Consider the following 443,868-nt stretch of genomic DNA (forward strand, 5'->3'; position numbering starts at 1 on the left):
GGCTGGTAAGCTTTCCCGCTTGACCTTTCGCCCCTTGGCCCTTAACCGCCAGAGGCAAAAGGAAAGGGTGGCGCATGAAGGTTCTGTTGATCGGATCGGGCGGACGCGAGCATGCGCTCGCCTGGAAGCTGGCGCAATCGCCGTTGCTGAGCGAATTCTATGCCGCGCCCGGCAATCCCGGCATTGGCGAACACGCCGTGCTCGCGCCCGTCAACATCGAGGATCATGAAGCGGTCGCCGCCTTCTGTAAGGACAAGGCGATCGATTTCGTCGTCGTTGGCCCCGAGGCGCCGCTCGTTGCCGGCCTTGCCGACCGGCTGCGCGCCGATGGCCTGACCGTCTTCGGACCCTCGGCAGCCGCCGCCCAGCTCGAGGGCTCCAAGGGCTTCACCAAGGATATCTGCGCCCGCTACGGCATTCCGACAGGCGCCTATCAGCGCTTCAACAATGCGCCGAAGGCCAAGGCCTATATTCGCGATCAGGGCGCGCCGATCGTCGTCAAGGCCGATGGCCTTGCCGCCGGCAAGGGCGTGACGGTGGCGATGACGCTGGATGAAGCCTTGGCTGCCGTCGACGACTGTTTCGAGGGCGCCTTTGGCGCTGCCGGCGCCGAAGTCGTCGTCGAAGCCTATCTCGACGGCGAGGAGGCGAGCTTCTTCTGCCTCTGCGACGGCAAACATGCGCTAGCGCTTGCCACCGCCCAGGATCACAAGCGGGTGGGCGAGGGCGATACCGGCGTCAATACCGGCGGCATGGGCGCCTATTCGCCGGCGCCGGTCATGACCGCCGACATGGTCGAGCGCACCATGAAGGAAATCATCGAGCCGACGATGCGCGGCATGGCCGAGAGCGGCCATCCCTTCTCTGGCGTGTTTTTCGCCGGGCTGATGATCACCAGCAAGGGGCCGGAGCTTATCGAATACAATGTCCGCTTCGGCGATCCCGAATGCCAAGTGATGATGATGCGGCTGAAGAGCGATCTGCTGCCGCTGCTGCTCGCCACCGCCAACGGCACGCTCGATCAGGTGAGTGCCGAATGGAGCGACGATCCGGCCCTGACGGTGGTCATGGCCTCGAAGGGTTATCCCGGCGCGTACGCGAAAAACACGCCGATCCTCTCCCTGCCCGAGGCAGGCGAGGGCGAGAAGGTGTTTCATGCCGGCACGGGCCTGAAGGACGGCGCGCTGGTTGCGACCGGCGGGCGCGTGCTGAACGTCACCGCGTCAGGCGGCACGGTCGCCGAGGCCAGGGATCGCGCTTACGCGCTGCTCGACAGGGTCAAGTGGGAAAACGGCTTCTCCAGGCGCGACATCGGCTGGCGGGCGATCGAGCGCGAAACAGGTGCGGACACAGTATAAACCGCCGCGTTCTTTAAATTTTTACCCTTTCCCCTGACGGGATGGAAACAAAGCTGCGCTATACCGCTCTCATAGTGAGACGGAGTTGCGTTGATGCGTCAGATTTTCCTCGGTGCGGCAATCCTGCTGATGGCAGGTTCGGCGATGGCTTCCTCGATCGAGGTGATCGGCAAGACCGCGGCGCCGGCTGAAGGCAGCATCATCACCGAAAGCTGTGCCGCTTGCCCGCCGCTCCAGGCCGAACTCGTCAAGAAGGACTATACGGTGCCGGAGCTGAAGCCCGGTGTCCTCCAGGCGAGTGAAGTCCGCGATGTCGGCGGCGAAAAGAAAATCTATCGCACCGAAGGCTGGATGGGCGGCTCGCCCGTCGTCTTCGTCAGCAAGGCGACACCGGAAGCGATGATCGCTGCCGCGCCTTCAGCCCCATCCGCGGATGGCATCGATATGAGCGCGACGACCGCGGCCGTCATCGGCGGCGATGCCAAGCCTGTTGTGGCCGGCATGGCGGAACAACCGGCAGCCCTGAACGTTTCGGAATTCAAGCTGCGTTTCTAAAGTTCCCTGCCCCTGCCCGATCAAGGTTTCGATCGTTTGGGGTTCCACCTCAGGTGGACCGAATGCACCCTCGAAGATAAGCGGGGGTGCATTCTCTTTTGTGCGTGATGGCGAAAACCTAGGCGGTTTGCGTCCGGCTCGCAGACAACAACTTATTCAAGAACTTCAAGCAAATGAGATCCAATTATCGGTGAACATCGAGCGTTTTGCTTCCCAGTCGACCCCTGAAATTTTAGGGAAATTCCCGTCACTTATAATAAAATTAAACATTTCTTATGGGGTGAGCCTCAATGGTTATTTACCCGGTCGCAGCATGTTGTTTGAGCAGCGGTAGATGCGTCGCCGTTTTGGCGCGCTCGCACAGGCGGTAGGAAACCGCACCGGACTGCACTCACCGTTCCCGTTGCGAGGCGTCATGAAAAATCTGAAAATATCGAAGCAGCTCATACTGCTGGTCGTCGGCCTGATGATCGCCTTTGCAGTTGCCACGTCCCTGCAAATCCGTTCCTCGGTCGATGCGATCTACAAGGAGCGTTATGACATGCTCCGCGCCGAGGTTCAGTCGGCGGTCTCCGTTCTCAAGCTTTACCAGGCTAAGGTCACCGCGGGCGAAATGACGCTCGAAGATGCCCAGAAGCAGGCCTACGCCACCGTCAACGGCATGAAATACGATCCGGACGGCTATTTCTTCGGTTATAGCTATGACGTCCAGATGCTGTTCCACTACGACGCCGCGAAAGTCGGGCAGAACCTCAAGGGCCAGCCGGACAGCAAGGGCAAGCTCTACCGCGAGGAACTGGTCAAGCTCGGCCAGCGGGGCGGCGGTCTCGTCGAATTTTATTCCACCAGCAAGCCGGGCGAGCCGGCCGGCGATTATCGCAAGACGGCCTATGGACAGGCCTTCGAGCCATGGAAAGTCGTCGTCGTCACCGGGGTTTATATGGACGATCTCGATGCGCAGATCCACAGCACGATCCTGACCGCGCTCTCCGGCAGCATCGTTCTGTTCTTCCTTGCCATGGCGGCCGCCTACGTCGTAATCCGTGGCATTTCCGGCCCTCTCAACAGCGTCCACGCAGCGCTGAAGGCTGTCGCCGAAGAGGATGTTTCCATCGCCATCCCGCATACGGCCATGAACAACGAGGTCGGCTTGATGGCGAAAGCCACGCAGTCGCTGCAGGAAAAGATCCGCGAACGCCATGCGATGTCGGATCGCGAGGCGGCCCAGCAGCTGGCGCTGGAAAACGAGCGCGAAAACAATCAGCGCCAGCAACAGGACGAGACGGCACTCCAGGTCCGCGTGATGGCGACGATCGGCCAGGCGTTGGAGATGATTGCCCGTGGCGATCTCACCGTCCGCTGCGCCGATCTCGGCCAGAAATATGCCGCCCTTCGCGACAACTTCAACGATGCGCTGTCGCATCTCGAAGCCGCCATGGCCAAGGTCAGCGCCAAGGGCGCCGATATCGGCACCAGCAAGGAAGAAATCCGCCGCGCTTCCAACGAGCTGTCGCAGCGCACCGAGCGCCAGGCGGCGAGCCTCGAGGAAACCTCGGCGGCCCTCGACGAACTCACCGTCGCCGTCCGCCAGACGGCCGATGGGGCCCATGAGGCGAGCAAGCGCGTCCACTCGGTCAGCAACGAGGCCACCCACAGCGATGCGATCGTCGGCCAGGCGATCGAGGCGATGAGCGGCATCGAGAAATCGTCGTCGGAGATCACCAAGATTATCGGCGTCATCGACGAAATCGCCTTCCAGACCAACCTCCTGGCGCTGAATGCCGGCGTCGAGGCGGCCCGCGCCGGTGAATCCGGCAAGGGCTTTGCGGTCGTCGCCCAGGAAGTGCGCGAACTCGCCCAGCGCTCCGCCGCCGCGGCCAAGGAGATCAAGGACCAGATCGCCCGCTCCTCCAGCCAGGTCGAGCACGGCGTCCGCCTGGTCGGCGAGGCAGGCGAGGCGCTGAAGCGCATCTCCGACCAGATCAAGGCCGCCAACGAGATCGTCGCCAAGATCGCCCACAGCGCCTCCGAGCAGGACACGACGCTGCGCTCGATCTCATCGTCGATGAACCAACTCGACGCCGCTACCCAGCAGAACGCCGCCATGGCCGAGGAAACCACGGCATCGGCCGAAACGCTGGCCAGCGACACCGACGAGCTGCTTGATCTGATCCGCGGCTTCCGCGTCGGCAGGTCCGGCGCGGCTCCGGCCATGCATCAGGGTCGTCGCGCCGCTTAAACGGCCCCGCGAGTTCCATCACCAGAGCCTGTGCGGCCGCCGGTTTCCGGCGGCCGTACTGTTTTGGAAACATTCAGCAACGCGTTTGATCTCGTGATCTGATAAAATGCCGGCGCCGGCGTCGTCATGGATGAAATCGCCCGGCGGGAGCAGCCCCTCATCCGCCTGCCGGCACCTTCTCCCCGTAAACGGGGCGAAGGGGATATGCCGCGACCTCTCCGTTCCCCACAAGCTCTTGCAGGGCACCTCGACTCTCCTCGTCAGAACGGGGAGAGGGTTAGGGTGAGGGTGAGGGGCAAATTCCGGTGCTAACCCGGCAGCCGTAGGCCCAACTTGAGAGGTAGAAAGATTACCGACCCAACCCGCTCTCACCCCGAGATCTTCGAGAAGTCCGCCACCGTCCCCGTCGCTTCGCGGATCAGCCGCAGCAGAGCCAGGCGGTTGGCGCGGATGGCCGCGTCCTCGTCGTTGACGAGCACGTCTTCGAAGAAGCGGTCGACCGGGCCGCGCAGCTGGGAAAGCCCTGCCATCGCCGAGCGGAAATCTTCTCCGGCGACGGCATTGGCCGCTTCCGTCGACGCACTGGAGATTGCCGCGAACAGCTCCTTCTCGGCATCGAGCTTCAGCAGCGCCGGCGAAACGGCATCGGCGATCACAGTGCCCTTCTTCTCCTCGGCGGCGAGCAGCTGTGTGGCGCGCTTGGTGCCGGCAAGCAAGTTTTTGCCGTCCTCCGAGGTGATGAAGGCCGTCAGCGCTTCGACGCGGCGGGCCACCATCAACAGATCGTCGGCATCGGCCGTCAGCACGGCGTCGATCAGATCGTGGCGGGCACCCTGGTCGCGCAGATAGACCTTCAGGCGATCGTGGAAGAAGGAGAGGAGGTCGAAGCAAGTCTCGGCCGGATCGCCTGCGAATGAAAACACGGACTCGCCGCCTGTCTTGGCGAGCAGCGACGTCCGGCTCATGATCTTCAGCAGCGGCAGCCTGACATTGCGCTCCAGCAGGATCCTGACGACGCCGAGGGCGGCACGCCGCAGCGCGAAGGGATCCTTCGAACCTGTCGGCTTTTCGCCGATCGCCCAGAAGCCGATCAGCGTGTCCAGCTTATCGGCGAGCGCGACGGTGATCGCGACCTTGTCGGCGGGAACGCGGTCCGACGGGCCTTGCGGCTTGTAGTGGTCTTCGATTGCTGCGGCAACCGAGCCATTCTCACCCTGCAGCGCCGCATATTTGCGGCCCATCAGGCCCTGCAGTTCGGGGAATTCGCCGACCGCTTCGGTGCGCAGATCGGCCTTGGCGAGCACGGCGGCGCGATCGGTGAGAGCCGCATCCGCGCCGGTGATCTTTGCCAATTCCTCCGCCAGCGCGCGGAGGCGGGCGACACGTGCGCCCTGCGTGCCGAGCTTGGCATGGAAGGTCACGTCGAGCGCATCGAGCTTGGCCATGCGCTGGTCGAGCGGCTTCCTCAGGTCGAGGTCGAATTTTGCTGCCGACGCCTTCAAAGTCTCCAGATCCGGCAGGCCGCCCTGGTCGCGCTTCCAGAAATGCAGCGCATCCGAAAGCCGGGCCCGCACCACCTTGCCGTTGCCGTGGACGATTTCCTTGCCGCCGTCATGTGCCTGGATATTGGAAACCAGGATGAATTTGTTCGACAGCGTTTCCTCACCCTGCTTGCGGGTGACGAAGCACTTCTGATTGGTCTTGATGGTCAGCCGGATGATCTCGGAGGGGATGGAGAGATAATCTTCCTCGAAACTGCCCATCAGCACCTGCGGCCATTCCACGAGGCCGGAGACTTCCTCCAGCAGGCCCTCGTCTTCGACAAGCTCCAGCCCGTTGGCAAAAGCGGTGTCGCGGGCGTCGTGCAGGATGATATCCTTGCGCCGCTCGGCGTCGAGGATGACCTTTGCCTTTTCCAGGCTTGCCGCATAATCGTCGAAGCGCCGGACGGTGATCGCCTGGGGCGCGTGGAAACGATGGCCGTAGGTGATGTTGGAGGCGATGATGCCGTCGATCTCGAAGGGGATGACGGTGGTTTCCTCATGCTCGGGGCCGAAGGTGCAGACGATCGATTGCAGCGGCCGCACCCAGCGCAGAGCACCGGCCTTGGAGGACGCCTTGCCCCAGCGCATCGACTTCGGCCAGGGGAAATCGCGGATGATGCCGGGCATCACCTCGGCGACGATCTCTTCCGCCGCGCGGCCGGGCTTGGAAATGACCGCGACGTAGAAATCGCCCTTCTTCGGATCGCTGACCACCTGCGCCTCGGAGATCGACGAAAGGCCGGCGCCGCGCAGAAAGCCTTCGATCGCCTTCTCATTGGCGTCGGTGCGCGGCCCCTTGCGCTCCTCGCGCACGTCGGCCGAGCGCGCCGTCAGGCCGTGAATGTCGAGCGCCAGCCGCCGCGGCGTCCAATATTCACGGGCGCCCTCATAGGAAAGACCCGCTTCGACGAGCGCATCGGTGACGAGCTTCTTCAGATCGCCGGCAGCCTTGCGCTGCATGCGGGCCGGAATCTCTTCGGAGCGGAGTTCGAGAAGAAGGTTTGGCATATCACACTTTTCCTTGCGCCCGCGGGCAGGGCGATCCAAAACGTTGCTTCTGCTATCAAAGAATGCCGCATCTGCACAACCGCAAAAACGGAAGAGAGCAATGGGGTGAACGGTTGGTAGGCGTTGTGCCGTGTGGCCCCCTCATCCGACACTTCGGGCCGCCTTCTCCCCGCTGGGGAGAAGACAGGAGCAGGCCGCTTGCCCTCGGCTCCGCAAACAGTACCTCCAGGAGGGCGAGACGCTGCTACGATTTCGCTTCTCCCCTTGGGGGAGAAGGTGCCGGCAGGCAGATGAGGGGGCTACGCGGCGCAATGCCGATGATCCCCCAATCCAATAACTTCCGCTGTGGAAACCACAGTCGGGCATTGCCTTGCCGCTTTTCGCCGCTATGGTCCCGCAACTTTCGTCGAAATAGGAAATCCTATGGCCGCTGACCTCCGTTTTCTCGCAGCCCGCATCTCGGCCGAAATCAACGCTCGTCCGGAACAGGCCAAAGCCGCCATCGAGCTGCTCGACGAAGGCGCCACCGTGCCCTTCATCGCGCGCTACCGCAAGGAAGTGACGGGCGGGCTCGACGATACGCAGCTGCGCAATCTCGCCGAGCGGCTGGTCTATCTGCGTGAACTCGAGGCCCGGCGCGCCGCGATCGTCGAATCGATCACCGGCCAGGGCAAGATGACCGACGAGCTGATGGCGAAGGTTTCAGGCGCCGAAACCAAGGCCGAGCTCGAAGACCTCTACCTGCCCTACAAGCCGAAGCGGCGCACCCGCGCCGAAATCGCCCGCGAACGCGGCCTCGGGCCGCTTGCCGAGGCGATCCTTGCCGAGCGCGGCCGGGAACCGGCGGCGCTTGCCGAAAGCTTCGTCACGGCTGATGTGCCCGATGTGAAGATGGCGCTCGAAGGCGCGCGCGACATCATCGCCGAAGGCATTGCCGAAAATGCCGATCTGCTCGGCAGATTGCGCGCCCATATGCGCCAGGCGTCGCTGCTGAAGGCCAAGGTCGTCGACGGCAAGCAGGCGGCGGGCGAAAAATTTTCCGATTATTTCGACCATTCCGAACGCTGGGCGACCGCCCCCGGCCACCGCGCGCTCGCCATGCTGCGCGGCTGGAACGAGGAGGTGCTGACGCTGACGATCGAGGCCGACGCCGAGACCGCCTCGCCGAACAAGCCGGTCGAACGCATGATCGCTGCGGCCTATGAGATCGGCGCAAGCCGCCCCGGCGACCGCTGGCTGATAGAGGTCGCGAGCTGGACCTGGCGCGTCAAGCTTTCCATGTCGCTGTCGCTCGACCTGATGCGGGAGCTGCGCGAGAGGGCCGAAGAGGAGGCGATCCATGTCTTCGCCCGCAATCTCAAGGACCTGCTGCTCGCCGCCCCCGCCGGCTCGCGCGCCACCATGGGTCTCGATCCCGGCATCCGCACCGGCGTCAAGGTCGCCGTCGTCGACGGCACCGGCAAGGTGGTTGCGACATCGACGGTCTATCCCTTCCAGCCGCGAAACGATGTGCGCGGCGCCCAGATCGAGCTCGCATCGCTGATCCGCAAGCACAATGTCGAGCTGATTTCGATCGGCAACGGTACCGGCAGCCGCGAGACCGAAAAGCTGGTGGCCGACATGCTGGCCGAACTGCCGGCGCCGAAGCCGACCAAGGTCATCGTCTCGGAAGCCGGCGCCTCGGTCTACTCAGCCTCGGCAACCGCAGCGGCCGAGTTTCCCGATCTCGACGTGTCGCTGCGCGGCGCCGTCTCGATCGCCCGCCGTCTGCAGGATCCGCTCGCCGAACTCGTCAAGATCGAGCCGAAGTCGATCGGCGTCGGCCAGTATCAGCACGATGTCGACCAGCAGAAGCTGTCGCGTTCGCTCGATGCTGTGGTCGAAGACGCGGTGAACGCCGTCGGCGTCGATCTGAATACCGCCTCGGCGCCGCTGCTGTCCCGCGTCTCCGGCCTCGGGCCCTCGATCGCCGACGCCATCGTCCGCCACCGCGACAACGAGGGCCGCTTCGAGACGCGCCGCGATCTGTTGAAGGTTGCCCGCCTCGGCGGCCGCACCTTCGAGCAATGCGCCGGCTTCCTGCGCATCCCCAACGGCAAGGAGCCGCTCGACGCCTCCTCCGTTCACCCGGAGGCCTATGGCGTCGCCAAGAAGATCGTCGCCGCCTGCGGCCGTGACCTGCGCGCATTGATGGGCGACAGCGCCATGCTGAAATCGGTCGATCCGCGCCAGTTCATCGACGAGAAATTCGGCCTGCCGACCGTCAGGGACATCATCTCGGAACTGGAAAAGCCTGGTCGCGACCCGCGTCCGAGCTTCAAGACCGCCACCTTCGCCGAGGGCGTCAACGAAATTTCCGACCTGAAGCCCGGCATGATGCTGGAGGGCACTGTGACAAACGTCGCCGCCTTCGGCGCCTTCGTCGATATCGGCGTGCACCAGGACGGTCTGGTGCATGTGTCCCAGCTTGCCGACCGCTTCGTCAAGGATCCGCACGAGGTGGTCAAGGCGGGAGATGTCGTCAAGGTGCGGGTCGTCGAGGTCGACGCCAAGCGTAAGCGCATCGCTCTGTCGATGAAGCGCGACGACGGTTCTGCAGCGCCGCCGCCGCGTGGTGATTCTCGCGGAAACCAGGGCTCGCGGCCACAGAACGAGCGCCGGCCTGCCGCTCCCAAGCCGGAGAGCCAGGGTGCTTTTGGCGCGGCACTGGCCGAAGCGATGAAGCGAAAATAAGGGTTTAGCCTGTATTTCGGCAAAAATGCAACAGTTTGGCAACGTTCTGAACGGAGTGCTAAATCCGGCGCTTGTAAGGCGAAGGAGAGTTATTAAGTTGATGTGACCATCCTGTCACATTTGCGAGGCGTCCATGGCGTCGGCTTTCCTTTCGATCGTCCAGCAAATCATCCGCAAGGGTTCGTTGAAACTTACCCTTGCCAATGGCGACACTTATTTGATCGGCGACGGTAGCGGAGACATGGTTGCCGCCCGCCTCGCCGATCAGGAGGCCGAGGACGCCATCCGGCGCGACCCGACGATGAAGCTCGGCGAGATGTATATGCAGGGCCGGTTCATTCTCGAAGAGGGCAATATCTACGATTTCCTGTCGATGGTGAAACAGAACACCACCAACGAGATCTTCGATTTCAAGATGGCAGCACTGCTTCTGGGCCGAATTGCCTGGCAGCAGCTGAAGAGCCGCGTGCCGGTCAATCGCAACAAGCACAATGTCGCCCATCATTACGACCTGTCAGCCAAGCTCTTCGATCTCTTCCTAGATGAGGACTGGCAATATTCCTGCGCCTATTTCGAACCCCCGGGCATCGGGCTCGACGAGGCGCAGCTCGCCAAGAAACGCCATATTGCCGCCAAGCTCCTGCTCGAGCCGAACCAACGCATCTTGGAGATCGGTTCCGGCTGGGGCGGCATGGGCATGTACCTGACGGAGGCGACCGAAGGCGCCGAATTCACCGGCATTACGCTCAGCGAAGAGCAGCTCAAGGTTTCCCGTAGTCGCGCTGAAAAGCGTGGCCTTGCCGAGCGCGTGCGGTTCGAGCTGCAGGATTACCGCACCCTGACGGGCAGAAAATTCGACCGCATCGTCTCGGTCGGCATGTTCGAGCATGTCGGGATCGGCAATTACCCCAATTTCTTCCGCAAGGTGTCGGATCTGCTCGACGACAACGGCGTCATGGTGCTGCATTCGATCGGCCGCCCGAAGCCGAGTTTCGGCACCAATGCCTTCATCGAGAAGTATATTTTCCCCGGCGGTTATATCCCTTCGGTCGGCGAAGTCTTGCCGCCGCTCGAAAAGGCCGGGCTCCTGGTCAGGGATGTCGAAATCCTGCCTTTGCATTATGCCTATACGCTGCGTCACTGGCGCGAGCGCTTCGTGGCCCGCAAGGCCGAAGCGGTGGCGCTTTACGACGAGCAGTTCTTCCGCATGTGGGAATTCTACCTGGCCGGCTCGGAAATGGGTTTTCGCTGGGACGAGCTCTTCATCCTGCAGATCCAGATCGCCAAGAACCAGTTCACCGTTCCCGACAACCGCAATTACATCGCCCGCAACGAAGCCAAGCTGAAGGAATTCGAGGCGAGGCGCCCGCCGTTGGAAAAGGTGACCTTCTGAGCGGCAGCCGGACGCGATGAAAGGACATGCCGATGAGCAGTGCGTTTCCCGAGATCTACCTGGTTCGGCACGGAGAAACCGAATGGAGCCTGTCCGGGCGCCATACCGGCCGCAGCGATATCCCGCTGACGGCGAATGGTGAGGCCGCCGCCCGCAAGCTTGCCGAGCGACTCGCCGGCCACGCCTTCTCCGCCGTCTGGTCGAGCCCGTCGGCGCGTGCCCGTAAAACCTGCGCGCTCGCCGGCTTCGGATCGGGCGCGGTGATCCGCGACGATCTCGCCGAATGGGACTATGGCGCTTATGAAGGCGTCACCACGAAGGCAATCCTGGCGGAGCGCCCCGGCTGGCAGCTCTTTCGCGACGGTTGCCCGAATGGCGAAACGGCGGCCGACGCCGGCGCTCGCGCAGATAGCATCATCCACGCGCTTCGCGAGGCGGCGGACAGCATCTTGATCTTTTCCAGCTCGCATTTCCTGCGCGTGCTCGCCGCCCGCTGGCTCGGCCTGCCGCCGGAAGGCGGCGCGCATTTCGTGCTGGATACGGCCAGCATCAGCGTGCTCGGTTACGAACACGATCTGACGGAACCGGTCATTCGCCGGTGGAATCAGAGATAGGATGCCATCAGCCGTGTGGGGCCGACGACATGACTTTCATTAGCGCCCTTTGTCCCCCGTGGTTAACATTGGGGTAACGACCCCACTATAAATGTAACCGTCGCCGCTCTCCGCGGCTTTGTTTTTGCGTTTTCTGGAGTGCGGACGTGTCTCATCGATCAGTCGTATCGATCTCTTTGGCTATTGCCTTTTTATCTTTCGGTTCAGCGGCGGCGCAGGAAAGCGGCCAGCATTTCTGGTCGGGCGACTGGTATCTGAACGTCGGCGTCGCCGGCTTCTCGGCGCCAAAATTCGAGGGCTCGTCGCACAATGAATTCAAGTTCAGCCCACTGATCTCGGTCGGCCGCCAAGGCGCCGGCCCGCGTTTTTCATCGCGCAACGACAATCCCTCCTTCGCCCTGATCGACAAGGGCGCCTTCCGCGCCGGCATCGTCGGCAAGTTCGTGCCATCGCGCGACGAGGGCGACGGCCATGAGCTGAAGGGCTTGAGGAAGGTCAAATGGGGGGCTGAGGCCGGCGGTTTCCTAGAAGTCTACCCCACCGATTTCCTGCGCGCCCGCGCCGAAGTCCGCCAGGGCATCCGCTCGCATGACGGCGTTGTCGCCGATCTGGCGATCGATGCCTTCACCGATATCGCGCCCGACCTGCAGCTGTCAGGTGGCCCGCGCGCGACATTTGCGACAAGGGGCTATTACGACGCCTATTATGGCGTCAGCGCCAAGCACGCCGCCGAAAGCGGCCTTGATCCTTACAAGCCGACGGCGGGCATGCAGTCTTACGGCGCCGGCGCAGCACTGACGTGGAAGGCGACCGAAAATCTCTCGGCAAGCTCCTTCCTCGAATATAAGCGGCTGGCCGGTCCCGCCGCCGACAGCAGCCTGGTGCGCGACCGCGGCTCCAAGAACCAGGTCCTGATCGGCGTCTCGGCGACCTACAAGTTCAATTTCTCCCTGCAGTGATCCAATGCATGTCGCCCGGAAGTGTGCAGCGGTTCCGGGATAACGACATGCATTAAACATCCAATGCATGTCGCCCAGAAGTGTGCAGCGGGTCCGGGATAACGACACGCATAAGACAAGAGATCGCTTCTTGACCGGATCGCCGGCCGGTCGCTAGATGGCGGCATGCAAGATACCGGCGACTTCCACGATCGCGTTTCCGACGCACCTTCCGATAACTGGGTCTACCGGATCCTGCCGCCATGGCTCTGGCCCTATGCACAGCTGGCGCGATGGGATCGCCCGATCGGCTGGCAGCTGCTGATGTGGCCGTGCTTCTGGTCGGCAACCCTTGCCGCCAATGCGGCGATCGGCGAGGGGCTCTATTCCGGCAGCCTGCTGGTGTCCCACCTTTTGCTCTATTTCATCGGCGCCGTGGCCATGCGTGGCGCCGGCTGCACCTATAACGATCTTGTCGACCACCAGATCGACATGGAGGTGGCCCGCACGCGCTCGCGTCCGCTTCCCTCCGGCCGGGTGACGCGCGCCCACGCGAAGATCTTCATTGGCCTGCAGGCCCTCGTCGGGCTTTTCGTGCTCTTGCAGTTCAACTGGTTCACCGTCTTCCTCGGCGTGCTCTCGCTCGGCATCGTGGCGCTTTATCCCTACGCCAAACGCTTCACCGACTGGCCGCAATTCTACCTGGGGCTTGCCTTCTCCTGGGGCGCGCTGATGGGCTGGGCCGGCATTTTGGGCGGCCTCTCCTTTGCCGCTGTCCTGCTTTATGCCGCCTCGGTGGCCTGGACGATCGGTTACGACACGATTTACGCCCATCAGGACAAGGAGGACGACGAGCTGATCGGCGTCCGTTCCACCGCGCGCCTGTTCGGCGACAGGACGCGGGTATGGCTGATCGGCCTCTATGGGCTGACGCTGGTATTGATGTTTGCCGCTTTCGCGCTTGCCGGCGCCAATCTGATCGCTTTCCTGGCCCTGTTCGGGGCCGCCGGCATGTTCGCCTGGCAGATCGTCCGGCTCGATATCAATGATGCCGCCCAATGCCTGGCGCTCTTCAAGTCGAACAATCGCGTCGGCCTGATCATCTTCTTCGGCCTCTTCGTCTCGCTGCTCTTCGCCATTCCCTGAATGGGGCGATGCGTGAAAAGACAAACCCGGCGCGGGCGCCGGGTTTCAAATGCGTGCGAAACGAAGTGTCGCGAAATCGCTCAGTTGCGGGCGATGATTTCCTTGCCTTCGATCTTCATGGCGACGCCGAGCCGGCCGGTGGTGCGGCGCACGAGGAAGCGCGGGCGGCGGTTGGCGAAGTAGGAATGGCGGCGGCGCGGTTTGAGATCGCTGGTGCGCAAGCCGCCGATATGGTCTTCGAGCGGCCGGGCGACGCCGTCGGCCTCGACCATCAGCATCGGAATGCGGAATGCTTCCGACCAGCCGCGCCAGTCGGCGGCGATATCGCTGAGATCATGGGCGACGAGCAGCGGAATGCACAGTTCCGGATCGGCATGATGGAGTTCGAGGGTGACGGTAACCTCGCCGTCGCCATGGTCGATGGCGCGGGCGGCGACACCTTGGAAGACGCGCTTCGGCAGCGCAATCGAGAGCGGCAGGCCGCTGGAGGGGAGGACCTTGCGCAGGACCGCGCCGCGTTCGTCTATGGTAATATTCACGTCATCCGAACAATCATGGATGGCGTAGCTGACCTGCTGCGGAAAGCGGGACGGATCGAGGCGTAACGTCGTACCAGCCCAGGCGGGCTTCATTACGGGATTGTTCATGTCATTCTACCCTTGTCTTACCTGAGAGCCGATTTCCGGTCTTCTCCTTGGGACTTTTCGTCCTCTATGGCCGACAATAGGGGCCTGCCGTTCCGTACAGCTTAAAAATTGCGGTTAAGAAAACTTTGCGTCCTCTGATGGTTATCAAAACCGAATCCGGCAGGGTTTCCGGAAGGTGAACGCCATGCTGTGCTGAAGTGATGCATCCTGAGGTAAGGCTCAGGTAAGTTTTTCGTGGCAAAATATGCTTACCAGCAGTTCGTTCTTTTAGAGATTTTGCCGAAAAGGGCGCATTTGATGATTACGGCCTCCCTCGCTTACACGATCCTGTCGAAGGATATGACGTCGAGCCTGAACAAGGTCGCGTCGCAGGCGACGGTCAAGAAGGACGCCGAATACTACGCCGATCATATCAACAAGGTCACCTCGGTCGACGACTTCCTCGGCGATTACAAGCTCTACAGCTATGCGATGAAAGCCTATGGTCTTGAGGATATGACCTATGCCAAGGCCTTCATGAAGAAGGTGCTGGAAAGCGATCTCACCGACCCCAACAGCTACGCCAACAAGCTCTCTGATACGCGCTATCGCGAATTCGCTTCCGCCTTCAATTTTAATGCGCCCGAGAAGGACGTGCAGACGGACGCGCAGGAGGACGATCTGATCGGCCTCTACAAGCAGTCCTTCATCGATGCCGACAAGGCGACGTCCGCAGAGAGCACTTATTACGGCAATAATATCGACAGCGTGACGACCGTCGACGATCTGGTCAACAACACGAGGCTTCGCACCTACGTGCTGAAGACGTTCAACATCGATCCCACCTATGCGTCGAAGGATTTTCTGCGCCAGGTGCTGACGAGCGATCTGAGCGACCCCACGAGCGTCGTCAACACGCAGGGCGGCGACAAGTACAAGGCGCTTGCCGCCCAGTTCAGCTTCAACGCCGACGGCACGGTTACCGGCACGGCCCAGACCGCGGCGCAGAAGGCTTCGGTCATCGAAACCTACACGCTGAATTCCCAGTCGGTCATCATCGACAATTCGGTCGGTTCCGACGTCGTCTACGTCAACAAGACGGCGGCCGACTATAACCAGGCCTATTATACCGCCAAGATCGGCACGATCACCAATGTCGACGACCTGGTCGCAGACAAACGTCTGACCTCCTACATCAAGACCGCCTACAGCATGGGCGCCGATTTCACCGCGGCAGCACTGCGCACGGTCCTGACTGACCCCGGCTATGCCCAGCTGATGGGCTTTACCAATGTCTACAACGCCTTCAACTTCAAGGCTGACGGCTCCACCTCGAGCACGGCGCGCGTCCGGACGCTCGATCAGGCAAACAAGCTGTCGTCGGCGGCGTCGCAGACTGCCAACTACTACAAGGTGACCTCTCAATCGAGCGGCATCACCAATGTCGACGCCCTGCTCGCCGACGGAAACATGGCGCGCTACATCAAGGATGCCTATGGTCTCGGCACGGATTTCAGCAATGCCGATCTGAAGAACATCCTGACCGACTCCGCCTATGCCGCCGCGCAAGGCCATGCCGATCTCAACGCCGATTTCAACTTCCAGCCGGATGGCTCGATCAACGGGTCGGTGATCCAGACGGACACGCAGCGCAAGTCGACCACCGACAAATCGGCGGCGAACGCGGCCCACTTCAACGCCATGATCGACAGTGTCACCAGTGTCGACGACATCATGTCCGATCCCGTTGCGGTCAGCTATCTCAGAACCAGCATGCAGGTCGCCGACAGCGTCTCCGATGCGACGCTGAGGACCTTCCTCGTCGATCCCGCCGCTGCCAGCGCCCAGGGCTATAGCGACGTCCACGATCTCTTCAATTTCAAGACGGACGGTTCGATCGCCACCCTCTACGCCTCGCAGACGGCCGCGCAAAGTGCCAGCACCGCCAGCAAGGCCGACAATGCTGCCGTTTATTACCAGGCGACCATCGCAGGCATCGCCAATGTCGATCAGCTGCTGGCGGACCAGAAGCTGAACAATTTCGTGCGCAACGCCTTCGGCATCCCATCCACCGTTACCGACGTCGCTCTTCGCAGCATCCTGACCGATCAGAGCGGCACCGGCACCTATGCCGACGTCGCCGCCGCCTTCAATTTCAAGGCCGACGGCTCTCTCAAGGACGGACTGGCGGCGCAGACGGACACCCAGATCCGCAACACGAAATTTGCCGCCGGAGCGCGCACCGACGACTATTCCGCCCGGATGGCGACGATCGCCAATGTCGACGATCTCATCGCCGATCCCGCCATCACCAATTTCCTGAAGAGCACCTATAATCTGCCGTTGAATATCTCGGACGCCGACCTGAAGAGCTACCTGACCGATGCGACGGCTGCCTCAGCCGCCGGTTATGCCGATCTCAACGCCGATTTCAACTTCGCCGCCGATGGATCGCTGCCGGTTGTAAGCTCGGTCCAGACGGCCGATCAGGCGCAGACCACCAATGACAATTATATGGCGCGCTATGACGACGAGCGCGAAGAGGCGATCGACGAGGTTGCTTCCAACTACTCGAGCATGATGGCCGACAGTACGAGCCTGCTCGATACTGCCGAGATCAAATCCGTCAACGATTTCCTGCGCACCAATGCCACAGCCGATTTCAAGAAGAGCAACGACAATCTGCCGGATCCCTATCATGTGGCGCTGCAGGCCTTTGGCCTGACCGACCAGGACGTGCCGCGCTCGATGATGCGCAAGATCCTGACGAGCGACGCCTATGATCCGGACGGCTATATCGCCTCGCTGAAGGACGAACGCATCACCAATCTCGCCCGCGCCTTCAATTTCGGCCCGGACGGCAAGGCGGCATCACCCTTCCAGGCGCTGCCCGACGCGACCATGGCCAAATACGCCACCGACTACAAGGCGCATATGACCATGCTGCTGAAGGCCGGCCCGGTAAAGGACAAGGCATCGAAGGACGCGACTGCCGAAGTCGACTATTTCGCCAAGGGCATGGCCAAGGTGAAGTCGCTCGACGATTTCCTCGACGACAGCCGCCTGACGGATCTGGTGCTGAAGGCCAACAATCTCGACCCGAAGGATTACGACAAGGCGACGCTGAAGAAGATCTTCACCTCCGATCCCGACGACAAGAAGAGCTACCTGAACGCCAAGGCCGATGCGCGCTTCCAGGATATCGTCGCCGCCTTCAACTTCGACAAGGACGGCAATCTCACCCGCGCCAAGATGGGCACCATCCAGAACAAGGCGGCCGAGGAGCACACCCAGGAGCTCTACGTCCAGCAGACGATGGAAGCCCAGCAGGGCGAAAGCAACGATGGCGTGCGCCTGGCGCTCTATTTCAGCCGCAAGGCCCCGAGCATCACCTCGATCTATTCTATCCTCGGCGACAAGGCGCTCTATCAGGTCATCACCACAGCTTACAGCCTGCCCTCGCAGATGTCGGGCATGGATGTCACCAAACAGGCCGACCTCCTCAACCGCTTCGTCAAGCTCGAGGATCTCCAGGATCCGAAGAAGGTCGACAAGCTGCTGCGCCGCTTCACCGCCATGTACGACGTCCAGAACGCCACCCAGCAATCGCCGGCGCTGCAGATCCTGACCGGCGGCGGCACGCAGTCGTCCTAATTGCTAGTCAGTTTCAATGATTTGCCCCTCACCCTAACCCTCTCCCCGTAAAAACGGGACGAGGGGACGTGCCCCGCGCCACTTTGGTGAGGAACGGAGGGGTTGCGGCAAGTCCCCTTCGCCCCGCAAGCGGGGTCCGAAGGACGGGTCGAGACCCGTGGCTCGACCCCGGTCGGTGCCGGCAGGCGGATGAGGGGCTCTCCCCGTCCGCCACCCTCAAACCTCGAGGCTGACCACCTTTCCCGGGTTCATGATACCAGCCGGATCGAAAGCCCGCTTGATGCGGCGCATCAGTTCGATTTCGATTGCCGGGCGAATCGCCGCCAATTCGTCGCGCTTCAGCTGGCCGATGCCGTGTTCGGCCGAGATCGAGCCGCCATGCGCCAGCACCAGCCCATGCACGATGTGGTTCATTTCGCGCCAGCGGCCGATGAAGGCGGCCTTGTCGGCGCCGATCGGCTGGGAAATATTGTAATGGATATTGCCGTCGCCCATATGCCCGAAGGCGCAGATGCGGGCTCCGGGCATTGCCGCCAGGACCGCTTCCGCGGCCTCGGCCATGAAATGCGGGATCCGCGACACCGGCACGGAAACATCGTGCTTGATCGACCCGCCTTCGGGCTTCTGGGCATCCGACATGCTTTCGCGCATGTGCCAGATTGCTTGCTGCTGCGCCACCGATGAGGCGATCGCCGCATCGAGCACCAATCCGGCCGAAAAACCCTGTTCGAGCACGCCGTTCATCATCCGCTCCGCCGTCTCGGCCGAGTCAGACGTCGAAATGTCGATCAGCACATACCAGGGATAGGCCGCGTCGAGCGGATCGCGTGCGCCCTCGATATGGCGGGTGGTGATTTCGACGCCGAAACGCGGCATCAGCTCGAAACCGGTGAGCGAGGTGCCGCAGAGGCTGGAGGCTAGGTTGAAAAGCGCAAGCGCATCCTCGACCGAATTCAGGCCGGCGAATGCCACCTGATGGCCGAGCGGCTGGGGAAACAGCTTCAGCACAGCGCCGGTGATGATGCCGAGCGTGCCTTCGGCGCCGATGAAGAGGTCGCGCAGATCGTAGCCGGTATTGTCCTTCTTCAGGCGGCGTAGGCCGTCCCAGACCTCGCCGGTCGGTAGCACCACTTCGAGGCCGAGACAGAGCTGGCGCATATTGCCATAAGCCAGCACCGCCGTGCCGCCGGCATTGGTGGAAAGATTGCCGCCGATGCGGCAGGAGCCCTCGGAACCGAGCGACAGCGGAAACAGCCGCCCATGCGCTTCGGCCGCCTTCTGCACATCGGCAAGAATGGCGCCGCCGTCGGCGACCAGCACGTTCGCCACCGGATCGACGTCACGGATCCTGTTCATGCGCTCGAGCGACAGGATGATATCGGACTTGCCGGCGCGCGGCGTCTGGCCGCCGACAAGGCCGGTATTGCCGGTCTGTGGCACGATCGCCGTTCCGGTCTCCGTCGCAAGCTTCATGATAGCAGAGACGTCCTCGACCGAGCCGGGTTTCAGCAGGAGAGGGGAGGAGCCGTGATAGAGGCCGCGGTTTTCGACCAGGTGCGGCGCAAGATCGGCCTCGCCCCGAAGCGCGTATTTATCGCCGACGATGGCTGCGAAACGGTCGAGAAGTTCGGTGGAAATGCCGGTGCTGCTCATCGGGGTCGGTCTCCTCGGTCGATTTGATCGGGTCTGTCAGTCGCGTGGCGCCGCCGCCCGCTGCAGGCGGTCGTTGATCGCTTCGCCGAGCCCCTCTTCGGGAATGGCCGAGAAGGCGATGCTCGAAGCCCCGCTGGCATCGGCCCGCTTCATATAATCGAAAAGATTGGCCGCCGCCTCGGCAAGGTCGCCGCGCGGGCTGAGATCAAGCACGATCCGGGCGCCGTTTGTGCCGGAGATTGCCGCGCCGCCGAAGGCGATCAGCGCTTCGCCGGGTTCGACCCTCGTCGCATTGAGACGCACGGAGGCGCCGGGCGCATAGTGCGAGGCAAGCATACCAGGTGCTTCGATCGCCGCCGATGCCGTTTTCGCCCTGAGCAGCGGCCGGCCTGCGACACGCTCGATCTCGCGTGCTGCCAGGCCGCCGGGCCGCAGCAGCCTTACCCGGTCGCCCTCCACCTTGACGATCGTCGATTCGACGCCGACGGTGCTTGGCCCCGCATCGAGGATCAACGGGACCTTCGCTCCGAGATCGGCCTCGACATGAGCCGCACTCGTCGCGCTGATCGCGCCTGAGGTATTGGCGCTGGGGGCTGCGAGCGGCCGCCCGAAGGCGCCGATCAGGGCGCCCGCAAAACCTTTCGGCACGCGCACCCCGACGCTGTCGAGCCCGGCGGTCGCCAGCGAATGGATCGGGCTTTGCGGTTTCAGCGGCAGCACCAGCGTCAGCGGGCCGGGCCAGAAGGCTGCGGCGAGCGCCCGCGAGACAGGATCGAATTCGGCATGCTCTTCGGCCATGGCAAGATCGGCCATATGGCAGATCAGCGGGTTGAAACGCGGCCGTCCCTTGGTTTCGTAGATGCGGGTGATGGCCGCCGGATTGGTGGCGTCGGCGGCAAGGCCGTAGACGGTTTCGGTCGGAATGGCGATGGCAAAGCCGTCGGCAAGAGCGGCTGAGGCCGCTTCAAGTGCTGCCCGCCTGTCTGCCTCTATATCGATGATGCGTGCCATGTGCTGCCCGATGCTTTGGTCCCGGCAGTCATTAGGCTTTCCGCTGCCTGCGATCAATCGCGATGTTTGCCTCACCCATCGGTGGGCGTCACAGCTGGCGGATGATTTCGCGCAGCTGTTCGTTACGGGCGCCAAGCAGAAGGATGTTGCGGATTGCCGCCTGCGGATCATGGGTGCGGAACAGCAGGCCGTTGCCGCGCACCGACCGGTCGATGGTCATCTTTTCCTGGGAATTCTCGCCCGCTTTGATGGCGACGGCGAAATACATGCGGGAATAACCGACATCGATCCGTTCGAAGAAGTTGTCGTTCTCGCCGATGTCGGAATAGAAATTGGCGATGTAGAAGGCCCAGCTGACCTCTTCGTAGTGAGCGAACTTCGTTCGTGCTGCGGTGACGTGGCAATAGCCGAGATGCGGGCTGTCCTCCAGCGTCCGATGGAAGATCATTTTCGGAAACTGGATCGAGTGGTGAAAGCCGTTGATGTGCTGATGCGTCTTCTCGCCGGCCACCTGCAGCTTGCGGCCGGTTTTGGCGGCGACCTCGTCATGGGTGAAATAGCGCTTTTCCTCGGCCAGCCAGTGCCGTCGCTCGCGGGGAATGCGGCCGGTGCGCAGGAATTCGGAATGCGCGGCAACCAGCTGCGGCTCCTGCGATCTGCTTGCATCTTTCGCGTCGAAATAACGGAGTTTGGCCATGGTTCGCGTTCTTCGGTCGGTCTGAATCGACAGTAGGATAGGGCGGTATGCTTAAGGCGATGTTAAAATCACCCGGCAGCCGGCCGGCCAAAAGGCAAATGCCGACAGATGTCGCAAACGCGACGGACTTCTATCCCGGCCGGCTTACCTCTTACGCAGCGGGTCTTTACGCCATGTCGCAATTGACGATAATTGCTGCAGAGTCGGCAGATGCGATCGACCTAGACGGGCCGCTTGCATCCTGTCGTCAATTTCGAAGCCGATGTCGCATTACAACCGAGCGGCAGCCAGCCCAGATGATTAAATGGCTGCCATGAACAATTCTCCCGAAGGAGAAGGAAGCGGGCGCGCTTCCGCCGGCCTTCTGCGTAAGGGCGGCAACCGGGTGCACGAGGACATGAAGATGGATATTCGCAGCAACGTTTTGCGTCAGCTCAAGAACCGCCGGGAGGGCTTCAGCCTCGAACGGCCGTTCTATATCGACGAGGACTATTTCCAGCTCGACATGGAGATGATCTATTATCGCGACTGGCTGTTCATCGGCCATGATTGCGAACTGCCGAAGCCGGGCGCCTATTTCACCGTCCAGATCGGCACCTATCCCGTCGTCGTCGTCCGCGGCCGCGACAATGTCATCCGCGCCTTCCACAACAGCTGTCGTCATCGCGGCTCGCGCGTCTGCACCAAGGAGCACGGCTCCTCCGTGCGTCTCGTCTGCCCCTATCATCAGTGGACCTACGATCTCGAAGGCAAGCTCGCCTTCGCCCGCCACATGGGCGATGATTTCGACAAGACCGGCTTCAACCTGAAGCCCGTCCATTGCGAAGTCGTCGCAGGCTATGTCTTCATCTGCCTTGCCAACACCGCTCCGGACTTCCAGCCGGTGCGCGACAAGATCGAGCCCTATGTCGCGCCGCACCGGATCAGCGAGAGCAAGGTCGCCTTCCAGAGCACGATCATCGAGAAGGGCAACTGGAAGCTCGTCTGGGAAAACAACCGCGAGTGTTATCACTGCGCCGCCAATCATCCCGAACTCTGCCGCACCTATCCCGAAGCCCCGAGCGTCACCGGCACGGATGGCGGCGCCGACGATCCGGAGATCGCCGGCCATTGGGCGCGCTGCGAGGCCGCCGGCCTGCCGAGCAAATTCCAGATTTCGCCGGACGGCCAATTCCGCACCGCCCGCATGCCGCTGATCGAAGATGCCGAGAGCTACACCATGTCGGGCAAGCGCGCGGTCAATCGTCCGCTCGCCGACGATATCTCGATCAGCCATATCGGCACCATGCTGCTCTTCCACTATCCGACGACGTGGAACCACCTGCTTGGCGACCACGCCATCTCCTTCCGGGTACTGCCGCTCAGCGCCAACGAGACGGCGGTGACGACCAAATGGCTCGTCCACAAGGACGCCGTCGAAGGTGTGGATTACAATCTCGAGGAACTGACCCACGTCTGGACCGAGACCAACGACCAGGATCGCCGCATCGTCGAAGAGAACGCCTTCGGCATTCACTCTCCGGCCTATGAACCCGGCCCCTATTCTTCCCTGCACGAGGGCGGCGTCATGCAGTTCCTCGAATGGTATTCGAACTTCATGGTCAACCGTCTGCAGGGCGATCAGGCGAAAATCTCCGCCGTGGCCTGAACACACGTCGGACGTGAGGCATTGAAGGTGGTTCGCCCCGGTTAATGCCCGGTTCAGATCGATTTCTTTAAAAATACGAAAGCAGCCGGGCCCCGGCCGCTTTCGGAACCATTCCGGCACGAAAGCGTTGCTGAGCAGGCGGTTATCGCTGCTGAATGGGAGAGAAGAATGTTCGGTTTGAGTAACAAGATCGCGACTGCAGTTCTGGCTGCCGCCGTGGTTCTGACAGGCTTCGTGCCGTCGCAGGCAATCCAGATGCCGACCGCCCCGCAGGTGGAAAAATCCTCCACCGTCGAGAACGTTCAATACCGCCGCTACTATCGCGGCGATTATTACCGGCCAGGCTATCGCCCCGGCGCTTATTACCGCCCCGGCTATTACGGCGGATATCGCGGATATTCCTATTACCGCCCGGGCTATCGTCACTACAACGGCTATTGGTATCCGCTCGCCGCCTTCGGCGCCGGCGCGGTCATCGGCGGCGCCGTTGTCGCCCAGCCGCGCTACGTCGCCCCCGCGCCCCGCATGGGTTCAAGCCACGTCGCCTGGTGCGCCAGCCGCTACCGGTCCTATCGCGCCTACGACAATACGTTCCAGCCCTATAACGGCCCGCGCCAGCAGTGCTATTCGCCGTATTGAGGTGAGGTAGGGCAAGCGCGACGCCAGTTGCTTCGGCCGAGGAGTTGGCCGGAACATCACCCCGCCTCCCGTCATCCTCGAGTCAAGCCCGAGGATGACGGGGGATGGGGGGAAGCTCTGCGCCCAATTCCGCGAGATATCCGGGTCAGAAGCGCCCGTGGCCCGAGATGCGATGCGCAGGGACTCAGCAATCACTCATGGACCTGCGCATGCAGCGGAACGAGAGGGCGCTGGCATGAAAGCCCGTGGACCATTTCATCGTCGGCTGCGAAACTCAATGAACGGCAGTAATCACCGAAATGCCAGCTTCGTCGGCGGCACGGATGAGCGCTGCTCGCGCGTCCTGCGCTGAAATTTCCCCATGGATCGCAGCCCGGCACGCCCTGATCGCAATCAGATATTCGTCTCCATCGTCGATTGGCCAGCCAACCGTCAGCATCTCGGCAGCCTGTACGAGGCTTGCAACAAGCTTGTATTTTTCCGGCCCACTCACAACGAGCATCAGAGGGACAAACTCTTCGGATATGCACCATTCCATGACAATTGGTCTCCCCACGGTAAATGTATTAGTAACCGTGCAAGAACCGTTCCGGGCGAGGCGGCGGCATGAAACAGCTCACTCCTGAGCGTCGACCGCGGGATTGCCCACTATTGTGGAGGCTAAACATCAAGGGACGAAGCCTCAAATGAACGACCGGGTTGATGGTCGACAAAAGGGCCTTCACCCTAACCCTCTCCCCGTAAACGGGGAGAGGGGACGTGCCCTGCGAGACGTTAGCGAGGAACGGAGAGGTTGCGGCATATCCCCTTCGCCCCGTTTACGGGGAGAAAGTGCCGGCAGGCGGATGAGGGGCGGCAGCGCCCACCGCACTTCTCACATCAAAGAATATCCACCCGCCGCAGCAGCCACCAGGCAAAGGCAATCGAGGCGACGATGAGGGCGACGGCGTATTCGGTGCCGTAGTCGCCGACGGCGAAGGGCAGGTTGGCGGTGTTCATGCCGAAGAAGCCGGTCACCAGGGTCGGCGGCAGCAGGAAGGCCGTCATGATCGATAGCAGATAGAGGTGGCGGTTGGTTTCGGAGGATTGTTTCGAATCGATTTCTTCGTGCAGCAGGCGCGCCCTGTCCTGCAGCGCATAGATGTCGTGATCGACCGTTTCCAGCCGGCTCGTCAGCCGCCGCGCCACGTCGTCGAAGCCGAAGGGCATCTCGTCCTCGTCGGTTGCCGAGGCGCGCCGCATCAGCGCCAGCACCGTGCGCAGATGCCGATGCAGTCTGACCACGGTTCGCCGCACCGGCGCCAGCCGCCGGCGTTCGTCGCGCGGCGCATTGTCGTAGACGAAATCCTCGATCAGGTTCAGCTCGTCGGTGAGCTCGATGACGATCGCGATCAGCGTGCGCTGAAACTCGATCACCAGCAGTTCGAACAGATCGACCGGCCGCGAGAATTTGCCCGGATTCTTTTCGATCAGCGCCCGCGCCCGCTCGACGCTACGCAGCGGCTGCAGCCTGGTGGTGATGATGAAGCGGTCGGACATGGCGAAATGCAGCCAGCCGAGATTGTTGGTATCCTCAGCGAAATCGCGCTGGCAGTCGACGAGCGTGCCGTAGAGCATCTGCTCGTCGACGGTGATGGTCGCATGCGTGTCGCGCGTCGTCAGCGCCGATTTCGCGTCCTCCGTCAGCCCGGTGAGTGTGTCGAGCAATGCCGGCACACGCGCGTCGACAAGGTTGAGGTGCAGCCAGTAGAAACAATTGTCGGCGGTCAGATCCGCCACCGTCGCACTGTTGTTCAGCCGCACTGCGGTCTTTTCATCCGGGGAGAAGCGATAAGCCCAGACGAAACCGGGTATGTTGACGGGCAATGTATCCATTGGTCGCCGATCCTTTGCGAAGGCGATGTCGTTTTCAGAGGTTCCCCCCCTAGAGAGTCTTCATGACGGCTATTTGTGCGACGGTGCAAGAGCTCGGCGCCGTTTCAGTCGAATTATGGCATGGCAGACCGGCAAATCGAAATTGACGTTTACGTAAAAATCAATTAGCCCTTTGCCCCGGAGGGCTTTGCGCGGGATGCAGGCCGGTCCTGCGGAGGAAACAATGTACAAGGCGCCCGTCGAGGAAATCGCGTTCACGTTGAAGCATGTAGCCGGCATGGGCGAAGCGATTTCACTAGGGCTTCTCGGCGATCTCGGCGAAGATCTGGTCGATGCCGTCCTCTCCGAGGCGGGACGGTTTGCCACAGAGGAAGTGGCGCCGCTCGCCGACATCGGCGACCGCCAAGGCGCCCGTCTGGAAGGCGGCGAGGTCAGGCTACCGGATGGCTGGCGCGATCTCTACCGCAGCTGGATCGCCGGCGGCTGGAACGGTCTGACGGCGCCCGAAGCTTTCGGCGGCCAGGCCCTGCCGCATATGCTGAACGTCGCTGCGCTGGAAATGTGGAATTCCGGCTCCATGGCCTTTGCGCTCGCCCCGACGCTGACAATGGGCGCGATCGAGGCGGTCAGCACCCATGGCAGCGCCGCGCTGAAGAAAAAATATCTGGAGAAGATGGTCTCAGGCGAATGGACCGGCACCATGAACCTGACGGAGCCGCATGCCGGCTCCGATCTCGGCGTGCTCAAGGCCCGTGCAGAGCGCCGCGCCGACGGCAGCTATCGCATCTTTGGCCAGAAGATCTTCATCACGTGGGGCGAGCATGACGCGGCCGACAACATCATCCATCTTGTGCTCGCCCGCCTGCCGGATGCGCCGGCCGGCACTCGCGGCATCTCGCTCTTCCTGGTGCCGAAATTCCTGGTGAACGAGGACGGCTCGCTTGGGCCCCGGAACGATCTCTTCTGCCATTCGCTGGAGCACAAGCTCGGCATCCACGGCTCGCCGACCTGCACGATGATCTATGGCGACGGCCGGTTCGGCGACGAAAAGGGGGCCGTGGGATGGTTGATCGGCGAGGAGAACAAGGGCCTCGCCTGCATGTTCACAATGATGAACAATGCGCGCCTGGCCGTCGGCATGCAGGGCGTGGCGATCGCCGAGGCCGCCACCCAGAAGGCTGTCGCCTATGCCAAGGAACGCACCCAAGGCAGGGCGCCCGGCTGGAGCGGCGCCGGCATGAGCCCGATCGTCGAACATCCCGATGTCGCCCGCATGCTCCTCACCATGAAGGCGCTGACCCAAGGCGCGCGCGCCATTTCCTATGCCTGCGCCCACGCGATCGACATGTCCCACCGGGCCGGCGACGTCAGCCGCCACTGGCAGGAGCGCGCCGCGCTTTTGACCCCGATCGCCAAATCCTTTTCGACCGATGCCGGCGTCGACGTCGCTTCGCTTGGCATTCAGGTGCATGGCGGCATGGGCTTCATCGAGGAGACTGGTGCGGCGCGTTACCTGCGCGACGCGCGCATCGCGCCGATTTACGAGGGCACCAATGGCATCCAGGCGATCGACCTCGTCACCCGCAAGCTGCCGCTCTCCGCCGGCGAGCAGGTGAAGGGTTTCATCGCCGAGCTGAAGGAGATCGCCGATAGCGCCCGCCGCTCCAATCTCGATGGTTTCGGCGAGACATCAGTCAGGCTCGACGCAGCAATTTCAGATCTCGAAGCGGCGACTGGCTGGCTCATGAAGATGCTTGCCGACGGCAAGGCGGCCGAGGCGCTTTCGGGCGCGACGCCCTATCAGCGCCTGTTCGGCCTCGTGCTCACCGGCTGCTATCTCGCCAAGGGTGCTCTCGCCGAAAGCGGCGATGGCAGGGGCGAGGGCCGCATCGCGCTCAGCCGCTTCGCCGCCGAAAACCTGCTTGCCGAGACCGCAGCCCTTCGCGACCGCGTCGTCAATGGCGCGGCAAGCCTTGCCGCCGCCCGCATCCTGCTTGCCTGAGGACATCCAATGACCGATCACATCATCGTCGAGCAGCCTTCCGCACATCCCGGCGTCCAGATCATCCGCTTCAACCGGCCGGAGAAGAAGAACGCCATCACCCGCGCCATGTATCGTACCATGGCCGATGCCCTGAAATCGGCCGATGCCGATACGACCATCCGCGCCACCGCCTTCCTCGGCACCGAAGGCTGCTTTTCCGCCGGCAATGATCTCAACGATTTCCTTGCCGCCGCAGTCGGCGGCGGCGGCCTTGAGCAGGAGATCCTCGATTTCCTCTATGCCCTGGTGAAAGCCGAAAAACCCGTGATCTCCGGCGTCGACGGTCTGGCGATCGGCATCGGCACGACGATCCACCTCCATTGCGACCTGACGATCGCCTCGAGCCGCAGCCAGTTCCGCACTCCCTTCGTCGATCTGGCGCTGGTGCCGGAGGCGGGGTCCAGTCTCGTTGCGCCGCGCCTGATGGGCCACCAGCGCGCCTTCGCCCTGCTGGCGGCCGGTGAAGCCTTCTCGGCTGAAGAGGCCAAGGACGCCGGTCTGATCTGGAAGGTGGTCGAACCCGGCGAGGTCGATATTGTGACGCTGGCGACTGCCGCTCGGCTTGCCGCCAAACCGCCGGAAGCGATGCGCATCGCCCGCGATCTCGTCCGCGGCGACAGGGACGAGATCATCGCCCGCATCGACGAGGAGGCCCGCCACTTCTCCGCCCGTCTGAAAAGCGCCGAGGCCCGGGCCGCCTTCGAAGCCTTCATGCATCGCTAGAGCATGGGCACATCGAAGACCTCGCCGGCCCTGAGCGGCCGGAACCGGTCCGCGGCAATATTGTGCTCGCCCATTGCCTCTTGCAACGCCCTTACCGGTGCGTCGACCGCTTCATCCGTCAGTTGGAACGTCGCGAAGTGATGCCCGGCCACATAGGCCGCATTCGCCAGCTTCATCCCCATCACCGCTTCCTGCGGATTCTGGTGCTGGCCTTTCATGAACCATCGCGGCTCATAGGCACCGAAGGGTAAAATCGCCAAGCGAAAGCCGCCATGCCTCTGCTGTGCCGCCTTGTAATTGACGCCGTGATGAAAGCCCGTATCCCCGATGTGATAGATCTTTCCGGCCGGGGTCGAGAGGACGAACGCTGCCCAGAGCGCCATCCGGCGATCGGCGCCGCCGCGGGCGGACCAATGATGGGCGGGTTCGGCATCGATGCTGATTCCGGCGTGCGCGATGCGTTCGCCCCAGTCCATCGATGTCGTCTCCATATCGGGCACGGCGCGGCGGATGATCGTGTCGTTGCCGAGTGGCGTCACCACATGCGGTCGATGCTTTGCATGCAACCGCTTGAGCGTTGCGATATCGAGGTGATCATAATGATTGTGCGAGATCAGCACGAGATCGATCGGCGGCAGATCATCGAACGCAATGCCCGGCTGGACGACGCGTTTGGGTCCGGCAAAGGTGAAAGGGCTGACGCGCTCCGACCACACCGGGTCGGTGAGAATATTGAGCCCGGCGACCTGCACCAGCATGGTTGCATGGCCAACCATGGTCACCCGCAGATCCTCACCGTCGACACGTGTATCCGGCTTGGCCGCCGCGTATGGACTTGGGACCGATTTCGGCCAAGGCTGGCGGCCGCCGCCGAATTGCCACCGCAGCAAATCGCGAAAACCAAGCGGCTCGATACCGTCGGGATTGAAGAAATGCGTGCCGTCGAAATGATCGGACACCGGGCCGTTATAATAGGGATTGCGTCGTTTGGTCTTGCGCATTCGGAAGCGGTTTCCTTCGCCTGGAACAGGTTCGGATTTTAGGCCAGGTCGACCGGGATCTGAACCTGTTCCAAATTAAAGACTCACAAGGAGGCAGGAAACTCGTTGACCTTGCGCAGGAGGCTGTCGACCAGCCGCTCCGGCAGGAAGCGGCGAAGCGAGCGGACCTGGCGCGACTGCTTGCCGGCGGAATAGCGCAGCTTCGGCTTCTTGGCGGTTGCGGCTTTCACGACCATGTCGGCGACCACCTGTGGCGCGTCGCCCGTCTCCATCCACTTGCGCATCAGAGCCTCGCTCCGGGTCCGCTCCGAGTCGTAGACGGGAAGAGGTTGATCGACGCGCGTCAGGTTCTCCTCGAAGGATGTCTTGGTGATGCCGGGCTGGACGAGAACGACACGGATGCCGAAGTTGCGCACTTCATGGTCGAGGGATTCGGAATAGCCCTCGATCGCATGTTTGGTCGAGGCATAGAAGGCGTTGTACGGGGATGGGATAAGTCCGAGGATCGAGCTCATATTGATGATCCGGCCGCTCTTCTGCTTGCGCATGATGGGCAGCACGGCATTGACGACGCGGGCGACGCCGAAAAGATTGACGTCGAAAAGGCGCTGGGCCTGGTCGATCGACGATTCTTCCGCGCCGCCGAGCAGGCCGATCCCGGCATTGTTGACGACGAGGTCGATCCGGCCGGCCTGTTGCATGATCTCGGCAATCATCGCCTCCACCGAGGCCTTATCCGTCACGTCGCAGACCAGCATGGTAATCCCGGGCTTGCCGGCAACCTGTTTGCGGCTGGTCCCATAGACGCGATAACCGGCTTTCACCAGGGTTTGGGCGGTGACAAGGCCAATGCCGGAGGAAGCACCGGTGACCAGGGCGATGTTTTTGGTTCTGTCGATCATGCTGTCAGCTCTCATTTGAAGTGGATCATTGGCTGACGCTGTGTTACTATCTTTTAGATATCATGTCACTATCGAAAAGATACCTAATGAAAAATACTTCGATCCTCCAGTGCCCGGTGGCCCGCGGTCTTAAGTCTGTGGGCGATGCGTGGAGCATTCTGGTCTTGCGGGACGCCCATACCGGCCTTACCCGGTTCGACCAGTTCAGGAAGAGCCTCGGCATCGTCCCGACCATGCTCACCAAGCGCCTCAAGGCGCTGACCGACGATGGCCTGCTGGAAAAGCGCCTCTATTCCGAGCGACCGCCCCGCGAGGAGTACGTGCTGACGGAAGCAGGCCGGGATTTCCTGCCGGTGCTGATGATGATCGGGGCGTGGGCGCACCGCCACTGCGACGGCGAACTCGCCCGCTATGTCGATGTCGAAACGGGCTCGGAGATCGAGCCGATCGCCATCGATGCGGTGACGGGTGCAAAACTCGGAACCCGGGCAATGCGGCTGAGTGCTGGTCAAGAACAAGAATCCGGCGACCAATAGAGAGGGGGCGTCGCCCCTCGACATTGATACGGAGGGAGCAGCCGACGGCAGCCCCTATTTCTCCAGCGTCGCCACCACCTCGACATGCGAGGTCCAGAGGAACTGGTCGATCGGCGTCACGCCGGTGATCCGGTAGCCGCCCTCGACGAGGATCGCGAGGTCTCGCGCCAGCGTCAGCGGATTGCAGCTGACGGCGGCGATCTTCTTCACGCTCGAGCGGGCAAGCTCCTTGCACTGGAACTCGGCGCCGGCGCGTGGCGGATCGAAGACGACGGCGTCATAGGGCTTGAACTCCTGCGTCATCAACGGGCGGCGGAAGAGATCGCGCTTCTCGATGCTGACCGGTTTCAGCCCCTGCGTGTTGCGGGCGGCATGGTCGAGGGCGGCGAGCGCCTTTGCCTCGGCTTCGACAGCATGCACGCGGCCGACACGCGCCAGCCGCAGCGAAAATGTGCCGGCGCCGGCAAAAAGATCGGCGATCCTTTTGGCCTTGCCGGCATGGGCAAGCACCAGCTCGGCCATTGCCTCTTCCGCCGGCTTGGTTGCCTGGGCAAAGCCGCCCGGCGGCGGTGAAACCTGGACGCCGCCGAAATCAATCAGCGGCTTCGACGGCTCGATGAGGATTTCGCCGTTCAGAGAAACACGGGCAATGCCGCGCAGGCTGAGCACGGTTTCGACCGCCTTGCGCCGCTGCGGGTCGGAGAGCTTCTTCACCTCGTCGACCGCAATGTCGAGGCCGGACAGCGTTTCCAGCACGGAGACGCGGAAGGGTTCGGCATTGGTCGCGAGTGCTGAAGCAATCGCCCGGATCGCCGGCAGCCGGGCGACGATCCCCGCCGACGAGATCGGACATTCCTCGATCGCGACGATATGATGGCTTTCGGCCTGGTTGAAACCGATCAGCATGTCCTTCTCGGTCTTGCGCGCCGCAAACACCACGCGTCGGCGCTCGCCCGGCCGGGCCGGCACGATCTCGCCGACATCGGGCGTCAGCCCCTTCGATCTGAGTGCATCGATGACCAGCTGTCGCTTGAAGGCGCGGTAGGGGCTATCGGTCATGTGCTGCAGCGTGCAGCCGCCGCAGGTGCCGTTGACGCCATCCGGACCGAAATGCCGGCAGGGCGGCTCCTGCCGGTCGGGCGAGGGTGTCGTGATCGACATGATCGTGCCCTGGCTTTTGACGCGGGCGATCGCCACGGTTTCTCCGGGTAGCGAAAACGGCACATAGATTGGCCCGCCGGCGCTGCCGGCAATGCCGTCGCCCTGGGCGCCGAGCTTTTCGATGGTGACGGTTTCGGTGCTCACGGTTTCGATCCTGCCAGAAGATATTCCTGATTGCCGTCGCCGCCAGCAATCGGGGAGGGGATGAGGCCGAGGCTTTTCCAGCCCATATCCTCGATGAACCAGCGCTCCAGTTCCGCAGCGACGGCGGGCGCGGACGAGGGGTCCTTCAACAGTCCGCCTTTGCCGATCGCCTCGCGCCCCGCCTCGAACTGCGGCTTGACCAAGAGCACGGCGACCGCACCCGCTTCGGCGATATCGAGAGCCGGCGCCAGCGCCAGCTTCAGCGAGATGAAGGAGACGTCGGAGACGAGGAATGTGGCGGGCTTGCCGATATCCTCGGCCGTCAGGTGGCGGGCGTTGAGGCCTTCCTTGTTCGTCACCCGCGGATCGGCCGCAATGCGCGGATGCATCTGGCCATGGCCGACATCGATCGCCGTGACATGCGCGGCGCCGCGCTGCAGCAGCACCTCGGTGAAGCCGCCGGTGGAAGCGCCGATATCAAGACAGCGATGGCCGGCGGGATCGAGCCGAAAATGCTCGAGGGCGCTAGCAAGCTTCAATGCCGCGCGCGACACATAGTCCTGCGCCGGATCGTCGATCTCGATATTGGCGTCGTCGCCGATGAGCGCGCCGGCTTTCGTCACCACCTGGCCGGCGATCCGGACGGTGCCGCGTTGCACGGCGTCGCGAGCCCGCGAGCGGCTGGCGAAGAGGCCGCGGGAGACGAGAAGTTGGTCGAGGCGTTGGCTGTTTTGATCGGACATCGGCTGTGAATGACCGGCAAAGCCGCCGGTTGCAAGCATTTTGTTCCAGACAGCGTCATTGACCCTCGAAAGCTTTCGGCGATAATCCTGCCGCGGCGATTACGGGGCGGCCGCAGGCACGGGGGTGTTTTATGCTGAAGCTCTTCACTCTTCTTGTCGCGGCAGGGATCGCATCGCCGGCGCTGGCAAACGATACCATGGCCGAGGTCAAGACCGGCGGGCTGATCTTTGCCCAATCCGACGATGTCAGCATGGTGCAAGAGGATCTCTTCATTTCCGCTTCTGAGGTGCGGGTCGATTACGTGTTCGAGAACACGTCCGACAAGGATGTCGAAAGCCTGGTCGCCTTCCCGATGCCCGACATATCGGGTCAGATGGACAACAACTCCGCCATCGCAGATTATGACAGCGACAATTTCCTGCATTTCTCCACCGTGCAGGACGGCAAGCCGATCACCGCCAAGCTGCAGCAGCGTGTCGTCTCGCTCGGCATCGACGTCACCGACGAACTCGCCAAAAATAACATTCCGGTCCTGCCCTACAGCGACAAGACCCGCGACGCGCTCGCCAAACTTCCCCAGACCATCCGGAAGGATTGGATCGCCCGCGGCCTGATCTATCCGATGGCAGAGGCCGATCTGGTGCCGCTCTGGACGCTGCGCTCGACCTATTGGTGGCGCACCACTTTTCCCGCGAAGAAGAAAGTGAGCGTCGAGCACCGCTACCAGCCAGCCGTCGGCGGCACCGTCGCCATCAGCTTTCTCGAAAACGGCCAGCCGAAGGGCGAGCGCTTCGAGGAATATTCCCGCAAATACTGCCTGGACGCAGACTTCGTCCGGGTCGCGCAGCAGCGTGCCGCGGAAGCCGAGACGAATGGCGCCAACTACACCGAAAGCTGGATCTCCTATGTACTGTCGACCGGCGCCAACTGGGCGGGGCCGATCCGGCGCTTCCAGCTGACGATCGACAAGGGCAAGCCCGGCAGCCTCATCAGCTTCTGCGGCAGCAATGTCGAGAAGATCGGCCCGACGACCTTCCGGATGACAGCAGAGGATTTCGATCCCGCCAAGGACTTCGACATTCTGATCCTCAATCCGCCGGAAACGGCACAATAATCCGCAGGCTCCGCCGCTGTTGCGCCGCACAAATTTAAACATATTTAAAGCCTGCCCATATAGGTTCAGCGCGATTGCAGCGGTTCATCTGAACTGCTCGGCGCCATGAAGGCGCAAGCGTTTCCACGCCGATCATGTTTTCAGCTTCAAACATCCCGGCGGTTGCGTCTCACGCGACCTGCCTCTCGCCGCGTCGACTGTCGTCAGGAGAAATCACCGATGTCCGCCAAAAACATATCCTTGAACGGTAAGCTTGCGGCCACGTTCGCAGCCCTCATTCTCATTTTCGTCGCCATTTCCGCTTTTGTTTATTCCAAGGCGACGGCGTCTGCGGCTGCTTCTGCCGAGCAGGAGAAGTCCGAGCTGCTCGTTAACCAGATCGACGATGCGCTGCAGGCAATGCTCGAGCAGGCCGTCAATCTGCGCGGCTTCATCCTCTTCCGCAGCGACAGCACCTATGGCGATGTCTTTGCCAACCGCGAGCGCATGCTGAAGGCGATTGCCGCTGCCAAGCAGACGGCGGCCGGCGAACCGCAGCTGGTCGAGATGATCGACGGCATGCAGAAGGCAGCCGACCTCTATTTCCATGAACTGGCCGAGCCGCAGACCAAGGCGCGCAAGGAAACCGACATGCCGATCGAAGAGGTCGTCAAGATCGGCGTCAACGCCACCAAGGGCCAGCTCGACGGGTTCCGCCAGGCCTCGGCGAAGATCAAGGCCAGCGCCCGCGAAAAATCCGAAGCGCTTGCTGAAATTCGCGCCGATGCCAACAGCGATCTGAAGACGACGCTGCTGGCCGGCGGTATCGTCGCCTCGTTTGCCGCCGCCGTGCTCGCCTGGCTGATGTCGCGCACCATCGTCCACCCGATCGTCGGCATGACGAGCGCCATGGATCGCCTCGCCGGCGGTGAAAACGATATCGAGGTCCCGGCAACCGACCGCGGCGACGAAGTCGGCCGCATGGCCCAGTCTGTGCTGGTCTTCAAGCAGGCGGCGATCGAGAAGCTGCGGCTTGCCGGCGAGACCGACCGCATGCGCGGCGACGCCGAACGCCAGCGCCGGGCAAGCGACGAGCAGAAGGCCCGCGAGGAAGGCGAGATCCGCCATGCCATCGACGCGCTGGCCGGCGGCCTCGCCGAGCTTGCCAATGGCGATATGGCCGGCCGTATCCAGACGCCGTTCGCGCCGCAATATGACAGCCTGCGCAATGACTTCAACCATGCCGTTGAAAAGCTGCAGGCGGCCCTGCAATCGGTCGGCCGCAACGCCTCGGCGATCAATGCCGGCGCCGGCGAAATCCGCTCGGCCGCCGACGATCTTGCCCACCGCACCGAACAGCAGGCCGCCGCCGTCGAACAGACCGCCGCAGCCCTCGAGCAGGTGACGACGACCGTCCGCGACAGCGCCAAGCGCGCCGAGGACGCCGGCAATCTCGTCGAGCGCACCCGCCTCGGCGCCGAAAAATCCGGCGAAGTCGTCCGCAGGGCGGTCTCCGCCATGCAGCAGATCGAAAAGTCTTCGGGTGAAATCTCCAACATCATCGGCGTCATCGACGACATCGCCTTCCAGACCAACCTCTTGGCCCTGAACGCCGGCGTCGAAGCCGCCCGCGCCGGCGATGCCGGCAAGGGCTTTGCCGTCGTTGCCCAGGAAGTGCGCGAACTGGCCCAGCGCTCGGCCAAGGCGGCGAAAGAGATCAAGGCGCTGATCACCACATCGGGCGAACAGGTCGTTGCCGGCGTTTCGCTTGTCGGCGAGACCGGCAAGGCGCTGGAAGCAATCGTCGCGGAGGTGCAGGAGATCAACCACCACGTCAGCGCGATCGTCACCGCCACCCGCGAACAGTCGATCGGCCTGCAGGAGATCAACACCGCCGTCAACAACATGGACCAGGGCACCCAGCAGAACGCCGCCATGGTCGAGGAGCAGACGGCGGCAAGCCATGCGCTCGCCCAGGAGGCAAACGCGCTGGACGAATTGTTGCACCAGTTCAAGCTCGGCCAGACGAGGCCGGATGCAGCACCGCGCGCGGCCGTTGCGAACGCCCGCCCGGTCGCTTCTCCGGCCCGCGCGCTCGCCAACAAGGTCACCAAGGCCTTCGGCGGCCGGCAAGCGGCCGCTGCGGTCGCGGTTCAGGAAGACTGGACGGAGTTCTGAGAGGGCGCTTTCCTGGAAGGGAAGAATGTCAAGTGAAGACGGCGGCGCGGTAGTGCCGCCTTTTTTATGGGAATAAGCTTCTGTTAGGTCTGTCCGACCTCGCGGCCCCCTCATCCGCCCTACGGGCACCTTCTCCCCCAGGGGAGAAGAGGGAGTCGAGACATCGCCGCAAATTTCGTCCGCCCAGCGGGGGGCCGAAGGACGGGTTGAGACCAGTGGCTCAACCCCGGTCGGTGCCGGCGGGCGGATGAGGGGGCCGCACGGCACACCCTCACACTTCACCTATCCCGCAACCCCGACCGCAACCCCGCGCCCAAGCGCCCGGAACACCGTGGAAACAATCCCGGCGCGATCCAACCCGGCATGGGCGTTCATCGCTTCCGGCTTTGCCTGCTCCATCCAGATATCGGGCATGACGAGCGAGCGGATCTTCAGGCCGTTGTCGAGCAGGCCCTCGCTCGAGAGATATTGCATCACCTGGCTGCCGAAGCCGCCGACCGAGCCTTCCTCGACGGTGATGACCATCTCGTGGTGGCGGGCCAGCTGGCGGATCAGGTCGTGGTCGAGCGGCTTGGCGAAGCGTGCATCGGCAACCGTCGTCGAAAGGCCGGCGGCATCGAGGTCTTCGGCGGCAAGCAGACAGTCGGCAAGCCGGGTGCCGAAGGAAAGCAGCGCCACCTTGGTGCCTTCCTTGACGATGCGGCCCTTGCCGATCTGCAGGATTTCGCCGCGCACCGGCATGTCGACGCCGACACCTTCGCCGCGCGGATAACGGAACGAGATCGGCCCGGCATCATAGGCGACAGCGGTGCGCACCATATGCTTGAGTTCGGCCTCGTCGGCCGCCGCCATCACCACGAAGCCGGGCAGGGTGGTGAGGAAGGCGGTGTCGAAGGAGCCGGCATGCGTCGGCCCGTCGGCGCCGACGAAGCCGGCGCGGTCGATCGGAAAACGCACCGGCAGTCCCTGGATCGCCACGTCGTGCACGACCTGGTCGTAGGCGCGCTGCAGGAAGGTGGAATAGAGCGCCGCGAACGGCTTGTAGCCCTCGGCGGCAAGGCCGGCGGCGAAGGTCACGGCATGCTGTTCGGCGATGCCGACATCGAAACAGCGCGACGGAAAGGCTTCGGCGAGCTTGTCGAGGCCGGTGCCGTTTGGCATGGCGGCGGTGATGCCGACGATCTTGTCGTCGAGGGTGGCTTCCTGCACCAGCGCTTCGGCAAAGACGCTGGTATAGCTCGGCGCATTCGGCTTGACCCTGGCCTGGGCGCCGGTGATGACGTCGAACTTGTTGACGCCGTGATATTTGTCGGCGGCGGCTTCTGCCGGTGGATAACCCTTGCCCTTCTGGGTGACCACATGGATCAGCACCGGTCCGCGCGCATTGTCGCGCACATTGCGCAGCACCGGCAGCAGATGGTCGAAGGAATGCCCGTCGATCGGCCCGATATGATAGAAGCCCATCTCCTCGAACATTGTGCCGCCGGTGACGTAGCCGCGGGCATGCTCGACGGCGCGGGTGATGGCGCGATCGATGTTCTTGCCGAGATAGGCCGTCAGCTTCTTGCCGAAGTCGCGGAAGCCCATATAGGTGCGGCCCGAGGCGAGGCGGGCGAGATAGGCGCTCATCGCGCCCGTCGGCGGCGCAATCGACATGTCGTTGTCGTTGAGGATGACGATGAGCCGCGCATCGAGCGCGCCGGCATTGTTCAGCGCCTCATAGGCCATGCCGGCCGACATCGCCCCGTCGCCGATGACGGCGATGACGCGCCGGTCGTTCTTGTCGAGATCGGCGGCGATCGCCATGCCGAGGCCGGCCGAGATCGAGGTCGATGAATGCGCCGCCCCGAAGGGGTCGTATTCGCTCTCGGCCCGGCGGGTGAAGCCGGAAAGCCCGTCTTCCTGGCGCAGCGTGCGGATGCGGTCGCGCCGGCCGGTGAGGATCTTGTGCGGATAACACTGATGGCCGACATCGAAGATCAGCCGATCGTCAGGCGTGTCGAAGACGCTGTGAATGGCGATCGTCAGCTCGACGACGCCGAGACCGGCTCCGAGATGACCACCGGTGCGCGACACCGCATCGATCATTTCGTCCCGCACTTCGCGGGCAAGCTGCGGCAGGTCGCGATCCTCCAGCTTGCGCAGGTCGGCGGGGTAGGTGACCTGATCGAGCAGGGGGGTCTTCGGCAGTTGTGTCACGGGCGGGCGCTCTTTCTTACTTTTCCTTGTACCGCTTTATTCGATTAGAACGAGGCAAAACAAGTGATTTTCAGGAACCGAAGGTTTTCACCTTAGAGCATGGCGGAAAAATGTGTGAGCGGTTTCGGGAGATATCACATTCTATTTCTGCGCGTTGCATTCGCCTGATCCTGGCCGGTTCCGCCCTGTTTTTCCGAACGGTGGTCGAACGCGCGAAGGGCCGGCGAGCAGCTTGAATATGACACGGAATGGTAGCAGAGTTGCGGCGCTCACTGGGGAGACGGGCCATGGGAACGATTGTCGCAGCGCATGCCTATGTGAACAACGAGGTCGCCTATGTGGCCTGGCACATAGACGCCAAGATCGATGGATGCCTCGGGTTCGAAGTCGTTCGCGTCTATCTCGACGAACAGGGAAACGTGTCGAAAAGACCCGATGGCAGCGATGACCGAGTGACGTGCGCCGCCTGGGTCGCCTTCAAGGGACAGCGCAATCCGCATTGGTTGCCGCAGACGACATCGCTCTGGCCAGTGCAGAAGCTCTCCTGGCGCGACCTGACGCTGCGCAAGCGGCGCAATGAAATGCGGCGGCGGCCGGACGAGGTGCGGGTGCGCTACGAGATCCGTCCACTCGGCGATCTGAAGCCGGGCATGGCGGCTGCCCCCGACCCGACGCCTCAGCTTGTCGAGATCAACAAGCGCGACGCCAACGGCAGGCCGATCAAGAAGGCCGACGGCACCTTCGAGAAAATCTCCGTCAAGGCCTATGACGGTCCTCCGCGGCCGCTCGGTTATCTCGGACCGGCGGTCGCCTCCAACCCCGTCCATGTGACGCGCAAGCGCGGCCAGTTCGAGTCGACCTTCACCAATGGTATTCTCGCCGCCCAGTGGTTGCGCAACGTCCTTCTCGAAGACGGGGTGAAACAGCCGAATGAGCTGATCGACATGATTTCCAATCCGTCGAACGGCATCCGCAAATATCTTGCCGGCGATGTTATTCCGATGCTCAGGGAATTCATGAGTAGACCGGGCCGTTTCCTCGTCGCGCTTTACGAGCTGGAGGACGAGGAACTGCTGGAGCTGCTGCTTGCCAACAAGAACAGGCTGCGCATCATCCTCGCCAATACCGGAAAGGTCGGGGATGCCTGGGATGTGCGCAATGCGCCTGCGCGCAAGGCATTGATCGATGCAGGCGTCGAGATCCACCACCGGATGTTCAACAATTCGAGCCAGATCGGCCACAACAAATTTGTCGTGCACCTACCGGCGGATGACGCTCCGCGCAGCGTTTTCACCGGCAGCACCAACTGGACGGCCACCGGGCTTGCCGGCCAGTCCAACAACGCCTTGATCGTCAGGAACGATGCGGTCGCCGCGGCCTATGTCGCTTATTGGGATCGGATGCTGAAAGACAATAAGACGCTGGAAGCGCCCGTCGAATTCGATGACGGCATGCCCGACAACCAGCAGAGCAAGGAATTCCGCCGCTCCAACGAGACGCCGTCCATTATACCCACAGCCAACGGGGCTTCGCTTCAAACCTGGTTCTCGCCGAACATGCAAAGCCGCAGAAAAGGCAAGGCAATTCCGCCCGACCTTCGCGAGGTCTATCGCCTGATGCGCCGTGCCGAGCATGCGGTGCTCTTTCTTGCCTTCTATCCCGGTCAGTCGGGCCGGGATTGCATCGTCGGCGAGGCGATCGATATCGGCCTCAAGGATCAGAAGCTGATCGTCACCGGCGCCGTTTCCAGCCCGCAGGCCATGCCCAATTACGTCCCCGGCAAGGACAACGATCCCGACGATCCGGATGACGATGAAGAGGGTGTTTCGCCCCATACTTTCGACGAGGCCAATGTATCGATCGTTCGGGCGTCGCGCATCGATGACCGCCAGTTGCTGGCGGATTTCGGTGCGGAGGAACTGACGGCCAAGAAGGTGGGCGCCATCATTCACGACAAGGTGCTGGTGATCGATCCCCTGTCGGACGAATGCGTCGTCGTCCTCGGCAGCCACAATCTCGGCTTCAAGGCCTCCTATGCCAATGACGAAAACATGCTGATCGTCAAAGGCGACCGGGCGCTGGCCGAAGCCTATGCCGTCCACATCCTCGACGTCTATGACCACTATCGCTTCCGCGCCGTCGAGGCTGAATTGAAGCGCCAGGGCAAGAAGGGCTGGTCGGGCTTTCTCAACGTCGACGACAGCTGGCAGGATGGCTATATCAACCGCACGAAGGGCGCACTGACGCGGTATTTCGCGGCGGGTTGAAATTCGGGGACAGGTGACCGGCGGCGGCCGATCATTGCCGCCGTCAGCCTTCCGGCAAAGGCACGAATTCCTCTTCGTCGCCGGGAACGATATCGAAGCGGCCGCTGCGCCATTCCTCTTTGGCTTTTTCGATCCGCTCCTTCGAGGAGGAAACGAAATTCCACCAGATGTAACGTTTCGAATTCAGCGCCGCGCCGCCGAACAGCATCAGGTGGCAGCCGTCGCTGCCGGCTTCGAGCGTGATCGGATCGCCGGGCCGAAAGACCAGCAGCTGATCGGCGGCGAAGCGGTCGCCTGAGATGACGACCTCGCCGGAGAGCACGTAGACGGCGCGCTCTTCATGCGCTGCGCCGAAAGGAAATTTGGCGCCCGGCTGCAGGTCGAGATCGACATAGAGCGTGTCGGAGAAAACCCCGACAGGCGATGTCATGCCTTCGAACGAGCCGATGACCACGCGCCCGCGTACGCCTGGAGCCTCGATCAGCGGCATTTCAGACTTTTCCGTATGAGCGAAGGAAGGATCGATTTCCTCCTTGTCGTCGGGCAGCGCCAGCCAGGTCTGCAGGCCCGACATCAGCAGCGGATGGCCGCGCAGATTGTCGGGCGTGCGCTCGGAATGCACGATGCCGCGCCCTGCCGTCATCAGGTTGATATCGCCCGGACGGATGACCTTTTCGGTGCCGAGGCTGTCGCGATGGCGGATCTCGCCGTCGAAGAGATAGGTAACCGTCGACAGCCCGATATGCGGATGCGGCTTCACATCAAGCGCCTCGTTGGGCTTCAGGATCGCCGGCCCCATGCGGTCGAAGAAGATGAACGGCCCGACCAGCCGTCGCTGCCGCGTCGGCAGCGCCCGCCGCACCTGGAAGCCGCCGATATCGCTGGTGCGCGGAATGATCAGATTCTCGATCGCATCACAGGCGAAGGCATCGCCGGGCAGCGGATCTTTACCGGGAAAGAAGGACATGATGGAACTCTCCGATCTGAGGCGCCGTTGCAGCAGTTTGAATGATGCAGCTTTGCACTGCCCACAGATAGCGCTTGGAGCGCCGCGCGTCCAATCACGCGCTGAGCCGGCCCGTCTCAGATTGCCGTAAAGCCGTTGTCGACGAACAGATGGGCGCCGTTGACGAAATTCGACTCGTCGCTGGCGAGGTAAAGGGCGGCCCGCGCCACGTCTTCGGGCTCGCCGATCCGACCCTGTTGCGCGGCGATGGCGGCATCGGAGACGTCGACGCCGAGCGCCTGCAGGTCGGCCACCTCGCGCAGGCCGTGCGGCGTGCGGATGAAGCCGGGGCAGACGGCGTTGCAGCGGATGTTGCGGTCGCGGAATTCCACGGCGATGGCGCGGGCAAACATATGCACGGCGCCCTTGGTCGTGTCGTAAAGCACTTCCATCGGCGTGGCGGCGACCGCCGAGATCGACGAGGTGCAGACAATCGACCCGCCGCCCGCGGCAATCATCTTCGGCAGCACCGCCTTGGTCATCAGGAACATCGAACGCACATTGACGGCGTGCAGCCAGTCCCATTCCTGAAGCGTCGTTTCCAGGAAGGGTTTGATGACGATGGTGCCGGCATGGTTGAAAAGTACGGTGACAGCGCCGTAGTGTTCCTCGACGCCAGCGACGGCTGAATTGACCGCAGCTTCATCGGAGACGTCGGCCGTCCAGCAGTCGGCCTCGCCGCCGGCATCACGGATCTGCTTGACGGTCTCGGCCGCAGCTTCTCCATTGCGGTCGATGATCGCGACACGCGCGCCTTCCGCCGCAAACAGCTTCGAGGCGGCACCGCCCATGCCGGTCGCGCCGCCTGAGATGATGGCGACCTTGCCCTTCAATCTGTCCGTCATGTTTCCGTCCCCTCATTTATTGGAAGGGGATCATAGATCGGCCGCGAGCCGATCGCCAAGCGCCAAAAGGCAGCTTTGCTCTGACCCTCAGGCCCCGTCGAGCGGTTCGACGCCCTGCGGCTTGCCGGCGCGGTCGAGCCTGATCTTCTCGATGCGGTTTTCGGCGGCCGAAAGCAGCGTCTCGCAATGTTTCTTCAGCGCTTCGCCGCGCTCATAGATCTCGATAGATTCATCCAGCGCCACGTCGCCGCGTTCCAGCCGGGCGACGATGCTTTCGAGTTCGGCGACCGCCTTTTCGAAGGAAAGGCCGGATACCTCCGGCTTGGCGCTGTCAGTCATTCTCAACCCTTCATCATTCGCAGAATATGCATGCCCGCCGATTCGGCGAGCCCCTCGAGATCATAACCGCCTTCGAGCAGGCTGACGACCCGGTTCTTCGCGTGCCGGTCGGCCAGTTCGAGCACGCGGCCGGTTGCCCAGTCGAAATCCTCGCCCGTCAGGTTGATCTGCGCCAGAGGGTCGCGGTGATGCGCGTCGAAGCCGGCGGAGATGATGATGAGATCCGGCCTGAAATCGGCAACGGCCGGCAGCACGCGCGATTTGAACGCCTCGCGGAAATGGTCGCTGCCGACATTCGGCGAAAGCGGCGCATTGACGATGGTGTTGTGCTTGCCCTTCTCGTCCTTGGCGCCGCTGCCGGGATAAAGCGGCATCTGATGCGTCGAGCAGAACAGCACCGAGGGGTCGTCCCAGAAGATATCCTGGGTGCCGTTGCCGTGGTGCACATCCCAGTCGATGATGGCGACGCGCTCGGCGCCATGCCGCTTCTGCGCATGGCGGGCGGCAATCGCCGCATTGTTGAAGAAGCAAAAGCCCATCGCCGTCATCTTCTCGGCATGGTGGCCCGGCGGACGGGCGGCGACGAACACATTGTCGGCGGCGCCGGAAAAGACGTCGTCCACCGCCGCCATCGCACCGCCGATGCCGGTCAGCGCCGCCTGCAGGCTTTTGGGACTGGCATAGGTATCGGCTTCGAGCTGGTTGATCCGGTCCTCTTCCTCAGGAATTTCCCGCATCACGGCTTTGAGATGTTCCTCCGGATGCGCCAGCAGCACCGCATCCGCGCTCGCTTCAGGCGCCTGCCGGCGCTCCAGCCGCTCGAAATTCGGATGTTCGAGCGCGACATTGATGGCGCGGATCCTGTCCGATCGCTCCGGATGACCAGTGGGCGTCACATGTTCCAGAAAGATCGGATGCTCATAAAGACGGGTGCTCATGGAGACACTCTATCGGTCGCTTATGTCATGTTCCACAGCAGATGGGGCATCGCCCGACGATTTCAACAAGCGCGCCTGCGCCCCATCTCGTCGCCGCCGGCATTATAAATTCCTGTCATCTCAGCGGTTTACTTCGAAAAACCCCGTGCTACTGTCGTCAACGGGGAATTTTGTAGGCAGAGTTGTTGATGAGTCAGTCGAAACGCCCGGGTGTAACGGAAATACATGTGCCGTTTCGCGATGTCGATATGACCGGCCAGATGTTTCTGGCCTCCTATATTTCCTATGCCGAGTCCGTCATTGCGAGCTTCTGGTTAGCGCGGCCCGAGGTCGAGGACGAACCGGTCTATATCGCCAGCAAGATTACCTGCGTTCTCCACCGCCCGCTGCATTACGACGAGCCGGCCCTTTTTACCGCCGCCGTCGACAAGATCGGCGTGCGTTCCATCGGCTTCATCGTCTCGATCGATACGGGGGAGGAACGCGCCGCCGAGGTGGAGATCATCTGGCAGGCCCGCAGCGGCGAGGATCAGCAGCCGGTGTCTTTGCCGGAGGAGACGCGGGACTGGCTTTATGGGTTCTTGGATTAGAGGAGCCATTCGGTGACGCGACTTTCAATGCTCGCAACTGGCCTGTTGCTTGTGTCCGTCAGCGCTGCTTGGAGCGATGATGAGCCCCGTCCCTACCAAGGTCCTCTTTTCTTCAATGGCGAGGGTTACGTCAGCACGCGTTTTATTAGCGCAATCGCACCACTAGGTGACGGTTCTCCCATCTATGCAGGTGCCAAGCCGGGGGGCGGAACGGTACTCGCAGTGCTGCACTCAGAGCCAGGTCCAGGAGTTCGTGCCGTTCACGTTGTTCCGAATGAGGACATCGTGGTAGTGGTGATCGCGCCGAAGCGCACCGGTCTTATAGGATGGAAAGGCTGGATCAAATTTACGGTTGTGACCGAAGGCTTTCCTGATGGAAACGAGGTTTCCCGGACGTTTCCAGCCGCCATCCAAAAAGTCGACAGCAATTGAACCGATCCCGGAGTTGGTCCAGCGCTGATCTCTGAAGGCGACTGGGTGAGCGGAGATCCGGGCAGAGTTAAATAGGGGATCGGTAGCGGCCCTATCTTGCGTCAGGAACAGAAAACCAACGCGATCCGGCTTATGTCACGCCCTCCGGTCATCTCGCCGCCATGCTGGCGACCAGATCGCTGAACCTCTCTCCCTGAATGCCGACATGCGTGCGCAGCAGGCGGCGGGCTTCATCTCCATCGCCGGCGAAGATCGCATCGACGATGGCGCAATGTTCCGAGAAAGAGGTCGACAGGCGATTGCGCACCCGCAATTGGAGACGGCGATAGGGGCGCAGGCGCCGATGCAATTGCACGCATTGCTCCTGCAGGAAATCGCTTCGGCTTGCGGCGTAGATGGCCTTATGGAATTCCTCATTGTCGTAGTAGTAGGCATCGCTGTCGCCGGCGCCGGCGGACTGCTCGCAGCGGCCGTGGGTGGCGGTGATCGCTTCCCGGGAGGTCTTGTCCAACCGGCGTGCGGCGAGCGCTCCAGCCAAGCCCTCGAGCTCCGCCATCACCTCGAACATCTCGTAAATGCGGTGCGGCCCCGGATCGATCACGACAGCGCCCCGGCGCGGCCGGATTTCTATCAGGCCGATCGCGTCTAGCTGCATCAAGGCTTCGCGTACCGGCGTTCGCGACACGCCGAACCGATTGGCAAGCACGGTTTCATCCAGCCGTTCGCCGGGGGCGAATTCGTAGGAAAGTATTGCATTTTCAATCTCATCCCGGAGCCACCGGCCGACATTCTCGGACATTTTTCTCGCATCCTTCATACATAAATGCCATTCTTGTATACACGATTGTTGACTTCGTGTACGAAGAATGACAGTCTACATACTACAGACCAAGCCCTTCGATGGGAAGCAGGGGTCCAAGGCGCGCATAATGTGGCGGGCCTGCAGAGAGGGGAGAATGACATGCCTGAAGCTTCTTTCTTCACCGACATGCTGCAAAGCATCACCGATCACGGACGCCAGCTTCTGTTTTCCGGCTCGCGCAATACCCGGGCTGCGGCCAAAGCCGATCTGCAGACTCTCTGCGAGATGCTGTTGTCGAGCCGGGGTGAAGCATCAGGCATCGCCCTTGCGGCCGAGATACTCGATCGCTGGGGCGCGCTCGAAAGCGCGGGCGCGCAGCAATTCTTCCATATGCTTCACGAAACGTTCGGGCCCGACACGGTGAGGCTCGACCAGGCGATGGAAAATTACCGCGCTGACAAAAGCTCTGCCGCCGTCATCGCGCTCCATCAGGCCGCGGAGCCGCGGCGCCAGGAGCTCCTGCGCCGGTTGAATCATGCGCCCAACGGCACCGCCAGGCTGGTCCGTATGCGTCAGCAGCTGCTTGCTTCCAAGGACCGGTCCGAAGCCTATCACGCGCTCGATGCCGACTTCACGCATCTGTTCGGCTCCTGGTTCAATCGCGGCTTTCTGACGCTGCGGCCGATCGACTGGTCGACGCCGGCAAACATCCTCGAAAAGATCATCAAATACGAGGCCGTGCATGAGATCGCCAGCTGGGAGGAGTTGCGCCGCCGTCTGGCGCCGGCCGACCGTCGATGCTTTGCCTTTTTCCATCCCCGATTGGCCGACGAACCGCTCGTGTTCGTCGAGGTGGCGCTCACCCGATCCTTGCCGAATGCGATCGCCGATGTACTCGACGAGGGGAGGGAGCAGATCAATGCCGATGAGGCGACGACGGCTGTCTTCTATTCGATCTCCAACTGCCAGGATGGCCTGCGCGGAATCTCGTTCGGCAATTTCCTGATCAAGCAGGTCGTGGAAGACCTGCGGCGAGACCTGCCGGGCCTGAAGAATTTCGTCACGCTGTCGCCTGTCCCGGGCTTCGCCCGTTGGCTTGCCAAGGCGCGCGATCCGGCCGGCGCCCGGTCCTTGTCCAAAGCGGCCCTGGAAACGCTGAGCCTGCTGGACGACCCGAACTGGCCCGACAAGGAGAAGAGCAGCGCCGAATTGGAGCGCGTGTTGCTGCCGCTTGCGGCGCGCTACTTCCTGACCGAACGGACGCCGGAGGGCCGCCCGGTCGATCCGGTGGCCCGCTTCCATCTCGGCAACGGTGCTCGGCTTGAAAGAGTGAATTTTCTCGGCGACCGATCGCCGAAGGCAGTCCGGCAGGCGCATGGCCTGATGGTCAACTACCTCTATAAGCTCGACGACATGGTGGCCAACCACGAGGCCTTAGCGCAGCGCGGCGAAGTGATCGCCTCGCCAGCCGTCAAAAGCCTGCTCAACCAGAGCGACGAAGGCGGTCGCGGCGGCAACGGCCAGCAAGGCTCTCGAGCCTTCGCACAGATCATGAACTCAACGCTTGGAGGAGGGCGAAAGTGAGCAACCATCTTTTCGACGCCATGCGGGCCGCGGCACCCGATGACGCACCGTTCATTCGGATCGGCAGCGCTCAGACTTGGACCTATGGCAATGCCTTTGCTCTTTCCGGCCGCCTCGCCGGCGCCATGGACACGCTCGGCATTCGCCCCGGCGATCGGGTTGCGGTGCAAGTCGAGAAAAGCGCCGAGGCATTGATCCTTTACCTCGCCTGTCTTCGAAGCGGCGCGGTCTACCTGCCGCTCAATACCGCCTATACGCTGGCCGAGCTCGATTACTTCATCGGCGACGCCGAGCCGCGTCTGGTGGTCGTTGCCTCGGCTGCGCGGGAGGGCGTGGAGAAAATCGCCAAGCATTACGGCGCGATCGTCGAAACGCTCGACGCTGACGGCAGCGGCTCGTTGCTCGATCTGGCGCGTGACGAGCCGGCCGACTTTGTCGACGCTTCGCGCTCCGCCGATGATCTGGCCGCGATCCTCTACACCTCGGGAACGACGGGACGCTCCAAGGGGGCGATGCTCACGCATGGGAACCTGCTTTCGAACGCTCTGACCTTGCGCGACTATTGGCGCGTCACCCCCGATGACCGGCTGATCCACGCCTTGCCGATCTTCCACACGCACGGGCTGTTCGTTGCCACCAACGTCACGCTGCTCGCCGGCGCCTCGATGTTCCTGCTGTCGAAGTTCGACGCCGACGAGGTCGTTTCACTGATGCCGCAGGCAACCATGCTGATGGGCGTGCCTACCTTCTATGTCCGCCTCCTGCAAAGCCCGCACTTCGGTAAAGAGGCGGCAGCCAGCATCCGCCTGTTCATATCAGGCTCGGCGCCGCTGCTTGCAGAAACGCACACCCAGTTCCAGGCGCGGACCGGCCACGCGATTCTCGAGCGCTACGGCATGACGGAAACCAACATGAACACCTCCAACCCCTATGAAGAGAAGCGGATCGCCGGGACGGTCGGCTTGCCGCTGCCTGATGTGACGGTGCGCGTCACCGATCCCGCCACGGGACAAGTGCTGCCGCCTGAACAAACCGGCATGATCGAGATCAAGGGGCCGAACGTCTTCAAGGGTTATTGGCGCATGCCGGAAAAAACCGCGGCCGAATTTACCGCGGACGGCTTCTTCATCAGCGGCGACCTCGGTAAGATCGACCGGGACGGTTATGTGCACATCGTCGGCCGCGGCAAGGATCTGGTGATTTCGGGGGGATACAATATCTATCCGAAAGAGGTCGAGAGCGAGATCGACCAGATCGAGGGCGTCGTCGAGAGCGCTGTGATTGGCGTGCCGCATCCCGATTTCGGAGAGGGCGTAACGGCCGTCGTCGTATGCAGACCCGACGCCGGCCTGGATGAAAAGACCATTGTCCGCGCCCTCCAGGATCGCCTCGCGCGCTATAAGCAGCCCAAACGCATCATCTTCGCCGAGGACTTGCCGCGCAACACAATGGGCAAGGTTCAGAAGAACATCCTGCGGCAGCAATACGCCGATCTCTACACAGGGACGTAAGACGGCCGCCCTCTGGGAGGAGGGCGCGTCGGTATCCGCATCAATATTGCAAACAGCAGCGACGGCGCCGGAGGCGTCGGAGGGAGGGGAATCATGGGTATTGAAATTCTGGCCATAGGCCTGCTGGTCGCCATGTTCATCGTTGCGACGATCCAGCCGATCAACATGGGCGCGCTCGCCTTTGCCGGCGCCTTCGTGCTTGGCTCGATGACCATCGGCATGAAAACCACCGACATTTTTGCCGGCTTTCCGAGCGATCTGTTCCTGACGCTCGTCGCCGTCACCTACCTCTTCGCCATCGCGCAGATCAACGGCACCATCGATTGGCTGGTCGAATGCGCCGTCCGCCTGGTGCGTGGACACATAGGCTTGATCCCCTGGGTGATGTTCCTCGTCGCCGCCGTCATTACCGGCTTCGGCGCTCTTGGGCCTGCCGCGGTCGCGATTCTTGCGCCCGTCGCGCTGAGCTTTGCCATCCAGTACCGCATTCACCCCGTCATGATGGGCCTGATGGTGATCCACGGCGCGCAAGCGGGCGGTTTTTCGCCGATCAGCATCTATGGCGGCATCACCAACCAGATCGTCGCCAAGGCCGGCCTGCCTTTCGCGCCGACCTCCCTGTTTCTCTCCAGCTTTTTCTTCAACCTGGCGATCGCGGTGCTGGTCTTCTTCGTTTTCGGGGGCGCAAAGGTCATGCGGCAGGTACCCGCATCGTCCTTTGGCCCTTTGCCCGAACTGCATCCCGAGGGCGTGTCGGCGTCGATCAGAGGTCACGGCGGCACGCCGGCAAAACCCATCCGGGAGCATGCCTACGGTACGGCGGCCGATACCGCCGCGACGCTGCGCCTGAACAATGAGAGAATTACCACCCTGATCGGCCTGACGGCGCTCGGCATCGGCGCCCTGGTTTTCAAGTTCAATGTCGGCCTCGTCGCCATGACCGTCGCCGTCGCTCTCGCGCTGCTATCCCCGAAAACGCAGAAGGCGGCAATCGACAAGGTCAGCTGGTCGACCGTGCTGCTGATTGCCGGCATCATCACTTATGTCGGCGTCATGGAGAAGGCCGGCACGGTCGATTACGTGGCGAATGGCATATCCAGTCTCGGCATGCCGCTGCTGGTGGCGCTGCTGCTTTGCTTTACCGGCGCCATCGTCTCGGCCTTTGCATCCTCGACCGCGCTGCTCGGCGCGATCATCCCGCTTGCCGTTCCGTTCCTCATGCAGGGACATGTCAGTGCCATCGGCGTGGTCGCCGCCATCGCGATCTCGACGACGATCGTCGATACCAGCCCGTTCTCCACCAATGGCGCGCTTGTGGTCGCCAATGCCCCGGATGACAGTCGAGAGCAGGTGCTCAGGCAACTGCTGATCTACAGCGCGCTGATTGCCATCATCGGCCCGATCGTCGCTTGGCTGGTTTTCGTCGTGCCGGGGCTGGTTTGACGACGGGCAGCCGCAGCCATTGCTTGACGCCGCGGGGCATCGCCCGCGGCGTCAAAATGTCCATGCCGCGCGCGGGCATTCCCAGTTCCATGCGTTTCCCGGCTGGAAGGCGCCAGTCGCCAAATGTAACGACGGTCTAAGATGAAGCATGCTTCGGTTGTAGTATTGCGCAGCCGGCAGCTACCGGATTTGAACGCGCGAATTCCGTTGCATTTCCGAATTCAACGCTATTGATTATTCGAAGATGCTTTCATTCGCTGAAGTTGAAAATCGATCATGGTTCAATCGACTGACGTCTCATCTCATTTGACGGATTTGATTTATGGAAGTCTCTTCGGCGAGTGCAGCTGGCAGGATTTCCTCGATCGCGTTGCGCAAACGTCGCCGGGCGGCAAGGCTGCGCTGCATTACCACGATCTGACCTCGTCGGTTGCCCATGTTCCCTTCATGTCGGGCTTTTCGCAGGCCGAGGTCGACCAGTTCAGCAGCCACTTTGCCGCGGTCAATCCTTGGATCCCCAGATTGGGTCTCGTGCCCGTCGGCCAGGGCCTGTGCGGCGACGAGATCTTTCCGCGCGAAGAGCTGATAAAATCGGAATTTTACAATGACTGGCTGAAGCGGCAGGCCGGATGCGAAACCAGTGTGGGTGTTTCCATCATTCGCGAGGAAGACCGCACCTTCATCTTGTCGACCTCGACATCTTCGGCCGACCCCGATCTCAACAGGGAAGCGGCCCAACGCTACACGATCCTCGCGCCGCATCTGAAGAGGGCGTTCGATTTCATTCGCAAGCGCGATCTGTTTGCGCCGCACGAACACGTAACCCAAACCCTGTTCGACAGCATCGGGGTCGGCCTGATCTATGTTTCGGAGCAAGGGAAAGTCCGTCGCTGGAACAAGAGCGCGGAGGCCTTGATGGAAGCCGGCCTGCCGGTGCGGATCACCGCAGATGGCAAGCTCGGACTGCAGTGCCAGAAGTCGGCTGCCGTTCTTGAATTGCTGACCTCCCGAAACGGTATGCAGACCAAACCGCACACGGCAATCGTCAAGGGCAGGGACCAGGATAACTACCGCCTCACGCTCGTCCGGCTTCAGTCCGATGCGTTTACCGAGTTTCTGGAGGGGCCGACCGTGGCGCTCATTGCCGAGCCGATGCTGGCGAGCCCCCTCAGGGAGCGGCGCGATTTGCTGATGCAGCTCTACAAGCTGACCGCAACCGAAGTCCGGATCGCATCGAGCATCGCATCGGGCCATTCCGCAAGGGAAGTGGCGATCGCCGACGAGATCAGTTACGAGACCGTCAGAACTCATCTGCGGAACATCTATTCCAAGCTCGGGGTCAACTCCCAGGCCGGCCTGGTGTCGCTGCTGATGCGTTGATTGGTATCGGCTGGCTGGAACTGTTGGGCTACCGCTTATCGCGTTTCATGCTTTTGAAGCCGATGGCGCCCCAAGCTGCCATCTCGTGAGACGATAGTCGCTATCCCCGAGTTGCCATTGGTTCCGGTTAAACTGAAATCTTCGGTCGCGGCAGCGGTTCGGCGGCATGATTGCGATACCGAAACCGCTTACCTTTTGGCTGCGAATGTCACCGTTACAACATCCTTTGGTTCAGACAGGAATGTAATGCCATGGTTCTCCAGCGTTTCGCGCGCCCGCTCGACGTTTTCAGCTTTGACCGAGTGAGCATCCGCTTCCATACGTCGTATTGTGGAAAAGGAAATGCCCGATCGCTCTGCCAGTTCCTGAGCCGTCCAACCGAGCATTGCGCGCGCGGCCCTGATGTGAACTTCGCCGACCGCATTCTGCAGATTGGGTTTCGCGGGAATATCCTCAACCAACTTGGAGACGCCGTGCCATTCAACGATCTCGCCATCGTTATCGAGTAGGGGAACCGCTGTATTTTCGAAACGCTGAAAGACGCCGTCATGCCGTCGGACACGAACGGAGAGATCCAGTTTATACTTGCCCTCAATCGCTCCCTGCCAAGTCGTGCGGAAATGTTGCCGATCGTCAGGATGAACCGCTGCAAGCCTGTCGTAATCCCTGAGCTGCTCCGCCGTCTGACCGGTGAAGCGCATCCAGTTGGTATAGTCGAGCAGCTTACCCTGACTGTCGGCGCGCCAGAACTCGCCACCCACAAGCTTACGCAACGACGCATTGGCCGCGGCGGCGCGGTTGTGTGCAATTTGCGCCTTGTGATCATTGGTTACGTCCTGAACGACACCGTGGAGGATGGCCAGCCGGCCACTGCGGTCATATTGGCGGTCAAATCTGCTTTCGAGCCAAATAAGATGCCCGTCGGGCCGGATGACGCGAAAGCGGCGCGAGGACAGTTGGTTCGCATGTGCCAACTCTACAATTTCTTCGTGCGCTAGACGGTCGTCGGGATGCACAAGGGATTCATAGAGGTCGAAACTTGCCGCAACGGCCTTTGGATCGAGTCCGACGAGACGATAGAGCCCGTCCGACCACGTCAGTTCCCGCGTGATCAGATCATAGGTCCAGGTTCCCGCTCCGAGGAATACCTCAATCAGTTGCGCTCGTTTTTCAGGTGTTTTTGCATTCCGGAGTGGCATTGCCGCGCGCATCCTCTTTTGGCGAGCCCAGAGCCGTCTTTTACGGCCTTCGGAAGGCAGTGAAGACGACATATATCAATTTGAGCAGGATTTCGCCAAGTGAGCAGATATTCGCAGCTTAATGAGCATTAATTGCTCAAAGTCTCTGATGTGAGCAATTATTGTTCATTAGAAATATGTTGGCTGGCTGCCGCGTTCTTACTGACGAGTTACTCGCTAGCGCTAATCTATACTTCAAACGTGGAAGCTCAGGAATTCGGGATCGGATCGCGAATTCCAAAATATTGCCGGTGAATGATCGTGGTGGCCGTCGAAATCGCAATGCTCCTACTGCCCGCAAAATCTGCGCCGCAGGCAAATATTCGTCTCCTCCTTTCGTCGTCAAACTTGCCAACAAGTTCCTGGCGCAAAGCAACTCCAGATACTTTGCAGGTTCCACGACCAAGCTTTCCACTCCTGTGTAACTCCTCCCCAACAAAACAAAGGTCGCCGCTGTGCCAAATCTATCTGTCTCCCGCCTCATCATGCTGTTTGGAATCATCGTTACGGCAGGCTTGATCCTGGCTGTCGGTCTGCAGACTAAGGCCTTCGAGGAGTTAAGGGTCAGGGGTCCGGTCTATAACGGCCTCGTCGAGGGCAAGGATCTGGTTGCCGATATCCTGCCGCCGCCAATTTTCGTCGTCGAAGCCTATATGCTGGCGACGGAGGGTGCGGTGCATACCGAGCTGTTGCATCCCAATCTCGGCCGCATTGTCGAGCTTCACAAGGGATACCTGGATCGCAAGGCATTCTGGGCAAAGGCCGACCTTCCCGCGGAAGTCCGCGCCAGGCTGTCGGGTGTCTACAGCTCGGCGGACGTCTTCTGGGACGAGGTAGAGCGCACCTATGCCTCTGCCGTCTCCCAAGAGGACGAACACGCCGTTCACGCAGCGCTTGATCACCTGAAGGACGCGTTTCATGCGCATGAAGCGCAGGTCAATGTTCTGGCGCAGCTTAGCAATGTCTGGTTGGCAAAGTCAGAGACCGCCGCTGAGGCCGCCGGCGTTCGGGCGAGGACGCTTGCGCTGTCGGGCAGCGCGGTTTCGGTTGCACTCTTTCTGCTTGGCCTGTGGTTCGTCCGCAGTCGCGCCATCAGGCCGCTCTTCGCGATTGCCGACAACATGCAGGAGCTTGCAGGCGGCGACTACACGAAATCTGTGCCGTTCCTGTCGCGAAAGGATGAAATCGGCGTGATCGCGGGCGCCGTGGAAGTCTTCCGCCATGCCGGTATGGAGCGTCAGCGCTTGCAGCAGGAAATGGACGACAGCCGCGCCGTCGCGCAACGCGACGCAGCCGAACGCAGCCGCCTGCAGGCGCAGCAGGCAGAATTGCTGCAGCAAGTCGTTCAGACACTCGGCGCGGGCCTCGGTCGACTGGCGGACTGCAATATCCGTACCACGATCGATGAACCCTTTGCCGCCGACTTTGAACCGCTGCGGCACGACTTCAACAATTCGATTGCCACCTTCCAGGCCACGCTCGAACAGGTACTGGCCAAGACCGGACATCTCTCGGCCTCGGCGCAGGAGATGCGCGGTGCCGCAGACAATCTTGCACGTCGCACGGAACAGCAGGCCGCAGCGCTCGAGCAGACGTCCGCATCGCTCGAAGAGGTATCGTCAACGGTGCGTTCTTCGGCCGAACGCACAGCCGAAACCCGCGACCTCGTTCGCGAAGCCAAGGACTGCGCCACCGCCTCCAGCCAAGTGGTCGGCGAAGCCGTCCAGGCAATGAAACGAATCGCGGACGCCTCAGGCCAAATCAGCCAGATCATCAATGTCATCGACCAGATCGCCTTCCAGACCAATCTGTTGGCGCTTAATGCCGGCGTCGAGGCGGCGCGAGCCGGAGATGCAGGCAAGGGCTTTGCAGTCGTGGCACAGGAAGTGCGCGAGCTTGCCCAGCGCTCGGCAAGTGCAGCCAAGGAGATCACTGCGCTGATCCGCAACTCGACCGATGAGGTCGCCTCGGGCGTTCAACTCGTCGACGAAACGGGCAAGGCACTTTCAAAAATCGCTAGCTACGTCACCGAAATCGACGCCAAAGTCGATGCGATCACCACTGCCTCACGCGAACAGTCGATCGGCCTACAGGAAATCAGCGGCGCAGTGAATTCGATCGATCAGATGACGCAGCAGAATGCGGCGATGGTCGAAGAGAGTACGGCGATCGGCCACTCCCTCGCAGTAGATTCCCAAATGCTCACCGAACTGGTTGGCCGTTTTAAACTCAATCGTCGCACCCAGGTCCGCGAGCCGGACGCAGCCTGGGCACGCAGACCAGGCGAGGAGTCGGCGAGAGCCCCCAGACTGGCAGCCGTTCGCTAGTGTGTCAGACGGTTTGGAACCGACAGAACCCAACCTGCGGCGGAGCCTGCCGCCGCAGGCCTCCTGTATGAAGAACGAGATGCAATGCAGCCGCGCGCTGAGCCGGCTCGGCTTGGTGCTGCCGCTCATGCGCTGATTGCCATCAGCCGGCTGGAGCCGGTGGGCTAACCATTTTAGCATTCCGCGCTTTTGCCGCGGAGGACCGGTTCGCTGAGGATATTGATATCGACGTTTGGATAAACGTGCTCTTCCAGCAAGGTGAGGGATCCAGCTCGCATTCCCATGGGTAAACAGTCTGCGTCGAAACTTACCGCCGGCACCGGCTCTTGGGCGAAAAACCTGAACAGCGTTATATGCGCTATGCGGGGCGGGGTTGGACGCCACTGTTCGAAGCAGATGGCCTGTGAAATGGCCGAGCGAAGTCTGTGCAATTCCGCCGGCTCCTCGGCTTTTACGAAGATAGCCGCTTCCGAAGCCGCCACCTCGTGAAAATGAACGTCGAAGGGTGGGGTCTCGTCGATCAGTCTCTCGACAATCTCCGTCCATTGTTCCCCGTTCCGCTTCCAGACCTCCTCGTTCGGAATGCCGAATTGGGCTGCCGCATTAACGAGGGTGACGACCGTCATGTGCAGGCTTGTGGCCGGGACGCGTGAGAGGGACGCGGCGCTGTCTCGCTCGATGCTGTCTTGCAGGACGCAGAGCTTTGACAGCGCCTCGCGATCGGGAAGGAACTGCAGGTGAAACGCGCAGCACCGCTTGAACCACAGCGTATCAACCTTCGTGCGGATCACTGGCAGCACCCTTCCACCCAGCCGGGGCACGCCGCACCGAGAGCGTGCAATTCCGATCCTTGCTATCACATCGCCAAACTGTTCGCCAAGGACGGGCGACCCGGCCGGAGATCGGCGGATGATGAGGATCGTGAGCCGCTCAGGAAGATTGCAGCACCCCCGCCGCGTCCCTCGGCTCAGTATTCGGAACCGCTACTGTTGTTCAGATCGTGACGTTCCGTCCCTTTCAAAGGTGGATTGAAGACACTGACGAGAATGAGGTCCTTGTCCTTGCCACCCCGCAAATAGTGGCGATCATGTTTATCGAGGACGTAAATGTCGCCGACGCGGATCGGAAAGACGTTGCCGTCCATATCCTCGACCTCGCCTTCGCCCTGGATGCAATAGCAGGCCTCCAGGTGGTTGCGGTATTGCAGCAGAGCTTGCGTGTTGGCGCGAACGACCGTGTGGCAGACCGTGAACCCCATCCCGTCATCATTCGTCAGCAGGCGATGGCTCGTGCCATTGCCCCAATCGACGAAGCGCTCGGTCTGCTCCACGTCTTTCAGGCTTCTCACAAACATGTTGTTCTCCTCGAAAATGGCGGAGATAGCTCGATCTCCATGATCCATTAGGCCCTGAAATCCACGCCTGCTTCAAATGATCTAAATTGAGAAAACTGTTAGAATAATTTACATGTTTCGCCCGAATTTGATGTAGATGCCCGAATTTGATGTAGATAAAGGAGCCTATCCTGGCTCTCATGTGAGGAATTCAAACAGATGCAGCTGCCGCCGCTGAACGCATTGAGGGCCTTCGAAGCGACCGCTCGGCTCATGAGCCTCTCAAAGGCCGGAGACGAGCTGCATGTGACCCATGCCGCGATCAGCCACCAGATCAAGCATCTGGAGACGTGGCTGGGGCGCAAGCTGCTCCAAAAATCCGGACGCGGCGTGGCGCTGACGCCAGCGGGTGCCGAATATTATCTTGCCGTCTCCGGCTCATTGGCAGCCATCGCCCATGCAACCGGCAACATGCGCAGAGACCACAATATGCGTTCGATCACGGTCGGCTGCATTCCTTCGATCGCGTCGCGCTGGCTGGTTCCGGCACTGCCGTCGTTCCGGGAGAGCGATCCCGATCTCGACGTCAGGATCGTTTACGCCAGAGCCGAGGAACGCTTCGATGACGAAAGCCTGGATGTTCTCATCACCATGGGGGAAGACCTGTCGGGAGGACGGGAGAGCCGCCTGCTTTTCTCCCGCCGCAACCAGCCGGTGGCCAGCATTCATTATCTGGCCAAGCGGAATTGGACTGTCGGCAGTATTCCCTTTGCAGCGGCCGACCTGCTGCACGACGAATCCGTCGACGGCTGGAAAGAATGGTTCCGGAAGACTGAGATGAAGGCGCCCGAGCCGGTTCGCGGGCCGATATTTCAGGACTTCAACATCCTTGCCACGGCGGTAATAGCCGGGCATGGGGTGGCATTATGCCCGGTCGAAGTGTTTCGGCGAGAGATCGATCGCGGCGACCTCGTCGTGCTTTCGGACATCTCGACCGCCGAGACCCAGGGATATTACCTGATCACCAGTTCCTGGGCGAAAAAGCCGGTGCGTCGTTTTACGGAGTGGTTCACGAAGGAATGCCGATCCGCCGGCTCACCGATCGTTGAATAAGCTCCGCCAAGGCGGGCGCTCAACGGGAGGGCAAAGCGCGCCGGCCCAAACAGCGCGCTTGTTCGAAACCACGCTTGATGCTAGAAAAATGGTATGGACAACAACGTGATCAGCACTTTCGTGATGATGATGCCGCGCTCATAGCGTGGCGGGTTTCGTGCGTCCATAATGCACCAGCAACCGCCCTCGAGGCGGTTTTTTCATGGGTCGATCCGTCTCGCCGGCAATAACAGCCTTCGAAAGGAAACACCGATGAACAAGGCGGATATCTATATCACCACTTCCATCCCCTATGTGAATGCCGCGCCGCATGTGGGTTTTGCCCTGGAACTCGTCCAGGCCGATGCCTATGCCCGTCATCTCAGGCTCCTCGGCCATGACGTCAGGTTCCAGTGCGGGACCGATGACAACAGCCTGAAGAATGTCAGGGCCGCGGAAGCCGCGGGACTGCAGGTGAGGGACTTCGTCAATGCCAACGCCGACAGGTTCGAGCGCCTTGGCGGCCGGCTCGATATCTCCAACCAGGAATTCGTCTGCACCTCCCGTGATCCAAGGCATGTCGCTTGTGTCCACGCCTTATGGCGGGCCTGCGCTGACACCGGCGACCTCTATCGCAAGGCCTATGAGGGCCTCTACTGCGTCGGCTGCGAGCAATTCTACGAGCCATCGGAACTCGATGACGGGCGCTGCCCGGAACATGGGATCGCTCTTGAGATCGTCCGTGAGGAGAACTGGTTCTTCCGTCTATCCCGATATGGCGGCAAACTCCGTGAACTCGTCGAAACTGGTGAGCTTCGCATCGTTCCAGCCCATCGGCGCAACGAGGTCCTTGCCCTGCTGCGGCGTGGCCTGACCGACATCAGCGTGTCGCGCAGCGCCGAACGAGCGCGAGGCTGGGGCGTTCCGGTTCCCGATGGGGGTGGCCCCGAAGCAGGTGACGTCGTCTATGTCTGGTTCGACGCCCTGGCGAACTATCTTACAGGTCTGGGGCACGGATCCGATCAGGTGCTCCAGCAGCGCTATTGGAATCGCGGAGAAAGCATCCACGTCGTCGGCAAGGGCATCTCCAAGTTCCACGCCATCTACTGGCCGGCCATCCTGCTGTCCGCCGGCCTGCCGCCGCCGTCGTCGATCCTGGTGCACGGCTATGTCACGGTGGACGGCAGGAAGATCGGCAAGTCGGCCGGCAACGGCATTGATCCCGAAGGCATCATCGACGCCTACGGAACGCCGGACGCGCTGCGATATTACCTGCTCCGGCATATACGCTCGGGAGACGACGGCGATTTCTCGGGCGAGCGTCTCGAAGCCGCATGGGCGGGAGAGCTCGCAGGCCAGCTCGGCAATCTCGCCAACCGGGTGCTTACCCTTTTATATCAGTCGTTCGGCGGCATCGTACCGCCCGTACCGGAGAGCGAGTTCGTGCAGAAAGCTTACCGCCTTCCGGGCAAGGTGGCGGAGGCCTTCGATGCCTACGAGTTGCATGTCGGCCTCGCTGATATTTTCGAGTTTGTCGGTGAGGCGAACCGGCGATTTACAAAAGGCGCACCATGGGCTGATGCGAAAGCGCTGCTTTGCGATCCCGCTCCGGAGGATCGCAAGGTGACCGCCGAACGTCTTGGCGCTTGCCTGGCGGAGCAGGTCTGCGGCCTTGCGATCGTTGCCCGCTGCCTACTCCCGTTGCTGCCGGGCTCGGCCGCAACGCTGCACTCCAGGCTGGGAATACCGTCTCCTCGGCTCTATCGGGATCCGCTGATCGTGGCTGGGGCCAAGGCTGCCCCGCAAGCCGTGCTCTTCCCACAAAGAGCGGCAGCTTGAATCATCCCGGGGCCGGATACCCTGCGCTGCAGCGACAGCAGCGCAGGGTCGGGAGGGCGGTGACAAGAGAGGGCGTTTTGACGCGATCCGGAATGTCATAAAAGTTTCATACTAGAGCAATTGTCCGGATCGAGAAAATAATCTATTATTTTCATAGGGAAACAAGATTTCTCGATGCAAACGAAAGGATACTGATTGGACACATTTTTCTCGGATGCCATGCCCTTCGCATGCTTCATCTTGGTTTTTGCCCTGATAGTTGCGAGTGGCAAGCGCAGTTCAGCAAGCTCCGGCGATGGCGGTGGAGGCTCGTTTGATGCCTCGGACGACGGGGGCTGTGACGGCGGCGACGGAGGTGGAGGAGACTAAATCAAACTGAAATCGATAGAATGACCGACCGCCTCAAGGCGGTTTTTTGTTGCCCGGATTCCGGGTTATGCCGGTCTGACGGGCAGTGGGCGAATTGACCTGCCATACAATCAATGATTGCCACCCTGATTGCGAGTGCGTTGCCTCGATATCCAAGTCCAGGTAGTATTGGACGAGGTTCTGGGGGGATCACTATGGTAAAATCCGAAGCTGGCAGTCCGTATATTTACGGTATCGACGCATTGCGATTTGTGTGTGCGTTAATGGTAACGATGTTTCATCTTGGATTTGCTTCCTGGGCTTCGCCCTTATATCTCAGACCCTACAAAATGCCCGTGATTGAGAATATTGCCCAACCCGGCTGGGTTGGCGTCGAACTGTTCTTCGTCATCTCAGGGCTCGTCATCATCAACTCTGCCGCTTCGGCTACCGCGATGTCGTTTCTGAAGGGGCGAATTCTGCGGCTATATCCGGCGGTATGGATATGTGGGTCACTGACACTCCTCTTCATCGCAACGCAGGATGTTAACAGGCGGATTATCAAGAACTTTCTTCGGTCGATCACGCTGTACCCCGGCGGCCCATGGATAGACGGTCAATATTGGACGTTGGCCTGTGAGATCTGTTTCTACGCCCTTGTCTTCATCCTGTGTGCGGCCGGTCAAAGGGCGAGGATGCCAGCGCTGGCGCTCGGCCTGTCGTTGGCAAGCACGGGTTTCATCACTCTGTTGAACGCCTTTCCCGATTCAGAGGTGCTGGCGATATTCACCGATACTGCCTGGCGGGCCGTTCCCTTTTACTACGGCTGCCAATTCGCCATCGGCATCTACATCTACATCTGGCTTTTGTCTCAAACCCGGATGAGCAGGGTTTCGTGGGTGGGTTTCGTCTTCGCGCTGGTAGCGGGTGCCACTCAGATTTACATGGCAGCCGGCAGCACCAGCGAGCGAACGCTTGCCGCAGCTGGTCACTCCTTCTCGCCGTTTCCGGCAATCTTCCTCTGGGTGGCGGGGCTGATATTCATCGCCGCGAGCGTCGCCTATGGCCGGCAGATCAGTCGTCTGCCAAAAGCCTTCCTCCAAGCGGTCAAAACCCTCGGTTCGATGACCTATCCGCTCTACCTCCTGCATTTTGCCATCGGCATTCAGTTTCTCGATTGGCTGACCGGTTTGGGAGTGACACCGCTGCCGGCACTCGGTTTGGCCATTGCGATCGTCTGTCTGATGTCGCTCGCCGCGTGCAAATGGGGAGAGCCTCCCATCCGCAGCGTTTTGCGCACGGTTTTCGAGAGGCTTGGTCAATGGGCCCCGCGTTTTCAGGCAAAGGAGTCTCGGGTTTAGCTGCTCGAGTTCTCTCATGGCCCCGGCGTCGCTGGATCTGGCCGATGACGCAATCGATGTTCAACGCAGCCCTTAGAAAAGCGCAATGGCCGCCTTTGAGCCTGAAGGCGGCCATTGGTGCATTTGCGATAGCGTGCCTATGCTTTATGCGCGCGCCGGCAGCAGGGGATAGCCGACCATGACGGCGCGGCCGAGGAGGGCGGCGACAAAGGCCTTGATCACATCGCCGGGAACGAAAGCCATCGAGCCGACGAAGGCTTTCGGGAAGCCGAGACCGGCGACCGTCGCGAGATAGGTGATGCCGAAAGCATAGAGAACGACGATGCCGCCGACCATGGCGGTGAGGAAGAAGCTGACCGTCTGCACCAGGCCGGACTGCCGGTCGTTGATCAGCCGCTCGCTGAGGTAACCGGTGACGAAGGCGGCAAAGATCCAGCCGATGAGGAAGCCGGCCGTCGGCGAGGCGAAGATCGCAAGCCCGCCGCGGCCGCCGGAAAGCACCGGCAGGCCGATGGCGACGAGCAAGAGCACGATCAGCACGGCAATGGCGCCGCGCCGGGCGCCGAGCACGACGCCGGCCATCATGACGCCGAGCGATTGCGCGGTGATCGGCACCGGAATGAAGCCGAGCGGGATCGGCGGCAGCAGGCCGAGCGCCACGATGATTGCGGCAAAGAGGGCGGTGAGAACGAGGTCGCGGGTGCTCATCATGAATTCCGTGGTTAAAATTGATTAACTTCCATGCCGTCGAATGCCGCGCGCGTCAATCGCCGCGGCGATATTATCCGCATCCTTGAGCGTCAGGATGATCAGCGGCGCAAGCAGGCTCGCCGGCCGGACCTTCAGCCCGCGCGCCCTGTGTGCCTCGCGGATCGCCTGGTAACGGTCGACGATTTCAGGCACGAAACGCAAGACCAGGCCCAGCGCCAGCCCGATATCGTCGGCCCGCACCCGGCCCGTACGCTCCAGCGGGCGGGCAAGTGCCGTCACTTCGTCGATGAAGGCGGTGATCGACGTCGTCGCCGTCACGGCGGCGGCAAGCAGCATCAGCGCCGTCAGCCGCAGCGGCGGCACGAGCGCCTGCTGCCAGGGATTGAAGAGCAGGTTGAAGAGCGCGACGACCGCGATCGTCAGAAAGATCGGCCGCAGCCGCCTCAGCGCGGCGCCCATCGGCAGGCCGACCATGCGATAGAGGATCGCCGCCGCCAGCACGGCGAGAGACAGCAGCACGAGATTGCCGGTGATGAACAGCACGATGCTGAAGATCGCAAGCGACAGCAGTTTCACCCGCGGCGAAAGCCGATGCATTGCGCTGTTGCCTTCGACATAGAGCGACTGCATCAGAGGGCGATCTCCCTGTAGCGGGCGATCGCCTCAGTCGCCGGCGCATCCGCGGCAAGCCGCCCTTCATGAAACAGCAGCACCCGCTCGAAACCGGCGATCAGCTCCAGATCATGGGTGATGACGATGGCGCTTTCGGCAAGTCCGGCGATAATTCCTTCGACCAGCGCCCGGTTTTTGAGATCGAGCTGGTTTGTGGGTTCGTCGAGGATCAGAATACCGGGCCCCGTCGCCAGCACCGAGCAGAGGGCTGCCACCTGCAGCTCGCCGCCGGAAAGCTCGTGCGCCCGCCGCCCGGCCAGCGCCTCGGCGCCGAAGCGGGCCAGCACGCCCTCGACTTTCGCCTCGATCTCCGCCTTGGTGAAGCCGCGCCGCTTCAGCCCGAAGGCGATGTCGTCCCGGACGATCGGCATGATGATCTGGTTCTGCGGCGACTGAAAGATGAAGCCGACATCGGCTGCCGCCGTCTTCTCGTCGGCCGTGTCACGGCCGTTGACGGTGACCCGCCCGACCGTCGGCTTGGTCAGCCCGTTGATCAGCCGCGCAAACGTGGTCTTGCCCGAGCCATTGAGCCCGATGACGCCGATGCGTTTGCCGCTGATGCCGAGCGTGAGCGGCGCGAGCGCCACCCGCGTTCCGAAACTGACCCCGGCGCCTTCGAAGTGTATGTCCAAACCAGTTCCTCGCATTTTTCATCGGAGGAGATTGCCGATCCCGGCCCCTCATCCGGCTGCCGCCACCTTCTCCGCGCAGGCGGGGAGAAGGGGATATGCCGCACCATCTCCTTCTACCTCGACGCTGCGTCTGGCACGTCCCCTCTCCACGTCAAAACGGGGAGAGGTTTAGGGTGAGGGGCAGTCATTGGCGCCGACCTGACAGCAGTGCTTCTACAAAGAGCAAACCTCGCTGTCGACATCCGATAGCGATATCGGGTGGCTAGGAAGATTTTCCGCGTTATGATGTATCCATGACGAATCTGCTCTCCAATTCCGACGCCCGCCGGGTCTTCCTCGCCAAGCAGGGCCTCAGCGCCCCGCCGAACCGCGCTTTGACCAAGCAGGGGCTGCTGCAACTGATCGGCGAGCTGGGGTTCGTTCAGGTGGACAGCATCCAGACGGTCGAGCGGGCGCATCATCAGATCCTGTTCTCCCGCAACCAGACTTATCGGCGCGAGCATCTGACGGCACTGCTCGAAAAGGACGGCGCGCTGTTCGAGCACTGGACGCACGACGCCTCGATCCTGCCGAGCGCCTTCTTCGTCTATTGGAAGCACAAGTTCCGCCATCAGGAGAAGGTCATCGTCGAGCGCTGGCGCAAATGGCGCGGCGAAGGCTTCGAGGCGGCCTTCGAGGAGACCTATCAGCGCGTCGAGCGCGACGGGGCGATCCTAGCGCGCGACATCAAGGCCGACGGCCATGTTTCCGGCGGCTGGTGGAACTGGCATCCGAACAAGACGGCGCTCGAATATTTCTGGCACACCGGCAAGTTCGCCATCGCCGGCCGATCGAACTTCCAGAAGATCTACGATCTCACCGAGCGCGTCATCCCGGCCGAATTCCGTGAGCCGGAGGTGAGCCGCGAGGACTTTATCGACTGGGCCTGCCGCAGCGCGCTCACCCGCCTCGGCTTTGCCACCCATGGCGAGATATCGGCCTTCTGGAACCTCGTCTCGCCCGAGGAAGCCAAGGCCTGGGTATCAGCCCATCGCGACGAGCTCGCCGAAGTGCTGATCGAACCGGCGCTCGGAGCCAAGCCGCGCCCCTCCTGGGCCTTTGCCGATTTCCTCTCGACGCTCGACAACTACCCCGCCGCACCGCCGCGCATCCGCGTACTCAGCCCCTTCGACCCGATGATCCGCGACCGCAACCGCACCGAACGCCTGTTCGGCTTCTTCTACCGCATCGAGATTTTCGTCCCCGAGCCGAAGCGCGAATATGGCTATTACGTCTTCCCGCTGCTCGAAGGTGACAGGCTGATCGGCCGCATCGACATGAAGGCGGATCGGAAAAAGTCGACGCTCGATGTCAAGCGGCTCTGGCTGGAGCCTGGCGTGAAGCCGTCAGCCGGGCGGCTGGAGAGGCTGGAAGCCGAGCTGGAGCGGCTGGCGCGGTTTGCGGGGGTAGAGAAGGTTGTGTTGCTCGACGGCTGGAGAGGATAAAACCCCTCCCCCTTGTGGGGAGGGGGCTTTCTCCGAGCCTCAGCAAATCTCCGTCTTGCTGATCTTGATCCCGAAACCTTCCAGCCCGACATAGTGGCGCTCGCGGCTGGTGAGCAGCTTGATCGAGCTGACGCCGAGGTCCTTGAGGATCTGGGCGCCGAGGCCGATTTCCAGCCATTCGCTGTCGCGGCTCTGCGCTTCGGCATGGGCTTCGCGGCCCTGGTTGCGGGCCTTGCGGCCGTTGTCGTGGTGGCCGACGCCGACCGAGCCTTCGCGCAGGTAGACGATGACGCCGCGGCCTTCCTCGGAAATCTTCTGCATGTAGAAATCGACCGGGCTGTTCTTGCCGAAGAGATCCTCGGCGACATTTTCCGGATGCAGGCGCACCGGGATGTCGACGCCGTCGCGGATGTCGCCGAAGACGACGGCGAGATGCTGCATCGGGTCCCAGGGCAGGGAATAGGTATGAGCCTTGGCCTTGCCGAACGGTGTGTCGATGTCGAAGCTCGTGCCGTGCTCGACCAACGTTTCCTTGCGCTGGCGATAGGCAATGAGATCGGCGACGGAGACGAGCTTCAACCCGTGCTGCTCGGCGAAATCGACCACCTGCGGGCCGCGCGTGACGGTGCCGTCGTCATTGACGAGTTCCGAGATGACGCCGATCGGCGGCAGGCCGGCGAGTTTGCAGAGGTCGACGGCCGCTTCCGTATGGCCGGAGCGCATTAGCACGCCGCCTTCGCGCGAAACCAGCGGGAAGATGTGGCCGGGCCGGACGAAATCGGCGGCGCCCACATTCGGATTGGCGAGGTTGCGCACCGTCAGGGTCCGGTCGTCGGCGGAAATGCCGGTCGTCGTGCCGTGCTTGAAATCGACCGAGACGGTGAAGGCCGTCGTATGGGCCGAGTCGTTTTCCGCCACCATGGCGTTGAGGTTGAGGCGCTTGGCCTCTTCCTTCGGCATCGGCGCACAGACGATGCCGGATGTGTGGCGCACGATGAAGGCCATCTTCTCCGGCGTGGTGTGCACGGCGGCGACAATCAGGTCACCCTCGTTCTCGCGGTCATTGTCGTCCATGACGACGACGATCTCGCCGGCCTCGAAAGCCCGGATGGCGTCGACGACGCGCTTTTGATCATACGACATGGGGCGCTCCTATTTCAGGCGGCCGGTCTGGCCGCGGTCGCGAAGATAATGGTCAGCGATGGCGCAGGCGACCATCGCCTCGCCGATCGGCACGGCGCGGATGCCGACGCAGGGGTCGTGCCGGCCCTTGGTGCGGACATCGACATTCTTGCCGTCGGCATCGATCGACTGGCGCTCGGTCAGGATCGACGAAGTCGGCTTGACGGCGAAACGTGCCACGACAGGCTGTCCGGTCGAGATCCCGCCGAGAATACCGCCGGCATTGTTGGAAAGGAAGATCGGCGTGCCGTCATTGCCCATGCGCATCTCGTCGGCATTGTCTTCGCCTGAGGTTTCGGCTGCGGCAAAACCATTGCCGATCTCGACGCCCTTGACGGCGTTGATCGACATCAGCAGCGAGGCGATGTCCTGGTCGAGCTTGGCATAGATCGGCGCGCCGAGGCCGGCCGGCACGCCTTCGGCGATCACTTCGACGACGGCGCCGATTGAGGAGCCGTTCTTGCGGATGCCGTCGAGATATTCTTCCCACACAGGCACGATCGCCGCATCGGGGGAGAAGAACGGGTTCTGGCCGACCTGATCCCAATCCCAGTTGCGGCGGTCGATCTTGTGCTTGCCGATCTGCACCAGGGCGCCGCGCACCGTGACACCGGGCACGACCAGCCGGGCGATGCCGCCGGCGGCGACCCTTGCTGCGGTCTCGCGCGCCGAGGAGCGGCCGCCGCCGCGATAATCGCGAATGCCGTATTTGAGGTCATAGGTAAAATCGGCATGGCCGGGGCGGAATTGCCGGGCGATCTCGCCGTAATCCTTGGAGCGCTGGTCGGTGTTTTCGATCAGCATCGAGATCGGCGTGCCGGTTGTCGTCATCGTCTCGCCGTCGGCGTCGAGCATGACGCCGGAGAGCACCTTCACCAGGTCGTCCTCGCGCCGCTGCGTCACGAAGCGGGATTGCCCGGGCTTGCGCTTGTCGAGCCAGACCTGCAGGTCCTCGAGCTTGAAGCGCAGCCCCGGAGGGCAGCCATCGACGACGCAGCCGAGCGCCGGACCATGGCTTTCGCCCCAGGTGGTTACGCGGAAGAGGTGACCGAATGTATTGTGCGACATGTGTTCCCACGGTGGCGCGCCAAAGCCGGTTGCGCCATTGCTTGAAAAGGCGCGACACTCATAGGCCAAAAAACCGTCGAGGCAAAAGCCTTTCTTTGCGTCAAACCGGCGGTGGCGGAAATGCTGTTTCCGTCCCTGTCAAAGGAAGGCGGTCAGGATGCCAGCCGCCATCCCGTTCCGGTGGCCTCGGTGGTGAAATCGTCGAAGGAGAGCGGCCGCGAGAAGGCATAGCCCTGCAGGATGTCGCAGCCGAGATCGCGCAGCAGTTCGGCATGGGCCGCCGTCTCCACCCCTTCGGCCACCGTCTCGACGCCGAGCGAGCGGGCGATGTCGATGATCGAGCGGACCAGCGCCCGCTCCTGTGTTGCGCCGACGATCGGCTGCACCAGCTGGCGGTCGATCTTCAGGCGCTTGGGCTTCAGCTTCAACAGGCTGACGATCGAGGTATGGCCGGTGCCGAAATCGTCGATCTCGATATCGATGCCGAGCGCCTTGATGTGCTCGAGATTGTGCGAGACGACGTCCTCGCTCTCGTCGAGGAAGATCGATTCCACCAGTTCGAAGGAAAGCTCGCCGGGGCAGATATGCAGGTCGGCGAGCGATTCCAGCAGGCTGCCGTCATGCAGCCGTCGCGCCGAAACATTGACCGAGACCTTGGGCACGGCAATGCCTTGCGCCGTCCAGCGCATCTTGTCGCGCAGCGCCGTTTCCAGCACGATCCTGTCGAGCATCTGCACGACATTGATCTCGTCGGCGATGCGCAGGAACTTGTCTGGCGTCAGCCACCCCTTGGTCGGATGTTTCCAGCGCACCAGCGCCTCCACACCCGTCAGTTCCATCGTCCGGGCTGAGAATTGCGGCTGGTACCAGGCGGTGAACTCGCCATTGTCGATGCCGGCGAGGATCTCGTCGGCCGTGCGCTTGGTGTTGACGATATCGGCCTGGAGATTGTGATTGAAGAATTCGAAGCGGTTGCGGCCCGTGCTCTTGGCGCGGTAGAGCGCGATATCGGCATTGATCAGCACCTTGCGCGCATCGACGTGAATGCCGTTGGCAAGCGCCACGCCGATCGACACGCCGCAGCGGCAGGAAAAACCCTGGAAATCGATCGGCTGGCGCATCTCTTCGATGATCCGCGCCGAAAGCTGTGCCATCTCCGTGTCGCCGACATCAAGGGCGAGGATGACGAATTCGTCGCCGCCGATGCGGGCGACGATATCGCTGCCGCGGACATTCTTGGCGAGCACCTTCGAGGCGTGCACCAGCATGGCATCGCCGGCGGCATGGCCAAGCGTGTCGTTGATGTCCTTGAAGCGGTCGAGGTCGATGTGCAGGATCGAGAATTTCTGCCGCTGCCGGCGGCCGTCATTCGTCAATTCTTCGAGCGCGATATCGAGCTTGCGGCGATTGGCAAGCGCGGTCAGCGGGTCGTGCAGCGAATTGTGCTCGATCCTGTTCTTGGCAAGCTCGAGCTCGATATTCTTGGCGACCGCCTCGTCCTTGGCGGCTTTCAGCCGGATCGTCATTAGCACGTCTTCGGTGGCATCGAAGGCGATGCCCATGATCTTCATCTCGCCGGTCCCCGTCTGGTGGACCTTGCCGACGGAGCGGACATAGCGCACCGCGCCGCCATCGACGATCACCCGACAGACGAGGGTGTGGGTATCGCCATTTTTCTTGAAGTGGCGCGCGCTTTCGAGCGCCAGACCCCGATCCTCGGGGTGGATGCAGCCAAGCCAGGTCTCCTCGGTCATGAAGCCGTTGCGCGGCGCAAGCCCATAGAGCTCGTGCATGCGCTCGTTCCAGATCGAGCCGCCCCGGTCGGGCCGCGCTTCCCAGATGCCGCATTGATAGGAGTTGAGCGCCAGGTCGAGCCGGCTCGACAGCTCGGCGAGTTGTCCCTCGCGGCTGGAAAGCTCTTCAAGCGCCAGCTCCAGCTCGGCATTCTTGACCTCGCTCATGTCTTTCGCCTTGCGCAGCGTATCGGTCGTCTCCGCATCGGCGGTCACGTCCCAGACGATGCCGATCGTCCTGCTGACGCCGCCGGCATCGGTATAGAAGGCGCCGACCGAGCGCAGGTGACGGATGCCGCCATCGGCTGGCACGATACGGTACTGCGCCGTGCAGGCGGCACCGGCGATGCTGCAGCTGAAGAAATGCACTTCGGCGATCTCGCGGTCCTCGGGCAGGATCGCCGTTAGCCATTCGTCGAGCGCCCGGCTTCCTTCCTGCGCCGGCTTGCCGTGCAGGGCCGCCGCACGTGCATCCCAGAGCAGGCTGCTCGAATGATCATCCAGCTCCCAGATGCCGATATTCGAGGATTCCAACGCCAGATCGAGCCGTTGCGACAATTCCTTGAGTTTCGCTTCGCGCGTCTCGAGCTCGGTGATATTGCGATTACGCTCCCCAAGCAGGAGGGTCGCGAAGAAGATCGGGACGATGATGATGCAGCCGGCGGCAACGACGATCAGCCGCAGCTCGGTCTGGTTCTCCGGTATCGCGTGCCAGCCGCTGTTCGGAACGACGGAAAGTTCCCACTTGCCGCCGGCAAAGCCGATCTTCTGGCGCATAGGATCCTTGTCATCGATCTCGGACGACCCGAAGAACGGCGCGGTTGTCGCGGCCCTCGCCGATGAGCCGATATCCCGGAGGGCGATCGATAGATGGTTGAGATGCGGAAAACGTTCCCGGTTCTCGCGGTCGCGCGCCGGCATCAGCCCGGTCGCCTCGTAGAACATCTGCTGGTCGATGACGAGCTCGACCGCCCCCCAGAGCCGCCGTTGGCCGTTCTCCTTGACGAAAACCGGGAAGAATATGGCAAAGCCGTCCCGGCCGTCGGTGCTGACAGGGCCATAAAAGCGCGCCGACAGATCGGCGGCCGCCGGCGTCATCGCCTGGCGTGAAAACAGCGTTGCGCGCACGTCGCGGCCGATCTCCTCATTGCCGGGTAGCCGGGGATAGACGTTGTCGATGATGAAATCCGGTGCGACGGCGATGTGAATGAAGGACGGATTCTGGATCAGCAGCCAGTTGATCTGCCGCTCCATCTCCTCTCCGTTTGCCGCACTGACGGAGATCAGATTGGCAAGATCGCGGACCATGCTGAGGTCCATATTGATCTCAGCCATCACCCGGGCGCGGATGAGGTTTGCCTCGCTTTCGGTGCGGATATGAAGTTCGCGCTCATAGGATTGAGTATTGGCCCGGTCGAGGCCGAAGCCGACCATGATGACGACAAGGGCGACAAGCGATGAAACCAGAAACGAAACGCGGGTATTCTTCAACACGCGCCGTAACTGCTTGTTGTCGCTCAGCCTGAATAGCAAAATGAAACTCCCGTCTTCCGGGCGACTTTAGGGCGTGGGGGTTAATTTACGATTGCCCGCAAGCGAAGCCAAAAATCATGGGAAGGCAAAAGCAGCGGTTAACACGGCGTCTTGATTATATTTAAAATCCTATTCATCAATTAGGCGGGAAAAGCCATTCTTCCGGGCAATTTTCGCCATATTCAGGAGGCTATCTGTGGCCAGTCATGTTCTCGTGCAGCGTCTGAAAAGGATTGTCGCCATGCGTTTCGTCGTCGCCACGCTTTTGGCAACAGCAAGTTTCCTGTCGCCGATGAGCGGTTTTGCCGAGAGCGCCGATGTCGAGGCGACGATCAAGAAGGTCGATACCGCCAATCTGGTGCTGACGCTCGACGACGGCAAAACCTATCAGGCGCCTGAGGAATTCAATTTCGACGGCCTCGAAGCCGGCGTGAAGGTGATCGTCTTCTATACCGAGGTCGACGGCAAGCGCGTCATCAACGATCTGGATATCGTCAAGTAGGGCGGGTCCGCGGAGGATGGCATGAAGCATGCTTCGATCGTCGTGCGTGCTGATTGGGATGAAGAGGCTGGCGTTTGGGTCGCCAGCAGCAACGATATCGAAGGACTGGCCATTGAAGCCGGTACCCTTCGAAGCCCCCAAGCCTAAACTTATCGCTGTTGCAGCCGGCCTTCTCGAGCTGAACGGTTTTACCTCTAACCAGCCGGAAATCCCGATCCACATCATAGCCGAACAACTCGTCGGCATCCCCAATCCCACAAAGTGAGCCTATCGCGGGCTAAGATGCGGCAACGCCCTACAGCCAGACGATCGTCCGCTCAGTAGTATCGATCCTGACAATCTGGTCCTGCGGGATCCCGCCTTCGGCAGCGCTGCTCTTCGGCAGGTCGGCGATCATCTGGAACAGTGTGCGGATGACGCCGCCATGGGTGACGCAGACGGTCGGGCGGTCGACGGATTGCAGCCATGAGCCGGTGCGCCAGGAGAGGATCTCGTAGCTTTCCGCGTCGTCGCCGGGCGGGATGAAATCCCATTTCGAAGCATTGCGTTCGGCCACCCGCTCGCGCTGCGTGGCCTTCAACTCCTTGAGCGTCGAGCCCTCCCAGTCACCGAAGGAGATCTCGACCAGCCTCGGATCGGTGCGATAGGCAAACGGCGGCAGGCCCATGGCGCCGCGGACGATTTCCATGGTCGCGCGCGTGCGTTGCAGCGGGCTTGCGACGAAATCGAATTCATCGACCGTGTCGCCGAGAATTTCGCCAAGCGCCACCCCGTTCTGCCGGGCCTGTTCCAGGCCCGTGGCGTTCATCGGGATGTCCTTCTGGCCCTGCAGGCGGCGCTCGGCATTCCAGTCGGTCTGACCGTGTCTGATCACGTAGATAAGCACGGTCTCTGCTCCGGGAATGCTTCAGTCCTTGACGACCGAAATGTCAGGGGCGTCGACCGCTTTCATGCCGATGACATGATAGCCGCTGTCGGCATGGTGCACTTCGCCGGTGACGGAGCGCGAGAGATCGGACAGCAGATAGAGGCCGACATCGCCGACTTCTTCGATGGTGACGGTGCGGCGCAGCGGCGCGTTGTATTCGTTCCACTTCAGAATATAGCGGAAATCGCCGATGCCGGAGGCTGCGAGCGTCTTGATCGGGCCGGCCGAGACGGCGTTGACGCGGATGTTCTGCGGTCCGAGGTCGACGGCCAGATACTTGACGCTCGCTTCGAGCGCGGCCTTGGCGACACCCATGACGTTATAGTTCGGCATCACCTTTTCGGCGCCGTAATAGGTCAGCGTCAGCATAGCGCCGCCATCCGTCATCAGCTTCTCGGCGCGGCGTGCGACCGAGGTGAAGGAATAGACGGAGATCTGCATCGTCTTGGCGAAATTGTCGGCCGAGGTGTCGACGTAGCGGCCGGTGAGCTCGTCCTTGTCGGAGAAGCCGATCGCATGCACCAGGAAATCGATCTTGCCCCAGAGCTTTTCGACGTTTGCGAAAACCTCGTCGATGGTGGCTTCGTCGGCAACGTCACAGTGTCCGACCAGCGTTGCGCCGATTTCGGCGGCAAGCGGCTCGACGCGCTTCTTCAGCGCATCGCCCTGGTAGGTGAGCGCGACTTCTCCGCCCTGCGCATGAATGGCCTTGGCAATACCCCACGCAATCGAGCGATTGTTGGCGACACCCATGATAACGCCGCGTTTGCCTGCCATGAGGCCGGATGCTTGAGCCATATTTCGCTCCCTAGGAATTCTGATTGATCCTGCCTATGGCATAGGCCGCTAATCGGTTCAAGCTTGGCCTGGATCATCAACTGTTAGGTTTCGTAACAAAGGGTGCGAAAGTCATAAATATTTCACAGGAACAGGCCTTCGCGCATGCTCCGCATGAGATCGGTGACTTTGTCGTCGGGCTTTTCCCACAGGATAATGCGCAATTCGACGACGAGATCGCCTCTGCCGCCCTCTTCGCGAGGCAATCCCTGGCCGGGAATTCTAATCGTCTTGTCCGAGCCGGACCATGCGGGGATCGTCACGTTCAGCGGCCCGCTCGGTCCTTCGATACGCGCCTCGGTGCCGAGCACGGCATTTTCGATGCTGAGCGGCAGCACCGCATGCAGATCGAAACCGGCGACCGTGAAGCGTGGATCGGGCGCAATGCGAATGTTGATGACGGCATCGCCCCGCTGCATGCCCGGCAGCTTGAAGCCTTGTCCCTTGAGCCGCAGCTCGTGACCATCCTTGGTGCCGGCCGGCAACGCGAAACCGATCTCGCGACCCTCCGGCAGTGAGGCGGTGATCCAACCGCTTTTCAGCACGTCGTCGATCGTCACCGTCGCCGTCGCCACCTCGTCGGGGGCTTTTTCCAGGCCGGTATCCTTGGCGCCGGTGAACCGGCGCACCAGGGATGTCAGGATGCTGAGCGGCAGCGGCAGGTTGGCGCCGGCATTTGGCCCAGCCTCGCCGGCCTCCTCGTCGCCCTTGGTTTCACCCTCGGCGGCGTCGCCATCCACGCGCCTGCCGGCCTCGCCAGCCTGCTGGTATTGCGCCCGTTGCGCGCGAGCCTGCGCCTGGCCGCCGGCCGCAGCGCGGGCCTGAGCGCCGAAAATGCGATCGACCATCTCGTCGGCGGGCTCGGCCGATCCTGCCTGTTGTCTGGAGCCGTCGGCGGCGGCCTTCTGGGCGGCGCGCGCAAGCTCTTCCATCACCCGCTCGGCATTGGCCTGCGCCGCCTTGGCGCGCACTGCGGCCTCACGTGCGGCCTGGCGCTGCTGCATGATCGTCTGTTCGTTCTTCTTTGCTTCCGCCATCCGCACGGCATTGTCGAACAGGCTGCGTTTGCGCGGGTCCTTCAGCGTTTCATAGGCGCGGCCGATCTCGGCGAACCGGGCGGTTGCCGTCGGGTCACCCTGATTGTGGTCGGGATGGGCTGACTTGGCCATATTGCGCCAGGCCGCCTTGATCTCGTCCGCTGCCGCGTCGCGCTTGACGCCCAGAATTTTATAAGGATCGCGCATGTTAAACCGCCGGTGTTGCGATGCGGGAAGCCACGTCCTTGCCCGGCATCCCGAAATTCCGAAATCAAAAGCCCAATAACAATTCGCGCCATCCCGTCGCACAGGCAGGGACAACCACTCTCAACGCTGATCGTGCGTCGGAGTTGCTAATCACTTCTTATTTCTATGGAGAGATGTGGGGTGTTTTGCGCCGAATGGTTAGCTCTTTGCTAAGCATTCGGCCGAAAGGTGTCGGGCGTTAACCTGTCGGCGAGCCGGATCAGCTTTCCCGCCGGAGCAGCTTTCCCGCCGGATCAGCTTTCCGGCTGGAAGCTCAAGAGCTGCCAGTTGCCGCCGCCGACGAGGCAGGTCTTGCCGTAGAATTTGGCGATGCCGACATAGGAATGCCGCGTCGTGCGGAACTGGCGGCAAACCTGGCCCGACTCGTTATTCTCGACGATCGTATCGATGACGCCGGCGCTGCCTGTCGATGCATTCGCCCAGGGAAGCGGTTGGCCCTCGAGCCTTTGCACATCAGCCGAGGTCACGGCATTGCGCACGGTCATCTCGTCCGACAGCGTATCGGTGCTCGGCGGCGTCTGCGGCACCGTGCCGGTTGCCACCGATCGGTCGACCTTGGCTTCGCTGAGAAAATCCATACCGCCTGCTAGGCAGCCGGAAAGCGAAAGCATTGCGGCGCCGATGACGAAGAACGTGCTGCTGCGATGCCGCAGGCCCTTTGTATGGCGATATGACTTTGCTATGACTTCCACCCTGCATCCTGTCCAGTTATCAAAAGCTGGGCGAGTTTTGAATAATCCGGGGCATTTGAACCAATATGTCGGCAAACGAGTTAACAAGCGGTGACTTTACCGAAAGTGGCGAACCCTTCAAGCTCTTTGCCGAATGGCTTGGCGAAGCGGAGGCTTCCGAACCCAATGACCCGAACGCCGTGGCGCTGGCAACGGTCGATGAGGATGGTCTTCCCAATGTCCGCATGGTTCTCCTGAAGGGATTCGACGACAACGGTTTCGTCTTCTACACCAATTTCGAGAGCCAGAAAGGCCGTGAAATTCTCGGCCAGAAAAAGGCCGCCATGTGTTTCCACTGGAAAAGCCTGCGCCGCCAGGTCAGGCTGCGCGGCCCGGTCGAGATCGTCACCGACGCCGAAGCCGACGCCTATTTCAAGACGCGGGCCCGCGGGAGCCGCATCGGCGCCTGGGCTTCGAAACAATCCCGCCCGCTCGAAAGCCGATTCGCGCTTGAAAAGGCGGTGGCCGAATATACTGCCCGTTATGCCATCGGCGAAATTCCGCGCCCCGCCCACTGGTCGGGCTTCCGCATCCGGCCGACCTCGATCGAGTTCTGGAAGGACCAGAATTTCCGCCTGCATGACCGCATCGAATTTCGACGGGCCTTGGCGGAAGGCGCATGGGAGAAGGTCAGGATGTATCCGTAAGCGGCGCTATTTGCCCATCAGCTTCAGCGGAATGCCGGAGGCAAGCGCTGAGACGTAGCGTCGCTTCTGGTAGAAGCCGTTCAGCGAAATGCGGCTGAGATAGCCGGTTTTCCTCGCCTCCGGCAGGCCCGGCTGGGTGGTGACCGCAAGCTCGAAGCCGAGATTGCGGGCGATCGCCGCCTCGCGGCTGGTCGCAGCCTCCGGCGTGCCGTAGGGATAGGCGATCGTCTTGGGGCGAATGCCGCTCACCGCCTCGACGTAATCGGCCGAAACCTGCATTTCTATCCGCGCTTCGGCCTCCGGCAGGCGGGCCAGCGCCCGATGGCTGATCGTATGGGCGCCGAGTGTGGCGAGCGGATGGGCCGCGAGCCGCTGCAACTGGCGGGGCTCCATCACCAGCGCGCGGGTGAGATCGGTTGGCTCGATGCCGTTTTCCCGCGCCAGCATGTCGATCGCGGCGACGGCGCACGCCTCGTCGGACCGGTGGATAAAGGCGGCGAATCGGTCGAAGGCATCCCATTGCTGCTGCGGATCGTCGAGCGCCAGCCGTTCGCTGCCACGGCCGAAGTCGAAGCGAAGTTCGCCTGACCGGCGTAAGAGGGCGGCGAGCGTCTCCCACCAAATGCTGTGCGAGCCCTCGGCAAAACCCTTGGCAACGAACACTGTGAACGGCGCCCGATGCTGTTCGAACACCGGCAGCGCGTGCTCCAGATTGTTTGTGTAGCCGTCGTCGAGCGTGAAGGCAGCAAACGGCGTTCCGCCCTCGGGCTCGGCCAGCAGCGCCGGCACCTGATCGAGCGGCACGAAACGATAGCCCTCCCGCTTCAGCCGCCGCAGCGCCGTATCGAGAAAGCCGGGGGTGATTTCGAGATGCGCATTCGGCTCGAAAGCCTCCGGCACGTACGGGCGGACATGATGCAGCGTGAAGACGACGCCGCGTCCGCGCGCCTGGCGCATCAGCCCGGCGGCGGCAATCAGCCAGGAAAGCTCGAGCCCGACGCCGATCGCCGCGCGTTTTGCCAGTCGCCGGAATTGTCCCATCATGCGCCGTCCGTTGCTTTTTGCCGCAAACTAGCAAGCGCGACTTAAGCCTTGCTGAATCCCGATTTCGCACGGCTCCTTTCATTTCCTGTTAACCAAGGCAATGAAAAGGCTAGAAAAATGGTAGGAGTTGCCTCAAAGTCGCGCCAAACTTGCCGCTTCTGTCACGTTACGGCACAACGCCGATCCGATCGAGCGCCGACGCATCAAGGGGAACTGCATGAGAACGCTTCTGGCGGCTGTTTTGACCGTAACGCTGGCCGTTTCGGCGCCTCTTGCGGCCCTGGCCGGCAGCGCTTCACTGGTCCTCGATGCCCGCACCGGCAAGGTTCTCGCCGCCGAGAACGCCGATACGTTGAACCATCCGGCCTCGCTGACGAAGATGATGACGCTCTATCTCACCTTCGAAGCGCTGAAACGCGGCAAGATCGCCTGGGATACGCCGATCAAGATGTCGAAATACGCCGCTTCCCGGCCGCCGACCAAGCTCGGCGTCAAGGCCGGCGGCACGATCACCGTGCGCGAGGCGGTCTATGGCATGATCATCAAATCCGCCAATGATGCCGCCTCGGCCATGGGCGAGAAGCTCGGCGGCTCGGAAAGCGGTTTTGCCCGGATGATGACGGCCAAGGCCCGCCAGCTCGGCATGAGCCGCACCGTCTTCGTCAACGCCTCCGGCCTGCCGGACGGCCGCCAGGTCACCACGGCGCGTGATATGTCGACGCTCGCCATCGCGCTGATGAAGAATTATCCGAACGAATACCGGCTGTTTTCGGTGGCAAGCTTCAATTTCCGCGGCCGCACCGTGCGCGGCCACAACAATCTCATGTACCGCTACCAGGGCATGGACGGCATCAAGACCGGTTACACCAACGCCTCCGGCTTCAATCTCGTCAGCGCTGTTCGGGACGGCAACCGCCGCGTCGTCGGCGTCGTGCTCGGCGGCCGCACCGCCCGCAGCCGTGACGACAAGATGGCCGGTCTGCTCGACCGTTATCTCGGCCGTGCCTCCTCTTCCGGCGGCGCCAAGCTGGTGGCGAGCGTCGGCGCCAGGGAGCCTGTCGAAGTGGCGTCTGCCGCCGACGATTCCGATGTTCCGGTGCCGCTCAGCGCACCGCGCCCGGCCGACGATCTTGCAGCAAAGAGCCTGGCCTATGCCGATGACGCCGTCGTGCCGCTGGAGCGTCCCGTCGCAATGGACGAAATCCTGAACGCCGGCAAGGCGCCGAAAATGTCGGCAGAAAAGTCCGACGGCGACTGGCAGATCCAGATCTCGGCCGCCCCGAGCGCCGATGCTGCGCGTGCACTTCTCGCCCAGGCGAAGTCTGAAGGCGGCGCGCCGCTCAGTTCAGCCTCGCCCTATACCGAAGCAGTCGGCAAGGGCGCCAACAAGATCTACCGTGCCCGCTTCGTCGGTTTCGCCAGCAAGGATGCTGCCGTTTCCGCCTGCGATGCGCTGAAGCAGCGCTCCTACGACTGCATGCTGCTGCCTGACCACGGCTGATCGCCGCAGTCAGGCAATCGACTCTGGACAAGCATCGGGAATCAGCGTCTCCTCCATAAACAAAAGGAGAACGCCGATGTTGCGTCGTCTTGCCGATCAGTTCGAAATCTCATCCGCCTCCCATGTCGCCGCCAACGGCATCGAACGCGATGCCGACTGGTTCCTGTTGAAGCTGCAGGAGGAAATGGGCGAGCTGACGCAGGCCTGGAACCGGCTGACCGGCCGCGGCCGTGCGAAAGGCCGCTCGCCTGACGAGATGCGGCGCGATCTGGCCGACGAGACCGCCGACCTTCTCGGTCATCTGCTGCTATTTGCCCGCCGCAATGATATCGACCTTGCCGCGGCGATCGAACGCAAGTGGCTGTTTCAGCCGGCGGAGGCGCCGAAGAGCTGAAGCATGCCGGTGGCCTTCAGCCGACCTTATGCCGATAGAACTTGGTGTCCACCGCCATCAGCGGGAAGGCGCGGGGCAGGGCGCTTTTGGCGATCTCGGTAAAGCCGTTCTTTTCGTAGAAGCGATGGGCGGCGACGAATTTGTCGGTCGTGCCGAGGAAGATATCGGTCAGGCCGGCATCCCTGGCATGGGCGAACATGCGGTCGAGAAGCAGCGCCGCCACCCCATGTTCGCGGCCGCGAACCTCAGCGGCAACGAACATCTTGCGCAGGGCCGCCTGATGATTGCCGATGTCCTTCAAGCCCAGCGTGCCGACGATGGCGCCATCCTTGACGGCGACCCAGAACTCTCCCTTGCCGGACTGATAGAAATCCGGGATGACCCTCAGATCCGGCTGCGCGTCGGCGGTGATGTCGATGCCGAACTCTTCGCGCTGGATCGGCAGGATCACCGAAAGCACGGCATCGGCGTCGCCTTCCGCAAAACGCCTGATCTCGACCTCCGCCATGACAGGCTCCTTTCGCCTCAGGTCTGGGTGCCGCCGACGGTGATCTGATCCATGCGCAGATGCGGCTGGCCGACGCCGACCGGAACCCATTGGCCGCCCTTGCCGCAATTGCCGATGCCGGTATCGAGCTTCATGTCGTTGCCGATCAGCGACACCCGCTTCATCGCATCCGGGCCATTGCCGATCAGCATCGCGCCCTTGATCGGCGCGCCGACCTTGCCGTTCTCGATCAGATAGGCCTCGGTGCAGCCGAAGACGAACTTGCCTGAGGTGATATCCACCTGGCCGCCGCCGAAGGAAACGGCATAGATGCCCTTCTTCACCGAGGCGATGATTTCCTCGGGCGTCTTGTCGCCGCCGAGCATATAGGTGTTGGTCATGCGCGGCATCGGCACATGGGCATAACCCTGGCGGCGGCCGTTGCCGGTCGGCGCCATGCCCATCAGCCGGGCATTCTGCCGATCCTGCATATAGCCGACGAGCTTGCCGTTCTCGATCAGCACGTTGTAGCCGGAAGGCGTGCCCTCGTCGTCGATGGTGATCGAGCCGCGGCGGTTGTCGATCGTGCCGTCGTCGACGACGGTCACGCCGGGAGCGGCGACCATCTGGCCGAGCAAGCCGGCAAAGGCCGACGTCTTCTTGCGGTTAAAATCGCCTTCCAGCCCGTGGCCGACGGCTTCGTGCAGCATCACGCCCGGCCAGCCGGAACCGAGAACGACATCCATCGTGCCTGCCGGCGCATCGATCGCCTCGAGGTTGACGAGCGCTTGGCGCAGCGCCTCGTCGGCGCCGTATTGCCAGCTGCCCTCGGCGATGAAATCGCCGAAACCGATACGCCCGCCGCTGCCGTAGGAGCCGCTTTCCTGGCGATCGCCTTCGCCGACCATGACCGAGATGTTGATGCGGGTCATCGGCCTGATGTCGCGCACGCGATGCCCGTCGGCGCGCAGGATGTCGACCACCTGCCAGCTCGCCGCCACCGACGCCGTCACCTGCCGCACCTTGTCGTTCTTGCCCCTGAGATAGGCGTCGATATCCTGCAGAACCTTGACCTTCTCCTCGAAGCTCGGCTGGCCGATCGGGTTCTGGTCGCCGTAGAATTTCTTGTTGGTGCCTTGCGGGGCGGCCGCATAGGAGCCGGAATAGCCGCGCGTCACCGCGCCCACCGCATCCGCCGCCCGCTTCAGCGCCGCCACCGAGAGATCGCCGGCATGGGCGTAGCCCACCGCTTCGCCGGCAACGGCGCGCAGGCCGAATCCCTGCTCGGTGTTGAAGCTGCCGCCCTTCAGCCGGCCATTGTCGAAGGTCAGCGCTTCGGCCTGCGCATGCTCGATAAACAGCTCGCCGTCATCGGCGCCGGCGAGCGCCTCGGCGACCAGACCACGCATCGTGGCTTCGTCGGCATCGAATAGCGTCAGGAGATCGGTGGTCATGGTCTGGCTCCAATGGGCATGCGTTCGGGGATGCGCTTACGCATCTAGATAGGGCTCCTCATGATAAGGAGTGAAGCCCTGCGGCGGAATATTCTTTGTTGGGCAGGATATCTAGGAGAGGGGATGCTTCCAAAGAGCGGGAAGCTCGGGGAGAAGGTGCCGGCAGGCGATGAGGGGGCCACGCGGCACACCCTCTCCTAATCCCTGTCCGGCGACGCGCACGGCAAGCGACTTGAAGACAGTCAAGACCATGCCAGTGCGGCCGAAGCTGGATGGACGTTCTTCTTGTTGGACGCTCCGGCTTTGCGGCCCCCTCATCCGCCCTACGGGCACCTTCTCCCCGAGGGGAGAAGAGGGAGCCGAAAGGCCGCGGCACACATCACCTGATCTCAAGGCAGCGCGTCGAAACCCTCGGCGAAGCCCTTGAGGTCGACGGGGATGCCGATGCCTTCTTCGGGGGTCTGGAAGACGATGAAAGTTGCCTGGGCGCCGCTGCGGAAGGTCTTCAGCAGCTCGTCTTCCAGCACGACCTCGGCATAACAGCCGTCGGCGAAGCAGCGCACGAAATAGGCGCGGCCGATATCCTTGCCGTCGACATTAAGCCCGAGGCCGTTCGGCAGCAGCACGCCGAGCGGCGCCAGCACGCGGAGAATCTTCGACTTGCGGTCGGCCGTCTTCAAAACGACGACGGAAAGCCCGACCTCCGGCCGATCCTCGGCGATGACGTTCTGCATCAGCGCGCATTGTTCGGTCGCAGCCCCTGCCGGCTTGTCGCAGACGACCGACCATGCGCCGTGATTGGATTTCACCGTGCCCGGCGCCTGCGGCTGGGTCTGGCCGGGTGTCACCTGGATATTCGGATTGGACGCGCTCGGCTGCTGCGGCGTTGCAGCAGGAGCAGGGGCCGCAGCCGGCGGCTTGGCCGGCGCCGGCGTCGGTTGCTGCTGTGCGAAAACGGGCGTCGTCGCCGCGGCCGCGATGCTGGCAGTCACGAGAAGCGACTGCGCGAGGGAACGGAAACCCATGGAAACCTCTGGATATCGAATCATTGCGGCTATTGTTGAAGCTGCCCACCAAAAATGAAAAGCCCCACCCCGTGAAAACCGGGGGACTGCGGCGGAAATTGGACCTTTCGGCAAGAATGTGCGGCGCGCGGATTGGCCGGAAAGCCGATTTTTCATATGCTGATGAAAAACTTGGGATGTTTTGCCCTTCCGGCCTGCCTATGCTTTCAGCAAAAATGCCGCATAGACAATTGCTCTGGCCTGTTGCGGCAAATGCCAAACTGTGGTTTGAAGCGCTGAAGATGGCAAGGATTCTGCGTTCTATTCTGCAGGTCAAGCGCTCGAGGGAGATTATAAGGTGATGAAGAAGGCTTATGCAGCCCTGACCACGCTGGTCTGTCTGCTTTTTGCTTCCGGCACATATGCCGACCAGCCGCTGCCGTGGCAGGCAACGCTGCAGCCGGCGGCGACGCCGATCATGCGGGAAATCCATTGGTTCGAACAATATACCCTCTGGTTTATCGTTCCGATCACGCTCTTCGTGCTGGTGCTGCTCATTGTCGTCTGCGTCAAGTTCCGCGCCAGCGCCAACCCGGTTCCTTCGAAGACGAGCCACAACACGCTGATCGAGATTGCCTGGACCGTGGGGCCGGTCCTGGTGCTGCTTCTTCTCGCCATTCCCTCGTTCAACCTGCTGACGGCGCAGCTGACGCTGCCTGAAAACCCCGACGTGACGATCAAGGCGACCGCCACCCAGTGGCAGTGGAATTACGAATATGAAGGTTCGGGCGACAGCCCGCTGGCTTTCGACAGCTACCTCTTGAAGGATCAGGACCGTGCTGCCGCCGGCAAGGAAGACAAGTCGGTTTATCCGAGACTTCTGGCCGTCGACAATGAGCTGGTCCTGCCTGTCAACAAGACGGTGCGCGTTCTCGTGACCTCGGCCCCGACCGACGTCATCCACGCTTTCGCCATGCCGTCCTTCGGCGTCAAGATCGACGCCGTGCCGGGCCGCCTGAACGAGACCTGGTTCCGGGCCGAGCGCGAAGGCCTGTTCTATGGCCAGTGTTCCGAGCTCTGCGGCAAGGACCATGCGTTCATGCCGATCGCCATCCGCGTCGTCTCCGAGGACAAGTACAAGCAGTGGCTGACCACAGCCGCCAGCGACCTGCCCGGCGCCTACAAGACACTCATGGCCGCAACCGATGGTCCCGCAAAGACCCTCGACGTCGCCGAAGCACAGTAATTAAGGGGATCGGGACAATGGCTGGACCTTCCGCTCACGACGATCATTCTCATGATCACGCCCATCACGACCACGCTCATGATGACCAGGATCATCACGATCACGGGCACAAGCCGAGCTTTGCCAATCGCTGGCTGTTCTCGACCAACCACAAGGACATCGGCACGCTCTACCTGATCTTCGCGATCATCGCCGGCATCATCGGCGGCGCGCTGTCGGTGGCGATGCGCATGGAGCTGCAGGAGCCTGGTATCCAGATCTTCCACGGCCTGGCCTCGATGGTCTACGGCTATGAGGGCGATGCCGCGATCGACGGCGCCAAGCAGATGTTCAACATGTTCACCACAGCGCATGCGCTGATCATGATCTTCTTCATGGTCATGCCGGCGATGATCGGGGGGTTCGCCAACTGGATGGTGCCGATCATGATCGGCGCCCCCGACATGGCCTTCCCGCGCCTGAACAACATCTCCTTCTGGCTGATCGTTCCGGCCTTCGCGCTGCTGCTGCTGTCGATGTTCGTCGAAGGCCCGGCAGGCGCCTACGGCACGGGCGGCGGCTGGACGATGTATCCGCCGCTGGCGACCAGCGGCACGCCGGGACCGGCGGTCGATCTTGCGATCTTCGCGCTCCACATTGCCGGCGCCTCGTCGATCCTTGGTGCGATCAACTTCATCACCACGATCCTCAACATGCGCGCTCCCGGCATGACGCTGCACAAGATGCCGCTGTTTGCCTGGTCCGTGCTGATCACCGCCTTCCTGCTCTTGCTGTCGCTGCCGGTTCTGGCAGGCGGCATCACCATGCTGCTCACCGACCGCAACTTCGGCACCTCCTTCTTCTCTCCGGAAGGTGGCGGCGACCCGATCCTCTACCAGCACCTGTTCTGGTTCTTCGGTCACCCTGAGGTCTACATCCTCATCCTGCCGGGCTTCGGCATGGTCAGCCACATCATCTCGACCTTCTCGAGGAAGCCGATCTTCGGTTATCTCGGCATGGCCTACGCCATGGTCGCGATCGGCGCCGTCGGCTTCGTCGTCTGGGCCCACCACATGTACACGGTCGGCCTGTCGCTCGACGCGCAGCGCTACTTCGTCTTCGCGACGATGGTCATCGCAGTTCCGACGGGCGTGAAGATCTTCTCCTGGATCGCGACGATGTGGGGCGGCTCGATCTCGTTCCGCACGCCGATGCTCTGGGCGATCGGCTTCATCTTCCTGTTCACGGTCGGCGGCGTCACCGGCGTCCAGCTTGCCAATGCCGGTCTCGACCGCTCGCTGCATGACACCTATTACGTCGTGGCCCACTTCCACTACGTTCTGTCGCTCGGCGCCGTCTTCGCGATCTTCGCCGGCTGGTACTACTGGTTCCCGAAGATGACCGGCTACATGTACAACGAGCTGGTCGGCAAGCTGCATTTCTGGATCATGTTCATCGGCGTCAACCTGGTGTTCTTCCCGCAGCACTTCCTCGGCCTCGCCGGCATGCCGCGCCGCTACATCGATTATCCGGATGCCTTTGCCGGCTGGAACTATGTTTCCTCGATCGGCTCCTACATCTCGGCCTTCGGTGTGCTGATCTTCCTCTATGGCGTCTTCGAAGCCTTCGCCAAGAAGCGCGTCGCCGGCGACAATCCGTGGGGTGAGGGTGCAACGACGCTCGAATGGCAGCTGCCTTCGCCGCCGCCCTATCACCAGTGGGAACAGCTTCCGCGCATCAAGTAAATTGCGCGGACATCAGGACGCCGCGTTCGATACGGCGTCCTGATGGTAAGACATTCAGGACGGAATGATGACGGTTATCGACAATCACGGGGTGCTTGCAAAGGACGGCGAATTGTCGGAAGCGAGTGCGCGCGATTATTTCGAATTGCTGAAGCCGCGGGTGATGTCGCTCGTGGTCTTCACCGCCTTTGCCGGCCTGGTGCTGGCGCCGGGCCACATCCATCCCGTCCTCGGCCTGATCGCCATTCTCTGTATCGCCGTCGGCGCCGGCGCCTCCGGCGCGCTTAATATGTGGTATGACGCCGATATCGACGCCATCATGAGCCGCACCGCCAAGCGTCCGATCCCGGCCGGCCGCATCGCCCCCTCGGAGGCGCTCGCCTTCGGCCTGGTGCTTTCCGGCTTCTCGGTCGTCATCCTCGGCCTTGCCGTCAACTGGCTCTCGGCCGGCATCCTTGCCTTCACCATCTTCTTCTACGCCGTCGTCTACACCATGTGGCTGAAGCGCTCGACGCCGCAGAACATCGTCATCGGCGGTGCTGCCGGCGCCTTCCCGCCGATGATCGGCTGGGCCTGCGTCACCAACAGCGTGACGGTCGAGAGCACCGTTCTCTTCATGATCATCTTCCTGTGGACGCCGGCGCATTTCTGGGCTCTGGCTCTGTTCAAGATGCGCGATTACGAGGCCGTCGGCGTGCCGATGCTGCCGAACGTCGCCGGCGAGCGGGTGACCAAGCATCAGATCGTCGCCTATGCGGTGCTGACCGCCGTCTGTGGGGTATTGCCGTCCTTCCTCGGTTTCGCGAGCCTCGGTTATGGCCTCGTCGCCGCCGCCCTCGGCGCGATCTTCATATACTGTTCCATCGCCGTCTGGCGTATGCCCGACGGCGATCTGAAGATGATCCCGGCGAAGAAGCTCTTCGGCTTCTCGATCTTCTACCTCTTCGCCGTGTTCTCCGCCCTGATGATCGACCGGCTGGCGTCGGTACTGTTCTCGCATGCGGGAGGTTGGTTCTGATGGAAACGGTCAAGCTCACCGAAAAGCAGATGAAGTCGCGCCGCAACCGCAACATCGCCCTTGGGCTGGTGCTTGCCGGCCTCGTCGTCCTCTTCTACGCGATCACCATCGTGAAGATCGGCGGAGGAATGGCCGGATGAGCGAAAACGGTGCACCGAAGAAGCAGGGCCGCAACAACGGCGCCGTCGTCATGATGTGCCTGAGCTTCGTCTTCGGCATGGGCGCGATGAGCTACGCCGCCGTGCCGCTCTATCGCATCTTCTGCCAGGTCACCGGCTATAACGGCACGACGCAGCGCGTCGACCAGGTGTCGAGCGTCGTGCTCGACCGCACGATGCGCGTCACCTTCGACGCCAATGTCGCGCCCGGCCTGCAATGGGACTTCAAGCCGGTCGAGCGCGAGGTCAATCCGAAGATCGGCGAAACGATCCAGGTCAATTTCACCGCCGAGAATCGCTCGAACGAGACCCAGCGCGGCCAGGCGGTTTTCAACGTCACGCCGGGCGAAGCCGGCGTCTATTTCAACAAGGTGCAATGTTTCTGCTTTACGGAAACGGACCTGAAGCCGGGCGAGAAGCTCGACATGCCGGTGGTGTTCTACATCGACCCGGAAATCGTCAAGGCCGTGGAGTCCAAGGACATCCACACGGTCACGCTGTCATATACGTTCTACCCGAAAGAGGGTCCGAAGCCTGTGGCTTCGAATGAGGGTGGAGCGGTAAAAAGTGAAAAGAAACTTTGATCAAGGCTCGTTTCCGGCTATGCCGGGAGCGGAGTGAAGGAAGACATCCGGGGATAGCTACATGGCCGATGCTCATCAGAAGAATCACGACTATCACATCATCGATCCGAGCCCATGGCCGATTCTCGCCTCGCTCGGCGCCTTCATCATGGCGATCGGCGGAGTCTGCTACATGCGCTACCTGAGCGGCGGCTCTTTCAAGCTCGCCGGCGCCGAACTCGCCAACCCCTGGCTCTTCTACATCGGCTTCGCGCTGGTGCTCTACGTCATGTATGGCTGGTGGGCCGATACGGTGAAGGAAGCCCATGAGGGCGCCCACACCCGCGTCGTCTCGCTGCACCTGCGCTACGGCATGATCATGTTCATCGCTTCGGAAGTGATGTTCTTCGTCGCCTGGTTTTGGGCCTATTTCGACGCCAGCCTCTATCCGAACGAGGCAATCCAGGCCTCGCGTCTGCTCTACACTGGCGGCACCTGGCCGCCGAAGGGCATCGAGGTTCTCGATCCCTGGCACCTGCCGATCTACAACACCGTCATCTTGCTGCTGTCGGGCACGACCGTCACCTGGGCGCACCATGCGCTGCTGCACAACGACCGCAAGGGCCTGATCCAGGGCCTGACGCTGACGGTGCTGCTTGGCATTTTCTTCTCAAGCGTCCAGGCCTATGAATATGCCCACGCACCTTTCGCCTTCAAGAATTCGATCTACGGCGCGACCTTCTTCATGGCGACCGGCTTCCACGGCTTCCACGTCCTCATCGGCACCATCTTTTTGCTGGTCTGCCTGATCCGGTCGTTGCGCGGCGATTTCACCCCGAAACAGCATTTCGGCTTCGAGGCCGCCGCCTGGTACTGGCACTTCGTCGACGTCGTCTGGCTGTTCCTGTTCTTCTGCATCTACGTCTGGGGCGGCTGGGGCGCGCCCGTCGCAGCCGGCTGACGGCAGCGATTATCCAAACAAAGGGCGGGCCTCGTGTCCGCCCTTTTTTTGTGTGTTCCCCCATGATCGGTTCTCGTCAGTAGGGAACGGAGCGGTTGCCGCAAATCTCTTTTCCCCAGCGGGGAGAAGGTGCCGGCAGGCGGATGAGGGGGCTACACGGCGCCACGCCCGTAACCGCCTATCCCAGTAAGCGACACGGGCGAGACAATTCTGGCGCGGTCGAACCTCCGCAACGTTTGGAAAGACCTGTTTCTGTGGCCCCCCATCCGCCCTACGGGCACCTTCTCCCCGCTGGGTGGAAGGGGGAGTCGATAAGCCGCGGCATGCCTTTGCCCATTTGGGCCTCGCCCTTTCTCAGCGCCCGCCGGCGATCCGTTCGAACGCCGAAGGCTCGGGAATGCCGAGATCGAGGCGCTGGCGGATCGCTTCGGCGCATTCAAGTGCCGTCAGCACCGAAGTATCGACCTCCATGTCATAAATGCCCGGCCGGTGCACCTCGTCCTGCCAGCGCTGCACCGGCTCGGGGATCGGCACCTCCTCGGTGGCTCTTACATACAGTGTCTCGCGGCCTTCCTGCTTGAATTCCCGGCGCTGCATGATCGTTTCGATCGGACAGCGCACGCCGACGAACAGCACGGAAAAGCCGTCCAGGCGCCTGGCACAGTCGGCGAGAATGCCGAGCGGCTGCGAGTAGCTGTCATGATGGCCGAGATCGGCCACCACATTGAGGCCAAATCCGGCATGCATGGCGATCGATTCATAAAGAGCCGCATAGAGGAACGGCACCAGTTCTTCGAGCTCCGGCCGCTCGCCGCCCGGCCTTAAGCCGATGCCGGGCAGATAGCGCTTCGGCGTCATGGCATTGTAGCTGTCGACGCCGAGGTTGATCCACGGCCCCTCGAATTCGTCCTGGATTGCGCGCGCAATGCTGGATTTGCCGCTTCTGGGCGCACCGTTCAAGATAATGATCTGGCCGGCATGGTTGTCATTGGTCATCCGTCTTCTTCTTCTGTTTGGCGCGAATCACTGAGGCGAAAGCGCGCAGGCATTTCCATTCGGGATGCGAATACTTTATGGGAGAGTTAAGGCAGGATGGACTGCAGAGAAGGAATGGCCAGAAGGAATGACATGAGCGAAGACAGCGCCCATTATCCCCCCGTCGATCCGGTCAAGACAGGCATCAAGGGCTGCTGCCCGCGCTGTGGTCAGGGCAAGCTGTTCGACGGTCTGCTCGGGGTCAAGCCGCGCTGCGCCTCCTGCGGCCTCGATTATTCCTTCGCCGATGCCGGCGACGGGCCGGCCGTCTTCGTCATCCTCATCGTCGGCTTCATCGTCATCGGCATGGTGCTGTGGCTGCAGGCGAATTACGGGCCGCCGATCTGGGTGCATATTCTGCTCTTCGGTCCGCTGACCATTATCCTGTCGCTGCTGACCCTACGCTGGTTCAAAGGCATCCTGATCGCCATGCAATACCGCCATAATGCCCGCGAAGGACGCCTGAGTGACTGAAATAGAGCATGCCATGCCGCGCCGCCGGCTGCCCGTCATCACTGGCATCCTGGTGCTGATCGCCCTTGCCATCCTGATTTCGCTCGGCACCTGGCAGGTGGAACGTCTCCATTGGAAAGAGGGCCTGCTCGCCGATATCGCCGCGCGGCAAGTGGCCGCCCCCGTGCCGCTTGCCGATATCGAGGCGATGGCGGCAAGCGGTGGCGATATCGAATATCGCAAGGTCACCGCCACTGGCCGCTATATCAACAACAAGGAGCGCCACTTCTTCGCCACCTGGCGCGGCCAGACCGGCTTCTATGTCTATACCCCCCTGGAGCTTGCCGACGGGCGCGCGCTCCTGGTCAATCGCGGCTTCGTTCCCTATGAGAACAAGGAGCCCGAAATGCGCATGCAGGGCCAACTGACGGATCAGCAGACCGTCACCGGTCTCGCCCGCGAAAAACTTCCCGGCAAACCCTCCTGGGTGGTGCCCGACAACGATATTGCCAAGAACATCTTCTATTGGAAGGATCTCGACGTCATGGGCGAAAGCGTCGGGCTGGAGAAGGCCCGCGTCATTCCGTTTTTCGTCGATGCCGACTCAACTCCCAATCCGGCCGGCCTTCCGATCGGCGGCGTTACCCAGGTGGATCTGCCGAACGACCATCTGCAATATGCCTTCACCTGGTATGGGCTTGCCGCCGTGCTTGTTGCCGTGGTGGGGATCTCCTGGTTTCGCAAGCCGGGCAAGCAGCCGGCGCAATAGTATCGCTTCAAATTCCACCTATATTGGGCTAGAGGTCCCTAAATCTCTCAATCCGGAACAGACATGAATATTGCGGCGAAACCTCCCTTGACGATCAGGCTCTGTGGGCCGCGCGGCTTCTGCGCCGGCGTCGACCGCGCCATCCAGATCGTCGTGCTGGCGCTGAAATCCTATGGCGCGCCTGTCTATGTGCGCCACGAGATCGTCCACAATCGCTATGTCGTCGAGGGGCTGGAGGCCAAGGGCGCCGTCTTCGTCGAGGAGCTGGACGAAATCCCGGCCGAGCATCGCGCCCAGCCGGTGGTCTTCTCCGCCCATGGCGTGCCTAAATCCGTGCCGGAGGATGCGGTAAGCCGCAATCTCTTCTATCTCGACGCCACCTGCCCGCTGGTCTCCAAGGTCCACAAGCAGGCGATGCGCCACAATCGCCTCGGCCGCCATGTCGTTCTGATCGGCCATGCCGGCCACCCCGAAGTGATCGGCACGATGGGCCAGCTGCCCGAGGGTTCGGTGTCGCTGATCGAGACGATCGAGGATGCCGACGCCTATATTCCTGTCGACGCCGACAATCTCGGTTACGTCACACAGACGACGCTGTCGGTCGACGATACGGCCGGCGTCATCGCCCGCCTGCAGGAGCGTTTTCCCAATCTGACGGCGCCGGCGGCCGACTCGATCTGTTATGCGACGACCAACCGCCAGGAAGTAGTGAAGCAGGCGGCCCCCGGCTGCGATCTCTTCATCATCGTCGGCGCGCCGAATTCCTCCAATTCCAAGCGCCTCGTCGAAGTGGCGCTGAGGGCAGGGGCGAAGAAATCGATCCTGGTACAGCGCGCCGCCGAACTCGACTGGGACGAAATCGGTGCGATTTCGACGCTCGGCCTTTCCGCCGGCGCCTCCGCCCCTGAGGTCATCGTCAACGAGATCATCGAGGCCTTCCGCGCCCGCTTCGACGCCCGTGTCGAGCTGGCCGAAACGGTGCAGGAGACCGAGAATTTCCTGGTCAACCGCGAATTGCGCAGCATCGAGCTGACGGCGGCCGACATGGCCTTCGTCAACGGCTGATCCCCAGACGGAAACCCCATCGACGCCGGATGGTCGATCCGGCGGCCCAATAACCGCAATGCATGAAGGCGAGACCTCACTTGGCAGTCTATACCGATATCGCCGAAGACGATCTGAAGTGGTTCCTGACGGAGTATGACGCCGGCACGCTGCTTTCCTACAAGGGCATCGCCGAAGGCGTCGAAAACTCCAATTTCCTGCTGCATACCTCCAAGGACCCGCTGATCCTGACGCTCTATGAGAAGCGCGTCGAAAAGACCGATCTGCCCTTCTTCCTCGGGCTGATGCAGCATCTCTCGGCCCGCGGCCTTTCCTGCCCGCTGCCGCTGCCGCGCCGCGACGGCGCGCTGCTCGGCTCGCTCTCCGGCCGCCCGGCGGCGCTGATCTCCTTCCTCGAAGGCATGTGGCTGCGGAAACCGGAGGCCAAACATTGCCGCGAAGTCGGCCGGGCGCTGGCCGAAATGCATGTCGCTGGCGATGGTTTCGAATTGAAGCGCCCGAACGCGCTGTCGATCGACGGCTGGCAAACGCTCTGGGAGAAATCCGAGGCGCGCGCCGACGAGGTCGAGGCCGGCCTGCAGGACGAGATCCGCGGCGAACTCGATTTCCTCGCCGCCGCTTGGCCGAAGGGCCTGCCTGCCGGCGTCATCCATGCCGACCTCTTCCCGGACAACGTCTTCTTCCTTGGCGACGCGCTCTCCGGCCTGATCGATTTCTATTTCGCCTGCAACGACCTGCTCGCCTATGACGTCTCGATCTGCCTGAATGCCTGGTGTTTCGAAAAGGACGGCGCTTATAACATCACCAAGGGCACGGCGATGCTCGAGGGTTACCAGAGCGTGCGCCCGTTGAGCAACGAAGAGATCGCCGCTCTGCCGGTGCTGTCGCGCGGCGCGGCGCTGCGCTTCTTCCTGACACGGCTCTATGACTGGCTGACGACGCCTGAAGGCGCCATGGTCACCAAGAAGGACCCGCTCGAATATCTGCGCAAGCTGCGCTTCCACCGCCAGGTCGGCTCGGCCGCCGAATATGGATTGAGCCTATGAAACACGTCGATATCTTCACCGACGGCGCCTGCTCCGGCAATCCCGGCCCCGGCGGCTGGGGCGCGGTGCTGCGTTATGGCGATGTCGAAAAGGAGCTTTGCGGCGGCGAGGCGGATACGACCAACAATCGCATGGAGCTGCTGGCGGCGATCTCGGCGCTATCGGCCTTGAAGAGCCCTTGCGAGGTCGACCTCTATACCGACAGCGCCTACGTCAAGGACGGCATCTCCAAGTGGATTTTCGGCTGGAAGAAAAACGGCTGGAAGACCGCCGACAAGAAGCCGGTGAAGAATGCCGAGCTCTGGCAGGCGCTGGAGGCGGCCCGTGACCGCCACAAGGTGACGCTGCACTGGGTCAAGGGCCACGCCGGCCACCCGGAAAACGAACGCGCCGATGAACTGGCGCGGCGGGGCATGGAGCCATTCAAGAAGGGCAAGGCGGTTTCGTTTTAGAAAGCCGCCTAAGGGTAGGATTGCATTTCCCCTTGCTCCCTTGAGCTTCTGACAGGCGAACGACGAATGCGACGTTGCCACGAGCGGGGAGAAGATGCCGGCAGGCAGATGAGGGTGAGCGGCGAAGCCGCGAATGCGCTGCGCGTGAGCGAACAGCAATCATAAAACTGTTGCCGTGTGGCCCCCTCATCCGACCCTTCGGGCAACCTTCTCCCCGCTGGGGAGAAGAGGGCGCAAGCGCCACCCGCGGCGTGCACCCCGCAAAGTGCTCTGACCTCTCTCACCCCACCCGCTACGGCGCCGTCGCAGCCCCCTGGATCAGCCGGTGCAGATATTCGAGCTTGGCGACGACCGGCGAGGACAGCACGAAGGGGTAGGAGTCCGGCTGGCCCATGCTGCGCTGGATGGCGTTGATTGCCAGGCTGAGCGGCACCCAGGCGCTGACCAACTGCTCGGCGCTGCTTGCCCGGTAGGGGAGGAAATCCACCTCGCCGGCGATTTCCTCGTGGCCGCGCGGATCGATAGCGATGCCGAAGGCGCGGGCGGTTTCGAGCGTGTCGACGATGTGGAGGTAATGGGCGAAACATTCGGCGAAATCCTCCCATGGATGGGAGGCCGCATAGGCGCTGATGAAATTATCCTGCCATCCCAAGGGGGCGCCGCCGGCATAATGGTTCTGGAGGGCTGTCGCATAGTCCTGCCGTTCGTCGCCGAAGACGGCGCGGAAATCGGCAAGGCCGCCCCGATCGCGCACCAGCTTGTTCCAGATGAAATGGCCGGCTTCGTGGCGGAAATGGCCAAGCAACGTGCGATAGGGTTCGTTCATCGAACTGCGCGCCTGTTCGCGCGTGGCATCGTCGGCCTCGGCGGCGCGGATGGTGATCAGGCCTTCCTCATGGCCGGTCATGGCCGGCACGATATAACCGTTGCTCTCTATCGAATCCTCGAGAAAATCGAAGACCAGGCCGCCTTGCGGGTCTTGCTCCCGATCGGGATGCGGCAGCTTCCAGCGCAGCAGCGAATAAAACAGATGACGTTGCGCCTGGCTGATGCGCCGCCAGCGATCGATGCCGTCCTGGGTATCGGTGTTCGGAACCAGCCGGTTATGCCGACAGGCAACGCAGAATTCACTCTCGCCGTCACCGTCCACCACCCAGTTGCAGATATCGAGGCCGGCATTGGCGCAGAAGCGGACGTCGCGATCGGGATTGGAAACGAGCTGCCAGAGTGTCTCGTCGCGCGGCTCCAGCGCATGCATCGCCAGATCGCCGGGCAGGAAGCCGAGGCGATGGTTGCAGCGCACGCATCGCCGGTTGTCGAAGTGGACGACCTGATCGCAGTTGTCGCAGGCAAAAAGTTTCATCGTATCTATCTCTGCAGATCATGAGGGTGACGGATTAAAAATGCCTGCCGCGCGAGGGCGCAGCAGGCATGGTGACAAAGGATGAGCGTCTACTGCGCATTCCTTAAATTGGAAGCACAGCGTCCTTTGCGCGTCTTAGTGCTGTCGCTCAGAGCCGATCGACGGCGCCCTTGAGCTTGTCCTTGACCTTGCCGGTTGCGACTTGTCCCTTGCCCTTGGCCTCCTGGACGGCGCCCTTGGCTTGCATCTCGCGATCGTCCGTCGCCTTGCCGACGGCCTGCTTGGTCTTGCCGGCAATTTCGTTTGCCTTGCCGGAAATCTTGTCGCTGGTGCTACCCATAAGTGATGTCTCCTTGGTCGGCATGGGCCTTTTGTCCATGCTTGCCGAAATGAAACGTCACTCTTGGCTATTCGTTCCCGCTGCCGTCAGGCCAGCCTTTCAGGCATGGCCGGCTTCGGCCGAAAGCATCGCAGCGGTCACGCCCATGCCGGCGAGCGCCCGCTCGTATTTGTCATCGAGGCTGCGGTCGAAGATCAGTTCCTCATTGGCCGGGCAGGTGAGCCAGCCATTGTTGACGACCTCGCTTTCGAGCTGGCCGGCCGACCAGGAGGAATAGCCGAGCAGCATCGTCGCCCGCGTCGGCCCATCGCCCTTGGAGATGGCGCGGACGATATCGAGCGTCGCCGTCAGGCAGATGTCGTCGCTGACGGGGATGCTGGAGTCGCTGGAATAATCGTCCGAATGCAGCACGAAGCCGCGGCCGCTTTCCACTGGGCCGCCGGTCTGGATCGGGAAATCGCGCGCCCGCTTCGGCAGCACGATCGAATCTTCCTGCTTGATCATGTCGAGATGCAGCAGCACATCGGTGAAGGTGAGGCTCTGAGGACGGTTGATGACGAAGCCCATGGCGCCGGCATCCGAATGCGCGCAGATGTAAATCACGGTGCGCGCAAAATTGCGGTCTTCCATGCCCGGCATGGCGATGAGGAACTGGCCATCGAAGAAGCCACGTTCCCGTCTGTTCTTCAGCGTCAATAAGGACATCGTTCCTCCTGCTGCTAGACCGCACCAAGGCCTCGACAAAAGAAACATGGGCCAATGTCACACATCAATCAACTGAAAATGAAGATTTAAATCGCCGCGACTTCTGGCGGCCAAACAGCACATTCGGTAAACCTTTGTTCCATGATGATTATTTCCTCAGGCCCGCGCAGGCTTTTAATCGCGGTTGTATCGGTGGCCGCAGCCCTTGTGCCGTCTTATTCCGCCCATGCGGAAATGAGCCCCTGGGCGGACAACGAGGGCGGCCGCATGCGCCTCGTGGGGCTGGCGCCCGATGCCGCCGGCAAAATCCGCGCCGCTCTTCAGATCGAGCCGAAACCCGGTTGGATCACCTATTGGAAAGAGCCAGGCGGCAATGGCATTCCGCCCCAGATCACCATCGCGGCGGGCAGTGGCGTCACGCTCGAAACCATCGCCTATCCCGTTCCGAAGCATTTTTTCAACGGCGCGATCGAGGATATCGCCTATGACGCGCCGGTGACGCTGCCGCTGTCGCTGACGGCGGCCGGCAAAGGCCCGGTTACGATCGACGCCTCAGCCTTCATCGGCATCTGCAAGGATATCTGCATTCCCTTCCAGGCGGATTTGCAGCTGAAGCTTGGCCCCGCCATCCAGTCGCACCCGCAGGAGGAGGCGATCCTTCAGGCTGCCGATGCGAGGCTGCCGAAGCCGCCATCGCCGGATTTCGACGTGACGGCGCATGCGATGTCGCCCGATAGGAAGACGCTGTCGCTGACGCTCGCTTTGCCGGGCAGGGGGCCGGGCGAGGGCAAGGCCGCGCCCGATATCATCGTCACCGGCCCGAGCGGCTATGCCTTCACCAAGCAGATCGGCGGCAAACGCGACGGCGCCACCTTCAAGGTCGATGTATCAATCGGCAAGCTGCCAAAGGATTACGACATATCCGGCAAGCGCTGGGGCGTGCTGGTCATCGACGGCGAAAGGGCGATGGAGACCACACTTGCCTTTCAATGATGGGCTCCTATAGTCGCCTCGATCCCCTGCTGCGCCCGCCGCCAAGCAGAACCCCAAAGCCGGAAACCCCCAAGCCAGAACCAAGGAGAACACCATGACCATCGCGATCGGCGACAAGCTTCCTGCCGCCACCTTCAAGGAAAAGACGGCTGACGGCCCGGTCGAAATCACCACCGATCAGCTCTTCGCCGGCAAGCGCGTCGTGCTCTTTGCCGTGCCGGGCGCCTTCACGCCCACCTGCTCGCTGAACCACTTGCCGGGTTATCTCGAAAACCGCGACACCATCCTTGGCAAGGGCGTCGACGACATCGCCGTTGTATCAGTCAACGACTGGCACGTGATGGGCGCCTGGGCGCAATCCTCCGGCGGCATGGGCAAGATACACTTCCTCGCCGATTGGGATGCCGGCTTCACCAAGGCCGTCGGCCTCGACGCCGACCTCTCCGCCGGCGGCCTCGGCCTCCGCTCCAAGCGCTATTCGATGCTGGTGGAAGACGGCGTGGTGAAAGCCCTCAACGTCGAGGAAAGCCCCGGCCAGGCAACGGTCTCGGGTGCTGCCGCGATGCTGGAACAGCTCTGAGCTTCCGTTGCTGATGGATGAAGGGCGGCCATTCGGTCGCCCTTTTCGCTTGTGTGACCGGCTCGCTCTCGGGCGGCCAAGTTGCAGCGCGATTGTGACGCGCTTTAGTCCTTCATCGGCTCACCGAGCGTATGCATCAGCCGGTTCGCCCAGCCGAAGATGGCAGACGAGAGGACGAGATCGAGAGCCTCCAACTCGTCAAGCCCGACGTCTGCCAGCGCCTGCGCGTCGGACGCGACCGCCTTGGGCGGTGTGGTCGACAGTCGGGCTGAGAAGTCGAAGATTGCCTGGAGGTGCTCGTCGAGCGTCGCCTCGAGACCGTCGGCGAATACGGCCTCGATGACATCAGTGCGTTTTGTCAGATTGTTGAACCGGGAGGCATGGACGGCCGCGCAGTAGACGCAGCGGTTGACGACGGAGGCCGCGACCGCGCCCAGTTCGCGCTCGCTCGCCGCCAGTCCGTCCTTGCCGTACATGATCAGGTTGAACAGCGGCGAGCGGACCGCGAGCGTCTCGGGGTCGTGCGCCAGGGTCAGCACATAGGGCGAGATGCCCTTGTTCGATGGCGTCGTCTGCATCGCTGCATGCTGCTCGTCGGTAGCTGTCGCGAAATCGACCGGAACGACATAGGGCTGCCAGCGCGGCACCGTGGTGGTGAAGGTGTGGACGACCTCGCTCATCGCATCTCTCCCAGCAGCTTCAGGCCGGCGAGAACCCGCACCTGGTAATTGACGAAAGCCGCAAGCTCCGCGAGCCGGACGATGTCGGCGTCGGTGACGCCGACCTGAGCCAATGCCTCGACATGGGCACGCGTGGCATCGCGCGGCGCGAGCGTCAGCCGGTCGGCATGACGAACGATCTCCGCAGTGCGCGGGTCCGTCACATTCGTGTCGGGCTCGGCGAGCAAGGCTGTCGCCGCTTCGCCGGCGCGGGCAACGAGCGTGTCGTAGTGGCTTGCGAGCGCCGGGCTGCGGTTGTGGCGCGCCATGCGGGCGGCGAGCGCGGCCCTCAGGCCGTGGGACAGTCCGCCGGGATCGCGTGGCAGAAGCACGGCGTCGTGGGCCGCTTCACTGAGGCGCAGGATTTCCGCGCGTTTCCCCACGGCTTCCGCGAGGGCTGAACCCGGGCTCACGGAGGCAAGAGTTTCGATGAGTGTCAAAACAAGCTCCTCAAGACGTCAAAGGACATAAGCCCTAGGTAGGCCTGACGCCTCATTATGTCAAATTGGAATGATAAGCAGCAGTCGATGTGAATTTTTTATCTATTTCCCGTCGTCAAATGAGAATTGTCATGCTTTACTGACATGAAGGAGAGTGTTTGATGTCCACTATGCATTCTAACTCTTTCGATATAAGGCAACTTGAAGCCTTCGCAGCGGTGATGTCCGCCGGCAGCGTGACCGGGGCGGCAAGGCTGCTGGGACGATCGCAGCCGGCGGTCACGCGGCTGATCCAGGATCTGGAAGCCGATATCGGCTATGCGCTGCTGCATCGAAGCGGCCCGCGCATCAGCCCGACCGCGCGCGGTCTGCTCTTTCATGCCGAGGTGGAACGCCATCTTGCCAGCCTTGCCCACATCCGCGAACGGGCGAATGCCATCGGTCTCGATGAGCCGCCGTCGCTGACGATCGCGGCCACGCCTTCACTTGCGGCCGGCGTTCTGCCCCAGGCGATCGCGGCCGTCGCGCCGGACCTGATACCGCGTCATCTCCATGTGCAGGCGCTGGCGGCCGAGAACGTCGTGCAGGCCGTGCTCGCCCGCTCCGCAGACTTCGGCATATCAAGCCTGCCGCTGGAACATCCCGGTCTCGACGTGCACTGGATTGCCGAAGCGCCCTGCGTCGTTGCGCTCGCCGCGAACGACCCACTGGCCAGCAATGACGTGGTGCGTCTTTCCGATCTCGCCGAGCGCCGCATCATCACGCTCGCCAATCCCTACCGCCTGCGGCACCGCATCGACGAAGCCCTGGAACGGGCGGGCGTCGCGCCGCAACGGATGATCGACGTCAACGCTTCGCTGACGGCCCTCACCATGGTCCGGGCCGGACTGGGAGCGGCCATTGTCGAGCCGGCAACCGTCTGCGGCGTTCCGCTCGAGGGGATCGTGATGCGCGCCCTCGACCACACCATCCCCTTCCTGTTCGGCGCCATCTCGCCGGCCGCGATGCCGCTGACCCCGACGGTCGCCGCCGTCATCGATACGGCGCGCGCGGTGGCCCTGGCGATGCCCGGGTGCCGGCTGCATGACGCAGGCGGCGTCGAAGCATTGGCCGACACCGTCTACGGCGGTAGCCCGATGACCGAGGAGGTGCCGTCATGAGCGACCTCTCGACGTTTCCGAACAATCTCGAGGCTCTCGAGGCACGCCTGCGGCAGGACCTTGCCTGGCTGGAGCTGCCGGCCAAGTCCTGGGTTCCGCCCCGCCTCGTCGATGGCCAAGGGGTGGTCGACGTCGTGATCATCGGTGCTGGTATGGCCGGGCTCGTGGCCTCCGCCATGCTGAAGCGGCTCGGCGTCGCCAACCACGTCGTTCTCGACAAGGCGCCTGCCGGAAGCGAGGGGCCGTGGGTCACCTTCGCCAGGATGCGAACCCTTCGCTCTCCCAAGCAACTGACCGGGCCGGCGATGGGCCTGCCGGCGCTGACCTTCCGCGCTTATTACGAGGCGCTGCACGGCCGCGATGCCTGGGTCGCGCTCGACAGGGCGCCGCGTGAGACATGGATGGACTATCTGGTCTGGTATCGACGCGTGCTTGACCTGCCGGTGCGCAATGGGGTCGCCGTCGATGCCATTCGTCCGCGCGCCGACGGCCTGCTCGACGTCGTCTGCCGTCACGATGGCCGGACCGAAACGGCAATCGCGCGCCACGTGGTGCTGGCGACGGGCCGGGACGGCCTGGGCGGCCCCTTCGTGCCGCCGATCGCCAATGACGTCGATCGCAAGTTCTGGGCTCACACCGCCGACGAAATCGATTTCACCGCATTGCGCGGCAAGCGGGTTGGCGTCGTCGGCGCCGGCGCCTCGGCGATGGACAACGCCGCCACCGCGCTCGAGGCAGGCGCTGCCCGGCTTGACCTGTTCGTGCGCAGGACCGACCTGCCACGGATCAACAAATTCACCGGCATCGGCAGCCAGGGCGTGGTGCACGGCTTCGCCGGTCTGCCGGATGACTGGAAGTGGCGCTTTCTCGACTATGCCATGCGCTCGCAGACGCCGCCTCCGCGTCCGAGCGTCTTGCGTGTCAGCGCTTTCCCGCAGGCCCATTTCCATCTGGGAAGCCCGATCGACCGGCTGCAACAGCAAGGCGACCATATCGTCGTGACGACGCCGAACGGCAGCTATCCCGTCGATTTTCTGATCTTCGGCACCGGGTTCAAGGTCGACCTGACGAACCGGCCGGAACTTGGCCCCGTCGCATCGCATATCCGTCTGTGGCGCGACCGCTTTCCCGTGCCCGCGGATATGCGAAACGACGAGCTTGAAACCTCGCCGGACCTCGGCGACGCGTTCGAGTTCCTCGAGGTTGAGCCGGGGGCCTGCCCGGCGCTGGCCCGCATCCACTGCTTCAATTTCCCGGCCACCCTCAGCCACGGCAAGCTCACGGGCGATATTCCGGCGATCAGCGAAGGCGCCGACCGGCTCGCCCGCGGCATCGTCAGGGCGTTGTTCGTCGCCGACCGCGAGCGTCATTTCGCCGATCTCCAGGCGTTCGACACGCCCGAGCTGCTCGGAGACGAGTGGGCCAACGACGAGACCACGACGCTTTCCGATCTATCTGCCGAAAGGACACCGACCCGAAATGCTTGAGCTCAAAGATCTAAAGCTGTCCTACGGCAACACCCAGGTCCTGAACGGTGTCGATCTCTCGGTGAACCGCGGCGACGTGGTGTCGATCATCGGCCCCAGCGGCACCGGCAAGACAACATTGCTGAAGTGCATCAACTATCTGGCGAAGCCCGCCTCCGGCACGATCGCCTTCGATCAGGTCAGGATGGACTACCGGAAGCCGGACAGCACCGCGGTCCAGGCGATCCGGCTGCGGACAGCGATGGTCTTCCAGCAGTTCAACGTCTTCAAGAACATGACCGTCATTCAGAACGTGATGGATCCGCTCGTCGTCGTGCAGCGCAAGTCGAAGGAGGAGGCGCGTTCGATCGCTTTGCAGGAGCTTGAGCGGGTGGGGCTTTCGAACAAGGTCGACAGCTACCCGTCCCAGCTGTCTGGCGGCCAGCTGCAGCGAACCGGCATTGCGCGGGCGCTGGCCGTGAAGCCGGATGTCATGCTCTTCGACGAACCGACGTCGTCGCTCGACCCCGAACTCGTCGGCGAAGTTTTGAAGGTGATCAGGGACGTCACGTCGTCAGGCATCACCTCGCTCCTCGTCACCCACGAGATGCAGTTCGCCAAGAACATCTCGAACCGCATCGTCTTCATGGATCGGGGCGTTGTCGCCGCTCAAGGCAGCCCCGCCGAGATCTTCGACACGCCCACCAACCCGCGCCTTGCCCAGTTCCTGAATTCCGAACACTCCATCCAGTAAAGAAAGGATGCCTGACATGTCTTCCATCAAGTCGACTTCCCGCCGCACCTTCGGCCTCGCTGTCGCCGGTGTTGCCTTGGCCCTCGCAACAGCGGGCGTATCGCATGCCGAGGACGTGCGCACCATCAAGATCGCCACGGCTGCCGAATCCAAGCCGCTCTCGTGGGGTGCCATCGGCGTCGAGCCGCAGGGTTACGAACCCGACGTCCTGAAGGCGATTAACGCCAAGCTGCCCCAGTACAAATTCGAGATGGAGGGTGCAGCCGACATCGCTCAGGAGACCGGCCTTGCGACCGGAAAATACGACATCGCGACCGGCGGCTACTACCGGGCGCCCGCTCGTGAAAAGCAGTTCCTCATTCCCGAGAGCCCGATCGGCGCCAGCCTGATCAAGATCTACAGCCGCAAGGATAGCGGCATCAACGAGATGAAGGATCTGGTCGGCAAGAAGATCGTGCCGGTGACGGCCGGCGGCGGCATCTACAAATTCGCCACCGCCTGGCAGGAAAAGAACCCCGACTTCAAGATCGAGATCACCGCCTCCAGCGCCGGCATTCCCTATCCGGATCGCCTGAAAGAGGTCGAGAACGGCAAATACGACGCGCTGGTTCTGCCGTCGAACCTCGGCGAGCAGACGGTCATCGACCAGCAGAAGCTCAACGTCAAGGCAAGCGAGCCGGTCGCGATCAACAACACCTTCGTGCTGATCCATCGCTCCGAGGAGAACAAGGCGCTCTCTGCAGACATCGACAAGGCTCTGAAGGAGCTCAAGGCCGACGGCACGCTCGCCAAGCTCTCGCAGAAATGGTTCGGCGAGGACATCATCACCTACATGAAGTAACGCCCAAGGCAGGCCGACGATCAAGGCTGAATTTGAAACAAGGAGTGTTCCAAAGTGGACCTTTCCATCATGATCCCCGAGCTGCTCAAGGCATTGCCGCTGACGCTTGCGATCACGTTCACGGCCATGATCGCCGGCTTCCTGCTGGCGCTGATTGCGACGACGTTCCGGGTGCGCAGGATACCGGTTCTCAGCCAGCTGGCTGACCTCTACGTGTCCTATGCCCGGAGCGTCCCCGTCGTGCTGCAACTGTTCGTCGCCTTCTACGGACTGCCGCTGATCGTCGCTCTGTTCGAGGTCGAGGACTTCGTGTCCCCGAATGTCGCGGCGATCGTCGGCCTCAGCCTCTACCATGGAGGCTATCTTTCCGAGGTTCTGCGGCCAGCCTACCTCGCCGTAGAACGCGGTCAGCATGACGCCGCCGACAGTCTCGGATACACTTTCCTTCAGAAGATCCTTCGTGTCGTCGGACCCCAGGCGGTGCACATCGCCCTGCCAGGCTACGGCAATTCGATCATCTACCTCATCCACAACGTCGCACTCGTGATGTACATCGGCGCCGCGGATGTCATGGCGACCGCCCATCTCGTCATGGAGCGCGACTACAATCAGTACCAGTTCGAGACCTACCTTGTGCTGGCGGTGATCTATTCGCTGCTATGCCTCGTGGCATGGATGGTCGTGCGCTTTTTCGAAACGCGAAACGCAAAGTTTGCGCCCAATACCGCACCGGCCAAGGCCACCATGATGGCAAGCGTCTGATCGAATAGGAGGTCATCACATGTTCGATTCCGAAGTCCTTCTGCCCGATCTCTGGGACATCCTCGGCGCGGTCCCGGTGACGCTCGCCATGGCGCTTGGCATCTTCGTCTTTTCTACGATCGTCGGCAGCCTTTTTGCGATGGTGGAATACCGGCGGGTCCCGCTGCTTCGGGAACTGGTCGTCGCCTACAAGGTCGTCTTCAAGGGCGTTCCGATGGTGATTGTGATCTTCCTCGCCTATTACGGCTTGCCGCCGACGCTGCAGTTCCTGACCTCGCTCGTCGGCATCGACTATAACGGCCACTCGACGCCGAACTGGATCACGCTCATCGTCGCCCTGACCGCCTGCGTCGCAGCCTTCCAGGCGGAAGTCGTGAAGGGCGCACTGAATTCTTTCGACAACGGTCAGGCCGATGCGGCCTACTCCCTGGGCTATAAACGCAGCCAGGTGTTCCGCCGGGTGATGCTGCCGCAGGTCATCGTCGCGGCCATCCCGGATCTTGCCAACTCTATCATGGTGATCATGAAGGCACTGTCGCTGGGATTTGCAATCGAGGTCGTCGACATCTTCGCGCAGTCGCAGCTGACCGCGGCGCTGAACTTCTACTACCTCGAAGCCTTCCTGATCGCTGTGGTCATCTACATGGTGATCGCCTATCTCGTCACCTATGCCGCCGACCGGATGGAACGGGCTCTTAGGGTATGGGCATAGGGGCGGTTCGCCCTTTCTCGAGCGCGCTGCAGCGGTCAGGATTTCCACAGCCGTTTCGGCATGTAGCGGCCATCCGCGACAGCGAACTTTCGCTTCGGGCTCGATGCGCCATCCGCTGCGCCGGCGGGGAGTTTGGCAGAAACGCATCCCAAACCTCCGTCACCCCAGGCCCTGAGCCTGGGATCCATGCCCGGTGCTGATGGAGGCAAGAGTGGATCCTCGGGGTGGGGTGGCTTCTGAAGCAAGGACAGCGGAGCGCTGCAACTACGAGCATCCTGACAGATAAAGGGCGACCGTTTATCGCCCTTTTCAATTGTGTGAATAACCGCGTGCTCCTCGCCTCATTCTCGCCGCAATCGTTATAACATAACTGTAATGTTATTACATTATAGGATGCGCCATGCCCCCGAGCCCCGACCGCCCCTCCGTCAGCCTGCTGGGAAAGTCGGCTTTATCTAGGGTGACCGGCATGGCGCTGGTCATTGCCGTGCTCTGGCTGGTGATCCACTGGGCGGTTCTGTTGCCATGACGCCGCTGATCCGTCTGGAGAATTTGACCGTCGCCTATAACAGGCATCCCGCCATCCATTATGTCACCGGCGCCTTCGCCTCGGGTAGTCTGACGGCGATCGCCGGGCCGAACGGGGCGGGCAAGTCGACGCTGCTGAAGGCGATCATGGGCGAGCTTCGCCCCGCCGAAGGCAGGGTCGAGCACCGGCTGGGGCGGGCGGAATTCGGTTATCTCCCGCAGGCGGCCGAGATCGACCGCCGCTTTCCGATCTCGGTCATCGATACCGTCATGCTCGGCGCCTGGAAGAAGACGGGCGCCTTCGGCCGCATCGCGCCCGCCGAGATGAAAAGGGCAGGCGAGGCGCTCTCCGCCGTCGGCCTCGAAGGCTTCGGCCGCCGCCATGTCGGGTCGCTGTCGGCCGGCCAGTTCCAGCGCGTGCTCTTTGCCCGCCTGCTGCTGCAGGATGCCGGCACCATCCTGCTCGACGAGCCGTTTACAGCGATTGATGCCCGCACGACCAGGGACCTCATCGATATCGTCACCCGCTGGCACGGCGAGGGCCGCACGGTGATCGCCGTGCTGCACGATTTCGAGCTCGTCCGCGCCCATTTCCCGCAAACCCTGCTGCTTGCCCGCGAACTTGTCGGCTGGGGTGCGACCGCAGACGTCATGTCCTCCGTCAATCTCCTGAAGGCGCGCGCCATGGCCGAACGCTGGGACGAGGATGCGAATGCCTGCGCACCCGAAGAGGCGCCGGCGGCATGACGGCCTACGATCTCTTCCTCGCGCCCTTTGCCGATTACGGTTTCATGCGCCGCGCGCTCGTCGCCTGCCTCTGCCTCGGGCTCGGCTCCGGCCCGATCGGCGTCTTCCTGATGCTGCGGCGCATGAGCCTGATGGGCGACGCGATGAGCCATGCCGTGCTGCCGGGGGCCGCCATCGGTTACCTCGTCGCCGGCTCGCTGTCGCTGACGGCGATGGGCCTCGGCGGTCTCATCGCCGGCCTGTCGGTGGCGCTGCTTTCCGGCGCCGTCAGCCGGATGACCGTGCTGCAGGAAGATGCAAGCTTTGCCAGCTTCTATCTCGCCTCGCTGGCGCTCGGCGTGCTGATCGTCTCGCTGCGCGGCTCGAATATCGATCTCCTGCATGTGCTCTTCGGCACCATCCTGGCAATCGATGCGCCCACCCTTTATCTGATCGGCGCGATCACCTCGATGAACCTCGTCATCCTCGCCTTCATCTATCGGCCGCTGGTGACCGAATGTTTCGATCCGGGGTTCCTGCGCGCCGTCGGCGGGCGCGGGCCGGTCTATCACGTGCTCTTCCTGCTGCTCGTGGTGCTGAACCTCGTCGCCAGCTTCCAGGCGCTCGGCACGCTGATGGCGGTCGGCCTGATGATGCTGCCGGCAGCAGTCGCCCAGCTCTGGTCGCGCAGTCTGTCGGTGATGATGGCGATATCAGCCGCAAGTGCCGCCGCATCCGGCTATCTTGGCCTGATCGCCTCCTACCATCTCGAACTCGCCTCCGGCCCGACGATCATCATGACGGCGGCGATCCTCTACGGCCTTTCTATTCTTTTCGCGCCCTCCGGCCTGGCCCGGCGCTTCTTTCCCCGCCCGCATTTGAAGGGCTGATCCCAAGGAGACTTCGATGACATCGCACAGACTGCTTCTCTCCGCAGCAATCCCCGCTTTGATGGCGCTGTCGGCCATGCCCGCCTCCGCCGAAACGCTGAAGGTTGTGGCGTCCTTCACCGTGCTTGCCGATGTTGTGAAACAGGTCGGCGGCGAGCACGTCAAGGTGACGAGCCTTGTCGGGCCGAACGGCGACCCCCATGAATTCGAGCCGTCGCCGGCCGATGCGAAGAATTTGAACGCGGCGCAGGTAACCTTCGTCAGCGGCGAGGGGTTGGAAGGCTGGATGGACCGGCTGATCTCCGCCTCGGGTTACAAGGGCAAGCCGGTCACCGTTTCCGAAGGCATCAACACCCGCACCATGGAAGAGGACGGCGAAAAAATCACCGATCCGCACGTCTGGAACAGCCCCGTCAACGTCAAGATCTGGGTCGCCAATATCGAAAAGGCGCTGTCATCGGCCGATCCCACGGACGCCGCCGCCTTCAAGGCCAATGCCGAGAAGTACACAAAGACGTTGGATGAATTGAACGCCTACGCCCACGCGAAATTCGACAAGGTGGCCGACGATCGCCGTAAGGTGCTGACCAGCCATGATGCCTTCGGCTATTTCGGCCGCGAATATAATGTCAGCTTCCTGGCGCCGCTTGGTCTGTCCACCGAAAGCGAGGCCTCGGCCGCCGACGTCGCCAAGCTGATCGAGCAGATCAAGGGCGAGCATGTGAAAGCCTATTTCTTCGAGAGTTCCAACGATCCGCGGCTGGTCAAGCAGGTCGCCAAGGCAACCGGTGCCGAGCCCGGCGGCGAGCTCTATGTCGAATCCCTGTCCGACGCCAAGGGGCCGGCGCCGACCTATGAGAAAATGTTCAAATACAATGTCGACCAGCTCGCCGCCGCCATGGCGAAGTCGAGCTGAGGCATCGAGGGCTGCAGGTTTATCCTGCGGCCCTTACAAATTGAGGTCGAAGACCAGGATGCCGGCGAGGCCTCCATCCGTCGACGAGACGATGCGCTCGCCAACAGCCACATGCTCGGGATGGATGAGATAGGCGTCGCGGGCCTCGGGGCTTTCAAAGGTCACGGCAAAACCGTCGACGAAGCCGCCATGCAGGCCTTCGGGCGAAACATTCGGCCCGTACTTGATATCCACTACGCCCGGAATGACCTGTTTCAACGCGGCGATCGCTTCGAACAGCGACTGCTTGTCTTCGTTCGTCATTGCGGTCTTCAGCCGCAGGAATACGCAGTGCAGGATCATCAGTGGTCCTCCCGATTTTCTTTGGCCGATTTTCTTTGGCCCGATTTTCTTTGGCTGGAGAATAGCGGCGAAAGCCGCGAGAGCAACGAGATTTATTTTCACGCAGACGTTGCGGCGCGAGCCAGGACCCGGGCAGATTACATCTGGTCGGTCTTGACCAGAGGCCGTTTGTAGATCTTCTGCACGAGATCGCTCGCCAGCGCGCGGGCTTCGTCTTTCTCAGCCGGCGTCATCGGCCGGCAGGTGTTCCTGGTGTTGGAACTGTCGAGCACCGTCGCGGCACCCGAATTGGCGATGACGAGATGCCAGCTGCAGGAGGCGACCTTGTCGATGGCGACTGCGCCATGGCAGCCTGTGGACAGGCAGAAGGCGACGGTCACCTGGGCGCCGTGATCGCCCTTATACGCCAGATCCATGGCCGTCTTGAAATCCTTGACCCAGCGCTCGCAGTGCCGCTGTTTGTCCCCCGGCAGGCAGCTCTTGGTGACGGGAGTGAGTTCGCCGGCCTGAAGCGGCGAGACGCAAAAAACACCCAGGGAGAGGGTGAGCAGAAACTTGAGCATGGAATTTTCCTTGTGCAAGCAATGAGAGGCGCACATCGCAGGCCGCAGGTCAATGGCCATCATTGGAAGGGAAGGCCGCAGTCGCGGCGGGTCGTCAAACCGTGCTCGCGCTGGAATTGATTGGCGATCGAACCGCCCGCAACGCGTGGCTGAAACCTCACGCGCTGGAGAGGCTGGCCGTCAGTTTCTAAATTCGGGCTGCGTCCGGTCGAGCGTGCGCTTGATCGATTCGAGATGGAGGCGTGCGGACTCCGGATCGCCTTCACGCATCTGCAGATAGGCCGCCTCGGCGATCTCCGGAGCGACAGGCAGGACCTTTCGCCCGGTCGACAGGGCAAGGGTCTGAACTTCGCAGGCTCTTTCGAGATAATAGAGGTCGTCCCAGGCTTCCGCTATGCTGGGGCCGCAGACCATGACGCCATGATGCTTCATGAAGACGATGTCGGCATCGCCGATCGCCGAGGCGATGCGATCACCCTCGCGCTCGTCCAATGCGAGGCCGTTATAGTTCGAATCCACCGCGGTGCGCCCGTAGAATTTCAGGGCGGTCTGGCCGGCGAAGATGAGCGGCTCGCCCTCCGTCATCGAAAGTGCGGTGGCATAGGGCATGTGCGTATGAAAAGCAGCCTTTGCCCTGGGAATGTTCTCATGAATGCGGGCGTGAATGTAAAAGGCGGTCGCTTCCGGCTTGCCCTCTCCGGCAACGACGTGACCATGAAAATCGCAGACCAGCAGCATGGATGCGGTCAGCTCGCTGAACGCGTAGCCGTAAGGATTGACGAGGAACAGGTCGTCATAGCCCGGCACGACGGCGGAGAAGTGATTGCATATGCCTTCCTCCATTCCGTAGTGCGCCGCCATGCGAAAACAGGCGGCGAGATCGGCGCGCGCACGCCAGATTTCTTCGGTTTCCAGCTTCGGCTGATTGGGGCCGGCCGAACTTGAAACGGAGGAGGTGTTCAGTGAATGGGCCATGATGTTGCTCCCTGCTGGGGTGAAAGACGGCGGATGTCAGCTTGCGCTCAGGCGCCGGCGGACGATGCTCGTGTGGAACGTGGCGCCGTGGATCAGTCCGCCGTCGTTGAAATCGTAATTCGGATTGTGCAGCGGCGCCGAACCTTCGCCATTGCCGAGGAAGACGAAGCAGCCGGGGACATGGTCGAGAAACCGAGCGAAGTCTTCCGATCCGGTCATCGGCTCGCGCCGGACCTTGACGTTTTCGGACGGGAAGACGCTGCGGGCTGCGGCAAAGGCTTCCTCGGCCAGGGCGGCATCGTTGAGCAGGGGGACGAATTCCCGGGTATAATTCACCTCGGCCGCGACATTGTGGGCGAGCGCCGTCCCCTCGGCGATCAGGCGCATCTGCGTCTCGATCGCCGCGCTGACCTCGGGACGGAAGCTGCGGGCATCGCCCAGGATGCGCGCCAGCCCGGGCAGGGCGTTGCGGGTGCCGTCGGTCAGAAGTTCGGTCACCGAGACGACGCCGATATCGGTCGGGTCGAGCCGCCGGGAAACGATGGTCTGGAGGTTCGTCACCAATGCGCAGGCGGCGACCAGGACTTCGTTGCCGGAGTGCGGACGCGCGGCGTGTCCGCCGACGCCCTTGAGCACGATCTCGAAATTATCCTCCGCCGACATGATCGCGCCGGCGCGGGTCTGGAAAACGCCGAGCGGAAGACCCGGCATGTTGTGCAGCCCGTAGATTTCGTCGAAGGGAAAACGCGTCATCAGGCCGTCGCCGAGCATCGCCAAGGCGCCTTTGCCCCATTCCTCGGCCGGCTGAAAAATGAACCGGACGGTGCCGTCGAAATCGCCGTCCTCGGCCAGCATCCTGGCGGCGCCAAGCAGCATCGCCGTATGGCCGTCATGGCCGCAGGCATGCATCAGGCCTTCGGTCTGCGAGCGATAGGGCCGATCGCCCTGTTCGGTGATCCTCAGGGCATCCATATCGGCGCGGAGCGCGATGGAGCGGTTGCCGCCGCCGCGCCGGAGCGTTCCGACAACCCCGGTGCCGCCGACACCTTCGACGACCTCGTCGAGCCCGAACTCCCGCAGTTTCCGGGCGACGAAAGCCGCCGTCCGCTTCTCCTCGAAGCCGAATTCGGGATGGCTGTGGAGCTCGTGCCTCCAGGCGGTCATGTCCTGTTCCAGCGTCCGGCTGTCCATGGTCATTCGGGCAATTCCCCTGTTGCGAGTCCGCAAACGACGTCGAGGAGGATATTCGCTCCCGCGATGAGGTCTACGTCTGTCGTGAACTCCTTCGGATTGTGACTGATGCCGCTGCGGCTGGGAACGAAGATCATCGCGCTTGGCGCGATGCGGGCGATCATCTGGGCATCATGGCCGGCGCCCGATGTCATGCGCCCGCACGCCAGGCCGCGATCCCCGGCGGCCGCTTCGATCAGCCGAACGATCGCCGGATCGAACTTGACCGGCTCGAACCGCGCCAGCCGCTCGGCTGAAATGCCGACCTTTTCCTCGGCCGAAAGCAGCTCGAGGAAGGCAGCGAGCGCGGCTTCCTCTTCCTTCAGGCGGTCTTCGTCCGGATCACGCAGATCGACCGTGAACGTCGCGCGAGAGGGAATGACATTGATGGCGTTCGGCTCGAAAGCGATGCAGCCGACGGTCGCGACCGTCGGGGTGTTCGAGGATTTCGCCCGGTCCCGCAGAAAGGCGATGACGCGGGCCGCCGCGTATCCGGCGTCCCGGCGCATCGAGATCGGTGTCGTGCCTGCATGGTTCGCATCGCCGTCGATGGTCACCCTCTGCCAGGAAATGCCCTGCAGGTTCTCGACCGCGCCGACCGATACGCCCTCCCTTTCGAGAACGGGACCCTGCTCGATATGCAGTTCGACATAGGCGTGCGGCGTCATGAAGCCGGGCGCATGGGTGCCGGCATAGCCGATCCGCGCCAGTTCATCGCCGAGCAGAGTGCCGTCGGTGCCCAACGTCTTCAGCGCGGCGGCGACATCGAGGCCTCCGGAATAGACCAGCGAACCCATCATATCAGGCGCATAGCGCACCCCTTCCTCATTGGTGAAGGCGGCAACGACAATCGGGCGCGACGGTTCGAACCCTTCGTCTTTCAGCGTCTGGATCACCTCCAGGCCGGCCAGCACGCCATAACATCCGTCATAGATGCCGGCATTGATCACCGTGTCGATGTGAGAGCCGATCATAATCGGCTTTTCCTCCCCGCCCGCGCCATTCCAGATGCCGAAGATGTTGCCGATATGGTCGACCGCAACCTCCAGTCCGGCTTCCTCAAGCCAGGCAACAAACTGATCGCGCCCCAGCTTTTCGCTATCGGAGGCCGCCAATCGGACAAGCCGTCCCTCCGCATCGCGGCCGATCTCGCCGAGCGTGGAGATGCGCCTGAGCAGACGCGCCGGATCGATTGAACGGCGGCTCATGCTGAAGCTCCGGTCTTGAATTTCGCGGCGACCGCGGCCGGTGATCGCCCGACGATCTCTTGATATTTGCCGGGATCGGTCGCGCCTTCAGTGTTCACCAGCAATATGCGCGAATGGCCGTCGAGAGACAGGGCTTGCCTGATCGCGGGATCGCCGGCAGCGCGGATCAGCCCGGCAAGCCCGACGCCGCCGCTTTCGCCGGCGACAATCGCCGGGTCGGTTCCAGCCGGATCGGCAAGCCGTTTCATCACCGAGATCGCCTCGTCTTCGTCAACGGTCATGAACGCGTCGGCGACGCGGGAGAGGATACGCCAGGCGACGAGGGACGGTTCGTAGCATTCGAGCATCGCCATGACGGTCGGCTCGCCATGGGCAACGGTCACCGGATGTCCGGCGCGCGCCGTTTCGAACAGGCAGGCGGCGCGGGCGGGGTCGACGACTGTGAAGGTCGGGCGTTCCTCGCCGAAGGCGATGGCCATGTGGCCTGCGACGGTCGCGGCAATCCCGCCGACGCCTGCCTGGAGGAAGACATGGGTGGGCGGCCGCGGCATTGCCCTGAGCGCTTCCCTGATAAGGGCGGTGTAGCCCTGCATCACCAGCCCGGGAATGCGCTCATAGCCGGGCCATGAGGTGTCCGAGACGATGGTCCAGCCCTTTTGCTCAGCCATGCGCGCCGCCTCCCGAACGGAATCGTCATAGGTGCCGGCCACACGGATCATCTCGGCGCCGAAGCGGGCGATGGCGGCGACGCGTTCGTCGCTAACGCCGGCATGCACGAATATCGCCGCCCGGACTCCCACAAGCTGCGCGCCCTGGGCCACCGACCGGCCGTGATTGCCGTCGGTGGCGCAGGCGACGGCCATCGTCTCGGCCACCTCTCGCACATCGGAAGAATGCAATTCGGAGACATCGACGGGACGGCCGAGCCTCCTTGCTGCTTCCTCGAGGACCAGACGGATCACGGCATAGGCACCGCCAAGCGCCTTGAAACTCCCAAGGCCGAGTCGGTGGCCCTCGTCTTTCACATGGATCGAGCCGACACCGAGTTCGGCCGCCAGCGTCGGCAAGGCGACGAGCGGCGTTTCCGCATGGTTTTCCCGGAATGTCAGGTGGCGCTCGACGGCGTCTGCCGCCTCCATCCCGAGGATTTCGGCGTCCCGCGGGTCGAGGGGCTGGCGGTAGTCGGCATTGGTGTTCAGCAGAAACATGAGCGCCTCATTTCAATTGTTCGGCTAAAACATATTGCAGGCGAGGTGAAAAAGGCGCTGTATTTCGGGCTTGGTTTTGCAATTTTGTTTCGTTGGAGCCCCGTTCTGAGCCGGCCGCTAAAATCTCCCTTGGATGCTTTCGATCACAAAATCCTGGCGATCCTGCAAAGGGACAATACCACGCCGCAGCGCACGATCGGCGAAGCCGTCGGCCTGTCCGCGCCCGCCGTCCAGCGCCGGATCAAGCGTATGACGGAGGATGGGGTCATCCGGGCAAACGTCGCCGTTCTCGACCCTGCAGCGCTCGGCCAATCGATCACCATCTTCGTCGAGGTGGAGGTTATCAGCGAAACGGCAAAACAGATCGAACAGGCCAAAAGCCAGTTCGCAGCCGCGCCGGAAATCCAGCAATGCTACTACGTCACCGGCGAGGCGGATTTCATCCTGGTCATCGTCGTTCCCGCAATGGCCGATTACGAAGCGCTGACGCGGCGGCTGTTCTTCGGCAACAACAACGTCAAGCGCTTCCGGACCTTCGTCGCGATGGATCGGGTGAAGGTCGGTCTCGGCGTTCCCGTCGAGCGCTGAGACTGGCCGCTCAGGCCGCTTGGTAAGCGCAAATCATTTCAGAAATTACACTGAACGGCCGAACATTTCACAATCACCTCTTGCCATTCGTAGTACCACAACAGACCTTGCGCGATCACGGTCGAGACCGCGACAACCAATATCATTTGTTGGAGCGTGAGGGATTTCCAAAACAAAAACCGAGCTAGAAGTAGGCAGCTCGTCATTCCTGCCGGAAACATCAAAACTGGCACGAATGAACCAAATTCTGCTTCAAATCGGTTTTTCGACGAACAGCACAAGAAGTATTTGTGGTCTTCCGAAAGCCCAAGAATGACCTCGGTCACCGCTATATACCCACTCCAAACCACCGACACCGGAGCAAGAAGAAAACCCCACGACAGAGATGACGAGGAATGCCCCGAAAAAAAACAGGAACGAATTCAGGCCCATCATAAAAGCGAGTGTTTTCAGAACGAGGAAAACTGGCGATGTCAGAACACAAAGCAACGCCGCCGATGCCCAAGCCCACTTTTGTTTCTGAGTTGGAAGGTCGACTTCGGCTTGCACATTCATGCGTGGCCCCTCAAATGTGAGAAAGCAAGACGACCATGTGGTTGGTATAGTGGCCAAAGGTGACCTTTGCCGCCGAGGCCGGCAACCGCTGAAACCGGCAGGCCATCTCACGCCCGCTTGGTTAGCGGAAACCGTTCCCGCAGCAGTCGCAGCACGGATTCCGAGGCGATCGGCGGGCCGAACAGATAGCTTTGCCCGTAGTTGCAGCCCATCTTGGCGAGCTCGATCGCATCCTCGTTGGATTCGATCCCTTCGGCCACCACCTTCATTTCAAGTTCGCGCGCCATTGCGATGACCGAGCGGAGCACGGTCGCCTTCTTGTCGCTGCCGTCGCGCACCAGGGCCTTGTCGAGCTTGATCATGTCGAAGGGGAAGCGGGTCAGATAGGCGAGCGAGGAATAGCCGGTGCCGAAATCGTCGAGCGCCAGGCCTATGCCGGCTTCCTTCAGCTTCTGCAGCACGAGGCGGGCCTGTTCCGGATTTTCCATCACCATGGACTCGGTCAGTTCGAGCTTGAGGCGGGCGGGCTGGCAATGGGTCTTGGCGAGAACCGAGCGCACGTCGTCATAGAGCTCGTTGTTGAGCAGCTGCACGCTCGACAGGTTGATCGACACGAAGATCGGCAATTCGCCGGTCTGGTTCTGCCAGCTCATCAGATCGTTGGTCGCCTGCTCCAGCGCGAACATGCCGAGCGGGCCGATGAGATCGGAGGCCTCGGCGATCGGGATGAATTCGGAGGGCGGAATATTGCCGCGTTTGGGATGTTCCCAGCGCATCAGCGCTTCGAAACCGGCGACCTCGACATCTTCAAGCCGGGCGATCGGCTGGTAGACCATCGACAATTCCTTGCGCTCGATGGCGCGGCGCAGATCCGTTTCGAGCTGCAGCCGGTCGGTGCCGAAGTCGCGGAAGGCCGGCTGGAACGGCTCGACGCGGTTGCCGCCGGCCCGTTTTGCCCGGTACATGGCAAGCTCGGCATCGCTGAGCAGGCCGCTGGCGCTCTCCTGCCGGTCGACCCAGGAGGTCAGGCCGATCGACGCCGTCAGGATGATCTCGCGGTTGGCGAAGTTGATCGGCACCATGATCGCCTTGCTGATCGCATCGGCGAAATCGGCGACCTTGGCCGGATTGTGCTCGGACACCAGGATCAGGCCGAACTGGTCGCCGGCGAGCCGCGCCAGCGTGTCCTGCGGCTTCAACAGCCGGCGCAGGCGCCGGGTCAGCGCAATCAGGATATTGTCGCCGGCAGCGACGCCGAGTGCATCATTGACCAGCTTGTAGCGGTCGATGTCGATCACCATCACGGTGGGCTTGAGCGTATCGCCACCCGGCGCCAGCGCCAGCACCGCCTGCAGCCGGTCGAGGAACACCTGCCGGTTCGGCAGGCCGGTGAGATTGTCATGCAGCGCATCGTGCAGCAGCCGCTCGACGGAATTTTTCTGCTCGGTGACGTCGACGATCGTGCCGACGCAGCGGATGATTTCGCCGTTCGAGCCGAGCACCGGCCGGGCGCGGATCAGCAGCCAGTGGAAATGCCCGTCCTCGGCGCGGATGCGGAATTCGTGGTTCAGCCGGCCGCGCCGGTGTTCGAGCAGCACGTCGAGCGTGGCGCGGAAGCGGTCGCGATCGTCTGGGTGCAGCCGCGGCAGCCAGTTGCGCGCCGCCCCATGCATGGTGCCCGGGGACAGGCCGAGCTTGGTCGAAACATCGGGAATGGTGACGACGCGGTCGCGCGCCACGTCCCAATCCCACACCATGTCGCCGGACCCGGTCAGCGCCAGCGATTGCCGCTCGAGATCGGAAAACAGCCCCTGCTGGAAGGCGCCGCCTGCAAAGGCGTGCTGCATGACGGTGAAGCCGATCAGAAGCACGATGAGCACCAAGCCGCCGCCGAGGGCCGGCTGGATGATGTCGTTGTCGAGCCGTCCGGTGACCGTCAGCCATGCGCCGAACAGCCAGACGAGCGTCAGCGCCCAGGCGGGCACCAAGAGGATGGCGCGGTCGTAGCGGTTGAAGCCGAGATAGACGATCAGCAGCAGCCCGGTCGCCGCCGTCAGGGCGAAGGAAAGCCGGGCGATGCCGGCGGCAATCGACGGATCGTAGATCGCGACGCCGAAGAGCAGGGCAAGGCCGAGCACCCAGGCGAGCGTCGCGTAGCCGAGATGCGCATGCCAGCGGTTGAGGTTCAAATAGGTGAACAGGAAGATGACGAAACTGGAGGCCAGCGCCACCTCGGCGCAGGCGCGCCATATTCGCTGGTCGGCCGAGGCCACGCTGATCAGCTTGCCGAGAAAGCCGAAGTCGACGCAGATATAGCCGAGCACCGCCCAGGCAAGGGCTGCGGTCGCCGGCAGCATCGAGGTGCCCTTGACGACGAAGAGGATGGTCAGGAACACCGCCAGCAGGCCGGCAATGCCGAGCACAATGCCGCGGTAGAGCGTGAAGGCGTTGATCGTGTCCTTGTAGGCGTTCGGTTCCCAAAGGTAGATCTGCGGCAGCTCCGGCGTCGACAGTTCGGCGACGAAGGTGATGACGGCGCCGGGGTTCAGCGTGATGCGGAAGACGTCGGCCTCGTCGCTCGGCTGCCGGTCGAGCGCGAAACCTTCGCTGGGCGTAATCGCGCTGATGCGCTGCGAGCCGAGATCCGGCCAGAACAGCTTGGAATTGACCAGCCGGAAATGCGGCGCGACGATGACCCGCTCCAGCTGTTCCTCCGAGACGTTGGCGAGCGCGAACACCGCCCAGTCGCCCTGGTGATTTTCAGAGCTTGCCCTGACCTCGATGCGCCGGCGGATACCGTCGGCGCCGGCCGCCGTCGAAACCTGGAAGGCCTCGCCCTGGTTGACGTAGATTTCGGTCGTCGCGGTCAGGTCGAGCGCGGTGTCGTCACGGGAAATCTTCACCGGTTCGGCCGCCTGGGCCGCGCCCGCCGAAAGGGCGAACACCGCCAGCAAAAAGGCTGCGATCACCGCGATCAAACGTCCGGACGGTGACTTGGGCAGCATGCGGTCTCTGGTCATCGGCTGTCGGTTTTCCTGCCTTTATCCGTATCGGTGGCGAGACGTGAAAACATCACATGGTCATGCCACTGACCGTTGATCTTCAAGTATCCGCGCAGATAACCTTCCTGCTGAAACCCGGCCTTTTCAAGCAGGCGGATGCTGCGCGCGTTATCTGGAATACAGGCTGCTTCGATACGGTGCAACTCAAGCCCGGTGAAGATATAAGGAATAACCATTTGAAGGGCGGCGAACATATGCCCCTGGCCGGCATGGCGCTCGCCCATCCAGTAGCCGATCATGCAGCTTTGTGCCGCGCCCCGCCTGATATAACCGATGGTGATGCCGCCGACGAGGGCGTGGTTTTCCTTGAGGAAAATGAACAGCGGGATTGCCTGGCCCGAGGCATATTCCTGCTTGCCGCGGATGACGCGGGCGCGGTAGGCGCCTTCCGTCAGCTCGTCGCGCCGCCAGGTCGGCTCCCAGGGCTCCAGGAACTTGCGGCTTTCGGCGCGCAGCCGGTGCCATTGGTTGAAATCCTGGTAGCGCGGCAGGCGCAAGAGATATCGGTCGTTTTCCAGCTCGACCGCATCCGGCTGCCGCGACAGAAACCGAAACACCGATTTTGGCATCCATCACTCCCGGCAGGACGAACGCCGGCTCAGCGGCCGGCCTGCATCGTTTTCGGTGCCGGGACCGAAAGCGACGCGGTGATGTCTTCCATCGGCGCGAGCTGTTCCAGCGGACCGATCGCCGAAAGCGTCGGCACCGTGTCGTAGAACAGCCGGCCGGCGAGATCGGTCAGCCGCTCGATGGTGATGCCCTCGAGCCGTTCCATCATCTCCATATTGGAGATCGGCCGGCCGTAAAGCATCATCTGCCTGGCGATCTGGCCGGCGCGCGACGCCGGACTTTCCTGGCCCATCAGCAACTGGGCGCGGATCTGGGCGCGGGCGCGCTCGATTTCCTTCTGGTGGATCTGATCGGCGGATTTGTGCAGCTCGTCGATGATGACGGGCACCAGCTCCGGCAGATTTTCGCCGCCGGTCGCAGCATGAATGCCGAAGATGCCGGTGTCGGAAAAGCCCCAGTGGAAGGCATAGACCGAATAACAGAGACCGCGGAATTCGCGCACTTCCTGGAACAGCCTGGAGGACATGCCGCCGCCGAGGATATTGGCGAGAATCTGCGAACAGTAGAAATCGCGGGCATGGTAGGGCTTGCCCTCGAAGCCGAGCAGGATCTGCGCGTCCATCAGATCGCGCGGTTCGCGCACGCTGCCGCCGATATAGCGCGCCGCTTCCATGACCGGCGGCGCCGAAGGCTCGCTCGGCAGGCTGGCGAAACGATCCTCGACCATGCGCAGGAATTCGTCATGCTCGACGGCGCCGGTGGCGACGACGAACATGCGGTCGGTCGTGTAGTTGCGGCCGAGATAGCCGCGGATCTGCTGCGGCGTGAAGGAGACGACGGTCTCCGGCGTGCCGAGGATGGCTCGGCCGAGCGTCTGGTCGCGATAGGCGACCTCGGAGAACCGGTCGAACACCACGTCGTCGGGCGTGTCGTTGGCGGCGTTGATCTCCTGCAGGATCACCTGCTTCTCGCGCTCCAGCTCCTCCTCCTCGAAGGCCGATTCCGTCAGGATGTCGGCGAGGATATCGACGGCGAGCGGCACGTGGTCTTTCAGCACGCGGGCGTAGTAGGAGGTGGTCTCGGTTGAAGTGGCGGCGTTGACTTCGCCGCCGACGTCCTCGATTTCCTCGGCGATCTGGCGGGCGCTGCGGCGTCCCGTTCCCTTGAAGGCCATGTGTTCTAGCAGATGGGCGATGCCGTGCTCGTCTGCCGTCTCGTTACGCGATCCCGATTTGATCCAGACTCCGAGCGCAACGCTTTCAAGGTGCGGCATGGTTTCTGTGACTACTGTCAGCCCGGATTTCAGCCGGGTGCACTCAACTGTCATTGGCTATCTTTCTGCGCCTGCCGTCGTCTTGCCGCGGGCGTGTTTGCCGATAAAGGTCTCTACGGCTTTCAGCTCCGGTTCGATGATCTGGAAGCGCTCCTCCCTGTGCATCAGATCAGCAAGCCACGTCGGAAGCGCCGGGTCAATACCGCAGGCCGATTTTACGGCGGCCGGGAATTTCGCCGGATGCGCGGTCGAAAGCGTCACCATCGGCGTATTCGGCTTTTCCTTCTTCCTGGCGACGAAGACGCCGATCGCCGAATGCGGATCGAGCAGATAACCGGTCTCGGCATATGTCGTGCGGATCGTCTCGGCCACCTGTTTTTCGCTGGCGCGACCGGCCCGGAAGTCGCGGCGGATCGCCTTCAGCGCTTGCTCGCCGATCTCGAAGCCATTGGATTGTTTGAGGCTTTCCATGGCCGCGCGCACCTTCGAGGCGTCGCGCCCATAGGCTTCGAACAGCAGCCGTTCGAAATTCGACGAGATCTGGATGTCCATCGAAGGCGAGCTTGTCGCCTTGACCGCCTTCATGTCGTAGCGGCCGGTCTTCAGCGTCCGCTCCAGGATGTCGTTCTCATTGGTGGCGATCACCAGCCGGTCGATCGGCAGGCCCATGCGCTTGGCGCCGTAGCCGGCAAAGATATCGCCGAAATTGCCGGTCGGCACCGTGAACGAGATCTTCCGGTCCGGCCCGCCGAGCGCCACGGCGGTCGTGAAATAATAGACGATCTGGGCCATGATGCGCGCCCAGTTGATCGAGTTGACGCCGGAGAGGCCGACCTTGTCGCGGAACGCCGCGTCGTTGAACATCGCTTTGACGAGGTTCTGACAATCGTCGAAATTGCCCTCGACGGCAAGCGCATGCACATTGGCGGCCGTCGATGTCGTCATCTGCCGCTGCTGCACCGGCGAGACCTTGCCATGCGGGAAGAGAATGAAGATGTCGGTACGCTCGCGCCCCGCGAACGCGTCGATCGCCGCCCCGCCGGTATCGCCCGAAGTGGCGCCGACGATCGTCGCCCGTTTGCCGCGCTTCTCCAGCGCGTAATCCATCAGCCGGGCCAGCAGCTGCATCGCCACATCCTTGAAGGCGAGCGTCGTGCCATGGAACAGCTCCATGACAAAACTGTTCGGCCCGGTCTGCACGAGCGGCGCGATCGCCGGATGGCGGAAGGTGCCGTAGGCCTCGTCGATCATCGCTCGGAAAGTCGCCGCGGGGATCTCGCCATTGGTGAAGGGCGAAAGGATGGTGAAGGCGATTTCCTGATAGCTCTTGCCGCGCAGCGCCCGGATTTCTTTCTTCGAAAACTGCGGCCATTCCCGGGGAACATAGAGCCCGCCGTCGCGCGCCAGCCCCGTCAGCAGGGCGTCGCAAAAGCCGAGGGCAGGGGCCTCGCCGCGGGTCGAGATATAGTCCACGTTCATCATCCTTGATCTATCGCTGGAGGAAGTTCGGCCGGGCCGGGCCGTGGCTCGCGCAGCCGGAAACCGGCCAGCGCTGCGCTTGCGGCCATACCATCGCCGTTATCTTGTTGAAGTTGCCCGCATCCGGGGGCGAAAAGTGCATCAAAACGGCGCGTACCCAATCGATTTTTGTTTGCGCCGCTGATATAGACCATCGCAAACCGTCATGAAAGGCCTCGCGCAAAAGACATGGGGCCTCCAAGAAACGCTTGTGCAAAGGGTGGAACATAGTGCTCGGCAAGGTCTCGCGTCTCATCGTCTCCGCTTCCATTCTTGCCTTGCTCGCCGGCTGCGATACGCTGGGCATCGGCGGCGACAGCAAGTCGGCGGCGCCGGCGCAGTCGAACGGCACCGCCCAGATCATGCCGCTGGCGCCGGCCAATCCGACCTCGAACAATCCTTCGATCGGCACCGCAAAGACCGCGCAGGGCGCCGTCGCCCCCGTCGTCCAGGGCGCCTGCCCGCAGATCTTCATGCGCGACCAGGATGCGATCTTCCGCACCTATGCCAAGGGCAAGAAGGACGATGCGCAGCAGATCGTCTTCCAGGCGTCCTTCGGCGATTACACCCGCCAGTGCACGCTGAACGAGGCGAACCTGACGATGACCATCGTTGCCCAGTTGCGCCTCATCACCGGCCCGGCCGGCGCTCCCGGCCCGGTGACCCTGCCGATCCGCGTCACCATCCTCGACGGCGAGACCGTGCTCTATTCCGAAGTCACCAAATTCCCGACCGAGATCCCGGCGGGCGCGCCGGGCACCCAGGTGATCTTCCGCAAGGACGGCATCAAAATGCCCGTCGGCGCCGGCGCCCTGGTGCGCGTCAACATCGGCTTCGATACCCAGCCGGCAAAGACCAAGAAGAACAGCTAAAGCCGCCCGGTGAGTTCGGTCTTCCTGGTTCATCGGAAAAGCATGCGGCAGCACGTTCGGGAAGATGCGCCCCCTGCGAGGACCGAAGTCATGTTGTCCAAGGAAAAATCGCAGATCTCTCTCAGGTTGCCAACGTCGACGGTCGAAGCATTCGATCGCATCGCCCAGGTTCTCGATCGAGATCGAACCGGAGTGATGTTGAAAGCCCTCGACCACTATCTGGCGAATGAGGGCGCCGAGATGCTGCAGGATGCCCATGGCTTCGATGAACTTGACCGCGGGGAAAGCGTCGATCTCGACGACGTGCTTGAAAAGGCTCGGATGATCGTTGACGCTTCGGAAGTTCGACATCGTCGGGTTGGCTGATGCCGGCTGCCCGTCTCTCCAAAAGTGCCGAACGCTGGCTTCTGACCAGAATTGCCGAATTGGCAGAAATCAATCCTGCAGCCGCCAGAAATCTTATCGACCGTCTTGAAAGACAGAAGGCACCGTTGTCGTCCTTCCCCAAAATGACGGAAAAAGGCGGCCGGCTCCCGCTTCTGACGGAGCGCCGTTGCTTGTCTCAGATCAGAGAACGCCTTCCCAGGCCGCCAACGCGGCGACGACACCAGGCAGGTCGTTCATGCGGGAGATCGCCGTTTCGGCGCCGGCATCGGTCAGCTTGTCGGCATGGGCGGGATAGCTGTGCGAGGCGCCGGTGAAGCCGATGACGCGCATGCCGGCGGCGCGCGCCGCATGGACGCCGTGCACGGAATCCTCGACGACGACCACCTTGTCCGGCGAGACACCCATCTGACTTGCGCCGTGCAGGAAGATGTCGGGCTTCGGCTTGGCCCGGTCGGGCCCGAGATCCTTGGCGGAAAAGATATTGGGGGCAAACAGCGGCTTCAGCCCCACCTTGCCGAGCATCATGTCGAGCCGCTTCGTGCTCGAATTCGAGCAGATGCAGCGCTTCATCGAGAGCCTGGAGACGGCGAATTCGACGCCTGGAATGGCCTTGACGTCATTCGCCAGCCTGGCGTCGAGCAGTTGCTCGGACTTCTCGAGCAGCGAGGCAGAAAACGGGATGCTCGCTTCGCGCTCGATCTGCAGCAGGATATTGCGCCATGTCATGCCGGCGAAGCGTTCGCCCATTTCCTCGACGCCGATCGGATATCCGGCCTCCGTCAGAAGCGCGGATTCGACTTCCGCGGCGATGATTTCGGAATCGACGAGCACACCGTCGCAATCGAAGATAATGAGATCGAAGCCGTTCATATGTTCACGCCTTGCTGGAAATCTGGGTCTTGTCCGGGGATTCAGCGGCTTTACACGATGCCCGCCGAAAGCTCAACCTGATCTCAAGCATGGCTGCGATGCGGCAAGCGACCGGCTCCGCGGTCGCTGCCGGATCGCTTCCGTGAAGCCGTCAAGCTGCCCGTCGTGCGAATTGCGCCGGCGCCGTCGCGCGCAGCTTGAAGCGGGAAACGAGTTCGCGCAGCTTGGCGGCTTCCTCGGCCAGATGACCGGATGCGGCGGTCGATTGCTCGACCATGGCCGCATTCTGCTGGGTCACCTGATCCATCGAGTTGACGGCGGTATTGACTTCGGCAAGGCCGGTCGACTGCTCTCTTGCCGATACGGCAATGGCATCCATGTGCTGGTTGATGCGGGCGATCTGCTCGCTGATGGCGCTCAGCACCTGGCTGGTGTCGAGAACCAGCTTGACGCCGCTTTCCACTTCCACCGAGGATTTCTGGATGTGGCCCTTGATTTCCTTTGCCGCCTGCGCCGAGCGCTGGGCGAGTTCGCGGACTTCCTGGGCCACCACCGCAAAGCCCTTGCCGGCCTCTCCCGCGCGCGCCGCTTCGACGCCGGCGTTCAGTGCCAGCAGGTTGGTCTGGAAGGCGATTTCGTCGATCACGCCGATGATGCTGGAGATCTGCTGCGACGAGGCCTCGATGCGGCGCATGGCCTCTTCGGCATGCGACACGACCTCCGCCGATTTGGCGGCGTTGCGATTGGCGTCCGTCGCTTCGGTGCGCGCCTCGTCGGTGCGCTTGCTGGAGTTCGAGACATTGGCGGTGATCTGATCGAGCGCTGCGGCGGTTTGTTCGAGAGAGGCCGCCTGCTGTTCGGTGCGTTTCGACAGATCGCCGGCCCCGGATGCAATTTCCCTTGTGCCTTCGTCGATCGCGGCAATGGCCGTTGCGATGGCGCCGAGCGTCTGATCGAGCTGGCGGATCGACATGTTGAAATCATGCCGGAGGCTCTCGAAGTCGGGGGCAAAGGGCTCTTCGATCTGGAAGGCGAGATCGCCGGAGGCAAGCCGCTTCAGGCCTGCGGCAAGACCGGATGTTGCCGCCCGCAGCCGTTCGGCCGCATCCTCGTCCGCCTGCTTGCGGGCCGTGACCCGCTCGGTTTCGCCCTGCAAGCGGGCGGTTTCGGAGTCCTGCTCGAGCTGCTTGTTGGCGATCGCCGCCTGACGGAAAATTTCGACAGCCGATGCCATCGTGCCGATTTCGTCAGTGCGGCCGATCCCGGTGCAGGCAATGGTCGTGTCACCGCCGGCGAGCCTTTGCATATCGTTGGAAAGCGAAAGGATCGGCTTGGTGACGGTCTTGCGGGTCAGGAAATAGAGGCCGAAGGCGAACAGCGCGGCCGAAGCCAGAAGGGCTTTGAGGGTGATATCGACAGAGGCTTTGATGTCGGCGCTACGCTCGGAAATATCATCCGATACGGCGGTGATCTGATCGCCGGCCTGTTCCATGGCCGTTTCCAATGTCGAGAACTGCTGCATGAATTCCGGCAGCGCCTTCAACGCCGCCGCCGGATCCTTGCCCGCAAGATCGACCATCTTCGTGGCGCTTTCCACATAGACGAGCAGGGGACGTTCGATGTCGGCAAGGACCGCTTTCGTTTTTGCGTCGGAGACAAGAGCCTTGTTGGCGTCGATCATCTCGCGGAACGATGTCTCGTGCTCCGCCAGATCCGCCTTCACCGCGGCGGCGTCTATGCCGGCTGCCGGGTTGGATGCGAGCAGGGAGGCGAGCACGTCGGCGCGCAGTGCGTCATGCATCATATCGGCCTGCATGTGGTTGCGCAGAATTTGCGCCGACTGGGCGACATCGGCGCTGTTGGCCGAAAGGGTGGAGGCAGACCAGATGCCGACCCCTGTGGCGCCGCCCGCCAAGGCGAAAATCGCGATGCTTGCAATGATGATCTTATGCTGGATCGACGCCATGTCGGGTTCTCACGTTAATGTAGAACCTGAGATTATCGGAACATGCTTAATGATTTCTCAGCGAGACCTCGCGAATCCGCGTAAAAACAACAGGTTGTAGTGTTTGTCTCGTGCGATGAGCAGTTGAATGCGCTCGAAGAAGGCCGAGCCTTAAGCACCGGAGGCCATTGCGCCAAGGCCAGGGGCTCGCCCTTGTTTGTGCGAGGCGAGCCCATCTAACCTACTGTTCCGGCAGGATGATCTTCTGATTGGTGGTATTCTTGACTGGCTTCTCGCCGGGAACATGCGACATGGTGCGGGTCGTGCTTTCCAGCGAGCTGCCGTCGGTGCTGGTCTTCGTGCGGGACTTGCTGAACGTCCCCTTGTCGACGGCCTGGGCCTTGGTTTGTGCCTTGAGCTTGTCGCCATTATCGTTGACATGGGTCTTGCTTTGCGCCTTGCCATCGATGGTGGCTGCACTTCCCCCCGATCCGATCGAGGAAGTGGTGCCGGTCCGGCACGTGCCTGCGGTTCCCACAGAGCTCGCCGAGGTGCCGCCGGCCGAAGCGCTTCCGCCAGTGCCGACCGTTCCGGCCGCATTGCAATCCTCCGCAAGAACCACCGAACTCGACGCGAGAAGCGCGATCGAGGCGGCTGCGATAAGGTTGATATGTTTCATTGTCCTCTCCTATTTCGTCGGTTTCGTCATTGAGCAGGTGCCGTCGGAACGTTTGGTGATGACGGTGCCGTCGGGCCTTGTGATGCTTGCCGTGGAAAAGCTGTCGACGCTTCCGGATCCCGCCGACGAGCCGGCGGAGGCGGACGACGAAGAGGAGGAGCCGGCCGAACCGCTGCCTGTTGTGGTCGACGAAGACACGTGCCCGTTGCCGGCCGTCACGGTGGTGGACATATCTCCGGCCTGTGACTGGACGATTGTGCATGTCGTTCCGTCGTCGAGCTTGATCTCCTCCGACATCGTCTGCCCGGCGACGAAGACCAGGCAAGCGCTGAGTGCGATTGTGGAAAGCTGGGTCATTGTCTTATCTCCAAGGGTTTGGCCGACGCCGCAAAGGCGCCGGCCGATAGCGTCAGCAGCCCTTGGTGCCGGCGGCATCCTTCTTGACCTGGCCGGGCGCGCAGCCCTTCTTGCCCTTGTCGTCATGCGACGTTCCAGCCGCACTGCCGCCGGTTCCGACGGTGCTGCCCGTCTTGTCGCCGTCCGCAGACGAGGCGCCGGTTCCGACACTCGAGGCCGAGTTCGCATCGCCCGAGCCCGCGGCAGAACCGCCGGTGCCGACTGAGCTGCTCGAGGTGCCGCCGCCGGCCGATGAACCGCCTGTGCCGAGCGTCGAAGCAGAACCCGAGCCGGAGCCTGAACCCGCGGCAGAGCCGCCGGTGCCGACGGTGCTGCTCGAGGTGCCGCCACCGGCCGACGAGCCGCCGGTGCCGATCGTCGAGGACGAGCCGGAATTGCAATTGGTCGCGCCGGCAGGGCAGGTGCCCCCGGCAGAGCTGCCACCAGTACCGACGGTGCTGCTCGCAGTTCCGCCGCCAGCCGACGAACCGCCGGTGCCGACCGTGCTTGACGATTGCGCGAAGCCGGAAACGGCCGTGCCGGCCAGAAATGCCGCTGCCAAGGCGAGATGTGTTAGTTTCATCATGATGTATCCTCCGTTTGTTTGTGACTGACTGCCGCAGCGGGCAGCTGATTTCCAAACGAAGGTTCTGCCCGGCTGTTCCGGATCTAGGTATTCAGTCGGATAAGACGTCGGACTTTTGGTCGATGTCGCCGGCGTCCGCGGCAACCCCGGCCGATTTGCCGGCGATCGCCAAGACAAGGCGGCGATAATGCGCCATCTGCCCGGCTACCCAGGTCTCAACCTGAAGGAGCGTATCGTCGGGCATCAGCGCCAGTTCGCCGCCCGGAGAGATGCAATACCAGCCTTTCTCGGCCGCCTCGTCGAGGATATTGCTGATGTGCTGGCGAGAGACGTCGAAGCGCTGGGCAAGAGCCCGATAGGTCAGGCTTCCGGCGATTGCCTTGCCTTGACGCTGGCGCAGGGCTTCGGCCATGACGGCGCAAAACACAAGGTGGCCGGCGTCTCTTTCGCTGTGGCGGACGATTAGAGGAAATGGGCCGAACAGGTCATCCTTCACCGCGTAGCGCTCCGCCGAAAGCGCCAACCAATGCGCCAGCAGGGTCTCGTCCGTCGCCAGATCATCCGGCCGGATCGGCAGGAGAGGTGCGAATAATTCCGATGAGCTCAGAATGGCGAGCGGTGATTGGGCAATCTCCCGCATCAATTCCAGGCTAGGCTTCAGGACTTGTGTTCGCCGATCCGTCTCGAGCGATTTTGCCGTGACGAGACCACGGTCGCGCAGCCCGCTGATTAAAGCGGCAATCTGGCGCGGGCTGCCGGGTGCCGATCGTTGAAGAAGCGCAAGCGAAGGCGCCGGGCCACGCGACTGAAGCCACTGAACATGAAGGCAGATCAGAATGAAGGAGACGAGGTAGCGCTGCTTCTGGGCAAAGAGTTTGTTCGCCGGCAGCAGTTTTGGCACGCGCGCAGTCATCGCGTCGCAATAGGCGAGAAGCGCGCTGCCATAGGAAGGATGCCGTATCAAGCCGGCCGCTTCGACCCACAGACTGTCCGAAGCGAAATCTTTCACCCCGGGATAAAGGCGCGTTTCGCTCATGTTTTCTACCGCCGGCTCAGATGATCGATGCAAAGTTTGGACTCCCCGGAGTGCGGGCAGCATTTTATACAGCCTCCGCGATCAATTTTTTAGTAAAGCTGATTCTGATGAAAGCACAGTGCCGTTTTTCCATTCATTTCGCCGTTGCCGGTTCAGCCTTTATCACCCTTGTTCTCTCGGCCGTTACCGCTCGCGGCGACTCCTCTCTCAGTTCCTATGTCGAGATCAGCAACGGCGGCGAGTTGGGAACCGATCAGGTCGACATGTCGACGGGTGGATGGATCAGATCCGTGGGGGCCGGAACCGTCAACCTGGCCCCGGAAATGGATATTATGGACGGTGCCGTTGTGCGTTTCTCCGCCATCTCCGGCAGCGATCTGAATCTCAGACTTTATCGGGCCGGCACGGGCGCGGAACTTCATTTCGGCGGCGCCGGCGACACCGGCACAGTCACGCTTGCGGATAACTTCTTCTCGGGCGGAAGCCAGGACGTTTATGTCGATTCCGGCACGCTGCTGGTCCCGGGCGACGGTCAAGGGGCACTGCTCCGCGCCACCACAACAACCGTCGCGTCGGGTGCCACCATCGACTTCGGAGCGCACAGCGATTGGATAGCCTCCCTTGCCGGCAGCGGCACGATTCACCTCAGCGATACGGATCTCGAGATCCGAGACTTCTCCTTCGATGGAACGATCGACGGCGCAAACCGTGTGACCTTCAGTCGGAGCGGAAGCTGGCAAGGCAGGTTCGTGGGTGTCGGCGAAGTCGCACTCTCGGCCAATCGGTCCATGAGCATTCTGGATGCTGCCACCGCCGCAAATCTTTCGACGCTCGATTCGCTTCGATTGTCGTCAGGCTCGACCCTGGATCTAAGAACGTACGACGCCTCGCTCAACAACCTGTACGGCGCGGGCATGATCGGCACGACGGAAACGCTGGCAATCGGATCCGGAAATTATTCCGGCGGCATCATCGCCGCCCGCGGCTTGACGATTTCCGGGGATTTCCTGTGGTCGGGCGTCTCGCAAGGGGCCCTGTCGATCGACGTCCTGTCCGGCGCGACACTGACCGCCGATGGCGGCAAAGTCTTCGGAGGCTCGGCCGACATCAGCCTCGATGGGGCGCTAAGAATCAATGCGAGCGAAGCCGTGGACGCGTTGACGGGCAGCGGCACCATCGACGTCGCCAGCAACGCCGTTCTGTCGGTCGGGGCCGGCGACAGTTCCACCACCTTCGACGGCGAAATATCGGGCGCTGGCGGTCTGACCAAAGCCGGCACCGGCACCTTCACGCTCAGCAGCCGTCAGTCCTATACCGGTGCAACGACCATCTCGGCAGGCACATTGCAATTGATGTCGGCGAACGCGCTTTCCGCATCGTCCGGCCTTTTCATGGATAACGGCACCCAATTGGATATGGGCGGATTCAACCAGGCTATTGCGAGCCTTTCCGGCGGCGGCGAGGTTCTGATCGGCAGCGCCAGCCTTTCGATTGGCGGTTCCGATGCGAGCGGATCGTTCAGCGGCGTCATATCCGGCAGCGGGTCCGTGACAAAATCGGGCGCCGGAACTTTAGGGCTTTTTGGACCCAACAGCTTTTCCGGCGCGATGAATGTGCTGGGAGGAACCCTCTTCGTGTCCTCATCCGCATCTCTCGGCGATGGAAGCGCCACCAATACGCTGACCCTCGATGGCGCGACGCTGCAGACATTCGGCACCGTTGCGTCTCCGGCCTCCCGGGCTGTGGTCATCGGCGGCGCCGGCGGCACCGTGAATACGAGCGGCAATGCGGTAACCTTTGCCGGAAACGTATCAGGCACTGGAGGGCTGACAAAGACCGGCGCGGGCACGCTGACCCTTTCGGGCAACAATACGCGGTCGGGGGATACGGACATCGAGCAGGGGCGGCTATCCCTCCAGAACTGCAACGCGTTGGCTGACGGCGCCCGCGTGACCATTGCCGATCTCGCCGGCGCCGGGCTCGACGTCGCCACCTCCGAAACCATCGGATCGCTCGCCGGCGGCGGCTCGTCGGGAGGGGATGTCACGCTTTCCAATGCAGCGACGCTGAATGTCGGCGGCGATGACAGTTCCACCATTTTCGCCGGGTCGATTACTGGAGGCGGCAGCCTCGTCAAGACCGGCGCCGGCTTGTTTCATCTGACGGGCAATAGCAACTATAGCGGCGACACGGATGTGCTGGATGGTACGCTCTCCGTCGACGGCAGCCTGGCTGGCGCCGTCAACATTGGGTCAGGCGCAAGACTTCAGGGAACCGGCAGCGTCGGCATGACTTCGCTTGCAGCAAGCAGCATCCTTGCTCCCGGAAATTCGATCGGAACCCTGACGGTCACCGGAGATCTGAACTTCGATCCAAGCAGCGTGTTCGAAGTCGAGATCGGCAGCACCGGGCTCAGCGACAGGGTCGATGTCACCGGCACCGCCTTCCTGAACGGCGCCAAGGTTCAGACGATCCTGTGGGATCCGGCCGTCAGCTACGTCAACGGCCAGTCCTACACGATCGTCTCGGCCGGGACCGTCTCCGGCACGTTCGGCGATCTGGAGATTGATTCTGCCTTCCTGAAGTCTTTCCTCAGCTATTCCGCTACCGACGTAACCTTGACCTTGCGGACTGTGCTCAGCCCCGGCTCTCTGTTTCCGAGTGCCGCTCTTACGTATAATCAGCAACAGTCGGCTTATGGCCTCGACTTCCTCGACCAGACAAGCGGCTCCAGCAGTCTCGCGCTCTATAACGCGATCCTTTACAGCGACAGGGCAGAAGCGAGGGACGCGTTCGACCAGCTCTCCGGCGAGATCCACGCCTCGCTGCAAAATGGCCTTTTCAGCGAGGCCGATGACGTGCGCAATGTGGTTTACGACCGGCTGGACGAGGCTTTCGAGACTGGCGCCAAGGTATGGACGAGCGCCTATGGCAATATCTCCTGGCTGAAGGGTGACGGAAACGCCTCCAGCGCCAGGACTGCGCGCGGCGGCGTTCTTTACGGGGTCGACTGGCTGATCGACGATCGTGCGGCCGGCGTTTTCGCAGGCGTCGGACAATCCTCTTTCGAGATCCCCGATCTCGGCTCCACGGCCAATATCGACAGTGTGCATTTGGGCCTCTATGCCGGCCAGAGATTCGGCGGCTTGCAGGTCAAATTCGGGGCGTCGAACAGCTGGTACGACATCGAAACGCGCCGAGACATCGCCTTTGACGGTTTTTCCGACAGCCAGACGGCAAGCTATCGCGGCAGCACCGCCCAATTCTTTTCCGAGGCCTCATTCGACTTCGGCCTTTCCCGTGACCTTATTATCACCCCATTCGGCAGACTGGATTATGCAATCGCTCAGCGCGACAGCTTCCACGAAGATGGCGGCGCTTCTTCCCTTTCCGGAGAAAGCGCGCGCGAAGACCAGTTTGCAACGACGGTCGGACTGCGTGCGGAACGGCAGGCTTCGGTCGCCGGCAAGAACGTCGTAACCGGTTTCGATGTCGCCTGGAGACGGATAGCCGATCAGGACACGGCGCTCTCCGCGCTGACATTCGAAAATGGCGGGAGTTTCGTCGTGAAAGGGTTGCGCAATGCCGAAAACAGCGTCGTTGCCGGTGGATCAGTGGCATTGCAGTTGACCGCGGCCGCGGCCGCATCCGTATCGTACCGGGGAGAATTCGGCGATGGCCAGAACCGCCATAGCGCCAACGCCCGATTGGACGTCAGATTCTAACGGAAAGCTACGCCTGTGACGGAAACAGTTTCACGAACTGCCGGGAGCCTTCGAGCGAGAAGATGATCGAGCGGCTTTCGGCGGTGCGCCTCGCCCAGCCCTTGTCGAGGAAGGTTGACAGCAGCGCCTTGCCGAGGCTGCCGGCAAGATGGGCGAGCCTTTCGCTCCAGTCGAGGCAGGAACGGCAGAGCGGGCGGCGCGCCGAGCCGGAGGGCGCCGACATCGATGCCGATGAGATCGCTTCGCCCTTAACCAGTATCCCGGCTGGCGCGACACCATCCTCATTGCCGGCTCGGGGGCTGGGGCGTACAATGCAGGGCAAGAGGAGAGGGACCATGAGGCTTTCAGCCCTTGTTCGATCGGCGGCAGCCGTAGCGCTGCTTTTTGCCTTCACATCCACCGAGGTCACCGCCAAGGGCGGCAAGCACCACAAAAACTGTGCGCAGCTGCAGGCGATGATGGATAATGGGCTGACCGGCGGAAAACATGCCAGTGATGGACCCGAGAGGCGAGCCAAGGTCGAAAAGAAAATGAGGAAGAAGGGCTGCTAGCGCATGATGCCGAAAAGTGTGAGCGGTTTTTGGACGACATCATGCTCTAACTCTTTAATTTAGAACAGGATTCAGATTTTAGGCCGATCGGGCCTAAAATCATTCTGTTCGAGGCGGCAAGCCCTTGAAAGTCGGCTACGGACGCCGTCTGGCAGCCGACCGCTATGCCGAGATCGAAGACCGCTCGACCGGTACGTGCGCGTCAGGCTGTTGCCTCAAGCGAGGCGGGTGAGAAATCGATGAAATCCGCGTGATCACCGGCCCATTACAGCCCCGGGACTACCTTTGGCATTCTCATGCACTAGATGGCGCTCGGGGAAGAGGACGCCACCGCCGCCATGGGGAAGAGGAGAGGCGGCACGCCGAAGAACCGACCAAGAGGAAGCCTGCATGACGATCGAGGACATTATCGAAACCCTGGAAAAAACGGATATGCCCGACGGCCGGATCGACGCCTTCATCACCTGTGCCTTTTTGCTGAAACAGCTCCGGCCGGCCGAGCCGAACGATTTCGACGGTCCCCATGATTACATGCCGAGCAGCATCAAGTCGCAGCACGGCTTCCTGATGGCGCGGCCGTTCACCCACGACGTCAATCACGCCATCGATCTCTGCCGGGAGATCCGGCCGGATGCCGTCTGGCATCTTGCCCGCGGCCAGGCGTCTGACGATTGCCTTTACGGCGCGCAACTGCGCGAGATCGAGGAAGGCGAAAACGTGCTGGGTGAAGCCGAAAGCAATCACGCCGCACTGGCGCTCACACTCGCGGCGCTGCGTGCGCATGTGCGGCAGCAGGATGGGTGGAAGGCCGGTGGTCTATAGCCAGCACCAGCCGGAATGGCGCTGAATGGTTGTGCAGATCCGCAGCGAACCTACGCGTCGATCGGAAAGAGCTTCAGAAACTGCCGGTCTCCTTCCGGGGTGAAGAGGACCGAGCGGCTTTCGGGCGTGCGCCGCGCCCAGCCCTTGTCGAGGAAGCTTGACAGCAAGGCTTTGCCGAGGCTGCCGGCAAGATGGGCGCGCCTTTCGCTCCAGTCGAGGCAGGAGCGGCAGAGCGGGCGGCGCGACGATCGGAGGTCGCCGACATCGATGCCGATGCATTCGAGATCGTTTTCGCCCTTCTCGGTCAGCGATAGCCCGTCTCCGACCGCGTCGATCGAGCCTGAGGCGATCAGGCTGTCGAGCATGCGCACGCCGTAATCGCCGGCGAGATGATCGTAACAGATACGCGCCTTGCGCAGCGCCGGCTCTTTCGGCCCCGGCTGGTGGCGCAGATGCCCGCGTCCGGCGGCAAACCCCATCATGCTTTCGATCAGCCGGGCAACAGCCTCGTCGGCCAAGGTGAAGTAGCGGTGACGCCCCTGCTTGCGCTGGGCAAGCAGTCCGCCGGCTTCAAGCTTGGCAAGATGTGTACTCGCCGTCTGCACGGTGATGCCACCGACGCCGGCAAGCTCGGTCGCCGTCAGCGCCCGGCCGCCGGTGAGCGCCGCCAGCATGTTGGCGCGGGCGGGATCGCCGATGAGCGCACCGATTTGCGCAATGTCAGGACCTTCCTTCATACTTCGATCGTAACCGAAGCATCGCCGTCAGGCAATGTGCGAAAACGAGCAGGCACAAAGGAGAAACACCGATGATCACCTGCTTCATCCGTTATCAGATCGACCCCTTCAAGAAGGAGGCCTTCGCCGAATATGCCCGCAACTGGGGCCAGGCCATTCCGAAAAACGGCGCCGACCTGATCGGCTATTTCGGCCCGCATGAGGGCTCGTCGACAACGGCCTACGGCGTCTACAACATCGAAAGCCTCGCCGCCTACGAGGCCTATCGCGCCAGGCTGGCCGCCGACCCGCTCGGCCGCGACAATTATGAATTCGCCAGGCGCGAAGGCTTCATCCTCAAGGAGGACCGCATCTTCCTCAAAAATGTCTCCGCCCCTCACGCCAAGCTGGTGCAGCCATGATCGCCGTCATCTTCGAAGTCGTGCCCTATATGGGCGAGCGCCACAAATATCTCGACCTCGCCGGCGAATTGCGATCCGAGCTCGAAAAGATCGACGGCTTCATCTCGATCGAGCGGTTCGAGAGCCTGACGAACCGCGGCAAGCTGCTGTCGCTCTCCTTCTTCCGCGACGAGGAGGCCGTCAGACAGTGGCGCAACCTCGAAGCCCATCGGGCAGCCCAACAGGCCGGTCGCGGCGGCATCTTCGCCGATTACCGCCTGCGCATCGCCAGCGTCCTGCGCGATTACGGCATGTTCGAACGCGACGAGGCGCCGGCGGATAGCCGCAAGGTGCATGATGCGGCGTGAGGTCGAGAGCGAGCGCATCCCGCGCGGTCGCCAGGCCGGCGCTGTGAAAAATGCAACTGGCGTACCCCGTTCGAACTACAGGCGTGACAATGAATTTATTTCATTTATCAAAATGGAGAAAATGCTATCTGCAGTTTAAATATCAAGCAATGCGGAAAACCAGATCGTGTGGGCCTCAAAGATAATAAAATTTGTATGGGCAGCTATATTTTCCTTTATCTACATTGTCTTAGCGTTCTTCGTAATTTCTACGGCTCTCATGATCATCCAGAATCCTGATATCATTGGGGTGACATTCCCAGAGCGAGCAATCTCAGATGCCGCGCGCTTAACCGGCCGAAGTAAAAATGAAATCGACGGTGAATGCAGCATGAAAGGCAGCTATTTTGATAAGCAAGTTACCTGTGACATGAGGAGGGTGCAGGGTAATAAGATAACGGACACTGTGCTGTTGGAGTATAGGGTGATGTTTGACACGATCATGAGTTTTAACGACATCCGGGAAAATCTTGAATAAAGAGATGTTTGACGTGGTTGCGGCCATCTCCGCCGGCCAGCCTGGCTGTCACCCACAGCTCTCCGGTCATGCTAGTGATTGCCCCTCACCCTAACCTTCTCCCCGTTCTGATGGGGAGAAGGTGGCGGCAGCCGGATGAGGGGCGGCCCTCGCCGATCTCCTCGGCTGGGAGTATTGAGCTCCTGTTCGTGTCCCCGACCAGTGAAAAACGCCGCAACCCAAAGACAATCAATGTCTTCCGTCCGGCCCCGCATCTTTTAACTGGACAGCATTGGTTGTTGCCCGAATAAATTCCTGAAATCGGCCACCGCTTCAGGCTTTGGTAACTAAGTTGGGTAACCATAACGGAGAGTTAAGCGTCAAGCGTATGAGTGAGTATCAGAATGGCATCAGTTTTTCCGCTTGCCGACCTCAAGGCTTCCGTCAAGTCGGCTTCCCGGCCGGGGTCTTGGGTCGACACGATCATCAAGGGTGACTGCGTCAGTGCCCTTGAGGCCTTGCCCACCCACTCCGTCGATATCATCTTTGCCGATCCGCCGTATAACCTCCAGCTCGGCGGATCGCTGCACCGTCCCGACCAGTCGCTGGTCGATGCCGTCGATGACGAATGGGATCAGTTCGCTTCGTTCGAGGCCTATGACGCCTTCACCCGCGCCTGGCTTCTCGCCTGCCGCCGTGTCTTGAAGCCCACGGGCTCGATCTGGGTGATCGGCTCCTATCACAATATTTTCCGCGTCGGCGCGACGCTGCAGGATCTGAACTTCTGGATCCTCAACGACATCATCTGGCGCAAGACCAATCCGATGCCGAATTTCAAGGGCCGACGTTTCCAGAACGCCCATGAGACGATGATCTGGGCAAGCCCCAATGCCAAGGCCAAGGGGTATACTTTCAACTACGATGCGATGAAGGCCGCCAATGACGACGTGCAGATGCGCTCCGACTGGCTGTTCCCGATCTGCAACGGCAATGAGCGGCTGAAGGGCGAGGACGGCAAGAAGGTGCATCCGACGCAGAAGCCGGAAGCGCTGCTCGCCCGCGTCATCATGGCCTCGACCAAACCCGGCGATATCGTGCTCGATCCCTTCTTCGGCTCGGGAACGACGGGTGCGGTCGCCAAGCGTCTCGGCCGTCACTTTGTCGGCATCGAGCGCGAGCAGGATTATATCGATGCGGCATCCGCGCGCATCGCCGCCGTCGAGCCGCTGGGGAAGGCGGAACTGACCGTCATGACCGGCAAGAAGGCCGAGGTTCGCGTCGCCTTCAACGTGCTTGTCGAAAGCGGCCTGATCAAACCCGGCCAGGTGCTGACCGATGCCAAACGCCGTTATAGCGCCATCGTGCGCGCCGACGGCACAGTGGCTTCAGGCGGCGACGCCGGCTCCATTCATCGTCTCGGCGCCAAGGTGCAGGGTCTCGATGCTTGCAACGGATGGACCTTCTGGCATTTCGAAGACGGGCAGTCCCTGCGCCCGATCGACGATCTCAGGTCCGTCATCCGCAGTGATCTGGCAAAGGTGGAGTGAGCACCACTTTCGGCGGATCGAAATACCTTCTTCCGGTTTCCTCCAGTTGCGGAAGAAGGCCAAGGCGCCCGGGGTCTTAGCCCCGGGCGTCTTCGATTTGAGGCCTGCTTCAGAAATCCTCAGAAATCCTTGTAATCGGTGACGTCGACCCGGGTGATGCGGCCTTCATCATTGAAGGTAATCGTCTCCTCGCCTTCGCGGATCAGCACCTTGCTGGTCTTGCTGTGGGTGGCGCGAAGCGACCAGACAGCCCGGCCGGACAGCGGCGTCAGTGTCTCCACCAGCGAATTTTCCGCCGTTTGATCGGGATAGTCGTCGAAATATTTCCTGAAGGCGGCCATGATCTCGCTCCGTCCGGCAAGGCTGCCGACGCCGTTCGAGACGTAGGCGGCATCCTCGGCGAAATAGGCCTCGATCGCGGCGAAGTTGAGAGCGTTGATGGCGGCATGAAAGCGGTCGATTTCCTCTGCGGGATCGAAAGCCATGACTTCAGACCTTCAGGCCGTAAGCGGCAAGATCGCTGCGCAGCTTGTCCGCGCCCGAAAAAAGCACCGCATTCCAGCCGAACTCCTTGGCGCCTTCGACATTAACAGGCGCATCGTCGATGAAGATCGTCGCCTTGGGGTCGAGGCCGAAGCTTTTCGTGTGGGTCTCGTAGATCGCGAGATCCGGCTTGATCAGGCCGACATCGCCGGAGACGGTGACGCCGCGCGGTTTGGTGAGGAAGGGAAAGCGCGCCTGCGCCTCGCGGAAGGTGTCGGAAGCGAAATTGGTCAGCATCGTCACATCGCGCCCTTCGGCGATCAGCCCTTCCATGATTGCGACGCTGTCCTCATAGGCGTGCGGCACCATCTCGTGCCAATATTTGCGGAAGGCACGGATATGCTCTTCGCGGGCCGGGTGCTCGGCAATCAGCAGCGCTTCGGCCTCAGCCCAGGTGCGGCCGCGGTCCTGCTCGATGTTCCAGTCATGGGTGCAGATATTGGCGAAGAACCAGTTGCGCTCCGTCTCGTCGGGAATGAGGCGGGCGAAGGCAAGATGCGGATCGTAATGAATAAGGACTTTGCCGATATCGAAAACGATATGTTTTATTTCGGTGGTCATGGTCATCCCTTGGATGTTTTGAACGCGAGAGGAATAGCCGCTGCGATCGCTTTTTTCATGATGGTCGGCAGGGCCTGCGCTTCAAGATTTGTAACCGGCTCCCACCATCCGTCATTCGGGCGGTCATCCACCTTGCCGGCGATCGCCGTGCGCCAGATGGACAGCCGGAGTTCGAAATGGGTGAAGACATGGAGGACGGTGCCGCAGGCCTGCCAGGCCGCCTCGAAGGGCGCGGCCGCAGCCGAGGTCTCGCCGTCGAGCCGCGCCGTCCAGGCCGTTGTCGGCACCTCGGTCATGCCGCCGAGCAGGCCGCTTTCGGCGCGCCGCCTGAGCAGGATCTCGCCGTCGGCGGTGACTGCGACGAAGGCTGCACCCTGCCGCACCGGCTTCTCCTTCTTCGCCGCCTTTACCGGGAAGAATTCGGGATCGGAATGCTTCAGCGCCGCGCAGGCGCCGCGGAATGGACAGAGCGAACAGGCCGGCCGCTTCGGGGTGCAGATCGTCGCCCCGAGATCCATCATCGCCTGGGCGAAATCGCCAGGACGAGTCGCGGGTGTCAGCCGCGTCACCTTTTCCTTCATCAGCGGCTTTCCCACCGGAAGCGGCGTTTCGATCGCATAAAGCCTGGAGATCACCCGCTCGACATTGCCGTCCATGACGGCCGCCTGCCGGTTGAAGGCGATGGCGGCGACGGCGGCGGCCGTATAATCCCCGATGCCTGGCAGCGACTTCAGCCCTTCCTCGGTATCGGGAAAGACGCCGCCATGCTCTTTCGCCACCGCTTCGGCGCATTTCTTCAGGTTGCGGGCCCGCGCGTAATAGCCGAGCCCGGCCCAGGCCGCCATCACGGCATCGTTTTCGGCAGCGGCAAGATCGGTCACCTCGGGCCAGCGCTGCAGAAACTTGGCGAAATAGGGTTTGACCGCCTGCACCGTCGTCTGCTGCAGCATAACCTCCGAAAGCCAGACGCGATAGGGATCGGGTTTGGCGCCGCCGGCCGCCATGCCGGGCGAGATGCGCCAGGGCAGATCGCGGTGATGGCGGTCGTACCAGTCGAGCAGGGGTTTTGCGGTGGGCGTGTCGGGTGTCGTGATCGTCATGATTTGCCGGGATCGGGGGAAGTGCCTATACTTGGCGAAGCAATGCCGCGCGATCAAGCCGGTGATGCAAATTGCCTGTGCGATCGGCAGAGGTGTCCAAGGGTTTCGATGAGTTCTCCACGCAAAGGTGCAAAGCAGATTTCCGAGCTGGCGAACGGGCTAATCGATCCCGTCCTGGCGCGCCGCGCCGGCATCAACACTGCGCTGCTCGGTTCGTGGAGCGAAATCGCCGGCGAGGATTTCGCCGATTGCACCCGGCCGGAAAAGATCGCCTGGGCCCGCGGCGGCGGCGATGACGGCGGCTTCCGCCCCGGCGTGCTGACAATCGCCTGCGAAGGCGCGCGCGCGCTTTTCCTGACCCATGCCCAGGGCGAACTCATTCAGCGCATCAACAGCTTCTTCGGCTTCGCCGCCGTCCACCAGATCCGCATCGTCCAAAAGCCGGTCTCACAAGCCATCCGCCGCTCCCGCACCCCGCCGCCGCTGAAAGGCGAAGCCGCCCGCAAGCTCGAAGGCATGATGGAAGGCATCGAAAACGACAAGCTGCGCCAGGCAATCCAACGCCTGGGGACCGCGGTGATGGGCAAGCGGGGGCGGTGATCCTTTGTTTGCCGCTTGCCTATCTGTATCGTGCAACGGTGATCCCGGCGTTCAAATCAAACGAATTCCTTTTGCGAGTCCGCGTGAGGTCGTGCTACGTTCTGACTCACGATGAGCAAAAAGCCCAACTTGACCCGCAATGCCAATATCGGTCGCCTGACCCAGGCGCGAGCCGAAAAGATCAGTGCGGTCGAAGGCCTGATACTCAGCCCGCGCATGCGTAAGGTCCTCGCGGAGACTGTAGACCAGCCGACAGAAGCGCGCCGTGAAGCGATCCGCGCGCAGTTTGTCCGCAAGTCTGCCTAAACGTTGGTCTATACTGCCGGATACGACCCGCTCTGTTATCTGGGCACGCCCGTGCTCCGCAACAAACTGGACCTTACGGACCAGGCGGAGCTCGATGAGTTTGAAACAGCGATGTTCGTGCTCCGCTCGGATGAGCCTTGGCCGGAGGGCGATCTGGATGTCATCCACTATCTCGCCCTCCATCAGCACCTGTTCCAGGATGTCTACGATTGGGCCGGCGAGATTCGCACCATCCGTATCGGCAAAGGTGGCAACTGGTTCTGTTATCCTGAGTTCATCGCAAACGAGCTGAATCGGATTTTTCGGGAGCTGGCCCAGGCGAACTATTTCCGAGGACTGGCACCAGCAGATTTTGCAATTCAAGCCGCGCACCTTCTTGCCGAGATCAACGCGGTCCACCCTTTCCGTGAGGGTAACGGCCGCACCCAATTGACCTTTCTCGCTCTACTGGCCGAACGTGCTGGTCTGCCGTTCAATGCCGAAGTACTAGATCGAGACCGTGTTATCGACGCCATGATCGAGAGCTTTGCCGGCTCAGAGCAACCGCTGGCGAGGCTCATCCTCGACATCATCACCGAACCTTGACGCGCGAGCCGCCCGCTCGCAATTTTGCCTAGCGGTCCCATCACGGTCACAATTCTTTGAAGGAAGTTGGTGAACCGTGGCTTGTGAGCGGCCGTCAGCCGTTATATCGCACAGTCACGCCGTCACTCTCATACCTATGGGGAACCCATGCAGATGTCCGAAATGCAACTGACGAAACGCCGCCTCCTGGGTGGGATCGCCATCGCCGCAGCTGCCGCAGCGCTTGCCGCCTGCAACGACAGCAAGGACGCTGCCGATGCTTCGTCCTCCGGCAAGACCATGGCCGACGGCACCAATGTCGATACCATGCAGACGGCGGCGACATCGGCGACCGAAATGCCGCAATCCGACGGCGATGTCGATATGGCCGAGGTGCTGAAGCCCGGCGCGTTGCCGGAGATGGCGCTTGGTAAGGCCGATGCCCCGGTCAAGATCGTCGAATATATGTCGATGACCTGCCCGCATTGCGCCCATTTCCACAATACGACTTTCGATGCCATCAAGCAGAAATATGTCGACGCCGGCAAGGTGCAGTTCATCATCCGCGAATTCCCCTTCGATCCGCGCGCCGCCGCCGCCTTCATGCTCGCCCGCTGCAGCGCTTCCAACCCGGAGCAGTTGAGCACGCCGGAACAGTATTTCCCGATGGTCTCGATGCTGTTCAAGCAGCAGCAGGTCTGGGCCGCCGCCGATGACGGCCGCGCCGCACTGCTGCAGATGTCGAAGCTCGCCGGATTTACTGAGGATAGCTTCACGAAATGCTTGACGAACCAGAAGCTTCTGGATGAAGTGAACGCCACGCGGGAAAGAGGTTCCAAGGATTTCGGCGTCAACGCCACGCCGACGTTCCTCATCAATGGCAAGCGCTACTCTGGAGACATGCCGGTTGAAACCTTGTCGGCGCTCATCGACAGCCTCATCTGAACCGGACCGTTTCGAAACGACGGGCGACGGCGAAAGCCGTGCGCCCGTTTTTCGTATTCAGCGCAGCTTGCGGCTGAGGGGGCTTCCTGCCGTGGATGTCTACGCATGAAGTTCAACAAGCTGCGCCTGGTCGGCTTCAAATCCTTCGTCGAGCCTACGGAATTCATCATCGAGCGGGGGCTGACCGGCGTCGTCGGCCCGAACGGCTGCGGCAAGTCGAACCTCGTCGAGGCGCTGCGCTGGGTGATGGGCGAGAATTCCTACAAGAACATGCGCGCCTCGGGCATGGACGACGTGATCTTTTCGGGTTCCGGAAACCGGCCGGCCCGCAACACCGCCGAAGTGGCACTCTATCTCGACAATGCAACGCGCACCGCGCCCGCCGCTTTCAACGATGCCGACGAGATCCAGGTCACCCGCCGCATCGAGCGTGAGCAGGGCTCGCTCTATCGCATCAACGGCAAGGAAAGCCGCGCCAAGGATGTGCAGCTGCTGTTTGCCGACGCCTCCACCGGCGCCCGTTCGCCCTCGATGGTCGGGCAGGGCCGTATCGGCGAGCTGATCCAGGCCAAGCCGCAGGCCCGCCGCCAGCTGCTCGAAGAGGCGGCCGGCATTTCCGGCCTGCATTCCCGTCGCCACGAGGCCGAACTGCGGCTGCGCGCCGCCGAAGGCAATCTCGAGCGTCTCGATGACGTCACCTCGCAGCTCGAAAGCCAGATCGAGAGCCTGAAACGCCAGGCCCGCCAGGCCAACCGCTTCAAGACGCTGTCGGCCGATATCCGCGCCCGCGAGGCAATGCTTTTACATATCCGCTGGATGCAGGCCAAGGAGGCCGAGGCCGAGGCCGATAGCGCGCTGAACCAGGCGACATCGGTCGTCGCCGAAAAGGCCCAAGCCCAGATGGAGGCGGCCAAGCAGCAGGGCATTGCCAGCCTGAAGCTGCCGGAACTGCGCGACGGCGAAGCGCGTGCCGCCGCCGCGCTGCAGCGGCTTCAGATCGCCCGAAGCCAGCTGGAGGAAGATGCCGGCCGCATCCTGCGCCGACGCGATGAACTCACCCGCCGTCTCGCCCAGCTTGGCGAAGATATTCGCCGCGAGGAGCGGCTGGTGGCCGACAATGCCGTCATCCTGGCAAGGCTCGACGCCGAAGAAGCCGAGATTGCGGAAGTCTTGGCCGATTCCGGCCGTTATGCCGAGGAAACCCGCGAGGCCTTTGAGGAAGCGGCGGCAAAGCTTGCCGACAGCGAGCGTATTTTTACCGCGCTGACGGCCGAGCGCGCCGAAGCGGCTGCCGGCCGCAACCAGCTGGAACGCGCCATCCGCGATCTCGCCGATCGCCGCATGCGCCTCGAGCGCCAGATGGACGAGGCGAACCACGAACTCGCAGCCATCGGCGACAAGATCGCCGGCCTGCCAAACCCGGATGAAAAACGCGCCATCGTCGAGGCCGGTGAGATCGCCGTCGCCGACGCGGAAGCCGCCGTTCAGCTGGTCGACCAGGCGCTTGCTGTTGCCCGCCAGACCGAGGCGCTGTCGCGCGCGCCGGTCGATCAGGCCCGTTCGAGCCTGAATGCGCTGGAAACCGAGGCCCGCACCATTTCCCGCATGCTCGCCGCCGGTGCTGCCGCCGGCAAATTTCCGCCGGTTGCCGACGAACTGAAGGTCGACCGCGGCTTCGAGACGGCGCTCGGTGCCGCCCTCGGCGACGATCTGGAATCGCCGCTTGCTGCCGAGGCGCCGGCCCATTGGTCGGACAATGGTGATGGTTCCGGCGATCCTGCCCTTCCCGAAGGCGTCACGCCGCTGCTCGGCCATATCAGCGCGCCTGCCGCACTCACCCGCCGCCTGCGCCAGATCGGCCTGGTCGCCGATGGAGACGCGGAACGCCTGATGGCGGCGCTGCAGCCCGGTCAGCGGCTGGTGACGAAAGAGGGCGCCGTCTATCGCTGGGACGGTCACGTCACCGGCGCCGACGCGCCGAGTGCGGCCGCCCTTCGCCTTGCCCAGAAGAACCGCCTGGCCGAGCTCGAAGGCGAAGCAGCCCTTGCCCGCGACGTGCTCGCCGAAGCCGAGGAGCGGCAAGCGGCGGCCGCCGAAGTAATCCGGCTGGAGGAGCGCCGGCTTACTGACGCCCGCGACATGAGCCGGCTGTCGGCGCGTCATTTGGCCGAAGCCCGCGAAGCGCTGGTCGCGGCCGAGCGAGCCTCCGGCGACCTGATCCGCCGCCGTGATGTCGTCAGCGAGGCGGTCAGCCAGCTGGGCGCGCAGCTGGAGGAGATCGGCGTCCAGGAAGAGAACGCCCGCATCGAGCTGGAAGATGCGCCCGATCTGACCGCGATCGACGAGCGTCTGCGCTTCCAGCAGGCGGAGGTCGCGACCGATCGCGGCGCGCTTGCCGAAAGCCGCGCCCGCCACGAAAGCCTGGCACGAGAAAACGAGGCTCGCCAGCGCCGCATCATGGCGATCGGCCAGGAGCGCGAGACCTGGCGCCAGCGGGCGCTCAGCGGCGAGGACCAGGTCGCGACGCTGCGCGAGCGCGAGGAAGAGGCGCGCGAAGAGGCAGCCGAACTCGAAATGGCGCCGGATGAATTCGACGACAAGCGCCGGGCTCTGCTTTCCGAATTGCAGAAGGCCGAGGAGGCGCGCCGCAACGCCGGCGATCTCCTGGCGGAGGCCGAACGCATCCAGCGCGAGGCCGATCACCAGGCGGCGACGGCGCTCTCCGCGCTTGCCGAATGCCGGGAAAGGCGCGGCCGCGCCGAGGAGCGCCTGGTTTCGGCCCGCGAGAAGCGTCAGGAAAGCGAAAGCCGCATCCGCGAAGTTTTGAATGTCGCGCCGCATGAGGCGCTGCAGCTGACCGGGCGCCCGGCCATGCAGGCGCTTCCCGATCCGCGCGAGGTCGAGCGCGAGCTGGAGCGCCTGCGGATCGAGCGCGAGCGGCTCGGCGCCGTCAACCTGCGCGCCGACGAGGAACAGAAGGAGCTGAGCGAAAAGCTCGAAGCGCTGATCAGGGAGCGCGACGACGTCATCGATGCGATCCGCAAACTGCGCGGCGCCATCCAGAGCCTTAACCGCGAGGGCCGCGAACGGCTGATCGCCGCCTTCGACATCGTCAACGCCCAGTTCCAACGGCTGTTCACCCATCTCTTCGGCGGCGGCACCGCCGAGCTGCAGCTGATCGAATCCGACGATCCGCTCGAAGCCGGCCTGGAAATCCTGGCGCGGCCGCCCGGCAAGAAGCCGCAGACCATGACGCTGCTCTCCGGCGGCGAGCAGGCGCTGACGGCGATGGCGCTGATCTTCGCCGTCTTCCTAACCAATCCGGCGCCGATCTGCGTGCTCGACGAGGTCGACGCGCCACTCGACGACCACAATGTCGAGCGCTACTGCAATCTGATGGACGAAATGGCGGCCTCCACCGAAACCCGCTTCGTCATCATCACCCACAACCCGATCACCATGGCCCGCATGAACCGCCTCTTCGGCGTCACCATGGCCGAACAGGGCGTCTCCACCCTCGTCTCCGTCGACCTGCAGACCGCCGAACGCCTGCGCGAGATCGCCTGAGGGGTTGGTGGGGCCGTGGATTCCAGGCTCAAGGCCTGGAATGACGGAGGTTGAAGGGACGGGCGGGCAGGAGGCGTGAACCCGGTAAGGGAGAAGCTGGCAAGAGGCGGGACCGCATTCATATCTGGCGTCCGTGGCTGTTTTGCTGCGGCGGTCACCCCACCCTCTGTCCTCCTCGGGCTTGACCCGAGGACCCATCTTAGCGCGATCAGCAGCGCGTGGATCCGAGACTCAGAGGGCGTGGGATGACCGAGGAGAGGGGTGAAACGGGCAGGAGACGGGGCTTGGCGGGCGGCGTTTGGTCATATTGCGTAACAGCGCGCCATACGGCGTGATTTCTGAGGCATGGAAGAGTGGCCCGGGAGGGGCTGAGACACGCAGGCCGACGGCCGAAACCTGCTGAAAAGGCCCGCACTTTCGTCGGAATTTTCGTAAGCACCAAAAAAGGTCGGCTTCTTTGCGGCTCGTACCCCATTTGGGTGATGCTCTTTGCGATGACTTGCATTAGAAGTTGTTTCAACGCAACCTGATGCTTCTGCGGAAACGTGGGCGGTCATATGTGCGTATTGTCGGATTTGCAGGCGGTTTTCCGGGCAGAGGGCAAGAGCCGGAAAATCGGGGGCAGTTCCAGGAGGCGCGCAAAGCGGCTTTCGCAGGAATTGCGTGAAGACCAAGCGATAGGGCATTCCATTACTTGAGGAAAGTGCCCTGGGTTGAGGGACCCCCCGTCCGGTTTTCCTGGCCGGACGGAAACAAGGCTTTGCGGGACATGTTGCAGTCCCGCAAAGCTTTTTTTATGCCGTCTTGGTGCCGGGCGATGTTTCAATCGTTTCGATCGCTGCCCTGCCGAAGATTTATTGTGCAACGCAACATTCTGCCGCATTTGTCGATTTTCATTTCAACACCAACGGATTAAGCTAATCCCGGTTTGGTGTTGGGGGGAAGATGACCAAGTGGGTCTATACGTTCGGCGACGGGCAGGCTGAGGGCCGGGCGCGCGATCACGAGATTCTGGGCGGCAAGGGCGCCAATCTGGCGGAAATGTGCGCGCTGGGTCTGCCGGTTCCGCCGGGGCTGACGATCATCGGCGATGCCTGCAACACCTATTACAGGAATGGCCGCCATATCGAAGACGGCGTAAAGGCCGAGGTGCGCTCCGGCATTGCGGGCATCGAGGCGATCACCGGCCGTCGCTTCGGCTCCGGCAGCCAGCCGCTGCTGCTTTCGGTGCGCTCCGGCGCCCGTGTTTCCATGCCCGGCATGATGGACACGGTGCTCAATCTCGGCCTCAACGACGAGACGGTGCAGGCGCTCGGCCATGATGCCGGCGACGCGCGTTTTGCCTGGGACAGCTACCGCCGCTTCATCCAGATGTATGCCGATGTCGTCATGGGTCTCGGCAACGACGCCTTCGAGGAGATCCTCGAGGACGAGAAAGCCAAGCTCGGCCATGAAACCGATACCGAACTCAGCGCCTCGGAATGGCAGCACATCGTCTCGCTCTACAAGAAGCTGATCGAGGAGGAACTGGAGCAGGAATTCCCGCAGGATCCGGAAGTCCAGCTCTGGGGCGCGGTCGGCGCCGTCTTTTCCAGCTGGAAGAGCGCGCGCGCCGTCACCTACCGCCAGCTCCACAATATTCCCGAAGGCTGGGGCACGGCCGTCAACATCCAGGCGATGGTCTTCGGCAATCTTGGCAATGCGTCTGCGACCGGCGTCGCCTTCACCCGCAACCCCTCCACAGGCGAGAAGGCGCTCTACGGCGAATTCCTGGTCAATGCGCAAGGCGAGGATGTCGTTGCCGGCATCCGCACGCCGCAGAGCATCACCGAGGAGGGGCGGATTTCCTCCGGCTCTGAAAAACCCTCGATGGAAAAGCTGATGCCGGAGGCGTTTCGCGAGCTTTGCCGCATCTGCAGCGAGCTTGAGATCCATTACCGCGACATGCAGGATATCGAATTCACCATCGAGCGCGGCAAGCTGTGGATGCTGCAGACCCGTTCGGGCAAACGCTCGACCCGGGCGGCGATGAAGATCGCCGTCGACATGGTCGATGAGGGAGTGATCACCGAGGACCAGGCGGTGCTGCGCATCGAACCCTCCAGCCTCGACCAGCTCTTGCATCCCACAATCGATCCGCGCGTCACCCGCCAGGTGATCGGCACCGGGCTTCCGGCTTCGCCCGGCGCTGCGACCGGCGCCATCGTCTTCACGGCCGAAGAGGCCGTCGAGGCGGAATCCGAAGGCCGCAAGGTGATCCTGCTGAGGGTCGAGACCAGCCCGGAGGATATTCACGGCATGCATGCGGCCGAAGGCATCCTGACGACGCGCGGCGGCATGACCAGCCATGCGGCGGTCGTTGCCCGCGGCATGGGCATCCCCTGCGTCGTCGGCGCCGGCACCATGCGCATCGATCAGCGCAACGAGCGGCTGCTCGGCATTGGCGTCACCCTGAAGAAGGGCGACATCATCACCATCGACGGCTCAGCCGGCCAGGTGCTGAAGGGCGAGGTGCCGATGATCCAGCCGGAACTCTCGGGCGATTTCGGCCGGATCATGGGCTGGGCCGACCGCGCCAGGCGGATGACGGTACGCACCAATGCCGATACGCCGGCCGATGCGATGGCCGCCCGCTCCTTCGGCGCCGAAGGCATCGGCCTTTGCCGCACCGAGCACATGTTCTTCGAGGGCGAGCGCATCCATGTCATGCGCGAGATGATCCTGGCCGTCGATGAGAAGGGCAGGCGGCTGGCGCTCGACAAGCTGCTGCCGATGCAGCGGCTGGATTTCACCGGTCTCTTCACCGTCATGCACGGCCTGCCGGTGACGATCCGCCTGCTCGACCCGCCGCTGCACGAATTCCTGCCGAAGACCGATGACGAGGTGGCCGAAGTCGCCTTCGCCATGGGCATGGAAGCGCAGGCGCTGCGCCAGCGCGTCGATGCGCTGCACGAGTTCAACCCGATGCTTGGCCATCGCGGCTGCCGGCTGGCGATCTCCTATCCTGAGATCGTCGAGATGCAGGCCCGCGCCATCTTCGAGGCGGCGGTTGCCGCGGCGAAGGAGACCGGCGCGGCCGTCGTGCCGGAGATCATGGTGCCGCTGGTCGGCCTGCGCTCCGAGCTCGATTACGTCAAGGCCCGCATCGACGAGGTCGCCGGCGATGTGATGAGCGAGGCCGGCATGAAGATCGATTATCTCGTCGGCACGATGATCGAGCTGCCGCGGGCGGCGCTGCGCGCCCATGTGATTGCCGAAGCCGCCGAATTCTTCTCCTTCGGCACCAACGACCTGACGCAGACCACCTTCGGCATCTCGCGCGACGATGCCTCGGCCTTCATCCCCACCTACCAGCGCAAGGGCATCATCGAGCATGACCCGTTCATCTCACTCGATTTCGACGGGGTCGGCGAATTGATCAGCATCGCCGCGGAACGCGGAAGGCGCACCCGCAACGACATGAAGCTCGGCATCTGCGGCGAACATGGCGGCGACCCGGCTTCGATCCGCTTCTGCGAAACGATCGGCCTCGACTATGTCTCCTGCTCGCCGTTCCGCGTGCCGATCGCCAGGTTGGCGGCGGCGCAGGCGGTCATATCAGGCGGTCTGAAAGACCTCCGGGGGAAATAGTCAGCTCGGCCTCAATGATGATGGTGCCAGCGATCGCGGTAGATATAGGGCCCGTTCAAATCCCAGGCCATGCTCTGCATCATCTCGGCACTCTGCGCCCGCGATTCGGCCCGCCGGTCGAGATCGATGCGCTGCAGGCAGGTGGCAAAACCATCGGTGCCGCGGCGGAAGCCATAGCTTAAACACCGCTGCTCATCCGCCGCCCGCCGCTCCTCCGGCGTCATCGTCTGACAGGCGGACAGGCCGGTGATGGCGGCGAGAAGGGTGATGAGGACAGCGGTGCGCATCGGGGTATTCCTTGCTTTTCCCGGAGGAAATGCCATTCGGGTGCGGGCGTCAAGTTTCGGGCCGCGGGCGTGCCTCTGGTTTCGCTGGCGGATGGCCGACAGGGATGTCTACCTGTGAAGGGTTTCTCCTGCCCACCCCACCTTCCGCCATGCTCGGCCTTGAGCCGAGCATCCATCAGCGGCAGTGGCAGGGATCCCAGGCTCAAGGCCTGGGATGACGGAGAGTGTGGTTGGCGTTTTCGTCAAAGCCGCCAAACCAGGGAGACTCCGCACAAGCACGAGCGAGTGTGACGGTCAAGCCGCCCCGGCCGGATCGCCGATCGGCAGCAGCGCCGGATTGAGCGGCGGGTCCTGCGGGTTTTTCGTATCGCCGGGGTCCTGGGCAGGCGTCAGTGGCGGTTTTTCCTGGATGCGGTCGGGAATGCCGGGTGTTGGCGTCGGCCCGCGCGGCGTATCGGTTGTCGGTGTCGGAATCGGATCTCTGTTCGGCATGATGGCCTCCTTTTCGAGGAGGGAACGGCACGGCCGGAAGATGGTTCCACTTTCACCAGCCGGCATTCCTCTGTATGAGAAGGCCTCAAGCATGAGGACGAGCATGGCCATCCGCGATCGATTTTCGAAGAAACTGAACTGCCCGCAATGCGGCAATGAGGGCTTTGCCGAAGCCTCGGAGATCGACGATCCCAAGCGCAAGCACCCGGATTTCAAGGTCGATCAGCTGCCGCGCGGTTTTGGCGTGCAGCGGCCGTCCAACCACCAGGAAAGCTTCATGCTGAAATGCGAATGCGGCCGCAAGTTTCCCTTCCGCAGCCTGGCGGAGGCTGCGGCCGAGCGGCGCTAGAACGCAGGGTCAAACTTAAATCCGCTCCAGCAACTCGATGAAGGCATCGGCGAAGCGCACCAGATGCGCGGTCTCCTCGTTGGGCGCCTGCATGCGGATTTCGGTGCCGGCATAATCGAGCAGCGCCAGCACGACGCGCATCTGACTGCCGCCATCGGGAATGCGCAGCACGGCGATGCGCCGGCAATCCGCGACAAGGCCGCCGGCCGGCAGGTCGAACAGCAGCTCGCCGCCCGACCGCTGTGCTGCCTGGCGCACTGCCTCGCAGAAACCGGCATCGCCGCCGGCATAACCTTCGAGCGAAAGTTCGAGCTCGACGAGCTCCAACGGCAGCATCGGTTCGCTGTGGTCGATCCCGCCAAGCGCAGACGCCTGTGGCCTGGCTGCTATCTCGGGTGAAATCATCCCGTCTCTCCTTGCCTTTGAATTCGGAGATGAAACCGCGGCAGAATGACCCTTTTTAACCATATCAGCAAGGGCTCATGAAATGGCCCCGTCTTCGCCTCGCCTTTCGCCTCGGCCATCCCAGGCGGATTCCGGCTGATATTCCAAGACAACAGTTTCAATTCAGCCGAAACCTGCCCAGATCCGGATGATTTTGGGCCGGGCTGGCCAAAAATCTGAATCCGGATCCAAATCAAAGAAATAGAGCATGATGTCGTCCGAAAACCGCTTCACACTTTTCGGCATCATGCTCTAAACAGGGTTATGGCGATTTGCGTTGTTTGATGGCGCGGCGCTGACGAGCAACCGGTAAGTTTGATGGCCATCCGTTTCGACCGTCCCGTTTCAGGCGCCGCCCGCTTTTCGCGGCTGCTCGGGGCGTTTTCGCTGGTTCTGGCGCTGGCGGTGCTGATCGCTCATCGCTTCGGCGGCCTCGCCACCCCCTATCTCGTGCTGCTTCTGATCGCCGCCGCCGGCTGCGGGCTGCTGGCCGCCATGCTGGCCGCAGTCGGCCTGCGCAGCCTCTGGATGACAGGCGCCGAAGGCGGGCTCGCCGCACTCGCCGCCCTGATCTATGCCGCCTTTCCGCTCGGCATCGGCGCCTTCGCCGCCGAGCGGTACATGACGCTGCCTGATATCTACGACGTCTCCACCGACCCGGTCGCAGCCCCTGACTGGCTGTCGACCCCGAAATCCGATCAGATCTGGCTGAAGCGCAATCTCGTGACGCCGGAGGATCGCGAAAAGCAGATATCAGCCTATCCCGAGTTGACCGGCCGGCGCTATGAGGGCGCGCTCGACCGGGTGCTGGAAGCGGTGCGCAAGGTCGCCAAGCAGAGCGGCTTTACCATCGTCAGAAGCACCGGCACCAGCGAGCCGGACCGCGACCCGGAGGACGGACCGGCCAAACCCGAGCCCGGCGACGAAGCCGTTGCCGATGCGCCCGGCATCATTCCCGTGCCGACGCCGCGCCCCTATGACGACGACGTCGCCAAGCTGATCCGCGGCGCCAACGGCGTGACGCTGCAGGCGAGCAACCGCACACTGATCCTCGGCTTGCGCTTCGATATTCTTATCCGCCTGCGCGAAGAGGCCGAAACCACCTTCGTCGACATCCGCGTCGCCTCCCGCTACGGCCAACACGACCTCGGCTTCAGCGCCGAAATCGCCGGGGATTATTTGAAGGCGCTGGACGCCGAGTTGCTGGGGATTGCGGGTGGGTGAGCCGCGGTGGCGCAAAGCGCCAGCAATCGATCCAGTGAATCGATTGCAGCGGGTGAGCCGAGGTGCCGCGGAGCGGCAGCAATCGATCCAGTGAATCGATTGCAGTGGGTGAGCCGAGGTGCCGCGGAGCGGCAGCAATCGATCCAGTGAATCGATTGCAGCGGCGAACGCCCTGAGCCCAAAGCGAAGGGCCGGGAGAGGGTGCGGCAGGCTCGACATTCTTACGATGCCGCGAATTCGACGATCGGCCTCTGGAGAGACGGCGACACGCACCACGATCAGCCCTCATCCTGATGTGCCCCGCAGGGGCCTCGAAGGAAGAGGGCGGGTGGCTGGATTGCCGCGGCATCGCGAAGGTGGCCAGCCCCGTCCTTCGAGGCTTCGCCCTGCGGGCTACGCATCTCGGGATGAGGCTGGAGAGGGCTCACTCCATCACCAACCACCCCGTATATCTCACCACCAACCCCGTCAGCCGCCCGCCGATCTCGACGTGAAAATGGAACCGCCCCTCACGTTCCTCCTCGAACGTCTCCCCGCCCGGCGCCAGAAACAGCGGCAGCGGAAGCCCGCAAAAGCGCCAGCCGCGCACCGCCAGCCGCAGCCTCTCCCCCTCCGGCACCAGCGCCACCAGCACCCGGAACGGCCCGAACACCTCGGCGAGCAGATGCCGGTCGCGGCCCTTGCCCTCGAGCTGCAGGCTTTGGAAGCTCTTATCGCCGAAATGCCGCGTCCAGATCTCCTTCTCGCCATCGGCGGTAAAGCGCACCGTGACCGGCACATCCTCGCCGGCCGGGGGAAAGCCGATCAGCCGGGCGACGATCCTCGCCAGCCACCCGCTGCCGCGCTCGACCCGCGCCCGCCCGGAGGCGACACGGGCGCTGCCCGAATATCCGCCCGCATGCATGGCTGATATGGCCGGCGGCAGCCGCGCGAAGGCGCTGCCGAGGACCCTGTGGTAAAGCGGCAGGCCGGCACCCTCGCTTTCCGTCCTGATCCCTGTTGCAATCGAGAACCGCCGGAATTCCGCCTCGAAATCTTCCAGCCGCAATTCCCCCGTCGCCGGCCGCGCGCCACTCTCCGGCCGGACGCCGCGCAGCAGCCGCCGCACCAGCGCCGCCACGCCGGTGACCGGAATGAACGGCCCGTCATCCCCCTCGGCAATCAGATGCCAGCCGCAGGCAAGCGGCTTGCCGGCGGTATCGAGGCCGCTCAGGCGCACGAACATGCCGCCGCGATGCTCGCCGATCGCCAGGCCGTGGCTCGCCCGCTGCATGAGCCGCGCAAACGGCGTCAGCGACGGCAGCAGCTTCCGCCGCGTGAGACCTGCCGCAAGCCCAAGCAGCCGCTGCAGCAGCTGCGGCTCCGTGCCGACCCCGGTGAAGCTGGATTGCAGGCCGGCAAAGCGGCCCGGCAGCAGCGCCAGATCCGGCGCATCCACCAGCAGGAAATTCCGGCTCTTGAGCGGCGCCACCCCGGGCGGGGCGACCGTCACCCGCATCGCCTCGATCAGCCCGCGCGCCTGCGCCGGCCGCCCCTGGCGCAGCACCGAGACCGGCTTGCCGGCATAACTGGCGATTGCTCTCACAACATTGAGCCCGATCTTCACATGCGCCGACGGGGCAATGCCGGCGGCCACCGCATCGATCCGGGAAAACCGCGGCGCCATCACTTCGAGCGCGGCGAAGGACAGCGCCGGCAGGCTGCTGAGACCGGAGAGCGCAAAAACCCCCTTCGCTCTCGCCTCGGCATCGAGCTCGCCGATCCCAGCGACGAAGCCGGTGCTGTCGGCGAGATCGGCATAATCGATGTCGAGCCCGATGCAGGCGCGCACCACCTTATAGGGATCTTGCCCAAAACTCTGGAACGGCCCGGAGGCATCGACGACCAGATCCGGCCGCAGCCGCGTCAGCTGTTCGGTGAGATCGCCGTCACGATCGAAGGCCACCGCCTGCAGCGTTGCCCCGAGATTGCTGCTTCCCAGGCCCTCGGATCCATCTTTCGGGGATCTGAGATCGGCAACGAAATCATCGGCCTTTTCAAGCGAGCGCCCGGCGATCAACAACCTGAGCCTGGGTTGATCGCCAAGCAGCCACGCCAGCCGGCCGCCGAACGTGCCATAGCCGCCGATGATCAGCAGCGAGAGCCGCTCGCCGCTCATGCGATGAAACGGCTGCGCTGCTCCGCCGTCGGCACCATGCAGCTTTGCCGCCCGGCGATCTTCAGCCGGTTGCGGGCGATGAATTCATAGAGCGCATCGGCCACCCGCCGCGGCAGCAGCCGGAAGATCCTGACCAGCGAATAGGGAAAGCCGAGGCCGGCCACCATGCGGATCGACCCATCCGACTTGAAGAAGGCGCGGCCATGCTCGATGAGGATATTGGTTTCGTAATCGCGCTCATTCAGCCCATAATGCCGGTAGAGTGCTGCGCCGAGCGGCGTCTGGGCGGCGAGGAAGCGGTAGCGCCGCTCACTGTCGTGCTTCAGCGCGAATTTCACCCAGCCGGAGCAGAACACGCATTCGCCATCAAAGACGATCAGCGGCTGGTCATCGGCAAAATCGGGCACATCGGCATCGCTGCGATAGCTGTAAGCGGCACGCGTCATGGTAATCTCCCCATCTCCCGCTTACAACAGCCGGTAGGTGGCGGCAAGCGAAGGCGGCCCATCGGCCGCAATCTCGCCGCGCTCCATGAGATTCTCGATATGGGCGAGCACGGAAAGGGCGGCCGCCCCATGCAGCTTCGGATCGGTATCGCGATAGATCACCTTCACCATCTCGGCAATCTGAGTGTCGCCCGCCTGGACGCGCGCCAGCACCGCCTGCTCGCGCCCGAGGCGATGCGCCTTCAGTGCCTTGAGGAATCCGGCCGGCTCCGTCACCGGCCCGCCATGGCCGGGCAGCAACAGCCGGTCGTCGCGCGCAATCAGCCGCTCGAGCGAGGCCATGTAATCCGCCATCGAACCATCTGGCGGTGCGACGATCGAGGTCGACCAGGCCATGACGTGATCGCCTGTGAACAGAATGTCCTGACCCTCCAGCGCAAAGGCGGCATGATTGGCCGTGTGCCCCGGCGTCAGCACCGCAGTCAGCGCCCAGCCATCGCCCGATAGGGTCTCGCCGTCACTGAGCGTGATGTCGGGCACGAAGGATAGATCCGAGCTTTCGGCAAAGGGATTGATCTCGCCATCCCTCAGCGGCCGCGCCGGCCGATGCGGCCCCTGGCCCACCGTCACCGCACCCGTTGCCGCTTGCAGCCGGCGGGCAAGGGGAGAGTGGTCGCGATGCGTGTGGCTGACGAAGATATGCGTCACCGCGCGGCCGGCAAGCGCTGCCATCAGCGCCTGAAAATGCGCCTCGTCCTCCGGCCCGGGATCGATGACCGCGACGGAGGAGGAGCCGACGATATAGCTGTTGGTGCCGAAAAAGGTGAAAGGGCCGGGATTGTTCACTGTCACCCGCTCGACCCCTGAGGCGACCGGCACGGCTTGCCCATAGGCCGGCTCGAAAGCGAGGTCGAATGCGGGACTGTCCATGAAGGAATGATCTCGGGCCGATGACGTCGCCAATTCCTAGCACGATGGCGGCCGCTACGCAGCGCATAAATCTGCGCCGGGTTAAACTTAGTCATTGTGACAGGCGAAGAGCTTTGCTAATCAGGCGTCGATTTGAGCAAGCGGTTTCCGCTCAAGCTCTGGTGGGGCGTCGCCAAGCGGTAAGGCAACGGTTTTTGGTACCGTCATCCCTGGTTCGAATCCAGGCGCCCCAGCCAACGCAGTGTTTATTTTCAGCAATCTAGGCTAAGGAAGCGGCTTGCCAGTAATAGTTCGGTGCTCGAAACCGTCTTAAGTCCCTTGGTGAGCGGGCGACAGCTCGGCAACTCGCGTTATCGGAAGGCCGTGCAAACATGCGTCGGCCAGACCGCTGGGGGATAGGTAGAATGATCGAGTGCACCGCACTCGAAATGTGCCATATCTGTAGGGGTATCGTAGGCTCAAATCCCTCTCTGCCAGATTTCCTGTTAAGCTATTGCTATTGCCTCCTTTTTATTCGCCCTTTCAAGTTACCCCACGCTTCAACCCACATTTTAGCCTAGCTCGCTCAGAACGATGTCACAGGAATATACCAGCAAGCGACTCATCTCCTCTAAACGAGTCAGTGATTGCAATGCAGAAGGCTGAGTAAGGAGCTGTCTTTTCCCGCATTTTTCTCAGGGTGCTGATGGCTTGCCTGTATGATTGCTTGTGATCGGCATCTCCGTCTTCGAGTCGCGCAAACAATCGCTTAGCTTCTACACGCAGCTCTTCAATACTGGCTTTCACGTCCATGCGAGCTTTCACAAAATCACTGTGGTTAATGTTGTAGCACTCGATGGATAACATCGCCATGTCGTGCTTGTATTGCTCGCTAGCCGGAAATCGGGCCATAGCCTCGCCGTCTTCCTTGAAAGTGATCATCGCGACCTCATCCGGATTACACGGATCGATTAGATAGGTCTTTTCCGATTTCCAATTTGCGTCCGGGCCCATCGCCCGCGTCGCTTCTACTACAGGAAACCTATCAGCTTTTCCTCCTACGAGGTCGGTCTCGATGTCGCGCCGTAGTCTATTCGCGTAGATGCAGCTGTAGCGATAGTTATCGAGATCGTAAGCAAGCCACCAATAGCCCGGATGCTCGTCGCCCTTCGTGGATCGCTCAAAGACTCGCCTCTTGGGCCTAAAGTGGTCCACATCGGTGTCTGTGCCCCTCTGAGGGGACTCAGTGTACCAACATTTTTCGCTAAATACCTTCCGAAGCTCGAATTTGATCTCGGACCAAATTTCGTTTTTGCGGATGATCTCGCTCCGCTTTAGAGGGTCGTTCTCTTTAAGCAGTCTTTTTTTTAAAGCCTCGGCGCGTTCGGCCCAATCAGGTGGGAGAGATAGCTTTTTCGGATCGTACTCGACGGCTCTCACTGGCTAGGCCCCGAGTTTTCTTCCGTTAACATTTCTCGGATGATTTCGTCCGCAATCCGACGCCGCACTTCAGCGAGTGTGCTATCTTTAGTCGAGTTGAACAGCTCATCCGCGATTTTCTTCCGTCGTCGCAGATAGTCTTGATAATCGGTATCCCAGTGCGATGTTGAGAAACCAAGGCCCTGAAGTTCACTATTGATCGCGTTAAGCCGAATACTTTCTTCGGAGGAAAGCTCAGTTTTTTCACTCAGAGCTCTGCGTTCCCGAATTAGCTCTTCTGTCGGGAGGTCGATTGTTGTCTGTAAGCCAAACATATCGCTTGTTAGAATCCCAGCGTACCCCATGCCGCGCGGGCTCTCGATTGGAGGTTTTGCACGTACACGGTACTCACTGTCACGCGTCATAACTTGAACCTGATCTTTATCAAGCTCAGCAATAGCAAGTGGGTGATGGGTTACCATGAGCAGGTGACTCGCCTCATGATTTGGAACGAATCCGCGCAGAAATTCCAAGTATTTCACGGCCCATGCGGGGTTAAGGTGGGTGTCCGGTTCATCGAGGAGAAAAAGTGAATCACGGCCGCCGGTGAATTTTAGCAAGCCGAGAACAGTAAGCAGCTGTTGCTCACCTTCGCTAAGCTCTCTGAACGTCAAGGGCGCCTCACTAGAGCTAACTCTGACACGAACGTTCACTTCAGCAATGATTTCCGACAATAATGTGCTTTCCAGCATCTTAAAGAACACGTCAGGTGTAAGTTCAGACGAGAAAGCGCGGAGGCTTTCAACGTCAGGAAGGAAAAGATGTATGAATTCGTTTTTGATTTTGCGCCCGGTAAGCGACAAAGTTTCGTTTCGAGTGACCCTGAGTGGGGAGAGAGCGAGCGGGTAAAGGCGGTCTAGAAAATCTCGAACGACACCTCCTGCACCCCAAAATTTCTCAGTTTTTAAATGAGATTTTACCCATTCCGGTCTCCGCATAACGAAGTGGACGGCGTCAAGCCCTTCAATTCCAAGTTGATCTCTGAGAAATTTTCGCTCTTTGTCCTCTTGTGTGCTCAAGAAAAAGGCGAGAAGCACAAACTGGCTATGGTTGGGTTTGGCGTAAAATAGCGGCCGTATCTGCCCGCCTAGCTCGACCTTATTTTCCAACAGCTTTCTGTAGAACTCGGTCCTGTGACGGCGAAAGTGATCTTCGAGGCGGTCACTGGGGCCGGAGTAATAGGCGAAGAGGTAATTGGGCAGGTAGTAACTTACACCGCTGGGATTTCTCTTTGCCCGCGAAATTGGGACCTGCTTCTCCGTTGTGAGCAAGTCACCAGGAGCTCTCTCACTGCAAGTGATCTGATATTGCTTGCTTATTGACCCTCTACCCGGGTCAGCATCCACAGTGATCCATCGCTCGTCGTTGCTCTCTCCCAGCTTGTATCGGATAGCATAGGAAAAGGCCGGGCTTTCGCCGAGGTCGAGGTTGCGAAATATAACGACTAGCGCCTCTAACACGTTAGATTTGCCGGAACCGTTCCGTCCGACAACGACGGTCATTAAATCGTCTTCATCGAAGTCGATCCGTACGCCCTCCAGATTTTTGAATGATGAGCGAATATGTAAAAAGTCAATCTTCATTCAGCTTCGCCCTTCTGAGGTACGAAGACGTCGTGTCCATCCCGCTCTAATCGCAAAATGGATCCAGCTTGGAGTTGGGTTCGGAGATCGAGGAAGAATTGTTCGATAAGGTCTGTTGAAGAGTCTTCTGGGTAGCCACAAAGGTAGAAGAGTTTCTGACCGTCTATCGGCTTATCCACGCCCTTTAAAGCTTGAGAAACGGGTATCTGGCCTTTCATGAGCGATGTCCTAGGTTTCGATCTTCGCCTCGACGGCTTCGGTTGTGCTGCTAATAATGCTTCATATGCACTTAAGGATGTAAGCACATCTGTCTCACCGCTGATCTGTCTTGCTAATTTTCCGGCCAGCGCTTCTTTTCTGAGCGCTTTTTTCAATGCACCAAGTAGGCTCTCGACGCGACTGGCTTCATTGCGGATTCGCTCAATGTTATCCAAGTGCTCTCTACTGATGCGAGCAATGTCGCGCTGCTGGTCGATAGGCGGAAGGGGGAAGGGAAGCGCGGCGAAACGCGAGACCCCGAGGTGTGCTAGGTTTGTGGTGATTTTAGCAATGCTTCTGAAAACGCCGCTGTGGAGATAGTGGCGAAACACGAGGAGCGCATATTCAGGCTCAACTGCCCCAGACGCCCGAAACCGGACCAACGAATTGGTAAAAGCAACTGGGTCAAGCTCATTCCGAAACATAGCGGGTCGTCCGACAAGCTCCAAGCTTTGACCCTCATTAAGAAGTATGTCCCCATGTCGCAGCCTGTATGTTTCAAATTCCTTTTGCTCAAAGTGCATTGTCATAATGTCATCGACAGAGATTCGATCTTCGAAAACATTTGCAACCCGCAGATAAGGTTGCATATTTTCACCATAGTGATTTTTAGGAGAGCGTTGTCGACCCGCGCTAACATCGCCGGCTGCCCCTACAGTAGATTTCTTCCACTCAAGCGGCGTCTCAAGGTTGCCGGAGGAATTTCGGCCTCGTACAGTGGCGGTCGAGTTTCGCTCCACTCTGGTTCGCTGTTTGCTTTGCCAACCCTTGAAAAGTTTTCCCTGCACCCCAGCCTCTATTATTCTGAAGGGCATGCGCTGAATGACTTCCGCTAAATCACTTAGCTTCTGATTGATTGTAGAAAGCAGAGAATACCGAACTTCCAGCTCTCGTATTATTCGCTGTTGCTCATCATAAGGAGGAATATGAGTAGAATATGCGAGAACGTCCGCTACCGATATTCTTGGCAAATTAACGCCTTTTGCTTTTGAGATCGCATAATCGATAAAGCGGTCATCGCTAAGTATCTCTAGCAAATAGCTGGTATCGAGCATCGCCGTCGGACGGAATACAACTATGTCTGTGGAGCAAATACCATCGAACGGTGCTATGGCAACCTTGTTTAGATTGGGTCGGAGCCGGCCATATAGCAGATCACCCGCTCGGAAACGGTTTTTAACGCTGGATATATCTGCGCCACTACCGTGGCCGATAATACGATGCGTATGACGCTCAATATGTTCCAAGCCTAGATACACTTGGCTTGCTGCATCCTCCCAATCAAACCTATCACTGGAAATAGCTGCCACTTGGCTCAGCTTAAGTTCGGCCCATCCGGCGGGAACGCGATTCGTGCTCATTGATCGTCTTCGGTCACGTTCAACGCCACATGGAGATCCTCAACATCTTTGATAAGCGATCCCAAAGAAACCAGAACCAGCGCAGAAATCTCGTCGGGTCTCAACCCTTCATATTCATCGCTTTCCTGTTCATCAGTGAGCCAATGAATGTCGAGGTTTTCGTTAGTCGATGACAGATAGTCGAGATCGAACCGCTTAAACCTGTCATTTTCTACCCGGTCTTCGCTCACCCTTTCGAGATGGGGCCACTTGCCGAAGCTAGAAATAAAGTCTGCGAAATAGGATGAGGTTAGAGGATTCTTTTTTCCGAATTTAGGAGCGGCGGTTCGTAGGTCGTAAATCCAGACTTCCTTGGTATTTTCTTGGTTGCCATGGCCACGGGTGAAGAAGAGAACATTCGTTTTGACGCCTTGTGCGTAGAAAATTCCCGTCGGCAGACGCAAAATAGTATGAAGCGAACAAAGCTCCATAAGCTCTCGCCTAATCTGACGAGCCACTCCTTCCTCGAAAAGCACATTGTCAGGCAACACAACAGCTGCTCGTCCACCGGGCTTCAGGCTCTGATAGATATGCTGGAGGAATTCAAGCTGCTTATTAGAGGAAGAGTAGGAAAAGCTGTCTCGTGTAGCGCGTACGCTTCCCGATTTTGCGCCGAATGGTGGGTTGGCGATAATCACGTCAGCTGGTTTTAGATGCGAGCCATCTTCGGTAAGCGCATCACCGAGCGAGAGAGAAGCGTTCATACGATGCAGGAACACGTTCATCAAACATAGCCTATATGTACCCCGCTCGATCTCGACGCCCTCATACTGCGGCGGCGTGGCTTCATATTCTTCTTGCGTTTGGGTAGCTCTAACATAGGCATCTGCGCTAATTAGAAAGCCACCCGTGCCTGTCGCAGGGTCTTGAATTAGCTCTCCTACCGTCGGCTTCACGATAGAAACTATGCAGTCTACCAACGCCCTCGGGGTAAAATATTGGCCAGCCCCTGAACGAGCATCCTCTGAGTTTTTTGCTAGAAGGGCCTCATAAATTTGCCCGAGGCCATCTTCAGAAATCTGATTCCATTGGATGGCGTTGAGGCCGTTTATAACCACCCGCAGGTTTTCCGAGTGTGAAAAAACGGTTGTTGGAAAAGCGAAAATGTCTCGAACCATTTTCGTTTCCGAGCTTGTACCAAGGTGAGTCAACATCTCCTGATAATGGCCCAGCAGGTTCGCCCCGTCATATGAAACGAGGTCTTTCCAACGATAGCCCTCAGGGAGGGAACTTTCGGCGCCATTTTCTTCGGCCACCTTTAGAAAAAGTAGATAGGTGAGTTCCGCAATGTACTGATTATAGCTGATACCGTCGCCGCGAAGGACATTGCAAAGTGACCAAATGCGTGACGCGGTGGCACGAGTTGACGGCGGCAAGGTTGTCAAAGCTGTAACCTTTCGAAAATGCTCTGAGTGGGCGTTGTTCGCAATTACGACATTCTGTCAAGTGGTGATGATGGTGGCATTCCGAAGAACACGGTCGGCAACGCCCGGCACCCCGCCGGTCCTGCGCCTTCCCCGCGCTCTTCAAACAGATGGACACCCGTCAGTTCAGCAAGCTTTTCCACCAGCGCATCCTGAAACCCCGGATCGCTATTCTCCGCCGCCGCCTCCCGTTGCTGACGATGATGCCAATGCCGGCCGCTGGCCTTGGCTGTGGCGGCATCGCTCGTCGCCAGCCGATGCTCGCAAATCGGCGCTCGCCGGCAAATTATCTGGACAAGGGCGATAAAGCGAATAGAAATTTCTGTACAATCTGCGGTCACGCCTGGGGCAAATTTTGAGCGATATCAAACTCTTTAATTTCGGCGACGCGCAGGTGAGCGAGCTGCCCGGCAGCGCCATGCAGGTCGAGAAATCCCTGCAGGTTCTGTTCGAGGCCAATCTCGAGGCGTTGCTCGGCATCCGCTTCCTGGCGACCGAGCACTCGACCGGTCACGTGCACGGCGGAAGGATCGATACGCTCGGCCTGGACGAGGACAACTCGCCGGTCATCATCGAATACAAGCGGTCGGTGAACGAGAACGTTATTAACCAGGGCCTGTTCTACCTCGACTGGCTGCTTGATCACCGCAAGGAATTCCAATGGCTGGTTATGGAACGCCTCGGCCAGGACGTGGCGAATGCTGTTGACTGGTCTGCTCCGCGACTGCTCTGCATCGCCGGCGATTTCACCCGCTATGACGAGCACGCCGTTAAGCAGATCGCCAGAAACATCGAGCTTATTCGCTACCGGCGGTTCGGCGAGGATCTGCTGATGTTGGAACTGGTGCATGTGCCGAAGACCAGTAAACTCACTGGCACTAAGGTGATAACTGAGGTGAAAAGCCTGGGCTCCCTGCAGCCCGCAGCTGAGGCCGGTCAGGAAAGCGACCCCTACCTCAGTCAACGAATGAGCTACCGGCTATCGCAGTCGTCGGCAGACCTTCGAGATATTTATGACGCTGTTCACCAGTTTCTGATCGCGCTCGGGGATGATGTGCAGGTAAAGGAATTGAAGCTCTACACAGCATTTAAGCGGCTGAAGAACTTCGTCTGCATGGAGATCTATCCCCAGGCGCGGACTGTGACGCTCTTTCTAAAGCTCGATCCAACTACCGTGGCGCTTGAAAGCGGCTTTGCACGCGACGTGAGCAATGTTGGCCACTTTGGTACGGGTGATCTTCAGGTAACGCTAAAGTCGATGGCGGATTTTGAGAAAGCACAGCCATTACTGGTTCGGGCTTACGAGGGTGGGTGATCAGGGGAGCGCCACAACAATATCTGTCGTCGGTTTCGATTCAGCTTGGACCGACAATCCTAGGGCGCCGGGTGCAATCTGTGTCGTTCGACTCGATACGCAAGGTGCGCGGTTGCACGTTGCGCCGAGGTTGGCGTCATTCAGCGAAGCGGCAACGGTTATAAGGACCGAAAGATCTGAGGTCGGCAAATGTCTCGTCGCGCTCGATCAGCCAACAATCGTTCCCAACCTCAGTGGCTCGCGTCCGGTCGACAAGGTTGCAGGGGCGCTCATCTCCTGGGTAGGTGGCGGTGTTCAACCAGCCAACCGATCGAAGCTTGGCATGTTTGATGATGCCGCACCGATCTGGCGGTTCAAACAGGCAATCGGCGCCATTGAGGATCCAGAGGCCGCACGGGCCGCATCGTCAGGGCTCTTTCTAATTGAAGTATTCCCCGCTCTAGCACTGGTTGTTATGGAGAGCGCCTACTGCCAACGTTATGGGGCGCCAAAATACAACCCAGCCAACCGGAAAATGTTTAAATTAGATCACTGGCTTTCCGTGGCGGAGACGATCCGGACATTCGGATCGCTCAGGGCTTTAGAGCAGCTAGAACTCTGGTGTTCTGATGTGTCGACTAACCTGATGCCGAGGAAAGCCGATCAGGACAAGGTTGATGCGATGATCTGTGGCCTCGTTGGCTTGCATTGGCTTTTGGCACCGCGCGACCAATCTGTCATGATTGGTGATCTGGACAACGGCTACATGATCGCCCCGGCGGTAAACGGCATCCATGAGCGGTTGGTTACCGCTGCAAGGAAAAGGAATGTGCCAATTAGATAGTGCGATCCTGATATGGCGCCGTGCCATGCCTGCGGACCCCGTTCTTGCGCCTCACCGGCCATCTGCGAACAGCCGGACGCCAGTCAACTCCGCCAGCCTCTCCACCAGCGCATCCTGAAACCCAGTATCGCCAACCTCCGCCGCCGCCTCCCGCCGCTGCCGATGATACCAATACCCACCGCTGACTTTCGCAGCCTCCGCATCGCTCGCCGCAAGCCACGTCTGCGTGAGATGCCCCATCTCCAGGTCATCGGGTGCGCCGGCGCCGCCCATCTTCGTTGGCACCCAGCCGGGATCCACCGCGTTGCTCAGAACATCCGGCCAATGGCGGGCGATGGCGGTGGCGAGGGTGGCGATGTAGAGCTTGCTTTCCGAATAGGCCTGGCTGGCGTTCCACGGCCGCTTCTTCCAGTCGATATCGTCAAGGGCGCTGCTGCCGCTGCGGTGCATGCCGCTGCTGAGATAGATGAGGCGCTCGGGGCGGGTGATCCAGGCGGTGAGCAGATAGGGGGCAAGCACATTCACCGCCAGCGTCTTGGCGTGACCATCAGGCGTTTCGCCCCGGCTCCTTTCGAGGTAGATGCCGGCATTGTGGATGACGGCGTCCATGCGGCCGATGGCGTTGACCTGCTCGGCAATCGAGCGCGTTTCCGTGGTGCTGACGAGATCGCCGATGACGATGCCGAGTGCGGTGGCTGACACCTCGGATATGGCGGCGGCCCGCTTCCGGGAGCGGGCATGCAGCACGACGTCATGGCCTTCCTTCATCAGGGTGCGGGCGGCGGCAAGGCCGAGGCCATCGGTGGAACCGGTGATGAAGATGCGGCTCATTGGGTTTCCCTTCGCGGCGGCGTGGAGGGGGGCAGAGTGCTTGTGTAGGGTGGTCGGGTCAAGGTGGGATGGTGGACAAGTCCGCCAGCGAGTGGGTGCGGTTTTGCAGATTGGTTCCCACCTACTCCGTCATCCTCGGGCTTGACCCGAGGATCCATACGCAGCACTCGACGTACATGAGTTCACGCATAGGATGCCCCCTGCCGCTCCGTCTGTCGACGGCGAGCACAATGCTCGGGGCATGGATCCTCGGGTCAAGCCCGAGGATGACGGAGGAGGTGGTGGGGCTCGGCGAAAAACGGCGGCGCCGTGGATCCCGGGCTCAAGGCCGAGGATGACGGAGGGTGGGGTGGCGTCCCAACCAAATCCTACCCCGCTAAACCACTGAAATCACCCCCGCCGCCTTTCCGCCCCCGCCGCAATCGTCTGCACCAGCTCATCCACCTCCCGCGCCAGCCGCTCCAGCGGCAGGCCGACGAAGCGGCCTTCGAGGCTGATGCTCACCACCCCATGCACCGCGCCGAACAGGGTGCGGGCGCGGATGGCTCGGTCTTCGGGGGGCATGTCGGGTTGCAGTTCGGCCAGCGGTTCGGCGATCACGTCCATCAGGAAGAGGTGTTCGTTCAGATGCCATTGCGGCGTCGGGCTGGTGTCGGGGGGGAAGTGGTCGAACAGCGCCTTCCAGAGGTTCCGGTGCTCGACGGCGAAGCTTAAGTAACCCTGCGCCAGGTTGCGCAGCCGGTCGGTCGGCGGCTTGTCCTTGGTTTCGGAAAGCGTCAGCCTCGCCTCCAGCGCCTTCAGCGTGGCGGAGTTGACGTGGATGACGAGCTCGGCGAGGTCTGAAAAGACCGTGTAGAGGCCGCCGAGCGCGCAGCCGGCATCCTGGGTGATGTCGCGGGCCCTAAGATTCGTCAGCCCGTCGCGGGCGATCCGCTCGCGCGCCGCCTCGATCAGCCGGGCCTTCAGGTCTTCGCGTTTTTCTTCTCGTCTGCCGGCCATTAACCATTCCACTTCGATTTTTTGAACGTCGTTCAAAATTTATCTTGAACGACGTTCATGATTCTGGCATAACACCTCTCGTGAACAACGTTCATAAACCGGAGGCAAGAAATGTTCAAACTGATTTCTATTCTCTTGCGGGGCAGGGCGCATGATGCCGAACAGGCTTTTGCCGATCGCAACGCCGTGCCGCTGCTTGCCCAGCAGATCCGCGATGCCGCCCAATCGATCCAGTCGGCCCGCCGCAGTGTCGCCGTCGCCATCGCCCAGAACGAGCAGGAGAGGGTGCAGCACGCAGCGATCGTCGCCCGCATCGCCGATCTGGAAAACCGCGCCTCCGCCGCCTTGGCGAAGGGCAATGAGGCCCTGGCCCGCGAGGCGGCCGAGGCGATCGCCTATCTCGAAGCCGAGCGCGATGCATCCGAAAAGGCGCAAGGTCAGTTCACCAGCTCCATCGACAAGCTGAAGGCGATCGTCCGCGCGTCCGAGGCGCGGCTGCAGGAGCTGCAGCGCGGCGAGCGGCTGGCCCGCGCCACGCAGGAGGCGCAGAAGCTCGATGTCGTCGTCGCCGGTCCGGGGCTTGCGACGCTCGACGATGCTGAGGAGACGCTCGCCCGGCTTCGCCTGCGCCAGAGCCAGAATGAGCTGACGGCCGCAGCCCTGAAGGACACGGAAGGCGCCATCCGCCCGGCCGGCATCATCGAAAAGCTTGCCAATGCCGGCTGCGGGGCGCCGCTGCGCTCATCCGCCGATGATGTGCTGGCGCGGCTGAAGAGCCGCATCACGCCTGCTGCCTGAAATTGCATCCATCGAACCATTCATCCATCGAACCATAGGGACCACTGATATGAACGACAGTTTCCAGAAACATTCCTCAAGCTGGGTCAGCTTCTCCTACATCTCCTTCGGCTCGGCCGCCTTCATGCTGGCGCTTGGCCTTTACATGATGCCGCTCGATCTCTGGGGCAAAGGCTATCTCGCCATGGGCATTCTAATGCTGGTGCAGACCACGGTGAACATCACCAAGACGCTGCGCGACAATGCCGAATCCGAGAAGCTGATCCGCAAGGTCGAGGATGCCCGCACCGAGAAACTGCTGGTCAAGTTCAATCGTAACGATGAAGATTGATCTTCGTTAACCGCACTGCAGAGTTGTTATCGCACTCAACTATTGCGTAACAACTCTGTGGCCTTCTCTGCCTGCCGAAAGAGGAACGAGCCCGTGCAACACAATCTGATGACATCAAGGAAATTCGCGCCGCTGTTCTGGACCCAGTTCCTCACGGCCTTCAACGATAATTTTCTGAAGAACACCCTGGTGTTCCTCATTCTCTTCAAGATGTCGGCGAGCGAGGGGGCTGCGCTGGTGACGCTTGCCGGCGTCATCCTCATCGTCCCCTTCCTGCTGCTCTCGGCGCTCGGCGGCGAACTCGCCGACAAGCATGACAAGGCCAAGATTGCCGAGCTGCTGAAACGCTGCGAGATCGCCATTGCCGGGCTTGCCGTCGTCGGTCTGGCGTTTTCCTCGATTTTCGTGCTGATGGCGGCGCTGTTTGGGTTCGGCGTCGTCTCGGCGCTGTTCGGGCCGATCAAATACGGCATCCTGCCCGATCATCTCGAACGCCGCGACCTGCCGAAGGCCAATGCCTGGATCGAGGGCGGCACCTTCATCGCCATCCTCGCCGGCACGATCATCGCCGCCTTCGCCTTCTCCGGCGGTGACAATGTGCTGATCTTCGGCACGATGATGATGGGGCTTTCGGTGCTTTGCTGGCTGGCCAGCCGGATGATCCCGCCCACCGGCTCCAAGGCGCCGGATCTCGAAATCGACCGCAATGTCATCCGCTCCAGCTACACCTTGGTCATGGAAATCCGCGCCGATAAACGGCTGTGGCGTTCGGCGCTGATGAATTGCTGGTTCTGGCTGGTCGGCGCCTTTGTGCTGTCCATCCTGCCGACCATGGTGACCGAGCTGCTCGGCGGCTCCGAGCTCGTCGTGCCGGCCTATCTCACCGTCTTTGCCATTGCCGTTGCCGTCGGCTCGGCGATTGCCGCCTGGATGTCCTCCGGCCGCATCGTGCTGCTGCCGGCCCCTGTCGGCACGGCGCTGCTCGGCCTCTTCAGCCTCGATCTCGCCTGGAACCTCTGGGGCCTGGCGTCAGTCGGCCATGCAACGACGATCGCCACCTTCTTTGCCGGTGAAAATACCATTCGCGTCGCCATCGATCTCGCCGGCATGGCAATCTCTGGCGCCTTCATCGCCGTGCCGACCTTTGCCGCGCTGCAGACCTGGGCGCATGAAGACCGCCGCGCCCGCGTCATCGGCGCCGCCAATGTGCTCTCGGCGCTGTTCATCACTGTCGGCCTCGGCCTGGTCGCCGCCTTCCAGGCGCTCGGCGCCTCCATTCCTCAGATCCTGATCGGCCTCGGCATCATCAATTTCGCCGTCGCCTGGCTGATGCTGAAGACGCTGCCGACCAATCCCTTCCGCGATTTCATCTCGATCCTGTTCCGCGCCTTCATGCGCCTCGAGGTCGAGGGGCTGGAGAATATCAAGAAGGCCGGCCGCGCGCCGATCATCGCCCTCAACCATGTCAGCCTGCTCGATGGTGCGCTGGCGCTTGCCATCACCGAGGAAGAGCCCACCTTTGCCGTCGATTACAAGATCGCCCAGGCCTGGTGGGTGCGGCCCTTCCTGAAGATGTGCAAATTCCTGCCGCTTGACCCGACCAAGCCGATGGCGACGCGGTCGCTGATCAAGGTGGTGCAGGACGGCAACCCGATCGGCATCTTCCCCGAGGGCCGCCTGACGGTGACCGGCACGCTGATGAAGGTCTATGATGGCGCCGCCATGGTCGCCGACAAAACAGGCTCGATGGTCGTGCCGGTAAAGATCGACGGGCTGGAGAAGAGCTATCTCTCCTATCTCGATAACGGCAAGATCCGCCGCCGGCTGTTCCCCAAGGTCAAGGTCACCATTCTCGAGCCGGTGAAGCTGGAAGTGCCGCCGGAACTGAAAGGCCGCAAGCGCCGCACGGCGGCAGGCGCTGCCCTTTATCAGGTGATGTCGAACCTGCTGTTCCAGACCGCCGATACCTCGTCGACCGTGCTCGACCGCGTCATTCAGGCAGGTGGCGAATTCGGCATGGGCAAACTCGCCGTCGAAGATCCGGTCACCGGCCGGCTGACCTATGGCAAGCTCTTGACCGGGGCTGCCGTGCTCGGCGCAAAATTCCGCGCCCGCTTCCCGGAAACCAATCTCGGCGTCATGCTGCCGAATGCCAATGGCGCCGCCGCCACCCTTCTCGGCGTGATGACGGCAGGCAAGGTGCCGGCGATGCTGAACTTCACCGCGGGTGCCGCCAATATCCTCTCCGCCTGCAAGGCCGCCGAAGTAAAACATGTGCTGACCTCGCGCGCCTTCGTCACCCAGGCGAAGCTCGGGCCTGTGATCGAGGAGATGGAAAAGCAGGTGGCGATCGTCTGGCTCGATGATCTCAGGGCCGAAATCTCACTCAAGGACAAGATTTTCGGGTTTCTCAGGAAGGCGCGGCCGCTGGTCAAACGCCAGCCGGATGATCCGGCTGTCATCCTCTTCACCTCGGGTTCCGAGGGCACGCCGAAGGGCGTGGTGCTCACCCACCGCAACATCCTGTCGAACGCCGCCCAGGCGGCTGCCCGCATCGATTTCCACAGCGGCGACAAGGTGTTCAACATCCTGCCGGTGTTCCATTCCTTCGGGCTGACGGCCGGCACGGTGCTGCCGCTGATCTCGGGCGTGCCTGTTTATTTCTATCCGTCGCCGCTGCATTACCGCATCGTGCCGGAACTGATCTATGTCTCCAACGCCACGATCATCTTCGGCACCGACACCTTCCTCAATGGTTACAGCAGGACGGCGCATCCCTACGACTTCCGCTCGATCCGTTACATCTTCTCCGGCGCCGAGCCGGTGAAGGCCGCAACCCGCCAGACCTATATGGAAAAATTCGGCCTGCGCATCCTGGAAGGTTACGGCGTCACCGAGACCGCACCGGTCATTTCGATCAACACGCCGATGTACAACAAATCAGGCACGGTCGGCAAAATCCTGCCGGGCATGGAATGGAAGCTCGAACCGGTGCCCGGCATCGAGGAGGGCGGCAGGCTGCATGTGCGCGGCGCCAATGTCATGGCCGGTTATCTCCGCGCCGAAAAGCCCGGCGTGCTCGAGCCGTTGGTCGATGGCTGGCACGACACCGGCGACATCGTCACCATCGACGAGGATGGTTTCGTCAAGATCCGCGGCCGCGCCAAGCGCTTCGCCAAGATCGGCGGCGAAATGATCTCGCTCGCCGCCGTCGAGACGCTCGCCGCCGAACTCTGGCCCGGGGCGCTGTCGGTCGTCTCCTCGCTGCCCGACGCCAAGAAGGGCGAGCGCCTGGTGCTGCTGACCGACGCCCCCACCGCCACCCGCGCCGAATTCCTCGCCTTCGCCAAATCCAAGGGCGCGATGGACATGATGGTCCCGGCCGAGGTCAATATCGGCAAGGTGCCGGTACTGGGCTCCGGCAAGGTCGATTTCGTCGCGGCGCGCAAGCTGGCGGAGAGCGTGGCCGAGAAGGGGGAGGCGGCTTAGGCGGACTTAGGTTTGGGGCGTCGCGTCCTGCGGCACCCCCTCTGCCCGGCCGGACATCTCCCCCACAAGGAGGGAGATCGGCAGGAGGCCAACGCTCGGTCCCACTTTGCCGGTACGTTGATTCCAAATGGCAATTGTTTGGGGAAGCCCTAACGTCTATCCGATCTCCCCCCTTGTGGGGGAGATGTCCGGCAGGACAGAGGAGGGAGCCCCCACCACGCGCCAACAGAAGCGCACCACGACCGGCTAACTCACCGCCGCCCGCTCCGTCGTCTCCAGCCGCAACCCCAGTACCAGCGGCACGGCGAGCGCGTAGACGGCGACGACCGATAGCCAGATGGCGCCCGGCCATTCCTCTCGGAAGAGGAAATAGAGGCTGGAAAAGCCGAGCGGCGCGACGATCGAGGCGAGGCTGACGGCTGAGGCCAGCACGCCCTGGAACTGGCCCTGGCTATTTTCATCGACCTGCCGGGTCGCCAGCGACTGCAACGCCGGCACGCCGATGCCGCCAAGCGCAAAGACCGGCATGATCGCGAAGATCATCCAGCCCTGGCCGGCGAAGGCCATGACGGTGAGAGCGAGTGAGACGGCGGCAACACCCACGAGGATCGCGGCGCGTTCGCCGAGCAGCCGGACCGCCGGCCCCGGCAGCAAGGCCTGGGCAAATGTCTGGCAGATGCCGAAGGCGCCCAGCGAAAGGCCGATCGACAGCCCGTTCCAGTGAAAGGCCTCGCTGCCCCACAGCGCCCAACAGGTGCCGTAGGCCTCGCCGGTGGCGCTGAAGATGAAGAACAGGGTGACGACCGGCAGCAGGCTTTTGACCTCCAGCACCGACCGCAGCGGTTTCAGCGGATTGAGCGCCGCCAGATCGATCGTCTCGCGGCTGCCCGGCCGCGATTCCGGCAGGATGAAGAAGGCAAGCAGCAGGTTGGCGCCATTGAGCACGGCGGCTGCGATAAACGGCAGCCGCAACCAATGATCGCCGAGCACGCCGCCGAGCACCGGGCCGATGATGAAGCCGAGGCCGAACATGGCGTTGAACAGGCCGAAGCGGCGGGCGCGTTTCTCCTCCGGCGAAATGTCGGTGATATAGGCGGTGGCGACCGAGATATTGGCGCTGGTCAGCCCGGCGATCGCCCGGCCGACGAACAGCAATGCGAGATTGGGCGCAAAGGCGAGAAACAGGTAGTTGACGGCGGCGCCGGCGAGCGAAATCAGCAGCACGGGCCGTCGGCCGAGCCGATCGCTCAGCGCCCCGAGCACCGGCGCGAAGATGAACTGCATCACCGCATAGAGCGCCGTCATCGTGCCGATATACGGTGCGACGTTTTCGGCATGGGTGATATCGCGCAGCAGCGACGGCAGGATCGGGAAAATCAGCCCGATGCCGACGGCATCGAGGACAATGGCGGTAAAGATGACGATAAGGGATCTGGTCATGGGTGCGTTCCGGGTCGACGCAAGCCCGCAGGACCGTCAGCGCCTCCCTGATTTTTCCAAATCACGGAATTGCATCGGGACGCCGATGGCTCACGATAAGGCCTGATCTTTGTCAGGCGATTGGTTTCTAGGGGGTGCTGGCCGAACCATGGCTGATGCGCATGGCTGGCGTGTACTCGACCGCCTGGACGACCCATTCGTCCACCTGTTTACTCCGCCACTGAGCGGATCAAGGGAGGCAGTCGCTTTTCGCGACGGGCAAGACATACGCCGGATGGTTGAGTAGGGCAAGCCTGTTTTTGTGTGGGGGATGGTTGCCGGTGTGAGGTTTTGTGGCGCCGTCGATCAATTCTCTGCCGTGTTTCAAGTGAGACCGTCGAGGACCTCCAACAGAATGGAAGGTGAACTCAGAAAGCCTCCCGCCACGAGGCCAACGAAGCCAAGCGCCAGCGCTCCAGCAATTCCGTGGCTCTCCCAGCCGTAATGGGCCCCCAGGGCCGTTGCCGTCATGACGATCGAAACTGTCCAAACGATCTTGACCAGCGAAATCAAGCGCCGCCCAATCGTTCGTCTTTCTTCTGCCTCGGCCAAACCAACCTTCTCGAGCGCTTCCCTGCCACATTGAAGCATTGCAATTTTTAGGGGCATCATCAACGGGGCGAAGTATCGAAGGGAAGAGATGGTAAACGCGCGCCCGCACGGTTCGCGCGGCACGGCATGCCCCGGCGGCAGCGGCCCCTGGGGTCGAGATGGGTGGATGGGGGTGGGCTTCGCGGGGATATTATGAACGCCGCACCCCCAATGACGCGTTTCGTCTGTCGTTCGGCGCATATGAGGTTGTCCCGCCGGGGCAGTCGCTTCACCATGAGGCAACTTCAGCTCGGGGAACAGACAGGCAGGCCATGACCGATATCGCGCAGATGCAGGAACAGCGATTGAGCGCCCTTCGACAGACTGCGTCGGGTGCGCCGAAGCTGCCGTCCAACCCGTTCTTCGGCGTCGGGCCGATCACCGATGCGACGACCGATGAAGTGGATAGCCGCCTGCGGCGCATCGCCTTCGACGCCTGGATCGAGAAGACCTATCGCAAGTTCGACGATCGGGGCAACGATATCGGCGGCTTCACCACGGCCGAGATTTCCCGCAGCATGCATCGCGGCTATCCGGCCGACAAGATCCTGACCGACATGATGCGGGCGATCCATCGTTATTTTGGTTTCCCCAAGACCAACCGCATGGCGGTGGGGCTCGGCGGCGGCCATAGCGGGTTCACCGTCTGCATCCAGCACCTGATGAATGCCAACGACGCCGGCCAGCGCGTCTATGTCGATACGCCGCGGCCGGAGAGCGATCCGTCCAAGGCCGCCGGCTTCTTCCGCCAGTCCTGGGCAACACAGCTGATCGAGATGCAGCGCTTCGCCGAAAAGGGTTGCGAAAGCCGCATTCATTTCGCCGCCTCCGAGGGCGTGATCCCGACGGCGGCCGAACTGTCCTCCCTTGGCGTTTCGATCTTCGTCGGCGTCGGCCACGAGACGACGGGGGCGAACGCCTATACCAGCGCCGAAATCCACGAACTGTTGAACTGGCTCGACGGCGATCCGGCCAACCGCCATGCGGTGTTCGACGCTACCTCGATGCTCGGCGCCATGCCGTGGGAGCCCGAGCTGGTCAGCGCCGTCATGGCGAAGTGCTGCCTGTTCATGCCGTTCCAGAAGGCGATCGGCGGGGTATCAGGCTATTTCGTCGCCTCCTTCACGCCGCATGCGCTGGCGTTGATCGAGAAGAACCAGCAGGATCCCGCCTGGGCGATCCCGCGCCAGCTGAAGATCGCCCCGCCGATCGATCCGCGCCAGCCGTTTTCGGCCAAGCGCTCCGTCGATGCCGGGCCGTTCTTCGATCCGGCCGAAGACCGCATGCTCGGCGGCGTCATCAACACCTACAGCGCGCTCGCCTTTGCCGAGACCACTTTCGGCCTGCTGCAGTCGGAAGCCCGGGTCGGCTCCGTCGTCGAGCTCAACCGCCGCTCCGCCGGCAACCGCGCGGTGATCGACGAATGGGTCAAGTCGCATCCGCTGCTGTCGCTTGCAGTCACCGATGCCGAGCGCCGCGGCGCGGCGGTGACGCTGCTGAAGGTCGAGGACGACGGCATCACCGATGCCGGCATCCATGCCCGCATCATCGCCCGTTCCAAGCAGCTGCTCGGTTATGAGGGCATCACCCATCCGAACGGCGAATACGAGCCCGGCCTCGACGCGGCCCGTTACGTCAACGCCTTCCCCGGCACCCCCGGCGATTACCGCGCCTGGGTCGGCGGCATCCGCGAGCCCGAAGATGTCGTGGCGCTGCTGGAAAACCTGCAATATGCCTATCTCAGAGCCAAGATCGTCGTGCTCGAAGAGGAACTGGCAAAGAGCGGCGTGACCTTCGAGGCGCCCGTCAAGGCCGACGGCGCCGTGCGCAAGGACGATCCCAACCACGCCTATACGGTGCTGATCGCCGATCTCGTCGGCCTGCGCTTCGGCGCCGGTGGCGAGCCCGACCATAGCGAGGTCAAGGCCTATATCGAGGAGAAGGGCGGCAGCTTCCATCTCGGCCCGCTCAGCGACCGTTCGGCGCTCGAAAAGGGCCGCATCCACTTCTTCTATCAGCCGAACCTCAGCACCGAGGCGGAGATCCTGCCGCAGACCGACAAGGGCCAGTATGACGCGCTGATCGCGGCGGCGACCTTCATCCCGAAGGCCTCCGTCTTTTCGCTCGGCGGCGTGCGCATCGGCGCCGGCACCGGCAATATGGGCTCGGCCTCCTGGGGCGGCGGCAATGGCGAGGGCGGCAATGCGCCCCTGATGAACACGCCCGGCATCAACAGCCGAGCGACCGCCCAGATGGCTCTCAAGGCGATCCTGAAGGTCGTGCCCGACCTGCCGGTCGACCGGCTTCACCGGATGGTCGCCGGCGGCGATTTCGATACCGGCCGCCAGCTCAAGGATTTCCCGACGGCAAAGCTCGAGGGCCGCAAGCTTGCCGTTCTCGGCTACGGCAATATCGGCCGCGAAGTCGCCAAGCTCGCCAAGGCCTTCGGCATGAAGGTGGCGATCTATGCCCGCGAACATCACAAGCGCTGGATCGAGGCAGAAGGCTTCGACTATGCCGCAAGCCCTGAGGAAGCGGCAAGCGGCGCCGACGTGCTCTCCGTCCATATCGGCCTTGGCCGCCTCGATGCTTCGACCGGCACCTATTCCAATGCCGGCACCGTCGATGCCAAGGTGCTCGGCGCCATGAAGGACGGCGCGGTGCTCGTCAATTACGACCGCGGCGAAGTCGTCGATCCCTATGCGCTCGATGCGGCACTTTCTTCAGGCAAGATCGCCCATGCGGCCATCGACGCCGATCTCTTCAGGGATGCGGCGACCGGCACGCTCAGCGGCCCGATGCTGCCTTACCTGCCGCTCGAAGAGCGCCACAAGGGCAAGCTCGAACTGCTGCCGCATGCCGCCGCCGACACCGACCACCCCTCGCGGGTGACCGGCGCCAGGCAGGCTGTCGACCAGATCTTCGACGTCATCCGCTTCAAATCCGTCGTCAATCTGAAGGGCGACCTGCCTGAGGGTTACGTCTCCGGCGGCAGCCGCACACCGGCCGGCATCGGCCGGGTGACGAAGCAGGTCGTGGCCGAAGCCGGCGGCAAGGCGAAGCTGCTCGAAGAACTGCGCCAGGCTTCGGAAAAGATCGCCGCCATCACTGGCGCGCTGTCGGCCGTTTCCGATCCGGATCATCGCCAGCGGATCGTCGAGCGCTACACGAGCTTGCTGGTCGAAAATGCCGACCGGCAGCGGGCGCTGCTCGACCACCTTGGCCTGTATGGGCCGGCGGAGGGGTGAGCTGCAGCGGCGCGGTTCGGGCCAAGCCCAAGACCCCGCCCCAACCCCTCCTCACAAGGGGGAGGGGCTAACGTGCGGCACCGCTTCACGTAATCTCCATCGTACCGATCCGTGGGGCGATAACAGCCAGCAAGAACTTGTCTTCTGGCCACCGCCCAACACCACAGCTTAGTTCCTTCCCCTTGTGGGAGGGGTCTTGCGGCGGGCGCATGGAGGATCCGGAGCGGCAGCCAAAAAACAAAACAGGCGGCACATCGGCCGCCTGTTTTCGTGTCTTCGGGTTGCCCGTTACTTCTGTTCCGGAGCCAGGAACTCGGCGCAATAGGACGGACCGTTGACGCCGGGAATATCGGCGACGGTGCGGATGTCGCGGATCGTATAATCCGAACTGGTGGTAATTTCGGCCTGGCAGCGCAGATAGGCGGTGCGGGCGGACGCGATCTGCTTGCCGCGCTTGCCGTCGGCGCCTTCGGCATATTTGGCCGGAATGCGCACGGTCTTGTAGCCGCCGCGCCAGGTATAGACGGTGGTGGCGCCTTCCTCGCGGTCGCTGAGCGGCGGCCCGTAGGCGGCAAAGAAGATGCCGGCCGATTTGCCGACCCAGCGGGCCTCGATCGGATTGCCGGCGGAAGGAATGGTGGTGCATCCGGCAAGCCCAATTGCAAGCCCGGCCGCGGTGATGGTGCGGAGTTTCATCGTGTTGTCCCTGGTCTCTAGCGCAGTGGCTGCGAATCCGCTCTCTACGCGCGGTTTCGCCTGTCCCGTCGAGCCCTTTAGCGCGGAACCCGGCAAAAGAAAATTGCCCCCGGGGCACTTCCCGACGATTTGCTCCAGGTGTGTCTTTTTGCAGCAGCACCGCCCTGCCGCACCCTGTCATCAACCCGTCAAAAATTCCCTCGGATTTTTGGAATTTGGTGCTTGTGCAACCAGATAGGCTGTTCTATAGAAGCGCCGCTGGTCACGGAGTGTAGCGCAGTCTGGTAGCGCACCACGTTCGGGACGTGGGGGTCGAGTGTTCGAATCACTCCACTCCGACCAGCTAGAAACCCCGCTCCGGCGGGGTTTTTCGTTTCCGCTAAGATCTTGGCTTAGGGAAACGCGGTCGGCAGGCTGTCGTCCAGAATATAGAAGTGTTCGCCGATCTTGCTGACACTGATGAACTCGTCCGCACCGGGATAGAGAGTGACGCATTCCTTCTTTCTCTCCAGACAGAACGTCTGAAGGCGCTGTTGCCAGGCTGCGGATTGCGCGCCTTTGGGCAAGGCGATTTCATCGCTCTCATCATAGACGAGCGTCGAGTATGTCTTACGCCTGAACGTATCGTCCCATACGAATGTCCGGAAGCGCTGCTCCGCGCCCGGGAGATCGGCTCGTTTGATCTCTGCCAGATATGCCTGCTTGGTCAGTGCAAATCGAACGCTGTCGGGCGTTATGCCGGCGACGGCGAGAAGATGAAGGCAGACGAGCAGCAGCAGGGGCGTTATCAGCAGAGACAGGACACGTCGCCAGCGCCGCAGTACCAGGTTGAAGCAGAGGGAGCCTGCCATGGCGATCAGCGTTGCGAGGAAGACGAAAAGATCGACCGTCCACCAGTCCCATTGGGGAGCAAGCCAATAAAGCCAATCCTGCCCCAGAAACGGCAACAGCCAGAGAGCATATGTCCACGTAAGCTGGTCGCCACGTTTTTCTGGCTCTGGCACGTCTGGCTACCGGCAAGTTGATTCGCTCAGCGACAATAACATGTGAGATAATCGCCTCAACCGGAACGAGTCCGAACGCCGCTCGTTGAGTCGCGTGTTCTGCGTGAGGGGCTGCATCATGAGCAAGCGACGAAGCTTCAAACCGGTGAAGATCACCATCAATGGCAAGACCAGGACGGTCTATAATGTCGTTCAGGCCGGCAATACCTTGCTGAACGATTGGCCCGAGCAGACGCCGGCGGCCAAGGCTGCCGAGCTGCTTGTGCTCGATGTCTTCAACGATATCGCCGAGCCAGAGCAGGTGCGGCGGGCATTCATAACCGCAGCCAGGGCAAGCGACATCAAGTTCACTTCCTGACCGGCGGCGCTTCAAAAAGCATTCGCTTACTTCCATGACACCTGTTCCTGATTGGCGCGGTCCTGGTTCTTGAACTGTGTCTCCATCCAGGCGGCCGAAATGATCGCGGCGAGGAAGCCGAAGGTGAGGCAGGTGATGGCCTGCTTGCGCCAGGAAATGAAGGTGACCGGCGCCGGGGTGAGGGGCTTTTGCGCGCATTCACCGAGCGGGCAGGCGCAGCCGGAAAAGGCCTTGACGATGCAATCGGCAGACATCTCCGTTCCCCCTCAGGCGTAAAGCTGATCGCGATCGGTCGTGCCCATGATCTCGCGGGCATAGCGGTAATGCTCCTCGACGGAGGCGCGGGCGCCGCGCAGCCAGGAGGGGCCGCGGATTAAATGTTCGGGGCGGCGCAGGAAGGCAAAGCCGAGGGCGCCCATGCGCTGGGCCTCGATCGCCATATAGGCGCTGCAGTCTCCCATCCCCAGCGCGCCATTCCAGCGGGCGTCGCGCCTGCTTTCCACGGTCTCGATATTGCGGATGTGCTGCATCGCCCTGTCCTCTCACGCGCCTCTAATCGGCTCATGAGATTAAGGTATATATAATACCCTAAATCGTCAACCGCAGCAGGTATAAAAAATACCCTACTGATTGACGAGGTACGAATCATAGGCGTATGTCTGTCGCCAGCGATTGGGCGACCGGGTGCAACTCCCGAGCTGACGAAGCCCAGCGGCGCGGGAAGCGAAAGTCCTTAAGTGCGCTGTCAGAAAATCAGGACGAGGGCGAAGCGAATGGCCCCTCTGGCACGTGTCCCATCCCGGCTCCGGCCTTCAGGACCTGGCCAATGCTCTCCCGGCTTCATGGGCTTTGCTCATGGGGTAGGGGGAAGCTTTGGCCGGAACCCTCCCTCACCAGCCTTCAGAAGCGAAGACAGAGAGATAGAAACAAGATTCTCTTGGAGTCTGATGTTGCGAGAAAAACGGCGGGGCGCAACGAGATCGAAATCGCCGGCGAGGGTGACCGGGCCCGGGTCTTGGGGTCGCCGAATTTGGAGTCGTGGGGGAGGGCTGCCAAGGATATTCTCGCAGCCATTCGCTCCATCCCGGCGGTAACGCGGCGGTGCGTGGACGACGTCCGGAGCTTTTGCATTTTTTGATTTCGGAAGAAAGGATGCTCTCGCGATCCTGGTTGCCGGATCGGGGAAATCGAGTGGGATCCTACAGGCCGTACATTTCGCGCGTGGCGCTGAAGGCCAGGAGAAGCGCCGCTAATGTGACGATATGGAACCAGATTCTGCCGGCGCGAGAGGAAGGGAGGATCGTCTTGTTTTCCTTGATAAATATGGCTTGTTCGCAACGAGCATGGATGCCTACATCTCGATGATCGACCGGCGGACGCGGCCGACGATGGTGACGACGCCCTGGAAATCCGGCGGCGGCACGTCCTCATAAGAAGCGGGCTGAAAGGGCGGGTTGTCGTTCGGGCGATAGCGCTTGTAGGTGGCAGCCCCCGTCTCGTCGGCGACGACATAAAGCGCGTTCGGCGCCAGGCGCTTGTCGCGAAGGTTGACGAAGATGATCGAGCCCGGCGGCGAGATCTTGTTCATCGAATTGCCTTCGACCTCGAGCGCGATCCATTCGCCATCAGGCAGATCGAGGGCGGCCACCGTCGGGAATTCCGAAAAGTCGGTGATCGGCGCCTGCTCGCTCAGCTGGCCGGCGCTGACCCAGGAGATCTTCGGCACGTCGGCGACAGAGACCGGCAGCTCATCCGGATCGAGCGCATTGCCGGTGCCGAACTGCAGCCAGTTGAGATTGACCTTGAAGGCGCGGGCGTATTTCTTCGCATCGGCAATTCCGAAGCCGTTGCGGCCGGACTCATGCGCCTTGTAGACATTCGCATTCCAGCCGAACCGGTCGACGATCGCTTTCGGCCCGGCAAAGCCCGCGTTTTTCCGGGCCATGACCAGCCGCTTTGCGCGTTCTTCGCGCTCAAATTGTTCCTGATCTTTCAACATGATATAAAAAATACCCCATTCCAGGGTATATGTCATGCTTTTTTCTGCTTGACGTGCGGGGTATTAAATATACCCTATACGCATGACAAACAGCCAAAACATCAACGCCTCCATCCAGGCGACAGTCGGTCCATTCCAGCGCGAAAACGCCCGCTACACCGGCTGCCCGAACTGCGGCAAGGCGCTGTCGATCGCCGAGGTGATCGAGCACCATTGCGAAAATTGCGGCCGGCAGACCAGCCCGAAGGAGATGCGGCAGACAGCCGATCGACCCGGCGCGTCTGCGCTCACCGATCCCGACAGCCTCACGCCTCCCTGACGGCTCTCGGTGGCCGGCGTCGTCGCCCTCCCTCGGCGACGCCGGCAGCTATTTCCGGGCGGCCATCGCCGCCGATGAACTCACATGAAGCAGCTGGCAGCGCCCGCTTCGGCGGCAACGGCCCGCTGCGCCCGAAATGGACAAGAAGGATCATCCCGGCATGAACGCGCTCGAGCTCTTCCGCACCGGCAGGGACTACATCGAAATCGCAGCCATTCTCGGCATGTCGGTGCCTTCGGTGGAAAGCGAGATCCACCGGCTTCGAAGCGCCGAGAGGGGCGATACCGCCCAGCAGGATCATGCCGGCGCGGAGATCCGCCGCTTTCCGCATCGGATCAAGCCGGGCACGCCGGTGAATTTTGCCGGCGGGCAGCGGCGGCAGGTTTGAGCGGCGGGAAAAGGGAAAACGGCATGGCGAAGGACACAATGAGCAAGGACATCATGGACATCCTCAGCCCGGTGCTGGGGGAAGAGCTGGCGGCGGCCGTCATCGAGCATCGCAGGCGCACGCTGAGGAAGCCGCTGACGGCTTACGCCGCCCGCATCCAGGCCAGGGAATATCTGCTGACCGGCGATCCGGCCGGCGCTGCCGAGATGCAGATCTTCCGCGGCTGGCAGGCGATCAAATGCGACTGGTACCTCAAGGAGAAGGCGAGGGAAGCCGGGTCGATCAACAGCAGCACGAGAAGGACGACAGTCGATGCCGCAAGAGATTTCCTCTCCGGTGAGGATCATAGCGGGGATGCTTTCGGGTTTCCCGGCATCATCAGGCACTGATCCCGACATGCAGATCCGCGCCTATCTCCTCGCCATCGACGGCATCCCGCTGGAGGCCGTCTGGCAGGCGGCCAAACTGTTCATTTCAGGCAAGGTCAGGAATCATAACCGCGCCTTCGCACCGAGCTCGGCCAGTTTCGCCGAGCAATGCCGCCGGCAGCAGGCGGCGATAACGGCGCAAAGCCGCCCGCGCGTCGCGCCGGCGCCCGAGCCGCCGCAGCCGAAGGTCGCGGCCTACAAGCTGCAGCTCTTGCGCGACGCCGCGAATGGCAGCCGCAGCGCCAGGCGGGAGCTGGCGAAGATGTTTCCCGACAACCCGATCATTGCACGAGCCACACGACACGAGGAGGCATTGAGGTGAGAAGCCTGTTCTGGACGGAAGACAAGATCGTCAAGGCGCAGAAGCTCTGGCAGCAGGGGCTCTCGGCAAGAGAGATCGCCAACCTGTTCGGCTCGAAGAAGAACACCGTCATCAACATGGCGCACCGCAACCGCGACAGGTTCCCCGCAAGGCAGGTCACCCGGCCGCCGCCGCCCGAGACCCGCGAGGCGCCGGCACCGATCCGCCACCCCGACCGCGTCACGCGGGTAACCTTGTCGGGGGCTGAGGTGACAATGCCGCGCGTGCCCTGCATCGATGGGCCGGCATCATGAGCCAGCCCACCCCGCGCGAAACCGAAATCATCGGCTGGATGGCGGCCGGAAAGACCGCCGCCGAGATCGGCACCATTCTCGGCATCTCCCCCATCACCGTGAATACGCACATCGCCAACGCCAAGGCGAGACTCGGCGTCTTCAAGGATACCGCACTGGTCGCCGCCGCACTGCGCAACGGCATTATTCGATAGAAGGACAATCAACATGGGTGGCAAAGCAGCCAAGGTCAGGACACAGCGGGCAAACAAGGGCGCCGGCCGGCCGCGCAAGGCAAATGTCGAGCGTTTTCCCTGCGGCAAGATCAAGCCCTTCGAGACCGAGAAGGACAATATCAGCGTCGCCATATCAGCCCGCCGCCGCATCCACGGCTTCGGCCGGACGGTCGACGACGAGACGGTCAAGAGCCCGTTTGCCGGTTATACGCTGGGGCGCATGTTCCTCGACGGCCTGATCACCGCAGCGCAGCGCCAGGCCGGCGACGACTATGCCGAGGCGATCGCCCGCTACCACAAAACCACCGGCATCCCGGCCCCGAGCCCGCGGGCGCAATCGCTCTTTTCCGTCAAGGGCCACGAAGGCGAAGTCACCGAAAGCCTCGCCGACCGCGCCCGCAAGGCCAGCAACCGCATGATGGCGCTGCAGGGCATCCTGCTGCGCTGCCAGGACGGCCCGCAGGTGCGCAGCACCGTCTATAACGTCACGGTGATGGACTACGAACACCTGCGCCAGATGCCGCCGCAGCAATTGCTCTGGCTGCGGCGCGGGTTGATCGCGCTGCGCGGGGCGAGGGGTGGGTGATGATGACGAGGCGAGGGAAGCGAAATTCGCCGACATCCCATCCGCCGTCGCTGTCCTTGCCGCAGAGCTCACTCACCCTCCGTCGTCCTCGGGCTTGCCCGAGGATCCACGCTCGGCCTCCATTAGCAGCGGCCCGGAGACACGGGCGGGAGCGGGGCGAGGGGCATGCTGCGACATCTGTGATTACAGCCGTCTGCCTTCATAGGAAGGCTTCACGAGGCTGAGAATTTCACCATGACACCGCGCTGCCGAAAGTAGGCCTCCATCCGCTTCCTGCCAGAACGGTTATTCTGCACGAGCCTGGCCGGGTCGAATACGGCCTCTTTCAAACCCGCCCGCGTCAACGCTGCCTTTAGGGCCGCGATATGCACGTCGATGTCGGCGTTGTCCGCCTGGAGCGACTCATAAATGCGGTTTGTTGCATCTGCTACGGTCGGTTCGCTCACGATTACACTCCTGTTGTCGTCTGGCTGGCCTGACCGTATTGGGGTGAAACCCGTTTACGTCAATGGGTGACAATGGATTGGAACAATTCGTCCACTTTCGAAGACGAACCACCAGAAGCCGCCTCCCGTACGAGAGCCGACCTCATCGTTGGCGAATGGCTCAGTGTTAGATCTTCAAAAATCGATAGGCGAAGCGATCGGTCGCTCCCTTGATCGAGGGATCGAAGACCTTGATCGAGTGCGAATCGTCCTTGTTCGCGAGCACGGTGCTTTGCGCGTCCAGTACGAAGCCGGCCGCCTCCACCTCCTCGCGAACGGATGCAGGCTCAATCCGATGCAGCGACTGTGCATCGCTCGTGCCCGCCCCGACGGCGGCGGCGTGGTCGACGATGACATAGGACCCGCCGGGCTTCAGCCGCTCGTAGACGGCTCGATTGAAGGCGGCGGCCGTCGCGCCCCTGGCCTGGATCAGGGCGGTGTGGAGATCGTGGTAAAACAGATGCAGCCACAGGACATCCGCTGTTTGCGTGACCTCCGGCATCGCCACGAGGTCCGCCGAGACGGCTTCGACGTTCGCTCGGCCCGGTTCCATCGCAAGCGTTCGCATGCGGCCGACCGGATCGTTCTTGAAGTGAGCGACTTCGGCCGGTACGAAGCTGAAGACCCGTCCGTCGGGTCGCACGATGTCGGAGAAGAGGCGGGTCCAGTCACCGTCGCCCGGGTAAACGTCGATGACGGTGGAGCCCGCATCGACCCGTGCGAACCGGATCAATTCGGATAGCTTGGATTGGTCGTACATTGGAATCTCCTTTACGGTTGAGTATTAGACGAGCGCGCGGCGTGCGAGGCTCCGATCCATGGCTCATTCACCTTCGACGCCGGGCGGAGGGCCGCCGTCGGCCAGCGCTACGCCAGCCCTGACGCGTCCATCTGCGCGGCGCGCGCCAGTGCTTGCGTGTCGACGTATTCCCGGATGTTGGTCAGTCTGCCGTCCCGGACCGTGATGGCGAAGACCCAGTCGTCCTCGAACGGCTTGTTCGTGGCCTTGATCTTTCCCTTCGCGAAGCCGACGACCAGGACCCGGTCTCCTTGCGCTACGAACTCCCGGGGTTCCGTGGACGTTTCTATCGACTTGGATGCCGTCTCGAGCAAATCTGCCAGTCCCGCGTGCCCGCGGTGCGTTCCGGCCAGCGGCCAGTCCTTGCCCGGAATGATCCACTCGATGTCCTCGGCGACCAGCGCCAGCAGAGCCTCCCTGTCGCCGTGGCCGATCGCGGCGAAGAAGTCCTTCACGGTCTTGATGTTCTTCTCGATGCTCATGGCATCTTCTCCATTTTCTGCCGATCGGATCGCGCTCGATCCGATCGGGTGCATCGTGTCGCTGCTGATGGGGATGTCGTGTTCGTCAGTCGAACTTGACCAGGTCCTTGAAGATCAGCCGGCCCCAACTATTTCCGCGCGCCTGCACAAGCAGTCCGCCTTCAGAAAGCCCGCCAAGTTCGATCGGCGCGAAACCGAGATTTTTCGCCAGCGCACCAATCTCCGCTGCGGCAGCGTCATCGTCGCTCGCCAGGAACACGACTCTCCTGCCACCCTTTACGGCGGGATCCTGGTCAAGGCTGGCCGCGATCAAATGGTTGAAGCCCTTGACCAGTTTCGCACCGGAAAACGCGTGTGCGACGTACCTGGAAGACGGCTGTCCTTCGAGTTCCTCCGGGGGCACGCCGTAGGCATTGGTCACATCGACGATTGTCTTCCCCTGCCAGGTGGGAAGCGTCTTCGCGACCTCCGGGTGCGCCTCGAAACGGACAGCCAAAAAGATGATGTCCGCCTTGACGGCTTCCGCCAATCTCTTGGGAATGATCGTGGGCCCGATCGCGGCTGCGGCGGATGCGAAGCTTTCCGGGTCGCGCGTGGTTGCAACGGAAACTTCGATGCTGTTTCTGGCAAAGGCCCTAGCAATAGCCTGGCCGATATTGCCGAATCCTATAATTGAGTAGCTCATAATGCTTCTCCGATCCTGTGTTGACGCCGGGTCAGACCTGCGCCCAACCACCATCGACGGCGAGATCTATACCGGTGATGTAGGAGCTCTCATCGGAGGCGAGGAACGTGAGCGCAGCCGCGATTTCCTCTGGCTTGCCCCTGCGTCCCATTGGGATCTGTGCAGCAAACTGGGCGACCGCCTCCTCGGCTTGCTCAGCGGTCAGGCCGGTCGTTGTCGCCAAGGCGGGAGTCTCGATCGCGCCGGGGCTCATCGTGTTGACGCGGATATTGCGGTCCTTCAGCTCTTGGGTCCAAGACCGCGAGAAGCTGCGAACAGCCGCCTTGCTCGCTGCGTAAGCGCTGAACGCTGGCAGCCCCATCACATTCGAGACCGAAGAGTTCAGAATGATCGATCCGCCGTCCTTGAAGAGGGGAAGGGCCTTCTGCACCGTAAAGAACAGACCCTTCACATTCACATCGAAGGTCTGGTCAAAATGGGCCTCAGTCGCTGCCGCAAGCGGCGCGACCGTACCTGCGCCCGCGTTTGCGAAGAGAATGTCGATGTGACCATGTTTCTCCTTCACGGTGGCGTAGAGCCGGTCCAGATCTTCCAGGCGCGAGACGTCGCCCACGACTGTCGTCACGTTTTTCCCGATAAGGGCCGCAGCCTCTTGTAAGGCTTTCTCGCGTCGCCCGATAATCACGACCTGCGCACCTTCCTCCACGAAGCGCTTGGCAGTGGCCAATCCGATGCCGCTGCTTCCGCCCGTGATGACTGCTACTTTGCCTTCGAGTTTTTTCATGATGTTCTATCCTTCGTTGTGTTCCTAGGGCGCGGGATCGCGTCGGGTCAGAGTTGCGCTAGGCCGCCGTCGACGGCGACTTCGCTGGCTGTCATGAAGCTGCTGTCCGACGACGCGAGAAAGGCGGCCACCGCCCCGATCTCCGCGGGATCGGCCATACGCTGGAGTGGAGTCATCGCGCCGTAGGCCTTCTGGCCTTCCTCACCCAGCGCCTCCTTCGCGAGTTCGGTCGCCGTCGCCCCGGGTGACAGCACGTTGACCCGGATGCCGGTGCCCTTCAGGTCCTCTGCCCAGGTCCGCGCGAGATTGCGTACCGCGGCCTTGCTCGCGCTGTAGGCAGTGAATCCCGGGGCTCCCGTGGTGCCGGCGCTCGATCCCGTCAGGATGATCGAACCGCCTGAGCCCATCAGCGGCAGCGCCTTCTGGACCGTGAAGATCGTGCCCTTCACATTGGTGTCGAAGGTCTCATCAATGTGCTCGGCGGTGATTTTGCCGAGCGGAAGCGGGCTTCCCGCCCCGGCATTGGCGAAGACGATGTCGAGCGCTCCGCGCTCTGCCTTCACCGCGTCGTACAGGCGAACAAGGTCGGCCTCATCCGAGACCGAGCCCTTTACCGCCCGCGCATTGGGCCCGAGCTCCGCCACAGCGGCGTCAAGCGCCTCCTGCCGGCGGCCGAAGATGAAGACGAAGGCCCCCTCGTCGATGAAGCGCTTGGCTGCGGCGCGGCCGATGCCGGTAGCGCCGCCGGTGATCACGGCGGTCTTTCCATTCAGTCTGTTCATGTCATGCGTCCTTCGTTTCGCCGTCACATGTTTTCGGCTGTACGGGGATGTCTCCCGAGAACTCCGATATGGGTTCGTCGAAGTCGGGCGGTGAGTGCGCAATCACGCACATGGGTGGTGCAAAAACGATCCATCCAGATGATCAAGTGCCGCAACACTCGCGCACATTGCGGCTCAGTGTGCTAGAACGGGCTTCGGAAGCCGCGCCGCGCGGCGCGGGAATGCACCATGATCGACTGGGATGACATTCGCTACTTTCTTGCCGCCGCGCGCGGAGGCTCAGTGCGGGCTGCCGCCAAGCGCCTCGGGGTGAACCACGCGACGGTGCTGCGACGCATCGCCCAGCTCGAGGAACGCCTCGGGGCGCAGATGTTCGAAAAGCTGCCTTCAGGCTACCGCCTGACGGCTGCGGGCGAGGAGGTCCTCCAGCTCGCGGAGGAGATGGAAGCGTCGTCGCACCAGCTGGAGACGCGCGTCTTCGGTCGCGACCAGAGCGTGCGCGGGCTTCTGCGGGTGACGTTGGCTCCGACCCTTGCGACACACCTGCTGATGCCGGACTTCGCCGATTTTGCGCGTCTGCATCCTGATATCGAGATGGAAATCGTGTCGTCCGGCGAGCTGGCGAATCTGACCAACCGAGAGGCTGACGTCGCGATCCGCGTCGTCTACGACCGCAAAACCCTGCCGCTCAATCTTCACGGCCTGAAGGGGCCGGATATATTCGGCGGTATCTACATGTCCCGCGATCTGCTGGCAGCGTGGCGTGCGGGGGCGCCGGATCCCATCCGATGGATCGTCATAAGCATTCATGGCATCCCGGACTGGGTCCGCGACGGCGAAGTTCGCACCACGGGGGTCCCGTTCAGGACGACGGACGGCGAGGCGCAGATCGTTGCAGTACGGCAGGGGCTCGGGATCACGACACTGCCGTGCTTCGTCGGAGATGCCGATCCCCAGCTGGTGAGGGTGCCGGGCACCGACCTGCACATGTACGGAACGCTCTGGCTTCTCACGCAGGGGGAGACACGCAAGACGAAGCGCGTGCGGCTCTTCACGGAGTTCGTATCCGGCAGGCTCGCCGCCTACGCTCCGCTTCTCACGGGGCTGTCCATATCGCGCGACTGACGCCCGGCAGGTCGCCGGCGGGCATGTCGAGCCGCTTGATTGGGAGCCGATAGTCCATAGGTCCCTCCATGCCTTGATGCTGGCGACCACAAACGAGTGACGGCTGGGTCGGCGGGCTCAGCGGCGGACGCGGTAGCGGATGTGCGTGGCCTCGGTTGTATCGATCACCCGAACGATCTCCAACTCGACGCGCGATGGTAAGACTTCGAACATTCGGCGGCCACATCCGAACAAGACTGGAACCTGGTGTATTTGCAGTTCGTCGAGCACGCCAGCTTCCAGCGCCCGTTGCGCCGTATACGCGCCAAGCATCAACACGTCCCGGTCCCCGGCGGCGGCCTTCGCCTGCGCCATTGCACTCGTGATCCCGTCGCTCACGTATTTGACCAACGGATAATTCGCGACGGATGGCCCGGGCGGCCTGTGACTGGGTACGAAGATCGGGACACCGTGATTGTCACCGCCCCAGTGATCGACCTGCTCCACGGTTCGCCGACCCGCCAGAATCGCACCTGGCGCGTTCCATTCGTCCCACAATTCTCCGACCGGTCCGGTCGGTCGGGAAAAATCCCCGTACCACTCGTGCAACCGCATAAAGTCGTCGCCGCCAGGATTGCCCACTTCATCGTTGGGCCCCGCGATATACCCGTCCAGTGACATGGACATGAAGAGCACTGATGCAGACACTTTTATCTCCTTTGGTCTTTTCCAAACTGGGCGGTGGGAATTCTCTCTGCGGGTGGGCTATTGATGCAAAAGCGCGTTCAGGCAAGCCGAGCGCGCGGGCGGACAGTCTCGATGTTCCCAAGGACGCTCGAGCGACGCTGACGCCGACATCCCGAATACGATTTAGGTACCGCCCTATCTCACAGGGGACCGAACCATGCTCGAGCCGACTGGGTTGGCGCCAAGCGCGGTGAAATCAGCGCACTGCTCGTCGGAGAACTCGTAACGATCCTGGCCTGGGCGAACGATCAGGACCAGCGGCGGGAAGCCCCTGGCATATTTCCCTGGTCGTTCGGGGAAGGCGTGTCGGTGCGTGTAGGCTCAGGGCCTGGGATGACCGAGGGTGGGCGTGTGTTTTCGCTAAACTCCCCGCCGATCGAGCCGAAACCCGCCGTGGAGCAATAGTGCACTTTAGCGATGCCTCATGAACCCTTTCCGTTGCCGTTCTGTGGGAGTATTTTGATCGCACTCAACTTGGCGCTGGAGAGTGCAGTGTTTGTAGACGGCCGTCGCACGTTTCTGCTCTTTTTGGCCATCGCATTCTGTCAGATGGCGTTCGCGCCGCGATCAGGGGCGGCCGACGACACCGTGACGATCGACGGCGGAATGCTGAAGGGTGAGAGGTCGGGCACGGTCGTCAGCTTCAAGGGCATACGCTATGCGGCGCCGCCGGTTGGTGATCTGCGATGGCGCAATCCGCGGCCAGCGGAGACATGGAGCGGTATTAGGGATGCCCGCAATTTCGGTCCGTCCTGCATGCAGACCGACGACCTGCCGAAGTCAGAGGATTGTCTGACCCTCAATGTCTGGACACCCGTCAAGCGTCCCCGCACACCGCTGCCGGTGATGGTCTGGATTTACGGCGGCGCTCTTGCCCATGGAAACACCCCCCAATATCCTGGTGGCCAGCTGGCCGCCCGGAAAGTTGTGTTCGTCAGCATGAATTACCGCATGGGCCGACTGGGTTATTTTGCCCATCCGGCGCTGATGAAGGAATCCCCTGACGAGCCCGTCGGCAACTATGGTTACATGGACCAGCTTGCCGCCCTGAAATGGGTCCAGCAGAATATCGAAGCCTTCGGCGGCGATCCGAAGAAAGTGACGATCTTCGGAGAGTCGGCCGGTGGCGGCTCGGTGATGGCGCACATGATATCGCCACTGTCACGCGGGCTGTTCCGGGGCGCCATTCTACAGTCACCGGGTCTGCCGACCGCGCGTGCGCAGAGCACGCCCTTGTCACCTTTGGAAGAAGCAGAGAAAATCGCGTTGGACTATGCGGCTTCTCTGGGAATCAATGGCAGCGATGCCGAGGCTCTCGCGGCCCTTCGGGCGCTGCCTGCGCAAAAGCTGACCGAAGGTGCATCGGCACAAGAGGTGCTTGTGGGAATGTCGACAGGCAAGCCTGTCATCGGCATCTCAGGCGCGATCATTGACGGACGGTTTTTGCTCGAAACGCCGGAAGCGGCTTTTGCGGCGGGCCGTCAAGCGCCGGTTCCGGTCATCGTCGGGGCAAATGATCGAGATCTCGGCATCGGTGAGGCCGCGACGAAAGACGATCTCTTCGCGCTCTTCGGGAAGCATGCCGCCGAAGCCCGCAGACTCTACGATCCCAGCGGCCAACAGACCCTCGATGAGCTGAAGCAGCAGGTTCTGGCCGACAAGACGCTTGTCGAACCATCCCGCCACCTCGCTGACGAGATAGCCCGCACCGGCCAGCCGACATGGTGGTATCGTTTCTCCTATGTCGCCGAGGCCTTGCGCAACGATCCGATGTGGAAAGGCACTCTGCACGGCTTCGAAATTCCGTATACGCTCGCCATCCCAAACGCACTGGTGAAAGACAAGGTGACACCTGCCGACTGGGCCATGGCCACATTGGCAAGCGAATACTGGCTCGAATTTGCAAGGAGCGGTGACCCCAATGGCGGCTCACGGCCAAAATGGCCCCAGCACAACCCGGCCGTCGACAGGGTCATCGACTTCAGCAATCACGGCGCAATGGTCGGAGCCGATCCGCTGAAGCCGAGGCTCGACCTCTGGCAAAGGCATTGGGAGGAGACGAAATGACGGGGGCGGCACCTGTCGCCTGATGTGTTGCCTTACCCATTGCGGGAACTGCCGAATAACACAAGCCCGCTTTGTCATTGCAATCTTCCTGGGAAGACCGGATGTCGCGATTGACGGAAGCCCGATCTCCGCTGAATTGCGCTTGGCAGCTTTGGGGCGAAAGGCGGCAGCCGGGTCGGTCGGATTGGGCCGGAAGCAGACGTCCTATTCCCGCTGGGCTGTCTCGCATAGGCTGAGAATCTCGCCTAGTCGCTGAGCTAAAGTTGTGCGATATTCAAAGCGGGATCGAACTCTGTCTACCGCAGCTCTTTGCAAGACAATCTGCCGATGCCGGCAAACACAGCCGTCCTTGACGCTGATCCCATCTGCACTAGCAGGCATGATCGCCCCTTCGGCGCATAATACATAGCCACGAACAACTTTCAGCCTACCGCATTGCACGCACCGTAGCACCGTTCAAACCGGTGCCTTAACGGGCGCGCAAAACTCAGGAGGAGGAGTCATTATGAGCTATACAAAAAACCTCTGTTTCGGACTGCTGGCTTCGGCATTTGCTGTCACGTTAAGTGCACCGGCAATCGCTCAGAACCAAACGCCGAAACCAAACATCGTCGTCATCATGGGCGACGACGTTGGCATCTGGAATATCGGGGCCTACAATCGCGGCATGATGGCGGGCCGCACGCCAAATCTCGACAAGCTTGCGGCCGATGGCATGCTCTTCACCGACTACTACGCCGAGGCGAGTTGCACGGCAGGCCGTGCGAACTTCATCACCGGCGAGCTGCCGGTCCGCACGGGCATGACCACGGTGGGCCAGGCGGGTTCTCCGATCGGTCTGCCGGCTGCTGCCCCCACGCTCGCGACCGTGCTCAAGTCGATGGGCTACGCCACTGGGCAATTCGGCAAGAACCATCTCGGTGACCTGAACGAGTTCCTGCCGACCGTTCACGGTTTCGATGAGTTCTTCGGCTATCTCTACCACCTCGATGCGATGGAAGACCCCGCGCACCCTGGTTATCCGCAGGACCAACTGAACGTCGTCGGGCCACGCAACATGGTCCATTCCTGGGCGACAGAGGTGGATGATCCGACAGAAATGCCGCGCTGGGGCAAGGTGGGCAAACAACGGATCGAGGATGCCGGCACGCTCTATCCTGAGCGCATGAAGACAGTTGACGACGAAATCCAGTCCCTCTCTTTCAAGTTCATCGAAAAGGCCAAGGCGGACGGAAAGCCATTCTTCCTGTGGCTCAACCCGACCCGCATGCACATTGTAACGCATCTCTCGGAGAAGTATGAAAATATGCGCAACTCGGAGAATGGATGGACCATTCACGAGGCTGGCATGGCGCAACTTGATGACATCGTGGGCGCTACGATGCAAAAGCTCAAGGATATGGGCGTAGACGACAACACCATCGTCATGTTCACCACCGACAACGGAACCGAGAACTTTACCTGGCCTGATGGCGGGCAGACGCCGTTCTATGGCGGGAAGGGCACGACCTTTGAGGGCGGCTTTCGCGCACCGGCAATGATCCGCTGGCCTGGACATGTCCCGGCCGGCTCAATCGGCAACGGCTTGATTTCGGGCCTCGACTGGTTCCCGACTTTCACCGCGGCCGCAGGCAATGCCAATATTGCCGTGGAACTTAAGGCTGGAAAGGAAATGAACGGGCAGAAGTACAAAGTGTATCTCGACGGTTATGACCAAACGAGCATGATCACCGGGTCGGGTCCGTCGAACCGCCACGAAATCTGGTATTTCGCCGAAAGTGCTCTCGGCGCCGCCCGCGTCGAAGACTACAAATATACCTTCAAGGAACAGCCCGGCGGCTGGCTCGGTGACACAGTGACATTAGGTGCGCCAACCATCGTCAATCTACGTCTGGACCCGTTCGAGCGGACAGCGTTTTACAAGGGGAACACCGGCTCTCTCGAATATTTCGAATGGTATAAATTCGAGTTCTGGCGCTTCGTGCTTGTACAGCAGCGGGTAGAACAATTGGCGAAATCCGCCGTCGAATTCCCACCCATGCAGGCTGGTGCGAGCTTCGGGTTGAGTGCCGTCAAGGCGCAGATCGCCGAAGCCATGAGGAAGCAAGCGCAATAGGCAGTCCTGCATTTCGAAGGGCAGCTCGCAGGGGCTGCCCACTTTCGTGGCTAAGCCGCAAGACTGCGGTCCCGGCCGTAACAGCAAGCTCTTCTCATCCACGTGCTCATGCTTTCACAGCCGAAAAGAACAGGAACCGCGGCTTGGTCGTCAGGCTCTGATAGGCCCGCGGAAAAAGCGTGCGGGCTTCAGGATCGGGCTGGGGCTCGCTGACGATGTCGATCTGAAATCCGGCCGACTTCAGCGCCTCGAACATGGCGTGCAGCGGCCGATGCCAGAAGCGCATGGCGATATCCTTTCCGCCGCGCTGCCAGGTCTCATCGAAACTGTAGGTCTCGAAATAATTGTCGCGACCGGTCGAGGCGTGATCCATGAAGGGATGGTGGGTGGAAAGAACCAGGCGACCGCCTTCGGGCAGCAGCCGGTTGAACTCCGAAAGGGGCCCCGACCAGTCGGCAAGATAATGCATGACCAGCGAGGCAAGGATCAGATCGAAAGCTTTGTCCGTAAACGGCAATGCTTCGTTGAGATCCGCCAACAGCAGCCGCGCGCGCCCTTGCAGGCGACGTTGCGCGATCTCAAGCATGCCGGCACTGGCGTCGATCCCGGTCACGACAGCCCCGCGCTCAAGGAGCGCTGCCGCATGCGCCCCACCGCCGCATCCCGCATCGAGCACGGAGAGACCGGCGACGTCGCCAACCAGGGCAAGAATAGCCGGCCGCTCGTAATAGGCATTCCAGGCATTGGTCTCGTTATCGGCATCATAGGCCGCCGCGAAGGCATCATAGTCATTCTCGGCCAAGATTTTTCCCTTTCCGAAGACTGTTCGAAGACGCCTCTGTGTCAGAAGCTTGCTCGATCGACCTGCAAAAGGCCGAGATCGGTCACGCACGATCTCAAGGGTGACATTGCCAAGACGCGCTGCATCCGAGCGCGAGCCTCCGCCATAGATCAAGGCAAGCGCCAAAAGACGACGCGCCTGCGCCGCGTGCTTGCTCTTGCGGGCCAGACGCCGAACACCTTCCGCGTCAAAATCCGCCCGTAATGAAATCGCTGCTCCCATCGCAGACCTCTCGTTTGGCGTATTGATCCCTGTCAGCTTGCCGGATTGCGCGCGGTGACGATCCACGCCGCGCCGTTGATCATCACCGACCGCTCACCGGGGCAGCCGCGAAGGCGGCACGAACCGCAGCCGAGGCGCGGGCCCGGATATCGTCGGGTTGATCAGCGAGAGAGCGCGCCAGCGGGCCGACCTCGAGTGTCATCTTCACCGCGTCGTCGAGCGCCGCATCCCGCGTCTCCCCCTTGCCGAATGGGATAGAGGCATCGAAGGGCGCGATAGCGACATCGGTGAAGCCAGCCGCCGTTAGAATGCGCGTCACCCGCCCCTGGTCGCCAAACGAGAACGGGCCGGGCGCTTCGGGATCGGGCGGCGCCGTCGGCGGGAGGATGCCCTTCATGGCGCCTACCGGCAAGCGAACCCAATCGTTCTCGGCCATGGAGCGCCAGCAGACGAAAGCGACCCGCGCGCCCGGCTTGAGCGCACGGCGCATATGAGCGAACGCCACGGTCGGATCGTCAAAGAACATCACTCCGAAGCGCGAGAACAGGATGTCGAACGCGCCCTCGGGCAGATCGGCGCTGCTGGCGTCGGCCACCTGGAACAGGGCCGGCGTATCCTGCGGCGCGCGCACGCGCGCTCTGCCGATCAGCGGTTCGGATATGTCCACGCCTAGCACATGGCCCCCAGCGCCGACGCGGGCGGCAAGATCCAGACTGGACGCTCCCGCGCCGCAGCCGACGTCCAGCACGCGTTCGCCTGTAGCGGGCGCGGCGGCTTCGATCGCGGCCTGACCGAACACCGCCATCATGGCATCGAGCCGGACCTGGTAAGCGACCCAGCGCTCCCCGCTTTGGCCTTTCCAGTCGGCGACCTGATAAACATTTTCCTCTGTCATGCCATATCCTTGTTCTGATCTGTTCTTAATCAAGCTATCCGCCCGCGTGATTGTTGCCACCGTGCGCGGCGATGAACATGGCAACGGCCGACCGGCAATAGGTTTCGATTTCGTTATCGTCCTCTGCTCTCGCCTCATCGAAGCGTGCGATAATCAGGAGATCGGATCCTTTGATAAGCGCGGCAAACAAGCGGGCGGACTGGAGAGGATTGGGCACGTTCAAAACCGCCTTCGTGTGCAACTGACGCAGCAGGGCCTCGATTTGGGCGATGACATAGGCGGGGCCGGCTTCGTAATGGAGCTTGCTTAAAGACTTTTGATTCGTCTTGTCGGCCATGATCATGGCTTCGACACTGCGCACCTCCGGGCTCAACAGCGTGCGAAGCAGGGATGATCCCACCGCCATGAGCTGCTCTTGGGCCGAACCGTCGATGCCTTCAAAAAGGGCCTGTGGTGCAAACTGATGGCAGTGGGCCGCAATGGCCGCACTGAACAGCGCCTCCTTGTTCTCGAAGTGCCGATAGATGCTGAGCTTGGATATCTTCGCCCGTTGGGCGACCTTTTCCAATGTCGTCGCTTGAAAGCCCAATTCCACAAAGAGTTCGCACGCGGCGTCGGCTATCGTTTGGCCAAGCGCCTCATTGGCGGGCCGGCCGCGCCGGGCCTGGCTGTTTTTTTCGGTCACGACAATTACGATCCTTGACAGTATCTTAATTCCTGCATTAAGATACCACGCGGTATCGGAAATGTGCAAGCCAGAGATTGGATTTTACCCTGTCCCCCAAATCAAGTTTCCCGAGGGCGCCCGGCAATATCGAATGCGGCATCGTCCGCCCGGTCAATACAGTGATGGGCGACTGTCTCGGCAATGCCGGAGCCCTGCTCGCTGCCCGTCTCGAGCGCTTATCGCTGGCCGCTATTTCGCGCCACGCCCACCCCAACCCCCACCATCCGCAACACGGAGCCCATCACCATGGATGACGTCATCATCATCGGCGGCAGCTTTGCCGGCCTCGCCGCCGCCCTTCAGCTCGGCCGTGCTCGCCGCAAGGTCACCGTTCTCGATACCGGCCTGCCGCGCAATCGCTTCGCCGGCCACTCGCATGGCCTGCTCGGCCACGATCACAAGCCACCGCTGGACATCCTGGCCGAGGCGCGGCAGCAACTCGCGCGTTATCCCACGATCAGGCTGGTCAATGCCCGGGCCGACAGCATCTCCGGCACCATCGACGACTTCTCCGTCCTCACTGGCGATGGCGAGCGCCTTGGGGCGCGCCGCCTGATCCTGAGTTACGGCGTTGCCGACCAGATGCCCGATGTTCCGGGCTTTGCCGAAAGCTGGGGCACATCCATCGTGCCCTGCCCCTATTGCGATGGCTTTGAAGTCGCCGACCAGCATTGGGGCCTCGTCTGGTCCGGCCCGCCGTCGCACAATTATGTCAGGCTGTACCACGACTGGACCGAAACGTTGACGGTCTTCGCCGATGGTCACGACATTTCACCCGATATCCGGGCCGATCTGGCGCGCCGCAACATACCTGTCGTTGATGGCCGCATCGCCGAAATCGCCCATCACCGGGGCCATATCACCACCGTTAATCTCGAGAGCGGCCGCAATGCCGCAGTCGATATCCTGTTCGCACATCCGCGCAACAAGCCGTCCGCAAGCCTGCATGACTCACTGGGCCTCGCCACGGTCAATACGCCCTTCGGCATCGCCCTCAAGGTAGACGAGCGCCGCGAAACCAGCACGCCCGGCATCTACGCTGCCGGCGATCTTGCAAACCCAGCCATGGCCTCGGTCACCACGGCAATATCGCAGGGCGCGACGGCGGGTATCTCCGCCCAGCAGTCAATGCTGGTTTGAGAAGACACAGATGGAGTTCCAACACGTCACCTTCGACTCTGATCAATGAGGAAGCCATGGTCGCCCACGTGCTGTCGACCAGCTGGCCTGTCTGGCCAGCACACTTGCCGCTATCGTCAACGGCCACAAGCAAAGCCGGATCGATGAGTTGCGGCCTTGGAATTACGTGAGATAGAAGGCGGTTCCGCCTTAACGCAGATAAGAAGGTGGTGGCTGCCGGTTCATATCCTGTGATAGTTCACGGGGATGATCTACAAGCATCAACACCTTTGGCCCGGCGTCCCGCTCGCTCTTGGCTCGGCCGTTCTCTTCGGGGCGTCAGCGCCGCTCTCCAAGCTGCTTTTGGGGTCAATCGATCCTTGGTTGCTGGCAGGCGTTCTATATCTTGGAGCCGGGATTGGGCTCGCCGCCGTCAGTTGGGGACGTCGCCTGATCGAGCTGCCGAACGTGGAGGCTCCGCTACAAAAGGGAGATATTCCCTGGTTGGTCCTGGTCGTCTTGTTTGGTGGCTTACTCGGTCCGCTTTTGTTGATGCTGGGTCTTTCTCGGACCTCGGCATCTTCGGGCTCGCTGCTTCTCAATCTTGAAGGATTGGCGACCATGGGTATTGCATGGCTTGTATTTCGCGAGAACGTAGATCGGCGGCTATTGCTTGGCGCTATGGCTATCCTCGCTGGGGCGGCTGTGCTGTCATGGAACGGTGAGACGCTTCACCTCGATATCGGTGGTCTGCTGATTGCAACTGCGTGCCTGTCATGGGGTATCGACAACAACCTTACCCGCAAGTTGTCTTCGTCCGACCCAGTTCAAATCGCGATGATCAAGGGGCTCGTCGCCGGTACGACCAACCTTGTGTTGGCGATAATGTTTGGCGCGTCATTGCCAAATGCTACTCTCGTTTGCGCTGGTTCATTGGTCGGCTTCCTCGGCGTAGGAGTCAGCCTGGTGATGTTCATGCTCGGGCTCCGCCATCTTGGGGCAGCCAGGACAGGGGCCTACTTCTCGTTGGCTCCGTTCATTGGCGCAATTCTTGCGGTCCTCATTTTTGGCGAAGCCGTTACACTGCAGCTTGTTGCGGCGGGCATCCTGATGGGCATTGGCCTATGGTTGCATCTGGCCGAGCGTCACGACCACGAACACTTGCACGAGGCGCTGGAACACGACCACTCGCATGTCCACGACGCACATCACCAACACGTCCACGACGGGCCATTCACGGAGCCTCATTCTCACTGGCATCGACACGAGCCGTTAAGTCACAGGCACGCCCATTACCCCGACCTGCACCATCGCCATCCGCATGAGTAAGCCATCGAAACGGTAGGGCACGCGATGCGGTCGGACAGACCCTCCGGTTAAATAGCGCGACCCCGATAGAAATCACCTTGTAACGGCCACTTCAGGCGCAATACGGACAGCCGCGGTCTTGCCCGAAGATCGAGCCATCGGCCGCAACCATGGATCGGCGCCTACCATCGACAAGCGCGCCTCAGGGAGGAATGGCTGGACATCGGCCTAGTTCTGCGGTGTCGGTCTCGCTGGCGCGAGCTGTTCGTCGCAGCGTAGGCAACAAGGCCCAGCCAAGGTTCTGCAAAAGGCAAGCCCTTCGCACGCCCTACGGCGTAACCGTCAGCCTGGCTTGCATCCCGGCTTCGTAGTGGCCCTTCATGTTGCAGAAGAGCAGATAGGTGCCCGGCGTCAGCTTGGCGTTCAGCTTGCCGCTGGCGCCTGGTTTCAAATCGGAAACCTCGCCCAGGCTTTTCAGCTTCGATTCATCGATGCGATTCTTGGTGGCGTTGACCGGGATGGGCAGGTCCGGAGATTTCAGGCGAACGACGACCATTTCATGCTGCTCGGTCATCGCATCGTTGTGGACTGCGAAGGTCGCGGGGCCGGCTTTCACCGTCGGCGGGTCGAGCTTCAGCGACATCGCACCGCCGCCTTCTCCATCTTCCGTAACATTGATCACGGTGGCGGCCGCAAAGCTTGCTCCGGCCGAGCAGGCGAGAATGGCAGCTCCGGCGAAAAGGGACAGCAGTCTGGCACGTGGCTTCATCGTTGGTCTCCGTCGGGGTTTAAGAGTGGTGGGCGCTGAGCCGGTTGCTCAGCCAAGGATCATCCGGGGCGGCATGCAGTGGGTCGCTGTCGTCATCGAAGGCTCGCTGGTTGTCGTTTCGATCGCGGGAAGGGAGGCGTCCACTGCATGCCGCACGACGCTGGTAGCGCGGCATTCTTACGCGCACTTTGCCGGGATCATACCAATCCGTAAGAATGCAGCCCCGGCCGTTCGACCCTCGCACTTTACGAAAATGTATAGTCCGGGCGAGGTTCCCGTGAGGTTTGGAGCGCAGCTTGGCGCCATCATTGCCAAGTCGAGGTCAGCTCTCTCATGTACATGCGCACCGCACCTGCCGCCCCTTCATCCGATCAGCCTGCGGATGAATACCTACCTGATCAATCTCGAGCGCCATTGCGCCGGTTTCGAATGGAGCGCCTGCTGGCAGGTTTCGGCCTTGCCTTCGAGCGCGTGGCGGCGGTCGATGGGGCAGGGCTGAGCCTGCCGCATCCAAGCGGAGGCTCAAATGTCGCCTCTGCCGGTGTGCCGTGGTAGCCCCCTCTGCCCTGCCGGGCATCATCTCCCCCACAGGTGGGGAGAACACAAGTGGCTAAACCTTCGCATCCAGCTACCGTTTCGTCGGGCTGCGACGCCAATTGTTTGGGGAAGCCAGCGCTCCCAGCCAATCTCCCCACCTGTGGGGGAGATGCCCGGCAGGGCAGAGGGGGGCGGCCGGGACACGACCCTCTCAGCGGCGGGCATGGATCCCAGGCTTGAGTCCTGGAATGACTGAGGTTGGAGGCGTGGTTTCGCCAAACTTCCGGCTGAGGTTAAGCCTTGCCCAGGTGCTTCGGCCAGAATTGCTGATGCACTTCGGCGGCTTCGTCTTCGAGGTTCGTCGGGCCAACCACAGTGACGGTGCGAGCGCCGGTTTGCAGCACCGCACGGCTCGGCACGTTCAACCCGATGCCGGCGATCTCGCCAAGCCGGGCTTCGGAGCAGGCAAACACCATGCGTCCGATGCCCGACCAGTAGATCGCCCCGGAGCACATCGCGCACGGCTCCGTGCTGGTGTAGAGAGTGCAGTCGGCGAGAAAGCCGGTGTCGTAGTGCTTCGCCGCAGATTTAATCAGGTTCATCTCGGCGTGATTGGTCATGTCGTGGCCGGTGAGGACGCTGTTTTCGGCGCGCAGGATGACCTCGCCGTCCTTCACCAGCACCGAGCCGAATGGTTCGTCGCCTCGGTCCATCGCGGATTTCGAGAGCGCAATCGCCTCGCGCAAAAACCGCTCATGGTTTTCCATCAGAGTCTCCCCCATAGCTAGAGAAGAGCGATTTTGTCTTGAATCGGAGGGATTTCCAAGGGCTGCAAATCCGATTCAGGATCGGCGATCGAATCGCGGCAACCAACCGTGTTCTGGCCGCCGAGCAAGTCTGCCGGCTGGGGACCGCCGGATGCGGAAGAGCCGTTCCTCGCCAAAACAAAGCCTGTGCAAGTCTTTCAATTGCCGTTTGACGCTGCTTCAATGCAACCGTCTAACTATGAGCGCGAGAGTGTTTTTCTCGATCAGTTGCAAGGGGGTACTGTGCTCAAAACATTCTCGTTACGGGGTAGGCTTGGTCGTCTTCGCTATTTCCTGTTTACCCTCGCAGTCATCATTATCGCCGCGGCCGCGGTATTCGTACTCACGCGCCTACTGACGCTGGCCGGCACTCGAGAAGCGTTTTCAATTGTTCAGGGCTTAATCGCTCTAACCTATGTGCTGGCTATCATCGCCAGCTTTTGCCTGATGGCGAGGCGACTGCATGACTTCGATCAGAGCGGCTGGTGGACCCTTTCAGTCCTTGTGCTTCACTTGGTCTACAGCCATTACGAGGCAGCCGGCTCCCTGACCGCGACAATTCTCATGGGTATCGTTCTGCTGGCCGTCCATCTTGCAATCATCCTCACTCCTGGCTCGAAAAATCCCAACAGGTTCGGCGAACTGCCCGGCTCCGTCGCAGCGCCCGTTTAGTTTGCTCGGCGGATAATAGCCGCCGCGAGCAAGGTCTGCCGGCTGGGGACCGCCGCCGGATGTCTCGTCCGGGGTGCAGACCCGCACCTTACGAAAATGTATAACCCCGGCGAAGTGCCCGTGAGTTTTCCGGCGCAGGCTTGGCGCAGTCGTTGCCAAGTCGAAGGCCAATTTCATGAATATGCGCGCCACACCTGCCGCCCTGATGCCGGCGATCCATCCGGTCAGCCTGCGGGTCGACACCTATCTGATCAATCTCGACCGGGCGCCGTTGCGGCGATTTCGGATGGAGCGCCTGCTGGTGGGCATCGGCCTGGCCTTCGAGCGGGTGGCGGCAATCGATGGCGCAACGCTCAGCCTGCCGCATCCGGATTTTGACGAAGCCGCCTATCTGAGCCGGCATGGCCGTCGGCCGAACCCTTTCGAGATCGGCTGTTTTCTAAGCCATGTCGAATGCGCCAAGCGCTTCCTCGGAAGCCATGCCGAGTTCGCGCTCATTCTGGAAGACGATCTCGATTTCGATGACGATCTGGCCGAACTGCTCGAGGCCGCGCTTGAGCATCAGGCGCGCTGGGACATCCTGCGCCTGTCGACCGTCAATTCCGGGAAAAAGCACAAGGTGGAGCCGCTGACCGCGTCACGCTCGCTCGCCATCGCGCTCACCCGCGAGAAGGGGTCCGGCGCCTATCTGATCAACCGCAAGGCGGCGGGCTGGATTGCCGATGTGCTTGTCCCCATGCGCCTGCCCTATGATCTCGCCTTCGATCTGGAGTTCGATGATGGGCTGAGCGCCTGCTTCGTCGATCCGCTGCCGGTCAGCCAAAGGGCCGATCCCTGCTCCCAGATCCAGGCAGGGCTTTCGGCATACCGGCTGGGCCGCCGCCGGCCGTGGAGCGTGCTGCCGTATCGCGCGGCGGCTGAGGTGCGCCGGTTCGTTCGCCGCTTCCGCCGTCTCGCGGCTTGGAGGGTGAGCGGCTAGGGCCGCTCCCCCGGGGTGAGCGGCTAGGGCTTCTCGGCCGAGATCAGCGGGAAACCGACCGAAACGATGAGGCCGGGATGATTGTCCGCCATGGTGATGTCAGCCGAATGCAGGTCGGCGATTGCCTTGACGAGACTGAGCCCGAGGCCGCTTCCCGGCGTCGTGCGGCTCTTGTCGAGCCGGTAGAGACGCCGGAAGACCTTGTCCCTTTCGTCGGCGGGAATGCCGGGGCCGCTATCGCCGACCGAGACAATGGCGCGGCCGCCCTGGCAGCGGAGCGAGACCGTGATGCCGGTTCCATCAGGGCAGTGGTTGATCGCGTTCTCCACCAGGTTGGCGATCATCTGCGTCAGGAGATCGCGGTCGCCCCAGACGAGCGCGGGACAGCGCTCCGCGATCGTCAACGCCATCAGCGCGTCTTCGGCGACATCGGCATAGACCTCGGAAATGACGGCAAGCACGGTGTCGATATCGGTCGCCTGGAAACGCTCCTTGCGGGCGCCGGCCTCGATCTGGGAAATGCGCAGCAGCGCCTCGAAGGTGGCGTTGATCCGGTCGCTCTCGTGTCTCGCTTCGTCAAGCAGAGCCGAAACGTCCGCCTGCTGGTCGTTTCCAGCCACCGCCGCATCCAGCGTCAGGCGCAGCCTGTTGAGCGGCGTCTTCAGATCGTGGGCGATATCGGCGCTCACCTGCCGCATGCTCTCGACCAGTCTTTGCAGCCGCTCCAGCGCCGCGTTGATCTGGATCGCCACCGTATCGAGGTCGTCGCCGTTGCCGGTGATCGGAATGCGGGCGTCGAGTGCGCCGTGGGAGACATCGTTCATGGTATGGGCGACCCCGTCCAGCCGCGCCTGGGCCCGGAAGGCGAGAAAGACGCCGCCGCCGATCGCTGTCGCCACGACGATCGCAGCGGCCCATTCGAAGCTGACCAGCACGATCCGCAGCATCTCGTCGACATCGTTGAAGTTTTCCGCCACCACCAGGCTGTAGGGACCGATGGTCGAGACCTGCATCCGGTAGCGCTCATGCCCCTTCAACCCGACATCCCTAGAGGTGACGGTGTAGACGCCGTTGGGGATGCGGGGTGCTGCAAAATTGCCGGCGAGTTTCTTGCCGGCATGGTCGGTCAGCGAGTAGAGCCCGTCGGAGGTCGACTGGAAGCTCGCATAATTGTTCAGCGTATTGATCAGATCCTCGGTATCGTTGGGCTCGTAGGTCGAGACAACCAGCGAATTCATTTCGCCCAGCGACTGTTCGAGATCACGCGCAAGGCCCAGGCGCAGCATGTGATAGATGATCGCGCCGCTCAGGATGAAGGCGACGACGAAGAGCACGCCGAAGGTGACGGCAAGCCGGAACGGCGTGCTCCTGCGTAGGCTAGCGAGGCGCATGCAGGCTGTATCCGGTGTTGCGGACCGTATGCAGGAGCTGGACCTGGAATGGCTTGTCGACCTTCGCTCTCAGTCGGCTGATATGGGTCTCGACGACGCTGGTCTTCGGATCGAAGTGGAAGTCCCAGACCCGCTCCAACAGCATCGTCTTGGTGATGACCCGGCCTTCGCCGCGCATCAGCACTTCGAGCAGGGTGAATTCGCGCGGCTGCAATTCGATCGCCTGACCGGCGCGGCGGGCTTCGCGGCGGATCAGGTCGAGCTCGAGATCGGCAACCTTCAGCACCGTCTTCTGCTCCTGCACCGGCGGCCGGCGGCCGAGCGCGTTGACCCGGGCCAGAAGCTCGGAGAAGGCAAAAGGCTTGGTGAGATAATCGTCGCCGCCCGCCTCCAACCCCTCGACCCGGTCATCGACGCCGCCGATCGAGGTCAGGAACAGCGCCGATGTGCCGACCTTGGCGGCCCGCAGCGAGCGGATAATCGCCAGCCCATCCAGCCCCGGCAGCATGCGATCGACGACAATGACGTCATAGGCTTCGCGCTGCGCCTGAAACAGCCCATCGCGGCCGTCACCGAAGACGTCGCAGACATGGCCTGCCTCGGAAAGGCCCTTGGCGATATAATCGGACGTCTTCCGATCGTCCTCGATAAGCAGGATCCGCATCAGCCCGATCATTCCCACAGGTGTGGAGGCAATCTAGCGGAGCCTACGGCTGAGCGACAACTTACGGATTTGTAAGGTGGGCAGGGCTTGAGCAGCCGAACCCCTCTGCATTTGCAGCGCTCTCAGCCTCGCGGGCGTGGTTTCGCCTCATATGTCGTCCGAACGATCGAAGTGGGGTCAAGGCCGCGTGCGACCGGCGTCCAGCCGGCGGGCTGGCTCCGTCTGACGAGGCCGACATCGTCCAGATGCTCATCATCCAGCCGATCGAGATCCGGCATCGCATCATGGCGGGATGCCCTGTTTTCACGCCAGTTGGAAAGGCTGTGAAGCGCAAGCGCAAGCGGATGCGCGATCGCGGCGAAGATGGCGGACTGGGTGTTCGATCTGGCGAAGCTGGTCATTTGCATGTTCCCCTCGGTTGACGGTGCATGCTGGCATCACGGGCTGGACATGTACCGACGGGCGGCTGACGAAGAGCTGAATTTTCGCTGAAAACAACGTTTGCCAGTGCGACGGCGTGGGGCCGCGCCAAAGTATGTCGCGCAAAAAGTGTGCAGCGCTTTTCCCAGGCAAAGCGCGAAGCGCTTTTGCCGCGCTTTAAGCCTCTCCGGGAAGGACCGGGAACCGGGCCGACTTCAGCAGATCGAGTATGTGGGCGCGCTGCTCCGGCCGCTTCACCCCGGCATGATCGAGATATTGGCTGGCGGACTTGTAGCCGATCAGCATCGCCTGGTCGCGCCAGCCCGCGGCTTCTTCCGGCCGGCCGACGGCAACGGCGCAGCAGGCAGCCGTCACCAGGTCGTCCATCGAGCGGGTGTTCGGTTGCCGGCGCAGAACGAAGGACAAAGCTTCCTCATATCGGCCGGCATGGAAGGAGGCGCGGCGGAATGAACTGTCGTACCAGATCGGCCAGCTCGGATTGAGCCGCCGGGCCTTTTCAGCCGCAGCGATACCCTCCTCGATGCGCCCGAAGACCGGCGCCCAGCCGGAGAACATCGCCAGCACGTCGGCGTTCGAAGGACCGAGACCGAGCGCCCGATCCAACGCCGCCTCCGCCGCTTCCATCTGTCCCATGTTGCCGAGCATCTCGCCGAGCGCCACCAGCGCTTCCGCGTCGAACGGATCGAGTTCAACGGCGCGCCTGGCGGAATTGAGCGCCGCAGCGTCGTTCTCGGTCATGTCGACGCCGAAGGAGGCGAGTTCATCGTGCGACCAGGCAAGACCGAGCCAGGCGCGGGAAAACAAGGGGTCTATCTCGGTTGCCCGCTGGAAACAGTGCAGCGCCTTTTCGGCATCTTCCCGGTTGAAGCGATTGGTGTGATATCGCCCGCGCAGATAGAGTTCGAAGGCATCGCGATCGGCCGCCGCCCGTCGATGCAGGTGCTCGGCGGCGACGTTCAGCAGCACGCCGTGGCCGGCAAGCGCGTTGACGATGCCCTCGGCGATTTCCGACTGGATTTCGAGCGCATTGGCGATCGCCCCGTCCCAGCTGGCTGACCAGACGATCCGGCCGCTCGACATTTCGGTCAACACGGCGGTGACCTTCATCATGCCGTCGACCGACTGCACCATGCCGTTGAGGTCAAATCCGAGTGTTGCGCGCAGAGGCGAGGGGACTGCCTTCTCCGGCAACCAGGTGACCTCCAGGTCGTGGTAGCGGGCCAGCCTGGAGGCGACCTCGGTGGAGAAGGCCTCGGCAAACCAGGCCGCATCGCTGCCGGGGCCGATCAGACGGAACGGGGCCACCGCCAGGGGAAGCGTCCGCACGAAGGCCTTCTCCGGCATGGCGTTGGCGGCCGATTGCTTGTTCTCGAACAGATAGCCGCGCCGGAACAGCGTGCGGATCAATCCGTCGGCGCCGATCGCCTTGCGGATCTGGCTGATCGCCTGGGTCAGCGAATCCTCGGTAACGATGACACCTGGCCAGACCGCTTGCATAAGCTCGTCCTTGGAGACCACGCGGCCCTCGTTCTGGACGAGATAGGTGAGCATGGCCAGCGGCTTGGCGCCGATGTCGACATCCATGCCGCGCCGCATGAGCCGCCCCCTTTCGGGGTCAAGCGTGACGTCAGCGAAGGTGAACAAATCCGTCATGTCAGAGACCGCTTTAACCGTAGGAATTATACCAAGGCGAGCGCGAACCGAAGCCCCGCGCGACGGTGCAGATGAGGAGGCGCTAAAGCGCCTCACGGCAATTCTGGCGGTCGCCGGCCTCGGGCATGTCATGGTAGCCAGGCCGGCAAAACCTCGATTGCCGGTAAAGTTACTACCGTTGTCGAGCGTTTCAAATCACCCAGGGGGAGTATGACGGATTGCTGGGCGTTGTGGGGACACATGCCCGATACGCTCGGCGGCGGCCACGTGCTGCTCGCCGATCGCGCCTACGACAGTGATGCCTTGCGCCTCGAATAGCCCCCCTCGAATGCTCGCAGAGGCGTTCGGGCAGGAGCCCGACCATGATCAAGATGAGCGTCTACTATCCGGCCGCCGGCGGCTCGAAGTTCGATCACGACTACTATCGTACCAGCCACATGCCACTGATCCAGGAACGGCTCGGCGATGCCTGCCTGCGCTACGAGATCGAAAAGGGCCTTGCGGGTCCCGAACCTGGAAGCGCGCCGGCGGCGATCCGACACTTGCCGCGGGCCTGATTTCGCCTGAAGTCTGACCGACCTTGGCCGTGTCGACGCAGGTTATTCGGCGCGTTTGTTAAATCCCCGAGCCGTCGAGCTGCTCGGCGTCGTCGCCTTCCCAAGGTGAGGGCATCGAGAGGCGGGCGAGATTGGCCGAGGGCATCGGCATCCAGCACTTCAATTCCGGCTCGGCATATTCGATGATCTGCCCGGGCGAGGAATCCGAGGCGCGCCAGCCTTCTGCGCCAAACTGATCGCCATGCGACCAATAGGCGAGGTCTACTTCCGCTGGCCCCTGTTCGGACGGGCGGATGGTGACCAGGATCCGACTGCCGTCTTTCGGTGCGCTGGCCATGCTGCGCCAGCGGTCTGCCTCGTCCATCGTTTTGCCTCCTGCCTTGCTGCTTGTGCAACTGTCGCCTCGCCAACGAAAGCGGTCAACTCAAACTTTGAGGGGACCCTTCGCTATCGATGGCGGTTAAGCTATCCTGACGTCCCGGATGGAGGAACAGCGCATGGCGAAGCTCGTCTTCGGAATGAACGTCTCCCTGGATGGCTATGTCGATCACCAGAAATTTGCGCCCGACCCCATCCTCTTTCGCCACTGGATCGAGCAGGCGCGCGGCCAGACGGGGAGCCTCTATGGCCGCCGCCTGTACGATGTGATGCGCTATTGGGACGAAGACAATGCCGAGTGGACCCCGGAGCTGCACGATTTCGCGCTTGCCTGGCGGCGCCAGCCGAAATGGGTCGTGTCGCGCTCGCTGACCTCGGTCGGCCCCAATGCCACGCTTGTCACCGACGACATCGAGACGGTGATCCGCGGCCTGAAGGCCGAGCTTGCCGGGGAGATTCAAGTCGGTGGGCCGGAGCTTGCGGGAAGTCTGGCCGACCTTGGCCTGATCGACGAGTATCGACTCTACTTCCACCCCGTCGTGCTCGGCCACGGCAAACCGTTCTTCACCGGCCCGAGGCCTCCGCTCCGCCTTGTCGCCAGCGATTTGATCGGCGGGGATGCGGTGCGATTGACCTATGTTCCTGGTTGATTGGGTCGGTGCCCTTACTGAAATCCCTCGAATGGGTCTGGTCACCGCTGATGAAGAGCATCGGGCGAGGAGAGCCCATCTCGATATCGTTGGGATAGAAGACGTCAGAACGCGCCCTGCGGCGACGGAACGCCGACGCGAATGGCCTGCGAAAAATTCGGCGAAAGACCGTCCTCGTGCGCTCTTGCAGCGATGTGTGCGGCCGACCGCAGTTGCGACAAGGGAACCGAGATGTCCAGCGCGCGCCGGTCATAGGCGTATTCCGGCAGGTATCCGTTGACGATGAGACGCCAGTCCATCGGCACGGCGTCGCCTGCCACGCGCATCATCTTGACGATGGTCGTCGTGCAGTTGGTCGTCAGCGAATTGTAAAAGGCGGGCCGCGCTGCAAGCGCGTTTGCATCGGAGACGTACTCGCGCAGAAGAAGCCTCGCAGCCGCCGGCGTCGCCCTCAGGCGGTAGATCTGGACGTCCTCACCGCGAAAATTGGAGCGGAGGCCGATCACATCTCTTTCGTCTGCCGCGATGATGACCAGAGGACTGCTTTTGAAGAGGTCCGCCAGCGGTGAGAACGAACCGCCGGAAAGGCGGCGCACTTCGATAGACCACGCCAGATAACGGCCGTCGTCGAAGCCGAAGCTCATTATGACATGCGCGATGGTCGGACCTGACCAGTACGACATGAACATGTCGACGTTCTTCAGCTTGTTCAGGTCGTAACTGCGAGTCGTCCATTGTTCCGTGAAATCGGTGGCACTGCGCCACTGGAACTCGCGGACATTCGTCAGCGTCAACAGATCACCGTCGAATTCGCCGGTGACCTGACGAGCAACGTCCGGAGCCCACGCGCCATTTGCCTGCGGCTCGATCGTGCTCCACCAGAAGAGGACTATGACGAACGCGGCCACAAACGCGAGGACCGCACGAATGCGTCTCCTGCCAAAGAGCGCCACGATGACGGAGGCGCCAAAAAGCCCGAACAAGATGGCACTGGCTTGCCTGCCGAGTTCGGGCAACGGCAAGCGGTACCAAAGCGCGAGCGACGACCAGGCAGCGGCGGCGGCGACGACAAACAGGAGCACTGCAATGACGATCGCGCGGACCGGTCGAACCATTTTGATTTTCCAAACGGGTTTGAAACGTTCGTCCTGATCGTCGACCCTAGCGGTTTCCGAGCGTGAAGCCCAGAACCTATCCGAAGCGACGGGCTCCGGATTTTCTATTTTGGCAAGGCTCGATTGCGCCGGCAACGGCCCTCGCTTTTTCCGGCGCTGAACGATATGGACGATCTTGCCTGATCCAACATGAAGAGCATCCGATGATCCACGAATTGCGCATCTATACATGTCTGCCGGGGAGATTGCCGGCACTGCAGCAGCGTTTCGAGACCGCGACGCTGGCGATTTGGGAACGGCTCGGCATCCGCTCACTCGGCTTCTGGACGACGATGATCGGTCCTTCCAGCAACGATCTGACCTACTTGCTCGAATGGCGGTCGCTTTCGGAGCGCGAGCAGAAATGGGCCGAGTTCATCGCCGATCGCGAGTGGCAGGAAGCGAGGGCGAAGAGCGAGGCGGATGGGCCGATCGTCGCCAACATCGCCAGTTCGCTGCTGCAGCCGACACGCTTCTACCGCAGCTTCTCCAAACCGTCGGAATAACGGCTAAAGCGCGTCGTGCCAAATTTGATTCATGCGACGTGCTTTAGCTCTTTGTTTTTACGCATGTCGTTGCCGCAAAACCGCGGCACACTTTTGCGCGACATGCCCTAGAAACTCCGAACGCAGTTCATTGAGAAGTGGTTCGGATGTGTTTCTGCATGAGTGCGGGCCGTCGTGCGCAAATGGCGCAATCTGCACGAAGCGGGCTCCCGCCGGGACCACCGCCATCTGCCGAACAGCGCAGCCATTGTGCGTTGAGCCGCAAAAAGGAAACGCCAGAGCATAGCCCTGGCGTTTCGGTTCAGGCCACCAGGCCCTTGGTCAGCTCCAGCGCCTGCCGCTCGAACAGCCGGCGGTAGATGCCGTCGGGGCGGCGGATCAGCGCCTGGTGGTCGCCTTCTTCGACGATTTCGCCCTTGTCGAAGACCAGCAGCCGGTCGAGCGCCCTCACCGTTGACAGGCGGTGGGCGACGACCAGTGTGGTGCGGCCGTCCATCAGGCGTTCCATCGCCTGCTGGATCTGCACTTCGCTCTCGCTGTCGAGGCTGGAGGTCGCCTCGTCGAGGATCAGGATCGGTGCATCGGCCAAGAAGGCGCGGGCGATGGCGACGCGCTGCCGCTCGCCGCCCGAGAGTTTGACGCCGCGTTCTCCCACCATCGTCTCATAGCCCTTGGGAAGGCTCAGGATGAAGTCGTGGGCGCTCGCCTGCTTCGCCGCCTGCTCGATTTCGCGCCGCGAGGCATTCGGCCTGGCATAGGCGATGTTCTCGGCCAGCGTGCGGTGAAACAGGATCGGCTCCTGCTGCACGATGGCGATCTGGCTGCGCAGGCTGGATTGCCTCACCTCGGCGATATTCTGTCCGTCGATGCGGATCGAGCCCGAATTCACGTCGTAGAGACGCTGGATGAGCTTGACGAAGGTCGTCTTGCCCGAACCCGAATGGCCCACAAGGCCCACACGCTCGCCCGGTTTGATGGTGACCGAAAAGTCCTCATAAAGCGGGCTGGGATGCGCGCCATACTGGAAGGTGATGCGATCGAAGACGATCTCGCCCTGGTCGATCGCGATGGGCGTCGCGCCCGGCCTGTCCTCGATGCCGAGCGGCATCTTGTCGAGCAGCACCAGCTCTTCCATGTCGTTGACGGCACGCTGCAGGTTGCGGATGTCCTGGCCGACATTGCGCAGATAGCCCTGCAGGACGAAGAACATCGCGAGCACGAAGGTGACGTCTCCAGGCGTCGCCAGCCCCTGCTGCCACATGATGAGGCCCGTGCCCAGAATGCCGGCCTGCATGGAGACCATCATGAAGCCCTGGATCGTGCCGCTCAATGTGCCGCGCTTCCATGTCCGCCGCGTGCGGCTGTCCCACGTGCCGAGCACACGGCCGAGCCGGGTCTCCTCGCGGTTTTCGGCACCGAATGCCTTGACCACCGAGTTGCAGCTGATTGCATCGGCGAGCGCCCCGCCGAGCTTGGTGTCCCAGGCATTGGCAAGCCTTGCCGCCGGCGACACGAAGCCCATGGAAAGCGCCACGGTGACGCCGATATAGATCAGCGATCCGAGGCTGACGATCAGGCCCATGACCGGCCAATAGCTGCCGAGCACGATGCTGGCGCCGACCAGCATGACGATCGACGGCAGGAGGGCGACCAGCAGCAGGTCGTTCAGCGAATCCAGCGCCCACATGCCGCGGGTAATCTTGCGTACGGTCGAGCCGGCAAAGCTGTTGGCGTGCCAGTCGGTGGAGAAGCGCTGCACCTTGTGGAAGCCGCCATTGGTCACATCCGCCATGGTGCGCAGCGTCAGCCGGATGATGCCGTTGAAGATGAAATAGCGCAGCGCCACGCTGGTGAAGCCCAAGGCGACGACGATGACGAAGGCGCTGAGGGCGCTGTCGGCCGGATTGCCGCCGGCGATGGCATCGACGATCTGGCCTGAAAAGACCGGCACCATGACTTCGGCGAGCGTGCTTGAGATCACGAGCACGATGATGAGACCCACCAATCCAGGCCGGTGGCTCCAATGATGAAAGATAAAGCCGAGCACGTTGCGATAGGCATCGGCGCGGAAATCGAGCTTCTTGCGAGTCATTTGAACCAACCCGGCCGCATATCGGCAACCGGTCCTCAAAATCGAGAGTTAAATGGCACAGCCCAAGCGGGAGACAAAATGATCCCGTCAGATCATCGGGCTATGAAGAGAGAGAAAACCGCATGTCGGGCGCGCTGGAGGCGGGCCGCGAATGGAAATGACCTAGTGTCGGTTCATTCCGCACGGGAGGATTTTGGTGATTGCTGATGATGTCATGCAACGCCTCCCTTTTGTTCGATCTGACGCGGTGAGCCTCTTGTAGCGAAGGCAACCGCGCTTGCCAACCGGGAATTTGCAACCTGACAGAAAGTGATGCGAAAACGACACAATCTTCAACGTGCAGGTTTACGCGCCGCCGTTTGCAGGCGGGTTCGCCGAGCCGATGGCGGAAATACTACGCCAGACGCGAAAGGTCGGTCGGCTCCGGTTTTGCGCCCGCTGCCGTCAGCATCGCGTGGACCTGGCCACGGTGGTGGGTCTGGTGGTTGAAAAGTTCGATCGCACAGTTGGCCTTCGGCTTCTCGACCCGCGTTGCACCATCGCCGGGATACCAGACAAGGATGCCGTCGAGCTCCGCGTCACGCAATCCTCGCGCCCAGGCTTCGATTTCGGCGTTGCGTTGCAGCCGCAGGACCTTGAACGCATCCCAATCCGACGGGCTTGTCAGCGAGTGCGTGATGGTTTCCTCGGGCCGCTCATTGCCCTTCAATCGCGCGAGGATGAGGGCGTCGGCCCAATAAAGATGGTTCAGCGTCGCGGCGATCGATTGGAAGAACGCCCCCCGATCCTTCCAGCGCTCCGCATGCGTCAGCCCGTCGGCGGCGGTGACGAGTGAGGTGTTCTGCCAGCTGTTGTAGCGGGCCATGAGTCGGCAATAGTCGGCTGAGATCATTGTCTCGGGCTCCTGGTTAGCGATGATGGGGGGAGGGTGGCGATTGCAGGGAAGACCCATGGGGCCGTTCGTGCTCTGTCGCCTGCGCCAATGAAGGCGTGCCGTGCGAGAGGGCACGGACAGCGATCAGTCTATCCTGAAACGGCCTCGCCGCAAATTGCTGATGACATTTTTTCTTTTCAAGGGTCTTCCGTTCACGGGGCAGGTCGTCGCGGGAGGTTCCCGACGCAGCCCGTCGGTTCGCCGAAACTGCTCAGAGCGTGCGAACTTCGGCAAGCCGCTTGACGGCGTATTCGTCGTCCCAGCAGATGGCGGCTTCCCATGCTGCCGATGCTTGCGCGGCGATGTCATAGGCGATGCCTTCCAGACCGGCTGCATTGTGGGGCAGGACGAGGTCAAGGTCGGGCACGTCGACATGCGACTCATCCCAGTCGATCAGGGCGACGCGGTTTGCGGTCATGCGGATGTTGCCGGGGTTGGTCGGGTTGCCGTGGACGACGCTTGTTTCGCGACCGACAAGCCGCGCCCACGCCGCGCGGCATCGGGCGACGCCATTTGGCGGCATCGCGGCAAGGTCGATCCTCGTCCCCGTTTCGGCGTGCAGGAGGTCAGTCGAGGATCGCCAAGCTGGGCGCTGCGGCCAGCCCTGCGTCAACCGATGCAACTCGCGCAGTGTCTCGGCCACGCGACGCCAGTCGGCCTCCGTCTCGGGCGGCCCGCCCTGCATGTATTCCATCACTGTCAGACCATCGGCGAAGAGGCGGCCATCGGCCGTCGGGATCGGCACCGGCACGCTCAGACCTTCGCGGTCGAGGTGGCGTAGGAGTTCTGCTTCCCAAGCGAGATCAGCGTCGCTCCTGGTCCCCAGACGACCGACTGCAAGTTGGCCGCGGATGCGCAGGCTCCAGACATCATTGGCAACTCCGCCGGAGAGCCTTTCGATGCGAACCGCGTCCTTGCCCCACAGCTCCAGCGCTTCCCATCCCATACATAATCCTCAGTCTTTGATTTCCCCGACAAGCTCCCAAATGTCGACCTTCTCAGCGCGTCCCTTGACCGGGGCGAGGCCGAGGGGGCGGAAGGTGAAGCGGTCGGCGACGGCGTCGCGGGTGGCGGCGCTGACCAGGATCGATGTGTTCAGCTCCTTGTTCATGCCTTCGAGCCGTGACGCCACATTGATCGTATCGCCCATCGCCGTATATTGCTGGCGCGAAATCGCCCCGAAGCTGCCGACGACTGCCGGGCCGGTGTGCAATCCAAATCGAGTCAAAAGCTCGGGGCGGCCATTGCTGAGATTGGCTTCGTTCAACCCGTCGACCGCCGCTTTCATGGCCAGGGCGCATCGACAACCATGTTCGGCATGGCTGATATCGTCGACCGGGGCGTTCCACATGACGAAAATGGAATCGCCGAGATATTGCACGACGGCCCCGCCATGGCGCTCGGCGATGGTGTTCAGCAGTTCGAAATAGGCAGAAAGCGTGTCGACCACCTCCTCGGGCGAATGTTGTTCCGCGATGGTCGTGAAGTCTTTGATGTCGGTGAACAGCACCGTCACATCCTGTCGCTTCGCCCTGACGATCGCTCTCGTCTCGGGGTTGACGATCTGCCGGACCACTTCACGCGGCACATAAAGCGCAAACTGACCGATGGCATGACGGCTGGCCGCCAGGGCGTTTGCCAGCGTGTTGATCTCGCTGATCCAGGAGTGGGCCATCGGTTTCTCCCCCACATCCAGATCGCCGATCCTGCGCGCCTCGTCGGCCAGCCGATAGAGCGAGCGGCTGACCATGCGCGACAGCAGCACCGAGGCGCCGACACCGGCGATCACCAAGGCGGCGGCAATGAAGAGATTGCGCACCAGCAGCCGATGGGCTTCCGCCACCAGATCCGCCAGCGGCACGACGATGGCAGCCACGCTGCCCGTGAACAGGCCGGAGACGCTGACCGGGGCGATCTGCACAAGATAGGTTTCGCCATCGAAATCGACCCGCGCCAGGCCACCGCCGGCAAAGGCCGGGTCCTGCCTGAGCCGCACCACGGTTTTAAGGCTCGGGTCGAAACCGTTTGCCGTCGTGGCAAAGGCGCCTGATGTTCTCGACCATAATGCGATGATCCTGCTCATGATATCAGGGTCGGAATGGGCGACGAGATTGCCGTCGGCATCGATGATGTAGGCGCGGGCCCGCGGCGAGATCTCAGCTGCGTCGAGCAGCCGGCTGACGGTCTGCAGGTGAATGTTGATGCCGAGCACCACCTTGCCGTCGTCCCGCAGCGGGGCTGCGATCGTCAGCGTCGGAACATTCAGCGTCCCGGTGATATAGGGCCCGACGGACACCGGCGCGCCGTCCTGAATGACGGATCGATACCAGGGGCGTTGCCGCGGATCGAAGGATGTATCCTCGATCGTGCGCTCCGCGATCGGCTTTGCATCGCTGTCGAGAAAACCAAGCGTCGAGACGATATCGGCCGCTGGTCGCCGTGCGATCATTCTAATCGCGAAAGCCGTACCATCGGGTGCGGCCAGCGTCTGGCGGACGTCGCGCCGGGCCGTGTTGATCACCTGCAGGTAGGAGCCATCGGGATAGCCGGCGTAAACGCTGGTGGCGTTCGGGACGTTTCGCAGAACCTCCTGAAAGAATTGCTGTTTATCCTTGATATCCTCAGGCGGCGGGGAAATGAGCTGCGGCAGGGTGGAGGCCAGCGCCACGGCCTCGGTACCGCCCTGCAGCGTATTGCGGTATCCCTCGATCAGCCGCAAGCTCATCGCCCGCATCTGCTGCGCGCCGGCGCTGACCGCAGCTTCGGTTCCATGGCTGAATGCCATCCAGATGATCGGCGCCGATGTGCAAAGCAGCGACGCGACGACCAGGACGCCGAGATGCAGTCTGAGCGGTTTGGACCAGCGCACGCGATTTCCCCGAAATGCGGACCTGTCTCAGCAGGTAGCGCAATGCCTGCCCGGCATGCCCTACCCAACGATGCCAGCTAACTGCTTTTTGAAGGCTTGCACAAGCTGGTGATACCAGCGCTCCCGCCCTGGGAATTTGGCTGTTGCTGCGCGATGCCGGGGTAATGGAGGCTGAGCTACGAACGTCGCTGAGTTTGCCACTGAGCTCACCCCACCCTCCATCCTCCGCGGGCCTGCCCCGAGGATCCACGCCGGCCTCACCAGCGGGGGCCATGGAATCCCAGACTCAAGGCCTGGGACGACGGAGGGTGGGGGTGCGTCTTGCCAAAGAGATGGCGTGTGCGCCTTACCGCTGAAGCTCGGCATCATGAGCGTTTTTCAGCGCGTCGCATCCACCAAGCTCTTTCGTAGCGCTCGATGCCCAGTCCTGCACCTGCCGTTCTGATATCGGCAGGTCAGGGGCTTCTGCTTCGGCGAGAACCCGCAAGCTCGCGCCCTCCAATTTTGCGATTGCCTCCTCGACGTCCGAATAGATCTCGGTTCCCGGAGGACAGCCCTGTTTTTGGATATATCCCAAAAATCGTGGACGCATCGGCTTCGGCTCTACTCCGCAATATTTCTCCGCCAGGACATGCACCATCAGCGCGTAGTCGATTCCCATGAATCGCGACTCGATCGGTTCGTTCGGCTTGAAACTGTTTCGGCAAAGATTTGGAGATGCGGCTTTGGCGGCAACGAGCGGCACGCAGGCGAATATTAGGCCGCAGACATAACGAAACAATTCACTTCCCTTCATTGTTTGGGAACGAGGCCATCGAGCAGGAAGTCGAGGCCTTTGCTGAAGGCGCCGTCCCAATCATTGTCCAGCAGCAGCCGGGAGCGTTCGATGGTGGGGTAGTGTTGGCTGAGACTTGTGAGGCGCTGCTGCGCGGCGGCTCTGTCGTCGTCCGAGAGGTCGAAGCTTGCCCGGGTGGTGGTCGCGCCGATCACATAGTTCCAGAGCGACCAGATCGCGACGTTCAGATCGGCGTCGGCCACGCCGGCTCTGGACAGGGTGCTGCTCAGCAGTTCCAGGCGAGCAAGGATGTTCGGGCCGAGCGCCCGGCGTGGCAGCAGCGCTGCCGACCAGGGATGGCGCAGCATGCCGGCGCGCCAGTCTTTCAGCATGTGAACGACTTCGCCGCGCCAGTCCTGAGACGCATCGATTGGCACCGGGCCGCGATATGCGAGCACCGAATCCAGCGCCAGATCGAAGACCTCCTCCTTGTTGCCGACGTGCCAGTAAAGGCTCATCGCACCGGCGCCGAGGCAATCGGCCAGCCGGCGCATCTTCAATCCGTCAATTCCTTCGCTATCCAAAAGCTCGACCGCGGTCGCGACGATCCGTTCCAGCGAGAGGGGCTGTTCGCTGCGCGGTTCCGGCCCGGATGGCGGAGGCACTTTACGTTCAGACTGCTTGCTCTGCCCGCCACTGCGTTTGGCTGCCATCCGTTTTCCCTGCCAATCAGAACGTCGATTTAAGCCGACAATGCGATGAATGTCGATCCCGACGGATTGACTCGTACAGTGTACGATGCGAGTTAATCGTACGTCGTACGAGTCAGTCGTATCGGCGGCAAATCAATTGCGGGCCGCGGTGAGGCGGCCCGCAGTCCTCAAAGCTCAAGAGAAAATCATGTCACGCGCAATCAAGCATCTGCTCATTGGAGGGCTCATCATCATGACCATTGGAATTCCGGCTGCAGCGATGGCCAACGAGAACGATCTCAAGCTGACCATCGTCAATCCGAAAAATTTCTACGACCCCTCGCCGAACGGCTACAGCACGGCGGTGATCGTGCCGAGGCAAGGCCGGCTGGCCTATATCTCCGGGCAGGGCGGCCAGGACAGCACCGGCGCCCTGTCGCCCGATTTCGCCGTCCAGGTGAAGCAGGCCTATGCCAATTTGCGCACCGCCCTCGATGCACTCGGCGCCAGGCCGGATCAGGTCGCCAAGCTGACGGTCTTCGTGGTCGACCACGATATGTCCAAGCTTCCGGTGTTGACCGAGAACGTCAAGGCGATGTTCGGCGCAGCTCTGCCGGCGCAGACCTTGATTCCCGTTCCCAAGCTGGCGATCGACCCCATGCTCTTCGAGGTCGAAGCCGTCGTTGTTCTGGATTAGCGATGGGACTGCAGCTCGCCAGCTTTCGAAAGCGAAGCAAGCTCGCGAGCGGACTGGCCCGCGGGCAGCATGAAATTCTGCGCGGCTGCAGGGGGATGTACCGGACGGACGATTTCGCATCGAAAGGCTTGAAATTTCCGATGGACCTTGTCGATTGCAGAACCGTAAGATCGACAACCGTCTGTCAACACGGAACAATCACATGCCGATCTTTCATGCCAAGTGCAGCTGCGGCGCCCTGTCCCTGGAGGTCGATGGCGATCCTTTGCACAACCACATATGCACCTGCAGACGTTGTCAGCGTGCATCCGGCAGCGCGCTTTCACACAATGTATGGTTCCGCGAGGAGAATGTCCGGGTCGTTTCCGGAGACTATTCCGTATGGTATCCGCAGGGCGAAAGCACAGCTGATGTGATGAAAGCGTTTTGCCGGATCTGCGGCGGCGGTGGATTTTCGAAATCCGGAACATACTTCCCCGGTTCGGTCGTCATCGCGGGCGGCACATTTGCCGATCCATCCTTTCCCGCGCCGGATCATGTTCATTGGTGGAATAGTCGCCCGCACTGGATCGATCTGGCCGAGGCAATCGAGCGTCATGCCGACGAGTGAATTCGTTCGAGCAGCTGAAGACCTGGAATGACGGAAGTCAGGGCGCGGGGGTTTCGCCAAGCGGTCTGCCGACGGCTCAATCCGCCTTCGGCTGCCCCGGAAGCTCTCCGTAAGCCGTCAGAATGGCCTTGATCAGGCCGGGGAAACGCTCGTCCAGCTCGGCGCAGCGGGTTTGATTGCGCATCTCGATACCCTGGCGTTCGCTGAGGATCAGGCCGGATTCGCGCAGCACTTTGAAATGGTTCGACAGCGACGACTTCGGGATGACGCGCTCGCCGAGTTGGCCAAGTGCCGAACAGGTCCTGCCGCAGCCGGCACCGGAAAGCCAGGCGAAAATTGCGGCGCGCTCCGGATCGGAAAGCGCATAGAGGATCGCTTCGGGCCGGATGTCCTCCAATGCGGGGTGAAAAAGCGGTCTCATCAAATTTTATATAGCGACACTTGACATCAAGATCAACAGTTCCGAATTTCTGAACTACGGAACAAGGCCGCCAGTTTCGGCGGCAGTCCGGATCAGAAGGAATTGGATATGGCTAAGCTTACGGGAAAGGTCGCTGTGGTCACGGGGGCCTCCAAAGGCATCGGCGCCGCGATTGCCAAGGCGCTTGCGGCCGAAGGTGCGCAAGTGGTGGTGAATTACGCTTCGAGCAAGGCCGGAGCAGACGCCGTGGTTGACGCAATCAGCGCCGCCGGCGGCAAGGCGATCGCCGTGCAGGGCGACGTCTCGAAGGCCGAACAGGCGCAGGGCCTCGTCGATGCCGCCGTCAAGCAATTCGGCAAGCTCGACGTGCTGGTCAACAATTCGGGCGTCTATGAATTCGCGTCGATCGAGGAAGTGACCGAGGAACATTATCGCCGCATCTTCGACGTCAACGTTCTCGGCGTTCTCCTGACCACCCAGGCGGCGGTCAAGCATCTCGGCGAGGGCGGCAGCGTCATCAACATCTCCTCGGTGGTCACCAGCATGGCGCCGCCGGCCTCTGCCGTCTACACCGGCACCAAGGGCGCCCTGGAGGGCATCAACAGCGTGCTCGCCAAGGAACTCGGCCCGCGCAAGATCCGCGTCAACGCCATCCTGCCTGGAATGGTCGAGACCGAGGGCGCACACACGGCCGGCGTCATCGGCTCGGATTTCGAGCAGGTCGTCGTCGGCCAGACGCCGCTCGGCCGCGTCGGCCAGCCGGATGATATCGCCGGCGTCGCCGTCTTCCTCGCTTCCGACGACGCCCGCTGGATGACCGGCGAGCGGCTGGCTGCCAGCGGTGGTTTTCGCTAAGGCTGGCTGATGGCGCGCGCGTCTCGACGGGGCGCGCGCTGCCCGCCGGAGAGAGCCTAACACTTCCATGGCAACCAAAAGCTCCCGCATAGGTAAGCCGCGCCGCACATTCCGACCAAAGGCCCAGGCCCTTAGCCTTCAGGAACAAAGTCGGCATGGCGAGGTTGGTATTGCGATACAGCGCAAAACCCTGGGAGAAACTCATGCGGAAATCTCTTCAATTCATCCTGGTTGGCCTCGCCGCCATGACCGGCTTGACGATCTCGCCGGCGATCGTGGCTGCGCAGGATCTGGAATTGCGGGTCGGCCCTGGCGGTGTCGGTGTTTACGATCGCGACCGTGATCTTGACCGCTATGACGGATATGAACGCCGAGGTCGGCGCGGCTGCGATCCCAACGATGCGCTCGACATCGCCCGCAGCGAAGGACTTCGCCGGGCACAGATCGTCCGCATGTCGCCCCGCAGCATCGTCGTCCAGGGGATGACGCGCCGGGGACCAGATCGGATGACCTTTGCCAACCGGCGGGGCTGCCCGGAAATCTGAACTGCGTCAGTGACGAGTTGGACGGGCCGGGTTTGAGAGCGCGGCGCGGAACCTTTGGGCGCGCCGGACATTGCTGCCCATGCAGCGCTCTGCACGGGTCGGCTGCACTCTTTGAACCTTGGGAGGATTCATCATGATGAGCGGTCAATTGAAGGCGCTTCTCGCCGTTCTTGCCGTTGCCGGCTACCAGAACAGAGACAAGATCGGGGAACTCCTGCGCGGCATTCAGAACCCGCAGTCGGCCGGCTCCGGCGGCCAGCAGCCGGGCGGGCTTGGCGGCATCCTCGGCGGGCTGGGCGGTTCGGGTGGTCTTGGCGGCCTTCTCGGCGGGCTGACCTCCGGTGGCATCGTCAGCGGCGGTCTCGGCGATCTGCTCAAGACCTTTCAGCAGAACGGCCATGGCGACAAGATCGACTCATGGGTAAAACCCGGCCAGAATGCCGAGATCAATGATGGCCAGCTCGCCGAAGCCCTTGGCCCCGATGTCCTGAACGAGATTGCCCGGAATACCGGCCTGTCGCGAGACGAGATTCTCGGGCGGCTGAGCCGCGATCTCCCCAAGGCCGTCGATGATCTGACGCCTGAGGGAAAGCTGCCGACCGCCGACGAGGATTTTCTGTCGTCGGCGAGCCAATCGACCACCTCCGGGCGGCCGAGCAGCATCTGAACTTGCGATAAAAGTGATGGCGATGAAAGCGCGCGCGACCTGCCGGGGCCGCGCGTTTCGCCACAGTGGACTCGACAATTGTGGTCGGACTTGATGAAGATTCTGCGGCGCGATAAATCACCTGTTGCCATCAACGCGGATCGCCCGAAGTGAACAAGAGACATCGCAGCTCCGATACTTCCGCAACCCATGTTTTCACACGCAGCGCCATCGCGTCAGATCTTGCCTGGCTGCCTGACATGGTTGGCCTTGGAAAGCCATCGATTGCCGCTGAAGCCTATATCCAGGCCTATCTGGCGGATCCCGGCGGATGGTACTGGTCGACGATCCTGCTTCACGATCCGAAAGATATGGTATCAGCGGGTTCTCGCCATTGTCGAGCAAGCCAAATTGCCCGATCACGAGGAGGCGCTCGGTCAATTGGGCGCCGGCCCGCTCGAAGACATGATGTCGGATGAACTGCTGGATCATCTGCAGCATTGGCTGCCGTTTACGCCCGCCATGCGTTACGCGCTTGGTCAGGTTCGCATATCTGCCGAACATCCCGCCTTGCAACGGCGATTAGAGGCGATGCTTTCGCGGTAGTGCCTCCGATGACGGGTGGGCATGCCATACGTCGCTGATTTACCGCAGAGTTCACTCCACGGTCCGTCCTCTTCGGGCTTGACCCGGGGATCCACGCCGGCCCCCATCAGCGGTGGCATGGATTCCAGGCTCACGGCCTGGAATGACGGAGGTTGGGGGGGTGATGCCGAACTCGGCGTTCCGCATGGCAGCGTCTTGCCGATTGCGGCCGACCTTTATCTCGACAGGGATGTCCGAAGAAACGCGTAAACGCTGCGCATGGACTTTGCCGCGGCGTCCGGGTTGTATTTTTCGATATGTCCCAGCACCCTTCTTCCCACCGCAAATTCCGCGGCATCAAAATTGTGATAAACGCCCTTGTAGAGATTGAACTCGATGGGCGGGGCATCATCACCAATACGGGCGAGCCTCTTGCGGCATGGCTCAGCCGGGCTCCAATTGTCTCGGTCACCGCTTAAAATCAGGGTCGGCACCGTCGCATCGCCCTGACTGGCGGCGCAGGCCGGATAATAGGCGACCGCCGCCTTGAATTTGTGCTCCATCAGCTGTTCGTTCCCCTCGATCTTTGTGGCCTCCAGCGTCGCGGTGCCGCCCGTGGAAAAGCCCATCAGTGCGACGCGCCTGATATCGACGAAGCTCGATTTCGATAGGAAATTCAAAGCGCCATAGGCGTCGAAGACCCGGTCGGGCAGAGAGCTTCGGCAGGTGTCCAAGATATTGCGGGTGGTGAAGCTGTCGACAACAAGCACGACGTAACCCCAGGAGACCAGCCGCTTCGGCCAGAGGTCCTTGACGCTCGGACGCATGCCGTCGCATCCATGCATGATCACGACCGCCGGAAACGGGCCGTCGCCCGGAGGGCGGGACAAATATCCGAGCAATGGCGTGCCTGGCGGCTGCGAAAGGATTTTGCCTTGTTCCGCAGCCTTGCGAATTCGAAAGGCGCTGAGCGTGACGGGAGCGCTTTCAAACCGCACCATTTCGTCGGCATCGGCTGGGTTTTCAGCAAGCGTGATGCCGAGACAGGCGACAAGGCAAAGAAAAAGTCTCGCGGTTTTCACTGACGCCTCCATCGTCTGAGCGACAGAATGCCAATTTTACGCCGGACTTGACGGTTGGCAAAGGCGCTGATGGGGTTGGGCGGGAAAGAGTTCACAACCGCTATTTCTCACAGAGTTCACCCCTTGCTCCATCCTCCTCGGGCTTGCCCCCGAAGGATCGACGCTGGCTTCCATCAGTGGCGGGCATGGATCCTCGGCTCAAGGCCGAGGAGGACTGTGGGGTAGCGTTTTCGCCAAACTTATCGGAAAGCGGGGCATTCTGGGTCGGGCAGAGCAGAGTTTAGGCTGAGCCTCGCTCATGCTATGCTTGAAAGGCCTTGATCACCCCCCGGCAAGTCGGTTAAGCCTACCGTAAATCCAAGCTGCAAAATTTGAATCCTTACCGAATGACGATCAAATCGGTGTCGTCCTTGCCGCCGAATGCGTTGCTCACCAAGACTTGCGAGCCGGCCAGCCGCGCCGGCGCGAACCTGGTTGTCAAGCGCAGCGCCGAGTTCCGCATGGTAAAACACGCAGTTCTTGAGGTCGGCAGCAACGTCACGATTCAAGACTATTCCTTCTTCCAACTCACGATGCCTGAGCCGAAGGTGTTTATCGGAAACAACACCGTCATCGGACGGCGGAATATCATCACTGCCAAGAACCGCATATCTATAGGCAATGATGTGCTGATCGGCTCGGATGTCCAGATCATTGATCACGGCCACGGTATGAGACGAGACGTACCAATTAGGCTTCAGAAGGCCGAAATCGGTTTTGTCGAAATTGGTGATGATGTCTGGATTGGTGCAGGTGCCAAAATACTGATGAACGTTACGATAGGAACGGGCGCCGTGATCGGAGCAAACTCCGTCGTCACGGCCGATATTCCCGAATATGCAATCGCCGTCGGGTCGCCGGCGAAAGTAGTCAAATACCGCATTTAAGTCGGATTGGGATTGCAAGGGGGCAGGGCGGTCGCTCGGCCTTGGCCAGAACGGATCAACTCTTGGCGCAAATCCATAACCGATCAATTGCTTGATACCTCATGGCTTGCACTATCATGACCTTGAGGTATTGGAACACGAGAGGGCGCTTTTAAATTCTCGGTAAAGCCGTAGATGCTCCTCTGCGCCTATGTGGCCAGGAAGCATATCAATGCATAAGCAGCTAGTAAGAGAGATTGCGGCCAAGGCGGGCTTTGCCCTTGTGTCTCACGCCAAATATCGGAACGGCGGCGTTACCGGCACCAGCGGAAAAGTCTACGGAGCCGATCTCTTATTCAAGAGACGGTAACGAGACTTAAAAAACGGAAACAAAGGCGGTTCTTCGGAGCCGCCTTTTTCTTTGCCCAATCCACAATCCGGAGCCCACCCCATGCTCGTCCATAACTGGCACGACGTGCTTAAACGCGCCTGGTCCGTCCGCCTCATGGCGCTGGCGCTGCTCTTCATCGTGCTTGAGCCCGTCATCAATTTCGTCGCTGCAACCTGGGTGTCGCGCAACCTCTACATCCAGCTCGCCATGTCGGCGGCAACGGGGCTTTTCGCCGTTGCGGCGATCGTCGCCCGCATCTTCGTTCAGCAGAAAATCTCAGGAGAAATGAATGGCAAACCGCCTGCAGAAGGGTAGTGCCGCAGCGGCCATGGCTGTGGCGCTTGTCGGCTCGTTCGAGGGATTGCGGCAGAATGCCTATCCCGATCCGGCCACGAAGGGGCAGCCATGGACGATCTGCTATGGCAGCACCAATGGCGTCAAACCCGGCGATCACAAGACGGTGGAGCAGTGCAAGGCGCTGCTGGCGCTGGAACTCAAGTCCTATGCCGGCGGCGTCGAACGCTGCATGCGCGTGCCGCTGCCGGATGCGCGTTTCGTGGCGTTGACCTCGTTCGCCTATAATGTCGGCGTCAAGGCCGCCTGCGGCTCGAGCGCGATCAGGCTCATCAACCAGGGCAGGACGGCCGAGGGCTGCGAGGCGCTGTTGAAGTGGAACCGCGCCGCCGGCATCACCTTTCCGGGCCTCACCCGGCGCCGGCAGAAAGAGCGCGCCTTCTGCCTCGAGGGCATCTGATGTTCTCCCTCCTCGACACGCTCAAGATGGGCGCCGGCATCGCCGCCGGCTTGGTGCTTTATCACCTTTATGCCGTTTCGATCGGCTATCCCTCGGCGGCCCGCGAGGCGCGGGCCGGCTATATCCTGCTGGCCGAGAAGAGCGCAGCCGACGCAAGAGCCGCCGAGATGGAGCGCCAGCGCAATGCGGCGTCCCAAGCCATCGAAGAGCACCGCAAGCGCTTGGCCGCCGCCGAAGCGTCGGAGCAGGCGGCCAGAGACACACTCGAAACCGAGATCCAATCCTATGAGCTTCAGCTTTCGGAAAAGAACCGCGCTTGCGCTGTCACTGCTGCTGATCGTCAGTGGCTGCTCCGCCACTGAGCGGCTGAACAGGGCGGCGGTGACGAAGGGGCAGGCCGCGGCCGGCATGGCGCTGCCGCCCTTGCCGGACGATCTCCTGAGGCAGGAAGCGCATGCGCCTGTCGTGGAGGGCGAGCCCGTCATCGCCATCCTCGCCCGCGAGCGGCAGGCGCTCGACCGCGCCAATGCCCGCCAGGGGCGCACCGTTCGCTTCTACGCCGACCTCACCACCAGATATGGAGCCCGCCCATGATGAACGGCATCTCGCTTGCCCTGACGTATCCGAGGGGTGGAGCTGTCCTGGCGCCACCGCCTTGGGTGCCGGATCCTGATCGCTACATGCCGGCGGCGACGCGAACGCGCTGGCCAACCGGCGCGATCGCCACGCCATGGACGTTCCCGGCCGGGCTGAATTACCAATGCACCAAGCTGTTCTTCGGCTCGCCCGACTATCCGACGAACGACTTCCTTATCCCGTTCGTCGGCTTCGCGCTGACCGAAGGCGGCAATGCGCCGCAGGAAACGCAGTCTCCGAACGCCGATACCGTGATCGACGAGGCGTTCTTCGTGATGCCGAACGGCACGGAATACCCGATCTTGTTTGGCGGTCTGGTGCCGGCGACGGTCACCGCCGCAACCGGCATTGTTTACGGGCAGGTCATACTGCCAGTTGCTCTGCCGGCATGGTCGATCTTTGGCGTCCGGACGGTCTATCACGGCGCAGAGGGTGCGCAGCGCTGCGGCTCCTATCGCATCCAGCGCCATCGCGGCGAAAAGTATTGGGGTGCCGCCGACTTGGCGTCTGTACAGGCGCTGGCCGCCGCTGACGGGGCGTCCACGGCGGCGCTCGATCCTGACAGCCTTTACAACACGATCGGCAACGCGACGAATTCGCAGATCCAGGCTTACGGGCCCGCGCTTGTCCTGGCGAAAGGATGGGACGGCCGGCCGATTCCACTCGTCGTCGGTGACAGCCTGATCGAGCGGCAGGAGATCGCCGCGTCGGCCGACGAGCGCGGCAACATGGGCATGATACGGCGATGGCTCGACCAGCGCGACCAGGTATGGGGGAGCACTGTCCCGCTCGTCATGGGCGTGCCTGGTGAGCATAACGAATTCGAGCTTGCCACCAACGCTACCAGGCGATGGGTGATGATCGACGCCATCAAGACGACGTTCAACGGCGGCAAAGACATTTGGACTTTCTGCCTCGACCAGGGCGGCCGCAACGACAACAACACGACGCTTTCGCTCTGGCAGTCGCGCAAGTTCGGGCTCGATGATCGGATCATCGCCCGGTATCCCGGCGCGCATATGGTGGGCATGACCATTCTGCCGACCATGGCGGGATCGTCGGATAGCGGCCGCACGGTCGCCGGCTACAGCGCGACGTCGGCGCTGTGGAACCCGGTCACGGGGACGCTTGCCAGCATGAACGCGTCACTCATCGCGTCAACGCGGTTCGCCAAGACGATTGATATCGTGCCGGCCTTCATGTCGGACAGTGATCCGACGAAGGGATCGGCGGCCGAATTAACGCCGCTCGGCAACGTCATCGGCCATCCCGGCAACCAAGATGGCGTGACGACATGGGACACGATGCGCCTGCCAAACACGACAAAGCTCGGCGCGCGCATCATGTTCGAATATCAGCCTGGGCTCTGGACCAGCCGGACGCTGGTAGACCGAACGGATTTGGGAGACGGCACGGCGAACTACCGCGTCGCCGAAGTGCTGGCGACCAACGTGCAGGATAACGCCGCCCTGCTCGGTCACGCCTATACGGCCGCCGATTTCGTTCACCCGGCTCTCTACGGCGTCCTGCGTTTCGTCAGCCGTCTGCCTCAATCGCACAAGGCGAAGTTCTATCCATGACATCCAATGACGATATTCTCCGCGCTCTCGGGCGCGTCGAGGGAAGGCTGACCGGCATCGAGGAAAACGTCGCGCTGCTGCGCAACGAGGTCCGCGACGAAAAGGCCAATGCTCATGACAGCCGCGCCGTGATCCACACCCGGCTCGACGAACAGGCAAGGCAGATCGCACATCTCGATACCAGGGCAGCGCTCAGCGGCGGTGTCGACGCCCAGATCCGCGAGGAGATCAAGAGCCTCAAGGAGACCGTCGAGAAGAACCAGGAGACGGTGGCGCCGGCGCTGGAAGAATGGAAACGGATGAAATCGATCGGTTACGGCATTTCGGGGCTGATTGCCTTTGCCGGGCTGACGGTCGGCGGGATGATTGCCTATGCGAGCGACGGTGCGGTGGCGGCCTTGAGGCATTGGTTGAAGATCAGTTGAGCTCGCCTAAGTTACTGCGCTGCTTGGCGATCGATACATTTTTGCTGAACAGGGAGTAAGTAATACCAAAATTTAGACTTTGCTAACGAACCAATTCGCATCGTGCTGGTTTCCCTCTCAGGAGGAAACGGTCATGAAAAACATGAACAATCGCCAAGTTCGCATCCCCGGTTCGCGGGAGCATGATGTTGCAGAACATTGCCGCAAGTTCGGGATCGGTCCGGCCGAGGAAAAGAAGCTGAAGAAACTTCTCGGGGTTCGGGCGCCGCTGCATGAAATCCAGGCCAATGCGCCGCCGAGACAGCCGCGGTGGCGTTAGCAACGGTCGCGGTTCAGGCAGAGGATCTGACTTGTTTCACGCTGCGTTACGGTGATGATTCAAAGATTGAGCGAACCGCGGAAAGGCGAGGGGAGATGATCCCGTTTTCCGGTCTCTACGGCCGATTCTGTTGCTCATGCAGGGCCGTTTATGGTGATTATCCCGCGAAACCCGCTGAAAGCCCCGCTCTGCCGGGGTTTTTTGCTGGGCTGATGATGCGCGTTCGTTTTTCGTCAGCGCCGACACATACCAGTCTAGCGATTGAAGCGAAGCGAAGCAATTTCCGCTTGTTCCTCCGGCCGACTTGCGAGAGCAAAGGCTCATTTGCGGCGCCGATATGGGCGGAACTTCCGACAAATATTGACGTTGTGGCCGACGGACCGCGTAGCAGGTCTTGTCTCCTGTACCAACTGCTGCCCCTGCAGTCGCTGCGCGGTCCACTGCCACATCTCTCATGGCGGAAGTGCTCTTCCGCCCAGCAGCGCACAAATCCAATCAATACCGAAGCTGGCGCGACAGCATGAGGATATAATCGTCGGCGATATCGGCGATCACCATCGCGGCTTCCGCCGGCGGATAACCCCTGCTGACGGCCTCGCCGAGGATCTTCATGACGAGAGGTTCAAGCGCTTCCCGGCAGTCGGCGAGAGTTTCGACATGCGGGCATTTGGGACGAAATTCCAAGACGTTGTTCATGGCTTACCCTCCATATGATCGAGCTCCGGCCTATATGGAAGCCGGCCTCTTCAGGAGAGGCGGGCCACGGTTCCGGCGAGCTGCTTCAGGAACCACAGATGTTACCCTGAAGATACGATGGCATAGGGCCTGATGTATTCAAGCGTATGCTGATATTAAGGTAAGCCAGTAGGGTTAATTCGTCCACTGAATCGTGTCATCGCAAGCCAGTGCCGGGAGCCGTGAGAGTTGCCCACCCGGCAACCCCCTATCCTTGTTCCCTTTTTCAGGCGTTGGTTTTCAGGCGCTGGTGCGGCGGCCGGCCTTATCGGCCTCTTTGCGATTGGCGCCATATTTTTCGATGATGTCTTTGGCATCCTCATTGGAAATACGATGTTTCTTTGCGAAGTAGATCACGTCGTAGGGTCCGTCGGTCGTCGCCGCGTTTTTGGTTTTGTCATCGGTCATGATATTTCCTTTCATGGAATTGTCGAGCTGAGTGGCGCGTCATGGCAGGACACGCCAGCTGCATGGTCTCATCAGGATTTGAGAGCCAGCATTCCGTCAACGTCGGCCGGACTGGCTTCGTTCCGGTTATCGATGCGACCGAGCTGTCGTGTGTTTTTCCCAGATCTGGGTTGCCTGAGCTGCGGTGCCGATTTTGTAGAAGGTGAGCAGGTGCCGCCCTTCCGCCCGTCGTTTTTCGTCGAAAGCGCTGTTTTCGTAGTCGGACCCTTCGATGATGCTCTCGCTTTTAAGAACGTCCTTCAGTTCCTGTACGAAATGTCCGGTGATGTTGAAAAGCGTCTCGTTTTCGGGTGCGTGGTTCATGGTTTTCCTTCGTGATGGTCGCGTGCCATTAAACGCGATGCTGGCTCAGCACGCGTTGGTAAAAAGCATCAAGCAATCCGCGCCCCTATGGGAAGGCTGGTATCGGACAGCGCTTAGCCGTGTCTGTGTGGAGTTCCATATATCGTGCAGCAACGCCGCCCTGCGAAATCGAGGGGGCACGGCAGGTCTGAAGGCTGCACCTTAAACCACTTGCCTCCCAGATATCATATCAATCGAAATGCCGAAGAATATGGAGGGAGCAGGACTGTCTTCGCTTTCCGAGTTTAACGCAAGCGATCCGGGTTCCCACCAAAACGGTTGCTTTTGCAGAAGAGACCAGGCGTGGATGCGCTCGTCATGGCGGGCCGGCGTATCGGTCAGCTCATCAGAGGTGCCCTGAACAAGCACGCTCTTCCACGTTCGGTTTTCGCCGAATTCTTCCACCTGAACACAGGCTGGTGCATTGGCCCGCAATAGATCAACTTTCAGGCCCGGCATCGAAAATATAAAAATCCGGTCTTTTTCATACGCATAGTGGATGGGAACGATATAGGGATATTGGTCGCCCTGGCATGCTAGGTGGCCACGGGTGTGGCCGGCCAGAAAGGCGAGGCAATCTTGTTCATCCATTTCTCGCAACTGCATTTGCGTTGTCCAGTTCCGTCATCAGGGTTAGTGACCTCGTCCGACAAGCGCAGCGAGGCGCGTCTTGGCCCGCCACGGTGTTGCAGCGCTTACCAGAGCACATCCTTGAAGACGACATAGATGATAAAAGCCACGCTGATCGCCGGCGTCAATTTCACCAGAAAGTCGATATAGCGGAGCCTCCCGGCATGCTGAGCCAGACTTTTCCACGAATGGATTTTTATCATGGCTGACATGATGCCCTCCTTTGGGGCCGGTGAACTCTAACTACCCCGAAGCGGTGCCCGTTCACAAACTGCCACTACACCAGATATGGGTGCCAAACGTCTGCGCTACAAGGCGTGCGCGATTGCCGGTCAGGCAGGGAGCTCGCGCCGCTGCGCACAATCGCCAAGGGCGGCGCGAGCGTGCGGCGAGGACGGGGCGCGCTCATACAGGACTGTGCTTTTACCTCGACCATCGCTTCGATCAGCTTCAGGCGATCGAGCTTTCGCCGTTGATCATCGTAGAGCCTGCCCAACAGCTCGTAGGCCAATCCCGAGGGGCTGCCCTTAAGCCGTAGTCTCCCGATTACCATTTCCTGCTGGGCAATGCGTTGCGCCGCCTTCACGATGTGGCAACGTGCAAGCCTAAGGTCTTTCGTTCGGTATCGTGTCGAAACCATGCTTTGCCCCTCTGTCATCCGGCAGCCGCAGGTCCACCGTCGTTTCAGTCGCCGCGGTTCTGCGTCCGGAATTGTGCAGAAACAAAAAAAGGTGAGCATTTCCGTGGTTCTGAAAACGGAATTATTCTAACGAAAATCTTCGGCCTTGAGCGTGAAGTTGTTTCCGCGTCGATGCTGATAGGCTCTCGATGCTGCCTCCTGAATGGAAGAACGCGCGGCGTCGAAGGCATTGAGGTATGCGGCCTCGGACGAACTCTGTGTGATAGCACCACCGAGTGCGCCTTCCTCGACCAGGAAGCGGACCTCGAACATGCCGTCATAGCCGGTGAAGCGCACGCCTTTTCGCACTTCGTCGAAGCTCCGGCTTCGGTTTGGAAAGATAAGTGCCATGGCGGTCGATCCTTAGAGATGGGCGCGGGCCGTTGTGCGGGCCCGGGAGCCGACGATGATCTGGATGCACTCAGAGAAGCACGAGCTTGAAGCCTGTCGGCATGTAGCGACCGCCAACCGATCTTAATGGCCTATCTTAGTGGCCAACCGATCTTAATGGATAGTCTGCACGATGACCCTGTTCTCCAGCAAGGCCTCCGAAGTCTTGATCAAGCGCACAGTGCTGGCAATGATCTGGTCGGAATAAACAGGGTCCGCATGGGAAATTTCATCCGTCATATCGCGGAGAACGCTGTTTATCTCAAGCAGAGACGGCACAAGATTGAGCAATCCATCAGCCGCCAGCCCGTAAGCCAGGCGGCCGATGGCCTCACTCAGATGATCTATAAGGGCACGTCGTTCGGAAACCGCCAATGCCGACGGCCTTGTGAGGGTCGCTTCACCGTTGAACTGCATGATGCGTATCCTCCTCTCTCTAAAATGGGTTTTGCGACGACATTATCAATGGCTGCCGGCGAATGAGGTTGCGGCCATGTGGCAAAGAGCGCAAGCTGAGCGATCGGCGGGCACGATAAGGGCACCGCCGCTTGGGGCGCGTGAACCCTAGCCCCAATAAAGGAGGACTTCATGTCTTCCACATCTGAACGGTTTTTCGATGTCACCAATTTGCGAATGCTGGAGCGCATTCTTCGAAAGGCCGGTTTCCGCGGCGGCGAAACCTATGCGATTGATATCAGCGAGATCAGCGCGACTAGTTTCCTCATTCATTGTTTCCAGATTGGAATCGTCGATGAGGCGGCGCTGAGGTCGGCTCTGAGAATGTATCTTGCAACCCAATTGAGTTCAGGGCCGCTCACCCAAGCAATCGAAGACGCGTCCTTTGTAAGATGGCAGGATGACGGCGGCGCCCCGCCCAAGGCCTATCGGATTGGCCGGTATACGGCACCCACGGGTGCCAACCCATCGCGGCGACCGGTCGGCTATCGCTTCCCAAGAACCAGGTTGCCTGAACGATGATCGTCAGTCACCGCCGCTCACTGCGGCGGCATACGCACCCAAGAGGGTGATCTCCCGACGCAGCAGCAATTCGACGCAATAGATTGGCGAGAGCCGAACGCGAGGGGGGCGGTTGGTCGAAAGCCCGTTCTCACGGGCTTTCCTTTGACTTCGAGCCGTCAGGCCGCACCGAACGGCACGGCGACGAAAGTCTTGCCGCCATCGCGTTCGACGAGCAGTAGCACCGATTTGCGGCCGGCCTTGCCGGCCTCGGCAATCGCCGTCTTGACGTCGCGACTGTTGTGGACCGGCCTGTCGTTGACCGAGACGATGACATCGCCCGACTGAATGCCGGCGGCCGCGGCCGACTTGTCGGGATCGACGCTGGCGACCACCGCACCGCTGACGGCGCGCGGCAGGTTGAGCTGCTGGCGCACGTCCGGCGTCAGGTCGGCAAGGCCGATGCCGAGGCTCGGCTGGCCGCTGCTCTCACCCTTGTTGTCCGAGCTTTCGGCGGCGGCCTGTTTCTGGCCATCCTCATTGCCGCCGACGGTGACGTTAAGATCGATCGTCTTGCCGTCGCGCCAGATGCCGAGAGATTTTTTGGCGCCTGGCGAAAGATCGGCCACCAGCCGCGACAGGTCCTTCGGCGTCTTGACGCTCTCGCCGCCAACCGAGGTGATGATATCGCCCGGCTTCACACCGGCATGGGCCGCCGGCGTATCGGCGGTGACGGCGGCAACCAGTGCGCCGCCTGTTTTGTCGAGGCCGACGGCATCCGCGACGTCTTTCGTCACGGGCTGGATCTGCACGCCGAGATAACCGTGATCGATCGTGCCGTCCTTCTGCAGCTTGGCGACGATCGCCTTGGCCTCGTCGGATGGAATGGCGAAGCCGACGCCGACACTGCCGCCGTTCGGCGAATAGATGGCAGTGTTGATGCCGACGACATTGCCGCTGCGGTCGACGAGCGGGCCGCCGGAATTGCCATGGTTGATCGGCGCGTCGATCTGGATGAAATCGTCATAGGGGCCGCTGTGCAGGTCGCGGCCGCGCGCCGAGACGATGCCAGCCGTCACCGTGGTGCCGATGCCGAAGGGGTTGCCGATCGCGAGAATCTGGTCGCCGAGCTTCAGCCGGTCGGAATCGCCCCAGGCAATGGTCTGCAGCGGCTTGCCCGCCTCTATCTTCAAGACGGCGACATCGGATTTCGGGTCGGTGCCGATCAGCTTGGCCGGCAGTTCGGTGCCGTCATCAAGCGTCACCTTGATGTCGACGGCGTTGTCGATGACATGGTTGTTGGTGACCACAACGCCATCCGGGCTGATGATGAAGCCGGAGCCGAGCGCCATTGCCTGCTGCGAGGGCCGGTTTTTCGGCGCCTGCCGCGGCAGTGGGATGCCCTGATCCTCGAAGAACTGGCGGAACTGCTCATCCATCGGCGACTGCTGATCGGCGCTGACATCGGTCGCCTTCACAGTCGTGGTGATGGTGACGACGGCAGGCTTGTCGGTGTCGACGATGGAGGCGAAGGAGCCGCCGGCGGCGAGGACGCCGCCGGCATCCGCAGGCGAGGCGACGGCATTCGCCGCGTTGAGGGTGAAGGGCAGGCATGCCGCGCCGGCGATGATGGCAGCCCCGACCAGGGCTGCGGCGCGATGTTTGCGGAGGATGTGTGACATGGTGATGGTCCCTTGCGAGAGTGTTGGATTGTGGCGTCGGGGTTCCATGGCGTCGTGGTTCATGTCTTGGGACCTGGCGTCGGATGGCGTTGGCGCCAATTCATCTCATCGCAGCGCAGTCGTTTAGGTCGCGACCGGGCGAATGCAAGAATTCGCGCTCGGGATTCATATGATCGCGGTTGGTGGATTTACAAATTAAATATTGATCATCTTTATATTGCCGATTTGTAAGAAATGACCGGAATTTAATCTTTGTGCCGAAGGTGTTTGGCCGGGGTGCCGCGCGCCGGAAATTCCGGCCGGGACGTTGTCTCGCAGCGCACTCTTCGCAGCGATTTCCTTCGCAAATAAACGGACTTATTCCAGGGCGCGGTGATCCGACCGCCATATTCGCCCGTAACTTGCCGATAGACGATCGCGCCGCCGTTTCCGGAGATTCTATTCCCGGAATCTGTTGCGAATATAAAATGTTAGTAGACTCTAAATTATTTATTCTTCAGAAGTGAAGACTGCGAATCGGGGCAGCTGAGTCTCGCGGTGGCATAAGAGGGGCGATGAACAAGGCAGTTGAGCGGGGGCGCAACGGCAAGCGCGGCGCGCATGTGACGTTGAGCGATGTGGCGAAGAAGGTGGGCGTCAGCCCGATCACCATCTCGCGTGCGCTTCGCAATCCTCAGATCGTCTCGGAAGATCTGCGCGAGGTGATCCTGCGCACGGTCGAGGAGATGGGTTATATCCCCAATCTTGCCGCCCGGGCGCTTGCCGGCCGCCACAACGGCATCGTCGGCGTCATCACGCCCGCCTTGCACCAATACGGCTTCACCGGCCTGATGGTCGGCATCGAGGATCGCTTCCGCGACACCGAATTCACCGTGCAATATGCCAATACTTTGAACCATGGCGAGGGGGAGGCCGGTCTGCTGAAATCCTTCCTGACGCAGAAGCCGGCCGGCGTCATCATCGCCGGCGCTGAATCCTATCGCGATCTTCTGCCGCTCATCGAGCGCGCTGCCTGTCCCATCGCCCATATCACCGATCTCAGCCAGGAACCGCAGAAGCTGGTCGTCGGCCTCGATCATTATACGGCAGGCGCCGAACCCACCCGCTTCCTTCTGTCGAGGGGCTATAAGAGGATCGCCTTCTTCGGCCGGGGCGCCGATGTCCGCTCGCGCCGCCGTATCGAAGGCTATGAGGCCGCGATGCGGGACGCCGGGCGTTTCGACCCCGATCTCATCATCGGCGGGGAGGCGGCAAGCCGCACCGGCCTCGGCAGGGAGCTGTTCTCCCGCCTGTTGCAGCGCGTACCCGATGTCGATGCCGTTTTTGCCCAGAGCGACGAACTGGCGCTCGGCGTCCTCATCGAATGCAAGGCGCGCGGCATCCGCGTGCCTGAAGAGCTCGGCATCTGCGGCTTCAACGATCTGGAATTCTCGGCCTTCATCGAGCCGTCGCTGACGACGGTGCATATACCGCGCTACGATATCGGCTACCGCGTCGCCGACATGCTGCTGCGCGCCGTCCGCGACCAGCCGCCGGATGAAGACAAGGCCGACCTGGGCTTTACCATTATTCCGCGCGGTTCGACGCGGTAATTGCGCGAGCTGCACCCGTCCCAATATCCATTGCCGGGAGAGATGCCGATGGCCGACCTCGCCCTTCGAGGCGTTGCGGCCGATCGAAAACAGCGGCGTCAGGCTGGGCGACCGGTTCGATCTCTGCCCACCCACATCACTTTTCGCAAAGCCGTCGGCTGCCGGAATATGGCTGATAGGTACAATCGGACGGCCGGAAGGAGCGGTAGCTGCGCGAGCAGGCAGTGATGTTGCAGGACTGCGGCGCGCCTTGGCCATCGACGGCTGCTTCTGTCGATCGCACACCGTCCAACGTTGGTTCGCTCGTCGCCTCGCGCATGAAGTCCCGCCAGATATGCGCTGGCAGGGCGCCGCCGGTCACTCCCTTCATCGGCGCGTCGTCATCGTTGCCAACCCAGACGCCGACGACGAGGGCTTCCGTGAAGCCGACGAACCAGGCATCGCGATTGTTCTGGCTCGTGCCGGTCTTACCGGCGGCAAAGGTACCCGGATCTGCTCCGCGTCCCGTACCACGCTCGACCACCAGCTGCAGCAGGCCGAGCAGATCGGACTGGTAGGGCGCAAGATCGACATTCGGCTTTGATTGTGAGCCAACGCGAAACGTCTTGGACTGCCCCGCCGCTTGAAAGTCGATAATGCCCCAGGGTTTGACGGGGGCCCTGCCGAGCTGGACCGACGCATAGGCGCTTGTGAGATTAAGCAGATTGACTTCGGATGTGCCAAGCGCCAATGACGGCGTGTTGGCCAGTGGCGCATCGATGCCGAGTTCGCGCGCGGCGGCAATCACATTGTCCAGCCCCACCTCCTGCGCAAGCGTCACCGATGCAGCATTCAGCGATCGCGCGAACGCCTCGGCAAGCGTGACCCAACCGCGATAGTCGCCACCGGAATTCTCCGGCGACCAGCCGTTTATGTCTATCGGCGCGTCCAGAACCTGGTCGGACAGAGTGAGACCAGCCTTCAATGCTGCGTAATAGACGAACAGCTTGAAGGTGGAACCCGGCTGGCGCATCGCGGTGACGGCGCGGTTGAACTGGCTCGCCTTGTAGTCACGGCCGCCAACCATCGCAACGACCGCGCCGTCGGGCGTCATCGCAACCAACGCCGCCTGCGATGCGCCGACCGTCTTTCCCTCACCGTCGAGGGCTCGTTTCACCACCCTTTCGGCGATCTGCTGCAATGTCGGCACCAGCGTGGTGCGCACCGTGGTCGAACCCGGCGAGGCGCCGGCGATTTCGCTCGCTTGCGGCGAAATCCAGTCGGCAAACCAGCTTCCGGAACGCGGCGTTGGTGTCGTTGGATGGAGGCTCGCAAAGCTCGTCTTGGCCTCGGCCGCCTCCGGCGCGGTGATCTTGCCATTGGCCGCCATCGCGTCGAGGACGACCATGGTGCGCTGCCGGGCGCCTTCGAAATTGTCGATCGGATTCCATTGGCTCGGCGCCCGCAGTAGTCCCGCCAGCATCGCCGACTCCGGCAGGTTGAGGGCGCCGATATCCTTGTTGAAATAGATGCGCGCGGCGGCAGGCATGCCCGTCGCCCCCGCGCCGAGATAGACGCCGTTGAGATAACGCGTCAGGATTTCCGCTTTGCCGAGCTTCCACTCCAGCCAGAAGGCGATCACGACCTCCTGAATCTTTCGTTTGATCGTTCGGTCGCTGTCGAGATATTGCAGCTTGATGAGTTGCTGGGTGATGGTGCTGCCACCCTCCACCACCGAGCCGGCCTCCAAATTTCGCCAAAACGCCCTTGCGATGCCCCTGGGATCGATGCCGAAATGATCCACGAACCGGCGATCCTCGATGGACAGGACGGCATCGATCAGATGCGGTGGAAATTGGTCGTATCGAGCATATGGCCCTTGATAAGGTCCCTGTCTGACCAACGGCGCGCCGTCGGCAGTTTCCAGCACCACGATCGGCTTTAACGTTCCATCCCGGATTTCGCTCCAGGGCACGTCTTTCAGGGCCCAGACCAGCACACTCCCGACGAGGAGGCAGACAAGAAGGATCGACCCGAGAGCGAGTTTCCGCCAGCCCGCAATGAACGATGCGCTCCCACGACTTTCACGCGGCTTTGAACGCCGACCGCGAATACCGCGCCAGGCTTTGACCGAAGCAGTCGTCAGCCATCTGTGGGGAGCTGAGGTGACTGCAGACCGGCTCGACCTTGTTAGCTTCGTCTTCAATAACAAGGCGGCTGCCTTGATCCTTGCCAAAGCAGAACTTGCCTGCAAATCCTGGCGTATCGCACCCAATAGCGTTCTGGCGGCCCGTCTGGTTTGGTCGAAGGATCCGTGGGGCGGCTGCGGGTCTTCGCCTTGAGTTCCAGGCGAATCCAAGGTGTCCGCTTGCGCTGCCGAATTCAGTGTCTTCTCGCGATCCGAGCTCGAGCTGCTGACGCTTTCACCAGAGGATTCGGGAGAATTGGGCATCGGTTACCGCCTCGGACAGGTCGTTTTGATGATCTACCGCCCAGTCGTAAATGGCCAGCAACCCACTGCGCAACCGCGCGGTGGGCGTCGAGCGCGTTTTTTGATGTTAAAGTGCGACTTGGGAAGCTGCCGACATCAATTCCTGGGAATTCGGTGCCTTGAATGTCTGCAGCCCGGCCTCCAGAACTTCAGTGAAGCTCCAGCGCACGATGCCCTCCCGGTCTATCAGGAACTGACCGACAAGCTGCCCGTGGTCGGCAGTCATCATCTGCTCATCGGCTGCCGTAACTTGATATCCTTCCTTCTCGTTGAGAAATTCGTCCATTGCCATCACGCTCATCGGCTCGGGCAACTCGTCCGGAAGATCGATCCGTATCGCCATGGCCGCGTCGATCCCGATCTCGCGTAAGCCGAAGGCTTGGTGCGAAGCCCGTGCCGGGTCGGAAGCAGCAAGAAGATCGGATATTGGGTGGTAACGGAAATAGAGCCGCGCGCGTTCGACCGGGGTGTTTACCACGGCCAGGGATTGGACGCCTTTCTCACGCAGCATCGGGTTGAGGTATGCCATGGCCGCGACATGGCGCCGGCAGAACGGGCAATGCAGGCCTCGAAACAAACCGATCAACAATGGGCTGCGGCCACGAAAATCATCAAGTGCGATCTTCCCCTCGCGCGAGATCGCATCGAACTCAACGTTCGGGACCCGGTCGCCCGGTTGTAGCGGATGGTCGACATAGGGCGTGGACATGGACAACCTCCTCGCTCGGGGATCAGTCGAGAAAAGGCGCCACGTCGAGTGTTTCGAGGTCGAGATTGAACGTTGCAGACCTGACCTCTCGTTTTACCGCACCGCCAGGATCCGATCTAAGAATGGCCCCACTTGAGCCCGCGGGCAAGCGGTAAACGGCGAATCGTGAATTGAGAAAGTTCGTTTTCAGTCCCCCCAGCTCAATTTTCTTTGTTGGTCTCTGGCCGCTCCCGCAGCTCAAGCCTTCAATGCTGTGGGTCATGGCTCAAGCAGCAGATTTCAGCTTGCCACCGACCGCCCAGGAATCCTTAGGCGATCTCCGGTTTGCCAGATCTCCAGCGATTCCGGCGGCACGCCAGCGTTCGACGGCGGCCTTGGTCGCTTCTCAAACGAAGGCGCGCTTCTGATCGTCGGGGTGGCAGATTGCAGGGACGACGAACGGAGCGACGGCTCTTACTTTACCGTGATGGCAATACCGCTAAGATCGGCGTTGACCTGCAGGCCTACCTGCTTGCCTGAGAGTTCGAGTTGGGCGCCCTTGTCGTTGGTCATGACGATCACCTGGGCCCCTTTGCCGACGGCGCCGCCACCGCCCGCCGCACCGTATACCCCCGTCACATCTTGGGCGCGGCGAATATGGTGAACGGTACCACGGAAATAGGTCTTAGAAGCTCCGAAGGCGAGGCCGCCCGAGATGCCGCCGACAGAGATGGGATAGCGGCGACCATGAAAGGTCAGCATGCCCTCGCCTCCAGAACCACCCACAAAGAAGGCCGCCTTGTAGACTGAGAAACTGATCTTACCGTCGTCGGCATACGCGGCGCCAGCAGCGCTGATTCCTGCTGCTGCGATAACCGCAGCCGCGACTGAACGAAATCCGGACGAAATCTTCATGATGCGTCTCCTAAAATCGAGGCTAACCCAGCCAGGAGGGCACGTCAGCAGTATGCCAAAGTCACAGCTGAAACAGTATCGATCGTCAATAGTTCCAGACTCCAGCTGGGAGACGGCCGCCACGAAACGAGGTTGATAATAGTCTCGGTGGCCAGCCGATGGCAGCCAACGCTCGGCTCACTCAGCATTGCCGAAATCTCGAGCATTTGTCGATGATGGAAGGTGATGTCGAGCGCCGAAATTGTCGTATTCATCCGGATACGATTTGCGCTGCCGCAGGAGTTCGCTCCGACCGACACCTTCTTCTAGGGGGGCGATGACAGGGGATTGGGCGACAACCGACGTCTGGCGATGGAGACTTTTGGGGCCGTACGCCCAGGTTTCATCTGGATGGCACTGTACCGCGCGATATTCAGGCATGGCCGGTGACACTCGCCAGTGCCAGGAGCAACAGGAACGCGAGAGGTGGCGGGAGCTCCCGATAGTTCCTGATACGAACAATGGCTACGATCGCGGCGAGCATAATCGAGACGCCCAACGCGACCCCGATATATCGGGTGCCGGCTATCACCAAAAGCACCGCAGTTACGAGCTCGAAGGCGGCCGTGACCCAGCACCACCAGAAAGGAAATCCCAGTCGCACGAAACCCATGCGGATTTTCGGATGTCCACTTGCGTTGACGATGGCGCCGACGAGAAACGCGCCGGCGGCCAGCCAGATGAATATGGTACCGAGCGATGTGCTTGTGAAAATATTCATTGGAAGTTCCGTCTAGGTCTTTTCGATATATCGATGTTAATTAATCTAGCAATGCTAGTTTGTCAATCAATGTTCCTTTTGATAATTTCGCGCCAGGAAAAATCGCGCGCATGAAGATTGGGGCACTGGGGTGGGTATCAGCGAACGCAAGGCTCGAGAGCGGGTCGACCGTGAACGCAGGATCGTCGTAGCTGCACGGACGATCGCAGAACGCGACGGCTGGGCTGCCGTCACGATCCGGCGTCTCGCCGAGGAGATAGAATACAGCCAGCCAGTTCTCTATTCGCATTTCGAAAATCGCGATCAGATCGTCGGAGCAGTCGCGCTTGAAGGCTTCGGCGAATTGGCTGCGACGCTCCGCGCTGCGATCCACCCATCGTCCACGTCAAAGGCGCGAGTGGAAGACGTCGCAGCCGCCTATCTCGATTTCGCTTTCGCTTGCCCTGCGATGTACGAGGCGATGTTCGTCCTGCCGACTGGGCTCCACTTCGCCAGATCCGACACGCCAGCCCAACTTCGCGATGGCTTCGGAGCCATGGCGACGGTGATCGCGCCGTTCTCTCAGGATGTAGATACCGCTACCGAAACTTTCTGGGCGGCACTTCACGGTTTGGCGGAGCTTGAACGTCACGGCAGGATAAGACCCACTTTCCGGGCTCAACGTATTACGCTCATCATGAAGATGGTGTCGGGTCAACTCTGAGAGCAGGGTCTTGCGATTAATCTGATCCCGCCTAAGTGGCTTGAAAAATGCCGGACAAGGCAAAGGCCTTAAGGCTAATGCATGTCGCCCGGAAGTGTGCAGCGGTTCCGGGGTAACGGCATGCATGAAAAAAGAGCTTTAGGAGTTTGGCCGCTTCGGGCCGAAAGCCGGCGTGCAACGTCCGAGGATCTGCTCGATTTCAACGCTGAAATGCGACAGCGCCGTTCGCGAGGAATCCGCCAGTCCGCAGCCTGCGGATTCGGCCTCACAGAAGGGGCCAGTTTTGCTGGCCCCTTATCTCTCATCAGATATCGCTTGCAGCGCTCGACCAGAGGTCGGCTGCTTCGGCCGCCGTCATGCGGCGCACCTCGGCTTCATGGCTGCGGCTGGCGAAGAGTTCGCTGGCCATGATCTGCTCGGCAAGATCGGCCGGGAGCGAGAGGATGACGCGGCCTTCGCCATTGTGCAGGCCGCCGAGTTCCGTGCGCTTGCCTGTCACCATGCCGCCGGCGACCGTGTTGTTGGTCTCCGGGTCGATCAGGATGAAGGAGCCGGACAGCCGGTTCTGCTCATAGGGGTCGAAGATCGCCGCTTCGTCGAAGACAAGCCGGACTTTGCCGATAGCGTTCATGTAGAGCCGCTGGGCGGCAGTCCAGGTGCCGGTCTTCAGCTCGAGCTGGCTGAGCGGCTGCACCTGGACGCGCTGGCGCCGCGAACCGCTCTTCAGCCAGTAGCGTTTGCCGGGCTCGATGCCCTCGGGCTGCAGCGCGACGATCTGCGCGTCGAAAGCAAGGCCGACCTGCGGCTGAGCGTCGATCGAGACGATCATGTCGCCGCGCGCCACATCGACCTGGCGATCGAGCACCAGCGTGATCGCATCACCGGCGACGGCAGCGTTGCGCACCAGATCGAAGGTAACGATCTTGGAGACATTGGCGACCATGCCGGATGGCAGGATCATGACGCTGTCGCCCGGCTTGACCGAGCCGCCGGCAACCGTGCCCTGATAGCCGCGGAAGCTTTCGCCCGGGCGCGAGACGCGCTGCACCGACAGGCGGAAGCCGACCGTCTGCGACGAGCGCACGGTCGCAAGCTCCAGCGTCTCCACCAGTGTCGGGCCGCTGTACCAAGGCATGGCGGCCTGGCCGGAATAGACGACGTTTTCGCCCTTAAGCGCCGACATCGGAATGGCGGTGATCTGCTTGACGCCGAGCGACAGCGCAAATTCCCGGAATTCATGGCTGATCTTGTCGAAGCCGGCGCGGTCGTAGCCCGTCAGGTCGATCTTGTTGACGGCAAGCACGAATTGCTTGATGCCGAGCAGCGAAGCGATCGTCGCGTGACGGCGTGTCTGCTCGAGAATGCCGAAGCGCGCATCGACCAGCAGGATGGCGAGATCGGCGGTCGAGGCGCCGGTCGCCATGTTGCGGGTATATTGCTCGTGGCCGGGCGTGTCGGCGACGATGAAGGAGCGCTTGTCGGTCGAGAAATAGCGATAGGCGACATCGATGGTGATGCCCTGCTCGCGCTCGGCCTGCAGGCCGTCGAGCAACAGCGCGAAGTCGGGCAGGCCGAGATCGTTCTGCTTGCCGGTGGAATCGCGCTGCAGCGTGGCGGCCTGGTCTTCCTTGACCGCCTTGGTGTCCCAGAGCAGGCGGCCGATCAGGGTCGACTTGCCGTCATCGACGCTGCCGCAGGTAATCAGGCGCAGCGGGCGCGTGTCGCGCTGGGCCTTCTGCGGCTCGGCGGCGGGCAGGCTGACGACGGTGGCGGCCGAGACGGCGGTTTGGGCTGCGGTCATCTCAGAAATATCCTTCACGCTTCTTCTTTTCCATGGAGCCGGACTGGTCGCGGTCGATGGCGCGGCCCTGGCGTTCGGACACCGTTGCGATTTCGAGTTCGGCAATCACCTCTTCGAGGGTGGTGGCCTGTGAGCGGATGGCGCCGGTCAGCGGGAAGTCGCCGAGCGTGCGGAAGCGGATCATGCCCTCCTGGCGCACTTCGCCGGGCAGCAGTTCGAGACGCGGATCCTCGGCCAGGATCATCATGCCGTCGCGCTCAACGAAGGGCCGCTTCTTGGCGTAATAGAGCGGCACCAGCGGAATGTCCTCAGCCTGGATGTAGCGCCAGATATCGACCTCCGTCCAGTTCGACAGCGGGAAGGCGCGGACGCTCTCGCCCTTGCGGATCATGCCGTTATAGACGTTCCAGAGTTCCGGCCGCTGGTTGCGCGGGTCCCAGCGATGGTCGGGCGTGCGGAAGGAATAGATGCGCTCCTTGGCGCGGCTGGCTTCCTCGTCGCGCCGCGCGCCGCCGAAGGCGGCGTCGAACTGGCCGGCATCGAGCGCCTGGCGGAGGCCCTCGGTCTTCATGATGTCGGTGAAGGCAGCCGATCCATGGGTGAAGGGCGTGATGTTTTCGGCCGCACCGCGCGGATTGATGTGCTCGATCAGGTCGAGATCGTACTTCCTAGCGGTCTCGTCGCGGAAAGCGATCATCTCCCGGAATTTCCAGCCGGTGTTCACATGCAGGAGCGGGAAGGGCACGCGGCCGGGATAGAAGGCCTTGCGCGCCAGATGCAGCAGCACCGAGGAGTCCTTGCCGATCGAATAGAGCATGACGGGACGCTCGAATTCGGCCGCGACCTCGCGAAAGATATGGATGGATTCGTTTTCCAGCGCCTTCAGATGCGGGTCGAGTGGCGCCTTGGCGCTCTGGGGATTGCTGAGTTCCGTATCCGGACGGCTATCGGGCATGTTTTACTCCAGACTGTCGATCCTTTGCGGTTCGCCGCAAAGCAGTTCCTGATGCTGGCTTTCCCAAGGCTGCGGCGGTGGCAGCGCCCGGGTTCGGTAAGCCGTGAAGTTGATTATTGTGCGGCGATGACGGCGGCCTCTTCGGCGACATGCAGGCCGCATTCGCGCGTCTCGTCCTGCTCCCACCACCAGCGACCGGCGCGTTCCGGCTCGCCGGGCTTGATCGCCCGGGTGCAGGGCTCGCAGCCGATCGAGGGATAGCCGCGGGCATGCAGCGGATTGACCGGAACGCCGTTGTCGGACACGAAGGCCTTGATCGCCTCCAAGTCCCAATCGGCGAGCGGATTGACCTTCAAGAGGTGCCGTTCGGCGTCGTATTCGGCAAAGGGCGTCTCGGCGCGGTTGGCCGATTGGCCGCGGCGCAGGCCGGTGATCCAGATCGTTGCCCCTTCGAGTGCGCGCGCAAGCGGCTTCAGCTTGCGCACGCCACAACAGGCATGCCTGGCTTCGACGCTCTCGTAGAAACCGTTGAGGCCATACTGCGCCGCATAGGCGTCGATATCGGCCTTCTCGGGCTCGTAGCGCTGGATCTTTACGTCGTACTGGCTTTCCGTCTCGGTAATCAGCGACAGCGTCTCGGCAAACAGCCGGCCGGTCTGCAGCGTCGCAATATCGATCGGCAGGCGGTGCGTGCCGATCTCGGCGGTGATCACCTGGTCCTCGATGCCGAGCGAGGTGGTGAACACCACGCGGCCCCCGAGGCCGGAGACCAGCGACAGACGTCCGGCCAGGTCGAGACCTGCCAGCTTGTCGTTCAGCGCCTCGGCTTCGGCAATGGGCCCTTCTTCCGCAATCGTATTGATAACAGTCATGAGAATCCTGTCCTTTGTTGACGGGAGTATCGCAGTTCAATCCTGGATCGGACAGAAAAAGGGATTTCGAAAGCTGCGGCCAGAGGAGCAAATATCTCTCCGAAGCTGCCGCAATGCAAAAAAACAGCCGCCCGGGGACAAAAATCCCCGCGAACAACTGGTATGTCTATAAAAATAGTAGAGTTACACGCGGCCTGTCAATCCGAAATCTGAAGTGATGCCGAAAAAGGTGCAGAAAGGGCGGTTTAAGCGTAGATTGTGACAGTTCGGCCGAGAGGGAAAAACAAGGCCGAAAACGCTTAGTCCTCAAGGCTTTCTCCGGCGCGTTCAAATTCCGTTCATGCTGGTTGTGCCATAGAGGCGAAAGTAATTCCGTAGCGGCGCGGAGATTCGCGCCGCCTGTGTGTCGATGGTCTGAGATGATTACGCAAAAGGCGAAATATGCGCTGCGGGCGCTGACGGTTCTGGCGGATGCCGATGCCGACGAACCGGTGATGATTTCCGATATCGCCGCCCAGCAGAAGATCCCGAAAAAGTTCCTCGAACAGATCCTGCTCGACCTGAAGCATCACGGCATCGTCGTCAGCCGTCGCGGCAAGCAGGGCGGTTATCTCTTGCTGAAGCCCGCCCACACCATCACCTTCGGCGAGATCCTGCGCATCATCGACGGCCCGATCGCGCCGCTGCCGTGCCTGTCGATCACCGCCTACCGCCGGTGCGACGATTGCGACGGCGAACAGAACTGCCAGATCCGTCACGTCTTCGCCAAGGTCGCCGACGCCACCCGCAAGGTGCTGTTCTCGACAACCATCGCCGACGCCGTCGGCCCAAGACACGGCGCCGAAGTCACCCGGCTGCTGGCCTAAGCGGCTTTGGCCGGCTATCCCCGGTGCGGTCGCGCGTCTTTTGCTGGGGCAGCGAGACCGGTATCTCCACCCTACGGGCGTAGACCTCCTAGCGTATAGCCGCCATCGACGGTGATTTCTTGCCCGGTGACGAAGGCGGCATCATGGGAAAGCAACCAGGCGACAGTACCTGCGATATCTTCTGACGTTCCATTTCGCCGAAGCGGTGTGTGGGCGGCTAGCCTTGCAGCAAAAGCCGGATCGATAACATCATCCGCCATAGGTGTGAGAATAATCCCTGGATTGATGGCATTGATCCTGACGTTGCGAGGTCCTTGCTCCGCCGCCAGGGTCCGCATCATCGCAAGCAACGCCCCCTTCGTGCTGGCATAGGCTCCAGCACCCGGCATCACGCCGGCTGCTGTCAACGAGGCGTTGATGAGAATGCTGCCGCCTTTCAGGAAGGGCAGGCACTGTTTGATCGTGAAGAAGGTACCCTTGAGATTGGTGTCGATCAGCGCGTCGAAATCGTCTCCATCCGTCACTGCCAACGGTTTGAATTCGCCGAGAACTCCGGCATTGGCAAAGACCGCATCCAGCCGTCCGAAGCGTGCGATCGTCTTCTCGACAATCGCGGCGACGGCTTCATTGTCGGCGATATCGCCGGCAATTGCGATGGCCGCACCGCCTGATGCCTCGATCTCTCCAAGCAGTCGATTGATCGGCTCGGGGCGGCGTCCGACGAGGACGAGCTCGGCTCCTTCCGCCACTAGGCGAAGGGCGGCGGCCCGGCCCATCCCCGTTCCAGCACCTGTAATGAGAACTGTTTTGCCGATGAACCGGGTTCGCGTCATGTCTTGCTCCTTGAATGATTGCGTCGAGGCGGTTGTAATTCGAGCACTTACTCATGATAATTGGGGAAAATACGCGATCATTTAAAAGCAGAAGTATTGAATGGGTCTCTTTCGTTCCATGCAGGTATTTGTCACAACCGTCCAGGAAGGCTCGATGAGCGCAGCATCGGGCAAGCTTGGCATCTCGCCGGCAATGGTCGGGCAACACGTCGCCGCACTGGAGGAACGGCTGGGTACGCGCCTCCTCAACCGAACCACGCGTCGGCAGAGCCTGACGGATTTCGGCAAGAGCTATGTCGAGCAGTGCCGGGATATTCTGGAGCGGGTGGCTATTGCGGATCAGGACGCCGAGGCATCGCAGACGAAACCGCGCGGCCTCTTGAAGGTCACGGCGCCGGCGACGTTCGGGGCGGAGGTGCTGATGCCGGCTTTGCAACGCTACCGAGAGATCGCTCCCGAGGTGATGCTGGATATTACCTTGACCGATCGTAACGTCGATATCGTCGAGGAAGGTTTCGACATCGCGATCCGCATCGGGGACCTGCCCGACAGCCGCCTCATCGCGCGTCAGCTCGCTCCCTATCGAATGATGATTTGCGCGTCACCGGATTACCTCGCTCGACATGGAAATCCTGCCCATCCAAGCGCGCTTTCCGGCCACGAAACCGTTGGTTTCACCCCGGCGGCGCGCTCGCCCTGGAGGCTGTCGAAAGGCAAGGATGAGGTCGAGGTCGCGCCCAGATTGTCGATCACCGTCAATAGCGGTCAGGCCGTGCGCATGGCCGCTCGTGCCGGATTGGGTGTCGTTATGCAGCCTGCCATCCTGCTGGCTTCGGATATCCGGGCCGGCCTTCTCGTCCAGCTCTTCCCCGATTGGCATCTGCGTGAGCGGCCTATGTCACTCGTCTATCACCGGGATCGGCGCATGACGCCACGCGTGCGAAGCATCATCTCATTCGTCGTTGCGGAGTTTGGAGCAGAGCCGGAGAGTCCGGCAAATCGCCCTGCCGAGTGACCGCAATCGATGCCTTGGGCCGACGTCACGCCTGGTGGCGTGATTAGCTTTCCGCCAGTTCCCTGGCGCGCCGTGCCCGGATCGCCGCGGCAATGAAGACGCGCGACAAGCCGTGATAGAGCGGCTCGCGCGATAGCAGGCGCGAGGTGATGTAGCCGATCATCGACACTGCCATGATCGGGATGACCGCCTCGTGATCCCCGGTCATCTCGAGGATGATGACGAAGGCCGTCATCGGCGCCTGCACGACGCCGGAGAAATATCCGGCCATGCCGAGGATCGCCGCAAGGGCGATGCCACTGCCCATCAATTGGCCGACCGTGCTGCCGAAGCCGGCGCCGATGGCGAGTGAGGGCGCGAAGATGCCGCCCGGGATTCCCGAAATCATCGACAGGAAGCCGGCAACAAGCTTTTCGAGGAAGAAAAGCAGGGGCAGGGGATTGCCCTCGACGGCACCCTTCGCCTGGTCGTAGCCGGTGCCGAAGGTCGTACCACCCGACAGGATGCCGACGGCGGCGACGGCGAGGCCGCAGACGGCCGCCAGCATTACCATCCGCCGCAGCGGTTGCGGCTGCGCAAAGCGGCGCACATGCTGGCCGGCATAGAGCGCCAGCCCGCTGAATGCAGCGCCAAGGGCGCCGCCGCCGATGCCGCAGACGAGCACCAGTTCCCAGTCGCGCAGCGATGCCGGCGCAACGGATGTCGAGCCGAAATAATTATAGCTGCCGGCGAGCCCGAGCGCGGCAAGGCCGGACAGGATGACGGCGGTCAGAACCAGTCCGTTGGCGCGCGATTCATAGGTGCGGCTCATCTCCTCGATCGCGAAGACGATGCCGGCGAGCGGCGTGTTGAAGGCGGCGGCAATCCCGGCCGCCGAACCGGCAAGGATCAGCCCGCGGGCTTGTGCCATGCCGCCGAAGCGAGCGACCGCCAGCATGATCGATGCGCCCACCTGCACGGTCGGTCCCTCGCGGCCGATCGATGCGCCGCTGAGCAGCCCGAGCACCGTCAGCACGATCTTGCCGAAGACCAGCCGCAGCGACAGCAGGCGGGTTCGGTCTTCCGGATCGCGCAGATGCCGGGCGGCGATCGCCTGCGGAATGCCGCTGCCCTGCGCGTTCGGGAAATACCGTGCGGCGAGATAGGCCGACAGCATGAAACCGAGCGGCGTGACGACGAGCGGCAGCAGAAAGCCCCATTCGCCGGAGGCTGTTATGTCGGCAAAGGCGCGTTGGGCGAGATCGGCCAGCCTGGCAAAGCCGACGCTGATGATGCCGATCGCGCAAGCGCCGAACCAGAAGATCAGCCGTGGGCGCCAGAGTGCGAGGGAACCCCAGAGAACACGGGAGCGGCGAAGAAGTCGGGACTTGCGATACAACACTGACATGCCGGGAGCGGAAGTTGAACAGAGCTTCTTCCTAAACCGGTTTGCGGGGAAAGAACCACCTCTTTCGTCGGAAATCGCCGCCCCTACCAGTCTTCGATCCGCACCATATCTCCAGCCATCACCGATCGCTGACCGCCGCCCTGGGATTGACCCATGGCTCCTGGTTGGAGCGCGCCAGCGGCTGTTTGCCGAGGATGTGGTCGGCGGCCTTCTCGCCGGTCATGATCGAGGGGCCGTTCAGATTGCCGTAGGTGACGTGCGGGAAGATCGAGCTGTCGGCGACGCGTAGGCCATCGACGCCGATCACCCGGGTCTGCGGATCGACCACCGCCATCGGATCGTCCTTGGCGCCCATCTTGCATGTGCCGCAGGGGTGATAGGCGCTTTCCAGATGTTCGCGCAGGAAGGCGTCGATCTGCGCGTCGCTCTGCACACCTTCGCCCGGCTGGATCTCCGGCCCGCGATAGTCGTTGAAGGCGCTCTGGCCGAAGATCTCGCGGGTGAGGCGCACACAGTGGCGGAACTTCTCCCAATCCTCGGCATGGCTCATATAGTTGAAGCGCAGCACCGGATCGGCCTTGGGGTCGGCCGAACGCAGCGTCACGCTGCCGCGCGACTTCGACAGGTTGTAGCCGACATGCACCTGGAAGCCGTGGCTCTTGGCCGCCGCCTTGCCGTCATAGCTGATCGCCACCGGCAGGAAGTGATACTGGATGTCGGGCTGCTTCAGCCCAGGGGCGGAGCGCAGGAAGGCGCAGGCCTCGAACTGGTTGGAGGCGCCGAGCCCGCCGCGCGAGAGCAGCCATTGTGCGCCGGCCACGCCCTGCCAGAACCACGGCAGCCAGGAATAGAGCGACACCGGCTTGGTGCTGACCTGCTGGAAATAGAACTCCATATGGTCCTGCAGATTGGCGCCGACGCCCGGCCGGTCGACCTTCACCGTAATGCCCATGTCCTGCAGATGTTGGCCGGGACCGATGCCCGACAGCATCAAGAGCTTCGGCGAATTGAACGAGGAGGCTGAGACGATCACCTCGCGGTTCGCCTTCACCACCTCTATTTTGCCGTTGCGTTCGATCTCGACGCCGGTCGCCCGTCCGTCCTCGATCAAGATCCTCTGCGCAAAGCCGTAGACGATATTGACATTGTCCCGCTTCAGCGCCGGTTTCAGATAGGCATTGGCGGCAGACCAGCGGCGGCCGGAAAAGATGGTCTGCTCCATCAGCCCGAAGCCTTCCTGCTTGCTGCCGTTATAATCCTCGGTCGTCTCGAAGCCCGCCTGCTTGCCGGCCTCGACAAAGGCGCGAAACAGCGGATTGGTGAAACCGCCGCGCTGGACATGCAGCGGCCCGTTTGTACCGCGCCAGCCCTCCTCGCCGCCATGCGAATGCTCCATCCGCTTGAAATAGGGGAGAACGTCGGCATAGGCCCAGCCGCCGGCGCCAAGCTCCTCCCACCGGTTGAAGTCCTCGGCGTGGCCGCGCACATAGACCATGCCGTTGATCGAGGAGGAGCCGCCGATCACCTTGCCGCGCGGCGCAGTGATGCGCCGGTTGTTGAGGTTGGGTTCCGGCTCGGACAGATAACCCCAATTATAGCGCTTCATGCTCATCGGCCAGGCAAGCGCCGCTGGCATCTGGATGAACGGCCCGAAATCGCTGCCGCCCGCCTCGATGACGAGAACGGAATTCTTGCCGTCTTCCGACAGGCGATAGGCGAGGGCGGACCCCGCCGAGCCCGAGCCGATGATGACGAAATCTGCTTGCATGGCGTTCCCTTAAATTCCTTTGCACGGTCCCCGAAGACTTCGGGACATCAAGACCCCGCCCCAAACCCCTCCCACAAGGGGAGGGGCTTAACCTGCGGCACTGCCTCACTCCGAAATCAGCGCCGCAAATGGTGCGATCGAGGGGAGGCAAAACCGGTGCGGCATTCTAGCCCCTCCCCCTCGTGGGGAGGGGTTGGGGAGGGGTCTTCTCACTCTCAATAAGGCGCCGCCACCGGCCCCATGCCGACGTAAACCGTCTTCAGCTCGGAATAATGCTCCAGCGCCGCCAGCGAATTCTCGCGGCCGAAGCCGGATTGTTTCGAGCCGCCGAAGGGGATTTCCACCGGGCAGAGATTATAGGTGTTGATCCACAGCGTGCCGGCCTCCAGCCGGTCGACGACGCGGTGGGCGCGGGTGAGGTCGGCGGTGAAGACGCCGCCTGACAGGCCGAATTCGCTGGCATTGGCGCGTGTGATGACCTCGTCCTCATCGTCGAAATCGAGCACCGACATCACCGGCCCGAAGATCTCCTCGCGGGCGATGGTCATGTCGTCGGTTACGTCGGCAAACACCGTCGGCTGCACATAATAGCCTTCGCCGGAAACGTTGTTGGGAATACCGCCGCCGGCGACAAGCGTTGCGCCCTCGGCCTTGCCCTTTTCGATATAGGCGACCACCTTCTCGCGCTGTGCCCAGGAAACCATCGGGCCGATCTGCGTCGCCTCATCAAGCGGATCGCCGATCAGCATCGCCTCGGTGCGCGCCTTCAGCCGCTTCAGGAACTCGGTCTTGACCCCCTTCTGCACGAAGACGCGGGTGCCGTTCGAGCAGACCTGGCCGGTGGAATAGAAATTGCCGAGCATGGCGCCGCCGACCGCCGAATCGAGATCGGCGTCGTCGAAGACGATGAGCGGCGACTTGCCGCCGAGTTCCATCGTCACATGCTTGAGATTGCCGGCCGCCGCCGCCGCCACCCGGCGCCCGGTCGGCACCGATCCGGTCAGCGACACCTTGGCGACATCGGGATGGTTGACGAGCAGCGGCCCGGTATCGCGGTCGCCCTGGATGACGTTGAAAAGCCCCTTCGGCAGCCCCGCCTCGTGCAGGATCTCGGCAATCTTCAAGGCGCCGAGCGGCGTGTTTTCCGAGGGCTTGAAAACCATGGCATTGCCGCAGATGAGCGCCGGCGCAGCCTTCCAGCAGGCGATCTGCTGCGGATAGTTCCAGGCGCCGATGCCGACGCAGACGCCGAGCGGCACCCGCTTGGTGTAGGCAAAATCCTGGCCGAGCGGGATATGCGAACCATTGAGGCCGGCCGGTGCGACACCGCCGAAGAATTCGAAGGCATCGGCGCCCGAGGTCGGATCGGCGACGATCGTCTCCTGGATCGGCTTGCCGGTATCGAGCGTTTCCAGTTCCGACAACGCCCGGTTTCGCTCGCGCATGATGTCGGCGGCGCGTTTGAGAATGCGTCCGCGCGCCATCGGGCTCATCGCCGCCCATTCCGGCTGGGCGCGTCTGGCCGCGGCAATCGCCTTCTCGACAATCGCGGGCGTTGCGGCATGTAGCCGGGCGATCACCTCGCCGGTCGCCGGATAGAGGCTCTCGATGACGGTCCCGTCGGTGTCCTCGACATATTCGCCGTCGATGAAGTGCGAGGCTCTCGGCTGGGCTTTCATGTCATTTGTCCTTGGATGTTCGATGTGGTTGTCCCATCTCGGCTGGAAGGGAAGGTGGCGGCCAGAAGCGCATTCAGATAATCCTCTGTCAGTGCGATCGAGGCTTCGATGCCGATCGGTGCCGATTTCAGACTTTGCCTGATGTAGAGCCCGTCGATCATCGCCGCAGCGCCCTCGGCGATGCGTTCTGCGGCGTCGGCCGGCAGCAGCGCCTTGAGATCGGCAAGCAGGTTGGAGCGCAGCCGGCGGGCATAGATCACCAGGAAACGCCGCGTCTCCTCCGAGCGCTGCGCTTCGGCGTAAAAGGCAAGCCAGGCGGCGATCGTGTCTGGCGCGAACTGGTCGGCGTGGAAGTTGACACGGATGACGGCCGAAAGCCGGGCGCGCGGCGTCTGCGCTGCTATCAGCGCCGCCACCGTATCGCTGCGCAATTGCCTAAGAAGCGAGCGGATCGTCTCGATCAGCAATTGTTCCTTGCTGCCGAAATAATGATGGGCAAGGGCCGGCGACACGCCAGCCTGGCGGGCGATGTCGGACATGGTGACGGCAAGCGAGCCGTGATCGCCGATCACCCGCAGCGCCGCATCAACGAGCGCCTTGCGACGCACCGGCTCCATTCCGACTTTCGGCAAAGCGCCAACTCCTCACGCATTTTCGATAAGGATATTTTTGATTGACTGATCAATCAACAAAAATATTGACCGAATTGATTTCGCGCAGATCTTTTCCGGAGAAACGGGCGCAACATATTCAAAGTTGATCAGGAGGTGTGCCATGACCAGCGTCTTCAACGAAATGCCCGGATCCCCGCTACGGTCGAAATGGGTCTGGTTCCTCGGCCTCGGCGTGCTGCTTCTAATCTGTGGCCTCATCGCTCTTAGCAACCTGCTAATGGCGACCGTCGCTTCGGTCTTTTATGTCGGCATGCTCATGCTGGCGGGTGGCGTCATCTATCTCATCCACGCTTTTCAGGTGCGCCGTTGGGATCAAGTGCTCTTCTGGGCTCTGAGCGGTGTGCTTTACGTGCTTGCCGGCATCTGCGCCTTCATCAATCCTATCTTCACCTCGGCGGCCTTGACTTTGTTTCTGGCCATTGCGCTGCTGGTGGCCGGCATTTTCCGTCTCTGGGTCGGGATGCGGATGCGGCCGCTGAAGGGCTGGCGCTGGATCGCGACCAGCGGCGTCATGACGGCCCTGGCCGGCTTCGTCATCGCGCTGGGCTGGCCGGTGAACAGCCTCTGGATCCTCGGTCTGTTCCTGGCCGTCGATCTCATCATCCAGGGCTCGACCATGATTGCCTTCGGCCTCGGCATGCGCGGCTGAAGCCTTTTTGATACGCCTATTTTGACAAGGGCATGACAGGGGATTAGACTAAAGGGGTATGGACCGATCGCCAAAAGCGGGTGGTCCTGTGTGCGATAGCCGCAAATGGTCATGCGTCCCCCAAAGGCAGGGTTCTGCCTCAATAAAAAAGGGAGGAAGTTCATGCCGATGGTCACCGTTTCCATCTCTCCGCAACAGGCAGCGGGCATCCGCGCCGCCGTCGACACAGGCGGCTATGCCTCGAGCAGCGAGGTCGTCCGCGAGGCGCTCCGCCTCTGGGACACCGCCCGCAAGCTCAACGAATTCCGCGACGATGTCCTCGACGACGAGGGCGCTCCGTCCGGCGGCAGATGCGTCGCCGACATGTTCGCTGATCACGAGGCAGAGCGCCGCCGCTCCGCCTGATTAAGCGCCTGATTGTATTATGAAATTCAAGATGAACGCGGAACGCGTGGTCGTGCCCTGCATCTTTCACAAAACTTTCATATTGGCGAAAGGGTTCATTGATCCTTCCGGGGCATCTTTCTGACCAAGAAGAACAAGTCACAGTGGAGATCAGCCAAATGAAGAGCGGGACTTCCCTGGCTGCCACCGTCGAGCCCGGCGTCCTGCGCCGCTATGCCAGCGACCAGATCGTCACGCTTGCCAAGCTCGTGGTCGAGAACGCCTTTCAGCCGATCGTCGAGGCCGGCACCGGCACGGTGTTCGGTTACGAATCCCTGATGCGCGGCCAGGAGCGTATCGGCTTCGACACCCCGGTCGACATTCTCGACGAGGCCCATCAGGCCGGCCAACTGCTGCAGCTCGAACAGATGCTGGCGAGCCGCGCGCTCGCCAAATTCGCCACCCTGTCGAATTTCTCCACCTCGACGCTGTTCCTCAATCTCGATGTCCGGCTCATCCCGCATGGCGAACGCTTGGTCGAGAGCCTGCTGCAGCACCTGCGGAAGGCCAATATTCCGCCGTCCTCCGTCTGCTTCGAATTCTCCGAACGTTTCGACAACACCAGCGTGCCGGAATTTGCCGCGCTCGTTTCCAAGCTGCGCAAGGCAGGTTTCAAGCTGGCGATCGACGATTTCGGCGTCGGTCACGGCGAGATGAAGCTGCTTTGCGACTATGCCGTCGATTACCTGAAGATCGACCGCCATTTCGTCGCCGAGCTCGACCGCAGCTCCCGCAAGCGCCATCTTTTGAAGAGCATCGTCAACATCGCCCATGTGCTCGGCACCCGCGTCATCGCCGAAGGCATCGAGACCGAGGCCGAATTCATCGCCTGCCGCGAATATGGCGTCGACCTCGTCCAGGGCTGGTTCATCTCCCGCCCGACGACGCATATGTCGGAGCTGGCGCCGTCCTTCCCGCATCTGCAGGAGCTCGGAAAAACCAAGCGAGGCAGCCAATCGCTCGACGAAATCCTCATCCGCAAGCAGATCGAACTCCTGCCGACGGTTTACGAGAACGACAGCATCGACAGCGTCTTCGAACTCTTCCGCCGCAATCCGCGCCAGGCTTTCTTTCCCGTGCTCAACGCCAATAGCGAGCCGCGTGGCATCATTCACGAGCAGCACCTTAAGGAATATATCTACCAGCCCTTCGGCCGCGATCTCTTGAAGAACAAGATGTATGAGCGCAGCATCTCGCATTTCGTCGAAATGGCCCCGATCGTCGGCCTCGACAGCGATGCCGAGCAACTGATGGCGATCTTCGCCAATATGGAAGGCAGCAACTGCCTGATCCTCACCGACAATATGCGTTATGCCGGCGTCGTCTCCGCCGCCTCGCTGATCAAGGTCATCAACGAGAAGCAGCTGAAGACCGCCCAGGATCAGAACCCGCTGACCGGCCTGCCGGGCAATCGCGCCATCCGCGATTTCATGCGCCAGTCCGGCCGCGACGGCGATGAGGTCCGCCATTTCTGCTACTGCGACTTTGATAATTTCAAGCCATTCAACGATGCTTACGGCTTCCATCTCGGCGATCATGCGATCTCGCTGTTTGCCGCGCTGATGCGCCGCTATTTCTTCGCCGAGCGCCATTTTCTCGGCCATGTCGGCGGCGACGATTTCTTCATCGGCGTCGTCGGCTGGACGCAGGAGGAGCTGACCGAGATCCTCGACCGGCTGATCAGCGATTTTCACGACGACGTGCTCGATCTCTATTCCGAAGAGCACCGCGCCGCCGGCCGAATCCTCGGACACGATCGCGCCGGCGTCGAGGCGCTGTTTCCGCTGATGCGCTGCTCGATCGGCGTCATCGAACTGCCGAAAGGCCTGGTCATCGACGATATCAACCGCGTCAGCGCTGAGATCGCCGTCATCAAGTCGGCCGCCAAGGAGAGCGACGAAGGTCTCGTCTTTCACTTGCTGGGCGAGGCGAATTGACGCCCTTGCCACATCAAGCCTTCCCAAGCCCGCGGGGCTGACTTATTTCCTGGTTCCGATCAGGGAGGGTCGCGCCATGTCACTGCCCCAGGAAATGCGTTTCATCGATCTCAAGTCCTTCGGCGCCCCGGAGGTGATGACGATCGGCAGACGCCCGCTGCCGGTGCCCGGTGAGGGGCAGGTTCTCGTGCGCGCCGAGGCGATCGGCGTCAACCGCCCCGATGTCGCCCAGCGCCAGGGCAGCTATCCCGCGCCCAGGGATGCAAGCCCGATCCTTGGCCTGGAACTGTCAGGCGAAATCGTTGAGATTGGCACTGGCGTTAGCGGCTACGGCGTCGGCGACAAGATCTGCGGCCTCGCTAATGGCGGCGCCTATGCCGAATATTGCCTGCTGCCGGCCGGCCAGATCCTGCCCTTTCCCAAGGGTTATGACGCGGTGAAGGCCGCGGCCCTTCCCGAAACCTTCTTCACCGTCTGGGCCAATCTCTTCCAGATGGCCGGGCTGACCGAAGGCGAGACCGTGCTGATCCATGGCGGCTCCAGCGGCATCGGCACGACGGCGATCCAGCTCGCCCGCGCTTTCGGCGCCGAGGTCTATGCGACGGCCGGTTCAAGCGAGAAATGCGCGGCCTGCGAAAGGCTCGGCGCCAAACGTGCGATCAACTACAGACGCGAGGATTTCGCCGAGGTGATCAAGACCGAGACCGGCCAGGGCGTCGATATCATTCTCGATATGATCGGCGCCGCCTATTTCGAGCGCAACCTCGCCTCGCTCGGAAAAGACGGCTGCCTGTCGATCATCGCCTTCCTCGGCGGGGCTGTTGCCGAAAAGGTCAATCTGTCGCCGATCATGGTCAAGCGCCTGACGGTCACCGGTTCCACCATGCGCCCGCGCACGGCGGAGGAAAAACGCGCCATTCGCGACGATCTGCTCTCCGAGGTCTGGCCGCTTTTGGACGCCGGCACCATCGCCCCCGTCATCCACAAGGTCTTCGCCTTCGAAGAGGTCGTCGCAGCCCATCGGCTGATGGAAGACGGCAGCCATGTTGGTAAGATCATGCTCAGCGTCGGCTAGAGCATGATGCCGAAAAGTGTGAGCGGTTTTCTCATGATATCATGCTCTAACTCTTTAATTTAGAACAGGATTCAGATTTTGGGCCAACCGGGCCTAAAATCATCCTGTTCTAAGTGACAGTGACACGCCGATGGCGAGAACGCCGGGCAGCGCAATCAGCAGATAGAGCCAGTAGGCTGCCGACAGCGCCCCGGCAACGCCGCCCGGATCGACGAGGCCGGCGCCATTGGCGATGACGCCGGCAAAGGCAGCACCGAAAGCGCCGCCGAGCGAACTCATCGTCGGGATCGCCGCCGAAGCCTTGTCCAGTTCGCTGTCGGCGACGAGCGTCAGAACCATGGCGACGAGATGCGTCCAGCCGAGCCCGACGCCGAAGCCCATCATGAACATGCCGACTGCCGCCGGCACGATGAAGAGCATATGCGCCTGCGGATTGTCGCGCGCGAGAAAGACCGCCAGCGAAATGGTCGCCGCCGCCTCGATGAGCGCGCCGGCAACGATCGCCGCCTGCGCGCGACCGCCGGTCAGCGAGCCGCTGAGGAAAGCCGAAAACGTCCAGCCGAGGGCGACAAGTGCCACCAGATAACCTGAAACAAGCGGCGTCACCCCGTGCAGCACCTGTAGGAAATAGGGAATGAATACGTCGCTGACGAGCACGACGGTCATGGCCAGCATCGTCAGGTAGACACGCGCAATCGGCCTGGAAAGGCTGACCGCGCCGGAGGGCAGCAGCCGGTTCGGGCTTCGACTTTCGATGAGGAGCATGCCGCCGACCGCAGCGATCGATGCCGCGATCAGGCCAATTTTCGCGGCCGTCACCTCGATCGTCCCGGCGGTGCCGACCATCAGCACGGCGCCGAGCAGCAGCCCGATCTGGGCAATCGGCGTTTTCGCCTGCTCGCGGTCGTCTTCGACCTCGGGCAACAGCCGCGGCGCCAGAACCGCCATCACCAGGCCGAGCGGCATCAGCACGATGAAGGCGTAGCGCCAGTTGCTGCCGGCGGAGAAAAAGCCGCCAAGCGTCGGCCCGATAACGGTCGCCACACCCCAGATCGCCGCATAGAGCGTCGACGCCTTTGTCCATAACGGCTCGGGATAGACGAAGCGGATGAAGGCATAGCCAAGCGCGGCAAGCGCTCCGGTACCGAGACCCTGCACCGCGCGTCCGACCAGCACCACCGGCATGGACGGCGCGGCTGCGGCGATCAGGCTGCCGACGCCGAAGACCAGCGCGGCGATCACATAGATGGCGCGAAGCCCGATCCCCCGCGGGCGCATGGCGACGAAAATCGAGCCGAGCACGGCGGCGGCGACGAACAGGCTGGTGACCCAGGAAAACAGCGCCAGCCCGCCGATATCACGCACGATCGAAGGCGCGATGGTCGCCGTGATGTAGCTCTCGACCGCGTAAAGCATAACGCCGCCGGCAAGCATCAACGTTGCCGGCAGGTGCTCGGGCAGGAAGAGGCGCAGGAGGGAGCTGGTGGCGGGGATGGCCGCAGTCTGGTCGATATTGGACATGGAATGACCCTGATAAAGACCGACGGCCCGCAGCTTGGCGCCGCGATCGGTGATGTGCTTGGCATATCGGGCGAGGCCGCCCGTCAGCAGCTCGCCAAGCTGGCGGAACAGGGGCTGGTGGAGCCGGTCACCGTCGGCGCCACGGGCAGGGGCCGGCCGCGTCAGCTCTGGCACCTGACTGCCGCGGGCAACCGCCAATTCCCGGACGGTCATGCCGAACTGACGGCAAACCTGCTCGGCACGCTGGTCGAACAGCTCGGACCCGCGGCCCTCGACACTGTCATCTCGGCCCGCGAGGCCGAGGCGCTGCAGCGCTATCGGCTGGAATTGCAAAATGCCGGCGACCTTGCCGCGCGTGTCGAAGGTCTTGCCGCCATCCGCACCCGCGAGGGCTATATGGCCGATCACTGGCAGGAGGCGGATGGCTCCTTCATGCTGGTCGAAAACCACTGCCCGATCTGCGCGGCGGCCACCGCCTGCGCCGGCTTCTGCCGCTCCGAACTCGAAACCTTCCGTGCTGCACTCGGCGCCGAGGTCGAGCGCAGCGAACACATCCTCTTGGGCGCCCGCCGCTGCGCCTATCGCATCACGCCGCGTTGAGGCGGAGCACGCGCAGGCAGCTCGCGCTTCAGGCCGGCTGCCGCGCCTGCCGCCTGGCGCTTTCGAGATAAAGCAGGACACCGATCGACGCGAAGCCTGCGGCCGCGCCGACAAAGGCGGTGCCGGAATAGTCGCTGACCGATGTGCCGAAGGCGAAGAGCCCGGCGGCGATGCCGGTGCCGATGAAGGTGTTGAGCGAGATCAGCGAGGTTCCGAGCCCCGGCCGGTCTGCGATCAGGTCCTGCAGATAAGTGATCGGCACGCTGAGGATTGCCGCCGCCCCGCAGGCGTTGAGGAGGAGCAGCGCATAGATGTGCCAGGGCGCTGAGGCAAATCCGAGCAGCAGCAGATAGGCACAGTAGATCAGCGCGCCGAAGGCCAGGACATGCACGGTGCGGAACCGCCGCTGCGCCATGCCCCACATCATCATGAACGGCATTTCGAGAAAGGCCGTCAGCCCGGCGATGAAGCCGACATCGACCACGCTTCCATCAGCCGCATGGGTGATGATCAGCGGCAGCAGCATGCTGTTTAATCGCTGCAGCCCGAAGAGCAGCGCCATGACGATGACGCGCACAAGCACATAGGGCATGAAAATCCGCTTCAGCGATGCGAGGAAGCCGGGCTGATCGGGGGAGGGACCGGCCGTGCCGTTTCCAGGCGCGAAGAAGAAATATAGGCAGAAACAGGTGCAGCTTGCCAGGGCGGCGATCCCGTAAGCCGGCGTCATCGACGGCGAATTGACGAGATAAAGGCCGATCATCCCCGGCGCCACCGCCCACGAGCCGGAAAACAGCGCCCGCACCGTTGCGGTGATCCCCGCCGCCTGGCCGCGATCCATCTGGTTGGTCCTGGCACGCAGGCTGGCAAAGAGCAGCGAATAGGTGGAGTTGCTCATCGGCACCAGCAACAGTGTCGAGACGATGAAGACGGCAGGGCTGTGAAAGATCGCGATCGACCCGAAGCCGAGCATGCCGGCCACCGAAAGCCCCAGCACCAGCGGCCGCCGCTCTTTCAGCCTGTCCGACCAGATGCCGAGCGTCAGGCTGGTTGTGACGTTGACGATCGCCGAGAAGAAGATCAGCGCCGAATAGGTGCCGTTGCTCAAGTTCAGTTCGTTGATCCCGATGATCGACTGATAGGGCGCGGTCGAAGCATAGGTGAAGGCGAGCGCCACAAGCGTCACGGCCGGGATACGGATCCGTTTGTCGCGCAGGATCAAGGAGAGGGTGGATGACATGGGACGGTTCCTGATGCATCACCTTTAGCGGGAAGGGACACATCAGGAAAACGATAGTTTTCGATCGTCGCGGTCAATTTTTGTGATGTTTGTCTGCGTCAGGTCTGCGCTGTCAAACTGGAAAGTTAGAAATCGATTTGGCCCAAGGGCAGAACGTTACCGAGGAAACCGACCAGAACTGACGCAATCGATATCAAGACCAACCCCAGAAGCGCTCCAAGGATGACTCCAACGCTCGTCCTCGTGGGCCGGCGCGCCAGCCAGCACGCCAGGCAGAGAGAGACGACCGTGAAAAATACCCAGGCCGGATTGCAAAACAATTCCTTCGATGCGAACTGGGTTGCAAGATAGTGTGCCGATACGCCTAACCTCAAGGTCTGCTTTTCACAGGAGGCGGACAAAGCTGGCGCTCCCCGAGCAGCCTCATCAACAACGACCGGCGGCGGGCGCAATTATCCCCCTGATCCGCCCCGCATTGCGGTTCTTGCTGCAGAAGCCCACCCCACACTCCGTCCTCCTCGGGCTTGATCCGAGGATCCATGCTGCCACCGCTGGTGGGTGCGGGTGCGGGTGTGGATGCTCGGCTCAAGGCCGAGCATGACGGAGGGTGGGCCAAACCCCGTTGGCTTTCGCGCCGCGACGCGTTATGCCTGCGGCATCCCGCCAGCATCCGGATGAGAGCTCATGACCAATCCCGTCACCGTCGAAGTTACCCGTGGCCTGCTCGTCGAAAGCCGCCATCGTGGTTCGGTGGCTGTCGTCGATGGTGACGGCAAGCTCGTCTTCTCGCTCGGCGATATCGAAGCCGCCGTTTTCCCGCGTTCGGCCTGCAAGGCGATGCAGGCGCTGCCGCTGATCGAGAGCGGCGCGGCCGATGCCTATGGTTTTGGCGATAAGGAATTGGCGCTCGCATGTGCTTCGCATAATGGCGAGGACGAGCATGTGGCGCTTGCCGCCTCCATGCTGTCGCGGGCCGGCCGCAATGCCGAGGCGCTGGAATGCGGCGCCCATTGGTCGATGAGCCAGAAGGTCCTGATCCAGCAGGCCCGTGCGCTCGATGCGCCGACTGCGCTGCACAACAATTGCTCGGGAAAACATGCCGGCTTCATCTGCGCCTGCTGCCATCAGGATATCGAACCGACGGGTTATGTCGGCTATGAGCACCCGCTGCAGGTCGAGATCCGCGCGGCGATAGAAAGCCTGACCGGCGCCGTGCTCGGTGCCGAGAGCTGCGGCACCGACGGCTGCTCGATTCCGACTTATGCCGTGCCGCTCAAGAGCCTTGCCCACGGCTTTGCAAAAATGGCGACGGGCGTCGGCTTGGAACCTTTGCGCGCCAAGGCATCCCGCCGGCTGATCGAGGCTTGCATGGCCGAGCCCTTCTATGTCGCCGGTACCGGTCGCGCCTGCACGGAATTGATGCAGCTCGCCCCCGGCCGCATTTTCGCCAAGACAGGCGCCGAGGGCGTCTTCTGCGCCGCGATCCCGGAAAAGGGCATCGCCATCGCCCTGAAATGCGACGATGGCGCCACCCGCGCCGCCGAAGCCACGGTGGCGGCGACACTTGCCCGTTTCTTCGAGACGGAAAGCGAAGTGCACGCCGCCCTGACGGCCTTTGCCGCAACCTCGATGCGCAATTGGAATGGCATCCATGTCGGCGATATCAGAGTCACGTCCGTGCTGACTGGAAAATAAACGAGCCAATACCTTTATCAGGAAGTATTTAGCGGTTCGGAGATAACGGAACCCAGCAATGGGACGGCGTCAACACAGGTCATCGGGCTCGTCGGAACCACTCTCGCTTCTGAACAGCCCTGATCTCATTGATATCGAAGTCTACTATGACCAATTCCTGCTGCTTGCCGCCCATAATAAGAACCTTGCCTAGCGGATCGACGGCGAAAGAACGACCGTCGTCTTTCGGTACCGGATAATTGGCCACGGCTATCCCCACGACGGACTGGAAGGCCAGTGCTCGCACCCCCGCCACGCGCACGTCACCTACGCTTGGATCGTCCACGAGTGGGCAGCTGTTTGGAACGAGAATAATCTCCGCGCCGTTCCGAACGAGATCCGATGCTACATCGGGAAACTCCCGATCCATACAAATCATTATGCCGATCGCAACCTCGCCCGCTTTTGTCTTCAGCTTTGCCACTCTTGAGCCATCGCCTGGGGCGCAAGCCTCTTCCGGGACGTCGAAAAAGCAAATGTGTCGCTTGCGCTGATGGAGGATGATTTCGCCGCTGTCATTGATCACTACGGCCGCGTTGAAAGGTTTTGCCTCTCCGTACTCAAGGAACGTTGCCACGATCGCGAGACCATTATTGCGCGCAGCTTGTCGAAATCTATCCAGATAGGGACCATCAAGCGGTATTGCCGCGTCGATCCAAGCCTGCCGGGACGCCGCATTCTCGGAATCAAAGCGACTGTACCCGTTTGAGAACATCTCCGGAAATAAGATGATGGCGGCACCTTCAGCCGCAGCAGATGCGCAAACCTCATCGATATTTACGTCGCTCATCATCTGCGCCAGCGCGATTCGAAGGGAAATGCTTGTCAAATTCTGTTCCTCCTCATGCATGGGCCGTGCCATCGTCCTCGTGAGGTCGAAGGTTAGGCAGTCTGATCCCACACGTCAAACTGGCATGCGTCCCCGGTTTCCCCGGCCGATCAAGCCGCGGCGATCGTGCTGTTGAGATCGCGATAGGGTTTCAGCCGCTCGGCCGGCATTTCCGCCGGCACGATCAGCCCCGCCACCTCAGAAATTCCAAGCACCGGGCAGGGCGAGACGAGGTCGAACTTCTCCTCCGTCAGCAGCACATGCGTTTCGGCCGAGCAGCGGGCGATATGGCGTTTGATCGCCGCTTCCTCGAAGTCGCCGGTGGAAAGCCCGTGCACCGGATGGGCGGCCGTCACGCCGAGGAAGAACAGGTCGGGGCGCAGTTGCGAGATCGCCGCCGCCGCCGCCGCGCCTGTCGCCACCATCGAATGTTTGTAGAGCCGCCCGCCGGCAAGGATCACCTCCGCCGTCGGGTGGTGCTCGAGTTCGGCGGCGATCGTCGGGCTGTGGGTCGCAACCGTCAGCGGCGTGTCGCGCGGCAAGTGCCGGGCGATCTCAGCCGTAGTTGTGCCGCCATCGAGAAAGATCAACTGACCGGGCTTGACCATCGCCGCCGCAGCAGCCCCGAGCCGCGCCTTGATCTCCGACGAGACGCTGCGCCGCGCGGTAAAATCGGGCAGATCGGGCGCCAACGGCATTGCGCCCCCATGCACCCGTTTCAACAGCCCCTCCGCCGCCATTTCGCGGAGATCGCGCCGGATTGTGTCTTCCGAAAGGGAAAAATCCTCGGCGACACGCTTGGCGACCACCTGGCCGTCACGGCGCAATATGTCGAGGATGAGGGTTTTGCGTTGTGACGTCAGCATAGGCTCTCTGCACGAAATTAAACACATTCGCCCGATATTGCACGAAAAGACTCGACATTCAAGAAATCTCGTGCATTTTCACGAAATCCCGTGCATGACGCCGGGAATGCTCAGCGATGGAGTGGATGATGTTGATATTGATTGCCGGGCCTTATAGGTCGGGAACGGGCGACGACCCGGAAAAGATGGCCGCCAACCTGGAGCGGCTGGAGGAACCCTCGCCCGCACTGTTCGCCGCCGGCCATGTGCCGATGATCGGCGAATGGGTGGCTCTGCCGATCTGGCACGCCGCCGGCGGCAAGTCGGTCGGCGATGCGCTCTACGAAGAGATCTTCCACCCTGTCGCCGGCCGGCTGCTGCAGCTCTGCGACGGCGTGCTGCGGCTGCCGGGCGACTCCAAGGGGGCGGATAACGACGTGCGCATCGCCAGGGAGCGCGGCATTCCGGTCTGGCACCGGCTGGAGGACGTGCCGGGCTGCGGCTGAGCGGCGAGTTTGTCCTGGCAAGATGCCCCTCACCCTAACCCTTGCCGGGGTCGAGCCGCTGGTCTCGACCCGTCCTGCGAACCCCCGTAAACGGGGCGAGGGGACGTGCCTTACGAGAGGTCTGCGAGGAATTGAGAGGGTGCGGCATATCTCTCCCCGTCAGAACGGGGAGAAGGTGCCGGCAGGCGGATGAGGGGCGGCCCGACGCAGAGACAAAACCCAATCTCCCCAGTTCCGGCGCACCCATCCCTGCGCTATATCACGTGCCGAAAGGGAGTGGCCCATTATGCTGACATTGTACTACGCGCCGGGAACCTGCGCGCTCGCAAGCCTGATCGCCCTGGAGGAATCCGGCCTCGCCTTCGAAACAAGGAAGCTCAGCTTCGCCAATGGCGAGCAACGCTCGCCGGATTATCTGCAGATCAACCCGAAGGGCCGGGTGCCTGCGCTGGTCACCGATCGCGGCGTGCTGACGGAAACGCCGGCGATCCTCGGCTTTGTCGCGGAAAGTGCGCCGGCCGCCAAGCTGGCGCCGCTCGGGGATGCTTTCGACATGGCGCGGCTGCAATCCTTCAACTGCTATCTCTGCTCGACCGTGCATGTGAACCATGCCCATCGCCCGCGCGGCTCCCGCTGGGCCGACGATCAGGCGGCACTCGAGGCGATGAAGGCCAAGGTGCCTGAGAATATGGCCGGTTGTTTCACCCTGATCGAAGAGACGATGTTCAAAGGCCCGTGGGTGATGGGCGAGAGCTATTCGATCGCCGATCCCTATCTTTTCGTCATGACAGATTGGCTGCCGTCCGACGGCGTCGATCCCGCCCGCTTCGTCGACGTGAGCGACCATCACGCCCGCATGCTGCAGCGCCCCGCCGTCCAACGGGCGCTGGCCTACGATCGCGGCTGATAGGCTGCATGATCGCCGCGGCCTGCGGGGCAGGCGCAGCGGAGCTCATGCCGACATCTCCCAAGGATTGATCACCGAGGCCCCGGTGTCGGCGAAGTCACTGACGTTGCGGGTGACGACGATCAGGTCATGGACGATCGCGGTCGCGGCGATCAGCCCGTCAATATCGCCGCGTGGCCGGATCGCGGCGATGCGACCCCATTCCACGGCGATCTGATCGGTTACCGGCAGGATGCGGGCGCCGTGATCATGACGCAGCTTGCGCAGCCACTCCGTGAGGTGCGCCGCAGCCTTCGGGTCCGACCTCTGTTTGAGCGCAATGCCGCGCATGATCTCGCCAAGGGTCAGCGCGCTCAGGTGTATGCTCAGCGGATCGACGGAGCGCAGCCAGGAAATCGCCTGCGATGTGCCGCGCCGCGCCTCCGAAACGATATTGGTATCGACCAGATACATCAGAAGGTCACGTCGCGGCTTGGGCTCGCAGCGCGTGCTTCCACCGTATTGGCAAGCTCATCGTCCCAGGCCGGGCCGCCAAGCAGGTCGTCGACCAGTGTCGGCCGGCCGGCGCGCAAGGCGTCGTAGTCGCGGGCGGACAGCACGACGGCCGTTCGCTCGCCCCGGAGCGTGACCACCTGCGGGCCTTCATCACGCGCCTTCTGCACCACTTTCGAAAACTTGTTCTTGGCCTCCTGCAACTGCCATTCCATTATTTGCCTCCTGGCTAGACTGTCTAGATATTTAAGCATGGAAAGACGCAGGGTCAATGGGTAGCAGCAGCATCCATCGGATGAAGATGGTAAGGGGCCCTTGTCACACGGCCGATGCGGCGGTGAACACCGCCAACTGGGCCGCGAAAGCACGCTGATAGGCCGGCCGGGCTTCGCCGCGGGCGACATAGGCGGCAAGGTTTGGATATTCCTCCAAGAGACCTGATGCTTGCGCCCTGAGCAGCACCGTCACCATCAGCAAGTCGCCGGCGCTGAACGCGCCATCGAGCCAGTCGGCATCGCCAAGGCGAGCGGAAAGGCTCCCCAGCCGTTTGCGGATGCTGTCCTCAAGCGCATGCAGGCGCTGCTCGTACCAGGGTTCGTCGCGCTCGAGGATGGTGGCGAGGCTGCGCTCGAAGATCGGCGGCTCCACCGTGTTCAGCGCAGCAAACATCCACGTGACCGCGCGCGCCCGGGCATTCGTATCCGCAGGCAGCAGGCCCGCATGGCGCTCGGCGATATGGAACACGATCGCACCGGACTCGAACAGAGTAAGATCGCCTTCTTCATAGGTCGGAATCTGCCCGAAAGGATGAAGTGCCAGATGCGCGGGCTCCTTCATCGTCTTGAACGAAACGAGACGAACTTCGTAAGGCTGGCCCGCTTCTTCGAGTGCCCAGCGAACGCGCATGTCGCGCGCCAGACCCCGGCCGCGATCGGGCGAGCGTTCAAAGGCGGTAATGGTAATCGTCATCGCTTCCTCCATATGATTATCCTTAGATCGATGCGATGTAAGGCGTTGTGCAATGGCTTGAAGACGGCCGGCGAAATGAGATTCCGACACCGATGCTCGCGATAATCCTCGCTGGCCTTGCGACGATCGCCAGATCCCGACCTACTTCCGCTCGACCGTCAGCACCATCGGCATGGCCCAATTGGCCTCGGAAATCGGCCAGCGGAGCAGGCTTACTTTGTTATCGTCCGCCTGAGACTCCCATCTTGCGTAGAATTTTTGCCGATAGCCATCCAGCCGAACGCTCCGGCAGGCGACGGGACCGCCATCAAGATTAAGCGCGACCTTGAGATTGAGCGGCGAGGTCTTCAGAAACTCTCCAACCGGTCGAGGGAAAAGAACGCTTCCTTTGTCGTCCCGATGACGACACGCCCCAAGTCGTCTTTGGCGACAAACGTACGGTTGGCGAGCCAGCGGCTTTTCACATTCACATGCGTCTGCCCGTCGTCGCCGATCAGGAGCGGATAGGAGACCATGGCGTTCGACGCGCCGGCAAAGGCTGTCTGCCAATCTTGATGCGTCAGGTCGCGGATCTCGGCAGTGTCTTTGCCGGCAATGAAGGCGCCGGCCCTCGCGTCATATTGCTGAGGACCCATCGCAATGCCTTCGCTGATGAAAGGCGTATCGGGCCTGCCATGTTTGTCGAAATAGCTGCCGTTCACGATCAGCGCGGCGTTAGGCAAAACCTTCTCCCATTCGTCGATGCCGGTATCGCCAGCAGCCGCGTTACGGGTGACGAATCGAAAGCGGGCCGGGTCAATTCGGCTGAGCAAGATCCGGTCGACTTCGCGGCCATCGGCAAGAACCGGTAGTTCCGCCACCTCGAAGCCCGTCTCCGGCTCTTGCCAGACCAGCGGCCCGGGCAAAACGGCCGGGATGACCGGGCGCAACGCCAACTGCACGGAGGCGGAAAGGCGCTCGTCGTCAGGTTTTATGTCGATCCAATAGGTTCCACCGCGCCGCAAGACGGTGTTGAAACCGTAAGCACCCGCGACCTGCCAGAGCCAGCCGGCGCTGACGACAATGGCGACCGTTAAAATTGCGAGGAGTCCCAACAGGATTTTTCGAATTGCTGGCACTGAAATTCTCTTTGCTGAAACAGATAGGGCTCCGACGCCGGGTTGGCGTGGTCGCGCGAATGCAGGCGACAAGTAGGGTTTTTTCTACGGCGGAAGCGCTGCCCGCTCTGTCGAATCAGCCCTTCAGCCTGCCAGGGCCAGTTCTCCGTAACGGCTGGACAAAGAGGCCGGCGAGCTTCAATATCGATCCGCATCCGCTCATTCCGGGGTCAGGCCCGAAGAGGAGAACGCCTTTGTATGCCGTCGCAAAATATTCAGAACGCACCGGCCGAGGCGGAAGGACGAGACGCGGCTCGAATTCAATCGAGGGCTAGTCTTGCTGCTCGGCTATGACGCGCCAAAGCTGGCGCAGGTCCAATGTCGAGAATAATATGATCATCGAATTGACTGCTTATGATTTCGCCGGGTTGCTGAACGGCGCCGCGCCCGCAGATACGCGCCTGGTTTCCGATAGCGCCATCGCGCCGCCTGAGGTGCTGGAGATGCTGGCGAGGATCGCCGCGGAGATCGGCGCCGATTTTACCCCGTCGGCCTGGATGATCGTCGAGGATGGCGAGATCGTCGGGCTGTGTTCCATCATCAGTGCGCCTGAGAGGGGCGAAATCCACGTCGGCTATGGCATTGCGCCGAGCCGCGAGCGGCGTGGCTATGTCACGCGTGCGATCGGCGAACTGCTCGAATGGGCGCGGAAAGACCCGCGCGTGACGCACGTTTCGGCCGATACGGGCGTGGAAAACATCGCCTCGCAACGTGTCCTCGAACGCAACGGCTTCATCCGCATCGGCGAGCGCATTGATCCGGAGGACGGTCGTGTGATTTGCTGGCAGGCATCGGTGGACTGAGGCAGGTCGCTAAAGCGCGTCGCGTCACGCGAGTGATGCGGCGCGTTTCAGAGCGGCTGACACGGGCGCGCATCGTCACGCGCATTTCGCCAGCGTCGGTTTGGCCTCGGCGGCAAGGTTGGTCTCTGTTCCAATCGGCAGATCGGCAATTTCCCGCATCGACATGCGCTCGACCTCGGGATGCCGCAGCGGATCGTTCTTCCAGGCTGGGAGAGCGTCTGCGCTGCCCAAGGCAAGGGCGGGCCTCAAGAAAAACTTCAGCAATGACATGGCATGCCTCGCTTTCTCCAAGCGGCGGGGGATGGTCGCCGCAGGCTGTAATCTCTGCTCCCTCAAGCGGATTTTCAATTGAGATTAATGCGGCTCTGCTATAGAAAAACTATATGAAGAACCTCAACACTGTGCATCTCAACGGCCTTAAGGCGCTGGAAGCCGTCGGTCGGCTCGGCTCGCTGCAGGCGGCCGCCGATGAGCTCGGCGTCTCGGTCGGCGCCGTCAGCCAGCAGGTCATCAAGGCGGAGGCGCAGCTTGGCCTGGTGATCTTCGAGCGCACCGCCCGGGGAATGATGACGACCGAAGCCGCCCGGCCGGTACTGGCCGCGCTCGATGAAGGCTTTGCCCGTCTTTCGGCGGCCGTGTCGATTGCGCAACGCAAGGACGACACGATCCTGACGATCTCGGTGGCGCCGGTTTTTGCCGCCCGCTGGCTCGTCTGCCGGCTCGATCGTTTCGCTGAGCGCCATCCCGATATCAAGCTGCGGCTCGATGCAACCACCAATCTCGTCAGCCCCGCCCTCTCCGACGTCGATATCGGCATCCGCGTCGGCACCGGCAAATGGCCTGACGTGAAGGCCGAACTGCTCCTGGAGCAGGAGGTTTTTCCCGTCTGCTCGCCGGAGATGGCGGCGAAACTGAAGGCGCCCGCCGATATCCTGGAACTGCCCGCCGTCATCGACGGTCGCGCCATGTTCAGCTGGGAGGTCTGGATGCGCGAGGCGGGACTGTCAGGCGCCACACCGGCGACGCGCCACGTTTTCAACGATGCCTCGCTGTGCCTCGATGCGGCGATCGCCGGGCAGGGCGTCATGCTTGCCTGGCAGACCCTTGCCGCCTTCGCGCTTGCCGAAGGCCGGCTGGCGGCGCCCTTCGGCATTCGGGCGCGCACCGGTTTCGGTCATTATTTCGTCACCGCCGAGGGCACGCGCGAGCCGAAGAAGGTCAGGGACTTCAAGGCCTGGATCCGCGAGGAAATGGCCGGCACGCTTGCCTTGTTCCGCTAAAGCATGTCGCGCAAAGCTGTGCGGCGGTTTTTCCAGGCAAGGCGCGAAGCGCTTTTGCCGCAACGACATGCGCAAAACAACAAGCTAAAGCGCGACGCGCTTTGGCTCAGACCTCGATCGGCTCCCTGCCGCGCGTCTCCTGCATCTTCTTGTAGGCCGGGCGCGACTGGCAGCGCTCGATCCAGGCCTCGATATTCGGATGTGCCTGGAAAAGCGCCTCCTCGCTCTGGGCGTATCGCAGCACCTCGGCGATGTTGAGATCGGCGACGGTGAAGCGGTCGCCGGCAATCCACTGCCGGCCGGCAAGCTGGCCTTCGAGCGTGGCAAGTGGCCTGCGCAAGGCATGACAGGCGGCTGCGATCGTCTCCTTGCCCTCCTGGCTGTTTTCGAGGCCGTTGTCATAGGTCAGCACGATCCTGACCGAATGCGGCTCGACCTGCGAGGCAGCCCAGACGGTCCACATCGTCAGCAATCCGTCTTCTTCGACGGTTTGTCCCGCAAGCGGTCCGCCATGTTTGCGGGCGAGGTAGAGATTGATCGCCAGCGACTCATGCATGAGGAGATCGCCGTCCTTGATGCTGGGGATCTGCGCCATCGGGTTGACGGCGGCGAAATCGGGCGAGTGCGTATTGAGCGGCGCGCTCTCGGACAGGGGCTCCGCCAATCGCCTGGCTTGCAGCACCGGCACCGACTGGAATTCGAGCCCCAGCTCCTCCGCCATCCAGTAGACGCGCGACGCCCGCGATCGATAGACTCCGTAGATTGTCAGCATGATCTTGTCCCCTCGATGTAATTGTCCGAGAGGGTAGAGGCCGCAGCGGCTGCGGAAAAGTCCTTGCCGCTGATGGGATGATGAAAGCTTTTGATGCTCTTCAGGAGACCCGGTTTCGCTCGACGGTCAGCTGTTTGTACGGCGCGCCGCCCGCCATCTCGTCCGACACTTTCTTCTCCCATTGGAAGCCGAGGACCGCGCCTTCAGCGGTCTCCTGGAAGACGTTGTCGGTGATGACGGCGGTGCCGGCGCCGTCGGCGACCGAGACGGCGCATCCGACAGGTGCCTTGCGCACCACATTGCCGCTGACGACGACGTTACGGAGATAAGGACCCCAGCCGATCTGCATGCCCCATCTCGGCGCGCCCTCGATCACATTGCCCGAAATCAGCGTGTCGGCCTCCGCCGCAATGCCGATGCCGAAGCCGACCTCGTGTTTGTAGGGGCCTTTCAGGGTGAGGTTGCGCACGACATTGCCGGTGACGCTCGCCAGCCTGCCGCCTTCGTCGAAATTGGCAATCGAAATGCCGTTCGCCGCCCCGTCGATCATGTTGGCGGAAACGACGGCGCCCTCGAAGGCGAATTCGACATAGATCGCCGTTTCGCCGGAACGCCGGCATTGATTGTTGCTGATCTGGATGTCCGATGCCGAATTGGCGCGGATCGCGGTGAAGGCGCAGTCGGAAATATGGTTGTTCACCACCATCACACCATCGGCGCGGAAGATGTTGATGCCGTTGCCGTTCTGGCCGGTGCCGCCGTCATTGGCGCGGATGTTGGAGATGCGGTTACCGGAAACCACCGTGCCGTCCTCGGCCTTCTTCCAGCGATGCACCAGAATGCCGCCATTGCCGCAATCGGTGATCGTATTTCCGGTGACCGAAAGATTGGCGGAATCGACCGCGTAGAGCCCGGCCTCGGCCGCGCCGGATATGCGGCTGCGCTCGATCCGTCCGCCGCAGCGCTCCAGCTGCAACCCGTGTTTGCGACTGCCGCCGATCTCGCAATTGTCCATCAGCACCTCGTCGACGCCGGTGAATTGGACGAGCCCGCCGGCATAATCACCGAGCCAGCGATTGCCGCCGTCGATGACGAGGTTGGAAAGCTCGATGCGCCGCACATTTGTCGCCGTCAGTAGGTGGCCTTCGCCGGTATAGACGAGCCGTGAGGCGCCAGGCACGCCTGTTATGCGGGTATTGTCAGGCAGGTTGAGATTGGAGACTCGATAGGTGCCGGGCGGCAGGAAGACCGGCATGTTCTCGCGCGCCGCCTGTTCGATCATCTGTTGCAGGTTGCGGGTCTTGCGGTCGCCGCTTTCGGGAATGGCGCGATATTCCACCGCGTCGATCGCGCCGCGCAGATCGGATTGCCCGGCAGCCGCCAGCGGTGCGGCAAGCGCGCGCGGCGCTGAACCTCCCGCAACCGCTGCGGCGGCGAGTAGGAAAAGCATGTCGCGGCGTGAAGGCATTCCGGATTCTCTCGTCATAACGCGCCCGTAGCACGAAACGTGCCAGACCCGCCTGTCTCTTTCTGGCACAGGTGGCCGGAATTGCGGTTGTCGCCTTGGCCAAGGGCAGGATATCGCCGCCGATCTTGTCGTCTTGTTCACTCTTTCATTTAAGCAAGCCGAAGGGAATGAGGACTACTTTGAAGGGAATATTACGGGGTGATTATGCGGGATGAGGCCTTCGGCCTCCGGGGAGAATGACGGCATGCACGAACCGAGTGCCAGGCGATGGGAATCGACCGATGCCCTGTCGGCCGAAACGCGGCGCATCGTCGCCGCGACGGAGGCGATGATGGCCTCGACCGCCCATCACCTCTCCGACGGCATCGAGAACCTGCGCCTGAAGACGATCGTCCACGAGCTTCCGGATTTCCTCTATGTCAAGGATCGCGACAGCCGCTTCGTCTTCGCCAACGCCGTCACCGCCAGCAGCCTCGGTCTGGAGAGCGCTGATCTGCTTACCGGCAAGCGTGATTTCGACCTGTTCGATTTCGAGACGGCTCGCCGCCATTTCGATATCGAGCAGCAGATCATGGCGACGGGGCAAGCCTGCATCGATATGGAGGAAAGCTACGTCCTGCCCGGCGGCAAAAGGCCGATATGCCGGCTGACCTCGAAAATCCCGCTGCGCAACGATCGCGGCGAGATCATCGGCCTGATCGGCGTTTCCCGCGATATCACCGAACGCAAGCGTCAGGAGGATCTCCATCGTGAGCAGGCGAACCTGCTCGAAATGATCGCCCGCAACGAGCCGCTGCCGATGATCCTCGAGGCGCTGGTGCTGATGATCGAGGCGCAACTGACCGGCATCGACGGATCGGTGCTGCTGCTGAACGGCGAGGGCACCAGGCTCTATCACGGCGCCGCCCCCAATCTGCCCGGCGGCTACAGCCGGCTGATCGACGGCGTCACCATCGGTCCCAAGGTCGGCTCCTGCGGCACCGCCGCCTGGCGTGGCCAGACTGTGATCGTCGAGGACGTGATGAGCGATCCGCTGTGGGAGGATTTCCGCGCGCTGGTCGCGCCGTTCGGCTTCCGCTCCTGCTGGTCGACACCGATCGCCACCTCGCAGAACAATGTGCTCGGCACCTTTGCCCTCTATTCCAGGGAAGTCCGCCGTCCGACGGAGCACGAAATAAAGCTGGTGGCGCTCGCCACGCACATTGCCGGCATCGCCATCGAGCGCAAGCGTGTCGATGATCGCATCCATTTCATGGCCCATCACGACGATCTCACCGGCCTGCCGAACCGCGCCTTCCTCAAGGAGCGGCTCGCCAATATCCTCGACCAGGCCCGGCGCCACACCCGCAAGGTCACCGTCGCCTATATCGATCTCGATAATTTTAAGGACATCAACGACGGCCGCGGCCACGCCGCCGGCGACGAGGTGCTGAAGGAAACCGCCGCCCGCATGGCCAACAGCATCCGGGCCTCGGATATGGTGGTGCGTCTCGGCGGCGACGAATTCCTCGTCGTGCTCGTTCACCAGTCGAGCCACGATGCCGGCATCACGCGCCGCCTCCGCGAGCTGCAGAAGGCGATCAACCGGCCGATCCCCAGCGACGGCGGCGAGATCACCGTCACCTCGAGCATCGGCGTTGCCGCCTTCCCCTTCGACGGCGCGACCTCGGAAGAGCTTCTCGCCAATGCCGACCGCGCCATGTACCGTGCCAAGGAGCTTGGCCGCAACACCTTGCAGCATCACGATGGCGGTGGCGCGCCGGTGGGAATGCCGCTCGGCGAGCAGGAGGAGCTGCACCAGGCGATTACCGGCCACCAGCTGTTCCTGCAATACCAGCCGCAGGTCGATGTCGCCACCGGCCGCATCACCGGCATCGAGGCGCTGGTGCGCTGGAACCATCCGGCCAAGGGCAGGGTGCCGCCGGTCAATTTCATTCCGCTCGCCGAAGAAACCGGCCTCATCGTTCCCCTCGGTCTCTGGGTGTTGAACGAGGCCTGCCGCCAGGCGCGCCAATGGCAGGATATGGGCCTGCCGTCGCTGACCGTCGCCGTCAACGTCTCGGCCAAGCAGTTCGCCGATCCGGATTTTGCGTGCCACGTCGCCGAAGCGCTGGAGCGCCACCGCCTGCAAGCGCGCTGGCTGGAACTCGAGGTCACCGAAAGCGTGGTAATGCAGGATGCCGAACGCGCGCTTGCCATGATGGAATCGCTGCGCGCGCTCGGTGTGCGCCTGTCGATCGACGATTTCGGCTCCGGCTATTCCAGCCTGGCGGCGCTGAAGACCTTCCCCTTCGACCGGCTGAAGATGGATCGCTCGCTGGTCGAGGCCCTGCCGGGCGACAAGACCGCCGTTGCCATCGCCTCGGCGGTGATTTCGCTGGCGCAGACGCTGAAGCTTTCGGTGCTCGCCGAAGGCGTGGAAACCGACGCGCAGATGGATTTCCTGCGTCACGCACACTGCGAGGAGGCGCAAGGCTACCGCTTCTCCAAGCCCGTTTCTCCGGAGGAGATCCCGGCATTGCTGCGGGCACGCAGCCTCTAAAACCCGTCGCGCAAAACTGCGCAGCGTTTTTCGCAGGCAAGGCGCGAAGCGCTTTTGCGGCAACGACATGCGTAAAATAAGGAACTAAAGCGTAAGGAGTGAATCTGAAAGATCGCGACGCGCTTGAACGCCTTATTTTTCCAGCTTGCCGATCGCCTCGATCTCGTTCGTCCATATGCCCGCCGCATAGTTCTCAGGCAGTCGCGCCAACAGCGCGGCGTCGTCGATGCCGGTCGAGAAATCGCTGCCGCGATAGGGGCCGAGCACGAAGACCTCGGTTCCTGCATCCTGCATGCGGTTGAGAAAACGGTCCGGCCAGCCCCAGAGCCAAGGCGCAATATTGATCGGCACCAGCATCATGGCGTGTTTGCAGGCATCCGGCAGCACGCCGGTCCAGCCATAGCCGATGTAGCCGAAAAGGCAGCCTTTCAGGCTCTGGCGCGAGGCGGTTTTGATCTCGGGCACCAGCCGGCGCAGGACATCGATCGGCTCGTCGCCGCCATAGACGATGATGTCTGCCCGTCGCGCGGGTGAAAGTCCGTTGAGCACGGCGGCGAGTTTTTCGCCCTCGGACGGATCGCGGCTCTTGACGTTGATCAGGAAGCGCCGATCCGGAAAGGTCGAGAGCACCTCGGCCAGCGTCGGCATCATGCCGATGCCGCGGCCGCGGAAGGGAAAGCTCTTGCCGCCGTCAGCGGTATAGCCATAGCCGATGTCGAGCTTCCGCAGCTCCGCCATCGAATGATCGCGGGTGACGCCGTGCCCGTCGGTGCGGCAGTCGAGTGTCCAGTCGTGAAAGACGGCGAATGCGCCATCTGTCGTCGGATGCACGTCGATCTCCACAATATCGGCGCCCGCCGCAAAGCCTGCCTGCATCGAGCGGATGGTATTTTCGAGATAATCATGTTTCGGCGCCAGCATGCGGCTCGCCGTGCAGGTGTCGTTCTTCAGATCGGTCTCGTCGAACCGCTGGGCGATGCCGCGATGGGCGAGCAGCACCGGCTTTCCCGGCTGATGCTCGGCGAGCAGGCTGGTGTTGTTGAGATAGATGCCCGCCGCGACAAGTGCGACCGCGCCCACGCAATAGAAAAGCTTCCTGCCCATTATGCTCCCCATGATTGCATCGAAAGAAGCAACAGCTAGAAAGCGATTCTGGTTGTTCTTGGGCTCTTTTCCGGCTTTTCTATGCTGGCAGTTTATTCCCCGGAGAGGATCGGTATCGCCATGGAACCACAGGACGACGAGCTCATCCGTTTCGCAGAACACGGCGCGGCCGCCTTGCCGCCGGCATCTGCCGAAGGCCATGTCGGACGCGACGGTGCCCGCATCTGGTATGCGAGCTATGGGACCGGTCCTGCCGTCATCCTGCTGCATGGCGGTCTCGGCCATAGCGGCAACTGGGGCTATCAGCTCCCGGCGCTGCTCGACAGTGGCCGCCGCGTCGTGCTGATCGACAGCCGCGGCCATGGCCGCAGCACCCGCGATGCCCGTCCCTACACCTATGAACTGATGGCATCAGACGTGCTTGATGTCATGGACGAACTGCGTCTGGACAAGGCAGCGTTCATCGGCTGGAGCGACGGCGCCTGTATCGCGCTGATCCTCGCCGCGACGGTGCCGTCACGTGTCGACGGCGTCTTCTTCTTCGCCTGCAACATGGATCCGAGCGGTACGCTGGAATTTGTTGCGACCCCGGTCATCGACCGATGCTTCAGCCGCCATGCCAAGGATTATGCGGCCTTGTCCGCCACGCCGCATGACTTCAATGCCTTCGTCGAGGCGGTCAGCCAGATGATGCGCACGGAGCCGAATTACAGCGCCGAAGACCTCGCACGGATCGGTGTGCCGGTCGCGATCGTGCTCGGTCGGCACGACGAGTTCATCAAGCCGGAGCATGCCGAATATCTTGTCCGCAGCATTCCGGACGCTGAGATGATTTATCTCAAAGGCGTCAGCCATTTCGCGCCGCTGCAACGGCCGGCGGAGTTCAATGCCGCGGTACTGTCCTTTCTCGACAGGATAGCCTGATGACGACCTCTGGCCTCGCGCCGATTTCCGGCTATCTCTTGCTTCATGAGACCTGATGCGCTGCTCTATCCCGCCCCGGAAGGGCTCTATTGCCCCGAAGGCGGCTTCTATGTCGATCCTGTGCGGCCGGTGGAGCGGGCGCTCGTCACCCACGGCCATTCCGATCACGCCCGGCCGGGCCATGTGAACGTGCTTGCCACCCGCCAGACGCTCGACATCATGCGCCTGCGTTACGGCGAGGGCTTTTGCGTCAGCGAGCAGGCTGCCGCCTTCGGCGAGGAACTGCTCATCAACGGCGTCAAGGTGAGCTTTCATCCGGCTGGCCACGTGCTCGGCTCGGCGCAGATCGCCATCGAGAAAAACGGCACCCGCATCGTCGTCTCCGGCGATTACAAACGCCGCCCGGATCCGACCTGCGCCGCCTATGTGCCGGTCGCCTGCGATGTCTTCATCACCGAGGCGACCTTCGGCCTGCCGGTCTTCCATCATCCCGATCCGATGGATGAGATCGGCAAGCTGCTCGCCTCGCTCCGCCAATTTCCCGAGCGCACCCATCTCGTCGGCGCATATGCGCTGGGCAAGGCCCAGCGTGTCATCAGGCTGCTGCGCGATGCCGGTTACACCGAGCCGATCTATATCCACGGCGCCATGGAAAAGCTCTGCGACTACTATGTCGGCGAGGGCATCGATCTCGGTGAGCTGCTGCCGGCGACCATCGAGAGCCGCGACAAATCCGCCTTCAAGGGCGCCGTCGTCGTCGGCCCGTCCTCGGCCTTCGCCGACCGCTGGGCGCGGCGCTTCAACGAACCGCTGCCGGCCTTCGCCTCCGGCTGGATGATGGTACGCCAGCGCGCCAAACAGCACGGCGTCGAACTGCCGCTCGTCATCTCCGATCATTGCGACTGGCCGGAGCTGACGGAAACCATCCGGGAACTGCACCCGGCCGAAGTCTGGGTAACCCACGGCCGCGAGGAGGCCCTGGTGCGTTGGTGCCAGCTCCAGGGCATCAAGGCGAAGCCGTTGCATCTGGTGGGCTATGAGGATGAGGCGGATTGAGATGAGCTCTGTGCTGGATCAGAACCCCTCCCCAGCGGACCTTGCCGCTATCGCCGGCGCGCTGGAAATGGCGGCTATGCACGCCCCTCGCTCCCTCATTCCTGTGCTCGTCACAGGAATCCAGCCACCGCGCGTCGGCGCGGTGAATGACTTATGTGACACCGAAGAGTTTCTCGCGCTCAAGGACTTGGGCGCACTGGATTCCTGTGACGAGCACAGGAATGAGGGCGTACCCTTTGAGCCTTCCCCTCAAACGCGGAGGCCGACATGAAAGCCTTCGCCGACCTCCTCGACCGCCTCGTTCTCACCCCCAGCCGCAACGGCAAGCTGAAGCTGCTGACCGATTATTTCCGCGACACGCCGGACCCTGACCGCGGCTACGGCCTTGCCGCCATCGCCGGCACGCTGGAGGTGCGTAACGTCAAGCCCGCCATGCTGCGCGAACTGGTGCTGGAGCGCATGGACGAGGTGTTGTTCCGTTATTCCTACGATTATGTCGGCGATCTCGCCGAAACCATCTCGCTAGTCTGGGACAATGAGCGGGATATCGACCGCTCGGCCCTTTCCCAGCCGCGTCTCGGCGCTGTTGTCACCGATATGAATGCGCTCGGCCGCACGGAAGTGCGCGGCTTCGTCCGCGACCTGCTCGACCGGCTGGATTCCTCCGGCCGGTTCGCTTTCATCAAGCTGGCGACCGGCGCCATGCGCATCGGTGTCTCAGCCCGTCTTGCCAAACAGGCGCTGGCTGATCTCGGCGACAAGGACGTCACCGAAATCGAAACGCTCTGGCACGGCCTGCAGCCGCCTTACGAGACTTTGTTCGAATGGCTGGCTGCGGGCGGCGAAAAACCGGTGCTGGCGACACCGGCGATCTTTCATTCGGTCATGCTCGCCAATGCGGTGGAGGAGGGGGACCTTAACGGTCTCGATCCGGCCAACTACGCCGCCGAATGGAAATGGGACGGCATCCGTGTCCAGCTCTCCCGCTCCGGCGACCGGCGCAAAATCTATTCGCGCTCCGGCGACGACATTTCGGTCGCCTTTCCCGATATTCTCGACGCCATCAGCTTTTCCGGCGTTGTCGACGGCGAGCTGCTGGTCGGCGGCACCGCCCGCTCCAACAGCCCGACCCGCACTTTCTCCGATCTGCAGCAGCGCCTGAACCGCAAGACGGTGACGGCAAGGATGCTTTCCGACTACCCCGCCTTCATCCGCACCTACGACCTGCTCTTCGACGGCGACGAGGATGTGCGGGGCGATGGCTTTACCGATCGCCGCGATCGGCTGGCCGAGATCATCGACCGTGCCCCCCACGACCGTTTCGACCTCTCGCCGCTCGTGCCTTTCTCGTCCTGGGACGAGCTCGACCGTCTTCGTGCGGCCCCGCCCGATCCGGTCATCGAGGGCGTGATGATCAAGCGGCGCGACAGCATCTATCAGGCCGGCCGGATGAAGGGCCCCTGGTTCAAGTGGAAGCGCAATCCCTATAATGTCGATGCGGTGCTGATGTATGCCCAGCGCGGCCACGGCAAGCGCTCGAGCTACTATTCCGATTTCACCTTCGGCGTCTGGGCCGACGACGAGGACGGGGAACAACTGGTGCCCGTCGGCAAGGCCTATTTCGGTTTCACCGATGCGGAACTCGAAGTGCTCGACAAATTCGTGCGCAACAATACCACCGAGCGCTTCGGGCCGGTGCGCGCCGTGCGCGCCGATAAGGATTTCGGCTTCGTCGTCGAGGTGGCCTTTGAAGGCATCAACCGCTCGACCCGGCACAAATCGGGCGTCGCCATGCGCTTTCCCCGCATCGCCCGTCTTCGCCCCGACAAGCCCACTTATGAGGCCGATCGGCTGCGCACCCTGATCGCCATGATCGACGCCAAGCCGGGGTGAGGGCCAATCTCCTGTGCAACAATGCCGCAGTCCCAAAATTTCAACAGGATGTGTATTGGCGGCAACGATCTTCCGGTGCAAATCTTGTGTGCCGGGGACGTGATTTGGGTGCTGCGTTATGAGCTCGCATGAACAAAATGCCTTTTTCCGCCAACGCCGTGCCGTGCTGGCGGGTCTTGCCGGCGCACTCGTCCTGCCGCAAGTGGCGGCGGCCTTCGATGTTCCGGATGAACCGCGGCTTGCCAAGCATGACTATGCCAAGGTCCGCCACCAATTCCGCACCAAGCTTTTGCAGAAGGGTCCGGCGCCCGACAAATACGAGCCGCTGAGCGCGCCGGCCGACGCCGACAAGATCTTTTATCGCTCCGGCTACGGCGAACTCGAGTTGGTCGCCTGGGTCTCGAAATATAAGCGCGAGCGCGCCGCCAAGCCCGCCGTGCTCTTCCTCCACGGCGGCAATGCCATGGGCATCGGCCATTGGCAGTTGATGAAGCCCTACATGGATGCCGGCTACGTTGTGATGATGCCGTCGCTGCGCGGCGAAAACGGCCAGATGGGCAATTTCTCCGGCTTCTATGACGAGGTCGACGACGTTCTTGCCGCCGCCGAGCGGCTGGCGCATCTGCCGGGGGTCGATCCAGGGCGGCTGTTCATCGCCGGCCACAGCATCGGCGGTACGCTGACCATGCTGACGGCGATGAGCACCCAGAAATTCCGGGCCGCCGCGCCGATATCGGGCAATCCCGACGCCTTCCGCTTCTTCAAGCGCTATCCCCAGGATATCCGCTTCGACGACAGCAATGCGCATGAGTTCGAGGTGCGGTCGGCGCTGTGTTACGCCCAGAGCTTCAAATGTCCTATCCGTGTCGTTCACGGCACGGAAGAGGCTCATTTCAACGACCGGGCCGATCTTCTCTCCCGCCGCGCCCGCGCCGCCGGCATCCATATCGAAACCGAAACCGTCGCCGGCAACCACACTTCGGCGCTGCCGGCCGAGATCGAACAGAGCATCCGCTTCTTCCATGGGGTGGCGGCCTGATTTTTCGCCGCCGCTTCAAACGCAGGCCTATTGGGCCTGTGTTCCCGGTGTGACAACGGACGCAGAGACCATGATCGTGCCGAACGACTTCCCCGAGCTGCTGCCTTCGCCATTGCAGGAAGTTTAGCTGGGCAGTGGGGATGGCCCTGAGGCACAGCGCTTTTTGCTCTGCACTTCGGGTCGCATGCATTAGCTTCCGGCTTTCCCGCCCTCAACACCAGCCTCGCGCCAGCCGCGGATGCCATCGTCGCGGTAGATATCGCTGTCTCGCCGATCGTTGATAAGGGTGGTTCCATGAATTTTCTGCGCCGGGTCTTCCCGATTGCCGGGCTCGTCATCGCAGCCGGGTCGCTGAGCGGCTGCAACATCCTCATTCCCGATGTCGCCGCCGATTCGCCCGCCCGCTTCGTTCAGGAGACCTCGCCGGTCTTCTATCAGCCGCCCGGCGTCGATCCGCGCCGGGTGCGGCCGATACCCGATCAGCCGGTGCCGCAGACGCGAGAACTCTACAAGACCCAATTCCATCAGACCTACGGCCTGCCGGTCAGCAATCCGGTGCATATAGCAATGTATGGCGCGGTCCGCGACGAGGATTTCACCCTGCCGGCGATCCCGGTCAGCCGCGTGCAGCCGCAGTTCCTCCGCCAGGAAGTCGATTACCAGACGACCGAGCGCCCCGGCACGGTCATCGTCGATACCAGGGCGCATTTCCTCTATTTCGTCGAGGAAAACGGCAAGGCGATGCGCTACGGTGTCGGCCTCGGCCGCGATGGTTACGCCTGGTCGGGCCGCGGCGTCATTCAGTGGAAGCAGAAATGGCCGCGCTGGACGCCGCCGGTCGAGATGGTCTCGCGCCAGCCCGAGGTTCGCGCCTTTTCGGCCGAAAACGGCGGCATGAATCCGGGGCTCCAGAACCCGCTCGGCGCCCGCGCCATGTATATCTTCAAGGACGGGCAAGATACGCTCTATCGCATCCACGGCACACCCGACTGGCAGTCGATCGGCAAGGCCACCTCGTCCGGCTGCGTGCGCATGCTGAACCAGGACGTCGTCGATCTCTATGACCGCCTTCCTGCCAAGGCGGAGATCGTTGTGATGTAGCGCTGCAACAGCGCCGCTGATATCGTCTGCCCAAGGCCGGACACGTCTGCGTGAAGCTATGGTTTATTTGGCGCAAGCCGATAGATCTTCTGATGTTGTTCTCGGCATCGGACGAATCGCCGCTCACGCAGGGTTTTGTCCGGCTCCCGCATCAGAGGAAATCAGTCCCGCGTCATGAGCTTCGATAGACATCTTTCCCGCCGCAGCTTTCTTTCCTTTTCGGCATTGACCGCAGCCTCCGCGCTCACCGGCTGCGCCTCTTCGGCCAATACGGTCACATCGGGCGATACGACGATCATCTACCGTTCGCCCATGCGCCTCTTCCAATCGCCTGGGGCGTCGAGCGTGCCGAGTGGGGCCGAGCTTGCCGTCATGTATGGTCCCGTCGAGGATGGTGGCTTTCTCATCCCCGCCATTCCCTATGAGCAGATCGACCCGCGCTATTATCGCCAGCGCGTTCTCGATCCCACCGGCCAGCCGCCCGGCACCATCGTCGTCGATACGCCGTCGCGCTTTCTCTATCTCGTCCAGGGTGACGGCATGGCGATGCGCTACGGCGTCGGCATCGGCCGCGAGGGTTTCGCCTGGCAGGGTTCCGGCGTCATCCAGTGGCGTCAGAAATGGCCGCGCTGGAAGCCGCCGAACGAGATGGTCGCCCGCCAGCCGGAACTCGTCAAATATTCGATCGAGAACGGCGGTATGGAGCCGGGCCTGAAGAACCCGCTCGGCGCCCGCGCGCTCTATATCTTCTCGAACGGCGAAGACACGCTCTACCGCCTGCACGGCAATCCCGACTGGCGCTCGATCGGCAAGGCCGTCTCCTCGGGCTGCGTCAGATTGATGAACCAGGATATCATCGATCTCTACGACCGCGTGCCGACAAAGGCGCCGATCGTCGTCTGGCAGTGATGTCAGCGGGGCGGCCGCGATCCGGCCGCCCCGGTTCGATCTTGCCCGGCCGAGCGGCATTCCGTGGGTAAATGCCCTCGTTTCCCACGCCCGGAAAAGTTTTATTTTCAGAAAACCATTGCTTAATTCGGTAAATAACCTACATGGTGCGTATCGAATTGCTTGCGACCTTTGTCCACGCGCTGAAGCGCTCCGTCAGATATCCTCTCAACATCGATACGGCTTGTCGGACATTCTTCCGCAGGCGAACACAACGGTTGAAAAGGAGATCGTTATGAATTCAGGCGTCGTCAAATGGTTCAATGGCACCAAGGGTTTTGGCTTCATTCAGCCCGATGATGGTTCTACGGATGTTTTTGTCCACATTTCAGCGGTCGAACGCGCCGGCATGCGCGAACTCGTTGAAGGCCAGAAGATCCGCTATGATCTCGTCCGCGACAAGAAGTCCGGCAAGAATTCGGCTGACAACCTTCAGGCCGCATGATTTGTCATTCGCCTATGCTGTCCAGATGCTGGCGGCGCGCTGACCACGGATGTACTGGCAGCGAGCTGACCGACTGGCGGAGAAATGGCTGAGTGACTGGAAGAGGTCGGGTGCCAACCCGGCCTTTTTGCTTTGATCGCCGGCATGTCCGAATTGACCGCGGTTATTCTGATTGACCGGCGAGCAGCCGAAGAGTTCAAGGGACGCTGAAATGGGCAGACTAAACTATCAAATCGGCGATATGATCGTGCTGAAATCGGGCCTCACTCGTACGGCGAAAGCCGATAAGCGGTGCCGGATCGCCAGCATTCTGCCCAACGACCACGGGCATGTGCAATATCGCGTCCGGTTCGACGCGGAGAATTTTGAGCGCCGCATCACCGAGGCCGACATCGATACCGGGGAATCGCCCTCCAGGGCTTCCCCCGAGGCAGTGGCTAAGTCTGATGGCGCCGAGCCTTGGCTGAAGTTTTCGAGCATTCGGACGGGCAAGTAGTCCCGCCGTTTTTACCATCACAGCGCGGCCCGGCCGCCGACAGGAAGGATATCGTTTTGCAGGTTCTCGTCAGGGATAACAACGTCGATCAGGCGCTCCGCGTGCTCAAGAAGAAGATGCAGCGGGAAGGCCTGTTCCGGGAAATGAAGGCGCGCAGCGCTTTCGAAAAGCCGTCCGAGAAGCGCGCCCGCGAAAAGGCCGAAGCCATTCGCCGCCAGCGCAAGCTTGCCCGCAAGAAGCTGCAGCGCGAAGGCCTGCTGCCGGCGCCGAAAAAGGTTCTCCGCGCCCGCTAATCCCGGCATCGCGGCCCAACCGCGGCATCGCGGCCAGCCGGCCCGGCCGCGGAATCACGGCTCTTAGCCATGGCTAAAGCCTCCGTCATCACCTGAGAAAGGGGCACATGACCGCCACCAAGGGAGAATTCTTCAATCCCGCCAAGCTTTCGTCTCGCGACAAGGCGGAAGCGACCGATCACACGGCGCGCGCCATCATCGCGGCCGAGGCGTCGGCCCGAGACAAGAAGACGGAAAAGCTGAAGGCCCTGCGTCTGCAGCAGGAGGCCGAGGCAGCACCTGAAGCGGCGCCTGCAAAGAAACGCCGGTCGCCGGCCAAGGCGGCTGTGAAGCGGCCCTGATCCTCAGGCTTACACCGTTTTAAGCTAACCGGGCGGATGTGGTCAGCCGCCGTTTGTGCCGGCCCGGCCGAGATTGCCGCGCAGCCGATGCAGCATGTCGCGCATCTCAGCCATTTCCTTCAGCGTGCAGCCTGCGGCTTGGCCGATCGCTGTCATGATCGTATCGATTTCCCCTTTCATCGCCTCACCTCCAGCGGTCAGCGACACGATCACCTGGCGCTCGTCGCGCAGGTCGCGCAGCCGCTTAATCAGCCCGCTTTGCTCCAGCCGCTTCAACAGCGGCGACAGCGTGCCGGAATCGAGATCGAGTTGCTCGCCGATCGTCTTCACCGGCAACTCGCCGCGTTCCCATAGCACCAACATCACCAGATATTGCGGATAGGTCAGGCCCACCCTGTCGAGGATCGGCTTGTAGGCGCGGGTGAAAGCATGCGCCGTTGCGTAGACCGCGAAGCACAACTGCTTTTCCAGCCGTTTCTCCTCCTGCGGTATCTCCATCGTTTTTATCGTCTGCGCTTTCATATCCATCATCCTTAAGGCCGTGATTGTCTTCTTTTCCATGCCAAAATGCAATTTGCAAAATTCACTTGCGTACAATTTAATTGTACGATAGTAAAAATCCAACCCGATCGAAGGGCCAACCAAAGGAGATCGTCATGCCTATTCTCTATACGACCAAAGCCTCTGCCACCGGCGGCCGCGCCGGCCGCGCCGTTTCCGAAAACGGTGTTCTGGACGTGACGCTGACCGTTCCGAAGGAACTCGGCGGCGACGGCGCAACCGGCACCAATCCCGAGCAGCTCTTCGCCGCCGGCTACTCTGCCTGCTTCCTCGGTGCCTTGAAATTTGTCGCGGGCCAGCAGAAGGTCAAGATTCCGGAAGACACGACGGTCTCCGCCAAAGTCGGTATCGGCCCGCGTGAAGATGGCACCGGCTTCGGCATCGAAGTGGCGCTGACGGTCAACATCCCCGGCCTCGACCGCGAAACCGCCGAAAAGCTCGCCGCCGCCGCCCACATCGTCTGCCCCTACAGCCACGCCATGCGCACCTCGACCGAAGTTCCGGTCACGGTTGCCTGATTGCAGTAACAGCCGGAAGATCGGCGAGGTGGCCCCTTATCCGCCTGCCGGCACCTTCTCCCCCTAAACGGGCGAAGGGGGCAAGCCGGACACTCTCCGATCCCCAGACCTTGCGCGGGGCACGTCCCCTCTCCCCGTCAAAACGGGGGTCCGCAGGACGGGTCGAGACCCGTGGTTCGACCCCGGCAAGGGCTAGGGTGAGGGGCAGCCGTTTGACGCTGATCGAACAGCTGCAAACATACTCGAACAGTGGCGGAGTGACGTTCGGCTCGCCCTATTCGCCGACTGCCCGTGCGCCTTAACGTAGTCGGCGCCCGGCCGGCTTCGGCGTCTCATCCGTCATCCCTGACACCGTCTGCAGATCCTGCCTCAGCCGCGCGGAACTTCCATCCGGGAGCTTTTGGTCGAGCGCCGCATGCGTCTCTTTCCAGATCGGCAGCGCTGTTGCTAGCACCGCCTTGCCTTCGCCGGTGAGGGCAAGCAGCCGGCCGCGCCTGTCCTTCGGATTTTCCATCACGCTCACCCAGCCCTTGCGCTGCAGCGGTTTCAGCGCCGCCGTCAGTGTCGTCTGGTCCATGGCAAGCAGGGAGGCGACCGGCCCCATCGGCGGCGGCTCCGGCCGGTTCAGCGACATCATCAGCGAAAACTGCCCGTTGGTCAGCCCCGCGGGCCGCAATGCGTCATCGAACAGGCGAGCGAGTGCCCGCGCCGCTCGCTGCGCATGCAGGCAGAGGCAGGTGTCGCGCACCAGCAGCGTTGTAGAGAAAGGAATTTCAACCGAATTTGACATGGCCATTTTATATTGATATCAATCTTTCTAGTCAAGGAGAAGGAGAGGGGCCGGCTCGCCGGCAGCGCCGGAGGAGGGCGCATCCAATGCAGAACGAAGTTGTTTCCCGCGAGCTATGGCTCGAGGCCCGCCGTGCCCTGCTCTTGAAGGAAAAGGAGGCGACGAAGCTGCGCGACAGCATCAACGCCGAGCGGTTGGCGCTGCCCTGGGTGAAGGTCGATAAAGATTACGTTTTCGACACGCCCGAGGGAAAGAAGTCGCTCGCCGAACTCTTCGATGGCCGCAGCCAGCTTTTGATCTATCATTTCATGCTCGGCCCGGATTGGGATGCCGGCTGCCCCGGCTGCTCCTTCCTGTCCGATCATATCGATGGCGCCCTGCCGCATCTGAACCATCACGACGTCACCTGGGTCGCCGTCTCGCGCGCGCCGCTCGACAAGATCGCCGCCTACAAAAGCCGCATGGGCTGGAAATTCCCCTGGGTCTCTTCCTTCGGCAGCGATTTCAATTTCGATTATCACGTCTCTTTCAGCCCGGAGGACCTTGCCAAAGACAAGGTCTTTTACAATTTCACTCCCATGCAGCCGGCTGGCGCCAATGACGAACTGCCGGGTCTGAGCGCTTTCTACCGAAACGACAAGGGCGAGGTCTTCCACACCTATTCGAGCTATGCCCGCGGGCCCGAGGAACTGATCGGCACCCTGATGATCCTCGACCGCGCCCCGAAAGGCCGCAACGAGGACAGCACGATGAATTTCGTGCGCCGTCACGACGAATATGAGGAGGCCCCCAAGGCGCCATCCTGCTGTCACTGAGCCAAAGCATGATGCCGAAAACTGTCAGCGGTTTTCGGCATCATGCCCTGGCTGGCCAGCGCAAATTCGAGCAGACGTCACAAAGCGACCTCCTGGGAGTTGCGCCGATAAAGGCATTGGCCAACATCACGCAAGGGAGAAGGATGATGAAGACCGCAGAAGTGCTGAAGGAACATTCCTTCCTGGAGAGACTGGTGGGCGACTGGACCGTCACCGCACCCGAAATGTCCGGCGGCGAGCCCTGGACGGAGACCGTCCGCTCGCTGCACGGCATCTGGTTCGTCGCCGAGGGCACCGGCCGCATGCCGGATGGCAAACAGGCCACCAGCATCCTGACGCTCGGCTATAACGCCGCAAAGGCCAAGTATGTCGGCAGCTGGATCGGCAGCATGATGGACTTCATGTGGATCTACGAAGGCGAGCTCGACGCTTCGGGCAATGTGCTTGACCTCTATACGACAGGGCCTGACTTCAACGGCGAAGGTCTTGCCGATTACCGCGAGCGGATCACTTTCGTCGACGCCGATCACCGCACCTTCATCTCCAGCGCCAGGCAGCCGGACGGCGCCTGGAAACAGTTCATGGAAGCGCATTACGCCCGGCAGATCTGACAATCACGGCGCTCGAACCTTGAAAAAAGGGGCGCCTCTAAAGGGAGAGTACGATGTCTGAGACGCATGGAAAGTTCATCTGGTGCGAGTTGATGACCCCCGACACATCGGCTGCCGCGAAATTCTACAGCTCGGTCGTCGGCTGGACCACCTCCGAGATGAAGGTGGAGGGCATGCCGACCTATACGATCTTCGAGGCGAACGGCATCGGTGTCGCCGGCCTGATGGAATTTCCAGCCGAACTCGAGGGTAAGGGCATTCCGCCGAACTGGACGGGTTATGTCGATGTCGACGACGTCGATCAGTCGGCCAAGGATTTCGTCGCCAATGGCGGATCGGTCCGTCGTCCGCCGGACGATATCCCGGGTATCGGCCGCTTCGCCGTTGTCGCCGATCCGCATGGCGCGGTGCTCTGCATCATGACGCCGGCGCCGATGGACAAAACCTGGCCGGAACTGGCCCCCGATGCGCCTGGCAATATCGGCTGGCACGAACTCTATGCCGGCAACGGCAAAGACGCCGTCGCCTTCTATTCCAAGCTGTTCGGCTGGACCAAGGACAGCGAAATGGACATGGGCCCGATGGGCGTCTACTACCTCTTCGCCCGTAACGGCAAGCAGATCGGTGGCATGATGACCAAGCCGGAAAACATCCCGATGCCGTTCTGGAGCTATTATTTCATCGTGCCGGCGCTTGATGCCGCGATCGAACGCGTCAACTCCGGCGGCGGCAAGGTCGTCCACGGTCCCATGGAAGTCCCCGGCGGCAGCTGGATCATCCAGGCCACCGACCCGCAGGGTGCCTTCTTCTGCCTGGTGGCGCCGAAGCGGTAGGTTTTGGCCCCTTTAGCGTCGTGCCGTGAGCCCCCTCATCTGGCTGCTGCCACCTTCTTCCCACAGGGGAGAAGGTGCCCGTAGGGCGGATGAGGGGCCACCCGTCACACCCTTTGCGGCAGCCGGACTGACAACCGCCCGCCAGTCTTCCCCTCAGAACTTGTAGCTGCTCCCGAAGAGAACCTTGTCCTGCGTGGCGCCGACATCGCCGATGGCGGAGCCGAAGTCCTTGTTGCCGAAATCGGAATGTCGATACTCGCCGCGCACCAGGATATGGTCGGTGACCGCGTGTTCGATGCCGCCGCCGGCCGTCCAGCCGATCAGGATGCCGTCCTTCTTTCCGGCGGTGGGAATGTCGACCTTGCCACCGCCGGCCGCCACACCCGCCGTTGCGAAGAACAGGGTTCGATCCAAGGCGTAACCAACCCGCGCCCGGCCGGATGCATCCCATTCGAGGTTGGCATCGTCGTTTTTCTCGAAGTTGTAGTTGAAGTCGTTCTCGATGCCGTAGACGATATTTCCGGATTGGAAATTATAGCCGGCATGCAGCCCTGCCGTGCCGCCGTCGATATTCTCATCCGAGCCGAGGATCTTCGTCTGGCTCCAGGAATATCCGCCCTGGCCGCCGAGATAGAAGCCCGACCAATCATAGGCCACAGATATCTGCTCGGCGGCGGGAGCAGGTGTCTCGTAAGTGAGGTCGGCGGCAACGGCCGGAACGGCGGCCGAAAGCGCCGGCGCGGCGCAGGCGATAAATCTGATATGCATGAAGATGCCTCGTGTTCATTGGGAGCAAAAAGAGGGCAGTGGCGACACCGCCCGACTCTCAGCAACATGCCCCGCCCCGATGTTGCGGAGTGTCTTTTAACGTTGAGATTTGTTGCGGGCCGATCGCGGCGGAGGGGGCGGCACCGCCCGCCCCATCACCGATCTGATCCCACCGAAGCGAAAAACCTTTCCGGGCTCTCCGCTTCCACCAACTTGTTCTTTTCGATCAGCCAGAACCGGTTTCCCACCGCCCGCACGAAACTGCGGTCGTGCGAGACCAGCAGGCAGCTCGCCTCCTGCGCCATCAACTCGCTCTCCAGCGCTTCCTGTCCCTCGATGTCGAGGTGGTTGGTCGGCTCGTCGAGCAGGTAAAAATTCGGCTCGGTCAGCCTGAGCACCAGCATGCCGAGCCGCGCCTTCTGGCCGCCGGAAAGCTGGCCGATCGGTTTTGCCTGCATGTCGATCGTCAAGCCGGCGCCTGCCAGCAAGGCCCGCGCCCGCTGGTCGCCGACATCGAAGCGGCGGATGATCGTGCCGATCGGCGTATCGCTGTCGGCAAGATCGGCAAGCGCTTGGTCGCCGTAGCCGAGCACGAGCGAGGGCGTCGCCTTGATGCTGTCGCGCGCTGTCTCCGGTCTTTCGATCGCCTGTTTCAGCATCGACACCAGCCGCGACTTGCCGGCGCCGTTGAGGCCGAGCAGCACGATGCGGTCGCCCTGGCAGATGAACTGCCGGCCGGTCTTGAACAGCGGCGTTCCATCGGGCGTCGTCACCACCGCATCCTCCAACGTCACCAGCACCTTGGCATGGGTGCCGCGGTTGGCGAGCCGGATCGCCCCGGCCGAGCGCTCCAGATGCGCCGGTTTTGCCGCGTCCTCCAGCTTCTCCGCCCGTTGCCTGAGCTGCTTCGTCTTGACGACGAGCAGGTCGCTGCCGGAATTGATGCCGATATTGTTGAGCTTCGCCGCCTGCTTGCGCAATTGCTCCGCCACCTTCATGTCGCGCTCGTAGCGCCGGGCTTCGGAAGCGTCGGCCTCGTCGAGCGCGGCGCGCGCCCTGGTATAGGGCAGGGAGAAGACCGGCGATTGCTCCGGCCGCAGGAACAGCGTCCGGTTGGTCGTCGCATCGAGGAAGGCGCGATCGTGGCTGGACAGGATAACCGGCACGTCGCGCGGCAGCGCGTTCAGCCAGCTCTCCACTTGCCCGATCTTTTCGAGGTCAAGATGGTTGGTCGGCTCGTCGAGCAGAAGCACGTCGGGCTCGCTCACCCAGGTGCGGGCAAGCATGGCAAGCCGCTGCCATCCGCCGCTCAATTGCTTCAGCGGCCGGCTCCGCATGGCCTCCGGCACGTCGAGCGATTCCAGCACGACGTCGACCCGCCAGCTCTCGCTTTCGGCCTGATCGGCCGGCAGCGCCTGCAGCACCGCATCGTAAAACACCGTGTCGAAAAGGGCAGGCGGCACATTCTGCGCGACATGCCCGACGGTCAGCCCGCGCGCCTTGGTGATCTCGCCCTCGCTCGGCTCCAGCGCACCGGTGATGCAGGCAAGCAGCGTCGATTTCCCCCGCCCGTTGGCGGCGACGAGGCCGATGCGGTCGGCTGAATTGACGACAAGATTGAGTTTCGAAAATAAAGGATTGCCCAGCGTCACGCCGAGATTGCGGATATTGATGAGGGTCATGATCGTTCTCTGGTCTGACCGGGTGTCGACGCGATCCGGGGCGTTCAGCCATCACGGGATTGCGCCTATCGGGCCCGGGAAAATGACAGGAATGGGCGCGGTATTTCGCACGGCGCCGCATTGGCCACGAGGGCAGACCAGGAAGAGATGTCGAGAAACGGTCTCTGGTCAGCCCTGCAAACGCATTTGCAGGGCGTTGACGGGACCACGCTGGCGATGATGCCGGAAATAATATTGCATAGCGTGATCCTCCTTTCTCGAACGGGTTTCAGGATTGAAATACCATTGCCTGTACTAGGAGGCAAGGGAGGCGCCGTTGCCCGGCGCCCAAGAGAGCCTCATCCTGAGGTGCCCCGCAGGGGCCTCGAAGGGCGAGGCAGGTGCGTTGGTGGTTGATGGATGCAAGGAGCATCCATCAATCAACCCGCCGCACACCGCCAGCCAATTCCAGCCGCCCCTCTATACCGATGCTCTCGAGAAACGTCTCGTCATGGCTGACGACGATGAGCGCCTCGTCATAAGCACGCAGCCCGGCCTCGACCGCTGATATCGAGTCGATGCGCCGTTCAGAACTCATTGGCGGCAAAGGTTGCCTATTTCTCCAACCTTTTGCTGCAGGTCCGCGAGGTCTTTGGCAGCCAGTTCAGTGCCCAATTGTTTGTACGTCGTGATGTCGGCCATCTTCTCGGTGAAACAGGTGCAATAGGTTTGGATTTGCTGCTGGGTAATAGCTTGGTTGAGTGAGGCCTGCTTTCGAACGCAAGCAAACTGGGTGTCGGCTATGAATGATTTTCGAGCTTCGCCACCGATTGCTTCGTCGCGAGAGAACACAAACTCTCCGTAGGCAAGAAGGCCGACGAAAATTGTGACAAAGAGCGCCGCAAACGTGATTGCCCCCCGAATGGCACTTGCGTTCGACTTAGCTTGACCCCTTCTGAAAACGTTTCGTATGGCTGCAATCACCACAAATAATAGTGGTGCGGCGAGAACCTGCCCACCTAAAGCGCTAATCGTTTCCGCACTCCGAGTGTGGGCGTAGTTTGCTAGTTCAAAGCCTCGACCGTTCGCGACCTGAAGCAACAAGATGGCAGCGCTAACGCTAATGCCAATATTGGCGCTTCTCCAGAGGCTCCACTTTTGGGCTGCACGATGCCCGATCGCCTCTTCCATAGTCATGCCCTTCTCCTCCAAGCCGCCGCGGTGGTTATCAATAGGTTGAATGCGTTATATCTTGCAAGTATGGCATCGCTTTCGAACTAGCGACCTCAAGCCTTTTCACGGCGAAACGGGCTAGTGGAGCAATCGAGATTGAGCGAAGACTTAATGGCAGGCCGAAAGGCAAATACACCGGGGCCTTTCTCGAAAGGGTTGCAGGATGGAAATACCGTTGCCGGAAAAATGAGGCAAGGGAGGCGGCGTCAGAGGGATGCAGGAAGCAATGTTGCGGCGTGCTTCGAGGCTACGCCCTCTCGGGCTTCGGTTGAGCCGCGCTCTTATAGGCAGTTAGGGAATGGTAGGTGCCGGTGGTGGAGGGCGCTGCTGCACTCGTGAAATCACCCACCCGCATCGCCCGGCAATTCCAGCCGCCGCCTGATGCCGATATTTTCGAGAAACGTCTCGTCGTGGCTGACGACGATGAGCGCTCCGTCATAGGCGCTGAGACCCGCCTCGACCGCTGATATCGAATCGATGTCGAGATGGTTGGTCGGCTCGTCGAGAATCAGGAGCGGCGGCGGCGCGGAGCCGAGGGTGCAGGCAAGGCCGGCGCGCAGCAATTGCCCGCCGCTCAGCGTCGAGACGGTCTGCAGCGCCGCATCGGCCCGGAACATGAAACGGGCAAGCGCGGCGCGGCAGGTGTTTTCATCGGAAGGCGGATTGATCCGGCGAAAATTATCGCGGATTGAGGCCGACGGATCGAGAAGGCTGACCTTCTGGTCGAGCATTGCAAAGCCGGTCATCATGGCGATTGTGCCGGCCCAGGGTTTCAACGCGCCGGTTACAAGCGCCAGCAGCGTCGTCTTGCCCGCGCCGTTGCGGCCGGTGACGGCAATGCGCTCCGGTCCCGTCACGTCGAAGGAGAGATTTTCGATGACGGCATCGCCCGGCCGATAGCCCACGGTGACGCCCTCCATTTTCAGCACGGCTTTGCCGGCAGAAAGCCCGGTCGCCGGCAGGCGCACCGACAAGGGCTGCAGGATCTCGATTTTTTCGCGCGCGGTCTTTGCTTCGTCCAGTGCCTGGGCGCGCCGGCGTTCGGCCAACCGGGCATTGTCGCCGCCCGTCGTTTCGCTGCGCTCCTTCATGCCGCCGAGCATGATGCGCGGGATGCCGCCCTTGGCCGCCATCTTCCGCCCGGCGCTGTCCCTGTGCGCCTGACGCTCCACCGTCGCCTGTGCCTTCCTGGCGACCTCGGCCATACGCTTTTCGGCATCGGCAAGATCGTGCTCTGCCGCCGCAAGCTCAAGCGCCTTGCGCTGGCGATAATGGCTCCAATTGCCGCCATAACGCGTCCCGCCGAGCGACGTCAGTTCGACGATCGCATCCATGTTTTCGAGCAGTTCCCGGTCATGGCTGACGATGATCGCGCCGGCTCGCCAGCCCGATATCAGCGCGATCACTGCCTCGCGGCCATCGCGGTCGAGATTGTTGGTGGGTTCGTCGAGCAGCAGAAAATCCGGTTCGTTGAAAACAAGCGCGGCAAGCCCGGCCCGGGTGCGCTGCCCGCCGGAAAGTTCGGCCAGCCGTGTCTGCGGCAGTGCGTCGAGCCTCGTCCGGCTGAGTGCTGTTGTGATCCGCGCCGGCAGCATCCAGTCCGCCGATGCAAGCTCGTCCGCCGTCGCCTCGCCGGCTTCGGCGCGCTGGAGAACCGCAAGCGGCCCGGCGACTCCGAAGAGATCGGCAATGGTTTCGTGAGATGCCACCTGCACATTCTGGCGCAGGATGCCGAGGCTGCCGCCGACCGATACTGTTCCCGAATGCGGCTTGGCGTCACCGGAGACGAGCTTCAGCAGCGTCGTCTTGCCGACGCCGTTGCGCCCGACCAGACCGATACGCTCCGCCCCGAAACTTAAGTCGAAATCGGAAAAAAGCGGCCGCCCGTCAGGCGTGGCCCATGAAATTTTGGAGAGAGTGATAGATGCAGGCATGGATATGGATTTCCCCGTTGGCAAGGCGAACTGGCATTGCGATCGGGTTGAAATCCATTGCGGCACACATCCTGTTGAAATGGTCGATGGCGGGTAATTTAGGGGATGACGGCTTGCGGTTCAAGGCGGGGAACGATCTGTGCTAACGTTTCGCGCCCTCAATACCCCGCGCACCAAAGGCAGGGCTGCCGCAATCCGAGTGCTTTGCAGCTAAAGCATATCGCGCAAAAGCGTGCAGCGGTTTTGTGGCAACGACATGCGTAAAAACAAAGAGCTAAAACGCGTAGCATCAATCAAATTTGACGCGACGCGCCTTAGACGATCTGCTTCACATAAATTTCCGGATCAAAGTCAACGCGCCTTGCTTTCCCGTCGGGTGTTTTCAAAACAAGCTCGACTCCGCCTCCGAGAGAATGCATGTACCGCACGACGGACGACAGTAGGACATCGTCGGCGCTTTCGATTTTCGAAACAGTGTTCTGCGTCATGGCGGCACGCGCAGCGACATCCTGCTGCGTTGCCTGCATCGCCTTGCGCACTTCCGCCAAGGCCTTGCCCAGACGGCGCTCCTGACGTTTCATGTCGAGCCGAGTGCGAACATCTTCTGGAAGTTCGGCGCGTAACGTCTTCCACTCAGCGCTCATTTTAACTCTCCTTCAGCCATGCAGCGAACCGGGCGTCAGCCTTGTTGATCAGTTGTTTGTAAAAGAGCATTTCATTTATCCCTTGCTTGTCCCCTCCACAAAGGACAATGGCTCTTTGGGCAGGGTCGAAGGCGAATGCAAAACGCCAGACCTGTCTTCCAAACCTGACTCTGATCTCCTTCATATTTGCATAATCGGAACCGGAAAGCGTATCGACCTCAGGACGACCTAGGAAGGGACCATCGTCTTCGAGGTGGTCCAACACTTCGCCAACCAGTTCCTTCAACCCCATCTCCAGCTGCTTCCATTCGGGGACGAAATCAGGATGGAACTGCACCTTATAGATCATTGGCCGCCCTAAAAAATATATACTAAAAGATATAAAATCAAGGCCAGATTTAGTTACGAGCTTGCGCCCTGCTCAAGAGCCCCGAGCAGGGTCGCGCCGCAGCTCTCGATCCCTCCTTCGTATCCCCAGGGAGGCAAGCCTACCGCTTCAGGCTCCCCAATATCCCGCGCACCAGCGCCCGGCCGACCTGGGTCGCCACTGTGCGGGCGACGCTCTTCATCGCCGCTTCCACCACCGTTTCGCGTTGGTAGCCGGAAGACCGGCCGCCTGATTGGCCGCGGCCCTGCTGGTTGTCGTCATTGCCGCCGCCGAAGCCCGGCAGGTTCCAGCCGGAGGTCGTGCCGCCCTGTTGCTGAGGCGCTTCTTCCTGGGCTCGCTTGGCGGCTTCGGCATCGGCCGCCTTCTTCGCCCGTGCGGCCAGCAGTTCGAAGGCGGATTCGCGGTCGATATCCTCGTCATAGATGCCGAGAACCGGGCTCCTGTCCATGATCTGCCGGCGCTCGTCATCCGTCACCGGGCCGACGCGGCCGGATGGCGGGCGGATCAGCGTGCGCTCGACGATCGAAGGCGCGCCTTTGGCCTCCAGCGTCGAGACCAATGCCTCGCCGGTGCCGAGATTGGTGATGACCGTGGCGCAATCGAAGGCCGGATTCGCACGGAATGTATCGGCCGCCGTCCTCACCGCCTTCTGTTCACGCGGCGAATAGGCGCGAAGCGCATGCTGTGCCCGGTTGCCGAGCTGGGCGAGCACCGTTTCCGGCACGTCGAGCGGGTTCTGAGTCACGAAATAAACACCGACGCCCTTGGAGCGGATCAGCCGCACCACCTGCTCGACGCGTTCGGTCAGCACCTTTGGCGCATCGTTGAAGAGCAGGTGCGCCTCGTCGAAGAAGAAGACGAGCTTCGGCTTGTCGGGGTCGCCCACCTCGGGCAGTTCCTCGAACAGCTCGGAGAGCAGCCAGAGCAGGAAAGTGGCGTAAAGCCGCGGGTTCATCATCAGCTTGTCGGCGGCAAGCACCGAGATCTGGCCGTAGCCGTTATTGCTGGTGCGCATGATGTCGGAAATCTTCAGCGCCGGCTCGCCGAAGAAATGTTCCGCACCCTGCTGTTCGAGAACGAGCAGCGCCCGCTGGATCGAGCCGACCGAGGCTTTGGAGATCAGCCCGTACTGATTGGAAAGCTCGCTGGCGTTCTCGCCCATATAGTTTAAGAGCGAGCTGAAATCCTTGAGGTCGAGCAGCGGCAGCCCGCCCTGGTCGGCGATCTTGAAGGCGATGTTGATGACGCCTTCCTGCGGTTCGGAGGCATCCATCAGTCGGGCAAGCAGCAGCGGTCCCATCTCGGCGATGGTGGTGCGCACCCGGTGGCCCTTCTCGCCGAACAGATCCCAGAAGATCACCGGAAACTGGTCGAATTCGTAATCGGTGAAGCCGATCTGCTCGGCGCGCTTCGTCAGGAAATCCCTGGGCTCGCCCTTGGCGGCGATGCCGGAAAGGTCGCCCTTGATATCGGCCGCAAACACCGGAACGCCGGCGCGGGAGAAACCTTCGGCCAGCACCTGCAGCGTCACCGTCTTGCCGGTGCCGGTAGCACCGGTGACGAGGCCGTGGCGATTGCCGAATTTCAGGTCGAGATATTCCGGCTTGTTGATGCTGTCATCGGGATTGCGGCTCGCGCCGATGAAAATCTTGCCTTCCTCGATCATTCGGAATGCTCCCTTGGGGCTCTGCCGCCATTTATGAGAAGGCTTGCTTCCGCTGCCTTCATCGAACCATCGTTTCCCTGTTATAAGCAGGCAGGCGCATGCGGACAACTGTTTGCATTGAAAGCAAAACTGGACAAAGTGCCGCCCGGGGAGGGCCGGCTTGAGTTGCTGTGGAATTTCGAATAACGTTGACGTTAACGTCAAAAAAACAGGAGGCTGACGATGAATGAAATTGTGACCCAGATCGCCGATCGTGTGGGTATTGCGCCAGATTTGGCCGAAAAGGCGCTCGGCATGATGCTCGGCTTCCTGCAGCGCGAGGCCGCCGATGGCCCGGTTGCCAAGATGATCGAAGCGATCCCCGGTGGCGCCGATCTCGTCGCCCAGTTCAACGGCGCAGGTGCCGGCGGCGGCGGTCTGCTCGGCGGGCTGATGAGCTCGCTCGGCGGCGGCGGCATCATGGGGCTCGGCCAGCAGCTGATGGGCGAAGGCCTCGGCATGGGCGAAATCACCTCGCTTGCCAAGGAAACCATCGCGATCGCCAAGCAATATGCTGGCGAGGAAGTCGTCGACGAGGTCGTCGCTTCCGTCCCGGGTCTCAGCCAGTTCGTCTGAGACGAGAGATCAGGAGCCCCGCATTTTGCGGGGCTCATTGTTCTCGCTTCGGAAGCACCGGAGTGAAGAGCATGCGCTGTCCCTTGAATGGAAGGAGAGCCCATGACCATCTGGCGCCCATCGCAGCAGATCAGGGTGAAGGTGATCGGCCTCGCCTGGCGGAAAGACCAACTGCTCGCCGCCGAAGTGGAGGATGACAGGGGTCGCATCAAGGGCGTTCGCCCGCTAGGCGGCGCCATTGAATTCGGCGAAAGCCGCGAAGAGGCCCTGCAGCGCGAATTCCAGGAGGAACTCGAGACCGATATTCGCATCGTCGGCCCCTGGCATCTGCTTGAAAACATCTACGAACATCACGGCGCGACCGGTCACGAATACATCTTTGCTGCCGATATCGAGCTGGCCGATGCGTCGCTCTATGAGCGTGATGAAATCCACTATTCCGAACTCGACGAGACGGCGGCGACGGCGCGCTGGTTCGGCCGCGACAGGCTGCGCGACGCCGGCATCGATCTCTATCCGACAGGTCTCGACAAACTCCTGGCGCGCTGGCGCGATTGAGCCTGATATCACCCTGCTTTGATGTGGCTTCGGCCGATCGCCAAACTTTGATCGTCTGCGGCCCGCTTCCGGGGGAACAATGAGCTGGCATCGCCTGTTGCTAGAGGAATTCCAGCAAAAGTGTGCAGCGGTTTTGCGTCCGGAATTGCGTGAAACAAAAACGATCGCTGAAACCAGAAGGAATAGCATCATGCGCAGGTTTATTGCAGCAACTTCGATCGCTCTCCTCAGCCTCTCCGCCCCGGTTCTTGCCCAGTCGAACATGGGCATGGATGCCAGCGGCCGGATCGACGGCACGCCGCCACTCGGCACCGCGCCGGGAGTTGAAACGCAAAGCGGGCTGATAATCCCGCTCGACTCGATCGAAACCGGCAGCATCGACAACGAGCCTCTAAGCGGTCCGGTCGACTGGGCGCGCTGCCCGCCGCGCAAGGCACGCGGAGCGCTTGCCACCGAGGGCGGCAAGAGCGGCGCCTCGGTCAGCGCCGCATGCCGTGATAACGGAAACCAGTAACACCAGGGGAGGGCGCTATTTGCCGTTCTTCTTGTCGTGATGCAGGATGACGCCGAGTTCATGCCACTGCCGCCTGTCGCGCTGGATCAGTTCGTCGGCTGAGGCCGGTCCCATGCTGCCCGGAGCGTAAGCGTCAGGCACACTCTGATCCCCAGCCCAGATGTCGAGGAAGGGCTGCACCGCCGCCCAGCCGGCCTCGATGCCGTCGGCGCGCTGGAACAGCGTCTGGTCGCCGATAAAGAGATCGTAGAGCAGCGATTCATAGCCGGTCGTCTTGGCGATATCGAATTTGTCGGCATAGCGGAAATCGAGCGAGACCGGCACGGTATCGACGGAAAGCCCAGGCGATTTGATCGAGATTTCCATGCTCATGCCCTCGTCCGGCTGCACCTGGATCACCAGCCGGTTCGGCGGCAGGCGGCTCTTGACATCCGTCTCGCGAAACTGTGCGAAGGGCACCGGCTGGAAGGTGATGACGATCTCGGTGTCGCGCGCCGTCAGCGCCTTGCCAGTTCTGAGATAGAAGGGCACGCCGGCCCAGCGCCAGGTATCGGCATAGAGCTTCAGCGCCACGAAAGTCTCAGTCCTGCTGTCGGGCGAAACGTCCTTGGTGTCGCGATAGGCGGGAAGCTGAGCCCCATTGAGCGGGCCTGCGCCATAGGCGCCGCGCACGCCGTGCGTCTTGGCCTCATCAGGCGTATAGATGCGCAACGCCTTCAGCACCTTGCTCTTCTCGTTGCGGATTGCCTCGGCATCGAAGCTGTTCGGCGGCTCCATGGCGATCATCGCCAGCAACTGGAAAAGATGGTTCGGCACCATGTCGCGCAGCGCACCTGTCGCATCGTAGAATTTGCCGCGGCTGCCGACATCGACGATCTCGGCGGCGGTGATCTGCACATGGTCGATGTAGCGGCTGTTCCACAAGGACTCGATCATCATGTTGGCGAAACGCGCCGTCATCAGGTTCTGCACCGTCTCCTTGCCGAGGAAATGGTCGAGCCGGTAGACTTGGCTTTCCCCGACCTGGGCGAGAATCTGCGCATTGAGCGCCTGCGCCGAGGCGAGATCGGTGCCGAACGGTTTTTCGATCGCGACACGGCGGAAGACGCCATCGCTTTCATCGGTCAGCCCATGGGCGGCGAGCTTCTCGACGATCGTCCCGAAGAAGGATGGCGGCACCGCGAGATAGAAGGCGGCATTGGCATTCGGCCCCAGCCGCTTGCCGATCTCGATGAAAATATCGTCCTTGGTGAAATCGCCTGACGTATAGGAAATACGCCGGCGCAGGCTTTCCCAGGCTTCGTCCTTTTGCGTCTGCTCCTCGCCGCTCAGATGGCTGAGGAAGTCGTCGAGCCGCCCGCGCAGGAATTCATCGTCACCCGGCTCGATGCCGATGCCGAGAATGTGGAGATCCTCGCCGACGAGGCGGCCGCGCGTCAGATTGATGATCGCCGGTACCAGCAGCCGGCGCGTCAGGTCTCCCGTGGCGCCGAAGATGACGAGGGTGACCGGCGGGGTAGGGGTAGCGTCCATGATGTCATCTCCGAGTTTTTCCGGCCGACTATAATGCGCGCCGGTTTGGCCGCAACATATGAGGGCGGGGGATAACACGCATTTGACATTATCTGGGGCGTGCTGGGGACGCAGCTCCTCAGTCCGGCTGCCCAAGACCCCTTCCCAACCCCTCCCCACAAGGGGGAGGGACTAAGCTGTGGTATCGGGCAGTGACCAAAAGGAGGGGGCTTGCAGGCTGTTACCGTTCGACGGATGGTTACGATTGAGGATTAAGTGAACCCATGCGGCATCTTAGCCCCTCCCCCTCGTGGGGAGGGGTTGGGGAGGGATTTGGCTTCGTCCTAACTGGAAAGCACTGATCAGCAGCCGACTACCCCTTCACCGCCACCATAAAAATCCGCGGAAACCGCAGCAGCACCCGCCCATCCGACATCTTCGGATAAGCCCTTGCCACCCGGCCGAGATAATCCGCCAGAAAGGCCTCGCGATACTGCTCGCCGGCCTGGGCGAGATAGGGCATCAGCCCGGTTCCCTTCACCCATTCGACGATATCTGCCGCATCCGCCATTGGGTGATTGTAGATGGTGTGCCAGATATCGACGCGGGAGGCCTTGGCGATCAGCCTGGAGTAATAGGCTGATGGCGCCGGCAGCCCCTTGCGTCGCACGCTCTTTCCCTCGAAGGCGGCCTTCCAGGGCCCCGCATGCGCGCTCTCCTCCATCAACAGGTGGGTGGGTTCGCCGAGATTGTCGGGCATCTGCACCGCCAGCACGCCGCCGGGGGAAAGCCCGTCCATCAGCCGGTCGAAAATATCGAGATGATCGGGCAGCCATTGGAAGACGGCATTGGCAAACAGTAGGTCGGCGGTTTCAGTCGGCTGCCAGCTGCCGAGATCGGCTTCGACGAAGGCGGTGCCGGGAAGCCGCTTGCGGGCGGCCTCCAGCATGTTGAGATCGCTGTCGAGGCCTGAAACGCCTTCCGCCCCATAACGCTCGATGATGAGCTCGGTCGAATTGCCCGGCCCGCAACCGAGGTCGACGGCGCGGCGGATGCTCTGGAGCGGCACCTGCGCCAGAAGGTCGCGCGCCGGTCGCGTGCGTTCGTCCTCGAATTTCACATATTGGCTGGCAGACCATGCCATCGCGTTTACTCCTGATATCAGGCCACACTTTCCATGCGGCGGATGCGGATTTTGTCGATGCTGCGGCCGTCGGACCCGATGATCTCAAGCGAAGCAGGCCCCGCCGAGCTTCACTCCGCAGACACAAGTATCTTGTCGACGCGCCTGCCGTCGAGATCGATGACTTCGAAGCGCCATCCACCTCTGGTGAAGCTCTCACCCAACTCGGGCAGATGTTTCAGCTCTTCCAGCACCAGGCCGGCCACAGTCTGATATTCGAGATCGTCATCGAGCTTGAGATTCAGGAACTCGGCGAATTCGTCGATCGGCGTCCAACCGGACACCAGGTAGGAACCGTCGTCGCGGCGAGCGATGGCTTGCTCGTCCACAGGTCCCTCCTGCAGAGCCCCCATGATCGCTTCCAGAATGTCGCCTGACGAAACAATCCCCTCGAAATGGCCGTACTCGTCAAAAACCAGCACCATGTGGACTGGCGATTTCCGGATCGCTTCGATCACATGGATGGCGGTTGAAAGGTCGGAAACCACCGGCACGTCCTGCGTCAAGGCCTTGATATCGGCACTGCCGTATTGCGACACCGAGTCGTAAAAATCCTTGACCGGAAGGATGCCGATCACCTCGTCCGAACTGCCCTTCCGAACCGGCAGCCGGGACCGTTTCGTCCGATGCAGCTGAGCTCGAATTTCATCAAGGCTGTCGTCGATATCGATAATTTCGACGTCGCGCCGGGGCGTCATCAGCGCTCGGGCGGTGCGGTCCGCCAGCCGCATGACGCCGGATATCATCGCCGACTCTTCGCTTTCGATCACGCCGGCCGACTGCGCCTCGGCCAAAACGGTTTTGATCTCCTCGTCGGAGACGTTGTCGCCGCCTTTTCCTGTTTGGCCCAGGAGCTTCAGTACAAGATTTCCGGAGGCGTTCAGCAGCCACACGAGCGGCAGCGCGATCTTTGAAAGCAACGCCATGGCGGGCGCCATTCTCGCCGCAACGGCTTCGGGCTCCCGCAATGCGATCTGCTTTGGAACAAGTTCGCCGACGATCAAGGAGAGATAGGTGATGGCGACGACGACTGAACCGACGCCGATTGCGTCGGAGGCCGTTGACGACATCCCCTGCGCCTGCAGCCATCCTGCTAAGCGGCCCCCGAGCGTCGCCCCTGAGAAGGCGCCCGAGAGAACACCGACCAGCGTGATGCCGATCTGAACCGTGGAAAGAAATCGGCCGGGGTTTTCGGCAAGTTTGATGGCTTGCGCCGCACCCTTGCTGCCATTGTCGGAGAGAACCTTGAGGCGGGCCGTTCGAGAAGAAACAACGGCCAACTCCGACATGGCGAGTACACCATTGAGGATGGTGAGAAACGCCACAATTCCAATTTCCAGAAACACAGGGAGCCTATTCGTTGAGGTTTTATGCCGCATCCCTAGCGATGCGGCGAGGCGTTCGAAGAGACGCTATATCAGCATCGCCCTTCGTCTTTCCATTGTCGTGTTAACATCGAGGCGGCCCGTCATTCGCAATCATCCGGAAGATACCAGCGCTCTGCGGGATCAACCGAGGCGAGGCGGAGGCCATCGCGTCTACAGCGGTCGCCACCTTCCTCGGTCGGGAAATCCCGGCTGGAACGGGCGGAGCTTGTACTGGATGGGTCGCTGTCGGGCATGTCGCAATTTTGGCGGTGAAATGCTATCGGCGCAAGAGGCGCCGGGCAAAATCATCTCACCGCAGCGATGTGACAGTTTCGAAAAGGACGGCGGAGCCGTGTTCCCGGCTGGGCTTTCCGGAGAATTTTTCGCATTTCTGCATGATGCCAAAACAGCTCGAACGTTCCAACATCATGCGTTCGCGCCGTCAAGCCGCCAGAATCGTAATCCCGTAAGCATTGGCGGCTGCCGTCATGCGGGCGATGGTCTCTGCCGAAGGGCTGGCCTTCGGAGGCTCTGTTACGCCTTCCGCTTCGATGAATTCGGCCATGTCACGATCGACGACGGCGGAAAAGATTGCCGGGGCGGTTCCGCGATTGGAATAGCCGTGCACCATGAAGGGGGGAATGGCGACGATGTCGCCGGCGCCGGCCTCGATTTCTTCGGGGCCGTTGTCCGTCAGCCGCCAGATCGTCAGGCATCCCTCAAGGACGCGGAACACCTCTGGGCTCGCATGCGCATGTCTCGGCGTCCGGCTGCCTGATGGTACGGTGACGTCGAAGAGATTGAGCCAGTTTCCGCGGATGCGAAGCCGCCGCTCGATCCGCTCGCCGAGGACGAAGTAGCGCTTCGCCTCATCCCCGGTCTCTTCAGCGGCGTGCACGTTCACAAATGAGTTGGACATCATGTCTCTTTCTTTTTCTTGCGGGCTTTTGTTGCTGGCCCTTTCTTGCGGGCGCAGCCGTTAGCCCTTTGCGCCGGCTTTGGCAACCATCACAATATATGCGCCAGGAAACCGACGGCCCCGATATCGGTGCGGCGGGGCGTTTTCGCAAGACCTGCCGGGCTGCGGCAAATGGGCCGGATCGGTGCGGGTTTCTATCCCGATCGCCACTGGAACCTCGGCGACGGCTCGATCCACTGGCACGCCGTCTTCGCTACCCTTGCCAAGCTCGAAGGCAATCCGCGCCTGATCATCGAGATCAAGGATAAGTCGAAGATCCGGGCTTCGGCTGCCTATCTCGCTTCGATTGGGGTGGCCGAATAGGGGCAGTTGGCCATCCGCCTGCCTCATGAAAACCGCGTGATCACGCTGATCCCCGTCGCCTCCGCCTTGTCGAGCGCCATCAGCGCCGGCACGGCTTCCTCGAGGCTGATGCGGCGGCCGATCAGCTTCTGCGGGGCGATCTTGCCGGCCGCCAGCATCGACAGCATGGCGTCGTAGCGCCAGGCCTGCATGCCGTGGCTGCCGTAGATCTCTAGTTCGTGGCCGATCACCTGCGCCATCGGGATTTGCGGCGTGGCATATTCGCCAAGCATCAGCCCCACCTGCACATGCCGCCCGCGCCGGCGCAGATTCTTGATCGAATTGAAGCAGGTGGCGGGATGGCCGAGCGCGTCGATCGAGACATGCGCGCCGCCCTTGGTGATCTCGCGCACCGCCTCCGCCACGTCGGCGACGCCGGAGGCGTTGACGGTCGCTACCGCTCCGCATTCTCTGGCGAAGGCAAGCTTCTCCTCGGATATGTCGATGCCGATCGCATTGGCGCCGAGTGCCGTGGCGATCATGATCGCCGACAGGCCGACGCCGCCGCAGCCATGCACGGCGATCCATTCGCCGGGGCGGGTGCGCGCCTGGTCGGCGACGGCGCGGAACGAGGTGGCGAAGCGGCAGCCGAGGCTTGCCGCCGTCGCATCGTCGATCGTATCGGGCAGATGCACCAGATTGGTGTCGGCATAATCGATCGCCACATATTCGGCGAAAGATCCCCAATGGGTGAAGCCCGGCTGGAACTGGTTCGGGCAGACCTGCTGGTTGCCGGAATGGCACTCGGCGCAATGGCCGCAGCCGGAAACGAAGGGCACGGTCACCCGGTCGCCGACCTTGAAACGCATCACGCCGCGGCCGGTGGCGACCACCCGCCCGGCAAGCTCGTGTCCCGGCACATGCGGCAGGCGGATATCGGGGTCGTGTCCCATCCAGCCGTGCCAGTCGCTGCGGCAGAGCCCGCTGGCGCCAACCGATATGACGACGCCGTCTTCGGAAGGCGTGGGATCGGGCAGGGTGCGGATCTCGGGCGCCTCTTCGAAGGCTTCATAATACATGGCTTTCATCGGCGTCTTCCCTTGCGGCTATCTCGCGATTTCTCCCCATGATCGCATGCAGCAGGCCGCCATTCCAACATCCAGTTCCATCATTTTTGCTGATGCACCCATCGCTTCGCCGCGGGCACCGCGCACGAATATTGCGGCCCGGCGCCATCCTCCGGCATTTTCTTGCTTCCGCATTTGCCGCCCGGATTTGTCCTTGACCCGGTTCACCGCAGGGGTTTTTGCTGTCCCGACTTCAGAGGGGAGGGCAATATGGCCGTCGATACATCACCGCGTTCAACCACCTGGACTCATGTCGACGGGGAGTGGCTTTCCGGCAATCCGCCGCTGATCGGGCCGACCTCGCATGCCATGTGGCTCGGCTCCACGGTTTTCGACGGTGCCCGCTGGTTCGACGGCATCGCGCCGGATCTTGACCTGCATTGCCAGCGCATCAACCGCTCCGCGCTCGCCATGGGGCTGAAGCCAGTGAAATCGGCTGATGAAATCGCCGCACTCGCCTGGGAGGGCGTCGGGAAATTCGACGGCGCCACGCCGATCTACATCAAGCCGATGTATTGGGGCGAACATGGTTCGCCCGGCAGCATCGTCTCCGTCGATGCGGAATCGACCCGCTTCGCGCTCTGCCTGTTCGAGGCGCCGATGGGCGGCCATGGCGGCACCAGCCTCACCGTCTCGCCCTACCGGCGCCCATCGCCGGAGACGGCGATGACCGAGGCGAAGACCGGCTCGCTTTATCCGAACAGCGGCCGCATGATCGCCGAAGCCCGCAGCCGCGGCTTCGACAATGCGCTGGTGCGCGATCTCAACGGCAATGTCGTCGAGACCGCTTCTTCGAACGTCTTCCTGGTGCGCGACGGCGTGGTGATGACGCCGGCCGCCAACCGCACCTTCCTTGCCGGCATCACCCGCGCCCGCGTCATGGACCTCTTGCGCAAGGCCGGCTTCGACGTCTTGGAAACAACGCTGTCCGTCGAGGATTTCCTCGCCGCCGACGAAATCTTCACCACCGGCAACTACTCCAAAGTCGTCGGCGTCATCCGCCTCGACGACCGCAACCTCCAGGAAGGCCCGGTCACCCGCAAGGCGCTCGACCTCTACATGGACTGGGCCCATGGAAGAAGCGAGAGCGAGGAGTGAGCAGCGGTTCGGCGCAGCCGAAGCAATCGATCCAGTGAATCGATTGCAATGACGAACGCCCGAAGCGCAAGTGAAGGGCAGGGTTGTTCGGAGACGCAGAGCAAGGCCCGCCCCTCATCCGGCTGCCGCCACCTTCTCCCCGTGAACGGGGCGAAGGGGGTATGCCGTGAACCTCTCCGTCCCTCCCCAACGTCTCGCGGGGCACGTCCCCTCTCCCCGTCAGAACGGGGAGAGGGCTAGGGTGAGGGGCAGCCTCTCGCGCTGAGGTCTGCCGCCTCACGCCTCACGTCATCCACTTCCGATGCTCCGCAAATCTCTCCGCCAGGAGGTCGATGAACAGCCTTACCTTGGTCGCCAGATGGCTGCGGTTGGGATAGACGGCGTTGATGCTGAATTCGACCGGGCGGTAGTCCGGCATGATCTTCACCAGCCGTCCTTCGGCGATGTCGTCGAAGACCACGAAGCTCGGCGCCAGGAAGATGCCTTTTCCGTTCAGCGTCAGGAAACGCAGCATCTCGGCGCTGTTGGAGACGGCGTTACCGCCGACCTTGACGCTTTCCTGCCGGCCTTCGCCATCCTCGAAGCGCCATTCCTCGCCATAGGGGTAATAGGCATATTGCAGGCAATTGTGATCGGCAACCTCGGCCGGTTTTTGCGGCATCGGATGGCTTTCGAAATAGTCCGGCGAGCAGACGAGCACATGGCGCCAGGGCGTCAGCTTGCGCGCGACGAGCGATGAATCCGGCGGCGGCACGGTGCGGATCACCAGATCATAGCCGTCCTCGATCATGTCGACCATCCGCTCGCCGATGCTGAAATCGAGCGCGATCGACGGATAGAGTTCCATATATTCGCTGACGACGGGCAGCAGGAAACGCACGATGGCGCTGCTGGTATAGACCTTCAGCGTGCCGCGCGGCGTGGTGCTGAGTGCGCCCGCCGTCCGGTCGGCCTCGTCGAGTTCTGCAAGGATCTGCGAGGAGCGTTCATAGTAATATTTGCCGGTTTCCGTCAGGCTGACCTTGCGCGTCGTGCGGTTGAGGAGCCTGACGCCGAGCCGATCCTCCAGCGATTGCACGTGATTGCCGACCATGGTGACCGACATGTTGAGCCGGCGCGCGGCGGCGGAAAAACCGCCGCATTCCACCACGCGGCCAAAGACTGTGAGGCTTGTCAGCCGATCCATATCGCCCTCGGATTATCCGCTGAGAGTTGATGATCCTTCCCGATTTAAGCAGATTATCACAATGAACGGCAGGGTGCATTGTCCCTTCGATCGAACAGGGCCTCTCAACGGGGCCGGCATTGAAGGAGAAACATGATGGTTGAGTTGCCCCGCAAGGACGTTTTCGACACTGCCCGGCAGGCCGATGCCACGCCTGCGGCCGAAGCGCCTGTCGTCGAAGCCGCTGCTAAGGAGACGCCGAAGAAAACCGGCCGCAGGACCGTCAAGCGCGCGGTCATCGCCGCAGCATTGCTTGCTGGCGTCGGTTTTGCCGGCGATTTCGGTTACCGCTACTGGACGGTCGGCCGCTTCATCGAATCCACCGACGATGCCTATGTGAAAGCCGATTACACCACCGTCGCCCCGAAGGTCGCCGGCTATATCAGGCAGGTGCTGGTCAATGACAACGACCCGGTCAAGTCAGGCCAGGTTCTCGCCCGCATCGACGACCGCGACTTCCAGGCGGCATTGTCGCAGGCGAAGGCAGCCGTGAAGGCAGCCGAAGCCGCCGTCGCCAATATCGACGCCCAGATCGCTTTGCAGCAGTCGGTCATCGGCCAGGCCAAGGCGACGATCGATGCATCGCAGGCGTCGCTGGATTTTGCCGTTTCCGATGCCGCCCGCTCGGCCCGGCTGATCACCAGCGGTGCCGGCACGCAATCGCGCGCCGAACAGAGCCAGTCGGCCCGCGACCAGGCGGCCGCCGCCGTCGAGCGCGACCGGGCAGCCCTCGTCGCGGCCGAGAACAAGGTGCCGGTCCTTGAAACGCAGCGTCAGCAGGCAATTGCCGAGCGCGATCGGGCGGCTGCTGCCGCCCAACAGGCCGAACTCAACCTGTCCTACACTGATATCGTCGCCGCCGTCGACGGCACGGTCGGCGCCCGTTCGATCCGCGTCGGCCAATATGTCACCTCGGGCACGCAGCTGATGGCCGTCGTGCCGCTGCATGCCGTCTATGTCGTCGCCAATTTCAAGGAGACGCAGCTGACCCATGTCCGCCCCGGCCAGCCGGTCGAAATCAAGATCGACAGCTTTCCCGACATGGCGATCAAAGGCCATGTCGACAGCGTTTCGCCGGCGAGCGGCCTCGAATTCTCGCTGCTGCCGCCTGACAACGCCACCGGCAATTTCACCAAGATCGTCCAGCGCATCCCGGTCAAGATCGTCATCGACGACGAGGCGCTGAGCGGTCTGTTGCGCTCGGGCATGTCGGTCGAGCCCGAAATCGATACCAAGGCTGCAGAGACCTCGGTCGCCGAGGAGGGACTATCCCGCCACGCCGGATAATCCTTCCGCCGTTTCCCAAATTCGCCCGAACCCCGTCATGAGAAGGTTTTCCGTGAGAACCGGAAAGAGATCAGCCATGGCCACTCTTCAGATCGCCGCAAACAGCAATTCGCTCACGCGCCCCGCCGCTAGGGCGCCCGCCACCATCAGCCCGGTCCGCATGTGGATGGCCGTCGTCGGCTCTACGCTCGGCGCCTTCATGGCGGTCTTGAACATCCAGATCGTCAATGCTTCGCTTGCCGATATCCAGGGCGCCATCGGCGCCGGCACGGATGACGGCGGCTGGATCTCGACCTCCTATCTGATCGCCGAGATCGTCGTCATTCCCTTGAGCGGCTGGCTGACACGGGTCTTCTCGCTGCGCAATTACCTGCTTGTCAACGCCATCCTCTTCCTGATCTTTTCCGTCGCCTGCGCCTTTGCGGCCAATCTGCAGCAGATGATCGTCCTGCGCGCCATTCAGGGCTTTTCCGGCGGCGTGCTGATCCCGATGGCCTTCACCATAATCATCACGCTGCTGCCCAAGGCGAGGCAGCCGATCGGCCTGGCACTCTTTGCCCTTTCGGCCACCTTCGCACCGGCCATCGGCCCGACCATCGGCGGTTATCTGACCGAGAACTGGGGCTGGGAATATATCTTCTACGTCAACCTGGTGCCCGGCGCGCTGATGATCGGCCTGCTCTTTGCCTCGCTCGACCGGGCGCCGATGAACCTGAAGCTGCTCGCCAAGGGCGATTGGCCTGGCATCGTCACCATGGCGATCGGCCTGGCAGCTCTGCAGACGGTGCTGGAAGAGGGCAACAAGGAGGACTGGTTCGGCTCCGATTTCATCCTGCGCCTGACTGTTATCGCCGCCGTCTCGTTGACGCTGTTCATCATCATCGAGCTGAAGACGGCCCATCCGCTTCTGAACCTGCGTCTGCTGGTGCGCCGCAACTTCGGCTTCGGCATCGTCGCCAACTTCCTGCTCGGCATCGCGCTTTATGGTTCGGTTTTCGTGCTGCCGATCTATCTCACCCGTATCCAGGGTTATAACTCCGAGCAGATCGGCATGGTGCTCGCATGGACTGGCATCCCGCAGCTGCTGCTGATCCCGCTGGTGCCGCGGCTGATGAAGCGTTTCGACATCCGGTTGCTGATCGTCGTCGGCTTTGCCCTTTTTGCCGCCTCGAACTTCATGAACGTGCACATGACCGGCGATTATGCCACCGACCAGCTGTTCTGGCCGAACATCGTGCGCGCCATCGGCCAGGCGCTTGTCTTCACCCCGCTTTCGGCCATCGCCACATCAGGCATCGAGCCGGAGAATGCCGGTTCGGCGTCCTCGCTCTTCAACATGATGCGCAATCTCGGCGGCGCGGTCGGCATCGCCTCGCTGCAGACCTTCCTGTCGAAGCGCGAACAGTTCCACTCGAACATCCTGACCAACTCGGTCTCCGTCTTCGAGGAAGCCACGCGCGATCGCATTGCGAGGCTCACCGGCTACTTCATGAGCCACGGCGTCAGCGATCAGGCGCTGGCCAGCCACAAGGCCGTTGTCGCCATCGCGCTCAAAATACGCAAGCAGGCCAATATCATGGCCTTCAGCGACACCTTCTTCCTGCTCGGCGTCGCCCTTGTCGTCGCCCTGCTGGCAAGCCTGCTTCTCAGCAAACCCGGTCAACTCTCCGGCGGTGGCGCTCACTAGAGTTTGATGGAGAGAACACCATGACATCAACGATCCATGCCCCCGATACCAGCCGGTTTCTGCCAAGGGCGGCCGGCAGTGCCGTCAGCGCCGGCGCGCTGCTCTCGATCATCGAATGGCTCTCCGGCGACGAATGCCACGCCCTCGACGAGGCGGGCCTCGTCTCCGGCCTCGGCCGCAGGCTTCAGGCGCTTGGCCTGCCCGTCGACCGGGTGACCCTGCATCTGATGACGCTGCATCCCGAGTTCATCGGCCGCACCATCGCCTGGGCGCCGGGCGAGCCGGTCGAGATCCACGACCGCGAACACGGCGCCCGGGTTGCGATTGCCAATACGCCGCTGCGCAAGGTCATGGACACCCGCGAACCGCTGGTGGTCGGTGCCGGCGAAAGCATGCATGGCCGCTGGCAGCATATCGATGTCTTTGCTGATCGCGGCCTGATGCAGCTCGTCATCGCCCCGCTCTGCAATGGCGACGGCCCGGTCAGCGCCGCCGTCTTTGGCACCAGGCGGCCGGGCGGCTTCACCGCCTCCGAGCAGCAGCTGATCGAACGCATCCTGCCGGCGCTGCGCAATACCAGCGAGCTGCGCGTTCTTCGCCAGGTCGAGCTCAGCCTGCTCGACACCTATATCGGCCCGCTGACGGCAAGCCGGATATTGGCGGGCCGCATCCGCCGCGGCGAGATCGAATCCATGCAGGCGGCCCTGCTGCTTTGCGATCTGCGCGGCTTTACCGAGCTGTCGAACCGGTTGCCCGGCAGCACCGTGCTCGGCCTGCTCAATGCCTATTTCGACAGGATCGTGCCGGCGATCACCCGCGAAGGCGGCGAACTGCTGAAATTCATGGGTGACGCCGTGCTTGCCTTCTTCCCGGGCTATGATGCCGCCCATTCCTGCGGTGCGGCTCTTGCCGCAGCCCGCGCCATGCTCGATGAGATCGACCATTTCCAATATGAAGGCATCGGCGTGAAGGCCGGTATCGCCCTCCACTACGGCGAAGTCAGCTACGGCAATGTCGGCTCCGGCCGCCGCCTCGACTTCACCCTGATCGGCGGCGACGTCAATCTGGTCAGCCGCATCCAGACCGCCTGCAGCGAACTGGGAGAGGCCTTGCTGATGTCGGCGCCGTTTCGCAGGGAGGCCGGGGCAGGGGATGCCGTCTCCGTCGGAGCGCATGGGCTGAAGGGGTTTGCCGAGCCGGCGGAGCTCTTTACGATCGTACGGTAGGCCGCCCAATCCAGTGATCCGAAATCCGACGCTCACTTGCATAAAATGCATGGCAGGTCTGCCCGAAACGGCTTCGTCTTTCCTCATCTTTTCGCCATAGTGGCGCCGGAATTCCGTAAGCGGGGAGGAAGAGCTTATGGCTGTGCTGTTCGACGAACAAGGCGAGATCATCCGCGAATTGGGTGTCGCCGCCGAGATCGACCCTGAGCGGGAGATCGCGCGGCGAACCAATTTCCTCAAGGATTATCTGGTCGCTTCGGGTATGCGCGGCTACGTCCTCGGCATCAGCGGCGGCGTCGATTCGCTGACGGCGGCGCTGTTGGCTCAGAAGGCCGTGCGCGAGCTGCGTGACGGCGGCCATGCGGCCGAATTCATCGCCGTTCGCCTTCCCTACGGCGTCCAGGCCGATGAGGCCGACGCGAGCCGAGCGCTGGAAACCATCGGCGCCGACCGCTCGATGGTGGTCAATATCAAGGCCGCGGCGGATGCGATGCTGGCCGCCGCTCAGGACGGCGGCCTTGCCTTCGCCGATGCCGGCCGGCAGGATTTCATCCTCGGCAACATCAAGGCCCGCCAGCGGATGATCGCTCAATTCGCTTTGGCCGGCGCGGTTGGCGGCCTCGTCATCGGCACCGATCATGCGGCCGAAGCAGTCATGGGCTTCTTCACCAAATTCGGTGATGGCGCCGCCGATATTCTGCCGCTCGCCGGTCTCAACAAGCGCCGCGTCCGCTTGCTGGCAAAGCGGCTCGGTGCCCCGGACGAACTGGTCTTCAAGGTGCCGACCGCCGATCTCGAGGATCAGCGGCCGCTGCGCCCCGACGAGGAGGCCTATGGCGTCTCCTATGACGAGATCGACGATTTTCTCGAAGGCAAGCCGGTCGGCGAGATCGCCCGCCGCCGCATCCTTGCCGCCTATCGCTCCACCGCCCACAAGCGCGCTTTGCCGGTGGCCGTCAACGCCCTCTGACAGGCCTGATCTTACGGCCGCACCGGCGAGCCGGTCCGGCCTGATGAGGCGAGATAGGCCTGCGGCGCGAAATAGATGCCGTCCGCGTCGAAGGCCTCGAGCTCTTCGGCCTGCAGCGCTTCACGCACTTTCGTGCGTGCCGCCACGCGGGCCATGAACCCGTGCAAGCCCGGCCATTGCTGGAGATCGATGCCGGTCCAAGGCGACCAGTTCAGGCAGACGAAGAGGTAGGCATCCGCCACCGTGAAGGCCTCGCCGGTGAGATAGGGACCGGCAAGGCGGCCGTCCAGCCAGGCAAGCCGCTTCGATATCAGCGCCCGGATTTGCTCGTGCACGCTCGCATAAAGCGGGTTGAACAACAGCACCATCGGCTTGTGCAGCTCGGCAGTGATGAAATTCAGATAGGATTGCACCTCATTGCGCTTGAGGTCGCCGACCGCCGGCAGCATGGCCGATCCTTGCGGCACACTGTCGGCGAGGAACTGCACGATCGCCGGCCCTTCGGTCAACACCTTGCCATCGTCGAGCATTAATGCCGGCACGTAACCGTTGCCGTTGATGGCGAGATAATCCTTGCCGTCGCTTGTTCTGTGGGTCTGCCGGTCGACCTGGACGAGTTCGATGTCGAGCCCCAGCTCCCGGCAGACGATATGCGGCGAAAGCGAGCATGCCGCGGCGTGCATATAGAGTTTCATGACTGGCTTCCTTCTGATGAGGCGGGCGATGCCGCCCGTTAATGGCGTTGAACTTCTGTACTGTTTCGCATAAAATAACCTTCGTCAAGAATTTAATGCGAAACGGTACAGAATATGAAAGACGAGAAGAAACGCGGCCGCCCCAGAGCCTTCGACGCCAAGGCGGCACTCGGCAAGGCGCGCGACGTTTTCTGGGACAGGGGCTTTGCGGCTGCCTCGCTCGACAATCTGAGTGCTGCGACCAACCTCAACCGCCCGAGCCTTTACGGTGCCTTCGGCGATAAGGAGAATCTTTATCTCGATACGCTGGAAGGCTATCGGCAGGACGGCATGGATGCGCTGTCTGAGGCGCTCGACCCGTCACTTCAGCTGCGCGACAATCTCGCCCGCGTCTATGAGAGCGCGCTTTCGATCTATTTGCATGGTGAAACTGCCGCCCGCGGCTGTTTCCTGATCGGCACGGCAACGGCCGAGGCGATCCAGCATGAGCGCGTCCGCGAGGTGCTCGGCCGCAGCCTCAGCGATTTCGACGGCGAGATCGAAAAGCGCATGCGCCTTGCCGTCGAAAGCGGCGAGCTTCCCGAGGGCGCCGATCCGCAGGCGATGGCGAGGCTCGCCTCCGCCGTCATGCATTCGCTTGCCGTGCGGTCTCGCGCCGGCGACAGCCGCGAGACGCTGGAAGCGATTGCCCGCTCCGGAGTCGAGCTGATCTGCGGACGGCGCTAAGCTGGAGCATGATGCCGAAAAGTGTAAGCGGCTTTCTCAAGACATCATGCTCTAACTCGTTAATTTAGAACAGGATTCAGATTTTTGGCCGATCCGGCCTAAAATCATCCAGTTCTAGGTCCGATGTCTGCGTATCTCTTGGCCGTACCAACCAGGCATAGGCAGCACCCGCCACAAGCAGCACCGAGGTGCCGAGGAAAACCGCCCGCATGCCGATATGCCCGCCGACGAAGCCGCCGAGGATCGGGCCGGCCACCTGGCCGACATATTGCGAGGAGATGGAAAACCCGAGAATGCCGCCGGCCGCACTGTCCGGCACGCTGTGACGGATGACGGCGGCGATGCAGGGCAGCAGCCCGCCGAGGGCCGCGCCCATCAGGAAACGCAGGATGATCAGCTGCCAGGAGCTGGTGACGAAGGCCTGCGGGATCAGCAGCAGCCCGGCGACGGCGAGCGCCCCTGAGATCACCGGCCAATGACCGATCCTGTCGGCAAGCTTGCCGAGCCATGAGGCCGAAAGAATGCTGCCGAGGGCGGCCGCCGACATGACGATGCCCGAGATCATCGTCACCTCATCGGCGGCCGGCACGATCTGCGCGACATAGACGGTGATGATCGGCTCGATCGACATATTGGCGAACATCAACAGCATGCCAGTCGCCAGCATGGCGATGACAGGCCGTTTGTCGCCGATGGATTTCCAGCCGCCGCTCGCCTTGGCCGCCTGTTTGCGGGCCGGCGATTTTTCCTCTTTGATCAAGAAGGTCGTGGCGAGAAAGGCGAGAAAGATCATCGCCCCGGCGGCGAGAAACGTGCCGCGGATGCCGATCATCGGCGGCAGTGCCCCGCCGATCAGCGGGCCGACGAGATTGCCGGCCATGATGCCGGAGGAGAGGAGGCCGAGCGCCCAGGCCGAGCGGTCTTTCGGCGTCTGCGTCGCCACCAGCACCATCGAGCCGGAGGAATAACCGCCGGCAAGCCCGACAAAGAGGCGCAGCGCCACCAGTTGCCAGACATTGCCGGCCATGCCCATCAGCGAGATCGCCAGCGTCATGCCAAGGCTCGCGCGCACCAGCATCAGCTTGCGCCCGTAAATATCACCGAGCCGCCCCCAGAGCGGCGCGACCAGAGCCGCAGCCAGAAAGGTGGCGCCATAGGCGATGCCAGACCATTGCACGATCGCCGCATGGTCGCTGACGCCGAGTTCCTCGACATAAAGCGGCAGGAAGGGCAGCAGCAGCGTCATCGCCACGATGGTGGTGAAGGAGCCGAGCAGCGAGATTGCCAGGTTGCGCTTCCAGTAGATCGAGCCTGCGCTAACGCTTGCAGCGTCCAATTGCTTATCGGTCATTCCGTGCCTCGGCATCGATCGTTAGGGCGCGATTGCGCCGAAACTGGATCATCTCGGATAAAAGTGCTAGATATACTGATTGCGAGATGCAATCGGTTAATCGGAGGATATTGCCATGAACGATATGCACACGCGGCAGCAGACCGTCCGCGATCTCTACGCCGCCTATCTGGAAGACCGCAAGGATAAAGTCGTCGCCATGCTGACGGAAGATTTCACCTTCTCCAGCCCGCGTGACGACCATATCGACCGGGCGACCTATTTCGAGCGCTGCTGGCCGAAGGAACCGTTCTTCCGCGCCATCCACATCGAATTCCTGGCGGTCGACGGCGACGAGACAGCCGTGCGTTACCGCGCCGAAAAACTCGACGGCGGAAGCTTCGCCAACATGGAGAGTTTGCGCTTCCGTGGCGACAAGATCGCCTCCGTGGAGGTCTATTTCGGCCGAAATCTGTAGTCCGGTCCTAATGCATGTCGCCCGGACGTGTGCAGCGATTTCCCAGGCAAAGCGCGAAGCGCTTTTGCCGCAACGGCATGCATCAAAACAAAGAGCTTTAGAGGAGCCGTATTGCCGATGTCACGATGATGACCATCGAGACAGCCACCATCAGCGCCCGCACCGGCAGGCGCTTGACGAGGATCGCGCCGAAAGGGGCGGCGATAACGCCGCCGATGATCAGGCCGATCGCCGAATTGAGTTCCGACCAGCCGAGCGTGAGGATGAAAGTCAGCGAAATCGTCAGTGTCACCGCAAATTCGGTGAAATTGGTGGAGCCGATCACCCGCTTCAGGTCGTGGCCGCGGCCGACCAGCGTGCTGGTGACGACCGGCCCCCATCCGCCGCCGCCGATCGCATCGAGAACGCCGCCGCAAAAGCCGACGGGCGGCACCGCCCAGTCGCGAACCTCGCGCTTGGCCGGCGGCCGAAAGGCTTTGTAGAAAATCAACAGGCCGATCGCGATCAGATAGGCCGACACGAAGGGCGCGATCACCTTGCCGTCGATATTGGCCAGCAGATAGGCGCCGATCGCGCCGCCGATCATGCCGGCCGGTGCCAGCCGCGCCACCAGACGCCAGTCGACATTGCGGTGATAGGCATGCGAAATGCCGGACGCTGCCGTGGTGAACATCTCAGCCACATGCGTCATGGCGCTGGCATTGGCCGCCGGCACCCCGAAGGCCAGAAGGCTCGTCGTCGACAGCACGCCGAAGGCCATGCCGAGTGCGCCATCGACAATCTGCGCACAGAAGCCCACCACGATGAAGAAGAAGATATCCGATGTCATGCGGTCCCCTCAGACGAACGGTAGCATCAGAATCCGCGATGCGGGAAAATTTTTAATTCAGGCGGAAAGTCCGCGCTGTTTCAGCCGGACGATCTTGAAGAAGCCGTTCGGAAAGACCGGCAGAATCTCGGCAGCGGAAAAATCGCCGCGCCGCTCGGCCCAGGCGAGGATGCGGTGGATGCGGAAAGCGGAGGACCAGCCGATGTGACGCACCAGCGGCGCCACCGCCGCCTCGATCGCGCCCTGCAGGCCGGCGCCGTCGCCGAGCTTGCTGGCCAGGATGATCTCGCCGCCCGGCCGCAGCACCCGGGCACATTCGTCGAGAGCCCGCTCGGGCTCGGGGATCAGCGTGATGACGAAGGGCAGGCAAACCGCATCGAAAGACCGGTCGGCAAAGGCGAGCGCATGCGCATCCATCACCTCGAGCGCGCTGATATGCTGCAGCTTCTCGCGACGCACCTTTTCGCGCGCCCGAGCGATCATGTGTTCGGAAATGTCGATGCCGGTCACCCGGCAGCGGCTGGGATAGTGTCTGAGGGTCAGGCCGGTGCCGACGCCGACTTCCAGAATATCGGTGCCGGCCGCGGCTGCAAGCGCCGCCAGTTTGCGGTGGCCGTCGGCAAGGAGGCCGCGATAGACACGGTCATAAACCGGCGCCCAGCGCTGATAGATTTTCTGCTGATCTTCCGGCCTGCTGCGAAGCTCCGACATACCGCACCTCCCTGACGCCCAGACTTCAACTCCTAAGGGTAGCGTCCGGTTCCCCACGAAATGTGACCGAAGGCACAGATTCGCGGAGACAGCGCGGTGCCGACGCAGCCTATTTTGGCGGCGTGAGGCCAAGCTGTTTGGCGTCCAGTTCGCTACCGATCTCCACGGTTTTCTTCTGCTTGTCGTAGACGCAGATCTGGGCAACAAGCCCCTTGGCGCCTTTCGGCTTGCCCGTCACCAAAGCCAGCCCGTAGCGGCTGGTGCCGAAGGGATCGACGCTGGCGGCAGGTCTTTCGAGCGTGACCGCCGCTTCCTTGCACTTGACCTCGACATCGGCTGCCAGCTGTTTCCAGGCATCGTCCGAAGAGGCATGCACCGTACCGGAAAGCAGCGGAAGTGCTGCCATGGCCAGAAGCGGGATTATATTCCTGTTCATATCGGGTCTCCGTTGCAGTGAATCGCCGGGGAAACGGTTTTCGAGGCGGGCATCCCAGGCGATTTGCACGACTGATTCCAACTCTGCAACTGAGGCAAATTTTCCTTCGACGGATCGTTTTTTGACATTTCGCTGGTTGCCTCTCCCCCGTTCCCCTCCTATGTTCCGCCACACCTGCCGATGACGCAATCTATCGCCAAGAGGAGATCTGACATGGCTTTCGAATTGCCTGAACTTCCCTATGATTACGAAGCGCTTGCTCCCTTCATGTCGAAGGAAACGCTGGAGTTTCACCACGACAAGCACCATAAGGCCTATGTCGACAACGGCAACAAGCTCGCCGCCGAAGCCGGTCTTTCGGATCTGTCGCTCGAAGACGTCGTGAAGAAGTCCTTCGGCACCAATGCCGGCCTCTTCAACAACGCTGCCCAGCACTACAACCACATCCATTTCTGGAAGTGGATGAAGAAGGGCGGCGGCGGCAACAAGCTGCCCGGCAAGCTCGAAGCGGCTTTCGCCTCCGATCTCGGCGGCTACGACAAGTTCAAGGCCGATTTCGCCAACGCCGGCGCCACCCAGTTCGGCTCCGGCTGGGCCTGGGTTTCCGTTAAGAACGGCAAGCTCGAAATCTCCAAGACCCCGAACGGCGAAAACCCGCTCGTCCACGGCGCCACCCCGATCCTTGGCGTCGACGTCTGGGAACACTCGTATTACATCGACTATCGCAACGCCCGCCCAAAATACCTCGAGGCCTTCGTCGATAGCCTGATCAACTGGGATTACGTCCTGGAGCGCTACGAAGAAGCCACGAAGTAAGCGGCACCAGACCCGCCGCGATGGGCGGCAATGTCTCTGCTTTCTAATTCAGCACCCGGCGCCACAAACGTCGGGTGTTTTGTTTTATGCGCCCGTCGCGAAACCTTGAAGTTTTGAGCGCCTAGAGATCGATGATGAAGCAGCTTCCCTTCAAGCCCGAAGCCGTCCTGTTCGACATGGACGGCCTAATTTTCGATACCGAGGCTTTGTATCGGGACGCCGTTATCAAGGCCGCTGAGGAAAACGGGTTTAATATCCCGGTCTCCGTCTATCTGGAAACGGTTGGATTACCCAGCATGTCGGCCAGAGCGCTTCTGGGGATGCATCTTGGCAGCGAATTTCCGATCGAGGACTTGTGGAAACAAGCCTCGGACCGGTTCCAGACGATGGTTGCAACAGCGCTGCGCCTCAAACCGGGGGTCATTGAAATACTGGACTGGCTGGAGGAAATCCAACTTCCGTGGGCCATCGTCACCTCCTCGGACCACGCCACAGTGCTTAGCCATCTGATCGCGGCGAATCTGAAGGATCGCTTTGCGCACATCATTGCCCGTGAAGATTATGCCGCGGCGAAACCTCATCCAGAGCCGTATCTGAAAGCCACAAGCCGGTTAGGGGTGAACCCGAGCCGTTGTGTTGCACTCGAGGATTCTCACAATGGTGTGCTTTCGGCATCTCGTGCCGGTCTGATGACCATAATGGTGCCTGACCTCGTGCAGCCAACGCCGGATACTCAAAATCTATGTGCCTATATCGCACCAGATCTACACGACGTTCTTGCTGTTTTGATCCATAGGCTCCGCACACTCGGAGATTTCGACAGTTGACGCAGTTCGATCATGGTTTAGGACATCGTCACATCCCTGTCACCCGCCGCTCCTAATCACGTTCCATGTCTTCCTCCGCTCTTCCCCTGTTCCGCTTCGGCATCATCGCCGACCCGCAATATGCGGCAATCCCGCCGCATGCGGCCATGGACCGCTATTGCGCCAACAGCCTCGCCAAACTCGCCGAGGCGATCGAGCTCTTCAACGGCGAGGAATTGAGCTTCGTCATGACACTCGGCGATGTCATCGACCGCAGCTTCAAAAGCTTCGACGACATCCTGCCGGTCTATGAGAAACTGAGGCACGAAGCGCTCTTCCTGCTCGGCAATCACGACTTCTCGGTCTCCTCGGGCCATCTCTCCGAAATCCCCGCACGCCTCGGCATGCCGTCGCCCTATTACAGCTTCCGCCGCCACGGCTGGCGCTTCGTCGTGCTTGACGGCAACGAGATCAGCACCTTCGCGCCGCCCGAAGGCCATCCGCATCGGGCTTTGGCGACAAAGATGCTGGCGGACCTGCAGGCGAGGGGCGAAAGAAACGCCCATCCGTGGAACGGCGCGCTGAGCGACGAGCAGTTCGCCTGGCTCGGCGATGAGATCGCAAGCGCTGCCGCGGCCGGCGAGAAGGTGATCGTCATGAACCACTATCCGGTCTATCCCGCCGGCGAGCACGACATGTGGGACTGCGACCACATTGTCGCGTTGCTCGCCGCGCACGACAATGTCATCGCCTATTTGAACGGCCATAACCATGCCGGCAGTTACGGCAAGGCCGGCGCCTGCCACTTCGTCAATTTCAAGGGCGTGGTCGATACCGAGAGCGAAAATGCCTTCGCCATTGTCGAACTCCACCCCGACCGCATCGAAATCCGCGGTTTCGGCCGCGAGGAGAGCCGGACGCTGGTTTATTAGGCTGCAAGGGACTTCTTGCAAATCCAAGACCACTCCCCAACCCCTCCCCACAAGGGGAGGGACTAATCTGCGCCACGCTCCCGCCACCAAAACGCGATGCCACATGCGGTATCGTCAGAATTGAAGCGTGACGGGCGCGGCACGGTAGTCCCTCCCCCTTGGGGAGGGGAAAGCAGCAATCTCAAGTCTCACATTTTCACACCGGCCTAGCCTTCTCCGTCCACCCGCTCGTCCACAATTCCCGCAGCCTGTCGCCGTCGCCTTTGAAGAAATCGTTGCTTGCCGCACAGCGCTCCACCCGGTCGCTGCGGAAATTGCGGATGGCCTGGCGCAGTTCGCACCAGGCGACGATATTGGCGGTCTGCGAATAATAGATCAGCGCGATCGGTTGGATCGTCCGCTCGGTGGCGCGGCCAAGTTCGTCGCGGTAGCCGAGCATGAGCTTGCATTCGTCGCGGATCGCCCGGCGCACGATCGCGAGATCGAAGCCTGCCGGCTGCGCGGTCGAGCCCCAGGCGTAAAGCGCCTTCGTGTCCATCGCCTGGCGGAGCGGCGCCGGCACGGCGCCTGATATCTTCCGGTTGACCCGGCGCGCCGCCTGCTTCAGCTCCTCATCGGCGGTGCGTTCGAGCAGCGCCAGCGACAGCACGATCGCCTCCATCTCCTCGATCGAGAACATCAGCGGCGGCAGGTCGAAGCCCGGCCGCATGATGTAGCCGATGCCGCGCCCGCCCTCGATCGGCACCCGCATCGCCTGAAGGGCGGCGATATCGCGATAGATCGAGCGCACCGTCACCTCGAGCGTCTCGGCCATGACAGCCGCCGTCATCGGCTTTCTGGCGAGCCTCAGGATCTGAATGATCTCGAAAAGCCGCGAGGCCTTGCGCATTTTGCCTCTCCCATCCCTTAGGCTCCTGACAATACACTGTCAGTTGGGTTTGCGTATAGAGCCGCCTATCAGATTGAAATCAATCATGGTCTTTCAAAACGGCCCATGCACAGACAAGGCGGTAACTGACATGAACTACCACGAAAACCTCTGGCTCTTCTTCACCCTTCTCTTCGGCATCATCATCGTGCCGGGCATGGACATGCTCTTCGTGCTCGCCAATTCGCTGACCGGCGGCGTCAGGCGAGGGCTCGCGGCGACAGGCGGCATCATGGCCGGCGGCGCCGTACATTCGGCCTATGGCGCGGCCGGCGTCGGTCTGCTCGTCACCATGCTGCCGCAGCTTTTCAACGTTCTGCTCTTTGCCGGCGTCGCCTACATGGTCTGGATCGGCATTTCGCTGATCCGCAGTTCGATCACCGTCGAGGCGGTCGGGCCGGGAACGGCGCGCTCCGGCTGGCGCGCCTTCCGCCAGGGCGCCGTCACCTGTCTCGTCAATCCGAAGGCCTATATATTCATGTTCGCCGTCTATCCGCAGTTCCTCAAGCCGGAATACGGCCCGGTCTGGATGCAGGGCCTGATCATGGGCGCCATGACGGTAGTCACCCAGTTCGCCATCTACGGTACGCTGGCGATGACGGCCGGCCGCAGCCGCGATCTGCTCGTCGCCAATCCTGACGTCACGGCATTCGTCGGCCGTTTCGCCGGGCTGCTCCTGGTTGCGGTCTCCGCTTTCAGCCTCTGGCAGGGTTGGAAAAGCGCCTGAATTGCGAAGGCTTATCACATTGTTTTTATGATGATCCGGCAAAACGTGACTGCCCGGCAGGCATGGATTTTGTCATGCTCCCGGTGCAGATTGGCCATCGGCCGCCTTGGCTCGGGAAAATGCAGAAAAGAAATGGAGAGGAATATGAATTGGAAAGCAGTAGCTGCCGCCGCAGCGATGGCAGGAATAGCCTTCGGTTCGGTGACCGCCGCCGACGGCACGCATGATTCGCGCATTGCCCTGATGAAGCAGATCGGCGGTGCGGCCGGCGCCTTGGGAGCCATCGCCAAGGGCACCAAGCCCTATGATGCCGAAGCGGTAAAAACGGCGCTGACGACGATCGCCGCAACGGCCAAGGTGTTCCCCGATCAGTTCAAGCCGGGCACGGAAACGGGCGACCAAGAAGCGAGCCCGAAAATCTGGGAAAACATGGACGACTTCAAGGCGCGCGCCGCGAAGCTCTCCGCCGATGCCGAAACCGCGCTTGCCCAGCTTCCGGCCGATGCCGCGGCTGTCGGCGCCACGGTCAACACGCTCGGCGCCAGCTGCGGCGGCTGTCATAAGGCCTATCGCATCAAGGAGTGAGCGATAGGCCATTCCCATCCGACACCGATCTGCGCCGCCTTGCCGCCGGCGCGGATCGCCTTATTCTCCGCCCGTGCGGGGCTAGTCGCAGAATCGGTCCCTATAGGAAAATCTCGGAAAAAGGGGAGGCGGGGCATGATCCGCAGGTTCATCCGGTTACTGCTCTGTCTGATCGGCGTCGCCGTGCTGGGCGGAGGCGCCTTCTATCTCGTTACCGCGCCCGATCCGCTGCCGGAAAGCCATTGGGCCGGTCTCGGCGCGCCGGATCCGGCAAACGGCCAGATGGTGTTCTGGGCGGGCGGCTGTGTCAGCTGTCATTCCGCCCCCGGTTCCGAAGGCGATGCCAAGCTGACGCTATCAGGCGGCCTGGCGCTGAAGAGCCCTTTCGGCACCTTCCACGTGCCGAACATTTCGCCCGATGAAAAGGCCGGTATCGGCGGCTGGTCGCTGGCGGAGTTCGGCAATGCGATGAAGCGCGGCGTCGGTCCAGGCGGCGAGCACCTCTACCCATCCTTTCCCTATGCTTCCTATTCCCGCATGAGCGACAAGGACGTCAACGATCTCTTCGCTTTCCTGAAGACGCTGCCGAAGAGCGCAAATGTCGCGCCCCCGCACGAGCTGCCGTTCCCTTACAATATCCGGCTGGCGCTCGGCGGCTGGAAATTTCTCTATTTCAACGATCAGCCGCGTGTTGCGCTCGCCAAGAGCGATGACAAGATCAAGCGCGGCCAATATCTGGTCGAAGGCCCCGGCCATTGCGGCGAATGCCACACACCGAGGGACGCGCTCGGCGGCTTCCAGGCAGGCCAGTGGCTCGCCGGCGCCCCCAATCCGGAAGGCAAGGGCCGCATACCCGATATCACGCCGGCCTCCAAAAGCATCGGCGGCTGGAGCGAGGCCGATATCGCCAGCTATCTCGAAACCGGCTTCACGCCTGATTTCGATAGCGTCGGCGGCTCGATGGTCGATGTGCAGCAGAACATCGCTCATCTTCCGGCCGCCGACCGCGAAGCGATCGCCGGCTATCTGAAGGCGGTGCCGGGACGGTAGGACAGACCTGCCTCAAGCGATCGACTGCATGTAGCGCATGCCGGTGACCGGCCGCGGGGTGAAATCCAGCTGTTCGTAGAAGCGGTGCGCCAGCACGTTTCCGGTGGCGGCGCTGACGGAAAGGTAGCCGCAGCCGGCCTTGCGCGCGGTCTCACGGGCTCGGTCGACGAGCAACTGGCCGGTGCCGTGGCCGCGATGGCCGTCGCGCACGAAGAGATGGTGCAGGTCCATGCCGCGTTTTCCCTCTTGCGCCCTGTAGAGCGGCACGAGAATGGCGTAGCCGATCAGCCCGTCGCCGGTTTCGGCGACCAGTGCATGGATCCACGGCAGTGGGCCGAAGAGGTCGCGCTCCAACTGCTCCGGCGTCGTTGCCGCGGCATCGCCGTGATGGGCTGCCAAGAGGGCGATCATCGAATTGAGTTCGGGCAGGTCGCGGGGCTTGGCGGCGCGGATCGTCACCACAGACGGGCGCATCAGTGAAATTTCGCTGTCTTCGATTTCGGTCATGGTCTTCGCGTCCTTTGATAGTCTGCCGTCAGGACGCTGCCGATACAACAAAGCCGCCTGACGGCGGCTTGTTGACAATATGATCTGTCCAGCCGCCCTTTACAGGTACAGCCAAAAATACGAGCGGCTCTGGTGCGAGTTTTTGATCATGGCGCATCAATCGTCGGAAATGCCGTGTTTGTCAAGGCCGATCGCCACGCGTCGGCAATGATCCCGTTTTTGTCTTTGATAGTATACCCCCCTATGCTATATAGGCGCCCATGTCTCACACCACGCTGCAGAAAAAGAAACTCATCGCCCGCGTCAGCCGTCTGAAGGGGCAGATGGAGGCCGTCGAGCGGGCGCTGGAGGCCGAGCGCCCCTGCGGCGAAATCCTGCAGCTGCTCGCTTCCGTCCGTGGCGCCCTGACCGGGCTGACCGGTGAGGTGTTGGACGATCATCTGCGCGAACATGTGCTGAATGCCGAGGACGACGCCGCAAGGGCCGAAGCGGTCGAGGAAATATCGGAAGTCTTGCGAACCTATATCCGCTGAGTGCCGTGACGAAGGAGCCTGTAATGAGTACCGGGATCGAGAATGCCGGAGTGAACGCGCTGGAACATGATCATATCTTCCTCGGCGCCGACCATGCGGTGAACGAGCGGCGCATCTGGCTGGTAATCGCGCTGACGGCGGTGATGATGGTGGCGGAAATTGCCGCCGGCACCGCCTATGGCTCGATGGCGCTGGTCGCCGATGGCTGGCACATGTCGACCCATGCCAGTGCGCTTTTGATTTCGGCGCTCGCCTATCTCTTTGCCCGCAAGCAGGCACGCAATCCGCGTTTCACCTTCGGCACCGGCAAGCTCGGGGATCTCGCCGGCTTCGCCAGCGCCATCATCCTTGCGCTGATCGCCTTGCTGATGGCCTGGGAAAGCTGGCTGCGCCTTGCAAATCCGGTGCCGATCGGTTTTGCCCAGGCGATCGCCGTCGCGGTGATCGGCCTTGCTGTCAATCTCGTCAGTGCCTGGCTGCTTGGCGGCGGCCACGCGCATGGGCATCACCACGGTCATCACGCGCATGGTCACCATGCGCGCCATCACGGCGATCATGCCCATCACGGTCATGGTGATCACGTCCACGATCATCACGCCCACGATCATCACGCAAAGCCAGGCGACAACAATATCCGCGCCGCCTATCTGCATGTCATTGCCGATGCCATGACCTCCGTGTTTGCAATCGCGGCGCTGACGCTCGGCAGCCTCTATAGCTGGCTCTGGCTGGACCCGATCATGGGCATCGTCGGCGGCCTTGTCATCGCCAACTGGTCCTGGAGCCTGATGAGATCCTCGGGCGGCGTTCTTCTCGACGTCGTGCCGCACGGCGAGACGTTGCCGGCAGAAATCCGCCATGCGATCGAGACGGAGGAAGACCGGATCACCGATCTGCATGTCTGGCAGGTCGGCCCCGGCCATCACGCCGCCATCGTCGCCGTTGTCACCCCGGCGCCGAGAGAGCCGGCCTTCTACAAGGGCAGGCTTACGGCGCTGACGGAATTGTCGCATGTGACCGTCGAGGTCACGCGCGCGGCGTAATCGCCGCGGCGGACGACAAGGTTGCTCGGCGGCCGAATTACTCGCTCGGCGGCAACAAGGTTGCCGCGGGGACGAGATGCCGCCGCAATCGCGCCTTAGCTCTGTCCTCCTCACCGCCGGAGGATGTCATGGATCTCAGTCTTACCCGCCGCATGCTGATCGGCTCGGCGCTCTGCCTGCCTGTTTTGGGCCTGCCCGCCATTGCCGAGGACAAGGCCGGGGAGGACGACGACAACATCCAGAAGCGTCTTGCGGCCCTGGAAAAACGCACTGGCGGCCGTCTCGGCGTCTCGGTGCTCGACACTGACACGAGCATTTCCTTCAACTATCGCGGCAGCGAGGCCTTTCCGATGTGCAGCACCTTCAAGGCGCTGGCCGCCGGCTTCGTGCTTGCCCGCGCTGACAAGGGCGAGGAGAGCCTCGACCGGCGGGTGACTTACGGCAAGGATAAGCTGGTCGACTATTCGCCGCTCAGCGAAAAACATGCCGGTGCCGACGGCATGACCGTCGCCGAGCTCTGCGAGGCGGCGGTGACGGTCAGCGACAATACGGCCGGCAACCTGCTGCTCGAAAGTTTTGGTGGCCCGGCTGGGCTGACCGACTGGCTGCGTTCGATCGGCGACGGCACCACCCGTCTCGACCGCACCGAACCGACACTGAACGAGGGAAGGAAGGACGATCCGCGCGACACGACGACACCGGATGCGATGCTCGACACGCTCGGCAACCTGACACTTGGCTCGGTCTTGAGCGAATCCTCCGCAGATAGGCTGATCGCCTGGCTGGTGGCCAGCACGACCGGCGGCGAGCGGCTGCGGGCCGGCCTGCCGGCGGAGTGGAAAGTCGGCGACAAGACCGGCACCGGCCCGAACGGCTCCCTCGGCGACATCGCCGTCATCTGGCCCCCCGACCGCGGCCCGATCGTCGCCACCGTCTATATCGCCGAAGCGTCCGTACCGGTGAAGGAGCTCAATCCGGTCTTTGCCGAGGTTGGGCGGATGATTGTGGAGATGGTTTGAGTGCAAATGCAAAGGGCATGATCGACAGCTGTCAGGTTCGCGGGAAAACCCCTCCCCACAAGGGGAGGGGCTACCCCTGGGATGCCCGTCGCATTTTCATTTCTGCCGATGCAGCTTGTGACACCGTATTCTGGTCGCAAGGACCCCACCGCGGGTTAGTCCCTCCCTATGGCGAGGGGTTGGGGAGGGGTCTTGCTTCCGCAAGGAGCCCGCGCTCCTCCATCACGGCAGCGTATAAGCAATCACATAATCACCGGGCTTCGTCCCGACCGAGCCGTGGCCGCCGGCGACCATGACGACATATTGTTTATTGTCGCTTGTCGTATAAGTCATCGGCGTCGCCTGGCCGCCGGCCGGAAGCCGGGCCTGCCAGAGTTCTTGCCCGTTCGTCACGTCATAGGCCCTGAGATAGTTGTCGACCGCAGCACCGAGGAAGGCGACCCCGCCCTTGGTCAGCATCGGTCCGCCGATGCCGGGCACGCCGACTTTGAAAGGCAGGGGCAGCGGCGTCATGTCGTGCACGGTGCCGTTCTTGTGCATATAGGCGATCTTGCCGGTGCGCAGGTCGACGCCGGCGACATAGCCCCATGGCGGCGCCTGGCAGGGGATTTTCAAAAGCCCGAGGAACGGCCCCATGAAGACGCCGTAGGGCGCGCCGTCATTGCGGTTGAGCCCCTGTTCGCTGCCCTTCTCGTCCTGGCCTCTCGGCGGAATGTCGGCGGCCGGCACCAGGCGCGAGGTGAAGGCGAGATAGGTCGGCATGCCGAACATGATCTGCCGCTCGGGATCGACAGCCACGCTACCCCAGTTGAAGGTGCCGAAATTGCCGGGGTAGACGATCGTGCCGACAAGCGATGGCGGCGTGTAGCGGCCCTCGTAGCGGTATCGGTGGAAATCGATGCGGCAGGCAAGCTGGTCGAACAGCGACACGCCCCACATGTCCTTTTCCTTCAGCGGCTCAGGCGAGAAGGTGAGGTCGGAGATCGGCTGCGTCGGCGAGGTGTGATCGCCGGAGACCGCGCCGCCGGGCGCTGCGATTTCCTTGACCGGGATGATCGGCTCGCCGCTGCGCCGGTCGAGCACATAGAGATCGCCCTGCTTGGTCGGGCCGACGAGGGCGGGAACCACCGTACCGTCCGGCTTGGTCAGATCGATCAGCGCCGGCTGGGCCGGTACATCCATATCCCAAAGATCGTGATGCACGGTCTGGCGCACCCAGCGCAGCTGGCCGCTGGCGATGTCGAGCGCGACGATCGAGGAGGAGAATTTCTCGACATTGTCGCTGCGGTTGATGCCGAGCTGGTCGGGCACCTGGTTACCGAGCGGGATGTAGACCATGCCGAGCGCCTCGTCGACGCTGAAGACCGACCAGCTGTTCGGCGAGTTGGTCGTATAGGTCTGGCCTGCCGCCAGCGGCGTTGTCACGTCGGGATTGCCGGAATCCCAGTTCCAGATCAGCGCACCGGTCTTGATGTCGAAGGCGCGGATGACACCGGATTGCTCCTCGGTCGAATAATTGTCGTTCACCGCCCCGCCGACGATGATCTTGCCCGCCACCGCGACCGGCGGCGAGGTGGAATAATAATAGCCGGCCGGATTGTAGCGCATGCCGGTTTCCAGATGCAGTACGCCTTGGTCGGCAAAACCGGTGCAGACCTTGCCGTCCGCGGCATCGAGCGCGATCAGCCGCGCATCGGAGGTCGGCAGGTAGACGCGCTCGGCGCAGGGCTCGCCGGCGGCAACGGCAGGATCGGCATAATAGGTGACGCCACGGCAGGTCTGATGCTGCCGGTCGGGGTTCATGCCGGAGTTGGCGTCATATTTCCATTTCTCCTTGCCGGTTTTGGCGTCGAGAGCGATCGCCCAGTTGTGGGGCGTGCAGAGATAGAGCGTGTCCTTCACCTTGAGCGGCGTCACCTGATAGGTCGTCTCGCCGACATCGTCCGGTCGCTTGACGTCGCCGGTCTGGTATCGCCAGGCCTCCTTGAGGGTGGAGACATTCGCCGTTGTGATCTGGTCGAGCGGCGAATAGCGCTGGCCGAACGGCGTGCGGCCATATTGGTGCCATTCCCCATCCGGCACGTTGCCGCCGAAGGCGGGGTTGGCGGCGACCGCATCCTTCGGCAGTTCGCCGGCAAGATCGTGCGGATCCGTCGTCATCGAATAGAACGCGACGACGATGGCGAGAATGACCGGCAAGGCGAGCGGCCAGGGATTGGCGCCGTAGATGATGCCCGTCGGGCTGCGAAAGCCGAGCGGCCGGCGGATCCACGGCGTCAGCAGCCAGAGCCCGAGTAGGATGATCATGCCGCCACGGGGCCCAAGCTGCCACCAGTCGAAACCCACCTCCCAGATCGCCCAGGCGAGTGCTGCGACGACGAGCACAGCATAGACCCAGAGCGCCACCGCCTTGCGCATCAGAAGCAGACCGGCGGTGATCAGGAACATAAGCCCGGCGAAGAGATAGAAGACGCTGCCGCCGAGCGTGACGAGCCACAGCCCGCCGCCGCCGAGCGTAAGCCCGATGATGATGAAGAGGATGGAGGTGATGACGATCGCCATAAGGGCTGTCTCCCGCTGAGGTTAGCCGGGTGAAGATGCGGCGGAAAAGCTCCGCCGATCAGCCAGATAGCGCGAAGGAGATGCCTTTCAACGGCCGCATTTGCCGCAGGCAGACGTCACGGTATGGTTGTAGGAAACCCGCTCACGTCCCGCAGAAGGTCGCAAGCACCCGTTCGCTCGGCTTCGGCGGCTCCATATAAGCGGCAAAGCCGGGCTGGTCGTCATAGGGTTTCGCCAGCACTGTCAGCAGCGCCTCGAATAGCGAGAAATCGCTGTTCTCGACCGCCGCCTCGATCGCCTGTTCAACTCGATGATTGCGCGGGATAAAGGCCGGATTGACGCTGCGCATGGCCGTGGCGCGCTCAGCGGCCGTCTGCGGATCGCGCGACAATCTCTCGCGCCATTGCGCAAGCCAGGATCCGCAGGCCTCCGGCTCCCGGAAACTTGCGGCAAAAGCAGGCTCTCCGGCGATATCGCCGGCAAGATCCGACAGCCGCCGGAAGGTCAGGGTGAAATCGGCACTTTGCGTCTGCATCAGCGACAGCAGCGCCTGCACCAGTTCGAGATCGCCGTCCTCTTCGCCGGCAAGGCCGATCTTTCCCCGCATGCCGGCCAGCCAATGCGCCTGGAAGCGTTCGCCATATGCCCGGATCACCGCATTTGCCTTGTCGACGGCCCCGTCCGGCTCTTCGTCGATCAGCGGCAGCAGCGTTTCGCCGAGCCTTGCAAGGTTCCATTGGCCGATGCCGGGCTGGTTGGCATAGGCATAGCGGCCGTGCTGGTCGATCGACGAGAACACCGTTGCCGGATCGTAGTTGTCCATGAAGGCGCAGGGGCCGAAATCGATCGTCTCGCCGGAGACGGTCATATTGTCGGTGTTCATCACCCCATGGATGAAGCCGACATGCAGCCAGCGGGCAATCAGCGCCGCCTGGCGCTCGGAGACAGCCGAAAACAGTGAAAGATATGGATTGTCGGCGTCTTTCAGGTCGGGATAGTGCCGGTCGATGACATAATCGGCGAGCGCCCGCACGCCCTCGGTATCGCCTCTGGCGGCGAAAAACTGGAAGGTGCCGACCCTGATGTGGCTGGCCGCCACCCGGGTAAAAACGGCGCCCGGCAGCACTTCTTCGCGATAGACCGGCTCGCCCGTCGTCACTGCCGCTAGCGCCCGGGTAGCCGGAATGCCGAGCGCAAACATTGCTTCGCTGATGATATATTCCCGCAACACCGGCCCGATTGCCGCCCGCCCGTCGCCGCGGCGCGAAAAAGGCGTAGGGCCTGCTCCCTTCAGCTGGATGTCGTAGCGCCTGCCGCTCAGGTCGATCACCTCGCCCAGCAGGATCGCCCGCCCGTCGCCGAGCTGCGGCGAGAAGCCGCCGAACTGATGGCCGGCATAGGCCATCGCCAGCGGTTCGGCGCCTTCGGGAACGAGGTTGCCGGAGAAGATCGCCGCCCCATCGCGGCGCAGCGCCTCGACATCGAGGCCGAGTTCGACGGCCAGCGGCTCGTTGAGCTTGATCAGCCAGGGTTGGGCCACCGCTGTCGGCGTCTGCGCCGCAAAGAAGCGGGCGGGCAAGCCGGCATAGCTGTTGTCGAATGGAAAGGGCGCGCCGGCCCGGTTTTTCTGCAGCGTGGAGGTCATGCTTCATAGGTAGGGCCGGGGTGGCTGCGGCGCAAGCCGGTTCGGATGAGTACCCCGCAGCCCTTCACGAAGAGCGGGCCGATGCAAGGAATCGTGATCTGCCTTTACCTCTCGGCAAAGCAGCTTTGCCATAAAGGACATAGCGCCGCCATGATCGCGGGCGTATAGAAAATCGTCTCCCCTTGGCGTTACGCCATGTCATCCCCCGCGGCCCTGCAGCCTCGTGTGCTCCGCCGCGCCACCGTGAGTGATCCCGGAAGATGTCGGATCAGATTTACCAGGCGCCGATGGTTCGGCGCGCCGCGCCCAATTTCCGGGTGATCGCGATGATCGTCGCGAGTGCTATGCTGATGGAAAACATCGATGCGACCGTGCTGGCGACCGCGTTGCCCACCATGGCGCGCGATTTCGCCGTCAGCGCCCCGGCCATGTCGATCGCGCTGACCTCCTATCTGCTCAGTCTGGCGATCTTCATTCCGGCGAGCGGCCGGATGGCCGACAGTTTCGGCTCCCGCACCGTGTTCCGCGCGGCGATCGCCGTCTTCGTGATTGGCTCGATCCTCTGTGCGCTGGCGCCGACCCTGTCCTTCCTGGTCTTGGCGCGGCTGCTACAGGGTATAGGCGGGGCGATGATGATGCCGGTCGGGCGCTTGGTGCTGATGCGCAGCGTTGCCCGCAAGGATATGGTCAGCGCTATGTCCTGGTTGCTGGTGCCGGCGCTGATCGGCCCGATCGTCGGCCCGCCGCTCGGGGGCTTCTTCGTCACCTATCTCGACTGGCGCTGGATTTTTTATATCAACGTGCCGGTCGGCATCATCGGCATGATCTTCGTCTCGATCTATATCGACGAGGTGAAGGGCAAGGCGAGCGGTCCCTTCGATACGATCGGCTTCGTGCTCTCCGGCCTCTCGCTCGGCTCACTGCTTTTCGGCTTCGAAATGTCGAGCCACGAGGGCGAGGGCGCCTTCTCGATCTTCCTGATCGCCGTCGGCCTCATCTTCGGCATCGGCTATCTCAGGCATGCCCGCAGGCATCCCTCGCCGATCATGGATTTTTCGCTGATGAAGGTGCCGAGCTTCGGCACTTCGGTGATCGCCGGTTCGCTGACGCGCATCACCCAGGGTGCCCAGCCCTTCCTGCTGCCGCTGCTTTTCCAGATCGGCTTTGGCCTGTCGGCAGCCGCCGCCGGCCAGATCGTCATCGCCACCGCCCTTGGCGCGCTCGCCATGAAGCCGATGGCGAAGTTCGTCTTCAGCCGGCTGGGCTTCCGCCGCAGCCTCGTCCTCAACGGCATCTTCGGCACCGTCGGTTATGGTCTCTGCGCCGCCTTCCGGCCGGACTGGCCGATGCCGCTGATCTTCATCGTCCTGGTGCTCAGCGCCTTCTTCCTGTCCTTCCAGTTCACCGCCTATAACACCATCGCCTATGACGAGATCGAGAAAGAACGGATGAGCTCGGCCACGAGCTTCTACACCACCTTCCAGCAGCTCATGCTGTCGCTCGGCATCTGCATCAGCGCCTTGGCGCTGCACGGCTCGATGGCTTTCAACAATGTCGAAACGCCGTCGCTTGGCGATTTCTCCATAGCCTTCATCGTCGTCACGCTCATCTCGATCACCGCCACCATCTGGAACCTGCGCTTCTCCAAGACCGCCGGCGAGGAGATCAGCGGCTACAAGGCGAAACGGACGACAAGGGATTGACCATGTATAAAACAAAGGCTTGAGGTGCCTCGCTTGAATCAAATTCTGCGTTGGACACTCAGCCTTCCATCGCGGCCGCCATGTCCGCAAGCTTGCGCACGGTGTTGAGATTACGCGAGGTGCCGGACTTCAGCGCGGGGAACTTCAGCTTCGAGCGGCCGGACCCCTTGGGATAATGCACATAGATTTCGCGGGCGGCGAGCTTCGCTTCCTCGCCATCGGGCGCCACCATTTTATCGAGCGCATTTCCGGGCGGCTTTTCCGGCAGGAAATAGACGAGCAGGAAGTTCGGCTTGGCATCAGGGAAGGGCGCGTCGGCGGCAATCGCCTCGAGCGCCTTGCTGGTCCGCACCATGACGCCCGGCCGCTTGCCCAACTTCTGCCCGAGCGCCGCGTCGAGCTTTTCCTCCACGGCCGTTTCGGATGCATCCGAGCGGAAGAGCACATTGCCGCTCTGGATGTATGTTTTCACGTCTGAGAAGCCGAGGCCTTCGCAGATGGTCTTGAGTTCAGCCATCGGCAAGGCGCCGGTGCCGCCGACGTTCACGGCGCGGAGGAGGGCGATATAGACCGGCATTTGCTTCTTCCTCGGCACACCTCTAAAGATTTCACATCTTCCCCGCCACCTTGATCGCAAACGCATACTCGAACGCAATCTCCTCCAGCCGCTGGAAGCGCCCGGAGGCGCCGCCATGGCCGGCGTCCATGTTGGTCTTGAGCAGGATGGGTGCTGCGCCGGTCGTCTGGTCGCGCAGCTTCGCCACCCATTTGGCCGGTTCCCAATAGGTGACGCGCGGGTCGGTCAGGCCGCCGAGCGCCAGGATCGGCGGGTAGGCTTTGGCGCCGACATTGTCATAGGGCGAGTAGGCGGCGATCTGCTCGTATTCTTCCTGGCTGTCGATCGGGTTGCCCCATTCCGGCCATTCCGGCGGGGTGAGCGGCAACGTGTCGTCGAGCATGGTGTTCAGCACGTCGACGAAGGGGACGGCTGCGATGATGCCGGCGAATTTCTCCGGCGCCATGTTGGCGACGGCGCCCATCAGCATGCCGCCGGCCGAGCCGCCCTCGGCGATGATCCTCGCGTAAGAGGTGAACTTCTGTTGATTCAGATAATCGGCAGCAGCGACGAAGTCCTTGAAGGTATTCGTCTTCTTGTCCATCTTGCCGTCTTCGTACCAGGAAAATCCCTTGTCCTTCCCGCCGCGGATATGGGCGATGGCATAGACGAAGCCGCGATCGGCAAGCGACAGGCAATTGGTGTTGAAGCCGGCCGGAATGGTGATGCCGTAGGCGCCGTATCCGTAGAGCAGGCAAGGCGCGGTGCCGTCGAGCGGCGTGTCCTTGCGATAGAGCAGGGTGACCGGCACCTTCTCGCCATCCCACGCCGGGGCAAAGACGCGGCGCGTGACGTAGTCGTCGGGATTGTGGCCGGACGGCACTTCCTGCGTCTTCAACAGAGTGCGCTCGCGCGTCACCATGTTGTAGTCGTAGAGCTGCGACGGCGTCGTCATCGAGGAATAGGAGAAGCGGATGACATCCGTGTCGTATTCCGCCGCACCCGAAAGCCCCAGCGAATAGGCTTCCTCGGCGAAGGCGATCGCATGTTCCCCGCCGGTCGCCCGATCGCGGATCATGATCTGCGGCAGCCCGTCCTTGCGCTCCAGCCAGAGAAGATGGCGGGCATAGGCCATGTGGCTGATGATCAATGTGCCGGGCTTGTGGGCAACGACTTCGCGCCAGCTCTCCTTGCCTGGATTGTCGACAGGCGCTTCCATGATCTTGAAATCCTTGGCGCCGTCGTCATTGGTTAGGATGTAGAAGATATCGCCGCCCTCGGTCAGGGAATATTCGATGCCTTCCTCGCGCGCCGCCACCAGCTTCGGCTCAGCGGTGAGGTCCTTGGTCGACAGCAGCCGGTATTCGCTGGTTTCGTGATCGTGAATGTCGATATAGATGACATCGTCGAGCAGCGACCCGCCGACGCCCATGAAGAAGCCGGCATCGGCCTCCTCATAGACCAGCCGGTCTTCCGATTGCGGCCGGCCGACAATATGGTGGAACACCTTGGAAGGCCGGTGGTTCTCGTCGAGAGCCGAATAGAAGAAGCTCTTGCCGTCGGGCGCCCAGACGCCGCCGCCGCCGGTGTTCTCGATCCGGTCGGCAAGGTCCTCGCCGGTTGCGAGATCGCGGACCTTCAGCGTGTAGAATTCCGAGCCCTTGTCGTCATAGCCCCAGATGCCGTGGCTGTGATCGGTTGTATGGTCGAGGCCGGCGAGGCGGAAATAGGCCTTGCCCGATGCCTCCTTGTCGCCGTCGAGCAGCACCGTGCGGATCGTCTCATCAGTGACGTCGCCGTCGCGGGCGATGCGGAAATAGCGCGGCTGTTCGCCGCCGGTCACGTAGGAGGTGCCATAGGCATAGGCGCCGTCCTTCACCGGCACCGAGCTGTCGTCTTCCTTGATGCGGGCGCGCATTTCCGAAAACAGCAGCTTCTGCAGCGGTTTGGTGTCTTCCATCGCGGCGTTCATATAGGCGTTTTCGGCTTCGAGATGCCGGCGGATCTCCGGGTCGAGGATCGATGGATCCTTGAACATCGCCTGCCAGTTGTCGGCACGCAGCCAGGCATAATTGTCCGTGCGGGTAATGCCGTGGCGCGTATCGGAGACGGGCTTCTTCGGTGCGGCAGGCGGTGTCGGCAGGCTGTTGAAAACGGACAAGGAATGGCTCCGGATCGGGATATCGGGTTGGCAAGAGATAGAGGCGCACTGGTCCCGGATCAAGCGGCAAGGCTGCGTCAAGGCGGTGGATAGGCTTCCACAGGCTTGGAGGTCACCCTGCCGGCCTTGCCTTGATGTCACCACAATATTTAAGAATGTCCGCTATCGCAGAGCGAAATTTACACGTGCCAAGCCCCCGGCAAGCTGCCTGTGGCAGGGTGAAGAATGGACAACAGCAAGGGATTTCTCCGCAATGCCGAAACATCTGCTCCTGTTTGTATCCCTCGTCAGCCTTGCTGCCCCTGCCTTTGCCGTCGATCCCGCCATCAAGAAGCAGCTTGAAAAACTCGATCCCTCCACCCGCCTGGAACAGAGCTGCGACACTGAGGCAATGAGCCGCATCAACCAGGACAGCGCCGGCTTCAAGCCCGACAAGGTGATTGCCTATACCTTCAAGGACCCGATCCCCGGCGACAATTCGCTGCAGGCGCCGGGCGCCGTTTTCCGCAGCAAGGGCGACTGGTACCATCTCTCCTACAATTGCATCACCGGCCCGCAGCATATCAACGTGCGCGAACTGAATTACCAGATCGGCGACAAGGTGCCGCGCGAGAAGTGGGACAAGTATTATCTCTACGATTGATCGCCTGTCCCATTGACTGCGCTAACAGGCCACATGGTTTTGGACGAATGCAGTCGCTAAATTTGGCCGATCGAATCGTAGAAGTCCTTTCATGAACCGCATCTTGCTTGCTTCGGCGTTTCTTCTGGCCGGCCTGTCTACGCTGTGCGCGGCCGAAGCGCCGCCGCTGCCGGCCGCCGCCGCTCCGCTCATGAAGAGCCCAGCGGTAAAGCTCGTCGAGCCGCATCTGCATATTGCCCGCTCCAACATATCAGGCCATGCCCGCATTGCGCTGACCTTCGATGCCTGCATGGGCCAGGCGGACGAGCGCATCCTGTCGACGCTGGTGCGTGCGCGCATCCCGGCGACGATCTTCGTCACCGCCCGCTGGCTGAAGCACAACCCCGCAGCCCTTGCCGTGTTCCTGCAGAACCCTGATCTCTTCGAACTCGAAAATCACGGAGAGAACCATATCCCGGCCATCGACACGCCGACGCTAGTCTATGGCATCGCCTCGGCCGGCTCGCCGCAGGCGGTGAAGCAGGAGGTCGAGGGCGGCGCCGCGGCAATGACCGCGGCGGGCATTCCCGCGCCACATTGGTTCCGCGGCTCGACCGCCAAATATGACTTGTCCGCCATCGGCGAGATCCGCGCCATGGGCTATCGCATCGCCGGTTATTCGGTAAACGGCGACGGCGGCTCGCTGCTCGGGGCCGTCATCACCGAAAAACGCATCGCCTCGGCCAAGGACGGCGACGTCGTCATCTCGCACATCAACCAGCCGACCCATGCGGCGGGCGAGGGGGTGGCGAAGGCTCTGGTCGATCTCAAGATGAAGGGGACGGAGTTCGTTCGTCTGGAGGATGTCGAGGATATGGGTGACGACAAGACGACGGAGTAGTTTTGTGGCTAACGGTGGCCGTGGCCTCTACCGCAACTCATGCCCAGCCCCCAGCCTATCCTCTCCAAACCGTCGCAGCCCCGGCCCATCCCTGTCGAGCGCGAAATCCTCGAACCAGTCGCGATGCATGCCGGCCAGCATCGCGCCGATCATCTGGGCGGCGAGATAAGAAAAGGTGATGCCGTTGCCGCCGTAGCCGTAGGCTGCGAACACATGCGGCATATGGGGCACCGGGCCGATCAGCGGCAGGCCGTCGGCGGTTTCGCCGAAGGTTCCGCACCAGGCGTGCTCCACCCGCGTATCCGCTTTCGGCCATAGCCGATTTATCTTCTCGCGAATCGCCATGATCTTGGCCGGCAGCTTGAGGTCGCGGGCTTCGGGATCGGCCGTGCCGTCATCCTCGCCGCCGGCGACGATGCGATTGTCCTCTGTCGTGCGCATGTAGAGATAGGGGTGGCTGTCCTCCCATATCAGCGCCCTCTCGCGCCAGAAATTTGCCGGGTCCTGGGGTACGGTGGCGAGCGCCCAGCTCGAACTGGTGCGGTGCAGCTTCGGCATGTAGAGGCCCGGCATCGAATAGCCGGTGGCAAGCACGGCATGCCGCGCCTCGATGACGTGGCCTCCGTCCGTCTCGGCCGTGACGTGATCGCCTTCACTGTGAAGCGCGGTGACGGAAGCATTGACCAGCCGCGCGCTGCGCCGGACGGACATTTCGATCAATGCCCAGGTCAGAAGCAGCGGATCGGCCTCGGCCGAACCCGGCGAATAGATTGCCCCATCCCGATCGAGTTCGAACTGGGTGAAGAGGTCGGGATGTTCGAGATAGACGCCGGGCAGGCCGGCCCGGCGGCGAAGTTGGCGCTCCTCCAGCAACTCGCGCGCGCCTTCCTGGTTGGCGGCGAGATAGAGCGTGTTGCGCGGCCGGAAACCGCAGGCAATCCCGTGTGCGGCGATCAGTTTGGAAAGGCCGGCGACCGCTGCTCCGCTGCGGCGGTAAATGCCGGCGGCGCGTTCGAAGCCGTAATAATCCTCAAGTTCGGTGAGCGTGCTGTCGATTTCCCATTGCAACATCGCGGTGCTCGCCGCAGTGCTGCCGAAACCGGGCTCCTCCCGGTCGATGATAACAACGGAAAAACCGCGCGCCGTCAGATGTTCGCCAACCAGGGCGCCGGTGATGCCGCCGCCGATCACGGCGATGTCGGTGGAAAAGCTCTGCTCGATCGGCCGCCATTCCGGCCGAATGCCGCTTTTCCCCCAGAGCGATCGACCGCTGACCATCTGGTCGTGATCGGATTCGTTGAGAGTGAGATCAGACGCCACCACTATCTCCCCGGTTGATCATTTCGGCAATTGCGGCTGCGGCTTTTCCTCGATCAGTATTTCGTCGATGACAGTCATGACGATTAGCGAAAGCGGAAGCGCCAGCATGGCACCGACGGCACCCCACATCCATGTCCAGAACAGGATGGCGAGGAAGACGACGAAAGGATTGATTTCCAACCGCCGTCCCATCACCGCCGGGAAGATCAGGTTTTCCATCAGGAGATGCACGGTGAAGAAGGCTGCGGCCGGCATCAGGCCGACGAGGAGGCCATCATGGGTCAGGATGCCGGCGACGGCGACGGCCAGCGTCATCAGCGTGATGCCGAGATAGGGGATGAAGCTCGACAGGAAGGCGAAGAAGCCCCAGAGCACCGGCGCCGACAACCCGCCGGCATAGGCGATGACAGTCATGACAACGCCGAGTCCGACATAGATCAGCGAGGCCGTCGCGAAATAAAAGCCGAGCACTTGCTCGACGGCGTTGATGACACGGATGGCGGCCAGGCGCTGCGTGCGAGTGCGGAAGGTCATGATGATCGTCTTGCGGAGGTTGACCCGACCCGCGAGGAAGAACAGCAGCGCCGCAAAGAAGATCATCCCCTGCACCAGTGCCGGCGTCAGGCTGCTCGTCACCACGTGCAGGACGTTGCCGGTGTTTTCGAGCAGCGCACCGATCGACATCGACCCGCTTTCAAATGTCGCCGGCGTGATATGCAGCCATCGGATTCGCTCCAGATAAGGCATGACGCGGTTTATCATTCGCTCGGCGAAGGCCGGGCCCTCATTGGCAAACGTCATCAGCGGATCGGCGAGCGAGTTGATGAGCAGGAAGATCACCAGCGCCACGCTGCTTGACAGGATAAAGGCGTTGGCAAGCCGCGGCACTCCCATCTTGCTGAGCTTTTCTGCCGCCATGCCGAGGATCATGCCGACGACGACGGCAAGTGTGATCGGGATGAGGATCAGCGACATCAGATAGACCGCGGCAAGGAAGAGAATTCCGAAGATGCCGATGATCGCCCAGGCCATGCTTATATCCAGGCCGTCTTTCTCAAGCCGGTGCAGCGGTGCCGGCGGCAGCTCTTCGGCTGCCTCCTTCAGTGTCTGCGCCCAGGCGCTGGTGCGGCGTTCGCCGATCGCAATCTTCTTGGCTTGTTTGCGGATGCCATTGGCGATGCCCATGCGGTGAGGTCCCCCGAAGCTCATTGCTTCGTGACCGAAACGCGCCGACGCGGTTCCGGTTCCCTGAGGCAAAGGGCTAGCCGGCAAACCGCACGCGGCACCTCTTCATACGCATTGTTTTGCCCGCATGGCGCGAATGTTTTCGGCCGTTTCGGGCTGATTCGCGCTTGGGAAATTACGCCGAAAGCGTCAGGCCGATACCCCAGGGATCCTTGAGGAAGGTGCCGCCATCGCGCTTCTCGCTCTTGATCTCCAGCGCATCGAGCTTGGAGATCGCCGCATCCAGCGTCGCATTGTCGTTGAACCGGACCTTGTAGTCCGAAAGTCCGGTCATATTGTCGGCGCGGGCGGCGGCACCCCGGCTGTTCCAGATATTGGCGGCGAGATGGTGATGGTAGCCGCCGGTCGCAAAGAAACTGGCACCGGGACGGCTCGCCATCAGCTTGAGGCCGAGCACGTCGCGATAAAAGGCGTCGGCCTGCGGGATGTCGCCGACCTGCAGATGCAGGTGGCCGATCGCCGTTCCCGCCGCCATGCCGCCCCAGCGTTCGTCCGGTGCGCTGTCGTAGAGCGCCTGCAGGTCGAGGCGCAGCGTCGCCATCTCCACCATGCCGTCCTGCTGGAATTTCCATTGCTCGTGCGGCCGGTCGGCATAGATTTCGATGCCGTTGCCTTCCGGGTCGGACAGATAGATCGCCTCGCTGACGAGATGGTCCGAGGCGCCGTCGAGCACGACATTGTTCTGGGCCGCATGGCGCAGCCAGCGCGCCAGTTCGGCGCGATCCGGCATTAGGAAGGCGGTGTGGAAAAGGCCGGCCGCGTTGCGCGGCGCGATCGCGGCATCCTTGGCCGTCGTTAGCGTCAGCAGCGGCAGATCGCCGACACCCAGCACTTGGCCGCTCGCCGTCTCCTCGATGACCTTCAGGCCGAGCATCGATTGATAGAAGCCGGACACGAGAGCAAGGTCCTTCACGACGAGATGCGACTGGTCGATATAGGCGGGCCGCGTCAGCGCGTAGGAAGTTTCGGTCGTCATGGATTGGTCTCCTGCCTGTGATCTGTCCTGTTGAAAGGAAGGCGTGCCGGCGGTGGCGGCAAATGTGCCGCCTGCAGCAAGGCCGAGGAAGTTTCGCCGGTTCATTCGCCTCTGTCTCCTCTCAGCCGCCGTACCTGATCTCTATATGGCGGATCGCGATTGTTCACAGAAGACCCGTTTTTGATGATGAAGTGTTGAGCGGGTGTTGACGATGACTTGCGCCCACTTGATCGCGGTGAATGCGTCCATATCTTCTTTAGAGGATACTTATACATCTCAGTCATGGAGGGAGCCATGTACAGGAAGATCATCGTAGCGATCGCGCTCGGGGGCATCGAAAAGGGAGAAAAAATCCTTCGCAAGGCCGCATCGCTGCTCGACGACGGCGGCGAGATCGTCGCACTCAACGTCATCGAGGATGTCCCGACCTATGTCGCGATCGAACTGCCGGCCAATATGGTCGAGGATGCCATGCAGGACAGCCGCGACCAGCTGAAGGCGCTAATAACAGAAACCGGCATCGCGGCAACCGTCGAGATCCGTAACGGTCCGCCCGCCAAAGCCATCATCTCGACCGCCGAAAGCTACGGCGCCGACCTCATAATTGTCGCCTCGCATGTTCCGGATTTTTCCAACTACTTCATCGGCGCTACCGCCGACCGGGTCGTGCGCCACGCGAAATGCTCTGTGCTCGTCGACCGGCAAAAGGTCTGATTGCGCGAGCCGTCTCGGCGCCAGACAGCCTGTTACGAAGATTGACCGCTTGTGCACTTCGCCGCAGTTGCGCACCCGTTCGTTCGATGCGACGATTGCCATTGGGTCTGAAACGGATTGGCGTGCATGGCCGAGTTCAACGGCATTCGCTGGGCTTACGACAGATACGAACTGATCGCCGATGGCATCGTCCATGGCGTCGGTCTCGTGCTGGCGCTGATCGGCGCCACGGTGTTGATCTTCTACGCCACGCTCTGGAGTTCCTACGGCGCGCTCGCCGCCGCCTGGATCTATGGCGTCGGGCTGGTGCTGACGCTAGCCATTTCCTTTTCCTATAATGCGTGGCCGGTCTCGCGCACCAAATGGTATCTGCGCCGCTTCGATCATTCGGCGATCTTCCTGTTGATCGCCGCCACCTACACGCCCTTCCTCGAACGCGGCGCAGACGACCCGCTGCTTCTGTTCATGCTGGTGGCGATCTGGCTGTTTGCTGCTGCCGGCATTATTCTGAAATGCGTCTTTCCCGGCCGTTACGACCGTGTCGCCATCCTGCTCTATCTCGCCATGGGCTGGAGCGGCGTGCTGGTGGCCGAACCTGTCGCCTCGCGCATTCCCTCCGCCTCGATGCTGCTGATCGTCATCGGCGGGGTCATTTATTCGCTCGGCGTCATCTTTCATGTCTGGGAGAAGCTGCGCTTCCAGAATGCCATCTGGCACGGTTTCGTCGTCACCGCCGCGGCCGTGCACTATTCGGCCGTCTTCACCTGTTTCAGCCTGTCGGCGCCGGGCGTCTGATAAAGATCGCGCCCGGCGTCTCTCGCAGGTGGATCCGCCGTTTACATCTTTTGGGGCAGGGCGTATGCCGCCTGTCGCAGACAAAACGAACAGGCAATTATGAAAGACACCGTCCTCCTCCGCGACGCCACCGAAACCGATCTTCCCGCCATCCGTGATATCTACAATCACGCCGTCGAACACACGACGGCGATCTGGAACGAGACGCTAGTCGATCTCGAAAACCGGCGGGAATGGATGAAGGCGCGCAAGGCCCGCGGCTTTCCCGTCATTGTCGCCGAGCTGTCGGGCAAGGTCGCCGGCTATGCCTCCTATGGCGACTGGCGCGCCTTCGACGGTTACCGCCACACCGTCGAGCATTCCGTCTATGTCGACAAGGATTGCCGCGGCGCCGGCATCGGCGAGCGGCTGATGCGCGAATTGATCGTCCGCGCCGCGGCGGGCAATATTCATGTGATGATCGCCGGCATCGAGGCCGAGAACACCGCCTCGATCCGGCTGCACGAAAAGCTCGGTTTTCGCATCGCCGGTAGATTTTCCGAGGTCGGCACCAAATTCGGCCGCTGGCTGGACCTCACCTGCATGGAGCTTCGCCTGCCTTCGGCCTAATCCGGCATCCCTCGGGCCCCCGGGCATTGCCATTGTCAACGGCGCTCTCCATCTTTTTATTGTAGTCAGAGCTGTGTAAGAAAGTAGAGGCGACCGGCTTCGAGGGTGGCCTTAGAATGGTATGGAGGTGAACAGTTCAATGGCAAAGCACGGATCGTCGCTCGGTCTCCTTGCCCTCGCTCTTCTGGCATTTCCGCCGGTCGCCGCCCGGGCCGCCGATTGCGGCAGCCTGGCCTCGCCGAAGCTCGACTGGCAGGAATGCACCAAGAAGAACCTGATGCTGCAGGGCAGTGATCTCGAAGGTGCCAACCTCGTCGGCACGGATTTCTCGCTGACTGATCTCGCCGGCGCCAACGTCAAATCCGCCAATCTCGAAAAGGCGACTTTGGTGCGCGCCTCGCTCGAGGGCGCACACGCCGAAGGCGCCAGCTTCGCCAAAATCGAAGCCTATCGCGCCAGCTTCGCCAATATCATCGCCGAAGGCGCTTCCTTCGCCGGCGCCGAGCTGCAGCGAGCCAATTTCGCCGGCGCCAGGCTTGCCGGCGCGAGCTTCGAAAAAGCCGAACTCGGTCGCGCCGATTTCGACAAGGCGGTGCTGACCGGCACGAAATTCTCTTTCGCCAATCTCTCCCGTGCCGATCTCTCCGGCGCAAGTTTGGAAGGCCCGGCGATCTTCGAGCGCGCCTTCATGTTCCTCACCCGCATCGAAGGCCTCGACCTCTCGGCGGCATCCGGCCTCGAACAAGCCCAGATCGACCTTGCTTGCGGCGACACCTCGACCAAGCTCCCCGCCGGCCTCTCTGCGCCGACGACCTGGCCATGCCCTGCCGAGCATGAGTGATCGGTCAAGACTCGCCAGCCGGACCGTCGCGCTGTAGGCCCGGTTTTGCGCCGAAAGCTTGCCCCTCACCCTCTCCCTCTCCCCGTAGAAACGGGGCGAGGGGACGTGCGATACGAGACGTATCGTGGAACGGAGAAGTTGCCGACAGGCGAATGAAGGGCAGGTTGCCTCCTGCGCCGAACGTCTATTGCCCCGGCTCAAACACCATGGAATGGCCGTTGATGCAGTAGCGCAGGCCGGTCGGCGGCGGGCCGTCGGGGAAGACGTGGCCGAGATGGGCTTCGCAGCTGCCGCAGCGGATTTCGGTGCGCACCATGCCAAAGGCGGTGTCGCGATGCTCGGTCACCGCATCGGGCGAGACGGCTTCGAAATAGCTCGGCCAGCCGCAGCCGGCGTCGAACTTCGTGTCGGAGCGGAACAGCGGGGCGTTGCAGCCGACACAGCGGTAAAGCCCTGTCTCGAAGGAATCCCAATAGGGGCCGGTGAAGGCGCGCTCGGTGCCGTGCTGGCGGGTGATGCGGTATTGCTCGGGGGTGAGCTGCTCCTTCCATTCCGCATCGGTCTTGTGGATCTTGGCGGTGGTTGCGGTTTCGGACATGCCATGCTCCTTTCGCCGAGGGGCGGTTCCGTTTTGCCAGAAAATGTGGTGCGCCGTCGACAGTTCATCAAGACTTGGGCACCATCCCGCCCCATTGACCATGTACCGCTTTTTGGGGAGGGCGCCTGCTCTTACATCCGTTAGGGGTTTTCTGTTAGGGTTAATGTTACGTGTATAGGGGAATCACTGGTGTTTGAAGCAGCAATCGTCCTGCTCTACGGCTTCGTAGCCGCAGCCGCCATGGCGGTCACGCTCCTGGAGGGCTGGGCCAACCATGACGGCTTGACGCTCCATCGTCTGGCGGGGCTTTTCGCCTGCCTGCTGTGGCCGCTGACGCTTCTGGTCTTTATCCTGCACGGCTGCGTTGTCCGGTTGCTGACCCGTCTTTCCCGATCGGCCGCCTGATTACGTCGAATAGCTCCTGCGGCCGAAATCGCTTGAGACGCCCTCCCGTTTCGCCTAAGTCAGAAGACAGGCCGGTTTTCGCTGGTGCGTCGTTTATCGCTGTTGGGGAGGAGATATGGCCGATGTCACGGCTTTGACATTTCTGGCCCTGTGTCTGCCGCTTGTCGGCGCTCTTGCCGCTCCTCTCGTCATCCGCATCTTCGGCGCCAACGGTGCCTGGTTTCTGGCGCTCGCGCCCTTGCTCGCCTTTCTGCATTTCCTGCGTTTCGTGCCCGCGATCGCGCGCGGTGAGGTCGTCGCCGGCGGTTATGCCTGGGTACCGAGCTACAATCTGTCCTTCTCCTGGTTTCTCGATGGCTTGTCGCTGGCTTTTGCACTGCTGATCACCGGCATCGGCACCCTGATCGTGCTGTATGCCGGCGGCTATCTCAAGGGACACAAGGATCAGGGCCGCTTCTTCTCGTTTATCTTCCTCTTCATGGGGGCGATGCTCGGCCTCGTCGTTTCCGACAGTTTCCTGATGCTCTTCATCTTCTGGGAGCTGACGTCGATCACCTCCTTCCTGCTGATCGGCTTCGATCACGAGCGCGAGGCGGCGCGCCGCGCCGCCCTGCAGGCGCTTGTCGTCACCGGCGGGGGAGGGCTCTGCCTGCTGGCCGGCCTGCTGCTGCTCTGGAACATATCGGGCGTCACGCAGCTGTCGCAGCTCATGGCATTTGGCGATGCCGTGCGCGAAAGCCCGTTCTATCTCGCTGCCCTTATCCTGGTTCTTGCCGGCGCCTTCACCAAGTCGGCGCAGTTTCCCTTTCATTTCTGGCTACCGAACGCCATGGAGGCGCCGACGCCGGTGTCGGCCTACCTGCATTCGGCCACGATGGTGAAGGCGGGTGTCTATCTGCTGATGCGGCTCAATCCCGTCATGGGGGCGACCCCCGCCTGGGAAATCCTTCTGCCCTTCTTCGGCGGGTTGACGCTGGTGGTCGGCGCCACGCTCGCCATCGGCGAGGCCGACCTGAAGCTCAAGCTCGCCTATACCACCGTCTCCTCGCTCGGCCTGCTCGTCATGCTGATCGGCTTCGGCTCCGAACATGCGGTGGAGGCGGCAGCGCTCTATCTGGTGGCGCATTGCCTTTTCAAGGGTGCGCTGTTCATGGTCGCCGGGATCATCGATCACGAGACCGGCACGCGCGATGTCACCAGGCTCGGCGGCCTCGGGCGGGCGATGCCGCTGACGTGGGTCATCGCACTTGCGGCGGCCCTCTCCATGGCCGGCCTGCCGCCCTTCTTCGGCTTCCTCGCCAAGGAGGAGATCTATACGGCACTCACCGGCGGCGATGTCCGCGCGCTTACCTTCACTACCATCACCGTCTTCGGCAATGCGCTGATGTTTGCCGTCGCCTTCGCCGTGGCGCTGAAACCCTTTCTCGGCCGGCCGGTGGAGACGGAGAAACATCCGCACGAAGCGCCCGTCCTGCTCTGGCTCGGCCCGGCCGTTCTCGCTGCCCTCGGCCTGCTTGCCGCGATCTTTTCGAGCTTCACGCACGCTGCCCTGTCGTCGCCGATATCAGCCGCGATCCGCCAGACCCCTGCTGAGATCGACATTTCGCTGGCGCTGCATCCAGGCGTGCCCTTGGCGGTCTCCGCTTTGACAGTGCTTCTCGGCATCGGCGTCTATTGGCAGCTCGCCCTCGCCCGCGTGGCGATGGCGATCTTCCTGCGCGCCGCCGGGCGCGGGCCGGATCACGGATTCGATCTTGCCATATCGGGCCTTGTCCGCTTCGCCGCCCGCACCATGCGTATTCTGCAGCCGGGGCGGCTGCAAATCTATATCGCCTGCACCTTCCTCTCGGTCGCCGCCATCCTCATCATCCCCCCCGTCGTCTTTGGTGAATTGCCGCAGCTTCCAGCCTGGCCGGCGGATGTCCGGCTCTATGAATGGGCGGTTTTGCTGATCGCTGCGGTCGGCCTTGCCGCCGTGCTCGTCGCCCGCGACCGGCTGACGGCAATCGTCTCGCTTGGCATTCAGGGTCTTGCCGTCGCTATCATCTTCCTGCTGTTCGGGGCGCCGGATCTCTCCTTCACCCAGTTCATGGTCGAAACCCTGTCGGTGGTCATCCTCGCCCTGGTCATGACCAGGCTCCGCCTCTCCCCGGACGATCGGCGCCCGCTTGGCCGAAGGCTCTTCGACGGCGCGCTTGCGCTCGTCTGCGGCCTCGGCTTCACGCTTATGCTGATGCGGGCAACACAGGTGCCGTTCAACGATGCGCTGACGGTGTTCTTCAACGCCTATTCGAAAACGATTGCCCATGGCGCCAATGTCGTCAACGTCATCATCGTCGACTTCCGCGGCACTGATACGCTCGGCGAAATCGCCGTCGTCGCGGTCACCGGCCTTGCCATCCTGGCGCTGATCCGCATCCGCGCCGGCACGGAGCGCAAGCTTGCCGCCAATGATCCAGTGGAGGCCGAGGGCTGATGCATACCCTGATCTTCCGCACCATTGCCCCGTTCCTCACCGCGCTGATGCTGCTTTTCTCCGTCTTCGTGCTGCTGCGCGGCCATAACGAGCCGGGCGGTGGCTTCATCGGCGGGTTGATTGCCGCTTCGGGACTGGCGATCTATGGCATTGCTCTTGGTGTTGCCGCCGTTCGCCGCGCGCTTTTCTTCCATCCGCTGTCGATCGCCGGCTTCGGCCTGCTGCTGTCGACGCTATCAGGCCTTCTCTCCATCCTTTTTGCCGTTCCCTTCATGACCGGCCTCTGGGTCTATCCGAACCTTTTCGGTCTCGAAGTGCCACTGTCGAGCGTCATGCTCTTCGACGTCGGCGTCTATCTCGTCGTCTTCGGCGCTATCACCTCGATCGCGCTGACATTGGAAGAAAAGGAGGTGGAATGATGGAGCCGCTTCTGGCGATCCTCGTCGGCCTGTTTTTCGCTGCCGCCATCTATCTGATGCTGTCGAAATTCACGATCCACATCATGCTCGGCATCGCCATCCTCGGCAATGCCGTCAACCTCCTGCTCTTTACTTCAGGCCGGCTGACGCGCGAGGTGCCGCCAATCATCCCGGCGGGTCTCGACGCCTTGCCCGCCGGCACCGCCAATCCGCTGCCGCAGGCACTGATCCTGACGGCGATCGTCATCTCCTTCTCCTTCCTCGCCTTTCTGCTGGTGCTGACCTACCGCGCCTACCAGGATCTCGGCACCGACGACACCAGCGAAATGCGCGCCGCCGAGCCCGACGACCGGCCGCTGCCGCCATTGGGGTATTGATGCAGATGTTGGTGCTGGCGGTTACACCCCTCTGCCCTGCCGGGCATCTCCCCCACAAGGGGGGAGATCGGCTGGGGGCGAAGTCTCACCCTCGTCAGATGCCTGAGATAGACGAAGCGGCTGGGGGTGCAATTGATATATCGGCAAGGGCGCGCGTCTTGCCGATCTCCCCCCCTGTGGGGGAGATACCCGGCAGGGCAGAGGGGGGCATCCCACGGCACGCCCCTCGCGTTCCCAAAGGCCACGCCTGATGGCCGCTCCCACCTCCGCCGTCGATCTCTCCGCCGCCCTGATCACCGCCCCGGTGCCGATCGGCCATTGGCTTGCCATTCTGCCGGTCGCCCATTGCATCACGCTCGGCGCCGTCCTGCTGATGCTGCGCGCCTACCCCCGCCTGCAGGCCTGGCTGGCCATTTTGGGCCTTGTGTTGCTGGCGCTGATCGATGCGGCGCTGCTGGCCAAGGTCGTGGCCGAAGGGCCGCTCACCATGGTGATGGGCCGCTGGCTGCCGCCCTTCGGCATCGCCTTCACGGTCGACCTCTTCGGGGCGCTGATGGCCTTCACTTCAGCCCTTGCTGCGCTCGCCGCCGGCATCTATGCGCTGACCGATATCGGTGACAGCGGCCGGCGATACGGGTTTTTCCCGCTGCTCATGCTGCTGATGGCCGGTGTCAGCGGCGCCTTTCTCACCGGCGATATCTTCAATCTCTATGTCTGGTTCGAGGTGCTGCTGATCTCCTCCTTCGGGCTGATCATTCTCGGCTCCGAACGTCGGCAGATCGACGGTGCGCTGAAATATGCGGTGCTGAACCTCATCGCCACGACGCTGTTCCTGATCGGCGTCGGCATCCTTTATGCCGTCTTCGGCACCCTCAACATGGCCGATATCGCAGTAAAGGCGAGGGATTTGCGCGCCACGGCGCCGCTGATGACGCTGGCAAGTCTCTTCCTGCTCGCCTTCGCCATGAAGGCGGCCGCCTTTCCGGTCAATTTCTGGCTCCCAGCAGCCTATCATACACCGCGCATCGTGGTCTCGGCGCTGTTTGCCGGCCTGCTCACCAAGGTCGGCATTTACGCATTGATCCGGGTGGTCGTCATGCTGCTGCCGGTGGAGCGCCAGGAATTGAGCCTGCTGATTGCGCTTATCGCCGCGGCGACCATCCTCGTCGGCGCGCTCGGCGCGCTTGCCGAAAACGATATCCGCAGGCTGTTCGGCTATGTCGTCATATCGGGCATCGGCAATATGCTTGCCGGCGTCGCACTTGGCGGTACGGGCGGCGGCATCAGCGGCGCAGTCTTTTACGCGCTTCATTCCATGGTGCTGATGACGGCGCTTTATCTTGCCGCTGGTGAAATCGCCCGGCGCGGCGGCGGCTTTCTATTGTCGACGCTCGGCGGCCTCTACCGCCAAAGCGGCGGCTTCACCGCGCTCTCCCTGGTGCTCTTCCTTGCCGCCTGCGGCCTGCCGCCCTTTTCCGGCTTCTGGCCGAAGGTCATTCTCGTCAAGGCCGCGCTCGATAGTGGCGCCTGGTGGCTGGCGGCCGTGATCCTCGCCGGCGGTTTTCTGACGACGATCGCCTTTGGCCGCCTCTTTCTGCTCGCCTATTGGCGCCCGGCGCCGATGGCCGCGAAACCGGCCGCAGCCCTCTGGGGCACCGGCCTGCCGCTTGCCGCGCTGACGGCGCTGGTCGTCGGCTTCGGCATCCTGCCGGACCAGCTGCTGGCGCTGTCGCAATCGGCCGCCGCCGGTCTTGCCGATCCAGAAGCCTATGTTCATTCGGTCTTTCCCGGAGGCATCAGGTGATCGCCTTTCTCTTCAATCTTCTGCTCGCCATTGCCTGGGTCGCCGTCACCGGCAGCGCCTCGCTGCACAATCTCGTTCTTGGCTTCCTGCTTGCCGCCCTTTCGCTCGCCATCATCCGCGAACCCTTCGGCGGCAAGGGATATCTGCGCCGCGCCAGCCTGGTGTTCTCGCTCGCCCTCTTGTTCCTGAAGGAATTGTCGCTGTCGGCCTGGAGGGTCACACTCACCATTCTTTCGCCCGATATGAAGCTGAAGCCCGGCATCTTCGCCTTCCCCCTGACGGTGACGAGCGATTTCGAGATCACTCTGCTGGCAAACCTCATCACCCTGACACCCGGCACGCTTTCGGTCGATGTCTCCACAGATCGCCGCACGCTCTATGTCCATGCGCTCGATTGTTCCGATCCCGAGACAGCCAAGCGCGATATCGCCAATGGTTTCGAGCGCAAGATCATGGAGGCTTTCCGGTGATCACACCTGCCGCCATCGTCGCGGCCGCATCCTCGGCTGCACTCATCATCCTCGGCCTGGCACTGATTCTGACGGTCTGGCGCGTCGTTGCCGGCCCGACATTGCCGGATCGCATCCTCGCCCTCGATATGCTGACCGGCATCGCCATCGGTTTGATCGCCGTCATCGCGGTCAAAACCGGCTTTTCGCTCTATATCGATATCGCCATTTCGCTCGGCCTCGTCGGTTTCCTGGCAACGGTTGCCTTCGCCCGATTCGTGCTGTCGCGCGGCAACATCAAATCGCCGGCGTCCGCATCTCCGGCAAAGGCCGGCGCCAAACGGCGTGCGGGAGGGAAGAAACGATGATGGATTATATCCTGGCCGGCACCACTGCCTTGCTGCTGATATCGGGTGCGCTCTTTGCTCTTTCGGCAGCGATCGGACTGGTCCGGCTGCCGGACCTCTATACGCGTATGCACGCGGCCTCGAAGGTCGGGACGGTCGGTTCCGGTCTGCTGCTTCTTGCCGCCGGCCTCTATTCGCAGGAACTGTCGATTCTCGCCCGCGCCATTGCCGGCTTCGTCTTCCTGCTGCTGACGGCGCCGGTCTCCGCCCATCTGCTGGCCAGAGCCGCCCACCTTTCGGGATATGCGCTCGGCGCCGTCTCGGTCCGCGACGATATGCGAAAGCGCTGAGCCTGTGCTGTTTCGCCGCTTTACCAGATTTATGCAAAACTTATGCACAGGAAGCTGTGAGTAAAGCTTGCCAGAACGCGCCTTAATTCTTCATCTGTCATTTTTTCTCAAGAAAAACGACAAATAATAATTGGCCTTTCGACCAAACGATGGTATTTGAAAATGCAAGTAGAGTTCTGATTGTGAATCGCAATCGTACTGCTTCCAAGTCTCTCAGTTTTGATTTTTTATGTCTAAACTGGGGCCATCGCCTGGGGCATGACGTAGTGATTTGCAGCCAGGCAGTATTAGAACAGGTCTCGCTCTTCGGAATCTAGGGGTGGATTTCGCGTTTTTCGAAACAGAAGGTCGCTTCCCGTGCTTTTGCTGTTCGCTTCTACGAGGCGGGTCTTTGACGTAACAGTCAAAGGCCGTTTGAGCATGCTAACAGGAGAAAAAATATGACGGAAATGGCGACCGGCAATGCGCCGGAGCTGCTTGTGGAACTGACAGCCGACATCGTCGCGGCTTATGTCAGCAACCATGTTGTCCCGGTCAGCGACCTGGCAAATCTGATTTCCGACGTGCATTCGGCACTGAGCAACACGTCCGTACCGCAGCCTGCTGCGGCCATCGTCGAAAAACAGAAGCCTGCAGTCTCTGTCCGCAAGTCCGTACAGGACGAGCAGATCACGTGTCTGGAATGCGGCGGCAACTTCAAGTCCCTCAAGCGTCACCTGATGACGCATCACAGCCTCTCGCCGGAAGAATACCGCGAGAAGTGGGACCTGCCGACCGACTACCCGATGGTAGCGCCCGCCTATGCCGAAGCGCGTTCGCGCCTGGCAAAGGAAATGGGCCTGGGTCAGCGCCGCAAGCGCGGCCGCGGCTGAGCTTTTTCGAAAGCCATCAACGACAAAAGCCGGGTCTTGTGCCCGGCTTTTCTGTCTGTGCTTGCGGCGGCGCCTCTGACCTATGCTTTGCGAGCAGCCGTAGAATGTATTCCTATACTATCAGCAAGTGTTAATGTACTGATTCGTTGATCGTAGCGCTTCCTGAATCGCTTGGGGCGCGGCGTCTCTCAGAACCCCTTATCGCAAGCGCGTTCAGGCCGCGGCGCGAAGCTTTGCTTCCTCACGGATCCTGTTGACCATCGATCGCAGTCCATTCGAACGCTGCGATGACAGGTTCTCCACCAGACCGATCTTCGAGAAGATCTCGAAGGCATCAAGGCCGGCGATCTCCGACGCCGTCTTGCCGGAATAGGTGGCAAGCACGATGGCGACGAGGCCGCGGACGATATGGGCGTCGGAATCCCCTTCGAAACTCATGACCGGGTTGTCGGGATCACCTGTTGTATGCGTCACCAGCCAGACCTGGCTGGCACAGCCCATTACCTTATTTTCGGAGGTACGCTTCTCCTCGGCGAGGTCCGGCAGCGCCTTGCCGAGTTCGATGACATAGCGGTAGCGGTCTTCCCAATCGTCCAGGAAGGCGAAGTCGTCGATGATCTGGTCGAGGGATGCCATGGGAAAGCCTTTCAATCTTAAAACTGCATATAGGTGAAAGACCGGCGGATTTGAACCGTTAAAGCGCGCCGCGTCGAACAGGATTCATGCGACACGCTTCAATTCCTCGTTTTCATGCGTGTCGTGATCTCTAAACCGCGGCACGCGTCCTGGTGACATGCATGAAAAAGAAACGCCGTGAGGGATGGGCATCCTCACGGCGCAGCAACATGCTGAATTAAACAGGGCAGGCACGTCAGGCATGGGGCATTTCCGCGTCGTGCGGGCCACCGATGCAAGCTTGGAAAATCTAGATCGCCGGCTTCGGCGTCGGCAGCGGGATCGCGCCGGTGACAACCGTCTCGGCGGAGGCGTCATCTTCGACCGGCGGGCGGTAGGGCATCGGCTGGTTCAGCGCGGCCTTTGCCTCGCGTACCTTTTCCTGGATGGCGGGTGCCGTAAGCGAAGGCATGGTGAGAGCCACCGGCATTTGCGTTTCGGCATGTTTTGCTGTCGCCGGCGTCTCGTCCTTGAACTGGCTGTCGAGCAGTTCATAGGCGACGTGGGCGCCTTCACGCGCCCGGTAGCCGAGTGCGGTGAGCGTTTCGGCGCCCTTGGCGCAGACCTCGGGTTTTTCTGAGCACATGCCGGTGAGATAGTCATAGGCGCCGCTTGCCGCCGTAAAGGCGTCGGAAAGCTGCAATTGCGGGCCGCTGGCGAACTTGTCGGAACCCTCCGTGCTAAAGACGGAAAGGAGCACGAGCACAAGGCCAAACCAGAAGGATCCTTTGATTAGAAACCACATTGTCGTTGCCCATCCTGTTTTCCCGTCCGGTTCTTGTCGCCGAATCAGGCCGGTTGTCCGGTGTGATTTCACCCTACCGCCAAGTTGCGAATGCCGCTTTTCGAAACTCACGCGCATTTGCGGCAAATTTAGTTCAAATTTTAGCGAACGGTATTTGACGGACATTTTAGTCGAATGCGAGCGATCGCCGTTAAGCATCAGGGCAGCACCTCGCTGCAATTGCAGGGCTTTTGCCGGCTCGCCTTGCCACAGGAGTTAACGCAATGCTGAAATATGAGGAAAATCCGTCGCTTACCTGCCATTAACCACAAAAGGCAAAGAGCCTTTCAGATGCTTCAAAACGGGATTTTCGGGCCTTTTCGGCTGTGAACAGCGCTTTTGCCTTATCCTTTCTTTAAGCCGCCGGGGCCTATTGTCCGGATCGATAGACAGCCTTTTTGGGCGGGTATTGCGTGCGAGTATTGAGTAACATTGGCGGCTGGGTGACGGCGCTCGTAGACCGGGCGGCGACAAGCTGGCTCTCCCGGACGGGCGGCGGTGAAGCCGTGCGCCAGCGCGAGCTTGCGATCCTGCGCCGCCTCGTGCTGTTCTCGTCGGCTGCGCTTATTGCCGCTCCGATCGGCCTCTCGGCGGTCACCAGTCCGGCCGTCGCCTTGCCGGCAGGGGTCGCCATGGTTTGCGCCGCCTTTCTGTTCTCCGCCGTCGGCAGCATCGCGCTTGCCCGTCAGGGCTCGTCCGCCGGGATCGCGACACAGTCGGCCGAGGACTTCTTCCTTGACGCCACCCCCGGGCTCGTCTTCTTCCTCGATCCGCACGGCAGTGTGGCCACGATCGGCGGCCGCGACCGGCGCGATTTCCTCGCCTGGATGCGCGATCCCAAGGGCAGGGGCTTCCTGGAGCAGGTGCACGTCTCCGACCGCATCCTTTTCCTGCAGGCGCTCGATAGCCTGCGCCGGGGCGAGGATGCCGAGTGCGTCGATCTGCGCATCGACCGCCCCTCGGTCGCGCGCGATCAACGCCAGTTCGCCTATCTTAGAATGGACATGACGGCCCGGCGCGACGCCGACGGCGAACTTGCCGCCGTCATCGCTCAGCTGCGCGATGTCTCCGTCGAGCAGCAGCTGCGGGCCGAAGCCCAGAACCGTGTTGCCGATGCCGAATCGGCAAACGACGCCAAGTCGCGCTTCCTCGCCGCCGTCAGCCACGAACTGCGCACGCCGCTGAACGCCATTCTCGGTTTTTCCGATATCCTGATCGGCGAATATTTCGGCAAGTTCGAAAACGACCGTCAGCGCGAATATGTCGGCCTCGTGCGCGAATCCGGCGCCCATCTCCTGTCCGTCGTCAACACCATGCTCGACATGAGCAAGATCGAAGCCGGCCGCTACGAGCTTATCCTTGAACCTTTCGATATAGCGAGTTCGGTCAAATCCTGCGAATCGATGCTGGCATTGCAGGCCAAGACCAAAGGCCTGACGCTGACGAGCCGGATCCAGCGCGGCCTCGGCGAGATCGTCGCCGATCAGCGCGCCATCCAGCAGATCCTCATCAATCTCGTCGGCAATGCCATAAAGTTCACCGAGGCCGGCGGCGTCGTCTCGGTCGACGCGGCGGCACGCGACGGCATCCTCAAGCTGACGGTCAGCGACACCGGCATCGGTATTGCGGCCGACAAGCTGGCCTTGCTCGGTCAGCCCTTCGTCCAGATCCAGAACGACTATACCCGTCGCTTCGAAGGCACCGGCCTTGGTCTTTCCCTGGTCAAGGGGCTGGTGGCGCTGCATGGCGGGCATTTCGCCATCGCCAGCCAGCCCGGCGAAGGCACGATCATCACCATAGAGATCGCGGTGGACGGCTCGGGCGCCATATGCGCCGAAGACGCCGGTCATGGCGCGACTGTCGAGTTCCCGCCGCGGCTGAAGGGCGCGCTCAATGCAGGTGTAGAATTGGGGGAGGGGCGTTTGGATGGCCGCGCACAAGCGAAAATCGCCTAAGGGAAGAAGGGGACGGCAGCAGCCGGGCCTCTTGATGTCGGGTGCAGCCGCCCTGGGCGGCCTCAGCCTGCAGGGCGCCTCGGTGCTCGGCGGCGTCATCGGCCGCAATCCCTCGGTTGCCGGCGGCACGATCACCTTTGTCGTCATCTTCTCCTTCGTCGCCGCCAATGCGCTCTGGTATCAGCCGGGCCTGCATCCCCACCCGATTTTCCGCACCCGCGATCCGCAGTCTTCCAACGTGCTCGGCGCCCGCCGCCCGGCGGAGGAGCAGCAGGGCGACGTCACCACCTTCCGCATCGAGCGGCCGGAGGATGCCGCGACCACCACCAACGCAACGCCGGCGCCGGCCGCGCCCGGCCAGCAGCCGAGCCAGCTCGTCATGGACATCCAGCAACAACTGGTGCGCCGTGGCCTCTATAACGGCATACCCGACGGCGTCATCGGCCCACGTACCAGCGCGGCCATCCTCTTCTTCGAGGAAACCGTCGGCATGGCCCAGACCGGCGATCCGACGCCGCAGGTGCTGGCGGCGCTGAAGACTGATTCAGCCGGCCCCTCGACCGTTCCCATGGAAAAGCCGCCCGAGGATGTCAGCTCGAAGGCAGCGGCGGAAGACCCGGTCGCAGCGGCGATCCGCAGCGCCGAAAAGACGGTCAAAACCGCTCCGTCATCCGCAAAGCAGGTTCCCTCAAGCGAAATCACCAATGTCGACCTGGTGCTGAAGATCCAGAAGGGCCTTTCCAACATGGCCTATGCCAATGTCGGCGTCGACGGTGTTGCCGGCGAGCAGACCCGCGCGGCCATCCGCCATTTCCAGAAGCACTACAACCTGCCCGAAAACGGCGAGCCGACCCAGGCGGTGCTGAAAAAACTCAAGGAGATCGGCGCAATTTAGCCCGAAGCCTGTCGCGCAAAAGTGCGTAGCGCTTTTCCCGCGCACAGCGCGAAACGCCTTAGAAACACCCCTACCATAACCGGAAACCCTCGCAGCCCAAGCGGCCTGGCCATGTCGTCTGGAACACCGCCAATCGCCGCATTGCCGCCGCTGGCTGCCCGGTCTATACCGCGCCGATGAGATTACGCGCCGACATCTTCGTTTCCGCCCTCCTGCGCCGCGTCTTCGCCAGCGGCGATTTTGCCGCCGTCGAAAAGAAGGGTGCGGAGGAGGCGGGTGCGATCTTCATCCGCCAGCATTTTCGCGACGGCCTGGAAACGCTCTATGCGCCTGCGCCGCAGACCGCCTTCGGCGAAGATGAGGCGGGCGCCCGTCTGTTCGAGATCCGCCTGTCGCGCAGCGAGCCGGAGGCGGTGCGCGCCATGCTGGAGCGGGAACGCCGGTTCGACCCCGATCTGTGGATCGTCGAGCTCGAGGCGGAGGAATTGGGCGACATGATCCCGCTTGCACGGGATGGCTGAGGGCTGGCGGGTCTGCCGATCTCAGCGGGATCGCCGCCCCAGGACACGCATGTCGCGCTGCGCCGGCGCCTGATTGAGGAAGCGGTGGCTCGGCGTTTCCTGAGGTGCAGGCGCATTGGCCGCTTCGGGTTTGTAGGTGTAGCGATCGGCGCGGCGCCAGGCTTCCACCCGTTCGTGGCATTCTTCCGGATCGAGCGCATCGAGCACCATCCAGCCGCGCGTGACATTGTGCTGCTGTTCGGCAAGATGCGGATAAAGCTTTTCCAGCACGAAGACGGCGTCGAGAAAGCCCATGCCAAGGCTCGTCAGCGTCGTCGCGAGCTGCTGGCCGGAAAGATCGAGCATGATGCGTTCTGCAAGCCAGCGGCTGGCCGACAGCGCATCGGCCAGCGCGGTTGCGAAATGCATTGCCTCGCGTGAGCGGGCAAAACGTACCAGCAGCGCCTCCTGAATATCGGTAAGCGTGCGCAGGCCAAGCCTGTCCTCGTCGGCCCGGCCGAGATGGCCAGCAAGACCGAGAATACGCTCGCGCAGCGCCTCTTCATTGGCAACCCGCTGTTCCTGCAGCGCATCCGCCTCGTAGGTTTCTCCAGGCGCCGGCGACAGCGGCACCGTCTGGGATTCTGTGATGGGCGCCGATGCGGCGGCCGACCGCGGCTGGCTCTGGCGTAGCGCCACCAGCGCATCGATGACCTTCGGCGAGAGGGAATCGCGACTGACGATCGCCTTTACATGCGCTGCACCCTGCATGCGCGCGATGGTAATCAGGGTATCGTCGGCAATTGCCTTGGAGGCGGCAAGAAAAGGGGCGGCGATCTCGATCGGCTGGTTGCCGATGAACAGCGCCACGGCCGCCGGCATGTTTTCGCATTGAGAGAGTGCCGCGACGGCCTGGCGTTTGGCCTCGTCGGAGGAGGCCTGGAAGAGCGGCATGAAAAGCTCGGCAAATTGGCGCAGTTCGGAACGTGTCGGATGAGACAGGTTCTCGAAACTGCTGACGGTCGCCATCAATACCACGTCCTTTTTCCTGACGGCCAATGGGCCCTCTAGGTCTCGAAACCGGTCACGCACAAGAACACCCCGAAAACGCCGAACCAAGGGGAACCACGGGCCGATATGCGCTGGCGGAACGCATGCCGGGCCACATGGGTTATGAACAAATCCTACACCGGTAGGGTTAATGCATGCTGAAGATTTTGTGAAAATGCGCCAGAAATATACACGCGGCGCGTGTCGCGGCGTGATTGGCCGGCAACATAAAAGTCTGGTGGAAGAGGCCGCTGCAACGACTGCACATCGCTGGCATCACAAGGGAAAAGGTCAGGCGGCTTTGCGATCGCGCAGCGCGTCCAGCAATTTTTCGCGGCTGTTGTGGCCGGCCTGATAAAGGTCGAGTGCCGCCGATGCCGCATACTGCGCCTCGACGCTTTTGATGTCGACGCGCCGTTCCGCGCACCAGGCATCGAGCGCACCGCGCAGAATCTCGAGATCGTCAGGCGAGAAATATGAATTCACCAGCAAAGACATCGCTAGCCTCCGCATTCCGGCAAGAGCGTGAATATCCGCGATCGATCGGGGCCGGAAATGCTGATCGACTGGAGCAAACATACGCGTATCGGAGTCGTGTGCAATTAAATATTTTCATGAAGCATTTCTGCAACATTGCTCTTTTGCTGCCGGGGTAGGCGTGCTCCGCTCTTCTCAACTATATGATTTACTTCTTGTTTTATACTTCGAGTTCGGGCCGGAGCCTTGGGCGGCGGCGTGAAACCAAATCAACTCTTCGCGCGTTACAGAGCAGGTAACGTGAACTGTGTTTGGCTTCCGCCGAATATTAGTAAACTGTTAACTGTCATATGTCTCAATTCGGATGGGAACGACGCGATTTGAGTGTTTGGATCGTTGAGACTCCTGATCACGGTATTTCAACCAGGTGCCGTGGGAAAGGCGCGAATGCCCTCGGTTCGGTCACTCCGCCACCGCAGGACGCGCCGGCTCGCACATTGGCGGGCAGGGTGAAATCCATCGTAAGTTCATCCGTCTCGGGCAGTGCATGGAGACGAGAATGGCAATAGTAGTCGCATTGGCGGATCGGCAGCCGCGGGCGCCCCGCCGCCCGGACAAAGAGCCCCGCGAAGCTAAGATCCTCTGGTTCACGGGCGTCCGCTACGAGCGGCTGACCGAGAGCCCTAGACATGGTCCGGCGCCCGCGCCGCGCGTCAACAAGAAGTAACGTCCGTTCAACTTTAGCGGGCGCTAAATTGCTCACAGCCGGCTTCCGTCAGGAAGTTCCGCGCCGCCTCATTAAAACTTGCCTGCGGCGCCAGCGTCCGCAGCACGGCATAGCCGTCCGGCCGCGCCATTTCCACCAGGATCGCCTGCTGCAATTCCTGCGGCAGGTTCTTGCGCAGGTCGGTCAGCTGGATCGGGCCGCCGGCCAGCACATCGAGCGCACCGCCGACCGAGGTTCTGTCGTTCATGCTGAAGACCTCGTTGGAGGCGCTGTCGTAGATGGCGATCGACCAGAAGGGCACATTGCCCTTGGCGGTGAAATGCACCGGCGCATCCTCGACGTCGAAGGAGCAGACGGCGGTGCGCACGAAGGGGTCGCCATTGGCAAGGCCTGCTTCGTCATACTGGCCGCCGAGCAACGTGAAATTGTTGAGGTCGCCCTCCGCCTCCACGCGGGTCGCCGCATCCTTGCCGGTGAAATGCGGCAGCGACAGGATGATGACGAGGTGCAGCAGGGCTGCGCCGAAAAGGCCGGTCAGAATGGCGAAGAAGATCCTAAGCATTGCCGCATCCGGTCTTGGTGAGCTTCGGCATGGCGAGGTCGATCACGCCGGAGCTGCCGGCGGTCGGCGTGTCGAACAGCGTCAGCACCAGCCGGAAGGTGCCGGCCTCCGGCAAGGCCAGCCAGTTGCCGGGCTGCGCCGCGGCTGAGATGTCGATCGAGAAGCTGCTGTCCGGCTGGCGCAGCACCGTCCAGGAATTGAGCGCTGAGGGATGCCCGGTCTTGACTGCCGCCGGGTTGCCGCCATTGTCGGCGGTAAAGAGTGTCCAGATCCGGGCAGGCGGCGTTTGCCCGCTGATGCGGTAGCGGCAGCCGGCATTCAGCCGCGCACCGTCGTCGTCGACGCTCGCCGTGAAGGTCAGCCCCTCGGCGCTGCCGTAGAGCAGCTTGCCGGCGCGAGCCCGATGCGACTTGGCATAAGGATCGGCATCGACCGTCTGAAGCGCCGGAAAGGCCTCCCACGCACCGAGCTTGATCGCCCCGAAACCCTGTGTCGCATCCAGCGCATACAGCGAAATCATGATCCCGCCGCCGAAGGCGACGATCAGCGTGACCAGGATGAAGAGGGGGAATCGAAACACGTCAAGACCTTGGAAACCATATCGAGTTAAAGGGTTACCACTGATTCTGGTGGGGTGGAATGCCATGCGACGACATGTACGCGATCTATCCAGAGGTGCGGGCGTGCGCGCCTATGATTTGCCCTCACCTAGCCGGATGAGGGGCCACGCTCTCGCAGATCTCCCGGAAATCGTTCGTCGCATCCACGCGGCGTCTATTCGGCGCTCGCCACCTTCGCCGGCACGAGCGGGGCGGCATTTTTCAGCTTTGCGCCGAGGGCTTTGAGAATATTCGTCGATGGCACCGAGAGCATGCGCGGCCGGATGAGCTGCGGCAATCCGTCCTGCGGCTTGGCGGCGACGGTCTTGGCGAGATCCTTTTCCGAGGGCAAGGGATTTTCGATGCCGGGAATGGCGCGCAGCGTCACACCCTGATGGGCGTAGTCCATGGCGCGCTTGAAGGTCATCGCCGGCAGCGAGCCGCCGGTCATGTTGTTGGTCGAGGTATAGTCGTCATTGCCGAACCAGACGGCGCAGGTGTAGTTGCCGGTGAAACCCACGAACCAGGCGTCGCGGTAGGCCTGGGTCGTGCCGGTCTTGCCAGCTGTCACGATGCCGTTGTCAAGGGCTGCCTTGCGCGCCGTGCCGACATAGGGAACGCGCGACAACATCTGGTTCATATAGGCATCGGCCTGTTCCGAGAGTACGCGTTTGGGCGCCGGCTCGTCGCGGTCGAAATCATAGAGCACGTCGCCGTCGTAATCGAGAACCTGGGTGATGCCGTGGCGGCGCGACTGATAGCCGCCGGCCGGGAAGGTGGCATAGGCCGTCGCCTGATCGAGCACCGTCACCTCGGACGTGCCGATCGGGATGGTGACGTCGTCACGGATCGGCGTTTCGACGCCGAGGTTCTTCGCCATGGCCCGGATCGGCTGAATGCCGAGCTTCTCCTTGGCAAGCCGCACCGGCACCGTGTTGATCGATTGGGCGATCGCCGTCTCAAGGGTTATGCGGCCAGCATAGTGGTTCGCATAATTGTGCGGGCTCCAATTGCCCCAAGAGATCGGTGCGTCGACGATCGTCGTCTGCGGCGTCATCCCGCTCTCCATGGCCACCGAATAGGTATAGACCTTGAAGGAGGATCCCGGCTGGCGCAGCGCCCTGGTGGCGCGGTTGAACTGGCTTTCGCCGTAGTCCCGCCCGCCGACCATGGCGCGTACCGCGCCGCCGTTCTCGATCATCACCATGGCACCCTGCTTGGCGTGATAGGCCTCGCCATATTCGCGCAGCGACGTTTCGACCGATTCCTCAGCCGCCTGCTGGATACCCATGTCGATTGTCGTGCGCACGATCAGCGAATGCTGGTGGAAGCGCGGCGACAGCCGCTGCACCTCGTCGAAAGCCCAATCGAGGAAAAAGTCGGGCGATTCTACCTCGTTGCGGTCGACGACGGTTGCCGGATTGCGCCGGGCGGCGATCACCTGTCCCTCGGTCATCAGCCCGCTCTGCACGAGGTTGGTCAGCACCTCATTTGCGCGCGCACGTGCCGCCGGCAGATTCACATGCGGCGCATATTTGGCCGGCGCCTTGAACAGGCCGGCCAGCATGGCGGATTCGGCAAGGTTCACATCGGTGATATTCTTGCCGAAATAGAACTGCGCCGCCGCGGCTGCGCCAAAGGTGCCGCCGCCCATATAGGCGCGGTCGAGGTAGGTAGAGAGGATTTCCTTCTTGGAAAGGTTCGACTCGAGCCACAAGGCGAGGAACGCTTCGGTGATCTTGCGGTCGATCGAACGCTCGTTGGAGAGAAACAGGTTCTTGGCGAGCTGCTGGGTCAGCGTCGAGCCGCCCTGCACGACTTCGCCCGCCTGGGCGTTAGTCACCATGGCGCGGAAGAGGCCGATCACGTCGATGCCGAAATGGTCGAAGAAGCGCCGGTCTTCGGTAGCGAGCACCGACTTGATCAGGGAATCCGGCAGCTCGTCGATCGGCACGGAGTTCTGGTGAATGACGCCGCGATGGCCGATGACGTTGCCGTAACGATCAGTAAAGGTGACGGCGAAATCGCCGCGGTTGCGCCAGTCCTCCTTGGTCGCCTCGAAGGCCGGCTGGGCAAGCAGCAGCATCAGCACCGAGCCGGCCGCCCCGAGCGTCAGCCCTTCGCCGGCCAATTCGAAGACCATGCGCTTCCAGCCGCGCACGCGGAAGCGGCGAAAAAAGATGGTGATGTCTTCCCAGATCTCGGCGGCGCGGAAGCCGGCGTTCCAGACGGTTGAGTCGATCCACGAATCGATGCGCAGCAGGATGTGGCGGCTCTTCGCCGGCCGCTTGTCCGCCGCGTTATTCGCCGTTTCTTTGGGTCCCGCTTCGGGACCTCTTTCGGGGTTGTCCGGATCCTGCACGTCCTGTATTCCCGCCTGATCGCGCTTCGCTTATCTCCGGCCGTCGGAAAGCGACGAAAGCGCGAGGCCGCCATATGGCCGCAAAGCCCTCCGATACCAGGAGCATGCTGAAGAATTGATTGATTTTGCGGCTGATAACAAGAGAGATAGATGGCGGTCACGTCAATTTGCGGGCCGCTGTTGCAAGAAATGACGATGAACGATCTGCCCTTCTGGAAGCGCAAGACGCTTGCCGAAATGACCGTCGCCGAATGGGAAAGCCTCTGCGACGGCTGCGGTCTCTGTTGCCTCAACAAAATCGAGGAATGGGATAGCGGCGATATCTATTTCACCTCGGTCAGCTGCAAGCTGCTCGACGGCGAAAGCTGTCGCTGCTCTAGCTATGAGAACCGCTGGGATTTCGTTCCGGATTGCGTGCAGCTGACCAAGGAGAATGTGCCCGATATCGCCTGGCTGCCGCCGACCTGCGGCTACCGGCTGGTCAATGAAGGCCGTGATCTCTACTGGTGGCACCCGCTAATCTCCGGCGATCCGGAAACCGTTCATGCCGCCGGCATTTCCGCGCGCGGCCGCACGATCAACGAAAACGAGATCGATATCGACGACCTCGAAGACTACGTCGTCGACTGGCCGCTGACTGTGGGTGAAGAGAAGGACGAGGAAGAGGAAGAGGCGTAAGCGGCTCAGCTTTTTACCGCTGCGAGGAAGCGGCGCAATTCCACCTCCACATATTTGTCCACCGGCCCTTCCGCGCCAAAGCCCCACCAGGTGAGCGAGCCCTGCCATTGCGACAGCATCAGCCGAGCGATGGTCTCCGGCGCGCCTGCCGATGCGAAACAGCGTGCGATCGCCGCGGTCAGCGCCGTTCCCCAGGCAGCCCCCCGGGCGCGCAACACCGGATCGCGGAAGTCCTCGCGCAGCACCCGCAGTCCCTCGCCATAGGCGGCGGCATTGTCGCCGTAATCCTGCGACAGTCCGACAAGCAGCGCAACGGCGCCGTCCGGTGTGATCGCCACGCTGCCTGCAAGCCTTGCCGTTTCCGCATCCAGCCTGTCCCAGGCGTATAGCAGCGCTGCGCGCAGCATCGCCGCCTTCGTGGTAAAACGCTGCACCAGCGTCGAACCGGAAAGGCCGCTGACTTTGGCCACCGCCGCAAAGGTCGCCGCATCCGGCCCCTCGGCATGGATCAGCGCCAAAACCATGGCGAGAAGCTGTTCATCGGAAAGCGTACGGCGGCGCGGCATGAATTTCCTCGCGTATCCGCCTTATTTATGAACGAACATTCGTTTATATGCAATGTCAGTTTTTTCTTTTCTAACGTGGAGGATGGAGAAGTGACAACGGACTTGCGGGAGAAAGTGGCTTTGGTGGCGGGTGCAACGCGGGGCGCTGGCCGCGGCATTGCAGTGGAACTCGGCGCTGCCGGCGCCACCGTCTATGTGACGGGGCGCTCGACGCGCGCGCAGCAATCCGAATATGCCAGGCCAGAAACGATCGAGGAAACGGCCGAACGTGTCACGGCTGCGGGCGGGAGGGGTATTGCCGTGAGGGTAGACCATCTCGTCGAGGCTGAGGTCGAGGCGCTGGTCGCCCGCATCCGGGCAGAGGCCGGCCGGCTCGATATTCTCGTCAACGACATCTGGGGCGGCGAAAAACTGTTCGAATGGGATAAGGCCGTCTGGGAGCATTCGCTGGACAAGGGCCTGCGCCTGCTGCGGCTCGGCATCGAGACGCATCTGATCACCGCCCATTATGCGCTGCCGCTGTTGATCGAGCGACCGGGCGGGCTGCTTGTCGAGGTGACCGACGGCACGGCCGACTACAATGCCACCCATTATCGGCTGTCGCCCTTCTACGACCTCGTCAAAACCGGCGTCACCCGCATGGCCTGGGCGCATGCGCAGGATCTGGTAAAACATGGCGCCACGGCCGTTTCGATCACGCCCGGCTGGCTGCGCTCCGAAATGATGCTGGATGCCTATGGTGTCAACGAAGACAATTGGCGCGAGGCAACCAAGGTGCAGCCGCACTTCGCCATTTCCGAAACCCCGCACTTCGTCGGCCGCGCCGTCGCTGCGATTGCCGCCGATCCCGACCGCGCCCGCTGGAACGGCCAGTCGCTGTCGAGCGGTGGGCTTGCCAAGGTCTACGGGTTCGATGACATCGACGGTTCGCGGCCGGATTGCTGGCGCTACATGGTGGAAGTGCAGGAGCCGGGCAAACCGGCGGATGTGACGGGATACCGCTAAAGCGCGTCGCTGGGGGCGGGGTGGCACAGCCCAAACAAAGGGCGAAGCGCGCCGCATCAATCAGATCGGGGCGACGCGCTCTGAGGCCTCTGCTTACTGCGCGGCTGCGAGCCGCGCCGCATCGCGAAACGACACCAGCCGTTTCGTCTGTTCGTCCCACAGCACCAGCTTGACGCAGCGCAGGCTTTCCATGAGCGTGATGCGGCCGAGGTCGGCAAGCTCAGGATGGTCTCGCAGCACCTCCGGCAGCCGGTAATAGGGCACCCGGCTCGACAGATGATGGACATGGTGGATGCCGATATTGCCGGTGATCCAGCGCAGCACCGGCGGCAGGTCGTAATGCGAAGCGCCGTGAAGAGCTGCATGCTGGAACTGCCAGTCCGGCTCCTTCGACCAATGCGTTTCCTCAAACTGGTGCTGGACATAAAACAGCCAGACACCGGCAGCACCGGCCAGAAGCACGGTCGGCAGATGCACCAGCAGGAAGGGGACGATCCCGACGGCCCAGATCAGCAGTGCCGCGACCGCCGCGATGGCAAGATTGGTCGCCATTGTGGAGACCCAGGGCAAGGCGCCGGAGCGCATCATGCCGAAGGGCAGGCGCTGCTTGAAGATGAACAGCCATGCCGGCCCGATTCCGAACATCACGGCCGGGTGCCGGTACAGCCGGTAACCAAGCCGGCCCCAGCGCGACAGCGCATTGTATTCGGCGATCGTCAGCGTTTCGATGTCGCCGACGCCGCGTTCGTCCAGGTTCCCTGCCGAGGCGTGGTGCTCCGCGTGTGCCCGGCGCCAATAGTCGTATGGCGTCAGCGTCAGGATGCCGATCGTTCGCCCAACCCAGTCGTCGACGCCGCGGCGTGCGAAAAACGAGCCATGGCCGCAATCGTGTTGGATCATGAACAGCCGTAACAGGAAAGCGGCGGCGGGAACGACGAGGATGAGGCCGGGCCAGAAGCTGTAATGAACCGCGGCCCATGCGGCAGCCCAGAACAGAGCGAACGGGACGACCGTGACGGCAAGCTCAAAAGCGCTTCGACCGGCTCTCGGCTGACGGTATCCGGCAAGAATCTTCAACCAGCGCTTCTCAGCGAAAAGCGCGTTGTGCCCCCCGGAAGACTCCGAGTTTGCGGCGGGTTCGCCCAAAGGGACCACTTGGATTTCCTTAATCTCGTTGCGGCGCGCGGATTGGATCACAGAATAGCGCCATGAAAGGCCGCGATACTCGAAAGGCCGAGTGCGATCACTACAGCCGAGCGAATGAGAAAGAGCGGATAGTCGAAACGGTACATTGTGTGAAGAGAGACCATGGCTGCAGCACTTCCTGTTTTTGTGGAAACATGTCAATGGGTGATAATGTCACGCAGGAGCGTAGCGTGGCCGACCGGACGCGCAATCACTTCAGTTGACACATGATTCTTATGCGCAAATCGATCGTGAATTGCGCTATCTCTGCGAAGAGGCGGGGGCTCGATAAGATCTTTTATTTCTTTGGAGCACTGCCATGCGGGGCGGTCGTGGTCGCCGTCTTCATCTGATTGGCGAACGTGCTTTCCACCTTCGCCGCCTGCTTGTCCTTCTTCGGCTTCCGGACCTCACGATTGCTTCTAACCTGTCCTTTTGCCATGAATAAATCTCCCGTTTGATCGAAAACTGAAAAGCCGTAGCCTGCGCGGTGTTCGCCCGCTTGTCGACCGCGACCGGAGATCGCGGGATCGTCGTGAGGACGACCCGACAACGCCGGGCCGCAGGAATTGAATGAAATGATGCCTGCTGAAACCGCATCGAAGTCTGGAGGCGGATGACCTCAGAGGTCACCAAAAGCCAAACCCGACGTTGAGGCGGGACGTCACCATGTTTTCGCGATCGGGAAAATGGCGGGCCGGATTCCGGTCACCGCAGATGCCGCATCGGCCAAATCAGCGAGCCCTTCTCTTACAATGAAATTGCGGTGCCATTAAGGCCGTTGCCGCAACAAAGCCATATTTTCAGAGGGGCTTAATCATTGATGGGAAACAGGCGGATCAGTTTGGTTCTTTCCATTTCCGCTCGCCCGGATGCCGACATGATGCCGCGCGCCAGGCAAAGATCTATATCCCGCCCGATGTCGAACGGGACCCGCATCCCTCCGGCCTTGAGCAGGCGGTCGGTCATCGTGAGAAGCAGGTCCACCCTTGCCTGGCAGCCGTCCGCTTCGAGGAGCGCCACCCGGCGCTCCCTGTCAATCGCAGCAAGATCCTTGGCATGCTGCCGTTGCTGATAAGCGCCGAACTGTACCCATCCAAGATAACCCGCCACTGCGACGCCGATACAGAGACACAGGGTTTTCCGCAGCTTCAAAGTGATTGGCTCCTTTGGCGAATCTGAAAGATGCGCAGCGCATCAGCCAGCGGCCCGTCTTTCGCGCGGCAATCCCTGTATCGCATATCGGTTGAAGATGGGGGTGATCGGTTTTGGCGGTTCCTTCGGCTTGCCGAAATGGTATTCGAGAGCCTTTGAGAGCATGGCCGGCGAGGTGACGCCCTCCTGGAACAGCCTGATCAGCAACACGGCCGCGACGTTGAACACGCGTTGGTCATCGATCAGGATTCTGGCGTCGTAGCCGGCGTCGTCGAGCACGCCTTGAAGCATGTCGAGATCGGACGAGGTCAGATGCGGCTTTTCGGAAGTGGAAGACATAGGCCCTCCTTTCGTCGGGGCGAGGGGATGAAACCCTCAGTCGGCAGCGCCCGTACAATGGCTGCCGAAGGCGAGACCATGCGCCTTTCGCCGAGGCAAGGCAATGGGATTCTGTTGCTAATATTCGCTTTATCTTATGAAGCGCCCGCACCGGTCAGGGTGCGGGCGCAACGGTCATTCCGCGGCCTGATAGGCCGAAGTCCGGGCGGCCGATGTCCGCGGACCGGCGGCGGCAAGCAGGGTGATCGCGACCGCAAGCAGCGCCACGAAGGCGATACCGGCGACATAAGGATCCCAGCCGAAATGCGGTGCGGCGCCGAATACTGCCGAAGCGGCTGCGAGCACAATGCCGCCGCCGATCTGGAAGGAGGCGAAGAGCAGTCCGGAAGCGAGCCCCGATTTGTCATCCTCGACGTCAGAAAGGGCTGCGACCTGCACCGAAGGGTAGGTCAGTGCATAACCGAGGCCGAGCGGGATCTGCGAAAACAGCACGAGCAGGATCGCGTCGACATGCCCGAGTGCGGTCACCCAGAAGACGTAGCTGAAGGCCTGCAGGCCGACACCTGCCGCCATCAGCCTGGTAGCGCCGCGATTTTGTGCAAGGCTTGCAAAACGGGGCGCCAGGAACATCACGAAGACGCCGCCAAGCGCAAAGCAGAAGCCGGTGGTGAAGGCCGACCAGCCGAGGACGTTTTGGTAATAGAGCGTCGCCAGGAACTGGAAGCCGACATAGGCGCCCTGGAAGAGGGCGGCAATCGCATTGGCGTGCCGAAGTTTCGCCCGGCGGAACATGCCGAGCGGCACCATTGGATCGGGGTGGCGCGCTTCGACTGCGAGGAAGAGCAGGATCAGCGCCAGCGATGCCAGCAGCGAGCCCCAGGTCGCAAAAGCCTGCCAGCCGGCGGCCGCGGCATTGGTGATGCCGAAGACGAAGAGCAGCAGCCCGGGGGTGATCGTCAGCGCGCCGGTCCAGTCGAAAGCGGGCCGCGGCCCCGTCCTTTTCGGGTCTGCCGGCAGCGCCAGCGGCGCAAGAAAGAGCGTCAGGATGGCGACCGGCGCACCCATGACCAGCGTTGTCCGCCAGCTGAAGATGGTCGCAGCACCGCCGAGCACCATGCCGAGCACGAACCCTGTCGCGCCGGTCGAGGCGAAGACGCCGAGCGCCTTTGCCCGTGCAGTTCCTTCGCCAAAGACGGAGAGCAGCAGCGCAAGCGCTGCCGGCGCGGTGAAGGCCGCCGCAATGCCCTTGATCAATCGGGCGGCGATCAGAGTCGGGCCGCTGTCGACGAAGCCGCCGGCGATGCTGGCGGCGGCAAAAATCGCCAGCGACCAGAGGAAGACGCGGCGGTGGCCGAAGACGTCGGCGACCCGGCCGCCGAGCAGCAGAAAGCCGCCATAGCCGAGCACATAAGCGCTGACGGCCCATTGCAGCGACGTCGCTTCCATGCCCAGTTCAGCCTGGATGGCGGGCAGCGCGACACCGATGGTGGAGACGTCCATGGCGTCGAGAAAATTGGCGGCGCAGAGCAGCAGCAATGCCAGCCCCGCTCCGCTTTTCGATTTGGAAAGTGTCATCGATACGTTCCTTTTTTGCTGCCGCCTCGTCGAGGGAGGTTGCGCGGACGGCAGGGAACGGAAAAATGTACATCTTCCTACCTCATTGCAAATTGATAGTAGCCATGCCAGGTATTACTCATGATGATGAATGATGCCACGCTTCGCAAAATCGACCTGAACCTTCTGCTGGCCTTTTCGGTGCTGATGCAGGAGCGCAATGTCAGCCGCGCCGCCGAACGGTTGCTGCTCGGCCAGCCGGGCCTGTCGGCCGCTTTGCGACGGCTGCGCGAGACACTTGATGACGAACTGTTCGTGCGTGTCGGTCGCGGCCTGCAGCCGACGCCCCGCGCCCTTTCCATTGCTCCGGCAATCGAGGATGCGCTCTCGGGCATCGAGCGCGCTATTCGCCCGCAGGCCGACTTCGATCCGGGAAGCTGGCAGGGCGAGTTCCGCATCGGCATGTGCGACAATCTCGAATCGGCCTTTTTTGGCCCGCTTGCCGCCCGACTGCTGCAGCTTTCACCCGGCGCCCGGCTGATCGGCATCGCTTCCGAAAAGCGCGATGCCGCCCGCCGGCTGGACGAGGGGGGCTTCGATTTCAGCGTATCCGTGCATGACGAACCAGCCTCCTGGCACATCCGAGCGCCGCTGTTCAATCAGGCATCGATCTGCATTTACGATGAGGCTCAACTCAAGCTGAAGGCGCCACTGAGCCTTGAGGATTTCGCCGATGTCGCCCATGTCACTGTCTCGTTCGAGGGCAACGCCTCGACCAGCATCGACACCGCGCTGAGCCGCACCGGCCATGTCAGGCGTGTGGTGGCAACGGTGCCGCGCTTTTCCGCCCTGCCAACGGCGTTGCGGGCGATGCCGGCCATATCAATCGTGCCGGAATCGATCGGACGCTGCATGGCGCAATTGCACGGACTGACGATCTCAGCGCCGCCGCTTTCGCTGCCGGCCGATCCGGTAACCATGCTCTATCGCCGCGTCGACCAGGCCGATGGCCGGGCGCGCTGGTTCCGCCGCCTGTTCCTCGACGTCGCCGGCGAGGCGCTCGTCGCCTCCGGCTGCCGCGTCTCGATATCGAGAGCTGCGGCGTAGAGCAATTCCAGGAAAAGTATGAAGCGATTTTCCGCCCGGAATTGCGTCAGAGCTAGCGCCTATTACAGTTCGCCTTTATGGAAATAGGCTTCGAGACGGTAGCCGTCCGGGTCGATGATAAAGGCTGCATAATAGAACTGCCCGTAATCCGGCCGAATGCCGGGTTCGCCATTATCAGTGCCGCCGGAGGCGACCGCTGCCGCGTGAAAGGCATCGACGGCGGCTTCATCAGGCGCGACGAAGCAGAAATGCAGCCCGGATCGCAGATCGGCAAGAACCGGCTGCTCGACCTGCATCACCCAGAGCCCGACCCGTTCCGGGCCATAGCCGATCATGGTGTCGGAATTGGACAGGCGCTCATATCCGAGCGGCGCCAGCGCCGCATCATAGAAATGGCGGGCTCTTTCGAGGTCTTTGACGCCGATGGAGACATGATCGAACATGGGCCGCAAAACTCCCTCCCTTTTTCGCCAATCCCCGAAGGATTGCTCATCCCCAAGATGGCACGATGCCAACATCTTTCAACCGCCGTCCCGAGTCAACGAATGGGCTTGCATCGTCATCGCAGCTTGCCTGCTCATTCATGGCCGGTGATTCAGCCCAGCCGCTGTCACGTGGTTTTGGGGAGGGCAGAGTCCGGCTCGGGGGCGGTGAGGCTGCTGCCGCATCCGTTCTAAACAGCGCCCTCGGAGACGCTTTGCATCTGCTGCAGGTCCGTCATCTCATAGGTCCAGACTCGAAACGCCTTCAGCACATGCGGTCCGAAGGAATTGATGAGCGGTATGTCGGCAGCGTCGCGCCCGCGGGCGACGACGATGCGACCGATCCGCGGTGTGTTGTTGCGCGGATCGAATGCATGCCATGCACCGTCAAGGAAGACCTCGATCCAGGCGCTGAAGTCCATTGGATCAACGACGGGAATGCCGATGTCGCCGAGATGACCATTGATATATCGGGCAGGAATGTTGAGGCAACGGCACAACGCCACCGCCAGATGCGCAAAGTCGCGACAGACGCCGACGCGTTCGTGGAACGCCTCGAAGGCTGTCCGCGTCGATCGCGCCTGCATGTAGTCGAATTGGATATGGCCGTGAACGAAGTCGCAGATCGCCTGAACGCGGCTCCAGCCGGGTGCGACGGTGCCGAATATATCCCACGCAATCTGACTGAGACGATCCGTTTCGCAATAGCGGCTGCCCATCAGGTAGACGAGGCAATCGTCTGGCAACTCCGAAACCGGGAGTTCCCTGGCGCCTGGCAGCGACCTGTCCGGTTTGCCGTCGTCTTCGATCGTCGCATCGCCCCATATGGTCAGGTCGCCCGTCGGGGCGACCAGCCGAAGGCAGCGGTTGCCGAAGAGGTCGCGATAAGTCGAAGTGGGAACATTGGGCGTGGTGAATACCGTTTCCGGAACCCTGATGTCGGCCGCACGATCCTCATGCACCGACAACAGACATACCAATGCGGTCGGCTGCGGGCAGGTCAGCGTCATTTCATAGCCGTAACGGATCAACATGGAGCGTTCTCGCGCGTCCGGATCCGTCTAGCGGAAATCCGCCGCAGTTAGAGTATAAAAGGCGCGGCGGCGGTAGGAGTAGGCTTTGTGCGCCACCTCCTGAATGGAGTTGCGCAGGGCGTCGAAGGAGGATAGCCACCTCGTTACCGAAGGCTCGGTTCTTTGCAATGCGGCGTCGGATTTCGCCAGCGCGCCAACCTCGATGAAGAACAACACCTGGAACATGCCGTCATGGCCCACGAAGCGCACAGCATTTCTCGCCGGATCGAAGCTACGGCTTAGGTTCAGAAAAGCTAGCGCCATGGTTGGACCGGCGGGCTCTTCCGAGCACTCCGAGCGGTGCCCGACAGCCTGAGCCATTCCTTCCGATATCCTATGTTGAGGAGATTGAAGGACATCATGTCTTCCCCGGCTTCCGTATGGCCGGCGTGCACGGGAACGCTTGCAGAAACACGATAGACGGTCCACGAACGGGCGGATTCGATCCGGCCGTCGTGTTTGGTCTCCATGGAGTAGCGGCCGGGCGCTTCCCATGTGTGGACGGCAAAGGCATTCCGTCTTCGTTCGGCTTCGTCTCCATGGCTGTTCACGATGTCAACCTTTCGTCATTCGGGCCGCGGCCTTGGCCAAACGTCCTCTCGATCAGTGTTGCGCCGCTGCCGGCGGGCGATAGGTTTACCGATTCCAGGCTATCTTCCGTCACGACCCGCTCATGACGTTCATCGTCACTGCGGATGCGGTATTGCAGCACATTTCCTCTGAGAGGCAGCGTGGCGGTAACACGGTATGTTTCGGGGAGCTTGGAGGGAACGACGAAGAACCCGTCCTTCACCCGGACGGTCTGCCCCACCGTGAAGATATGTGTTGCTGCCTCGCGCCGGATGGAGCGTCCATTGCGTTGCGGGATGCGCGTAGCGGTCATGACGGTTTTTGGTCCTTTTCGAGCACGGTTTCGAGATCTGACAAGTGGATAGGCATCATTTGCTGCGTCGAACTCTGGGCGGCTATCGCCGGCAGGTGGATGAAGGCGCCGACCCGTCGCCAGGCAAGCCTGGAGACGCCATCGATCAATTCCTCGTCATAATCGACGCGGTATTCTCCGGCTGGCTGCGCTCTGTCGAAACCGGGCAGGCGGAATGGGGATGAAAAGCGGACGACGGTTTGTGTGGTGCGACTTGTCACGGCTCGGGCCTCCGCAGGATACACCGATATGTTTCCTGTATCATTGAGATCCGAACCGGACGAACTCGAGGCTGCCGGTACATCCGCGGTCAGCGCCAAGCTCATTCCGGATCGGAACAGGCGAACTCAACGCCGGAACGACGTTATGGATCGCTGTCGAGAATTCAGTGGTGATGGCGGGTCGTAGGTCTCTGACACCGCGAAGCCAGGTCGGCTAAATCGACGAGACCTATCATTGCGCCTCGATTGCGTTTAAATCAAGATAAAATCTGATTTATCTATGAAAAACGCCAAATTAACTCTTTGTTCATTCAAATAAAATCGGACGCGATGGCGCAAAAAATTCTATTCACTTCCCGATTATTACAAAATACTCGGTCGGATTGATTTCCTGAATATCTCAAAAAAATTCCTGCGTGAATAATATTTCTTGGCACTCCTATCAATCGAGTGCCACGAGTGCTATTTATGAGTTGCAGCCGCCCTACGCGCCGGCAGCAGAAAGACCTCTATGAAATTCCGTTCACTTCACGACCGCGTCGTCATCCGACGTGCGGAAGGCGATGTCAAATCCAAGGGCGGGATCATCATTCCAGACACCGCCAAGGAGAAGCCCCAGCAAGGCGAAGTGGTCGCAGTCGGCCCGGGTCTCCGCGACAAAAGCGGCAATCTGGTCCCGCTTGATGTCAAGGTCGGTGATCTCATCCTGTTTGGAAAATGGTCGGGGACAGAGGTCACGATCGATGGCGAAACCCTTCTGATCATGAAGGAGACCGACATCATGGGCATCGTCGAAAAGACCGAAGCGGCTGCCGACAAAGCCGCCTGAGCGTCGAATTTGTGACCAGCATCTCAAGACCGAACTGGGAAGAAATATCATGTCTGCCAAGGAAATCAGGTTCTCCACCGACGCGCGCGACCGCCTGCTGCGCGGCGTCGAATTGCTCAACAACGCCGTCAAGGTGACGCTTGGCCCGAAGGGCCGCAACGTCGTCATCGACAAGGCCTATGGCGCACCGCGCATCACCAAAGACGGCGTTAGCGTCGCCAAGGAGATCGAGCTCGCCGACAAGTTCGAGAACATGGGCGCGCAAATGGTGCGCGAGGTGGCTTCGAAGACCAATGATCTTGCCGGCGACGGCACGACGACGGCAACTGTTCTCGCCGCCTCCATTTTCCGCGAAGGCGCAAAGCTCGTCGCTGCCGGGATGAACCCGATGGATCTGAGGCGCGGCATCGATCTCGGCGTTATCGCCGTCGTCAAGGAAATCAAGGCGCGGGCGATGAAGGTCAAGTCGTCAGGCGAGATCGCCCAGGTCGGCACCATTGCCGCCAATGGCGACGCCGCCATCGGCGAGATGATCGCCAAGGCGATGGACAAGGTCGGCAATGAGGGCGTCATAACGGTCGAAGAGGCACGAACCGCCGAGACCGAACTCGATGTCGTCGAGGGTATGCAGTTCGACCGCGGCTATCTCTCGCCATATTTCGTCACCAATGCCGAGAAGATGCGCGTGGAACTGGAGGATCCCTATATCCTCATTCACGAGAAGAAACTCGGCAGCCTGCAGGCGATGTTGCCGATCCTGGAAGCGGTCGTACAGACCGGCAAACCGCTGCTCCTCATCTCGGAGGACGTCGAGGGTGAAGCGCTGGCGACGCTTGTCGTCAACAAGCTGCGCGGCGGCCTGAAGGTCGCAGCCGTCAAGGCGCCGGGTTTCGGTGATCGCCGTAAGGCAATGCTGGAAGACATTGCCGTGCTCACGGCGGGCCAGATGATTTCCGAGGATCTCGGCATCAAGCTCGACAACGTCACGCTCGATATGCTCGGCCACGCCAAGCGCGTGCTGATCGAGAAAGACAGCACCACGATCATCGACGGCTCCGGCGAGAAAGCGGCCATCCATGCGCGTATCCAGCAGATCAAGGCGCAGATCGAGGAGACCACTTCCGATTACGACAGGGAAAAGCTGCAGGAGCGCCTGGCGAAACTCGCCGGCGGCGTCGCGGTCATCCGCGTCGGCGGCGCGACCGAGACGGAGGTCAAGGAAAAGAAGGACCGCATCGACGATGCGCTGAACGCCACCCGTGCGGCGGTCGAAGAGGGCATCGTGCCCGGCGGTGGCGTGGCATTGTTGCGCGCCAAGTCGGCCCTGACGGGCCTGACCGGGGAGAACGCCGACGTGACGGCGGGCATCTCGATCGTGCTCAGGGCGCTCGAAGCCCCGATCCGACAGATCGCCGACAATGCCGGGTTCGAGGGCTCAATCGTCGTCGGCAAACTCGCGGGCAGTAATAATGACAATCAGGGCTTCGACGCCCAAACGGAGACCTATGTCGATATGATCGAGGCCGGCATCGTCGATCCTGCCAAGGTCGTGCGCACTGCTCTGCAGGACGCCGGTTCGATTGCGGCGCTGCTGATCACCGCCGAGGTGATGATCGCCGACATTCCCGCAAGAGACTCCGCCCCTGCAGCCGGAAATGGCGGCATGGGCGATATGGGATACTGAGAACAGCCTGAACCGGTCCGGCGTCGTCGGACGGCGCAACTTGAACAACAGACAGGGAGAATTCCAATGTCCGTGCAGAGCAGCAGTAAAACATCGATCACCCAGCGTTTCGACAGTTACCAGCCATCCAAGACGCTTCTCGTCTGGGCCTGCGTCGTCACGGCGATCGCCACGATGATTATCGGCTTCAGCTGGGGCGGTTGGGTAACAGGCGGCACGTCAAGCAAAGCGGCAGCCGCCGCCGGCGACGTTGCACGCGGAGATCTAGCGTCGGCCATTTGCGTCGAGCGGTTCAAAGCAGCGCCGGATGCGGCCGCCAAGCTTACCGAGTTCAAGGCGATCACCGACGGCTACAAGCAGCGTCAGTTCGTTGAGGCCGGCGGCTGGGCCACCATGCCTGGGCAGACCTCACCCGACAGTCGGAGTGTTCAAGCCTGCGCCACCACGCTTGCCGCCTGACACTGTTTTCGAGAGCGCTCCGCCACCTGTGCGGGGCGCTCCCTCTGTTGACGCAGGAATGATCGATGATCCGTTTCAAAAAAAAGAGCGACCCGCAGCCAGCCGCAGAAGACGCTGGCGACAACCGCTTCCAGAAAATCCGCGAGGCTGCAGCCGACGGGCACAGGAAGGTCGCCAACGACAGCACGCGTCCTCGCGCGTCGCGGGAGGCGGCAGATGGCGATCCGCTTATCTCAGTGCATTGACGATCTAAAGAGGCCGCCGGCGCAGCCTGGAGAGGGCGCGATCTTCCGCGGCGAGGCCGCGCTGTTTGTCGATGGCGAAGCCAATCAGACGACAGAGGTTTGCCCAGGCTTCGAACGACGCCACCATCTTTCAACCGCCGTCTCACGTCAGGAACGGGTCTAGCCGATATGGTTTGGCAGCTCAATGATTTAGGCGATCCTTTCAGCGACTCGGTCAGCCGTTCAATCAGGAAGCAGGAATGACTGGCCCCGCATGGGCGGAGACCAGCCGTGATCTCAGCCGTCGATGGCGACCCATTTCGGGGCGATCCCGGTACCGCGGCCCAGGCCGTAACCAAGGCGGATATTCAGCATCCCCAAGGGTTCGAGCAGGCGAGCGGCATCGAGCGAGCCGGTTTTCTCGACAGCAAAGTCGGCATCCTTCACCAGCGCTGCGGCGGTTTCGACAGCATTGTCGTCCCCGGCCAGGAAGACCGGTATCGTGGAGCTGTGCTTTGGGGAAGCCGCAAACAGCTCGGCAAAGATGGTATTGAAGGCCTTCACGACCTTGGCGCCTTTGGCCCTGTGCTGGATTTCTTCGGCTGCAGATGTGTCGTGACCGAACAGCAGGCCGGAGAAATCAGGCTTGAGCGGATTGGTAATGTCGATGACGATCTTGCCCTGCAATGCTGCGGTTTCGGCAAATTCGAGCGCCGCGGCATAAGGCAGCGCGACGACCAGAACATCGGCTTCGGCCACGGCGGAAGAGATCGATGCGCTCGTCGCGCCGATCTCCTCGGAAAGCGACTTTGCCGCGGCCTCATTGCGCGATGCGAGGATGAGCTCGCGCTTGCCTGCCAGGCGACGCGCCAAGCCGGCACCCATGTTTCCAGTTCCGATAATAGCGGTTTTCATATGGTCGGTTCCTTCATCGAGTTGAATGACGTCGATATATCCGACCGCGATCACATCATAAATGGCATTGAATGGCGGAATATAATTGCATAAAAGTATCGAATGACAGATCTCACCAATTTGAAGACCTTTGTAGCCGTGGCGACGGCTGGCAGTTTCGCCAAAGCTGCCGCCAGGCTCAACCTTTCGCCCGCCATGGTGGGCCGGCGCATTCAGGCTTTGGAAACAGATTATGGTGTCAAGCTGATCGAGCGCACCACGCGAACCCAGAGGCTCACCGAGATCGGCCTGAGATTTCTGGAGAGAGCAAGCAGGGTCATCGATGAGTTGGAGCAGCTGAACGATATTGCCGGCCCCGACAACCATGAAATATCCGGCCACCTCCGCATCAGCGGACCGACGACGCTCGGCGTGAAGCGCTTGGCATCGTCCATTGCTCGCTTTGCCAATCAGCATGCCGCGGTCAGTCTGGAGCTTAATCTGACCGACCGGAACGTCGATCTGATCGCCGAAGGCTATGACCTTGCCATTCGAGTGGCGCATCTGCGGCCATCTTCGTTGATCGCAAGAAGGATCGGCACCTATCGCTTCGTCTGCTGCGCCTCTCCAGGTTATCTCGGCAAGAACGGCACCCCGACCCATCCCGAGCAGTTGCAAGAGCACCGCTGCATCCTAAGCCTCAACCTCGTCCCGCGCGATCAATGGCATTTCGAAGATCAAAATGGACGGGTACTGGCGGCAAAGATCAACAGCAATATCGGTATCGACAATGGCGAAGCCATGCGCGTTGCCGCGGTGGAAGACGCCGGCCTCGTCTATGCGCCGCTGGTCCTGGTAGAGGAAGACATCGCCGCCGGGCGGCTGACCGAAGTGCTTGCCGATTGGGAAAAATACAGCCTGCCGATCCATGCGGTTCACCCGTCGCGGCAATTCGTGCCGCGACGGGTGAAGGCCGCGATCGGCTGGATCACCGGAGATCTCCGCCGGTAGAATTCGCGCAAGCGGAAAGCGCATTTGGCGGCGGTCGGCGACCTACTGCAGCTGCGGCTTCTTGAGGAAATTGTTGCGGTCGGCGGACTTGATGCGCAGCCAGGCTTCCCGGCCGTTCCTGAGAATCCGCATCGGAATCTCGGCGCCGGCCGGGCCGCTGCTCCAGACCTTGCGGTAGAAATCGGCCAGGCCATCGACCTCTTCGTCGCGGATCTCCGAGATGATATCGCCTTGCCGCAGGCCCGCCTGGGCGGCCGGGCCGCCTTCGGCAACGCTCATCACCACCACGCCGCCATTGCTCTCGGCGGAGAATGCGCCGAGCCAGGGCCGCGGCGGTTTGTTGACGCTTCCGCGGTTCAACAGATCGTCGAGGATCGGAGTCAAAAGGTCGATCGGCACGATCATGTTGATATCGGCGACCTCGTCGCCCTGGCTCATTTGCAGGCGAAGCGAACCGATGCCTAGAAGCTTGCCGTCCGAACCGATCAGCGCCGCACCGCCCCATGAGGGATGTGCCGGCGCCGTGAAAATCGCCTCATCAAGCAGATATTCCCAGTAGCCGGCGAATTCCTGCCGGGCGACGATGTTTGCCTCGACGAATTCTCCGATGCCGTCGGCAAGCACGACGGCATCGCCGGCCTTGGCGTTTGCCGCGTCGCCGAGATCCACCGCCGGCGCATTGAGAGCCCCGAGAGCCTGCACCAGGCCGAAGCCGGTTTCCTGATCGTAAGCAAGTGCATGAGCGGGAACGACACGCCCGTCATTGGTGGTCAGCCAGACCTCTTCGGCCTCGGTGATGAGATAACCGATGGTCAGCACCAGCCCATTGTCGCGAATGACCACGCCACTGCCCTCCCGGACAGTGCCCAGCGTCTCTGCTGTGAAGGCATCTTCCGGGATGGAAGAACGAACGGCCACGAGTGACCGCAAAATTGGATCGATATTCATGCTTTCATCCTGACAGAGCGCCGGCGCGAAAGGCCGAAATCTCGCGCACTCTGTCTTGAATAGGTAAGAAGATGGGCGGGCGGAGGCAAGGCTATGGCCGATGGAATTTCCAACCCCTGGGGACTGCGCCACGCCATTCATCGCCGTACCGAAGTCTTGCATACGACATTTTTCGTGACAGCGTCATCGTGCAACAATATACAGTCAATCCCATCAAGACTCAAGCTGCACGGATGACGACATGAAAGACTGGCATCCCGATCTCGGGCGAAGCAGCAGCCCGCGTTATATGGCGATCGCCGATGTGATCGAAATGGATCTGCGCAGCGGCCACCTTGTGGCCGGCGACCGGCTGCCGCCGCAACGCGAACTCGCCAAGCGGCTGAATGTCGATTTCACCACGGTGGCGAGAGGGTATGTCGAGGCGCAGAAGCGCGGGCTTGTCGATTCGCATGTCGGCCGAGGCACCTTCGTCACCGGTGGCGCGGACAAGGAGCGCCAGGGATTCGCGCCCGACGCCGCGCCCGATCCTCGCCGCGCCTCCATCGTCGATTTCTCGATGAACATGCCGCCGGAACCGGATGATCCCGAGCTGATCGCCCGCATGCGCGAGGGCATGTCGGCGGTGACGGCGAACCTCATTCCGCTCCTGCGCTACCAGGGTTTCGGCGGCTCCGGCATGGACAAGGAGGCTGCTGCCTCCTGGCTCAGCCGTCGCGGGCTGGTGCCCTCGCAGGAGCGCATCTTCGTCACGCCTGGCGCCCATCCGGCCCTGTTGGCGATCTTCGGCCTGCTGGCAAAACCGGGCGAGACCGTGCTCTCGGAAATCATCACCTATCCCGGCATGCGCTCGATCGCCGCCCAGCTGCGGCTCAATCTGACCGGCCTGCCGATGGACGAGGACGGCATCCTGCCGGACGCCTTTGCGAGAGCCTGCGAGCGGTCGCAGCCGAAGGCGCTTTATCTCAATCCGACGCTGCAAAACCCGACGACGCTGACCATCCCCGCTAGGCGCCGCGAAGAAATCGCTACGGTTGCCCGCAAATATCACGTGCCGATCGTCGAAGACGATGCCTACGGCTTCATTCCGCTGGAAGGTCCGTCGCCGCTTGCGGCAACGGCGCCAGATCTCACCTGGCATATCGGCGGGCTGGCGAAATGCATCGGTGCCGGCCTGCGTCTTGCCTATGTCGTGGCGCCTGATAGCAAGGCCGTGTGGCCCTTCGTCAGCGCCATGCGCGCCAACAATGTCATGGCCTCGCCGCTGACCTTGGCGCTCGCCACCCGCTGGATCGAAGACAGCACGGCCGATGCGATCCTGCGCTTCATCCGCACGGAAGCCGCCGCCCGTCAGCAGATGGTCGCCGCCCTCCTGCCTGAAGGCAGCTACCGCGCCGATCCGCTCAGTTTCAACATCTGGCTGCCGCTCTCCAACGGCTGGACCCGCTCCACCTTCGGCAGCCACATGCGCTCCGCCGGCATCGGCGTCGTGGCAAGCGACGCCTTTACGGTCGAGGGCGCCGCGCCCGAGGCCGTGCGTGTCTGCCTCGGCGGCCCGATCAGCCGGGAGAAGCTGCAAGGCGCACTGGATTTCATGGCCCATGCGTTGGAGGGGCCGCCGGAAATGGCGGCTTCGTTCTTCTGAGCCGCAAACGCCGCAGCTAAGCCCTTCAGACAAACGCGGTCGGCCCGGCCTGCGGAACTCTGCGACATTCTGACGAGTTGACTGGCAATGTCCGAAAAATGTATTTATATTGAATGCATACATTTATCGGCATTGATTGGCTTGATGCCGGCGCAGAACAAGGTGTGATCGTCATGGAAACCGAATATCCCCCGCTTCCTCCGCTGCAGACCGGCATCAGGGGGCGCTGCCCGCGCTGCGGCCAGGGCCATATGTTCAACGGCTTCCTGACGCTGCAGCCGGAATGCGAGGCTTGCGGCCTCGATTATTCCTTTGCTGATCCGGCCGATGGTCCGGCTTTTTTCGTCATCTGCTTTGCCTGCATCCCGAGCGTGCTGCTCGGCGTCTGGCTGGAGGTGGCGTTTGCCGCGCCGATCTGGGTGCAGCTTCTGGTCACCGGCCCCTTCATGCTCGCCACCTGCATTCCGCCATTGCGGCCGCTGAAGGGCTGGCTGGTCGCCAGCCAGTATTTCTACAAGGCGGAAGAGGGTAAACTAGCCTGAGATCTGTTGAGCGTGGCGCGCAGGCGCGGCGTGGCGAAATCGATGAGCGCCCGCAATTTCAGGGGCACCAATCCCTGCGCGGGATAGACGAGATGCACCGGTGCCGGCGGCGGTTCGAAATCGGCAAGCAGTGGCGTAAGCAGGCCGGCCGTCTCAGCGCGTGCGGCTTGATAGGACAGGACCCGGGTGATCCCGAGGCCGGCGACCGCCGCATCGACCGCAGCCTCGGCGGTGTTGACGGCAAGCCGTGAGCGGATCGGCACGGTAAGATCGCGTTTTCCCTCCGTGAATGTCCAGTTCAGCGTCGAGGCCATGCCGTCGAAGGTGATGCAGTGATGCGCGGCGAGATCGCCCGGATGCCGAGGTGTGACCTGCCGTGCGAGATAATCCGGGCTGGCATAGACCGTCCGGCGCATCGCGCCGAGCCTAGTGGCGATCAGGTTGCTGTCTGGCAGGTTGCCGATCCGGAGCGCCACATCGATGTGATCCTCGACGAGGTTCGACAGCCGGTCGCCAAGCATCAGCCGCAGATTGATATCGGGATAGGCTTTGAGGAAGTCCACCACCACGGGCAGGACATGCAGCCGCCCGAAGACGATCGGTGCGGTCATCGTCAACTCGCCCTTCGGCACGCTGTATTCGCCCGCCGCCGTCCGTTCCGCCTCTTCCACCCGATCGAGAATTTCCCGCGCCGCCTCCACATAGGAGCGGCCGGCCTCCGTTAGCGTGATCTTCCGGTTGCTTCTCTGCAGCAACTGGGCGTTCAGATGGGCTTCCAGCTCGGAAATTTTGCGGCTGACGGTGGCGAGCGGCGACCGCAAATGCCGGGCGGCGGCGGATAGGCTGCCCTGTTCAACAACGGCGAGAAGCACGGTCATGGCGTCGAGGCGGTCCATTTTATCCTTCCGAAAAATGGGAATATGCCTTCCAGATTAGCATTCTACTGCAATCAAATGGAAGGCAATACATTCCCCGCAGATGGTTCGCAGGCGGCCATCCTCAATCCCCGTCGATGGGGAAGACCAAAGGAAACCATCATGAAACTCTACCACCACCCGCTTTCCGGCCATTCGCACCGGGTTCACCTTTTTCTGTCGCTGCTTGGCGTGCCCTATGAGTTGGTCGAGGTCGACTTGGCGGCGGGCGCCCACAAGGCGCCCGAATTTCTGAAGCTCAATCCCTTTGGCCAGGTGCCGGTCCTCGACGACGATGGAGCGGTCATTGCCGACTCCTCTGCCATCCTCGTCTATCTCGCGCGCAAATATGGCCGCACCGACTGGTTGCCGGAACAGGCATTGGCCGCGGCGCGAATACAGAAATGGCTCTCGGTTGCTGCGGGTGAGATCGCCTATGGACCGTGCGCCGCCCGCCTGGTGACCGTTTTCGGCGCCGATTTCCGCACCGATGAAGTGATCGCCCGGGCGCATCGCATTCTGGCGCTGATCGAGGCAGAGCTCGCCGCCCGCACTTTCCTGCTTGGCGACAATCCTGTCATCGCCGACGTCGCGCTCTACAGCTACATCGCCAATGCGCCAGAAGGCAATGTCGACATCTCGGCCTATCCAAGCGTTCGCGCTTGGCTTGCCCGCATCGAGGCGCTGCCCGGTTTCGTCGGCTTTCGCAAGACGAAGATCGGCCTTGCCGCGTGAGACTGCGCCGGGACGGATCACCGTCCCGGTTTCCCAAATTATGCCCGCAAGGAGGCCGTCATGCTGGAGCAGACAAGAGACGACGCGACGTCACCCTGGCATCGGGGCGAACTCGCCATGCAGCGCAGCGTCGGGGTCGTCGAACGCATGGATGGACCCGGCCGGAATTTCGTCCGCAAGGCGATGCCCGAACAGCACCGCGCATTTTTTCCGATGCTGCCCTTCATAGTGCTCGGCGCTGTCGATGCCAAAGGCGATGTCTGGGCAACGGTGCGGGCTGCGCGACCGGGTTTCATGTCCTCTCCGGATCCGGAGAGCCTCGATGTCGACCTGCCGCGCGATCCGGCCGATCCGGTCGATGCCGGCATGGAGGATGGCGACGCGATCGCCATGCTCGGCATCCAGCTCGAGACCCGGCGGCGCAACCGGCTGAACGGCGTCATTCGCCGAACGGATGCCGAAGCCTTCCGCCTGCGCGTCGGCCAGAGCTTCGGCAATTGCCCGCAATATATCCAGCCTCGCTCTTCCGTCTTTGTCCGCGATCCCGATAGGCCGACAGAGGTGGTGCCGCTGCATCCCGGTCAACTCGACCATCGCATGCGCGGGATGATCGAGGGCGCCGATACCTTCTTCGTCGCCTCCTATGTCGATCGCGACAATGGCGAGCGGCAGGTTGACGTTTCCCATCGCGGCGGCGACGTCGGCTTCGTACATGTCGGTGCCGATGGGGTGCTGACCGTTCCCGATTTTTCCGGCAATCGGTTCTTCAACACCCTCGGCAATTTTCTGGTCAACCCGAAGGCCGGGCTGGTCTTCGTCGATTTTGAAACCGGCGACATGCTGCAACTGGCGGGAAAGGTCGAGGTGCTGCTGGATTCGCCCGAAGTCGCCAGCATTGAACGGGCGGAACGGCTGTGGCGGTTCACGCCGGAACAGATCGTGCTGCGCCCGGATGCCTTGCCGCTACGATGGAAGAAGGAGAGCGCCGATCTGCTACGGCGCGCCCGCGGGTGAGGAGCTGCAAAACGCTGCCCCGGCCGTCTTGCATATCATTGTACCAATCGGTACAATCATTGCCGTTCAGTACAGGAGCGCCTATGTCCAGCCTCGTCCCGCCTTTCACCCTTGAGACCGCCACCCGGAAAGTCCGCCTTGCTGAGGACGGCTGGAACAGCCGCGATCCCGAGCGCGTCTCGCTCGTTTACACGCCGGACAGCCGCTGGCGGAACCGCGCCGAATTCGTCAACGGCCGCGCCGAGATCGTTGCCTTTCTCACCCGCAAATGGGCGAAGGAGTTGGATTACCGGCTGATCAAGGAGATCTGGGCCTTCACCGACGATCGCATCGCCGTGCGCTTCGCCTATGAATGGCACGATGACAGCGGCAACTGGTTCCGCTCCTATGGCAATGAGAACTGGGAATTCGATGCCGCCGGCCTGATGCAGCGCCGCTTCGCCTGCATCAACGACCTGCCGATCCGAGAATCGGAGCGCAAGTACCACTGGCCACTCGGCCGGCGGCCGGACGATCATCCCGGCCTGACCGAGCTTGGCCTTTGACGCAAGCGAGGCCAAGGAAACTCCGCCGGTGAAGACCGTCTACGAACGCGCCGACATCGTGCCGCTGCTGGCGGAAATCTTCCGCGAACTCGGCTATGAGGGGACGTCTCTCAGCCGCATCACCGAACGCACCGGCCTCGGCAAGGGGAGCCTTTACCACTTCTTTCCCGGCGGCAAGGAGGAGATGGCTAACGCCGTGCTTGCCGAAATCGACGCCTGGTTCGAGCAGGCGATCTATCGGCCGCTGAGACAGGATGACGCCCGTCAGGCGATCGCGGCGATGTGGGTCAATGTGAATGATTACTTCAGATCCGGCCGCCGCATCTGCCTCGTCGGCGCCTTCGCCCTTGACGACACGAGGGAACGGTTTTCGGCGGCGATCGGCGACTATTTCATCCGCTGGATCGGCGCCGTGCGTTCGGCGTTGAGCCGGGCAGGCTATTCTGACGACGAGGCGCAAGCGCTCGCCGAGGAGGGCGTCGCCGGCATTCAAGGCGCGCTGGTGTTGGCGCGGGCGCTGGGAGACGAAAGGATCTTTATCCGCTCGCTGGAAACGCTGGCGAAGCGGTTTGAGGCTGCGACGCGATGAGGGCTGGCCTTACATCCGCGCCGCTTTGCCTGTATCTCTCAGCGTTGCTGTTGAGGCTGCTGGGCCGGGCGCGGATTTTCCCGTTCAAGGCGAATCTGGCGCCATTCGTTTTCCATCTGGTCTACGAGGTGCTGGGGAATGGTGGTTTGCGGAGTGGCAGGCGTCTGCATCGGAAGTCTCCTCTATTCGCGGCAAGGCTTCAGGGCAAGAAGATGCATTGCACAAGATAAAAGGTGTGTAAATCAGTGGCTTAAAGACTTTAAACGATTAAATGGATTTTAATCGATTAAGGCGGTTTTAACCACGATGTTTTCTGGGAAGCGCGGAATGGTCGTCCACATGGACCGAAGTTTATTTTTCGATGCGGTGAAGAGCGAACTCTTCAAGGGAGAGCTGACGCATCCTCAGGTAGTGGGCATCACGGCGATTCTCGACGCCTGGGAAGAGCGGTTTCCGCATGCCGACCGGCGGTGGCTCGCCTATATCCTCGCCACCGCCTATCATGAGACCGCCTATACGATGCAGCCGGTTCGCGAGACGCTGGCGCAAAGCGATGCCCGCGCCGTCGAGATCCTGGAAACGGCCTTTGCCGCAGGCCGGCTTTCCTGGGTAAAGACGCCCTACTGGCGGCCCGATGAAGATGGCCGCAGCTGGCTCGGGCGCGGCCTGGTGCAGCTCACCCACAAGCGGAACTATGAGGCGATGAGCGTGCTGACGGGTATCGACCTCGTTGCCGATCCCGACCGGGCGATGGAGATGGATGCGGCGGTGACCATCCTGATCGACGGTATGCTGCAGGGCAGCTTTACCGGCCACAAGCTTGCCGATCACCTGAACGGGGCGACCGAGGACTGGGTGAACGCGCGGCGCATCGTCAATGGCACCGACCGGGCGGAAAAGCTCGCGGGTTACGCCATGGCCTTCCATGCGGCGATGCGTCCCAATGCTGCGCATGGCGTGATCGCGCGGTTGAAGGCCTGGGGCTCGCGTGTTATCGCGCGGCTGACCCTCTGAAACTTGACAGGAGCTTCGCGTGATCCGCCATATCGTCTTCTTCACAGTGCAGGAGGAGCATTTGCAGGAGGTGAGGGCCGGGCTTTCGATCCTGACCGCCATTCCGCATGCGCGGCTCCTGGAAATCGGCACCAATGTGAAGACCGATCAGCTGGGCACCGAGATCGACCTCGTGGTCTACGGCGAATTTGACGACGAGGCAGCACTTGCCGCTTACAAGGCCCATCCGGATTATCAGCTCTCGATCGAGCGGGTGCGGCCGCTTCGTGAAAAGCGCATCGCCGCCGACTACGACAGCCGCACGGCAGTGAAACGGCCCCTGTGAGCTTAAAGCCTTGGGGATGCCGAGCACATTCTTCATAGTTTCAAATGGACAAGTGATCTGCCGCGGTGATATCGCGCGAAAGCTGACTCAACTTCTGAGCCGCCGGACTCAACCTTCGAAAAAGAAGCTGCAAGCGATTTAAAAGATTCGCCAAAAACGGCTGCTCATTGATCGTCTTCCGGCCTTGGTGGCGGCGCGCGTAGCGAACGCGTGCCCTTCTAAGGATAGATGATAATCAAGGCACCTTAAGAATGGCTGACAGAGAACGCCGCAGGCTGGCCGGGCTCTTATGAAACGACAGGGCTCGGCTGCGATGCGTGGGCGCCGCGCACCATCGCCATCAATATCAGCACGAAGGTCAGCGACAAGGCCGCGAGAACGGCGCAGGCGATGAGGGCCGGCCCGGCGCCGGCGCGGTCGAGGATGGCGGTGAAGATGACTGGAGCGATGGCGTTGGCGAGGTTTTGCGGCAGCGACAGCCGGGCCGATTGCAGGCCGTATTCGGCAGGTGAAAACAAGGCCAGCGGCAGAAGCGCGCGGGCGACGGTCATGACGCCGGCGCCGAAGCCGTAGAGCAGAACGAAGGTGACGAGCAGCGGTGTCGACGAACCGGCGACCAGCATGATCGGGAAACTGACCATCATCAAGCCGATGCCCATGACCGCGCTCAGCATGGGGTTGCCGCGCCGGCCGAGCAGCATGTCGAGGAAACGCGCCGAGATGCCGAGCACGCCGCGTGCCGCGCCGAGCTGCAGCGCGAAGGCCGGCGAAACGCCGGACTGGCGGAAGATTTCGAGCAGCGATGGCGAGATGCCGAAGGTGATGAAGGTCGAGATCGTCGTCGCCGCCGCAATCAGCAGGAAGGCTTTGCGCCGTGCCGCCTTCGACAGCGCAACCGGGCCAATGTCTGCCGCGCCGCTTTCGATATGCGTTACGATCGGTTTCGGCAGGGCGAAAAGATGCAGCGGCAGGCAGACGAAGAATTGCAGGCCGGCACAGAGGAGGAAGGTGATGCGCCATCCCACGGTTTCGTTCAGCAGGCTGAGGATCGGCCAGAAGACGGTGCTCGACAGCCCGGTGAACAGCATGAGGATGGCAATGACGCGTTTGCCGTTCGCCCCTTCGCGCTCGACGACGGCCGTATAGGCCGGTGCCGAAAGGCCGCAGGCGCCGCCGATGCCGATGACGACCCAGGCGGCGGCATAAAGCATGATGCCGTTTGCGGCTGAAAGCAGAAGCAAGCCGAGCGCAAAGATGAGCGATGAGGCCGAAAGCACACGGGCGGCGCCATAGCGGGCGAGCCAGCGTCCGGTCGCGGGACCAACGAAAGCGCTGATCATCATCATGATCGTCAGGCCGGCAAACACCACCTCGTTCGGCAGGCCGAGAGCGGGCGCCACGATGCGGCCCATCACCCCGAGCATATCGAACGTCGTGCCCCAGCCGATCACCTGGGTGATGGCAAGCACGGTGACCGTCTGCGCCGAGCGGAAGCGGAAATAATTTGGCATTGGTGCTGAAATGACCTGAATGCGGAAACAGCAAGGACATAACAGCTTCGACCGGTCGGCAAAAGCTGCGATCGCAATCCCGGCGGTCCGCGGCGCCCAGCTATTCGTCCGCGCTCGGCACTCCGTGCGTGCCTAGCGCTGCAGACTTTTCCCACGCGAAGATGGCCGCCGAACGCAGGCGCGGCGGCGGGTTTCAGCCGCTGCCGCCAGCAGTCGAGAATGGTTCTAAACGCCCTGCATTACAGCGCATTCATTTGCCATTCAGGTCGCGTGAGTACATATTCGGGCCACGTTGGCATTACCTTGAAAGCATAGCACATGGCCTTTCCTCTGAGCGTCGCAGCATTGGCCGCCGGATTGGTGGTATCGGCGCCTTCACCGGATGGCGCGGGCACCCTCGTTCATAGCGTAGCAGGCGATTGCAGCGCCGCGGCAGCCCAGGTCGTCGAGCAGACGGGCGGCCAGCTTCTCTCCGTGCAGCCGGTGGGCGATACCTGCATCATCACCGTTCTGGTATCGGGCAACGGACAGCGTCCACGCAAGGTGACGGTAAAGGTTCCGATGTAGGCGGAATCGGTCTATTCAGGACAGATCGATTTGAAGCGGACGAAGGCGGACCGATGCGTATTCTGGTAGTCGAAGACGACGTCAATCTGAACCGGCAGCTGGCCGACACGCTGAAGGAGGCGGGCTATGTCGTCGACCAGGCGTTCGACGGCGAGGAAGGCCATTTCCTCGGCGATACCGAACCTTATGACGCCATCATTCTCGATATCGGCCTGCCGGAGTTGGATGGAGTGACCGTTCTTGAAAAATGGCGCGGCGCCGGCCGCGGCGTGCCGGTGCTGATTCTGACGGCGCGCGACCGCTGGAGCGACAAGGTCGCCGGCATCGACGCAGGCGCCGACGACTACGTCACCAAACCCTTCCATGTCGAGGAAGTGCTGGCGCGCATTCGGGCGCTGATCCGGCGTGCGGCCGGGCATTCCTCTTCCGAGATCATCTGCGGCCCGGTGCGGCTCGATACAAAATCCTCGAAGGCGACGGTCAACGGTACCACGCTGAAGCTGACCTCGCACGAATACCGCCTGCTTGCCTATCTCATGCACCACATGGGCGAGGTCGTCTCGCGCACCGAACTGGTCGAGCACATGTACGACCAGGATTTCGACCGCGATTCCAACACGATCGAGGTCTTTGTCGGCCGTTTGCGCAAGAAGATGGGCGTCGATCTGATCGAAACGGTGCGCGGTCTCGGTTACCGCATTCAAGCGCCGAAACATGCGAATTAAGTCGCTCACTGCACGTGTCTTGCTGCTGACCACGGTCTGGTCGACGGTGGCGCTTGTCGTGATCGGCCTGTTGATCTCCACGCTTTACCGCAAGAGCGCCGAGCGCGGTTTCCAGGATCTCTTGCGGGCGCAGCTCTATAACGTCATCAACTCGGTGACGATAGGCGATCAGGGCGCGCTCAGCGGCAGCCCGCAGCTCGGCGACCTGCGTTTTGCCCAGCCGAAGACCGGTTGGTATTGGGTGGTGGAGCCGCTCGGCACCTATACGACAGCGCCGCTGGTGTCGCCCTCGCTCGGCTCGGCGCTCATTCCGGTGCCCTCGGTCGTCGAGGCGCCCTTCGACAAGAATTACGAACGCTACTACCAGGTGACGGATGCCTCCGGGAACCGCGTGCAGGTGGCCGAAACCGAAGTCGTGCTCGACACCGACGGGCGCGCGGCGCGCGTCCGCGTCACCGGCAATGTCGATGTCGTCGAGGACGACGTGCGTACCTTTTCCCACAGTCTCTATCTGGCGCTTGCCGGCTTCGGCGTCGGCAGCCTGATCGTCAATGCGCTGGCGATTCTCTATGGCCTGAAGCCGCTCGACAAGGCGCGTGCCGCCTTGGAGCGCATCCGCGCCGGCGAGAGCGAGCAGCTGAAGGGCGACTTCCCGCGCGAGATTCTGCCGCTTGCCAATGAGGTCAACGCGCTGATCGACAGCAACCGCCGCATCGTCGAGCGGGCCCGCATGCAGGTCGGCAATCTCGCCCATTCGCTGAAGACGCCGATCGCCGTTCTCCTCAATGAGGCGCGCGTGCTCGAAAAATCCCACGGCGAACTGGTGCGCAGCCAGGCGGAATCGATGCAGGGCCAGGTGCAGTCCTATCTCAACCGGGCCCGCATCGCCGCGCAGCGCGAATCCGTGCTCGCCCGCACCGATGCCGAGCCGGCGCTGGAGCGGCTGGTGCGCGTCATGCGCCGGCTGAACGTCGATACCGAATTCGATCTCGTCGTCTCGCCACCGCATCTGGCCGTCGCCATGGAGCAGCAGGATCTCGAGGAGACCGTCGGCAACCTCCTGGAGAATGCGGCCCGTTTTGCCAAGAGCAAGGTCCGGCTTTCCGCCGTCGAGGCCGGCGAGGACGTCAGGGGCGCCGAGGCAAGCGCCCGCCGCCACTGGGTGGAACTCGCCGTCGAGGATGACGGGCCGGGCCTGGAGCCCGATCAGATCCGCGAGGCACTGAAGCGCGGCCGCAGGCTCGATGAGAGCAAGCCCGGAACCGGGCTTGGCCTGTCGATCGTCACCGAGATATCAAGTGAGTATCAAGGACGGCTCGAGCTTTCCCGCGGCGAATGGGGCGGGCTCAAGGCAAAGCTTATCCTGCCCGGCATCACAAAGGATGTTGCATGAGCAACTGCTTGATGTCACAAAGATACTGGCAAATGTATAGCATGCTTTGCCTTAATGCTGACACGGGGACGCTGCACTTCGATCGGCTGAAATTGACCCCTGATCGTGGTTCGACGCAATGATTTTACGCTCGCAAGGCATGATCGCTTCTGCTCTTCTCGTCGCCGTCGCCCTCACCGGCTGCACGACGACGAAGGGTGCTGCTTCACGCGGCATTTTTTCGAGCAAGCCCTCGGCCTCGGCCGCCTTCCTCACCGCGCTGCAGGGCGGCCTTGTCGGCCGCAGCGGCGTGACGCTTGGTGATAGCGACAAGCAGCGGGCACTCGAGGCCGAATATCGGGCGCTGGAGGGTGCTGCCGTCGGGCAGCCGATGCTGTGGACCGGCAAGGACGTCACCGGCAAGGTGGTCGCCGCCGCACCCTATCAGGTCGGTTCGCAAAACTGCCGGCAATATACCCATACACTGACCGTCGACGGCAAGGACACCGTGGTGCGGGGTGCCGCCTGCCGCAACGAGGATGGCAGCTGGTCCCCGCTCGGCTAAATCAGGTGAATTGCGGCTTATAGCCTCAAATCTTCGTCATTCCGGCTTTGGCAGTTGGAATGGCGGCCGGCTTCACGTATTTGGGCCGATATGCTGTTCTGGATTCTCGTTGCCGTTCTGACGGCAGTCGTCGCTGCCGTCCTGCTCTACCCCCTTCTGCGCGGTGCGAAGGCGGCGGAGAATATCCGTGCGGGTGAGGCGGCGGTCTATCGCGACCAGCTGCGCGAACTCGACCGCGATCTCAACGGCGGGCTGATCACGCCTGAGGAAGCCGATTATGCCAGGGCCGAAATCGGCCGTCGGCTGATCGCCGTTTCCGCCGGCGGGCCGGAAGAGGCGCCGAAACCTGCACGGCATCACCGTTTCACTGAGGCCTTCGTGCTGCTGGTGCTGCCGCTTCTCGGCCTCTGTCTTTACTTGACGACGGGCAGGCCGGACCTGCCCTCGCAGCCGCTGGAAGCGCGGCTGGAAAATCCCGGCAACGACATGGCGGTGCTGATCGTCAAGGCGGAACGGCACCTGGCCGAGAGCCCCGATGACGGCAAGGGCTGGGACGTGCTGGCGCCGATCTATCTGCGCACCATGCGGGTGAACGACGCGCAACTGGCCTACCGCAATGCCATCCGGCTGCTCGGCCCAAGCCCGGCTCGGCTCGACGGCCTTGCCGAAACGCTGATGGCGGTCTCCGACGGCGTGGTGACGGAGGAGACGCGGCAGGTGCTGGAACAGTCGCTGACGCTGGAACCCGACAATCCGCGCGCTCGCTTCTACGTCGCCCTCAGCATGGAGCAGGCAGGACGACGCGACGAGGCGCGCCAGGCCTTCGAAGCGCTGGCGAAACAATCTCCGGCCGATGCGCCCTGGCTGCCGCTGGTCAACCAGCATATCGCCATGAATGGCAGTGCGCCGGGAGGCGCCGATCAGGCTCCCCCGGGCGCCAATCAGGCTGCCCCCGGCAATCCCACGCAGCAGGATGTGGCGGCGGCCGAAAACATGAATGCCGGCGACCGTCAGCAGATGATCCGCGGCATGGTCGCGAGCCTCGACGCCAAGCTCAGCGCCGATCCGAACAATTTCGAGGGATGGGTGCGGCTCGTCCGCTCCTATGCCGTGTTGAACGATAAGGATCGTGCCGCCGATGCGCTGAAGCGCGGGCTTGCCGCCTTTCCGCTGCCCGGCGAACAAGGCAGCCAATTGCTGGCGCTGGCCAGGGAACTCGGCATATCAACGGAAGGATTGGCTGAATGACCCGCAAGCAGAAGCGCCTGGCGGTGATCGCAGGCGGCATGGGCTTCATTGCCGCCGCCGTGCTGCTGGTCATGTTCGCCTTCAGCCAGTCGGTCGCCTATTTCTACATGCCGGCCGATCTGGCCAAGACCCCGGTGGCGCCGGAAACCCGCATCCGGCTCGGCGGCCTGGTTGGCGAGGGCAGCGTCGTGCGCGGCGCCGGCTCGACCGTGGAATTTTCCGTCACCGACGGCAGCGCCAATGCCGTGAAGGTCAAATATACCGGCATCCTGCCGGATCTTTTCCGCGAGGGGCAGGGGGTGGTCACCGAAGGCATGTTTGCACCCGGGACCAACGTCTTTACCGCCGATACCGTGCTTGCCAAGCATGACGAGACCTATATGCCGAAGGACGTGGCCGACAGGCTGAAGCAGCAGGGGCTGTGGAAAGAGGGTCAGGGCCAGGAGGCGAAAGCGACGCAATGATCATCGAGATCGGCCATTACGCGCTGGTGCTGGCGCTGGCAACGGCGCTCATCCTCTCCGTCGTGCCGGTCATCGGCGCCCGCCGCCATGACCGGGCGATGATGGATGTCGCGACCATCGGTTCGCTGGCGATGTTTGCGCTCGTCGTCTTCTCCTTCGGCGTCTTGACCTATGCCCATGTCGTCTCCGACTTCTCGGTCGAGAACGTCTGGGAGAATTCGCATTCGCTGGTGCCGCTGATCTACAAATATTCCGGCGTCTGGGGCAATCACGAGGGATCGATGATGCTCTGGCTGTTGATCCTGACGCTGTTCAGCGCGCTGGTCGCCGTCTTCGGACGCAATCTGCCGGAGACGCTGAAGGCCAATGTGCTGGCCGTACAGGCCTGGATTTCGGTCGCCTTCACGCTGTTCATCCTGTTGACCTCCAATCCCTTCCTGCGGCTCGATCCGGCGCCGGCCGAGGGCCGCGATCTCAATCCGGTCCTGCAGGATGTCGGCCTGGCGATCCACCCGCCGCTGCTCTATCTCGGCTATGTCGGCTTTTCCGTCTGCTTCTCCTTTGCGGTCGCCGCCCTCCTCGAAGGCCGCATCGACGCCGCCTGGGCCCGCTGGGTGCGGCCCTGGACGCTTGCCGCCTGGACCTTTCTGACGCTGGGCATCGCCATGGGTTCCTACTGGGCCTATTACGAGCTCGGCTGGGGCGGCTGGTGGTTCTGGGATCCGGTGGAAAACGCCTCCTTCATGCCCTGGCTTGCCGGCACCGCGCTGTTGCATTCGGCCCTCGTCATGGAAAAGCGCGAGGCGCTGAAGATCTGGACGGTGCTGCTGGCCATCCTCACCTTCTCGCTGTCGCTGATGGGCACCTTCCTGGTGCGCTCCGGCGTGCTGACCTCGGTGCATGCCTTTGCCAGCGATCCCTCCCGCGGCGTCTTCATTCTCTGCATCCTGCTGATCTTCATCGGCGGTGCGCTGTCGCTGTTTGCCTTCCGGGCGCCGAAGCTTGCGGCCGGCGGGCTGTTTGCGCCGATTTCGCGCGAGGGCGCGCTCGTCGTCAACAATCTGATCCTGACGGTCGCCTGCGGCACGGTCTTGACCGGCACGCTCTATCCGCTGCTGCTGGAAACGCTGACCGGCGACAAGATTTCCGTCGGGCCGCCCTTCTTCAACCTGACCTTCGGCCTCTTGATGGCGCCGCTGATCGTCATCGTCCCCTTCGGGCCGCTGCTCGCCTGGAAGCGCGGCGATCTGCTCGGCGCCCTGCAGCGGCTCTATGTCGTCGCCGGCATCGCCTTCGCCGCTGCGCTGATCTTCTTCTATCTCCAGCATGGCGGGCCAGTGCTGTCCGTGCTCGGGCTGGCGGCCGGGCTGTTCCTGGTCTTCGGCGCGGTTGCCGATCTCTGGTATCGTGCCGGCATCGGCAAGGTTGCGGGCAACGTCGCCTGGCGGCGTCTGAGCGGCCTGTCGCGTTCGGCCTTCGGCACCGCTCTTGCCCATGCCGGGCTCGGCATCAGCGTGCTCGGCATCGTCGCGGTGACGACCTTCCAGACCGAATACGTCATCGAGATGAAGCCCGGCGAAACCACTGACGCCGGCGGCTACAGCCTGCATTTCGACGGCATGCAGCCGGCGACCGGGCCGAACTATACCGAGGAGCGCGGCCACTTCACCATCCGCCGCGCCGGTGTCGCGGTCGCCGATACCTGGTCGGCCAAGCGCCTCTACACCGCCCGCCAGATGCCGACGACGGAGGCGGGCATCCTGACCTTCGGCCTCAGCCAGCTCTACGTCTCATTGGGCGACGCCACCAAGGACGGCGGCATCGTCGTGCGCATCTGGTGGAAGCCGTTCATCCTCTGCATCTGGGGCGGAGCGCTTGTCATGGCTGCCGGCGGCCTCGTCTCCCTCAGCGACCGCCGCCTGCGCGTCGGCGCCCCGCGCAGGAAGGCGAAGGCGGCAAAGCCTGTAGAGCCTGCAATGGAGCCGGCGGAATGATGCGGCGTCTCCTCCTGGCTTTCGTCTTGATGCTGTTGGCCGCGCCGGCCTTCGCCGTCAATCCTGACGAGGTGCTGGCCGACCCGGCACTGGAAGCGCGCGCTCGCGCCCTTTCGGCGGAACTGCGCTGCATGGTCTGCCAGAACCAGTCGATCGACGATTCCAATGCCGATCTCGCCAAGGATCTGCGCCTGCTGGTGCGCGAGCGCATCACCGACGGCGACAGCGACGAGGCGGTGCTGAACTATATCGTCTCGCGCTACGGCGAATTCGTGCTGCTGAAGCCGCGGTTCAGCATGAAGACCGGCCTGCTGTGGGGCGCCCCGGCGCTGCTCGTGCTCGCCGGCGGACTGTCACTGCTGGTCTTTGCCCGCAGGCGGTCAGGCAAGCCGACAGGAAGTAAATTGACCGCGGATGAGCAGTCGAAGTTGAACGAGCTCCTGGAAAAGTAGCGGTCCGCCGGCGGCAATCGCCAGCCCGCGACCAAACATTTTCACACATTACCAATTTTTCATTGGCCGGACAGTTCGCAGTAAGGTGCGCCATCCTATATCTTGATGCATCGACTGATCCGGCGCTGCCGGGCTGAAGATTTAAGAACAAGAGAAGGTGCTCCAATGCTCAAGAATTTCAACGGACGTCCGTCCCTCGCCACCGTGCTCAAGGCTTCTACCGTCGCCGGTATCGCAGCCGCTGTGCTCGCAACCGGCGTTCCGCTCGAAATCACCCGGTCTTATGCCGAAGCCGTCAAGGTTCAGGCGCCTGCCGTGCCGAGCTTCGCCAATGTTGTCGACGCCGTTTCGCCGGCCGTCGTTTCCGTTCGTGTCGAAAACCGCGTCAATCCCGTCTCTGACAATGATGGCCTGTCCTTCGATTTCAACGGCCGCGGCTTCGATGATCTTCCCGATGATCATCCGCTGAAGCGCTTCTTCAAGCAGTTCGGCGGCCAGGACCCAAATGATCAGCAGGGCCATCAGCGGCGCTTTGGCCAGAACGGTCCGGGCGGCCCGAATGGCCCGGGCGGCAAGGGCCGGCTGCGTCCGGTCGCTCAAGGCTCGGGCTTCTTCATTTCCGAGGACGGCTACATCGTCACCAACAACCACGTGGTGTCCGATGGCCAGGCCTTCGTCGCCGTCATGAATGATGGCACCGAACTCGATGCCAAGCTGATCGGCAAGGATCCGCGCACCGATCTCGCCGTGCTCAAGGTCGACGGCAAGGGCAAGAAGTTCACCTATGTCAACTGGGCCGACGACAACAATGTCCGCGTCGGCGATTGGGTCGTCGCGGTCGGCAACCCCTTCGGTCTCGGCGGCACGGTCACGGCGGGCATCGTTTCGGCCCGCGGTCGCGATATCGGTTCCGGTCCATATGACGATTACCTGCAGGTGGACGCGGCCGTGAACCGCGGCAACTCCGGTGGCCCGACCTTCAACCTCAGCGGCGAAGTCGTCGGCATCAACACCGCGATCTTTTCGCCGTCGGGCGGCAGCGTCGGCATCGCCTTCGCCATTCCCGCCTCGACCGCCAGGGATGTCGTCGCCGACCTGATGAAGGATGGCCAGGTGTCTCGCGGCTGGCTGGGTGTCCAGATCCAGCCGGTGACCAAGGATATCGCCGAATCTATCGGTCTGTCCGAGCCGAGCGGCGCCCTTGTCGTCGCCCCGCAGGCGGGCTCTCCCGGTGACAAGGCCGGCATGAAGGCCGGCGACGTCGTCACGGCGCTGAACGGTGAAACGATCAAGGATGCGCGTGATCTCAGCCGCCGCATCGGCGCGATGCAGCCGGGCAGCAAGGTCGAGCTTTCGGTCTGGCGCGCCGGCAAGGCCCAGCCTCTGACCGTCGAACTCGGCACGCTGCCGGCCGACCAGAAGGATGCGAACGCCGATGACAACAGCCAGCCGCAGCAGCCCGAAGCGCCGGCGTCCGAAAAGGCGCTCGCCGACCTCGGCCTGACGGTCGGTCCCTCCGACGACGGCAAGGGCCTGGCGATCACCGGCATCGATCCGGACTCCGACGCCGCGGACAAGGGCATCAAGGAAGGCGAGAAGATCACCTCGGTCAACAACCAGGAAGTCTCCAGCCCCGCCGATGTCGTCAAGGTGCTGAACCAGGCCAAGAAGGACGGCCGCACCCGCGCGCTGTTCCAGATCCAGTCCAGCGAAGGAAGCCGTTTCGTCGCGCTTCCGATCAACGGCCGGGGCTGATCCTTTAAGAAAACAGGAGCCGTGCGGATGAAAATCCGCGCGGCTTGATTCTTCTGACCTTTGAAGGATGATCGCGATGAGCGCCGCGCCGCAGGAAGATGCTTTGAGCCTTGCCGAAACGCAGCCGGTGGGTAATGTCGGCCGCATGAAGATTCTCATCATCGAAGATGATCTCGAAGCCGCGGTCTACCTCACGAAAGCCTTTCGCGAGGCGGGTATCGTTGCCGATCACGCCAGCGACGGCGAGGCCGGCCTGTTCATGGGGTCGGAAAACACCTACGACGTCATCGTCATCGATCGCATGCTGCCGCGCCGGGACGGTCTCTCCGTCATCAGCGAGCTGCGCCGCAAGGCGATTCATACCCCGGTTCTCATTCTTTCCGCCCTCGGCCAGGTCGATGACCGCGTCACCGGCCTTCGCGCCGGCGGCGACGACTACCTGCCGAAGCCTTATGCCTTCAGCGAATTGCTGGCGCGCGTCGAGGTACTCGGCCGCCGCAAGGGCACGCCGGATCAGGACGTCGTCTATCGCGTCGGCGATCTCGAACTCGATCGACTCTCCCACGAGGTGCGCCGCGGCGGCAAGGAAATCCCGCTGCAGCCGCGCGAATTCCGCCTGCTCGAATATCTGATGAAGAATGCCGGCCAGGTAGTGACCCGCACCATGCTGCTCGAAAATGTCTGGGACTATCACTTCGATCCGCAGACCAATGTCATTGACGTCCACGTCTCGCGGCTGCGCTCGAAGATCGAGAAGGACTACAGCCAGCCGCTCCTGAAGACCATTCGGGGCGCGGGGTACATGATCAAGGATGAGGGATGAGCCGCTTCAGGGTTCTCTTCAAGTCCACTGCAGTCCGCCTTTCGGCACTCTATATCCTGCTTTTCGCCATCTGCGCCGCGACCCTCGTCTTCTATGTGACGGCGATGTCGGAACGGCTGCTGACCGGCCAGATCCGCGACGCCGTCAAGCAGGAGGTAGAGCAGGTGCAGCGCGCCTATGACACCGGCGGCATGAACCTTTTGTTGCGCACGATGGAGCGGCGTGCCCGCCAGCCGGGCGCCAATCTTTATATCATCGCCGGCCCCTCGGGCGATATTCTCGCAGGTAACGTCGCCTCTGTGCAGCCGGGCGTCTTCGAGGAGGTCGGCTGGACCTCCGCGCCCTTCGCCTATCAACGTTATACCGACGGCGGCGGTGTCGAGCGCCGTCATCGGGCGATCGCCAATATCTTCGTTCTCGACAACGGCTTGCGGATCCTGATCGGCCGGGACCTCGGCGATCCCGAACGTTTCCGCCTCCTGGTGCGTCAGGCATTGATGGTGGCGCTGGCGATCATGGGGCTCGGCGCGATCATCATCTGGTTCGCCATCGGCCGCAATGCGCTGAAACGCATCGACCGCATGTCGGATGCGAGCAAGAAGATCATGGCCGGCGACCTGTCGCAGCGCCTGCCGGTCGGCGGCTCCGGCGATGAATTCGACCGGCTGTCCATGTCTTTGAACACCATGCTGGAGCGCATCGAAAAGCTGAACGAGGGCCTGCGGCAGGTCTCCGACAATATCGCCCACGATCTCAAGACGCCGCTGACGCGGCTGCGCAACAAGGCGGCCGATGCGGTCGATATGGCCGATGGCGAGGCGCGGCGGACAGCGCTCGAAGGCATTATTTCCGAATCGGACCAGCTGATCCGCACCTTCAACGCGCTGCTGATGATCTCCCGCGTCGAGGCCGGGTCGGTGGCGGCGGAGATGTCAACGGTGGAGCTTTCCGCGATCGTCTCCGACAGCGCCGAGCTTTACGAGCCGGCGGCCGAGGAAGCTGGGCTCGGCCTCAGCGCCAGCGTCGAGCCAGGCGTCGAGGTCCAGGGCAATCGCGAACTGATCGGCCAGGCGATTTTCAACCTGCTCGACAATGCCATCAAATATTCCTCCGATACCGAAGGCGCTGGCACGGTGTCGCTGAAGCTTGCCCGCCGCCCGGACGGCATCTGTCTTTCGGTGGCCGACCACGGTCCGGGCGTTCCGGCCGAACGGCGCGACGATGTGGTGAAGCGCTTCGTCCGTCTCGACGAAAGTCGTTCGAAGCCCGGCACGGGGCTCGGCCTTTCGCTGGTAGAAGCCGTCATGGAGCTGCACAACGGCCGCCTGGAACTTTCGGACACCGATCCCGACAAGCCCGAACAGCGCGGCTTGACCGTCAGCATGATCTTCCCGGCCAAGGCCGCGTGATCTTTTCCGCCGAAGTCCGATAGGCTGAATCGCGTATTGGCGGTTTGGTGCCAAGACCCTAGTTTAATCCCGACCGAAGGAGACAGTTCGCGATTCGACGTGGTCGCTCCTTTCGCCTAAAGCCAGGGAGAGCGCATGCTGACGAAATCGACGCATGGCCTGAAGGACGTGGCCGAAGGGCTGCTGCGTCCGCTGAGCCAGACGGAGCTGAAGCTGGCGCTGGCCGACCTCCAGGAGGCTGGCAAAAGCCAGCCGTCGGTGGCTGCGATGCTGAAGACGGAAGGCCCGCTACGCGATTTTATTGCCGCGGCGCTGACGCTGTCGCCTTATCTGCGCGAAATCGCCAATCTCGATCCCGCCATCCTTGCCGGCGCCATCGCGCAACCGCTGGAGCCCCAGATCGAGGCGCTAGTCGCCGAAGCGCGCGGTTGCTGGCGGCCGGACGGCGAGGGGGCAGCACCCGCCGAATCCGTGGTGATGACCAGGCTGCGCATCATCAAGCGCAAGGTCGCTTTCCTCGTCGCGCTCGCCGATCTCTCGCGCATTTTCGACGGGCGGGCGACGACGGCCTGGCTGAGCGAGCTGGCCGAAGCGTCGGTCGCCGCCGCGATCGACCATCTGCTGCTGGCGGCCCATGAGGGCGGAAAGCTCAGGCTGCGCAATCCGGCGGCCCCGAGCGACGGCTCCGGGCTGATCGTGCTCGGCATGGGCAAACTTGGCGCCTGCGAGCTCAACTATTCCTCCGATATCGATTTGGTCGTCTTCTTCGATGAAGAGGCCGGCATCGTGCCCGATCCCGATGACGCGATCGAGGTGTTCCCCCGGATGATGCGCCGGCTGGTGCGCATCCTGCAGGAGCGCACGGCGGACGGCTACGTCTTCCGCACCGATCTCAGATTGCGCCCCGACCCCGGCTCGACGCCGCTGGCGATCCCGGTCGAGGCGGCGATGATCTATTATGAGGGCAGGGGTCAGAACTGGGAGCGGGCAGCCTTCATCAAGGCGCGCGCCGTCGCCGGCGACCTTGCGGCGGGCAGCGATTTCCTGCGCGGGCTTTCCCCTTTCGTCTTCCGCAAATATCTCGATTATGCGGCGATCGCCGATATCCATTCGATCAAGCGGCAGATCCACGCGCATAAGGGCCACGGCGCCATTGCCGTCAAAGGCCACAACGTCAAGCTTGGCCGCGGCGGTATCCGCGAGATCGAATTCTTCGTCCAGACCCAGCAACTGATCGCCGGCGGCCGCATGCCGGCCTTGCGCGGCCGGGCGACGGAAGAAACGCTCGGTGAACTCACCAAGGCGAAATGGATCGATGCCGAGACGCGGGACGAACTGACGGAGGCCTACTGGTTCCTGCGCGATGTCGAACATCGCATCCAGATGGTGCGCGACGAGCAGACCCACCTGCTGCCGGAAACCGATGGCGACCTGAAGCGCATCGCTTTCATGATGGGCTTTACCGATACGCCGAGCTTTGCCGAACGGCTGGTCGGCGTGCTGAAGACGGTCGAGCGGCGTTATGCGCATTTGTTCGAACAGGAAAGCAAACTTTCCACCGGCACCGGAAACCTCGTCTTCACCGGCCAGGGCGACGATCCCGATACGCTGGAGACGCTGAAGAAGCTCGGCTTCACCCGGCCCTCCGACATCTCGCGCATCATCCGCACCTGGCACTACGGCCGCTACCGCGCGACGCAATCGGTCGAGGCGCGCGAAAGGTTGACGGAGCTGGCACCGGAGCTTTTGCGGGTCTTCGGCGAAAGCAAGCGCGCCGACGAAGCGCTGCTGCGCTTCGACAGCTTCATCTCCGGCCTTCCCTCCGGCATCCAGCTGTTCTCGCTGCTCGGCAGCAATCCGGCGCTCCTGTCGCTGATCGTCAACATCATGTCCTCGGCACCCCGCCTTGCCGAGGTGATTGCCGCCAGGCCGCATGTCTTCGACGGCATGCTCGATCCCGGCCTGATGGCCGAACTGCCGACCCGCGATTATCTCGGCGAGCGGCTGAAGGGCTCGCTTGCCCAGGCCCGCCACTATGAGGAGGTGCTCGACCGGCTGCGCATCTTCGCGGCCGAACAGCGCTTCCTCATCGGCATACGCCTGCTGACCGGCGCGATCAACGGCGACATGGCCGCCCGCGCCTTCACCCATCTCGCCGACCTCATCATATCAGCCGCGCTCAATGCCGTGGTGAGTGAGATGCGGGGGGCACATGGTGACTATCCCGGCGGACGCATCGCCGTTGCCGGCATGGGCAAGCTCGGCAGCTTCGAGCTGACGGCGGGCTCCGACATCGACCTGATCCTGCTCTATGACTATGACGATGCTGCCTCCGAATCCGATGGGGCAAAGCCGCTCGACGCGACGCGTTACTTCACCCGCATCACCCAAAGGCTGATCGCCGCCCTGTCGGCGCCGACCGCCGAAGGCGTGCTCTATGAGGTCGACATGCGGCTGCGCCCTTCCGGCAACAAGGGACCGGTCGCCACCCGCATCAATGCCTTCGGCAAATATCAGCGCGAGGAGGCCTGGACCTGGGAGCACATGGCGCTGAGCCGCGCCCGGCTGATTTCAGGCGATGACAGCCTGATCGCCGAGGCGGAGCATATCATCCGCGAGGTGCTGACGTCAGATCGCGACATTGCCAAGGTGGCGCATGACGTCGCCGAGATGCGCGCGCTGATCGACACGGAAAAGCCGCCATCCACCCCCTGGGACCTGAAGCTGATCTCCGGCGGCGTCATCGACCTCGAATTCATTGCCCAGTACCTGGCGCTGATCGCCCCCACCAAAGGCGTCGGCACTGCCGTCAACGGGCTGAGCACCGGCGAGGCGCTGAAGGTGATTGGCGATAGGCTGATGGCGACGGCCGATCTCGACACATGCCTTGAGGCTTTTGCCCTTTATACCAGCCTGTCGCAGCTGATCCGCCTCTGCATCGACGGCCTGTTCGATCCGAACGACGCGCCCGCCGGTCTCGTCGAATTGGTCTGCCGCGCCGGCGACTGCCCTGATATCAGGACGCTGGAAGGTGAAGTGAAGCGGCTTTCGAAGGCGGTCAGGAAGATCTTCCTGACTGTCGTGAAGGCTTGAATGCATCGGCGACGCCGCCGCCGTTCCTTAGACGTCGTCCGGGATGCGCAGCGAGATCACCGTGCCCACGGCTTCGCGGGAGCGGATCTTCATGCGGCCGCCATGCAGCGCGGTCAGCGAGCGGGAGATGGCAAGCCCGAGGCCGGAGCCGCCCTTGCTCTTGGCATATTGGCTCTGCACCTGTTCGAAGGGCTGGCCGATCTTCGACAGCGCCGAGCGGGGAATGCCGATGCCGGTATCGGCGATGGTGACGAGCACGGCACCGTCGATGCGGCGTGTGCGCACCGCGATGCGGCCGCCATTGTCGGTGAACTTCACGGCATTGGAGAGCAGGTTGAGAAGCACCTGTTTCATCGCCCGGCGGTCGGCGGTCAGCGTCAGGCCGGATGAGATGCGCTGATCGATGACGATGTTCTTCTCGGCCGCCGGAATGGCCGTGAAGCGCAGGCTTTCCTCGATCAGCGGCACGAGATCGATGCGCTCGCAATGCAGCCTGAGATGGCCGGCCTCGATCTTCGACATGTCGAGAATGTCGTTGATGACGTTGAGCAGATGTTTGCCGCTGTCATGGATGTCACGGGCATATTCGTCGTATTTCAGCGAGCCGAGCGGTCCGAACATCTGGTTCTGCAGGATTTCGGAGAAGCCGAGGATGGCGTTCAGCGGCGTGCGCAGCTCATGCGACATGTTGGCGAGAAATTCCGATTTCGCCTTGTTGGCGGCCTCGGCGCGCTCTTTCTCCGCCTGGTAGTTGGCGTTCGCCGTCGAAAGCTCGGATTTCTGGATCTCCAGCGTCTGCCGCGAGGCGGAGAGATCGCCGATCGTCGCCATCAGCCGGCGTTCGGATTCGCGCAGCCGCTCCTGATGGCGTTTCATCAGGGTGATGTCGGTTCCCACAGAGACCCTGCCGCCGTCTCGGGTGCGCCGCTCGTTGATCTGCAGCCAGCGCTCGTCGGCAAGCTGCACCTCGGTCGTGCGCGAATAGCCGGAACCGTCGGCGTCGGCGATCCGACGTTCGATGACGGGGCGGGCAGCGGCGGCATTGACGATCGAGCGCTCGGTGCCGGGCACCAGCACGCTGTCCGGCAAGCCGTAAGCCTGCTGGAAATGGGTGTTGCACATGACCAGCCGATCGTTCTTGTCCCAGAGCACGAAGGCCTCAGAGGTGCATTCGATGGCGTCGGCAAGGCGCTGGTCGGCTTCGGCGTAACGCTGGGCAAGCCGATGCTGCTCGGTCACGTCCATGGCGATGCCGATCAGGTGCACGCGGCCGGAATTGCTGCGGATCACCTGGGCACGGGCGCGCATCCAGACATAGTGGCCGCCGGCATGGCGCATGCGGAAGATCTGATCGACCTGGCCGGAGTGGCCCTTGGCGATGGCGCGCGCGATCTCGTAGAGCCCGCCGTCATCGGGATGCATCAGTCGCGCGGCTTCGCCGAAACCCATCGTCTTGTCGGAACCCGGCAGGCCGAGCATGTCGTACATCGAGCGCGACCAGAAGAATTCGCGGTTCTCGAAATCGAAGTCCCAAAGGCCGCAGCGGCCGCGCGACAGCGCCGTCTCGACGCGCAGGTTCGATTCCAGAAAGATGTCGTCGGCGTCGCGGGCGCGTTTCACCTGCGTGTAATAGGCATAGAGGATGACCAGCAGGATCGAGGAGATGCCGGCAAACAGCGTGACGTTGAGGGCGAGCTGCTCGCGCCAGAGGCGGCTGATCTCGTCGAGCGAGGTGGCGGCGACGATATAACCGCCGGCATTGCCCATCAGCGTGATCTCGGCATAGTGCGGCACGCCGCCGATCGTCGTTTCGATGACGCCGGCGCGATCGCCGAAACGCCGGATTGCCGAGACCTCGGGAAAGAAATCGCCGACATTGCTGCCGACATGCGAAAGCCCGGCGGTCGTTGCGGCAAAGACCTTGCCGCTTGCCTGGACAAGGAGCACGAAGGCGCCGCTGTCGAGCCGGTCCTGCGGCAGGAACCTGGCAAGCCTTGCCTGCGCTTCCGCGATGTCGCCGCTGTCGAAAATCTCGGATGTATCGGCAAACACTGCGGAGGCGGTCGCGGCCGAAAGCGCGGTGGCATGGCGGGCCGAGGCTTCCAGGCGGGAATATTCGCTGACCATGCCGAAGAAATGCGAGGCGGCGACAACAAAGAGGAAGGCGACGATCAGCGCCGGAATGGCGCGCTTCAGGAGCAGTTCCGCCTTCGGCAGATGACGGAGAAGTGGTTCCGATGTCGCATGACCGGAAAGGCTGTCTCGCCAGGCTTTCAACCCGTCAAAATCGACACGCAGCCGTCCTCCGGCCACGGTTGCCCGCCGCACGTCCATCATCTCTTCGCCTTGTCCCTCGTGTGATTCGCGCGCCGCTCGCTCGAACCTGACCTAGAGAATCATGGGTGATTCGCCTTGTCCAGAGGCAAAGGTAAAAATCCGTTAACTATTTAGAATCTCGTGTTTTTCGGGCAATTCGATTTGCTCGGCAACCGGCCGCCGAATTATTCGCGGCAGCCGGCCGAAGCAAATCACCCCTTCAGCGTGCGCTCGACGATATCGCGCACGTCGGTCGAAAGAGCGGCAGCCCGCTCGATCTCGTTCAGCGCTGCGCGGGCATGATCGGCCCGCACCGGTTCGAGCGAGCGCCAGGAGCGCATCGAAGTCAGAATGCGGGCGGCAAGCTGCGGATTGCGCTCGTCGATATCGAGAATCTGACGGGCGAGGAAACGATAGCCTTCGCCGTCGGCGCGGCCGAAGCCGGTCGGATTGGCAAAGGCGAAGGTGCCGACCAGCGACCGCATCCGGTTCGGATTGGTCCGCTTGAACAGCGAATCGTCCATCAGGGTGCGGACCCGTTCCAGGGTTTTTGAGCCGGGAATGCCGGCCTGGATGGCAAACCATTTGTCGATGACGAGCGCATTCTCCGCAAAGCGCTGACGGAAGGCGGCGAGCGCCTCGGCGGTCTCGGTGCTGTCGGGGAAACGATGGGCGAGGATCGTCAGCGCATGGCTGAGATCGGTCATGTTGTTGGCCGCATCGAAGGCGGCTCTGGCGCGGGCCGGCGTCTGCTCGGCGTGCGAGAGATAGGTCAGCGCCGTATTGCGCAGCGCCCTGAGGCCGGCGCTCCTTGCGTCCGGGCTGAAATCGCCCGATGTCGCCGTCGCGGCGTAGAGGCCGGCAAAAACATCCTTTCCGGCCTCGGCGACCTGTTTCAGGATCGCCTGCCGGCCGGCATGGATGGCATCGGGATCGTTATTGCCGCCGAGTTCGCGGGCAATATCGGATTCGCTCGGCAGCGCCAGCGCCTGGGCGCGGAAGGCGGGCTCGAGGGTGTCGTCGGCGGCGGCCGCAATCAGCGTCCCGACGAAAGTCGCCTCGCAGACAACAGGCTTGCCCTCGCGCGCGTCGCGGGCGGCTTTCAGGAGGTTCGGCAGCGCCAGATCGGTCAGGGCCTGCCAGCGGGCGAAGTGATCGGTCTCATGGCGGGCGAGATGGGCGAGATCGGCTGGGCTCTGATCGAAATGCAGATTGATCGGCGCCGAGAAGCTGCGGTTGATCGAAACGACCGGCCGCGAGCCGATACCGTGAAACACCACCGTCTGCGTGCGGCCGGTGAGATGCAGCACCTCGCCGGCATATTCGGCGCCGTCGACCAAGCTCGGCTCGAGCTTGCCGCCGTTTTCGCCGAAGAGCGCCAGGCTGAGCGGAATATGCATCGATTCCTTGCTCGACTGGCCGGGCGTTGCCGGGATCATCTGTTCGAGCGACAGGGTGAAGGTGGCCGCCGCCGCATCATAGCTGCCCGATGCGGTGACCAGCGGCGTGCCGGCCTGATGGTACCAGAGCGAGAATTGCGTGAGGTCGCGTCCGCTCGCATCCTCGAAGCATTTGACGAAATCCTCGATCGTCACCGCCTGGCCGTCATGGCGGTCGAAATAGAGGTCCATGCCCTTCTTGAAGTCGTCCTTGCCGAGCAGCGTCGCGATCATCCGCGTCACTTCGCTGCCCTTCTCGTAGACGGTCCTCGTGTAGAAATTGTTGATCTCGCGATAGGTCGTCGGCCGCACAGGATGGGCGAGCGGGCCGCCATCTTCCGGAAACTGCTCGGATTTCAGGTGACGAACATCGGCGATGCGTTTGACCGGGCGCGAGCGCTGATCGGAGGAGAATTCCTGATCGCGATAGACCGTCAGGCCTTCCTTAAGGCACAGCTGGAACCAGTCGCGGCAGGTGATGCGGTTGCCGGTCCAATTGTGGAAATATTCATGCGCGATGACCGCTTCGATATTGGCGTAGTCGGCATCGGTCGCGGTCTCGGGATCGGCAAGGACGTATCTGTCGTTGAAGACGTTGAGACCCTTGTTCTCCATCGCGCCCATGTTGAAGTCGGAGACGGCGACGATCATGAAGATGTCGAGGTCGTATTCGCGTCCGAACCTCTCTTCGTCCCATGCCATCGAGCGCTTCAGCGCGTCCATGGCATAGGCCGCGCGCGGCTCCTTGCCGTGTTCGACATAGATCTTCAGCACCACCTCGCGGCCGGACATGGTGGTGAACGTGTCTTCGACGACGCCGAGATCGCCGGCAACGAGCGCGAAGAGATAGCTTGGCTTCGGATGCGGGTCGAACCAGGCGGCGAAATGCTTGCCGGGGCCGTAGCCGGCGCCGCCGAGGAAGTTGCCGTTCGAGAGGAGCAGCGGGTTGGCGTCCTTGTCCGCGATGATATTGACCGTGAACGGTGCAAGCACGTCCGGACGATCGGGGAAATAGGTGATGCGGCGGAAACCTTCCGCCTCGCATTGCGTGCAGTAGATGCCGCCGGTGCGGTAAAGGCCCATCAGCTGGGTGTTGGCCTCGGGATTGATGAGCGTGGTGATCGTCAGCTCGAAGGGAGCGCTTTCCGGCAGGTCGCGCACCGTCAGGCTTTCCGCTGTAGCGTCATACCGCGAAGGTTCGAGCTCCACCTGGTCGAAGAGCAGCCCCGACAGCGTCAACTCGTCGCCGTCAAGCACGATCGGCGCTGCCAGATCGGCGCCTGGGCGGCGATGAAAGATCAGGCGTGCCTCGACCTTTGTCTCCGTCGGATCGAGTTCGAACGTCAGGTCCACGCGTTCCAGCACGAAGTCGGTGGGACGGTAATCTGCCAGATGAATGATCTGGCCGTTATCTGTTCGCATGGTGTTTCCTGAAGACCGTTATTTGACAACCGCGGAATACAGAGGCGGGCGCACTCTGCCATAAATTTGCCGGGCATGATTACATTAAAGTCTGAACTAAAGTTAAAGCAAATTGCCCGCGAACACCAAGTTCGCGGGCAAAATATCCTGTTTCGGGCGGATGAACGCCGCTGCTGGCGGGATGGCGCTATTTCAAATTGAGCGCTGCCTTGATCGTCGCGTCGTTTTCCGTCCGCTGGACGACGACGCCGTACCAGCCGAGCCCGTCGTAATCCTCGTAGCCGAGGGTGCGTGCGAAGGCGACGATCGAGCCGCTATTGTCGTAGTAGCTACCCTTGGCCCGGCCGGACGGGTTGGCGAGGGCAAAATGGGAAAAGAGCAGGGCGGGATTAGTGCTGGCGATGACCCGGCTCTTGCCGTCGAGCAGCATGACCGTCGTTTTCTCCGCCAGCTGCGGCGGCAGGTTCGCCTCTTTCTCGACGATCGCCTGGCCCTGGTTCTGCCAGTCGAAATAGACGCCGAGCGTGCCGATCAGCCGCCCGTCGATCTTGCCGCCTTCGCGGATGCCGGTGGCATAGACGAGCGCATGCCTGTTGTCGTGGAGCGGGCTCGATTTGACCTCGTCGACACTATAAGCGTCACCGGAGGAGCACGCCGAAGCCGCGCGGAACCACGGATCACCGGCAAGGCTTGCCCCGCCGATCTTGCGCTGGAACTTGGGATTGGCGGAGGCGATCACCTTGCCCGAGAGATCGGTCACGACGAGATCGAGATAGACAGTGTAGAAGCGGTTGATGGCGCCGAGGCGCTGCGCTGCAAAGGCGACGGTGTCCCGATCGGGGTTCTGCAGCGCCTGCCAGAGTGCCGGGTCCGTCGCCCACCAGCGCACATCGGCGGTACGCTCGAAGAGGTTGCGGACGATGAGCTGCACCAGCGTCTGCGCCAGGTCGGTGAGGCGGACGCCCTCCATCTCCTCGACCAGGCAATCCGCCATGGCGCGGCTGAGGCCGATGCGGCCGAGCACGTTGCTCTCGAACCTGCCGGTGATGTCGGTTGCGATCTGCGCCAACCGCTGCACCTCGTTGGCAACGACAGCGAAGCCCTTTCCGGTCTCACCGGCTCTTGCCGCTTCGATCAGCGCATTGATGGCGAGCAGCTTGATCTGCTTGACGATATTGGTGTTTTCGGCGCTGAAGCGCTCAAGGTCGGTGCTGATGCCGTCGGTGACGACGCGCATCGAGCGCGGTGTCGCATTCTGCGACTGGGCAATGGTTTCTGCGCTGAGCGGCTTCATCAAATGATCCTGGAAGGGCGGCAATCGTCTTGGGGGCGAGGAAATTTCGAGATCAGCGAAAACGATGCGTGCCTATGGTTTTCAATTGGTTAACACCGAGCGGTCAGAGGTAAACATTTCGGGGGGAATGGCTGAAGAGAGCGAAAATTCGACGCGAGGGCGCGCATTGCCGCATCGTCGGGCCTGCGGCGGAAAGCAATTTTGTGATTCTTCCGCGCCGCCTGCGATTTTTCGCCAATCGGGATTTTCTTCCGCTACGATGGAAGAGGTCATCCCCAGCGTTCCCGAGTCGAACGCGTCTTCCCGTTCCTGTTAAGTCGATATCAAGAGCCAGGATCATGCACGCGGTTCTCAAAAACCCGATGAGAGGCATTGCGCTGAAAGTCTCGTCGGTCGTGGTCTTCCTGGCCATGCAGACCTTCATCAAGCTGGCGGGCTCGGCCATCCCGCCGGGGCAGGTCACTTTTTGCAGGTCCTTCTTCGCGCTCTTCCCGATCATCGCCTATCTCGCCTATATCGGGCAACTGCGCGCCGCTTTCTACACTGCCAATCCGGTCGGCCACCTCAAGCGCGGCACGATCGGCATCATGTCGATGGCTTTCGGTTTCTACGGCCTCCTGCATCTGCCGCTGCCGGAGGCGATCGCGCTCGGTTATGCGCTGCCGCTCGTCGCCGTTATCTTCGCCGCGGTTTTTCTCGGCGAGACCGTGCGCATCTATCGCTGGAGCGCCGTCCTAGTCGGCATCGTCGGCGTCGCCATCGTCTCCTGGCCGAAGCTGACGCTGTTCCGCGATGGCGGCATGGAAGCCGAACAGGCCATTGGCGCGCTCGCAGTGCTCATCTCGGCCGTTCTCGGCGGCATGGCGATGATCCAGGTGCGCCGTCTCGTCGAGGAGGAGAAGACGGCGACGATCGTGCTCTATTTCTCGCTCACCGCTTCGGTCTTCTCGCTGGCCTCCCTGCCGTTCGGCTGGCTCATTCTGCCTTGGCCGTCGGCGCTCTATCTGATCGCGGCCGGCTTTTGCGGCGGCGTCGCACAGATCCTCTTGACCGAAAGCTACCGCCATGCCGACGTCTCCACCATCGCGCCGTTTGAATATACCTCGATCCTGCTCGGCGGCATCGTTGCCTATTTCGTCTTCGGCGACGTGCCGAGCGTGACCATGCTGATCGGCACTCTGATCGTCGTCTCCGCCGGCATCTTCATCATCTATCGCGAGCATCAGCTGGGAATCGAGCAACGGGAGGCGCGCAAAGCCACGACGCCGCCGGCCTGACACCGGCAAGCTGCTGATATGAAAGGCTTTAATGTGGTGGTTGCCGTGATTCGAAAATTGCGCGCAAGGGACGAAAAGAATGGTGAATTCTTGGGATACCGTTGCTTCTTGGAATATGTTTGTTGAAGATGAGAGAGTATCATTTATTCGAAGCTGTGCATGTCTGAATGGCGCTGATGCCGGAAGAGCGCTCGGTGTCGTTACTCCGATCGCCGGCCGGCGAGGGGAGGTGGAGAAAAGCGTAATGGCATTCACGGCGGAGCAATTGGCGGGGAACTGTTCCTTTCTGCTGAGCATCCGCTTTTTGGCTGGGCAGATGCGCGGTATGTTCGATGCCGGCCCACGGTTGGCGCGATTGCTCGCTTCGCATCAGCGCTGGCTTCTGACCCAGACTGCCTATGCCCTCAACCTGGAATATGATCCGCGCGACCCGACCTCGGGTTTCACCGCCGTCCGGCTGACCGGACGCATCACCGCGCATAAGGTGGCGAGCCGCAACACCGTGCTCGCCTTCATCGAAGAGCTTTATACCTACCGCTTCATTGTCCACACACCGGGCGACGAGCGGCGGCGGCCGCGTCATTTCGAGCCGGCCGAGGTCAGCCATCAGGCGATGTTTGCCTGGATTCATTCCAATCTCGGTGCGCTCGATCTGCTGGATGGCGGTCAAAGGGCAGCGTTTTTCCAGGCAAACCCATCATTGATGCGGCTGGTTCAGCCGCGCATTGCCCGCCATTGCCTGGAAGACGCCGCCTGGCGCGAGCCGCCGGAACAGGTGGCGCTGTTCCTCTGGACGGAAGCCGGCGGCCTCGTCATCGACAACTTCATCGCCCGCATGGATATAGAAAGCGGCGAACCAGGGAGGTATTCCGTCGGCCGCGTCGAAACCCGCGCGCTCGCGGCCGACTTCATGATGTCGCGCACCCATCTGCAGCGGCTACTGGCAAAGGCGGCGCAGCGCGGCTGCGTCGGCTGGGATGATGAACCGCGCAAGGCGCATCTGTGGATATCTCGGGATTTCGTCGAGCAATATTGCGCCTGGCAGGCGGTCAAGTTCGCCTATGTCGACGAGGCCTTCGAATGGGCGAAAGCCCAGTTCGAGGAAATGGCCGTCTGATCAGAGAACGATTGCCGCGGCACTTCGGCCATGTCTGCCGGCATCGGCCGGCTTCACCGAAAGCTCGCGTTCATATTCCCGCGCGGCGGAGAGCGCAGCGCGGATATGCTCGAAGATTTCGATGTTGCGCAGAAGCGATATCAGGATCGTCATCTTGTTACTCTTTACTCTTGAAGGCAGGCAGAGTGCCTGCCGCTCAATACTGCTGGAAGTCCGAGAAAATCGCGTCGGGGCGCGCCGTGCGGCCGTTGATGCCGGTGCCGCGGGCGGTCATCTGTTCGTTCGCGGCAAAGCCGAAACGGCTGTAGCCGTGGGTGGAACGAACTTGGTCGCCGGCGAGGCGAAGGGTTTCAAACCCGCTATGGATAGGACGAAAATGCTTGTTCATGGCCTTGGTTCCTGTGGTTCCTCCCAAGACACCACCTCATATTGCGGTGCAGCATTGATTCCGCAATGCGTCACGGCGGGATGCAGCCATGCGATATACGCATAGATCGATTCACAAATTATTCAACTTTGGCTAATTTCTAAGCAAAGAGAGGGACTTAAGCTTTGCTTGAAAAGCGAGCAGGTCGTTCCAGGCCAGCCGCTTGTTGACGGGCGCGGTCAACAGATCCTGCGGATGCAGGCTGGCTATGGCAGGAATGACACAGTCCGCAGCGGCAATTTCCTTCCAGCGGCCGCGCAGGCCGTGAATCGTGTCGTTTTCGCCGAAGAAGAAGCGGGCCGAAAAATTACCGAGCAGCAGGATGGCCTTGGGTTCGGCCAGCGCGATCTGCCGTTCGATGAAAGGCCGGCAGATATCCATTTCGGCGGCCGAGGGCGCACGATTGCCGGGTGGCCGCCACGGGATGACCTGCGTCAGCAGAATGGCTGAACGCCTCAGCCCGATCGCCGCCAGCATCTTGTCGAACAGCTGGCCGGATTTTCCGGAGAAGGGCACACCTTCGCGATCGTCTTCGGCGCCTGGCGCCGAGCCGATCACCATGATGCCGCTTTCGGCATCGCCGCTGGCAAAGATGGTCGAGCGGGCGCTGTGCTTGAGATTGCAGCCGTTGAAGGCTTCGAGTGCGGTCTTGAGCTCTGCCAGCGACCGCGCGGATTCGGCGACGAAACGCGCCTGCTGCACGGCCTCGCCATCCGGGATCGCCGGTTGCGGGCCGGAAGCGGCGCGTTCAGCCGGGGCCGGGCGTGCCGCTGCATTCGGACGCGGCGATGTCCGGCTTTCGCCGGGCGCGGCACGCTCCCCGGCGGCGGCAGGTTGCGGCTGCGCTTGCGTGGCCGGGCGCCGCGCCGCTTTCATCGCTTCGAACTCGGCGAAGCGGTCGATCGCCTCTTCCTCCAGCAGCCACTCCACGCCGGCATCCGCATGGAAGTGCAGAAGCGCTGCAAGCTCGGCGGGGGAAAGATCGTTGGTGGAAATCATGCGGCAAGCTTAACGGAGAGAAATGGGCATTGAAAGGGCGCGCGGCATATTGGCCGCCCTTGCAAGCCTATTGCACAGTCCATTGCGCGATGTCGTCGCGTTCGCCGATCAGCGCCAGACCGTGAGCGATCGACAAAAGCTCGCCGCCGCTTTCGATCCGGTCGCGCTCGAAGCGCTCGGTGAAGATGCGCCGCACCGCCGGCACGAAGGAGGTGCCGCCGGTGAGGAACACCTTGTCGATCTCTCCGGGCTTCGTCCTGGTCTTGTCGAGCACGTCGTCGAGCGCGCCTTCGATGCGGGCGAGATCCTCGGCGATCCAGCCTTCGAAATCGCTGCGCCGGATGCTGCGATGCCCGCCGCGGCCAAGCGGCGCGAAATCGAAAGGCGCCTCTTCGGCCGCCGACAGCGCCATCTTTGTCGCCGACACCGCCTGATAGAGCGGATAGCCCTCGTCATGATCGATCAGGTCGATGAAGATTTCGAGCTTTTCCGGTTCCAGGCTGGTGCGCACCAGCTTCTTCAGATCCTCGAATTCGCGCGTCGTCTTGAAGATCGACAGCTGGTTCCAGCGGCCGAAGCTGGAATAGTAGTTGGACGGCACTTCGAGGATCTTGTCGAAGCTTTTGAAATGGCTGCCCTTGCCGATCTGCGGCGCGACGATGTTGTCGATCATCCTGTAATCGAAATGGTCGCCGGCGACGCCGACGCCGGAATGGCCGATCGGCGTTGCCGTCAGCTTGCCGGCGACGGTCTCGAAGCGGATCAGCGAATAGTCGGTCGTGCCGCCGCCGAAATCGGCGACCAGCACGGTTGCATCCTGCTTCAGGTTCTGCGCGAAGTAGAAGGCGGCGGCGACCGGTTCGTAGACATAGTGGATCTCGGGAAAGCCGAAGCGCGACAGCGCCTCATTGTAGCGTTCGGTCGCGAGATCGGGATCGGGGCTGGCGCCGGCAAAATGCACCGGCCGGCCGGTGACGATGCGGCTGACATCCGAAGGCCAGTGGTCGCCGGCATAGTTGCGCAGGCGCCGCACGAAGATCTCCATCAGATCCTCGAAATTATGCCGCTTGGCGAAGATCAGCGTGCCCTGGAACAGCGCGCTCGCCGCAAACGTCTTGATCGACTGCAGAAAGCGACATTCGCCGGGATTGTCGATGAATTGGCGGATCGCCGCATGGCCGGCCTCCACCTTCAGCGCCGAAGCGCCGAGCTGCGCATCCTTCATGAAGGAAAGCGCCGTGCGCATGCTGTCGGCCGTGCCTTCGGTACTCGTGAATGCCATCGAGCGCGTCGCCCCGCCATCCGCCATGGCGAGAACCGTATTCGTCGTGCCGAAGTCCAAACCCAGCGCCTGAGCCATGCCCGCACCTCTTCATGCCGATTGTTGTTGGAGACGGAGCGTGGCTCCGCGAAGGGACGTAAGCACGCCCCGGATTCAGGAGGGCGGGTGATGCCACAGAGGCGTGACACATTCAAGAGGAGCGGAAGTTGATGTGATCGCGGGCGCACTTCTTCTCCCGGTTGGAAGAAGAAGTGCGCCGCAAGGGGCAATCGGCAATGCCGAAGTCAGAGGGCCGTCATCACTCGGCGGCCATTGCCCTTGCCTCCTGCACCTCCGGCTCCTCTACCTTCTTGTGGCCGATCAGGCGGCCGAGGAAGTTTCCGAAGCGGTCCATCTCGACGAAGATGACCGGGGTGATGAAGAGCGTCAGCATCTGCGAGACGATCAGGCCGCCGACGACGGCGATGCCGAGCGGCTGGCGCAGTTCCGAGCTTGCGCCGGTGCCGAGCGCGATCGGCAGGGCGCCGAGCAGGGCGCAGAAGGTCGTCATCATGATCGGCCGGAAGCGCCGCACGCAGGCCTCATGGATCGCTGCCGTAGCCTTTTCGCCTGTTGTGCGCATGGTCTCCACCGCCACGTCGATCATCATGATCGCGTTCTTCTTGACGATGCCGATCAGCATCAACAGGCCGATCAAAGCGATGATCGACAGATCGAAGCCCATGATGTCAAGTGCCAGCAGCGCGCCGAAGGCCGCAGCCGGCAGGCCGGAGAGGATGGTGAGCGGATGGATGAAGCTCTCATAGAGCACGCCGAGCACGACATAGATGGTCAGCACTGCCGCCAGGATCAGATAGGGTGTATTGCCCTGCGACTGCTGGAAAATCTCCGCAGTGCCGCCATAGGAGGTGAAGACGTCGGCCGGCACGCTGATGTCCCTCTTGATCTGCTCGATCGCCGCCGTGGCGTCGCTGAGCGACACACCTTCCGGCAGGTTGAAGGACACCGTGGTCGAGACCAGCTGACCCGTCTGGTTGATGGTGACCGGGCCGGTGGTGCGTTGTACATGGGCGAAGTTCGACAGCGGCACCAGGCTGCCATTGGCGGAGATGACACGGATTTCCGACAGCTTCTGGTCGTCCCAGGGTTTGCTGGTGTCGTATTCGACGATGACGTCGTAGCTGTCGCCGGTCGACTGGATTTCTGCGGCCGCATAGCCGCTGAAGGATTCCTGCAGCGTCGTGCGCAGCGTGTCGTTGTCGATGCCGTAGGCGGCGGCCCGCTCGCTGTCGATGACGATATTGGCCTGCAGGGCGTTGTTCTGGGCGTCCGAGGTCACATCCGTGAACAGGCCTCGGTCGCCACGCATCGCCGCCTGGATCTTGCCGGCCCAGAGGTTGGTCTGGTCGGCGCTGAGCGCCTGCACCACCAGCTGATACTGGCTGGCGGTCTGGCGGCCGCCGAAACGCAGGCTCTGGTTCGGCGTCACGAAGGCCTGCAATCCGGGGATCTTGTTGATCGCCGTGCGCAGCTCGCGCAGCGTCTGGTCAAGCGGCGGGCGCTCCTTCTTGTCCTTGAGTTCGACAAACATCGAGCCGTTGTTCTGCGGTTTGTTCGGGTTGCCGCCAATCGTCGACATCACGTGGTTGACCGCCGGGTTCGCCTTGACGGCGGCTGCCGCCTGCTGCTGCAGCGCCTCCATGGCGGTATAGGAAATGTCCTGCCGCGCCTGGGTGCTGATCGTCAGCCGGCCGATGTCTTCCTGCGGGAAGAAACTCGTCGGCAGCGCCATGAAGAAATAGATCGTCAGCGCCACCGAGCCGGCGAAAACCCCGAGGATCGTCAGGCGATGGCCAAGGCACCAGCCGACCGCCCTGTCATAGCCGTTGAGCGTCCGCTCGAAGCCGGCATCGAAGATGCGGATGAGGAGCGGCGGGCGGCTGTGGTTGTTGGAGAGGCGCGAGCCGAGCATCGGCGTCACAGTCAGCGAGACGATCGCCGAGGAGATGATGGCGATGGCGACCACCATGCCGAATTCGTTGAACACGCGGCCGACGACGCCGCCCATCAGGAGGATCGGGATGAACACCGCGATCAGCGAAACCGACATGGAGATGATGGTGTAGCTGACTTCGCCGGCCCCCTTGATCGCCGCCTCCCGCACCGGCATGCCTTCTTCGACATGGCGCAGGATATTTTCCAGCATGACGATCGCGTCGTCGACCACCAGCCCGACCGCGAGCGTCAGCCCCAAGAGCGAGATGTTGTCGATGCTGTAGCCGAGCACATACATCATGCCGAAGGTCGAGATGAGCGACAGCGGAACGGCAAGTCCCGGAATGATCGTTGCCGTGGCATGACCGGTGAAGAGGTAGATGACGAGAACGACGAGGCCGATCGTCAGGAACAGCGTGAACTTCACGTCTGAAATGGCGGCGCGAATGGGTTTTGCCGCGTCGTTCATGACGACGGTGTTCACCGACGGCGGGATTTCGGCGTGAAGCTGCGGCAGCTTGGCGTTGATTGCATCAATGACATCGACCGTGTTGGCATCCGGCTGACGCTGGATGGCGAGGATGATGCCGCGCTGGCCGTCATACCAGCTGCCGGTATACTGGTTCTCGACGCTGTCCTGCACATCGGCGACATCGCCGAGATGGATCGGCGCGCCGTTCGGATTGGCAATGACCAGCGAGCGGAATTGTTCGGCATTGGTGCGCTGGGTGTTCGCCGTGATGGTCATGCTTTGCGAATTATTCTGCAGTGTTCCCACCGGCTGCTGGCTGTTGGCGGCAGCAAGCGCCTTGTTGACGGTATCGATGCCGATGCCACGGGTAAGCAGCTTGTTGGGATCGACCTCGACGCGCACGGCATAGGTCTGGGCGCCAAAAACGCTGACCTGAGCGACGCCGGGAAGCGTCGACAGCGACGGCGAGATGATGTCCTCGGCGATCTCGTCGAGCTTGCTGCGCGGCATGGTGTTGCTCTGCACGGCGAGCAGCATGACCGGCGCATCGGCCGGGTTGGTCTTGCGGTAGCTCGGCGGCGTCGTCAGATTGTCGGGCAACTGCCGGGTGGCATGCGAGATCGCCGCCTGCACGTCGGCCGCAGCGGCGTCGATATCGCGGTTGAGATCGAACTGCAGCACGATGCTGCTGCTGCCGAGCGAGCTCGAGGCGCTGATTTCGGTGATCCCGGGAATGGTCTCGAACTGCTTGATCAGCGGTGTGGCGACCGAGGTCGCCATCGTCTGCGGCGAGGCGCCGCTCAACTGCGCCGAAACGTTGATCGTCGGAAAATCGACCTGCGGCAGGGCCGCGACGGGCACGAGCCGGTACCCGGCAAGACCGGCCAGAATGACGCCGATGGCGAGCAGCGTCGTCGCGACGGGGCGCTGGATACAGAAATTCGGGATCATTGCTGAGCTCCCACCGCGATCGTCTCGGATAGCTGGGGCTGCCGAGGTTCGTCGGCGGAGGCGACATCAAGCGCTTTTTCGTCGAACTGCTCGTTGATCGCCTGCTGGTCGCTGAGCTGGCCCTGGCCCTCGACGACGACATGGTCGCCTTCCGAAAGACCCGATGCGATGGCGGTGAAGCCGCCATTGGCGCGGGCGACGGTGACCGGCGTCAGATGCGATTTGCCGTCCTTGGCGACGAAGGCGAAGAACCCCTCCGGACCGGGGCTGACGGCCACGGTCGGCACCACCACCTGCTGTTCGTCATTGTTGAAATGCACGACGATGTTGACCGACTGGCCGGGCCAGAGCGCGCCGGAGGCATTCTCGAATTTCGCCTTGGCGAGGATCGTGCCCGAGGCGGTGTCGACGGTGTTGTCGTAGAAGCTGATCTCGCCCTTGCGGACCTGCCCCTTGGTGGAGGCGGGAACCGTGCTGACCTCGACCGGGCCGGCTGCGAGCGCGGTCTTCAATTCCCTGAGATAGCGTTCCTGCAGATGAAATTTCACATAGATCGGATCGTATTTGGCGATGGTGACGATCGCCGAGCCGGCATTGAGGAAAGCGCCCCTGCTGATGGCGATATCGCCGAGCCGGCCGTCGAAGGGTGCGCGGATATCGGTATTTTCAAGAATGATCTGATCCGAGGCCAGCGTCGCCTTATCGGCGTCGACCGTGGCGGCGGCGGTATCGCGGGCGGCTCTCGCCTGATCGAGGCTCTGCTGAGTGCCGGCTTTCTGATCGAAGAGGTCCTGGGCGCGCACCAGCGCGGTTTCGGATTCCGAAAGCGTCGCCGTGTCCCGCACGATCATCGCATTGTCCTTGTCGACGGCGGCCTTGGCCGTCCGGTCGTCGAGCTTGGCGATCAGGTCGCCGACTTTGACGGTCGCCCCATCCTGGCCATTGATGCTGACGATCAGGCCCTGTTCCTGTGCGGCAATGGTTGTGTTGTCGTCGGCATCGGCCCAGCCGGAAGCCGTCACATCCGTCGGCAGCGCAGTTTTCACAGCTGCAACGGTCTTCACGATCGTCGGGCCACCACCGCCGCGTCTACGCCCGCCGCCCTGATGTTGCCCACCGTTCTGCGCTTGATCGGCCTGCGCCTGATCGCCCTGTGCCGGCTGCCCGCCATTGCCGCCAACCGGCTGCTTGATGAACTGCGAGAGGGTGGGAATGCGGGAGGCATAAGGGATCAGATTCCCGAATTGCCAGACGCCGACGGCGGCAACTGCAATAACGCTGACAGTGATCCAAAATTTCTTCATGGGCGAGACCGGGTGTTGAAAGGGGGGTGCGATTTTTATGGCCCGATTGAGCCGCTTATATTGCGGCGCAAAAAAGACATAATTCCCCGGTCGCAATCACTAAGTGGTTATAACGGCTTAAATTTTTGTAATGAATATTCCGTAATATTCAAACTGTACTAATATAGGTCCAGTGTAATCCGGTGCCGTTTGACGGCCGACAGGCAGGCAGTTCGCGACAAGACGAAATCGGTCCGCGTGCCGTTCGTTGCCCGGCGAAAAACACGGGAAAAAACCAGAGAAAGCAGGTCGGTCATGACCGAGTTGAACGCCAGCGAATTTCGCTCTCTCATCATAAGCGTGTTTCCTAAACTCACGGGCTCCGCCTTCAAGCTGGCGGCGAAGGGCTGGGATTCGCTTGCCGTCGACGTCGACGACACGCTGATCTTCAAATTTCCCCGTCATTCAGGCGCGGAAAGAGCGCTTGTCAAGGAAGCCGCCTTGCTCGACATCATCAGGCCGTCGCTGTCGATGGCGGTTCCCGATATGCACATTCACGACGGGCCGCCGATCTTCTCCAGCCACGCCAAGATCGACGGCGAACATCTCATTGCCGAAGATTACGATGCGCTTGGCGAAGGCAATCGTCAGCACCTTGCGGACGATCTGGCACGCTTTTACGCCGAGTTGCATGTGCTCGATGCCGATCGCATGCGCTCGGCCGGCGCCGGGCCGATCCAGCCCTGGCAATCGCCCGAGACGGTGCGAGAAAAGGCTTTACCGCTGTTGCCGCCCGAGATCAGGAGCTTTGCCGAGGCCCTTATTATCGATTTCGAAACCTTGCCGCCCGATCCCCACGGCAACATCTACGGCTTTTTCGACGGTCATGGCTGGAACATGGCCTTCAACCATGCGCAAGGAAGGCTCAATGGCATTTACGATTTCGCCGATTCGGGCTTCGGGCCGTTGCACCAGGAATTCATCTACTCGAACTTCATCTCGCCCGACCTAACCGCCCGCATCATATCAGCCTATGAAATGCTGACCGGACGCAGACTCGACCGGCGGCGCATCGCGATCCTGACGGGCTTCCACCGTTTGTCCGAGCTCGCCGAGCTTGCCGACGATCCGGCTCATGTTGGATCGATGGTCCAAAATGCCGCCAGTTGGGCGGCCATAGCGGCCCACGCCGGCTGAAATACTGTCAGACGGATCGGGCCGCGCCGCCGTCGCAGCGGATCAGCGAGCCGGTGATGTAACTTGCCGGCTGGCTGCACAGGAAGGCAGCCGCTGCGGCAAATTCCTCCACCCGGCCGTAGCGGCCGACCGGAATGCGCGCTTCCTTGTCGCTGCGGATTTCTTCGAGGCTCTTGCCGGTCCGCTTTGCCGCCGCCCCGTCGAGATCGTCGAGACGGCCCGTGAGGATGCTGCCCGGCAACAGCAGGTTGGTGGTAACGCCGAAGCCCGCCACTTCGGAGGCAAGTGTCTTGCTCCAGCCGGCAAGTGCCGGACGCAGCGTATTCGACAGCGCCAGATTGGCGATCGGCTCGATCACGCCTGAGGAGGCGACCGTCAGGATGCGACCCCAGCCCTGTGCCTTCATGCCGGGCAGCAGCGCATTGGTCAGCGTGATGACGCGGGCGACCATCGAGAGGAAATAGGTCTCGAGCTTTTCACCCGTCATGTCCTCGGTCGTGCCGGGCGTCGGCCCGCCGGTATTGTTGACGAGGATATCGAGCCCGCCGAACTTCTCCCTCACTGCGCTCGTCACTGTTTCGACGAAGCGTTCGTCCCCGAGGTCGGCCCAGATCCAGTCGGCCCGGCCTTTGCCTTCGCAGTTGATTGCCTTGCAATTGGCCTCCAGCTGCTCGCCGCTGCGCCCGCAAAGCAGCACATTCGCGCCTTCGCGCGCCAGTGCCGTGGCGATGCCGAGGCCGAGGCCACGTGAGGAGGCGAGGACGAGCGCCCGTTTGCCTTCGATGCCGAGATCCATGGTAGTCCTCCAAACTGTTCGAGCGTTGTATAAGGCGCAATCGGCGGAAAAGGAAAGGGAGTGTGACGGTTCGGCGGCGTTCGCTAATTGACGTTGACGTAAGCGTCATATAATTTCAACGCACAAGGCATATCATTGTGCGAATTGAAGATTGGCTGTCGTATCCCGGCTCGACAACGCTTTCTCGTTTTGACAAGAAAGTGCTTATGAGGATGACGGCCGCGTGCCGCCAAGCGGAGACGAGTGAATGACTGAGACGACTGAGTTGCCCGAACGCGAAAGCATGGAATTCGACGTGGTGATCGTCGGGGCGGGTCCGGCCGGTCTTTCGGCGGCGATCCGGCTGAAGCAGGTCAATCCGGAACTGTCGGTCGTCGTGCTGGAGAAGGGCTCGGAAGTCGGGGCCCATATTCTCTCGGGCGCAGTTGTCGATCCGATCGGCATCGATCGACTGCTGCCCGGCTGGCGCCAGGAAACCGACCATCCCTTCAAGACCGAGGTCAATGCCGACCACTTCCTGCTGCTCGGTCCTGCCGGCTCGATCCGGCTGCCGAATTTTTTGATGCCGCCGCTGATGAACAATCACGGCAACTACATCGTCTCGCTCGGGCTCGTCTGTCGCTGGCTGGCTGGTAAGGCGGAGGAGCTCGGCGTCGAGATCTACCCGGGCTTTGCCGCCACCGAAGTGCTCTATAATGATAAGGGCGCGGTCATCGGCGTCGCCACCGGCGACATGGGCATCGAGAAGAACGGCGAGCCCGGCCCGAACTATACCCGTGGCATGGAACTGCTCGGCAAATATGTGCTGATCGGCGAGGGCGTGCGCGGCTCGCTCGCCAAGCAGCTGATTGCCAAATTCGATCTGCAGAAGGACCGCGAACCGCAAAAGTTCGGGATCGGCATTAAGGAGCTATGGCAGGTCAAGCCGGAAAACCACAAACAGGGCCTGGTGCAGCATTCCTTCGGCTGGCCGCTGGGGATGAAGACCGGCGGTGGATCCTTCCTCTATCACCTGGAAGACAATCTGGTCGCCGTCGGCTTCGTCGTCCATTTGAACTACAAGAACCCCTATCTGTATCCCTTCGAGGAGTTCCAGCGCTTCAAGACCCATCCGGCGATCCGCGGCACCTTCGAGGGCGGCAAGCGGCTTTCCTATGGCGCCCGCGCCATCACCGAGGGCGGCTACCAGTCGGTGCCGAAGCTTTCCTTCCCGGGCGGAGCGCTGATCGGCTGTTCGGCCGGTCTGGTCAACGTTCCCCGCATCAAGGGCAGCCACAATGCGGTGCTGTCGGGCATGCTGGCGGCCGAGAAGATCGCCGCCGCCATCACAGCCGGCCGCAGCCATGACGAGGTCGTCGAGATCGAAAACGAATGGCGCCAGGGCGACATCGGCAAGGATCTCAAGCGGGTGCGCAACGTCAAGCCGCTGTGGTCGAAATTCGGCACCGCGCTCGGCGTGGCGCTCGGCGGTCTCGACATGTGGACCAACACCTTGTTCGGCTTTTCTTTCTTCGGCACGCTTGGTCACGGCAAGACCGATGCGCAGTCGCTGGAGCCAGCCGCGCAGCACAAGCCGATCGCCTACCCGAAGCCCGATGGCGTCCTGACCTTCGACCGCCTGTCCTCGGTGTTCCTGTCGAACACCAATCACGAGGAGGATCAGCCGGTGCATCTGCAGGTCAAGGACATGGGCCTGCAGAAGCGTTCGGAACACGATATCTATGCCGGCCTGTCGACGCGTTACTGTCCGGCCGGGGTCTATGAATGGGTGGAGAAGGACGGGCAGGAGACCTTCGTCATCAACGCCCAGAACTGCGTCCACTGCAAGACCTGCGACATCAAGGACCCCAACCAGAACATCAACTGGGTGCCGCCGCAGGGCGGCGAGGGGCCGGTATATCCGAATATGTGAGGCGGATTATCCCCACCGCCGACAATTTTTAGGTGCTGCCGCCTTCGTGGTCACTTGCTGCGGGCTGCCGTTAGCCGTTCGTTAACCATAATTTCCTTAGCTTGCGACATCTTGTTGACGCACTAAGGACACATTTCATGACGATCTCCCGCCGGGGCTTTCTGATCGCTCTGCCGCTTTTTGTCGCCGGCTGCTCCTCGACCGGCCTCAACAGCCAGACGAATTACGCCGCACTTCCGGATGAAAAATTCCCGTTGAAGCAGGTGCCGATCGACAAGATCAAGCCGGAGCTCCGCCGCCAGGAAGTGGCCTATGAAACCACCCATGCAGCGGGCACGGTGATCGTCGATACCCCGGCACGGCGCGCCTACTATGTCCTCGGCGACGGCCGGGCGGTGCGCTACGGCGTCGGTGTTGGCCGCGAGGGGTTGGCCTTTGCCGGCAACGCCTATATCGGCCGCAAGGCGGAATGGCCGAGCTGGACGCCCACCGAAAACATGCAGCGTCGCGAAGAGCGCTATCGCAAACTCGCTGGCGGCATGCCGGGCGGCCCGAACAATCCGCTCGGCGCACGTGCCATGTATCTCTATCGCGGCGGCGGCGACACGCATTTCCGCATTCACGGCACCAACCAGCCGCAATCAATCGGTCTCGCCATGTCGAGCGGCTGTATCCGCATGATGAACCATGACGTGATCGACCTCTATAGCCGTGTCGAAGTCGGCGCCAGGGTCGTCGTCATCCAGGCCTGAGCGGTCCAAATCAGTTTCATTGAAAGAGCCGCCGCAGCGATGGCTGTCGGCGACTTTCGACTTTGTTAGGTCCGGCTGGCGGTCAGCGGTGCCGGGCGGCGATCCCGGTGGAAAGTGCCACGCCGATGCCGGTGATCACGGCGGCGCTGATTTCCGTTAGCCCGATCGGTTCGCCAAGCAGGAAGCCACCGCCCAGCGTCGCCAGCACCGGTGTCAGCGCCGTGAAGGCGGCGGCCTGTGTTCCCCCGAGTGTTCTGACGGCGGTGCCGTAGGCGACCATGGCGACGAGGCCGGAAAGAACGCCCTGGCTTAGCACCTGCAGGCCGATTTCCGGGAGAGGCGCCTGCGGCAGGGAGATGCCGAAGATGAGGGCAAGCACGCCCATGATCAGGAAGGACCAGACGGCGATTAGCGCGCTTGCCTGCACGGCCGTCAGGCCCGAGCGGCGGAAGGCATGCGTATAGCTCGCCCACAGAAAAGCGCCGGCCGGGAGCAGCAGGAAGCTCGTCCATGGCAGCGAGGCATCCGCGAGGCTGTGCGTGAGCAGGATCAGCACGCCGGCGACGATCGCGGCGAGCCCGGCGATGCGGGTGGTGTCGGGTCTTTCGCCAAACAGGGTTATACCGATCAGCGCCGCAGCGAGCGGCATCGAGCCGCCGAGCAGAATGCCCGAAGAGGCAGCCGGCGTCGAATGAATTGCCAGCGTGGTCAGCAGGAAGAAGACGGCGCCCGAGCCGGACACCATGATCGCCAGCAGATGCAGCGGCACGGACTTCGGCAGCAGCCCGGTCTTCAGCCAGACCGGCGACAGCACTAGTGCGGGAATTCCGAAGCGGATTAGCCCGATGTCGATCGAGCCGAGCGGCGTTGCGGCGCTGTGGCGGGTGACAAGAAACCATGTCGCCCAGATCAGTACGGTAACGGTGCCGCCGGCATAACCCAGTGCCTGCGATGGCGACTTGTCGTTCGTAAATGCAATCGTGCTCATCGTCCTGTCCCTTCCTTCATCCGGAGCGTTCCGGTCGAGGAGAAGATTAGTTCGAGAGGGCAGGGCATGTCCTTGCTATCTCTGGCTCAAAAATCATGCTACGCGCAATCTTCTGCCAAACGACGCCAACGGGGATCGCGAAAATGCCAAATCTCGATAAATTCGATATCGCCATACTGAAGTGCCTGCAGGAGGATGCGCGGGCGACCAATGTCGAGATCGCCGAGAAGGTGAACCTTTCGCCGTCGCCCTGCCTGCGCCGCATCCGCAATCTCGAACGCTCCGGCATCATCCGCGGCTACACGGCCGATATCGACCGCAAGGAAGTCGGGCTCGGCCTGACCGTCTTCGTCGAGTTCAAGGTCGTTCATCACAGCCGCGAGAATTCCGAGGCGCAGCAGAAGGCGTTGCTCGCCATCCCCGAAATCGTCTCCTGCTTCCTGATTTCGGGCACCGCCGATTTCCTCGCCGAAGTGGTGGTGGAGGATCTTGCCGCCTACGAGCGGCTTCTGACGGAAACGCTTCTGACGCTCCCGAATGTCAGCGACATCCGCTCGAACTTCGCCATCCGCAGCATCAAGACACACGGACCGTTGAAGCTGCCCGAGGGAAGATGATTTCCCAATAGTTTTTCTCGCTAATAAAAACCCCTCCCCACAAGCGGGAGGGACTAATCTGGGGCACCGTCTCGCTCCCCACCAAGGGTCAATATTTGGGATGCGGGTGCGGCAGTTTAAGCCCCTCCCCTTGTGGGCAGGGGTTGGCGAGGGGTCTTGGGTGCTACAGCAGCGTCCCGCTGAGGATGAGCAGCGCCACCGAGAAGTAGATGACGAGCCCGGTGACATCGACGAGCGTGGCGACGAAGGGGGCTGAGGCGCTCGCCGGATCGAGCCGGAGCTTCTGCAGCACGAAAGGCAGCATCGAGCCGCAGATCGAGCCGAAGGTGACGATCCCGATCAGGGCGGCAAACACCGTGATGGCGACCATCTGCCAGTGCGGGCCGTAGTCGTAGAGCCCGGCCGACTGCCAGAAGACGATGCGCGTGAAGCCGACGAGGCCGAGGATCGCGCCGAGTACGATGCCTGTGGGAAGTTCGCGCAGCAGCACCTTCCACCAGTCCGAAAGCTTCAGCTCGCCGAGCGCCAAGGCCCGGATGATCAGCGAGGTCGCCTGCGAACCTGAATTGCCGCCCGAGCTCATGATCAGCGGGATGAACAACGTCAGCACCACGGCCTTTTCCAGCTCGCCTTCGAAATGCTGCATGGCGCTTGCCGTCAGCATCTCGCCGAGGAACAGGGCGGCGAGCCAGCCGGCGCGCTTGCGGATCATGCCGGCGAAGCCGATCTTCATATAGGGCTGGCCGAGCGCCTCCATGCCGCCGAACCTCTGGGCCGCTTCCGTCGTGTCTGAGATCATCGTGTCAATCACATCGTCGACGGTGACGATGCCGAGCATCTGCCCGTGCTCGTCGGTCACCGGCAGGGCGAGCAGGTCGTGTTTGCGGATCAGCCGGGCGACATCCTCCTGCTTCATCAGCGGATCGGCCGAAACCGGCGTGCCCTTCTGCGCCACCGTGAGGATGGAAGCATCAGGCTCGCCGGTGATGAGGCGGCGCAGCGTCACCACATGCATCAGCGCATGGCTGATCTCGTCGAGCACATAGATCGCATAGACGGTCTCGCGCGAGCGTTCGACCTGGCGCACATGGTCGAGTGTCTGGGCGACCGTCCAGTTCATCGGCACGCTGACGAACTCCGTCGTCATGATGCCGCCGGCCGTGCGCGGCGGATAGCCCATCAGGTGCTGGATCGCGATGCGCACCGGTTCGTCGAGGCTAGCAAACAGCCGGGCGCGGGTCTCGCCGTCGAGTTCGAGCAGCACGTCGGCGACACGGTCGTTGGACATGCCATGCAGCAGCCGTGCGGCATCCTCGGCACTGACCAGCGCCAGGATCTGCGCGGCGTTGCGAAGCTCCGGCCGGTCGAGAATATTGACGGCATAGTCGAGCGGCATGCCGGTCAGCACACGGCCGGCGTCCTGGACGGCAAGCGCGTTCAACGCATCGACGCGTTCGGCGATCGTTGCACCGCGGCTGTTGTTGATGAAGGCACGGGCGGCATGGCCTGCCCGAAGTGGGAAGCGATTGATGTTCATTGAGGCTCGCCTTTCCGTCGATCCGCCGTAGCGTCCCGAACGGGCGAGCCGACAGGAGTCGGTCAGCGCACGAGGGCCGCGTACGGCAAAGGCAATCGACTGCTACTGTCGCTTGGCATCTGAGTGATGGCTCCGTTAAAATCCGTGGAAGACAAGTGTCATCCACGTGTCATGCTAGGTGGTCCCGAACGCGGAATAAGTCAAGCGGGAGAAATGCTTAACGCCAGAATGTCGCACCTCGCGATGCAACATTCCAAGAGAGGTATTTGCACGGGCGACCGGGTCTCAGAACCCGGCAAGCACCGCCTTGCCCTTCATCCGGCCCGTTTCAACCATCGCATGCGCTTTCTTCAGGTTCGCCGCATTGATGGGGCCAATGGTTTCGGAAAGTGTCGTGCGGATCTTGCCGGCGTCGACGAGCTCGGAAATCCTGTTCAACAGCCTGTGCTGCTCGATCATGTCGGGCGTTTCGAAGAGCGGACGGGTAAACATCAGCTCCCAGTGGATAGAGGCGCTCTTGCGCATGAAGGGCACGACATCGAGGGTCTTCGGATTGTCGATCAACGCGAAGCGGCCCTGCGGCGCGATGACTTCGACGATGTCGCTGATATGGAGATCGGTGTTCGTCGTCGAGAAGATGAAGCCCGGGGCGCCGATGCCGAGCGCTGCCACCTGCGGTGCGATCGGGCTGGAATGGTCAATGACGTGATGGGCGCCGAGATCCTTCACCCAGTCCTGCGTTTCACGCCGCGACGCCGTGGCAATGACGGTGAGATCGGTCAGCACCCGAGCGATCTGAATGGCGATCGAGCCGACCCCGCCGGCGCCGCCGATGATGAGGATGGAGCGCGCCGCACCCGAAACCGGATCTTGCACCTTCAGCCGATCGAACAGCGCCTCATAGGCGGTGATCGTGGTCAGCGGCAGCGCTGCAGCGGCGGCGAAATCGAGGCTCTTCGGCTTGGCGCCGACGATGCGCTCGTCGACGAGATGGAATTCGGCATTCGTGCCGGGGCGGGCGAGGGCGCCCGAATAGAACACTTGGTCGCCGAGCTTGAACAGGGTGACGTCGGCGCCGACGGCCTTCACGATGCCGGCGGCATCCCAGCCCAATACCCTTGGCTCGTCCGTGGGCGGCGCCACATGAGCGCGGATTTTGACATCGGCTGGATTGACGGAAACGGCCTTGATCTCGACCAGCAGGTCGTGGCCTCGGGCTTCCGGTATCGGCAGCTCGATATCGATCAGCGAGGTTTCGGCGGTAATGGGTTGTGGGCTATTGTACGCAACGGCGCGCATGGCAAACTCCTGTGTTCTTTGCACGGAGGCTAGATGCGCACTATGCTGAAACAGCGCAAGAATGCACAAATTCTGTACATAGTACCAAAAAGGATACTGTAAAAATGTCGTTGCCCCGCGCCAAATTCATCAAGAATTTCCCCGGTTGCCCTGTGGAGGCGACGCTGGGTTTTCTCGACGGCAAATGGAAGGGGGTGATCCTCTTTCACCTGATGCAGGGCACGTTGCGCTTCAATGAACTGCGCCGCAAGCTGCCGGCCGTCACCCAGCGCATGCTGACCAAGCAACTGCGGGAACTGGAACAGTCCGGGCTGGTGTCGCGCACCGTCTATCCCGTCGTGCCGCCGCATGTCGATTATGCCATGACGCCGCTCGGCATGACGCTGAAGCCGGTCGTCGACGCGCTCGCCGCCTGGGGCGACGATTACGTCTTCTGCAGCCCTGAAGGGCGTGAGCTGCGCATGGCGTCAGACGGGCTCTATGCGCCGGCGCGGCGCTCCAGCCGTGCGGAGGCGGCGAAGACGAACAGGCCGAGGAAGGAAAGTGCTGCGCCTACATAGCCGGTTGCGGCAAAACCGTAACCCCAGGCGATGACGAGGCCGCCGAGCCAGGCGCCGATCGCATTGGCGATATTGAAGGCGGAATGGTTGGAGGCGGCGGCAAGCGTCTGCGCGTCGGCGGCGACATCCATCAGCCGCGTCTGCAGCGCCGGGCCGGCGGCAAAACCGCAGCCGACCAGGAAGACCGAGAGGCCGAGCATATAGGGATTGGCGGCGGTCAGCGAGAAGGTGGTCAGCACGACGATATTATAGACGAGCGAGCCGCCGATCGTGCCGAGCAGCGATTTGTCGGCAAGCCAGGAGCCAATGAAATTGCCGGCATTCATGCCGACGCCGAACAGTACCAGCATGATCGGGACGGCCGTTTCCGGCAGCATCGCCACCTGAGTGGTCGTCGAGGCGATATAGCTGAACATTGCAAACATGCCGCCGTAACCGACGGCGGCGATGCCGAGCGTCAGCCATACCTGCGGCCGGCGGAAGGCGCCGAGTTCGCGCAGGAAGCTTGCCTCTTCGGAAACCCTGTCCTGGGGAACGTAGAACCAGATCAGCACTACCGTCAGCAGGCCGAGCATGCCGACGGAGAAGAATGCGATCTGCCAGTCGAGCGACTGGCCGAAGAATGTCGTCAAGGGCGTGCCGAGAAGTGTCGCGACGGTCAGGCCGAGCATGACGCGGCCGACGGCCCGCGCGCGGCGATGCACCGGCACCATCGAGGCGGCGACCAGCGCCGCGACGCCGAAATAGGCGCCATGCGGCAGGCCGCTGACGAAGCGCAGCAGCGTGAAGGTTTCGAAGGTCGGCGCCATGGCGCTGGATATATTGCCGGCGGCAAAGATCAGCATCAGCGTTAGGAGCAGCGTTCGGCGCGCCATTTTCGCGGCGAGCACGGCGATAACGGGCGCGCCGATGACGACGCCGAGCGCATAGGCGCTGATGACGTAGCCGGCCTGCGGCGTCGTCACCGAGAAGGTGTCGGCGACATTCGGCAGCAGCCCCATGATCGCGAATTCGCCGGTGCCGATGCCGAAGCCGCCGCAGGCGAGCGCCAGCTGAACCAGGGCGACGGTCGTTGCCGATGGCAGCTCGTCATCCGGCTGGCTTTCGATGGAATCATTGATGGCGATCTCACTCATGAGCGCTCCTCGGGACGGTCGCTGCTTGGCATTGGCCTCAGGCGCAAGCGCGGCCGCGAGGCGATCGTGGTCTATGGCGGGAAGTGGAGACGATCTCTCCGATATCTGATCTATCCGTGATGTACCGGCAGGCGTCGAGTGCATTTTTCGCAGTGCAGCGTCCTGCTATGTGCATATGTCCGTTGCAATATTTGCAATTCAGTCATTCCTTCGGAAAGGCGGTTGTGCTTGAAATCGCCGATGCCGCAACCATCTCAAGGCAAAGGCAGGAACAATTCCGCGCCAGGGACGGGAGCCCTTATGAAGCTTGTAGGCTTTTTCAATCGCGACGGCGGCACCTTCAGGACCACCGATATGCTGGCCTACGAAAAGAGGGCGGAGGAGGCGTTCCGCGACGCGGGGCATGATTTCGACGCCATCGTCTTCTCCGGAAAGGAGATCATTCCCGCCATGGAGCGGGCGGCCAAGCGTGACGATATCGACGGCATCGTCGCCGGCGGCGGCGACGGCACGATTTCGGCCGCGGCATCGATCGCCTGGAAAAACGGCATTGCGCTCGGCGTCGTGCCGGCCGGCACTATGAACCTTTTTGCCCGCTCGCTGCGTGTGCCGCTCGATATCTGGCAGGCGCTCGATGTGCTTGCCACCGGCGAGATCGACAATGTAGATATTGCCAGCGCCAACGGACGCCCCTTCATCCACCAGTTTTCCGCCGGCCTGCACGCCCGCATGGTGCGCTACCGCAACGCCTACAGCTATCGTTCCCGCCTGGGCAAGATCCGGGCGAGCACGAAGGCGGCTTTGGGTGTCGTGTTCAATCCGCCGGAATTCGAAGTCGAGTTCGAGGCGGCCGGCATGCGGGAGCGCCGCTGGGTGTCGGCAATCTCGGTCTCCAACAATCCTTTCGGCGAGAATGCGCTGCTCTACGCCGATAATCTCAGAACCGGCGAACTCGGCTTCTATACGGCAAATCCGCTAAAGCCCCTCGGTGTCGCCCGCCTCGCCATCGACATGCTGCGCGGCAAGGTCCGCGAGAATGCCGACGTCATGGTGATGCACCCGGCCGAAGTGCAACTGCATTTCCCGAAACTGCGCTCCAAGGCCAATTGCGTGATGGACGGCGAACTGCTGCCGCTTGAACGCAATGTCTCGATCCGGCTGCATCCGGGCGAATTGAAGGTTCTGGTCAAGCAGGGCCTGGCAGCGCAGGTGGATGAGGCCGAACGGCGCGAGCCCGCCGCGTAAGTCGGCCGCGGCGCAAGTTTTAGAGCCGCGGGAGATAGGTTTGGTAATCGAAATCCGAGACGGTGCGCAGATGCGCGAGTGCTTCCTTGCGCTTGGTGTCGCCATAAAGCGCCTGATAGCGTGCGCCGAAGGTATCGGCGATGAAGGGCGAGGTGCGGAAGGTCTCGACCGCGCTGAGGAAATCATGGGTCAGCCGTGTCGTCTCGGCAGGCGTGTGGGCGGGCGTCGTCTCCTCGCCGGGATCGAGTTCGCCGTCGAGGCCAAGCAGCATGCCGCCGAGGATCGCCGCCAGCAGCAGATAGGGATTGGCGTCGGCGCCGGCGACGCGGTGCTCGATGCGGGCGGCCGGCCCGTCCTTGTCGGGTATGCGGATCGCCGTGCCGCGATGGCCGTTGCCCCAGGTCAGATCGACAGGTGCAAACGAGCCCGGCTGGAAGCGGCGATAGGAATTGGCGAAGGGGGCGAAGACCAGTTGCGCTGCGCGCATCGTGTCGAGCAGGCCTGCCGTGACCGATTTCAGCCGCGTCGGCTCGCCGCCCTTGGCGTCGAGGATGTTGCGGCCTTGGCTGTCGATGACGCTTGCATGCACATGCAGGCCGGAGCCGGCATGGTCGGAATAGGGCTTGGCCATGCAGGTCGATTTCAGCCCGTGGCGGCGCGCCGCCTGCTCGGCGATGCGCTTGAGGTAGAGGCAATCGTCGGCGGCCGCCAGTGCATCGGGGCGATGCAGCAGGTTGACCTCGAACTGGCCGGGGCCGAATTCCGCCGTCGTTGCATCCGCAGGCAGTCCCTGCGCCTTCGCATAGGCCCTCAGCATCTTGAGATAGCCGTCGAGCGCATCGACTGCGCTCATGTCGTAGAGCTGGAAACCGTTCGGCTCGCCACGATAGGTGAGGCTTTCAGGCGGGGAAGGGCGCCCGGTTTCGCGCCAGTCGCCGGACATCACGTAGAATTCCAGCTCGGTGGCGACGACAGGCGTCAGCCCGCGCGCCGCATAGCGCTCGACCACCGAAGCGAGGATGGCGCGCGGATCCATGAAGCTCGGGCTGCCGTCGAATTCATGCATGGTGGCAAGCACCTGCATCGAGCCTTCGGGCGCCCAGGGCATCGGCGCCAGGCTGCGCCTGTCGGGGATGACCTTGCCGTCCGGATCGCCGATCGTCAGCGACAGGCCGGTGATGTCGTCATTGTCGTCGCCCCAGATGTCGAGCGATTGCGTCGAGGTCGGCAGGCGGATTTCGCCGGCCCAGACCTTGCCTTCGGCGCCTGATGGAAGCTGCTTGCCGCGCAGATCGCCGTTCATGCCGACGATCAGGATTTCGAAACGTGGGTCGCCGCCCTCGGTCTTGCCGTCCATCCTGCCGCTCGCCATGACCTTGAAAATCCTCCGGGACAAGGCCAAGCTCCTATCCCATCGATAGCAGCCTTTCAATCCGCGAGGGTCCTCACCTTATGCCCGATACTTCCCCACCCCCGAACCTTGAGGCGATCGACGCCGCGCATCACCTGCATCCCTTCGCCGACATGAAGAAGCTGAATGCCGATGGCACGCGCATCATCCAGCGCGGCGAGGGCGTCCATATCTTCGACAATCACGGCAGGAAATATCTCGACGGCTTTGCCGGCCTCTGGTGCGTCAATATCGGCTATGGTCGCCGGGAAATCACCGAGGCCGTCGCACGGCAGATGAACGAGCTGCCCTATTACAACACCTTCTTCGGCACGAGTTCGGCGCCGGCGACGCTGCTAGCGCAGAAAGTCACCGCCCATGCCGGGCCGCGTTTCAACCACATCTTCTTCACCGGCTCCGGCTCGGAGGCGAACGACACCTGGTTCCGCATGGCCCGTGTTTACTGGAGCGCCGTCGGCAAGCCGTCGAAGAAGATCGTCATCGCGAGAAAGAACGGCTATCACGGTTCGACCGTCGCCGGCGCCAGCCTTGGCGGCATGAAATATATGCACGAGCAAGGCGACCTGCCGATCCCGGGCATTGTCCATATCGGCCAGCCTTACTGGTACGGCGAGGGCGGCGATCTCTCGCCTGATGAATTCGGCCTCAAGGTCGCCCGCGAGCTCGAAGCGAAGATCGACGAACTGGGCGAAGAGAACGTCGCGGCCTTCGTCGCCGAGCCGGTGCAAGGCGCTGCCGGCGTCATCGTCCCGCCCGAGACCTATTGGCCGGAGATTGACCGCATCTGCAAGGCGCGCAATATCCTGTTGGTAACCGACGAGGTGATCTGCGGTTTTGGCCGGTTGGGCGCCTGGTTCGGCCACCAGCATTTCGGCGTCGAGCCGGATCTCGCGCCGATAGCCAAGGGGCTGTCCTCCGGCTACCTGCCGATCGGCGGCGTCCTCGTCAGCGACCGCATCGCCGATGTGCTGATCAACGAGGTCGGCGAGTTCAATCACGGCTTCACCTATTCCGGCCATCCGGTCTGTGCGGCCGCCGCCCTCGAAAACCTGTGCATCATCGAGGAGGAGAAACTGGTCGAACGCGTGCGCGACGATATCGGCCCCTATTTCGGCAGGGCTTGGGCGGCGCTCGCTGATCATGATCTCGTCGGTGAGGCCGTCAGCATCGGCCTGATGGGCGCCCTGCAGCTTGCCGCCGACAAAAGCACCCGCGCCCGTTTTGAAAAACCCGATCAGGTCGGGGCGCTGGTGCGCAACCACGCGCTCGCCAACGGCCTCGTGCTGCGCGCCACCGGCGACCGCATGCTCGCCTCGCCACCGCTCGTCATCAGCCATGCGGAGGTGGACGAGATGGCAAGGATTACCAGGCTGGCGCTGGATTTGGCCTGGAAGGAGCTGAAATCCTGATTTCGCTCAGTTCAGCTGGTTGATCCAGGCATAGCCGAAACGGTAGCTGTCGTCGCCGCGCCTGTAGAAATAGGGCACGTCGATCACCAATCCCTCAGGTGCGGATGCGCCGAGATTGGCTTGGAGCCATTGCGCCATATCAGGCGGGAGTGCTTCGCTGCCGCCCTTCTGCGGTATCAGCCAAACGAGGAGAAGTGGTCGCCGGCCGGTCAGATCGGGGTTGAAACCGGGATAATCGACGGAGAGGACCGGCGCGCCGGGAATATCCTGCCTGAGATTGCCGGCAAGCAGGCTGTCGCCGGCGAGGATCGCCGCCGGCTCGGCCTGTTTTCGCAAGCTTTCCAGCATCGTGGCATAGGGCCTGTTCAATCGTTCGTAATGACCGGAAAAGCGTGCCGCCGCGACGCTGGCGTAAAGGGCGGCCGGTACGCCGATCATGATGATGGCGACGGCGACCATGAAACGCCGGAAGGCCCTACCTGTCGTGACGCCGGCGGCCTCGATCTTCAAGCAGAAATAGAGCGGCAGGATGAAGAGCATCGGTACCAGCCAGCGATCCTTGATGCCGGCCGCGCCGCCGAAGACGATCAGAAAGAGAATGCCGATGAGGAAGACGAGCATCATCCGCTCGATGAGCTGCGTCCATTCCGAGCCGGCGGTGAGCGCCGGGCGAAGAGCGTTGCCGAAGACGATGGCGAAGATCGCCACGGTCAATCCGGCAAAGCTGATGATGGCCAGAGCAAGCGAGCTGACACCCATGGTGACCTGCATGAAATAGCTCGCATCACCGCTCGCGGTCATCTTCTCCAGCGTGCGGGCGGTGGCGAAATCGAGATTGTCCTTCAGCCAGAAGAGATGCGGCAGGACGATGATAAGCGCCACGACAGCGGTCAGTAGCAGCCGCCGGTCGAAGATGCGCTGCCGCAGACGCGCATCCGCCAGCGCGGCAATCAGCGCTGCCGCCGGCAGGATTGCGAAATTATATTTGGCCAGCAGGCCGAAACCGATGCCGATGCCGGCGATCAGATAGGAAGCAAGGCTCGGCTGCTTCAGGCTGCGGATGAAGCCGTAGAAGAAGATGCTGGCCGAGAAGAATACCGCGACTGTATGCGTCAGGTCGCGCTGCATCTCGAAAACCATCTGCGGGATGGTCAGCAGCCCCAGCGTCGATATCGCCACCAGCGCCCTGTCGCGCAGGACGAGCCGTGCGGTCAAGCCGTACAGCAGATAGGAGATGAACAGCAGAAGGTTCTTGACCACCGAAAGTGCGGCAAGCGACACGCCTGTAAATTGGAAGACGGTGTATTGCAGCCAGTTGTAGAAGGGCGGCTGCGGGCCGTAGCCGGCGGCAAGCCATTGCGAGCGGAAGGCCTGTTCGGCCTCGTCGAGATCGAGCGAATGCGAGGTCGCCAGCCGCACGCCGATCTGAAGCACGAAATAGGCGGCCAGCAGGACGAAAATCCAGCGGATGTCGCGGCTGTCGGTTTCGGTCATCTATCTGGTCCCCGGCTGAACCCAGGCATAGCCCAGCGCGAAATTATCGCCCTGGCGGCCGAAATAATAGGGAAGCGACAGCGAGCCGATCTCCTGCGACGCAATGCCCGCCGTTGCCAGTGCCGACGAAAACCGTTCCGGCATGACCGCATCGGCGGCCGTCGCCGTCTTCTTGCCGCGCCAGACGACCAGCACCGGTCCCTTCGCCTCGGCATAGGCGGGAATGCCCGGTGCCGGAAAATCCGGGATGATCACCGGCACATCGGGAAATTGCAGCCGCATGTTTCCGCCGATATAGGTGTCCGAGGCGATCACCAGCGCCGGTTCCGCCTGCCGCGTCATCTCGCGGGAAAGGCCCGCCATCGGCACGTTCGGCCTCGCGTAGACGCCGAACAGGCCGGCGCCGACGACACGCAGGCCGAGCGCGATCAGCACGCAAGCCATCAGCACGGGCAGTACCGGCCGGAGGCGGCGCAGCCCCGCGGAAAGGTCGATGCCGGCAGCCTGCATCTTCGCCAGGAAATAGATCGGCAGCACCAGCAGGAACGGGTCGAGCCAGCGCTCGCGCACGGTGGTGGAACCGGTGAAGAGCACGATGAGAACGATGCCGGCAAGGCTTGCGAGCATCATCCGCTCGATCATCCGGGTCCAGCGGTTGCCGGCCGAAACGGCACGAACAAAATCCCGGCGGAAAGCGGCGGCGAAGATGGCGACCGGCAGGGCCGCAAAGGCGATGATGGCGACGACAAAGGCGATGAGGCCTTTGCCGGCTCGCGCGATGCCGGCCGGTTCGTTGCCGGCGGCCATCTTCACCAGAGTATCGGAGGATGCGAATGCGAGATTGTCCCGCAGCCAGATCGCGTGCGGCAGGATGATGACGAGCGCGACGGCGATCGCCGCCAGCATGCGCCAGTCGATCGCCCTGCGCCGCCATTCGGCATCCGGGAGTATGGCGATCAAGGCAGCGGCCGGCATCAGCGCGAAATTATATTTCGAGATCAGCCCGATGCCCGTGGCAAGCCCGAGCAGCAGATAGCTGCCGATAGCGGGCCGGTCGAGCGTGCGGAAGAAGCCGTAGAGAAACAATGCGCTGGCAAAGAGCAGCGCCGTCGTGTGGGTCAGATCCTGCTGGGCCATAAAGGAGACCTGGGGCAGGGTGATCAGCGCCAGCATGCCGATGGCGGCAAGCGCCTGATCCTTTAAGACTTCGCGCCCGGCAAGGCCGTAAAAAAGGTAGCACAGGAAGAGCAGGATGTTCTTCGGCACGATCAGCGCGCCGATCGACATGCCCGTCACAGAAACGACGGCATATTGCATCCAGTTGTAGAAGGGCGGCTGTGGGCCGTAGCCCGCCAGCAGATATTGCGAGAAGAAGGATTGCTCTGCCTCGTCGAGCTCCAGCGAATGCGGAAGCGCGATGCGCAGCACGATGTTGAGCACGAAATAGGCCGCAAGCAGCAGGCCCGCGGTTTTGATCGTCCTCGTCGCGCGCTCCAGCATCGTGCTGCCGGCTTAGGCTTGGCTTCGATCGTCGAAGATCTGCCGCACGATATAGTTCGGCGAGGCATCGTCGCGGTAGTAAGTGCGCGCGATCATCTCCGCCAGGATGCCGGTTGTGATCATCTGCACCGACGACAGCAGCAGCACGACGCCGACCATCAGCATCGGGCGCGTGCCGATATCGTTGCCCATGATGAACTTGTCGAAGCCGAGATAGAGGAGGATCAGCATGGCGACCGCGCCGAGGCCAAGTCCCAGCGAGCCGAAGAAATGCCCGGGCCGGGCCTTGTAGCGCATGAAGAACATCACCGACAACAGGTCGAGGATGACGCGGAAGGTGCGCGAGATACCGTATTTCGAAACGCCGTGCTCGCGGGCATGGTGGGTGACGGCCATCTCTCCGATGCGCGAGCTCGGGACGACGCCCGCCACCCAGGCCGGGATGAAGCGGTGCATTTCGCCCATCAGCTTCACCTGCTTGATGATCGAGGCACGATAGATCTTCAGGCTGCAGCCGTAATCGTGCAGCTTGACGCCGGTGATGCGGCCGATCAGGTAGTTGGCGCACCAGGATGGGATCTTACGCAGGAACAGACCGTCCTTGCGGTTCTTGCGCCATCCCACCAGGAGGTCGAGTTCACGCCGTTCCAATTCGGCGACCATCGAAGGAATGTCCTTCGGATCGTTCTGCAGGTCGCCGTCCATCGTTGCGATCAGGCGGCCCTGGGCGGTGTCGATACCGGCCTGCATGGCGGCGGTCTGGCCGAAATTGCGCTGCAGCTCGACGATCCTGAGCGCCAGCCCTTCGCGTCCGACGAATTTGCGGGCGTTGACGAGCGTCGCATCCGTGCTGCCGTCGTCGATGAGGATCAACTCCCAGTGATGGGGATAGCCGGCCATCGCAGCCACGACGCGCTCGACGAGCGGACCGACGCTTTCCTCTTCGTTGAAAATGGGCACGACCAGCGACAGCTCGAGCGATTGTACCGGATCAGTCGTACCGCGCATGGGCTCTACGGTTGTCTGCAACTTTCATCTCCAAAAGGCCGGACGGCCAGGCAATCTTTACTGCCGCCGCCGCGCTTGCGGAAGGCTAGTACATGAAGTGTCCGCCGGTTGCCAGCGGACAATGCCGGTTTCCCCGCAATCGGCCGACCTGTGGGAACGCTATTTCGCGCCCCCCTCCACCCAGGAATAACCGATGGAGAAACTGCGTTTGCCGTCACCGAAGAGATAGGGCAGCGTCAGCGTGTTCAACTCCTGCAGATGAATGCCCGATCTCACCAGATCGTTGGCAAAGCCGGGGGAAATTGTCGGGTCATCTGCGGTCTCGCCGCGCCAGATAACCAGCACCGGCCCCTTCGCCGTCGCATATTCGGGAACCCCGGAACCCGGGAAGAACGGTATCACCACCGGAACATCGGGTAGTTGAAGCTTCATATTGCCGGCGACGAACTTGGTTCCAGCCACGATGAGAACCGGCTTGCGGGTCGCGGTCAGTTCGGCGACGTAGCCGGCGAAGGGGACGTTCGTTCTCGTATAGGTGCCGATGTATTGAATGCCGATGATCCGGAAGAGAAGGATCGACAGGATGATCACCATGAACACCGGTACGACGGGGCGGAAGCGCGCAAGGCCGGCGGAAAGATCGACATCTGCGGTTTTCAGTTTCAGGAACAGATAGATCGGCAGGACGAGCAGGCAGGGGTCGAGCCAGCGCTCGTGAATATCGCTTGCGCCGGCGACGAGGATCACGCCGACGAAAGCGAGCAGGCTGACGAGCATCATCCGCTCGATCACCCGGATCATCGGGCTGGACGAGGACAGCGCGCGAAAGAAATCCCGCCGAAAGGCGGCGGCAAGCAGAACGATCGGCAATGCGACGAAGCCGAGCACGGCGATGAGGAGAGATAATAGTCCTTGTCCGATACGGGGGATGCCTGCAGGCGCCACATGTTCGGCGGTCATCCGCTCCAGTGTCGGCGCAGAGGCGCTGAGGAGATTGTCGGGCAGCCAGAGCGCATGCGGCAGCACGATCAGGATGGCGACGACGATCGCCGGCAGCAAGCGCCAGTCGATGAGGCGGCTGCGCCACTCACGGTCCGGCAGCACGGCGATGAGCGCTGAGGCCGGCAGGATGGCGAAATTATATTTCGAGATCAGCCCGATGCCGGTGGCGATGCCGATGACCAGGAAGCTTGTAATCGTCGGCTGGCGCAGTGTACGGAAAAAACCGAAGAGGAAGAGCGAGGTCGCAAACAAGAGCGCGACGGTATGTGTCAATTCGCGCTGCGCCATCAGACCCACCTGCGGCAGCGTAATCAGGCTCAGCATGGCGACGGCTGCGAGCGAACGGTTCTTCAGCACCTCGCGGGCGGCAAGCCCATAGAATACATAGCAGCCGAAGAGAATGATGTTCTTCGGGACCGAGAGCACCCACATCGATATGCCGGTCACCGAAACGATGGCATATTGGATCCAGTTGTAGAACGGCGGTTGCGGGCCGTAGCCTGCAAGCAGGTATTGCGAATAGAAGGATTGCTCGGCCTCGTCGAGATCGAGCGTATGCGGCAAGGCGATGCGAAGCGCGATATTGAGCAGGAAATAGGCTGCCAGAAAAAGGCTTGCGCTCGGAATGTTTCTGGTAATCCGCTCCAACATCGATCTCCACGTCAAGCCGGCAAGGCGAGTGATTTAGCGGTCAGCGCTCGGATCGTCGGCGGGGAAGCGTGTTCGCCGCCATCGCCCATCAACTCCGCCGTTGTGCGCAACCGTCATTTCTCCTAAAAGGCCTGGCGAACGGGGCCGATGCCGACGCCAAGCGAGGAATGCCTACTACATGAAGAGTTCGATCGTTGAAAGCCGGCAATCCTGGTTTATGCGCAATCGCATGACGGTGCTGACGGTCGTCATTGTCGCAGCCTATGCCCTCTTCATCCAATGGTTCTGGGGTTGGCCCGTCATTATCCGGCAGTGGGCCGATGTCGGCGCCGGCCCGGTGATCGGCGCGCTGGTGCTGTTGACGAGCACCTATTTCCTGCGCACCTGGCGCATCTATGACTACTTTCCGAAGGAGACGGCCGGCCGGTTCGCCGTCCTCTTCCGCGTCACGCAGATCCACAACCTGTTGAACATCATGCTGCCCTTCCGCACCGGCGAGACCAGCTTTCCACTGCTGATGCGCTCGGAGTTCGGCATTCCGCTGACGCGTGCAACTTCGGCACTCCTCGTCATGCGGCTGCTCGACCTGCACGCGCTTGTCGCTGCCGCCGGCATCGGTTTTGCCATCGCCTCCGCCGATCCGATCGTTGCCTGGTCGCTCTGGACCGGCTTTCTGCTGCTGCCGGTCGCAGCCTTTGCCGCCCGCAAGCCGCTGCTGCGCCTCGCTGCCAGGCTGCTGCCGGAAAAGGCGCGGAAATTCGTCGCCGAGATCGAAAACGGTTTGCCGCTCGATGCCGTCGCCTTTGCGCGCGCCTGGGCGATGACCATCGTCAACTGGCTGGTAAAGGTCATGGTGCTGGCCTGGGCGCTCGGCCTGATGGGCGTGCTGCCGATGGCGGCAAGCTTCGGCGGCGCGCTCGGCGGCGAGCTTTCCTCCGTGCTGCCGGTCCATGCGCCGGGCGGCGTCGGCACCTATCCGGCCGGCATCACCGCCGGCGCCATTGCTCTCGGGGCTTCGAGCGAGCGGCTGGCCCTGGCCGCGCTCGCCCAGGCCAGCGTCAATGCCCACCTGCTGATCATCGTCTCGGCGCTCACCGGCACGGCGATCTCACTGCCGCTCGGGCGTCGCGGCAAGCTCTGAAATCCGCTTTCTTAAGAAGACCTGCTCCGGCTCCTGCCGGCAGAGCGACAGCGCTTTCTCATAGGCTGCGATCGCCTCCTGCCTCCGGCCAAGGCGGCGCAGGAAATCGGCGCGCGCCGAATGGGCGAGATGATAGGTCTGCAGTTCCCGGCGCTCCAGAATGGCGTCGATCAGTTCCAGCCCCTTCGCCGGCCCCTCCGCCATCGCGATCGCCACGGCGCGGTTGAGCTCGACGATCGGGGAGGGCTGGGCCGTCAGAAGCAGATCGTAGTAGAAGGCGATCCGCCGCCAGTCGGTCTCTTCCGCAACCGGTGCCCTGGCATGCTCGGCGGCGATCGCCGCCTGCAGCGTATAGCTGCCGATCTCTCCCGCTCTCATTGTTTCGGCAAGCAGCGCCAGGCCTTCCCCAATCTTCGCATGATCCCAGAGCGAGCGGTCCTGATCGGCAAGCAGCACCAGCGCCCCCCGCTCGCTGCTGCGGGCGGTGCGGCGGGACTCCTGCAGCAGCATCAGCGCCAGCAGGCCGGAGACGTCGGGATGCGGCAGCAGCGCCAGAAGCAGCCGTGCCAGACGGATTGCCTCTGCGGTCAGGTCGGCACGGACCACGTCTTCGCCCGAAGAAGCGGAATAGCCCTCGTTGAAGACAAGGTAGATCACGTGCAGAACCTGCTCGAGCCGCTGCGGCAGCGCCTCGTGGCCCGGCACCTCGTAGGGGATCTTCTCAGCCCGAATCCTGCCTTTGGCGCGGACGATCCGCTGGGCAATCGTCGGTGCCGGCACGAGGAAGGCATGGGCGATTTCTTCGGTGGTCAGTCCGCAGATTTCCCGAAGCGCCATTGCCATCTGCGCATCGGCAGGAATGGCGGGATGGCAGCAGGTGAAAATCAGCCGTAGCATGTCGTCCTCGATCGGTTCCATGTCGCTGATGTAAGTTGCCTCGGGCGTGTAGAGGCTGTCCTCGATGTGGTGCTGCGAAGCATCGAAACGCGCCCGCCGCCGGATCGTGTCGATTGCCTTGAAGCGGCCCGCCGAGACCAGCCAGGCGAAGGGGTTGCCGGGAATGCCGTCCGCCGGCCATGTCTTGGCGGCCGCGGCAAAGGCGTCGTGGAGCGCTTCCTCGGCCCGGTCGAAATCGCCGAGCAGGCGGATCAGCGTCGCCAGCACCCGGCGCGACTGTGTTCGGTAGATCTCGTCGATCACGTTTTCCAATCTGGCACCTCAGTCCGGCAGCGTCAGCATCCGCACGGGCCGCAGTTCGACCGCGCCGAAGCGCGCCGAGGGGATCCGCCCGGCAATTTCTTTTGCCGCCGCCATGTCAGGCGCCTCGATGACGTAGAAGCCCGCCAGATGTTCCTTCGTCTCGACATAAGGGCCGTCGGTCGCAGACAGCGCACTGTTTCGCACACGCAGCACGGTCGCCTTGTCGGGCATCTCTAGCGCATCGGCATGGATCATGATGCCGTCGCGGCGCAGTTCCTCGTCGAAGGCGAAATGCGCTTTGATAAGGTCATCGGTTTCATCAGGTGTCAGCGTGCCGTCGGTATCGGCGCAATTGTAGATCAGGCAGATGTAGCGCATGCCTATCTCCCATCCTGAATGGAATAGGCCGGGCGCACTTCGATCGAGCAATATTTGAGGATGGGAAAACTGGAGGCGATGGTCTTCGCCTCCTCGATATTCTCGGCTTCGATCAACACAAAACCGCCGAGATGCTCTTTGATCTCGGCAAACGGTCCATCGGTCGCGGAGACTTCGCCATTGTGCAGACGGACCGTGATCGCCATTGACGGCTCATGCAAGGCGAACGCCGCTTGCAGATGACCGCTGTCGCGCCAGCGATTGTCGCTGGCGATGCATTCCTGTGTGAGCGCATCCCATTCGCTCTGAGGGACCAGCTTGCTTTTTTCCGTGTCGAACCAGATCTGGCATAAAAACTTCATTGGTACCTCCTCATTGAGCTGCGAATTCGTGAATGGGCCGCACCTCGATCGAGCCGAGCCTGGCAAGTGGGATGCCGGCGGCAATGCGGATCGCGTCGTTGAGGTCCTTGGCCTCGATCAGGATGAAGCCGCCGAGCGCCTCCTTGGTCTCGACGAAGGGACCGTCCGTGACCGACATTTCGCCGCTGCGCACCCGGACCGTCACCGCCGATTTCGGCGGCTGCAGCGCCTGGGCGACGATCATATTCCCGCTTTCAGCGAGATCCTTGTCGTAGTTCAGCGAATTCGCGTCGAGCTCGGCCTTCTCTTCTTTCGTCATGGCGTCGAGTATCGCGCCGTCGAACCACACCTGACAGAGATATTTCATCGCAGGCAGCCTCCTTTGCCGTGTTCCATACCCCTGGACGAACGACCTCCGTACATTTCGACAGCGGCGGAAAAAAATCTTTGTGCCGGTCAGGTGTCGAAATCGCAAGGCAGCACTCGACAAGGCTTCATCGAAACCTGTCGAGGAGAACTGAAATGAGCATTCTTGAAATCGCGCTGGCAAGCCAGATCTGGGCACGCCGCCATGAAAAGCGTCAGCCTAAGTTCGATGAAAGCGACGGTCTGAAGATTCTCCAGCGCACCGCTTTCGCCTTCATCGCCTTCACCCTGCTGATATCAGGGCTGAATGCCGCCGCCGGCAGACCGCAGATGCTTGCGGACCACCCAGCACCTGTCGTGGCGGGACGGTGAGGAAACCGCCTATTGGAAGGCGGTTTCGAAGAAGCTGCGCAGTTTGCGTGAATGCAGCGCTTCCGTCGGCATGGCGGCGAGCTTCTGCACGGCGCGGATGCCGATCTGCAGATGCTGGTTGACCTGCGTGCGGTAGAAGGCGGTCGCCATGCCCGGCAGCTTCAATTCGCCGTGCAGCGGCTTGTCGGAGACACAGAGCAGCGTGCCGTAGGGCACGCGGAAGCGGAAGCCGTTGGCGGCGATCGTCGCCGACTCCATGTCGAGCGCGATGGCGCGCGCCTGCGAGAGCCGCTTCACCGGCCCGCGCTGGTCGCGCAGTTCCCAGTTGCGGTTGTCGATGGTGCCGACGGTGCCGGTGCGCATGATGCGTTTCAGCTCGAAGCCCTCGTAGCCGGTGATTTCGGCAACGGCTGCCTCCAGCGCCACCTGCACTTCGGCGAGCGCCGGGATAGGCACCCAGACCGGCAGGTCGTCATCGAGCACATGGTCTTCGCGCATATAGGCATGGGCAAGCACGTAGTCGCCCAGCCGCTGGCTGTTGCGCAGACCGGCGCAGTGGCCGAGCATCAGCCAGGCATGCGGGCGCAGCACCGCGACGTGGTCGGTGATCGTCTTGGCGTTGGAGGGGCCGACGCCGATATTGATCATAGTGATCCCGGCATGCCCCTTCTTCTTCAGATGGTAGGCCGGCATCTGCGGCAGGCGGGCGAGTGCCGCATCCGTTTCCGGCGCGCTCGAGCCCGGCAGGGTGACGATGTTGCCGGGCTCGACGAAGGCGGTGTAGCCGTCGCCGCCCTCCGCCATCAGCTTGCGCGCCCAGCTGCAGAATTCATCGATATAGAACTGGTAGTTCGTAAACAGCACGAAATTCTGGAAGTGCTCGGCATGCGTCGCGGTATAATGCGACAGACGGGCGAGCGAATAGTCGATGCGTTGCGCGGTGAACGGCGCAAGCGGCGAGGGCTCTCCCGGCGGCGGGATATATTCGCCATTGGCGATCTCGTCGTCGGTGGTGTTGAGATCCGGCGTGTCGAAAATATCGCGCATCGGAATGTCGATGAAGGCGTTGGTCGATGCTTCCACATGCGCACCCTCGCCGAAGGCGAAGTGCAAGGGGATCGGCGTCGTCGATTCCGAAACGATGACCGGAACATTGTGGCTCTTCACCAGGAGCGCCAACTGCTCCTTCAAGTAATGTTTGAAGAGCTTCGGCCGGGTGACCGTCGTCGTATAGATGCCCGGTGCCGTGACGTGGCCGTAGGAAAGGCGCGAATCGACGTGGCCGAAGCTTGTCGTCTCGATGCTGACCTGGGGATAGAAAGCACGGTAGCGCGAGGAGATCGGAGCGCCTTGCGCAAGCTCGGTGAAGCTCTTGATCAGGAACGCTGTATTGCGCTCGTAAAGCGCCGTCAGCGCTTCCACCGCCTTGGCGGGATCATCAAAGCTCTGAGGCTGGAAAGGAGGTGGCGAAGATATGTCGAGCGGCGACAAAGGGGAGATTCGTTTGTTCATGACGCATTATAGAGACTTGTTTTTGACAAGCAAACGACGCGCCCCGGCGGAATCTGATTATTTTATCCTCTTTGGTGTCGGATATCGTCAGTGCACCGATGGCGCGCAGAAAGTGCCGTTTCGTTCCAGGCAGGTATAGCTCGCGCCGAAATGCGACTGTGCGCCACCTCCGCCATTATGCACCACCACCGCCGAAAACGTGACAGCGAAGATCGCCGCAAACAGTGTGATAATGCTGAACCGTTTTGCCAGGATATACATGTCCATCGCCGTTCCCCCCGATACGCAACTCTATCGTGACAACAGTTTTGCCATGGGGCGGCTGAATGAGTGCTGAGATACCGGTTCATCCACCGTTCACCTTGCCGGGCACGCTGGGGGCGGGATCGGGAGAGAAGAGGGTTTTTCAGGGCCACGCTCCCACGCGTTAGGCTTTCCCGCGGCGTCCGGGCGAAGGGGCAGAAAGGCCGCGGGAATGCCGGTGCATCGGCATTCCCGCGTCTGATGATCGTTGTTGAACTGCCTGATGCGCTCAGAGCCGCGTCCAGGTCTGTGACTTGCAGAGCACTTTCATCACGCAGCCCTGCATCCTCAGCGAATTGCCGGAAATCTTGCCCGAGCCGCTATAGGTCTTGTCGGCGGCCGGGTCGGTGATCTCCCCGGCATAGCTGCCGCCGGTTCCCGCAAGCGTGCCGATCTTCCGGCCGGCATATTTACCGGTCTTCAACGTCACGCAATAACTGCCGCCGCAGGAGACGATCACTGCCGTGTCGCCGGCGGCTGTTTTCCAGCTGCCGACGATCGGCTCTTCAGCATGGGCGATGCCCGAGATCATTGCGATGGCGCTGGCGAGAACGAAGCTGCGGATCATCTTTTCCTCCATGATGTCCCTGATCGGGCGCGAAATTAACTGACGCGAACGTAAAGGTAAATATGCGTGGTCATTTTCCAGGCTAATGCATGTCGCCCGGCAGTGTGCAGCGGTCCCGGGATAACGACATGCATAAAAACAACAAGCTTTAGCGGCGGAAAAAGCGCCGAGAAACACTCATGCGGCGACCTTTCAAAATTTCGGCTGCTGATTTCATGATGAACGATCCCTTTATTTTCAGATCTGAATCTTTCGTAAAATTCGAGCGAAAATCCTTAAGCTACAAGGCATCTGATGTTTAACAAAAACCCAAATTTACCAAGCATTTGCACTTTGTTTGTCTAGAATTAATCATGCATTTTAGGCGTTTTTTGAAAGCCGTTCGGCATAGTGAAGCCATCAAACGAGCGGGGCAAACCCGCCGGACCGCAAGGGCCGCAAGCCGCGATAGACGGCAAGGCCCGGAGGTAAAACAGGGTAAGTCATAAACAGGCTAACAGGGATAAAACCGATGGCACGCTTTGAAATGCACAATGCTGAAACGGCCACCATGGGTGGCGACAACAGCGCCGATGTCTTCTGTGAAATGGGTCTGATGTATGCGACCGGCCGCGGCTGCGAAGTCGATCTGGTCGCAGCCCACAAATGGCTGAACATCGCCGCAATCAAGGGCAACGATCGCGCCGCCGAGCTTCGTGCGGATGTGGCCGCCGCCATGGACAAGATGCAGATCGTGGCGGCGCTGCGCGCCGCCCGCGAATGGATGACGGTCCACTGAACCTGTCCTGCCGACCCGGCGGGAATGGATATAAGAACCTCGGAAAGAGGGGAGCCGGCAGGGCGCTTTCGATGGGCCCGACGCCAGGAGAACGGAACCGCGGCCGGATCCTCCACCGGCCGCGGTTCTGCTGTTTTACATCAACTGTAAGAGCATGATGTCGCCCGAAAACCGCTGACACTTTTCGGCATCATGCTCTATCAGCCGATCTGTTTCAGCACCTGCGGCAGCGCGTCTTCGAACAGCGCCATATCCGCCTCCGGCCCGACGCTGACGCGAATGCAGCGATTGAGTGGCGCCACGCCGGGCATGCGGATGAAGACGCCGCGTTCCATCAGCCCGTCGACGATCGCCCGCGCATAGGCGCCATCGCGGCCGGCGTCGATCGCCACGAAATTCGTAGCCGAGGGCAGGGGCTCAAACCCGTTTGCCCGGGCGATGCCGCCGATCCGCTCCCGCGCCGCCTGGATTTTCCCGACTACCTCGGCGAGATAGGCCTGGTCCTTGAGAGCGGCAAGGGCTGCGGCCGTCGCCAGCCGGTTCATGCCGAAATGATTGCGGATCTTGTCGAAAGCCTGCGCCGTCCCGGCCGTCGAAATCACGTAACCGGTGCGTGAGCCGGCCAGTCCGTAGGCCTTGGAGAAGGTGCGGGTGCGAACGACGTTCGGCAGTTCGATCAGCGAGGCGATCGACGGCAGCGCGCTTGCCGGCCCGGTCTCGCTATAGGCCTCGTCGAGTACCATCAGCGTCGTCTCGGGCAGCGCCCGGGCGAAGGCGACGATCCTGTCGGCATCCCACCAGCTTCCCATCGGATTGTCGGGATTGGCGAAATAGACGAGCGGCGCGTTCTCCCGTTTGACGGCATCGAGCAGGCCGTCGAGATCCTCGCGGTCGTTGGCGTAAGGAACGGTCACAAGCCGGCCGCCGAAGCCGGCGACGTGGAAATTGAAGGTCGGATAGGCGCCGAGCGAGGTGACGACCGGCGCGCCGGGCTCGATCACCAGCCGGACGATCTGGCCGAGCAATTCGTCGATGCCGCTGCCGATGGCGATATTGGCAGCGGGGACGCCGAGATGGTCTGCAAGCGCGTGCCGGAGAGCGAAATTCTCCGGGTCATTGTATTTCCAGATATTGCCGGCCTCCTCGCGCATCGCTGCAAACACCGAAGGAGCGGGGCCGAAGCCATTCTCATTGGCGCCGATGCGAGCCGAAACGGCAAACCCGCGCTGGCGCTCGATCGCCTCGGGACCGACGAAGGGAACAGTGGAGGGCAGGGCGCTGGCAAGAGGCGTGAAGCGCGAAAAGGCGGACATGCGAAGGCAGTTTCCCGGATATGTTGACGATCGGCGCAACAATAGGCCCGGCCACCACCGACGCAAGCAACATTATTTCTGCAACCAGCTTGTTGTCGGCCTGTTTTACGCGCGGAAGATCGGCGCCCGCCGGGCGGCGATTGCTTCCATGTTGCCGACAAGGAAATCGGTGCGGACGACGCGGCGCAGAACTTCGGGGTCCATGATATTGATGAACCGCACCCCGATGCGTTCCTTGTGACGGTAGACCTCGGCACAGCCGATCCGGTAGGCGAGGCCGAGAATGTTGAGATAATAATGTTTCGGCAGGCCGGCGGTGGTCGACACGATGAACGTGGCGCCGCCTTGGGAGATATCGATGATCTCGGCGCTTCGCATCGAGACGCCGGTGAGGCATGGACGGACGGCGACGATACGGGCTGGCCGCTTGACGCTGAACTCTTCCCAGCGCAGGTCGTAGACAGCGGATTTGACCGTGGCAAGGTGTGTGGCGCGGAGCATAGACATTCACATTCTCCGTCAGTCAGGACGCATTTGGGGTCTTCATCACAAGCATGCGGGTCTTGATCACAAGCGAGCGGTCTTGATCACGATCAAGCGGGGTCTTGATCACGATCAAGGTCACACGAATGTTTTGCACATTCGTCAAGGATAAAATTACAATTTTAACGAGTTCAAACTTTGTTCCCAAGCGGGACGCCCCGATGTTCATTATCGGGACGCGGGCTTTCAACCGGAGGTCTCGTTTTCAGCCAAGGATTCTGACGGCGAGATATCCGCCGACGGCAGTCACCCCCGTCAGCAACGTGCCCCAGGCCATGTCAATGAGGCTCATCGTGAGCGGCCAGTTGCGGAGCGTTGCGAGATTGGTGATGTCGTAAGTGCCATAGGCCGCCAGTCCCAGAATGGCACCGTGGAGAAGGGCCGTGGCGATCGAGCCCGCTGATAATGCCGGCAGCACGGCAAGCACAACCACCGCGGCGGCAAAGAACAGATAAAACAGCGCGGCGACGGCAAGATTGGGCGAGGGCAGCATCAGCGCTCCCAGCTGGTCGCGATAAAAATTGCGCGCCACCAGTCCAAGCCAGATCCCGTCGCAGACGAGAAGGGTGAGAAAGGTGCCGGCATAAGCAAACAATGCTGTTTTCATCGTTGATCTCCGAACCTGTCTTTCTACGCGGCAACGGCCGATCGGATCGCTGTCCGATCGATTTTGCTGCAATTTTTGCGAACTCTTTCAATGGCCGGGCGTTCTGCCTTGATCGATGAAGCACGGCGCGCTTCGAATGACGACAGCGAGGAGTTGAAAATGACCAACGTCAAAATCCCTTGGGAATCATGGGTCGTGGTCTGCGACGGAGCCAAGGCTCTGATCATGCAGAATGCTGGCGACGCTCAACTGATGAACCTAAAGGTGCTTGAAACCCTGACGCAGCCGAGCGCGCCGGATCGCGAGATGGGCGCCGATAAGCCAGGCCGGACCCATGCCGCAGACGGCTTGAGCGGCAGCGCTGTTGAGGAGACCAGTTGGCAGGACCAGGCCGAAGCCGGATTTTTGAAACAGGTGGCCGAAAAGCTCGATGAGCTGGTGCAGAAGAAGAACGCCCGTCGCATCGTTATCGTTGCACCGCCAAAGGCGCTCGGTACATTGCGGCCGGCGCTTCGTGCCGACACGCAAGCCGCGATCACCGCGGAGGTGGCAAAAGATTATACCAATATGCCGGTGGACGAGATCGAGCGGCATCTCGCTGCTTGAGGGTAAGCCGATCTCCCAGACATCCAAAACAAAGCGATAGGGAAAACGCGGGTTTGACGGCCCGCGTTTTCGCTTTATATCGCCGGGCTCTGCCCGGCAAACAGCGCTTCATGATCGGCAAAGAGCGCTGCCAGGCGGTCGATGACGATTCTGACCTCCGGCCGTTGCCTCTCGTCGTCATGCGCGACGATCCACATATCGTAGGTCAGCGCGTCGATGAGCGGCCCGGCGCGGACAAGCTTGCGGTCCTGATCGCCGATGAAACAGGGAAGCACGCCGCGGCCGGCGCCGCCGCGGATCAGATGAAACAGCATATGCGGCGTGTTTGTCCAACTGGTGATCCAGTAGTCCGGCTGCTCAAACGTCCATTTATCCGCCGGCGTGACGGCGGTATCGGTGCCGAGCGAGATCCAGTTGCAGTTGGACGCGTCATAATCCGCTGCCTGGTAAGCCGCATGCGCCACCTTGACCGAGCGGCGGATCGCGACGTTGCCGCTGTCGGGCCGGCTGTGGCCAACGGCGATATGCGCCTGGCGATAGGTGAAATCGACGCCGGTATCGCAGGTCTTGTAGCACATGCGGAAGCTGTCTTTCGGCGTCCAGACGCTGGCGAGATGGTCGGCGATGAAGCGCGAGGTCCAGCTGTCGGCGGCCGTCGAGACGATCGGCAGCGTCAGAACCTCGCCGCGCCAGTCGGAGATCGCCCGCGCCGCATCCTGCATCAGCCGCACGCGGTCGAGCAGTTCCTGCCCATCTTTCGCCAGCAGATAACCGGTGGGGCCGCGGCTGAACAACGATCGGCCCGTCACCCGTTCGAGCGCCAGCATGCGCCGGCCGATCGTCGGCGCGCTGAGGCCGGTGCGCGCGGCTGCCGCCGAAAGCCCGCCGCCGGTCGCGACATGGAAGAACAGCTGCAGGTCGTCCCAGTTCGCATCTTTCATGGATGAAAACCCCCTTTCCCCAGCGCCTCTACATCGGAGAGGCGTGAAGGCCTAGCTCAAGTGCTCCAGCAATAGATGGAGGATGAAGCAATGCTTCTCAACTGGATCATTCTGTTCGAGGAAGTCGAATCCCGCAGTCGCCGCATGCGCCGCGATCCCATGGCCGATCCGCTCGATGGACCGGAATGGCGCGGACTTCTCTGGATCGTTCCGATCATG

General features: G+C 62.0%; 445 protein-coding genes, 2 tRNA genes and 9 pseudogenes (1 of these 456 only partly in view). 227 read left to right on the top strand and 229 right to left on the bottom strand.

Annotation, left to right across the window (positions count from 1 at the left end):
* Positions 1 to 74 precede the first annotated feature (74 nt).
* The 3 genes from purD (at position 75) to K6N12_RS04735 (ending at position 4,152) form a co-directional block, all read left to right on the top strand.
* Positions 75 to 1,358, top strand: coding sequence for a phosphoribosylamine--glycine ligase (gene purD, locus K6N12_RS04725; RefSeq protein WP_097624042.1), 1,284 nt, complete (start codon positions 75 to 77; stop codon positions 1,356 to 1,358).
* Between the two features lie 93 nt (positions 1,359 to 1,451).
* The gene (locus tag K6N12_RS04730) at positions 1,452 to 1,913 is read left to right on the top strand and encodes a plant virulence effector HPE1-like domain-containing protein (RefSeq protein ID WP_097624043.1); all 462 of its coding nucleotides are present in this window, start codon (positions 1,452 to 1,454) and stop codon (positions 1,911 to 1,913) included.
* A 415-nt stretch (positions 1,914 to 2,328) separates the two neighbouring features.
* Entirely contained in the window at positions 2,329 to 4,152 is a 1,824-nt protein-coding gene (locus tag K6N12_RS04735) for a methyl-accepting chemotaxis protein (RefSeq protein WP_097624044.1), read from the top strand.
* A 368-nt stretch (positions 4,153 to 4,520) separates the two neighbouring features.
* Here the strand turns inward: K6N12_RS04735 and glyS are convergent, their stop codons facing one another.
* Positions 4,521 to 6,704, bottom strand: coding sequence for a glycine--tRNA ligase subunit beta (glyS, locus tag K6N12_RS04740; protein WP_097624045.1), 2,184 nt, complete (start codon positions 6,702 to 6,704; stop codon positions 4,521 to 4,523).
* 423 nt (positions 6,705 to 7,127) lie between these two features.
* Here glyS and K6N12_RS04745 point away from each other — a divergent pair, with 423 nt between their 5' ends.
* The 5 genes from K6N12_RS04745 (at position 7,128) to ubiA (ending at position 13,528) form a co-directional block, all read left to right on the top strand.
* Entirely contained in the window at positions 7,128 to 9,437 is a 2,310-nt protein-coding gene (locus K6N12_RS04745; RefSeq protein ID WP_097624046.1) for a Tex family protein, read from the top strand.
* 133 nt (positions 9,438 to 9,570) lie between these two features.
* Positions 9,571 to 10,830 (top strand): cyclopropane fatty acid synthase, encoded by a 1,260-nt coding sequence (locus K6N12_RS04750; protein ID WP_097624047.1) that lies wholly within the window; start codon positions 9,571 to 9,573, stop codon positions 10,828 to 10,830.
* A gap of 32 nt (positions 10,831 to 10,862) precedes the next feature.
* Positions 10,863 to 11,444, top strand: coding sequence for a histidine phosphatase family protein (locus K6N12_RS04755; protein WP_097624178.1), 582 nt, complete (start codon positions 10,863 to 10,865; stop codon positions 11,442 to 11,444).
* 146 nt (positions 11,445 to 11,590) lie between these two features.
* Positions 11,591 to 12,403 (top strand): MipA/OmpV family protein, encoded by an 813-nt coding sequence (locus K6N12_RS04760; RefSeq protein WP_097624048.1) that lies wholly within the window; start codon positions 11,591 to 11,593, stop codon positions 12,401 to 12,403.
* A gap of 165 nt (positions 12,404 to 12,568) precedes the next feature.
* Positions 12,569 to 13,528 carry a 4-hydroxybenzoate octaprenyltransferase gene (gene ubiA, locus K6N12_RS04765; RefSeq protein ID WP_097624049.1) on the top strand — a complete coding sequence of 320 codons (960 nt, stop codon included), beginning with the start codon at positions 12,569 to 12,571 and terminating at the stop codon, positions 13,526 to 13,528.
* Positions 13,529 to 13,608: 80 nt separating this feature from the next.
* On the opposite strand, the gene K6N12_RS04770 is transcribed toward ubiA, so the two are convergent.
* Positions 13,609 to 14,175, bottom strand: coding sequence for a DUF6101 family protein (locus tag K6N12_RS04770; protein ID WP_012556768.1), 567 nt, complete (start codon positions 14,173 to 14,175; stop codon positions 13,609 to 13,611).
* A 297-nt stretch (positions 14,176 to 14,472) separates the two neighbouring features.
* Here K6N12_RS04770 and K6N12_RS04775 point away from each other — a divergent pair, with 297 nt between their 5' ends.
* Entirely contained in the window at positions 14,473 to 17,808 is a 3,336-nt protein-coding gene (locus K6N12_RS04775; protein ID WP_097624050.1) for a DUF1217 domain-containing protein, read from the top strand.
* Between the two features lie 216 nt (positions 17,809 to 18,024).
* Here the strand turns inward: K6N12_RS04775 and K6N12_RS04780 are convergent, their stop codons facing one another.
* From K6N12_RS04780 to K6N12_RS04790, 3 genes are all read right to left on the bottom strand, one after another.
* Entirely contained in the window at positions 18,025 to 19,461 is a 1,437-nt protein-coding gene (locus K6N12_RS04780; RefSeq protein ID WP_097624051.1) for an FAD-binding oxidoreductase, read from the bottom strand.
* A 36-nt stretch (positions 19,462 to 19,497) separates the two neighbouring features.
* Positions 19,498 to 20,472 (bottom strand): L-threonylcarbamoyladenylate synthase, encoded by a 975-nt coding sequence (locus tag K6N12_RS04785; protein WP_097624052.1) that lies wholly within the window; start codon positions 20,470 to 20,472, stop codon positions 19,498 to 19,500.
* 88 nt (positions 20,473 to 20,560) lie between these two features.
* On the bottom strand, positions 20,561 to 21,169 hold the full coding sequence (locus K6N12_RS04790; RefSeq protein ID WP_003588182.1) for a DUF6656 family protein: 609 nt from the start codon (positions 21,167 to 21,169) through the stop codon (positions 20,561 to 20,563).
* Between the two features lie 403 nt (positions 21,170 to 21,572).
* On the opposite strand from K6N12_RS04790, the gene K6N12_RS04795 reads away from it, so the two are divergent.
* Positions 21,573 to 22,817 (top strand): aromatic ring-hydroxylating oxygenase subunit alpha, encoded by a 1,245-nt coding sequence (locus K6N12_RS04795; RefSeq protein ID WP_097624179.1) that lies wholly within the window; start codon positions 21,573 to 21,575, stop codon positions 22,815 to 22,817.
* Positions 22,818 to 22,985: 168 nt separating this feature from the next.
* Positions 22,986 to 23,456, top strand: coding sequence for a BA14K family protein (locus K6N12_RS04800; protein ID WP_131711363.1), 471 nt, complete (start codon positions 22,986 to 22,988; stop codon positions 23,454 to 23,456).
* A gap of 274 nt (positions 23,457 to 23,730) precedes the next feature.
* On the opposite strand, the gene K6N12_RS04805 is transcribed toward K6N12_RS04800, so the two are convergent.
* The gene (locus K6N12_RS04805) at positions 23,731 to 23,994 is read right to left on the bottom strand and encodes a DUF982 domain-containing protein (protein WP_097624054.1); all 264 of its coding nucleotides are present in this window, start codon (positions 23,992 to 23,994) and stop codon (positions 23,731 to 23,733) included.
* A gap of 341 nt (positions 23,995 to 24,335) precedes the next feature.
* On the bottom strand, positions 24,336 to 25,331 hold the full coding sequence (locus K6N12_RS04810; protein ID WP_097624055.1) for a transporter: 996 nt from the start codon (positions 25,329 to 25,331) through the stop codon (positions 24,336 to 24,338).
* A gap of 223 nt (positions 25,332 to 25,554) precedes the next feature.
* On the opposite strand from K6N12_RS04810, the gene K6N12_RS04815 reads away from it, so the two are divergent.
* Together K6N12_RS04815 and K6N12_RS04820 are read left to right on the top strand one after the other, a co-directional pair.
* A complete protein-coding gene (locus tag K6N12_RS04815; RefSeq protein WP_097624056.1) occupies positions 25,555 to 27,333 on the top strand; it encodes an acyl-CoA dehydrogenase family protein in 1,779 nt (592 codons plus the stop codon).
* Positions 27,334 to 27,342: 9 nt separating this feature from the next.
* The gene (locus K6N12_RS04820; RefSeq protein WP_097624057.1) at positions 27,343 to 28,098 is read left to right on the top strand and encodes a crotonase/enoyl-CoA hydratase family protein; all 756 of its coding nucleotides are present in this window, start codon (positions 27,343 to 27,345) and stop codon (positions 28,096 to 28,098) included.
* Here the strand turns inward: K6N12_RS04820 and K6N12_RS04825 are convergent.
* Together K6N12_RS04825 and K6N12_RS04830 are read right to left on the bottom strand one after the other, a co-directional pair.
* The gene (locus K6N12_RS04825; RefSeq protein ID WP_097624058.1) at positions 28,095 to 29,099 is read right to left on the bottom strand and encodes an MBL fold metallo-hydrolase; all 1,005 of its coding nucleotides are present in this window, start codon (positions 29,097 to 29,099) and stop codon (positions 28,095 to 28,097) included. The genes K6N12_RS04820 and K6N12_RS04825 overlap by 4 nt on opposite strands.
* 83 nt (positions 29,100 to 29,182) lie before the next feature.
* Positions 29,183 to 30,001 carry an oxidoreductase gene (locus tag K6N12_RS04830; protein WP_131711364.1) on the bottom strand — a complete coding sequence of 273 codons (819 nt, stop codon included), beginning with the start codon at positions 29,999 to 30,001 and terminating at the stop codon, positions 29,183 to 29,185.
* Positions 30,002 to 30,087: 86 nt separating this feature from the next.
* On the opposite strand from K6N12_RS04830, the gene K6N12_RS04835 reads away from it, so the two are divergent.
* The gene (locus K6N12_RS04835) at positions 30,088 to 30,537 is read left to right on the top strand and encodes a winged helix-turn-helix transcriptional regulator (protein ID WP_097624060.1); all 450 of its coding nucleotides are present in this window, start codon (positions 30,088 to 30,090) and stop codon (positions 30,535 to 30,537) included.
* Between the two features lie 54 nt (positions 30,538 to 30,591).
* On the opposite strand, the gene K6N12_RS04840 is transcribed toward K6N12_RS04835, so the two are convergent.
* A complete protein-coding gene (locus K6N12_RS04840) occupies positions 30,592 to 31,842 on the bottom strand; it encodes a class I SAM-dependent RNA methyltransferase (RefSeq protein WP_097624061.1) in 1,251 nt (416 codons plus the stop codon).
* Positions 31,839 to 32,624 (bottom strand): TlyA family RNA methyltransferase, encoded by a 786-nt coding sequence (locus tag K6N12_RS04845; RefSeq protein ID WP_239619826.1) that lies wholly within the window; start codon positions 32,622 to 32,624, stop codon positions 31,839 to 31,841. Before K6N12_RS04845 ends, K6N12_RS04840 begins: the two co-directional genes overlap by 4 nt.
* A gap of 92 nt (positions 32,625 to 32,716) precedes the next feature.
* On the opposite strand from K6N12_RS04845, the gene K6N12_RS04850 reads away from it, so the two are divergent.
* Both K6N12_RS04850 and K6N12_RS04855 read left to right on the top strand, forming a co-directional pair.
* Positions 32,717 to 33,700 (top strand): DUF4424 domain-containing protein, encoded by a 984-nt coding sequence (locus tag K6N12_RS04850; protein WP_097624062.1) that lies wholly within the window; start codon positions 32,717 to 32,719, stop codon positions 33,698 to 33,700.
* A gap of 219 nt (positions 33,701 to 33,919) precedes the next feature.
* On the top strand, positions 33,920 to 35,857 hold the full coding sequence (locus K6N12_RS04855) for a methyl-accepting chemotaxis protein (RefSeq protein WP_097624063.1): 1,938 nt from the start codon (positions 33,920 to 33,922) through the stop codon (positions 35,855 to 35,857).
* Positions 35,858 to 36,139: 282 nt separating this feature from the next.
* Here K6N12_RS04855 and dxs read toward each other — a convergent pair whose 3' ends face one another.
* Positions 36,140 to 38,056, bottom strand: a complete 1,917-nt coding sequence (gene dxs / locus K6N12_RS04860; RefSeq protein ID WP_054181462.1) for a 1-deoxy-D-xylulose-5-phosphate synthase — start codon at positions 38,054 to 38,056, stop codon at positions 36,140 to 36,142.
* Positions 38,057 to 38,343: 287 nt separating this feature from the next.
* On the opposite strand from dxs, the gene K6N12_RS04865 reads away from it, so the two are divergent.
* Positions 38,344 to 40,323: a phospholipase D-like domain-containing protein gene (locus K6N12_RS04865; protein WP_097624065.1), complete on the top strand. Its 1,980-nt coding sequence runs from the start codon at positions 38,344 to 38,346 to the stop codon at positions 40,321 to 40,323.
* 43 nt (positions 40,324 to 40,366) lie between these two features.
* Here the strand turns inward: K6N12_RS04865 and K6N12_RS04870 are convergent, their stop codons facing one another.
* From K6N12_RS04870 to K6N12_RS04885, 4 genes are all read right to left on the bottom strand, one after another.
* Entirely contained in the window at positions 40,367 to 41,290 is a 924-nt protein-coding gene (locus tag K6N12_RS04870) for a pirin family protein (RefSeq protein WP_097624066.1), read from the bottom strand.
* A gap of 116 nt (positions 41,291 to 41,406) precedes the next feature.
* Complete coding sequence (locus tag K6N12_RS04875; RefSeq protein WP_097624067.1) at positions 41,407 to 42,174, bottom strand: SDR family NAD(P)-dependent oxidoreductase; 768 nt, start codon at positions 42,172 to 42,174, stop codon at positions 41,407 to 41,409.
* Positions 42,175 to 42,261: 87 nt separating this feature from the next.
* Positions 42,262 to 42,513: an exodeoxyribonuclease VII small subunit gene (locus tag K6N12_RS04880; protein WP_003545921.1), complete on the bottom strand. Its 252-nt coding sequence runs from the start codon at positions 42,511 to 42,513 to the stop codon at positions 42,262 to 42,264.
* A gap of 2 nt (positions 42,514 to 42,515) precedes the next feature.
* Complete coding sequence (locus K6N12_RS04885) at positions 42,516 to 43,451, bottom strand: histone deacetylase family protein (RefSeq protein WP_097624068.1); 936 nt, start codon at positions 43,449 to 43,451, stop codon at positions 42,516 to 42,518.
* A gap of 188 nt (positions 43,452 to 43,639) precedes the next feature.
* Between K6N12_RS04885 and K6N12_RS04890 the strand changes: the two genes are divergently transcribed.
* Together K6N12_RS04890 and K6N12_RS04895 are read left to right on the top strand one after the other, a co-directional pair.
* Positions 43,640 to 44,041 carry an acyl-CoA thioesterase gene (locus tag K6N12_RS04890; RefSeq protein WP_097624069.1) on the top strand — a complete coding sequence of 134 codons (402 nt, stop codon included), beginning with the start codon at positions 43,640 to 43,642 and terminating at the stop codon, positions 44,039 to 44,041.
* A gap of 12 nt (positions 44,042 to 44,053) precedes the next feature.
* Complete coding sequence (locus K6N12_RS04895) at positions 44,054 to 44,473, top strand: hypothetical protein (RefSeq protein WP_131711366.1); 420 nt, start codon at positions 44,054 to 44,056, stop codon at positions 44,471 to 44,473.
* A gap of 148 nt (positions 44,474 to 44,621) precedes the next feature.
* On the opposite strand, the gene K6N12_RS04900 is transcribed toward K6N12_RS04895, so the two are convergent.
* Positions 44,622 to 45,272: a GntR family transcriptional regulator gene (locus K6N12_RS04900; protein WP_097624070.1), complete on the bottom strand. Its 651-nt coding sequence runs from the start codon at positions 45,270 to 45,272 to the stop codon at positions 44,622 to 44,624.
* A 162-nt stretch (positions 45,273 to 45,434) separates the two neighbouring features.
* Here K6N12_RS04900 and K6N12_RS04905 point away from each other — a divergent pair, with 162 nt between their 5' ends.
* From K6N12_RS04905 to K6N12_RS04920, 4 genes are all read left to right on the top strand, one after another.
* A complete protein-coding gene (locus K6N12_RS04905; protein ID WP_097624071.1) occupies positions 45,435 to 46,859 on the top strand; it encodes a malonyl-CoA decarboxylase in 1,425 nt (474 codons plus the stop codon).
* Positions 46,856 to 48,370 (top strand): malonate--CoA ligase, encoded by a 1,515-nt coding sequence (locus K6N12_RS04910; RefSeq protein ID WP_097624072.1) that lies wholly within the window; start codon positions 46,856 to 46,858, stop codon positions 48,368 to 48,370. The genes K6N12_RS04905 and K6N12_RS04910 overlap by 4 nt, the downstream gene beginning before the upstream one ends.
* Positions 48,371 to 48,463: 93 nt before the next feature.
* Positions 48,464 to 49,813 (top strand): SLC13 family permease, encoded by a 1,350-nt coding sequence (locus K6N12_RS04915; protein WP_097624073.1) that lies wholly within the window; start codon positions 48,464 to 48,466, stop codon positions 49,811 to 49,813.
* Positions 49,814 to 50,089: 276 nt separating this feature from the next.
* Complete coding sequence (locus K6N12_RS04920) at positions 50,090 to 51,193, top strand: helix-turn-helix transcriptional regulator (protein WP_097624074.1); 1,104 nt, start codon at positions 50,090 to 50,092, stop codon at positions 51,191 to 51,193.
* 188 nt (positions 51,194 to 51,381) lie between these two features.
* On the opposite strand, the gene K6N12_RS04925 is transcribed toward K6N12_RS04920, so the two are convergent.
* Positions 51,382 to 52,392, bottom strand: coding sequence for a PAS domain-containing protein (locus tag K6N12_RS04925; protein ID WP_222148778.1), 1,011 nt, complete (start codon positions 52,390 to 52,392; stop codon positions 51,382 to 51,384).
* 494 nt (positions 52,393 to 52,886) lie between these two features.
* Here K6N12_RS04925 and K6N12_RS04930 point away from each other — a divergent pair, with 494 nt between their 5' ends.
* Positions 52,887 to 54,758 (top strand): methyl-accepting chemotaxis protein, encoded by a 1,872-nt coding sequence (locus tag K6N12_RS04930; RefSeq protein WP_239619825.1) that lies wholly within the window; start codon positions 52,887 to 52,889, stop codon positions 54,756 to 54,758.
* A gap of 173 nt (positions 54,759 to 54,931) precedes the next feature.
* Here the strand turns inward: K6N12_RS04930 and K6N12_RS04935 are convergent, their stop codons facing one another.
* Both K6N12_RS04935 and K6N12_RS04940 read right to left on the bottom strand, forming a co-directional pair.
* Positions 54,932 to 55,549 carry a 2'-5' RNA ligase family protein gene (locus K6N12_RS04935; RefSeq protein WP_097624077.1) on the bottom strand — a complete coding sequence of 206 codons (618 nt, stop codon included), beginning with the start codon at positions 55,547 to 55,549 and terminating at the stop codon, positions 54,932 to 54,934.
* Positions 55,550 to 55,725: 176 nt separating this feature from the next.
* A complete protein-coding gene (locus K6N12_RS04940) occupies positions 55,726 to 56,112 on the bottom strand; it encodes an ectoine synthase (protein ID WP_131711368.1) in 387 nt (128 codons plus the stop codon).
* 198 nt (positions 56,113 to 56,310) lie between these two features.
* On the opposite strand from K6N12_RS04940, the gene K6N12_RS04945 reads away from it, so the two are divergent.
* The 3 genes from K6N12_RS04945 to K6N12_RS04955 all read left to right on the top strand — a co-directional run bounded on the left by K6N12_RS04945 (position 56,311) and on the right by K6N12_RS04955 (position 60,731).
* A complete protein-coding gene (locus tag K6N12_RS04945; protein ID WP_097624079.1) occupies positions 56,311 to 57,204 on the top strand; it encodes a LysR substrate-binding domain-containing protein in 894 nt (297 codons plus the stop codon).
* Positions 57,205 to 57,456: 252 nt separating this feature from the next.
* A complete protein-coding gene (locus tag K6N12_RS04950) occupies positions 57,457 to 59,022 on the top strand; it encodes a methionine--tRNA ligase (protein WP_097624080.1) in 1,566 nt (521 codons plus the stop codon).
* Between the two features lie 563 nt (positions 59,023 to 59,585).
* Positions 59,586 to 60,731 (top strand): acyltransferase family protein, encoded by a 1,146-nt coding sequence (locus K6N12_RS04955; RefSeq protein WP_097624081.1) that lies wholly within the window; start codon positions 59,586 to 59,588, stop codon positions 60,729 to 60,731.
* A gap of 144 nt (positions 60,732 to 60,875) precedes the next feature.
* Here the strand turns inward: K6N12_RS04955 and K6N12_RS04960 are convergent, their stop codons facing one another.
* The 3 genes from K6N12_RS04960 to K6N12_RS04970 are packed head-to-tail and all read right to left on the bottom strand — an operon-like array spanning position 60,876 to position 62,746.
* The gene (locus K6N12_RS04960; protein WP_012556795.1) at positions 60,876 to 61,439 is read right to left on the bottom strand and encodes a biotin transporter BioY; all 564 of its coding nucleotides are present in this window, start codon (positions 61,437 to 61,439) and stop codon (positions 60,876 to 60,878) included.
* A 24-nt stretch (positions 61,440 to 61,463) separates the two neighbouring features.
* The gene (locus K6N12_RS04965; RefSeq protein ID WP_097624082.1) at positions 61,464 to 62,072 is read right to left on the bottom strand and encodes an energy-coupling factor transporter transmembrane component T family protein; all 609 of its coding nucleotides are present in this window, start codon (positions 62,070 to 62,072) and stop codon (positions 61,464 to 61,466) included.
* Positions 62,072 to 62,746 (bottom strand): energy-coupling factor ABC transporter ATP-binding protein, encoded by a 675-nt coding sequence (locus tag K6N12_RS04970; protein ID WP_097624083.1) that lies wholly within the window; start codon positions 62,744 to 62,746, stop codon positions 62,072 to 62,074. The genes K6N12_RS04965 and K6N12_RS04970 overlap by 1 nt, the downstream gene beginning before the upstream one ends.
* 293 nt (positions 62,747 to 63,039) lie before the next feature.
* On the opposite strand from K6N12_RS04970, the gene K6N12_RS04975 reads away from it, so the two are divergent.
* The gene (locus K6N12_RS04975; protein WP_097624084.1) at positions 63,040 to 64,230 is read left to right on the top strand and encodes a winged helix-turn-helix domain-containing protein; all 1,191 of its coding nucleotides are present in this window, start codon (positions 63,040 to 63,042) and stop codon (positions 64,228 to 64,230) included.
* Between the two features lie 39 nt (positions 64,231 to 64,269).
* Here the strand turns inward: K6N12_RS04975 and ribB are convergent, their stop codons facing one another.
* The 3 genes from ribB to K6N12_RS04990 all read right to left on the bottom strand — a co-directional run bounded on the left by ribB (position 64,270) and on the right by K6N12_RS04990 (position 69,806).
* Positions 64,270 to 65,373: a 3,4-dihydroxy-2-butanone-4-phosphate synthase gene (gene ribB, locus K6N12_RS04980; RefSeq protein WP_097624085.1), complete on the bottom strand. Its 1,104-nt coding sequence runs from the start codon at positions 65,371 to 65,373 to the stop codon at positions 64,270 to 64,272.
* Between the two features lie 9 nt (positions 65,374 to 65,382).
* Positions 65,383 to 66,480, bottom strand: a complete 1,098-nt coding sequence (aroC, locus tag K6N12_RS04985) for a chorismate synthase (RefSeq protein WP_097624086.1) — start codon at positions 66,478 to 66,480, stop codon at positions 65,383 to 65,385.
* 152 nt (positions 66,481 to 66,632) lie between these two features.
* Positions 66,633 to 69,806 (bottom strand): bifunctional diguanylate cyclase/phosphodiesterase, encoded by a 3,174-nt coding sequence (locus K6N12_RS04990; RefSeq protein ID WP_131711369.1) that lies wholly within the window; start codon positions 69,804 to 69,806, stop codon positions 66,633 to 66,635.
* A gap of 241 nt (positions 69,807 to 70,047) precedes the next feature.
* On the opposite strand from K6N12_RS04990, the gene K6N12_RS04995 reads away from it, so the two are divergent.
* Both K6N12_RS04995 and K6N12_RS34780 read left to right on the top strand, forming a co-directional pair.
* Positions 70,048 to 70,308 carry a DUF1344 domain-containing protein gene (locus K6N12_RS04995; protein WP_003569889.1) on the top strand — a complete coding sequence of 87 codons (261 nt, stop codon included), beginning with the start codon at positions 70,048 to 70,050 and terminating at the stop codon, positions 70,306 to 70,308.
* Positions 70,309 to 70,329: 21 nt separating this feature from the next.
* Positions 70,330 to 70,573: pseudogene (locus tag K6N12_RS34780) on the top strand (DUF1902 domain-containing protein).
* Positions 70,574 to 70,603: 30 nt separating this feature from the next.
* Here the strand turns inward: K6N12_RS34780 and K6N12_RS05005 are convergent.
* The 4 genes from K6N12_RS05005 to K6N12_RS05020 form a co-directional block, all read right to left on the bottom strand.
* On the bottom strand, positions 70,604 to 71,194 hold the full coding sequence (locus tag K6N12_RS05005; RefSeq protein ID WP_097624088.1) for a histidine phosphatase family protein: 591 nt from the start codon (positions 71,192 to 71,194) through the stop codon (positions 70,604 to 70,606).
* A 21-nt stretch (positions 71,195 to 71,215) separates the two neighbouring features.
* Positions 71,216 to 72,034: an enoyl-ACP reductase FabI gene (fabI, locus tag K6N12_RS05010; RefSeq protein ID WP_049736024.1), complete on the bottom strand. Its 819-nt coding sequence runs from the start codon at positions 72,032 to 72,034 to the stop codon at positions 71,216 to 71,218.
* Between the two features lie 122 nt (positions 72,035 to 72,156).
* Positions 72,157 to 73,317 (bottom strand): DnaJ C-terminal domain-containing protein, encoded by a 1,161-nt coding sequence (locus K6N12_RS05015; RefSeq protein WP_097624089.1) that lies wholly within the window; start codon positions 73,315 to 73,317, stop codon positions 72,157 to 72,159.
* 293 nt (positions 73,318 to 73,610) lie between these two features.
* The gene (locus K6N12_RS05020) at positions 73,611 to 74,069 is read right to left on the bottom strand and encodes an RT0821/Lpp0805 family surface protein (RefSeq protein WP_097624090.1); all 459 of its coding nucleotides are present in this window, start codon (positions 74,067 to 74,069) and stop codon (positions 73,611 to 73,613) included.
* 65 nt (positions 74,070 to 74,134) lie between these two features.
* Between K6N12_RS05020 and pdxH the strand changes: the two genes are divergently transcribed.
* Positions 74,135 to 74,755, top strand: a complete 621-nt coding sequence (pdxH, locus tag K6N12_RS05025; protein WP_097624091.1) for a pyridoxamine 5'-phosphate oxidase — start codon at positions 74,135 to 74,137, stop codon at positions 74,753 to 74,755.
* A 6-nt stretch (positions 74,756 to 74,761) separates the two neighbouring features.
* Here pdxH and K6N12_RS05030 read toward each other — a convergent pair whose 3' ends face one another.
* On the bottom strand, positions 74,762 to 75,799 hold the full coding sequence (locus K6N12_RS05030) for a polysaccharide deacetylase family protein (RefSeq protein WP_097624092.1): 1,038 nt from the start codon (positions 75,797 to 75,799) through the stop codon (positions 74,762 to 74,764).
* A gap of 217 nt (positions 75,800 to 76,016) precedes the next feature.
* Here K6N12_RS05030 and K6N12_RS05035 point away from each other — a divergent pair, with 217 nt between their 5' ends.
* Together K6N12_RS05035 and K6N12_RS05040 are read left to right on the top strand one after the other, a co-directional pair.
* Entirely contained in the window at positions 76,017 to 77,300 is a 1,284-nt protein-coding gene (locus K6N12_RS05035) for a D-alanyl-D-alanine carboxypeptidase family protein (protein WP_097624093.1), read from the top strand.
* A gap of 76 nt (positions 77,301 to 77,376) precedes the next feature.
* Positions 77,377 to 77,694, top strand: a complete 318-nt coding sequence (locus tag K6N12_RS05040; RefSeq protein WP_097624094.1) for a nucleoside triphosphate pyrophosphohydrolase family protein — start codon at positions 77,377 to 77,379, stop codon at positions 77,692 to 77,694.
* 16 nt (positions 77,695 to 77,710) lie between these two features.
* On the opposite strand, the gene K6N12_RS05045 is transcribed toward K6N12_RS05040, so the two are convergent.
* The 3 genes from K6N12_RS05045 to K6N12_RS05055 all read right to left on the bottom strand — a co-directional run bounded on the left by K6N12_RS05045 (position 77,711) and on the right by K6N12_RS05055 (position 80,684).
* On the bottom strand, positions 77,711 to 78,202 hold the full coding sequence (locus tag K6N12_RS05045; protein ID WP_097624095.1) for a GNAT family N-acetyltransferase: 492 nt from the start codon (positions 78,200 to 78,202) through the stop codon (positions 77,711 to 77,713).
* Between the two features lie 17 nt (positions 78,203 to 78,219).
* Positions 78,220 to 79,635, bottom strand: a complete 1,416-nt coding sequence (gene tldD / locus K6N12_RS05050; RefSeq protein ID WP_097624096.1) for a metalloprotease TldD — start codon at positions 79,633 to 79,635, stop codon at positions 78,220 to 78,222.
* Between the two features lie 389 nt (positions 79,636 to 80,024).
* Entirely contained in the window at positions 80,025 to 80,684 is a 660-nt protein-coding gene (locus tag K6N12_RS05055) for an invasion associated locus B family protein (protein WP_179867056.1), read from the bottom strand.
* 11 nt (positions 80,685 to 80,695) lie between these two features.
* Between K6N12_RS05055 and K6N12_RS05060 the strand changes: the two genes are divergently transcribed.
* The 7 genes from K6N12_RS05060 (at position 80,696) to K6N12_RS05090 (ending at position 86,309) form a co-directional block, all read left to right on the top strand.
* Complete coding sequence (locus K6N12_RS05060) at positions 80,696 to 81,001, top strand: hypothetical protein (protein WP_131711370.1); 306 nt, start codon at positions 80,696 to 80,698, stop codon at positions 80,999 to 81,001.
* Positions 81,001 to 81,885 carry a cytochrome c oxidase subunit II gene (gene coxB, locus K6N12_RS05065; protein WP_003588103.1) on the top strand — a complete coding sequence of 295 codons (885 nt, stop codon included), beginning with the start codon at positions 81,001 to 81,003 and terminating at the stop codon, positions 81,883 to 81,885. The genes K6N12_RS05060 and coxB overlap by 1 nt, the downstream gene beginning before the upstream one ends.
* Positions 81,886 to 81,902: 17 nt before the next feature.
* The gene (ctaD, locus tag K6N12_RS05070) at positions 81,903 to 83,609 is read left to right on the top strand and encodes a cytochrome c oxidase subunit I (RefSeq protein ID WP_097624098.1); all 1,707 of its coding nucleotides are present in this window, start codon (positions 81,903 to 81,905) and stop codon (positions 83,607 to 83,609) included.
* Positions 83,610 to 83,676: 67 nt separating this feature from the next.
* The gene (locus tag K6N12_RS05075) at positions 83,677 to 84,627 is read left to right on the top strand and encodes a heme o synthase (protein ID WP_097624181.1); all 951 of its coding nucleotides are present in this window, start codon (positions 83,677 to 83,679) and stop codon (positions 84,625 to 84,627) included.
* Entirely contained in the window at positions 84,627 to 84,767 is a 141-nt protein-coding gene (locus K6N12_RS05080; protein ID WP_097624099.1) for a hypothetical protein, read from the top strand. The genes K6N12_RS05075 and K6N12_RS05080 overlap by 1 nt, the downstream gene beginning before the upstream one ends.
* Positions 84,764 to 85,369, top strand: coding sequence for a cytochrome c oxidase assembly protein (locus K6N12_RS05085; RefSeq protein WP_097624100.1), 606 nt, complete (start codon positions 84,764 to 84,766; stop codon positions 85,367 to 85,369). The genes K6N12_RS05080 and K6N12_RS05085 overlap by 4 nt, the downstream gene beginning before the upstream one ends.
* Before the next feature lie 61 nt (positions 85,370 to 85,430).
* The gene (locus K6N12_RS05090) at positions 85,431 to 86,309 is read left to right on the top strand and encodes a cytochrome c oxidase subunit 3 (protein ID WP_097624101.1); all 879 of its coding nucleotides are present in this window, start codon (positions 85,431 to 85,433) and stop codon (positions 86,307 to 86,309) included.
* 354 nt (positions 86,310 to 86,663) lie between these two features.
* Here the strand turns inward: K6N12_RS05090 and K6N12_RS05095 are convergent, their stop codons facing one another.
* Positions 86,664 to 87,305, bottom strand: a complete 642-nt coding sequence (locus tag K6N12_RS05095; protein WP_097624102.1) for a chloramphenicol phosphotransferase CPT family protein — start codon at positions 87,303 to 87,305, stop codon at positions 86,664 to 86,666.
* A gap of 132 nt (positions 87,306 to 87,437) precedes the next feature.
* On the opposite strand from K6N12_RS05095, the gene K6N12_RS05100 reads away from it, so the two are divergent.
* The 5 genes from K6N12_RS05100 (at position 87,438) to rnhA (ending at position 91,129) form a co-directional block, all read left to right on the top strand.
* Positions 87,438 to 87,818: a DUF983 domain-containing protein gene (locus K6N12_RS05100; protein ID WP_097624103.1), complete on the top strand. Its 381-nt coding sequence runs from the start codon at positions 87,438 to 87,440 to the stop codon at positions 87,816 to 87,818.
* Entirely contained in the window at positions 87,811 to 88,566 is a 756-nt protein-coding gene (locus K6N12_RS05105) for an SURF1 family protein (RefSeq protein ID WP_097624104.1), read from the top strand. Before K6N12_RS05100 ends, K6N12_RS05105 begins: the two co-directional genes overlap by 8 nt.
* Positions 88,567 to 88,629: 63 nt before the next feature.
* Entirely contained in the window at positions 88,630 to 89,631 is a 1,002-nt protein-coding gene (ispH, locus tag K6N12_RS05110; RefSeq protein WP_003588093.1) for a 4-hydroxy-3-methylbut-2-enyl diphosphate reductase, read from the top strand.
* An 80-nt stretch (positions 89,632 to 89,711) separates the two neighbouring features.
* A complete protein-coding gene (locus tag K6N12_RS05115; protein WP_097624105.1) occupies positions 89,712 to 90,677 on the top strand; it encodes a homoserine kinase in 966 nt (321 codons plus the stop codon).
* A complete protein-coding gene (rnhA, locus tag K6N12_RS05120; protein ID WP_003545999.1) occupies positions 90,674 to 91,129 on the top strand; it encodes a ribonuclease HI in 456 nt (151 codons plus the stop codon). The genes K6N12_RS05115 and rnhA overlap by 4 nt, the downstream gene beginning before the upstream one ends.
* 292 nt (positions 91,130 to 91,421) lie before the next feature.
* On the opposite strand, the gene K6N12_RS05125 is transcribed toward rnhA, so the two are convergent.
* The 3 genes from K6N12_RS05125 to K6N12_RS05135 all read right to left on the bottom strand — a co-directional run bounded on the left by K6N12_RS05125 (position 91,422) and on the right by K6N12_RS05135 (position 93,537).
* Entirely contained in the window at positions 91,422 to 92,492 is a 1,071-nt protein-coding gene (locus K6N12_RS05125; RefSeq protein ID WP_097624106.1) for a zinc-binding metallopeptidase family protein, read from the bottom strand.
* A 148-nt stretch (positions 92,493 to 92,640) separates the two neighbouring features.
* Positions 92,641 to 92,832, bottom strand: a complete 192-nt coding sequence (locus K6N12_RS05130) for a CsbD family protein (RefSeq protein WP_003546001.1) — start codon at positions 92,830 to 92,832, stop codon at positions 92,641 to 92,643.
* Between the two features lie 99 nt (positions 92,833 to 92,931).
* A complete protein-coding gene (locus K6N12_RS05135) occupies positions 92,932 to 93,537 on the bottom strand; it encodes a YqgE/AlgH family protein (protein WP_017959273.1) in 606 nt (201 codons plus the stop codon).
* A 141-nt stretch (positions 93,538 to 93,678) separates the two neighbouring features.
* Between K6N12_RS05135 and K6N12_RS05140 the strand changes: the two genes are divergently transcribed.
* Positions 93,679 to 94,530: a protein-disulfide reductase DsbD domain-containing protein gene (locus K6N12_RS05140; protein WP_097624107.1), complete on the top strand. Its 852-nt coding sequence runs from the start codon at positions 93,679 to 93,681 to the stop codon at positions 94,528 to 94,530.
* A gap of 94 nt (positions 94,531 to 94,624) precedes the next feature.
* On the top strand, positions 94,625 to 95,110 hold the full coding sequence (locus tag K6N12_RS05145; protein WP_003557102.1) for a peroxiredoxin: 486 nt from the start codon (positions 94,625 to 94,627) through the stop codon (positions 95,108 to 95,110).
* A gap of 104 nt (positions 95,111 to 95,214) precedes the next feature.
* Here K6N12_RS05145 and K6N12_RS05150 read toward each other — a convergent pair whose 3' ends face one another.
* Together K6N12_RS05150 and K6N12_RS05155 are read right to left on the bottom strand one after the other, a co-directional pair.
* The gene (locus tag K6N12_RS05150) at positions 95,215 to 95,790 is read right to left on the bottom strand and encodes a peroxidase-related enzyme (RefSeq protein ID WP_097624108.1); all 576 of its coding nucleotides are present in this window, start codon (positions 95,788 to 95,790) and stop codon (positions 95,215 to 95,217) included.
* Positions 95,787 to 96,269, bottom strand: a complete 483-nt coding sequence (locus tag K6N12_RS05155) for a CMD domain-containing protein (RefSeq protein WP_097624109.1) — start codon at positions 96,267 to 96,269, stop codon at positions 95,787 to 95,789. Before K6N12_RS05155 ends, K6N12_RS05150 begins: the two co-directional genes overlap by 4 nt.
* Positions 96,270 to 96,430: 161 nt before the next feature.
* On the opposite strand from K6N12_RS05155, the gene K6N12_RS05160 reads away from it, so the two are divergent.
* The 10 genes from K6N12_RS05160 to K6N12_RS05200 all read left to right on the top strand — a co-directional run bounded on the left by K6N12_RS05160 (position 96,431) and on the right by K6N12_RS05200 (position 105,024).
* A complete protein-coding gene (locus tag K6N12_RS05160; RefSeq protein WP_097624110.1) occupies positions 96,431 to 97,429 on the top strand; it encodes a LysR family transcriptional regulator in 999 nt (332 codons plus the stop codon).
* On the top strand, positions 97,426 to 98,916 hold the full coding sequence (locus tag K6N12_RS05165; protein WP_097624111.1) for an NAD(P)-binding domain-containing protein: 1,491 nt from the start codon (positions 97,426 to 97,428) through the stop codon (positions 98,914 to 98,916). The genes K6N12_RS05160 and K6N12_RS05165 overlap by 4 nt, the downstream gene beginning before the upstream one ends.
* The gene (locus tag K6N12_RS05170) at positions 98,909 to 99,649 is read left to right on the top strand and encodes an amino acid ABC transporter ATP-binding protein (protein WP_097624112.1); all 741 of its coding nucleotides are present in this window, start codon (positions 98,909 to 98,911) and stop codon (positions 99,647 to 99,649) included. The genes K6N12_RS05165 and K6N12_RS05170 overlap by 8 nt, the downstream gene beginning before the upstream one ends.
* A 16-nt stretch (positions 99,650 to 99,665) precedes the next feature.
* Positions 99,666 to 100,490, top strand: a complete 825-nt coding sequence (locus K6N12_RS05175; RefSeq protein WP_097624113.1) for an amino acid ABC transporter substrate-binding protein — start codon at positions 99,666 to 99,668, stop codon at positions 100,488 to 100,490.
* Between the two features lie 54 nt (positions 100,491 to 100,544).
* Complete coding sequence (locus tag K6N12_RS05180; protein ID WP_097624114.1) at positions 100,545 to 101,252, top strand: amino acid ABC transporter permease; 708 nt, start codon at positions 100,545 to 100,547, stop codon at positions 101,250 to 101,252.
* A gap of 19 nt (positions 101,253 to 101,271) precedes the next feature.
* Positions 101,272 to 101,964, top strand: a complete 693-nt coding sequence (locus tag K6N12_RS05185; protein WP_018245131.1) for an amino acid ABC transporter permease — start codon at positions 101,272 to 101,274, stop codon at positions 101,962 to 101,964.
* A gap of 400 nt (positions 101,965 to 102,364) precedes the next feature.
* A complete protein-coding gene (locus K6N12_RS34625; RefSeq protein WP_275593015.1) occupies positions 102,365 to 102,493 on the top strand; it encodes a hypothetical protein in 129 nt (42 codons plus the stop codon).
* On the top strand, positions 102,490 to 103,239 hold the full coding sequence (locus tag K6N12_RS05190; RefSeq protein ID WP_097624115.1) for a metal ABC transporter ATP-binding protein: 750 nt from the start codon (positions 102,490 to 102,492) through the stop codon (positions 103,237 to 103,239). The genes K6N12_RS34625 and K6N12_RS05190 overlap by 4 nt, the downstream gene beginning before the upstream one ends.
* Entirely contained in the window at positions 103,236 to 104,108 is an 873-nt protein-coding gene (locus tag K6N12_RS05195; protein WP_097624116.1) for a metal ABC transporter permease, read from the top strand. The genes K6N12_RS05190 and K6N12_RS05195 overlap by 4 nt, the downstream gene beginning before the upstream one ends.
* Positions 104,109 to 104,124: 16 nt before the next feature.
* Positions 104,125 to 105,024 carry a metal ABC transporter substrate-binding protein gene (locus K6N12_RS05200; RefSeq protein ID WP_097624117.1) on the top strand — a complete coding sequence of 300 codons (900 nt, stop codon included), beginning with the start codon at positions 104,125 to 104,127 and terminating at the stop codon, positions 105,022 to 105,024.
* A gap of 33 nt (positions 105,025 to 105,057) precedes the next feature.
* Here the strand turns inward: K6N12_RS05200 and K6N12_RS05205 are convergent, their stop codons facing one another.
* The 6 genes from K6N12_RS05205 to K6N12_RS05230 all read right to left on the bottom strand — a co-directional run bounded on the left by K6N12_RS05205 (position 105,058) and on the right by K6N12_RS05230 (position 110,550).
* On the bottom strand, positions 105,058 to 105,366 hold the full coding sequence (locus K6N12_RS05205; protein ID WP_097624118.1) for a Dabb family protein: 309 nt from the start codon (positions 105,364 to 105,366) through the stop codon (positions 105,058 to 105,060).
* Between the two features lie 137 nt (positions 105,367 to 105,503).
* Entirely contained in the window at positions 105,504 to 105,929 is a 426-nt protein-coding gene (locus K6N12_RS05210; protein WP_097624119.1) for a hypothetical protein, read from the bottom strand.
* A 180-nt stretch (positions 105,930 to 106,109) separates the two neighbouring features.
* Entirely contained in the window at positions 106,110 to 106,904 is a 795-nt protein-coding gene (locus K6N12_RS05215; RefSeq protein WP_097624120.1) for an aldolase, read from the bottom strand.
* A gap of 36 nt (positions 106,905 to 106,940) precedes the next feature.
* Positions 106,941 to 108,101: a M20 aminoacylase family protein gene (locus K6N12_RS05220; RefSeq protein ID WP_097624121.1), complete on the bottom strand. Its 1,161-nt coding sequence runs from the start codon at positions 108,099 to 108,101 to the stop codon at positions 106,941 to 106,943.
* Positions 108,098 to 109,342 carry a Zn-dependent hydrolase gene (locus tag K6N12_RS05225; protein WP_131711373.1) on the bottom strand — a complete coding sequence of 415 codons (1,245 nt, stop codon included), beginning with the start codon at positions 109,340 to 109,342 and terminating at the stop codon, positions 108,098 to 108,100. Before K6N12_RS05225 ends, K6N12_RS05220 begins: the two co-directional genes overlap by 4 nt.
* Positions 109,339 to 110,550 (bottom strand): diaminopropionate ammonia-lyase, encoded by a 1,212-nt coding sequence (locus tag K6N12_RS05230; protein WP_097624123.1) that lies wholly within the window; start codon positions 110,548 to 110,550, stop codon positions 109,339 to 109,341. Before K6N12_RS05230 ends, K6N12_RS05225 begins: the two co-directional genes overlap by 4 nt.
* A gap of 105 nt (positions 110,551 to 110,655) precedes the next feature.
* On the opposite strand from K6N12_RS05230, the gene K6N12_RS05235 reads away from it, so the two are divergent.
* Positions 110,656 to 111,138: an Lrp/AsnC family transcriptional regulator gene (locus tag K6N12_RS05235; protein ID WP_097624182.1), complete on the top strand. Its 483-nt coding sequence runs from the start codon at positions 110,656 to 110,658 to the stop codon at positions 111,136 to 111,138.
* Between the two features lie 252 nt (positions 111,139 to 111,390).
* On the opposite strand, the gene K6N12_RS34005 is transcribed toward K6N12_RS05235, so the two are convergent.
* From K6N12_RS34005 to K6N12_RS05265, 6 genes are all read right to left on the bottom strand, one after another.
* Positions 111,391 to 111,693 carry a hypothetical protein gene (locus K6N12_RS34005; protein WP_239619821.1) on the bottom strand — a complete coding sequence of 101 codons (303 nt, stop codon included), beginning with the start codon at positions 111,691 to 111,693 and terminating at the stop codon, positions 111,391 to 111,393.
* Positions 111,694 to 111,800: 107 nt separating this feature from the next.
* Positions 111,801 to 114,713: a sensor domain-containing phosphodiesterase gene (locus tag K6N12_RS05245; protein WP_064837171.1), complete on the bottom strand. Its 2,913-nt coding sequence runs from the start codon at positions 114,711 to 114,713 to the stop codon at positions 111,801 to 111,803.
* A complete protein-coding gene (locus K6N12_RS05250) occupies positions 114,710 to 115,324 on the bottom strand; it encodes a GNAT family N-acetyltransferase (RefSeq protein ID WP_097624124.1) in 615 nt (204 codons plus the stop codon). Before K6N12_RS05250 ends, K6N12_RS05245 begins: the two co-directional genes overlap by 4 nt.
* A gap of 29 nt (positions 115,325 to 115,353) precedes the next feature.
* Positions 115,354 to 116,652: a M16 family metallopeptidase gene (locus K6N12_RS05255; protein ID WP_097624125.1), complete on the bottom strand. Its 1,299-nt coding sequence runs from the start codon at positions 116,650 to 116,652 to the stop codon at positions 115,354 to 115,356.
* 3 nt (positions 116,653 to 116,655) lie between these two features.
* On the bottom strand, positions 116,656 to 118,080 hold the full coding sequence (thrC, locus tag K6N12_RS05260; protein WP_097624126.1) for a threonine synthase: 1,425 nt from the start codon (positions 118,078 to 118,080) through the stop codon (positions 116,656 to 116,658).
* Positions 118,077 to 118,271: a hypothetical protein gene (locus tag K6N12_RS05265; protein ID WP_165503941.1), complete on the bottom strand. Its 195-nt coding sequence runs from the start codon at positions 118,269 to 118,271 to the stop codon at positions 118,077 to 118,079. The genes thrC and K6N12_RS05265 overlap by 4 nt, the downstream gene beginning before the upstream one ends.
* Positions 118,272 to 118,343: 72 nt before the next feature.
* On the opposite strand from K6N12_RS05265, the gene K6N12_RS05270 reads away from it, so the two are divergent.
* On the top strand, positions 118,344 to 118,988 hold the full coding sequence (locus K6N12_RS05270) for a hypothetical protein (protein WP_179867057.1): 645 nt from the start codon (positions 118,344 to 118,346) through the stop codon (positions 118,986 to 118,988).
* Positions 118,989 to 119,078: 90 nt separating this feature from the next.
* Positions 119,079 to 119,354 (top strand): CopG family ribbon-helix-helix protein, encoded by a 276-nt coding sequence (locus K6N12_RS05275; protein ID WP_097624129.1) that lies wholly within the window; start codon positions 119,079 to 119,081, stop codon positions 119,352 to 119,354.
* A gap of 201 nt (positions 119,355 to 119,555) precedes the next feature.
* Here K6N12_RS05275 and K6N12_RS05280 read toward each other — a convergent pair whose 3' ends face one another.
* From K6N12_RS05280 to K6N12_RS05305, 6 genes are all read right to left on the bottom strand, one after another.
* Positions 119,556 to 120,245: an HAD family hydrolase gene (locus K6N12_RS05280; RefSeq protein WP_097624130.1), complete on the bottom strand. Its 690-nt coding sequence runs from the start codon at positions 120,243 to 120,245 to the stop codon at positions 119,556 to 119,558.
* 151 nt (positions 120,246 to 120,396) lie between these two features.
* On the bottom strand, positions 120,397 to 122,211 hold the full coding sequence (locus tag K6N12_RS05285) for a methyl-accepting chemotaxis protein (protein ID WP_097624131.1): 1,815 nt from the start codon (positions 122,209 to 122,211) through the stop codon (positions 120,397 to 120,399).
* A gap of 220 nt (positions 122,212 to 122,431) precedes the next feature.
* Positions 122,432 to 122,869: a hypothetical protein gene (locus tag K6N12_RS05290; RefSeq protein ID WP_097624132.1), complete on the bottom strand. Its 438-nt coding sequence runs from the start codon at positions 122,867 to 122,869 to the stop codon at positions 122,432 to 122,434.
* Between the two features lie 9 nt (positions 122,870 to 122,878).
* On the bottom strand, positions 122,879 to 123,226 hold the full coding sequence (locus tag K6N12_RS05295; protein WP_097624133.1) for a hypothetical protein: 348 nt from the start codon (positions 123,224 to 123,226) through the stop codon (positions 122,879 to 122,881).
* Positions 123,227 to 123,278: 52 nt separating this feature from the next.
* A complete protein-coding gene (locus K6N12_RS05300) occupies positions 123,279 to 123,851 on the bottom strand; it encodes a hypothetical protein (protein ID WP_097624134.1) in 573 nt (190 codons plus the stop codon).
* Between the two features lie 91 nt (positions 123,852 to 123,942).
* Positions 123,943 to 124,887 (bottom strand): MarR family transcriptional regulator, encoded by a 945-nt coding sequence (locus K6N12_RS05305; protein ID WP_131711375.1) that lies wholly within the window; start codon positions 124,885 to 124,887, stop codon positions 123,943 to 123,945.
* Between the two features lie 107 nt (positions 124,888 to 124,994).
* On the opposite strand from K6N12_RS05305, the gene K6N12_RS05310 reads away from it, so the two are divergent.
* Positions 124,995 to 128,612, top strand: a complete 3,618-nt coding sequence (locus K6N12_RS05310) for an autotransporter domain-containing protein (RefSeq protein ID WP_165503942.1) — start codon at positions 124,995 to 124,997, stop codon at positions 128,610 to 128,612.
* A gap of 7 nt (positions 128,613 to 128,619) precedes the next feature.
* Here the strand turns inward: K6N12_RS05310 and K6N12_RS05315 are convergent.
* Positions 128,620 to 128,860 (bottom strand): annotated as a pseudogene (locus K6N12_RS05315) (transcriptional regulator); the annotation flags it as partial.
* A gap of 87 nt (positions 128,861 to 128,947) precedes the next feature.
* Between K6N12_RS05315 and K6N12_RS05320 the strand changes: the two are divergent.
* Both K6N12_RS05320 and K6N12_RS05325 read left to right on the top strand, forming a co-directional pair.
* Positions 128,948 to 129,163, top strand: a complete 216-nt coding sequence (locus K6N12_RS05320; RefSeq protein ID WP_097624183.1) for a hypothetical protein — start codon at positions 128,948 to 128,950, stop codon at positions 129,161 to 129,163.
* 390 nt (positions 129,164 to 129,553) lie between these two features.
* Positions 129,554 to 129,985 carry a hypothetical protein gene (locus K6N12_RS05325; RefSeq protein ID WP_097624137.1) on the top strand — a complete coding sequence of 144 codons (432 nt, stop codon included), beginning with the start codon at positions 129,554 to 129,556 and terminating at the stop codon, positions 129,983 to 129,985.
* A gap of 50 nt (positions 129,986 to 130,035) precedes the next feature.
* On the opposite strand, the gene K6N12_RS05330 is transcribed toward K6N12_RS05325, so the two are convergent.
* Entirely contained in the window at positions 130,036 to 130,722 is a 687-nt protein-coding gene (locus K6N12_RS05330) for an ArsR/SmtB family transcription factor (RefSeq protein WP_097624138.1), read from the bottom strand.
* A gap of 71 nt (positions 130,723 to 130,793) precedes the next feature.
* Between K6N12_RS05330 and K6N12_RS05335 the strand changes: the two genes are divergently transcribed.
* From K6N12_RS05335 to K6N12_RS05345, 3 genes are all read left to right on the top strand, one after another.
* Entirely contained in the window at positions 130,794 to 131,123 is a 330-nt protein-coding gene (locus tag K6N12_RS05335) for an NIPSNAP family protein (RefSeq protein WP_097624139.1), read from the top strand.
* Positions 131,120 to 131,470 carry an antibiotic biosynthesis monooxygenase family protein gene (locus tag K6N12_RS05340; protein WP_097624140.1) on the top strand — a complete coding sequence of 117 codons (351 nt, stop codon included), beginning with the start codon at positions 131,120 to 131,122 and terminating at the stop codon, positions 131,468 to 131,470. The genes K6N12_RS05335 and K6N12_RS05340 overlap by 4 nt, the downstream gene beginning before the upstream one ends.
* Positions 131,471 to 132,370: 900 nt before the next feature.
* Complete coding sequence (locus tag K6N12_RS05345; protein ID WP_097624142.1) at positions 132,371 to 133,513, top strand: site-specific DNA-methyltransferase; 1,143 nt, start codon at positions 132,371 to 132,373, stop codon at positions 133,511 to 133,513.
* Between the two features lie 119 nt (positions 133,514 to 133,632).
* Here K6N12_RS05345 and K6N12_RS05350 read toward each other — a convergent pair whose 3' ends face one another.
* From K6N12_RS05350 to mutY, 3 genes are read right to left on the bottom strand one after another with little or no spacing between them, the layout of a single operon-like run.
* Entirely contained in the window at positions 133,633 to 133,998 is a 366-nt protein-coding gene (locus tag K6N12_RS05350; protein WP_097624143.1) for a nuclear transport factor 2 family protein, read from the bottom strand.
* 4 nt (positions 133,999 to 134,002) lie between these two features.
* The gene (locus K6N12_RS05355; protein WP_097624144.1) at positions 134,003 to 134,617 is read right to left on the bottom strand and encodes an HAD family hydrolase; all 615 of its coding nucleotides are present in this window, start codon (positions 134,615 to 134,617) and stop codon (positions 134,003 to 134,005) included.
* 2 nt (positions 134,618 to 134,619) lie between these two features.
* Positions 134,620 to 135,717, bottom strand: a complete 1,098-nt coding sequence (mutY, locus tag K6N12_RS05360; protein WP_097624145.1) for an A/G-specific adenine glycosylase — start codon at positions 135,715 to 135,717, stop codon at positions 134,620 to 134,622.
* Positions 135,718 to 135,825: 108 nt separating this feature from the next.
* On the opposite strand from mutY, the gene K6N12_RS05365 reads away from it, so the two are divergent.
* The 6 genes from K6N12_RS05365 to ppdK all read left to right on the top strand — a co-directional run bounded on the left by K6N12_RS05365 (position 135,826) and on the right by ppdK (position 145,329).
* Positions 135,826 to 136,317 (top strand): DUF721 domain-containing protein, encoded by a 492-nt coding sequence (locus K6N12_RS05365; RefSeq protein WP_097624146.1) that lies wholly within the window; start codon positions 135,826 to 135,828, stop codon positions 136,315 to 136,317.
* A 111-nt stretch (positions 136,318 to 136,428) separates the two neighbouring features.
* Positions 136,429 to 136,623, top strand: coding sequence for a hypothetical protein (locus tag K6N12_RS05370; RefSeq protein WP_097624147.1), 195 nt, complete (start codon positions 136,429 to 136,431; stop codon positions 136,621 to 136,623).
* Positions 136,624 to 136,626: 3 nt separating this feature from the next.
* Positions 136,627 to 137,208 (top strand): Fic/DOC family protein, encoded by a 582-nt coding sequence (locus K6N12_RS05375; protein ID WP_097624148.1) that lies wholly within the window; start codon positions 136,627 to 136,629, stop codon positions 137,206 to 137,208.
* A 153-nt stretch (positions 137,209 to 137,361) separates the two neighbouring features.
* Entirely contained in the window at positions 137,362 to 138,132 is a 771-nt protein-coding gene (locus K6N12_RS05380) for a DsbA family protein (RefSeq protein WP_375165999.1), read from the top strand.
* 105 nt (positions 138,133 to 138,237) lie between these two features.
* Positions 138,238 to 141,699: a chromosome segregation SMC family protein gene (locus tag K6N12_RS05385; protein WP_222148779.1), complete on the top strand. Its 3,462-nt coding sequence runs from the start codon at positions 138,238 to 138,240 to the stop codon at positions 141,697 to 141,699.
* Positions 141,700 to 142,644: 945 nt separating this feature from the next.
* Positions 142,645 to 145,329, top strand: a complete 2,685-nt coding sequence (gene ppdK / locus K6N12_RS05390) for a pyruvate, phosphate dikinase (RefSeq protein WP_097624151.1) — start codon at positions 142,645 to 142,647, stop codon at positions 145,327 to 145,329.
* Between the two features lie 11 nt (positions 145,330 to 145,340).
* On the opposite strand, the gene K6N12_RS05395 is transcribed toward ppdK, so the two are convergent.
* Complete coding sequence (locus tag K6N12_RS05395; RefSeq protein WP_097624152.1) at positions 145,341 to 145,616, bottom strand: hypothetical protein; 276 nt, start codon at positions 145,614 to 145,616, stop codon at positions 145,341 to 145,343.
* Between the two features lie 294 nt (positions 145,617 to 145,910).
* Positions 145,911 to 146,108 (bottom strand): hypothetical protein, encoded by a 198-nt coding sequence (locus K6N12_RS05400; RefSeq protein WP_097624184.1) that lies wholly within the window; start codon positions 146,106 to 146,108, stop codon positions 145,911 to 145,913.
* 103 nt (positions 146,109 to 146,211) lie between these two features.
* Between K6N12_RS05400 and K6N12_RS05405 the strand changes: the two genes are divergently transcribed.
* The gene (locus tag K6N12_RS05405) at positions 146,212 to 146,457 is read left to right on the top strand and encodes a hypothetical protein (RefSeq protein ID WP_037073946.1); all 246 of its coding nucleotides are present in this window, start codon (positions 146,212 to 146,214) and stop codon (positions 146,455 to 146,457) included.
* A 15-nt stretch (positions 146,458 to 146,472) separates the two neighbouring features.
* Here the strand turns inward: K6N12_RS05405 and K6N12_RS05410 are convergent, their stop codons facing one another.
* Positions 146,473 to 146,862: a hypothetical protein gene (locus tag K6N12_RS05410; RefSeq protein WP_097624153.1), complete on the bottom strand. Its 390-nt coding sequence runs from the start codon at positions 146,860 to 146,862 to the stop codon at positions 146,473 to 146,475.
* Between the two features lie 357 nt (positions 146,863 to 147,219).
* Between K6N12_RS05410 and K6N12_RS05415 the strand changes: the two genes are divergently transcribed.
* Positions 147,220 to 148,125 carry a DUF1499 domain-containing protein gene (locus K6N12_RS05415; RefSeq protein WP_131711376.1) on the top strand — a complete coding sequence of 302 codons (906 nt, stop codon included), beginning with the start codon at positions 147,220 to 147,222 and terminating at the stop codon, positions 148,123 to 148,125.
* 424 nt (positions 148,126 to 148,549) lie between these two features.
* Here K6N12_RS05415 and K6N12_RS05420 read toward each other — a convergent pair whose 3' ends face one another.
* The 3 genes from K6N12_RS05420 to K6N12_RS05430 are packed head-to-tail and all read right to left on the bottom strand — an operon-like array spanning position 148,550 to position 151,659.
* Positions 148,550 to 150,283: a saccharopine dehydrogenase family protein gene (locus K6N12_RS05420; protein WP_097624155.1), complete on the bottom strand. Its 1,734-nt coding sequence runs from the start codon at positions 150,281 to 150,283 to the stop codon at positions 148,550 to 148,552.
* Positions 150,280 to 150,729 carry a thiol-disulfide oxidoreductase DCC family protein gene (locus K6N12_RS05425; protein WP_097624156.1) on the bottom strand — a complete coding sequence of 150 codons (450 nt, stop codon included), beginning with the start codon at positions 150,727 to 150,729 and terminating at the stop codon, positions 150,280 to 150,282. Before K6N12_RS05425 ends, K6N12_RS05420 begins: the two co-directional genes overlap by 4 nt.
* Before the next feature lie 21 nt (positions 150,730 to 150,750).
* The gene (locus K6N12_RS05430) at positions 150,751 to 151,659 is read right to left on the bottom strand and encodes an MBL fold metallo-hydrolase (protein ID WP_097624157.1); all 909 of its coding nucleotides are present in this window, start codon (positions 151,657 to 151,659) and stop codon (positions 150,751 to 150,753) included.
* A gap of 162 nt (positions 151,660 to 151,821) precedes the next feature.
* Between K6N12_RS05430 and K6N12_RS05435 the strand changes: the two genes are divergently transcribed.
* A tRNA-Gln gene (locus K6N12_RS05435) sits at positions 151,822 to 151,895 on the top strand.
* Between the two features lie 340 nt (positions 151,896 to 152,235).
* Here the strand turns inward: K6N12_RS05435 and K6N12_RS05440 are convergent.
* The 5 genes and pseudogenes from K6N12_RS05440 to K6N12_RS34010 all read right to left on the bottom strand — a co-directional run.
* Positions 152,236 to 153,078, bottom strand: coding sequence for an HNH endonuclease family protein (locus K6N12_RS05440; RefSeq protein WP_097624158.1), 843 nt, complete (start codon positions 153,076 to 153,078; stop codon positions 152,236 to 152,238).
* Complete coding sequence (locus K6N12_RS05445; RefSeq protein WP_222148780.1) at positions 153,075 to 154,700, bottom strand: AAA family ATPase; 1,626 nt, start codon at positions 154,698 to 154,700, stop codon at positions 153,075 to 153,077. The genes K6N12_RS05440 and K6N12_RS05445 overlap by 4 nt, the downstream gene beginning before the upstream one ends.
* A complete protein-coding gene (locus K6N12_RS05450) occupies positions 154,697 to 156,319 on the bottom strand; it encodes a restriction endonuclease subunit S (protein WP_222148781.1) in 1,623 nt (540 codons plus the stop codon). The genes K6N12_RS05445 and K6N12_RS05450 overlap by 4 nt, the downstream gene beginning before the upstream one ends.
* Positions 156,316 to 157,743 carry a class I SAM-dependent DNA methyltransferase gene (locus tag K6N12_RS05455; RefSeq protein WP_206099945.1) on the bottom strand — a complete coding sequence of 476 codons (1,428 nt, stop codon included), beginning with the start codon at positions 157,741 to 157,743 and terminating at the stop codon, positions 156,316 to 156,318. The genes K6N12_RS05450 and K6N12_RS05455 overlap by 4 nt, the downstream gene beginning before the upstream one ends.
* Before the next feature lie 137 nt (positions 157,744 to 157,880).
* A pseudogene (locus K6N12_RS34010) lies at positions 157,881 to 158,036 on the bottom strand (SDR family NAD(P)-dependent oxidoreductase); the annotation flags it as partial.
* A 101-nt stretch (positions 158,037 to 158,137) separates the two neighbouring features.
* On the opposite strand from K6N12_RS34010, the gene K6N12_RS05460 reads away from it, so the two are divergent.
* Together K6N12_RS05460 and K6N12_RS05465 are read left to right on the top strand one after the other, a co-directional pair.
* Positions 158,138 to 159,097 (top strand): DUF5655 domain-containing protein, encoded by a 960-nt coding sequence (locus tag K6N12_RS05460; protein WP_097624161.1) that lies wholly within the window; start codon positions 158,138 to 158,140, stop codon positions 159,095 to 159,097.
* The gene (locus K6N12_RS05465; RefSeq protein ID WP_097624162.1) at positions 159,090 to 159,920 is read left to right on the top strand and encodes a DUF429 domain-containing protein; all 831 of its coding nucleotides are present in this window, start codon (positions 159,090 to 159,092) and stop codon (positions 159,918 to 159,920) included. Before K6N12_RS05460 ends, K6N12_RS05465 begins: the two co-directional genes overlap by 8 nt.
* 51 nt (positions 159,921 to 159,971) lie before the next feature.
* On the opposite strand, the gene K6N12_RS05470 is transcribed toward K6N12_RS05465, so the two are convergent.
* Together K6N12_RS05470 and K6N12_RS05475 are read right to left on the bottom strand one after the other, a co-directional pair.
* Positions 159,972 to 160,751, bottom strand: coding sequence for an SDR family NAD(P)-dependent oxidoreductase (locus tag K6N12_RS05470; protein WP_131711380.1), 780 nt, complete (start codon positions 160,749 to 160,751; stop codon positions 159,972 to 159,974).
* 390 nt (positions 160,752 to 161,141) lie between these two features.
* The gene (locus K6N12_RS05475) at positions 161,142 to 161,750 is read right to left on the bottom strand and encodes a TetR/AcrR family transcriptional regulator (RefSeq protein WP_097627296.1); all 609 of its coding nucleotides are present in this window, start codon (positions 161,748 to 161,750) and stop codon (positions 161,142 to 161,144) included.
* A gap of 111 nt (positions 161,751 to 161,861) precedes the next feature.
* Between K6N12_RS05475 and K6N12_RS05480 the strand changes: the two genes are divergently transcribed.
* The 3 genes from K6N12_RS05480 to K6N12_RS05490 all read left to right on the top strand — a co-directional run bounded on the left by K6N12_RS05480 (position 161,862) and on the right by K6N12_RS05490 (position 166,368).
* Positions 161,862 to 162,548 (top strand): PspA/IM30 family protein, encoded by a 687-nt coding sequence (locus K6N12_RS05480; protein WP_097627309.1) that lies wholly within the window; start codon positions 161,862 to 161,864, stop codon positions 162,546 to 162,548.
* Between the two features lie 49 nt (positions 162,549 to 162,597).
* On the top strand, positions 162,598 to 162,879 hold the full coding sequence (locus K6N12_RS05485) for a YiaA/YiaB family inner membrane protein (RefSeq protein ID WP_003557239.1): 282 nt from the start codon (positions 162,598 to 162,600) through the stop codon (positions 162,877 to 162,879).
* A 93-nt stretch (positions 162,880 to 162,972) separates the two neighbouring features.
* Complete coding sequence (locus tag K6N12_RS05490) at positions 162,973 to 166,368, top strand: acyl-[ACP]--phospholipid O-acyltransferase (protein ID WP_097627310.1); 3,396 nt, start codon at positions 162,973 to 162,975, stop codon at positions 166,366 to 166,368.
* Between the two features lie 246 nt (positions 166,369 to 166,614).
* Here the strand turns inward: K6N12_RS05490 and K6N12_RS05495 are convergent, their stop codons facing one another.
* Positions 166,615 to 167,808, bottom strand: coding sequence for a TCR/Tet family MFS transporter (locus tag K6N12_RS05495; protein WP_097627311.1), 1,194 nt, complete (start codon positions 167,806 to 167,808; stop codon positions 166,615 to 166,617).
* Positions 167,809 to 168,171: 363 nt separating this feature from the next.
* A complete protein-coding gene (locus tag K6N12_RS05500) occupies positions 168,172 to 168,522 on the bottom strand; it encodes a hypothetical protein (protein ID WP_239619815.1) in 351 nt (116 codons plus the stop codon).
* Positions 168,523 to 168,710: 188 nt separating this feature from the next.
* Between K6N12_RS05500 and K6N12_RS05505 the strand changes: the two genes are divergently transcribed.
* The gene (locus K6N12_RS05505) at positions 168,711 to 171,686 is read left to right on the top strand and encodes an NAD(P)-dependent oxidoreductase (protein WP_222148782.1); all 2,976 of its coding nucleotides are present in this window, start codon (positions 168,711 to 168,713) and stop codon (positions 171,684 to 171,686) included.
* Positions 171,687 to 171,974: 288 nt separating this feature from the next.
* Here the strand turns inward: K6N12_RS05505 and K6N12_RS05510 are convergent, their stop codons facing one another.
* Positions 171,975 to 172,382: a hypothetical protein gene (locus K6N12_RS05510; protein ID WP_097627314.1), complete on the bottom strand. Its 408-nt coding sequence runs from the start codon at positions 172,380 to 172,382 to the stop codon at positions 171,975 to 171,977.
* Positions 172,383 to 172,647: 265 nt separating this feature from the next.
* Between K6N12_RS05510 and K6N12_RS05515 the strand changes: the two genes are divergently transcribed.
* A tRNA-Pro gene (locus tag K6N12_RS05515) sits at positions 172,648 to 172,724 on the top strand.
* Between the two features lie 50 nt (positions 172,725 to 172,774).
* On the opposite strand, the gene K6N12_RS05520 is transcribed toward K6N12_RS05515, so the two are convergent.
* A complete protein-coding gene (locus K6N12_RS05520) occupies positions 172,775 to 173,386 on the bottom strand; it encodes a hypothetical protein (protein ID WP_097627315.1) in 612 nt (203 codons plus the stop codon).
* A gap of 118 nt (positions 173,387 to 173,504) precedes the next feature.
* Here K6N12_RS05520 and K6N12_RS05525 point away from each other — a divergent pair, with 118 nt between their 5' ends.
* Entirely contained in the window at positions 173,505 to 173,744 is a 240-nt protein-coding gene (locus K6N12_RS05525) for a DUF982 domain-containing protein (RefSeq protein ID WP_088396116.1), read from the top strand.
* A gap of 26 nt (positions 173,745 to 173,770) precedes the next feature.
* Here K6N12_RS05525 and K6N12_RS05530 read toward each other — a convergent pair whose 3' ends face one another.
* The 3 genes from K6N12_RS05530 to K6N12_RS05540 form a co-directional block, all read right to left on the bottom strand.
* Positions 173,771 to 173,998: a hypothetical protein gene (locus tag K6N12_RS05530; protein WP_097627318.1), complete on the bottom strand. Its 228-nt coding sequence runs from the start codon at positions 173,996 to 173,998 to the stop codon at positions 173,771 to 173,773.
* Positions 173,999 to 174,010: 12 nt separating this feature from the next.
* Positions 174,011 to 174,274 carry a hypothetical protein gene (locus K6N12_RS05535; protein WP_097627320.1) on the bottom strand — a complete coding sequence of 88 codons (264 nt, stop codon included), beginning with the start codon at positions 174,272 to 174,274 and terminating at the stop codon, positions 174,011 to 174,013.
* An 821-nt stretch (positions 174,275 to 175,095) separates the two neighbouring features.
* Positions 175,096 to 175,743, bottom strand: a complete 648-nt coding sequence (locus K6N12_RS05540) for a S24 family peptidase (RefSeq protein ID WP_097627752.1) — start codon at positions 175,741 to 175,743, stop codon at positions 175,096 to 175,098.
* An 82-nt stretch (positions 175,744 to 175,825) separates the two neighbouring features.
* Between K6N12_RS05540 and K6N12_RS05545 the strand changes: the two genes are divergently transcribed.
* The 7 genes from K6N12_RS05545 (at position 175,826) to K6N12_RS05575 (ending at position 178,294) form a co-directional block, all read left to right on the top strand.
* The gene (locus tag K6N12_RS05545; RefSeq protein ID WP_097627324.1) at positions 175,826 to 176,062 is read left to right on the top strand and encodes a hypothetical protein; all 237 of its coding nucleotides are present in this window, start codon (positions 175,826 to 175,828) and stop codon (positions 176,060 to 176,062) included.
* A gap of 160 nt (positions 176,063 to 176,222) precedes the next feature.
* Positions 176,223 to 176,450 carry a sigma-70 family RNA polymerase sigma factor gene (locus K6N12_RS05550; protein WP_239619813.1) on the top strand — a complete coding sequence of 76 codons (228 nt, stop codon included), beginning with the start codon at positions 176,223 to 176,225 and terminating at the stop codon, positions 176,448 to 176,450.
* 23 nt (positions 176,451 to 176,473) lie between these two features.
* Positions 176,474 to 176,839 carry a hypothetical protein gene (locus K6N12_RS05555; protein WP_064837306.1) on the top strand — a complete coding sequence of 122 codons (366 nt, stop codon included), beginning with the start codon at positions 176,474 to 176,476 and terminating at the stop codon, positions 176,837 to 176,839.
* Positions 176,805 to 177,200, top strand: a complete 396-nt coding sequence (locus K6N12_RS05560; protein ID WP_097627343.1) for a hypothetical protein — start codon at positions 176,805 to 176,807, stop codon at positions 177,198 to 177,200. The genes K6N12_RS05555 and K6N12_RS05560 overlap by 35 nt, the downstream gene beginning before the upstream one ends.
* A complete protein-coding gene (locus K6N12_RS05565; RefSeq protein WP_097627344.1) occupies positions 177,197 to 177,493 on the top strand; it encodes a GcrA family cell cycle regulator in 297 nt (98 codons plus the stop codon). The genes K6N12_RS05560 and K6N12_RS05565 overlap by 4 nt, the downstream gene beginning before the upstream one ends.
* Entirely contained in the window at positions 177,490 to 177,687 is a 198-nt protein-coding gene (locus tag K6N12_RS05570; RefSeq protein WP_097627345.1) for a response regulator transcription factor, read from the top strand. The genes K6N12_RS05565 and K6N12_RS05570 overlap by 4 nt, the downstream gene beginning before the upstream one ends.
* Before the next feature lie 13 nt (positions 177,688 to 177,700).
* Positions 177,701 to 178,294, top strand: coding sequence for a hypothetical protein (locus K6N12_RS05575; protein ID WP_097627346.1), 594 nt, complete (start codon positions 177,701 to 177,703; stop codon positions 178,292 to 178,294).
* A 212-nt stretch (positions 178,295 to 178,506) separates the two neighbouring features.
* Here the strand turns inward: K6N12_RS05575 and K6N12_RS05580 are convergent, their stop codons facing one another.
* The 6 genes from K6N12_RS05580 to K6N12_RS05605 all read right to left on the bottom strand — a co-directional run bounded on the left by K6N12_RS05580 (position 178,507) and on the right by K6N12_RS05605 (position 182,311).
* Positions 178,507 to 178,743 carry a hypothetical protein gene (locus K6N12_RS05580; RefSeq protein ID WP_027685648.1) on the bottom strand — a complete coding sequence of 79 codons (237 nt, stop codon included), beginning with the start codon at positions 178,741 to 178,743 and terminating at the stop codon, positions 178,507 to 178,509.
* A gap of 163 nt (positions 178,744 to 178,906) precedes the next feature.
* Entirely contained in the window at positions 178,907 to 179,539 is a 633-nt protein-coding gene (locus K6N12_RS05585; RefSeq protein WP_097627347.1) for a class I SAM-dependent methyltransferase, read from the bottom strand.
* 107 nt (positions 179,540 to 179,646) lie between these two features.
* Entirely contained in the window at positions 179,647 to 180,060 is a 414-nt protein-coding gene (locus K6N12_RS05590; RefSeq protein WP_097627348.1) for a nuclear transport factor 2 family protein, read from the bottom strand.
* 85 nt (positions 180,061 to 180,145) lie between these two features.
* Positions 180,146 to 180,745, bottom strand: coding sequence for an NADPH-dependent F420 reductase (locus K6N12_RS05595; RefSeq protein ID WP_097627349.1), 600 nt, complete (start codon positions 180,743 to 180,745; stop codon positions 180,146 to 180,148).
* 31 nt (positions 180,746 to 180,776) lie between these two features.
* Positions 180,777 to 181,529: an SDR family NAD(P)-dependent oxidoreductase gene (locus tag K6N12_RS05600; protein WP_097627350.1), complete on the bottom strand. Its 753-nt coding sequence runs from the start codon at positions 181,527 to 181,529 to the stop codon at positions 180,777 to 180,779.
* Between the two features lie 47 nt (positions 181,530 to 181,576).
* Positions 181,577 to 182,311: an SDR family NAD(P)-dependent oxidoreductase gene (locus tag K6N12_RS05605; protein WP_097627351.1), complete on the bottom strand. Its 735-nt coding sequence runs from the start codon at positions 182,309 to 182,311 to the stop codon at positions 181,577 to 181,579.
* Between the two features lie 228 nt (positions 182,312 to 182,539).
* Between K6N12_RS05605 and K6N12_RS05610 the strand changes: the two genes are divergently transcribed.
* Positions 182,540 to 183,436 (top strand): LysR family transcriptional regulator, encoded by an 897-nt coding sequence (locus K6N12_RS05610; protein WP_097627360.1) that lies wholly within the window; start codon positions 182,540 to 182,542, stop codon positions 183,434 to 183,436.
* A 117-nt stretch (positions 183,437 to 183,553) separates the two neighbouring features.
* Here the strand turns inward: K6N12_RS05610 and K6N12_RS05615 are convergent, their stop codons facing one another.
* Complete coding sequence (locus K6N12_RS05615; protein ID WP_206099957.1) at positions 183,554 to 184,111, bottom strand: dihydrofolate reductase family protein; 558 nt, start codon at positions 184,109 to 184,111, stop codon at positions 183,554 to 183,556.
* Between the two features lie 543 nt (positions 184,112 to 184,654).
* On the opposite strand from K6N12_RS05615, the gene K6N12_RS05620 reads away from it, so the two are divergent.
* Both K6N12_RS05620 and K6N12_RS05625 read left to right on the top strand, forming a co-directional pair.
* Complete coding sequence (locus K6N12_RS05620) at positions 184,655 to 186,229, top strand: carboxylesterase/lipase family protein (RefSeq protein WP_097627364.1); 1,575 nt, start codon at positions 184,655 to 184,657, stop codon at positions 186,227 to 186,229.
* 505 nt (positions 186,230 to 186,734) lie between these two features.
* A complete protein-coding gene (locus K6N12_RS05625) occupies positions 186,735 to 188,345 on the top strand; it encodes an arylsulfatase (RefSeq protein ID WP_097627366.1) in 1,611 nt (536 codons plus the stop codon).
* Between the two features lie 106 nt (positions 188,346 to 188,451).
* Here K6N12_RS05625 and K6N12_RS05630 read toward each other — a convergent pair whose 3' ends face one another.
* From K6N12_RS05630 to K6N12_RS05640, 4 genes and pseudogenes are all read right to left on the bottom strand, one after another.
* Positions 188,452 to 189,147 (bottom strand): class I SAM-dependent methyltransferase, encoded by a 696-nt coding sequence (locus K6N12_RS05630; RefSeq protein WP_097627753.1) that lies wholly within the window; start codon positions 189,145 to 189,147, stop codon positions 188,452 to 188,454.
* Positions 189,148 to 189,228: 81 nt separating this feature from the next.
* A pseudogene (locus K6N12_RS34015) lies at positions 189,229 to 189,408 on the bottom strand (IS630 family transposase); the annotation flags it as partial.
* 32 nt (positions 189,409 to 189,440) lie between these two features.
* Positions 189,441 to 190,303: pseudogene (locus K6N12_RS05635) on the bottom strand (class I SAM-dependent methyltransferase).
* Positions 190,304 to 190,337: 34 nt separating this feature from the next.
* Entirely contained in the window at positions 190,338 to 190,994 is a 657-nt protein-coding gene (locus tag K6N12_RS05640; protein ID WP_179867142.1) for a TetR/AcrR family transcriptional regulator, read from the bottom strand.
* A 282-nt stretch (positions 190,995 to 191,276) separates the two neighbouring features.
* Between K6N12_RS05640 and K6N12_RS05645 the strand changes: the two genes are divergently transcribed.
* Positions 191,277 to 192,170, top strand: a complete 894-nt coding sequence (locus tag K6N12_RS05645; RefSeq protein ID WP_097627369.1) for an NAD(P)/FAD-dependent oxidoreductase — start codon at positions 191,277 to 191,279, stop codon at positions 192,168 to 192,170.
* 246 nt (positions 192,171 to 192,416) lie between these two features.
* The gene (locus K6N12_RS05655) at positions 192,417 to 193,478 is read left to right on the top strand and encodes a DMT family transporter (RefSeq protein WP_097627371.1); all 1,062 of its coding nucleotides are present in this window, start codon (positions 192,417 to 192,419) and stop codon (positions 193,476 to 193,478) included.
* Positions 193,479 to 193,785: 307 nt separating this feature from the next.
* Here K6N12_RS05655 and K6N12_RS05660 read toward each other — a convergent pair whose 3' ends face one another.
* Positions 193,786 to 194,226, bottom strand: a complete 441-nt coding sequence (locus tag K6N12_RS05660; RefSeq protein WP_097627373.1) for a copper resistance protein — start codon at positions 194,224 to 194,226, stop codon at positions 193,786 to 193,788.
* 253 nt (positions 194,227 to 194,479) lie between these two features.
* Here K6N12_RS05660 and K6N12_RS34020 point away from each other — a divergent pair.
* Positions 194,480 to 194,739 (top strand): annotated as a pseudogene (locus K6N12_RS34020) (hypothetical protein); the annotation flags it as partial.
* Between the two features lie 317 nt (positions 194,740 to 195,056).
* Here the strand turns inward: K6N12_RS34020 and K6N12_RS05665 are convergent.
* Positions 195,057 to 195,530 carry a nucleoside deaminase gene (locus K6N12_RS05665; protein ID WP_097627374.1) on the bottom strand — a complete coding sequence of 158 codons (474 nt, stop codon included), beginning with the start codon at positions 195,528 to 195,530 and terminating at the stop codon, positions 195,057 to 195,059.
* 108 nt (positions 195,531 to 195,638) lie between these two features.
* On the opposite strand from K6N12_RS05665, the gene K6N12_RS05670 reads away from it, so the two are divergent.
* The gene (locus tag K6N12_RS05670; RefSeq protein ID WP_239619809.1) at positions 195,639 to 196,241 is read left to right on the top strand and encodes a DUF805 domain-containing protein; all 603 of its coding nucleotides are present in this window, start codon (positions 195,639 to 195,641) and stop codon (positions 196,239 to 196,241) included.
* Positions 196,242 to 196,416: 175 nt separating this feature from the next.
* Positions 196,417 to 197,220 carry a glycosyltransferase family 25 protein gene (locus K6N12_RS05675; RefSeq protein ID WP_097627380.1) on the top strand — a complete coding sequence of 268 codons (804 nt, stop codon included), beginning with the start codon at positions 196,417 to 196,419 and terminating at the stop codon, positions 197,218 to 197,220.
* Positions 197,221 to 197,243: 23 nt separating this feature from the next.
* On the opposite strand, the gene K6N12_RS05680 is transcribed toward K6N12_RS05675, so the two are convergent.
* From K6N12_RS05680 to K6N12_RS05695, 4 genes are all read right to left on the bottom strand, one after another.
* The gene (locus K6N12_RS05680) at positions 197,244 to 198,611 is read right to left on the bottom strand and encodes a sensor histidine kinase (protein WP_097627390.1); all 1,368 of its coding nucleotides are present in this window, start codon (positions 198,609 to 198,611) and stop codon (positions 197,244 to 197,246) included.
* A complete protein-coding gene (locus K6N12_RS05685) occupies positions 198,598 to 199,275 on the bottom strand; it encodes a winged helix-turn-helix domain-containing protein (protein WP_097627757.1) in 678 nt (225 codons plus the stop codon). The genes K6N12_RS05680 and K6N12_RS05685 overlap by 14 nt, the downstream gene beginning before the upstream one ends.
* Before the next feature lie 122 nt (positions 199,276 to 199,397).
* Positions 199,398 to 199,676 (bottom strand): DUF1127 domain-containing protein, encoded by a 279-nt coding sequence (locus K6N12_RS05690; RefSeq protein ID WP_097627392.1) that lies wholly within the window; start codon positions 199,674 to 199,676, stop codon positions 199,398 to 199,400.
* Between the two features lie 196 nt (positions 199,677 to 199,872).
* Positions 199,873 to 201,369: a winged helix-turn-helix domain-containing protein gene (locus K6N12_RS05695; RefSeq protein WP_165503968.1), complete on the bottom strand. Its 1,497-nt coding sequence runs from the start codon at positions 201,367 to 201,369 to the stop codon at positions 199,873 to 199,875.
* A gap of 362 nt (positions 201,370 to 201,731) precedes the next feature.
* Here K6N12_RS05695 and K6N12_RS05700 point away from each other — a divergent pair.
* Positions 201,732 to 201,896, top strand: a pseudogene (locus K6N12_RS05700) (EthD family reductase); the annotation flags it as partial.
* An 88-nt stretch (positions 201,897 to 201,984) separates the two neighbouring features.
* On the opposite strand, the gene K6N12_RS05705 reads toward K6N12_RS05700, so the two are convergent.
* Complete coding sequence (locus tag K6N12_RS05705; protein WP_097627396.1) at positions 201,985 to 202,290, bottom strand: hypothetical protein; 306 nt, start codon at positions 202,288 to 202,290, stop codon at positions 201,985 to 201,987.
* Positions 202,291 to 202,423: 133 nt separating this feature from the next.
* On the opposite strand from K6N12_RS05705, the gene K6N12_RS05710 reads away from it, so the two are divergent.
* The gene (locus tag K6N12_RS05710) at positions 202,424 to 202,954 is read left to right on the top strand and encodes a dihydrofolate reductase family protein (RefSeq protein WP_097627398.1); all 531 of its coding nucleotides are present in this window, start codon (positions 202,424 to 202,426) and stop codon (positions 202,952 to 202,954) included.
* A gap of 104 nt (positions 202,955 to 203,058) precedes the next feature.
* On the opposite strand, the gene K6N12_RS05715 is transcribed toward K6N12_RS05710, so the two are convergent.
* Positions 203,059 to 204,069, bottom strand: a complete 1,011-nt coding sequence (locus K6N12_RS05715; RefSeq protein ID WP_131711714.1) for an Lnb N-terminal periplasmic domain-containing protein — start codon at positions 204,067 to 204,069, stop codon at positions 203,059 to 203,061.
* A 203-nt stretch (positions 204,070 to 204,272) separates the two neighbouring features.
* Between K6N12_RS05715 and K6N12_RS05720 the strand changes: the two genes are divergently transcribed.
* Positions 204,273 to 204,614, top strand: coding sequence for an NIPSNAP family protein (locus tag K6N12_RS05720; RefSeq protein ID WP_097627400.1), 342 nt, complete (start codon positions 204,273 to 204,275; stop codon positions 204,612 to 204,614).
* Positions 204,615 to 204,915: 301 nt separating this feature from the next.
* On the opposite strand, the gene K6N12_RS05725 is transcribed toward K6N12_RS05720, so the two are convergent.
* The 6 genes from K6N12_RS05725 to K6N12_RS05750 all read right to left on the bottom strand — a co-directional run bounded on the left by K6N12_RS05725 (position 204,916) and on the right by K6N12_RS05750 (position 211,997).
* Positions 204,916 to 206,706 (bottom strand): ABC transporter ATP-binding protein, encoded by a 1,791-nt coding sequence (locus K6N12_RS05725; protein WP_097627404.1) that lies wholly within the window; start codon positions 206,704 to 206,706, stop codon positions 204,916 to 204,918.
* A gap of 394 nt (positions 206,707 to 207,100) precedes the next feature.
* Entirely contained in the window at positions 207,101 to 207,598 is a 498-nt protein-coding gene (locus K6N12_RS05730) for a DinB family protein (RefSeq protein ID WP_097627406.1), read from the bottom strand.
* Positions 207,599 to 207,851: 253 nt separating this feature from the next.
* A complete protein-coding gene (locus tag K6N12_RS05735; RefSeq protein ID WP_097627408.1) occupies positions 207,852 to 208,586 on the bottom strand; it encodes a phosphotransferase enzyme family protein in 735 nt (244 codons plus the stop codon).
* Positions 208,587 to 208,595: 9 nt separating this feature from the next.
* On the bottom strand, positions 208,596 to 210,509 hold the full coding sequence (locus K6N12_RS05740; protein WP_097627409.1) for an adenylate/guanylate cyclase domain-containing protein: 1,914 nt from the start codon (positions 210,507 to 210,509) through the stop codon (positions 208,596 to 208,598).
* A gap of 346 nt (positions 210,510 to 210,855) precedes the next feature.
* Entirely contained in the window at positions 210,856 to 211,290 is a 435-nt protein-coding gene (locus tag K6N12_RS05745) for a hypothetical protein (protein WP_097627411.1), read from the bottom strand.
* Between the two features lie 11 nt (positions 211,291 to 211,301).
* The gene (locus K6N12_RS05750; protein WP_097627413.1) at positions 211,302 to 211,997 is read right to left on the bottom strand and encodes a TetR/AcrR family transcriptional regulator; all 696 of its coding nucleotides are present in this window, start codon (positions 211,995 to 211,997) and stop codon (positions 211,302 to 211,304) included.
* Positions 211,998 to 212,184: 187 nt separating this feature from the next.
* On the opposite strand from K6N12_RS05750, the gene K6N12_RS05755 reads away from it, so the two are divergent.
* Positions 212,185 to 212,673, top strand: coding sequence for a RidA family protein (locus tag K6N12_RS05755; protein ID WP_097627415.1), 489 nt, complete (start codon positions 212,185 to 212,187; stop codon positions 212,671 to 212,673).
* Between the two features lie 202 nt (positions 212,674 to 212,875).
* Complete coding sequence (locus K6N12_RS05760; RefSeq protein ID WP_097627417.1) at positions 212,876 to 213,283, top strand: GFA family protein; 408 nt, start codon at positions 212,876 to 212,878, stop codon at positions 213,281 to 213,283.
* A gap of 76 nt (positions 213,284 to 213,359) precedes the next feature.
* Here the strand turns inward: K6N12_RS05760 and K6N12_RS05765 are convergent, their stop codons facing one another.
* Complete coding sequence (locus K6N12_RS05765) at positions 213,360 to 213,704, bottom strand: ArsR/SmtB family transcription factor (protein ID WP_097627419.1); 345 nt, start codon at positions 213,702 to 213,704, stop codon at positions 213,360 to 213,362.
* Between the two features lie 108 nt (positions 213,705 to 213,812).
* On the opposite strand from K6N12_RS05765, the gene K6N12_RS05770 reads away from it, so the two are divergent.
* From K6N12_RS05770 to K6N12_RS05785, 4 genes are all read left to right on the top strand, one after another.
* Positions 213,813 to 214,559, top strand: a complete 747-nt coding sequence (locus K6N12_RS05770) for a glucose 1-dehydrogenase (RefSeq protein ID WP_097627421.1) — start codon at positions 213,813 to 213,815, stop codon at positions 214,557 to 214,559.
* A 203-nt stretch (positions 214,560 to 214,762) separates the two neighbouring features.
* A complete protein-coding gene (locus tag K6N12_RS05775; protein WP_097627423.1) occupies positions 214,763 to 215,104 on the top strand; it encodes a hypothetical protein in 342 nt (113 codons plus the stop codon).
* 133 nt (positions 215,105 to 215,237) lie between these two features.
* Entirely contained in the window at positions 215,238 to 215,771 is a 534-nt protein-coding gene (locus K6N12_RS05780; protein WP_097627425.1) for a YidB family protein, read from the top strand.
* A gap of 264 nt (positions 215,772 to 216,035) precedes the next feature.
* Entirely contained in the window at positions 216,036 to 216,356 is a 321-nt protein-coding gene (locus tag K6N12_RS05785; protein ID WP_245426851.1) for a hypothetical protein, read from the top strand.
* A gap of 215 nt (positions 216,357 to 216,571) precedes the next feature.
* Here the strand turns inward: K6N12_RS05785 and K6N12_RS05790 are convergent, their stop codons facing one another.
* Positions 216,572 to 217,417, bottom strand: a complete 846-nt coding sequence (locus K6N12_RS05790; protein ID WP_097627427.1) for a dienelactone hydrolase family protein — start codon at positions 217,415 to 217,417, stop codon at positions 216,572 to 216,574.
* A 386-nt stretch (positions 217,418 to 217,803) separates the two neighbouring features.
* On the opposite strand from K6N12_RS05790, the gene K6N12_RS05795 reads away from it, so the two are divergent.
* The 8 genes from K6N12_RS05795 to K6N12_RS05830 all read left to right on the top strand — a co-directional run bounded on the left by K6N12_RS05795 (position 217,804) and on the right by K6N12_RS05830 (position 222,427).
* Entirely contained in the window at positions 217,804 to 218,343 is a 540-nt protein-coding gene (locus K6N12_RS05795) for an acyltransferase (RefSeq protein ID WP_246645410.1), read from the top strand.
* A gap of 430 nt (positions 218,344 to 218,773) precedes the next feature.
* Positions 218,774 to 219,028 carry a DUF7940 domain-containing protein gene (locus K6N12_RS05800; protein ID WP_097627456.1) on the top strand — a complete coding sequence of 85 codons (255 nt, stop codon included), beginning with the start codon at positions 218,774 to 218,776 and terminating at the stop codon, positions 219,026 to 219,028.
* The gene (locus K6N12_RS05805; RefSeq protein WP_131711717.1) at positions 219,003 to 219,467 is read left to right on the top strand and encodes a lysozyme; all 465 of its coding nucleotides are present in this window, start codon (positions 219,003 to 219,005) and stop codon (positions 219,465 to 219,467) included. The genes K6N12_RS05800 and K6N12_RS05805 overlap by 26 nt, the downstream gene beginning before the upstream one ends.
* Positions 219,467 to 219,829 (top strand): hypothetical protein, encoded by a 363-nt coding sequence (locus tag K6N12_RS05810; RefSeq protein WP_097627459.1) that lies wholly within the window; start codon positions 219,467 to 219,469, stop codon positions 219,827 to 219,829. The genes K6N12_RS05805 and K6N12_RS05810 overlap by 1 nt, the downstream gene beginning before the upstream one ends.
* Positions 219,830 to 219,848: 19 nt before the next feature.
* Positions 219,849 to 220,061 carry a hypothetical protein gene (locus tag K6N12_RS05815; protein WP_097627461.1) on the top strand — a complete coding sequence of 71 codons (213 nt, stop codon included), beginning with the start codon at positions 219,849 to 219,851 and terminating at the stop codon, positions 220,059 to 220,061.
* Positions 220,058 to 221,683 carry a hypothetical protein gene (locus K6N12_RS05820; RefSeq protein ID WP_097627463.1) on the top strand — a complete coding sequence of 542 codons (1,626 nt, stop codon included), beginning with the start codon at positions 220,058 to 220,060 and terminating at the stop codon, positions 221,681 to 221,683. The genes K6N12_RS05815 and K6N12_RS05820 overlap by 4 nt, the downstream gene beginning before the upstream one ends.
* Complete coding sequence (locus K6N12_RS05825) at positions 221,680 to 222,108, top strand: DUF1515 domain-containing protein (RefSeq protein WP_097627465.1); 429 nt, start codon at positions 221,680 to 221,682, stop codon at positions 222,106 to 222,108. The genes K6N12_RS05820 and K6N12_RS05825 overlap by 4 nt, the downstream gene beginning before the upstream one ends.
* A gap of 133 nt (positions 222,109 to 222,241) precedes the next feature.
* Positions 222,242 to 222,427: a hypothetical protein gene (locus tag K6N12_RS05830; protein ID WP_097627467.1), complete on the top strand. Its 186-nt coding sequence runs from the start codon at positions 222,242 to 222,244 to the stop codon at positions 222,425 to 222,427.
* A 495-nt stretch (positions 222,428 to 222,922) separates the two neighbouring features.
* On the opposite strand, the gene K6N12_RS05835 is transcribed toward K6N12_RS05830, so the two are convergent.
* From K6N12_RS05835 to K6N12_RS05865, 8 genes are all read right to left on the bottom strand, one after another.
* Positions 222,923 to 223,123, bottom strand: coding sequence for a hypothetical protein (locus tag K6N12_RS05835; protein ID WP_097627469.1), 201 nt, complete (start codon positions 223,121 to 223,123; stop codon positions 222,923 to 222,925).
* Between the two features lie 279 nt (positions 223,124 to 223,402).
* Positions 223,403 to 223,570, bottom strand: a complete 168-nt coding sequence (locus tag K6N12_RS05840; RefSeq protein WP_097627471.1) for a DUF3606 domain-containing protein — start codon at positions 223,568 to 223,570, stop codon at positions 223,403 to 223,405.
* Positions 223,571 to 223,696: 126 nt separating this feature from the next.
* Positions 223,697 to 223,933, bottom strand: a complete 237-nt coding sequence (locus tag K6N12_RS05845; protein WP_097627473.1) for a hypothetical protein — start codon at positions 223,931 to 223,933, stop codon at positions 223,697 to 223,699.
* Between the two features lie 201 nt (positions 223,934 to 224,134).
* Positions 224,135 to 224,578 carry a pyridoxamine 5'-phosphate oxidase family protein gene (locus tag K6N12_RS05850; RefSeq protein WP_097627475.1) on the bottom strand — a complete coding sequence of 148 codons (444 nt, stop codon included), beginning with the start codon at positions 224,576 to 224,578 and terminating at the stop codon, positions 224,135 to 224,137.
* Between the two features lie 89 nt (positions 224,579 to 224,667).
* Entirely contained in the window at positions 224,668 to 224,814 is a 147-nt protein-coding gene (locus K6N12_RS05855; RefSeq protein ID WP_165503970.1) for a hypothetical protein, read from the bottom strand.
* Between the two features lie 65 nt (positions 224,815 to 224,879).
* Positions 224,880 to 225,242 carry a hypothetical protein gene (locus K6N12_RS34785; RefSeq protein ID WP_097627759.1) on the bottom strand — a complete coding sequence of 121 codons (363 nt, stop codon included), beginning with the start codon at positions 225,240 to 225,242 and terminating at the stop codon, positions 224,880 to 224,882.
* A 126-nt stretch (positions 225,243 to 225,368) separates the two neighbouring features.
* Positions 225,369 to 225,632 carry a DUF1488 family protein gene (locus tag K6N12_RS05860; RefSeq protein WP_097627477.1) on the bottom strand — a complete coding sequence of 88 codons (264 nt, stop codon included), beginning with the start codon at positions 225,630 to 225,632 and terminating at the stop codon, positions 225,369 to 225,371.
* 153 nt (positions 225,633 to 225,785) lie between these two features.
* The gene (locus K6N12_RS05865) at positions 225,786 to 226,088 is read right to left on the bottom strand and encodes a hypothetical protein (RefSeq protein WP_097627479.1); all 303 of its coding nucleotides are present in this window, start codon (positions 226,086 to 226,088) and stop codon (positions 225,786 to 225,788) included.
* Positions 226,089 to 226,259: 171 nt separating this feature from the next.
* Here K6N12_RS05865 and K6N12_RS05870 point away from each other — a divergent pair, with 171 nt between their 5' ends.
* Positions 226,260 to 226,649, top strand: coding sequence for a hypothetical protein (locus K6N12_RS05870; RefSeq protein WP_097627481.1), 390 nt, complete (start codon positions 226,260 to 226,262; stop codon positions 226,647 to 226,649).
* Between the two features lie 158 nt (positions 226,650 to 226,807).
* Here the strand turns inward: K6N12_RS05870 and K6N12_RS05875 are convergent, their stop codons facing one another.
* Positions 226,808 to 228,310 carry a DegQ family serine endoprotease gene (locus K6N12_RS05875; RefSeq protein ID WP_097627483.1) on the bottom strand — a complete coding sequence of 501 codons (1,503 nt, stop codon included), beginning with the start codon at positions 228,308 to 228,310 and terminating at the stop codon, positions 226,808 to 226,810.
* Between the two features lie 554 nt (positions 228,311 to 228,864).
* Between K6N12_RS05875 and K6N12_RS05880 the strand changes: the two genes are divergently transcribed.
* A complete protein-coding gene (locus K6N12_RS05880) occupies positions 228,865 to 229,902 on the top strand; it encodes a LacI family DNA-binding transcriptional regulator (RefSeq protein ID WP_097627485.1) in 1,038 nt (345 codons plus the stop codon).
* A 136-nt stretch (positions 229,903 to 230,038) separates the two neighbouring features.
* Here the strand turns inward: K6N12_RS05880 and K6N12_RS05885 are convergent, their stop codons facing one another.
* The 4 genes from K6N12_RS05885 to K6N12_RS05900 form a co-directional block, all read right to left on the bottom strand.
* Positions 230,039 to 232,333 carry a PBP1A family penicillin-binding protein gene (locus K6N12_RS05885; protein ID WP_097627487.1) on the bottom strand — a complete coding sequence of 765 codons (2,295 nt, stop codon included), beginning with the start codon at positions 232,331 to 232,333 and terminating at the stop codon, positions 230,039 to 230,041.
* A gap of 106 nt (positions 232,334 to 232,439) precedes the next feature.
* Positions 232,440 to 233,081, bottom strand: a complete 642-nt coding sequence (locus K6N12_RS05890; RefSeq protein WP_097627489.1) for a peroxiredoxin-like family protein — start codon at positions 233,079 to 233,081, stop codon at positions 232,440 to 232,442.
* Positions 233,082 to 233,534: 453 nt separating this feature from the next.
* Complete coding sequence (locus K6N12_RS05895; protein WP_097627491.1) at positions 233,535 to 233,975, bottom strand: lipid-binding SYLF domain-containing protein; 441 nt, start codon at positions 233,973 to 233,975, stop codon at positions 233,535 to 233,537.
* A gap of 412 nt (positions 233,976 to 234,387) precedes the next feature.
* Positions 234,388 to 234,735: a DoxX family protein gene (locus tag K6N12_RS05900; RefSeq protein WP_097627493.1), complete on the bottom strand. Its 348-nt coding sequence runs from the start codon at positions 234,733 to 234,735 to the stop codon at positions 234,388 to 234,390.
* A gap of 130 nt (positions 234,736 to 234,865) precedes the next feature.
* On the opposite strand from K6N12_RS05900, the gene K6N12_RS05905 reads away from it, so the two are divergent.
* The gene (locus K6N12_RS05905) at positions 234,866 to 235,438 is read left to right on the top strand and encodes a TetR/AcrR family transcriptional regulator (RefSeq protein ID WP_097627495.1); all 573 of its coding nucleotides are present in this window, start codon (positions 234,866 to 234,868) and stop codon (positions 235,436 to 235,438) included.
* 304 nt (positions 235,439 to 235,742) lie between these two features.
* Here the strand turns inward: K6N12_RS05905 and cysN are convergent, their stop codons facing one another.
* From cysN to K6N12_RS05920, 3 genes are all read right to left on the bottom strand, one after another.
* Positions 235,743 to 237,239, bottom strand: a complete 1,497-nt coding sequence (gene cysN, locus K6N12_RS05910) for a sulfate adenylyltransferase subunit CysN (protein ID WP_097627497.1) — start codon at positions 237,237 to 237,239, stop codon at positions 235,743 to 235,745.
* A 1-nt stretch (position 237,240) separates the two neighbouring features.
* Positions 237,241 to 238,194, bottom strand: coding sequence for a sulfate adenylyltransferase subunit CysD (gene cysD / locus K6N12_RS05915; RefSeq protein ID WP_064837453.1), 954 nt, complete (start codon positions 238,192 to 238,194; stop codon positions 237,241 to 237,243).
* 113 nt (positions 238,195 to 238,307) lie between these two features.
* Entirely contained in the window at positions 238,308 to 239,066 is a 759-nt protein-coding gene (locus K6N12_RS05920) for a phosphoadenylyl-sulfate reductase (RefSeq protein WP_097627499.1), read from the bottom strand.
* 419 nt (positions 239,067 to 239,485) lie between these two features.
* Here K6N12_RS05920 and K6N12_RS05925 point away from each other — a divergent pair, with 419 nt between their 5' ends.
* The gene (locus K6N12_RS05925) at positions 239,486 to 239,932 is read left to right on the top strand and encodes an RrF2 family transcriptional regulator (RefSeq protein ID WP_003569590.1); all 447 of its coding nucleotides are present in this window, start codon (positions 239,486 to 239,488) and stop codon (positions 239,930 to 239,932) included.
* Positions 239,933 to 240,003: 71 nt separating this feature from the next.
* On the opposite strand, the gene K6N12_RS05930 is transcribed toward K6N12_RS05925, so the two are convergent.
* Positions 240,004 to 240,765 (bottom strand): SDR family NAD(P)-dependent oxidoreductase, encoded by a 762-nt coding sequence (locus tag K6N12_RS05930; RefSeq protein WP_222148783.1) that lies wholly within the window; start codon positions 240,763 to 240,765, stop codon positions 240,004 to 240,006.
* A gap of 100 nt (positions 240,766 to 240,865) precedes the next feature.
* On the opposite strand from K6N12_RS05930, the gene K6N12_RS05935 reads away from it, so the two are divergent.
* The gene (locus K6N12_RS05935) at positions 240,866 to 241,780 is read left to right on the top strand and encodes a LysR family transcriptional regulator (protein WP_097627503.1); all 915 of its coding nucleotides are present in this window, start codon (positions 240,866 to 240,868) and stop codon (positions 241,778 to 241,780) included.
* Positions 241,781 to 241,823: 43 nt separating this feature from the next.
* On the opposite strand, the gene K6N12_RS05940 is transcribed toward K6N12_RS05935, so the two are convergent.
* The 4 genes from K6N12_RS05940 to betI form a co-directional block, all read right to left on the bottom strand.
* The gene (locus tag K6N12_RS05940) at positions 241,824 to 243,167 is read right to left on the bottom strand and encodes a chloride channel protein (protein WP_097627505.1); all 1,344 of its coding nucleotides are present in this window, start codon (positions 243,165 to 243,167) and stop codon (positions 241,824 to 241,826) included.
* Positions 243,168 to 243,285: 118 nt separating this feature from the next.
* The gene (gene betA, locus K6N12_RS05945) at positions 243,286 to 244,935 is read right to left on the bottom strand and encodes a choline dehydrogenase (protein WP_097627507.1); all 1,650 of its coding nucleotides are present in this window, start codon (positions 244,933 to 244,935) and stop codon (positions 243,286 to 243,288) included.
* A 215-nt stretch (positions 244,936 to 245,150) separates the two neighbouring features.
* A complete protein-coding gene (gene betB / locus K6N12_RS05950; protein ID WP_097627509.1) occupies positions 245,151 to 246,614 on the bottom strand; it encodes a betaine-aldehyde dehydrogenase in 1,464 nt (487 codons plus the stop codon).
* A complete protein-coding gene (gene betI / locus K6N12_RS05955; protein WP_239620427.1) occupies positions 246,611 to 247,231 on the bottom strand; it encodes a transcriptional regulator BetI in 621 nt (206 codons plus the stop codon). The genes betB and betI overlap by 4 nt, the downstream gene beginning before the upstream one ends.
* Positions 247,232 to 247,388: 157 nt before the next feature.
* On the opposite strand from betI, the gene K6N12_RS05960 reads away from it, so the two are divergent.
* The 4 genes and pseudogenes from K6N12_RS05960 to K6N12_RS05975 all read left to right on the top strand — a co-directional run bounded on the left by K6N12_RS05960 (position 247,389) and on the right by K6N12_RS05975 (position 251,393).
* Complete coding sequence (locus K6N12_RS05960) at positions 247,389 to 247,937, top strand: HdeD family acid-resistance protein (RefSeq protein WP_097627514.1); 549 nt, start codon at positions 247,389 to 247,391, stop codon at positions 247,935 to 247,937.
* Positions 247,938 to 248,099: 162 nt separating this feature from the next.
* The gene (locus tag K6N12_RS05965; protein ID WP_003587881.1) at positions 248,100 to 248,342 is read left to right on the top strand and encodes a ribbon-helix-helix domain-containing protein; all 243 of its coding nucleotides are present in this window, start codon (positions 248,100 to 248,102) and stop codon (positions 248,340 to 248,342) included.
* A gap of 114 nt (positions 248,343 to 248,456) precedes the next feature.
* A pseudogene (locus K6N12_RS05970) lies at positions 248,457 to 250,318 on the top strand (GGDEF domain-containing protein).
* Positions 250,319 to 250,394: 76 nt separating this feature from the next.
* Positions 250,395 to 251,393, top strand: a complete 999-nt coding sequence (locus tag K6N12_RS05975) for an NAD(P)H-quinone oxidoreductase (protein ID WP_222148784.1) — start codon at positions 250,395 to 250,397, stop codon at positions 251,391 to 251,393.
* Between the two features lie 99 nt (positions 251,394 to 251,492).
* On the opposite strand, the gene K6N12_RS05980 is transcribed toward K6N12_RS05975, so the two are convergent.
* Entirely contained in the window at positions 251,493 to 252,914 is a 1,422-nt protein-coding gene (locus K6N12_RS05980; protein WP_097627520.1) for an MFS transporter, read from the bottom strand.
* 3 nt (positions 252,915 to 252,917) lie between these two features.
* Here K6N12_RS05980 and K6N12_RS05985 point away from each other — a divergent pair, with 3 nt between their 5' ends.
* A complete protein-coding gene (locus tag K6N12_RS05985; RefSeq protein ID WP_097627522.1) occupies positions 252,918 to 253,514 on the top strand; it encodes a helix-turn-helix transcriptional regulator in 597 nt (198 codons plus the stop codon).
* 28 nt (positions 253,515 to 253,542) lie between these two features.
* On the opposite strand, the gene K6N12_RS05990 is transcribed toward K6N12_RS05985, so the two are convergent.
* Complete coding sequence (locus tag K6N12_RS05990) at positions 253,543 to 254,754, bottom strand: MFS transporter (protein ID WP_097627524.1); 1,212 nt, start codon at positions 254,752 to 254,754, stop codon at positions 253,543 to 253,545.
* A 684-nt stretch (positions 254,755 to 255,438) separates the two neighbouring features.
* Here K6N12_RS05990 and K6N12_RS05995 point away from each other — a divergent pair.
* A complete protein-coding gene (locus K6N12_RS05995) occupies positions 255,439 to 256,449 on the top strand; it encodes an asparaginase (protein ID WP_097627527.1) in 1,011 nt (336 codons plus the stop codon).
* A 79-nt stretch (positions 256,450 to 256,528) separates the two neighbouring features.
* On the opposite strand, the gene K6N12_RS06000 is transcribed toward K6N12_RS05995, so the two are convergent.
* Both K6N12_RS06000 and K6N12_RS06005 read right to left on the bottom strand, forming a co-directional pair.
* On the bottom strand, positions 256,529 to 257,317 hold the full coding sequence (locus K6N12_RS06000; RefSeq protein WP_097627761.1) for a carbon-nitrogen hydrolase family protein: 789 nt from the start codon (positions 257,315 to 257,317) through the stop codon (positions 256,529 to 256,531).
* Between the two features lie 110 nt (positions 257,318 to 257,427).
* Positions 257,428 to 258,183, bottom strand: a complete 756-nt coding sequence (locus K6N12_RS06005; RefSeq protein ID WP_097627529.1) for a DeoR/GlpR family DNA-binding transcription regulator — start codon at positions 258,181 to 258,183, stop codon at positions 257,428 to 257,430.
* Positions 258,184 to 258,311: 128 nt separating this feature from the next.
* Here K6N12_RS06005 and K6N12_RS06010 point away from each other — a divergent pair, with 128 nt between their 5' ends.
* Both K6N12_RS06010 and K6N12_RS06015 read left to right on the top strand, forming a co-directional pair.
* The gene (locus K6N12_RS06010) at positions 258,312 to 258,668 is read left to right on the top strand and encodes a DUF4406 domain-containing protein (RefSeq protein ID WP_183777452.1); all 357 of its coding nucleotides are present in this window, start codon (positions 258,312 to 258,314) and stop codon (positions 258,666 to 258,668) included.
* A gap of 286 nt (positions 258,669 to 258,954) precedes the next feature.
* Positions 258,955 to 259,575: a glutathione S-transferase family protein gene (locus tag K6N12_RS06015; RefSeq protein ID WP_097627531.1), complete on the top strand. Its 621-nt coding sequence runs from the start codon at positions 258,955 to 258,957 to the stop codon at positions 259,573 to 259,575.
* 45 nt (positions 259,576 to 259,620) lie between these two features.
* Here the strand turns inward: K6N12_RS06015 and K6N12_RS06020 are convergent, their stop codons facing one another.
* The 4 genes from K6N12_RS06020 to K6N12_RS06035 all read right to left on the bottom strand — a co-directional run bounded on the left by K6N12_RS06020 (position 259,621) and on the right by K6N12_RS06035 (position 262,226).
* On the bottom strand, positions 259,621 to 260,028 hold the full coding sequence (locus K6N12_RS06020; RefSeq protein ID WP_097627533.1) for a type II toxin-antitoxin system VapC family toxin: 408 nt from the start codon (positions 260,026 to 260,028) through the stop codon (positions 259,621 to 259,623).
* On the bottom strand, positions 260,028 to 260,282 hold the full coding sequence (locus K6N12_RS06025) for a type II toxin-antitoxin system Phd/YefM family antitoxin (protein WP_097627535.1): 255 nt from the start codon (positions 260,280 to 260,282) through the stop codon (positions 260,028 to 260,030). The genes K6N12_RS06020 and K6N12_RS06025 overlap by 1 nt, the downstream gene beginning before the upstream one ends.
* A gap of 103 nt (positions 260,283 to 260,385) precedes the next feature.
* Entirely contained in the window at positions 260,386 to 261,036 is a 651-nt protein-coding gene (locus K6N12_RS06030) for a glutathione S-transferase family protein (RefSeq protein WP_097627763.1), read from the bottom strand.
* A 347-nt stretch (positions 261,037 to 261,383) separates the two neighbouring features.
* The gene (locus K6N12_RS06035; protein WP_245500067.1) at positions 261,384 to 262,226 is read right to left on the bottom strand and encodes a phosphodiester glycosidase family protein; all 843 of its coding nucleotides are present in this window, start codon (positions 262,224 to 262,226) and stop codon (positions 261,384 to 261,386) included.
* Between the two features lie 299 nt (positions 262,227 to 262,525).
* Between K6N12_RS06035 and K6N12_RS06040 the strand changes: the two genes are divergently transcribed.
* On the top strand, positions 262,526 to 262,996 hold the full coding sequence (locus K6N12_RS06040; RefSeq protein WP_239619797.1) for a GNAT family N-acetyltransferase: 471 nt from the start codon (positions 262,526 to 262,528) through the stop codon (positions 262,994 to 262,996).
* Positions 262,997 to 263,071: 75 nt separating this feature from the next.
* Here K6N12_RS06040 and K6N12_RS06045 read toward each other — a convergent pair whose 3' ends face one another.
* Positions 263,072 to 263,266 carry a hypothetical protein gene (locus K6N12_RS06045; protein ID WP_097627539.1) on the bottom strand — a complete coding sequence of 65 codons (195 nt, stop codon included), beginning with the start codon at positions 263,264 to 263,266 and terminating at the stop codon, positions 263,072 to 263,074.
* Positions 263,267 to 263,379: 113 nt separating this feature from the next.
* On the opposite strand from K6N12_RS06045, the gene K6N12_RS06050 reads away from it, so the two are divergent.
* Entirely contained in the window at positions 263,380 to 264,276 is an 897-nt protein-coding gene (locus K6N12_RS06050; RefSeq protein ID WP_097627541.1) for a LysR substrate-binding domain-containing protein, read from the top strand.
* Positions 264,277 to 264,382: 106 nt separating this feature from the next.
* On the opposite strand, the gene K6N12_RS06055 is transcribed toward K6N12_RS06050, so the two are convergent.
* A complete protein-coding gene (locus K6N12_RS06055) occupies positions 264,383 to 265,048 on the bottom strand; it encodes a glutathione S-transferase family protein (RefSeq protein ID WP_097627543.1) in 666 nt (221 codons plus the stop codon).
* A gap of 100 nt (positions 265,049 to 265,148) precedes the next feature.
* Positions 265,149 to 266,516, bottom strand: coding sequence for a TIGR03808 family TAT-translocated repetitive protein (locus K6N12_RS06060; RefSeq protein ID WP_097627545.1), 1,368 nt, complete (start codon positions 266,514 to 266,516; stop codon positions 265,149 to 265,151).
* 244 nt (positions 266,517 to 266,760) lie between these two features.
* Between K6N12_RS06060 and K6N12_RS06065 the strand changes: the two genes are divergently transcribed.
* Complete coding sequence (locus tag K6N12_RS06065; protein ID WP_097627547.1) at positions 266,761 to 269,058, top strand: sensor domain-containing protein; 2,298 nt, start codon at positions 266,761 to 266,763, stop codon at positions 269,056 to 269,058.
* A 132-nt stretch (positions 269,059 to 269,190) separates the two neighbouring features.
* Here K6N12_RS06065 and K6N12_RS06070 read toward each other — a convergent pair whose 3' ends face one another.
* Positions 269,191 to 270,162, bottom strand: a complete 972-nt coding sequence (locus K6N12_RS06070) for a glycerophosphodiester phosphodiesterase family protein (protein ID WP_097627549.1) — start codon at positions 270,160 to 270,162, stop codon at positions 269,191 to 269,193.
* A 120-nt stretch (positions 270,163 to 270,282) separates the two neighbouring features.
* Between K6N12_RS06070 and K6N12_RS06075 the strand changes: the two genes are divergently transcribed.
* The 10 genes from K6N12_RS06075 (at position 270,283) to K6N12_RS06120 (ending at position 278,698) form a co-directional block, all read left to right on the top strand.
* Complete coding sequence (locus tag K6N12_RS06075) at positions 270,283 to 271,086, top strand: alpha/beta fold hydrolase (RefSeq protein ID WP_097627551.1); 804 nt, start codon at positions 270,283 to 270,285, stop codon at positions 271,084 to 271,086.
* Positions 271,087 to 271,131: 45 nt separating this feature from the next.
* On the top strand, positions 271,132 to 272,142 hold the full coding sequence (locus tag K6N12_RS06080) for a ligase-associated DNA damage response exonuclease (RefSeq protein ID WP_097627553.1): 1,011 nt from the start codon (positions 271,132 to 271,134) through the stop codon (positions 272,140 to 272,142).
* Between the two features lie 267 nt (positions 272,143 to 272,409).
* Positions 272,410 to 274,035 (top strand): cisplatin damage response ATP-dependent DNA ligase, encoded by a 1,626-nt coding sequence (locus K6N12_RS06085; RefSeq protein WP_097627556.1) that lies wholly within the window; start codon positions 272,410 to 272,412, stop codon positions 274,033 to 274,035.
* A gap of 118 nt (positions 274,036 to 274,153) precedes the next feature.
* Positions 274,154 to 275,074, top strand: a complete 921-nt coding sequence (locus K6N12_RS06090) for an alpha/beta hydrolase family protein (RefSeq protein ID WP_097627558.1) — start codon at positions 274,154 to 274,156, stop codon at positions 275,072 to 275,074.
* 294 nt (positions 275,075 to 275,368) lie between these two features.
* Entirely contained in the window at positions 275,369 to 276,175 is an 807-nt protein-coding gene (locus tag K6N12_RS06095) for a L,D-transpeptidase (RefSeq protein WP_097627560.1), read from the top strand.
* 174 nt (positions 276,176 to 276,349) lie between these two features.
* A complete protein-coding gene (locus tag K6N12_RS06100) occupies positions 276,350 to 277,084 on the top strand; it encodes a L,D-transpeptidase family protein (protein ID WP_097627562.1) in 735 nt (244 codons plus the stop codon).
* A gap of 274 nt (positions 277,085 to 277,358) precedes the next feature.
* Positions 277,359 to 277,568 carry a cold-shock protein gene (locus K6N12_RS06105; protein WP_003546468.1) on the top strand — a complete coding sequence of 70 codons (210 nt, stop codon included), beginning with the start codon at positions 277,359 to 277,361 and terminating at the stop codon, positions 277,566 to 277,568.
* 211 nt (positions 277,569 to 277,779) lie between these two features.
* On the top strand, positions 277,780 to 278,064 hold the full coding sequence (locus K6N12_RS06110; RefSeq protein WP_097627564.1) for a cold-shock protein: 285 nt from the start codon (positions 277,780 to 277,782) through the stop codon (positions 278,062 to 278,064).
* Between the two features lie 56 nt (positions 278,065 to 278,120).
* Positions 278,121 to 278,357: a 30S ribosomal protein S21 gene (rpsU, locus tag K6N12_RS06115; RefSeq protein ID WP_003569533.1), complete on the top strand. Its 237-nt coding sequence runs from the start codon at positions 278,121 to 278,123 to the stop codon at positions 278,355 to 278,357.
* Between the two features lie 107 nt (positions 278,358 to 278,464).
* A complete protein-coding gene (locus K6N12_RS06120) occupies positions 278,465 to 278,698 on the top strand; it encodes a hypothetical protein (protein ID WP_003580252.1) in 234 nt (77 codons plus the stop codon).
* A gap of 42 nt (positions 278,699 to 278,740) precedes the next feature.
* Here the strand turns inward: K6N12_RS06120 and K6N12_RS06125 are convergent, their stop codons facing one another.
* Entirely contained in the window at positions 278,741 to 279,229 is a 489-nt protein-coding gene (locus K6N12_RS06125; protein WP_097627566.1) for a MarR family winged helix-turn-helix transcriptional regulator, read from the bottom strand.
* Positions 279,230 to 279,354: 125 nt separating this feature from the next.
* Between K6N12_RS06125 and K6N12_RS06130 the strand changes: the two genes are divergently transcribed.
* Complete coding sequence (locus K6N12_RS06130; protein ID WP_003580247.1) at positions 279,355 to 279,777, top strand: organic hydroperoxide resistance protein; 423 nt, start codon at positions 279,355 to 279,357, stop codon at positions 279,775 to 279,777.
* Positions 279,778 to 280,075: 298 nt separating this feature from the next.
* Here K6N12_RS06130 and K6N12_RS06135 read toward each other — a convergent pair whose 3' ends face one another.
* Positions 280,076 to 280,567: a MarR family winged helix-turn-helix transcriptional regulator gene (locus tag K6N12_RS06135; protein ID WP_097627764.1), complete on the bottom strand. Its 492-nt coding sequence runs from the start codon at positions 280,565 to 280,567 to the stop codon at positions 280,076 to 280,078.
* 86 nt (positions 280,568 to 280,653) lie between these two features.
* Here K6N12_RS06135 and K6N12_RS06140 point away from each other — a divergent pair, with 86 nt between their 5' ends.
* From K6N12_RS06140 to K6N12_RS06150, 3 genes are all read left to right on the top strand, one after another.
* Positions 280,654 to 281,382: a DUF899 domain-containing protein gene (locus K6N12_RS06140; RefSeq protein WP_097627568.1), complete on the top strand. Its 729-nt coding sequence runs from the start codon at positions 280,654 to 280,656 to the stop codon at positions 281,380 to 281,382.
* Between the two features lie 143 nt (positions 281,383 to 281,525).
* Positions 281,526 to 281,993, top strand: coding sequence for a DUF1579 domain-containing protein (locus K6N12_RS06145; protein WP_097627570.1), 468 nt, complete (start codon positions 281,526 to 281,528; stop codon positions 281,991 to 281,993).
* A 53-nt stretch (positions 281,994 to 282,046) separates the two neighbouring features.
* Entirely contained in the window at positions 282,047 to 282,826 is a 780-nt protein-coding gene (locus tag K6N12_RS06150; protein ID WP_097627572.1) for a VOC family protein, read from the top strand.
* A gap of 153 nt (positions 282,827 to 282,979) precedes the next feature.
* Here the strand turns inward: K6N12_RS06150 and K6N12_RS06155 are convergent, their stop codons facing one another.
* The 8 genes from K6N12_RS06155 to K6N12_RS06190 all read right to left on the bottom strand — a co-directional run bounded on the left by K6N12_RS06155 (position 282,980) and on the right by K6N12_RS06190 (position 291,120).
* Positions 282,980 to 283,594, bottom strand: a complete 615-nt coding sequence (locus tag K6N12_RS06155; protein WP_097627574.1) for an outer membrane protein — start codon at positions 283,592 to 283,594, stop codon at positions 282,980 to 282,982.
* Positions 283,595 to 283,749: 155 nt separating this feature from the next.
* Positions 283,750 to 285,276 (bottom strand): ABC-F family ATP-binding cassette domain-containing protein, encoded by a 1,527-nt coding sequence (locus tag K6N12_RS06160; RefSeq protein ID WP_097627576.1) that lies wholly within the window; start codon positions 285,274 to 285,276, stop codon positions 283,750 to 283,752.
* A 415-nt stretch (positions 285,277 to 285,691) separates the two neighbouring features.
* Entirely contained in the window at positions 285,692 to 285,853 is a 162-nt protein-coding gene (locus tag K6N12_RS06165; RefSeq protein WP_165503949.1) for a P-loop NTPase family protein, read from the bottom strand.
* On the bottom strand, positions 285,850 to 286,452 hold the full coding sequence (locus K6N12_RS06170) for a hypothetical protein (protein WP_097627580.1): 603 nt from the start codon (positions 286,450 to 286,452) through the stop codon (positions 285,850 to 285,852). The genes K6N12_RS06165 and K6N12_RS06170 overlap by 4 nt, the downstream gene beginning before the upstream one ends.
* Before the next feature lie 377 nt (positions 286,453 to 286,829).
* On the bottom strand, positions 286,830 to 288,422 hold the full coding sequence (locus K6N12_RS06175) for an ABC-F family ATP-binding cassette domain-containing protein (RefSeq protein ID WP_131711494.1): 1,593 nt from the start codon (positions 288,420 to 288,422) through the stop codon (positions 286,830 to 286,832).
* Positions 288,423 to 288,736: 314 nt separating this feature from the next.
* Positions 288,737 to 289,066, bottom strand: coding sequence for a helix-turn-helix domain-containing protein (locus K6N12_RS06180; protein ID WP_097627584.1), 330 nt, complete (start codon positions 289,064 to 289,066; stop codon positions 288,737 to 288,739).
* Between the two features lies 1 nt (position 289,067).
* Entirely contained in the window at positions 289,068 to 289,415 is a 348-nt protein-coding gene (locus tag K6N12_RS06185; RefSeq protein ID WP_097627586.1) for a type II toxin-antitoxin system RelE/ParE family toxin, read from the bottom strand.
* 139 nt (positions 289,416 to 289,554) lie between these two features.
* A complete protein-coding gene (locus tag K6N12_RS06190) occupies positions 289,555 to 291,120 on the bottom strand; it encodes a helicase HerA-like C-terminal domain-containing protein (RefSeq protein WP_097627588.1) in 1,566 nt (521 codons plus the stop codon).
* Positions 291,121 to 291,342: 222 nt separating this feature from the next.
* On the opposite strand from K6N12_RS06190, the gene K6N12_RS06195 reads away from it, so the two are divergent.
* The 3 genes from K6N12_RS06195 (at position 291,343) to K6N12_RS06205 (ending at position 292,807) form a co-directional block, all read left to right on the top strand.
* Positions 291,343 to 291,735 (top strand): hypothetical protein, encoded by a 393-nt coding sequence (locus tag K6N12_RS06195; protein WP_003546502.1) that lies wholly within the window; start codon positions 291,343 to 291,345, stop codon positions 291,733 to 291,735.
* A 102-nt stretch (positions 291,736 to 291,837) separates the two neighbouring features.
* Positions 291,838 to 292,293: an NUDIX hydrolase gene (locus K6N12_RS06200; protein WP_131711495.1), complete on the top strand. Its 456-nt coding sequence runs from the start codon at positions 291,838 to 291,840 to the stop codon at positions 292,291 to 292,293.
* Between the two features lie 190 nt (positions 292,294 to 292,483).
* Positions 292,484 to 292,807 (top strand): hypothetical protein, encoded by a 324-nt coding sequence (locus K6N12_RS06205; RefSeq protein ID WP_018241198.1) that lies wholly within the window; start codon positions 292,484 to 292,486, stop codon positions 292,805 to 292,807.
* Positions 292,808 to 292,822: 15 nt separating this feature from the next.
* On the opposite strand, the gene zwf is transcribed toward K6N12_RS06205, so the two are convergent.
* From zwf to K6N12_RS06225, 4 genes are all read right to left on the bottom strand, one after another.
* Positions 292,823 to 294,340: a glucose-6-phosphate dehydrogenase gene (gene zwf, locus K6N12_RS06210; protein WP_097627592.1), complete on the bottom strand. Its 1,518-nt coding sequence runs from the start codon at positions 294,338 to 294,340 to the stop codon at positions 292,823 to 292,825.
* Positions 294,341 to 294,692: 352 nt separating this feature from the next.
* Complete coding sequence (gene tam, locus K6N12_RS06215; protein ID WP_097627594.1) at positions 294,693 to 295,463, bottom strand: trans-aconitate 2-methyltransferase; 771 nt, start codon at positions 295,461 to 295,463, stop codon at positions 294,693 to 294,695.
* Positions 295,464 to 295,573: 110 nt separating this feature from the next.
* Complete coding sequence (locus K6N12_RS06220) at positions 295,574 to 296,848, bottom strand: hemolysin family protein (protein ID WP_097627596.1); 1,275 nt, start codon at positions 296,846 to 296,848, stop codon at positions 295,574 to 295,576.
* Between the two features lie 463 nt (positions 296,849 to 297,311).
* On the bottom strand, positions 297,312 to 297,791 hold the full coding sequence (locus K6N12_RS06225; protein WP_097627598.1) for a cupin domain-containing protein: 480 nt from the start codon (positions 297,789 to 297,791) through the stop codon (positions 297,312 to 297,314).
* Positions 297,792 to 297,983: 192 nt separating this feature from the next.
* On the opposite strand from K6N12_RS06225, the pseudogene K6N12_RS06230 reads away from it, so the two are divergent.
* A pseudogene (locus K6N12_RS06230) lies at positions 297,984 to 298,151 on the top strand (sugar phosphate isomerase/epimerase family protein); the annotation flags it as partial.
* A gap of 23 nt (positions 298,152 to 298,174) precedes the next feature.
* Here K6N12_RS06230 and K6N12_RS06235 read toward each other — a convergent pair.
* On the bottom strand, positions 298,175 to 299,218 hold the full coding sequence (locus K6N12_RS06235; RefSeq protein WP_097627600.1) for a zinc-dependent alcohol dehydrogenase family protein: 1,044 nt from the start codon (positions 299,216 to 299,218) through the stop codon (positions 298,175 to 298,177).
* A 249-nt stretch (positions 299,219 to 299,467) separates the two neighbouring features.
* Here K6N12_RS06235 and K6N12_RS06240 point away from each other — a divergent pair, with 249 nt between their 5' ends.
* The gene (locus K6N12_RS06240; protein ID WP_097627602.1) at positions 299,468 to 300,355 is read left to right on the top strand and encodes a branched-chain amino acid aminotransferase; all 888 of its coding nucleotides are present in this window, start codon (positions 299,468 to 299,470) and stop codon (positions 300,353 to 300,355) included.
* 283 nt (positions 300,356 to 300,638) lie between these two features.
* On the opposite strand, the gene K6N12_RS06245 is transcribed toward K6N12_RS06240, so the two are convergent.
* Positions 300,639 to 301,541 carry a LysR family transcriptional regulator gene (locus K6N12_RS06245; RefSeq protein ID WP_097627604.1) on the bottom strand — a complete coding sequence of 301 codons (903 nt, stop codon included), beginning with the start codon at positions 301,539 to 301,541 and terminating at the stop codon, positions 300,639 to 300,641.
* A gap of 135 nt (positions 301,542 to 301,676) precedes the next feature.
* Here K6N12_RS06245 and K6N12_RS06250 point away from each other — a divergent pair, with 135 nt between their 5' ends.
* The 4 genes from K6N12_RS06250 (at position 301,677) to nadE (ending at position 306,750) form a co-directional block, all read left to right on the top strand.
* Entirely contained in the window at positions 301,677 to 302,867 is a 1,191-nt protein-coding gene (locus K6N12_RS06250) for an HlyD family secretion protein (RefSeq protein ID WP_097627606.1), read from the top strand.
* Positions 302,868 to 302,943: 76 nt separating this feature from the next.
* Complete coding sequence (locus tag K6N12_RS06255; RefSeq protein ID WP_097627608.1) at positions 302,944 to 304,554, top strand: MDR family MFS transporter; 1,611 nt, start codon at positions 302,944 to 302,946, stop codon at positions 304,552 to 304,554.
* Between the two features lie 20 nt (positions 304,555 to 304,574).
* Positions 304,575 to 305,780, top strand: a complete 1,206-nt coding sequence (locus K6N12_RS06260; RefSeq protein ID WP_097627610.1) for an adenylate/guanylate cyclase domain-containing protein — start codon at positions 304,575 to 304,577, stop codon at positions 305,778 to 305,780.
* A 136-nt stretch (positions 305,781 to 305,916) separates the two neighbouring features.
* Positions 305,917 to 306,750 carry an ammonia-dependent NAD(+) synthetase gene (nadE, locus tag K6N12_RS06265; RefSeq protein WP_222148785.1) on the top strand — a complete coding sequence of 278 codons (834 nt, stop codon included), beginning with the start codon at positions 305,917 to 305,919 and terminating at the stop codon, positions 306,748 to 306,750.
* An 11-nt stretch (positions 306,751 to 306,761) separates the two neighbouring features.
* Here the strand turns inward: nadE and K6N12_RS06270 are convergent, their stop codons facing one another.
* Positions 306,762 to 307,445: a glutathione S-transferase N-terminal domain-containing protein gene (locus K6N12_RS06270; protein ID WP_097627614.1), complete on the bottom strand. Its 684-nt coding sequence runs from the start codon at positions 307,443 to 307,445 to the stop codon at positions 306,762 to 306,764.
* Positions 307,446 to 307,559: 114 nt separating this feature from the next.
* Between K6N12_RS06270 and K6N12_RS06275 the strand changes: the two genes are divergently transcribed.
* Complete coding sequence (locus tag K6N12_RS06275; RefSeq protein ID WP_097627616.1) at positions 307,560 to 308,171, top strand: TetR/AcrR family transcriptional regulator; 612 nt, start codon at positions 307,560 to 307,562, stop codon at positions 308,169 to 308,171.
* Positions 308,172 to 308,247: 76 nt separating this feature from the next.
* Here K6N12_RS06275 and K6N12_RS06280 read toward each other — a convergent pair whose 3' ends face one another.
* Positions 308,248 to 309,522 (bottom strand): multidrug efflux MFS transporter, encoded by a 1,275-nt coding sequence (locus tag K6N12_RS06280; protein WP_097627618.1) that lies wholly within the window; start codon positions 309,520 to 309,522, stop codon positions 308,248 to 308,250.
* Positions 309,523 to 309,637: 115 nt separating this feature from the next.
* Here K6N12_RS06280 and K6N12_RS06285 point away from each other — a divergent pair, with 115 nt between their 5' ends.
* Complete coding sequence (locus tag K6N12_RS06285; protein WP_097627620.1) at positions 309,638 to 309,979, top strand: nuclear transport factor 2 family protein; 342 nt, start codon at positions 309,638 to 309,640, stop codon at positions 309,977 to 309,979.
* Between the two features lie 97 nt (positions 309,980 to 310,076).
* Here K6N12_RS06285 and K6N12_RS06290 read toward each other — a convergent pair whose 3' ends face one another.
* The 3 genes from K6N12_RS06290 to K6N12_RS06300 all read right to left on the bottom strand — a co-directional run bounded on the left by K6N12_RS06290 (position 310,077) and on the right by K6N12_RS06300 (position 311,955).
* The gene (locus K6N12_RS06290) at positions 310,077 to 310,808 is read right to left on the bottom strand and encodes a sulfite exporter TauE/SafE family protein (RefSeq protein WP_012557008.1); all 732 of its coding nucleotides are present in this window, start codon (positions 310,806 to 310,808) and stop codon (positions 310,077 to 310,079) included.
* A gap of 57 nt (positions 310,809 to 310,865) precedes the next feature.
* Complete coding sequence (locus tag K6N12_RS06295; protein ID WP_097627622.1) at positions 310,866 to 311,519, bottom strand: class I SAM-dependent methyltransferase; 654 nt, start codon at positions 311,517 to 311,519, stop codon at positions 310,866 to 310,868.
* A 109-nt stretch (positions 311,520 to 311,628) separates the two neighbouring features.
* Entirely contained in the window at positions 311,629 to 311,955 is a 327-nt protein-coding gene (locus K6N12_RS06300; protein WP_097627765.1) for a hypothetical protein, read from the bottom strand.
* Between the two features lie 213 nt (positions 311,956 to 312,168).
* Here K6N12_RS06300 and K6N12_RS06305 point away from each other — a divergent pair, with 213 nt between their 5' ends.
* The 3 genes from K6N12_RS06305 (at position 312,169) to K6N12_RS06315 (ending at position 314,509) form a co-directional block, all read left to right on the top strand.
* Complete coding sequence (locus K6N12_RS06305; RefSeq protein WP_003569477.1) at positions 312,169 to 312,771, top strand: superoxide dismutase; 603 nt, start codon at positions 312,169 to 312,171, stop codon at positions 312,769 to 312,771.
* Between the two features lie 131 nt (positions 312,772 to 312,902).
* A complete protein-coding gene (locus K6N12_RS06310; RefSeq protein WP_425517707.1) occupies positions 312,903 to 313,598 on the top strand; it encodes an HAD family hydrolase in 696 nt (231 codons plus the stop codon).
* 65 nt (positions 313,599 to 313,663) lie between these two features.
* Entirely contained in the window at positions 313,664 to 314,509 is an 846-nt protein-coding gene (locus K6N12_RS06315; RefSeq protein ID WP_222148786.1) for a metallophosphoesterase, read from the top strand.
* 196 nt (positions 314,510 to 314,705) lie between these two features.
* On the opposite strand, the gene K6N12_RS06320 is transcribed toward K6N12_RS06315, so the two are convergent.
* Entirely contained in the window at positions 314,706 to 315,398 is a 693-nt protein-coding gene (locus tag K6N12_RS06320; protein ID WP_097627627.1) for a helix-turn-helix transcriptional regulator, read from the bottom strand.
* A gap of 130 nt (positions 315,399 to 315,528) precedes the next feature.
* Here K6N12_RS06320 and K6N12_RS06325 point away from each other — a divergent pair, with 130 nt between their 5' ends.
* The 3 genes from K6N12_RS06325 (at position 315,529) to K6N12_RS06335 (ending at position 317,799) form a co-directional block, all read left to right on the top strand.
* On the top strand, positions 315,529 to 316,164 hold the full coding sequence (locus K6N12_RS06325; protein ID WP_097627629.1) for a LysE family translocator: 636 nt from the start codon (positions 315,529 to 315,531) through the stop codon (positions 316,162 to 316,164).
* A 144-nt stretch (positions 316,165 to 316,308) separates the two neighbouring features.
* The gene (locus K6N12_RS06330) at positions 316,309 to 316,749 is read left to right on the top strand and encodes a c-type cytochrome (RefSeq protein WP_097627767.1); all 441 of its coding nucleotides are present in this window, start codon (positions 316,309 to 316,311) and stop codon (positions 316,747 to 316,749) included.
* A gap of 135 nt (positions 316,750 to 316,884) precedes the next feature.
* Positions 316,885 to 317,799, top strand: a complete 915-nt coding sequence (locus tag K6N12_RS06335; RefSeq protein ID WP_097627631.1) for a cytochrome c — start codon at positions 316,885 to 316,887, stop codon at positions 317,797 to 317,799.
* Between the two features lie 12 nt (positions 317,800 to 317,811).
* On the opposite strand, the gene K6N12_RS06340 is transcribed toward K6N12_RS06335, so the two are convergent.
* Entirely contained in the window at positions 317,812 to 318,306 is a 495-nt protein-coding gene (locus K6N12_RS06340) for a GNAT family N-acetyltransferase (protein WP_097627633.1), read from the bottom strand.
* 260 nt (positions 318,307 to 318,566) lie between these two features.
* Here K6N12_RS06340 and dmeR point away from each other — a divergent pair, with 260 nt between their 5' ends.
* The 3 genes from dmeR (at position 318,567) to bla (ending at position 320,901) form a co-directional block, all read left to right on the top strand.
* Positions 318,567 to 318,839, top strand: a complete 273-nt coding sequence (gene dmeR, locus K6N12_RS06345) for a Ni(II)/Co(II)-sensing transcriptional repressor DmeR (protein WP_003587785.1) — start codon at positions 318,567 to 318,569, stop codon at positions 318,837 to 318,839.
* A gap of 23 nt (positions 318,840 to 318,862) precedes the next feature.
* Positions 318,863 to 319,882 carry a CDF family Co(II)/Ni(II) efflux transporter DmeF gene (gene dmeF, locus K6N12_RS06350; RefSeq protein ID WP_097627635.1) on the top strand — a complete coding sequence of 340 codons (1,020 nt, stop codon included), beginning with the start codon at positions 318,863 to 318,865 and terminating at the stop codon, positions 319,880 to 319,882.
* Positions 319,883 to 320,010: 128 nt separating this feature from the next.
* Positions 320,011 to 320,901, top strand: coding sequence for a class A beta-lactamase (gene bla, locus K6N12_RS06355; protein ID WP_097627637.1), 891 nt, complete (start codon positions 320,011 to 320,013; stop codon positions 320,899 to 320,901).
* A 222-nt stretch (positions 320,902 to 321,123) separates the two neighbouring features.
* Here the strand turns inward: bla and K6N12_RS06360 are convergent, their stop codons facing one another.
* On the bottom strand, positions 321,124 to 323,463 hold the full coding sequence (locus K6N12_RS06360) for a glucose/quinate/shikimate family membrane-bound PQQ-dependent dehydrogenase (protein ID WP_097627639.1): 2,340 nt from the start codon (positions 323,461 to 323,463) through the stop codon (positions 321,124 to 321,126).
* A 142-nt stretch (positions 323,464 to 323,605) separates the two neighbouring features.
* Entirely contained in the window at positions 323,606 to 325,108 is a 1,503-nt protein-coding gene (locus tag K6N12_RS06365; protein ID WP_097627641.1) for a protein adenylyltransferase SelO, read from the bottom strand.
* Positions 325,109 to 325,368: 260 nt separating this feature from the next.
* On the opposite strand from K6N12_RS06365, the gene K6N12_RS06370 reads away from it, so the two are divergent.
* Positions 325,369 to 326,811: an MFS transporter gene (locus tag K6N12_RS06370; protein ID WP_097627643.1), complete on the top strand. Its 1,443-nt coding sequence runs from the start codon at positions 325,369 to 325,371 to the stop codon at positions 326,809 to 326,811.
* A 58-nt stretch (positions 326,812 to 326,869) separates the two neighbouring features.
* Here K6N12_RS06370 and K6N12_RS06375 read toward each other — a convergent pair whose 3' ends face one another.
* Together K6N12_RS06375 and K6N12_RS06380 are read right to left on the bottom strand one after the other, a co-directional pair.
* On the bottom strand, positions 326,870 to 327,388 hold the full coding sequence (locus tag K6N12_RS06375) for a DUF1697 domain-containing protein (RefSeq protein ID WP_097627645.1): 519 nt from the start codon (positions 327,386 to 327,388) through the stop codon (positions 326,870 to 326,872).
* A 31-nt stretch (positions 327,389 to 327,419) separates the two neighbouring features.
* The gene (locus K6N12_RS06380) at positions 327,420 to 329,528 is read right to left on the bottom strand and encodes a S9 family peptidase (RefSeq protein ID WP_097627647.1); all 2,109 of its coding nucleotides are present in this window, start codon (positions 329,526 to 329,528) and stop codon (positions 327,420 to 327,422) included.
* 253 nt (positions 329,529 to 329,781) lie between these two features.
* Between K6N12_RS06380 and K6N12_RS06385 the strand changes: the two genes are divergently transcribed.
* Positions 329,782 to 330,171 carry a DUF930 domain-containing protein gene (locus K6N12_RS06385; protein ID WP_003587774.1) on the top strand — a complete coding sequence of 130 codons (390 nt, stop codon included), beginning with the start codon at positions 329,782 to 329,784 and terminating at the stop codon, positions 330,169 to 330,171.
* A gap of 91 nt (positions 330,172 to 330,262) precedes the next feature.
* A complete protein-coding gene (locus K6N12_RS06390; RefSeq protein ID WP_097627649.1) occupies positions 330,263 to 331,051 on the top strand; it encodes a polysaccharide deacetylase family protein in 789 nt (262 codons plus the stop codon).
* Between the two features lie 27 nt (positions 331,052 to 331,078).
* Here the strand turns inward: K6N12_RS06390 and K6N12_RS06395 are convergent, their stop codons facing one another.
* The 3 genes from K6N12_RS06395 to K6N12_RS06405 form a co-directional block, all read right to left on the bottom strand.
* Positions 331,079 to 332,371, bottom strand: a complete 1,293-nt coding sequence (locus K6N12_RS06395; protein WP_097627651.1) for an NAD(P)/FAD-dependent oxidoreductase — start codon at positions 332,369 to 332,371, stop codon at positions 331,079 to 331,081.
* A gap of 18 nt (positions 332,372 to 332,389) precedes the next feature.
* On the bottom strand, positions 332,390 to 333,556 hold the full coding sequence (locus K6N12_RS06400) for an AI-2E family transporter (RefSeq protein ID WP_097627653.1): 1,167 nt from the start codon (positions 333,554 to 333,556) through the stop codon (positions 332,390 to 332,392).
* Positions 333,557 to 333,731: 175 nt separating this feature from the next.
* Positions 333,732 to 334,697 (bottom strand): VOC family protein, encoded by a 966-nt coding sequence (locus K6N12_RS06405; RefSeq protein ID WP_179867139.1) that lies wholly within the window; start codon positions 334,695 to 334,697, stop codon positions 333,732 to 333,734.
* A gap of 189 nt (positions 334,698 to 334,886) precedes the next feature.
* Here K6N12_RS06405 and K6N12_RS06410 point away from each other — a divergent pair, with 189 nt between their 5' ends.
* From K6N12_RS06410 to K6N12_RS06425, 4 genes are all read left to right on the top strand, one after another.
* The gene (locus K6N12_RS06410; protein ID WP_097627655.1) at positions 334,887 to 335,306 is read left to right on the top strand and encodes a universal stress protein; all 420 of its coding nucleotides are present in this window, start codon (positions 334,887 to 334,889) and stop codon (positions 335,304 to 335,306) included.
* Between the two features lie 126 nt (positions 335,307 to 335,432).
* Positions 335,433 to 336,101, top strand: a complete 669-nt coding sequence (trhA, locus tag K6N12_RS06415) for a PAQR family membrane homeostasis protein TrhA (RefSeq protein WP_097627657.1) — start codon at positions 335,433 to 335,435, stop codon at positions 336,099 to 336,101.
* A 99-nt stretch (positions 336,102 to 336,200) separates the two neighbouring features.
* Positions 336,201 to 336,710, top strand: a complete 510-nt coding sequence (locus K6N12_RS06420; RefSeq protein WP_097627659.1) for a GNAT family N-acetyltransferase — start codon at positions 336,201 to 336,203, stop codon at positions 336,708 to 336,710.
* Positions 336,711 to 336,849: 139 nt separating this feature from the next.
* Positions 336,850 to 337,551, top strand: a complete 702-nt coding sequence (locus K6N12_RS06425) for a pentapeptide repeat-containing protein (RefSeq protein WP_097627661.1) — start codon at positions 336,850 to 336,852, stop codon at positions 337,549 to 337,551.
* A 184-nt stretch (positions 337,552 to 337,735) separates the two neighbouring features.
* Here K6N12_RS06425 and msrB read toward each other — a convergent pair whose 3' ends face one another.
* Positions 337,736 to 338,149, bottom strand: coding sequence for a peptide-methionine (R)-S-oxide reductase MsrB (gene msrB / locus K6N12_RS06430; protein WP_097627663.1), 414 nt, complete (start codon positions 338,147 to 338,149; stop codon positions 337,736 to 337,738).
* A 189-nt stretch (positions 338,150 to 338,338) separates the two neighbouring features.
* Here msrB and K6N12_RS06435 point away from each other — a divergent pair, with 189 nt between their 5' ends.
* The 9 genes from K6N12_RS06435 to K6N12_RS06475 all read left to right on the top strand — a co-directional run bounded on the left by K6N12_RS06435 (position 338,339) and on the right by K6N12_RS06475 (position 345,648).
* Positions 338,339 to 338,554: a hypothetical protein gene (locus K6N12_RS06435; protein WP_097627665.1), complete on the top strand. Its 216-nt coding sequence runs from the start codon at positions 338,339 to 338,341 to the stop codon at positions 338,552 to 338,554.
* A gap of 115 nt (positions 338,555 to 338,669) precedes the next feature.
* Entirely contained in the window at positions 338,670 to 341,030 is a 2,361-nt protein-coding gene (locus tag K6N12_RS06440) for a putative monovalent cation/H+ antiporter subunit A (protein WP_097627667.1), read from the top strand.
* Complete coding sequence (locus tag K6N12_RS06445; RefSeq protein ID WP_097627669.1) at positions 341,030 to 341,449, top strand: Na(+)/H(+) antiporter subunit B; 420 nt, start codon at positions 341,030 to 341,032, stop codon at positions 341,447 to 341,449. The genes K6N12_RS06440 and K6N12_RS06445 overlap by 1 nt, the downstream gene beginning before the upstream one ends.
* A complete protein-coding gene (locus K6N12_RS06450; protein ID WP_097627671.1) occupies positions 341,449 to 341,826 on the top strand; it encodes a Na+/H+ antiporter subunit C in 378 nt (125 codons plus the stop codon). The genes K6N12_RS06445 and K6N12_RS06450 overlap by 1 nt, the downstream gene beginning before the upstream one ends.
* A 250-nt stretch (positions 341,827 to 342,076) precedes the next feature.
* Entirely contained in the window at positions 342,077 to 343,630 is a 1,554-nt protein-coding gene (locus K6N12_RS06455) for a Na+/H+ antiporter subunit D (RefSeq protein WP_097627675.1), read from the top strand.
* Positions 343,627 to 344,100, top strand: a complete 474-nt coding sequence (locus K6N12_RS06460; RefSeq protein ID WP_131711496.1) for a Na+/H+ antiporter subunit E — start codon at positions 343,627 to 343,629, stop codon at positions 344,098 to 344,100. Before K6N12_RS06455 ends, K6N12_RS06460 begins: the two co-directional genes overlap by 4 nt.
* Positions 344,097 to 344,447: a cation:proton antiporter gene (locus K6N12_RS06465; RefSeq protein WP_097627679.1), complete on the top strand. Its 351-nt coding sequence runs from the start codon at positions 344,097 to 344,099 to the stop codon at positions 344,445 to 344,447. The genes K6N12_RS06460 and K6N12_RS06465 overlap by 4 nt, the downstream gene beginning before the upstream one ends.
* On the top strand, positions 344,444 to 344,776 hold the full coding sequence (gene mnhG, locus K6N12_RS06470) for a monovalent cation/H(+) antiporter subunit G (protein WP_097627681.1): 333 nt from the start codon (positions 344,444 to 344,446) through the stop codon (positions 344,774 to 344,776). Before K6N12_RS06465 ends, mnhG begins: the two co-directional genes overlap by 4 nt.
* Positions 344,777 to 345,216: 440 nt before the next feature.
* Positions 345,217 to 345,648, top strand: a complete 432-nt coding sequence (locus K6N12_RS06475; protein ID WP_003569414.1) for a Ros/MucR family transcriptional regulator — start codon at positions 345,217 to 345,219, stop codon at positions 345,646 to 345,648.
* A gap of 213 nt (positions 345,649 to 345,861) precedes the next feature.
* Here K6N12_RS06475 and K6N12_RS06480 read toward each other — a convergent pair whose 3' ends face one another.
* The gene (locus K6N12_RS06480; protein ID WP_003587751.1) at positions 345,862 to 346,284 is read right to left on the bottom strand and encodes a SufE family protein; all 423 of its coding nucleotides are present in this window, start codon (positions 346,282 to 346,284) and stop codon (positions 345,862 to 345,864) included.
* A gap of 289 nt (positions 346,285 to 346,573) precedes the next feature.
* Positions 346,574 to 347,068, bottom strand: a complete 495-nt coding sequence (locus tag K6N12_RS06485) for a DUF5330 domain-containing protein (protein ID WP_097627683.1) — start codon at positions 347,066 to 347,068, stop codon at positions 346,574 to 346,576.
* A 452-nt stretch (positions 347,069 to 347,520) separates the two neighbouring features.
* Here K6N12_RS06485 and K6N12_RS06490 point away from each other — a divergent pair, with 452 nt between their 5' ends.
* The 3 genes from K6N12_RS06490 to K6N12_RS06500 all read left to right on the top strand — a co-directional run bounded on the left by K6N12_RS06490 (position 347,521) and on the right by K6N12_RS06500 (position 350,478).
* A complete protein-coding gene (locus K6N12_RS06490; RefSeq protein WP_097627685.1) occupies positions 347,521 to 349,062 on the top strand; it encodes a sensor histidine kinase in 1,542 nt (513 codons plus the stop codon).
* The gene (locus tag K6N12_RS06495) at positions 349,034 to 349,957 is read left to right on the top strand and encodes a peptidoglycan-binding domain-containing protein (protein ID WP_097627687.1); all 924 of its coding nucleotides are present in this window, start codon (positions 349,034 to 349,036) and stop codon (positions 349,955 to 349,957) included. Before K6N12_RS06490 ends, K6N12_RS06495 begins: the two co-directional genes overlap by 29 nt.
* Positions 349,958 to 350,133: 176 nt before the next feature.
* Complete coding sequence (locus K6N12_RS06500) at positions 350,134 to 350,478, top strand: DUF1491 family protein (RefSeq protein ID WP_097627690.1); 345 nt, start codon at positions 350,134 to 350,136, stop codon at positions 350,476 to 350,478.
* A 21-nt stretch (positions 350,479 to 350,499) separates the two neighbouring features.
* Here K6N12_RS06500 and K6N12_RS06505 read toward each other — a convergent pair whose 3' ends face one another.
* Together K6N12_RS06505 and K6N12_RS06510 are read right to left on the bottom strand one after the other, a co-directional pair.
* Positions 350,500 to 351,549: a DUF2336 domain-containing protein gene (locus K6N12_RS06505; protein ID WP_097627692.1), complete on the bottom strand. Its 1,050-nt coding sequence runs from the start codon at positions 351,547 to 351,549 to the stop codon at positions 350,500 to 350,502.
* A 249-nt stretch (positions 351,550 to 351,798) separates the two neighbouring features.
* Positions 351,799 to 352,005 carry a hypothetical protein gene (locus K6N12_RS06510; protein WP_097627694.1) on the bottom strand — a complete coding sequence of 69 codons (207 nt, stop codon included), beginning with the start codon at positions 352,003 to 352,005 and terminating at the stop codon, positions 351,799 to 351,801.
* A gap of 538 nt (positions 352,006 to 352,543) precedes the next feature.
* Here K6N12_RS06510 and K6N12_RS06515 point away from each other — a divergent pair.
* Complete coding sequence (locus K6N12_RS06515) at positions 352,544 to 352,711, top strand: hypothetical protein (protein WP_165503950.1); 168 nt, start codon at positions 352,544 to 352,546, stop codon at positions 352,709 to 352,711.
* A 13-nt stretch (positions 352,712 to 352,724) separates the two neighbouring features.
* On the opposite strand, the gene K6N12_RS06520 is transcribed toward K6N12_RS06515, so the two are convergent.
* The 3 genes from K6N12_RS06520 to K6N12_RS06530 form a co-directional block, all read right to left on the bottom strand.
* Entirely contained in the window at positions 352,725 to 353,273 is a 549-nt protein-coding gene (locus K6N12_RS06520) for a DUF1254 domain-containing protein (protein WP_003587740.1), read from the bottom strand.
* Entirely contained in the window at positions 353,266 to 353,853 is a 588-nt protein-coding gene (locus K6N12_RS06525) for a DUF1214 domain-containing protein (protein ID WP_097627696.1), read from the bottom strand. Before K6N12_RS06525 ends, K6N12_RS06520 begins: the two co-directional genes overlap by 8 nt.
* Before the next feature lie 194 nt (positions 353,854 to 354,047).
* Entirely contained in the window at positions 354,048 to 356,234 is a 2,187-nt protein-coding gene (locus tag K6N12_RS06530; protein WP_097627698.1) for a transglycosylase domain-containing protein, read from the bottom strand.
* A gap of 195 nt (positions 356,235 to 356,429) precedes the next feature.
* Between K6N12_RS06530 and K6N12_RS06535 the strand changes: the two genes are divergently transcribed.
* Positions 356,430 to 356,912: a YcgN family cysteine cluster protein gene (locus K6N12_RS06535; RefSeq protein WP_012557045.1), complete on the top strand. Its 483-nt coding sequence runs from the start codon at positions 356,430 to 356,432 to the stop codon at positions 356,910 to 356,912.
* 5 nt (positions 356,913 to 356,917) lie between these two features.
* Here K6N12_RS06535 and K6N12_RS06540 read toward each other — a convergent pair whose 3' ends face one another.
* On the bottom strand, positions 356,918 to 357,478 hold the full coding sequence (locus K6N12_RS06540) for a TetR family transcriptional regulator (RefSeq protein WP_097627700.1): 561 nt from the start codon (positions 357,476 to 357,478) through the stop codon (positions 356,918 to 356,920).
* Positions 357,479 to 357,568: 90 nt separating this feature from the next.
* Here K6N12_RS06540 and K6N12_RS06545 point away from each other — a divergent pair, with 90 nt between their 5' ends.
* Positions 357,569 to 358,483, top strand: a complete 915-nt coding sequence (locus tag K6N12_RS06545; RefSeq protein WP_097627702.1) for an SDR family oxidoreductase — start codon at positions 357,569 to 357,571, stop codon at positions 358,481 to 358,483.
* A gap of 93 nt (positions 358,484 to 358,576) precedes the next feature.
* On the opposite strand, the gene K6N12_RS06550 is transcribed toward K6N12_RS06545, so the two are convergent.
* The 5 genes from K6N12_RS06550 to K6N12_RS06570 form a co-directional block, all read right to left on the bottom strand.
* Positions 358,577 to 359,638 (bottom strand): fatty acid desaturase, encoded by a 1,062-nt coding sequence (locus K6N12_RS06550; RefSeq protein WP_179867140.1) that lies wholly within the window; start codon positions 359,636 to 359,638, stop codon positions 358,577 to 358,579.
* A 328-nt stretch (positions 359,639 to 359,966) separates the two neighbouring features.
* The gene (locus K6N12_RS06555; RefSeq protein WP_003587729.1) at positions 359,967 to 360,110 is read right to left on the bottom strand and encodes a hypothetical protein; all 144 of its coding nucleotides are present in this window, start codon (positions 360,108 to 360,110) and stop codon (positions 359,967 to 359,969) included.
* 371 nt (positions 360,111 to 360,481) lie between these two features.
* Positions 360,482 to 360,817: a hypothetical protein gene (locus tag K6N12_RS06560; RefSeq protein WP_097627769.1), complete on the bottom strand. Its 336-nt coding sequence runs from the start codon at positions 360,815 to 360,817 to the stop codon at positions 360,482 to 360,484.
* A gap of 48 nt (positions 360,818 to 360,865) precedes the next feature.
* A complete protein-coding gene (locus K6N12_RS06565; RefSeq protein WP_097627706.1) occupies positions 360,866 to 361,162 on the bottom strand; it encodes a hypothetical protein in 297 nt (98 codons plus the stop codon).
* Positions 361,163 to 361,336: 174 nt separating this feature from the next.
* The gene (locus K6N12_RS06570) at positions 361,337 to 362,737 is read right to left on the bottom strand and encodes an MFS transporter (protein ID WP_097627708.1); all 1,401 of its coding nucleotides are present in this window, start codon (positions 362,735 to 362,737) and stop codon (positions 361,337 to 361,339) included.
* 123 nt (positions 362,738 to 362,860) lie between these two features.
* Between K6N12_RS06570 and K6N12_RS06575 the strand changes: the two genes are divergently transcribed.
* Positions 362,861 to 363,823 (top strand): LysR family transcriptional regulator, encoded by a 963-nt coding sequence (locus K6N12_RS06575; RefSeq protein ID WP_097627770.1) that lies wholly within the window; start codon positions 362,861 to 362,863, stop codon positions 363,821 to 363,823.
* A 62-nt stretch (positions 363,824 to 363,885) separates the two neighbouring features.
* On the opposite strand, the gene K6N12_RS06580 is transcribed toward K6N12_RS06575, so the two are convergent.
* The 6 genes from K6N12_RS06580 to K6N12_RS06600 form a co-directional block, all read right to left on the bottom strand.
* Entirely contained in the window at positions 363,886 to 364,266 is a 381-nt protein-coding gene (locus tag K6N12_RS06580) for a VOC family protein (RefSeq protein ID WP_097627710.1), read from the bottom strand.
* A 230-nt stretch (positions 364,267 to 364,496) separates the two neighbouring features.
* Positions 364,497 to 365,339, bottom strand: coding sequence for a transglutaminase-like domain-containing protein (locus K6N12_RS06585; RefSeq protein ID WP_097627712.1), 843 nt, complete (start codon positions 365,337 to 365,339; stop codon positions 364,497 to 364,499).
* 27 nt (positions 365,340 to 365,366) lie between these two features.
* Positions 365,367 to 365,642, bottom strand: a complete 276-nt coding sequence (locus K6N12_RS06590; protein ID WP_097627714.1) for a DUF1488 family protein — start codon at positions 365,640 to 365,642, stop codon at positions 365,367 to 365,369.
* Positions 365,633 to 365,929: a hypothetical protein gene (locus K6N12_RS34795; RefSeq protein ID WP_097627716.1), complete on the bottom strand. Its 297-nt coding sequence runs from the start codon at positions 365,927 to 365,929 to the stop codon at positions 365,633 to 365,635. The genes K6N12_RS06590 and K6N12_RS34795 overlap by 10 nt, the downstream gene beginning before the upstream one ends.
* The gene (locus tag K6N12_RS06595) at positions 365,926 to 366,261 is read right to left on the bottom strand and encodes a hypothetical protein (protein ID WP_097627717.1); all 336 of its coding nucleotides are present in this window, start codon (positions 366,259 to 366,261) and stop codon (positions 365,926 to 365,928) included. Before K6N12_RS06595 ends, K6N12_RS34795 begins: the two co-directional genes overlap by 4 nt.
* Positions 366,258 to 366,521 carry a hypothetical protein gene (locus K6N12_RS06600; RefSeq protein WP_097627771.1) on the bottom strand — a complete coding sequence of 88 codons (264 nt, stop codon included), beginning with the start codon at positions 366,519 to 366,521 and terminating at the stop codon, positions 366,258 to 366,260. The genes K6N12_RS06595 and K6N12_RS06600 overlap by 4 nt, the downstream gene beginning before the upstream one ends.
* 511 nt (positions 366,522 to 367,032) lie before the next feature.
* Between K6N12_RS06600 and K6N12_RS06605 the strand changes: the two genes are divergently transcribed.
* The 4 genes from K6N12_RS06605 (at position 367,033) to K6N12_RS06620 (ending at position 369,738) form a co-directional block, all read left to right on the top strand.
* Complete coding sequence (locus K6N12_RS06605; RefSeq protein WP_097627719.1) at positions 367,033 to 367,350, top strand: co-chaperone GroES; 318 nt, start codon at positions 367,033 to 367,035, stop codon at positions 367,348 to 367,350.
* A gap of 49 nt (positions 367,351 to 367,399) precedes the next feature.
* Positions 367,400 to 369,034, top strand: a complete 1,635-nt coding sequence (groL, locus tag K6N12_RS06610) for a chaperonin GroEL (RefSeq protein ID WP_097627721.1) — start codon at positions 367,400 to 367,402, stop codon at positions 369,032 to 369,034.
* Positions 369,035 to 369,100: 66 nt separating this feature from the next.
* The gene (locus K6N12_RS06615; RefSeq protein WP_097627723.1) at positions 369,101 to 369,493 is read left to right on the top strand and encodes a hypothetical protein; all 393 of its coding nucleotides are present in this window, start codon (positions 369,101 to 369,103) and stop codon (positions 369,491 to 369,493) included.
* 65 nt (positions 369,494 to 369,558) lie between these two features.
* Positions 369,559 to 369,738: a hypothetical protein gene (locus tag K6N12_RS06620; protein ID WP_097627725.1), complete on the top strand. Its 180-nt coding sequence runs from the start codon at positions 369,559 to 369,561 to the stop codon at positions 369,736 to 369,738.
* A 276-nt stretch (positions 369,739 to 370,014) separates the two neighbouring features.
* Here the strand turns inward: K6N12_RS06620 and K6N12_RS06625 are convergent, their stop codons facing one another.
* Positions 370,015 to 370,632 carry an NADPH-dependent F420 reductase gene (locus K6N12_RS06625; protein ID WP_097627772.1) on the bottom strand — a complete coding sequence of 206 codons (618 nt, stop codon included), beginning with the start codon at positions 370,630 to 370,632 and terminating at the stop codon, positions 370,015 to 370,017.
* Positions 370,633 to 370,734: 102 nt separating this feature from the next.
* Here K6N12_RS06625 and K6N12_RS06630 point away from each other — a divergent pair, with 102 nt between their 5' ends.
* Complete coding sequence (locus K6N12_RS06630) at positions 370,735 to 371,622, top strand: LysR family transcriptional regulator (protein ID WP_097627727.1); 888 nt, start codon at positions 370,735 to 370,737, stop codon at positions 371,620 to 371,622.
* 42 nt (positions 371,623 to 371,664) lie between these two features.
* Here the strand turns inward: K6N12_RS06630 and K6N12_RS06635 are convergent, their stop codons facing one another.
* Positions 371,665 to 372,570, bottom strand: a complete 906-nt coding sequence (locus K6N12_RS06635; protein WP_097627729.1) for a S1C family serine protease — start codon at positions 372,568 to 372,570, stop codon at positions 371,665 to 371,667.
* Positions 372,571 to 372,811: 241 nt separating this feature from the next.
* Here K6N12_RS06635 and K6N12_RS06640 point away from each other — a divergent pair, with 241 nt between their 5' ends.
* Complete coding sequence (locus K6N12_RS06640) at positions 372,812 to 374,215, top strand: aminotransferase-like domain-containing protein (RefSeq protein WP_097627731.1); 1,404 nt, start codon at positions 372,812 to 372,814, stop codon at positions 374,213 to 374,215.
* 173 nt (positions 374,216 to 374,388) lie between these two features.
* The gene (locus K6N12_RS06645; protein ID WP_097627773.1) at positions 374,389 to 374,757 is read left to right on the top strand and encodes a DUF983 domain-containing protein; all 369 of its coding nucleotides are present in this window, start codon (positions 374,389 to 374,391) and stop codon (positions 374,755 to 374,757) included.
* Here the strand turns inward: K6N12_RS06645 and K6N12_RS06650 are convergent.
* Entirely contained in the window at positions 374,727 to 375,653 is a 927-nt protein-coding gene (locus K6N12_RS06650) for a LysR family transcriptional regulator (protein WP_097627733.1), read from the bottom strand. The two genes, K6N12_RS06645 and K6N12_RS06650, sit on opposite strands and share 31 nt — an antisense overlap.
* A 141-nt stretch (positions 375,654 to 375,794) precedes the next feature.
* On the opposite strand from K6N12_RS06650, the gene K6N12_RS06655 reads away from it, so the two are divergent.
* From K6N12_RS06655 to K6N12_RS06670, 4 genes are all read left to right on the top strand, one after another.
* Entirely contained in the window at positions 375,795 to 376,406 is a 612-nt protein-coding gene (locus tag K6N12_RS06655; RefSeq protein WP_097627735.1) for a glutathione S-transferase family protein, read from the top strand.
* Positions 376,407 to 376,466: 60 nt separating this feature from the next.
* On the top strand, positions 376,467 to 377,420 hold the full coding sequence (locus K6N12_RS06660) for a pyridoxamine 5'-phosphate oxidase family protein (RefSeq protein ID WP_097627737.1): 954 nt from the start codon (positions 376,467 to 376,469) through the stop codon (positions 377,418 to 377,420).
* Positions 377,421 to 377,503: 83 nt separating this feature from the next.
* Positions 377,504 to 377,965: a nuclear transport factor 2 family protein gene (locus K6N12_RS06665; protein WP_003587706.1), complete on the top strand. Its 462-nt coding sequence runs from the start codon at positions 377,504 to 377,506 to the stop codon at positions 377,963 to 377,965.
* Positions 377,966 to 377,993: 28 nt separating this feature from the next.
* Entirely contained in the window at positions 377,994 to 378,554 is a 561-nt protein-coding gene (locus tag K6N12_RS06670; RefSeq protein ID WP_097627774.1) for a TetR/AcrR family transcriptional regulator, read from the top strand.
* 38 nt (positions 378,555 to 378,592) lie between these two features.
* Here K6N12_RS06670 and K6N12_RS34630 read toward each other — a convergent pair whose 3' ends face one another.
* Positions 378,593 to 378,724 carry a hypothetical protein gene (locus K6N12_RS34630; RefSeq protein WP_003587702.1) on the bottom strand — a complete coding sequence of 44 codons (132 nt, stop codon included), beginning with the start codon at positions 378,722 to 378,724 and terminating at the stop codon, positions 378,593 to 378,595.
* 157 nt (positions 378,725 to 378,881) lie between these two features.
* Between K6N12_RS34630 and K6N12_RS06675 the strand changes: the two genes are divergently transcribed.
* Both K6N12_RS06675 and K6N12_RS06680 read left to right on the top strand, forming a co-directional pair.
* Positions 378,882 to 379,568 carry a hypothetical protein gene (locus K6N12_RS06675; RefSeq protein WP_097627739.1) on the top strand — a complete coding sequence of 229 codons (687 nt, stop codon included), beginning with the start codon at positions 378,882 to 378,884 and terminating at the stop codon, positions 379,566 to 379,568.
* Positions 379,569 to 379,587: 19 nt separating this feature from the next.
* Positions 379,588 to 379,893 carry a Dabb family protein gene (locus K6N12_RS06680; protein ID WP_097627741.1) on the top strand — a complete coding sequence of 102 codons (306 nt, stop codon included), beginning with the start codon at positions 379,588 to 379,590 and terminating at the stop codon, positions 379,891 to 379,893.
* 287 nt (positions 379,894 to 380,180) lie between these two features.
* Here K6N12_RS06680 and K6N12_RS06685 read toward each other — a convergent pair whose 3' ends face one another.
* On the bottom strand, positions 380,181 to 381,404 hold the full coding sequence (locus K6N12_RS06685; protein WP_097627745.1) for an MFS transporter: 1,224 nt from the start codon (positions 381,402 to 381,404) through the stop codon (positions 380,181 to 380,183).
* A 318-nt stretch (positions 381,405 to 381,722) separates the two neighbouring features.
* Here K6N12_RS06685 and K6N12_RS06690 point away from each other — a divergent pair, with 318 nt between their 5' ends.
* From K6N12_RS06690 to K6N12_RS06745, 12 genes are all read left to right on the top strand, one after another.
* A complete protein-coding gene (locus K6N12_RS06690; protein WP_003587696.1) occupies positions 381,723 to 381,971 on the top strand; it encodes a hypothetical protein in 249 nt (82 codons plus the stop codon).
* A 53-nt stretch (positions 381,972 to 382,024) separates the two neighbouring features.
* Entirely contained in the window at positions 382,025 to 382,696 is a 672-nt protein-coding gene (locus K6N12_RS06695) for a response regulator transcription factor (RefSeq protein WP_003569356.1), read from the top strand.
* Positions 382,686 to 384,089 carry a sensor histidine kinase gene (locus tag K6N12_RS06700; RefSeq protein ID WP_097627747.1) on the top strand — a complete coding sequence of 468 codons (1,404 nt, stop codon included), beginning with the start codon at positions 382,686 to 382,688 and terminating at the stop codon, positions 384,087 to 384,089. The genes K6N12_RS06695 and K6N12_RS06700 overlap by 11 nt, the downstream gene beginning before the upstream one ends.
* Before the next feature lie 118 nt (positions 384,090 to 384,207).
* Positions 384,208 to 384,633, top strand: a complete 426-nt coding sequence (locus tag K6N12_RS06705; RefSeq protein ID WP_097627748.1) for a hypothetical protein — start codon at positions 384,208 to 384,210, stop codon at positions 384,631 to 384,633.
* Between the two features lie 90 nt (positions 384,634 to 384,723).
* Positions 384,724 to 385,881, top strand: coding sequence for a c-type cytochrome biogenesis protein CcmI (ccmI, locus tag K6N12_RS06710; RefSeq protein ID WP_131711498.1), 1,158 nt, complete (start codon positions 384,724 to 384,726; stop codon positions 385,879 to 385,881).
* A complete protein-coding gene (gene ccmE, locus K6N12_RS06715; protein ID WP_097630107.1) occupies positions 385,878 to 386,345 on the top strand; it encodes a cytochrome c maturation protein CcmE in 468 nt (155 codons plus the stop codon). Before ccmI ends, ccmE begins: the two co-directional genes overlap by 4 nt.
* A complete protein-coding gene (locus K6N12_RS06720; RefSeq protein WP_222148787.1) occupies positions 386,342 to 388,339 on the top strand; it encodes a heme lyase CcmF/NrfE family subunit in 1,998 nt (665 codons plus the stop codon). The genes ccmE and K6N12_RS06720 overlap by 4 nt, the downstream gene beginning before the upstream one ends.
* Positions 388,336 to 388,791: a cytochrome c-type biogenesis protein gene (locus tag K6N12_RS06725; RefSeq protein WP_222134758.1), complete on the top strand. Its 456-nt coding sequence runs from the start codon at positions 388,336 to 388,338 to the stop codon at positions 388,789 to 388,791. Before K6N12_RS06720 ends, K6N12_RS06725 begins: the two co-directional genes overlap by 4 nt.
* Before the next feature lie 165 nt (positions 388,792 to 388,956).
* A complete protein-coding gene (locus tag K6N12_RS06730; protein ID WP_097629461.1) occupies positions 388,957 to 390,546 on the top strand; it encodes a Do family serine endopeptidase in 1,590 nt (529 codons plus the stop codon).
* A 67-nt stretch (positions 390,547 to 390,613) separates the two neighbouring features.
* On the top strand, positions 390,614 to 391,369 hold the full coding sequence (locus K6N12_RS06735; protein WP_375166091.1) for a response regulator transcription factor: 756 nt from the start codon (positions 390,614 to 390,616) through the stop codon (positions 391,367 to 391,369).
* A complete protein-coding gene (locus K6N12_RS06740) occupies positions 391,366 to 392,778 on the top strand; it encodes a sensor histidine kinase (protein WP_097629462.1) in 1,413 nt (470 codons plus the stop codon). The genes K6N12_RS06735 and K6N12_RS06740 overlap by 4 nt, the downstream gene beginning before the upstream one ends.
* A gap of 135 nt (positions 392,779 to 392,913) precedes the next feature.
* Complete coding sequence (locus K6N12_RS06745) at positions 392,914 to 395,871, top strand: bifunctional [glutamine synthetase] adenylyltransferase/[glutamine synthetase]-adenylyl-L-tyrosine phosphorylase (protein WP_097629463.1); 2,958 nt, start codon at positions 392,914 to 392,916, stop codon at positions 395,869 to 395,871.
* A gap of 27 nt (positions 395,872 to 395,898) precedes the next feature.
* Here K6N12_RS06745 and K6N12_RS06750 read toward each other — a convergent pair whose 3' ends face one another.
* The 4 genes from K6N12_RS06750 to K6N12_RS06765 all read right to left on the bottom strand — a co-directional run bounded on the left by K6N12_RS06750 (position 395,899) and on the right by K6N12_RS06765 (position 402,615).
* Entirely contained in the window at positions 395,899 to 398,208 is a 2,310-nt protein-coding gene (locus K6N12_RS06750; RefSeq protein WP_097629464.1) for a PAS domain-containing sensor histidine kinase, read from the bottom strand.
* A gap of 191 nt (positions 398,209 to 398,399) precedes the next feature.
* Positions 398,400 to 401,048 (bottom strand): aminopeptidase N, encoded by a 2,649-nt coding sequence (gene pepN, locus K6N12_RS06755; RefSeq protein ID WP_097629465.1) that lies wholly within the window; start codon positions 401,046 to 401,048, stop codon positions 398,400 to 398,402.
* A gap of 187 nt (positions 401,049 to 401,235) precedes the next feature.
* Positions 401,236 to 402,342: a methyl-accepting chemotaxis protein gene (locus K6N12_RS34635; protein WP_097629466.1), complete on the bottom strand. Its 1,107-nt coding sequence runs from the start codon at positions 402,340 to 402,342 to the stop codon at positions 401,236 to 401,238.
* 81 nt (positions 402,343 to 402,423) lie between these two features.
* Positions 402,424 to 402,615 carry a hypothetical protein gene (locus K6N12_RS06765; RefSeq protein ID WP_165503978.1) on the bottom strand — a complete coding sequence of 64 codons (192 nt, stop codon included), beginning with the start codon at positions 402,613 to 402,615 and terminating at the stop codon, positions 402,424 to 402,426.
* Between the two features lie 65 nt (positions 402,616 to 402,680).
* On the opposite strand from K6N12_RS06765, the gene K6N12_RS06770 reads away from it, so the two are divergent.
* Positions 402,681 to 403,619 (top strand): DMT family transporter, encoded by a 939-nt coding sequence (locus tag K6N12_RS06770; protein WP_131711783.1) that lies wholly within the window; start codon positions 402,681 to 402,683, stop codon positions 403,617 to 403,619.
* A gap of 244 nt (positions 403,620 to 403,863) precedes the next feature.
* Positions 403,864 to 404,736, top strand: coding sequence for a hypothetical protein (locus K6N12_RS06775; RefSeq protein WP_097629469.1), 873 nt, complete (start codon positions 403,864 to 403,866; stop codon positions 404,734 to 404,736).
* Here the strand turns inward: K6N12_RS06775 and K6N12_RS06780 are convergent, their stop codons facing one another.
* The 6 genes from K6N12_RS06780 to K6N12_RS06805 form a co-directional block, all read right to left on the bottom strand.
* Complete coding sequence (locus K6N12_RS06780) at positions 404,737 to 404,889, bottom strand: hypothetical protein (RefSeq protein WP_165503977.1); 153 nt, start codon at positions 404,887 to 404,889, stop codon at positions 404,737 to 404,739. It abuts the gene before it with no gap.
* A gap of 43 nt (positions 404,890 to 404,932) precedes the next feature.
* On the bottom strand, positions 404,933 to 405,124 hold the full coding sequence (locus K6N12_RS06785; protein ID WP_003569328.1) for a hypothetical protein: 192 nt from the start codon (positions 405,122 to 405,124) through the stop codon (positions 404,933 to 404,935).
* Between the two features lie 132 nt (positions 405,125 to 405,256).
* Positions 405,257 to 406,162: a uracil-DNA glycosylase gene (locus K6N12_RS06790; RefSeq protein WP_097629470.1), complete on the bottom strand. Its 906-nt coding sequence runs from the start codon at positions 406,160 to 406,162 to the stop codon at positions 405,257 to 405,259.
* A gap of 67 nt (positions 406,163 to 406,229) precedes the next feature.
* Positions 406,230 to 407,522, bottom strand: coding sequence for an Hsp70 family protein (locus tag K6N12_RS06795; RefSeq protein WP_097629471.1), 1,293 nt, complete (start codon positions 407,520 to 407,522; stop codon positions 406,230 to 406,232).
* A 220-nt stretch (positions 407,523 to 407,742) separates the two neighbouring features.
* Positions 407,743 to 410,862, bottom strand: a complete 3,120-nt coding sequence (locus K6N12_RS06800) for an efflux RND transporter permease subunit (protein ID WP_097629472.1) — start codon at positions 410,860 to 410,862, stop codon at positions 407,743 to 407,745.
* Positions 410,859 to 412,166, bottom strand: a complete 1,308-nt coding sequence (locus K6N12_RS06805; protein WP_097629473.1) for an efflux RND transporter periplasmic adaptor subunit — start codon at positions 412,164 to 412,166, stop codon at positions 410,859 to 410,861. Before K6N12_RS06805 ends, K6N12_RS06800 begins: the two co-directional genes overlap by 4 nt.
* A 294-nt stretch (positions 412,167 to 412,460) precedes the next feature.
* Here K6N12_RS06805 and K6N12_RS06810 point away from each other — a divergent pair, with 294 nt between their 5' ends.
* On the top strand, positions 412,461 to 413,342 hold the full coding sequence (locus K6N12_RS06810; RefSeq protein ID WP_097629474.1) for a phosphotransferase family protein: 882 nt from the start codon (positions 412,461 to 412,463) through the stop codon (positions 413,340 to 413,342).
* 7 nt (positions 413,343 to 413,349) lie between these two features.
* Here the strand turns inward: K6N12_RS06810 and K6N12_RS06815 are convergent, their stop codons facing one another.
* On the bottom strand, positions 413,350 to 414,138 hold the full coding sequence (locus K6N12_RS06815; protein ID WP_097629475.1) for an SDR family oxidoreductase: 789 nt from the start codon (positions 414,136 to 414,138) through the stop codon (positions 413,350 to 413,352).
* A 247-nt stretch (positions 414,139 to 414,385) separates the two neighbouring features.
* Here K6N12_RS06815 and K6N12_RS06820 point away from each other — a divergent pair, with 247 nt between their 5' ends.
* Positions 414,386 to 416,050, top strand: a complete 1,665-nt coding sequence (locus K6N12_RS06820; protein WP_097629476.1) for an electron transfer flavoprotein-ubiquinone oxidoreductase — start codon at positions 414,386 to 414,388, stop codon at positions 416,048 to 416,050.
* Positions 416,051 to 416,187: 137 nt separating this feature from the next.
* Complete coding sequence (locus K6N12_RS06825) at positions 416,188 to 416,802, top strand: L,D-transpeptidase (RefSeq protein WP_097629477.1); 615 nt, start codon at positions 416,188 to 416,190, stop codon at positions 416,800 to 416,802.
* 82 nt (positions 416,803 to 416,884) lie between these two features.
* Here the strand turns inward: K6N12_RS06825 and K6N12_RS06830 are convergent, their stop codons facing one another.
* On the bottom strand, positions 416,885 to 417,790 hold the full coding sequence (locus K6N12_RS06830; protein ID WP_097629478.1) for a DMT family transporter: 906 nt from the start codon (positions 417,788 to 417,790) through the stop codon (positions 416,885 to 416,887).
* Between the two features lie 95 nt (positions 417,791 to 417,885).
* Here K6N12_RS06830 and K6N12_RS06835 point away from each other — a divergent pair, with 95 nt between their 5' ends.
* Positions 417,886 to 418,407 (top strand): Lrp/AsnC family transcriptional regulator, encoded by a 522-nt coding sequence (locus K6N12_RS06835; RefSeq protein WP_179867185.1) that lies wholly within the window; start codon positions 417,886 to 417,888, stop codon positions 418,405 to 418,407.
* 163 nt (positions 418,408 to 418,570) lie between these two features.
* Here K6N12_RS06835 and mgtE read toward each other — a convergent pair whose 3' ends face one another.
* Positions 418,571 to 419,944 (bottom strand): magnesium transporter, encoded by a 1,374-nt coding sequence (mgtE, locus tag K6N12_RS06840; RefSeq protein ID WP_097629479.1) that lies wholly within the window; start codon positions 419,942 to 419,944, stop codon positions 418,571 to 418,573.
* Positions 419,945 to 420,229: 285 nt separating this feature from the next.
* Positions 420,230 to 421,243 (bottom strand): zinc-binding alcohol dehydrogenase family protein, encoded by a 1,014-nt coding sequence (locus tag K6N12_RS06845; RefSeq protein ID WP_097629480.1) that lies wholly within the window; start codon positions 421,241 to 421,243, stop codon positions 420,230 to 420,232.
* A gap of 104 nt (positions 421,244 to 421,347) precedes the next feature.
* On the opposite strand from K6N12_RS06845, the gene K6N12_RS06850 reads away from it, so the two are divergent.
* Positions 421,348 to 421,803 carry a winged helix-turn-helix transcriptional regulator gene (locus K6N12_RS06850; protein ID WP_097629481.1) on the top strand — a complete coding sequence of 152 codons (456 nt, stop codon included), beginning with the start codon at positions 421,348 to 421,350 and terminating at the stop codon, positions 421,801 to 421,803.
* Here the strand turns inward: K6N12_RS06850 and K6N12_RS06855 are convergent.
* Complete coding sequence (locus tag K6N12_RS06855) at positions 421,722 to 422,939, bottom strand: MFS transporter (protein ID WP_131711782.1); 1,218 nt, start codon at positions 422,937 to 422,939, stop codon at positions 421,722 to 421,724. The genes K6N12_RS06850 and K6N12_RS06855 overlap by 82 nt on opposite strands.
* Positions 422,940 to 423,239: 300 nt before the next feature.
* Between K6N12_RS06855 and K6N12_RS06860 the strand changes: the two genes are divergently transcribed.
* A complete protein-coding gene (locus K6N12_RS06860; RefSeq protein ID WP_097629483.1) occupies positions 423,240 to 424,184 on the top strand; it encodes a diacylglycerol/lipid kinase family protein in 945 nt (314 codons plus the stop codon).
* 19 nt (positions 424,185 to 424,203) lie between these two features.
* On the opposite strand, the gene K6N12_RS06865 is transcribed toward K6N12_RS06860, so the two are convergent.
* Positions 424,204 to 425,556 (bottom strand): glutamine synthetase family protein, encoded by a 1,353-nt coding sequence (locus K6N12_RS06865; protein WP_097629484.1) that lies wholly within the window; start codon positions 425,554 to 425,556, stop codon positions 424,204 to 424,206.
* Positions 425,557 to 425,636: 80 nt separating this feature from the next.
* Here K6N12_RS06865 and K6N12_RS06870 point away from each other — a divergent pair, with 80 nt between their 5' ends.
* The gene (locus K6N12_RS06870) at positions 425,637 to 427,004 is read left to right on the top strand and encodes an aspartate aminotransferase family protein (protein WP_097629485.1); all 1,368 of its coding nucleotides are present in this window, start codon (positions 425,637 to 425,639) and stop codon (positions 427,002 to 427,004) included.
* 6 nt (positions 427,005 to 427,010) lie between these two features.
* On the opposite strand, the gene K6N12_RS06875 is transcribed toward K6N12_RS06870, so the two are convergent.
* The 4 genes from K6N12_RS06875 to K6N12_RS06890 all read right to left on the bottom strand — a co-directional run bounded on the left by K6N12_RS06875 (position 427,011) and on the right by K6N12_RS06890 (position 432,659).
* Positions 427,011 to 428,498 (bottom strand): ArnT family glycosyltransferase, encoded by a 1,488-nt coding sequence (locus tag K6N12_RS06875; RefSeq protein ID WP_097629486.1) that lies wholly within the window; start codon positions 428,496 to 428,498, stop codon positions 427,011 to 427,013.
* Positions 428,499 to 429,998: a glycosyltransferase family 39 protein gene (locus K6N12_RS06880; protein ID WP_097629487.1), complete on the bottom strand. Its 1,500-nt coding sequence runs from the start codon at positions 429,996 to 429,998 to the stop codon at positions 428,499 to 428,501.
* A gap of 12 nt (positions 429,999 to 430,010) precedes the next feature.
* The gene (locus tag K6N12_RS06885) at positions 430,011 to 431,027 is read right to left on the bottom strand and encodes a glycosyltransferase family 2 protein (protein WP_097629488.1); all 1,017 of its coding nucleotides are present in this window, start codon (positions 431,025 to 431,027) and stop codon (positions 430,011 to 430,013) included.
* A gap of 138 nt (positions 431,028 to 431,165) precedes the next feature.
* Positions 431,166 to 432,659, bottom strand: coding sequence for an ArnT family glycosyltransferase (locus tag K6N12_RS06890; protein ID WP_097629489.1), 1,494 nt, complete (start codon positions 432,657 to 432,659; stop codon positions 431,166 to 431,168).
* 178 nt (positions 432,660 to 432,837) lie between these two features.
* On the opposite strand from K6N12_RS06890, the gene K6N12_RS06895 reads away from it, so the two are divergent.
* The gene (locus K6N12_RS06895) at positions 432,838 to 433,800 is read left to right on the top strand and encodes a lysylphosphatidylglycerol synthase domain-containing protein (protein WP_097629490.1); all 963 of its coding nucleotides are present in this window, start codon (positions 432,838 to 432,840) and stop codon (positions 433,798 to 433,800) included.
* Here the strand turns inward: K6N12_RS06895 and K6N12_RS06900 are convergent.
* The 4 genes from K6N12_RS06900 to K6N12_RS06915 are packed head-to-tail and all read right to left on the bottom strand — an operon-like array spanning position 433,768 to position 436,107.
* Positions 433,768 to 435,009, bottom strand: a complete 1,242-nt coding sequence (locus tag K6N12_RS06900) for an RNA polymerase sigma factor (RefSeq protein WP_097629491.1) — start codon at positions 435,007 to 435,009, stop codon at positions 433,768 to 433,770. The genes K6N12_RS06895 and K6N12_RS06900 overlap by 33 nt on opposite strands.
* A 9-nt stretch (positions 435,010 to 435,018) precedes the next feature.
* A complete protein-coding gene (locus tag K6N12_RS06905; protein WP_097629492.1) occupies positions 435,019 to 435,378 on the bottom strand; it encodes a YciI family protein in 360 nt (119 codons plus the stop codon).
* A gap of 2 nt (positions 435,379 to 435,380) precedes the next feature.
* Positions 435,381 to 435,740, bottom strand: a complete 360-nt coding sequence (locus tag K6N12_RS06910) for a YciI family protein (RefSeq protein WP_097629493.1) — start codon at positions 435,738 to 435,740, stop codon at positions 435,381 to 435,383.
* Between the two features lie 10 nt (positions 435,741 to 435,750).
* Positions 435,751 to 436,107: a YciI family protein gene (locus K6N12_RS06915; protein ID WP_097629494.1), complete on the bottom strand. Its 357-nt coding sequence runs from the start codon at positions 436,105 to 436,107 to the stop codon at positions 435,751 to 435,753.
* A gap of 155 nt (positions 436,108 to 436,262) precedes the next feature.
* Between K6N12_RS06915 and K6N12_RS06920 the strand changes: the two genes are divergently transcribed.
* On the top strand, positions 436,263 to 436,478 hold the full coding sequence (locus tag K6N12_RS06920; RefSeq protein WP_097629495.1) for a hypothetical protein: 216 nt from the start codon (positions 436,263 to 436,265) through the stop codon (positions 436,476 to 436,478).
* Positions 436,479 to 436,487: 9 nt separating this feature from the next.
* On the opposite strand, the gene K6N12_RS06925 is transcribed toward K6N12_RS06920, so the two are convergent.
* The 3 genes from K6N12_RS06925 to K6N12_RS06935 all read right to left on the bottom strand — a co-directional run bounded on the left by K6N12_RS06925 (position 436,488) and on the right by K6N12_RS06935 (position 438,861).
* Positions 436,488 to 437,990 carry an AMP nucleosidase gene (locus K6N12_RS06925; RefSeq protein WP_097629496.1) on the bottom strand — a complete coding sequence of 501 codons (1,503 nt, stop codon included), beginning with the start codon at positions 437,988 to 437,990 and terminating at the stop codon, positions 436,488 to 436,490.
* Positions 437,991 to 438,077: 87 nt separating this feature from the next.
* Positions 438,078 to 438,257 (bottom strand): hypothetical protein, encoded by a 180-nt coding sequence (locus K6N12_RS06930; protein WP_003587629.1) that lies wholly within the window; start codon positions 438,255 to 438,257, stop codon positions 438,078 to 438,080.
* Positions 438,258 to 438,522: 265 nt separating this feature from the next.
* On the bottom strand, positions 438,523 to 438,861 hold the full coding sequence (locus K6N12_RS06935; protein ID WP_097629497.1) for a DUF2147 domain-containing protein: 339 nt from the start codon (positions 438,859 to 438,861) through the stop codon (positions 438,523 to 438,525).
* A gap of 511 nt (positions 438,862 to 439,372) precedes the next feature.
* Between K6N12_RS06935 and K6N12_RS06940 the strand changes: the two genes are divergently transcribed.
* Complete coding sequence (locus tag K6N12_RS06940) at positions 439,373 to 439,639, top strand: SEL1-like repeat protein (RefSeq protein WP_003569238.1); 267 nt, start codon at positions 439,373 to 439,375, stop codon at positions 439,637 to 439,639.
* Positions 439,640 to 439,839: 200 nt separating this feature from the next.
* On the opposite strand, the gene K6N12_RS06945 is transcribed toward K6N12_RS06940, so the two are convergent.
* The 3 genes from K6N12_RS06945 to K6N12_RS06955 form a co-directional block, all read right to left on the bottom strand.
* Positions 439,840 to 440,952, bottom strand: a complete 1,113-nt coding sequence (locus tag K6N12_RS06945; protein ID WP_097629498.1) for a pyridoxal phosphate-dependent aminotransferase — start codon at positions 440,950 to 440,952, stop codon at positions 439,840 to 439,842.
* Between the two features lie 105 nt (positions 440,953 to 441,057).
* Complete coding sequence (locus K6N12_RS06950) at positions 441,058 to 441,459, bottom strand: pilus protein PilZ (protein ID WP_003569234.1); 402 nt, start codon at positions 441,457 to 441,459, stop codon at positions 441,058 to 441,060.
* 241 nt (positions 441,460 to 441,700) lie between these two features.
* Positions 441,701 to 442,102, bottom strand: a complete 402-nt coding sequence (locus K6N12_RS06955) for a DUF2177 family protein (protein ID WP_097629500.1) — start codon at positions 442,100 to 442,102, stop codon at positions 441,701 to 441,703.
* A 159-nt stretch (positions 442,103 to 442,261) separates the two neighbouring features.
* Here K6N12_RS06955 and K6N12_RS06960 point away from each other — a divergent pair, with 159 nt between their 5' ends.
* Positions 442,262 to 442,708: a baeRF12 domain-containing protein gene (locus K6N12_RS06960; protein ID WP_097629514.1), complete on the top strand. Its 447-nt coding sequence runs from the start codon at positions 442,262 to 442,264 to the stop codon at positions 442,706 to 442,708.
* 74 nt (positions 442,709 to 442,782) lie between these two features.
* Here K6N12_RS06960 and K6N12_RS06965 read toward each other — a convergent pair whose 3' ends face one another.
* Complete coding sequence (locus K6N12_RS06965; RefSeq protein ID WP_097629501.1) at positions 442,783 to 443,649, bottom strand: LysR family transcriptional regulator; 867 nt, start codon at positions 443,647 to 443,649, stop codon at positions 442,783 to 442,785.
* A 90-nt stretch (positions 443,650 to 443,739) separates the two neighbouring features.
* Here K6N12_RS06965 and K6N12_RS34030 point away from each other — a divergent pair, with 90 nt between their 5' ends.
* A protein-coding gene (locus K6N12_RS34030; protein ID WP_097629515.1) for a hypothetical protein crosses the window boundary here: on the top strand, positions 443,740 to 443,868 show its 5' portion. The gene runs 120 nt beyond the window's last position; 129 of the gene's 249 nt are visible here — the first part of the coding sequence; its start codon is at positions 443,740 to 443,742; its stop codon lies off the right edge, out of view.

The organism is Rhizobium redzepovicii (genome assembly GCF_019793435.1).
GTDB classification, from domain to species: domain Bacteria; phylum Pseudomonadota; class Alphaproteobacteria; order Rhizobiales; family Rhizobiaceae; genus Rhizobium; species Rhizobium redzepovicii.

Excerpts from the sequence above, each read along its gene's own strand:
- glyS (WP_097624045.1), bottom strand. The coding sequence starts at position 6,704 with ATGCCAAACCTTCTTCTCGAACTCCGCTCCGAAGAGATTCCGGCCCGC.
- K6N12_RS04735 (WP_097624044.1), top strand. The coding sequence starts at position 2,329 with ATGAAAAATCTGAAAATATCGAAGCAGCTCATACTGCTGGTCGTCGGC.
- K6N12_RS06400 (WP_097627653.1), bottom strand. The coding sequence starts at position 333,556 with ATGGGCATCGCCAATGGCATCCGCAAACAAGCCAAGAAGATTGCGATC.
- K6N12_RS05535 (WP_097627320.1), bottom strand. The coding sequence starts at position 174,274 with ATGCAGCACATCCGCAATATCGAGACCGTGGAAAGCAGGCGCGACGCC.
- K6N12_RS05410 (WP_097624153.1), bottom strand. The coding sequence starts at position 146,862 with ATGATTTCACCCGAGATAGCAGCCAGGCCACAGGCGTCTGCGCTTGGC.
- K6N12_RS06750 (WP_097629464.1), bottom strand. The coding sequence starts at position 398,208 with ATGATGGACGTGCGGCGGGCAACCGTGGCCGGAGGACGGCTGCGTGTC.
- K6N12_RS06780 (WP_165503977.1), bottom strand. The coding sequence starts at position 404,889 with ATGACGATCCTGATATCGCTTCTGCGCAACATCGAAATCTTCGAGCAT.
- K6N12_RS04915 (WP_097624073.1), top strand. The coding sequence starts at position 48,464 with ATGGGTATTGAAATTCTGGCCATAGGCCTGCTGGTCGCCATGTTCATC.
- K6N12_RS05595 (WP_097627349.1), bottom strand. The coding sequence starts at position 180,745 with ATGAGCTACTCAATTATAGGATTCGGCAATATCGGCCAGGCTATTGCT.
- K6N12_RS05770 (WP_097627421.1), top strand. The coding sequence starts at position 213,813 with ATGGCTAAGCTTACGGGAAAGGTCGCTGTGGTCACGGGGGCCTCCAAA.
- K6N12_RS06240 (WP_097627602.1), top strand. The coding sequence starts at position 299,468 with ATGGCCGTCGATACATCACCGCGTTCAACCACCTGGACTCATGTCGAC.
- K6N12_RS06925 (WP_097629496.1), bottom strand. The coding sequence starts at position 437,990 with ATGAACAAACGAATCTCCCCTTTGTCGCCGCTCGACATATCTTCGCCA.
- K6N12_RS04730 (WP_097624043.1), top strand. The coding sequence starts at position 1,452 with ATGCGTCAGATTTTCCTCGGTGCGGCAATCCTGCTGATGGCAGGTTCG.
- K6N12_RS06285 (WP_097627620.1), top strand. The coding sequence starts at position 309,638 with ATGAACGATATGCACACGCGGCAGCAGACCGTCCGCGATCTCTACGCC.
- K6N12_RS05295 (WP_097624133.1), bottom strand. The coding sequence starts at position 123,226 with ATGACCCAGCTTTCCACAATCGCACTCAGCGCTTGCCTGGTCTTCGTC.
- K6N12_RS05275 (WP_097624129.1), top strand. The coding sequence starts at position 119,079 with ATGTTGTCCAAGGAAAAATCGCAGATCTCTCTCAGGTTGCCAACGTCG.
- K6N12_RS06940 (WP_003569238.1), top strand. The coding sequence starts at position 439,373 with ATGGCACGCTTTGAAATGCACAATGCTGAAACGGCCACCATGGGTGGC.
- K6N12_RS06110 (WP_097627564.1), top strand. The coding sequence starts at position 277,780 with ATGGGCAGACTAAACTATCAAATCGGCGATATGATCGTGCTGAAATCG.
- K6N12_RS06370 (WP_097627643.1), top strand. The coding sequence starts at position 325,369 with ATGTCGGATCAGATTTACCAGGCGCCGATGGTTCGGCGCGCCGCGCCC.
- K6N12_RS05300 (WP_097624134.1), bottom strand. The coding sequence starts at position 123,851 with ATGATGAAACTAACACATCTCGCCTTGGCAGCGGCATTTCTGGCCGGC.
- K6N12_RS06055 (WP_097627543.1), bottom strand. The coding sequence starts at position 265,048 with ATGCTGACAATCTACGGAGTCTATCGATCGCGGGCGTCGCGCGTCTAC.
- K6N12_RS04890 (WP_097624069.1), top strand. The coding sequence starts at position 43,640 with ATGAGTCAGTCGAAACGCCCGGGTGTAACGGAAATACATGTGCCGTTT.
- K6N12_RS05130 (WP_003546001.1), bottom strand. The coding sequence starts at position 92,832 with ATGGGTAGCACCAGCGACAAGATTTCCGGCAAGGCAAACGAAATTGCC.
- K6N12_RS06190 (WP_097627588.1), bottom strand. The coding sequence starts at position 291,120 with ATGATCGAGGAAGGCAAGATTTTCATCGGCGCGAGCCGCAATCCCGAT.
- K6N12_RS05150 (WP_097624108.1), bottom strand. The coding sequence starts at position 95,790 with ATGAGCGAGGTCGTCCACACCTTCACCACCACGGTGCCGCGCTGGCAG.
- K6N12_RS04755 (WP_097624178.1), top strand. The coding sequence starts at position 10,863 with ATGAGCAGTGCGTTTCCCGAGATCTACCTGGTTCGGCACGGAGAAACC.
- K6N12_RS06155 (WP_097627574.1), bottom strand. The coding sequence starts at position 283,594 with ATGCATATCAGATTTATCGCCTGCGCCGCGCCGGCGCTTTCGGCCGCC.
- K6N12_RS06040 (WP_239619797.1), top strand. The coding sequence starts at position 262,526 with ATGATCATCGAATTGACTGCTTATGATTTCGCCGGGTTGCTGAACGGC.
- K6N12_RS06830 (WP_097629478.1), bottom strand. The coding sequence starts at position 417,790 with ATGAGCACGATTGCATTTACGAACGACAAGTCGCCATCGCAGGCACTG.
- K6N12_RS05280 (WP_097624130.1), bottom strand. The coding sequence starts at position 120,245 with ATGAACGGCTTCGATCTCATTATCTTCGATTGCGACGGTGTGCTCGTC.
- K6N12_RS05610 (WP_097627360.1), top strand. The coding sequence starts at position 182,540 with ATGATCGACTGGGATGACATTCGCTACTTTCTTGCCGCCGCGCGCGGA.
- K6N12_RS06125 (WP_097627566.1), bottom strand. The coding sequence starts at position 279,229 with ATGATGGATATGAAAGCGCAGACGATAAAAACGATGGAGATACCGCAG.
- K6N12_RS06330 (WP_097627767.1), top strand. The coding sequence starts at position 316,309 with ATGAATTGGAAAGCAGTAGCTGCCGCCGCAGCGATGGCAGGAATAGCC.
- K6N12_RS06645 (WP_097627773.1), top strand. The coding sequence starts at position 374,389 with ATGGAAACCGAATATCCCCCGCTTCCTCCGCTGCAGACCGGCATCAGG.
- K6N12_RS06800 (WP_097629472.1), bottom strand. The coding sequence starts at position 410,862 with ATGATCCCGAATTTCTGTATCCAGCGCCCCGTCGCGACGACGCTGCTC.
- K6N12_RS05170 (WP_097624112.1), top strand. The coding sequence starts at position 98,909 with ATGCTTGAGCTCAAAGATCTAAAGCTGTCCTACGGCAACACCCAGGTC.
- betI (WP_239620427.1), bottom strand. The coding sequence starts at position 247,231 with ATGGAGCCGGTGCGTCGCAAGGCGCTCGTTGATGCGGCGCTGCGGGTG.
- K6N12_RS06775 (WP_097629469.1), top strand. The coding sequence starts at position 403,864 with ATGGCATTCACGGCGGAGCAATTGGCGGGGAACTGTTCCTTTCTGCTG.
- K6N12_RS05350 (WP_097624143.1), bottom strand. The coding sequence starts at position 133,998 with ATGGCTTTCGATCCCGCAGAGGAAATCGACCGCTTTCATGCCGCCATC.
- K6N12_RS06440 (WP_097627667.1), top strand. The coding sequence starts at position 338,670 with ATGGCCGATGTCACGGCTTTGACATTTCTGGCCCTGTGTCTGCCGCTT.
- thrC (WP_097624126.1), bottom strand. The coding sequence starts at position 118,080 with ATGATGAACGTGGACTATATCTCGACCCGCGGCGAGGCCCCTGCCCTC.
- K6N12_RS05125 (WP_097624106.1), bottom strand. The coding sequence starts at position 92,492 with ATGAAACTTTTTGCCTGCGACAACTGCGATCAGGTCGTCCACTTCGAC.
- groL (WP_097627721.1), top strand. The coding sequence starts at position 367,400 with ATGTCTGCCAAGGAAATCAGGTTCTCCACCGACGCGCGCGACCGCCTG.
- K6N12_RS05760 (WP_097627417.1), top strand. The coding sequence starts at position 212,876 with ATGCCGATCTTTCATGCCAAGTGCAGCTGCGGCGCCCTGTCCCTGGAG.
- mgtE (WP_097629479.1), bottom strand. The coding sequence starts at position 419,944 with ATGAACATCAATCGCTTCCCACTTCGGGCAGGCCATGCCGCCCGTGCC.
- K6N12_RS34005 (WP_239619821.1), bottom strand. The coding sequence starts at position 111,693 with ATGAATGTGCAAGCCGAAGTCGACCTTCCAACTCAGAAACAAAAGTGG.
- K6N12_RS05780 (WP_097627425.1), top strand. The coding sequence starts at position 215,238 with ATGATGAGCGGTCAATTGAAGGCGCTTCTCGCCGTTCTTGCCGTTGCC.
- K6N12_RS06935 (WP_097629497.1), bottom strand. The coding sequence starts at position 438,861 with ATGATCCGCAGCTTCGTTCTCGCCAGCGCCATCGCAATGATCTCGGGC.
- K6N12_RS05675 (WP_097627380.1), top strand. The coding sequence starts at position 196,417 with ATGAATATGCGCGCCACACCTGCCGCCCTGATGCCGGCGATCCATCCG.
- K6N12_RS05555 (WP_064837306.1), top strand. The coding sequence starts at position 176,474 with ATGGCGAAGGACACAATGAGCAAGGACATCATGGACATCCTCAGCCCG.
- K6N12_RS06280 (WP_097627618.1), bottom strand. The coding sequence starts at position 309,522 with ATGACCGATAAGCAATTGGACGCTGCAAGCGTTAGCGCAGGCTCGATC.
- K6N12_RS06785 (WP_003569328.1), bottom strand. The coding sequence starts at position 405,124 with ATGAACAAGCATTTTCGTCCTATCCATAGCGGGTTTGAAACCCTTCGC.
- K6N12_RS06130 (WP_003580247.1), top strand. The coding sequence starts at position 279,355 with ATGCCTATTCTCTATACGACCAAAGCCTCTGCCACCGGCGGCCGCGCC.
- K6N12_RS04845 (WP_239619826.1), bottom strand. The coding sequence starts at position 32,624 with ATGCTTGCAACCGGCGGCTTTGCCGGTCATTCACAGCCGATGTCCGAT.
- K6N12_RS05855 (WP_165503970.1), bottom strand. The coding sequence starts at position 224,814 with ATGTCAGCCATGATAAAAATCCATTCGTGGAAAAGTCTGGCTCAGCAT.
- K6N12_RS05200 (WP_097624117.1), top strand. The coding sequence starts at position 104,125 with ATGACATCGCACAGACTGCTTCTCTCCGCAGCAATCCCCGCTTTGATG.
- K6N12_RS05885 (WP_097627487.1), bottom strand. The coding sequence starts at position 232,333 with ATGCCCAATTCTCCCGAATCCTCTGGTGAAAGCGTCAGCAGCTCGAGC.
- K6N12_RS05685 (WP_097627757.1), bottom strand. The coding sequence starts at position 199,275 with ATGCGGATCCTGCTTATCGAGGACGATCGGAAGACGTCCGATTATATC.
- K6N12_RS05765 (WP_097627419.1), bottom strand. The coding sequence starts at position 213,704 with ATGAGACCGCTTTTTCACCCCGCATTGGAGGACATCCGGCCCGAAGCG.
- K6N12_RS05585 (WP_097627347.1), bottom strand. The coding sequence starts at position 179,539 with ATGTACGACCAATCCAAGCTATCCGAATTGATCCGGTTCGCACGGGTC.
- K6N12_RS06515 (WP_165503950.1), top strand. The coding sequence starts at position 352,544 with ATGGCAATAGTAGTCGCATTGGCGGATCGGCAGCCGCGGGCGCCCCGC.
- K6N12_RS06485 (WP_097627683.1), bottom strand. The coding sequence starts at position 347,068 with ATGTGGTTTCTAATCAAAGGATCCTTCTGGTTTGGCCTTGTGCTCGTG.
- K6N12_RS06875 (WP_097629486.1), bottom strand. The coding sequence starts at position 428,498 with ATGACCGAAACCGACAGCCGCGACATCCGCTGGATTTTCGTCCTGCTG.
- K6N12_RS04875 (WP_097624067.1), bottom strand. The coding sequence starts at position 42,174 with ATGACGGACAGATTGAAGGGCAAGGTCGCCATCATCTCAGGCGGCGCG.
- ctaD (WP_097624098.1), top strand. The coding sequence starts at position 81,903 with ATGGCTGGACCTTCCGCTCACGACGATCATTCTCATGATCACGCCCAT.
- K6N12_RS05665 (WP_097627374.1), bottom strand. The coding sequence starts at position 195,530 with ATGGAAAACCATGAGCGGTTTTTGCGCGAGGCGATTGCGCTCTCGAAA.
- K6N12_RS06175 (WP_131711494.1), bottom strand. The coding sequence starts at position 288,422 with ATGCCTGCATCTATCACTCTCTCCAAAATTTCATGGGCCACGCCTGAC.
- K6N12_RS06825 (WP_097629477.1), top strand. The coding sequence starts at position 416,188 with ATGACGATCTCCCGCCGGGGCTTTCTGATCGCTCTGCCGCTTTTTGTC.
- K6N12_RS06595 (WP_097627717.1), bottom strand. The coding sequence starts at position 366,261 with ATGACCGCTACGCGCATCCCGCAACGCAATGGACGCTCCATCCGGCGC.
- K6N12_RS04885 (WP_097624068.1), bottom strand. The coding sequence starts at position 43,451 with ATGAGCACCCGTCTTTATGAGCATCCGATCTTTCTGGAACATGTGACG.
- K6N12_RS06620 (WP_097627725.1), top strand. The coding sequence starts at position 369,559 with ATGATCCGTTTCAAAAAAAAGAGCGACCCGCAGCCAGCCGCAGAAGAC.
- K6N12_RS06310 (WP_425517707.1), top strand. The coding sequence starts at position 312,903 with ATGATGAAGCAGCTTCCCTTCAAGCCCGAAGCCGTCCTGTTCGACATG.
- K6N12_RS04995 (WP_003569889.1), top strand. The coding sequence starts at position 70,048 with ATGCGTTTCGTCGTCGCCACGCTTTTGGCAACAGCAAGTTTCCTGTCG.
- K6N12_RS05525 (WP_088396116.1), top strand. The coding sequence starts at position 173,505 with ATGAGCAAGCGACGAAGCTTCAAACCGGTGAAGATCACCATCAATGGC.
- K6N12_RS06325 (WP_097627629.1), top strand. The coding sequence starts at position 315,529 with ATGAACTACCACGAAAACCTCTGGCTCTTCTTCACCCTTCTCTTCGGC.
- K6N12_RS06795 (WP_097629471.1), bottom strand. The coding sequence starts at position 407,522 with ATGGCTCAGGCGCTGGGTTTGGACTTCGGCACGACGAATACGGTTCTC.
- K6N12_RS06260 (WP_097627610.1), top strand. The coding sequence starts at position 304,575 with ATGACATCAACGATCCATGCCCCCGATACCAGCCGGTTTCTGCCAAGG.
- K6N12_RS04810 (WP_097624055.1), bottom strand. The coding sequence starts at position 25,331 with ATGGATACATTGCCCGTCAACATACCCGGTTTCGTCTGGGCTTATCGC.
- K6N12_RS06090 (WP_097627558.1), top strand. The coding sequence starts at position 274,154 with ATGAGCTCGCATGAACAAAATGCCTTTTTCCGCCAACGCCGTGCCGTG.
- K6N12_RS05505 (WP_222148782.1), top strand. The coding sequence starts at position 168,711 with ATGACCGATATCGCGCAGATGCAGGAACAGCGATTGAGCGCCCTTCGA.
- K6N12_RS05900 (WP_097627493.1), bottom strand. The coding sequence starts at position 234,735 with ATGAATATTTTCACAAGCACATCGCTCGGTACCATATTCATCTGGCTG.
- K6N12_RS06340 (WP_097627633.1), bottom strand. The coding sequence starts at position 318,306 with ATGACCGAAATCGAAGACAGCGAAATTTCACTGATGCGCCCGTCTGTG.
- dmeR (WP_003587785.1), top strand. The coding sequence starts at position 318,567 with ATGTCTCACACCACGCTGCAGAAAAAGAAACTCATCGCCCGCGTCAGC.
- K6N12_RS05935 (WP_097627503.1), top strand. The coding sequence starts at position 240,866 with ATGGGTCTCTTTCGTTCCATGCAGGTATTTGTCACAACCGTCCAGGAA.
- K6N12_RS05570 (WP_097627345.1), top strand. The coding sequence starts at position 177,490 with ATGAGCCAGCCCACCCCGCGCGAAACCGAAATCATCGGCTGGATGGCG.
- K6N12_RS04800 (WP_131711363.1), top strand. The coding sequence starts at position 22,986 with ATGTTCGGTTTGAGTAACAAGATCGCGACTGCAGTTCTGGCTGCCGCC.
- K6N12_RS05395 (WP_097624152.1), bottom strand. The coding sequence starts at position 145,616 with ATGCGCACCGCTGTCCTCATCACCCTTCTCGCCGCCATCACCGGCCTG.
- K6N12_RS05205 (WP_097624118.1), bottom strand. The coding sequence starts at position 105,366 with ATGATCCTGCACTGCGTATTCCTGCGGCTGAAGACCGCAATGACGAAC.
- K6N12_RS05415 (WP_131711376.1), top strand. The coding sequence starts at position 147,220 with ATGGCCATCCGTTTCGACCGTCCCGTTTCAGGCGCCGCCCGCTTTTCG.
- K6N12_RS06170 (WP_097627580.1), bottom strand. The coding sequence starts at position 286,452 with ATGACTATGGAAGAGGCGATCGGGCATCGTGCAGCCCAAAAGTGGAGC.
- K6N12_RS06185 (WP_097627586.1), bottom strand. The coding sequence starts at position 289,415 with ATGATCTATAAGGTGCAGTTCCATCCTGATTTCGTCCCCGAATGGAAG.
- K6N12_RS06305 (WP_003569477.1), top strand. The coding sequence starts at position 312,169 with ATGGCTTTCGAATTGCCTGAACTTCCCTATGATTACGAAGCGCTTGCT.
- K6N12_RS34630 (WP_003587702.1), bottom strand. The coding sequence starts at position 378,724 with ATGCAGACGCCTGCCACTCCGCAAACCACCATTCCCCAGCACCTCGTA.
- K6N12_RS05330 (WP_097624138.1), bottom strand. The coding sequence starts at position 130,722 with ATGAAGGAAGGTCCTGACATTGCGCAAATCGGTGCGCTCATCGGCGAT.
- K6N12_RS04950 (WP_097624080.1), top strand. The coding sequence starts at position 57,457 with ATGAACAAGGCGGATATCTATATCACCACTTCCATCCCCTATGTGAAT.
- K6N12_RS05045 (WP_097624095.1), bottom strand. The coding sequence starts at position 78,202 with ATGGCGGAGGTCGAGATCAGGCGTTTTGCGGAAGGCGACGCCGATGCC.
- K6N12_RS05245 (WP_064837171.1), bottom strand. The coding sequence starts at position 114,713 with ATGACCAGAGACCGCATGCTGCCCAAGTCACCGTCCGGACGTTTGATC.
- K6N12_RS06315 (WP_222148786.1), top strand. The coding sequence starts at position 313,664 with ATGTCTTCCTCCGCTCTTCCCCTGTTCCGCTTCGGCATCATCGCCGAC.
- K6N12_RS06695 (WP_003569356.1), top strand. The coding sequence starts at position 382,025 with ATGCGTATTCTGGTAGTCGAAGACGACGTCAATCTGAACCGGCAGCTG.
- K6N12_RS05445 (WP_222148780.1), bottom strand. The coding sequence starts at position 154,700 with ATGAAGATTGACTTTTTACATATTCGCTCATCATTCAAAAATCTGGAG.
- K6N12_RS06385 (WP_003587774.1), top strand. The coding sequence starts at position 329,782 with ATGCCGAAACATCTGCTCCTGTTTGTATCCCTCGTCAGCCTTGCTGCC.
- K6N12_RS05830 (WP_097627467.1), top strand. The coding sequence starts at position 222,242 with ATGAAAAACATGAACAATCGCCAAGTTCGCATCCCCGGTTCGCGGGAG.
- K6N12_RS06085 (WP_097627556.1), top strand. The coding sequence starts at position 272,410 with ATGAAAGCCTTCGCCGACCTCCTCGACCGCCTCGTTCTCACCCCCAGC.
- bla (WP_097627637.1), top strand. The coding sequence starts at position 320,011 with ATGGATCTCAGTCTTACCCGCCGCATGCTGATCGGCTCGGCGCTCTGC.
- K6N12_RS04805 (WP_097624054.1), bottom strand. The coding sequence starts at position 23,994 with ATGGAATGGTGCATATCCGAAGAGTTTGTCCCTCTGATGCTCGTTGTG.
- K6N12_RS05185 (WP_018245131.1), top strand. The coding sequence starts at position 101,272 with ATGTTCGATTCCGAAGTCCTTCTGCCCGATCTCTGGGACATCCTCGGC.
- K6N12_RS05405 (WP_037073946.1), top strand. The coding sequence starts at position 146,212 with ATGGCCATCCGCGATCGATTTTCGAAGAAACTGAACTGCCCGCAATGC.
- K6N12_RS05875 (WP_097627483.1), bottom strand. The coding sequence starts at position 228,310 with ATGTCACACATCCTCCGCAAACATCGCGCCGCAGCCCTGGTCGGGGCT.
- K6N12_RS04940 (WP_131711368.1), bottom strand. The coding sequence starts at position 56,112 with ATGTTTGTGAGAAGCCTGAAAGACGTGGAGCAGACCGAGCGCTTCGTC.
- K6N12_RS06675 (WP_097627739.1), top strand. The coding sequence starts at position 378,882 with ATGGTCGTCCACATGGACCGAAGTTTATTTTTCGATGCGGTGAAGAGC.
- K6N12_RS04850 (WP_097624062.1), top strand. The coding sequence starts at position 32,717 with ATGCTGAAGCTCTTCACTCTTCTTGTCGCGGCAGGGATCGCATCGCCG.
- tldD (WP_097624096.1), bottom strand. The coding sequence starts at position 79,635 with ATGACCACCGATCTCCTGACGCTATTCGATGCCGACGAAGCCACGATG.
- K6N12_RS05600 (WP_097627350.1), bottom strand. The coding sequence starts at position 181,529 with ATGAAAAAACTCGAAGGCAAAGTAGCAGTCATCACGGGCGGAAGCAGC.
- ribB (WP_097624085.1), bottom strand. The coding sequence starts at position 65,373 with ATGTCGTATGATCAAAAGCGCGTCGTCGACGCCATCCGGGCTTTCGAG.
- K6N12_RS06015 (WP_097627531.1), top strand. The coding sequence starts at position 258,955 with ATGCTGACATTGTACTACGCGCCGGGAACCTGCGCGCTCGCAAGCCTG.
- K6N12_RS06845 (WP_097629480.1), bottom strand. The coding sequence starts at position 421,243 with ATGCGCGCCGTTGCGTACAATAGCCCACAACCCATTACCGCCGAAACC.
- K6N12_RS05920 (WP_097627499.1), bottom strand. The coding sequence starts at position 239,066 with ATGACTGTTATCAATACGATTGCGGAAGAAGGGCCCATTGCCGAAGCC.
- K6N12_RS06865 (WP_097629484.1), bottom strand. The coding sequence starts at position 425,556 with ATGGCGAGCGGCAGGATGGACGGCAAGACCGAGGGCGGCGACCCACGT.
- K6N12_RS04770 (WP_012556768.1), bottom strand. The coding sequence starts at position 14,175 with ATGAACAATCCCGTAATGAAGCCCGCCTGGGCTGGTACGACGTTACGC.
- K6N12_RS05755 (WP_097627415.1), top strand. The coding sequence starts at position 212,185 with ATGTCACGCGCAATCAAGCATCTGCTCATTGGAGGGCTCATCATCATG.
- K6N12_RS05720 (WP_097627400.1), top strand. The coding sequence starts at position 204,273 with ATGATCCACGAATTGCGCATCTATACATGTCTGCCGGGGAGATTGCCG.
- K6N12_RS06475 (WP_003569414.1), top strand. The coding sequence starts at position 345,217 with ATGACGGAAATGGCGACCGGCAATGCGCCGGAGCTGCTTGTGGAACTG.
- K6N12_RS06880 (WP_097629487.1), bottom strand. The coding sequence starts at position 429,998 with ATGCTGGAGCGCGCGACGAGGACGATCAAAACCGCGGGCCTGCTGCTT.
- K6N12_RS04975 (WP_097624084.1), top strand. The coding sequence starts at position 63,040 with ATGACGAATCTGCTCTCCAATTCCGACGCCCGCCGGGTCTTCCTCGCC.
- K6N12_RS06420 (WP_097627659.1), top strand. The coding sequence starts at position 336,201 with ATGAAAGACACCGTCCTCCTCCGCGACGCCACCGAAACCGATCTTCCC.
- ispH (WP_003588093.1), top strand. The coding sequence starts at position 88,630 with ATGAATATTGCGGCGAAACCTCCCTTGACGATCAGGCTCTGTGGGCCG.
- ccmI (WP_131711498.1), top strand. The coding sequence starts at position 384,724 with ATGCTGTTCTGGATTCTCGTTGCCGTTCTGACGGCAGTCGTCGCTGCC.
- K6N12_RS04815 (WP_097624056.1), top strand. The coding sequence starts at position 25,555 with ATGTACAAGGCGCCCGTCGAGGAAATCGCGTTCACGTTGAAGCATGTA.
- ppdK (WP_097624151.1), top strand. The coding sequence starts at position 142,645 with ATGACCAAGTGGGTCTATACGTTCGGCGACGGGCAGGCTGAGGGCCGG.
- K6N12_RS05645 (WP_097627369.1), top strand. The coding sequence starts at position 191,277 with ATGGATGACGTCATCATCATCGGCGGCAGCTTTGCCGGCCTCGCCGCC.
- K6N12_RS06150 (WP_097627572.1), top strand. The coding sequence starts at position 282,047 with ATGTCTGAGACGCATGGAAAGTTCATCTGGTGCGAGTTGATGACCCCC.
- K6N12_RS06540 (WP_097627700.1), bottom strand. The coding sequence starts at position 357,478 with ATGCCGCGCCGCCGTACGCTTTCCGATGAACAGCTTCTCGCCATGGTT.
- K6N12_RS04790 (WP_003588182.1), bottom strand. The coding sequence starts at position 21,169 with ATGGCCAAACTCCGTTATTTCGACGCGAAAGATGCAAGCAGATCGCAG.
- K6N12_RS06960 (WP_097629514.1), top strand. The coding sequence starts at position 442,262 with ATGACCAACGTCAAAATCCCTTGGGAATCATGGGTCGTGGTCTGCGAC.
- K6N12_RS05690 (WP_097627392.1), bottom strand. The coding sequence starts at position 199,676 with ATGACCAGCTTCGCCAGATCGAACACCCAGTCCGCCATCTTCGCCGCG.
- K6N12_RS06450 (WP_097627671.1), top strand. The coding sequence starts at position 341,449 with ATGGAGCCGCTTCTGGCGATCCTCGTCGGCCTGTTTTTCGCTGCCGCC.
- K6N12_RS06685 (WP_097627745.1), bottom strand. The coding sequence starts at position 381,404 with ATGCCAAATTATTTCCGCTTCCGCTCGGCGCAGACGGTCACCGTGCTT.
- K6N12_RS06295 (WP_097627622.1), bottom strand. The coding sequence starts at position 311,519 with ATGTCGGAGCTTCGCAGCAGGCCGGAAGATCAGCAGAAAATCTATCAG.
- K6N12_RS06165 (WP_165503949.1), bottom strand. The coding sequence starts at position 285,853 with ATGAGTTCTGAACGGCGCATCGACTCGATATCAGCGGTCGAGGCCGGG.
- K6N12_RS06200 (WP_131711495.1), top strand. The coding sequence starts at position 291,838 with ATGACCATCTGGCGCCCATCGCAGCAGATCAGGGTGAAGGTGATCGGC.
- K6N12_RS06790 (WP_097629470.1), bottom strand. The coding sequence starts at position 406,162 with ATGATTTCCACCAACGATCTTTCCCCCGCCGAGCTTGCAGCGCTTCTG.
- K6N12_RS06060 (WP_097627545.1), bottom strand. The coding sequence starts at position 266,516 with ATGCCTTCACGCCGCGACATGCTTTTCCTACTCGCCGCCGCAGCGGTT.
- K6N12_RS06320 (WP_097627627.1), bottom strand. The coding sequence starts at position 315,398 with ATGCGCAAGGCCTCGCGGCTTTTCGAGATCATTCAGATCCTGAGGCTC.
- ccmE (WP_097630107.1), top strand. The coding sequence starts at position 385,878 with ATGACCCGCAAGCAGAAGCGCCTGGCGGTGATCGCAGGCGGCATGGGC.
- K6N12_RS05860 (WP_097627477.1), bottom strand. The coding sequence starts at position 225,632 with ATGGCACTTATCTTTCCAAACCGAAGCCGGAGCTTCGACGAAGTGCGA.
- K6N12_RS06915 (WP_097629494.1), bottom strand. The coding sequence starts at position 436,107 with ATGAAATATCTCTGTCAGGTGTGGTTCGACGGCGCGATACTCGACGCC.
- K6N12_RS05895 (WP_097627491.1), bottom strand. The coding sequence starts at position 233,975 with ATGAAGATTTCGTCCGGATTTCGTTCAGTCGCGGCTGCGGTTATCGCA.
- K6N12_RS05095 (WP_097624102.1), bottom strand. The coding sequence starts at position 87,305 with ATGACCAATGACAACCATGCCGGCCAGATCATTATCTTGAACGGTGCG.
- K6N12_RS06855 (WP_131711782.1), bottom strand. The coding sequence starts at position 422,939 with ATGAGTGAGATCGCCATCAATGATTCCATCGAAAGCCAGCCGGATGAC.
- K6N12_RS05890 (WP_097627489.1), bottom strand. The coding sequence starts at position 233,081 with ATGTCCACGCCCTATGTCGACCATCCGCTACAACCGGGCGACCGGGTC.
- K6N12_RS05960 (WP_097627514.1), top strand. The coding sequence starts at position 247,389 with ATGACCAGCGTCTTCAACGAAATGCCCGGATCCCCGCTACGGTCGAAA.
- cysN (WP_097627497.1), bottom strand. The coding sequence starts at position 237,239 with ATGACCGCAGCCCAAACCGCCGTCTCGGCCGCCACCGTCGTCAGCCTG.
- K6N12_RS05480 (WP_097627309.1), top strand. The coding sequence starts at position 161,862 with ATGTTCAAACTGATTTCTATTCTCTTGCGGGGCAGGGCGCATGATGCC.
- K6N12_RS05385 (WP_222148779.1), top strand. The coding sequence starts at position 138,238 with ATGAAGTTCAACAAGCTGCGCCTGGTCGGCTTCAAATCCTTCGTCGAG.
- K6N12_RS06105 (WP_003546468.1), top strand. The coding sequence starts at position 277,359 with ATGAATTCAGGCGTCGTCAAATGGTTCAATGGCACCAAGGGTTTTGGC.
- K6N12_RS05560 (WP_097627343.1), top strand. The coding sequence starts at position 176,805 with ATGCTTTCGGGTTTCCCGGCATCATCAGGCACTGATCCCGACATGCAG.
- K6N12_RS06160 (WP_097627576.1), bottom strand. The coding sequence starts at position 285,276 with ATGACCCTCATCAATATCCGCAATCTCGGCGTGACGCTGGGCAATCCT.
- K6N12_RS04785 (WP_097624052.1), bottom strand. The coding sequence starts at position 20,472 with ATGGCACGCATCATCGATATAGAGGCAGACAGGCGGGCAGCACTTGAA.
- K6N12_RS05965 (WP_003587881.1), top strand. The coding sequence starts at position 248,100 with ATGCCGATGGTCACCGTTTCCATCTCTCCGCAACAGGCAGCGGGCATC.
- K6N12_RS05850 (WP_097627475.1), bottom strand. The coding sequence starts at position 224,578 with ATGCAGTTGCGAGAAATGGATGAACAAGATTGCCTCGCCTTTCTGGCC.
- ubiA (WP_097624049.1), top strand. The coding sequence starts at position 12,569 with ATGCAAGATACCGGCGACTTCCACGATCGCGTTTCCGACGCACCTTCC.
- pepN (WP_097629465.1), bottom strand. The coding sequence starts at position 401,048 with ATGCGAACAGATAACGGCCAGATCATTCATCTGGCAGATTACCGTCCC.
- K6N12_RS05365 (WP_097624146.1), top strand. The coding sequence starts at position 135,826 with ATGAGTTCTCCACGCAAAGGTGCAAAGCAGATTTCCGAGCTGGCGAAC.
- K6N12_RS06045 (WP_097627539.1), bottom strand. The coding sequence starts at position 263,266 with ATGTCATTGCTGAAGTTTTTCTTGAGGCCCGCCCTTGCCTTGGGCAGC.
- K6N12_RS05175 (WP_097624113.1), top strand. The coding sequence starts at position 99,666 with ATGTCTTCCATCAAGTCGACTTCCCGCCGCACCTTCGGCCTCGCTGTC.
- K6N12_RS06480 (WP_003587751.1), bottom strand. The coding sequence starts at position 346,284 with ATGGCATCCCTCGACCAGATCATCGACGACTTCGCCTTCCTGGACGAT.
- pdxH (WP_097624091.1), top strand. The coding sequence starts at position 74,135 with ATGTCGGCAAACGAGTTAACAAGCGGTGACTTTACCGAAAGTGGCGAA.
- K6N12_RS06765 (WP_165503978.1), bottom strand. The coding sequence starts at position 402,615 with ATGACCTCTTCCATCGTAGCGGAAGAAAATCCCGATTGGCGAAAAATC.
- K6N12_RS06725 (WP_222134758.1), top strand. The coding sequence starts at position 388,336 with ATGATGCGGCGTCTCCTCCTGGCTTTCGTCTTGATGCTGTTGGCCGCG.
- K6N12_RS06180 (WP_097627584.1), bottom strand. The coding sequence starts at position 289,066 with ATGAGCGCTGAGTGGAAGACGTTACGCGCCGAACTTCCAGAAGATGTT.
- K6N12_RS05880 (WP_097627485.1), top strand. The coding sequence starts at position 228,865 with ATGAACAAGGCAGTTGAGCGGGGGCGCAACGGCAAGCGCGGCGCGCAT.
- K6N12_RS05320 (WP_097624183.1), top strand. The coding sequence starts at position 128,948 with ATGAGGCTTTCAGCCCTTGTTCGATCGGCGGCAGCCGTAGCGCTGCTT.
- K6N12_RS06100 (WP_097627562.1), top strand. The coding sequence starts at position 276,350 with ATGAGCTTCGATAGACATCTTTCCCGCCGCAGCTTTCTTTCCTTTTCG.
- K6N12_RS05225 (WP_131711373.1), bottom strand. The coding sequence starts at position 109,342 with ATGAGCCGCCGTTCAATCGATCCGGCGCGTCTGCTCAGGCGCATCTCC.
- fabI (WP_049736024.1), bottom strand. The coding sequence starts at position 72,034 with ATGGCTCAAGCATCCGGCCTCATGGCAGGCAAACGCGGCGTTATCATG.
- K6N12_RS05835 (WP_097627469.1), bottom strand. The coding sequence starts at position 223,123 with ATGAACAACGTCTTGGAATTTCGTCCCAAATGCCCGCATGTCGAAACT.
- K6N12_RS05100 (WP_097624103.1), top strand. The coding sequence starts at position 87,438 with ATGAGCGAAGACAGCGCCCATTATCCCCCCGTCGATCCGGTCAAGACA.
- K6N12_RS05660 (WP_097627373.1), bottom strand. The coding sequence starts at position 194,226 with ATGAAGCCACGTGCCAGACTGCTGTCCCTTTTCGCCGGAGCTGCCATT.
- K6N12_RS04750 (WP_097624047.1), top strand. The coding sequence starts at position 9,571 with ATGGCGTCGGCTTTCCTTTCGATCGTCCAGCAAATCATCCGCAAGGGT.
- K6N12_RS05290 (WP_097624132.1), bottom strand. The coding sequence starts at position 122,869 with ATGAAACATATCAACCTTATCGCAGCCGCCTCGATCGCGCTTCTCGCG.
- K6N12_RS04965 (WP_097624082.1), bottom strand. The coding sequence starts at position 62,072 with ATGCAGTCGCTCTATGTCGAAGGCAACAGCGCAATGCATCGGCTTTCG.
- K6N12_RS06520 (WP_003587740.1), bottom strand. The coding sequence starts at position 353,273 with ATGCTTAGGATCTTCTTCGCCATTCTGACCGGCCTTTTCGGCGCAGCC.
- K6N12_RS05985 (WP_097627522.1), top strand. The coding sequence starts at position 252,918 with ATGACCCTGATAAAGACCGACGGCCCGCAGCTTGGCGCCGCGATCGGT.
- K6N12_RS06575 (WP_097627770.1), top strand. The coding sequence starts at position 362,861 with ATGATGAATGATGCCACGCTTCGCAAAATCGACCTGAACCTTCTGCTG.
- K6N12_RS06510 (WP_097627694.1), bottom strand. The coding sequence starts at position 352,005 with ATGTCTTTGCTGGTGAATTCATATTTCTCGCCTGACGATCTCGAGATT.
- K6N12_RS04830 (WP_131711364.1), bottom strand. The coding sequence starts at position 30,001 with ATGATCGACAGAACCAAAAACATCGCCCTGGTCACCGGTGCTTCCTCC.
- K6N12_RS05725 (WP_097627404.1), bottom strand. The coding sequence starts at position 206,706 with ATGACTCGCAAGAAGCTCGATTTCCGCGCCGATGCCTATCGCAACGTG.
- K6N12_RS05825 (WP_097627465.1), top strand. The coding sequence starts at position 221,680 with ATGACATCCAATGACGATATTCTCCGCGCTCTCGGGCGCGTCGAGGGA.
- K6N12_RS05230 (WP_097624123.1), bottom strand. The coding sequence starts at position 110,550 with ATGTTTCTGCTGAACACCAATGCCGACTACCGCCAGCCCCTCGACCCG.
- K6N12_RS05040 (WP_097624094.1), top strand. The coding sequence starts at position 77,377 with ATGTTGCGTCGTCTTGCCGATCAGTTCGAAATCTCATCCGCCTCCCAT.
- K6N12_RS06405 (WP_179867139.1), bottom strand. The coding sequence starts at position 334,697 with ATGAACCGGCGAAACTTCCTCGGCCTTGCTGCAGGCGGCACATTTGCC.
- K6N12_RS05750 (WP_097627413.1), bottom strand. The coding sequence starts at position 211,997 with ATGGCAGCCAAACGCAGTGGCGGGCAGAGCAAGCAGTCTGAACGTAAA.
- cysD (WP_064837453.1), bottom strand. The coding sequence starts at position 238,194 with ATGCCCGATAGCCGTCCGGATACGGAACTCAGCAATCCCCAGAGCGCC.
- K6N12_RS04795 (WP_097624179.1), top strand. The coding sequence starts at position 21,573 with ATGGATATTCGCAGCAACGTTTTGCGTCAGCTCAAGAACCGCCGGGAG.
- K6N12_RS05705 (WP_097627396.1), bottom strand. The coding sequence starts at position 202,290 with ATGGACGAGGCAGACCGCTGGCGCAGCATGGCCAGCGCACCGAAAGAC.
- K6N12_RS06410 (WP_097627655.1), top strand. The coding sequence starts at position 334,887 with ATGTACAGGAAGATCATCGTAGCGATCGCGCTCGGGGGCATCGAAAAG.
- K6N12_RS06250 (WP_097627606.1), top strand. The coding sequence starts at position 301,677 with ATGGTTGAGTTGCCCCGCAAGGACGTTTTCGACACTGCCCGGCAGGCC.
- K6N12_RS06730 (WP_097629461.1), top strand. The coding sequence starts at position 388,957 with ATGCTCAAGAATTTCAACGGACGTCCGTCCCTCGCCACCGTGCTCAAG.
- K6N12_RS05055 (WP_179867056.1), bottom strand. The coding sequence starts at position 80,684 with ATGATTCGATATCCAGAGGTTTCCATGGGTTTCCGTTCCCTCGCGCAG.
- K6N12_RS06655 (WP_097627735.1), top strand. The coding sequence starts at position 375,795 with ATGAAACTCTACCACCACCCGCTTTCCGGCCATTCGCACCGGGTTCAC.
- K6N12_RS06375 (WP_097627645.1), bottom strand. The coding sequence starts at position 327,388 with ATGCCGGTCTATATCGCCCTCCTCCGCGCCGTGAACGTCGGCGGCACC.
- K6N12_RS05325 (WP_097624137.1), top strand. The coding sequence starts at position 129,554 with ATGACGATCGAGGACATTATCGAAACCCTGGAAAAAACGGATATGCCC.
- betA (WP_097627507.1), bottom strand. The coding sequence starts at position 244,935 with ATGCAAGCAGATTTCGTCATCATCGGCTCGGGCTCGGCGGGGTCCGCC.
- coxB (WP_003588103.1), top strand. The coding sequence starts at position 81,001 with ATGAAGAAGGCTTATGCAGCCCTGACCACGCTGGTCTGTCTGCTTTTT.
- K6N12_RS05075 (WP_097624181.1), top strand. The coding sequence starts at position 83,677 with ATGACGGTTATCGACAATCACGGGGTGCTTGCAAAGGACGGCGAATTG.
- dmeF (WP_097627635.1), top strand. The coding sequence starts at position 318,863 with ATGAGTACCGGGATCGAGAATGCCGGAGTGAACGCGCTGGAACATGAT.
- K6N12_RS05160 (WP_097624110.1), top strand. The coding sequence starts at position 96,431 with ATGTCCACTATGCATTCTAACTCTTTCGATATAAGGCAACTTGAAGCC.
- K6N12_RS05550 (WP_239619813.1), top strand. The coding sequence starts at position 176,223 with ATGAACGCGCTCGAGCTCTTCCGCACCGGCAGGGACTACATCGAAATC.
- K6N12_RS06870 (WP_097629485.1), top strand. The coding sequence starts at position 425,637 with ATGCCCGATACTTCCCCACCCCCGAACCTTGAGGCGATCGACGCCGCG.
- K6N12_RS05430 (WP_097624157.1), bottom strand. The coding sequence starts at position 151,659 with ATGGACAGTCCCGCATTCGACCTCGCTTTCGAGCCGGCCTATGGGCAA.
- K6N12_RS06050 (WP_097627541.1), top strand. The coding sequence starts at position 263,380 with ATGAAGAACCTCAACACTGTGCATCTCAACGGCCTTAAGGCGCTGGAA.
- K6N12_RS06225 (WP_097627598.1), bottom strand. The coding sequence starts at position 297,791 with ATGATGTCCAACTCATTTGTGAACGTGCACGCCGCTGAAGAGACCGGG.
- K6N12_RS06640 (WP_097627731.1), top strand. The coding sequence starts at position 372,812 with ATGAAAGACTGGCATCCCGATCTCGGGCGAAGCAGCAGCCCGCGTTAT.
- K6N12_RS06140 (WP_097627568.1), top strand. The coding sequence starts at position 280,654 with ATGCAGAACGAAGTTGTTTCCCGCGAGCTATGGCTCGAGGCCCGCCGT.
- K6N12_RS06720 (WP_222148787.1), top strand. The coding sequence starts at position 386,342 with ATGATCATCGAGATCGGCCATTACGCGCTGGTGCTGGCGCTGGCAACG.
- K6N12_RS05540 (WP_097627752.1), bottom strand. The coding sequence starts at position 175,743 with ATGTTGAAAGATCAGGAACAATTTGAGCGCGAAGAACGCGCAAAGCGG.
- K6N12_RS04780 (WP_097624051.1), bottom strand. The coding sequence starts at position 19,461 with ATGAGCAGCACCGGCATTTCCACCGAACTTCTCGACCGTTTCGCAGCC.
- K6N12_RS05810 (WP_097627459.1), top strand. The coding sequence starts at position 219,467 with ATGTTCTCCCTCCTCGACACGCTCAAGATGGGCGCCGGCATCGCCGCC.
- K6N12_RS06255 (WP_097627608.1), top strand. The coding sequence starts at position 302,944 with ATGGCCACTCTTCAGATCGCCGCAAACAGCAATTCGCTCACGCGCCCC.
- K6N12_RS06245 (WP_097627604.1), bottom strand. The coding sequence starts at position 301,541 with ATGGATCGGCTGACAAGCCTCACAGTCTTTGGCCGCGTGGTGGAATGC.
- K6N12_RS04925 (WP_222148778.1), bottom strand. The coding sequence starts at position 52,392 with ATGCCACTCCGGAATGCAAAAACACCTGAAAAACGAGCGCAACTGATT.
- K6N12_RS06235 (WP_097627600.1), bottom strand. The coding sequence starts at position 299,218 with ATGAAAGCCATGTATTATGAAGCCTTCGAAGAGGCGCCCGAGATCCGC.
- K6N12_RS06070 (WP_097627549.1), bottom strand. The coding sequence starts at position 270,162 with ATGGGCAGGAAGCTTTTCTATTGCGTGGGCGCGGTCGCACTTGTCGCG.
- K6N12_RS06270 (WP_097627614.1), bottom strand. The coding sequence starts at position 307,445 with ATGAAACTCTATATGCACGCCGCGGCATGCTCGCTTTCGCCGCATATC.
- nadE (WP_222148785.1), top strand. The coding sequence starts at position 305,917 with ATGGCTGTGCTGTTCGACGAACAAGGCGAGATCATCCGCGAATTGGGT.
- K6N12_RS05710 (WP_097627398.1), top strand. The coding sequence starts at position 202,424 with ATGGCGAAGCTCGTCTTCGGAATGAACGTCTCCCTGGATGGCTATGTC.
- K6N12_RS05450 (WP_222148781.1), bottom strand. The coding sequence starts at position 156,319 with ATGAGCACGAATCGCGTTCCCGCCGGATGGGCCGAACTTAAGCTGAGC.
- K6N12_RS05310 (WP_165503942.1), top strand. The coding sequence starts at position 124,995 with ATGAAAGCACAGTGCCGTTTTTCCATTCATTTCGCCGTTGCCGGTTCA.
- K6N12_RS05495 (WP_097627311.1), bottom strand. The coding sequence starts at position 167,808 with ATGACCAGATCCCTTATCGTCATCTTTACCGCCATTGTCCTCGATGCC.
- K6N12_RS05625 (WP_097627366.1), top strand. The coding sequence starts at position 186,735 with ATGAGCTATACAAAAAACCTCTGTTTCGGACTGCTGGCTTCGGCATTT.
- K6N12_RS06005 (WP_097627529.1), bottom strand. The coding sequence starts at position 258,183 with ATGCTGACGTCACAACGCAAAACCCTCATCCTCGACATATTGCGCCGT.
- K6N12_RS05305 (WP_131711375.1), bottom strand. The coding sequence starts at position 124,887 with ATGAGCGAAACGCGCCTTTATCCCGGGGTGAAAGATTTCGCTTCGGAC.
- K6N12_RS04865 (WP_097624065.1), top strand. The coding sequence starts at position 38,344 with ATGGGAACGATTGTCGCAGCGCATGCCTATGTGAACAACGAGGTCGCC.
- K6N12_RS05035 (WP_097624093.1), top strand. The coding sequence starts at position 76,017 with ATGAGAACGCTTCTGGCGGCTGTTTTGACCGTAACGCTGGCCGTTTCG.
- K6N12_RS06835 (WP_179867185.1), top strand. The coding sequence starts at position 417,886 with ATGCTACGCGCAATCTTCTGCCAAACGACGCCAACGGGGATCGCGAAA.
- K6N12_RS05820 (WP_097627463.1), top strand. The coding sequence starts at position 220,058 with ATGATGAACGGCATCTCGCTTGCCCTGACGTATCCGAGGGGTGGAGCT.
- K6N12_RS06920 (WP_097629495.1), top strand. The coding sequence starts at position 436,263 with ATGAGCATTCTTGAAATCGCGCTGGCAAGCCAGATCTGGGCACGCCGC.
- K6N12_RS06145 (WP_097627570.1), top strand. The coding sequence starts at position 281,526 with ATGATGAAGACCGCAGAAGTGCTGAAGGAACATTCCTTCCTGGAGAGA.
- rnhA (WP_003545999.1), top strand. The coding sequence starts at position 90,674 with ATGAAACACGTCGATATCTTCACCGACGGCGCCTGCTCCGGCAATCCC.
- K6N12_RS04775 (WP_097624050.1), top strand. The coding sequence starts at position 14,473 with ATGATTACGGCCTCCCTCGCTTACACGATCCTGTCGAAGGATATGACG.
- K6N12_RS05530 (WP_097627318.1), bottom strand. The coding sequence starts at position 173,998 with ATGTCTGCCGATTGCATCGTCAAGGCCTTTTCCGGCTGCGCCTGCCCG.
- K6N12_RS05085 (WP_097624100.1), top strand. The coding sequence starts at position 84,764 with ATGAGCGAAAACGGTGCACCGAAGAAGCAGGGCCGCAACAACGGCGCC.
- K6N12_RS04745 (WP_097624046.1), top strand. The coding sequence starts at position 7,128 with ATGGCCGCTGACCTCCGTTTTCTCGCAGCCCGCATCTCGGCCGAAATC.
- K6N12_RS04870 (WP_097624066.1), bottom strand. The coding sequence starts at position 41,290 with ATGTCCTTCTTTCCCGGTAAAGATCCGCTGCCCGGCGATGCCTTCGCC.
- K6N12_RS05140 (WP_097624107.1), top strand. The coding sequence starts at position 93,679 with ATGATGATTATTTCCTCAGGCCCGCGCAGGCTTTTAATCGCGGTTGTA.
- K6N12_RS34785 (WP_097627759.1), bottom strand. The coding sequence starts at position 225,242 with ATGGTTTCGACACGATACCGAACGAAAGACCTTAGGCTTGCACGTTGC.
- K6N12_RS06890 (WP_097629489.1), bottom strand. The coding sequence starts at position 432,659 with ATGTTGGAGCGGATTACCAGAAACATTCCGAGCGCAAGCCTTTTTCTG.
- K6N12_RS05800 (WP_097627456.1), top strand. The coding sequence starts at position 218,774 with ATGCTCGTCCATAACTGGCACGACGTGCTTAAACGCGCCTGGTCCGTC.
- K6N12_RS06745 (WP_097629463.1), top strand. The coding sequence starts at position 392,914 with ATGCTGACGAAATCGACGCATGGCCTGAAGGACGTGGCCGAAGGGCTG.
- K6N12_RS06445 (WP_097627669.1), top strand. The coding sequence starts at position 341,030 with ATGCATACCCTGATCTTCCGCACCATTGCCCCGTTCCTCACCGCGCTG.
- K6N12_RS05210 (WP_097624119.1), bottom strand. The coding sequence starts at position 105,929 with ATGCTCAAGTTTCTGCTCACCCTCTCCCTGGGTGTTTTTTGCGTCTCG.
- K6N12_RS06390 (WP_097627649.1), top strand. The coding sequence starts at position 330,263 with ATGAACCGCATCTTGCTTGCTTCGGCGTTTCTTCTGGCCGGCCTGTCT.
- K6N12_RS06700 (WP_097627747.1), top strand. The coding sequence starts at position 382,686 with ATGCGAATTAAGTCGCTCACTGCACGTGTCTTGCTGCTGACCACGGTC.
- K6N12_RS05285 (WP_097624131.1), bottom strand. The coding sequence starts at position 122,211 with ATGGCGTCGATCCAGCATAAGATCATCATTGCAAGCATCGCGATTTTC.
- K6N12_RS06495 (WP_097627687.1), top strand. The coding sequence starts at position 349,034 with ATGGCCGCGCACAAGCGAAAATCGCCTAAGGGAAGAAGGGGACGGCAG.
- K6N12_RS06950 (WP_003569234.1), bottom strand. The coding sequence starts at position 441,459 with ATGTCTATGCTCCGCGCCACACACCTTGCCACGGTCAAATCCGCTGTC.
- K6N12_RS06860 (WP_097629483.1), top strand. The coding sequence starts at position 423,240 with ATGAAGCTTGTAGGCTTTTTCAATCGCGACGGCGGCACCTTCAGGACC.
- zwf (WP_097627592.1), bottom strand. The coding sequence starts at position 294,340 with ATGGACGCTACCCCTACCCCGCCGGTCACCCTCGTCATCTTCGGCGCC.
- K6N12_RS04880 (WP_003545921.1), bottom strand. The coding sequence starts at position 42,513 with ATGACTGACAGCGCCAAGCCGGAGGTATCCGGCCTTTCCTTCGAAAAG.
- trhA (WP_097627657.1), top strand. The coding sequence starts at position 335,433 with ATGGCCGAGTTCAACGGCATTCGCTGGGCTTACGACAGATACGAACTG.
- K6N12_RS05425 (WP_097624156.1), bottom strand. The coding sequence starts at position 150,729 with ATGACGCGTGCCGCTTACAGCTATCGCAGCGATGCCGATGTGCCCGAT.
- K6N12_RS06555 (WP_003587729.1), bottom strand. The coding sequence starts at position 360,110 with ATGGCAAAAGGACAGGTTAGAAGCAATCGTGAGGTCCGGAAGCCGAAG.
- K6N12_RS05510 (WP_097627314.1), bottom strand. The coding sequence starts at position 172,382 with ATGAAACTCCGCACCATCACCGCGGCCGGGCTTGCAATTGGGCTTGCC.
- msrB (WP_097627663.1), bottom strand. The coding sequence starts at position 338,149 with ATGTCCGAAACCGCAACCACCGCCAAGATCCACAAGACCGATGCGGAA.
- K6N12_RS06635 (WP_097627729.1), bottom strand. The coding sequence starts at position 372,570 with ATGAATATCGATCCAATTTTGCGGTCACTCGTGGCCGTTCGTTCTTCC.
- K6N12_RS06580 (WP_097627710.1), bottom strand. The coding sequence starts at position 364,266 with ATGTTCGATCATGTCTCCATCGGCGTCAAAGACCTCGAAAGAGCCCGC.
- K6N12_RS34635 (WP_097629466.1), bottom strand. The coding sequence starts at position 402,342 with ATGAAGCCGCTCAGCGCAGAAACCATTGCCCAGTCGCAGAATGCGACA.
- K6N12_RS06665 (WP_003587706.1), top strand. The coding sequence starts at position 377,504 with ATGTCCAGCCTCGTCCCGCCTTTCACCCTTGAGACCGCCACCCGGAAA.
- K6N12_RS05165 (WP_097624111.1), top strand. The coding sequence starts at position 97,426 with ATGAGCGACCTCTCGACGTTTCCGAACAATCTCGAGGCTCTCGAGGCA.
- K6N12_RS04960 (WP_012556795.1), bottom strand. The coding sequence starts at position 61,439 with ATGAGCACCCGCGACCTCGTTCTCACCGCCCTCTTTGCCGCAATCATC.
- K6N12_RS06705 (WP_097627748.1), top strand. The coding sequence starts at position 384,208 with ATGATTTTACGCTCGCAAGGCATGATCGCTTCTGCTCTTCTCGTCGCC.
- mnhG (WP_097627681.1), top strand. The coding sequence starts at position 344,444 with ATGATGGATTATATCCTGGCCGGCACCACTGCCTTGCTGCTGATATCG.
- K6N12_RS06660 (WP_097627737.1), top strand. The coding sequence starts at position 376,467 with ATGCTGGAGCAGACAAGAGACGACGCGACGTCACCCTGGCATCGGGGC.
- K6N12_RS05470 (WP_131711380.1), bottom strand. The coding sequence starts at position 160,751 with ATGAGCCGCATCTTCATCACCGGTTCCACCGATGGCCTCGGCCTTGCC.
- K6N12_RS06500 (WP_097627690.1), top strand. The coding sequence starts at position 350,134 with ATGAGATTACGCGCCGACATCTTCGTTTCCGCCCTCCTGCGCCGCGTC.
- K6N12_RS06735 (WP_375166091.1), top strand. The coding sequence starts at position 390,614 with ATGATCGCGATGAGCGCCGCGCCGCAGGAAGATGCTTTGAGCCTTGCC.
- K6N12_RS05795 (WP_246645410.1), top strand. The coding sequence starts at position 217,804 with ATGACGATCAAATCGGTGTCGTCCTTGCCGCCGAATGCGTTGCTCACC.
- K6N12_RS05475 (WP_097627296.1), bottom strand. The coding sequence starts at position 161,750 with ATGGCCGGCAGACGAGAAGAAAAACGCGAAGACCTGAAGGCCCGGCTG.
- K6N12_RS06615 (WP_097627723.1), top strand. The coding sequence starts at position 369,101 with ATGTCCGTGCAGAGCAGCAGTAAAACATCGATCACCCAGCGTTTCGAC.
- K6N12_RS34625 (WP_275593015.1), top strand. The coding sequence starts at position 102,365 with ATGCCCCCGAGCCCCGACCGCCCCTCCGTCAGCCTGCTGGGAAAGTCG.
- K6N12_RS06815 (WP_097629475.1), bottom strand. The coding sequence starts at position 414,138 with ATGGATCTCGGCATCGAAGGCAAACGGGCGCTCGTCCTCGCCTCCTCA.
- K6N12_RS06930 (WP_003587629.1), bottom strand. The coding sequence starts at position 438,257 with ATGGACATGTATATCCTGGCAAAACGGTTCAGCATTATCACACTGTTT.
- K6N12_RS05995 (WP_097627527.1), top strand. The coding sequence starts at position 255,439 with ATGACCAATCCCGTCACCGTCGAAGTTACCCGTGGCCTGCTCGTCGAA.
- K6N12_RS06020 (WP_097627533.1), bottom strand. The coding sequence starts at position 260,028 with ATGTATCTGGTCGATACCAATATCGTTTCGGAGGCGCGGCGCGGCACA.
- K6N12_RS06120 (WP_003580252.1), top strand. The coding sequence starts at position 278,465 with ATGACCGCCACCAAGGGAGAATTCTTCAATCCCGCCAAGCTTTCGTCT.
- K6N12_RS06135 (WP_097627764.1), bottom strand. The coding sequence starts at position 280,567 with ATGTCAAATTCGGTTGAAATTCCTTTCTCTACAACGCTGCTGGTGCGC.
- K6N12_RS05655 (WP_097627371.1), top strand. The coding sequence starts at position 192,417 with ATGATCTACAAGCATCAACACCTTTGGCCCGGCGTCCCGCTCGCTCTT.
- K6N12_RS05925 (WP_003569590.1), top strand. The coding sequence starts at position 239,486 with ATGATTACGCAAAAGGCGAAATATGCGCTGCGGGCGCTGACGGTTCTG.
- K6N12_RS05485 (WP_003557239.1), top strand. The coding sequence starts at position 162,598 with ATGAACGACAGTTTCCAGAAACATTCCTCAAGCTGGGTCAGCTTCTCC.
- K6N12_RS05545 (WP_097627324.1), top strand. The coding sequence starts at position 175,826 with ATGACAAACAGCCAAAACATCAACGCCTCCATCCAGGCGACAGTCGGT.
- mutY (WP_097624145.1), bottom strand. The coding sequence starts at position 135,717 with ATGACGATCACGACACCCGACACGCCCACCGCAAAACCCCTGCTCGAC.
- K6N12_RS05775 (WP_097627423.1), top strand. The coding sequence starts at position 214,763 with ATGCGGAAATCTCTTCAATTCATCCTGGTTGGCCTCGCCGCCATGACC.
- K6N12_RS05590 (WP_097627348.1), bottom strand. The coding sequence starts at position 180,060 with ATGAGCATCGAGAAGAACATCAAGACCGTGAAGGACTTCTTCGCCGCG.
- K6N12_RS05345 (WP_097624142.1), top strand. The coding sequence starts at position 132,371 with ATGGCATCAGTTTTTCCGCTTGCCGACCTCAAGGCTTCCGTCAAGTCG.
- K6N12_RS05380 (WP_375165999.1), top strand. The coding sequence starts at position 137,362 with ATGTCCGAAATGCAACTGACGAAACGCCGCCTCCTGGGTGGGATCGCC.
- K6N12_RS06075 (WP_097627551.1), top strand. The coding sequence starts at position 270,283 with ATGGAACCACAGGACGACGAGCTCATCCGTTTCGCAGAACACGGCGCG.
- K6N12_RS05420 (WP_097624155.1), bottom strand. The coding sequence starts at position 150,283 with ATGAGCGGCGAGCGGCTCTCGCTGCTGATCATCGGCGGCTATGGCACG.
- K6N12_RS06820 (WP_097629476.1), top strand. The coding sequence starts at position 414,386 with ATGACTGAGACGACTGAGTTGCCCGAACGCGAAAGCATGGAATTCGAC.
- K6N12_RS05190 (WP_097624115.1), top strand. The coding sequence starts at position 102,490 with ATGACGCCGCTGATCCGTCTGGAGAATTTGACCGTCGCCTATAACAGG.
- K6N12_RS06205 (WP_018241198.1), top strand. The coding sequence starts at position 292,484 with ATGCGCAGGTTTATTGCAGCAACTTCGATCGCTCTCCTCAGCCTCTCC.
- K6N12_RS06195 (WP_003546502.1), top strand. The coding sequence starts at position 291,343 with ATGAATGAAATTGTGACCCAGATCGCCGATCGTGTGGGTATTGCGCCA.
- K6N12_RS05930 (WP_222148783.1), bottom strand. The coding sequence starts at position 240,765 with ATGACGCGAACCCGGTTCATCGGCAAAACAGTTCTCATTACAGGTGCT.
- K6N12_RS05195 (WP_097624116.1), top strand. The coding sequence starts at position 103,236 with ATGACGGCCTACGATCTCTTCCTCGCGCCCTTTGCCGATTACGGTTTC.
- K6N12_RS05030 (WP_097624092.1), bottom strand. The coding sequence starts at position 75,799 with ATGATGGGACAATTCCGGCGACTGGCAAAACGCGCGGCGATCGGCGTC.
- K6N12_RS06625 (WP_097627772.1), bottom strand. The coding sequence starts at position 370,632 with ATGAAAACCGCTATTATCGGAACTGGAAACATGGGTGCCGGCTTGGCG.
- K6N12_RS05730 (WP_097627406.1), bottom strand. The coding sequence starts at position 207,598 with ATGATCTCAGCCGACTATTGCCGACTCATGGCCCGCTACAACAGCTGG.
- K6N12_RS05805 (WP_131711717.1), top strand. The coding sequence starts at position 219,003 with ATGGCAAACCGCCTGCAGAAGGGTAGTGCCGCAGCGGCCATGGCTGTG.
- K6N12_RS06910 (WP_097629493.1), bottom strand. The coding sequence starts at position 435,740 with ATGAAGTTTTTATGCCAGATCTGGTTCGACACGGAAAAAAGCAAGCTG.
- tam (WP_097627594.1), bottom strand. The coding sequence starts at position 295,463 with ATGGCATGGTCTGCCAGCCAATATGTGAAATTCGAGGACGAACGCACG.
- purD (WP_097624042.1), top strand. The coding sequence starts at position 75 with ATGAAGGTTCTGTTGATCGGATCGGGCGGACGCGAGCATGCGCTCGCC.
- K6N12_RS06365 (WP_097627641.1), bottom strand. The coding sequence starts at position 325,108 with ATGACCTCCACGCTGCAGAAAAACCGGGCCGGCGCGCCCTTTCCATTC.
- K6N12_RS05605 (WP_097627351.1), bottom strand. The coding sequence starts at position 182,311 with ATGAACAGACTGAATGGAAAGACCGCCGTGATCACCGGCGGCGCTACC.
- K6N12_RS05080 (WP_097624099.1), top strand. The coding sequence starts at position 84,627 with ATGGAAACGGTCAAGCTCACCGAAAAGCAGATGAAGTCGCGCCGCAAC.
- K6N12_RS05695 (WP_165503968.1), bottom strand. The coding sequence starts at position 201,369 with ATGACGGATTTGTTCACCTTCGCTGACGTCACGCTTGACCCCGAAAGG.
- K6N12_RS05940 (WP_097627505.1), bottom strand. The coding sequence starts at position 243,167 with ATGTCAGTGTTGTATCGCAAGTCCCGACTTCTTCGCCGCTCCCGTGTT.
- K6N12_RS05215 (WP_097624120.1), bottom strand. The coding sequence starts at position 106,904 with ATGGCCCATTCACTGAACACCTCCTCCGTTTCAAGTTCGGCCGGCCCC.
- K6N12_RS05265 (WP_165503941.1), bottom strand. The coding sequence starts at position 118,271 with ATGGTCTATATCAGCGGCGCAAACAAAAATCGATTGGGTACGCGCCGT.
- K6N12_RS05715 (WP_131711714.1), bottom strand. The coding sequence starts at position 204,069 with ATGGTTCGACCGGTCCGCGCGATCGTCATTGCAGTGCTCCTGTTTGTC.
- K6N12_RS06965 (WP_097629501.1), bottom strand. The coding sequence starts at position 443,649 with ATGAAAGATGCGAACTGGGACGACCTGCAGCTGTTCTTCCATGTCGCG.
- K6N12_RS06565 (WP_097627706.1), bottom strand. The coding sequence starts at position 361,162 with ATGTCTTCCACTTCCGAAAAGCCGCATCTGACCTCGTCCGATCTCGAC.
- K6N12_RS06570 (WP_097627708.1), bottom strand. The coding sequence starts at position 362,737 with ATGACACTTTCCAAATCGAAAAGCGGAGCGGGGCTGGCATTGCTGCTG.
- K6N12_RS04905 (WP_097624071.1), top strand. The coding sequence starts at position 45,435 with ATGCCTGAAGCTTCTTTCTTCACCGACATGCTGCAAAGCATCACCGAT.
- K6N12_RS05980 (WP_097627520.1), bottom strand. The coding sequence starts at position 252,914 with ATGTCCAATATCGACCAGACTGCGGCCATCCCCGCCACCAGCTCCCTC.
- K6N12_RS06065 (WP_097627547.1), top strand. The coding sequence starts at position 266,761 with ATGCACGAACCGAGTGCCAGGCGATGGGAATCGACCGATGCCCTGTCG.
- K6N12_RS06080 (WP_097627553.1), top strand. The coding sequence starts at position 271,132 with ATGAGACCTGATGCGCTGCTCTATCCCGCCCCGGAAGGGCTCTATTGC.
- K6N12_RS05015 (WP_097624089.1), bottom strand. The coding sequence starts at position 73,317 with ATGCGCGATCCTTATAAAATTCTGGGCGTCAAGCGCGACGCGGCAGCG.
- K6N12_RS06425 (WP_097627661.1), top strand. The coding sequence starts at position 336,850 with ATGGCAAAGCACGGATCGTCGCTCGGTCTCCTTGCCCTCGCTCTTCTG.
- K6N12_RS04820 (WP_097624057.1), top strand. The coding sequence starts at position 27,343 with ATGACCGATCACATCATCGTCGAGCAGCCTTCCGCACATCCCGGCGTC.
- K6N12_RS06895 (WP_097629490.1), top strand. The coding sequence starts at position 432,838 with ATGAAGAGTTCGATCGTTGAAAGCCGGCAATCCTGGTTTATGCGCAAT.
- K6N12_RS05340 (WP_097624140.1), top strand. The coding sequence starts at position 131,120 with ATGATCGCCGTCATCTTCGAAGTCGTGCCCTATATGGGCGAGCGCCAC.
- K6N12_RS06650 (WP_097627733.1), bottom strand. The coding sequence starts at position 375,653 with ATGGACCGCCTCGACGCCATGACCGTGCTTCTCGCCGTTGTTGAACAG.
- K6N12_RS04955 (WP_097624081.1), top strand. The coding sequence starts at position 59,586 with ATGGTAAAATCCGAAGCTGGCAGTCCGTATATTTACGGTATCGACGCA.
- K6N12_RS06585 (WP_097627712.1), bottom strand. The coding sequence starts at position 365,339 with ATGTTGATCCGTTACGGCTATGAAATGACGCTGACCTGCCCGCAGCCG.
- K6N12_RS06605 (WP_097627719.1), top strand. The coding sequence starts at position 367,033 with ATGAAATTCCGTTCACTTCACGACCGCGTCGTCATCCGACGTGCGGAA.
- K6N12_RS05090 (WP_097624101.1), top strand. The coding sequence starts at position 85,431 with ATGGCCGATGCTCATCAGAAGAATCACGACTATCACATCATCGATCCG.
- K6N12_RS05145 (WP_003557102.1), top strand. The coding sequence starts at position 94,625 with ATGACCATCGCGATCGGCGACAAGCTTCCTGCCGCCACCTTCAAGGAA.
- K6N12_RS06360 (WP_097627639.1), bottom strand. The coding sequence starts at position 323,463 with ATGGCGATCGTCATCACCTCCATCCTCTTCATCATCATCGGGCTTACG.
- K6N12_RS05575 (WP_097627346.1), top strand. The coding sequence starts at position 177,701 with ATGGGTGGCAAAGCAGCCAAGGTCAGGACACAGCGGGCAAACAAGGGC.
- K6N12_RS05990 (WP_097627524.1), bottom strand. The coding sequence starts at position 254,754 with ATGTCATCCACCCTCTCCTTGATCCTGCGCGACAAACGGATCCGTATC.
- K6N12_RS06805 (WP_097629473.1), bottom strand. The coding sequence starts at position 412,166 with ATGAAGAAATTTTGGATCACTGTCAGCGTTATTGCAGTTGCCGCCGTC.
- K6N12_RS06335 (WP_097627631.1), top strand. The coding sequence starts at position 316,885 with ATGATCCGCAGGTTCATCCGGTTACTGCTCTGTCTGATCGGCGTCGCC.
- K6N12_RS06095 (WP_097627560.1), top strand. The coding sequence starts at position 275,369 with ATGAATTTTCTGCGCCGGGTCTTCCCGATTGCCGGGCTCGTCATCGCA.
- K6N12_RS06630 (WP_097627727.1), top strand. The coding sequence starts at position 370,735 with ATGACAGATCTCACCAATTTGAAGACCTTTGTAGCCGTGGCGACGGCT.
- K6N12_RS05975 (WP_222148784.1), top strand. The coding sequence starts at position 250,395 with ATGTCACTGCCCCAGGAAATGCGTTTCATCGATCTCAAGTCCTTCGGC.
- K6N12_RS06905 (WP_097629492.1), bottom strand. The coding sequence starts at position 435,378 with ATGCGCTACATCTGCCTGATCTACAATTGCGCCGATACCGACGGCACG.
- K6N12_RS06810 (WP_097629474.1), top strand. The coding sequence starts at position 412,461 with ATGACCGAGTTGAACGCCAGCGAATTTCGCTCTCTCATCATAAGCGTG.
- K6N12_RS04835 (WP_097624060.1), top strand. The coding sequence starts at position 30,088 with ATGAAAAATACTTCGATCCTCCAGTGCCCGGTGGCCCGCGGTCTTAAG.
- K6N12_RS05735 (WP_097627408.1), bottom strand. The coding sequence starts at position 208,586 with ATGGGATGGGAAGCGCTGGAGCTGTGGGGCAAGGACGCGGTTCGCATC.
- K6N12_RS06850 (WP_097629481.1), top strand. The coding sequence starts at position 421,348 with ATGTCGTTGCCCCGCGCCAAATTCATCAAGAATTTCCCCGGTTGCCCT.
- K6N12_RS06010 (WP_183777452.1), top strand. The coding sequence starts at position 258,312 with ATGTTGATATTGATTGCCGGGCCTTATAGGTCGGGAACGGGCGACGAC.
- K6N12_RS06690 (WP_003587696.1), top strand. The coding sequence starts at position 381,723 with ATGGCCTTTCCTCTGAGCGTCGCAGCATTGGCCGCCGGATTGGTGGTA.
- K6N12_RS05840 (WP_097627471.1), bottom strand. The coding sequence starts at position 223,570 with ATGACCGATGACAAAACCAAAAACGCGGCGACGACCGACGGACCCTAC.
- K6N12_RS06030 (WP_097627763.1), bottom strand. The coding sequence starts at position 261,036 with ATGACGATTACCATTACCGCCTTTGAACGCTCGCCCGATCGCGGCCGG.
- K6N12_RS05135 (WP_017959273.1), bottom strand. The coding sequence starts at position 93,537 with ATGTCCTTATTGACGCTGAAGAACAGACGGGAACGTGGCTTCTTCGAT.
- K6N12_RS06590 (WP_097627714.1), bottom strand. The coding sequence starts at position 365,642 with ATGGCGCTAGCTTTTCTGAACCTAAGCCGTAGCTTCGATCCGGCGAGA.
- K6N12_RS06300 (WP_097627765.1), bottom strand. The coding sequence starts at position 311,955 with ATGAACAGGAATATAATCCCGCTTCTGGCCATGGCAGCACTTCCGCTG.
- K6N12_RS06955 (WP_097629500.1), bottom strand. The coding sequence starts at position 442,102 with ATGAAAACAGCATTGTTTGCTTATGCCGGCACCTTTCTCACCCTTCTC.
- K6N12_RS05870 (WP_097627481.1), top strand. The coding sequence starts at position 226,260 with ATGTCTTCCACATCTGAACGGTTTTTCGATGTCACCAATTTGCGAATG.
- K6N12_RS06535 (WP_012557045.1), top strand. The coding sequence starts at position 356,430 with ATGAACGATCTGCCCTTCTGGAAGCGCAAGACGCTTGCCGAAATGACC.
- K6N12_RS04945 (WP_097624079.1), top strand. The coding sequence starts at position 56,311 with ATGCAGCTGCCGCCGCTGAACGCATTGAGGGCCTTCGAAGCGACCGCT.
- K6N12_RS06455 (WP_097627675.1), top strand. The coding sequence starts at position 342,077 with ATGGCCGCTCCCACCTCCGCCGTCGATCTCTCCGCCGCCCTGATCACC.
- betB (WP_097627509.1), bottom strand. The coding sequence starts at position 246,614 with ATGAAAGCCCAGCCGAGAGCCTCGCACTTCATCGACGGCGAATATGTC.
- K6N12_RS06275 (WP_097627616.1), top strand. The coding sequence starts at position 307,560 with ATGAAAGACGAGAAGAAACGCGGCCGCCCCAGAGCCTTCGACGCCAAG.
- K6N12_RS04900 (WP_097624070.1), bottom strand. The coding sequence starts at position 45,272 with ATGTCCGAGAATGTCGGCCGGTGGCTCCGGGATGAGATTGAAAATGCA.
- K6N12_RS06290 (WP_012557008.1), bottom strand. The coding sequence starts at position 310,808 with ATGACATCGGATATCTTCTTCTTCATCGTGGTGGGCTTCTGTGCGCAG.
- K6N12_RS04920 (WP_097624074.1), top strand. The coding sequence starts at position 50,090 with ATGGTTCAATCGACTGACGTCTCATCTCATTTGACGGATTTGATTTAT.
- K6N12_RS05255 (WP_097624125.1), bottom strand. The coding sequence starts at position 116,652 with ATGACAGTTGAGTGCACCCGGCTGAAATCCGGGCTGACAGTAGTCACA.
- K6N12_RS05865 (WP_097627479.1), bottom strand. The coding sequence starts at position 226,088 with ATGCAGTTCAACGGTGAAGCGACCCTCACAAGGCCGTCGGCATTGGCG.
- K6N12_RS06770 (WP_131711783.1), top strand. The coding sequence starts at position 402,681 with ATGCACGCGGTTCTCAAAAACCCGATGAGAGGCATTGCGCTGAAAGTC.
- K6N12_RS05400 (WP_097624184.1), bottom strand. The coding sequence starts at position 146,108 with ATGCCGAACAGAGATCCGATTCCGACACCGACAACCGATACGCCGCGC.
- K6N12_RS05370 (WP_097624147.1), top strand. The coding sequence starts at position 136,429 with ATGAGCAAAAAGCCCAACTTGACCCGCAATGCCAATATCGGTCGCCTG.
- K6N12_RS04855 (WP_097624063.1), top strand. The coding sequence starts at position 33,920 with ATGTCCGCCAAAAACATATCCTTGAACGGTAAGCTTGCGGCCACGTTC.
- K6N12_RS05355 (WP_097624144.1), bottom strand. The coding sequence starts at position 134,617 with ATGACCACCGAAATAAAACATATCGTTTTCGATATCGGCAAAGTCCTT.
- K6N12_RS05250 (WP_097624124.1), bottom strand. The coding sequence starts at position 115,324 with ATGCCAAAATCGGTGTTTCGGTTTCTGTCGCGGCAGCCGGATGCGGTC.
- K6N12_RS06025 (WP_097627535.1), bottom strand. The coding sequence starts at position 260,282 with ATGGAATGGCAGTTGCAGGAGGCCAAGAACAAGTTTTCGAAAGTGGTG.
- K6N12_RS05335 (WP_097624139.1), top strand. The coding sequence starts at position 130,794 with ATGATCACCTGCTTCATCCGTTATCAGATCGACCCCTTCAAGAAGGAG.
- K6N12_RS06740 (WP_097629462.1), top strand. The coding sequence starts at position 391,366 with ATGAGCCGCTTCAGGGTTCTCTTCAAGTCCACTGCAGTCCGCCTTTCG.
- K6N12_RS04825 (WP_097624058.1), bottom strand. The coding sequence starts at position 29,099 with ATGCGCAAGACCAAACGACGCAATCCCTATTATAACGGCCCGGTGTCC.
- K6N12_RS05220 (WP_097624121.1), bottom strand. The coding sequence starts at position 108,101 with ATGACCATGGACAGCCGGACGCTGGAACAGGACATGACCGCCTGGAGG.
- K6N12_RS06945 (WP_097629498.1), bottom strand. The coding sequence starts at position 440,952 with ATGTCCGCCTTTTCGCGCTTCACGCCTCTTGCCAGCGCCCTGCCCTCC.
- K6N12_RS05845 (WP_097627473.1), bottom strand. The coding sequence starts at position 223,933 with ATGAACCACGCACCCGAAAACGAGACGCTTTTCAACATCACCGGACAT.
- K6N12_RS05680 (WP_097627390.1), bottom strand. The coding sequence starts at position 198,611 with ATGCGCCTCGCTAGCCTACGCAGGAGCACGCCGTTCCGGCTTGCCGTC.
- aroC (WP_097624086.1), bottom strand. The coding sequence starts at position 66,480 with ATGTCGCACAATACATTCGGTCACCTCTTCCGCGTAACCACCTGGGGC.